General features: G+C 70.5%; 387 protein-coding genes, 6 tRNA genes, 3 rRNA genes, 1 other RNA gene, 4 pseudogenes and 2 riboswitches (2 of these 403 running past the window's edge). Of the genes and pseudogenes, 241 read left to right on the forward strand and 160 right to left on the reverse strand.

Translation table 11 applies throughout. The features are described from left to right. A protein-coding gene (pglX, locus tag OG844_RS30120) for a BREX-2 system adenine-specific DNA-methyltransferase PglX (protein ID WP_406394509.1) crosses the window boundary here: on the forward strand, positions 1 to 621 show its 3' end. Its footprint begins 3,117 nt before the window's first position; 621 of the gene's 3,738 nt are visible here — the last part of the coding sequence; its start codon lies off the left edge, out of view; its stop codon occupies positions 619 to 621. Between the two features lie 102 nt (positions 622 to 723). Here pglX and OG844_RS30125 read toward each other — a convergent pair whose 3' ends face one another. Next, positions 724 to 1,695 (reverse strand): DUF5996 family protein, encoded by a 972-nt coding sequence (locus tag OG844_RS30125; protein ID WP_406394510.1) that lies wholly within the window; start codon positions 1,693 to 1,695, stop codon positions 724 to 726. A 21-nt stretch (positions 1,696 to 1,716) separates the two neighbouring features. After that, a complete protein-coding gene (locus OG844_RS30130; RefSeq protein WP_406394511.1) occupies positions 1,717 to 2,451 on the reverse strand; it encodes a flavodoxin family protein in 735 nt (244 codons plus the stop codon). Between the two features lie 546 nt (positions 2,452 to 2,997). Here OG844_RS30130 and OG844_RS30135 point away from each other — a divergent pair. Both OG844_RS30135 and OG844_RS30140 read left to right on the forward strand, forming a co-directional pair. Continuing rightward, positions 2,998 to 3,633, forward strand: coding sequence for a dirigent protein (locus tag OG844_RS30135; RefSeq protein WP_406394512.1), 636 nt, complete (start codon positions 2,998 to 3,000; stop codon positions 3,631 to 3,633). A gap of 158 nt (positions 3,634 to 3,791) precedes the next feature. Then, entirely contained in the window at positions 3,792 to 4,301 is a 510-nt protein-coding gene (locus OG844_RS30140) for a hypothetical protein (protein ID WP_406394514.1), read from the forward strand. Positions 4,302 to 4,428: 127 nt separating this feature from the next. Here OG844_RS30140 and OG844_RS30145 read toward each other — a convergent pair whose 3' ends face one another. From OG844_RS30145 to OG844_RS30155, 3 genes are all read right to left on the reverse strand, one after another. After that, positions 4,429 to 4,635 carry a DUF397 domain-containing protein gene (locus tag OG844_RS30145; RefSeq protein WP_406394515.1) on the reverse strand — a complete coding sequence of 69 codons (207 nt, stop codon included), beginning with the start codon at positions 4,633 to 4,635 and terminating at the stop codon, positions 4,429 to 4,431. Next, positions 4,632 to 5,471, reverse strand: a complete 840-nt coding sequence (locus OG844_RS30150; RefSeq protein ID WP_406394517.1) for a Scr1 family TA system antitoxin-like transcriptional regulator — start codon at positions 5,469 to 5,471, stop codon at positions 4,632 to 4,634. The genes OG844_RS30145 and OG844_RS30150 overlap by 4 nt, the downstream gene beginning before the upstream one ends. A gap of 118 nt (positions 5,472 to 5,589) precedes the next feature. Continuing rightward, the gene (locus OG844_RS30155; RefSeq protein WP_406394518.1) at positions 5,590 to 6,189 is read right to left on the reverse strand and encodes a hypothetical protein; all 600 of its coding nucleotides are present in this window, start codon (positions 6,187 to 6,189) and stop codon (positions 5,590 to 5,592) included. 137 nt (positions 6,190 to 6,326) lie between these two features. On the opposite strand from OG844_RS30155, the gene OG844_RS30160 reads away from it, so the two are divergent. The 6 genes from OG844_RS30160 to OG844_RS30185 all read left to right on the forward strand — a co-directional run bounded on the left by OG844_RS30160 (position 6,327) and on the right by OG844_RS30185 (position 18,301). After that, complete coding sequence (locus tag OG844_RS30160) at positions 6,327 to 6,935, forward strand: YdeI family protein (RefSeq protein ID WP_406396311.1); 609 nt, start codon at positions 6,327 to 6,329, stop codon at positions 6,933 to 6,935. Between the two features lie 527 nt (positions 6,936 to 7,462). Continuing rightward, the gene (locus tag OG844_RS30165) at positions 7,463 to 8,062 is read left to right on the forward strand and encodes an ATP-binding protein (RefSeq protein ID WP_406394520.1); all 600 of its coding nucleotides are present in this window, start codon (positions 7,463 to 7,465) and stop codon (positions 8,060 to 8,062) included. Between the two features lie 147 nt (positions 8,063 to 8,209). Then, positions 8,210 to 12,097 carry a hypothetical protein gene (locus tag OG844_RS30170; RefSeq protein WP_406394521.1) on the forward strand — a complete coding sequence of 1,296 codons (3,888 nt, stop codon included), beginning with the start codon at positions 8,210 to 8,212 and terminating at the stop codon, positions 12,095 to 12,097. Then, entirely contained in the window at positions 12,097 to 14,835 is a 2,739-nt protein-coding gene (gene pglZ / locus OG844_RS30175) for a BREX-2 system phosphatase PglZ (protein ID WP_406394522.1), read from the forward strand. Before OG844_RS30170 ends, pglZ begins: the two co-directional genes overlap by 1 nt. Beyond that, on the forward strand, positions 14,832 to 16,163 hold the full coding sequence (gene brxD / locus OG844_RS30180) for a BREX system ATP-binding protein BrxD (RefSeq protein WP_406394523.1): 1,332 nt from the start codon (positions 14,832 to 14,834) through the stop codon (positions 16,161 to 16,163). The genes pglZ and brxD overlap by 4 nt, the downstream gene beginning before the upstream one ends. Beyond that, positions 16,160 to 18,301 (forward strand): DEAD/DEAH box helicase, encoded by a 2,142-nt coding sequence (locus OG844_RS30185; protein WP_406394524.1) that lies wholly within the window; start codon positions 16,160 to 16,162, stop codon positions 18,299 to 18,301. The genes brxD and OG844_RS30185 overlap by 4 nt, the downstream gene beginning before the upstream one ends. A 124-nt stretch (positions 18,302 to 18,425) precedes the next feature. Here OG844_RS30185 and OG844_RS30190 read toward each other — a convergent pair whose 3' ends face one another. After that, positions 18,426 to 18,926 carry a GNAT family N-acetyltransferase gene (locus OG844_RS30190; protein WP_406394525.1) on the reverse strand — a complete coding sequence of 167 codons (501 nt, stop codon included), beginning with the start codon at positions 18,924 to 18,926 and terminating at the stop codon, positions 18,426 to 18,428. A 49-nt stretch (positions 18,927 to 18,975) separates the two neighbouring features. On the opposite strand from OG844_RS30190, the gene OG844_RS30195 reads away from it, so the two are divergent. Then, on the forward strand, positions 18,976 to 19,791 hold the full coding sequence (locus OG844_RS30195) for an exodeoxyribonuclease III (RefSeq protein ID WP_406394526.1): 816 nt from the start codon (positions 18,976 to 18,978) through the stop codon (positions 19,789 to 19,791). 4 nt (positions 19,792 to 19,795) lie between these two features. Here OG844_RS30195 and OG844_RS30200 read toward each other — a convergent pair whose 3' ends face one another. Then, entirely contained in the window at positions 19,796 to 20,437 is a 642-nt protein-coding gene (locus OG844_RS30200) for a MerR family transcriptional regulator (protein ID WP_406396312.1), read from the reverse strand. A 169-nt stretch (positions 20,438 to 20,606) separates the two neighbouring features. On the opposite strand from OG844_RS30200, the gene OG844_RS30205 reads away from it, so the two are divergent. The 4 genes from OG844_RS30205 (at position 20,607) to OG844_RS30220 (ending at position 24,254) form a co-directional block, all read left to right on the forward strand. Beyond that, positions 20,607 to 22,127, forward strand: coding sequence for a flavin-containing monooxygenase (locus OG844_RS30205; RefSeq protein ID WP_406394528.1), 1,521 nt, complete (start codon positions 20,607 to 20,609; stop codon positions 22,125 to 22,127). Continuing rightward, on the forward strand, positions 22,124 to 23,065 hold the full coding sequence (locus OG844_RS30210; RefSeq protein WP_406394529.1) for an alpha/beta fold hydrolase: 942 nt from the start codon (positions 22,124 to 22,126) through the stop codon (positions 23,063 to 23,065). Before OG844_RS30205 ends, OG844_RS30210 begins: the two co-directional genes overlap by 4 nt. After that, a complete protein-coding gene (locus OG844_RS30215) occupies positions 23,062 to 23,946 on the forward strand; it encodes an SDR family oxidoreductase (RefSeq protein ID WP_406394531.1) in 885 nt (294 codons plus the stop codon). The genes OG844_RS30210 and OG844_RS30215 overlap by 4 nt, the downstream gene beginning before the upstream one ends. Before the next feature lie 86 nt (positions 23,947 to 24,032). Beyond that, positions 24,033 to 24,254 (forward strand): hypothetical protein, encoded by a 222-nt coding sequence (locus OG844_RS30220; protein ID WP_406394532.1) that lies wholly within the window; start codon positions 24,033 to 24,035, stop codon positions 24,252 to 24,254. Between the two features lie 712 nt (positions 24,255 to 24,966). On the opposite strand, the gene OG844_RS30225 is transcribed toward OG844_RS30220, so the two are convergent. Beyond that, positions 24,967 to 28,314: a S41 family peptidase gene (locus tag OG844_RS30225; RefSeq protein WP_406394533.1), complete on the reverse strand. Its 3,348-nt coding sequence runs from the start codon at positions 28,312 to 28,314 to the stop codon at positions 24,967 to 24,969. Between the two features lie 190 nt (positions 28,315 to 28,504). Between OG844_RS30225 and OG844_RS30230 the strand changes: the two genes are divergently transcribed. Next, positions 28,505 to 29,077 carry a TetR/AcrR family transcriptional regulator gene (locus OG844_RS30230; protein ID WP_406394535.1) on the forward strand — a complete coding sequence of 191 codons (573 nt, stop codon included), beginning with the start codon at positions 28,505 to 28,507 and terminating at the stop codon, positions 29,075 to 29,077. Positions 29,078 to 29,206: 129 nt separating this feature from the next. Further along, complete coding sequence (locus tag OG844_RS30235; protein WP_406394537.1) at positions 29,207 to 31,417, forward strand: MMPL family transporter; 2,211 nt, start codon at positions 29,207 to 29,209, stop codon at positions 31,415 to 31,417. 150 nt (positions 31,418 to 31,567) lie between these two features. Here OG844_RS30235 and OG844_RS30240 read toward each other — a convergent pair whose 3' ends face one another. Then, positions 31,568 to 31,975, reverse strand: a complete 408-nt coding sequence (locus OG844_RS30240; protein ID WP_406394538.1) for an SsgA family sporulation/cell division regulator — start codon at positions 31,973 to 31,975, stop codon at positions 31,568 to 31,570. Between the two features lie 181 nt (positions 31,976 to 32,156). On the opposite strand from OG844_RS30240, the gene OG844_RS30245 reads away from it, so the two are divergent. The 7 genes from OG844_RS30245 (at position 32,157) to OG844_RS30275 (ending at position 38,021) form a co-directional block, all read left to right on the forward strand. Next, the gene (locus OG844_RS30245) at positions 32,157 to 33,248 is read left to right on the forward strand and encodes an energy-coupling factor ABC transporter permease (RefSeq protein WP_406394540.1); all 1,092 of its coding nucleotides are present in this window, start codon (positions 32,157 to 32,159) and stop codon (positions 33,246 to 33,248) included. 1 nt (position 33,249) lies between these two features. Further along, on the forward strand, positions 33,250 to 34,011 hold the full coding sequence (gene cbiQ / locus OG844_RS30250; protein ID WP_384609215.1) for a cobalt ECF transporter T component CbiQ: 762 nt from the start codon (positions 33,250 to 33,252) through the stop codon (positions 34,009 to 34,011). Further along, complete coding sequence (locus tag OG844_RS30255; RefSeq protein ID WP_406394542.1) at positions 34,008 to 34,775, forward strand: energy-coupling factor ABC transporter ATP-binding protein; 768 nt, start codon at positions 34,008 to 34,010, stop codon at positions 34,773 to 34,775. Before cbiQ ends, OG844_RS30255 begins: the two co-directional genes overlap by 4 nt. Positions 34,776 to 34,852: 77 nt before the next feature. After that, entirely contained in the window at positions 34,853 to 36,016 is a 1,164-nt protein-coding gene (locus tag OG844_RS30260) for a serine hydrolase domain-containing protein (protein ID WP_406396313.1), read from the forward strand. Beyond that, positions 36,013 to 36,882, forward strand: a complete 870-nt coding sequence (locus tag OG844_RS30265) for an SDR family NAD(P)-dependent oxidoreductase (protein WP_406394544.1) — start codon at positions 36,013 to 36,015, stop codon at positions 36,880 to 36,882. Before OG844_RS30260 ends, OG844_RS30265 begins: the two co-directional genes overlap by 4 nt. After that, positions 36,879 to 37,373 carry a GNAT family N-acetyltransferase gene (locus OG844_RS30270; RefSeq protein WP_406394545.1) on the forward strand — a complete coding sequence of 165 codons (495 nt, stop codon included), beginning with the start codon at positions 36,879 to 36,881 and terminating at the stop codon, positions 37,371 to 37,373. Before OG844_RS30265 ends, OG844_RS30270 begins: the two co-directional genes overlap by 4 nt. A 51-nt stretch (positions 37,374 to 37,424) precedes the next feature. Then, entirely contained in the window at positions 37,425 to 38,021 is a 597-nt protein-coding gene (locus OG844_RS30275; RefSeq protein WP_406396315.1) for a hypothetical protein, read from the forward strand. Between the two features lie 36 nt (positions 38,022 to 38,057). Here OG844_RS30275 and OG844_RS30280 read toward each other — a convergent pair whose 3' ends face one another. The 3 genes from OG844_RS30280 to OG844_RS30290 all read right to left on the reverse strand — a co-directional run bounded on the left by OG844_RS30280 (position 38,058) and on the right by OG844_RS30290 (position 41,143). Beyond that, positions 38,058 to 38,909 carry an EamA family transporter gene (locus OG844_RS30280; RefSeq protein ID WP_406394547.1) on the reverse strand — a complete coding sequence of 284 codons (852 nt, stop codon included), beginning with the start codon at positions 38,907 to 38,909 and terminating at the stop codon, positions 38,058 to 38,060. After that, positions 38,906 to 39,415: a YbaK/EbsC family protein gene (locus OG844_RS30285; RefSeq protein ID WP_406394548.1), complete on the reverse strand. Its 510-nt coding sequence runs from the start codon at positions 39,413 to 39,415 to the stop codon at positions 38,906 to 38,908. Before OG844_RS30285 ends, OG844_RS30280 begins: the two co-directional genes overlap by 4 nt. 93 nt (positions 39,416 to 39,508) lie before the next feature. Continuing rightward, complete coding sequence (locus OG844_RS30290) at positions 39,509 to 41,143, reverse strand: penicillin-binding transpeptidase domain-containing protein (protein WP_406394550.1); 1,635 nt, start codon at positions 41,141 to 41,143, stop codon at positions 39,509 to 39,511. A 449-nt stretch (positions 41,144 to 41,592) separates the two neighbouring features. On the opposite strand from OG844_RS30290, the gene OG844_RS30295 reads away from it, so the two are divergent. Next, positions 41,593 to 41,817: a DUF6243 family protein gene (locus OG844_RS30295; protein ID WP_406394552.1), complete on the forward strand. Its 225-nt coding sequence runs from the start codon at positions 41,593 to 41,595 to the stop codon at positions 41,815 to 41,817. A gap of 125 nt (positions 41,818 to 41,942) precedes the next feature. Here the strand turns inward: OG844_RS30295 and OG844_RS30300 are convergent, their stop codons facing one another. After that, entirely contained in the window at positions 41,943 to 43,709 is a 1,767-nt protein-coding gene (locus OG844_RS30300) for a dolichyl-phosphate-mannose--protein mannosyltransferase (RefSeq protein ID WP_406394553.1), read from the reverse strand. Between the two features lie 53 nt (positions 43,710 to 43,762). Between OG844_RS30300 and rsmI the strand changes: the two genes are divergently transcribed. The 6 genes from rsmI (at position 43,763) to OG844_RS30330 (ending at position 48,567) form a co-directional block, all read left to right on the forward strand. After that, complete coding sequence (gene rsmI / locus OG844_RS30305) at positions 43,763 to 44,659, forward strand: 16S rRNA (cytidine(1402)-2'-O)-methyltransferase (RefSeq protein ID WP_406394555.1); 897 nt, start codon at positions 43,763 to 43,765, stop codon at positions 44,657 to 44,659. 172 nt (positions 44,660 to 44,831) lie between these two features. Continuing rightward, positions 44,832 to 45,209, forward strand: a complete 378-nt coding sequence (locus tag OG844_RS30310) for a hypothetical protein (RefSeq protein WP_406394556.1) — start codon at positions 44,832 to 44,834, stop codon at positions 45,207 to 45,209. Positions 45,210 to 45,241: 32 nt separating this feature from the next. Beyond that, complete coding sequence (locus tag OG844_RS30315) at positions 45,242 to 46,108, forward strand: TatD family hydrolase (protein ID WP_406394557.1); 867 nt, start codon at positions 45,242 to 45,244, stop codon at positions 46,106 to 46,108. 117 nt (positions 46,109 to 46,225) lie between these two features. Further along, positions 46,226 to 46,783 carry a ubiquitin-like domain-containing protein gene (locus tag OG844_RS30320; RefSeq protein WP_406394558.1) on the forward strand — a complete coding sequence of 186 codons (558 nt, stop codon included), beginning with the start codon at positions 46,226 to 46,228 and terminating at the stop codon, positions 46,781 to 46,783. A gap of 9 nt (positions 46,784 to 46,792) precedes the next feature. Next, a complete protein-coding gene (gene rsmA, locus OG844_RS30325; protein WP_406394559.1) occupies positions 46,793 to 47,665 on the forward strand; it encodes a 16S rRNA (adenine(1518)-N(6)/adenine(1519)-N(6))-dimethyltransferase RsmA in 873 nt (290 codons plus the stop codon). Further along, complete coding sequence (locus OG844_RS30330; protein ID WP_406394560.1) at positions 47,662 to 48,567, forward strand: 4-(cytidine 5'-diphospho)-2-C-methyl-D-erythritol kinase; 906 nt, start codon at positions 47,662 to 47,664, stop codon at positions 48,565 to 48,567. The genes rsmA and OG844_RS30330 overlap by 4 nt, the downstream gene beginning before the upstream one ends. A gap of 42 nt (positions 48,568 to 48,609) precedes the next feature. On the opposite strand, the gene OG844_RS30335 is transcribed toward OG844_RS30330, so the two are convergent. Then, complete coding sequence (locus OG844_RS30335; protein WP_406394562.1) at positions 48,610 to 49,266, reverse strand: lipoprotein; 657 nt, start codon at positions 49,264 to 49,266, stop codon at positions 48,610 to 48,612. A gap of 158 nt (positions 49,267 to 49,424) precedes the next feature. On the opposite strand from OG844_RS30335, the gene OG844_RS30340 reads away from it, so the two are divergent. From OG844_RS30340 to OG844_RS30360, 5 genes are all read left to right on the forward strand, one after another. Beyond that, positions 49,425 to 51,239 (forward strand): ABC-F family ATP-binding cassette domain-containing protein, encoded by a 1,815-nt coding sequence (locus OG844_RS30340; protein ID WP_384609178.1) that lies wholly within the window; start codon positions 49,425 to 49,427, stop codon positions 51,237 to 51,239. A gap of 131 nt (positions 51,240 to 51,370) precedes the next feature. Then, the gene (locus OG844_RS30345; protein WP_406394563.1) at positions 51,371 to 53,125 is read left to right on the forward strand and encodes a PQQ-binding-like beta-propeller repeat protein; all 1,755 of its coding nucleotides are present in this window, start codon (positions 51,371 to 51,373) and stop codon (positions 53,123 to 53,125) included. A 357-nt stretch (positions 53,126 to 53,482) separates the two neighbouring features. Continuing rightward, positions 53,483 to 55,342, forward strand: a complete 1,860-nt coding sequence (locus OG844_RS30350; protein ID WP_406394565.1) for a PQQ-binding-like beta-propeller repeat protein — start codon at positions 53,483 to 53,485, stop codon at positions 55,340 to 55,342. An 85-nt stretch (positions 55,343 to 55,427) separates the two neighbouring features. Then, complete coding sequence (locus OG844_RS30355; RefSeq protein WP_406394566.1) at positions 55,428 to 57,323, forward strand: PQQ-binding-like beta-propeller repeat protein; 1,896 nt, start codon at positions 55,428 to 55,430, stop codon at positions 57,321 to 57,323. 219 nt (positions 57,324 to 57,542) lie between these two features. After that, positions 57,543 to 58,238: a LuxR C-terminal-related transcriptional regulator gene (locus OG844_RS30360; protein ID WP_406394568.1), complete on the forward strand. Its 696-nt coding sequence runs from the start codon at positions 57,543 to 57,545 to the stop codon at positions 58,236 to 58,238. A 36-nt stretch (positions 58,239 to 58,274) separates the two neighbouring features. Here the strand turns inward: OG844_RS30360 and OG844_RS30365 are convergent, their stop codons facing one another. Next, positions 58,275 to 58,562 (reverse strand): hypothetical protein, encoded by a 288-nt coding sequence (locus tag OG844_RS30365; RefSeq protein ID WP_406394569.1) that lies wholly within the window; start codon positions 58,560 to 58,562, stop codon positions 58,275 to 58,277. A 15-nt stretch (positions 58,563 to 58,577) separates the two neighbouring features. After that, on the reverse strand, positions 58,578 to 60,248 hold the full coding sequence (locus tag OG844_RS30370) for a sodium:solute symporter family protein (RefSeq protein ID WP_406394570.1): 1,671 nt from the start codon (positions 60,246 to 60,248) through the stop codon (positions 58,578 to 58,580). A 236-nt stretch (positions 60,249 to 60,484) separates the two neighbouring features. On the opposite strand from OG844_RS30370, the gene galT reads away from it, so the two are divergent. From galT to galK, 3 genes are read left to right on the forward strand one after another with little or no spacing between them, the layout of a single operon-like run. Continuing rightward, positions 60,485 to 61,528, forward strand: a complete 1,044-nt coding sequence (galT, locus tag OG844_RS30375) for a galactose-1-phosphate uridylyltransferase (protein WP_406394571.1) — start codon at positions 60,485 to 60,487, stop codon at positions 61,526 to 61,528. Further along, positions 61,525 to 62,505: a UDP-glucose 4-epimerase GalE gene (gene galE, locus OG844_RS30380; RefSeq protein WP_406394573.1), complete on the forward strand. Its 981-nt coding sequence runs from the start codon at positions 61,525 to 61,527 to the stop codon at positions 62,503 to 62,505. The genes galT and galE overlap by 4 nt, the downstream gene beginning before the upstream one ends. After that, complete coding sequence (gene galK, locus OG844_RS30385) at positions 62,502 to 63,686, forward strand: galactokinase (protein ID WP_406394574.1); 1,185 nt, start codon at positions 62,502 to 62,504, stop codon at positions 63,684 to 63,686. Before galE ends, galK begins: the two co-directional genes overlap by 4 nt. On the opposite strand, the pseudogene OG844_RS30390 reads toward galK, so the two are convergent. Continuing rightward, positions 63,676 to 64,113: pseudogene (locus OG844_RS30390) on the reverse strand (GNAT family N-acetyltransferase); the annotation flags it as partial. The gene galK and the pseudogene OG844_RS30390 overlap by 11 nt on opposite strands. A 280-nt stretch (positions 64,114 to 64,393) precedes the next feature. Between OG844_RS30390 and OG844_RS30395 the strand changes: the two are divergent. Continuing rightward, positions 64,394 to 65,167 carry a LuxR C-terminal-related transcriptional regulator gene (locus OG844_RS30395; RefSeq protein ID WP_406394576.1) on the forward strand — a complete coding sequence of 258 codons (774 nt, stop codon included), beginning with the start codon at positions 64,394 to 64,396 and terminating at the stop codon, positions 65,165 to 65,167. Here OG844_RS30395 and OG844_RS30400 read toward each other — a convergent pair. Continuing rightward, a complete protein-coding gene (locus OG844_RS30400) occupies positions 65,126 to 65,623 on the reverse strand; it encodes a MarR family transcriptional regulator (protein WP_351168848.1) in 498 nt (165 codons plus the stop codon). The genes OG844_RS30395 and OG844_RS30400 overlap by 42 nt on opposite strands. Before the next feature lie 88 nt (positions 65,624 to 65,711). On the opposite strand from OG844_RS30400, the gene OG844_RS30405 reads away from it, so the two are divergent. Next, complete coding sequence (locus OG844_RS30405) at positions 65,712 to 66,509, forward strand: trans-aconitate 2-methyltransferase (protein ID WP_406394578.1); 798 nt, start codon at positions 65,712 to 65,714, stop codon at positions 66,507 to 66,509. Between the two features lie 16 nt (positions 66,510 to 66,525). On the opposite strand, the gene OG844_RS30410 is transcribed toward OG844_RS30405, so the two are convergent. The 3 genes from OG844_RS30410 to OG844_RS30420 all read right to left on the reverse strand — a co-directional run bounded on the left by OG844_RS30410 (position 66,526) and on the right by OG844_RS30420 (position 68,898). Further along, positions 66,526 to 67,128, reverse strand: coding sequence for a Uma2 family endonuclease (locus OG844_RS30410; RefSeq protein WP_406394580.1), 603 nt, complete (start codon positions 67,126 to 67,128; stop codon positions 66,526 to 66,528). Between the two features lie 100 nt (positions 67,129 to 67,228). Next, positions 67,229 to 67,915: a TetR/AcrR family transcriptional regulator gene (locus OG844_RS30415; RefSeq protein ID WP_329210201.1), complete on the reverse strand. Its 687-nt coding sequence runs from the start codon at positions 67,913 to 67,915 to the stop codon at positions 67,229 to 67,231. Beyond that, positions 67,912 to 68,898 (reverse strand): acyl-CoA desaturase, encoded by a 987-nt coding sequence (locus OG844_RS30420; RefSeq protein ID WP_406394582.1) that lies wholly within the window; start codon positions 68,896 to 68,898, stop codon positions 67,912 to 67,914. Before OG844_RS30420 ends, OG844_RS30415 begins: the two co-directional genes overlap by 4 nt. A 350-nt stretch (positions 68,899 to 69,248) precedes the next feature. Here OG844_RS30420 and ppc point away from each other — a divergent pair, with 350 nt between their 5' ends. Continuing rightward, positions 69,249 to 71,978 carry a phosphoenolpyruvate carboxylase gene (gene ppc / locus OG844_RS30425; protein WP_406394583.1) on the forward strand — a complete coding sequence of 910 codons (2,730 nt, stop codon included), beginning with the start codon at positions 69,249 to 69,251 and terminating at the stop codon, positions 71,976 to 71,978. Positions 71,979 to 72,005: 27 nt separating this feature from the next. Here the strand turns inward: ppc and OG844_RS30430 are convergent, their stop codons facing one another. From OG844_RS30430 to OG844_RS30455, 6 genes are all read right to left on the reverse strand, one after another. Beyond that, positions 72,006 to 72,476: a hypothetical protein gene (locus tag OG844_RS30430; protein WP_406394585.1), complete on the reverse strand. Its 471-nt coding sequence runs from the start codon at positions 72,474 to 72,476 to the stop codon at positions 72,006 to 72,008. A gap of 75 nt (positions 72,477 to 72,551) precedes the next feature. Next, entirely contained in the window at positions 72,552 to 73,145 is a 594-nt protein-coding gene (gene pth / locus OG844_RS30435) for an aminoacyl-tRNA hydrolase (protein WP_384609147.1), read from the reverse strand. Positions 73,146 to 73,251: 106 nt separating this feature from the next. Next, on the reverse strand, positions 73,252 to 73,839 hold the full coding sequence (locus tag OG844_RS30440; RefSeq protein ID WP_406394587.1) for a 50S ribosomal protein L25/general stress protein Ctc: 588 nt from the start codon (positions 73,837 to 73,839) through the stop codon (positions 73,252 to 73,254). 201 nt (positions 73,840 to 74,040) lie between these two features. Beyond that, complete coding sequence (locus OG844_RS30445; RefSeq protein WP_329210211.1) at positions 74,041 to 75,021, reverse strand: ribose-phosphate diphosphokinase; 981 nt, start codon at positions 75,019 to 75,021, stop codon at positions 74,041 to 74,043. Between the two features lie 118 nt (positions 75,022 to 75,139). Continuing rightward, on the reverse strand, positions 75,140 to 76,588 hold the full coding sequence (glmU, locus tag OG844_RS30450) for a bifunctional UDP-N-acetylglucosamine diphosphorylase/glucosamine-1-phosphate N-acetyltransferase GlmU (RefSeq protein WP_406394589.1): 1,449 nt from the start codon (positions 76,586 to 76,588) through the stop codon (positions 75,140 to 75,142). Between the two features lie 222 nt (positions 76,589 to 76,810). Beyond that, the gene (locus OG844_RS30455; RefSeq protein ID WP_406394591.1) at positions 76,811 to 77,659 is read right to left on the reverse strand and encodes a hypothetical protein; all 849 of its coding nucleotides are present in this window, start codon (positions 77,657 to 77,659) and stop codon (positions 76,811 to 76,813) included. A 156-nt stretch (positions 77,660 to 77,815) separates the two neighbouring features. Between OG844_RS30455 and OG844_RS30460 the strand changes: the two genes are divergently transcribed. Next, on the forward strand, positions 77,816 to 79,141 hold the full coding sequence (locus tag OG844_RS30460; RefSeq protein ID WP_406394592.1) for a sensor histidine kinase: 1,326 nt from the start codon (positions 77,816 to 77,818) through the stop codon (positions 79,139 to 79,141). A 30-nt stretch (positions 79,142 to 79,171) separates the two neighbouring features. Here OG844_RS30460 and OG844_RS30465 read toward each other — a convergent pair whose 3' ends face one another. Continuing rightward, on the reverse strand, positions 79,172 to 79,690 hold the full coding sequence (locus OG844_RS30465; protein WP_406394594.1) for an SUKH-3 domain-containing protein: 519 nt from the start codon (positions 79,688 to 79,690) through the stop codon (positions 79,172 to 79,174). A 10-nt stretch (positions 79,691 to 79,700) separates the two neighbouring features. Next, on the reverse strand, positions 79,701 to 80,225 hold the full coding sequence (locus tag OG844_RS30470) for a YwqJ-related putative deaminase (RefSeq protein ID WP_406394595.1): 525 nt from the start codon (positions 80,223 to 80,225) through the stop codon (positions 79,701 to 79,703). A 261-nt stretch (positions 80,226 to 80,486) separates the two neighbouring features. Here OG844_RS30470 and OG844_RS30475 point away from each other — a divergent pair, with 261 nt between their 5' ends. From OG844_RS30475 to OG844_RS30485, 3 genes are all read left to right on the forward strand, one after another. Further along, a complete protein-coding gene (locus tag OG844_RS30475) occupies positions 80,487 to 81,464 on the forward strand; it encodes an SMI1/KNR4 family protein (protein WP_406394596.1) in 978 nt (325 codons plus the stop codon). Then, positions 81,461 to 84,019 carry an SUKH-4 family immunity protein gene (locus tag OG844_RS30480; protein ID WP_406394598.1) on the forward strand — a complete coding sequence of 853 codons (2,559 nt, stop codon included), beginning with the start codon at positions 81,461 to 81,463 and terminating at the stop codon, positions 84,017 to 84,019. The genes OG844_RS30475 and OG844_RS30480 overlap by 4 nt, the downstream gene beginning before the upstream one ends. A 199-nt stretch (positions 84,020 to 84,218) precedes the next feature. Continuing rightward, positions 84,219 to 85,112, forward strand: a complete 894-nt coding sequence (locus tag OG844_RS30485) for a cellulose-binding protein (protein ID WP_406394599.1) — start codon at positions 84,219 to 84,221, stop codon at positions 85,110 to 85,112. Here the strand turns inward: OG844_RS30485 and OG844_RS30490 are convergent. The 3 genes from OG844_RS30490 to OG844_RS30500 all read right to left on the reverse strand — a co-directional run bounded on the left by OG844_RS30490 (position 85,081) and on the right by OG844_RS30500 (position 89,099). Further along, the gene (locus tag OG844_RS30490; RefSeq protein ID WP_406394600.1) at positions 85,081 to 86,730 is read right to left on the reverse strand and encodes a cation acetate symporter; all 1,650 of its coding nucleotides are present in this window, start codon (positions 86,728 to 86,730) and stop codon (positions 85,081 to 85,083) included. The two genes, OG844_RS30485 and OG844_RS30490, sit on opposite strands and share 32 nt — an antisense overlap. A 13-nt stretch (positions 86,731 to 86,743) precedes the next feature. Next, positions 86,744 to 87,214 carry a DUF485 domain-containing protein gene (locus tag OG844_RS30495; RefSeq protein WP_406394602.1) on the reverse strand — a complete coding sequence of 157 codons (471 nt, stop codon included), beginning with the start codon at positions 87,212 to 87,214 and terminating at the stop codon, positions 86,744 to 86,746. 232 nt (positions 87,215 to 87,446) lie between these two features. Further along, the gene (locus OG844_RS30500) at positions 87,447 to 89,099 is read right to left on the reverse strand and encodes an MFS transporter (protein WP_406394604.1); all 1,653 of its coding nucleotides are present in this window, start codon (positions 89,097 to 89,099) and stop codon (positions 87,447 to 87,449) included. 359 nt (positions 89,100 to 89,458) lie between these two features. On the opposite strand from OG844_RS30500, the gene OG844_RS30505 reads away from it, so the two are divergent. The 3 genes from OG844_RS30505 to mfd all read left to right on the forward strand — a co-directional run bounded on the left by OG844_RS30505 (position 89,459) and on the right by mfd (position 96,558). Continuing rightward, the gene (locus OG844_RS30505; RefSeq protein WP_329210230.1) at positions 89,459 to 90,247 is read left to right on the forward strand and encodes an ABC transporter ATP-binding protein; all 789 of its coding nucleotides are present in this window, start codon (positions 89,459 to 89,461) and stop codon (positions 90,245 to 90,247) included. Then, positions 90,244 to 92,823 (forward strand): ABC transporter permease, encoded by a 2,580-nt coding sequence (locus OG844_RS30510; protein WP_406394606.1) that lies wholly within the window; start codon positions 90,244 to 90,246, stop codon positions 92,821 to 92,823. Before OG844_RS30505 ends, OG844_RS30510 begins: the two co-directional genes overlap by 4 nt. Positions 92,824 to 93,027: 204 nt before the next feature. Beyond that, positions 93,028 to 96,558, forward strand: coding sequence for a transcription-repair coupling factor (gene mfd, locus OG844_RS30515; RefSeq protein ID WP_406394608.1), 3,531 nt, complete (start codon positions 93,028 to 93,030; stop codon positions 96,556 to 96,558). Here mfd and OG844_RS30520 read toward each other — a convergent pair. Continuing rightward, on the reverse strand, positions 96,536 to 97,159 hold the full coding sequence (locus OG844_RS30520) for a TetR/AcrR family transcriptional regulator (protein WP_406394610.1): 624 nt from the start codon (positions 97,157 to 97,159) through the stop codon (positions 96,536 to 96,538). The genes mfd and OG844_RS30520 overlap by 23 nt on opposite strands. A 104-nt stretch (positions 97,160 to 97,263) precedes the next feature. Here OG844_RS30520 and OG844_RS30525 point away from each other — a divergent pair, with 104 nt between their 5' ends. The 4 genes from OG844_RS30525 (at position 97,264) to OG844_RS30540 (ending at position 100,130) form a co-directional block, all read left to right on the forward strand. Then, positions 97,264 to 98,130, forward strand: a complete 867-nt coding sequence (locus OG844_RS30525; RefSeq protein WP_406394612.1) for an SCO6745 family protein — start codon at positions 97,264 to 97,266, stop codon at positions 98,128 to 98,130. Positions 98,131 to 98,242: 112 nt separating this feature from the next. Further along, complete coding sequence (locus OG844_RS30530; protein ID WP_406394614.1) at positions 98,243 to 98,923, forward strand: HNH endonuclease family protein; 681 nt, start codon at positions 98,243 to 98,245, stop codon at positions 98,921 to 98,923. Positions 98,924 to 98,967: 44 nt separating this feature from the next. Further along, complete coding sequence (locus OG844_RS30535) at positions 98,968 to 99,294, forward strand: hypothetical protein (protein ID WP_406394616.1); 327 nt, start codon at positions 98,968 to 98,970, stop codon at positions 99,292 to 99,294. A gap of 89 nt (positions 99,295 to 99,383) precedes the next feature. Further along, the gene (locus OG844_RS30540; RefSeq protein ID WP_406394618.1) at positions 99,384 to 100,130 is read left to right on the forward strand and encodes an N-acetyltransferase; all 747 of its coding nucleotides are present in this window, start codon (positions 99,384 to 99,386) and stop codon (positions 100,128 to 100,130) included. A 52-nt stretch (positions 100,131 to 100,182) separates the two neighbouring features. Here OG844_RS30540 and OG844_RS30545 read toward each other — a convergent pair whose 3' ends face one another. Then, positions 100,183 to 100,890, reverse strand: a complete 708-nt coding sequence (locus OG844_RS30545; RefSeq protein WP_406394620.1) for a hypothetical protein — start codon at positions 100,888 to 100,890, stop codon at positions 100,183 to 100,185. Positions 100,891 to 101,028: 138 nt separating this feature from the next. After that, positions 101,029 to 101,892 (reverse strand): DUF4352 domain-containing protein, encoded by an 864-nt coding sequence (locus OG844_RS30550; RefSeq protein ID WP_406396317.1) that lies wholly within the window; start codon positions 101,890 to 101,892, stop codon positions 101,029 to 101,031. Between the two features lie 201 nt (positions 101,893 to 102,093). Between OG844_RS30550 and OG844_RS30555 the strand changes: the two genes are divergently transcribed. The 14 genes from OG844_RS30555 to OG844_RS30620 all read left to right on the forward strand — a co-directional run bounded on the left by OG844_RS30555 (position 102,094) and on the right by OG844_RS30620 (position 119,171). Next, a complete protein-coding gene (locus OG844_RS30555) occupies positions 102,094 to 104,253 on the forward strand; it encodes an N-6 DNA methylase (protein ID WP_406394621.1) in 2,160 nt (719 codons plus the stop codon). Between the two features lie 99 nt (positions 104,254 to 104,352). Continuing rightward, positions 104,353 to 104,979 (forward strand): hypothetical protein, encoded by a 627-nt coding sequence (locus OG844_RS30560; protein ID WP_406394622.1) that lies wholly within the window; start codon positions 104,353 to 104,355, stop codon positions 104,977 to 104,979. Further along, complete coding sequence (locus OG844_RS30565) at positions 104,976 to 106,547, forward strand: protein kinase domain-containing protein (protein WP_406394624.1); 1,572 nt, start codon at positions 104,976 to 104,978, stop codon at positions 106,545 to 106,547. Before OG844_RS30560 ends, OG844_RS30565 begins: the two co-directional genes overlap by 4 nt. 162 nt (positions 106,548 to 106,709) lie before the next feature. Beyond that, entirely contained in the window at positions 106,710 to 107,366 is a 657-nt protein-coding gene (locus OG844_RS30570) for a SurA N-terminal domain-containing protein (RefSeq protein ID WP_406394626.1), read from the forward strand. 59 nt (positions 107,367 to 107,425) lie between these two features. After that, the gene (locus OG844_RS30575; protein ID WP_406394628.1) at positions 107,426 to 108,412 is read left to right on the forward strand and encodes a nucleoside triphosphate pyrophosphohydrolase; all 987 of its coding nucleotides are present in this window, start codon (positions 107,426 to 107,428) and stop codon (positions 108,410 to 108,412) included. After that, positions 108,409 to 109,716 (forward strand): cytochrome P450, encoded by a 1,308-nt coding sequence (locus tag OG844_RS30580; RefSeq protein ID WP_406394629.1) that lies wholly within the window; start codon positions 108,409 to 108,411, stop codon positions 109,714 to 109,716. Before OG844_RS30575 ends, OG844_RS30580 begins: the two co-directional genes overlap by 4 nt. A gap of 105 nt (positions 109,717 to 109,821) precedes the next feature. Next, entirely contained in the window at positions 109,822 to 110,772 is a 951-nt protein-coding gene (locus OG844_RS30585; RefSeq protein WP_406394631.1) for a transglycosylase family protein, read from the forward strand. A gap of 289 nt (positions 110,773 to 111,061) precedes the next feature. Beyond that, a riboswitch (cyclic di-AMP (ydaO/yuaA leader) is annotated at positions 111,062 to 111,232 on the forward strand. Further along, positions 111,233 to 111,922 carry a transglycosylase family protein gene (locus OG844_RS30590; protein ID WP_406394632.1) on the forward strand — a complete coding sequence of 230 codons (690 nt, stop codon included), beginning with the start codon at positions 111,233 to 111,235 and terminating at the stop codon, positions 111,920 to 111,922. 340 nt (positions 111,923 to 112,262) lie between these two features. Then, entirely contained in the window at positions 112,263 to 113,549 is a 1,287-nt protein-coding gene (gene eno / locus OG844_RS30595) for a phosphopyruvate hydratase (protein WP_351182490.1), read from the forward strand. A gap of 109 nt (positions 113,550 to 113,658) precedes the next feature. Continuing rightward, positions 113,659 to 114,129: a septum formation initiator family protein gene (locus OG844_RS30600; protein ID WP_406394634.1), complete on the forward strand. Its 471-nt coding sequence runs from the start codon at positions 113,659 to 113,661 to the stop codon at positions 114,127 to 114,129. A 46-nt stretch (positions 114,130 to 114,175) separates the two neighbouring features. Then, positions 114,176 to 114,706 (forward strand): DUF501 domain-containing protein, encoded by a 531-nt coding sequence (locus OG844_RS30605; protein ID WP_406396319.1) that lies wholly within the window; start codon positions 114,176 to 114,178, stop codon positions 114,704 to 114,706. 137 nt (positions 114,707 to 114,843) lie between these two features. After that, complete coding sequence (locus tag OG844_RS30610; RefSeq protein WP_406394635.1) at positions 114,844 to 115,785, forward strand: exopolyphosphatase; 942 nt, start codon at positions 114,844 to 114,846, stop codon at positions 115,783 to 115,785. A gap of 448 nt (positions 115,786 to 116,233) precedes the next feature. Then, complete coding sequence (locus OG844_RS30615; RefSeq protein ID WP_329210266.1) at positions 116,234 to 117,619, forward strand: NAD(P)/FAD-dependent oxidoreductase; 1,386 nt, start codon at positions 116,234 to 116,236, stop codon at positions 117,617 to 117,619. 253 nt (positions 117,620 to 117,872) lie between these two features. Then, positions 117,873 to 119,171 carry a class I SAM-dependent methyltransferase gene (locus tag OG844_RS30620; protein WP_406394636.1) on the forward strand — a complete coding sequence of 433 codons (1,299 nt, stop codon included), beginning with the start codon at positions 117,873 to 117,875 and terminating at the stop codon, positions 119,169 to 119,171. Positions 119,172 to 119,239: 68 nt separating this feature from the next. Here the strand turns inward: OG844_RS30620 and OG844_RS30625 are convergent, their stop codons facing one another. The 3 genes from OG844_RS30625 to OG844_RS30635 all read right to left on the reverse strand — a co-directional run bounded on the left by OG844_RS30625 (position 119,240) and on the right by OG844_RS30635 (position 123,840). After that, positions 119,240 to 121,774: an ABC transporter permease gene (locus OG844_RS30625; RefSeq protein ID WP_406394637.1), complete on the reverse strand. Its 2,535-nt coding sequence runs from the start codon at positions 121,772 to 121,774 to the stop codon at positions 119,240 to 119,242. Positions 121,775 to 121,833: 59 nt separating this feature from the next. Continuing rightward, positions 121,834 to 122,655: an ABC transporter ATP-binding protein gene (locus OG844_RS30630; RefSeq protein ID WP_406394639.1), complete on the reverse strand. Its 822-nt coding sequence runs from the start codon at positions 122,653 to 122,655 to the stop codon at positions 121,834 to 121,836. Positions 122,656 to 122,820: 165 nt separating this feature from the next. Then, entirely contained in the window at positions 122,821 to 123,840 is a 1,020-nt protein-coding gene (locus OG844_RS30635; protein WP_351177856.1) for a LacI family DNA-binding transcriptional regulator, read from the reverse strand. Between the two features lie 221 nt (positions 123,841 to 124,061). On the opposite strand from OG844_RS30635, the gene OG844_RS30640 reads away from it, so the two are divergent. The 8 genes from OG844_RS30640 to OG844_RS30675 all read left to right on the forward strand — a co-directional run bounded on the left by OG844_RS30640 (position 124,062) and on the right by OG844_RS30675 (position 133,399). Continuing rightward, a complete protein-coding gene (locus OG844_RS30640) occupies positions 124,062 to 125,795 on the forward strand; it encodes an ABC transporter substrate-binding protein (protein ID WP_406394641.1) in 1,734 nt (577 codons plus the stop codon). Between the two features lie 91 nt (positions 125,796 to 125,886). Next, positions 125,887 to 126,882, forward strand: coding sequence for an ABC transporter permease (locus OG844_RS30645; protein WP_329210276.1), 996 nt, complete (start codon positions 125,887 to 125,889; stop codon positions 126,880 to 126,882). Further along, a complete protein-coding gene (locus OG844_RS30650) occupies positions 126,879 to 127,787 on the forward strand; it encodes an ABC transporter permease (RefSeq protein WP_406394643.1) in 909 nt (302 codons plus the stop codon). Before OG844_RS30645 ends, OG844_RS30650 begins: the two co-directional genes overlap by 4 nt. A gap of 4 nt (positions 127,788 to 127,791) precedes the next feature. Beyond that, positions 127,792 to 128,736, forward strand: a complete 945-nt coding sequence (locus tag OG844_RS30655; protein WP_406394645.1) for an ABC transporter ATP-binding protein — start codon at positions 127,792 to 127,794, stop codon at positions 128,734 to 128,736. Continuing rightward, on the forward strand, positions 128,736 to 129,629 hold the full coding sequence (locus OG844_RS30660) for an ATP-binding cassette domain-containing protein (RefSeq protein ID WP_406394647.1): 894 nt from the start codon (positions 128,736 to 128,738) through the stop codon (positions 129,627 to 129,629). The genes OG844_RS30655 and OG844_RS30660 overlap by 1 nt, the downstream gene beginning before the upstream one ends. Next, positions 129,626 to 132,031 (forward strand): glycosyl hydrolase 2 galactose-binding domain-containing protein, encoded by a 2,406-nt coding sequence (locus OG844_RS30665; RefSeq protein WP_406394648.1) that lies wholly within the window; start codon positions 129,626 to 129,628, stop codon positions 132,029 to 132,031. The genes OG844_RS30660 and OG844_RS30665 overlap by 4 nt, the downstream gene beginning before the upstream one ends. A gap of 248 nt (positions 132,032 to 132,279) precedes the next feature. Then, positions 132,280 to 132,366 (forward strand) — tRNA-Leu (locus OG844_RS30670). 145 nt (positions 132,367 to 132,511) lie between these two features. Continuing rightward, on the forward strand, positions 132,512 to 133,399 hold the full coding sequence (locus OG844_RS30675) for a Bax inhibitor-1/YccA family protein (RefSeq protein ID WP_406394650.1): 888 nt from the start codon (positions 132,512 to 132,514) through the stop codon (positions 133,397 to 133,399). Between the two features lie 99 nt (positions 133,400 to 133,498). Here the strand turns inward: OG844_RS30675 and OG844_RS30680 are convergent, their stop codons facing one another. Further along, entirely contained in the window at positions 133,499 to 133,729 is a 231-nt protein-coding gene (locus OG844_RS30680) for a DUF4287 domain-containing protein (protein ID WP_329210289.1), read from the reverse strand. A 100-nt stretch (positions 133,730 to 133,829) separates the two neighbouring features. Between OG844_RS30680 and OG844_RS30685 the strand changes: the two genes are divergently transcribed. Then, the gene (locus OG844_RS30685; RefSeq protein WP_406394652.1) at positions 133,830 to 134,147 is read left to right on the forward strand and encodes a hypothetical protein; all 318 of its coding nucleotides are present in this window, start codon (positions 133,830 to 133,832) and stop codon (positions 134,145 to 134,147) included. Between the two features lie 37 nt (positions 134,148 to 134,184). Here the strand turns inward: OG844_RS30685 and OG844_RS30690 are convergent, their stop codons facing one another. From OG844_RS30690 to OG844_RS30700, 3 genes are all read right to left on the reverse strand, one after another. After that, a complete protein-coding gene (locus OG844_RS30690; protein WP_406394654.1) occupies positions 134,185 to 135,045 on the reverse strand; it encodes a hypothetical protein in 861 nt (286 codons plus the stop codon). Positions 135,046 to 135,309: 264 nt separating this feature from the next. After that, entirely contained in the window at positions 135,310 to 136,530 is a 1,221-nt protein-coding gene (locus OG844_RS30695) for an acetyl-CoA C-acetyltransferase (RefSeq protein WP_406394656.1), read from the reverse strand. 215 nt (positions 136,531 to 136,745) lie between these two features. Then, a complete protein-coding gene (locus OG844_RS30700) occupies positions 136,746 to 137,795 on the reverse strand; it encodes an SGNH/GDSL hydrolase family protein (protein ID WP_406396320.1) in 1,050 nt (349 codons plus the stop codon). Between the two features lie 155 nt (positions 137,796 to 137,950). On the opposite strand from OG844_RS30700, the gene OG844_RS30705 reads away from it, so the two are divergent. Then, positions 137,951 to 139,354 (forward strand): cystathionine beta-synthase, encoded by a 1,404-nt coding sequence (locus tag OG844_RS30705; RefSeq protein ID WP_406394658.1) that lies wholly within the window; start codon positions 137,951 to 137,953, stop codon positions 139,352 to 139,354. Positions 139,355 to 139,765: 411 nt separating this feature from the next. On the opposite strand, the gene OG844_RS30710 is transcribed toward OG844_RS30705, so the two are convergent. Further along, on the reverse strand, positions 139,766 to 140,191 hold the full coding sequence (locus tag OG844_RS30710; RefSeq protein ID WP_406394660.1) for a hypothetical protein: 426 nt from the start codon (positions 140,189 to 140,191) through the stop codon (positions 139,766 to 139,768). A 153-nt stretch (positions 140,192 to 140,344) separates the two neighbouring features. Between OG844_RS30710 and OG844_RS30715 the strand changes: the two genes are divergently transcribed. The 3 genes from OG844_RS30715 to OG844_RS30725 all read left to right on the forward strand — a co-directional run bounded on the left by OG844_RS30715 (position 140,345) and on the right by OG844_RS30725 (position 142,926). Beyond that, the gene (locus tag OG844_RS30715; RefSeq protein WP_406394662.1) at positions 140,345 to 141,151 is read left to right on the forward strand and encodes a maleylpyruvate isomerase family mycothiol-dependent enzyme; all 807 of its coding nucleotides are present in this window, start codon (positions 140,345 to 140,347) and stop codon (positions 141,149 to 141,151) included. Positions 141,152 to 141,396: 245 nt separating this feature from the next. Beyond that, positions 141,397 to 142,245, forward strand: a complete 849-nt coding sequence (locus OG844_RS30720) for a MurR/RpiR family transcriptional regulator (protein WP_406394664.1) — start codon at positions 141,397 to 141,399, stop codon at positions 142,243 to 142,245. Between the two features lie 141 nt (positions 142,246 to 142,386). After that, positions 142,387 to 142,926 (forward strand): hypothetical protein, encoded by a 540-nt coding sequence (locus OG844_RS30725; RefSeq protein ID WP_406396322.1) that lies wholly within the window; start codon positions 142,387 to 142,389, stop codon positions 142,924 to 142,926. 10 nt (positions 142,927 to 142,936) lie between these two features. On the opposite strand, the gene OG844_RS30730 is transcribed toward OG844_RS30725, so the two are convergent. From OG844_RS30730 to OG844_RS30745, 4 genes are read right to left on the reverse strand one after another with little or no spacing between them, the layout of a single operon-like run. Next, the gene (locus tag OG844_RS30730; RefSeq protein ID WP_329210304.1) at positions 142,937 to 143,311 is read right to left on the reverse strand and encodes a hypothetical protein; all 375 of its coding nucleotides are present in this window, start codon (positions 143,309 to 143,311) and stop codon (positions 142,937 to 142,939) included. Positions 143,312 to 143,361: 50 nt separating this feature from the next. Continuing rightward, positions 143,362 to 143,826, reverse strand: coding sequence for a roadblock/LC7 domain-containing protein (locus tag OG844_RS30735; RefSeq protein WP_406394666.1), 465 nt, complete (start codon positions 143,824 to 143,826; stop codon positions 143,362 to 143,364). Between the two features lie 38 nt (positions 143,827 to 143,864). Further along, positions 143,865 to 144,671, reverse strand: a complete 807-nt coding sequence (locus tag OG844_RS30740) for a transcriptional regulator (RefSeq protein ID WP_383803490.1) — start codon at positions 144,669 to 144,671, stop codon at positions 143,865 to 143,867. After that, positions 144,668 to 145,069: a hypothetical protein gene (locus tag OG844_RS30745; protein WP_406394668.1), complete on the reverse strand. Its 402-nt coding sequence runs from the start codon at positions 145,067 to 145,069 to the stop codon at positions 144,668 to 144,670. The genes OG844_RS30740 and OG844_RS30745 overlap by 4 nt, the downstream gene beginning before the upstream one ends. A gap of 299 nt (positions 145,070 to 145,368) precedes the next feature. Here OG844_RS30745 and hutU point away from each other — a divergent pair, with 299 nt between their 5' ends. From hutU to OG844_RS30795, 10 genes are all read left to right on the forward strand, one after another. Next, complete coding sequence (gene hutU, locus OG844_RS30750) at positions 145,369 to 147,051, forward strand: urocanate hydratase (protein WP_406394670.1); 1,683 nt, start codon at positions 145,369 to 145,371, stop codon at positions 147,049 to 147,051. Positions 147,052 to 147,164: 113 nt separating this feature from the next. Beyond that, complete coding sequence (locus tag OG844_RS30755) at positions 147,165 to 148,379, forward strand: allantoate amidohydrolase (RefSeq protein ID WP_406396324.1); 1,215 nt, start codon at positions 147,165 to 147,167, stop codon at positions 148,377 to 148,379. Continuing rightward, positions 148,370 to 149,737: a formimidoylglutamate deiminase gene (locus tag OG844_RS30760; protein ID WP_406394672.1), complete on the forward strand. Its 1,368-nt coding sequence runs from the start codon at positions 148,370 to 148,372 to the stop codon at positions 149,735 to 149,737. Before OG844_RS30755 ends, OG844_RS30760 begins: the two co-directional genes overlap by 10 nt. A 29-nt stretch (positions 149,738 to 149,766) precedes the next feature. Beyond that, positions 149,767 to 150,939, forward strand: coding sequence for an imidazolonepropionase (gene hutI, locus OG844_RS30765; RefSeq protein ID WP_406394674.1), 1,173 nt, complete (start codon positions 149,767 to 149,769; stop codon positions 150,937 to 150,939). A 127-nt stretch (positions 150,940 to 151,066) separates the two neighbouring features. Beyond that, positions 151,067 to 152,212 carry a GNAT family N-acetyltransferase gene (locus tag OG844_RS30770; RefSeq protein WP_406394675.1) on the forward strand — a complete coding sequence of 382 codons (1,146 nt, stop codon included), beginning with the start codon at positions 151,067 to 151,069 and terminating at the stop codon, positions 152,210 to 152,212. Positions 152,213 to 152,378: 166 nt separating this feature from the next. Continuing rightward, a complete protein-coding gene (locus OG844_RS30775; RefSeq protein ID WP_406396325.1) occupies positions 152,379 to 153,656 on the forward strand; it encodes a glycosyltransferase in 1,278 nt (425 codons plus the stop codon). Next, positions 153,653 to 154,474: a polysaccharide deacetylase family protein gene (locus OG844_RS30780; protein ID WP_406394676.1), complete on the forward strand. Its 822-nt coding sequence runs from the start codon at positions 153,653 to 153,655 to the stop codon at positions 154,472 to 154,474. Before OG844_RS30775 ends, OG844_RS30780 begins: the two co-directional genes overlap by 4 nt. Before the next feature lie 157 nt (positions 154,475 to 154,631). Next, a complete protein-coding gene (locus OG844_RS30785; protein WP_406394677.1) occupies positions 154,632 to 156,518 on the forward strand; it encodes a hypothetical protein in 1,887 nt (628 codons plus the stop codon). An 18-nt stretch (positions 156,519 to 156,536) separates the two neighbouring features. Further along, a complete protein-coding gene (locus tag OG844_RS30790; protein ID WP_406394678.1) occupies positions 156,537 to 156,959 on the forward strand; it encodes a hypothetical protein in 423 nt (140 codons plus the stop codon). Then, the gene (locus OG844_RS30795) at positions 156,956 to 158,107 is read left to right on the forward strand and encodes a glycoside hydrolase family 26 protein (RefSeq protein WP_406394679.1); all 1,152 of its coding nucleotides are present in this window, start codon (positions 156,956 to 156,958) and stop codon (positions 158,105 to 158,107) included. The genes OG844_RS30790 and OG844_RS30795 overlap by 4 nt, the downstream gene beginning before the upstream one ends. Here OG844_RS30795 and OG844_RS30800 read toward each other — a convergent pair. The 3 genes from OG844_RS30800 to OG844_RS30810 form a co-directional block, all read right to left on the reverse strand. Continuing rightward, complete coding sequence (locus OG844_RS30800; RefSeq protein ID WP_406394680.1) at positions 158,082 to 160,241, reverse strand: lipopolysaccharide biosynthesis protein; 2,160 nt, start codon at positions 160,239 to 160,241, stop codon at positions 158,082 to 158,084. The two genes, OG844_RS30795 and OG844_RS30800, sit on opposite strands and share 26 nt — an antisense overlap. Next, positions 160,234 to 161,382: a DegT/DnrJ/EryC1/StrS family aminotransferase gene (locus OG844_RS30805; protein ID WP_406396327.1), complete on the reverse strand. Its 1,149-nt coding sequence runs from the start codon at positions 161,380 to 161,382 to the stop codon at positions 160,234 to 160,236. Before OG844_RS30805 ends, OG844_RS30800 begins: the two co-directional genes overlap by 8 nt. A 182-nt stretch (positions 161,383 to 161,564) precedes the next feature. After that, the gene (locus OG844_RS30810; protein WP_406394681.1) at positions 161,565 to 162,524 is read right to left on the reverse strand and encodes an RNA polymerase sigma factor SigF; all 960 of its coding nucleotides are present in this window, start codon (positions 162,522 to 162,524) and stop codon (positions 161,565 to 161,567) included. A gap of 289 nt (positions 162,525 to 162,813) precedes the next feature. Between OG844_RS30810 and OG844_RS30815 the strand changes: the two genes are divergently transcribed. Next, positions 162,814 to 163,182: an STAS domain-containing protein gene (locus OG844_RS30815; protein WP_406394682.1), complete on the forward strand. Its 369-nt coding sequence runs from the start codon at positions 162,814 to 162,816 to the stop codon at positions 163,180 to 163,182. A gap of 196 nt (positions 163,183 to 163,378) precedes the next feature. After that, positions 163,379 to 163,870 carry an ATP-binding protein gene (locus OG844_RS30820; protein WP_406394684.1) on the forward strand — a complete coding sequence of 164 codons (492 nt, stop codon included), beginning with the start codon at positions 163,379 to 163,381 and terminating at the stop codon, positions 163,868 to 163,870. 219 nt (positions 163,871 to 164,089) lie between these two features. Here the strand turns inward: OG844_RS30820 and OG844_RS30825 are convergent, their stop codons facing one another. Next, positions 164,090 to 165,580, reverse strand: a complete 1,491-nt coding sequence (locus tag OG844_RS30825) for an oligopeptide:H+ symporter (RefSeq protein ID WP_406394685.1) — start codon at positions 165,578 to 165,580, stop codon at positions 164,090 to 164,092. A 486-nt stretch (positions 165,581 to 166,066) separates the two neighbouring features. Between OG844_RS30825 and OG844_RS30830 the strand changes: the two genes are divergently transcribed. Both OG844_RS30830 and OG844_RS30835 read left to right on the forward strand, forming a co-directional pair. Continuing rightward, entirely contained in the window at positions 166,067 to 166,744 is a 678-nt protein-coding gene (locus tag OG844_RS30830; protein ID WP_406394687.1) for a response regulator transcription factor, read from the forward strand. Positions 166,745 to 166,759: 15 nt separating this feature from the next. Continuing rightward, positions 166,760 to 168,025: an ATP-binding protein gene (locus OG844_RS30835; protein ID WP_406394689.1), complete on the forward strand. Its 1,266-nt coding sequence runs from the start codon at positions 166,760 to 166,762 to the stop codon at positions 168,023 to 168,025. 5 nt (positions 168,026 to 168,030) lie between these two features. Here the strand turns inward: OG844_RS30835 and OG844_RS30840 are convergent, their stop codons facing one another. After that, complete coding sequence (locus tag OG844_RS30840; protein ID WP_406394691.1) at positions 168,031 to 168,549, reverse strand: GtrA family protein; 519 nt, start codon at positions 168,547 to 168,549, stop codon at positions 168,031 to 168,033. A gap of 165 nt (positions 168,550 to 168,714) precedes the next feature. On the opposite strand from OG844_RS30840, the gene OG844_RS30845 reads away from it, so the two are divergent. The 3 genes from OG844_RS30845 to OG844_RS30855 are packed head-to-tail and all read left to right on the forward strand — an operon-like array spanning position 168,715 to position 171,588. Then, positions 168,715 to 169,854, forward strand: coding sequence for a 5-(carboxyamino)imidazole ribonucleotide synthase (locus OG844_RS30845; RefSeq protein WP_406394692.1), 1,140 nt, complete (start codon positions 168,715 to 168,717; stop codon positions 169,852 to 169,854). Continuing rightward, a complete protein-coding gene (purE, locus tag OG844_RS30850; RefSeq protein ID WP_406394694.1) occupies positions 169,851 to 170,387 on the forward strand; it encodes a 5-(carboxyamino)imidazole ribonucleotide mutase in 537 nt (178 codons plus the stop codon). The genes OG844_RS30845 and purE overlap by 4 nt, the downstream gene beginning before the upstream one ends. Before the next feature lie 7 nt (positions 170,388 to 170,394). Further along, complete coding sequence (locus OG844_RS30855) at positions 170,395 to 171,588, forward strand: dipeptidase (protein ID WP_406394696.1); 1,194 nt, start codon at positions 170,395 to 170,397, stop codon at positions 171,586 to 171,588. Positions 171,589 to 171,861: 273 nt separating this feature from the next. Here OG844_RS30855 and OG844_RS30860 read toward each other — a convergent pair whose 3' ends face one another. Continuing rightward, complete coding sequence (locus OG844_RS30860) at positions 171,862 to 173,205, reverse strand: UDP-glucose dehydrogenase family protein (protein ID WP_406394697.1); 1,344 nt, start codon at positions 173,203 to 173,205, stop codon at positions 171,862 to 171,864. 175 nt (positions 173,206 to 173,380) lie between these two features. Between OG844_RS30860 and OG844_RS30865 the strand changes: the two genes are divergently transcribed. Continuing rightward, entirely contained in the window at positions 173,381 to 174,538 is a 1,158-nt protein-coding gene (locus tag OG844_RS30865) for an acyl-CoA dehydrogenase (protein ID WP_406396329.1), read from the forward strand. Positions 174,539 to 174,615: 77 nt separating this feature from the next. Here the strand turns inward: OG844_RS30865 and OG844_RS30870 are convergent, their stop codons facing one another. Further along, a complete protein-coding gene (locus OG844_RS30870; RefSeq protein WP_406394698.1) occupies positions 174,616 to 175,899 on the reverse strand; it encodes an LCP family protein in 1,284 nt (427 codons plus the stop codon). A gap of 119 nt (positions 175,900 to 176,018) precedes the next feature. On the opposite strand from OG844_RS30870, the gene OG844_RS30875 reads away from it, so the two are divergent. Further along, a complete protein-coding gene (locus tag OG844_RS30875; protein ID WP_406394700.1) occupies positions 176,019 to 176,567 on the forward strand; it encodes an acyl-CoA thioesterase in 549 nt (182 codons plus the stop codon). Between the two features lie 90 nt (positions 176,568 to 176,657). Here the strand turns inward: OG844_RS30875 and OG844_RS30880 are convergent, their stop codons facing one another. After that, positions 176,658 to 178,022, reverse strand: a complete 1,365-nt coding sequence (locus OG844_RS30880) for an LCP family protein (protein ID WP_406396331.1) — start codon at positions 178,020 to 178,022, stop codon at positions 176,658 to 176,660. A gap of 328 nt (positions 178,023 to 178,350) precedes the next feature. On the opposite strand from OG844_RS30880, the gene OG844_RS30885 reads away from it, so the two are divergent. Beyond that, positions 178,351 to 179,373 (forward strand): glycosyltransferase family 2 protein, encoded by a 1,023-nt coding sequence (locus OG844_RS30885; RefSeq protein WP_406394702.1) that lies wholly within the window; start codon positions 178,351 to 178,353, stop codon positions 179,371 to 179,373. A 62-nt stretch (positions 179,374 to 179,435) separates the two neighbouring features. On the opposite strand, the gene OG844_RS30890 is transcribed toward OG844_RS30885, so the two are convergent. The 4 genes from OG844_RS30890 to OG844_RS30905 form a co-directional block, all read right to left on the reverse strand. Beyond that, complete coding sequence (locus tag OG844_RS30890; protein ID WP_406394704.1) at positions 179,436 to 181,118, reverse strand: LCP family protein; 1,683 nt, start codon at positions 181,116 to 181,118, stop codon at positions 179,436 to 179,438. Between the two features lie 49 nt (positions 181,119 to 181,167). Then, on the reverse strand, positions 181,168 to 182,877 hold the full coding sequence (locus OG844_RS30895) for an LCP family protein (protein WP_406394705.1): 1,710 nt from the start codon (positions 182,875 to 182,877) through the stop codon (positions 181,168 to 181,170). A gap of 223 nt (positions 182,878 to 183,100) precedes the next feature. After that, positions 183,101 to 184,477, reverse strand: coding sequence for an LCP family protein (locus OG844_RS30900; protein WP_406394707.1), 1,377 nt, complete (start codon positions 184,475 to 184,477; stop codon positions 183,101 to 183,103). Positions 184,478 to 184,653: 176 nt separating this feature from the next. Further along, positions 184,654 to 185,406, reverse strand: a complete 753-nt coding sequence (locus OG844_RS30905; protein WP_406394708.1) for a TIGR03089 family protein — start codon at positions 185,404 to 185,406, stop codon at positions 184,654 to 184,656. Positions 185,407 to 185,545: 139 nt separating this feature from the next. Between OG844_RS30905 and OG844_RS30910 the strand changes: the two genes are divergently transcribed. From OG844_RS30910 to OG844_RS30920, 3 genes are all read left to right on the forward strand, one after another. Then, positions 185,546 to 186,952 carry an N-acetylmuramoyl-L-alanine amidase gene (locus OG844_RS30910; RefSeq protein WP_406394709.1) on the forward strand — a complete coding sequence of 469 codons (1,407 nt, stop codon included), beginning with the start codon at positions 185,546 to 185,548 and terminating at the stop codon, positions 186,950 to 186,952. A 78-nt stretch (positions 186,953 to 187,030) separates the two neighbouring features. After that, on the forward strand, positions 187,031 to 188,122 hold the full coding sequence (locus OG844_RS30915) for a sugar phosphate nucleotidyltransferase (RefSeq protein ID WP_406394710.1): 1,092 nt from the start codon (positions 187,031 to 187,033) through the stop codon (positions 188,120 to 188,122). A 55-nt stretch (positions 188,123 to 188,177) separates the two neighbouring features. Further along, positions 188,178 to 189,173 (forward strand): DNA-3-methyladenine glycosylase family protein, encoded by a 996-nt coding sequence (locus tag OG844_RS30920; RefSeq protein WP_406394711.1) that lies wholly within the window; start codon positions 188,178 to 188,180, stop codon positions 189,171 to 189,173. 34 nt (positions 189,174 to 189,207) lie between these two features. Here the strand turns inward: OG844_RS30920 and OG844_RS30925 are convergent, their stop codons facing one another. The 3 genes from OG844_RS30925 to OG844_RS30935 are packed head-to-tail and all read right to left on the reverse strand — an operon-like array spanning position 189,208 to position 192,080. Beyond that, on the reverse strand, positions 189,208 to 190,473 hold the full coding sequence (locus tag OG844_RS30925; RefSeq protein ID WP_406396333.1) for a coenzyme F420-0:L-glutamate ligase: 1,266 nt from the start codon (positions 190,471 to 190,473) through the stop codon (positions 189,208 to 189,210). 50 nt (positions 190,474 to 190,523) lie between these two features. Next, the gene (gene cofD / locus OG844_RS30930) at positions 190,524 to 191,480 is read right to left on the reverse strand and encodes a 2-phospho-L-lactate transferase (protein WP_406394712.1); all 957 of its coding nucleotides are present in this window, start codon (positions 191,478 to 191,480) and stop codon (positions 190,524 to 190,526) included. Positions 191,481 to 191,537: 57 nt separating this feature from the next. Beyond that, entirely contained in the window at positions 191,538 to 192,080 is a 543-nt protein-coding gene (locus OG844_RS30935) for a cysteine dioxygenase (RefSeq protein WP_406394713.1), read from the reverse strand. 658 nt (positions 192,081 to 192,738) lie between these two features. Here OG844_RS30935 and OG844_RS30940 point away from each other — a divergent pair. The 3 genes from OG844_RS30940 to OG844_RS30950 all read left to right on the forward strand — a co-directional run bounded on the left by OG844_RS30940 (position 192,739) and on the right by OG844_RS30950 (position 198,660). Next, positions 192,739 to 193,002, forward strand: a complete 264-nt coding sequence (locus tag OG844_RS30940) for a WhiB family transcriptional regulator (RefSeq protein ID WP_031093859.1) — start codon at positions 192,739 to 192,741, stop codon at positions 193,000 to 193,002. A 256-nt stretch (positions 193,003 to 193,258) separates the two neighbouring features. Next, the gene (locus OG844_RS30945; RefSeq protein WP_406394714.1) at positions 193,259 to 197,101 is read left to right on the forward strand and encodes a glycosyltransferase family 2 protein; all 3,843 of its coding nucleotides are present in this window, start codon (positions 193,259 to 193,261) and stop codon (positions 197,099 to 197,101) included. After that, positions 197,098 to 198,660 (forward strand): DUF5719 family protein, encoded by a 1,563-nt coding sequence (locus OG844_RS30950; RefSeq protein ID WP_406394716.1) that lies wholly within the window; start codon positions 197,098 to 197,100, stop codon positions 198,658 to 198,660. The genes OG844_RS30945 and OG844_RS30950 overlap by 4 nt, the downstream gene beginning before the upstream one ends. Positions 198,661 to 198,684: 24 nt before the next feature. On the opposite strand, the gene OG844_RS30955 is transcribed toward OG844_RS30950, so the two are convergent. Then, positions 198,685 to 199,113, reverse strand: a complete 429-nt coding sequence (locus OG844_RS30955; RefSeq protein ID WP_351178402.1) for a metallopeptidase family protein — start codon at positions 199,111 to 199,113, stop codon at positions 198,685 to 198,687. Between the two features lie 320 nt (positions 199,114 to 199,433). Between OG844_RS30955 and OG844_RS30960 the strand changes: the two genes are divergently transcribed. From OG844_RS30960 to OG844_RS31000, 9 genes and pseudogenes are all read left to right on the forward strand, one after another. After that, positions 199,434 to 199,811, forward strand: a complete 378-nt coding sequence (locus tag OG844_RS30960; protein WP_406394718.1) for a DUF3499 domain-containing protein — start codon at positions 199,434 to 199,436, stop codon at positions 199,809 to 199,811. Between the two features lie 118 nt (positions 199,812 to 199,929). Beyond that, a pseudogene (locus OG844_RS30965) lies at positions 199,930 to 200,446 on the forward strand (L-lactate permease); the annotation flags it as partial. 62 nt (positions 200,447 to 200,508) lie between these two features. After that, positions 200,509 to 201,876, forward strand: coding sequence for a phosphomannomutase/phosphoglucomutase (locus tag OG844_RS30970; protein WP_406394719.1), 1,368 nt, complete (start codon positions 200,509 to 200,511; stop codon positions 201,874 to 201,876). Positions 201,877 to 202,185: 309 nt separating this feature from the next. Continuing rightward, the gene (locus OG844_RS30975; RefSeq protein WP_351178384.1) at positions 202,186 to 202,368 is read left to right on the forward strand and encodes a Trm112 family protein; all 183 of its coding nucleotides are present in this window, start codon (positions 202,186 to 202,188) and stop codon (positions 202,366 to 202,368) included. Positions 202,369 to 202,408: 40 nt separating this feature from the next. Next, on the forward strand, positions 202,409 to 203,545 hold the full coding sequence (locus OG844_RS30980) for an SIS domain-containing protein (protein ID WP_406394721.1): 1,137 nt from the start codon (positions 202,409 to 202,411) through the stop codon (positions 203,543 to 203,545). Positions 203,546 to 203,614: 69 nt separating this feature from the next. Continuing rightward, positions 203,615 to 204,781 carry a mannose-6-phosphate isomerase, class I gene (gene manA / locus OG844_RS30985; RefSeq protein WP_406394723.1) on the forward strand — a complete coding sequence of 389 codons (1,167 nt, stop codon included), beginning with the start codon at positions 203,615 to 203,617 and terminating at the stop codon, positions 204,779 to 204,781. A gap of 87 nt (positions 204,782 to 204,868) precedes the next feature. Then, complete coding sequence (locus OG844_RS30990) at positions 204,869 to 205,894, forward strand: cation diffusion facilitator family transporter (protein WP_406394725.1); 1,026 nt, start codon at positions 204,869 to 204,871, stop codon at positions 205,892 to 205,894. Positions 205,895 to 206,165: 271 nt separating this feature from the next. Further along, the gene (gene ahcY / locus OG844_RS30995) at positions 206,166 to 207,623 is read left to right on the forward strand and encodes an adenosylhomocysteinase (RefSeq protein WP_406394727.1); all 1,458 of its coding nucleotides are present in this window, start codon (positions 206,166 to 206,168) and stop codon (positions 207,621 to 207,623) included. 123 nt (positions 207,624 to 207,746) lie between these two features. Beyond that, on the forward strand, positions 207,747 to 208,364 hold the full coding sequence (locus tag OG844_RS31000; RefSeq protein ID WP_351178369.1) for a hypothetical protein: 618 nt from the start codon (positions 207,747 to 207,749) through the stop codon (positions 208,362 to 208,364). Here OG844_RS31000 and OG844_RS31005 read toward each other — a convergent pair. After that, positions 208,361 to 209,344, reverse strand: a complete 984-nt coding sequence (locus OG844_RS31005) for an RDD family protein (protein WP_406394728.1) — start codon at positions 209,342 to 209,344, stop codon at positions 208,361 to 208,363. The two genes, OG844_RS31000 and OG844_RS31005, sit on opposite strands and share 4 nt — an antisense overlap. A 119-nt stretch (positions 209,345 to 209,463) precedes the next feature. Between OG844_RS31005 and OG844_RS31010 the strand changes: the two genes are divergently transcribed. The 4 genes from OG844_RS31010 to rrf all read left to right on the forward strand — a co-directional run bounded on the left by OG844_RS31010 (position 209,464) and on the right by rrf (position 216,331). Then, positions 209,464 to 210,471 carry a stage II sporulation protein M gene (locus tag OG844_RS31010; RefSeq protein WP_406394729.1) on the forward strand — a complete coding sequence of 336 codons (1,008 nt, stop codon included), beginning with the start codon at positions 209,464 to 209,466 and terminating at the stop codon, positions 210,469 to 210,471. A gap of 717 nt (positions 210,472 to 211,188) precedes the next feature. Then, positions 211,189 to 212,714, forward strand: a 16S ribosomal RNA gene (locus OG844_RS31015). A gap of 296 nt (positions 212,715 to 213,010) precedes the next feature. Beyond that, a 23S ribosomal RNA gene (locus OG844_RS31020) occupies positions 213,011 to 216,135 on the forward strand. Between the two features lie 79 nt (positions 216,136 to 216,214). Next, positions 216,215 to 216,331 (forward strand): 5S ribosomal RNA (gene rrf, locus OG844_RS31025). Together the 16S, 23S and 5S rRNA genes form the textbook arrangement of a ribosomal RNA operon. Before the next feature lie 102 nt (positions 216,332 to 216,433). On the opposite strand, the gene OG844_RS31030 is transcribed toward rrf, so the two are convergent. Genes OG844_RS31030 through OG844_RS31050 form a run of 5 tightly spaced genes read right to left on the reverse strand, consistent with a single transcriptional unit; the run spans position 216,434 to position 221,923 of the window. Continuing rightward, positions 216,434 to 217,747: a DUF58 domain-containing protein gene (locus tag OG844_RS31030; RefSeq protein WP_406394731.1), complete on the reverse strand. Its 1,314-nt coding sequence runs from the start codon at positions 217,745 to 217,747 to the stop codon at positions 216,434 to 216,436. Between the two features lie 10 nt (positions 217,748 to 217,757). Next, positions 217,758 to 218,777, reverse strand: coding sequence for an AAA family ATPase (locus tag OG844_RS31035; RefSeq protein WP_406394732.1), 1,020 nt, complete (start codon positions 218,775 to 218,777; stop codon positions 217,758 to 217,760). Next, the gene (locus tag OG844_RS31040; RefSeq protein ID WP_406394734.1) at positions 218,774 to 220,015 is read right to left on the reverse strand and encodes a DUF4350 domain-containing protein; all 1,242 of its coding nucleotides are present in this window, start codon (positions 220,013 to 220,015) and stop codon (positions 218,774 to 218,776) included. The genes OG844_RS31035 and OG844_RS31040 overlap by 4 nt, the downstream gene beginning before the upstream one ends. Further along, a complete protein-coding gene (locus OG844_RS31045) occupies positions 220,012 to 220,704 on the reverse strand; it encodes a DUF4129 domain-containing protein (protein WP_406394735.1) in 693 nt (230 codons plus the stop codon). Before OG844_RS31045 ends, OG844_RS31040 begins: the two co-directional genes overlap by 4 nt. Before the next feature lie 4 nt (positions 220,705 to 220,708). Then, positions 220,709 to 221,923: a glycerophosphoryl diester phosphodiesterase membrane domain-containing protein gene (locus tag OG844_RS31050; protein ID WP_406394736.1), complete on the reverse strand. Its 1,215-nt coding sequence runs from the start codon at positions 221,921 to 221,923 to the stop codon at positions 220,709 to 220,711. Between the two features lie 140 nt (positions 221,924 to 222,063). On the opposite strand from OG844_RS31050, the gene mtnA reads away from it, so the two are divergent. From mtnA to OG844_RS31085, 7 genes are all read left to right on the forward strand, one after another. Continuing rightward, on the forward strand, positions 222,064 to 223,209 hold the full coding sequence (mtnA, locus tag OG844_RS31055; protein ID WP_406394738.1) for an S-methyl-5-thioribose-1-phosphate isomerase: 1,146 nt from the start codon (positions 222,064 to 222,066) through the stop codon (positions 223,207 to 223,209). 4 nt (positions 223,210 to 223,213) lie between these two features. Continuing rightward, the gene (gene mtrA, locus OG844_RS31060) at positions 223,214 to 223,903 is read left to right on the forward strand and encodes a two-component system response regulator MtrA (protein ID WP_187281934.1); all 690 of its coding nucleotides are present in this window, start codon (positions 223,214 to 223,216) and stop codon (positions 223,901 to 223,903) included. 1 nt (position 223,904) lies between these two features. Then, complete coding sequence (mtrB, locus tag OG844_RS31065) at positions 223,905 to 225,938, forward strand: MtrAB system histidine kinase MtrB (protein WP_406394740.1); 2,034 nt, start codon at positions 223,905 to 223,907, stop codon at positions 225,936 to 225,938. Positions 225,939 to 225,966: 28 nt separating this feature from the next. Further along, positions 225,967 to 227,793 carry an LpqB family beta-propeller domain-containing protein gene (locus OG844_RS31070; RefSeq protein ID WP_406394741.1) on the forward strand — a complete coding sequence of 609 codons (1,827 nt, stop codon included), beginning with the start codon at positions 225,967 to 225,969 and terminating at the stop codon, positions 227,791 to 227,793. A 102-nt stretch (positions 227,794 to 227,895) separates the two neighbouring features. Then, positions 227,896 to 228,615, forward strand: a complete 720-nt coding sequence (locus OG844_RS31075) for a ComF family protein (RefSeq protein WP_406394743.1) — start codon at positions 227,896 to 227,898, stop codon at positions 228,613 to 228,615. Between the two features lie 330 nt (positions 228,616 to 228,945). Next, entirely contained in the window at positions 228,946 to 229,635 is a 690-nt protein-coding gene (gene hpf / locus OG844_RS31080) for a ribosome hibernation-promoting factor, HPF/YfiA family (protein ID WP_406394745.1), read from the forward strand. 187 nt (positions 229,636 to 229,822) lie between these two features. Continuing rightward, entirely contained in the window at positions 229,823 to 230,575 is a 753-nt protein-coding gene (locus OG844_RS31085; protein ID WP_406394747.1) for a response regulator, read from the forward strand. 30 nt (positions 230,576 to 230,605) lie between these two features. Here the strand turns inward: OG844_RS31085 and OG844_RS31090 are convergent, their stop codons facing one another. Both OG844_RS31090 and OG844_RS31095 read right to left on the reverse strand, forming a co-directional pair. Continuing rightward, a complete protein-coding gene (locus tag OG844_RS31090; RefSeq protein ID WP_406394748.1) occupies positions 230,606 to 231,781 on the reverse strand; it encodes a winged helix-turn-helix domain-containing protein in 1,176 nt (391 codons plus the stop codon). A 76-nt stretch (positions 231,782 to 231,857) separates the two neighbouring features. Beyond that, on the reverse strand, positions 231,858 to 232,433 hold the full coding sequence (locus tag OG844_RS31095; protein ID WP_406394749.1) for a GNAT family N-acetyltransferase: 576 nt from the start codon (positions 232,431 to 232,433) through the stop codon (positions 231,858 to 231,860). Between the two features lie 240 nt (positions 232,434 to 232,673). Between OG844_RS31095 and secA the strand changes: the two genes are divergently transcribed. Next, positions 232,674 to 235,499 (forward strand): preprotein translocase subunit SecA, encoded by a 2,826-nt coding sequence (gene secA / locus OG844_RS31100; protein ID WP_406394750.1) that lies wholly within the window; start codon positions 232,674 to 232,676, stop codon positions 235,497 to 235,499. Between the two features lie 253 nt (positions 235,500 to 235,752). On the opposite strand, the gene OG844_RS31105 is transcribed toward secA, so the two are convergent. After that, positions 235,753 to 236,016: an Rv3235 family protein gene (locus tag OG844_RS31105; protein WP_406394751.1), complete on the reverse strand. Its 264-nt coding sequence runs from the start codon at positions 236,014 to 236,016 to the stop codon at positions 235,753 to 235,755. Between the two features lie 447 nt (positions 236,017 to 236,463). Here OG844_RS31105 and OG844_RS31110 point away from each other — a divergent pair, with 447 nt between their 5' ends. From OG844_RS31110 to OG844_RS31120, 3 genes are all read left to right on the forward strand, one after another. Beyond that, positions 236,464 to 236,970, forward strand: coding sequence for a DUF6912 family protein (locus tag OG844_RS31110; RefSeq protein ID WP_406394753.1), 507 nt, complete (start codon positions 236,464 to 236,466; stop codon positions 236,968 to 236,970). Between the two features lie 30 nt (positions 236,971 to 237,000). Further along, a complete protein-coding gene (locus tag OG844_RS31115; RefSeq protein WP_406394754.1) occupies positions 237,001 to 237,681 on the forward strand; it encodes an HAD family hydrolase in 681 nt (226 codons plus the stop codon). A gap of 413 nt (positions 237,682 to 238,094) precedes the next feature. Further along, entirely contained in the window at positions 238,095 to 243,107 is a 5,013-nt protein-coding gene (locus OG844_RS31120; protein WP_406394756.1) for an NAD-glutamate dehydrogenase, read from the forward strand. A 63-nt stretch (positions 243,108 to 243,170) separates the two neighbouring features. Here OG844_RS31120 and OG844_RS31125 read toward each other — a convergent pair whose 3' ends face one another. Both OG844_RS31125 and OG844_RS31130 read right to left on the reverse strand, forming a co-directional pair. Further along, positions 243,171 to 243,950, reverse strand: coding sequence for an ABC transporter ATP-binding protein (locus tag OG844_RS31125; RefSeq protein WP_406396334.1), 780 nt, complete (start codon positions 243,948 to 243,950; stop codon positions 243,171 to 243,173). A 10-nt stretch (positions 243,951 to 243,960) separates the two neighbouring features. Then, complete coding sequence (locus OG844_RS31130; protein ID WP_406394757.1) at positions 243,961 to 244,902, reverse strand: ABC transporter permease; 942 nt, start codon at positions 244,900 to 244,902, stop codon at positions 243,961 to 243,963. Positions 244,903 to 245,041: 139 nt separating this feature from the next. On the opposite strand from OG844_RS31130, the gene OG844_RS31135 reads away from it, so the two are divergent. Further along, positions 245,042 to 245,647 carry a TetR/AcrR family transcriptional regulator gene (locus OG844_RS31135; RefSeq protein ID WP_351176335.1) on the forward strand — a complete coding sequence of 202 codons (606 nt, stop codon included), beginning with the start codon at positions 245,042 to 245,044 and terminating at the stop codon, positions 245,645 to 245,647. Between the two features lie 33 nt (positions 245,648 to 245,680). Here OG844_RS31135 and OG844_RS31140 read toward each other — a convergent pair whose 3' ends face one another. Continuing rightward, entirely contained in the window at positions 245,681 to 249,076 is a 3,396-nt protein-coding gene (locus OG844_RS31140; protein ID WP_406394758.1) for a CDP-glycerol glycerophosphotransferase family protein, read from the reverse strand. 101 nt (positions 249,077 to 249,177) lie between these two features. On the opposite strand from OG844_RS31140, the gene OG844_RS31145 reads away from it, so the two are divergent. The 6 genes from OG844_RS31145 to OG844_RS31170 all read left to right on the forward strand — a co-directional run bounded on the left by OG844_RS31145 (position 249,178) and on the right by OG844_RS31170 (position 260,565). Continuing rightward, on the forward strand, positions 249,178 to 251,244 hold the full coding sequence (locus tag OG844_RS31145) for a CDP-glycerol glycerophosphotransferase family protein (protein ID WP_406394759.1): 2,067 nt from the start codon (positions 249,178 to 249,180) through the stop codon (positions 251,242 to 251,244). A gap of 100 nt (positions 251,245 to 251,344) precedes the next feature. Next, complete coding sequence (locus tag OG844_RS31150; RefSeq protein WP_406394761.1) at positions 251,345 to 252,079, forward strand: methyltransferase domain-containing protein; 735 nt, start codon at positions 251,345 to 251,347, stop codon at positions 252,077 to 252,079. A gap of 11 nt (positions 252,080 to 252,090) precedes the next feature. Further along, positions 252,091 to 253,002 (forward strand): TylF/MycF/NovP-related O-methyltransferase, encoded by a 912-nt coding sequence (locus OG844_RS31155; protein ID WP_406394763.1) that lies wholly within the window; start codon positions 252,091 to 252,093, stop codon positions 253,000 to 253,002. A 119-nt stretch (positions 253,003 to 253,121) separates the two neighbouring features. Next, positions 253,122 to 256,577, forward strand: a complete 3,456-nt coding sequence (locus OG844_RS31160; RefSeq protein WP_406394764.1) for a CDP-glycerol glycerophosphotransferase family protein — start codon at positions 253,122 to 253,124, stop codon at positions 256,575 to 256,577. Continuing rightward, positions 256,574 to 259,420: a CDP-glycerol glycerophosphotransferase family protein gene (locus OG844_RS31165; protein ID WP_406394766.1), complete on the forward strand. Its 2,847-nt coding sequence runs from the start codon at positions 256,574 to 256,576 to the stop codon at positions 259,418 to 259,420. Before OG844_RS31160 ends, OG844_RS31165 begins: the two co-directional genes overlap by 4 nt. After that, the gene (locus tag OG844_RS31170) at positions 259,417 to 260,565 is read left to right on the forward strand and encodes a glycosyltransferase (RefSeq protein ID WP_406394768.1); all 1,149 of its coding nucleotides are present in this window, start codon (positions 259,417 to 259,419) and stop codon (positions 260,563 to 260,565) included. The genes OG844_RS31165 and OG844_RS31170 overlap by 4 nt, the downstream gene beginning before the upstream one ends. Before the next feature lie 94 nt (positions 260,566 to 260,659). Here OG844_RS31170 and OG844_RS31175 read toward each other — a convergent pair whose 3' ends face one another. The 5 genes from OG844_RS31175 to OG844_RS31195 all read right to left on the reverse strand — a co-directional run bounded on the left by OG844_RS31175 (position 260,660) and on the right by OG844_RS31195 (position 270,388). After that, positions 260,660 to 262,900: a CDP-glycerol glycerophosphotransferase family protein gene (locus OG844_RS31175; protein WP_406394769.1), complete on the reverse strand. Its 2,241-nt coding sequence runs from the start codon at positions 262,898 to 262,900 to the stop codon at positions 260,660 to 260,662. 181 nt (positions 262,901 to 263,081) lie between these two features. Beyond that, positions 263,082 to 263,999: a carbohydrate ABC transporter permease gene (locus OG844_RS31180; protein ID WP_406394771.1), complete on the reverse strand. Its 918-nt coding sequence runs from the start codon at positions 263,997 to 263,999 to the stop codon at positions 263,082 to 263,084. Beyond that, positions 263,996 to 265,372, reverse strand: coding sequence for a carbohydrate ABC transporter permease (locus tag OG844_RS31185; RefSeq protein ID WP_406394772.1), 1,377 nt, complete (start codon positions 265,370 to 265,372; stop codon positions 263,996 to 263,998). The genes OG844_RS31180 and OG844_RS31185 overlap by 4 nt, the downstream gene beginning before the upstream one ends. A 4-nt stretch (positions 265,373 to 265,376) precedes the next feature. Then, positions 265,377 to 266,735 carry an extracellular solute-binding protein gene (locus OG844_RS31190; protein ID WP_329210443.1) on the reverse strand — a complete coding sequence of 453 codons (1,359 nt, stop codon included), beginning with the start codon at positions 266,733 to 266,735 and terminating at the stop codon, positions 265,377 to 265,379. 293 nt (positions 266,736 to 267,028) lie between these two features. Beyond that, entirely contained in the window at positions 267,029 to 270,388 is a 3,360-nt protein-coding gene (locus tag OG844_RS31195; RefSeq protein WP_406394774.1) for an FHA domain-containing protein, read from the reverse strand. 419 nt (positions 270,389 to 270,807) lie between these two features. Here OG844_RS31195 and OG844_RS31200 point away from each other — a divergent pair, with 419 nt between their 5' ends. The 3 genes from OG844_RS31200 (at position 270,808) to prfB (ending at position 275,019) form a co-directional block, all read left to right on the forward strand. Next, the gene (locus OG844_RS31200; protein ID WP_406394775.1) at positions 270,808 to 272,457 is read left to right on the forward strand and encodes a serine/threonine-protein kinase; all 1,650 of its coding nucleotides are present in this window, start codon (positions 270,808 to 270,810) and stop codon (positions 272,455 to 272,457) included. Between the two features lie 146 nt (positions 272,458 to 272,603). Then, positions 272,604 to 273,842: a serine/threonine-protein kinase gene (locus OG844_RS31205; protein ID WP_406394776.1), complete on the forward strand. Its 1,239-nt coding sequence runs from the start codon at positions 272,604 to 272,606 to the stop codon at positions 273,840 to 273,842. A 70-nt stretch (positions 273,843 to 273,912) separates the two neighbouring features. Then, positions 273,913 to 275,019: a peptide chain release factor 2 gene (gene prfB / locus OG844_RS31210; protein ID WP_383178756.1), complete on the forward strand. Its 1,107-nt coding sequence runs from the start codon at positions 273,913 to 273,915 to the stop codon at positions 275,017 to 275,019. Positions 275,020 to 275,160: 141 nt separating this feature from the next. Here prfB and OG844_RS31215 read toward each other — a convergent pair whose 3' ends face one another. Together OG844_RS31215 and OG844_RS31220 are read right to left on the reverse strand one after the other, a co-directional pair. Further along, the gene (locus tag OG844_RS31215) at positions 275,161 to 276,195 is read right to left on the reverse strand and encodes a hypothetical protein (RefSeq protein WP_406394777.1); all 1,035 of its coding nucleotides are present in this window, start codon (positions 276,193 to 276,195) and stop codon (positions 275,161 to 275,163) included. Between the two features lie 410 nt (positions 276,196 to 276,605). Further along, positions 276,606 to 276,797, reverse strand: a complete 192-nt coding sequence (locus OG844_RS31220; RefSeq protein WP_406394778.1) for a hypothetical protein — start codon at positions 276,795 to 276,797, stop codon at positions 276,606 to 276,608. Between the two features lie 258 nt (positions 276,798 to 277,055). Between OG844_RS31220 and ftsE the strand changes: the two genes are divergently transcribed. The 5 genes from ftsE (at position 277,056) to ssrA (ending at position 280,963) form a co-directional block, all read left to right on the forward strand. Continuing rightward, positions 277,056 to 277,745 (forward strand): cell division ATP-binding protein FtsE, encoded by a 690-nt coding sequence (ftsE, locus tag OG844_RS31225; protein WP_014046319.1) that lies wholly within the window; start codon positions 277,056 to 277,058, stop codon positions 277,743 to 277,745. Between the two features lie 35 nt (positions 277,746 to 277,780). After that, a complete protein-coding gene (gene ftsX, locus OG844_RS31230) occupies positions 277,781 to 278,701 on the forward strand; it encodes a permease-like cell division protein FtsX (RefSeq protein ID WP_351176902.1) in 921 nt (306 codons plus the stop codon). Positions 278,702 to 278,769: 68 nt separating this feature from the next. Next, entirely contained in the window at positions 278,770 to 279,957 is a 1,188-nt protein-coding gene (locus OG844_RS31235) for a S41 family peptidase (protein ID WP_406394779.1), read from the forward strand. Positions 279,958 to 279,975: 18 nt separating this feature from the next. Beyond that, positions 279,976 to 280,464 (forward strand): SsrA-binding protein SmpB, encoded by a 489-nt coding sequence (gene smpB, locus OG844_RS31240; protein WP_351176908.1) that lies wholly within the window; start codon positions 279,976 to 279,978, stop codon positions 280,462 to 280,464. A 110-nt stretch (positions 280,465 to 280,574) separates the two neighbouring features. Beyond that, positions 280,575 to 280,963, forward strand: a transfer-messenger RNA (tmRNA) gene (gene ssrA / locus OG844_RS31245). A 65-nt stretch (positions 280,964 to 281,028) separates the two neighbouring features. Here ssrA and OG844_RS31250 read toward each other — a convergent pair. Beyond that, on the reverse strand, positions 281,029 to 282,210 hold the full coding sequence (locus OG844_RS31250) for an MFS transporter (RefSeq protein WP_406394780.1): 1,182 nt from the start codon (positions 282,208 to 282,210) through the stop codon (positions 281,029 to 281,031). Positions 282,211 to 282,294: 84 nt separating this feature from the next. Between OG844_RS31250 and OG844_RS31255 the strand changes: the two genes are divergently transcribed. From OG844_RS31255 to OG844_RS31285, 7 genes are all read left to right on the forward strand, one after another. Continuing rightward, positions 282,295 to 283,275 carry a LysR family transcriptional regulator gene (locus OG844_RS31255; protein ID WP_406394782.1) on the forward strand — a complete coding sequence of 327 codons (981 nt, stop codon included), beginning with the start codon at positions 282,295 to 282,297 and terminating at the stop codon, positions 283,273 to 283,275. Positions 283,276 to 283,428: 153 nt separating this feature from the next. Continuing rightward, positions 283,429 to 284,097 (forward strand): hypothetical protein, encoded by a 669-nt coding sequence (locus OG844_RS31260; RefSeq protein ID WP_406394784.1) that lies wholly within the window; start codon positions 283,429 to 283,431, stop codon positions 284,095 to 284,097. A gap of 4 nt (positions 284,098 to 284,101) precedes the next feature. Then, positions 284,102 to 286,300: a glycosyltransferase gene (locus tag OG844_RS31265; protein ID WP_406394785.1), complete on the forward strand. Its 2,199-nt coding sequence runs from the start codon at positions 284,102 to 284,104 to the stop codon at positions 286,298 to 286,300. After that, complete coding sequence (locus OG844_RS31270; RefSeq protein ID WP_406394787.1) at positions 286,297 to 287,754, forward strand: acyltransferase family protein; 1,458 nt, start codon at positions 286,297 to 286,299, stop codon at positions 287,752 to 287,754. The genes OG844_RS31265 and OG844_RS31270 overlap by 4 nt, the downstream gene beginning before the upstream one ends. A gap of 153 nt (positions 287,755 to 287,907) precedes the next feature. Continuing rightward, entirely contained in the window at positions 287,908 to 289,239 is a 1,332-nt protein-coding gene (locus tag OG844_RS31275; RefSeq protein ID WP_406394789.1) for a nitrate/nitrite transporter, read from the forward strand. Positions 289,240 to 289,369: 130 nt separating this feature from the next. Continuing rightward, positions 289,370 to 290,512: a uroporphyrinogen-III synthase gene (locus tag OG844_RS31280; RefSeq protein ID WP_406394790.1), complete on the forward strand. Its 1,143-nt coding sequence runs from the start codon at positions 289,370 to 289,372 to the stop codon at positions 290,510 to 290,512. A 20-nt stretch (positions 290,513 to 290,532) separates the two neighbouring features. Continuing rightward, a complete protein-coding gene (locus OG844_RS31285; RefSeq protein ID WP_406394791.1) occupies positions 290,533 to 291,096 on the forward strand; it encodes a GNAT family N-acetyltransferase in 564 nt (187 codons plus the stop codon). On the opposite strand, the gene OG844_RS31290 is transcribed toward OG844_RS31285, so the two are convergent. Further along, on the reverse strand, positions 291,029 to 291,634 hold the full coding sequence (locus OG844_RS31290; RefSeq protein WP_406394793.1) for a GNAT family N-acetyltransferase: 606 nt from the start codon (positions 291,632 to 291,634) through the stop codon (positions 291,029 to 291,031). The genes OG844_RS31285 and OG844_RS31290 overlap by 68 nt on opposite strands. Before the next feature lie 109 nt (positions 291,635 to 291,743). Between OG844_RS31290 and OG844_RS31295 the strand changes: the two genes are divergently transcribed. The 6 genes from OG844_RS31295 (at position 291,744) to OG844_RS31320 (ending at position 298,911) form a co-directional block, all read left to right on the forward strand. After that, positions 291,744 to 292,334 carry a CGNR zinc finger domain-containing protein gene (locus OG844_RS31295; protein ID WP_406394795.1) on the forward strand — a complete coding sequence of 197 codons (591 nt, stop codon included), beginning with the start codon at positions 291,744 to 291,746 and terminating at the stop codon, positions 292,332 to 292,334. 103 nt (positions 292,335 to 292,437) lie between these two features. Beyond that, positions 292,438 to 293,025, forward strand: a complete 588-nt coding sequence (locus OG844_RS31300) for a sigma-70 family RNA polymerase sigma factor (RefSeq protein ID WP_329210482.1) — start codon at positions 292,438 to 292,440, stop codon at positions 293,023 to 293,025. Then, a complete protein-coding gene (locus OG844_RS31305) occupies positions 293,022 to 293,897 on the forward strand; it encodes an anti-sigma factor family protein (RefSeq protein ID WP_406394796.1) in 876 nt (291 codons plus the stop codon). The genes OG844_RS31300 and OG844_RS31305 overlap by 4 nt, the downstream gene beginning before the upstream one ends. Positions 293,898 to 293,981: 84 nt before the next feature. Next, positions 293,982 to 296,357: a HelD family protein gene (locus tag OG844_RS31310; protein ID WP_406394798.1), complete on the forward strand. Its 2,376-nt coding sequence runs from the start codon at positions 293,982 to 293,984 to the stop codon at positions 296,355 to 296,357. Between the two features lie 437 nt (positions 296,358 to 296,794). Beyond that, on the forward strand, positions 296,795 to 298,228 hold the full coding sequence (locus tag OG844_RS31315) for an NAD-dependent malic enzyme (protein ID WP_406394800.1): 1,434 nt from the start codon (positions 296,795 to 296,797) through the stop codon (positions 298,226 to 298,228). Positions 298,229 to 298,629: 401 nt separating this feature from the next. Further along, positions 298,630 to 298,911, forward strand: a complete 282-nt coding sequence (locus OG844_RS31320) for an HU family DNA-binding protein (RefSeq protein WP_003968811.1) — start codon at positions 298,630 to 298,632, stop codon at positions 298,909 to 298,911. 338 nt (positions 298,912 to 299,249) lie between these two features. Here OG844_RS31320 and murA read toward each other — a convergent pair whose 3' ends face one another. Next, positions 299,250 to 300,590, reverse strand: coding sequence for a UDP-N-acetylglucosamine 1-carboxyvinyltransferase (murA, locus tag OG844_RS31325; RefSeq protein WP_406394801.1), 1,341 nt, complete (start codon positions 300,588 to 300,590; stop codon positions 299,250 to 299,252). Positions 300,591 to 300,887: 297 nt separating this feature from the next. Here murA and OG844_RS31330 point away from each other — a divergent pair, with 297 nt between their 5' ends. The 9 genes from OG844_RS31330 to OG844_RS31370 all read left to right on the forward strand — a co-directional run bounded on the left by OG844_RS31330 (position 300,888) and on the right by OG844_RS31370 (position 311,895). Continuing rightward, positions 300,888 to 301,448: a YqgE/AlgH family protein gene (locus tag OG844_RS31330; RefSeq protein ID WP_406394803.1), complete on the forward strand. Its 561-nt coding sequence runs from the start codon at positions 300,888 to 300,890 to the stop codon at positions 301,446 to 301,448. Positions 301,449 to 301,478: 30 nt separating this feature from the next. Beyond that, positions 301,479 to 301,778 (forward strand): DUF3039 domain-containing protein, encoded by a 300-nt coding sequence (locus OG844_RS31335; RefSeq protein ID WP_329210492.1) that lies wholly within the window; start codon positions 301,479 to 301,481, stop codon positions 301,776 to 301,778. Positions 301,779 to 302,042: 264 nt separating this feature from the next. After that, positions 302,043 to 303,347, forward strand: a complete 1,305-nt coding sequence (locus tag OG844_RS31340) for an extracellular solute-binding protein (RefSeq protein ID WP_406394804.1) — start codon at positions 302,043 to 302,045, stop codon at positions 303,345 to 303,347. Positions 303,348 to 303,349: 2 nt separating this feature from the next. Next, positions 303,350 to 304,321, forward strand: a complete 972-nt coding sequence (locus OG844_RS31345) for a carbohydrate ABC transporter permease (protein WP_406394806.1) — start codon at positions 303,350 to 303,352, stop codon at positions 304,319 to 304,321. An 8-nt stretch (positions 304,322 to 304,329) separates the two neighbouring features. Then, positions 304,330 to 305,172, forward strand: coding sequence for a carbohydrate ABC transporter permease (locus OG844_RS31350; protein ID WP_406394808.1), 843 nt, complete (start codon positions 304,330 to 304,332; stop codon positions 305,170 to 305,172). A gap of 1 nt (position 305,173) precedes the next feature. Beyond that, entirely contained in the window at positions 305,174 to 306,805 is a 1,632-nt protein-coding gene (locus OG844_RS31355) for a beta-N-acetylhexosaminidase (protein ID WP_406394810.1), read from the forward strand. Positions 306,806 to 307,053: 248 nt separating this feature from the next. Next, positions 307,054 to 307,950, forward strand: a complete 897-nt coding sequence (locus OG844_RS31360) for an FAD binding domain-containing protein (protein ID WP_406394812.1) — start codon at positions 307,054 to 307,056, stop codon at positions 307,948 to 307,950. After that, positions 307,947 to 309,467, forward strand: coding sequence for a 2Fe-2S iron-sulfur cluster-binding protein (locus tag OG844_RS31365; RefSeq protein WP_406394813.1), 1,521 nt, complete (start codon positions 307,947 to 307,949; stop codon positions 309,465 to 309,467). The genes OG844_RS31360 and OG844_RS31365 overlap by 4 nt, the downstream gene beginning before the upstream one ends. A 91-nt stretch (positions 309,468 to 309,558) precedes the next feature. Next, positions 309,559 to 311,895 carry a xanthine dehydrogenase family protein molybdopterin-binding subunit gene (locus OG844_RS31370; protein ID WP_406394815.1) on the forward strand — a complete coding sequence of 779 codons (2,337 nt, stop codon included), beginning with the start codon at positions 309,559 to 309,561 and terminating at the stop codon, positions 311,893 to 311,895. Between the two features lie 48 nt (positions 311,896 to 311,943). On the opposite strand, the gene OG844_RS31375 is transcribed toward OG844_RS31370, so the two are convergent. Next, positions 311,944 to 312,345, reverse strand: coding sequence for a hypothetical protein (locus tag OG844_RS31375; protein WP_406394817.1), 402 nt, complete (start codon positions 312,343 to 312,345; stop codon positions 311,944 to 311,946). A 522-nt stretch (positions 312,346 to 312,867) separates the two neighbouring features. Continuing rightward, positions 312,868 to 312,942: transfer RNA gene (locus tag OG844_RS31380), tRNA-Cys, on the reverse strand. 189 nt (positions 312,943 to 313,131) lie between these two features. Here OG844_RS31380 and OG844_RS31385 point away from each other — a divergent pair. The 6 genes from OG844_RS31385 to OG844_RS31410 all read left to right on the forward strand — a co-directional run bounded on the left by OG844_RS31385 (position 313,132) and on the right by OG844_RS31410 (position 319,171). Further along, positions 313,132 to 314,598: an MFS transporter gene (locus OG844_RS31385; RefSeq protein WP_406394818.1), complete on the forward strand. Its 1,467-nt coding sequence runs from the start codon at positions 313,132 to 313,134 to the stop codon at positions 314,596 to 314,598. 32 nt (positions 314,599 to 314,630) lie between these two features. Continuing rightward, positions 314,631 to 314,828 carry an Arc family DNA-binding protein gene (locus OG844_RS31390; protein ID WP_385484911.1) on the forward strand — a complete coding sequence of 66 codons (198 nt, stop codon included), beginning with the start codon at positions 314,631 to 314,633 and terminating at the stop codon, positions 314,826 to 314,828. After that, positions 314,828 to 315,196 (forward strand): type II toxin-antitoxin system death-on-curing family toxin, encoded by a 369-nt coding sequence (locus OG844_RS31395; RefSeq protein WP_406394819.1) that lies wholly within the window; start codon positions 314,828 to 314,830, stop codon positions 315,194 to 315,196. The genes OG844_RS31390 and OG844_RS31395 overlap by 1 nt, the downstream gene beginning before the upstream one ends. 166 nt (positions 315,197 to 315,362) lie before the next feature. Beyond that, positions 315,363 to 317,144: a DEAD/DEAH box helicase gene (locus OG844_RS31400; protein WP_329210512.1), complete on the forward strand. Its 1,782-nt coding sequence runs from the start codon at positions 315,363 to 315,365 to the stop codon at positions 317,142 to 317,144. A 478-nt stretch (positions 317,145 to 317,622) separates the two neighbouring features. Next, positions 317,623 to 318,267: an IclR family transcriptional regulator gene (locus OG844_RS31405; RefSeq protein WP_056798545.1), complete on the forward strand. Its 645-nt coding sequence runs from the start codon at positions 317,623 to 317,625 to the stop codon at positions 318,265 to 318,267. Between the two features lie 115 nt (positions 318,268 to 318,382). After that, a complete protein-coding gene (locus OG844_RS31410; RefSeq protein WP_406394821.1) occupies positions 318,383 to 319,171 on the forward strand; it encodes a S16 family serine protease in 789 nt (262 codons plus the stop codon). On the opposite strand, the gene OG844_RS31415 is transcribed toward OG844_RS31410, so the two are convergent. The 8 genes from OG844_RS31415 to OG844_RS31450 all read right to left on the reverse strand — a co-directional run bounded on the left by OG844_RS31415 (position 319,101) and on the right by OG844_RS31450 (position 325,530). Then, positions 319,101 to 320,420, reverse strand: a complete 1,320-nt coding sequence (locus tag OG844_RS31415; RefSeq protein WP_406394823.1) for an MFS transporter — start codon at positions 320,418 to 320,420, stop codon at positions 319,101 to 319,103. The two genes, OG844_RS31410 and OG844_RS31415, sit on opposite strands and share 71 nt — an antisense overlap. A 1-nt stretch (position 320,421) precedes the next feature. Beyond that, a complete protein-coding gene (locus tag OG844_RS31420) occupies positions 320,422 to 320,604 on the reverse strand; it encodes a hypothetical protein (protein ID WP_406394825.1) in 183 nt (60 codons plus the stop codon). Between the two features lie 13 nt (positions 320,605 to 320,617). Then, a complete protein-coding gene (locus OG844_RS31425) occupies positions 320,618 to 321,235 on the reverse strand; it encodes an ArsR/SmtB family transcription factor (protein ID WP_406394827.1) in 618 nt (205 codons plus the stop codon). 78 nt (positions 321,236 to 321,313) lie between these two features. Beyond that, a complete protein-coding gene (locus OG844_RS31430; RefSeq protein WP_406394828.1) occupies positions 321,314 to 322,285 on the reverse strand; it encodes a glycine betaine ABC transporter substrate-binding protein in 972 nt (323 codons plus the stop codon). Then, complete coding sequence (locus OG844_RS31435) at positions 322,282 to 323,136, reverse strand: ABC transporter permease (protein WP_406394830.1); 855 nt, start codon at positions 323,134 to 323,136, stop codon at positions 322,282 to 322,284. The genes OG844_RS31430 and OG844_RS31435 overlap by 4 nt, the downstream gene beginning before the upstream one ends. After that, positions 323,133 to 324,401, reverse strand: coding sequence for an ABC transporter ATP-binding protein (locus tag OG844_RS31440; protein WP_406394831.1), 1,269 nt, complete (start codon positions 324,399 to 324,401; stop codon positions 323,133 to 323,135). The genes OG844_RS31435 and OG844_RS31440 overlap by 4 nt, the downstream gene beginning before the upstream one ends. Beyond that, positions 324,394 to 325,041 carry an ABC transporter permease gene (locus OG844_RS31445; RefSeq protein WP_406394833.1) on the reverse strand — a complete coding sequence of 216 codons (648 nt, stop codon included), beginning with the start codon at positions 325,039 to 325,041 and terminating at the stop codon, positions 324,394 to 324,396. Before OG844_RS31445 ends, OG844_RS31440 begins: the two co-directional genes overlap by 8 nt. Positions 325,042 to 325,056: 15 nt before the next feature. Then, positions 325,057 to 325,530, reverse strand: a complete 474-nt coding sequence (locus OG844_RS31450; protein WP_329210529.1) for an Lrp/AsnC family transcriptional regulator — start codon at positions 325,528 to 325,530, stop codon at positions 325,057 to 325,059. A 122-nt stretch (positions 325,531 to 325,652) separates the two neighbouring features. Here OG844_RS31450 and hppD point away from each other — a divergent pair, with 122 nt between their 5' ends. Together hppD and OG844_RS31460 are read left to right on the forward strand one after the other, a co-directional pair. Beyond that, positions 325,653 to 326,798, forward strand: a complete 1,146-nt coding sequence (hppD, locus tag OG844_RS31455) for a 4-hydroxyphenylpyruvate dioxygenase (RefSeq protein WP_406394834.1) — start codon at positions 325,653 to 325,655, stop codon at positions 326,796 to 326,798. 228 nt (positions 326,799 to 327,026) lie between these two features. Beyond that, on the forward strand, positions 327,027 to 328,241 hold the full coding sequence (locus tag OG844_RS31460; RefSeq protein ID WP_406394835.1) for a hypothetical protein: 1,215 nt from the start codon (positions 327,027 to 327,029) through the stop codon (positions 328,239 to 328,241). A gap of 96 nt (positions 328,242 to 328,337) precedes the next feature. Here OG844_RS31460 and OG844_RS31465 read toward each other — a convergent pair whose 3' ends face one another. After that, positions 328,338 to 330,035: a tetratricopeptide repeat protein gene (locus tag OG844_RS31465; protein WP_406394836.1), complete on the reverse strand. Its 1,698-nt coding sequence runs from the start codon at positions 330,033 to 330,035 to the stop codon at positions 328,338 to 328,340. Positions 330,036 to 330,132: 97 nt separating this feature from the next. Between OG844_RS31465 and OG844_RS31470 the strand changes: the two genes are divergently transcribed. After that, a complete protein-coding gene (locus OG844_RS31470) occupies positions 330,133 to 331,500 on the forward strand; it encodes an FAD-binding oxidoreductase (protein WP_406394838.1) in 1,368 nt (455 codons plus the stop codon). A 57-nt stretch (positions 331,501 to 331,557) separates the two neighbouring features. On the opposite strand, the gene OG844_RS31475 is transcribed toward OG844_RS31470, so the two are convergent. Next, entirely contained in the window at positions 331,558 to 332,034 is a 477-nt protein-coding gene (locus OG844_RS31475) for an SsgA family sporulation/cell division regulator (protein ID WP_406394839.1), read from the reverse strand. 271 nt (positions 332,035 to 332,305) lie between these two features. Here OG844_RS31475 and OG844_RS31480 point away from each other — a divergent pair, with 271 nt between their 5' ends. Next, a complete protein-coding gene (locus OG844_RS31480; RefSeq protein ID WP_406394841.1) occupies positions 332,306 to 333,817 on the forward strand; it encodes an RDD family protein in 1,512 nt (503 codons plus the stop codon). 111 nt (positions 333,818 to 333,928) lie between these two features. Then, positions 333,929 to 334,594, forward strand: a complete 666-nt coding sequence (locus OG844_RS31485) for an RDD family protein (RefSeq protein ID WP_406394843.1) — start codon at positions 333,929 to 333,931, stop codon at positions 334,592 to 334,594. 12 nt (positions 334,595 to 334,606) lie between these two features. Here the strand turns inward: OG844_RS31485 and OG844_RS31490 are convergent, their stop codons facing one another. Continuing rightward, positions 334,607 to 334,897 (reverse strand): hypothetical protein, encoded by a 291-nt coding sequence (locus tag OG844_RS31490; protein WP_406394844.1) that lies wholly within the window; start codon positions 334,895 to 334,897, stop codon positions 334,607 to 334,609. 382 nt (positions 334,898 to 335,279) lie between these two features. On the opposite strand from OG844_RS31490, the gene OG844_RS31495 reads away from it, so the two are divergent. Then, entirely contained in the window at positions 335,280 to 337,679 is a 2,400-nt protein-coding gene (locus tag OG844_RS31495; protein ID WP_406394845.1) for an immune inhibitor A domain-containing protein, read from the forward strand. Between the two features lie 122 nt (positions 337,680 to 337,801). Then, positions 337,802 to 338,146, forward strand: a complete 345-nt coding sequence (locus tag OG844_RS31500) for a hypothetical protein (protein WP_406394846.1) — start codon at positions 337,802 to 337,804, stop codon at positions 338,144 to 338,146. A 15-nt stretch (positions 338,147 to 338,161) separates the two neighbouring features. Here the strand turns inward: OG844_RS31500 and OG844_RS31505 are convergent, their stop codons facing one another. Both OG844_RS31505 and OG844_RS31510 read right to left on the reverse strand, forming a co-directional pair. Further along, a complete protein-coding gene (locus OG844_RS31505; protein WP_406394847.1) occupies positions 338,162 to 338,746 on the reverse strand; it encodes an isochorismatase family protein in 585 nt (194 codons plus the stop codon). Positions 338,747 to 338,925: 179 nt separating this feature from the next. Beyond that, positions 338,926 to 340,254 carry a nicotinate phosphoribosyltransferase gene (locus tag OG844_RS31510; RefSeq protein ID WP_406394849.1) on the reverse strand — a complete coding sequence of 443 codons (1,329 nt, stop codon included), beginning with the start codon at positions 340,252 to 340,254 and terminating at the stop codon, positions 338,926 to 338,928. Between the two features lie 108 nt (positions 340,255 to 340,362). Here OG844_RS31510 and clpS point away from each other — a divergent pair, with 108 nt between their 5' ends. From clpS to OG844_RS31545, 7 genes are all read left to right on the forward strand, one after another. Continuing rightward, positions 340,363 to 340,671 carry an ATP-dependent Clp protease adapter ClpS gene (clpS, locus tag OG844_RS31515; protein WP_031100168.1) on the forward strand — a complete coding sequence of 103 codons (309 nt, stop codon included), beginning with the start codon at positions 340,363 to 340,365 and terminating at the stop codon, positions 340,669 to 340,671. A gap of 43 nt (positions 340,672 to 340,714) precedes the next feature. Next, on the forward strand, positions 340,715 to 341,302 hold the full coding sequence (locus OG844_RS31520; RefSeq protein WP_406394850.1) for a DUF2017 domain-containing protein: 588 nt from the start codon (positions 340,715 to 340,717) through the stop codon (positions 341,300 to 341,302). Between the two features lie 399 nt (positions 341,303 to 341,701). After that, positions 341,702 to 343,135: an amino acid permease gene (locus OG844_RS31525; protein ID WP_406394852.1), complete on the forward strand. Its 1,434-nt coding sequence runs from the start codon at positions 341,702 to 341,704 to the stop codon at positions 343,133 to 343,135. 111 nt (positions 343,136 to 343,246) lie between these two features. Beyond that, positions 343,247 to 343,681, forward strand: coding sequence for a Mov34/MPN/PAD-1 family protein (locus OG844_RS31530; protein ID WP_406394853.1), 435 nt, complete (start codon positions 343,247 to 343,249; stop codon positions 343,679 to 343,681). 121 nt (positions 343,682 to 343,802) lie between these two features. Continuing rightward, positions 343,803 to 343,916: a putative leader peptide gene (locus tag OG844_RS31535; protein ID WP_351175194.1), complete on the forward strand. Its 114-nt coding sequence runs from the start codon at positions 343,803 to 343,805 to the stop codon at positions 343,914 to 343,916. Positions 343,917 to 344,031: 115 nt separating this feature from the next. Beyond that, positions 344,032 to 344,310 carry a MoaD/ThiS family protein gene (locus tag OG844_RS31540; RefSeq protein ID WP_356427355.1) on the forward strand — a complete coding sequence of 93 codons (279 nt, stop codon included), beginning with the start codon at positions 344,032 to 344,034 and terminating at the stop codon, positions 344,308 to 344,310. After that, a complete protein-coding gene (locus OG844_RS31545; protein ID WP_385624366.1) occupies positions 344,310 to 345,260 on the forward strand; it encodes a PLP-dependent cysteine synthase family protein in 951 nt (316 codons plus the stop codon). Before OG844_RS31540 ends, OG844_RS31545 begins: the two co-directional genes overlap by 1 nt. A 97-nt stretch (positions 345,261 to 345,357) precedes the next feature. Here the strand turns inward: OG844_RS31545 and OG844_RS31550 are convergent, their stop codons facing one another. Continuing rightward, a complete protein-coding gene (locus OG844_RS31550) occupies positions 345,358 to 345,831 on the reverse strand; it encodes a type II toxin-antitoxin system PemK/MazF family toxin (RefSeq protein ID WP_406394854.1) in 474 nt (157 codons plus the stop codon). A gap of 172 nt (positions 345,832 to 346,003) precedes the next feature. On the opposite strand from OG844_RS31550, the gene OG844_RS31555 reads away from it, so the two are divergent. After that, complete coding sequence (locus OG844_RS31555; RefSeq protein WP_406394856.1) at positions 346,004 to 346,756, forward strand: MBL fold metallo-hydrolase; 753 nt, start codon at positions 346,004 to 346,006, stop codon at positions 346,754 to 346,756. Between the two features lie 78 nt (positions 346,757 to 346,834). On the opposite strand, the gene OG844_RS31560 is transcribed toward OG844_RS31555, so the two are convergent. Next, positions 346,835 to 348,100, reverse strand: a complete 1,266-nt coding sequence (locus OG844_RS31560) for a PTS transporter subunit EIIC (RefSeq protein WP_329210565.1) — start codon at positions 348,098 to 348,100, stop codon at positions 346,835 to 346,837. 253 nt (positions 348,101 to 348,353) lie between these two features. Then, positions 348,354 to 349,673, reverse strand: coding sequence for a PTS transporter subunit EIIC (locus OG844_RS31565; protein WP_406394858.1), 1,320 nt, complete (start codon positions 349,671 to 349,673; stop codon positions 348,354 to 348,356). Positions 349,674 to 349,893: 220 nt separating this feature from the next. On the opposite strand from OG844_RS31565, the gene OG844_RS31570 reads away from it, so the two are divergent. From OG844_RS31570 to rdgB, 4 genes are all read left to right on the forward strand, one after another. Further along, positions 349,894 to 350,127: a glucose PTS transporter subunit EIIB gene (locus OG844_RS31570; protein ID WP_014156020.1), complete on the forward strand. Its 234-nt coding sequence runs from the start codon at positions 349,894 to 349,896 to the stop codon at positions 350,125 to 350,127. A 150-nt stretch (positions 350,128 to 350,277) separates the two neighbouring features. Then, positions 350,278 to 351,015, forward strand: coding sequence for a ribonuclease PH (gene rph / locus OG844_RS31575; RefSeq protein WP_329210571.1), 738 nt, complete (start codon positions 350,278 to 350,280; stop codon positions 351,013 to 351,015). A gap of 102 nt (positions 351,016 to 351,117) precedes the next feature. Beyond that, entirely contained in the window at positions 351,118 to 351,507 is a 390-nt protein-coding gene (locus tag OG844_RS31580) for a hypothetical protein (RefSeq protein WP_406394860.1), read from the forward strand. 21 nt (positions 351,508 to 351,528) lie between these two features. Continuing rightward, positions 351,529 to 352,131 (forward strand): RdgB/HAM1 family non-canonical purine NTP pyrophosphatase, encoded by a 603-nt coding sequence (gene rdgB / locus OG844_RS31585; RefSeq protein ID WP_406394862.1) that lies wholly within the window; start codon positions 351,529 to 351,531, stop codon positions 352,129 to 352,131. Between the two features lie 52 nt (positions 352,132 to 352,183). Here rdgB and OG844_RS31590 read toward each other — a convergent pair. The 5 genes from OG844_RS31590 to bcp form a co-directional block, all read right to left on the reverse strand. Further along, positions 352,184 to 352,258: transfer RNA gene (locus OG844_RS31590), tRNA-Leu, on the reverse strand. Beyond that, positions 352,236 to 353,111, reverse strand: a complete 876-nt coding sequence (locus tag OG844_RS31595; RefSeq protein WP_406394863.1) for an HNH endonuclease — start codon at positions 353,109 to 353,111, stop codon at positions 352,236 to 352,238. Before OG844_RS31595 ends, OG844_RS31590 begins: the two co-directional genes overlap by 23 nt. Continuing rightward, the gene (locus OG844_RS31600; protein WP_406394864.1) at positions 353,108 to 353,734 is read right to left on the reverse strand and encodes an HNH endonuclease; all 627 of its coding nucleotides are present in this window, start codon (positions 353,732 to 353,734) and stop codon (positions 353,108 to 353,110) included. Before OG844_RS31600 ends, OG844_RS31595 begins: the two co-directional genes overlap by 4 nt. Positions 353,735 to 353,877: 143 nt before the next feature. Beyond that, the gene (proP, locus tag OG844_RS31605; protein WP_406394866.1) at positions 353,878 to 355,374 is read right to left on the reverse strand and encodes a glycine betaine/L-proline transporter ProP; all 1,497 of its coding nucleotides are present in this window, start codon (positions 355,372 to 355,374) and stop codon (positions 353,878 to 353,880) included. Positions 355,375 to 355,505: 131 nt separating this feature from the next. Continuing rightward, positions 355,506 to 355,973 carry a thioredoxin-dependent thiol peroxidase gene (gene bcp, locus OG844_RS31610; RefSeq protein WP_384607628.1) on the reverse strand — a complete coding sequence of 156 codons (468 nt, stop codon included), beginning with the start codon at positions 355,971 to 355,973 and terminating at the stop codon, positions 355,506 to 355,508. Positions 355,974 to 356,102: 129 nt separating this feature from the next. Between bcp and OG844_RS31615 the strand changes: the two genes are divergently transcribed. The 3 genes from OG844_RS31615 (at position 356,103) to OG844_RS31625 (ending at position 357,303) form a co-directional block, all read left to right on the forward strand. Continuing rightward, on the forward strand, positions 356,103 to 356,423 hold the full coding sequence (locus OG844_RS31615) for a DUF3618 domain-containing protein (RefSeq protein WP_406394867.1): 321 nt from the start codon (positions 356,103 to 356,105) through the stop codon (positions 356,421 to 356,423). Between the two features lie 62 nt (positions 356,424 to 356,485). Then, entirely contained in the window at positions 356,486 to 356,824 is a 339-nt protein-coding gene (locus OG844_RS31620; RefSeq protein ID WP_329210585.1) for a co-chaperone GroES, read from the forward strand. A 60-nt stretch (positions 356,825 to 356,884) separates the two neighbouring features. Continuing rightward, a riboswitch (guanidine-III (ykkC-III) riboswitch) is annotated at positions 356,885 to 356,946 on the forward strand. Positions 356,947 to 356,982: 36 nt separating this feature from the next. Next, positions 356,983 to 357,303: a multidrug efflux SMR transporter gene (locus OG844_RS31625; RefSeq protein WP_329210587.1), complete on the forward strand. Its 321-nt coding sequence runs from the start codon at positions 356,983 to 356,985 to the stop codon at positions 357,301 to 357,303. Between the two features lie 3 nt (positions 357,304 to 357,306). Here OG844_RS31625 and OG844_RS31630 read toward each other — a convergent pair whose 3' ends face one another. Then, on the reverse strand, positions 357,307 to 359,709 hold the full coding sequence (locus tag OG844_RS31630; RefSeq protein ID WP_406394869.1) for a transglycosylase domain-containing protein: 2,403 nt from the start codon (positions 359,707 to 359,709) through the stop codon (positions 357,307 to 357,309). Positions 359,710 to 359,863: 154 nt separating this feature from the next. On the opposite strand from OG844_RS31630, the gene OG844_RS31635 reads away from it, so the two are divergent. Genes OG844_RS31635 through OG844_RS31650 form a run of 4 tightly spaced genes read left to right on the forward strand, consistent with a single transcriptional unit; the run spans position 359,864 to position 363,283 of the window. Then, positions 359,864 to 360,664 carry an ABC transporter permease gene (locus OG844_RS31635; protein ID WP_406394871.1) on the forward strand — a complete coding sequence of 267 codons (801 nt, stop codon included), beginning with the start codon at positions 359,864 to 359,866 and terminating at the stop codon, positions 360,662 to 360,664. A gap of 55 nt (positions 360,665 to 360,719) precedes the next feature. Beyond that, positions 360,720 to 361,571, forward strand: a complete 852-nt coding sequence (locus OG844_RS31640; RefSeq protein ID WP_406396336.1) for an ABC transporter permease — start codon at positions 360,720 to 360,722, stop codon at positions 361,569 to 361,571. A gap of 13 nt (positions 361,572 to 361,584) precedes the next feature. Next, the gene (locus OG844_RS31645) at positions 361,585 to 362,559 is read left to right on the forward strand and encodes an ATP-binding cassette domain-containing protein (RefSeq protein ID WP_406394872.1); all 975 of its coding nucleotides are present in this window, start codon (positions 361,585 to 361,587) and stop codon (positions 362,557 to 362,559) included. Between the two features lie 55 nt (positions 362,560 to 362,614). Then, positions 362,615 to 363,283, forward strand: coding sequence for a DUF1707 domain-containing protein (locus OG844_RS31650; RefSeq protein WP_406394874.1), 669 nt, complete (start codon positions 362,615 to 362,617; stop codon positions 363,281 to 363,283). 46 nt (positions 363,284 to 363,329) lie between these two features. On the opposite strand, the gene OG844_RS31655 is transcribed toward OG844_RS31650, so the two are convergent. Continuing rightward, the gene (locus OG844_RS31655; RefSeq protein ID WP_406394875.1) at positions 363,330 to 364,583 is read right to left on the reverse strand and encodes an SGNH/GDSL hydrolase family protein; all 1,254 of its coding nucleotides are present in this window, start codon (positions 364,581 to 364,583) and stop codon (positions 363,330 to 363,332) included. A gap of 141 nt (positions 364,584 to 364,724) precedes the next feature. Between OG844_RS31655 and OG844_RS31660 the strand changes: the two genes are divergently transcribed. After that, positions 364,725 to 366,191 carry a DUF445 domain-containing protein gene (locus OG844_RS31660; protein ID WP_406394877.1) on the forward strand — a complete coding sequence of 489 codons (1,467 nt, stop codon included), beginning with the start codon at positions 364,725 to 364,727 and terminating at the stop codon, positions 366,189 to 366,191. A 186-nt stretch (positions 366,192 to 366,377) separates the two neighbouring features. Here OG844_RS31660 and OG844_RS31665 read toward each other — a convergent pair whose 3' ends face one another. Continuing rightward, on the reverse strand, positions 366,378 to 366,680 hold the full coding sequence (locus OG844_RS31665) for a hypothetical protein (RefSeq protein WP_406394878.1): 303 nt from the start codon (positions 366,678 to 366,680) through the stop codon (positions 366,378 to 366,380). 89 nt (positions 366,681 to 366,769) lie between these two features. Between OG844_RS31665 and OG844_RS31670 the strand changes: the two genes are divergently transcribed. After that, complete coding sequence (locus OG844_RS31670; protein ID WP_406394880.1) at positions 366,770 to 367,681, forward strand: hypothetical protein; 912 nt, start codon at positions 366,770 to 366,772, stop codon at positions 367,679 to 367,681. A gap of 18 nt (positions 367,682 to 367,699) precedes the next feature. Here OG844_RS31670 and OG844_RS31675 read toward each other — a convergent pair whose 3' ends face one another. The 4 genes from OG844_RS31675 to OG844_RS31690 all read right to left on the reverse strand — a co-directional run bounded on the left by OG844_RS31675 (position 367,700) and on the right by OG844_RS31690 (position 372,228). Beyond that, a complete protein-coding gene (locus tag OG844_RS31675; protein WP_406394882.1) occupies positions 367,700 to 368,479 on the reverse strand; it encodes a DeoR/GlpR family DNA-binding transcription regulator in 780 nt (259 codons plus the stop codon). Between the two features lie 27 nt (positions 368,480 to 368,506). Continuing rightward, complete coding sequence (locus tag OG844_RS31680) at positions 368,507 to 369,361, reverse strand: ketose-bisphosphate aldolase (RefSeq protein ID WP_406394884.1); 855 nt, start codon at positions 369,359 to 369,361, stop codon at positions 368,507 to 368,509. 138 nt (positions 369,362 to 369,499) lie between these two features. Next, on the reverse strand, positions 369,500 to 370,345 hold the full coding sequence (locus OG844_RS31685) for an excalibur calcium-binding domain-containing protein (RefSeq protein ID WP_406394886.1): 846 nt from the start codon (positions 370,343 to 370,345) through the stop codon (positions 369,500 to 369,502). 572 nt (positions 370,346 to 370,917) lie between these two features. After that, positions 370,918 to 372,228: a cation:proton antiporter gene (locus OG844_RS31690; protein ID WP_406394887.1), complete on the reverse strand. Its 1,311-nt coding sequence runs from the start codon at positions 372,226 to 372,228 to the stop codon at positions 370,918 to 370,920. 242 nt (positions 372,229 to 372,470) lie between these two features. On the opposite strand from OG844_RS31690, the gene OG844_RS31695 reads away from it, so the two are divergent. Continuing rightward, on the forward strand, positions 372,471 to 373,430 hold the full coding sequence (locus tag OG844_RS31695; protein ID WP_406394889.1) for a Ku protein: 960 nt from the start codon (positions 372,471 to 372,473) through the stop codon (positions 373,428 to 373,430). 15 nt (positions 373,431 to 373,445) lie between these two features. Here OG844_RS31695 and ligD read toward each other — a convergent pair whose 3' ends face one another. Then, positions 373,446 to 374,405 (reverse strand): non-homologous end-joining DNA ligase, encoded by a 960-nt coding sequence (ligD, locus tag OG844_RS31700; protein WP_406394891.1) that lies wholly within the window; start codon positions 374,403 to 374,405, stop codon positions 373,446 to 373,448. A gap of 124 nt (positions 374,406 to 374,529) precedes the next feature. On the opposite strand from ligD, the gene OG844_RS31705 reads away from it, so the two are divergent. Further along, entirely contained in the window at positions 374,530 to 375,267 is a 738-nt protein-coding gene (locus tag OG844_RS31705) for an SDR family oxidoreductase (RefSeq protein ID WP_406394893.1), read from the forward strand. Positions 375,268 to 375,316: 49 nt separating this feature from the next. Here the strand turns inward: OG844_RS31705 and OG844_RS31710 are convergent, their stop codons facing one another. The 4 genes from OG844_RS31710 to OG844_RS31725 all read right to left on the reverse strand — a co-directional run bounded on the left by OG844_RS31710 (position 375,317) and on the right by OG844_RS31725 (position 379,187). Next, the gene (locus OG844_RS31710; protein WP_406394894.1) at positions 375,317 to 376,144 is read right to left on the reverse strand and encodes an alpha/beta fold hydrolase; all 828 of its coding nucleotides are present in this window, start codon (positions 376,142 to 376,144) and stop codon (positions 375,317 to 375,319) included. Positions 376,145 to 376,362: 218 nt separating this feature from the next. Continuing rightward, positions 376,363 to 377,028 carry a class I SAM-dependent methyltransferase gene (locus tag OG844_RS31715; protein WP_406394896.1) on the reverse strand — a complete coding sequence of 222 codons (666 nt, stop codon included), beginning with the start codon at positions 377,026 to 377,028 and terminating at the stop codon, positions 376,363 to 376,365. A 21-nt stretch (positions 377,029 to 377,049) separates the two neighbouring features. Next, on the reverse strand, positions 377,050 to 378,432 hold the full coding sequence (locus OG844_RS31720; protein WP_406394897.1) for an SGNH/GDSL hydrolase family protein: 1,383 nt from the start codon (positions 378,430 to 378,432) through the stop codon (positions 377,050 to 377,052). A gap of 158 nt (positions 378,433 to 378,590) precedes the next feature. Next, the gene (locus OG844_RS31725) at positions 378,591 to 379,187 is read right to left on the reverse strand and encodes a cysteine hydrolase family protein (protein ID WP_406394899.1); all 597 of its coding nucleotides are present in this window, start codon (positions 379,185 to 379,187) and stop codon (positions 378,591 to 378,593) included. Between the two features lie 125 nt (positions 379,188 to 379,312). On the opposite strand from OG844_RS31725, the gene OG844_RS31730 reads away from it, so the two are divergent. Both OG844_RS31730 and OG844_RS31735 read left to right on the forward strand, forming a co-directional pair. Continuing rightward, positions 379,313 to 379,882: a PadR family transcriptional regulator gene (locus OG844_RS31730; RefSeq protein WP_406394901.1), complete on the forward strand. Its 570-nt coding sequence runs from the start codon at positions 379,313 to 379,315 to the stop codon at positions 379,880 to 379,882. Continuing rightward, complete coding sequence (locus tag OG844_RS31735; protein WP_406394902.1) at positions 379,869 to 380,690, forward strand: SGNH/GDSL hydrolase family protein; 822 nt, start codon at positions 379,869 to 379,871, stop codon at positions 380,688 to 380,690. The genes OG844_RS31730 and OG844_RS31735 overlap by 14 nt, the downstream gene beginning before the upstream one ends. A 141-nt stretch (positions 380,691 to 380,831) precedes the next feature. On the opposite strand, the pseudogene OG844_RS31740 reads toward OG844_RS31735, so the two are convergent. Continuing rightward, a pseudogene (locus OG844_RS31740) lies at positions 380,832 to 380,978 on the reverse strand (MerR family DNA-binding transcriptional regulator); the annotation flags it as partial. 264 nt (positions 380,979 to 381,242) lie between these two features. Here OG844_RS31740 and OG844_RS31745 point away from each other — a divergent pair. The 3 genes from OG844_RS31745 (at position 381,243) to OG844_RS31755 (ending at position 383,612) form a co-directional block, all read left to right on the forward strand. Next, positions 381,243 to 381,593: a YciI family protein gene (locus tag OG844_RS31745; protein WP_384607576.1), complete on the forward strand. Its 351-nt coding sequence runs from the start codon at positions 381,243 to 381,245 to the stop codon at positions 381,591 to 381,593. Between the two features lie 5 nt (positions 381,594 to 381,598). Next, entirely contained in the window at positions 381,599 to 382,888 is a 1,290-nt protein-coding gene (locus tag OG844_RS31750; RefSeq protein WP_406394904.1) for an RNA polymerase sigma factor, read from the forward strand. 73 nt (positions 382,889 to 382,961) lie between these two features. Continuing rightward, positions 382,962 to 383,612: a hypothetical protein gene (locus OG844_RS31755; RefSeq protein WP_406394905.1), complete on the forward strand. Its 651-nt coding sequence runs from the start codon at positions 382,962 to 382,964 to the stop codon at positions 383,610 to 383,612. 199 nt (positions 383,613 to 383,811) lie between these two features. Here the strand turns inward: OG844_RS31755 and OG844_RS31760 are convergent, their stop codons facing one another. Together OG844_RS31760 and OG844_RS31765 are read right to left on the reverse strand one after the other, a co-directional pair. Beyond that, positions 383,812 to 384,111: a hypothetical protein gene (locus tag OG844_RS31760; protein ID WP_406394906.1), complete on the reverse strand. Its 300-nt coding sequence runs from the start codon at positions 384,109 to 384,111 to the stop codon at positions 383,812 to 383,814. A 125-nt stretch (positions 384,112 to 384,236) separates the two neighbouring features. Next, on the reverse strand, positions 384,237 to 384,815 hold the full coding sequence (locus OG844_RS31765) for a TetR/AcrR family transcriptional regulator (protein ID WP_406394908.1): 579 nt from the start codon (positions 384,813 to 384,815) through the stop codon (positions 384,237 to 384,239). A gap of 91 nt (positions 384,816 to 384,906) precedes the next feature. Between OG844_RS31765 and OG844_RS31770 the strand changes: the two genes are divergently transcribed. The 4 genes from OG844_RS31770 (at position 384,907) to OG844_RS31785 (ending at position 386,768) form a co-directional block, all read left to right on the forward strand. Next, complete coding sequence (locus OG844_RS31770; RefSeq protein WP_406394910.1) at positions 384,907 to 385,353, forward strand: anthrone oxygenase family protein; 447 nt, start codon at positions 384,907 to 384,909, stop codon at positions 385,351 to 385,353. A 104-nt stretch (positions 385,354 to 385,457) separates the two neighbouring features. Next, complete coding sequence (locus OG844_RS31775) at positions 385,458 to 385,904, forward strand: SRPBCC domain-containing protein (RefSeq protein WP_406394911.1); 447 nt, start codon at positions 385,458 to 385,460, stop codon at positions 385,902 to 385,904. Further along, the gene (locus tag OG844_RS31780) at positions 385,901 to 386,278 is read left to right on the forward strand and encodes an ArsR/SmtB family transcription factor (protein ID WP_406394913.1); all 378 of its coding nucleotides are present in this window, start codon (positions 385,901 to 385,903) and stop codon (positions 386,276 to 386,278) included. The genes OG844_RS31775 and OG844_RS31780 overlap by 4 nt, the downstream gene beginning before the upstream one ends. Positions 386,279 to 386,288: 10 nt before the next feature. Next, the gene (locus OG844_RS31785) at positions 386,289 to 386,768 is read left to right on the forward strand and encodes a hypothetical protein (RefSeq protein ID WP_406394914.1); all 480 of its coding nucleotides are present in this window, start codon (positions 386,289 to 386,291) and stop codon (positions 386,766 to 386,768) included. A gap of 20 nt (positions 386,769 to 386,788) precedes the next feature. Here OG844_RS31785 and OG844_RS31790 read toward each other — a convergent pair whose 3' ends face one another. The 4 genes from OG844_RS31790 to OG844_RS31805 form a co-directional block, all read right to left on the reverse strand. Further along, positions 386,789 to 387,520: an alpha/beta fold hydrolase gene (locus OG844_RS31790; RefSeq protein ID WP_406394916.1), complete on the reverse strand. Its 732-nt coding sequence runs from the start codon at positions 387,518 to 387,520 to the stop codon at positions 386,789 to 386,791. A 35-nt stretch (positions 387,521 to 387,555) separates the two neighbouring features. Beyond that, positions 387,556 to 388,044 (reverse strand): TetR/AcrR family transcriptional regulator C-terminal domain-containing protein, encoded by a 489-nt coding sequence (locus OG844_RS31795; RefSeq protein ID WP_406394918.1) that lies wholly within the window; start codon positions 388,042 to 388,044, stop codon positions 387,556 to 387,558. 109 nt (positions 388,045 to 388,153) lie between these two features. Then, complete coding sequence (locus OG844_RS31800; RefSeq protein WP_406394920.1) at positions 388,154 to 389,524, reverse strand: DUF1996 domain-containing protein; 1,371 nt, start codon at positions 389,522 to 389,524, stop codon at positions 388,154 to 388,156. A gap of 178 nt (positions 389,525 to 389,702) precedes the next feature. Further along, entirely contained in the window at positions 389,703 to 391,418 is a 1,716-nt protein-coding gene (locus OG844_RS31805; protein ID WP_406394923.1) for a discoidin domain-containing protein, read from the reverse strand. 341 nt (positions 391,419 to 391,759) lie between these two features. Between OG844_RS31805 and OG844_RS31810 the strand changes: the two genes are divergently transcribed. Beyond that, entirely contained in the window at positions 391,760 to 392,752 is a 993-nt protein-coding gene (locus OG844_RS31810; RefSeq protein ID WP_406394925.1) for a LacI family DNA-binding transcriptional regulator, read from the forward strand. 362 nt (positions 392,753 to 393,114) lie between these two features. After that, positions 393,115 to 394,305 carry a serine/threonine-protein kinase gene (locus tag OG844_RS31815; RefSeq protein ID WP_406394927.1) on the forward strand — a complete coding sequence of 397 codons (1,191 nt, stop codon included), beginning with the start codon at positions 393,115 to 393,117 and terminating at the stop codon, positions 394,303 to 394,305. A gap of 16 nt (positions 394,306 to 394,321) precedes the next feature. Here OG844_RS31815 and OG844_RS31820 read toward each other — a convergent pair whose 3' ends face one another. From OG844_RS31820 to OG844_RS31855, 8 genes are all read right to left on the reverse strand, one after another. Next, positions 394,322 to 395,308 (reverse strand): MarR family transcriptional regulator, encoded by a 987-nt coding sequence (locus tag OG844_RS31820; RefSeq protein ID WP_406394929.1) that lies wholly within the window; start codon positions 395,306 to 395,308, stop codon positions 394,322 to 394,324. A gap of 364 nt (positions 395,309 to 395,672) precedes the next feature. Continuing rightward, positions 395,673 to 396,698, reverse strand: coding sequence for an NlpC/P60 family protein (locus OG844_RS31825; RefSeq protein ID WP_406394931.1), 1,026 nt, complete (start codon positions 396,696 to 396,698; stop codon positions 395,673 to 395,675). 314 nt (positions 396,699 to 397,012) lie between these two features. Next, positions 397,013 to 397,402: a hypothetical protein gene (locus OG844_RS31830; RefSeq protein ID WP_406394932.1), complete on the reverse strand. Its 390-nt coding sequence runs from the start codon at positions 397,400 to 397,402 to the stop codon at positions 397,013 to 397,015. Between the two features lie 87 nt (positions 397,403 to 397,489). Next, positions 397,490 to 398,440: a hypothetical protein gene (locus OG844_RS31835; protein WP_406394934.1), complete on the reverse strand. Its 951-nt coding sequence runs from the start codon at positions 398,438 to 398,440 to the stop codon at positions 397,490 to 397,492. A 161-nt stretch (positions 398,441 to 398,601) separates the two neighbouring features. Further along, on the reverse strand, positions 398,602 to 398,760 hold the full coding sequence (locus tag OG844_RS31840; protein WP_406394936.1) for a hypothetical protein: 159 nt from the start codon (positions 398,758 to 398,760) through the stop codon (positions 398,602 to 398,604). 193 nt (positions 398,761 to 398,953) lie between these two features. After that, positions 398,954 to 400,141: a sensor histidine kinase gene (locus OG844_RS31845; protein ID WP_406394937.1), complete on the reverse strand. Its 1,188-nt coding sequence runs from the start codon at positions 400,139 to 400,141 to the stop codon at positions 398,954 to 398,956. Continuing rightward, positions 400,134 to 400,829, reverse strand: coding sequence for a response regulator transcription factor (locus tag OG844_RS31850; protein WP_406394938.1), 696 nt, complete (start codon positions 400,827 to 400,829; stop codon positions 400,134 to 400,136). Before OG844_RS31850 ends, OG844_RS31845 begins: the two co-directional genes overlap by 8 nt. A gap of 68 nt (positions 400,830 to 400,897) precedes the next feature. Then, positions 400,898 to 401,602, reverse strand: coding sequence for a VanZ family protein (locus OG844_RS31855; protein WP_406394940.1), 705 nt, complete (start codon positions 401,600 to 401,602; stop codon positions 400,898 to 400,900). 179 nt (positions 401,603 to 401,781) lie between these two features. Between OG844_RS31855 and OG844_RS31860 the strand changes: the two genes are divergently transcribed. Then, positions 401,782 to 402,333: a hypothetical protein gene (locus OG844_RS31860; protein WP_406394941.1), complete on the forward strand. Its 552-nt coding sequence runs from the start codon at positions 401,782 to 401,784 to the stop codon at positions 402,331 to 402,333. 305 nt (positions 402,334 to 402,638) lie between these two features. Here OG844_RS31860 and OG844_RS31865 read toward each other — a convergent pair whose 3' ends face one another. Continuing rightward, complete coding sequence (locus OG844_RS31865) at positions 402,639 to 403,043, reverse strand: DUF6415 family natural product biosynthesis protein (protein ID WP_406394942.1); 405 nt, start codon at positions 403,041 to 403,043, stop codon at positions 402,639 to 402,641. A 125-nt stretch (positions 403,044 to 403,168) separates the two neighbouring features. On the opposite strand from OG844_RS31865, the gene OG844_RS31870 reads away from it, so the two are divergent. Beyond that, positions 403,169 to 404,518, forward strand: coding sequence for a hypothetical protein (locus OG844_RS31870; protein ID WP_406394943.1), 1,350 nt, complete (start codon positions 403,169 to 403,171; stop codon positions 404,516 to 404,518). Between the two features lie 148 nt (positions 404,519 to 404,666). Here the strand turns inward: OG844_RS31870 and OG844_RS31875 are convergent, their stop codons facing one another. The 4 genes from OG844_RS31875 to OG844_RS31890 all read right to left on the reverse strand — a co-directional run bounded on the left by OG844_RS31875 (position 404,667) and on the right by OG844_RS31890 (position 408,944). Continuing rightward, a complete protein-coding gene (locus OG844_RS31875) occupies positions 404,667 to 407,804 on the reverse strand; it encodes a DUF3427 domain-containing protein (protein ID WP_406394945.1) in 3,138 nt (1,045 codons plus the stop codon). Positions 407,805 to 407,941: 137 nt separating this feature from the next. Continuing rightward, positions 407,942 to 408,211, reverse strand: coding sequence for a hypothetical protein (locus OG844_RS31880; protein WP_406394946.1), 270 nt, complete (start codon positions 408,209 to 408,211; stop codon positions 407,942 to 407,944). Positions 408,212 to 408,304: 93 nt separating this feature from the next. Beyond that, a complete protein-coding gene (locus tag OG844_RS31885) occupies positions 408,305 to 408,505 on the reverse strand; it encodes a hypothetical protein (protein WP_406394948.1) in 201 nt (66 codons plus the stop codon). Positions 408,506 to 408,731: 226 nt separating this feature from the next. Continuing rightward, positions 408,732 to 408,944 (reverse strand): DUF4287 domain-containing protein, encoded by a 213-nt coding sequence (locus OG844_RS31890; protein WP_406394949.1) that lies wholly within the window; start codon positions 408,942 to 408,944, stop codon positions 408,732 to 408,734. A 251-nt stretch (positions 408,945 to 409,195) separates the two neighbouring features. Between OG844_RS31890 and OG844_RS31895 the strand changes: the two genes are divergently transcribed. From OG844_RS31895 to OG844_RS31910, 4 genes are all read left to right on the forward strand, one after another. Then, positions 409,196 to 411,481: a SpoIIE family protein phosphatase gene (locus OG844_RS31895; RefSeq protein WP_406394951.1), complete on the forward strand. Its 2,286-nt coding sequence runs from the start codon at positions 409,196 to 409,198 to the stop codon at positions 411,479 to 411,481. 199 nt (positions 411,482 to 411,680) lie between these two features. Beyond that, positions 411,681 to 412,178 (forward strand): hypothetical protein, encoded by a 498-nt coding sequence (locus OG844_RS31900; protein WP_406394952.1) that lies wholly within the window; start codon positions 411,681 to 411,683, stop codon positions 412,176 to 412,178. Positions 412,179 to 412,183: 5 nt separating this feature from the next. Next, entirely contained in the window at positions 412,184 to 414,955 is a 2,772-nt protein-coding gene (locus tag OG844_RS31905; protein WP_406394954.1) for a caspase family protein, read from the forward strand. Beyond that, positions 414,952 to 416,457 carry an extracellular solute-binding protein gene (locus OG844_RS31910; RefSeq protein WP_406394955.1) on the forward strand — a complete coding sequence of 502 codons (1,506 nt, stop codon included), beginning with the start codon at positions 414,952 to 414,954 and terminating at the stop codon, positions 416,455 to 416,457. Before OG844_RS31905 ends, OG844_RS31910 begins: the two co-directional genes overlap by 4 nt. 21 nt (positions 416,458 to 416,478) lie before the next feature. On the opposite strand, the gene OG844_RS31915 is transcribed toward OG844_RS31910, so the two are convergent. Then, the gene (locus OG844_RS31915) at positions 416,479 to 417,486 is read right to left on the reverse strand and encodes an SEC-C metal-binding domain-containing protein (RefSeq protein WP_406394956.1); all 1,008 of its coding nucleotides are present in this window, start codon (positions 417,484 to 417,486) and stop codon (positions 416,479 to 416,481) included. A gap of 250 nt (positions 417,487 to 417,736) precedes the next feature. Here OG844_RS31915 and OG844_RS31920 point away from each other — a divergent pair, with 250 nt between their 5' ends. Then, complete coding sequence (locus OG844_RS31920) at positions 417,737 to 418,066, forward strand: DUF6412 domain-containing protein (protein WP_406394957.1); 330 nt, start codon at positions 417,737 to 417,739, stop codon at positions 418,064 to 418,066. A gap of 88 nt (positions 418,067 to 418,154) precedes the next feature. Further along, positions 418,155 to 418,925, forward strand: a complete 771-nt coding sequence (locus OG844_RS31925) for a YidC/Oxa1 family membrane protein insertase (RefSeq protein ID WP_406394958.1) — start codon at positions 418,155 to 418,157, stop codon at positions 418,923 to 418,925. 32 nt (positions 418,926 to 418,957) lie between these two features. On the opposite strand, the gene OG844_RS31930 is transcribed toward OG844_RS31925, so the two are convergent. Beyond that, positions 418,958 to 419,302 (reverse strand): hypothetical protein, encoded by a 345-nt coding sequence (locus tag OG844_RS31930; protein WP_406394959.1) that lies wholly within the window; start codon positions 419,300 to 419,302, stop codon positions 418,958 to 418,960. Between the two features lie 324 nt (positions 419,303 to 419,626). Between OG844_RS31930 and OG844_RS31935 the strand changes: the two genes are divergently transcribed. Next, positions 419,627 to 420,487: a fumarylacetoacetate hydrolase family protein gene (locus OG844_RS31935; protein WP_406394960.1), complete on the forward strand. Its 861-nt coding sequence runs from the start codon at positions 419,627 to 419,629 to the stop codon at positions 420,485 to 420,487. A gap of 70 nt (positions 420,488 to 420,557) precedes the next feature. Here the strand turns inward: OG844_RS31935 and OG844_RS31940 are convergent, their stop codons facing one another. Together OG844_RS31940 and OG844_RS31945 are read right to left on the reverse strand one after the other, a co-directional pair. Beyond that, positions 420,558 to 421,037, reverse strand: a complete 480-nt coding sequence (locus OG844_RS31940) for a heme-degrading domain-containing protein (RefSeq protein WP_406394961.1) — start codon at positions 421,035 to 421,037, stop codon at positions 420,558 to 420,560. After that, complete coding sequence (locus OG844_RS31945) at positions 421,034 to 422,140, reverse strand: Gfo/Idh/MocA family oxidoreductase (RefSeq protein WP_406394962.1); 1,107 nt, start codon at positions 422,138 to 422,140, stop codon at positions 421,034 to 421,036. The genes OG844_RS31940 and OG844_RS31945 overlap by 4 nt, the downstream gene beginning before the upstream one ends. Positions 422,141 to 422,196: 56 nt before the next feature. Here OG844_RS31945 and OG844_RS31950 point away from each other — a divergent pair, with 56 nt between their 5' ends. The 7 genes and pseudogenes from OG844_RS31950 (at position 422,197) to OG844_RS31980 (ending at position 428,430) form a co-directional block, all read left to right on the forward strand. Further along, a complete protein-coding gene (locus OG844_RS31950) occupies positions 422,197 to 423,327 on the forward strand; it encodes an ROK family protein (RefSeq protein ID WP_406394964.1) in 1,131 nt (376 codons plus the stop codon). 166 nt (positions 423,328 to 423,493) lie between these two features. Beyond that, positions 423,494 to 424,480, forward strand: a complete 987-nt coding sequence (locus OG844_RS31955; RefSeq protein WP_406394965.1) for a hypothetical protein — start codon at positions 423,494 to 423,496, stop codon at positions 424,478 to 424,480. A 54-nt stretch (positions 424,481 to 424,534) separates the two neighbouring features. Then, positions 424,535 to 424,617: pseudogene (locus OG844_RS31960) on the forward strand (GntR family transcriptional regulator); the annotation flags it as partial. Between the two features lie 377 nt (positions 424,618 to 424,994). Beyond that, the gene (locus OG844_RS31965; protein WP_406394967.1) at positions 424,995 to 425,789 is read left to right on the forward strand and encodes an HAD-IIA family hydrolase; all 795 of its coding nucleotides are present in this window, start codon (positions 424,995 to 424,997) and stop codon (positions 425,787 to 425,789) included. Positions 425,790 to 425,875: 86 nt separating this feature from the next. Further along, complete coding sequence (locus OG844_RS31970; RefSeq protein WP_406394968.1) at positions 425,876 to 426,427, forward strand: hypothetical protein; 552 nt, start codon at positions 425,876 to 425,878, stop codon at positions 426,425 to 426,427. A 1-nt stretch (position 426,428) separates the two neighbouring features. After that, positions 426,429 to 427,106 (forward strand): class F sortase, encoded by a 678-nt coding sequence (locus tag OG844_RS31975; protein WP_406394970.1) that lies wholly within the window; start codon positions 426,429 to 426,431, stop codon positions 427,104 to 427,106. Positions 427,107 to 427,383: 277 nt separating this feature from the next. Beyond that, positions 427,384 to 428,430 carry a glycoside hydrolase family 6 protein gene (locus tag OG844_RS31980; RefSeq protein WP_406394971.1) on the forward strand — a complete coding sequence of 349 codons (1,047 nt, stop codon included), beginning with the start codon at positions 427,384 to 427,386 and terminating at the stop codon, positions 428,428 to 428,430. Positions 428,431 to 428,485: 55 nt separating this feature from the next. Here OG844_RS31980 and OG844_RS31985 read toward each other — a convergent pair whose 3' ends face one another. The 3 genes from OG844_RS31985 to OG844_RS31995 all read right to left on the reverse strand — a co-directional run bounded on the left by OG844_RS31985 (position 428,486) and on the right by OG844_RS31995 (position 432,850). Beyond that, entirely contained in the window at positions 428,486 to 430,420 is a 1,935-nt protein-coding gene (locus OG844_RS31985; RefSeq protein WP_406394972.1) for a galactose oxidase-like domain-containing protein, read from the reverse strand. Then, on the reverse strand, positions 430,417 to 432,330 hold the full coding sequence (locus OG844_RS31990) for a glycosyltransferase family 2 protein (RefSeq protein WP_406394974.1): 1,914 nt from the start codon (positions 432,328 to 432,330) through the stop codon (positions 430,417 to 430,419). Before OG844_RS31990 ends, OG844_RS31985 begins: the two co-directional genes overlap by 4 nt. Before the next feature lie 446 nt (positions 432,331 to 432,776). Continuing rightward, positions 432,777 to 432,850 (reverse strand) — tRNA-Lys (locus tag OG844_RS31995). Positions 432,851 to 433,022: 172 nt separating this feature from the next. On the opposite strand from OG844_RS31995, the gene OG844_RS32000 reads away from it, so the two are divergent. The 3 genes from OG844_RS32000 (at position 433,023) to OG844_RS32010 (ending at position 437,050) form a co-directional block, all read left to right on the forward strand. Continuing rightward, on the forward strand, positions 433,023 to 434,306 hold the full coding sequence (locus OG844_RS32000; protein WP_406394975.1) for a peptidoglycan-binding protein: 1,284 nt from the start codon (positions 433,023 to 433,025) through the stop codon (positions 434,304 to 434,306). Between the two features lie 56 nt (positions 434,307 to 434,362). After that, the gene (locus OG844_RS32005) at positions 434,363 to 436,300 is read left to right on the forward strand and encodes an SPFH domain-containing protein (protein WP_406394976.1); all 1,938 of its coding nucleotides are present in this window, start codon (positions 434,363 to 434,365) and stop codon (positions 436,298 to 436,300) included. Between the two features lie 159 nt (positions 436,301 to 436,459). After that, the gene (locus OG844_RS32010; RefSeq protein WP_406394978.1) at positions 436,460 to 437,050 is read left to right on the forward strand and encodes a lytic polysaccharide monooxygenase; all 591 of its coding nucleotides are present in this window, start codon (positions 436,460 to 436,462) and stop codon (positions 437,048 to 437,050) included. Positions 437,051 to 437,126: 76 nt separating this feature from the next. Here the strand turns inward: OG844_RS32010 and OG844_RS32015 are convergent. After that, positions 437,127 to 437,200, reverse strand: a tRNA-Lys gene (locus tag OG844_RS32015). A gap of 166 nt (positions 437,201 to 437,366) precedes the next feature. On the opposite strand from OG844_RS32015, the gene OG844_RS32020 reads away from it, so the two are divergent. From OG844_RS32020 to OG844_RS32045, 6 genes are all read left to right on the forward strand, one after another. After that, positions 437,367 to 438,377 (forward strand): LacI family DNA-binding transcriptional regulator, encoded by a 1,011-nt coding sequence (locus tag OG844_RS32020; RefSeq protein WP_406394980.1) that lies wholly within the window; start codon positions 437,367 to 437,369, stop codon positions 438,375 to 438,377. A 171-nt stretch (positions 438,378 to 438,548) separates the two neighbouring features. Beyond that, positions 438,549 to 439,922, forward strand: a complete 1,374-nt coding sequence (locus OG844_RS32025) for an extracellular solute-binding protein (protein ID WP_406394981.1) — start codon at positions 438,549 to 438,551, stop codon at positions 439,920 to 439,922. Position 439,923: 1 nt separating this feature from the next. Next, complete coding sequence (locus OG844_RS32030) at positions 439,924 to 440,943, forward strand: carbohydrate ABC transporter permease (protein WP_406394982.1); 1,020 nt, start codon at positions 439,924 to 439,926, stop codon at positions 440,941 to 440,943. Positions 440,944 to 440,956: 13 nt separating this feature from the next. Beyond that, positions 440,957 to 441,844: a carbohydrate ABC transporter permease gene (locus OG844_RS32035; protein WP_406394984.1), complete on the forward strand. Its 888-nt coding sequence runs from the start codon at positions 440,957 to 440,959 to the stop codon at positions 441,842 to 441,844. A gap of 35 nt (positions 441,845 to 441,879) precedes the next feature. Beyond that, positions 441,880 to 444,399, forward strand: coding sequence for a CBM35 domain-containing protein (locus tag OG844_RS32040; protein ID WP_406394985.1), 2,520 nt, complete (start codon positions 441,880 to 441,882; stop codon positions 444,397 to 444,399). Between the two features lie 71 nt (positions 444,400 to 444,470). Next, the gene (locus tag OG844_RS32045) at positions 444,471 to 446,087 is read left to right on the forward strand and encodes a glycoside hydrolase family 13 protein (protein ID WP_406394986.1); all 1,617 of its coding nucleotides are present in this window, start codon (positions 444,471 to 444,473) and stop codon (positions 446,085 to 446,087) included. A 127-nt stretch (positions 446,088 to 446,214) separates the two neighbouring features. Here the strand turns inward: OG844_RS32045 and OG844_RS32050 are convergent, their stop codons facing one another. The 6 genes from OG844_RS32050 to OG844_RS32075 form a co-directional block, all read right to left on the reverse strand. Further along, a complete protein-coding gene (locus OG844_RS32050; protein ID WP_406394987.1) occupies positions 446,215 to 446,976 on the reverse strand; it encodes an IclR family transcriptional regulator in 762 nt (253 codons plus the stop codon). A gap of 167 nt (positions 446,977 to 447,143) precedes the next feature. Then, positions 447,144 to 447,977, reverse strand: coding sequence for an ectoine/hydroxyectoine ABC transporter ATP-binding protein EhuA (ehuA, locus tag OG844_RS32055; RefSeq protein ID WP_406394988.1), 834 nt, complete (start codon positions 447,975 to 447,977; stop codon positions 447,144 to 447,146). Then, positions 447,967 to 448,608 carry an ectoine/hydroxyectoine ABC transporter permease subunit EhuD gene (gene ehuD, locus OG844_RS32060; RefSeq protein WP_406394989.1) on the reverse strand — a complete coding sequence of 214 codons (642 nt, stop codon included), beginning with the start codon at positions 448,606 to 448,608 and terminating at the stop codon, positions 447,967 to 447,969. Before ehuD ends, ehuA begins: the two co-directional genes overlap by 11 nt. Next, on the reverse strand, positions 448,605 to 449,339 hold the full coding sequence (gene ehuC / locus OG844_RS32065; RefSeq protein ID WP_406394990.1) for an ectoine/hydroxyectoine ABC transporter permease subunit EhuC: 735 nt from the start codon (positions 449,337 to 449,339) through the stop codon (positions 448,605 to 448,607). Before ehuC ends, ehuD begins: the two co-directional genes overlap by 4 nt. An 18-nt stretch (positions 449,340 to 449,357) precedes the next feature. After that, complete coding sequence (gene ehuB, locus OG844_RS32070) at positions 449,358 to 450,260, reverse strand: ectoine/hydroxyectoine ABC transporter substrate-binding protein EhuB (RefSeq protein WP_406394991.1); 903 nt, start codon at positions 450,258 to 450,260, stop codon at positions 449,358 to 449,360. A 197-nt stretch (positions 450,261 to 450,457) separates the two neighbouring features. Next, on the reverse strand, positions 450,458 to 451,417 hold the full coding sequence (locus OG844_RS32075; protein WP_406394992.1) for a D-2-hydroxyacid dehydrogenase: 960 nt from the start codon (positions 451,415 to 451,417) through the stop codon (positions 450,458 to 450,460). A 185-nt stretch (positions 451,418 to 451,602) separates the two neighbouring features. Here OG844_RS32075 and OG844_RS32080 point away from each other — a divergent pair, with 185 nt between their 5' ends. Next, a complete protein-coding gene (locus tag OG844_RS32080) occupies positions 451,603 to 452,367 on the forward strand; it encodes a decarboxylase (protein ID WP_406394993.1) in 765 nt (254 codons plus the stop codon). An 89-nt stretch (positions 452,368 to 452,456) separates the two neighbouring features. After that, positions 452,457 to 453,557, forward strand: a complete 1,101-nt coding sequence (locus tag OG844_RS32085) for an LLM class flavin-dependent oxidoreductase (RefSeq protein ID WP_406394995.1) — start codon at positions 452,457 to 452,459, stop codon at positions 453,555 to 453,557. 32 nt (positions 453,558 to 453,589) lie between these two features. Here the strand turns inward: OG844_RS32085 and OG844_RS32090 are convergent, their stop codons facing one another. Continuing rightward, positions 453,590 to 455,437, reverse strand: coding sequence for a putative bifunctional diguanylate cyclase/phosphodiesterase (locus OG844_RS32090; RefSeq protein ID WP_406394997.1), 1,848 nt, complete (start codon positions 455,435 to 455,437; stop codon positions 453,590 to 453,592). 370 nt (positions 455,438 to 455,807) lie between these two features. Here OG844_RS32090 and OG844_RS32095 point away from each other — a divergent pair, with 370 nt between their 5' ends. Next, positions 455,808 to 457,079: a M6 family metalloprotease domain-containing protein gene (locus tag OG844_RS32095; RefSeq protein ID WP_406394999.1), complete on the forward strand. Its 1,272-nt coding sequence runs from the start codon at positions 455,808 to 455,810 to the stop codon at positions 457,077 to 457,079. Positions 457,080 to 457,201: 122 nt separating this feature from the next. Here OG844_RS32095 and OG844_RS32100 read toward each other — a convergent pair. From OG844_RS32100 to OG844_RS32120, 5 genes are all read right to left on the reverse strand, one after another. Then, positions 457,202 to 457,275, reverse strand: a tRNA-Lys gene (locus OG844_RS32100). Continuing rightward, on the reverse strand, positions 457,266 to 457,967 hold the full coding sequence (locus tag OG844_RS32105; RefSeq protein WP_406395001.1) for a hypothetical protein: 702 nt from the start codon (positions 457,965 to 457,967) through the stop codon (positions 457,266 to 457,268). Before OG844_RS32105 ends, OG844_RS32100 begins: the two co-directional genes overlap by 10 nt. 137 nt (positions 457,968 to 458,104) lie before the next feature. Continuing rightward, positions 458,105 to 458,446: a hypothetical protein gene (locus OG844_RS32110; protein ID WP_406395003.1), complete on the reverse strand. Its 342-nt coding sequence runs from the start codon at positions 458,444 to 458,446 to the stop codon at positions 458,105 to 458,107. 107 nt (positions 458,447 to 458,553) lie between these two features. Then, positions 458,554 to 459,888, reverse strand: a complete 1,335-nt coding sequence (locus OG844_RS32115) for an AAA domain-containing protein (RefSeq protein ID WP_406395005.1) — start codon at positions 459,886 to 459,888, stop codon at positions 458,554 to 458,556. Next, positions 459,885 to 461,373: the 3' portion of a hypothetical protein gene (locus OG844_RS32120; RefSeq protein ID WP_406395007.1), read on the reverse strand. 167 nt of this gene lie beyond the right edge of the window; only the last 1,489 of its 1,656 coding nucleotides appear in the window; its start codon lies off the right edge, out of view — the gene reads right to left on this strand; it ends in the stop codon at positions 459,885 to 459,887. The genes OG844_RS32115 and OG844_RS32120 overlap by 4 nt, the downstream gene beginning before the upstream one ends.

Below are 461,373 nucleotides of genomic sequence, written 5' to 3' on the forward strand. Positions count from 1 at the left end.
GGCAAGCGGGATGCCTCGCTGGCGACCGTGCTCGCAGCGATCATCGAGCCCGAGCACGTCCCCTACCTCAGTGTTCTGCGTTACAAGGAGACCGGTCTCCGCAAGCGCGAGCAGTGGGAGCAGGTCTGGGAGCAGCAGCGCGAGGAGGACCGTACCGGGCAGCGGCTCGACATCAAGGTTCCGCCGAAGTACACGGGCGCCGACTTCCTCAAGCAGTCCTACTGGTCGAACCGCGGCAAGCTCGATGTGCCCAAGGAACGGTTCATCTCCTACCCGGGCGCGTCCACGGACAACGACTCGTCGCTCCTCCTCGGCTGGGCCGGCTGGAACCACCGCGAGCAGGCCGAGGTCCTGGCCAACCTCGTCCACGACCGTGCGGAGCGGGACGGCTGGCCGAAGGACGACGCCCGCTTCGTCCCGCTCCTGGCCGGGCTCCAGGAGGCCATGCCCTGGGTGCACCAGTGGTACGACGAGTTCGACGAGGAGTGGGACGGCAACCCGGCCGAGGAGTTCCAGAGCGCCCTCAACCTCGGCCGCACCGAACGCCACCTCTCGGAGTCCGACCTGCGCGCCTGGCGCCCCGAGAAGAAGCGGGGCGGCCGCAAGAAGGCCGCCGAGTAGGCGCGTACGGGCACATGCGGGTGGGGCCGGAGCTCGGCCCCGCCCTGGACTCCGCGAACTCGGCCCAGGCAGGCGGCCTGACAGGCACGGTTCAGGACGGGATCAGCTCACTGTGTCTGTCTGTCTCCACCGGCGTGGGTCGTCTTCCAACTGCGCCCGTTCCCAGCCGCCGTGTTCGGCGGCGGCCTCGTAGGTGGTCTGCAGGAACTCCGTCAGTGCGCGGTCGGGGTCGGGGGCGGTGCGCACGGTCTCGTACGGGAGCAGGAACTGGCCGTTCTCCGAGCTGTAGTAGGCGCCCTCCGGCCCCACGGGATGGTCCGCGAAGCCCGCGGGCTCAGGGTAGGCGTAGGAGTAGAACGCGCCTTCCTCTCCGCCGCCCGGCCAGAAGCCGCAGCTGGACAGTTCGCGGGAGTAGCCCTCGACCATCACCCAGTCGCCGCAGTTCGGGGCGCCGCCTGGATGCGGGGGAGCGGAGCGTCCGGAGAAGCGGGTGCAGGCGAGGTCCATCGCGCCCCAGAAGAAGTGCACCGGGCTGGCCTTGCCCGTGAAGTGCGCCCGGAACTGGCCCATGACGCGGTTCGCCTGGAGCAGCTGCCGCCAGAACAGGTGCGCCGCCTCTGCGTCGTAGGAGGCGTGCTGCTCGTCTTCCGCGAACGGGATCGAGGGGTCCACTTCGTTCGGACGCCTCTGGAAGTCCGCGCCGATGCCGAGCGCGTCGAGCGCCTCCATGGTTTCGGCGTAGAAGGCGGCCACCGACTTGGGTGCCAGGGCCACACTGCGGTCGCCGCCGTCGCTGCTGCGGATCCGCAGCTGATGGTCGACGAAGTCGAACTCCGCGTCGAACACGCCGCTGCCGTAAGGGATCGACCCGGTGGTCAGCCCTCTGGGGGTGACGTGCAGAGTGACCTGCCACCAGTGGTTGAGCAGGGGCGCGTGAGCCAGCCGGAGCTTGCCCACGATCTGCGTCCACATGTGGAGCGTGTCCCGCGTCGCGGTCCAGTCGGCGACCCGCAACGACGGCCATGCGGCAGGCCCCGACGCCGCCGGGCGGGTGGGGGAGTGGTGAGTACTCACGGCGTCTTCCTCCAGAGGGGGCTATCGGTGCTCGGGGTTGCTGAAGCCGGGACGGCAGCCCGCGTCCCACTCGCTGCGCCGGTTGCCGTACGCCGGGATGCCGCCGGCCGTACGCAGCATCGCCGCCAGGTGCAGCATGTTGTAGGTCATGAAGGCGGTGTTGCGGTTGGTGAAGTCGTTGTCGGGTCCGCTGGAACCGGGGTCGAGATAGGACGGGCCGGGCCCGGCCTCGCCGATCCACCCGGCGTCGGCCTGCGGCGGGATCGTGTAGCCGAGGTGCTGGAGGCTGTACAGCACGTTCATGGCGCAGTGTTTGACACCGTCCTCGTTGCCGGTGATCAAGCACCCGCCGACCCGTCCGTAGTACGCGTACTGCCCCTCGTCGTTGAGCAGGCTGGAACAGCCGTACAGCCGCTCGATCACCCGCTTCATCACCGAGCTGTTGTCGCCGAGCCAGATCGGCCCGCACAGCACCAGGATGTCCGCGCCGAGCACCCGCTCGTACAACTGAGGCCAGTCGTCACGTTCCCAGCCGTGTTCGGTCATGTCCGGCCACACTCCGGTGGCGATGTCGTGGTCGACGGCCCGTACGGTCTCGACGTCCACTCCGTGTTGCCGCATGATGCCGACACTGCGGTCGATCAGCCCGCCCGTGTTGCTGATCTCCGGCGACCGTTTGAGCGTGGTGTTGAGGAACAGCGCCCGCAGCCCGTCGAACGATGGCGTCGCGCCGTTCTTCTCCACGGCCTGATCCATTGGTGTTCCTTCCGGTGTCGAGCGCGGCCTCCACGAGTGGGACCGCTGGTGGGCGCCTCCGCAGGGGCGGACATGTGGAGGGTGCTGGTTGCCTCCTGCTTCCTCCACGGAGGCCCGACGTCAATCCTGTGGCCGTCCGTGCACGGCCGCCACAGCAGCCGCACAGCGGGTGGGAGGCGTGCAACTTCGCGCCCTGGACGGCGAGAACGCCAGGGCAAACCCCGAGAAGCCGTTCTCGCGCCGCCCCTGCCCGGCCCGCTCTGCCCCGCCGGGCATCAACCGGCAGTCGCGCCGAGACAACGAGGCTTCCCCTCAAGGAGTGCACCCCAATGGCCCCCACCCTCGCTCTCTGCTGAGCGCGTCGGCATCACTGCCATTAGCGTTCCGCATGACGGAGGCCCGTATGAATGGGTACGGGCGCATTCGTCACCCCGGAGTCCGCTCCCGCTCACGGTCCCCCGACCTGCTCGGGTGCCTTGCCTTCTGTGACGCGACCCAAGGCTGGGCGGCCCTGGCTCTGTTCATCCCCCACACACGGAGGCGACCATGGGCTTCGCTGGCCGGCCCTTCATATTCCTTGCCGTTGCGGTTCTCGGCGGCTCTGCCGGGCTCGCCACCCTTGGATTCGCGTCGGCAGACGTGGTCCCGCGGAAGGCGGCGGACGTGGTCCCGCAGAAGGCTGCCGCGACTGCGGCAGCCCACCCTGCCGACGGCCCGACGGCGAAAAGCCGCACCATCCGCGTGGAGGCCCGGCTGCAGGTCGGCGAAGAGCTGGATCTGGGGGCAGCGGGCCGCAGCGTCGGCGACCAGTTCGTCTTCAGCGGGAACCTGGCGTCGACCGGGGGAGCGGAAGAACGCCCCGTCGGCCGCTTCGGCGGCTTCTGCGTCATCACCGACCTCGAACGCAACGCGGGACAGTGCTCGTCAACCGCGGTGCTGCCGGGCGGGCAGATCACCGTCCAGGGCGAGCAAGCCGGAATCCCGGCACCGGAAACGGTCGTCAACGCGATCACCGGAGGCACCGGAGAGTTCCGTACGGCGCGTGGCCAGGTGACCCAGCGGGTGTTGACGCCGGCGACCTGGCAACTCACCTTCGAAGTCCTCGACGTGCAGCCTCATCGGGCCAGGGACGGTCACGTGCCGTCCGAGGCGCCGATGCCTCCGTCCTTCCCCGGCAAGTAGCTGCGTCAGGCGGTCTCAATGCCGCCCGGGATGCGCAGGGGTGAGAGCAGCGCTTCCCGCCCGCGTCAGATACCGGGCAGACCCCGTCACAGGCCCGTCCCGGACATCGATGCGCCTCCGCGACCCGACCCGCACCGATCACCGCACATGGAGACGTCGTGATCAAGAACTTCCGCACATTCATGAGCTGGGGCGTCGCCCTGGCCACCGCCACGGCCGTCACCGTCACGGTCGGCGCAACCGCCGGAGGCCCGCCGAACCCGCGGCCGACCGACCCCCAGGCCCGCCCGACGGCCGGTCAGGAGAAGGAGCCGCAGGCTGCGCCTCGGGCGACAGAGCGCCGACGGATCGCCACATCGGTCCTGGGCAGGGACCTCAAGTTCACACTCACCGCTCTGAGGTCGCAGACCGATCCGCTCGCGGCATCCGTGCGCCTCCAGGTCTTCACCTTCAACAACGGTGCGTGGAGAGAATCGGACCGCGCTCCGGTCGGCGAGGCGGACGCCTGGTTCTGGTTCCCGCTGACCGGCCGCCACGCGGTGTGCGAGTTCTCCACCGCCGGCACGGAGCCCGCACCGGTTGCCGTCAGTTTGCTGATCACGCCGTCGATCGGCTGCTCACCGGCCGAGAACTTCCAGATCGAGAACGGGCAGATCATCCCCGGCTGACAGTCGCTGGTGACTGCGGTGCCTGCCGCCGCTCGTCGTCGGCAGATTGGTTCGTCCCCTGCTCCGTCGGGCGAGGGTGGGGCCGGAATCCGGCTCCACCCGCACCCGATACACGGTCCTCGGTACGTCAGCCGCGCGCGGCCATCCGCACGAACGTCGTCCACTGGACGGCTCCGACGCGCAGGGTCGGGCCTCCGGACTGCTTCGAGTCGCGAATGTGGACGGCCGTGTCTGCGGCCGCCACCTCCACGCAATCCCCGCCGTTGCCCGCGCTGTAGCTGCTCTTGAACCAAGCCAGCTCGCCTGCGCGCGACGCGGGTTCTTGTGTGCTCATTGCTCTCCCAACAGCCTCTCGATGAAGGCCAGCGACTCCCTCGGGGTGAGTGCTTGGGCCCGGAGCACGCCGTAGGTCGATTCGAAGGCGCCGACCTTCTTCGGTTCCGAGTGCAGTGCGCTTTCGTCCTGCACCTCCATGTAGGCCATCCTGCGCTGATCTCCGATGTGGAGCAACGTGAACGCCCCTGCCAGCCCGGCGTGTTCCTCACGGCTGGTCGGCATGACCTGAATCTCGATGTTCCGCTCGTGCCCGTACAGGAGGAGCTGCTCCAACTGGCCACGTAATACGGCTTGTCCGCCGAGGGGTCTGCGGAGGACGGTTTCCTCGATGACGAAGCTCAGGAGCGGTGCAGGCCGTCGGGAGAAGAGCTTCTGACGTTCCATGCGCGCTGACACACGCTGCTCCACGATGTCGGCGTCCAGAAGCGGGCGCCACATCTCGAAGACTGCTCGCGCGTATTCCTCCGTCTGCAACAGTCCCTTGACGACGTGGCTGTCGTACGCGTGCAGCTGCGTAGCCTCCGCTTCCAGCCGCGCGTACTGCCGGAAGAACGACGGATACCGAGCCCGCTCCACCTCGCCCTTCATCGCGACGAGCATCCCCCGCCCGCCCAGAACCCGGTCCACCGCGTCCACCATCTCGGGCTTGGGGATGCGCCGGCCCTGTTCCACGGAGGCGATGTGCGCCTCGCCGTATCCGACGCTCGCCCCGAGTTCCGCCTGCGTGAGCCCCGCACCCTCGCGCAGCAGCTTCACCTGGCGGCCGAAGCAGCGCAGGAACCCGCCTCCCGGATCTGCGGCATCCTCGACGGCACCGGCCACCGCAACGTCCATGCTCCCTCGCTCCCTCGGTCGGCAAGCAGTGGCAGCAGGCTAGGACGGTCCGACCCGGAAGGAAGCGCTTCCGCATGAATGTCCGTCATGTGAGTGACGTCGACACGTAGTTCAGGGGTTACGAGGACGCCTTGCCCACCAGACTGTCCGGCCATCCCGTGATGCGCCCCTGGTCGCGAAGGCGGTACAGGTCGCCCGCCAGGGCCGACTTCGCGCCGGGCGTGCCCGCGGTCCAGCCGAAGAAGCGGACGGCGTCCGCCACGACCTCGCCGTAGGGGCGGCCGGGCTCGTCGTGGATCAGGCCGGCGAGGGCCGTCCGGCGTTCCGCCGGTGCCACGCGTTCCACGGTGCGCTTCGTCAGGCCCGGGAACGGGCGGCGGGCGTAGCGGCAGGGGCGGTCCGGCACGTCGAAGAACTCGCCGTCGACCGCGACCCGGCCGTCCTCGGCCAGCTGCTCCACCGCCGCCCGGATCAGTTTCTTCTTCGGTGTCGTGAACGACTTCAGGTGCAGCACCTCCCGCGTGTGCAGGAAGAACACCTCTTCGTGGATCGGCCCCTCGGCGGCGATCAGCTGATGGACGAACTCCACCAGGGCGGGGGCCGGTGCCTTGCCGGTCAACGGTATGGACGCACGGTCGAGGTCGAGGAAGTCCGCCGGCTGATAGGGAACGTCCCAGTCCTTGTCGACCTCGGGAAGTCCGGTCGCGTCCTTGGCCATGGGTAAGTGCCTCTCTCCGTAAGGGCGTACACCGTCCACACGGCGCACGATCTTCCCGCATGTTCGCAGAGTGCCCGGCGGGGGCCTCGCACGGACGTCCTGCGTCCCGGGACCGTGCGACCGTGCCGAATCGCGTCATGACCACCGGCCAGGTGTGGTTCGCTGCCGGGGTGACTCAGGACCTGGAGATCGTCGCGTTCGCATCGGCCGAGGCGTTCGAGGCATGGATCGGCGAGAACCACGCCGTTTCGCCCGGCATCTGGCTCAAGCTGCGCAGGAAAGGCCCCGGCGTCGTCGCGTTGGACTACGCCCAGGCGCTCGACGTGGCCCTTTGCTACGGCTGGATCGACGGCCAGAAGGCCAAGGTCGATGACCAGTGGTGGCTCCAGCGGTTCACCCCGCGCAGGCCGCGCAGCAAGTGGTCCAAGATCAACCGGGACAAGGTGGCCGCCCTGACCGAGCAGGGCAGGATGCGTGCGCCTGGACAGGCCGAGGTCGACCGTGCGAAGGCCGACGGCCGCTGGGAGGCGGCCTACGACGGCGCGAAGACCGCCACGGTGCCGGACGACCTCACGGCGGCCCTGGACGCGGAACCGGCCGCGGCGGCGTTCTTCGAGACGCTGGACCGGCAGAACCGCTACGCGATCCTGTACCGGATCCAGGACGCCAAGAAGGCCGAGACCCGGGTGCGCCGGATCGAGAAGTACGTGGCGATGCTGGCGAAGGGCGACAAGCCGTACCCGTAGGCGCGGAGAAGGCCCGACCCGTGGTGCCCTGTACTCCCGGTATGCCCACGGGACCTTTGCACGACCGCGCCGTAAAACAGCATCGTCAACGGTGAAATCACCCAGGAGGTCTTCCCCTGCCGGTGCATGGAGGGCGATGATCACATCGAGGGCCCGGACTCGGCTGGCTACGAGGAGGAGCCTGCGGACTCCCCCTCGTTCGCTGGAGCCGAGGAAATCTTTCTCTCCAGTGGCATGGATGAGGACTACGACTTCCGCTGACGACCCCGGGACCGGCGGTGGTCGGCCCGTGACGTGAAAAGGGCCGCACGGGTTGGGCGAGTCCGAGCGTGCTCGGCCGTGGAGGGCCGACCACGGACTACTGGGGCGGGCCACCGCCCTTGGGCCGCGCATGACCGACCAGAGAAGCAAGCCCGTACGTGGTGCCACGTACAGCCCCGTCAGCCGCCTCCTCGACCCCGACAGGACCAGGCCGTACGGCCGTTACCCCTGGTGGGAGCGGTTCGGGTCGCGGGAACCTTCCGCGTATGACGATCCCCGGCCTCACCGCGCCGCACCCCGGCGACACCTTCGAACTCCGCTTCTCCGCCACCGCGCGCGGAGCCCGTCTCGCGCGGCGGCTGGCCTCCCACCGGGTCCACGAGTGGGGTCATCGCTACGGCTCCGAGGTGAATGACACGGTGAGCCTGGTCGTCGGCGAGATGGCCGCCAACGCGGTCACGCACGGACTGGTGCCCGGCCGGGACGTGCTGCTCCGGCTGATCCGGGAATCAGGAGGGCGGCTGCGGGTGGAGGTCAGCGACACCCGGGGCGAACGGCTGCCGGACCTGCCCACCGGCCTGCCCGCCGACGCGGAGACGGGGCGCGGGCTGGTCCTCGTCGCCGCGCTCGCCGAGGAGTGGGGCGTCACCCCACGCGAGGGCGCACCGGGCAAGACCGTGTGGGCTGCCCTGGCGTCCGCCCCCGTAGTCGTGACAGAACCCGGAGGGATCGGTGAGCGGCACGGGGTGGCAGCCACCCAGCCCGGTCCCTGGGTGCACAAACTGACGGCGGGCGGGCTGAACCACACCTCGGGGGACGTCCTCGTACAGCGTCCGGCCGCCGCTCGACGGCGTGCACAGTCCTGATCCTCTTCAGCCCGTCCTCGTCCCCGGACGTGAGCTGGCAGGATGGAGGGGCTTGTGCGGCGGTACGGACGCGGGTGACCGGTCGGCTCCGCCGAGTACCCGGCTGGGGTGGTCGGGGCCGGATGTACGGGGAGCCAGGAGCGGCTGATGGCCAGGGGCAGCAACATCGCGCTGAGGGACGTCCTCGACATCAAGGAGGACGTCCACGCCGGCGACTTCAAGGTAGAGCTGTCGCAGGGCTTCACCGGCTCCTCGGCCGGCTCGGTCGAGGAGTACGTCGTCACCCCGCAGCTGCGGGAACAGTTCGAGACGGCGCTGAAGCTGATCCGCAGCGCCGTGAAGAAGAACAGCTCGCACGCCGCCTACCTGCACGGGTCGTTCGGCGCGGGTAAGAGCCACTTTCTCACCGTGCTGCACGCCGTGCTCAACGGCGAGCCCGCCACCCGGAAGAAGCCCCGGCTGCGCGAAGTGGTCGCCGAGCACGACGAATGGCTGCGCGGCAAGAAGTTCCTCATGGTGCCCTACCACCTGGTCGGCGCCGCCAACCTGGAGTCGGCGCTGCTCGGCGGCTACGCCAAGACCGTGCGCGACCGGCACCCCGACGCACCCACGCCCCTGGTCTTCAAGGCGGACTCCCTGCTGTCCGACGCCCGGAACCTGCGGGCCTCCCTCGGGGACGAGGCGTTCGTACGGCTGCTGCCCACAGCCGGGGCGGCGCCCGAGCCCGTGGTGGACGAGGACGGGCTGGCCGTGATCGGCGCCGTCGCCGACACCCCGTGGACCGGCGCCGAGCTCGACGCCGCCTTCGCCGCACCCGACGGGGACGACCGGCGTAAGCGTCTGGTGTCCGCCCTGGTCAGCGGCCCCATGAAGGCGTACGCGGACAGTATCCGCGGAGACGCGGCGGCCTATCTGTCCCTGGACGACGGGCTCAGCGCCATCAGCGTCCACGCCCGGTCGCTCGGTTACGACGGTGTGGTGCTCTTCCTGGACGAGCTGATCCTGTGGCTGCAGGCCCGGATGCAACAGCGGACCTTCGTCAACGACGAGATCCAGAAGCTGGTCAAGCTGATCGAGTCCAGCAACCCCGACCGGCCGGTGCCGATCATCTCCTTCATCTCCCGCCAGCGTGACCTCTCCCAGCTCGTCGGCTCCGACATCCTCGGCTCCGACGTGCAGAACATGGAGCACGCGCTCGAGTACCTGCAGGAGCGGTTCACCGTCGTCGACCTGGAGGACCGCAACCTCCCGGAGATCATCAAGGAGCGGGTGCTCAAGCCCAGGCCCGGACAGCAGGGTGTGCTGGACGCCGCCTTCGCGGGTGTCGACCGGTTCAGCCCGCTGGTCAAGGACGTCCTGCTGGACGACGGCGGCGCCACCCAGGCCGGATGGGACGACTTCCGTACCGTCTACCCGCTCTCGCCCGCCCTGCTGAACGTGCTCGTCGCCCTGTCCGGCGCGCTCCAGCGCGAGCGCACCGGTCTCAAGCTCGTCCAGCAGCTCCTGGAGAAGAACGCCGGCGCCGAGCTCGGGCAGCTGATCCCGCTCGGCGACCTGTGGGACGTCCTGATCGACGGCACCGGGGCCGCCTTCACCGACAAGCTGAAGCACGAGTCCGAGGCCGCCCAGCGCTTCCACGCCAAGGCCCGCGCGCACCTTCTGGAGAAGTACGGCCGGGAGGACCACCCGGACTTCCTCGCCGACGACCGCTTCGTCAAGACCCTGCTGCTCGCTGCGCTCGCCCCCGACGTGCCCGCGCTGCGCCGGCTCACCGGGGCCCGGCTCGCCGCCCTCAACCACGGCTCCGTACGGTCGCGGACCGTGCCCGTCGGGCAGAAGGTCATCGACCGGATGCGGGCCCTGCAGGGCGAATACCCCACCGAGCTGCGCGCCGAGGGCGAGACCGACCCCGTCTTCTCCCTGCACCTGTCCGACCTGGACATCGAGCCCCTGCTCGACGCCGCCGCCGGGGAGGACAAGGCGGGCGTGCGACGCGTCTGGCTGCGGGACAGGCTGTGGGAGGAGCTCGGCGTGAAGGAAGGCCAGCTCGTCCCCGAGAAGGAGATCATCTGGCGGGGCACCCGGCGCACCGCGGAGTTCGTGTTCGGCAACGTACGCGACCCGCGCGACCTGTCGGACGAGCAGTTCACGCCGGCCACCCCGGGCAACATCCGCTTCGTCATCGACTACCCCTTCGACGAAACCGGCAAGTTCCCCACCGACGACTACCAGCGCGTGACCGAGCTCAGCAAGAACGGCCACACCGCGGCCACCCTCGTCTGGCTGACCGACTTCTTCTCCGAGCAGCGCAAGGCCCAGCTCGGCCGGCTGATGCGGATCAACTTCCTGCTGGAACGCGACCGGCTCGCCGACCACACGCGCAACTACCCGCCGGACGACCGGGCCAAGGCCCGCCGCCAGCTGGAGGTCGGCCGCGAGACCCTCACCCGCACGCTCATCGCCTCGCTCGGCGAGGTGTACGGCATCACGGAGGTCAAGGACGGCACCAGGGCGGCGGAGGTGGTCGACGGCCGCCATGTGCTGTCCCTGCAGCCGGAGTTCCCACGCGTCCAGCCGGAGGGCGGCAAGCCCTTCGCCGACAACGCCCTGTTCCTCGCCGACCACCTGTTCGGCGCCCTGTACCCGAAACACCCCGACTTCGGGCCCGACAGCGGCGGTCGGCGCAAGGCCGTCACCGCGGGCGAACTGCGGACCACCCTGGAGTGGATCACCCGGGCCATGGACGAGGGCGGCCGGGTGGAGGTCGACAGCCACCACCTCAAGACCGTCAAGCGCGTCGTGGAGCCCCTCGAGCTCGGCACCGTCCACGACGGCCCGCTCGTGCTGCGCGCCGACTGGCGTACCCGTATCAACCAGGCCGCCGCCCAGCATCAGGAGCGCGGAGACCTCGCCGCCGAGGACATCCGCGGCTGGATCACCAAGGACCTCGGCTACGCCGGTCTCGACAAGCAGACCACCAACCTCCTGATCGCCGCGTACGCCCTGCTCGACGACCGTGCCTGGGTCTACCACTCCGGGCCCGAGACCGCGGCCCCCGAGCCCGCGGCGATCGGTCCCGGCTGGGCGCTGCGCTCACAGCCGCTGCCCAGCGAGGAGGAGTACGCGCGCGCCCGGGACCGCGCCGGGCGCCTCTTCGGCGCCCGCGCCAAGCCCGCCCTGTTCGCCCGGAACATCAACAAACTCGCCGAGGACGTCCGGGCCAAGGTCGAGGAGTACGAGAAGAGCGTGGTGGGCGTACGCGCCTCACTGGACCGGCACGCGGCCCTGCTGGGGCTCGACGGTCCCGACGGCGGGACTCCGGCGCCCCGCACGGCGATGCTGCGCGAGGCCGCCGGACTGCTGGCCCGCATCGGACGCCACGGCAGTGACGCGACCGCACTCGTACGGGAACTGGCCGGTGCCTCCTACGAGAGCCCGGACCGGGACCTGGCCACCACCATGAGCACCGCCGCCGACGTCCTCGGGATCCTGGACGACGACGCCGTATGGCGGGTACTGAAGAACGTCAGGCTGCTCGGCGACCGTGACGACAGCCTGGGCGACCGGGCCCGCCGACTGCTGGCACAGGTCGCCGAGACCGCCCGCGCCTCCGAGTTCGAGCGTCCGCTGGTGCCCGTGCTCGGCGGGGTCCGGGAGACCGGGATGGCGATCGTGGAAGCGGCCCTCAACGTGGACGCGGTGGCTCCTCAGCCGCCGGTTCATCCGCCGGCGCCCGCCCCCGGGCCGGAACAGATCCCCCTGTCGCGGCACGGGAACCCCCCGGTGCCCTCCGAGCCCGCACCCCGGCCCGCGCAGGAACCGCAGGCAGGGTGGGGGCCGGCGGACGGCAGCCCGCAGTCCGCCCGGCGGGTCATCGCCTCCGGAACCTCACCGCTGGAGTCGCTGCTGAGCGACGAACTGGCCGCCGTACGCGCGGAGATCGAGCACTTCCGCGCCGCGCACCCGCACACCCCGGTGGAAATCATCTGGCGTGCGGTGCGGGACGACGAGCACCGCACGGAAGGGGCCGGCTGATGGCGGCCCGCCCCGCCGCGGGCCGGCGCGCCATCGAAGTACTCCTGGAGACCGAGCTGTTGCACGCCGACGGGGCGCGGCTGGTGCTGGTCGACGCGACCTACGACGGAGGCGACCAGGACACCGCGTTCACCGTCCGTGTCGACGGCAGGAACCGCAGCGTCCGCATCACCGAGCAGCACTCCCCGCTGGGCATCGCCGACGCCTGGCAGCGTCACCGGGCCCAGGAGGACCCGGACGGCGACAGCGTCCTCGTCGTCACCGGCGGGGTGCCCGCCGACCAGCTCGGCTGGGACCTGCGCGCCCACGCCGTGCGCAGGCGCCCCCTCGCCGTCGACCCCGCCGACATCGTCAAGCAGCTCTTCGGCGCCACCGACCTCGACGCACGCATGCTCAAGGAGACCTGGCTCCTGGACGCGCTGCTGGCGGCCGAACCCGTCGACGGCTGGCCACGCGGCGGGGCCGTCCTCACCCGCGACCGGGCCGTGCGGGCCCTGCTCGCCGCCCGGCTCGGACTCGGTGACACCACCGCCGACACCCTCGACCTCGACGCCGACACCCTGTTCGCCTGGACACGGACCCCGGCGGGCCCCGCCCTCTTCGCCGCACTGCCCGCCGCCGAGCGGACCGGCCTCAGCGAGTGGCTGGCACGGGCTGTCGGCCCCGCCGCACCCACCCTGCTCGCCCTGGCCGCGGACAACCGGGGCGCCGACGCGCTGCCCCTGGGCGCACTCGCGTCCGCCGCACTCTCCGCACAGTCGGCGGAGGCCGCCGGATTCGCGCTGGGCACCCTCTTCGGTTCCGCCCTCGCCTCCTTCGACGCGCTACGGCCCTTCGCCGACGCCGCCACCGGTGTCGTCACCCGCTGGGTCGCCCAGGCAGAAGGCAGCGGCCAGCAGCGCACCGAGACACGCGCACGTGTCCTCGCCGTACTCGAGCGCGCCGACCAGCTCGCCGCCGACGCCCGGCTCAGCCCGCTGATCGGCGCCGACCGGATGCTCCCCTCCGGCTACCGCAGCCGGCTCCGCACGCTCACGGCCACCCTCGACGGCCCCGTCGCGCCCGCCGAAGCCGCCCTGCGCGAACTGGCCGAACACCAGCTGTCCGCGCTGAACGCCGAATCCACCGAGACGGCCCGCACCGCCGTACGCCTGGTGCGGTGGCTCAGCGCCCCGATGCCGACGGCCGATTCGGTCGCCCAGGCCGTACAGGGGCACATGTCCTCCTCCGGCTGGGCCGACATGGCCATCGGAGTCCTCTCCGAGGGCGACACCTCGCGGGACACCGCAGTCGGCGAGGCCTACCACCGGCTCATAGGAGCGGTCCGCGCGCGTCGGACGCGGCTCGACGAGGACTTCGCCCGCAAGCTCGCGCTCTGGACGGAAACCGCCTCCCCGCAGGCACCGGGCGGTGCCCTGCTCATCGAGGACGTCCTCGCCGAAGCCGCCGCGCCGCTCGCACGCGAGGGGGGCAGGCCGCTGATCCTGGTCCTCGACGGCATGAGCGCCGACATCGCCGTCCAGCTCGCCGGTGAACTGGACCGGCGGGTGTGGACCGAGGTGGTGCCCAAACCCAGGCCCGGCAAGGAGCCCGCCCGCCGGGCCGCCGTGTCCATGCTGCCCTCCCTCACCACGATCAGCAGGGCGTCACTGCTCTGCGGGCAGTCGGCCCAGGGCGGGCAGAGCGTGGAACGCGCCGGATTCGCCGCCTTCTGGCGCAAGCGCCACCGGGGCGCGCACCTCTTCCACAAGGGCGGCTACGAAGGACCACCCGGACACCGTCTGGCCCCCGAACTGCTGGAGACCCTCCCCTCCGACGACATCGTCGCCGTCGTCGTCAACACCATCGACGACGCTCTCGCCGACGGCCGCGAGGGGGCACGCGGCCGGTGGAGCATCGGTGACATCGCCAAGCTGTCCGACCTGATGAACGCGGCCCTCGACCACGGCCGCCCCGTCGTCCTCGTCTCCGACCACGGCCACGTCCTGGACCGCACCCCGCGCGGCCACCAGCAGACCGAGGCCGAAGGAGTGGGCGGCGCCCGCTGGCACACCGGCACACCCGGGCAAGGAGAGGTCGCGCTGGCCGGATCCCGCGTGCTGGCGGGGAGCGGACGGATCACCGCCGCCTGGCGGGAGGACCTGCGCTACACCGGCCGGCAGGCCGGCTACCACGGTGGTGCCTCCCTCGCCGAGGTCACCGTTCCCGTGCTCACCCTCGTGCCGTCCGCCGACCTGATCCCGCCGGGCTGGACGCTGCTGCCCGCGGAACGCACCGCGCCCGACTGGTGGCAGGGCAGGGGTGGGGCCGGTGCGGCCGCGCCCGTTCCCACCGACGGCCCCGCGGCCAAGCCGCGCAGGAAGAAGCCGGAGCAGGACCAGCAGAGCGAAGGCATCTTCATGCTGCCCGGCCGGGGCACCCCGGGCGAACAGGCCGTGCAGTCCGCCCCGTACAAGGCGCAGCGGGAGTTCGTACGCCACGCCCCGAGCGAGAAGGCGGTCGCCGCAGCCCTGGACGCCCTGCTCGCGGCCGGCGGGAAGCTCTCCCCCGGCGCGGTGGCCGCCGCAGCCCAAGCCGCCACGGGGAAGTCGCAGCGCAACCCGGAGCGCTTCGCGACCGTCCTGGAACGGCTCCTCAACATCGACGGCTATCCCGTGCTCCAGCTCGTGGAATCCGGGCGTACCGTCCAGCTCGACAAGGCCCTGCTCGCGCAGCAGTTCCCGGGAGACACGCCATGAGCACCGCGGCCTCCGAGATCAGCACCGCACGGCGGCGGGACGTGGTCGACGCGCTGCGGCGGGGAACGGTCCCGCAGTCGGGCCTCGGCCTCTTCGCCGTCGGCCTGGACCGCTTCGAAGCCGCGCTGGAGGACGACCTGTCCACGGTCGCCCGGGGCGGGGCCGCGTTCCACGCCGTGCGCGGTGAGTACGGCTCCGGCAAGACCTTCTTCGCCCGGTGGCTCGCCGAACGCGCCAAACGCCACGGCCTCGCCGTCAGCGAAGTCCAGATCTCCGAGACCGAAACGCCGCTGCACCGGCTGGAAACCGTCTACCGCAGGCTCGTCGAACGCCTCACCACCGCCACCCATCAGCCCTCGGCCCTCCGCGCGGTGGTCGACTCCTGGTTCTACGCCCTGGAGGAAGAGGTCCTCGACAGCGGCGACATCGCCGACGACGACGAAGAGGCCCTGGCGGCAGCGGTCGACGAGCTCCTGGAACGGCGTCTCGCCGACGTCGCCCGCACCACACCGGCCTTCTCCGCCGCCCTGCGCGGCTACCGCCAGGCCGTGGCAGCGGGCGACGGGGCCACCGCCGAGGCACTCATCGCCTGGCTCGGCGGGCAGAAGTCCGTGGCCGCCTCCGCGAAACGCGCCGCGGGCATCCGCGGCGACCTCGACCACTTCGCCGCCCTCGGGTTCCTCCAGGGACTCCTCACCGTCCTGCGGGACTGTGGGCACCCCGGTCTCCTCCTCGTCCTGGACGAGGTGGAGACCCTGCAACGCGTGCGCGGCGACGTACGCGAGAAGTCCCTCAACGCACTGCGCCAGCTCCTCGACGAGATCGACGCCGGACGGTTCCCCGGCCTGTTCCTCCTGATCACCGGCACGCCCGCCTTCTACGAGGGCCAGCAGGGTGTGCAGCGCCTCCCTCCCCTCGCCCAGCGCCTCGCCACCGACTTCACCACCGACCCCCGCTTCGACTCCCCCCGCGCCGTCCAACTGCGCCTGTCCGGATTCGATCTGGCCTCGCTGGGCGAGCTGGGAAGCAAGGTGCGGGACGTCTACGCCGGGGCAGCCCGCCACCCGGACCGCCTCGCCCGACGCGTGGACGACGCCTACCTCGGCGAACTGGCCCGCGCGGTCACCGGGTCACTCGGCGGCAAAGTGGGCATCGCCCCGCGCCTGTACCTGCGCAAGCTCGTCGCCGACGTCATGGACAGGGTCGACGAGTTCGAGGACTTCGACCCGCGCCTGCACTACGCCCTCACCCTGAACAGCTCCGAGCTCAGCGAGGCCGAACGCAGTGCGGCCAACGGTGCCGGAGACATCGAACTGGACCTGCCATGACGGCACCGGCCGACGCGTTCGACCTCCTGGACCCCGTTCTCGGCCACCACATCGTCAACTCCCTCGGCTGGCGCTCCCTGCGCGCACTGCAGGAGGAGGCCATCGAGCCACTCGTCACCGGCGAGGACGCCGTGCTCCTGGCACCTACCGCCGGGGGTAAGACCGAAGCCGCTGCCTTCCCCCTGCTGACCCGGATGAACCGGCGGGGCTGGAAGGGCACCAGCGTGCTCTACGTCTGCCCGCTCAAGGCCCTGCTCAACAACCTCCACCCCCGCCTGGAGACCTACGCCGGCTGGCTGGGGCGCACGACCGAGCTCTGGCACGGTGACATCACCACGACCAAGCGGCGCCGTATCCTCGCGCAGCGCCCGGACATCCTCCTCACCACTCCGGAGTCGCTGGAGTCCATGCTGGTCAGCGCGCACGTCGATCACCGCGCCTTCTTCTCGGGGCTGCACGCCGTCGTGGTCGACGAGGTGCACGCGTTCGCGGGTGACGACCGGGGCTGGCACCTGCTGGCCGTACTGGAGCGCCTCAGCCGCGTCGTCGGTCACCCTCTCCAGCGGGTCGGCCTGTCCGCCACGGTAGGCAACCCCGACGAACTGCTCGCCTGGCTCCAGGGCTCCGGACACGGAAGCCGCCCCGCCCGCGTCATCGCGCCCCACCTTCGTGAACAGGGCGGAGCGGCGCCCGCCGCGCCGCCCCCCGGCGACATCGAGCTCGACTACGTGGGATCCGTCGCGAACGCCGCCACCGTCATCGCGGCCCTGCACCGGGGCGAGAAGCGGTTGGTGTTCTGCGAGAGCCGCCGCACCGTCGAGGAGCTGGGCGAACAGCTGCGGCTGAGGGGCGTCACGACGTTCCTCTCCCACGCCTCCCTCTCCGTGGACGAGCGACGGCGGGCCGAAACCGCGTTCGCCGAAGCCCGCGACTGCGTGATCGTCTCCACCAGCACCCTGGAACTGGGCATCGACGTGGGAGACCTGGACCGCGTCATACAGCTCGACGCGCCGTCGACCGTCGCCTCCTTCCTCCAGCGGCTGGGGCGCACCGGCCGGCGCTCCGGCACCGCACGCAACTGCCTCTTCCTCGCGCTCGACGCGGAAGGCCTGCTCTCCGCGGCCGCGCTCCTCCTGCAGTGGTCCCGCGGCTGGGTGGAAACCGTCGTCGCACCTCCCGAGCCGCGCCATCTGGTCGCCCAGCAACTCCTGGCACTGTGCCTGCAGGAGCACCGGGTGGGCGAGAACCTGTGGCAGGAGTGGTGGGGCGGCATCGGGCCCTTCGGACAGGGAGCGGGCCCCGTCGTGCGCCACCTCGTGGAGCAGGGGTATCTGGACCAGGACGGCGGACTGCTGTTCGTCGGTCCGGAGGCCGAACGCCGGTACGGCCACCGGCACTTCATGAACCTGACGGCGGTGTTCACCGCGCCACCGGAATTCACCGTCCTCAACGGCCGCACCGAGATCGGCCGTACCGACCCCGATCTGCTGACGGAGGAGATCGAGGGCCCCCGCAAGCTGCTGCTCGCGGGCCGCAACTGGCTGGTGACGTACATCGACTGGAGCCGTAAGCGCTGCTTCGTGGAACCGGCGGACGAGGGAGGGCGCGCCCGCTGGAACGGCTTCGGCGCCCACCGCGTCCGCTCGTTCACTCTCGCGCGGGCCGCTCGGGACGTCCTCCTCGGCGAGGACCCGCCGGTGCGCCTGACCAAGAGGGCCACGGCCCAGCTCACGGAGGCGCGGGACACGTACCTGCACAGCGTCCACCCGGGCGGGACGGTGATCACACGGCACACCGACGGCGATGTCCGCTGGTGGACCTGGGCGGGCCACCGTGCCAACGCCACGCTGGCAGCCTCCATGGCCTCGGCGGTCGCCCCGCACCGGCGTGTCAACGATCAGTGGATCAATCTCCGCGACGGCCTCACCCGGGAGGGGTGGCGTGTCGCCCTCGCCGACACCGGGACGGGCTTGTGCCTGCCCGAGATCGACGGGAAAGCGGTCCGCGGGCTCAAGTTCGGTGAGACCCTCCCTCCCCGACTGGCCGAAGCGACCCTAGCCGCCCGTACCGCGGACGAGGAGGGAGCCGGCAAGGTCCTTGCCGAGCCCGTGCGCTTCGTCACGCTGACCGGCGTGTAGTCATCCGCCCGCGTGTCCCGTGAAGGCGCACACAGGGACTCCGGCTGACGATCGAGCACCGCTCCTGGCCCGCTTCACCGATGCCGCGACGGCCGATTCCCCCCGTGCGACGGCGGTGTGACGGTCATCGGGTTCCCTGAGCAGGCTGCCGCAGCGGTTTGGCCATGCAGATGCTGCTCTCGTACGTCCGGTAGTGGCCGAACTTCGAGCAGGTCGTGTAGCCGCTGGAGGTGTACAGGGCGATCGCCTCCTGTTGCTTGTCGCCGGTCTCCAGGACCATGCGGGTGCGGCCGGCGGCCCGCGCGTCGGCTTCCAGGGCGGCGAGGATCCGCCGGGCCAGGCCGTTGCCGCGGCCTTCGGATATCACGAACATCCGCTTGATCTCGGCGTCGCCGTCGGAGTAGCCCTCGGCGTTCCGCTCCTGCGAGCGCCAGCCGCCGGTGGCGAGAGGCCGGCCGAGCTCGTCGTAGGCGAGCAGGTACAGTCCGCGCGGTGGATCGAACATGGTGGCGTCGAGGGGTGTGATGTCGCCCCCATCTCCGTAGCGCTCGGCGTATTCGAGCTGCACCAGGTCGTTGAGTGTGACGGCGTCGGGGTGGTCGAAAGGCCGAGACTGGATATTCATGCGAGTCATGGTACAGGTATGCACCAGCGGCTATCGGTACTGTGCCGGGATGCTCACCGTAACCAGTGTGAATGTGAATGGGCTCCGAGCTGCCGCGAAGAAGGGCTTCGTCGAGTGGCTGGCGCAGACGGAGGCCGACGTGATCTGCCTCCAGGAGGTCCGGGCCGAACCGCAGCAGCTGCCCGAAGAGGTACGTGACCCCGAGGGCTGGCACACCGTGCACGCCCCGGCCGCGGCCAAGGGGCGCGCCGGTGTGTCCATCTATACGCGGCACGCCCCGGAGCGCGTCCAGACCGGGTTCGGCGGCTTCGGGGACCCGGGGAGCGAGGAGTTCGACGGCAGCGGCCGGTACGTCGAGGTGGACCTGCCGGGTGTGACGGTCGCGAGCCTCTATCTGCCGTCGGGTGACGTCGGTACGGAGAAGCAGGAAGAGAAGGAGCGCTTCATGGCCGCCTTCCTGCCCTACCTGAAGGGCCTCAAGGTGCGGGCGGCCGCCGAGGGGCGCGAGGTGGTCGTGTGCGGCGACTGGAACATCGCCCACCGTGAGGCCGACCTCAAGAACTGGAAGTCGAACCAGAAGAACTCGGGCTTCCTCCCCGAGGAGCGGGAGTGGCTGACCCGGGTGTTCGACGAGGCCGCGTACGTGGACGTGGTCCGCGCGATGCACCCGGACGAGGAGGGGCCCTACTCCTGGTGGTCCTACCGTGGGCGGGCGTTCGACAACGACGCGGGCTGGCGCATCGACTACCAGGTCGCGACCGGCGGCCTCGCGGCCCGCGCGGTGAAGGCCTGGGTGGAGCGGGCGGCCACGCACGGCGAGCGGTGGAGCGACCATGCGCCGGTGACGGTCACCTACGAGCGGTAGCCGTTCACTTCTCCGGAGTGCCGGGGCCGTCCTCGCTGCGCAGTCGCCGGTCCAGAGCCATGGACAGTTCGGCGTCCACGACCGCGTGGGCGAGGCTGCGCATCCGGTCCGGTTCGGTGCCCTCGGCATGGGTGTTCATGACCCGGACGAAGAGATCCGCGAGCGCGTCGGCGTGCTCGCGGACCTGGCGGCCCGAGGAGAGCACCGCGGAGAGCGGCACTCCCTCCCGTACGAGCTCCGACGAGGCCTCCAGCAGGCGGCGGCTGATGTGCACGATCTCGTCGCCGTCCGTGGCGAGGTAGCCGAGGTCCAGGGCCGCGGCGAGATTCTCCGCCGTGGCCTCGTCGCTGAAGTAGTCGGCGAGTTGCTCGGGAGAGAGCCGGACCGGGGTCTCCTCGGTCGGCTCGCCCAGGCCCAGCACCTCGGCGACATCGCGGCCGCTGTCGAAGGTGGTGGCGAGGTCGGCGATGCCGTTGAGGGTGTGGCCGCGTTCCAGCAGGCCCGTGATGGTGCGCAGGCGGGCCAGGTGATGGTCGTCGTACCAGGCGATGCGGCCCTCGCGGCGAGGCGGCTGGATCAGCCCGCGCTCACGGTAGAAACGCACGGTGCGCACGGTGATACCGGCCTCCCTGGCCAGCTCGTCCATGCGGTATTCGCGGTGCTCGCGTCCTTCAGCCACACCCGCACCCTATGTTGTACCGCCGGTAACTTTCCTTGGTGCGACCCCTACCCATCGGTACGGTCCTGCTCTACCCTCCCAACAATGCCAGTGATTGCTGGCAGAGTCGTGGGACGTACCGCGGGGAGGCGGCAGCATGGCCCAGCACGAACATGTACGAGTGGCGGTGATCGGATCCGGATTCGGGGGCCTCGGGGCCGCTGTCCGGCTGCGCCGCGAAGGCATCACCGACTTCCTGGTCCTGGAACGGGCCGGCTCCGTCGGGGGCACCTGGCGCGACAACAGCTATCCGGGCTGCGCCTGCGACGTACCGTCCCACCTCTACTCCTTCTCGTTCGCGCCCAACCCCGACTGGCCGCGCACCTTCTCCGGGCAGGAGCACATACGCGCCTACCTGGAGCACGTGGCCGACACGTTCGGGCTGCGCCCGCACCTCAGGTTCGACCACGAGGTCACGGTCATGCGCTGGGACGGCGAGGAGCTGCACTGGGTGATCGAGGCGGCCAACGGTGTCACCGTCACCGCCGATGTCGTCGTCTCCGCGACCGGTCCGCTCTCCGACCCGAAGCTGCCGGACATCCCGGGGCTCGCCGAGTTCCCCGGCAAGGTCTTCCACTCGGCCCGGTGGGACCACGACTACGACCTCACCGGCAAGCGCGTCGCGGTGATCGGCACCGGGGCGTCCGCCATCCAGATCGTGCCGGAGATCCAGCCGAAGGCGAGCAGGCTCACGCTGTTCCAGCGGACCCCGCCCTGGGTCATGCCGCGCATGGACCGTGCCATCAGCGGGGCCGAGAAGTGGCTGCACCGCACGCTCCCGTTCACCGGCACCGCGCGCCGCGGACTGCTGTGGGGCATCCGGGAGCTGCAGGTCGGCGCGTTCACCAAACATCCCGACCAGTTGGGCCTGGTGGAACGGATAGCCAAGGCCAACATGGCGCGTGCGGTCAAGGACCCGGAACTGCGGGCCAAGCTGACCCCCTCGTACCGCATCGGCTGCAAGCGGATCCTGCTCTCCAACGCCTACTACCCGGCACTCGCCCAGCCGAATGTGGACGTCGTCGCCTCCGGCCTGGCCGAGGTGCGGGGCTCCACCGTCGTCGCCGCCGACGGCACGGAGACCGAGGCCGACGTGATCATCCTCGGTACCGGCTTCCACGTGACGGACATGCCGATCGCCGACCGGGTCGTCGGTGCCGACGGCATCACGCTCGCCGAGTCCTGGAAGGACGGCATGCAGGCGCTGCGCGGCGCCTCCGCGGCGGGCTTCCCCAACTGGATGACGGTCATCGGCCCCAACACCGGGCTCGGGAACTCATCCATGATCCTCATGATCGAGTCCCAGCTGAACTACATGGCCGACTACCTGCGCCAGCTGGACGTCCTGGGCGGCCGCGCCGCACTCGGCGCACGGACCTCCGCCGTGGGGGCGTGGAACCGGCGGGTCCAGGACCGGATGAAGCGGACCGTGTGGAACACCGGCGGCTGTACCAGCTGGTACCTGGACTCCACCGGGCGCAACACCACGGTCTGGCCGGGGACGACGGCCGAATTCCGGCGGGCCACGCGCTCGATCGACCTCGGGGAGTACGAGGTCATCCGGCCGCCCGGCGTCAGCACCGCGGAGAAGTCCGTCCCCGAGGAGGTCGCCCGATGAGCCGGCTGCTGCACCGATCGGACGTCCCGCCCGTGCCCGTGCGCGAACTGACCGCCGTGTCCGCCGACGGCGCGCGCATCCACGTCGAACTGCACGGGCCCGACGGCGCCCCCGCCGTGGTCCTGGCGCACGGCTGGACCTGCAACACGCGCTTCTGGGACGCGCAGGTGCGTGACCTGGCGGTGGACCACCGGGTCGTCGTCTACGACCAGCGGGGCCACGGCCGTACGCCGGAGGCGGGCGCGGACGGATACGGCACGCAGAAGCTGGCCGACGACCTGGAGGCGGTGCTGAGGGCCACGCTCGCGCCGGGGCAGAAGGCGGTGCTCGCCGGGCACTCGATGGGCGGGATGACGCTGATGGCCGCGGCCGGGCGGGCCGCCGTGCGCGAGCACGGGGCGGCCGTCCTGCTGTGCAGCACGGGCAGTTCGCGGCTGACGGCCGAGTCGCTGGTGCTGCCGATGCGGGCCGGCGCCCTCCGTACGCGGCTGACCGGGAAGGTCCTCGGGGCGCGGGCGCCGCTCGGGCCGGTCAACGCGCTCTCGAAGGCGATCCTCAAGTACGCGACGATGGGCCGCGGTTCGTCCCCCGAGCGGGTCGACGCCTGTGCCAGGATCGTGCATGCGTGTCCCCGCAAGGCCCGTGTCGCCTGGGGGCATGTGCTCGCGGAGCTCGATCTCGAGTCGGGCGTACGGGAGTTGCGGCTGCCGACCGCGGTGATCGCGGGTGCGGAGGACCGGCTGACGCCGCCGGTGCACGCGCGGGCCATCGAGGCGGCCCTGCCCCTGAGCCTAGGGCTCACGGAGCTGACGGGTACGGGCCACATGACGCCGGTCGAGGCGCCCGAGGTGGTCACCGCGAAACTCCGGGAACTGGTGGCCGGGTACGTCACCGCGGACAGTGCGGCGCAAGCCGTGCACGAGGAGGAGGTCGCATGAGCGGCAGGCGGAGTCTCGAAGGGCAGGTCGTGGTCGTCACCGGGGCGGCCCGCGGTGTGGGCGAGCTGCTGGCCCGCAAGCTCTCGGCTCGCGGCGCCACGCTGGCACTGGTCGGGCTGGAGCCGGACGAGCTGAAGAAGGTCTCGGAGCGCCTGCACGGGGAGAGCGACCACTGGTACGCGGATGTCACCGACCACGAGGCCATGGCCCAGGTCGCCCTTGAGGTCAAGGAACGGTTCGGCAAGGTCGACGTCGTCGTCGCCAATGCCGGGGTCGCCTCGGGCGGTCCGTTCGTGGACTCCGATCCCGTCGCCTGGCGGCGGGTCATCGAGGTGAACCTGATCGGCGGCGCGGTGACGGGGCGGGCGTTCCTGCCGGTGCTCATGGAGAGCCGCGGGTACTTCCTCCAGATCGCCTCGCTGGCCGCGATCACTCCGGCGCCGATGATGAGTGCGTACTGCGCGTCCAAGTCGGGCGTGGAGGCGTTCGCGCACAGCCTGCGTGCGGAGGTCGGCCACCGGGGGGTGAAGGTAGGGGTCGGCTATCTGTCCTGGACCGACACGGACATGGTGCGCGGCGCCGACGAGGACGACGTCATGCGGGAGTTGAGGCAGCGGCTGCCGTGGCCGACGAACCGTACCTATCCGCTGGGTCCGGCCGTGGACCGGATCGTTGCCGGAGTCGAGCGGCGGTCCGCGCATGTGTACGCCCAGTGGTGGCTGCGCGGTATGCAGTCGGTGCGCGGGTACCTGCCCATGCTGATCGGGGCGGTCGGGCAGCGGGAGATGAAGCGGTTCGGGCCGCGGCTCGAGGGCGTCAGCAAGGGGCTCGTGGGGGCCGGCGGCGAGGCTGACAGGGCGGCGCAGGCCGAGCACCAATGATCGAAATGCGATGAATGTCTGGTTGTGTAAGTCTGAGCGAGGCCCCACCGGGGCCAACCCCACGCACCCACATAGGAGTGAACAGCATGGGCATCGCAGACCAGTTCAAGGACAAGGCGCAGGAGCTTGCCGACCAGGCCAAGCAGCAGCAGAAGAAGGCCGGCGGCCGGCGGGACGAGCGGCGCGACCGCCCGTCCGACGCCGACGAGCAGCGTGCGGACCGTTCCGCTCGTCCCGCCGGTCAGTCCGGCGTGCGGGAGCGGGCGCAGGGCGCTTCGGACCAGGCGCGCGAGCGTTTCGACCGTTGACGTGAGCTCGGCGGCGCGGGGCGCCTGACGCGTCTGCGTTGCTGCGTTGCTGCGTTGCTGTGGGGCGCATCCGGAGTACCGGGTGCGCCCTTCTTGCGTGCGCGGGCTTGTCCCCTACCCGCCCCTTCCCGAAACCGTGGGCTCCGCCCCCGGGCCCCGGTCCTCAATCGCCGGACGGGCTCGAATGATGCCCTCAAACGCCGGGCGGGCTGGGGGTGGTTGCTGGAGTGGGCTCCAAAGAATGCCCTCAATTGCCGGGCAGGCTAAGGGTTGTCGGGGTGGGCTTGAAGGGTGTCCGTGAGGGTGCGGCGGGCGTGGGTTGCCGGGTGGGTCTGAAAGGCGTCCGTGAGGGTGTGGCGGGCGGTGGTTGCCGGGTGGGTCTGAAAGGTGTCCGTGAGCGTGCGACGGGTTGGGGGTTGCCGGAGCTGGGTCGGAGAGGGTGCCCGCGAACGCCGGGCGGGCGGCGGTTGCCGGGTGGGTCCGAAAGGTGTCCGCGAGCGTGCGACGGGTTGGGGGTTGCCGGAGCTGGGTCGGAGAGGGTGCCCGCGAACGCCGGGCGGGCCGGGGTGGCTGGGGTGGAGTTGAGGGGTGCCCTCAACCCCTGGGGTGGAGTTGAGGGGTGCCCTCGACCCCAGGGCGGGCCGGGGTGACCGGCGCTCGGTCGAAGGGTGTGCTCGAGCGCCCGGCGGTCGAAGGTGTCCGGTCCGCCGGGTCAGCGTGGTGGCAGTGGGGGGCGGCGCAGGATCGGGGCTGTTGCGTAGGTGGGGGGTGTGGCCGCCGGGTGGACCGCCAGGAGGTCCAGGGCCACCCTCACCGCGTCGTCCAGGACCGCGTGGCGGCCCTCGGCCCAGTCCAGGGGGGTGCGCAGGGCCTCCAGGTCCGGGCCGACGCCGTGGTTCTCGACGGACCAGCCGTACGTGTCGAACCAGGCCGCGTTCATCGGCACCGTGATCACCGTGCCGTCGCCGAGCCGGTGGCGCCCGGTCATGCCGACCACCCCGCCCCAGGTGCGCTGGCCCACCACCGGCCCCAGCTTCAGCAGCTTGAACGCGGCCGTGATCATGTCGCCGTCGGAGGAGGTCGCCTCGTCCGCCAGTGCCACCACGGGACCCCGCGGGGCGTTGGAGGCGTAGCTGACCGCCTGCGCGTTGCGGGTCAGGTCCCAGCCGAGGATCGTTCGGGTGAGCTTCTCGACGACCAGTTCGCTGATGTGGCCGCCCGCGTTGCCGCGTACGTCGACGATCAGGGCCGGGCGGGAGACCTCCAGGCGCAGGTCGCGGTTGAACTGCGCCCAGCCCGAGCCGCCCATGTCCGGGATGTGCAGGTAACCGCACTTGCCGCCGCTCAGCTCCCGTACGACCTCGCGGCGCTTGGCCACCCAGTCCTGGTAGCGCAGCGGCCGTTCGTCGACCAGCGGGACGATCGCGATGCGCCGGGACCGGCCGCCGCACTCGCCCCCGGCCGGCCGGAACGTCAGCTCCACCGTGGTGCCGCCCGCCGCCGTCAGCAGCGGGTACGGGCCGGCCACCGGGTCGACGGCCCGGCCGTCGACATGGGTGAGGACCGCTCCCTCGCGGATGCCCGTACCGGCAAGCGGTGAACGGGCCTTGGAGTCCGAGGACTCACCGGGCAGGATCCGCTGGACCGTCCAGTCGCCGTCGCGGCACACGAGGTTCGCGCCCAGCAGTCCGATCGCCCGCTGGTAGTGCGGTGGGCCCTCGTTGCGGCGGGCGGGCGAGACGTACGCGTGGGAGGTGCCCAGTTCGCCCAGGACCTCCCGCAGCAGGTCCGCGAACTCGTCGGGCGTGGCGACCCGTTCGACGAGCGGCCGGTACTGGTCGAGCACCCCGTCCCAGTCGATGCCGCACATGTCCGGTTCCCAGAAGTAGGCCCGGATGATGCGCCCGGCTTCCCCGTAGGCCTGACGCCATTCCGCCGCCGGGTCGACGTCGTGCAGGATCCGGCGCAGGTCGAGGAAGACCGTCGAGTCGCTGTCGCCGGGCTCGTTGGACGGTACGGCGCGCAGTTCGCCGTCGTCCATCACGACCAGCCGGCTCGCGTCCCCGCTGACCGCGAACCAGTCCAGGTGGTCGACGAGTTCGGTCTTGCGCGCCTTGGCGATGTTGAAGTGCTCCAGCGTGGGCCGGCCCGACATGTCCGACGGATTCGCGAACGTCTCGCCCAGGGCGCCGGAGATCGGCCAGCGCAACCAGACCAGACCGCCGCCGCTGACCGGCTGCAGCCCCGAGTACTTCGACGCGGAGACCGGGAACGGCGTCACCCGGCTCTCCAGCCCTTCGAACTCCACGGTGACCGTCGTCCCCTCGACCGTGCCGTCGGGGATGTCGACCGGGTCGAGCCCGCCCGCCGCCGGCCGCCCGTCCGGCAGCAGGGCGAAGGGGGACGGGGTCGCCGAGGAGAGCGGGACCAGATAGGGGCGGCAGCCCAGCGGGAAGGAGAGGTCGCCGGTATGGACGTCGTACACCGGGTCGAATCCGCGCCAGGAGAGGAACGCGAGATAGCGTCCGTCACCCGTGAAGACGGGGTTCTCGTCCTCGAAGCGGCCGTTGGTGACATCCACTATCACCGGGGCGTCGGGACCGGAGATCCTCGCCAGCTTGATCTGCCGCAGGGACCTGCCCACGCCGGGGTGGGACCAGGCCAGCCACGCTCCGTCCGGCGAGAACGCCAGATCGCGGACCGGACCGTTGACGGAGCGGATGAGCTCGGTGACCACGTCCTCCGCGGGGATGTGCGGGACCGGCGGGGCGTCCTCGGCCCCCTCCTGGCCCTCCGCTGCCGTCTCCGCCTCCACGGCTGTGTCCAGCAGGAGCAGACGGCCGTCGTTCGACGCGATGGCCAGCCGCTCGCCCTCCGGGTCCGAGGTGATCTCCTGGACCCGGCCCAGCTGCCCGGAGGCCAGCCGGACCGGCTCGCGGTCGCCACTGGCCCGGGGGAGGTAGGCGATCTCGATCGCGTCGTCGCCGTCCGCGTCCGTCACGTACGCGACCTTGCCGCTGCTGCCGAGCATCTCCGGCAGCCGGACCCGCACCCCCGGGGTGTCGATGATCGTGCGGGCGGGCCCGTCGCGGTGCGTGAGCCAGTAGAGGCTGCCGCGTACGGACACGGCGCTCGCCCGGCCCGTCTCGTCCACGGAGAGCGAGTCGACGTTGCTTGCGGCCGGTACCTGGTACGTGCGCCTCCCCGCCCGGGGCCCGCCGAGGCGTACCTCCAGCTTCCGCGGTACGGCGTCCGGCGACTCCAGGTCGTCGACGAGCCACAGATCGCCCGCGCACTGGTAGACGACCCGGTTCCCATCGCTGGAGGCGTGGCGGGCGTAGAACGCGTCGTGGTCCGTATGGCGGCGCAGATCGCTGCCGTCCATCAGACAGGAGTACAGGTTGCCGACCCCTTCGTGGTCGGACAGGAACGCGATCCGGCGCCCGACGAACATCGGTGAGTCCAGATGGCCCCCGATGTCCGGCAGCAGCCGTTCGCCGTGCAGCCAGAGCCGCCCGGTGGCCCCGCCCCGGTACCGCTTCCACGCGGCGGGCTCGTGCGGCGGCTTGCCGGTGAGCAGGAGGGTGCGCCGCTCGCCGTCGATGTCGGCGACCGCGATGTCGGAGACCGGCCCCCAGGGGAGCTTGCCGCCGGGGCTGCCGTCGGTCGGAACGCTGTAGGCCCACGAGAAGTACGAGAACGGCTGGTTGTGCGAGGACACGGCGAGGATCTGGGACGAGTCGCGGGGATCGGGGCTCCAGCCGCAGACCCGGGCGTCGGTCGAGCCCCAGTACGTGAGCCTGCGGGCGGGCCCGCCGTCCACGGGGGCCAGATGGATCTCCGGGTCGAGCGTGCGCCAGGTCGTGTAGGCGATGCGGCTCCCGTCGGGCGAGAAGCGCGGATGACTGACCCTGGTCCGGTCGACAGTCAGCCGCCACGCCCGGCCGGGCCGCTGCCCCGCCGGGACGAGGGGGGAGACCCAGAGGTCGTCCTCGGCCGCGAAGCAGAGCAAGTCCTCGTGGAGGTGCGGGAAACGGAGATACGCGACGTCGTCACTCACCCCCCAATGCTTTCCGTGCGAAGGGGCTCCGGCAACTTGTGGTCCAGGACACAAGCGAAACTGTCTCGTTTCGCCAGGTGGGGGAGTACCTTCGAGGTGTACGAAACAGTTTCGTTCGTTTGGTTGATCATTCCGATGACCGGCCGCCGACGTACGATCCAGCAGGCGCAACGGACAAGGAGGTCGGGACATGGCACGCAGTCGGCTCACGCCGGAACGCGAGAGCGAGCTGTACACCTCCGTGCTCGACCTGCTCGGCGAGGTCGGATACGAGGCGTTGACCATGGACGCCGTTGCCGCTCGCACCCGTTCCAGCAAAGCCACCCTCTACCGCCAGTGGGGGAGCAAGGCCGAGCTGGTCGTCAAGGCACTCCGGAACGACAAGCCGGTGCACCTTGCCGAGATCGACACCGGCTCGCTGCGCGGCGACTTCAACGCCGTCCTGCTTCGCACCGACGACTGCCAGATGGAGAAGAACTCCGCGCTGATGCGGGGCCTGACCCATGCCATTCATGACAATCCCGATCTGTTCCAGGCCCTGCGCGAGCTGCTGATCGAGCCGGAGATGACCGGTCTCGGGGTGCTGCTCAAGCGGGCCGTGGACCGCGGTGAGGTGCGTCCGGACAATCCGGCGCTCCCGTACGTACCGCACATGATGATCGGCGCTTTCGCCGCCCGCGAGATGGTCGACGACCGCTCGGTCGACCAGGCGTTCCTCATCGACTATGTCGAAGCCGTGGTGTTCCCCGCCCTCGGCGTCTGACGTCCCCTTTCTTTTTCTCTTCTTTGCCGAGGACCCCTCCCCGAAGCTCCACCTGACACGCCGCTCTCGTCGTCGGGCCGGTTCCTCACGCCCTTTTCCACTCAACGACCTGACCGGGAGTACCCCTCCGTGGCCACATTCCTCTACAAGCTCGGCAGGCTTGCCTTCCGGCGCCGCCGCTACGTCGCCCTCGTCTGGGTGGCACTGCTGGCGCTCGCCGGATTCGGTGCCGCCTCCGCGTCCGCCGCCACCTCCAGTTCCTTCTCCATCCCCGGTACGGAGGCCCAGAAGGCCTTCGACCTGCTGGAACAGCGCTTCCCCGGGGGCAGCGCCGACGGCGCGACCGCCCGGGTCGTCTTCAAGGCACCCGGCGACCAGAAGGTGACCGACGCCGCCAACAAGGCCGAGGTCAAGGAGATCGTCGCCGAGCTGAAGTCCGGCTCGGACCAGATCGCCTCCGTCGCCGACCCGTTCGCGGCGAACGCCGTCAGCAAGGACGGCTCGACCGCGTACATCTCCGTCTCCTACGACGTCAGCTCCATGGAGCTCACCGACGGGACGCGCGAGGCGCTCGAGGAAGCGGGCGAGGCCGCGCAGAGCAGCGGAATGACCGTGGAGATCGGCGGTGACGCGCTCCAGGTGATGCCGGAGACCGGGGCCACCGAGATCATCGGTGTCGCCATCGCCGCGGTGGTCCTCGTGATCACCTTCGGTTCGCTGATCGCGGCGGGGCTCCCGCTGCTCACCGCGCTCATCGGCGTCGGCATCGGCGTATCGATGATCACGGCCCTGGCGAACGTGTTCGACCTGGGCTCCACCACGTCCACACTCGCGATGATGATCGGTCTCGCGGTCGGCATCGACTACGCGCTCTTCATCGTCTCCCGCTACCGCGCCGAACTGGCCGAGGGCCGGGAGCGCGAGGAAGCCGCAGGCCGGGCCGTCGGCACCGCCGGATCCGCGGTCGTCTTCGCAGGCCTGACCGTCGTCATCGCCCTGGTCGGCCTCGCTGTCGTCAACATCCCGATGCTGTCGAAGATGGGCTTCGCCGCCGCGGGCACGGTCGCGATCGCCGTCCTCATCGCGCTCACCCTCGTCCCGGCGCTGCTGGGCTTCGCGGGCAAGCGGGTCATGGGGCGCAAGGCGCGCAAGGCCGCCGAGGCGGAGAACAAGCCCGAGGCCAAGCCGAACATGGGCACCCGCTGGGCGCGGTTCGTGCTGCGCAAGCCGGTGTGGGTCCTGCTCACCGGGGTCATCGGCCTCGGAGTCATCGCCGTCCCCGCGGCATCGCTGGAGATGGGCCTGCCGGACGACGGCTCCCAGCCGAAGAGCACCACGCAGCGCCAGGCCTACGACCTGCTGTCCGACGGGTTCGGTCCTGGGTTCAACGGTCCTCTGCTGGTCGTCGTCGACACGAAGGGCAGCTCGGACGGCAAGTCCGCGGTCGACCAGGTCTCCCAGGAGATCGAGGGCATCGGCCGTGTCGCGGCCGTCACCCCGGCCACCTTCAACAAGGCCGGCGACGCCGCGACCATCACCGTCATCCCGAAGGACCGTCCGAGCTCCACCGAGACGGAACAGGTCGTCCACGCGATCCGTGACGCGGGTGCGGACATCAAGAGCGACACCGGCGCCGAGGTGCTGGTCACCGGTGCGACGGCGATGAACATCGACTTCTCGCAGAAGATGAACGACGCGCTGCTGCCCTATCTGGCGCTCGTCGTCGGCCTGGCCTTCCTGCTCCTGATGGTGGTCTTCCGCTCGCTGCTGGTGCCGCTGAAGGCGGCCCTCGGCTTCCTGCTCTCGGTCGTGGCGGCCCTGGGTGCGGTCGTCGCGGTCTTCCAGTGGGGCTGGCTCGGCTCGCTCTTCGGGGTCGAGCAGACCGGGCCGATCATGAGCATGATGCCGATCTTCATGGTCGGCGTGGTCTTCGGCCTCGCGATGGACTACGAGGTCTTCCTGGTCACCCGGATGCGTGAGGCGTACGTCCACGGGGAGACGCCCGGCCAGGCGATCGTCACCGGTTTCCGGCACGGCGCCCGGGTGGTCACGGCCGCCGCGGTGATCATGATGGCGGTCTTCGCGGGCTTCATCGGCTCCCACGAGTCGATGATCAAGATGATCGGCTTCTCGCTGGCCATCGCCGTCTTCTTCGACGCCTTCGTGGTCCGCATGGCCATCGTGCCGGCGGTGCTCGCCCTGCTCGGCCGGCGCGCCTGGTGGCTGCCGCGCTGGCTGGACCGCGCACTGCCGAACGTGGACGTGGAGGGCGAGGGCCTGCGCAAGGACCTGGCCGACGGTCCGGCGGACGGCGAGGAGCGCGAACTGTCCCGCGTCTGATCCGCGGCCCGAGCCGCACGTACCCGGGGTCCGCGTCTGAGCGGAGCGCGGCCCCGGTGCACCGGTTACCTGTGGGGACGGGGGACCGGGGCGACAGAAAGCCCCCGTGCACGCGGCACGGGGGCTTTCGTCATGCGGCGCCCTCCGGCGTCATGCGCGGGTGACGGAGGCGGCAGGTGCGGGGGCCGGGGCGGGAGCGGCGGGGGGAGGAGCGGGGGCGGGGGCCCTGCGCTCGATGGCCTCGTGCGTACGGTGCAGGAAGCGGATCAGCGGCGCGACGTCGAACTGGAACACGGCGACGCCGTCCGGGGAGTGCAGTTCCAGGACCAGCTGGGCGCGGCCGCACGGCCACACCCGTATGTCGCCGCGTGTGACGGGGCCGCGGAGTCCGCTCTCCAGGAGGTCGCGGCCGAACGCCCAGTCGACGCCGCCGGGAAGCCGGACGTGGACGGTCTGCGGGGCGTCGGCGTCGCAGGTGAGCTCGACGGGGACCAGCCGTGGGTCGGGCCCGTCGGTGATGAGCCGGGCTCTGGCATGTTCTTGGATCACGAGGGACATGGGCCGGCTCCTCCTGTGTATGCATCTCTCCCCTCCAATGTGCCATATGTCCCCTATTGGGCACGTCGGGAAGAGCGAGTAGTTGTGTTGCGTACGCTCTTGCGAACTATTTGCAACAGGGCACTATCATTGAGCGGTTCCCGACCCCGCCCGCGAAGACGCCCGAAAGCGGAGCCACTCCATGCATGTACCCGACGGATTCATCAACGCACCCGTCTCCGCCGTCGCCGGCGTCGTCGCCGCAGGCGCGGTCGCCGTCAGCCTCCGGGGTGCCCGACGAGAACTGGGCGGGGCCTCCCTCTCGGGCGGAACCGGGGCCGGGGGAGAGCGCACGGCCCCGCTGGCCGGTCTGGTCGCCGCCTTCATCTTCGCCGTGCAGATGCTGAACTTCCCGGTGGCCGCCGGCACCAGCGGCCACCTCCTGGGCGGGGCGCTGGCCGCGATCCTCGTCGGGCCGTACACCGGGGTGCTCTGCATAGCTGTCGTCCTGCTGATGCAGGGAATCCTCTTCGCCGACGGCGGTCTCACCGCACTCGGCGTGAACATCACGGTGATGGGCGTCGTCACCACGGTCGTCGCCTACGGCCTCTTCCGCGGGCTGACACGTGTGCTGCCCCGCGGGCGCCGCTCGACGACCGTCGCGTCCTTCGTGGCCGCCCTGGTCTCCGTACCCGCCGCTGCCGCCGCCTTCACCCTGATCTACGCGATCGGCGGGACCACCGACGTCCCCCTCGGCAAGGTTCTGACCGCGATGGTCGGCGTCCACGTCCTGATCGGCATCGGTGAGGCCGCGATCACCGCGCTGACCGTCGGCGCCGTCATCGCCGTGCGCCCGGACCTCGTGTACGGCGCCCGCGGACTCGCGGCCCCGCTCAAGCTCCGCGTCGGCGGCGAGCTCGTCGACGCCCCGGCCGCCGCTCCCGCTCCCGTCGCCGTCGCGGCCCGCTCCACACGCAAGGTCTGGGCCACCGGCCTGGCCGCCGCCCTCGTCCTCGCGGGCTTCGTCTCCTTCTACGCCTCCGCGAACCCGGACGGCCTGGAGAAGGTCGCCGCCGACAAGGGCATCGACGAGAAGGTCCAGGAGCACGGCGCGGCCAGCTCCCCCCTGGCCGACTACGGCGTCAAGGACATCAGCGACGCCCGGATCTCCGGCGGTCTCGCCGGAGTGATCGGTGTCGGTTCCACCGTCGCCGTCGGCACCGGAGTCTTCTGGGCGGTACGCCGACGCCGTACCACCGAAGCGCCGGCCACCCCCGCCACCGGAGCCGTCTGAGATGGGCGCCGGCCACGCGCACAAGCTCTACCGGCACGGGCACTCACCGGTCCACGGCCTCCCTCCGCACTGCAAGCTCGCCGCCGTCCTGTGCTTCGTCGTGGTCGTCGTCTCCACCCCACGCGAGGCCGTGTGGGCCTTCGCCCTGTACGCGGTCCTGCTCGGCGTCGTCGCCGGCCTGGCCCGGATCTCCGCCGGGTTCCTGCTGAAGCGGCTGGCCATCGAGGTGCCGTTCGTGGCGTTCGCGCTGCTGATGCCGTTCGTGGTGCCCGGCGAGCAGACCGAGCTCCTCGGCGTCTCCGTCAGCGTCCCCGGCCTCTGGGGCGCCTGGAACGTCCTCGCCAAGGGCACCCTCGGTGTGGCCGCCTCGGTGATCCTGGCCTCGACCACCGAGCTGCGCTCCCTGCTGCTCGGGCTCCAGCGCCTCAGGCTGCCGCCGATGCTCGTCCAGATCGCCTCCTTCATGATCCGGTACGGCGATGTGATCACCGACGAGCTGCGGCGGATGTCGATCGCCCGCCGCTCCCGCGGATTCGAGGCGAGCGGCATACGGCACTGGGGTGTCCTGGCGAAGACGGCCGGAGCCCTGTTCATCCGGTCCTACGAGCGCGGCGAACGGGTCCACCTCGCGATGGTCAGCCGCGGCTACACCGGCACCATGCCCGTCATCGACGAGGTGACCGCCTCCCGCACCCAGTGGGCGTACGCCTCGGCACTCCCCCTGACCGCCCTCGCCGTGTGTCTGCTGGGATGGACCGTATGAGCCCGAACACCGCCGCCCCGTCCCTCGAGGTCACCGGCCTCGCCTACGCCTACCCCGACGGTCACCAGGCCCTCTTCGGCGTCGACCTGACCGTGGCCCGCGGCGAACGGGTCGCCCTCCTCGGCCCGAACGGCGCCGGCAAGACCACCCTCGTCCTGCACCTCAACGGCATCCTCGACGCGGGCGCCGGAAGCGTCCGGGTCGCCGGGCTGCCCGTGGGCAGGCGCCACCTCGCCGAGATCCGCCGCCGGGTCGGCATCGTCTTCCAGGACCCCGACGACCAGCTCTTCATGCCGACCGTCCGCGAGGACGTCGCCTTCGGGCCCGCCGCCGCCGGACTGCGCGGTCCCGAGCTGGAGGAGCGGGTCTCGGCCGCGCTCAAGCAGGTCGGCATGGAGGAGTTCGCGACACGTCCCCCGCACCACCTCTCCTTCGGCCAGCGCCGCCGGGTCGCCGTCGCCACCGTCCTCGCGATGCAGCCCGAGATCCTCGTCCTGGACGAGCCCTCCTCCAACCTCGACCCGGCCTCCCGCCGCGAACTCGCGGACATCCTGCGCTCCCTGGACGTCACGGTGCTGATGGTCACCCACGACCTGCCGTACGCCCTCGAACTCTGCCCGCGGGCCGTCATCCTCAGCGACGGAGTGATCGCCGCCGACAACCGCACCCAGGACCTCCTCTGCGACGAGGAACTGATGCGCAGCCACCGGCTGGAGCTGCCTTTCGGCTTCGACCCGCGTTCCGTGTCCGTTCCGCATACGTGAACATGGGGTGACCCGCCAGCCGTCCGACCTGCGGCGGGATGCACCATGGGGGGATGAGCGGGAGCGCGGGAGCAGGCGTGGATGTACGGGGCACGGTGACGCCCGGGTTCGAGGCGGTACGGGATGCTTTCGTCCGTAACTTCGAACAGCGCGGGGAACGGGGAGCGGCCGTGGCCGTCTACCGTCACGGGCGCAAGGTCGTGGATCTGTGGGCCGGTACGAGGGATGTCGACGGGAGCGAACCGTGGGCGGTCGACACCGTCCAGGTCGTCCGCTCGGCCGGGAAGGGCATCGCAGCGGCCGTGCCGCTGCTGCTGCACCAGCGGGGCCAGGTGGACCTGGACGCCCCGGTCGGCACGTACTGGCCCGAGTTCAAGGCGAACGGCAAGGAACGCGTCCTCGTACGCCATCTCCTCGCCCACCGCGCCGGACTCGCCGCACTCGACGGCACGCTGACGCCCGAGGAGGCCGCCGACGGGACCTCCGGTCCGCGGGCCGTCGCCGCCCAGCGGCCCCTGTGGGAGCCCGGCACCAACCACGGGTACCACGCCCAGACCTACAGCTGGCTCATCGGCGAACTGGTCCGCAGGACCACCGGACGCACCATCGGCCGCTGGATCGCCGAGGAGATCGCCCGCCCGCTCGGCCTGGACTTCTGGTTCGGACTCCCGGCGGACGAGGCGCACCGGGTCGGGCGGATCGGCCCCGTGGAGCCGCCCGTGACCGAGCACAACGGGGGCGCCCTGCGCATGCGCCCCAAGCGGTCCGTGGTCGAGGCCTACCGCGACCCGGCCTCGCTCACCCGCCGTGCCTTCGGAGCCATCGACCCCTTCCCCGACGAGAACGACCCCGCCTACCGTGCGGCCGAACTGCCCGCGTCCAACGGTGTCGCCACAGCGCGCGGACTCGCCCGCTGCTACGCCGCGATGATCGGTGAGGTGGACGGCCACCGGCTGTTCGCCCCGGCCACGCTCACCCTCGCCCGCACCGAGGAGTCCGAGGGCCCGGACCGGGTCCTGGTCGTCAACACCCGTTTCGGCCTCGGGTACATGCTGCACGGCACTGCCGCCCCGCTCCTGGCCCCCGGCTCCTTCGGGCACCCCGGCCGCGGCGGCTCGCTGGGCTTCGCCGACCCGGAATCGGGCATCGCGCTCGGCTATGTGACGAACGGCCTGCAGAAGGGAGTCACCGCCGACCCCCGTGCCCAGGCCCTGGTCAGGGCAGTACGTTCGGCTCTATGACTTCCACTCCCGCCTCTCCTTCCCCGGCCGCTCCCTCCGCCGCACGCTTCGACGGACACGCCGTACTCCTCACAGGCGCCGGACGGGGCATCGGCGCGGCCACGGCCCGCCGGCTGGCCGCCGAAGGCGCGGCCGTACTCGTCACCGACCTGGACGCCGGCCGGGCCGCGCACACCGCGAAGGAGATACGGGAACGGGGCGGCACGGCCGAGTCCCTGGCCTGTGACGTGGGCGACCGGACCGCCGTCGAGGCGGCGGTCGCCCACGCGGTCGCGGCCTTCGGGCGGCTCGACGTCCTGGTCAACAACGCCTACGCCAACCACGAGGACGCCCCCCTCTTCGAGGACGAGGCGGACGAATCCTGGGACCACACCCTCGACATCACCCTGACCGGCCCCTACCGCTGCTCCCGCGCCGCGCTGCCGCACCTGGTGGCCTCCGGGCGGGGCGCGATCGTCAACATCGGCTCGGTCAACGGGGAACAGGACTTCGGCGGCCACGCCTACAGCGCCGCCAAGGCGGGCCTGGCGAGCCTGACCCGCACCCTCGCCGGCCACGCGGGCCCGCGCGGGGTGCGCGTCAACCTCATCGCCCCCGGCACGATCCGTACGGAGGCCTGGGCGGGCCGCGACGCCGAACTGGAGCGGGCGAGCGCCCTCTACCCGCTCGGCCGGCTCGGCGCCCCGGACGACATCGCGTCCGCCGTCGCCTTCCTCGCCTCCCGTGACGCGTCCTGGATCACGGGGACGACGCTGCGGGTGGACGGCGGACTCCTGGCGGTCAACACGGGTTTCCGCAACGCGCTGTCACAGGACGGGGAAACCGCTGGCCCGGGCGGAGAACCACGGCCTACCCTCCCTCGATGATTGATCACGGATTCTCGGACCGGACCGGCCGGCGCGTCACTCTGCGCGAGGTGGACAGCGACAACTGGCGTGCGGTCGCCGATGTCGCCCCCCTGGACAGCCAGCGCGACCACGTCCCCGCGCTGGCGGCCCGGTACCTCCTGCTGTCGATGCGCGAGGACACCTGGAACTCGCTGGCCGTCCACGCCGACGACCTGGCGCTCGGGCATGTGATGTGGGCCCGGGACGACGACGGCTCCTACTGGATCGGCGGCATGCTGATCGACGGCCCCGAGCAGGGCAGGGGCATCGGGCGCGCGGTCATGCGCACGCTCACGGCCTGGCTCGCGGAGCAGGACGGCTGCGAGGTCGTCCGGCTGTCGTACGCCCCCGGCAACACCGCCGCCGCAGCGCTCTACACCTCTCTCGGTTTCCGGCCGACGGACGCCGTCGAGGACGACGAGGTGGTCGTCGAACTACCGGCACGGGACGCGGTTGTCGGACCCGTGTGACAGAGTGACCGGCCCTGGAGGAAGCGGTGCCGAGGACACGGGGTGACGTCGATGGGTGACTTCTTCGAGCGGATCGTCGATCTGGAGGCGACCGGCGAGGAGGCCGGGCCGCTCGCCGCGCGGATGGTCGACTGGATGGTCGGCCAGGGGGTGATCACCCGTGAGCTGTCCGGTGACGCGATGTACAGCCTGAACGTGGACCTGGGCCATGTCCCCGGCCCCGACTGGGCGCGGGCCGTGGCCGACGCCTCCGACCCGACGTGGATCCCCGCCCCGGTGGCGGTCATCGTCGGCCGGGACCACCACGTCGGCGGACAGGGCGCGGACACCGCGGACTCGGCCACCTGCCCCCGGTGCGGGACGAGGACCGTGGTCATCGACTACCCCGAGGAGTTCGAGCCGGACGAGGAGGTCTGGCAGCCGTTCCGGGACGGCATCAGGACCTGGAAGGAGACCGGCGAGGGCACGGCGCCCTGCTCCGCCTGCGGAGTCTCCTCGCCGGTCACCGAGTGGGACTTCGGGTCCGGATTCGACCTCGGCGCGCTCGCGTTCGACTTCTGGGGGTGGCCGCCGCTCAGCGTGCGCTTCCTCGCGGAGTTCCGGAGGGAGCTGGGCCACCGCACCGAGGAGCAGTCGGGGAAGTTCTGAGAGGCCCCCGCCCCGCTCCCTCGGTGCTACGCAGGCTCAACTCGTGTGCAGCATCAGTCCGATGCCCACGACCATCAGTCCGGCGGCCGCGATCCGAGGGGCGCCGAAGCGTTCCTTGAAGAACAGCGTCCCTATCGCGGCCCCCACGATGATCGAGGACTCCCGCAGTGCGGCGATCGGGGCGAGCGGGGCCTTCGTCTGCGCCCACAGGACGAGCGCGTACGCGGCGAACGACAAGCCCGCGCCCACCAGTCCGCGTGCCATGAACGGGGAGAGCTGGGCGGCCAGTTCACCGCGCCGGCGCCCGTACGTGTACGCCGGGATCGCCACACCCTGCACGATCATCAGCCAGGCGATGTAGCCGAGCGGCGTCCCCGAGGCGCGCACCCCGACCCCGTCGACCGTCGTGTACCCGGCGATCGCCAGACCCGTCGCGAGGGCCGCCAGGATCGCGGGCCCGTGCGGGCGCGTGCCGGAACCGCGGATCCCCCACAGGGCCAGCCCGACGAGCCCCGCGGAGGCCACCGCGACGCCTGCGGCCGCCCAGGCGTCCGGGCGCTCACCGAGGAAGAGGGCGGCCAGGACCGTCACCACGAGGGGGGCCGTGCCCCGGGCGATCGGATACATCTGGCCGAAGTCGCCCAGCGTGAAGGACCGCATCAGCAGCACCATGTACGCCACGTGCAGGCCCGCGGAGAGGAACAGGTACGGCCAGGCCCCGGCTGCCGGGAACGGTACGAAGCAGGCCAGGAGGGCCCCGATCAGCGCCCCACCGCCGGAGATCAGGGTGAAGGACAGGAGCTGGTCGCGTATCGCGTGGGCGATGGCGTTCCAGCTGGCGTGCGTGATCGCGGCGGCCAGGACGGCCGCCGCCACCAGCGGGGTCACGCGGCCCGCTCGCGCACGTCCACCAGCGTGCCGCCCGCGAACTCGATCACGCGCTTCGGGTCGAGCGGGAAGACGGTGTGCGGGGTGCCCGCCGCGGCCCACACCACCGCGTGGTCGAGCAGGCCGCGGTCGGCCAGTACCCGGGTCCTCGTCACGTGGCCGAAGGGCGGTACGCCGCCGATCGCGTACCCCGTGGTCTCCCGGACGAGGTCGGCCCCGGCCCGCTTGACCTCTGCGGCGCCCAGCTCGCTCCGCACGCGCTCGACGTCCACCCGGGACGAGCCGTCCATCAGGACGAGGACCGGGGCGCCGTCCGCCTCGAAGATCAGCGACTTGACGATCTGGCTGAGCTCGCAGCCGATCGCCGCGGCGGCCTCGACCGCGGTGCGGGTGGCGTCGGGGAAGCGGCGTACCTCGACGTCGAGACCCAGCTCACGCAGGGCCTCGGCGAACCGGGGGTGGGCGTCGGACGAGGTCGCGGTGGGGGTCATGTCGGATGTGCTCATGCCCGGCACGCTACTGAACGGCCCGGCTCCCGCACCAGGCAGTTCCGGCCCGTCCCCGCCGCGGCGGGGACGGCACCACGACTGCGGCCCAGGTCAGGAACCGGCCCGCAGGACCGCCGCCACCACCGGGCCGGCCGCGTCGCCCCCGTGACCGCCGGACTGGACGACCGCGGCGGCCGCGAGGTCGTTGCTGAAGCCGGTGAACCAGCTGTTGGACGTGCCCTGCCCGTCGACCTCGGCCGAGCCCGTCTTGGCGCCCTTGTCCCCGCCGACGGAAGCCATGGCGGCCTTGCCCGTGCCCCAGGACGCGGTGGCCCGCATCATGTCGTTCAGCTGGCGGGTGACGTTCTGCGACAGCGAGCGGGAGGCCACGGCGAGCTGACGGTCGTCCAGGTCGCGCGGCACGATGACGGGCTGGCGGAACGTTCCGGTGCGGGCGGTGGCGGTGATGGACGCCATGTTGAGCGCGTTCATCTGGACGGTGCCCTGGCCGATGTACTGCTCGGCCGCCGCACCGCCGGTCTCCTCGGGGACGCTTCCGTCGACGGACGTGATGCCGGTCTTCCAGTCGAGGCCGATCCCGAAGACGTCACGGGCCTCCTTGGCGAGTGCGGCGTCGTCCTTGGTGTCGTCGATCAGTTTGATGAATGCCGTGTTGCACGAACGGGCGAAGCTGGTGGTGAACGTGTCGGTGGGCGGGAGCGCGAAGTTGCCCAGGTTGTGGAACGTCCGGCTCTGCCAGGTCGCCTCCTTCGGACACTCGACCGGGCTGTTCGCCGAGACGAGCCCCTTCTCGATCAGCATCGCGGCCGTCACGATCTTCAGCGTGGAGCCGGGCGCCTGCTTGCCCTGCATCGCCGCGTTGAAGCCGGTCGCCGGGTTGTTGGCCACCGCGCGGATCGACCCGGTGGACGGCTTCACGGCGACCACCGACGCCCCGCTGAACTGCTTGACCGCCTTCTCCGCCGCAGCCTGGGCGCCCGCGTCGAGCGTCGTCCGCAGCCTGCCGGGCTTCCCCTTGGCGAGGGTCAGCAGCGTCGTGTCGGGGAGCTGCGCGTCCGCGGGCTCGATCCAGGTCTCGATGCCCGGAGAGCCGCCGGTGCTGTCGCCGTACTTCTCGCGCAGGCTGTCCAGGATCGGCCCGAGCGACGGGTACTTCTCCTTGTCGAGCACTTTGCCGTTGTGGTCGACGGCCTCGATCGCGGCCGTCGAGGACTCGCCGGTCTTCAGCGACGCCCCCTCGGTCAGCTGGGGGTGGACCACCGTGGGCTGCCAGTCGACGAGGGCCTTGCCCGTGGTGAGGCCGCGTACGACGGTCAGCTCGGAGGCGTACGACCAGGGCTTGGTCTTCCCCTCGTACGACACCGTGGCCTTCACCGTGTACGGGACCTTCGTGCCGACGGCCGGGCCCGGGGTGATCACCGCCTTGGTGACGTGGGCCTCTTCGCTGTAGCCGGTCAGCAGCGGCTCGGCGATGTCCTGGTTGTTGGTGAGCAGAGCGGCGGCCGTCCCGTCGCCGGACGCCCATGCCTTGAGGAAACCCTTCGCGGTCTCCTCGATCTCGGACTTGCTTGGCGGTCCCGTCCTCACTTCGGAGGACGCGGACGCGGACTCCGTTCCGTCGGCCCCGCCGCCGCCCAGCACCACGCTGTACGCGCCGTAGCCGAGTCCTCCGGCCACCAGCACGAACACCCCGCCCACAACGGCGACTTTCGCTCCACTGCGCATCTGTGCAGTCCCCCTCCCCAGGAGTCCCCCTTGAACGTGTTCAGGGGGGATGTTCTCGGCACTGTACGGGACGGGCGTGACGGCAGAGGAGGTTGTTATCGGACCGCGACGGTCTGGGTGAGAGCGCTTTCTCGTGTCGTCATGTCCAACGGTCCAGCCCCGTCCGGTCGCGCCAGGAGTTCTCCGGAAGCGATGTCCCCGTGGAGAGAGGCCTGAAACAGACGTACGTCTCTCGCGGTTCGCACGCTCACGTTCCTGGGGGCCCAGGGGCGGCGGAGAAGGTGTTGGTGTGCGGTGTCGGCGGAACCGGGTAACGTCTTTGGCATGTTCTTCCAGACGCCGATTCACGAGTGAGAGCGTGATGGGTCCCCGCTGACGTCCTGGTACGTCGCCGCCCGTCCCCCACCGATGAATCCGTAGATCACTCCACATCATTACCGGGAGAACCCGTGACCGTGAGCAAGAACATCAACAACCCCGTGGGCATGGGCGGCGGCCAGCGCAAGAGGCTGTCCCGCGCCGAACGGCAGAACAACGGCCCGCACCGCAACCTCGACCGCCAGAGTGCCGCCGACCAGAAGGCGGAGCTGGTGCGCAAGATGCGCGAGAAGGCAGCCGCGGCCGAGGACGCAGGACAGACGGGCGACGACGGCGACGACACCGTACAGAGCTGACGCACGGCCGCCGCAGGGCGGCACCGCACGCAGCAGGGCCCGGACCGCGAGACGCGGTCCGGGCCCTGCTGCCGTACCGGGGCTCCGCCAAGGGGGCCGGCGTCACGCATGGCCCGGCCGGGCCGTTACACCCAGCTGTCCAGCCACATCCGGTCACGCCAGGAGTTCTCCGGAAGCGACGTCCCCGTGTAGAGCGGCCAGAAATAGACGAAGTTCCAGACGATCAGCAGCACCAGCACGCCCGCCGCGATCGCTCCCAGTGTCCGTCTGCGCTCGCCGGTGGGATCACCGGTGCTCAGGCCCAGTTCGTGCTTGGTCCCGGTGCCGGCCGCCGGGCCCAGCAGGGCGCCGATCATCATCGTCACCGCCAGGCACAGGAACGGCACGAACACGACCGCGTAGAAGAGGAAGATCGTCCGCTCCTGGTAGAAGAACCAGGGCACCCAGCCCGCCGCCACACCGCACGCGATCGCGCCCGCGCGCCAGTCGCGGCGGAAGAACCAGCGCCACAGCACGTACAGCAGCGCCACGCACCCCGCCCACCACAGCAGCGGGGTGCCGATCGCCAGCACCTCGCGGGCGCACTTGCCGGTCTCCGACGTGAGGCAGCCCGTCTTCTCCTCGTAGAAGTACGAGACGGGGCGGCCCAGGACGATCCAGCTCCACGGGTTGGACTGGTACGTGTGGCCGGAGGTCAGGCCGACATGGAACTCGTACACCTGGTTCTCGTAGTGCCACAGGCTGCGCAGCCAGTCCGGCAGCCAGGTCCAGCTGCCGCCCTTGCCCTCGGTGGCCGCCCAGTTGCGGTAGTAGCCCTTGCCCGTGACGATCCAGCCGGTCCACGAGGCGAGGTACGTGCCGATCGCGACCGGCACCGTCGAGACGAACGCGGGCAGCAGGTCCCGCAGGACCACGGCCCGGTACGGCTGCTGCGCACCCGCGGTGCGCCGCGCTCCCACGTCCCACAGCACCGCCATCACACCGAACGCGGCGAGGATGTACAGCCCGTTCCACTTCGTGGCGAAGGCCAGGCCGAGCATCACGCCTGCGGTGATCCGCCACGGCCGCCAGCCGAGGCGGAGCGTTTCGGCGACAGGGGCGTCCGGGCGCAGCACGCCGTCCTCGTCGACCGGCAGCGCGGCGGCCAGCCTGCGGCGGGCCCAGTCACGGTCGATGAGGAAGCAGCCGAACGCCGCGAGCACGAAGAACATGAGCACGAGGTCGAGCAAAGCCGTGCGGCTCATCACGAAGTGCAGCCCGTCCACGGCCAGCAGCGTGCCCGCGAGACAGCCCAGGAACGTCGAGCGGAAGAGCCGCCGGCCGATCCGGCACAGCATCAGCACCGAGACGGTGCCGAGCAGCGCCACCATGAACCGCCAGCCGAACGGGGTGAACCCGAAGATCTGCTCGCCGAAACCGATGATCCACTTGCCGACCGGCGGATGCACGACGTAGCCGGGGTCCACGGGGATGTCCACCGAGGACGGGTCCTTGAGGATCAGCTTGTCGACGTCCTTGGGCCAGGAGCCCTCGTACCCCTGGTTGACGAGCGCCCAGGCGTCCTTGGCGTAGTACGTCTCGTCGAATATCACCGCCTTCGGGCTGCCCAGGTTCCAGAACCGCAGCACCCCGGCCACCAGCGCCACCAGGAGCGGCCCGCCCCAGGCGGACCAGCGGACCAGGTGGCCCGCCAGGGCCGGAGGCACGGCGAGCACTTCCCAGAACTGGCCTCCCGGGCGGGTGTACGGCGGAATCAGCCGCTCGCGCAGCCCCGTTCCCGGCCGCGGGGAATGGCCGAAGCGGCGCAGCCGCTGCTGCCAGGAATGCGGCTGGTCGCCGGCGTCGTTCCCGGCGTCGTGGCCCTGCTGGGCTTCGGGCGCAGTACTCGTCACCGCGCCATCGTAGGGAACGCTTCTGTGCGAGTGGTGCCGCCCGTGCTGGGAGGATGGCCGATGTGACTGGAACGACTGGAACGCTCGTGCTCGCAGGGACCCCCATCGGCGACGTGGCGGACGCCCCGCCACGCCTCGCCACCGAACTGGAGACGGCCGATGTCGTGGCCGCCGAGGACACCCGGAGGCTGCGCAGGCTCACCCAGGCGCTCGGCATCCATACGACAGGGCGTGTCGTCTCCTACTTCGAGGGCAACGAGTCGGCGCGTACGCCGGAACTCGTCGAGGCGCTGGTGAACGGCGCCCGTGTCCTGCTGGTCACCGACGCCGGAATGCCGTCCGTCTCCGACCCCGGGTACCGGCTCGTCGCCGCGGCCGTGGAGAAGGACATCAAGGTCACCGCGGTACCGGGGCCGTCCGCGGTGCTGACCGCGCTCGCGCTGTCCGGCCTGCCGGTCGACCGGTTCTGCTTCGAGGGCTTCCTGCCCCGGAAGGCGGGCGAGCGGCTGGGGAAGCTGCGCGAGGTCGCCGGGGAGCGCCGCACGATGGTCTTCTTCGAGGCACCGCACCGGCTCGACGACACCCTGGCCGCGATGGCCGAGGTGTTCGGCGCGGACCGCAGGGCCGCCGTGTGCCGTGAGCTGACCAAGACGTACGAGGAAGTGAAGCGCGGGCCGCTCGGCGAACTGGCGCAGTGGGCGGCCGAAGGCGTGCGCGGCGAGATCACCGTCGTGGTCGAGGGCGCCACCGACACCGGGAACGAGGGGCTGGACGCCGCCGAGCTGGTGCGCAGGGTGCAGGTGCGCGAGGAGGCGGGGGAGCGGCGCAAGGAGGCCATCGCGGCGGTCGCCGCCGATGTGGGCCTGCCCAAGCGCGAAGTGTTCGATGCGGTCGTCGCGGCAAAGAACGCGGCCAGGACCGGCCACGCGCAGGGCAAAGGACTAACCTGAGATGTAAAGCCCGAGCCGCGTACCCGGCCCCCAGTCCATGGATGGGCCAAGAGCGTTCCAACACTCGGCAGACCTGGTGCGTTGCCGCCGGGAAAGGCGTCCACTGGAGAGTGGAACGCACCTCCCGGAGTGCTTGTCCGGAGTGCTTGTCCGGCGGACAAGAGGAGCAGGCATGAGTGACATCGCAGCAACCACCGTGCACGAGGCGTACGCGTTCGCCTGCATGAGGTGTGGGTACGGCTGGGAACAGGCCTACGAGATAGAGCACCACGTGGACGGCTCCGGCAACACGTACGTGGTGTACAAGGCGGACGGGGAGCGCGTCCCCTCGCCGCTGTCCACTCCGACGTGCACGAACTGCGGCGGCCATGTGGTCCGCATCATGCGGGCCGGCCGGGTCTCCACCGTGCAGCAGCTGCTCCGTCAGCAGCCCGCGCACCCCGAGAAGACCGTCGAGGAAGAGCCCGTACCCGCCGCCGTACCGGCACCGGGCACGGCAACGCACCACTGGCAGCTCTCCGATCTGCTGCATCCCTTCCACCGGCGGTGAGGCCGGGCTCATGCCCTCGTAGAGTCGTGGGCATGAGCCGTACGGAAGCCCCGCCGCTGCCCGAACCCCTCCGGGTTCCGGTCGCCGATTCGCACACCCATCTGGACATGCAGGACGGAACCGTCGAGGAGGGCCTGGCCCGGGCCGCGGCGGTCAATGTGACCGCGGTCGTCCAGGTCGGCTGCGACGTGAAGGGCTCGCGCTGGGCCGCCGAGACCGCGGCGGTCCACGCCTCCGTGCACGCCTCCGTCGCCCTGCACCCCAACGAGGCGCCGCGCATCGTGCACGGGGACCCGGACGGCTCGGCGCGCCAGGGGATCCGGGAGCCGGGCGGCAGGGGCGCGCTGGACGAGGCGCTCGCCGAGATCGACGCACTGGCCGCCCTCGACCACGTACGCGGCGTCGGCGAGACCGGGCTCGACCACTTCCGAACGGGCCCCGAGGGCATGGCCGCCCAGGAGGAGTCCTTCCGGGCCCACATCGAGATCGCCAAGCGGCACGGCAAGGCCCTCGTCATCCACGACCGCGACGCGCACGCGGACGTGCTGCGCATCCTCGCCGACGCGGGCGCACCGGAGCGGACCGTCTTCCACTGCTACTCCGGTGACGCCGACATGGCCCGGATCTGCGCGGCGGCCGGGTACTTCATGTCCTTCGCGGGCAACGTCACCTTCAAGAACGCCCAGCCGCTGCGCGACGCGCTGGCCGTCGCTCCGACGGAGCTCGTCCTCGTAGAGACGGACGCCCCCTTCCTCACCCCCGCCCCGTACCGCGGACGGCCCAACGCGCCCTACCTCATTCCGGTGACGCTCCGTGCGATGGCCGAGGTCCGGGGGACGGACGAGGACGCCCTGGCCGCCGCGGTCTACGACAACACGGCGCGCGCGTTCGATTTCTGACGCGCCCCGGACGCTTCCCTCCGCCACGCTGCGCAGTCATACAACTGTGGAAAGTGAGGGAAGCTCCGCTACCATCCCCCGCGCAACGGGTCGACCGGCCGGAACTCCTGGAGAGTCGTGGGCCATTCGCAGGGCAGTCATCGCGCACCACGCGCAGGTCGTCGGACGAAGGAGGTCCCGGCTCCGGCAGCGCCGCGCTCCCTCCACGAGGAGCGGACGATCGTCGCCGGGTCGTGGCCGGGCGTCCTGCCGGTGCACGACCCGACGGTGCTCGACACACCTCTGGTGCCCCGGCAGGCGACGGCCCCGGACGTGACGACCGGGCGCAGGGCCGCCGCCCGGCGGGCAGCGGCCGCCAGGCACCGGAGCGCCCCCGACAGCCTCCAGGGGCTTCTCACGCAGGCCCTGGTCGTCGCCGTCCTGGCGGGCGGCACCTCGGCGTTCCTCGCCCAGGACAAGGCCGTCGAGCTCAGCGTCGACGGCGAGCCGCGCACCGTGCACACCTTCGCGGACGACGTCGGTGAACTCCTGGACGACCGGGGCGTCACGGTCGGCGCCCGCGACCTCGTCGCACCGGCCCCCGGCACCGGGCTCGACGACGGCGACGAGGTCGTCGTCCACCACGAGACCCGGCCGGCAGCGGGGGGCGGGCCCCGGCCCCCGCAGCGGCCGTAGGCTTAACGGGTGAGCACCACAGAGCCCGACGCCCTCCTGGGCCCCGCAGACATCCGCGAGCTGGCCGCAGCACTGGGCGTACGCCCCACGAAGCAGCGCGGCCAGAACTTCGTCATCGACGCCAACACGGTCCGCAGGATCGTCCGGACCGCCGAGGTGCGGCCCGACGACGTGGTGGTCGAGGTCGGGCCGGGCCTGGGCTCGCTGACCCTGGCCCTGCTCGAGGCGGCCGACCGGGTCGTCGCCGTCGAGATCGACGACGTGCTCGCGGGCGCCCTGCCGGCCACGGTCGCCGCCCGGCTCCCGGCGCGGGTCGACCGCTTCGCACTGGTCCACTCGGACGCGATGCTCGTGACGGAACTGCCCGGCCCCGCGCCCACCGCCCTGGTCGCGAACCTTCCGTACAACGTCGCCGTACCGGTCCTGCTCACCATGCTGGAGCGCTTCCCCACCATCGAGCGGACGCTCGTGATGGTGCAGGCCGAGGTCGCCGACAGGCTGGCCGCCGGGCCGGGCAACAAGGTCTACGGCGTGCCGTCGGTCAAGGCCAACTGGTACGCCCACGTCAAGCGCGCCGGCTCCATCGGCCGCACGGTCTTCTGGCCCGCGCCGAACGTCGACTCGGGGCTGGTCTCCCTGGTGCGGCGAACCGAGCCGATCAGTACCACGGCGAGCAGGGCCGAGGTCTTCGCCGTCGTCGACGCCGCCTTCGCCCAGCGCCGCAAGACGCTGCGCGCGGCCCTCGCCGGCTGGGCGGGCTCCGCGCCCGCCGCCGAGGCCGCCCTGGTCGCCGCGGGAGTCTCGCCGCAGGCACGCGGCGAGGCGCTGACGGTCGAGGAGTTCGCCGCGATCGCCGAGAACAGGCCGGAGCCCTCCGCATGACCCACAGCGTCACCGTCCGCGTCCCCGCCAAGGTCAACGCGCAGCTCGCGGTGGGCGCGGCGCGCCCCGACGGCTTCCACGACCTGGCCAACGTCTTCCTCGCCGTCGGCCTGTACGACGAGGTCACCGTCACCCGCGCCGAAGCCCTGCGCGTCACCTGCTCGGGCCCCGACGCCGCCCAGGTACCGCTCGACGTCACCAACCTCGCCGCCCGTGCCGCGATCGCCCTGGCCGAACGGCACGGCATCGCCCCCGATGTGCACATCCACATCGCCAAGGACATCCCCGTCGCGGGCGGCATGGCGGGCGGCAGCGCCGACGGGGCAGCCGCCCTGCTGGCCTGCGACGCCCTGTGGTCCACCGGATCGACCCGGGACGAACTGCTCGCCATCTGCGCCGAACTGGGCAGCGACGTGCCGTTCAGCCTGGTCGGTGGGGCGGCGCTCGGGGTCGGGCGCGGTGAACAGCTGACCCCCGTGGACGTGGGTGGCACCTTCCACTGGGTCTTCGCGGTGGCCGACGGCGGACTCTCCACCCCCGCGGTGTACGGCGAGTTCGACCGGCTCACCGCCGGTACGCACGTGCCCGCGCCGACGGCGTCCGCCGCGCTCCTCGACGCGCTGCGCGCCGGGGACACCGCCGCACTTGCCGGCGCCCTGAGCAACGACCTCCAGGCCGCCGCGCTCTCACTGCGCCCCTCGCTGGCCGACACCCTGGCGGCGGGCACCGCCGTGGGCGCCCTGGCCGCGCTGGTCTCGGGGTCCGGGCCGACCACGGCGTTCCTGGTGGCGGACGCGGAGTCCGCGGAGAAGGTGGCCGACGCGCTGCTGACGTCGGGCACCTGCCGCAGCGCACGGGCCGCCGTGTCCCCGGCACCGGGGGCGACGGTTCAGCGGCAGTAGGGGCGGCGGCGGCACGAGGCGCCGCGGCGGCCGCCCGCCGCGTCAGCCGAGCTTCAGGGTCTTCTTCGCCAGCTCGTACGCCGGGAGCATCTGCTTGTGCTCCTCGGAGTCCAGGCCGCCCAGGTGCACCACGACGGGGCCGTCGGGCGTGGCGACCGCGAAGGCGCGCTCGGTCTTCGGCTCGTCCAGCAGCTCGCTGTCCACCGTGTAGCTGACCTCGACGGCGGCCAGGTCACCGGCCTCGGTCCGTGTGTACGACTCCTCGGCCGAGTCGGGGTCGTCCGCAACGAAAGCCTCCAGCACCTTTTGCGGGTCACCGTCGGAGGCCTTGCCCTGCCAGACCCGGAGGTAGCCGATGTTCCCCGCCGGCTTCGCGTCGATCTCGCAGACCATCGTGACCGTGCCCTGCTCACCCAGCGCCGCCAGGTCGGAGCCGGGCTCGATCTCGACGGCCTTCGGCTTCCAGTCCGCCGCGAGGTCGAAGGTGACAGGCAGCACGCAGGGCGAGCCGACGACGCCCAGGGTGATGCCCTTGGCGACGGGCTCCGCGGCATCGGTGCCGCCGTCGCCGTCCGCCGTGTCCGTCCTCCCGCTCACCGGCTCGGTACCCGCCGTGTCGCTGCCGGACGACGAACAGCCGGCCAGAGCCACCGCCGCCAGGACCGCCGGAACCAGAACCCGTACCGCACCACGCATCATGAAGTCCCCACCCCAGAGATGATCCGAACCGCTCCGACCAGGGGATCCGTCCCATGATCGATCGCCGCACGCTATCGCACCTCCCGCGGCGACTACCCTGGGACGTCGAGCGTACGTAGAGCGGTCCCCGACGCTGGGATCCCCGAAACAGGAGTGAAATGGCCGTCAATCTGGTCAATGTCGAGCAGGTCAGCAAGGTGTACGGCACCCGTGCCCTGCTCGACGGTGTATCCCTCGGGGTGTCCGAGGGCGACCGGATCGGCGTCGTCGGCCGCAACGGCGACGGCAAGACGACGCTCATCCGGATGCTCGCCAAGCTGGAGGACGCCGACACCGGCCGGGTCACCCACAACGGCGGGCTGCGCCTCGGTGTCCTCACCCAGCACGACTCGCTCGACCCGAAGGCCACCATCCGGCACGAGGTCATCGGCGACCTCGCCGACCACGAGTGGGCGGGCAGCGCCAAGATCCGCGATGTCCTCACCGGCCTCTTCGGCGGGCTTGCCCTCCCGGGCTTCGAGCACGGCCTGGACACCGTCATCGCCCCGCTCTCCGGCGGCGAGCGGCGCCGGATCGCGCTGGCCAAGCTGCTCATCGGCGAGCCCGACCTGATCGTCCTCGACGAGCCCACCAACCACCTCGACGTCGAGGGCATCTCCTGGCTCGCCGGCCATCTGCGGGCCCGGCGCTCCGCACTCGTCTGCGTCACCCACGACCGGTGGTTCCTCGACCAGGTCTGCACCCGCATGTGGGACGTGCAGCGCGGTGCGGTCCACGAGTACGAGGGCGGCTACAGCGACTACGTCTTCGCCCGGGCGGAGCGGGAGCGGATCGCCGCCACCGAGGAGGGCAAGCGGCAGAACCTGATGCGCAAGGAGCTGGCCTGGCTGCGGCGCGGCGCCCCCGCCCGTACGTCCAAGCCGCGCTACCGCATCGAGGCGGCCAACGAGCTGATCGCCGACGTGCCGCCCCCGCGCGACACCAGCTCGCTGATGAAGTTCGCCAACGCCCGGCTCGGCAAGACCGTCTTCGACCTGGAGGACGTGACGGTCCAGGCCGGACCCAAAACCCTGCTCACCCACCTCACCTGGCAGCTCGGCCCCGGCGACCGGATCGGCCTGGTCGGGGTGAACGGCGCGGGCAAGACCTCTCTGCTGCGGGCGCTCGCCGAGGCGTCCCGTACGCAGGGCGACGCACAGCCGGCCGCCGGGAAGGTGATCGTCGGCAAGACCGTCAAACTGGCGTACCTCTCCCAGGAGGTCACGGAGCTCAACCCGAATCTGCGGGTGCTCGAAGCGGTTCAGCAGGTACGCGACCGGGTCGACCTCGGCAAGGGCCGCGAGATGACCGCGGGCCAGCTCTGCGAGCAGTTCGGCTTCACCAAGGAGAAGCAGTGGACCCCGGTCGGTGACCTGTCCGGTGGCGAGCGGCGGCGGCTGCAGATCCTGCGTCTGCTGATGGACGAGCCCAACGTCCTGTTCCTCGACGAGCCCACCAACGACCTGGACATCGAGACCCTGACGCAGCTGGAGGACCTCCTCGACAGCTGGCCCGGGTCGATGATCGTGATCTCCCACGACCGGTTCTTCATCGAGCGGACCACCGACAAGGTGATGGCCCTGCTCGGCGACCGTGCGCTGCGGATGCTGCCGCGCGGGATCGACGAGTACCTGGAGCGCAGGCAGCGGATGGAGGAGGAGGCCACCCCGTCCGCCGCCGCCTTTTCGGCGCCGAAGGGCGCGGCGGCCGAGGCCGTTTCACCGCAGGCGGCGCGTGCGGCGAAGAAGGAGCTGCAGAAGGTCGAGCGCCAGCTCGAAAAGATGTCGACGCGTGAGACCAAGCTGCACGCGCAGATCGCCGACAACGCCACCGACTTCGGGAAGGTGGCCGAACTCGACGCAGAGCTGCGTGAACTGGTCGCGGAGCGCGATGTGTTGGAGATGCGCTGGCTCGAACTGGCCGAGGAGGCCTGACCGCTGGGGCACGGCGGAACCCGCGGTGCAGGTGGGGCGGCAGGGGCGCGTGGGGCTGATGGTAGAAAGTAGGCCCGCGCGAATCGTTGTGACCTTGCGGTAGCCGTGCCGCTCGAAGGGGGACGTGCCGAATGACCCAGCCGCCCGGCCAGCAACCGCCGCAGGGGGGCTTCGGCGCACCGTACGACCCTTCGCCGGGTACGCCGCCATCTGCGTCCCCGCCGGGGTACGGCTACCCGCCCGCAGCGGGCGCACCGGGTGGTCGGCCGGGACCGTACGGGCAGCAGCCCGGGCCGTATGCCCAGCAGCCCGGCTCGTACGGGGCCGGGCCCGGCCCGTACGCCCAGCAGCCGGGGCCCTACGCCCAGCAGCCGGGGCCCTACGCCCAGCAGCCCGGACCGCACCCGCAGCCTCCCGGGCAGGGCCCCGGCGGATCCGGGTCCGGTCGCGGACCGTTCAAGGGCAGGCCCGCTCCGGTCATCGGGGCCGTGCTCGCCGTACTGCTGCTCGTCGGCGGGGGCGTCTGGTTCGCCACGAGCGGCGACGGCGGGAGCGGTAAGAAGCACGTCTCGGGCGGGGGAGACGCGAAGCCGAGCGGTTCGCCCACGACGGGCAAGGAGGACGGAAGGAGCGATGCTCCGACCGCCGCCGGCCTCAACGCCAGGCGCAAGCCCGGCGAGGCGAAGGTGCTGTGGATCCGGGAGAGCGGGATCGACCTGCCGCAGTACGGGGACGAGCAGTACGGCCCGTGGTTCGCGGGCGACACGGTCGTCAAGGCCATCTTCCGCTCGGTCTCCGGCTATTCGGTGGCCGACGGGTCCGAGAAGTGGACCCTGAAGCTGCCCACCGACCTCTGCGCGGCACCGACGCTGCCCACCGCCGACGGCAAGATCGTCGTCGGCATCGAGGGCAACGTCTCGGAGCAGGAGGCGGAGTGCTCGGTCCTGCAGATGATCGACCTGCGCACCGGCAAGGCGGGCTGGAAGAAGACCGTCGACCGCACCGACATCCAGGACGGGCTGTCGCACGTCGCGATGTCGGTCAACGGGGACACGGTGACCTTCGGACGGACCAGCAACACGGACGCGTTCCGGATCAGTGACGGCAAGAAGCTGTTCGGCAAACGGGAAGGTGTCTGCCAGCCGTTCGCCTACACGAGCGGCCCCAGGATGATCGGCGCCGTCAGCTGCCAGGCCGAGCCCGTCGACCCCGTCCGTCAGCAGGTCCAGGAGGTCGACCCGGCCACCGGAGCGGCGAAATGGACGTACGAGGTCAAGGCCGGCTGGCAGGTCGCGCACGTGTACTCGTCGAGCCCGCTCGTCATCTCGATCAAGAAGGACGAGCAGTGGGCCGTCGTCGTACTGAATGAGGACGGCACCTACCGCTCCCAACTGGTCGGCCGCACCGAGAACTACACCGCGAGGTGCAGTGAGGAGTCCGTGGAGTCGGGCAGCAACCTCGACGGTTGCGTCGGGGCCGCGGCCGACGAGGAGCGGCTCTACCTGTCGACCGAGTCGCTGAGCACCGCGAAGGCCATGACCAACAAGGTCGTCGCCTTCGACCTGGCCACCGGCCGGACCGTGTGGCAGGCGCCCGCGCCGGACAACCAGGTCATGTGGCCGCTGCGCATGGAGGGCACCGACGTACTGATCCACGTGAGGGCCTCGTACAGCAAGGGCGGCGGGATCGCCCTGATCGCGCCGACCGGGGGTGCGCCCAGGATGCTGCTGAAGCACCCGGCGTCGGGAGCCCCGACGGAGTCCTTGATCTTCGCGCCGAAGGCCGCCTGTGCGGGGGGCCGTTCCTTCCTCCTGCCGGGCCGGATCAGCTCGGACGAGGACGAGGAGGAGAAGGCGCAGACGGCCCTGATGGTCTTCGGCAAGTGAGGGTTCCGTGTGCGTGCCGGGCCGGGTCGTCACGCAGCGGTACCGCGCAAAACGCGCAGGGTCCGTGAAAGGCGCCCGCGACGGGGCAAGTTGACGCAACGTCTGTGACGCCTGCCCCGAACGGCCCGGGCAGGCGCGTAACGACGGCATCACGGGCCGGTTCTCCCTTGGGAACAGGGGGTGGACCGATCCCCTGTTCGATGTCTTGCGGGTGGTACAAAGAAGCCCCGCTCGACTGTCGTAAAGCCGCGGAAGCCATGCCCGATTCGCTCCTTTCCGAGGGGAATTCAGCCCAGCGGAATCGCGGGGGAGAACGAACCGGGCACCGGACCGCACCGCACGAAGGGGGACGTGCTGATGACCCAGCCGCCCAGCCAGCAACCGCCGCAGGGAGGCTTCGGGTCTCCGCAGGAGCCGCCGCAGGGAACTCCTCGGCCGCCCCAGGACCAGCCGTCCCCGCCCCAGACGCCGCCGCCCGCCGCCCCGCCGCAGATGCCGCCGGCTCCCCCGCAGACGCCGCCCCCGGGCGGAGCGGGCTACGGCTACCCGCAGGCACCGGCCGGCGCCCCCGGCTACGGCTACCCGCAGGCCCCCGGCCCGTACACCCAGCAGCCCGGCCCGTACGGCGCGCAGTCCGGCCCGTACGCCCAGCAGCCCGGTCCGTACGGCCAGCAGCCGGGCCCCTACGGCCAGCCGACGCAGCCCGGCGGCTACGGCTACCCGCAGCAGCAGTACCCCGGTGCGCCCGCTCCCGGCGGCTCCGGCGGCAACCCCTTCAAGGGGAAGCCCGCGATGATCATCGGCGCGGCCGTGGCCGCGCTGCTGGTCGTCGGCGGTGGCGTCTGGTTCGCCGCGAGCGGCAGCGACGACGACAAGAAGCCCGTCGCCAAGGAGAGCACCGGGCCCGCCGGGCCGACCGCCTCGCCCACCGTCGACGAGGGTGACGGCAACGGCGACGGCCGCGAGGTCGACGACGACCTGAACGCCGGGCGCAAGCCCGGTGAGGCGAAGGTCCTCTGGCTGACGACGAACGACGTCGACCTCCCGCGCAACGGCGCCGACGTATACGGACCGTGGATCGTGGGCGACACCGTCGTCAAGGGCATGTACCGCACGGTCTCCGGCTACTCGGCCGCCGACGGCAAGCAGAAGTGGACCCTTCCGCTGCCCGCCGACATGTGCGCGGCGCCCGGCACGGCCACCACCGACGGCAAGATCGTCATCGGCGTCAAGAACGGCACCACGGACAAGGCGGACTGCTCGGTCCTGCAGATGATCGACCTCAACACCGGCAAGCCCGGCTGGAAGAAGGCGATCACGAAGAACAGCACCTGGGACCTGATGTCCGACATCGGCCTGGCGATCAGCGGTGACACCGTGACCGTCGGCCGCACCAGCAACTCCAACGGCTACCGGGTCAGCGACGGCAAGGAGCTGTTCGGCAAGCAGGCGGGCAACTGCCAGCCGTTCGCGTTCGCCGGCGGGGCCAAGCTGATCGCGGCGTCCAGCTGCCGCACCGAGGACCTGGACAACCCGCAGCACCAGGTCCAGGAGATCGACCCGGCCACCGGGAAGCCCAAGTGGACGTACAAGCCCCAGCGCGGCTGGGAGGTCGACAAGGTCTACTCGGTGAGCCCGCTCGTCGTCTCGCTGACCAAGCGCGAGGAGAAGAAGTGGTCCATCCTCGCCATCAAGGAGAACGGCACGCTCCGTTCCCAGCTGGTCGGGGACAAGGAGGACAAGTTCTCGGTCGACTGCGGCCACGACTTCGCGATCTTCGGTGAGCAGCTCGAGGGCTGCACCGGTGTCGCGGCCGACGCCAACACCTTCTACATGGCGACCGAGGACGACACCAGCGGCACGAGCCGCACCAACAAGGTCGTCGCGTTCAACCTGAACACCGGCAAGCCCAAGTGGAAGGCGGCGGCTCCTGCCGAGCGCGTCATGAAGCCGCTGCGCATGGAGGGCGGCAACGTGCTGCTCTACCTGGAGGCCACGTACGACAAGGGCGGGGCGATAGCGACGCTCGCACCGGCCGGCGGCGCGCCCAAGGTGGTTCTGCAGCACCCGGACTCGACCACCCGGATCGAAAGTTCCTTCTTCACGTCGAAGATCGCTTACGCGGGCGGCCGTTCCTTCATCGTCAGCGGACGCGTCAGCGCCTCGAACGACGAGGAGGAGAAGGCCCAGAAGACGATGATGGCCTTCGGCAAGTGACGGATCACGACGGCATCCGAGGGACCCGGCCCTCCCGCCGCACCCGCAGCCCCCTCCCCACAGACTCCTCAGAGGTACGTACGCCATGACGCAGCCGCCCCCGCCCAACGATCCGCCCCAGGGCGGATTCGGCGCCCCGCAGGACCCGCCTCCCGGCGGATTCGCCGCGCCGACGCCGCCGCCCTCCGACGGCTTCTCCAAGCAGCCTCCGGCCGCACCGCCGACCCCGCCCGCGGGTGGTTACGGAAGCCCGCCGCCCCCGCCCGGCGGTGGCTACGGCACCCCCCAGACACCGCCCGGACAGCCGCCGCAGAACCCGGCGTACGGATACCCGCAGGCCCCGCCGCCGGGACAGCCCGGGTACGGCTTCCCGCAGGCCCCGCCGCCGGGACAGCCCGGGTACGGCTTCCCGCAGGGACCGCCGCCCGGACAGCCCGGCATGCCCCCGCAGCAGGGATACGGCTACCCGACCGCCCCGATGCAGCCGCAGTACCTGGCACCGCAGCCGGGCGGCAACGGCGGCAAGAAGTTCAACACCCAGATGCAGATCATCGTCGCGGCGGTCGTCGCGGTGGTGCTGATCGTCGGCGGCGGCGTCATCTACGCCTCCAGCAGCGGTGACGACGGCGGCAAGAAGGACGAGGCGTCCTCGGCCGGCACCAACGGCGGCGAGGGCAAGGGCGGCGAAGGCAGCGGACTCGGCGGCGGCAGCGAGAAGGCACCGGCCGACATCAAGTCCAAGGTCGGCTTCCAGCTTCCCCAGCCGAAGGTCACGGACACCACCACGGTCACGGGCTCCTGGCTCACCGACAAGGCGTTCGTGAAGACCGGTGTGTACGAGATCGTCGGCTACGACCCGGCCAAGGGCACCAAGCTCTGGTCCATTCCGCTGCCCGGCCAGCTCTGCGCCGCCTCCCGGCACATGAGCAAGGACTACAAGACGGCCATCGTCTTCGAGGAGGGCAAGCCGACCAAGGCGGACAAGTACCCCTCGTGCAACCAGGTCGGCGCCCTCGATCTGAACACCGGCAAGCTGATGTGGAGCAAGTCGGTCACCTCCAGCTCCAGCGGTGACGAGCCCATCAGGTTCAGCGAGGTCACGCTCAGCGGAACGACGGTCGCCGCGGGCGGCACCAGCGGCGGCGCGGCGTTCAACCTCGCCACCGGCGCGGAGCTGTGGAGGCCGAAGACCGACACCAACGGCTGCTACGACAAGGGGTACGGCGGCGGCGAGGCCCTCGCCGTGGTCCGCAAGTGCGGTACCTACGACGCCCCGCAGCTCACCATCCAGGCGCTGAACCCGACCACCGGTGCCCCCCTGTCCTCGTACAACATGCCGGCCGGTGTGGAGTACGCGAGCATCGTCTCCACCAAGCCGCTCGTCGTCGCGGCCGATGTCGGCGACACCGCCGGTGACGGCAGCGGCATCTCGGACTTCTTCTCGATCAACGCGGCCACCGGCAAGCTGATCGTCCGGATCTCGGCCGACGCGGACCAGTACGCCGGACGCTGCGGCTCCACCGAGGTCGAGACGTGCCAGTCCCTGGCCGTCGGCGGCAACAGGCTCTACGTGCCGACCGAGGAGCACGAGGGCGGCGGCGAGTACGGCGACACGAACGAGATCGTCGCCTTCGACCTGGCCACCGGCAAGCTCGTCGGCGGCAAGGCGGACGCGGGCGACCGGTACACGCTGACCCCGCTGCGCATGGACGGCACCAACGTCATCGCCTACAAGGAGCCCCCGTACGACAAGGGTGGCCAGATCGTCTCCATCGACGGTTCCACCTTCAAGCAGACCGTGCTGATGGAGAACCCGAGCGACGAGGCGGTGCGCGACGCGGAGACCGGGTTCAGCGGGTACTACGCCGAGTACATCTACGACAAGGGCCGGCTGTTCATCTCCGAGAAGATGATCAGTGAGCCCCGCCAGAGCACGCTGGACGACAAGCAGTACCTCGTCGTCAGCTTCACCACCGGCTGACCCGTCCTCGGGTGAGCAGCGGCCCTGTCGGTTGATCATTCAGCCGGCAGGGCCGATCGTTTTCGTCCGGCAAGTAGCCCTGAATGACGCAGAATTCGGCATTCTGGGGGGCTTCTGCCCTCTAAGGGGCGCGCCACGTCGAACAAGCGTGTAGCTTGCCGGGTCAGAGGGCCGGGGGGCCTGATCGAGGGCTATACAGCGGTACATGGGGGTTGCTCGATGGGCGTGCGGCTCATGGTGATCGATGATCACCGTCTGCTCGCCGAGGCGCTGGCCTCGGCGCTGAAACTGCGCGGGCACCGGGTGCTCGCGGCAGCGGCGCCGACGTCCGGGGCCGCCGAACTGGTGGTCAGCAGGGCACCGGAGGTCTGCCTGTTCGGTACGGCGACACCTGCCGAACCGGGCACCTTCGACCCGATCGTGCGGATCGGGCGGGAGCGCCCGCAGGTGGCCGTCGTGGTGCTCGGCCCGGTGCCGAGCCCGCGCGGGATCGCGGCGGCCTTCGCCGCCGGGGCCGTCGGCTACGTCCGCCACGACGAACGCATAGAAGGCGTCGAGCGCGCGATGATCAAGGCCCGTGCGGGGGAGGCCGCGGTCGTCCCGCAGCTCCTGCGGGGCGCGTTCGCCGAGCTGCTCCACCCGGCGGTCCAGCCGGACGACGAGGGGCAGCGGCTGCTGCAGATGCTCACCCCGCGCGAGGTCGAGGTGCTGGTGCGGGTCGCCGAGGGCGAGGACACCCGGCTGATCGCGGCCGGGATGGGGATCGCGCCGAGCACCGCGCGCACGCATGTGCAGCGGGTCCTGATGAAGCTGGGCGTCGGCTCCCGGCTGGAGGCCGCGGCGCTCGCGGCCCGTACCGGACTGCTGGACCGGGCGACGGCGGGAATGCCGCAGGGGCCGGACGGCCTCGCGTGAACGCATGACGGTCCGGCCCCCGCAAGGGTGTCGCGGTCAGCTCTCCGGCGTACCGGGGGCCTCGTCCGGCACCTGGGCCGGACGCAGCTTCATCCAGGCCAGGAAGAAGATCCCGAGGGCCAGCATGGCCAGGCCGGTCCAGAGGTTGATGTGGACGCCCTCGGCCTTCTTCAGGTCGGCCTCGGACGGGTTGACGCCGGCGATGGTGACGATCAATCCGTAGACCACGAAGAGACCGCCGATGATCCGCCGGATGTCGAAGAGCCGGGCCGCGGTCGCGGACTTGCGCTCCAGCTCGGAGACTTCCTTGTGCAGGTCGGACATGGTGAGTGCCTCCGATCAGAGCGAGTAGGGCAGGTAGCACAGGGCGGCGAGGACGATCGCGCCCCAGCCCAGGAGAGCGGGACTGCGGTACCAGGCGCTGTCGCCCTCCTCCGGGACCTCGTCCGCGTCGGGGGGCTCGGTGCCGTACACCAGACCGGCCAGTTCGGCCTCCGGCTTGGGCGCCGTGAAGAGCGTGACGGCGACCATGACGACCGCACCGGCGACGAATCCGACGATCGCGGAGACGAAGTTGGCGCCCTGGTCGGTCGGGATGTCGATGATGCCCTGCTTGTAGATGACGAAGTAGTTGACCATCGCGGCCGTCGTGCCCGCGACGAGGCCCCAGACACCGGACTTCATCGAGGCGCGCTTCCAGAACATTCCGATGATGAAGACCACGAACATCGGAACGTTGAAGAACGAGAACAGCGTCTGCAGGTACGTCATGATGTTGGAGAAGCCGGCGGCGATGAACGCCGTGCCGATGGAGGCCAGCACACCCACCGCGGTGATCACCCGGCCGAAGCGCAGGTAGTACGCGTCGGGCTTGTCCTTGACCACGTACCGCGCCCAGATGTCCGTCGTGAACACCGTGTTGAACGAGGACACGTTGGCGGCCATCCCGGCCATGAACGCGGCCAGCAGACCGGTCACCGCGATGCCGAGCACACCGTTGGGCAGGAGCTCCCGCATCAGCAGCGGGATGGCGTCGTTGTACGTCAGGTCCGAACCGGGCGTACCGATCTCCGGGAAGACGGCGGCGGCGACCAGGCCCGGGATCATCACGGCGAAGACGATGAAGATCTTCGGGTACGCGGCGATGAGCGGGGTGCGCTTGGCCGCCGAGAGGTTCTTGGCCGACAGGGCGCGCTGCACCTCGGCGAAGTTGGTGGTCCAGTAGCCGAAGGAGAGCACGAAGCCGAGGCCGAGGATGATCGTCAGCCAGTTGGCGCCGAGCGGGTTGGCGTCACCGATGCCCGTACCGCCCCAGGCGGAGAGGAAGTCCCCGCCGTGGCTCTTCTCCAGTGACCCGGTCAGCCCGTCCCAGCCGCCGACGCGCTTGAGGCCGAGCAGGGTGAGCGGGATCAGCGCGGCGAGGATGACGAAGAACTGCAGCACCTCGTTGTAGATCGCCGAGGAGAGACCGCCGATGGTGATGTAGAGCAGGACGAACACGCCGGCGACGACGATCGCGACCCCGCGGTCCCAGCCCAGCAGCGCCTCCACGACGATCGACAGGGCGTAGAGGTTCACGCCCGCGATCAGGATCGCCGCGAAGGCGAAGAGTATGGAACTCAGCAGGTGCGCCGACCTGTCGAAGCGCTGGAGCAGGTACTCGGGTACGGATCGGACCTTCGACCGGTAGTAGAAGGGCATCATCACCAGGCCGAGGAAGACCATGGCCGGGATGGCGCCGATCCAGTACCAGTGGACGACCGCGACACCGTACTGCGCGCCGGTCGCCGCCATGCCGAGGATCTCGGTGGCCCCGAGATTCGCCGCGACGAAGGCCAGACCGGTCACCCAGGCGGGCAGTGACCGTCCGGAGAGGAAGAAGTCGAGGCTCGTTTTCACACTGGCCCGGGCGGCGAAGCCGATGCCGAGCACCACGACGAAGTAGATCGCCAGGATTGTGTAATCGAGCCCGTTCGTGGGGAGCCGGAGCCCTTCGGCCAGATATTGCATGGGGGGTACTCGCTTCGTTGCCGAACTGAACCCGTCGGAACCTACGCCTTTGTGTTCAGAAACTGAACAGTTTGAGTGGCGTTCTTTGTTTGATCGTGATCGGGCGGGGCGGAATGTCCGGGTCTGGCGGCATCAACACCTAGCGACATCACAGAAACTGGCGGCATTGACTCGCCTGTTGGCTTGTGATTTGTTATGTGCGATTCTGTTGGAGGGCGGTTACCTTGAGGAGCCTGGTGAAGAAGACGGTTACGACCCTCGCCGACGGCCGTGAGCTGATCTACTACGACGCCGCGGACGACACCGTCCGCGACGCCGTGGACCTGCGGCCGCTGGACGCCGTCTCGACGTCGTCGGAGATCCGTCGCGACGCGCTGCTCGGCGACTCGGTGGCCATCGCCTCGCACCGGCAGGGGCGTACGTACCACCCGCCGGCCGACGAGTGCCCGCTCTGCCCTTCGCGGGACGGCCGGCTGAGCGAGATCCCCGACGACCACTACGACGTCGCCGTCTTCGAGAACCGCTTCCCCTCGCTCGCCGGTGACTCCGGCCGATGCGAGGTCGTCTGCTTCACCTCCGACCACGACGTGTCCTTCGCCGGACTCACCGAGGAACAGGCCGCCCTGGTCCTGGAGGCATGGACCGACCGCACCGCCGAGCTGGCCGAACACCCGCAGGTCACGCAGGTGTTCTGCTTCGAGAACCGGGGCGCCGAGATCGGCGTGACGCTCGGCCACCCGCACGGGCAGATCTACGGCTACCCCTTCGTCACCCCGCGCACCGAGCTGATGATGCGCTCGACGCAGACCCACCGCGCGGAGACCGGCCGCAACCTCTTCGACGACGTCGTCGCCCGCGAGCTGGCCGACGGCACCCGAGTCGTCCTGGAGGGGGAGCACTGGGTCGCCTTCGTGCCGTACGCGGCGCACTGGCCCTACGAGGTCCACCTGCACCCACGCCGCCGCGTTCCCGACCTGCGGGAGCTCGACGACGACGCCCGCACAGAGTTCCCACAGATCTATCTGGAACTCTTGAGGCGATTCGACCGGATCTTCGGCCCCGGGGAGCCGCCGACCCCGTACATCTCCGCCTGGCACCAGGCCCCGTTCGGGATCCACGGACGGGAGGATTTCGGGCTGCACCTGGAGCTTTTCACCATCCGGCGCACGTCCGGCAAGCTGAAGTTCCTCGCGGGCTCCGAGTCCGGCATGAGCGTGTTCATCAACGATGTGCCGCCGGAGGCCGCGGCCCAGCGACTGCGAGAGGTAGCGAGCGAGTGAGCAACCCCGGTAAGAAGTACCTGGTGACGGGCGGCGCGGGATACGTCGGCAGCGTCGTCGCCGCGCATCTGCTGGAGGCAGGTCACACCGTGACCGTCCTCGACGACCTGTCGACCGGCTTCCGTGAGGGGGTGCCCGAGGGCGCCGAGTTCATCGAGGGCCGCATCCAGGACGCCGCCGAATGGCTGGACTCCTCCTACGCCGGGGTGCTGCACTTCGCCGCGTACTCCCAGGTCGGCGAGTCCGTCGTCAACCCGGAGAAGTACTGGGTGAACAACGTCGGCGGCACCACCGCGCTGCTCGCCGCGATGCGCGACGCAGAGGTGCGGACCCTGGTCTTCTCCTCCACCGCGGCGACCTACGGAGAGCCCGTCTCCAGCCCCATCACGGAGTCCGACCCGACCGCGCCCACCAGCCCGTACGGCGCCTCCAAGCTCGCCGTCGACCACATGATCACCGGCGAGGCGGCCGCACACGGCCTGGCCGCCGTCTCCCTGCGCTACTTCAACGTCGCCGGGGCCTACGGCGGCATCGGCGAGCGCCACAGCCCCGAGTCGCACCTGATCCCCCTGGTCCTCCAGGTCGCGCTCGGGCAGCGCGAGTCGATCTCCGTGTACGGGGACGACTACCCGACCCCGGACGGCACCTGCGTACGGGACTACATCCACGTCGCCGACCTCGCCGACGCCCACCTGCTCGCGCTGGACGCGGCCACCGCGGGCGAGCACCTGATCTGCAACCTCGGCAACGGCAACGGCTTCTCCGTACGGGAGGTCATCGAGACCGTCCGGCAGGTCACCGGCCACCCGGTCCCCGAGACCCCGGCCCCCCGGCGCGGCGGCGACCCCGCCGTCCTCGTCGCCTCCGCCACCACCGCCAGGGAGCGGCTCGGCTGGCAGCCGTCCCGCGCCGACCTGGCCGGAATCGTCGCCGACGCCTGGACGTTCGCCCGCCGAGAGGAGCCCACCACCCCATGACCGAGCCCCTGAACGACAGCGCTCTGGCCGCCTCCTTCACCGAGCTGTACGGGAGAGCCCCGGAGGGAATCTGGGCAGCGCCCGGACGAGTGAACCTGATCGGTGAGTACACCGACTTCAACGACGGCTTCGTCATGCCGCTCGCCCTTCCGCACGCCGCCCGCGCCGCCGTGGCCCGCCGCACCGACGGTGAACTGCGCCTGCACTCCACCGACGTGCCGGGCGGGGTGGTGTCGCTGCGGGTCGACGGACTGACCCCGCACTCGGGCCACGGCTGGGCGGCCTACCCGGCCGGCGTGGTCTGGGCCCTGCGCGAGGCCGGCCACGCCGTCACCGGCGCGGACATCCAGCTCACCTCCACCGTCCCGGTCGGTGCCGGACTCTCCTCGTCCGCCGCCCTCGAAGTGGTCACCGCCCTCGCGCTGAACGATCTCTTCGGCCTGGGTCTCGGCGCCGCGGAGCTCGCGGTGCTCGGCCAGCGCGCCGAGAACGCCTTCGTCGGCGTGCCCTGCGGGGTCATGGACCAGATGGCCTCGGCCTGCTGCACCGAGGGTCACGCGCTGCACCTCGACACCCGCGACCTCACCCAGCGCCAGGTCCCCTTCGACCTGGCCGCGCACGGGCTGCAGCTCCTGGTCGTCGACACCCGGGTCAAGCACGCCCTGGGTGACGGGGCGTACGCGGAGCGGCGGGCCGGCTGCGAGGCGGGGGCGCGCGCCCTCGGCATCGGCACCCTGCGCGATCTCCCGTTCGAGGGCCTCGGTGCCGCACTGGCGGCGCTGGAGGCAGCGGGCGAGGACGAGTCGGTCGTGCGCTACGTCCGCCATGTGGTGAGCGACAACCACCGTGTGGAGCAGGTCATCGCGCTGCTCGACGCGGGGGAGGTGCGCGCGGCGGGCCCGGTGCTCAACGAGGGGCACGTCTCGCTCCGCGACGATCTGCGCGTCTCCTGCCCGGAGCTGGACCTGGTGGTCTCGGCGGCGAACGGGGCCGGGGCACTCGGGGCCAGGATGACCGGGGGCGGCTTCGGCGGTTCCGCGATCGTGCTGGTGGAGGAGGCCGCGGCGGACATGGTCACCAAGTCCGTTCTGGAGGCCTTCACTTCGGCCGGCTACGCCACCCCAGGCGTCTTCCCCGCCGTTCCCTCGGCGGGCGCCCGACGGGTCGGTCCAGCTGCTTGACCAGGATGAACTCGGTCACTCCAGGCGGGTAGTTCTCGACCTCGCCGACCACCTCGTACCCCTGCTTCCGGTAGAAGGCGGGGGCCTGGAAGTCCCAGGTCTCCAGCCGGGAGCGGGTACAGGCCCGGCCCTCGTGGGCGAGGCGCTCCGCCTCGGTGAGCAGCCGCGCCCCCAGGCCCCGGCCGCGGTGGCCGGCGTCCACCCAGAGCAGGTCCACATGGAGCCAGTGGGCCCAGGTCCGCCCGCTCAGCCCGCCGGCGAGGGTTCCCTGCCCGTCCAGGAGCCATACCTCCAAAGGGAGTTCGTGCTCGGCGGAGGTGCCGGCGAGGGATCGCAGGTGAGGTGATCCGTCCCAGTTGTCGTCGTGCAGCCGTCGGCCCAGCAGAATGCGACGTTCCTTGTCTACTTCTGTCTCAAGACGGAACATGAAGCACACCCTAAACACCTTGGACAGTCAGTTCTGTGAATTGCCTTCCGCCGTCGACCGCCCGCCGTACGCTGATGCACAGCACCGGTGGGGGCCGGTGCTGATTCAGGGGACGAGACAGTCGGATACGACGCCCGGGGCGGGTGGCGGTCGGACACGGCGGCGGCCGTGGAACGGCTGCTCACCCTCTGTGTCCCGGGCGTCGTATCCGCCGAGGTCCGTCCCCGTCGGGGAGGCCGCACAGGGGCACCCCAGGAGCTGACGCAGCATGGGGGTGGCCGTGGCTCGTATCCGAGTCCTGGTGGTCGACGACCACCGCATCTTTGCCGAGTCCCTCGCGGCGGCCCTCGCCGCCGAGCCGGACGTCGACGTGTCGGCCGCGGGCAGTGGTCCCGCCGCACTGCGATGCCTGGAGCGCGCTGCCGCCGAGGGGCGCCGCTACGACGTGATGCTGATCGACGCCGAGCTGGGCATCCTGGCCACGGGCGGCGCCCGAGCCGTGCCCGTACCGGACAGCGGACCGAACGGGACCGCTCCGGTGGACGGCATCTCGCTGGTGGCCGGGGTGCGTTCGGGTCAGCCGACGGTCCGCACGGTGGTGCTCGCCGAGAAGGACGACCCGCGCAGGGCGGCGCTCGCGCTGCAGGCCGGAGCGTCGGGCTGGGTCGCCAAGGACTGCTCGCTGCAGCGCCTGCTGACGGTCATACGGGGCGTGCTGCGGGACGAGACGCATCTGCCCGCCGCGCTGCTGACGGGCGTCCTGCGGGAGTTGACCACGGCGCGCAAGCACCGGACCGAGAGCGAGCAGCTGGTGGAGTCGCTGACGCCGCGCGAGCGCGAGGTGCTGCGGTGCATGGTGGCGGGTCTGGGCCGCAAGGCGGTCGCGGAGCGGCTCTTCCTCTCCCCGCACACGGTGCGTACGCACATGCAGAACGTGCTGGGGAAGCTGGGCGTGCACTCGACGCTGGCTGCCGTGGCCCTGGCCAGGCGGGCCGGGGTGGGTCCGGCCGCGCTAACCGGGGACGTTGTCGAACGGGGCGGTCAACTGGCGTAGCAGGTTCGCCAGTTCACCGCGCTGCCCACGGGAGAGTTCGGCCAGGATGGCCCGCTCCTGGTCGAGCAGGCCGGCGAGTGACTGGTCGGCCTTGTCGCGGCCCTCCGCGGTCAGCCGTACGAGGACGCCGCGCCGGTCGCTCGGATCGGGCAGCCGCTCGACGAGGTTCTTCTTGGTCAGCCGGTCGATGCGGTTGGTCATCGTGCCGGAGGTGACCAGGGTCTGGGTGAGGAGCTGGCCGGGGGAGAGCTGGTAGGGGGCGCCCGCGCGGCGCAGCGACGTAAGGACGTCGAACTCCCAGGGCTCCAGGTTGTGCTCCGCGAAGGCGATCCTGCGCGCCCGGTCGAGGTGGCGGGCCAGGCGGGAGACGCGGCTCAGTACCTCGAGTGGTTCCACGTCGAGGTCGGGGCGCTCGCGGCGCCATGCAGCGACCAGTCGGTCGACCTCGTCCTCCATGTCGATCAGTGTAGATGGTCCCTCGACATGAAGTCTCTTGAATTCAAGTGTCTTGACATCAAGATAATTGGGGGTCGATCCTGACCCCATGACCGCACCCACCTGGGATCCGCAGCAGTACCTGCGCCACGCGGACCACCGCACCCGCCCCTTCCACGACCTCCTGGCCCGCATCGGACCCCTGCCCCACGACGACGCCCCCCGGATCGCCGACCTGGGCTGCGGCGCCGGCAACGTCACCGCCCTGCTGGCCCGGCGCCGGCCGCAGGCTCGTATCACCGGCTACGACAGCTCCCCCGAGATGCTGGAGCGCGCCCACGCCCACGCGGGACCCCGGCTGGACTTCGCCGAGGCCGACGCCGCGACCTGGACGCCCGACGAGACGTACGACCTGATCGTCTCCAACGCCCTGCTCCAATGGGTCCCCGGCCACGCCGACCGCTTCCCCCACTGGCTGGACGCCCTCACCCCCGGCGGAACCCTCGCCTTCCAGGTCCCCGGCAACTTCGACGCACCGAGTCACGTCCTCATGCGCGAACTGGCCGGCTCCCCGCGCTGGCGCGCCCGCCTCGACGGGCTGCTCCGCCACGGCGACGCCGTGCTCGAACCGGCCGACTACCTGGAACGCCTGACCGCACCCGGACGCACCGTGGACGTCTGGGAGACCACGTACCTGCACCTCCTGGAAGGCGAGGACCCGGTCCTCGACTGGGTGAAAGGCACCGGCCTGCGCCCCGTCCTGACCGCTCTGGCCGACGAACCCGGGGCCCGGAACGCCTTCGTCGCCGAATACCGCGACCTGCTGCGCACCGCCTACCCGGCAGGCCCGCACGGCACGGTCTTCCCGTTCCGCCGGATCTTCGCCGTCGCCCGCACCGCCGGTTGAGCGGCCCGGCCGACCGTCACAGCGCGGCCAGGGCCTCCGCCGAGATGTCGATGTCGACGGAGAACGGCACACCCGTCTTCAGCCGGTCGTGATGGATTCCGGTCAGCGCGTACGCCTTCGTCACCGGGTCCAACTCGTACACCCGCACCACCGGGTGCTGGTCGGTGCCGGTCATCTCGACCAGCCAGAAGTGCTCGATCCCGGCGGTCGCGTACTTGTGCGGCTTGGTCTCGCGGTCGCGTGCCTCGGAGTCGGGGGAGACCACCTCGACCGCGAGGACGACGTCGGCAGCCTGGAAACGCGTCTGCTCAAGACCGGTGGCGGCTGCCGCGCGAACAACGGACACGTCGGGTTCGGGGCCATTGCGCCGGTCCAGCACAACGGTCATCTCACGCTCGACCTTCAGGTCAACCGGAACGCTGCTGCGCAGACCATTCATCAGCAAGTCAATGGTCTTGGAATGGAAACGTCGCTGCGGACTCACAAAGATCAAGCTCCCGTCGAGCAATTCCGTGTGCGGCGGGAGATCGGGCAGCGTGAACAGGTCGTCCACGGTGTATCCGTCCTGCGGGGGCACCGGCCAGCGGGAACTGTGCGCGGTGGTCGGCTCGGCGGTCATGGTTCCTCCCATGGACGGGATTCTGTGCCCTGCCGACCACACTACGGCCGGGAATCCGCAGGCGTCATCACAACGGGTGATCACTCGACGGCGGGGCCGATCAGCTCTTGCGGTGGCCGATCAGCCGCGGCTTCGACTCCAGGTTCTCCAGCCCGTGCCACGCCAGATTCACCAGATGGGCCGCGACCTCCGCCTTCTTCGGCTTACGGACGTCCAGCCACCACTGGCCGGTCAGCGCCACCATGCCGACCAGCGCCTGCGCGTACAGCGGGGCCAGCTTCGGGTCGAAGCCCCGGGCCTTGAACTCCAGGCCCAGGATGTCCTCGACCTGCGTGGCGATATCACTGATCAGCGACGCGAACGTGCCCGTGGACTGCGCGACCGGGGAGTCGCGGACGAGGATCCGGAAGCCGTCCGTGTACGTCTCGATGTAGTCGAGCAGCGCGAACGCCGCCTGCTCCAGCAGCTCACGCGGGTGACCCGCCGTGAGAGCGCCGGTGACCAGATCCAGCAGCTGGCGCATCTCGCGGTCCACCACGACGGCGTACAGGCCCTCCTTGCCGCCGAAGTGCTCGTAGACCACCGGTTTGGAGACCCCGGCACGCGCCGCGATCTCCTCGACGGAGGTGCCCTCGAAGCCCTTGTCGGCGAAAAGGGTGCGCCCGATGTCCAGAAGCTGTTCGCGGCGCTCCTTGCCGGTCATCCGGACCCGCCGGGTCCGGCGGGTGGGGGCAGGCCTGCTCTTCTCGCCGCTGGTGCTTCCGTCGGTCGCCACGTCGTCAATCATGCCGGGTCGGCGTCCACGGTCCTGCGCCGGGAGTCGATACGTGAAGCATCGGGCCACCGCACGTCGTACGCCCAGCCCAGCTTCTCGAACCAGCGGATCAGCCGGGCGCTCGAATCGATCTGGCCCCGCATCACCCCGTGCCGAGCGCTCGTCGGGTCCGCATGGTGCAGGTTGTGCCACGACTCACCGCACGACAGCACCGCCAGCCACCACACGTTCCCGGACCTGTCACGGGACTTGAAGGGCCGCTTGCCCACCGCGTGGCAGATCGAGTTGATCGACCAGGTCACGTGGTGCAGCAGCGCGACCCGGACCAGCGAACCCCAGAAGAACCCGGTGAACGCACCCCACCACGACATCGTCACCAGGCCGCCGACCAGCGGCGGGATCGCCAGCGAAATGATCGTGAAGGTGAGGAAGTGACGCGAGACGGCACGGATGGCGGGGTCCCTGACCAGGTCGGGGGCGTACTTGTGCTGCGGCGTCTGCTCCTCGTTGAACATCCAGCCGATGTGGGCCCACCACAGGCCCTTCATCAGAGCCGGAAGGGTCTCTCCGAACCGCCACGGCGAATGCGGGTCGCCCTCGGCGTCGGAGAAGCGGTGGTGCTTGCGGTGGTCGGCCACCCAGCGCACCACCGGACCCTCCACCGCCATCGAACCCGCGACGGCCAGGGCGATACGGAGCGGACGCTTCGCCTTGAACGAACCGTGGGTGAAGTAGCGGTGGAAGCCGATCGTGACGCCGTGGCAGCCGAGGTAGTACATCCCGATCAGCAGACCCAGGTCGAGCCAGCTGACTCCGCGGCCCCAGGCCAGCGGCACGGCGGCGACCAGGGCCGCGAAGGGCACCACGATGAACAGCAGCAGTGCGATCTGCTCGACCGAACGCTTCTTGTCGCCGCCGAGCGTGGCGGGCGGGGGCGCGGAGCCTCCGGCCGCCGGCGGCAGGCCGTCGTTGATCACGTCGGGGCTGGTGGGCATGGGGAGTCCCCCGTGAGGTGAGTAATTATGGCGGAATGGGTGGGCTACGCATCCGTAACCTACGGCAACGTAAGTATGGCAGTGAAGAGGCCCGCAACACGAGAGCGGCACCGCCCCGTCCCTCGGGACCACCGGGTGGACAGCCCGGAGGGACGGGGCCCACACCCTTCACATACCCCGGATCCAGGACGCCTCCCAGGGCAACGAGCACGCCGATCCCCCGGACACCTATCCTGGGTGGGTCGGACAGCGCGGTCCGCACTCTGCTTTCCCGGGGGTGACGTGAACACCGCGACAGCCCCGGACCCCCTGTGACAGAAGTGCTCAACCACTGCAAGGAGCCGCACACTGTGAGCAGTGCCGACCAGACCCCTGCCGCCAGCCCTGAACTCCGGGCCGACATCCGCCGCCTCGGTGACCTGCTGGGCGAGACCCTCGTACGACAGGAGGGCCAGGACCTCCTCGACCTCGTCGAACGCGTCCGCGCCCTGACCCGCACCGACGGCGAAGCGGCGGCCCAGCTCCTCGGCGACACGGACCTGGAGACCGCCGCGCAGCTCGTGCGCGCCTTCTCCACGTACTTCCACCTCGCCAACGTCACCGAGCAGGTCCACCGCGCCCACGAGATGCGCGACCGCCGGGCCGCCGAGGGCGGGCTCCTCGCCCGCACCGCCGACCGGCTCAAGGACGCGGACCCCGAACACCTGCGCGAGACCGTCAAGAACCTCAACGTACGGCCCGTCTTCACCGCGCACCCCACCGAAGCCGCACGCCGCTCCGTACTGAACAAGCTCCGCCGCATCGCCGCACTCCTGGAGACCCCGGTCATCGAGGCCGACCGGCGCCGCCAGGACATCCGGCTCGCCGAGAACATCGACCTCATCTGGCAGACCGACGAACTGCGCGTCGTCCGCCCGGAACCCGCCGACGAGGCCCGCAACGCCATCTACTACCTCGACGAGCTCCACGCCAACGCCGTGGGCGACGTCCTGGAGGACCTGGCCGCCGAGCTGGAGCGCGTCGGCGTCGAACTGCCCGCCGGCACCCGCCCCCTCACCTTCGGCACCTGGATCGGCGGCGACCGCGACGGCAACCCCAACGTGACGCCCGCCGTCACTTGGGAGGTGCTGATCCTCCAGCACGAGCACGGCATCACCGACGCCCTCGAACTCGTCGACCAGCTGCGCGGACTCCTCTCCAACTCCATCCGCTACACCGGAGCCACCGACGAGCTCCTCACCTCCCTCCAGACCGACCTGGAGCGCCTGCCCGAGATCAGCCCCCGCTACAAGCGGCTGAACGCCGAGGAGCCCTACCGGCTCAAGGCCACCTGCATCCGGCAGAAGCTCGTCAACACCCGCGAGCGCCTCGCCTCCGGCACCCCGCACCGCCCCGGCTGCGACTACCTCGGCACCGCCGAGCTGATCACCGACCTGGCCCTCATCCAGACCTCGCTGCGCGAGCACAGGGGCGGCATCGTCGCCGACGGCCGGATGGACCGCACGATCCGCACGCTCTCCGCGTTCGGTCTGCAGCTCGCCACGATGGACGTACGCGAGCACGCCGACGCCCACCACCACGCGCTCGGCCAGCTCTTCGACCGCCTCGGCGAGGAGTCCTGGCGCTACGCCGACATGCCGCGCGACTACCGGCAGAAGCTCCTCGCCAAGGAGCTCCGCTCCCGTCGCCCGCTCGCCCCGTCCCCGGCCCCGCTGGACGCCGCGGGCGAGAAGACCCTCGGCGTCTTCCACACCATCAAGGAAGCCTTCGAGCGCTTCGGCCCCGAGGTCATCGAGTCCTACATCATCTCGATGTGCCAGGGCGCCGACGACGTCTTCGCCGCCGCCGTCCTCGCCCGCGAGGCCGGCCTCCTCGACCTGCACGGCGGCTGGGCCAAGATCGGCATCGTGCCGCTCCTGGAGACCACCGACGAGCTCAAGGCCGCCGACGTCATCCTCGACGAGATGCTCGCCGACCCCTCCTACCGCCTCCTCGTCTCCCTCCGCGGCGACGTGCAGGAGGTCATGCTCGGGTACTCCGACTCCTCCAAGTTCGGCGGCATCACCACCTCCCAGTGGGAGATCCACCGCGCCCAGCGCCGGCTCCGTGACGTCGCCCACCGCTACGGCGTACGGCTGCGTCTCTTCCACGGCCGCGGCGGCACCGTCGGCCGCGGCGGCGGCCCCTCGCACGACGCGATCCTCGCGCAGCCGTGGGGCACGCTGGAGGGCGAGATCAAGGTGACCGAGCAGGGCGAGGTCATCTCCGACAAGTACCTCATCCCGGCGCTCGCCCGCGAGAACCTGGAACTGACCGTCGCGGCCACCCTCCAGGCCTCCGCGCTGCACACCGCACCCCGCCAGTCCGACGAGGCCCTGGCCCGCTGGGACGCGGCCATGGACACCGTCTCGGACGCCGCCCACGCCGCGTACCGCAAGCTGGTCGAGGACCCCGACCTGCCGACGTACTTCCTCGCCTCCACCCCGGTGGACCAGCTCGCCGACCTGCACCTGGGCTCGCGGCCCTCCCGCCGCCCCGGCTCGGGCGTCTCGCTCGACGGCCTGCGCGCCATCCCGTGGGTCTTCGGCTGGACCCAGTCCCGCCAGATCGTCCCCGGCTGGTTCGGCGTCGGCTCCGGCCTCAAGGCACTGCGCGAGGCCGGCCTCGGCACCGTGCTGGAAGAAATGCACGGACAGTGGCACTTCTTCCAGAACTTCATCTCCAACGTCGAGATGACCCTCGCCAAGACCGACCTGCGCATCGCCCAGCACTACGTCGACACCCTCGTGCCCGACGAGCTCAAGCACGTCTTCGACGACATCCGGGCCGAGCACGAGCTCACCGTCCAGGAAGTCCTCAAGGTCACCGGCGGCAAGGAACTGCTCGGCACCAGCCCGGTGCTCCAGCAGACCTTCGCCATCCGCGACGCCTACCTGGACCCGATCTCCTACCTGCAGGTATCGCTCCTCGCCCGCCAGCGCAAGGCGGCCGAGCGCGGCGAGGAAGCGGACCCGCTGCTCGCCAGGGCCCTGCTGCTCACCGTCAACGGTGTCGCCGCGGGCCTGCGCAACACCGGCTGAGTCCCGTACGAGCGGGTGCGGCCCTGTCTAGAGGGCGATGAACGTCGCCACCAGCAGGACCGCACCCGCGATCCCGGTGCCCCACGCGGTCCGGGTCAGCCGCATACCGCCGCCGATCACCAGGGCGGCCAGCACCAGTGCACCGCCCAGCGGCACCCACGCATGCAGAAAGCCCGGCGTTCCGGTGCGTACGACCTCACCGGTGCCGGGCTTCACCACGACGGGGAAACGGTCCCCCTTCTTCACCGCGACGGACCGCTCGATCGTCACGCCGGGACGCTTCCCGGACTCCGCGTCCGGTGCGAACGACCCCGTGCACACGTCCTCGCCGCAGCCGGTGACCGACATCGTGCCGTGTTCACGGCCCTTGGCCAGGACGATGTGGTGCGCGGTGTCCCACGACGTCCACGCGCCCGCGACGAGCACCAGCAGGACGAGGCAGCCCGCGGCGAACATACGGCCGTGGGCCAACAGCCGGTGGGAGGAACTCCGCTTCATGGGGGCCGATCTTTGGGCAGAGCGATGCCCTCGGTCAACCTGTGGCCGAAAATGCCCGTGGAACCAGGGGGAATGTCAGGAGTTGTACGTGGACTGCGCCCGCTCGAGCCCGTCCGCCAGCAACGACTCCACCGAGTCCGCCGCCCGGTCCACGAGATAGCCGAGCTCCTTGCGCTCCGTGGACGAGAAATCCTTCAGCACGAAGTCCGCGACCTGCATACGCCCCGGCGGCCGGCCGATCCCGAACCGCACCCGGTGATACTCCGGGCCCATCGACTTCGTCATCGACTTCAGCCCGTTGTGCCCGTTGTCACCGCCGCCCAGCTTCAGCCGCAGCATCCCGTAATCGATGTCCAGCTCGTCATGAATCGCCACGACGTGGTCCGTGGGCACCTTGTAGAAATCGCGCAGCGCCGTCACAGGACCGCCCGAGAGGTTCATGTACGACATCGGCTTCGCCAGGACCACACGACGGCTCGCAGGACCGGGCGGGCCGATCCGGCCCTCCAGGACCTGCGCCTGGGCCTTCTGCGCCCGCTTGAACTTCCCGCCGACGCGCTCGGCCAGCAGATCGGCGACCATGAACCCGACATTGTGCCGGTTCGCCGCGTACTCGGGGCCGGGGTTGCCGAGGCCCACGATCAGCCAGGGGTCGGTGGCGTCGGACATCGCGCTGGGTCTCCTCGCGTACGGACGAGTGGGATACAGGGAAACGGGGCGGCGGATCCCCCGGAAGGGAACCGCCACCCCGTCAGTCAAGCAGGTGCGGTGAGGCTCAGGCCTCGGTGGTCGCCTCGGTGGCGGACTCGGCAGCCGGCTCCTCGGCCTGCGCGGCGACGACCTGGAGCACGACGGCGTCCTCGTCACCGGCCAGCACGGAACCCTTGGGCAGCGGGATGTCCTTGGCGAGGATCGAGTCACCGGCGTCGAGGCCCGCGATGGAGACCGTGACCGACTCGGGGATGTGCGTGGCCTCGGCCTCGACGAGCAGGGTGTTCTGCACGTACTCGAGAAGGTTGCCGCCCGGGGCCAGCTCGCCCTCGACGTGCACCGCGATCTCGACCTCGACCTTCTCGCCGCGCTTCACGGTGAGGAGGTCGACGTGCTCGATGTTGCCCTTGATGGCGTTGCGCTGGACAGCCTTCGGGATGACCAGGGCGTTCTTGCCGTCGATCTCGAGACCGATCAGGACGTTCGCGGTGCGGAGCGCGAGCTGCAGCTCGTGGCCCGGCAGCGTGATGTGGACGGGGTCCGCACCGTGGCCGTAGACGACCGCGGGGACCAGGTTGGCACGACGGGTACGGCGGGCAGCGCCCTTGCCGAACTCGGTACGGGCCTCGGCGGCGAGCTTGATCTCGGCCATGATGCACTCCTCGTAAGGTGACGAAAAAGTCGGATGGTCACCCGGCCCACGACAGGCCTGCTACGAAGAGCGCGTCGATAACGGACCGGCGGCTCCCATGAGAACGCATGAGAACGGCCTCCCTCGCCGAGCAACTCCGTGAGTCTACCCGGCGGGGAGGCCGCATCCCAAAGTGGATCACCCGTAGGTGGTCCGAAGGCGTCAGTCGCCCTGCTCCTCGAAGAGGCTCGTGACCGAACCGTCCTCGAACACCTCGCGCACCGCACGCGCGATGGTCGGAGCGATCGAGAGGACCGTGATCTTGTCGATCTCCAGCTCACCCGGGGTCGGCAGGGAGTCCGTGAAGACGAACTCGCTGACCTTGGAGTTCTTCAGACGGTCCGCGGCGGGGCCCGAGAGCACACCGTGCGTCGCCGTCACTATGACGTCCTCCGCACCGTGCGCGAACAGGGCGTCCGCGGCCGCGCAGATGGTGCCACCCGTGTCGATCATGTCGTCGACCAGGACACAGACCCGGCCCTCGACGTTGCCCACGACCTCGTGGACGCTGACCTGGTTCGGGACGTCCTTGTCACGGCGCTTGTGCACGATCGCCAGCGGGGCGTCCAGACGGTCGCACCAGCGGTCGGCGACACGCACCCGGCCGGCGTCCGGGGAGACGATCGTCAGCTTCGAACGGTCGACCTTCGCACCCACGTAGTCCGCCAGGATCGGCAGCGCGAAGAGGTGGTCGACCGGGCCGTCGAAGAAGCCCTGGATCTGGTCCGTGTGCAGATCGACGGTGAGGATGCGGTCCGCACCCGCCGTCTTCATCAGGTCCGCGACCAGGCGGGCCGAGATCGGCTCGCGGCCACGGTGCTTCTTGTCCTGGCGGGCGTAGCCGTAGAACGGCACGATCACCGTGATCGAACGGGCCGACGCGCGCTTCAGCGCGTCCAGCATGATGAGCTGCTCCATGATCCACTTGTTGATCGGAGCCGTGTGGCTCTGGATCAGGAAGCAGTCGGCACCGCGGGCGGACTCCTGGAAACGTACGTAGATCTCACCGTTGGCGAAATCGAAGGCCTTCGTCGGCACGAGGCCGACACCCAACTGGTGTGCGACCTCCTCGGCCAGCTCGGGGTGGGCGCGGCCGGAGAAGAACATCAGTTTCTTCTCGCCGGTCGTCTTGATCCCGGTCACAGCACAGTCTCCTCAGACGTGTTTCTGGCACGCACGCATGTGTCCCGATGTGCAACGAGCCAGCCGAAATGGGTGAGCATCTATCACGGTACGCCGAGTCAGGCGCACCTGTTTCCGGTCAGCTTTCGCTGTCGGCCTCCTGGGTGGCGGCCTGAGCTGCCTGCGCCGCGGCACTGCCGGGACGCTTCCGGGCCACCCAGCCCTCGATATTCCGCTGCTGGCCCCGTGCGACGGCCAGCGAACCTGCCGGCACGTCCTTGGTGATGACCGAACCGGCCGCGGTGTAGACGCCGTCCCCGACCGTGACAGGCGCCACAAACATATTGTCGGACCCGGTCCGGCAGTGTGACCCGATCGTCGTGTGGTGCTTGGCCACACCGTCGTAGTTCACGAAGACGCTCGCCGCACCGATGTTGGTGTGGTCGCCGATCGTCGCGTCACCGACGTAGCTCAGGTGCGGCACCTTGGTGCCCTCGCCGATCGTGGCGTTCTTCATCTCCACGTACGTACCGGCCTTGGACTTCGCGCCCATCCTGGTGCCCGGCCGCAGATACGCGAACGGGCCGACCGTCGCCCCGGGGCCCACCTCGGCCCCCTGCGCGACCGAGTTGTCCACGCGGGCGCCCGCGTGGACGACGGTGTCCGTCAGCCGGGAGTTGGGGCCGACCTCGGCGTCCTCCGCGAGGTGCGTCGTGCCCAGCAACTGGGTTCCCGGGTGCACGATCGCGTCACGCTCGTACGTGACCGTCGCGTCGATCAGGGTCGACGCCGGCTCCACGACCGTCACGCCCGCCAGCATGGCGCGCTCCAGGAGCCGCTCGTTGAGCAGCCGCCGGGCCTCGGCCAGCTGGAGCCGGTTGTTGATGCCGAGGATCTCCCTGTGGTCACCCGTGACCGAGGCGCCCACCCGGTGACCTGCCGCGCGCAGGATCGACAGGACGTCGGTGAGGTACTCCTCGCCCTGACTGTTGTCGGTGCGGACCTTGCCGAGCGCGTCGCTGAGCAGCCGCCCGTCGAACGCGAAGACGCCGGAGTTGATCTCCCGGATCGCCCGCTGGTCCTCGGTGGCGTCCTTGTGCTCGACGATCTCGATGACCGCTCCGGTGACCGCGTCACGGACGATCCGGCCGTAGCCGGTGGAGTCCGGGACCTCGGCGGTCAGCACGGTGACGGCGTTGGAGTCGGCGGCATGCGTACCGGCGAGCGCGGAGAGCGTCTCGCCGGACAGCAGCGGGGTGTCGCCGCAGACGACGATCACGGTGCCGTCGACGGTGCCGCCGAGCTCCTCGAGCGCCATCCGCACGGCGTGCCCGGTGCCGTTCTGCTCAGCCTGGTAGGCGGTGCGCACGGGGGTGTCCCCGGCGGTGAGATGCGCGGTGACCTGCTCGCTCGCATGGCCGACGACCACGACGAGGTGCTGGGGGTCGAGCTCACGGGACGCGGCGACGACATGTCCGACGAGCGAGCGCCCGGAGATCTCGTGCAGGACCTTGGGTGTCTTCGACTTCATGCGGGTGCCCTCACCCGCTGCGAGGACGACGACGGCTGCCGGGCTGTTGGCGCTCACGGATGTGCCCTTCGGCTTCGGGTGGTGGACACCCGCAGGATACCGGGGGTGTTTCCGCACGAAACGAGCGCGGGCCCCGACCGGTGAGGTCGGGGCCCGGGAGTGTGTGCTCCCCCACCAGGATTTGAACCTGGACATACAAGACCAAAACTTGCAGTGCTGCCTGATTACACCATGGGGGAATATAGCAAGCTAAACCGGACATTGTGTCTGGTGGCCGAGTTAGCTGACACCCAACACTATGCCGTACCAGGCCCCTTCTACGCGACGATAGAGCTCGGCGCTCTTGGTGACGTAGATGGCCAGGCATCCTCGGTAGGTATCGCCTGTGTTCTTCCGCGTAGTGGTGGGGTTGTGCTTCTTGAGGGTCGTCTTCTTGAGTTCGGCCACTGGTACGCCAGCCAGGTCGGCCCAGAACTGTTCAGCCCCGGCGATGTCTGCCGACTCATGGATGTGGACTCGGAAGTGCATGCGCTTCCCTGTAACGCCAAGAAGCTTGAGCCAGCTCAAGTACACCGTGATCACGCCTGGGTCGCTATTGATGAAGAGCAGGCTTTCGCGGCGGCTGTACGCCTTGTCCTTCGCGCCTTCGGCCCAATAGAGGGCGACACCCGCGAGGAAGAGGTCGCGGTCCGATAGGTGGCCCACTGCCTCTCGCGCGAGACGCTTGGTCTCCCGCCTCTCTGCGTCCTGGGTGGTGCGCAGGGCGGCCAGTCCGGCATTCATGCGCGCGAGCCGCTCCTCCTCCGTATAGCGCGGTTCCGGCTTCGGAAGGTCCCGCACCCAGAGGGAGATCGAACTCTTCGAGCATCCGAGCTCGACCTGGATCTGGTCGTAGGTCATGCCCTGGAGCCGCAGCTCCCGAGCTTTCTCCCGCAGGTCGTCCTTGGCGTTCGGGCGCTTCGTCCACTCCGGGGCGGGCTCGCCCTGCAGGAGGCGATGAAGGATGTCGTTGTTGAAGACCTTCAGCCGGTCCCTGATCTGCCGGACGCTGAGGCCCTCCCGCCGCAGCGCCACCGCCTGCGCCCTGAGCTCCTCGAAGTTCCCGTACTTGCCGCTGGCATGTGTCATAAGGAAACGATCGTCCGGAATGCGGACGTCCGGCCCGTGAGGACGATCGGTTCACCGGATCGTGGGATCTGCGCACCGTTCGCCGCCCGGCCGATGGCTCCGTGTGCTGACGGAGTCCCCCGAAAATGGGATGCGTCCGCCCGTAGTCTGGATGCCATGACCGCAACGGGGGCAGACCTGGGAGCGGCGGGCTCGACCACCCGCAGCTACTGGTGGTGGGAACGGCGGCGCAGTGTCGCCCTGGACGTAGGACTGGCGCTGGTCTCGGCGCTGGAGTGTGCGCTGGAGGGGGTGGCGTTCGCCGGGGACACCGGGATGCCGGTGCCGATCGGGGTGCTGTTCGGGCTGCTGGCGGGGTCCGTGCTGGTGGTGCGCAGGCGCTGGCCGATCGCGGTGGTGCTGGTGTCGATCGCGACGACGCCCGCCGAGATGGGTTTCTTGATGGGGCTGGTCGGCCTGTACACGCTGGCCGCCTCCGACGTACCGCGCAGGATCACCGTCGTCCTCACGGGGATGACGCTCGTCGGCACGTTCATCGTCACGTACGTGCGGCTTCGGCAGAGCGTCAGCGATCACGCCGACTTCGGGCCGGGCGTCTGGTACGTGCCGTTGCTGTCGCTCTTCATGTCGTTGGGGATGACGGCGCCGGCGGTGTTGTTCGGTCTGTACATCGGGGCCAGGCGGCGGCTCATGGAGAGTCTGCGGGAGCGGGCAGACTCGCTGGAGCGGGAGCTGTCGCTCCTTGCGGACCGGGCCGAGGAGCGGGCCGAGTGGGCGCGTACCGAGGAGCGGACGAGGATCGCCCGTGAGATGCACGACGTCGTCGCGCACCGGGTCAGTCTGATGGTGGTGCACGCGGCGGCGCTCCAGGCGGTCGCTCCGAAGGATCCGGCGAAGGCCGTGCGCAACGCGGCGCTGGTGGGTGACATGGGGCGGCAGGCGCTGACGGAGCTCCGGGAGATGCTCGGGGTCCTGCGCACGGGGGACGCGCTGATCGCCCCGCCGGAGGGGCGGGTGCCGCTCGCGTCGGTGGGGCGGGCCGCTGCCGCGGCAGCCGCCGCGGCCGTGGAGGACGGGCCGCGGCTGCGGGAGGTGGAGGTGCTCATCGCGCAGTCCCGTGAGGCCGGTATGACGGTGGAGCTGTCGGTGGACGGTGAGCTGCGCCCGTACGCGCCCGAGGTCGAGCAGACGGCGTACCGGGTGGTGCAGGAGGCCCTGACGAACGTGCACAAGCACGCGGCGGGTGCGAAGACCTGGGTGCGGCTGGCGCATCGTGGTGCGGAGGTCGCGATGCAGGTGGAGAACGGTCCGACGGACGGTGCCACGGCGGATGCGGGTCTGCCGAGCGGTGGCAACGGTCTGGTCGGGATGCGTGAGCGGGTGCTGGGGCTGGGCGGTGTCTTCGTCTCGGGTCCGACGGACGCGGGTGGCTTCCGGGTCTCCGCGGTGCTGCCGGACACGTCCGGGCCGTCCGCGGCGTGAGGGCGGCGCCGCCGGAGCGGGCCGGGCCGTTCAGCCCGAGGTGAGCCGTTCCGGCTGCACTCCGCGGACGAGTGTCGCCAGGGCTCCGTCGATGTCGGATCCGAGGTACCAGTCCCCGGTGTGGTCGATGGAGTAGACGCGTCCCTCGTTGTCGATCGCGAGGACCGCCTGTCCGTCGCCCTCCTCGCCGAGCGGGGCGACCTCGGTGCCCAGTGCGCGTCCCAGGTCGTTGAGTGTCCGTGCCAGGTGCAGTCCGCTCAGGGGGTCGATGCGTACGGCGGCGGGTGCGATCTGCCGGCCGGGTGCGGAGGCGGTGATGCGCAGTCCGCCGAATTCGGCCCATGCCTCGACCGCGGCGGGGAAGACGGCGTGCTGGTGCCCGGCGGGTGAGGCGTGGGAGCGCAGGGCGTCGGCCCATTCCTCGGCCTGGCGGATGTCCCAGCGTCCGGGCTGCCATCCGGCCTCGCGCAGTGCGGCGTCGACGGCGACGGGGAACCGGGTGGTGGAGCCGCGGTCCTGTTGGGCGGGGACTTCGGTTCGGTCGTGCATGTGTGCGCGGTCAGCCCTTCTCGGCGGTGCTCGCTGCACCGGCTGCGGTGAGGTCGACGGGGCGTACGCCGAAGTGGGCGAGCATCTCCGTGCAGGAGCGGCAGGGCGGTGCGTAGCTGCCGTGCAGCGGGTCGCCGTCCTCGCGGATGTGGCGGGCTGTGAGGCGGGCGTGTTTGAGTACGCGGCGGGCTTCGCCGTTGGTCAGGGGTTTGCGCTGGGCGCGCTTGGAGCGGCCGCCGTCGGCGGCGGTGAGTTGCCGGGACAGCAGTATCGCTTCGGGGCAGCGTCCGGTGAAGCGCTCGCGCTGGCCGCTGGTGAGGGTGTCGAGGAAGTCCTGCACGAGTGGGTGGAGCACGGGTGGCTGGTCCCCTTTGCCGGCCGTGCAGGTCAGTGTCTCTCCGCGTACGGACAGCGCTGCGGCCACGGCCGGCAGGATGCCGTCGCGGCGGTGCTGGAGTCGGGGTGCGGTGCCGGCTCCGGTGGTGCTCCAGCTGAGTCTCGGATCTCCGGATGTGACTGTCTGTGCAGTGTGCATGTGCTGGTGTCCCTCCCGTGCCCGCAGCGGCAGCTGCAGCCGTGCACGCCCCCGCGTTGCGGGGGACAGCCTGCCAAATGTGCGGGGCGCTGGGGAAGCTGGGGCGGTGAAACGTGTTTGCGTGTCGCGGCGCGGTGGCCCGACCGTCGCACGTCCGTCACGCGACGGTGACGTTCGGTGAGTGGGTCGGAGGGGCGGGACCCCTTGTTGCGCCACCGCATAGGCTGTGCTGAACACCAGACGCAGCAGGGGGCAACCGCCATGACGACAGGTCGGCTCGGGCAGCAAGCCGCGCCACCGAACGCGGCCTATGCCGGGCAGGTCGTGCACTTCCCGGATCCGGTCCGGGCGTCCCGCCACCCCAGAGGTGTGCGCGTGGACGAGAACGGCCGTCCGGACCTTTCGCCGTACGCGCGGGCAGCCGCGGAGATCGCCGATCCCCCGCCGGGGTTCGGTATCGACGAGTTGCGGCTCACGGACTACGTGTCCGCGAACGCGGCCATGGCGGCGAGTGGTCATGAGCTGTGGGACACCATCCCGGCCGTGGCGACCCCGCACGGCTGGACGTGGCATCACGTGGCGGGTGGCCGGCGGATGGAGCTCGTTCCGGTCGAGGTGAAGGCGCTGCTGCGTCATCACGGCGGTCTGGCGACGACCCAGGTGGACCAGAACCGGCGGGGTACGCGGCCGTTGCAGGAGACCCGGCCGGCCCACTTCCGGTTGCCGAAGGGCGCGGTCGCGGTGAGCGAGCAGCAGGTCCTGGGTGTCGAGGAGGATCTCGGTTACCGGCTTCCGGGTGCGTACCGCTCGTTCCTGAAGGCGGCGGGCGGTGCGGCCCCGGTGGGTGCGGCGCTCGACGCGGAGCTCGGGCTGCTGGTCGACCAGCCGTTCTTCACGGTGCGTGAAGAGGCGGCCGTGAACGACCTGGTGTACGTCAACAAGTGCCTGCGGGACCACTTCACGAAGGACTATCTGGGCGTCGGTTTCGTCCAGGGCGGCATCGTCGCAGTGAAGGTGCGGGGCGGCGATGTGGGGTCGGTGTGGTTCTGCGCGTACGACGATGCCCGGGACCAGGACGGCTGGAGCGTGCAGGAGCGCGTGGACCGGTTGCTGCTTCCCTGCGGTGCGGACTTCGACGCCTTCCTCCAGCGTCTGGCGGGTAGTCCGCCGGAGCTGGAGACCGTGGCGAATCTGATGGTGGACGGTGGCTTCGCGCAGGCCGTCCCGGTGGAGGGGTGAGCGCGGTGGTGACCTTCGCGCAGGCGCAGGAGCGGGCGGACGAGTGGGTCAACGGTGACGTGCCCGCGTATCAGCACCGTGAGGTGCGGGTCCGTGAGTTCGAGCTGGGTTTCGTGGTGTGGGCCGAGGACCGTGCGGAGGGCCCTGTTTCGGACGGGGGCCGTCAGCGGCTGGTGATCGCCCGTGACAGCGGTGAGGCCACGCTGTGGCCCGGGCTGCCCGTGGGTGAGGTGATCCGGCGGTACGAGGAGGAGTACGGGGTGTCCGATGCGGCGGCTGTTGCTCCGGAGCCGCCGGCGCGTATCGATCTGAATCAGACGTCGTTCCTGTTGAGCCCGCCGGAGTGGCTCCAGGAGGCGGCGGACAAGCTGGGGATTCCGGACCGTCGTGCGGAGGCTGCCCCGGGGGCGCCGTCCGCGCCGGATCCGGTTCCCGGTCCGCTTCCCGTTCCCGGTCCTTCGGCCCCGTCGGCCCCGTCCGGTTCGGGTGGGGCCGGGTGGCCTGCTGCGGGCGGGCGGAGGGACTACGAGCCGACCTCGTCCGACGGGGTGCCCGCGGGTGCTACGCCGTGGGCGGGTACGGACACGAACGCGGACTCGGACGACGGTGCGGTGCCGTTGCCGGCGACGGTGTTCTCGCCGCCGCTGTCCGGTTCGGACGACGAGGGGACGCCGCCGCCGGTCGTGTCGGCGGAGGCGCCGACGGCGCTGATGTCCGGGGGCAGCCAGCTGCCCAGGACCTCGATCGTTCCCGGACTGAGCCCGCAGCCCGGTGCTCCGGGCGAGCCCGCGGCCGCCGCTCCTGCGGCTTTGAACCGGACCCCGGCTCCGGGGAGCAGCGCGGGTGACATCGCGGACGCGGCGACGAGCAAGGCCGTCCTCTCGCGCGGTGCGCGTGGGACCGGTTCGACGACTCCGCCGCCGCCCGGGGCGCCCGGTGTCCCGGGTGCGCGGCCCGGTGCGACTCCGCCGCCGTCGGGGCCGGGTGCGCCCGGTGCGCCGGCCGGTGGCTACGTACCGACGCAGCTCGTGTCGCAGTTGGGCCCGCCCGGTGCTCCGGGTGCTCCGCAGCCGCCTGCTGCTCCCGGTCCTCCCGGTCCTCCCGGTCCTCCTGGTCCTCCTGGTGCGACGCCGCCTCCGGGTGGCGGGGTGCATCACGCGGCGACGATGTTCGCCGATTCGAGCATCGGCGGGCCGAACGCTCCGCGGCCCCCGGGCCCGCCCGGTGCTCCGGGTGCTCCGCAGCCGCCTGCTGCTCCGGGGCCTCCCGGTCCTCCTGGTCCTCCTGGTGCGACGCCGCCTCCGGGTGGCGGGGTGCATCACGCCGCGACGATGTTCGCCGACTCGAGCATGGGCGGCCCGGGTGCGCCGCAGCCGCCCGGCCCGCCGCAGCCGCCCGCCCCGTTCGGTTCCACGCCGCCCCCGGGTGGCGGGGTTCATCACGCCGCGACCATGATGGCCGGTCCCGGCCAGGTGGGCCCGGGTGCTCCGCAGCCGCCCGGTCCTCCGGGTCCGCCCGGGATGCCGGGTCCGCACACCCCGCCGCCCCCGGCGTACGGATATCCGCAGCAGCCGCCCGGCCAGCCGACGGTCGGCCCGGGCTACCAGGCCGTGCTGCGCTTCCGCGCGCCCGACGGCAGCGAGCAGCAGCTCATCCGCCGTTCGGCTCCCGGTACTCCGCACCCGGAGTGGCAGATGCTGCACGAGCTGCGGGCGATGAACGTGCCGCCGCAGCAGGTCATCGAGCTGCACACGGAGCTGGAGTCGTGTGAGCTGCCCGGTGGTTACTGTGCGCGGATGATCCGGGAGACCTGGCCGCAGGTGCGGATCACGAGCGTTGCCCCGTACGGGACGGACCATGCGAGCCGGCAGCAGGGCATGCAGCATCTGCTGACGCATCAGGGTGAGTTGCACCAGGTCGCCGACGGTCCTGCGCGGCCGGCTCCGGTGCGGGCTCCGTTGCCGCAGATGCCGCCGGCCGGCGCCGTGCCGCCCGAGGCGCTCGCGGAGGAGCTGCTGCAGGCGTTCGGCCCGCAGGGTGTGCTCCGCTTCGATCAGCGTGCGGTGTCCCGTCAGGGTGTGCCCGAGGTGGTGGGGCGGACGCTCGTGTGGGCGGGGCTGCCCGCTGATTTCGGGCCGTTCTTCTGGGCGCAGCCGGGGCAGCCGGTGGTGCCGACGCTGGCGGAGCTGGCCGCGCAGCGTCAGGTGCAGCCGGCGCCGGACGCGGGTTCGTACCTGGTGATGGGGTCGGACTTCGGCCGGGCGATCTGTGTGCAGTACGGCACGGCGAACATCGTGGCCGTGCCGGTCGAGCCGGGTCCGGGTGGGCAGCCGGTGCCGCCGCAGTTCGTGAACACGGGGCTGCCGGAGTTCGTGCGGTCCATGGCGTTGCTGGGCCGGATGTGGCGGCTGCGGTTCGGGCTGAATCCGGAGCAGGCCGGCCGTTGGACGGTCGACTTCCAGGCGCAGTTGGTGGCGCTGGATCCGGCGGCGCTCGCGTCGCCGGAGAGCTGGTGGTCGGTTCTGCTGGAGCAGATGTGGGACGGACTGCTCTGACCTGATGTGTGCTGAGTGAGGCGCCCGGACACCGGCAGGGGCCGGGCGCCTTTTGTGTCCGGTTGTGTCGGGGTCTGTGATGCCGGTCGCTTCCGTCCTGAATGCAGCTGATCGATTCCGACTTCTGGCACCAATTACCGCATCCTTGACGTATTGCTTGGTGGTCGGGGAGTCGGAGAGCGGGAAAGAGGCTTCAGGGATGAGTGGTGGACCGGTGTCCGCGCACGGTTTTGTCGGTGTTCGGGGACGTGGCTACCGGCCGGAGCAGGTGGACCGCACCGTGGCCGCCCTGTCGGCGGAGCGGGACGGTGCCCGGGAGCGTCTCGCCCGGCTGACGGTTCTGGCGCAGGAGCTGACGGTCGAGTCGGCGCGGCTCGGTGAGGCGGTGGCCTCGCTCGCGCCGCAGACGTACGTGTCGCTGGGGGAGCGGGCCCAGCAGATCCTGGCGCTCGCGGAGGCCGAGGCGGAGGCGGCGCGGGGTGGAGCGCTGGAGGAGGCGCAGGCGCTGCGGGACGCGGCGGATGCGGCGGGCCGGACGCTCCGTGAGGCGGCGCGTGAGGACGCGGCGGCGGTGCGGGCGGCTGCCGAGGCCGGTGCGCGGGAGGTGCTGGCTGCGGCGCGGGGGGCGGCCGAGGGCCTTGCGGAGGAGGCGCGCAAGGAGGCCGGTGAGGTGCGTGGGGTCGCGGAGGCGGCGATGGAGGAGACGCGTCGCCGTACCGCGGGTGTGCTGGCCCATCAGGAGCAGGAGCATGCGGAGAGGGGGAAGGCCGCCGAGGACGGGATCGCCGCGGCCGAGGCCGCGGCGGTGGCGTACGAGGCGGAGCTGACCACGCGGGGCGAGGCGCTGCTCGCGGAGGCGCGTAGGGGGCTCTCGGAGACGGAGGAGGCTGTCCGGCACGGGCAGGAGGACGCCGATGCCCGGGCCGCGGAGCTGTTGTCCGCGGCCGGGGCGGCCCGGGATCGCGTGGTCAGGGAGACGGAGCGGGTTCTGCGTGAGCACGAGGAGGGCCGCGAGGAGATGCGGGCGCACATGGCGCACGTACGCAATTCGCTGTCCGCGCTCACCGGGCGTACGGCTCCCGCGGAGAACTGAGCGGGCGGCTGGCGGGTGGGGCGCCGGCCAGGATCCAGGGTTCGACGGCCTCGTACCGGCGGCGCTGTTCGTTGTCCGTGTCCCGGCCGAGTACGGTGCCCAGCCAGCCCGCGAGGAATCCGAACGGGATGGAGACGAGTCCGGTCGTGGTGAACGGGAACCAGTTGATGTCCCGTCCGGGGAACACCGAACCGGGTGATCCGGAGACGAGGTTGGTGCCGGTGATGAGTACGAGGACGCAGGCGGTGCCGCCCAGGAGCGTGCAGAGCAGTCCGGTGCGGGTGAAGCGCCGCCAGAACATGCTGTAGACGAGCGCGGGGGCGATCGCCGATGCGCCGATGCAGAACGAGAGCGTGACGAGTGCCTGGACGTTCCAGTGCCGGGCGAGTACGGCGAGGACGACGGCGAGTGCTCCGACTCCGACGGCGGCCGCCTGTGCGGTGCCCATCTCGGTCCGGCCCGTGGCGGGCTCCTTGCCCCGGTCGCGTATGCCGTGCAGGCCGTGGGCGAACAGGTCGTGGGCGAGGGAGTTGGCGCAGGCCAGGATCATTCCGGCGACGGAGGCGAGCAGGGTCAGGAAGATGGCCGTGGTCATGGTGGTGACGACGAGTGCCCCGATCGCGCCGCCGCCCGCGACGGCTCCGGCGACCTGGAGGATCGCGCTGTTGCCCTGGGCGCCGGCGGCGGTGATGCGGTCGTGTCCGACGAGTGCCGCGGCGCCGAAGCCGATGACGGCGAGCATGAGGCAGAGTCCGACGACGACGCAGACCGCCCAGGACAGGGAGCGGCGGACGGCCTGTGCGCTGCGGACGCTCGACATCCGCATGGTGATGTGGGGCAGGCAGGCGGCGCCGAGGACGACGGTCAGTTCGGAACTGATCATGTCGAGGTCGCTGCCGCCGAACTGCAGTCCGGAGTGCAGGTAGGCGGCGCCCGCGCCGCTGCCGCGTTCGGCGGCGGCCAGGAGGGCGCCGGTGTCCCAGTCGAAGCGGTTCATGACGAGTACGGAGACGAGGAGTCCCGCGCCGAGGAGCACCACGGTCTTGATGATCTGGATGAGGGCGGTGCCCTTCATTCCACCGATCGCCGCGTAGCCGATCATCACGACGCCCAGGGTGATGATGGAGCCGGTGCGGAATCCGGAGCTGTCGAAGCCGAGGATGAAGGAGAGCAGATTGCCGCTGCCGGCGAGCTGGACGACCATCAGCGGCAGCAGGGCGGCGAGGGTGACCGCGCACGAGGCGATGCGTGCGGCCCGGCCGGGGGCCCGGCGGGTGAGCATGTCGCCCATGGTGAACCGGCCCGCGTTGCGCAGGGGTTCGGCCAGCAGGAACATCAGCAGGACGAGCGAGAGCACGGTGCTGAGGGCGAGGACGAGGCCGTCGTGGCCGGTGAGGGCGATGACACCGGTGGTGCCGAGGACGGTGGCGGCGGAGAAGTAGTCGCCGGCGATGGCGAGGCCGTTGCGCAGCGGGGAGAGCGAGCGGTAGCCGGTGTAGAACTCGTCGAGGTCGTCGCGGTCCGGGCCGGTCATGACGCAGAGCAGCAGGGTGACGCTGGCGACGGCGATGAACGCCGTGAGGGACATGGTCTGGGCGGATTCGTCGAATCCGTTCATTCGTCGAATCCGTTCATCGGCCTGCTCCGGTCCGGCGGCGTTCGGTCGGTTCGTCGCCCCTGTCGTGCTGGGCGCCCCGGTTGCGCAGTCCGGCGCAGAGCGGGTCGACAGTACGCCGGGCGGTCCACTCGTACACGGCGATGGCCACGAGGGTGACGGGGAGCTGGCACAGGCCGAGGAGGAGGCCCGTCGTGAGGCCGCCGTCGCCCACGGGGTCGGTCATCAGGCCGGGTGCGTATCCGGACAGCAGGAGGAACAGCGTGAAGTAGCCGAGTGCGGTCAGTGTCGCGACGCGGCGCAGTACCCGGTAGGCCGTGCGCAGCCGGCGCAGGTCGCCGTGGTGGCCGGGCGCGGGGACGGGGACGGTGGCGGGGGCGGGCCAGCGCGGGGGTGGCTGCGGTGACGAACTCTGCCAGGGCAGGAGGTACTCGCCCGGGAACGGGGGCGGCTGCGGACGCTGTCGCGGTGGCCGGGGAGGGCGCATGCGGGGTGGCGGGAAGGCGGGTTGCGGCGGGATCGGGGGTTGCCGCCGCGGTGGGTAGGGGGGTTGGTGCGGGTGGTCGTACGACATCGGGTGCTGCTCCTTGCATGGCTCGGGTCCGGGGACGGACTGCAAGGCAGGAGCGCGGGTGCGCTGTAGGAGCGCGAACGTTACTCGCGGGTATCGCCGCTGGGGAGGGTTACGGCCGAACTACCTTCGGTAACTTTCCAGTTGTCTAGTCCTTGAACTCCGGGGAAGGGCTTTCGCGCTCGTCGATGACCGGAAAGCGCCGTGGGGCGACGACGACGAGCACCAGCAGGGCGAGTGCGGCGGCCCCCGCGGCGCCGACGAACACGTAGTCGACGGCCGTGTCGACGGCCCGGCGCAGATAATCCGTCGCGGCGGCCGGGAGTGCTGCCGGATCCTCCAGCGCGTGCGAGACCGCGTCCAGGTCGCCGGGCAGTCCGGGGGCGGGGGCGGCGGCCAGCCGGGAGGCGAGCACTCCGTTGGCGACGGCGCCGAAGAGCGCGGCGCCCAGGCTCTGGCCGACCTGGCGGCAGAACAGGACGGACGCCGTCGTCGTGCCGCGCTCGGACCAGCCGACCGTCGACTGGACCCCGACGATCAGGGGCAGTTGGAAGAGGCCGAGTGCCGCGCCGAGCAGCAGCATGATCAGGGCGGGCTGCCAGGGGGAGCCCGGGAAGGGCAGCAGCGGGAAGGCGAGCAGGATCAGCAGGGCGCCGGTCATCCCGGTGATCGCGGTGCGGCGGAAGCCGATGCGGTTGTAGACGCGGTCGGAGAACGCGGCGGCCACCGGCCAGCTCAGTGTCATGACGGAGAGGACGAACCCGGCGGCGATCGGGCCGAGTCCGAGGACCGACTGGGCGTACGTCGGCAGGAACACGGTCGGTGCGACCATCAGCAGGCCCATCGCGCCCAGGGCCAGGTTGACCGAGGCGATGGTGCGGCGCCGCCAGACCCAGCCGGGGATGACGGGTTCGGCGGCGCGCCGCTCGACGAAGTTGGTCAGCACGGCCATGGCCGCGCTCGCGCCGAGCAGTCCGAGCGAGGGGGCGGAGAGCCACGGCCAGGCGACCCCGCCCTGCACGAGCGCGGTCAGCAGGAGCGCGCCGGTGGCGAAGACCGCGAGGGCGCCCGCCCAGTCGATACGGGGGCGGGTGGCGGGGCGCGGTCGGGCCGGCTCGTGGAGGTGGCGGACCACCAGCCAGAGGGCGATCGCGCCGACCGGCAGATTGATGAGGAAGATCCAGCGCCAGTCGGCGTACGCGGCGAGCAGCCCGCCGATCGCCGGGCCCGCGACGGCCGATGTGGCCCAGACCGTGGACAGCCTCGCCTGGATCTTCGGGCGTTCCTTGAGCGGGTAGAGGTCGGCCGCGATGGTCTGCACCGTGCCCTGGAGGGCGCCGCCGCCGAGGCCCTGGACGACCCGGAAGGCGATGAGGGCGGCCATGTTCCAGGCCGCGGCGCAGAGTACGGAGCCGACCAGGAAGAGGCTGATGCCCGCGATCAGGACGGGCTTGCGGCCGAAGGTGTCGGAGAGCTTCCCGTACACCGGCAGGGTGACGGTCACGGCGAGCAGGTAGCCGGAGAAGAGCCAGGAGAACACGGCGAAGCCGCCGAGGTCGCCGACGATCTGCGGGACGGCCGTGGCGACGATGGTGCCGTCGATGGCGGCGAGCGCCATGCCGAGCATGAGCGCGGCGACCACGGGGCGCCTGCTGCGGTCGGAGGCGGTCGTGGCGGTACCTCCGTGCCCGGCTCCGGGCCCCGCCACCGGACCCGTTCCCGGTCCGGCCCCCGGTCCGGGAGGTCCGGATGCCGCCGCGGAACCGCTGTCCGTCCCGCCCGCACTGCCCGTGCCGCCCACAGGGTTTCCTTTCCCTATGCATCTAAATTCCGGGGACACTGTCTCACCGTCGGAGGCCGGGCGGCAGCATGCGGCCGAGGGATGAGATCCCCTACCCAGGTCTCCCCCTGGGGTCGCAGACCCCTAGGGGGAGCTCCGTACTTCTGGCCAGGGGTCGTTCCTCCCGGCGGAGGACGTGCCACGAGGGTGCCGTTCCTTACGGTGTTCTTACGCCGCGAGTGCGGCTGACCGCAGAGGGCGGGGTGGGGAAAACCCCACCTGAAGACTGCGCTGGGCACCAGCGCGCAGGACCCCCTCCGCACACCAGACTTCGAACGTACACAGAGACGTCCGGGCATCGACCGACATAGGAGAAAACCGTGACAACGGCTGTAACCATTCCCAGGCACGGGGGCACTGGAGGGCGTACGGCCGTCGCTGCGCGAGCGCGGCAGGTCGTCAAGGCGTACGGCGCGGGGGAGACCCGGGTCGTCGCGCTCGACCATGTCGACGTGGACATCGCACGCGGGCAGTTCACGGCGATCATGGGCCCGTCCGGATCCGGCAAGTCGACCCTGATGCACTGCCTGGCCGGTCTGGACACCGTGACCTCGGGCGAGATCCACCTCGCCGACATCGAGATCACCAAGCTCAAGGACAAGAAGCTCACCCAGCTGCGCCGGGACCGCATCGGCTTCATCTTCCAGGCGTTCAACCTGCTTCCGACGCTCAACGCGATCGAGAACATCACGCTGCCGATGGACATCGCGGGCCGCAAGCCCGACGCGGCTTGGCTGCAGCAGGTCGTCGAGACCGTCGGTCTCGCCGACCGCCTGAAGCACCGGCCGACGCAGCTCTCCGGCGGTCAGCAGCAGCGCGTGGCCGTGGCCCGTGCCCTGGCCGCCCGCCCCGACATCATCTTCGGTGACGAGCCCACCGGGAACCTGGACTCGCGGGCCGGGGCCGAGGTGCTGTCGTTCCTGCGCAGGTCGGTGGACGAACTGGGCCAGACCATCGTCATGGTCACCCACGACCCGGTGGCCGCGTCCTACGCGGACCGGGTGCTGTACCTCGCGGACGGTTCCATCGTCGACGAGATGCAGAACCCGACGGCCGATCAGGTCCTGGACCGGATGAAGGACTTCGACGCGCGCGGGCGGACCTCATGACCGTCTGGAAGACCTCGATGCGCAACTTCTTCGCGCACAAGGGACGGATGGCGCTCTCCGCCGTCGCGGTCCTGCTGTCGGTGGCGTTCGTGTGCGGCACGCTCGTTTTCACCGACACGATGAACACCACGTTCGACAAGCTGTTCGCGGCGTCGTCGGCCGATGTCACCGTCAGCCCGAAGACCGCCGAGGGCGCGGACGATCTGCCGGAGAACGGCCGGCCCGAAGCGCTGCCCGCCTCCGTCCTCGCGGAGGTCGAGAAGGCCGACGGGGTGAAGGGGGCCGAGGGCGGAGTCATGAGCATGTCCGTCACGGTCGTCGACAGCCACAACAAGAACATGGGCTCCGAGACCGGCGCCCCGACGATCGCCGGCAACTGGACGCGCAACGACCTGCGTTCCATGGAGATCACCTCCGGTCACGCGCCGCGCGGCCCGACCGAGGTCATGGTCGACGCCGACACCGCCGAGAAGCACCACCTGAAGATCGGTGACGAGCTGCGGACCGTCGCCGTCACCGGTGACATCGAGGCGAGGATCAGCGGGATCACCGCCTTCACCGTGACCAACCCGGGTGCGGCCGTCGTCTACTTCGACACGGCCACCGCCCAGCAGAAGCTCCTCGGCAGGCCCGGTGTCTTCACCCACATCTCCGTCGAGGCCGAACCCGGCGTCGACGACGAGCAGTTGAAGAAGAACGTCGCCTCCGCCGTGGGCGCGGGCACGTACAAGCTGCAGACCCAGGACGAGGCCGCCGCGGCCAACAAGGACTCCATGGGCTCCTTCCTGGACGTCATGAAGTACGCGATGCTCGGCTTCGCCGGGATCGCCTTCCTCGTGGGCATCTTCCTGATCGTCAACACCTTCTCGATGCTGGTCGCCCAGCGCACCCGCGAGATCGGTCTGATGCGGGCCATCGGTTCCAGCCGCAAGCAGGTCAACCGGTCCGTACTGGTCGAAGCGGTACTCCTCGGCATCGTCGGCTCGGTCCTCGGCGTGGGCGCAGGGGTCGGCCTGGCCGTCGGGCTGATGAAGCTCATGAGCGCCATGGGCATGGAGCTGTCCACGAGGGACCTCACCATCGCCTGGACGACTCCGGTCATCGGCCTCGCGCTCGGCGTCGTCGTGACCGTCCTCGCCGCCTACATCCCGGCACGCCGGGCCGGCAAGGTCTCCCCGATGGCGGCCCTGCGTGACGCAGGTACCCCGGCGGACGCCAAGTCCGGCTGGATCCGGGCCGGAATCGGCCTGGTCCTCACCGGTGCGGGTGCGGCGGCCCTGTGGGCGACGACGCAGGCGGACAAGGCGAGCGAGGGCTCGCTCTTCCTCGGCCTGGGCGTGGTCCTCACCCTCATCGGTTTCATCGTGATCGGCCCGCTGCTGGCCGGCGTGGTGGTGCGGGCGCTCAGCGTCGTCGTACTGCGGCTCTTCGGCCCGGTCGGCCGGCTGGCGGAGCGCAACGCGCTGCGCAACCCGCGGCGTACGGGAGCGACCGGTGCGGCACTGATGATCGGCCTGGCCCTGGTGGCCTGCCTCTCGGTCGTGGGCTCCTCCATGGTCGCCTCGGCCACCGAGGAACTGGACAAGTCGGTCGGTACGGACTTCATCGTCCAGTCGAGCACCGGCCAACTGGTCGTGCCGCAGGCGGCGGAGGCCATCGAGAAGGTGCCCGGCATCGAGCACGTCACCGACTACAGGGCCGTCAGCGCGAAGCTCACCTCCCCCGACGGTAAGACGGAGGACGAGGGCGTCGTCGCCGCCGACCCGACGTACCAGGAGGACCTGCGGCGCAAGACGGTCGCCGGTGACCTCGGCGACGCGTACGGCAAGAACGCCATGTCGGTCGGCGACGACTACGCCGTCCGGCACGGGATCGAGGTCGGGGACGAGATCACGGTCGCGTTCAAGGCCGGCGAGACGGCGAAGCTGAAGGTCGCCGCGATCACCTCGGACGAGACGAACGTGGACAAGGGCGCGATGTACACCAACATCACGACCGTCGAGCAGTACGTCCCCGCCGACCGGATGCCCGAGAACATGATCATGTTCGCCAAGGCGAAGGACGGCAAGGAGAAGGAGGCGTACACGGCCCTCAAGAGTGCGCTCGCCGAGTACCCGCAGTACAAGGTGCAGAACCAGGCCGACTTCAAGCAGGACCTGAAGGACCAGATCGGCCAGTTGCTGAACATCGTGTACGGCCTGCTCGCCCTGGCGATCATCGTCGCGGTGCTCGGCGTGGTGAACACGCTGGCCCTGTCGGTGGTCGAGCGGACCCGTGAGATCGGCCTGATGCGGGCGATCGGCCTCTCCCGTCGCCAGCTGCGCCGCATGATCCGGCTGGAGTCCGTGGTCATCGCACTGTTCGGTGCCCTGCTCGGGCTCGGCCTGGGCATGGGCTGGGGCACCTCGGCCCAGAAGCTGCTGGCCCTGGAGGGTCTCGGCGTCCTGGAGATCCCGTGGCCGACGATCCTCACGGTGTTCGTCGCCTCGGCGTTCGTCGGACTGTTCGCCGCGCTGGTCCCCGCCTTCCGGGCGGGCCGGATGAACGTCCTGAACGCGATCGCCACCGACGGGTGAGCCTGCCCGTCGTAGGATGACTGATCCGGCCCGGGGCGTTCCTCCAAACGCCCCGGGCCGGATCCGTTCCCCGTGAAGGCGGCCCGGACCCCCTGTTGCGGGAGCGGCTGTCACACCGGAGTCGTACGCTGGAAGCCCCGGCCCGTCCTACGTGTCGGGCCCTTCGCGTTGCTCACTCCTCGCCCCACCGGACGGAATGCCTTCATGAGCCTGCACGGTCTGCTGGACGTAGTCATCACCGATCCGGCGCTCTCCGAAGCGGTGAAGGCCGCCACCGACGGCCACCGGCCCCATGTCGACCTGGTCGGCCCTCCCGCCGCCCGCCCCTTCGCGGTGGCGGCGCTGGCCCGCGAGGCGGGGCGGACGGTGCTCGCCGTCACCGCGACGGGACGCGAGGCCGAGGACCTGGCAGCGGCGCTGCGCACCCTGCTGCCCCCGGACACCGTCGCGGAGTTCCCGTCCTGGGAGACCCTGCCCCACGAACGGCTCTCGCCCCGCTCGGACACCGTGGGCCGCCGCCTCGCCGTCCTGCGGCGCCTGGCCCACCCGCGGCAGGACGACCCGGAGACCGGACCGGTCGGTGTGGTGGTCGCGCCGATCCGCTCGGTGCTCCAGCCGCAGGTCAAGGGGCTCGGTGACCTGGAGCCCGTGGCGCTGGCCGGCGGGCAGACCGCCGATCTGGGCGAGGTCGTGGACGCGCTCGCCGCGGCAGCGTACTCCCGCGTCGAACTGGTCGAGAAGCGCGGCGAATTCGCCGTACGCGGCGGCATCCTCGACGTTTTCCCGCCGACCGAGGAGCATCCCCTTCGGGTGGAGTTCTGGGGCGACGACGTCGAGGAGATCCGCTACTTCAAGATCGCCGACCAGCGGTCGCTGGAGGTCGCCGAGCACGGGCTGTGGGCGCCGCCCTGCCGCGAGCTGCTGCTCACCGAGGACGTACGGAGCAGGGCCGCGCTCCTCGCGGAGGCCCATCCCGAGCTGGGGGAGCTGCTGGGCAAGATCGCCGAGGGGATCGCCGTCGAGGGCATGGAATCCCTCGCCCCGGTGCTCGTCGACGAGATGGAACTGCTCCTGGACGTCCTGCCCAAGGGCTCGATGGCGGTGGTCTGCGACCCGGAGCGGGTGCGGACCCGGGCGACCGATCTGGTCGCCACCAGCCAGGAGTTCCTCCAGGCGTCCTGGGCGGCCACCGCGGGCGGCGGCGAGGCACCGATCGATGTCGGCGCGGCCTCGCTGCGGGGCATCGCCGACGTCCGTGACCACGCCCGTGAGCTGGGCATGATGTGGTGGTCGGTCTCCCCGTTCGCGGCGGACGACGAGCTGGACGAGGACACCCTGAAGCTCGGGATGCGCGCCCCGGAGGCATACCGGGGCGACACCGCCCGTGCGCTCGCCGACACCAAGGGCTGGCTCGCCGACGGCTGGCGCACGGTGTACGTCACCGAGGGGCAGGGGCCCGCCTCGCGCACCGTCGAGGTGCTCGGCGGCGAGGGCATCGCGGCACGCCTCGACCAGGATCTGAGAGAGATCACGCCGTCGCTCGTCCACGTCTCCTGCGGGGCCATCGACCACGGCTTCATCGACGCGGGCCTGAAGCTGGCCGTGCTGACGGAGACGGACCTGACCGGGCAGCGCACGGCCACCAAGGACCTGGGCCGGATGCCGGCCAGGCGCCGCAAGTCCGTCGACCCGCTGACCCTCCAGGCGGGCGACTACATCGTCCACGAGCAGCACGGCGTGGGCCGCTACATCGAGATGGTGCAGCGCACCGTGCAGGGCGCGACCCGCGAGTACCTCCTCGTCGAGTACGCCCCCGCCAAGCGCGGCCAGCCCGGCGACCGCCTCTACATCCCCACCGACCAGCTGGAGCAGGTCACGAAGTACGTCGGTGGCGAGGCGCCCACCCTCCACCGGCTCGGCGGCGCCGACTGGACCAAGACCAAGCAGCGGGCCAAGAAGGCGGTCAAGGAGATCGCCGCCGACCTGATCAAGCTGTACTCCGCGCGGATGGCGGCCCCGGGGCACGCTTTCGGCCCGGACACCCCCTGGCAGCGCGAGCTGGAGGACGCCTTCCCGTACGCGGAGACGCCCGACCAGCTGTCCACGATCGCCGAGGTCAAGGAGGACATGGAGAAATCCGTCCCCATGGACCGGCTGGTCTGCGGCGACGTGGGCTACGGCAAGACGGAGATCGCGGTCCGCGCGGCGTTCAAGGCGGTCCAGGACGGCAAGCAGGTCGCCGTCCTCGTACCGACGACGCTGCTGGTCCAGCAGCACTTCGGGACGTTCACCGAGAGGTACGCCCAGTTCCCCGTCAACGTGCGGGCGCTGAGCCGCTTCCAGTCGGACACCGAGTCGAAGGCGACGCTGGAGGGGCTGCGCGAGGGCTCCGTGGACCTGGTCATCGGCACGCACCGGCTGTTCTCGTCCGAGACGAAGTTCAAGGACCTGGGCCTGGTCATCGTCGACGAGGAGCAGCGCTTCGGCGTCGAGCACAAGGAGCAGCTGAAGAAGCTCCGCGCCAACGTCGACGTCCTCACCATGTCCGCGACGCCCATTCCCCGTACGCTCGAAATGGCCGTCACCGGCATTCGCGAGATGTCGACGATCACGACGCCTCCGGAGGAGCGGCATCCCGTCCTCACCTTCGTCGGACCGTACGAGGAGAAGCAGATCGGCGCGGCCGTACGGCGTGAACTGCTGCGTGAGGGACAGGTCTTCTACATCCACAACCGGGTCGAGTCCATCGACCGTGCGGCGGCCAGGCTGCGCGAGATCGTGCCGGAGGCCCGGATCGCCACGGCGCACGGCCAGATGGGCGAGAGCGCGCTGGAGCAGGTCGTCGTCGACTTCTGGGAGAAGAAGTTCGACGTGCTCGTCTCCACGACGATCGTCGAGTCCGGCATCGACATCTCCAACGCGAACACGCTGATCGTGGAGCGCGGCGACAACTTCGGTCTGTCCCAGCTGCACCAGCTGCGCGGCCGGGTCGGGCGGGGCCGCGACCGGGGCTACTCCTACTTCCTGTACCCGCCGGAGAAACCCCTCACCGAGACCGCGCACGAGCGGCTGGCGACCATCGCCCAGCACACCGAGATGGGCGCGGGCATGTACGTGGCCATGAAGGACCTCGAGATCCGTGGCGCCGGGAACCTGCTGGGCGGTGAGCAGTCCGGTCATATCGCGGGCGTCGGGTTCGACCTGTACATCCGGATGGTCGGCGAGGCGGTGGCCGACTACCGGGCGGCCGTGGACGGCGGGGTCGAGGAGGAGCCGCCGCTGGAGGTCAAGATCGAGCTCCCGGTCGACGCGCACGTCCCGCACGACTACGCCCCGGGGGAGCGGCTGCGCCTCCAGGCGTACCGGGCCATCGCCTCCGCGAACACCGAGGACGACATCAGGGCGGTCCGTGAGGAGCTCACCGACCGCTACGGGAAGCTTCCCGAGCCGGTGGAGAACCTCCTGCTGGTCGCGGGCCTGCGCATGCTGGCCCGGGCCTGCGGGGTGGGCGAGATCGTGCTGCAGGGCGCGAACATCCGCTTCGCCCCGGTGGAGCTGCGCGAGTCGCAGGAGCTGCGGCTGAAGCGGCTGCACCCGAAGACGGTCATCAAGCCGGCCGCGCACCAGCTCCTGGTGCCGCGCCCGACCGCGGGCCGGATCGGCGGCAAGCCGGTGGTGGGGCGTGAACTCCTGTCGTGGACCGGGGAGTTCCTCACGACGATTCTGGGGTCGTAGCGGATGTCGTGGCCGTGGCCGAAGTCCTGTCCGGGGTCTCCGGGTTGAAGAGCAGGCCGGTGAGCGTCCGGAACACCTCCTCGGGGCTCCGGCCGTCCACCGGTCCCTCCAGATTGCCGCTGAGCAGCAGGGTGGCGAAGCCGTGGGCGAGGGACCAGGCCGCGACGCCCGCGAGCCGGTCGTCGGCGCCGCGCCCGGATTCGGGAAGGCCGCTGATCCCCGTGCGGAGCGCTTCGGTGGCGCGCGCCTTCGCGGCGATCAGTTCCGGGTCGTCGGCGTGGTGCAGCTCGGGGCGGAACATCACCTGGAAGTGCGCGGGGTGCCCGGCCGCGAACCGTACGTAGGCCACGCCCCGTTCCCGTAGGTCCGGCGCGGCGGTGAGGGCGTCGGCGAACAGCGTGTAGCCCTCGGCGGCGATGGCGGTGAGCAGGCCCGTCCGGTCCTTGAAGTGATGGGCCGGTGCGGCGTGCGAGACACCGGCCCGGCGGGCCAGATCGCGCAGGCTCAGTGCGTCGGGTCCTTCGGCGGCCACGACGTCCAGGGCAGCGGTCAGGACGGCGCGCCGCAGGTCGCCGTGGTGGTAGGTGCGCTCACTGGTCATGGTCAGCACAGTACGCCGTATCTAGTCATTGACAAGTTCTTCGACGAGGAGCAGGCTGGAATCTAGTCAGTGACAAGATGAACCGTTCTGCGGAAGGCGGAGACATGTCCGACGAGCTGGGTCGCGTACGCCAGATGTGGCACCTGCTGGAGCCCCTGCACGCCGTCCTCTACTACGCGCCGGAAGCCTTCGAGGAGGCCGCCGGGCTCGGTCACGCGGTCGACGAGCGCTGGCCGAGCTACTTCGCCTGGCGCGCGGCGCCGCTGGGGGCGGTGGGGGCGGACCGGGTGACCGCCACGTTCTACAGCTTCAGCCCCGCGATGACCGGGAAGTACGTCCCCGACGGCTGGTCCGTGGCGGGCCCCGAGGCGGTTCTCGCGGCCCGCACCAGGGCCGTCGACCGGGCGTACCGGGTCCTGTTCGGCGACCGGGTGCACGGCCCGGAGTTCGCCGAGGCGGCCGTGCTGGCGCGGCGGGCGGCGCTGGCCGCGGACGTCACGGGCCGGCCCCTGGCCGAGGCCAACGCCGCTCTGCCCTGGCCGGACGCGCCCCACCTGGCGCTCTGGCAGGCCGCGACGGTCCTGCGTGAGCACCGGGGGGACGGTCACCTCGCGGCGCTCGTCGAGGCCGGCCTCGACCCGGTCGAGTCGCTGGTCTCCTTCGCGGCCGTCGGCGCCGCCCGCCCGGAGGTGTTCACGAGCCGGGGATGGAGCGGGGCGGAGTGGGCGGCGGGTCGGCAACGGCTGGCGGGGCGCGGACTGCTGGAGGTGGACGGGACGGCGACCGAGGCCGGGCGGGCCCTGCGCGCACAGGTCGAACGGCGCACGGACGAGCTGGCGTCGAGGCCCTGGGAGGTGCTCGGAACCGAGGAGCGGGAGCGGCTCGTGGAGCTGCTGGGGCCGCCGTGGGTGGAGGTGCTCGGCTCGGGGCTGCTGCCCTCCGAGACGACGCTGGGCATCGGGAAGGTCTGAGACGACGGTGGGCATCGGGTAGGTCCGAGACCGCGCAGGGCGCCTACTCTGGACCGCTGTGACATCTCATCGCGCAGCAAGCCGCCGAATCCGCCTGCTCCCACTCGCGGCGGTGACACTCACGGGCTCGCTCGCCCTGGCCGGGTGCGACGCCGGGAGCCTGTCTCCCGACCCTCCGTCCCGGACCGCGCCCGCCGCGGGCGGATCGGCGATGCAGGCCGTCGAGGGCCTCACCGTGAAGGGGCGGGCCCCCAGGACCGGTTACGACCGCGACGAGTTCGGCTCCGCCTGGCTGGACACCGACCGGAACGGCTGCGGGACCCGGGACGACATCCTCGCGGACCAGCTGCGCGATGTCTCCCGTGCGGCCGACGGGTGCAAGGTGCTGCGCGGGGTGCTCGACCCCGACCCGTACACGGGGACGCGCGTCACGTTCGAACGAGGGCGCAGCAAGGTCGACATAGACCATCTCGTCGCCCTGTCCGACGCCTGGCAGAAGGGCGCGCAGCAGTGGAACGACGGCAAGCGGCGCGCCTTCGCGAACGATCCGCTCAATCTCGTCGCCGCGGACTCCTCGGCCAATCGCCGCAAGGGCGACGGTGACACCGCCACCTGGCTGCCTCCCAACAAGGCGTACCGCTGTACCTACGTGGCGGGGCAGGTCTCGGTCAAGAAGAAGTACGGGCTGTGGGTGACGCGGGCCGAGCGGGACGCGATGACGAAGGTGCTGGCGGCCTGCCCGGACCAGAAGCTTCCGGCGGGCGGCAATCCCACCGAGGGGACCGGGCGTTGACCGGCGACACGCTCCGGGTGCGGCCCGATGTGAATACTGGGCGCATGTGGAAATGGCGTCTGACGGCCGTGGGCGTGAACCTGTTGCTCGGCATACCCGGAATCGTTCCGGTGTGGCTCCTCTGGTACTTCGTGTCGAACGGCCCGCTCGCGGAGGTGGGCTACACCCGGCGTGAGCCGACCGAGAACGACGGCATGCTGCTGTGGCTGGTGATCATCGTGCCGGTCGTGGTGGTGTTCGGGCTCGTGTGGTGGCGCGCCAACGGCCCGGTGCGGCGGAGAGTGCGGCTCGACCCCCTCCTGTACTGGCCGGCCGGTGTCCTGCTGACACTCGTGCCCACGCTCGCGCTCATCGTCGCCGGCTCCGTGTGACGCAGCCGATCCCCTCGGCGCCCGCTCCCGAGCCCGTGCGGCCCGGGAAATGGGTTGGCGGGTGGGGGCGGCGTGCCTAGCGTGGCCGGATGGACCTGATGATCACCACCCTCGCCGCACGGCCCGAGCTGGCCCGGGCGATGGACGAGATGCCGGACACCTGGCCCGAGTTCGTGCTCGAGGACCTCGTCGGCTGGGCGAACTTCCCTCGGATCGCCGTGGAGTTCCCCGAGTACGTGCTCGTCGCCACCGACCCGGACGGTGCTGTTGTCGCGCGGGGGTACAGCGTGCCGTTCGCCCTGGAGGCGCCGGGGCGGGGCCGGCTGCCCGTCAACGGGTGGGACCAGGTGCTGCTGTGGGCGCTCTCCGACCTGCGGCACGGGCGCACCCCCGACACGGTGAGCGCGATCGAGATCACGGTCGCCGAGGGGCATCTCGGGCGGGGGATCTCGGGCCGGATGGTGGCCGCGATGCGGGAGAACGCCGGACGGCTGGGCTTCGGGGAGCTTGTGGCCCCGGTACGGCCGAGCGCGAAGCACACCGATCCCTCGGCGCCGATGGAGGAGTACGCCAGGCGGACCAGGGACGAGGACGGCCTGCCCTGCGACCCGTGGTTGCGGGTCCATGTGCGGGCGGGCGGGGTGATCGAGGCGGTGGCGACCACGTCCATGACCGTCAGCGGTTCCCTCGCGCAGTGGCGGGCCTGGACCGGGCTGCCCTTCGACGCCGAGGGGCCGGTGGTGGTGCCGGGAGCACTGGTGCCGGTGCACTGTTCGACCGAGCACGGGTACGCGGTGTACGTCGAGCCGAACGTGTGGGTGCGGCACCGGGTGTGACAGTGCGGCCGGCCCCCGGTCCGTGGACGGGGGCCGGCCGACGGCGGGCGGGTCAGTCGGTTGTCGGTCTCTTCACGGTGAGCGGGGCGCCGAACTCCGAGAACTCCACGGTGAGCGGCTTCTCGGCGCCGTCGGTGAGGCGCATCTTCAAGAGGTGGGGCGTGCCCTCCGTGGCAACGCTCGCCGTCCACTTCTCCCGGCCCGATCCGCCGGTCAGGGTCAGGCTGGGTGTGCCGGCGATCGTTGCCTGCCTGCCCTTGCGGGTGGTCGCACTCGTCGCGGCGAGCCGGGCGAGGAGATCCTTCGGATCGCAGAAGCGCAGGCTCTGGGCCGTGCGGCTGTCGTCCGGGCGGGCCTTCACCCAGCGGCCGGCGAGCCGGTCGACGTCGGCGTCCCTGACCGGGCCGTCCGCGGCGCGGAGCATCGCCTTGTCGGACTTCGTGTAGACGGCTCCGTCCGCCCGGATCAGTTCCAGGGTTCCCGCCGATCCCAGCGAGAACGTCCCCGTGCACGCGCCCCTGGCACCCGAGGCGACGAACGCCTGGACCGGGCCGTCCGCCGTCTCCGTGGTCACGGTCAGACGTACGGTCGCGGCGGCCCGGGTGGCCGCGACTGCCTTGTTGGTGACCTCCGGGCCGGTGAGACCGGAGAACGGAGCCTGCGCCCCGGGGTCGCCGGTGAACGCGTCGCACGCGGTGAGGCCGAGTGCGGCCGCGGCGCAGAGAGCGGCTGCGGAGATGCGGGCTGAGAGGCAGCGCACGGGACGAGGCTCCGGGGTGTCAGGGGCGGGTACGGGAGTGGCCGGACCGGGAGTTGCTGTGCCGGGGCGGCCGGGGCGGCCGGGGCGGGAGTGGCCGGTGGTGGCCAGGGCGGACGGCCGTGGCCTGGCAGGGGCGGGTCAGAGCTTCAGTTCCCACTGGCTGGCGTCCCAGTCGAAGCCGGGGCTGACCTCGACGCTCAGGTTCTTGGCGTCCGCGGGGGCGTCGAAGGCGAACTGCACGGTGATCTTCTTGCCCGGCAGGACCGTGCCGCTGAAGCCCTCGCCGACCTTCCCGTCGAAGATCTGCTCGGCGTTGACGCCGTCGTCACCGGCACGGGCGTCGACGCTCACGAGTGCGGAGTCGAACTTCTCCTTCGTCTTGTTCTCGATGACGACGGAGACCTTGTAGGCCCGATTGCCCTTGGTGTGCCCTGCGGCGTACGCGTCGGGTGTGTACGCGGCGGCGTTGCTGACCGTGACCTCGAGCCCGTCGTCGTACGCGGCGGTGTCACGCCCGGCGAGGGTCTCGCCGGCGGCGGGCTCGTCATCGGTCTTCGGGGCGTCGGCCGCGTCGCCCTTCGCGTCGTCCTTGGCATCACCCTTCGCGTCGTCCGCCCCGCCCGGCTTCGCCGAGGCCGAGCTGTCCGCGACGGACTTGTTGATGTCGTTCACGACGTCGTCCACGGCCTTGAAGGTGAGCACCGCGCCGACCACCGACAGGATCAGTGCGACCAGGCCGAGCACGGCGCCGAACGTGGTCACTCCCTTGTTGTTCGCCTCGCCGCGCTTGGCCCGGCCCCGCCCCGCGAGGCCCAGGATCAGGGCGATGAGGCCGAGGATGCCCGCCAGCCAGAACATGAACGGGATCAGGCCGGAGACGGCACCGATGATGCCGAGGACGAGGGCGGCGGTGCCGAGGCCGTTCCGCGCGGGACGCAGGCCGGGTTCCTGGGCGGGGCTGTACGGCTGCTGGGGCTGCGGCGGCTGCGTGAACTGGGACATGGCTGTGCCCTCCGGCGACATGCGGGGAAGTGTGAGCGGTTCTGTGCGCCGCATCGAGCGGCGACAGGTCAATAAGACCAGAGCCTGTGAACCGAGTCAACAGCAATTCGTTCAGCACGGGTTCGTGCACAGTGTGAACCGGTGGATCGGCAACAAGTCGGTATGCTCGCCCGCAGGACGGATCTATCGGGGAGACAGCCAGTGCCGGAGAGCTCGACTGAGGTGACCGCGGCCGGGATCGCACGGCTCGCAGGGGTGGGGCGCGCGGCCGTGAGCAACTGGCGCCGTCGCCACGCGGACTTCCCCAAGCCGGTCGGCGGCACCGAGACCAGCCCGTCCTTTGCCCTGCCCGAGGTCGAACAGTGGCTGCGCGAGCAGGGAAAGCTCGCCGAGGTCCCGCTCCGCGAGCGGGTCTGGCAGCAGCTGTCCGGCCATCCGGCCGGCGCCGCCACCGCCCTGGTCCACGCAGGCTGCGCCCTGTTGCTCGTCCGGGACAGGCCCACCGCATGGCTGGAGATCACCGCCGTCTCGGACGCCCGGATGGCCCGAGTCCTCCCAGGCGCTCTGGACGACGTACTGACGGTGCACTTCGGACCCGAGCGTGCCGTTCACACCCCTGACGCCACCGACCTGGCGCCCTCGGTCCCGCTCCTGCGCTCCGCCGCCGAGCTGGCGGCCGGGACGGGTGTCCGGAAGGCCTTCGAGTTCCTCTTCGGCAGGCAGCTCGACGCCAATCCACGCCAGTACACCCTCACACCGCCCGATCTGGCCGAGCTGATGGCCGAGCTGGCCGAGCAGGACCGGGCCGGCGGCCGGCGGAGCGGGACGCAGCCCGCCCGCGCCGTCCTGGACCCCGCAGCCGGAACAGGAGCCCTCCTGCGCGCGGTCAGCGGCCCCACGGCCCTGTACGCGCAGGAGGCCGACCCCGAGCTCGCGGCGCTCACCGCGCTGCGGCTCGCGCTGCACTCCGACGGCCCCGCGCGGACGGACGGGGGAGCGCTCACGGTCCGTACCGGCGACTCCCTGCGCGCCGACGCCTTCCCCCGGCTGACCGTGGACGCCGTGCTCTGCCACCCGCCGTTCAACGAGCGCAACTGGGGTCACGACGAGCTGGCCTACGATCCCCGCTGGGAGTACGGCTTCCCCGCCCGCACCGAATCCGAACTCGCCTGGGTCCAGCACGCCCTGGCCCGTCTCCGCGACGGCGGGACCGCCGTACTGCTGATGCCCCCGGCCGCAGCCTCCCGCCGTTCGGGCCGCCGGATCCGTGCCGACCTGCTGCGCCGGGGCGCCCTGCGCGCCGTCATCGCACTCCCGGCCGGCGCCGCACCCCCGTACGGGATCCCGCTCCACCTGTGGGTCCTGCGCAAGCCGGGCGCAGGGCACCGCCCCGTGCCCGAACTCCTGCTCGTCGACACCGCCGAGACCGCCGAACCGGCAACGGGCCCGGGATCGCCGGCAGCCGGTGGCCGCGACCGGATCGACTGGACGGCCGTGCGGAGCGCGGCACTCGGGGCCTGGAACGCGTTCACACAGGATCGCGGGACCGAGGGGGGCGACGGCACGGAAGGGAAGAGCAGGGCTGTCCGCGTCGACCGCCCCGGTGTCAGCCGCGCCGTCCCCGTGATCGAGCTCCTCGACGACGACGTGGACCTGGCCCCCGCCCGCCACCTGCCGCCCCCGGCCTCCGGCGGCGGCGCGGCCGAGCTGATCCGCGTACGGGAACGGCTGGACGACACCCTGAAGCTCACCGCCCGCCTCACCCCGCCGCCCGCAGCCCCCTCCGACCTGGTCCGGCGGCCCCTCACCACGGTCGGTGAACTGGCGCGCGCGGGGGCCCTGCAGCTGCGTACCGGCGGTTCGGGCAGTGGTGCCGCACCCGTCCTCACCGAGCACGACGTGCTCGCCGGCACGGCCCCCAGCGGCTCCCCCACCACCCCGGCAGCTCCCCCGGAGGACGAGGCGCTCCTTCTCGAACCGGGCGATGTCGTCGTGCCCGTACTGGGCGGCGGCTCGGTCACCCGGGTCATCGACGACGCCACCGCGGGCGCCGCCCTCGGCCGCAACCTCCAGCTGCTGCGCCCCGATCCGGCCGCGCTCGACCCCTGGTTCCTCGCCGGGTTCCTGCGCGGTACCGCCAACAACCGGCAGGCCAGCAGCTACGCGTCCACCGCCACGCGGCTCGACGCCCGTCGTCTCCAGCTGCCGCGACTGCCACTGGCCGAACAGCAGAGGTACGGCGAGCAGTTCCGCGCTCTCGCCGCCTTCGAGGACGCGCTGCGCACGGCCGGGCGGCTCGGCGGCCGGCTGGTCCAGGGCATGTACGACGGGCTCACGGACGGCACGGTCGCGCCGAAGTGATGTGAAGCACAACGGTTGTGCACAACCCGGGACCCGTTGTCCGTGTCGGTGTATACGCTCACACCACCCGTCCGACACACGCCCTTCCAGGAGCAGCACATGCATGGCTACGGCTATCCGCCGGAGCAGCAACCGAGGCGCCGCCCGTCCCCGGCGACGCTTGTCACGCTGCGCGTGCTCTTCGTGGCCCTCACCATGTTGAGCTGTGGCTTCCTCGCCTGGGCAGCCATGCTGAGGCTGGCGATCGTCACCCGCAGGAAGCTCGACTGGTATCTGCTCGCCCTCGTGTTCGCGCTGAACGTCGGACTCATCGTGTTCTTCGGGACGTTGCCCGAAGACGCCGAAGAGATGACGGACGCGGAGGCGCTCATCGGCATCGGCTGGCTGTTCGTCGTCGTCGCAGGCACGGTCACCTACTACCTGTACGCCGAAATACGCCACTTCGGACCGTACGGCGGTTCGCGCCCGGGGCCGTCCCCGCTCCCGTACGGCGGTTACGTGCCGCAGCAGACCGTGCCTTCCGCACCCGCGGCGCCCAGGCCCACCTACGGCTACCCGCCCGTTCCGACGCCCCCGGCGCAGCCGCCTGCCGCGACGCCTCCGCCCGCCCCCGCGACGCCTCCGCCCGCCGTGCCCTCGCCCGCCTCGCCGCAGCGCCTGGACCAGGTGCGCGCCGAGCTCGACGAGTTGAGCGACTACCTCCGCAAGGAGGGCGGCAGCCAGTGAACGGGCGCGTCATCGCGGGGCGGTACGAGCTGGCGACCATCCTCGGCCAGGGCGGCATGGGCCAGGTCTGGACGGCGTACGACCAGCGCCTGGACCGCCGGGTCGCGGTCAAGCTCCTGCGCCCCGACCGGGTGGCGGGCCCCTCCGGAAGCGACGCGGCCGACGAACTGCGCCGTCGGTTCGTCCGGGAGTGCCGGGTCACCGCCCAGGTCGATCACCCCGGTCTGGTCACGGTCCACGACGCGGGCGGCGACGACGACGACCTCTACCTCGTCATGCAGTACGTCGAGGGCGCCGACCTCGCCGACCACCTCGCCGAGCATGCCCCGTACCCGTGGCCCTGGGCCGTCGCGATCGCGGCCCAGCTCTGCGCCGTGCTCTCCGCGGTGCACGCGGTGCCGATCGTCCACCGCGACCTGAAGCCCCGCAACGCGATGGTCAGGCCCGACGGCACCGTGATCGTGCTCGACCTCGGTGTCGCCTCCGTCCTGGACACCGACACCACCCGCCTGACGCACACGGGCTCACCGATCGGCTCCCCGGCCTACATGGCACCCGAGCAGGCGATGGGCGGCGCGGTCGGCCCGTACACCGATCTGTACGCACTCGGGGTGCTCCTCCACGAACTGCTCAGCGGAGATGTGCCGTTCGCGGGTTCCACCGCCCTCGGTGTGCTGCACCGCCATCTCTACGAGCCGCCCCTCCCGGTCCGCCATCTCCGGCCCGAGGTTCCCGAGGCGCTGGAGGCGCTCGTACTGAGGCTCCTCTCCAAGGACCCGCAGCACCGCCCTGCCTCCGCCCAGGAGGTGTACGAGTCGCTGCGCCCGCTGCTGCCCGTCGGGGGCGCACCGGCGGGCCCGCTCGACCCGACCCGTCCCTTCCTCCGGCCCCACGCACCCTGGCCGGACCGGGCGGCCACCCCGGCGTCCGCGCCCGTGCCGGCCCCGGTGCCCCTGCCCACGCAGCAGACGGCGACGACCCACGCGCCGCCCGCCCGCCGGGATGTCGCACAGGCGGTGGACGAGGTGAAGCAGCTTATCGGCGAGGGCCGGATCACCCAGGCCGTGGACATCCTGGGCGGCATCCTCCCGGCGGCCGCGGCCGAGCACGGGGAGCACTCCCCGGTCGTCCGGATCCTGCGCAAGCAGTACGCGGCCACGCTGATGGACGACGGTCAGTACCGCCGCGCGCTGCCCGAACTGCGCCGTCTCGCCGACGACCGCGCCGCCGAGGCGGGCCCGGCCGACGCCCAGACCCTGCAGTTCCGCTACGACGCGGCACAGTGCCTGGAGCAGCTGGGCGAAGCGGCCGCGGCGCTCACCGAGTACCGTGCGGTCCTCCCGTACTACGAGAACGCCTACGGGGCGCCGCCCCCGGACCGTTCCCGGGCCTTCGACATCCGGCACCGCATCGGGCACCTGCTGCTCGCGGTCGGCGACCACGCGGCGGGGCGCCGGCAGCTGCAGGGGCTGCTCTACGACGCGGAGCGCACGTACGGCCCGCACCATCCGCTCCCCGTCGAGCTGCGCAGGCAGCTCACCCATCAGCAGGACGTGCGCGGCGGCTGAGATCCGGCCCCGGCGGCGCCCCGAGAGGCCCGCCGCCGCACCGCATCCCCAACTCCTCCCGAATCGTTGGTCGAATCAGTGGCCCGAACCCCTTCCACTGCCTAACATCGATCACCGCAAGGCCTTGTGCACTGATGCACAAACTCTCCCCGGGAGGCTCCTTTGCACCGCCGACGTCGCACCGCGCTCGCCGTATCCGTCGCCACGCTCGTCGCGGCGCCCCTCCTGACCGCCTGTGGCAGCGAGGCGCACCCAGGCGCCGCAGCCGTGGTCGGCGGGGACCGGGTCGACATGTCCACGGTCCAGGACCAGGCGTCGGAGGTGCGCACGGCGCAGGAGCGTTCGCCGCAGTCCGCGCAGCTGGTGGAGAAGTCCGGGCAGCTCACCCGGGCCAAGCTGCACGGGATCGTGTTCGGGATGGTCCTGGACCGGGCCGCGAAGGACGCGGGGGTGACCGTCAGCCGCAAGGAGATCCAGCAGATCCGCCGGCAGGCCGCCGCGCAGTACGGCGGTGACAAGGGCCTGCAGAGCGTGATGCTGGAGCAGCGCTGGGTCGCCCCGGACCAGATCGAGGGCGATCTGCGCAAGGAGGTCCAGCTGCCGAAGCTGGCCCAGGCGCTCGGCGCCGACCTGCAGACCCCCGCCGGACAGCAGGTCGTCGGCGAGGCTCTCACCAAGGCGTCGAAGGCCCTGCACGTCGACGTCAACCCTCGCTTCGGTTCCTGGGACGACAAACAGGTCCAGCTGAGCACCTACAAGGCTCCGTGGATCAACCAGGTCACCGAGTTCCAGGAGCAGGAACCCCGGTCGGGCGCCTGACCGGGCGCCGGAGCCGGGGGCCAGGGCCGGGAGGCTCCCGGCCGGGGTAGGTTCCAAGGGTGAACGCTGAAGCCCCCGGCCGTATCGTCCTGCTCACCGCCAGCCACCGGGTCGCGCCCGGTCTGCTGTCCTGGCCCGCCTGGCAGACGCTGCAGGCCGCCGACGGGGTGCTCTGCGCCGAGCGGGACCATCCGCAACTGCCGTACCTGCGCGAGGCCGGGGTCGTGGTCGAGCACGTCGCACCGTCGGCCGAGGAGCTCGTCGACGCCTGCGCGGGCGGACGGACCGTGGTGGTCCTCGTGGGCGGCGAGGGCAATCAGCCGCTCACCGACGGCCTGGCCCGGCTCGGCGGTTCGGGCCGGGTGCAGATGCCGGACCTGGAACTGCTGCCCGGCTCCTACGACCTGCCGGGCGCCCGGCTCCTCGATCTGGTCCAGGTCATGGACCGGATCCGGCGGGAATGCCCGTGGACCTCGCAGAAGACGCACAAGGGTCTCGCGAAGTACGCCATCGAGGAGGCGTACGAACTGGTCGAGGCCATCGAGGACGGCGACCGCGAGGAGCTGCGCGAGGAGCTCGGGGACGTTCTGCTCCAGGTCGTCTTCCACGCCCGGATCGCGCAGGAGGACCCGGACGAGCCCTTCGCCGTCGACGATGTCGCGGCCACGATCGTGGACAAGCTGATCCACCGTCATCCGCATGTCTTCGGCGACGAGACCGCGGAGACCCCGGAGGACGTCCACGCGCACTGGCTGCGGACCAAGGCGATCGAGAAGCAGCGGGATTCGGTCACCGACGGGGTGCCCCTCGGCCAGCCCGGTCTGGCCCTGGCCGCCAAGCTGGGCAGTCGGGCCCGTACAGCCGGGCTCGATGTCGCGCTCCCGGAGGGCGACTCGGTCGGCTACCGGCTCCTCGCCCTCGCCGTACGCGCCGAACAGGACGGCACGGACCCGGAGGCAGCCCTCAGGGCCGCCGCCCGTACCTACCGGGACGCGATCCGGGCGGTGGAGGGGCACGGGGGCGCTCCGGATAACGTCGAGGAGTGAACGACAGCCCCGCCGACATCCCCGCGCCCGGCACACCACCGGACGCCGCGCCCGAACTCTTCACGTGGGAGTTCGCCACCGACCCGTACCCCGCCTACGCCTGGCTCCGCGAGCACAGCCCCGTGCACCGCACCGCGCTGCCCAGCGGTGTCGAGGCCTGGCTGGTGACCCGGTACGCGGATGCCAAGCAGGCCCTCGCCGACACCCGGCTCTCCAAGAACCCGGCGCACCACGCCGGGTCGGCGAACGCCAAGGGGAAGACGGGCATCCCGGGGGAGCGCAAGGCGGACCTGATGACGCACCTCCTGAACATCGACCCGCCGGACCACACCCGGCTGCGCCGGCTCGTCTCCAAGGCGTTCACCCCGCGCCGGGTCGCCGAGTTCGCGCCGCGCGTGCAGGAGCTGACGGACCGCCTCATCGACGCGTTCATCGAGGAGGGGAAGGCGGACCTCATCCACGACTTCGCCTTCCCGCTCCCCATCTACGCGATCTGCGACCTGCTGGGGGTGCCCCCGGAGGACCAGGACGACTTCCGGGACTGGGCGGGCATGATGATCAGGCACGGCGGCGGTCCGCGCGGCGGGGTGGCCAGGTCGGTCAAGAAGATGCGCGGCTACCTCGCTGAACTCATCCAGCGCAAAAGGGAGAATCCCGGCGACGACCTGATCTCGGGACTCATCCGGGCAAGTGACCACGGCGAGCACCTCACCGAGAACGAAGCCGCGGCGATGGCCTTCATCCTGCTGTTCGCCGGTTTCGAGACCACGGTCAACCTCATCGGCAACGGCACCTACGCCCTGCTGCGCAACCCGGAACAGCGCGAGCTGCTCCAGCGCTCGATCGAGGCCGGGGAGACGGCGCTGCTGGCCACGGGGATCGAGGAGTTGCTGCGGTACGACGGTCCGGTGGAGCTCGCCACCTGGCGGTACGCCACCGAACCCGTGACGCTGGGCGGGCAGCGCATCGAGGCCGGGGACCCCGTTCTCGTGGTGCTGGCCGCCGCCGACCGGGACCCGGAGCGATTCCGCGATGCGGACACGCTGGATCTCGCTCGGAGTGACAATCAGCACCTCGGGTACGGGCACGGCATCCACTACTGCCTGGGGGCACCGCTGGCCCGGCTGGAGGGCCAGGCGGCGTTGGCGACGCTGCTGCGACGCCTCCCCGACCTGCGGCTCGCTGCGGAACCTACCGATTTGCGATGGCGGGGCGGGCTCATCATGCGCGGACTGCGCACTCTTCCCGTGGAGTTCGATCCCGGACACCGCGCCGAAAAAAGTGACACTCTGTCAACTCTGTGACTTTCACGTGATCTCCGCTGCATCGACTTGTGACACACGTTCGAGTGCGGCTAGGTTCACCGTTCGACTCACCAGTCACACGTCAGTCACACGGAAGGCAATCCCATGGGCTCCGCGAACGGCAGACACCGTCGCCCTCGGCAGGCACCCGCCATCGTCGTCGCCGCAGGCGTCACAGGGTCGGCCATCGCCATCCCGCTGCTCGGCGCGACCGGTGCGCACGCAGCCGACGCCTCGACCTGGGACCGGGTCGCCGAGTGCGAGAGCGGTGGCATGTGGAGCGCCGACCTCGGCAACGGCTACTACGGCGGCCTGCAGCTCTCGCAGGACACCTGGTCGGAATACGGCGGCACGGCGTTCGCGCCCCGCGCCGACCTGGCCAGCCGCTCGCAGCAGATATCCGTGGCGGAGAAGGTGCTCGACGACCAGGGGGTGACGGCGTGGGCCAGCTGCGCGGTGATCTCCGGGCTCGCGCTCGACAACACGCTCCCGGGTGTCGACCCGGGCAGTGAGCCGACCACCGAGCCGTCGGACACAGCGACCCCGTCCGACGACGCGTCGGCCACCCCCTCGTCCGATGCGTCGGGCAACGCGAGCGGGAACAGGAACACGGACAACCGCGGTGGCGAAACCGGCAAAGCCGACAAGTCGACCGGATCCGACAAGCCTGACTCCTTCCCCTCGCCCGAGACGTCCGAGACCTCTGACGGCTCGACGGGAGCGCCGGGCGGCAAGCACCGCGGCACCCCGGCCCCGGAGGCGAGCGCCGGAACGGGCTCGACGGACGGGCGCGAGTCCGGCCGGCACGCGTCGCGCGGTGACGCCGACGCGCGCGACGGCGGCGACGGCACCTACACCGTCCGCACGGGCGACAACCTCTGGGCGATCGCGGACGCGCAGGAACTGCCCGGCGGCTGGACGGCGCTCTACGAGGCCAACAAGGACGAGCTGGGCTCCGACCCGGACCTGATCCTTCCCGGACAGAACCTCGACCTGGGCGCACAGGCGGACGAGAAGACCGCCGGGGCCGGTGCGGAAGCCGCTGCCGGCAACTGATCCAATTCGGGAAAACACCCCAAATCCGGGGGCAGTTCAGAGGCCTATGTCCACTTATGTCTAAGTGAGACATGGGTCTCTTTGCGTCAACTCACGCTTCTTGCCCGCCCGGTTCGCCGGCGATGCCTCCGACCTGCGAAAACGATCCTTCACCTGGTGCGGGTAAGGGCTGATTGTCCGTGATGTCCATCTTTGAATGTGGGGGTTGCCTATGTCTACGGTCGGAACCGCTCGCACCGCGGGCACCTTCGACCGTCACGCCGAATCCTGCCGTCGGTCGAAGGGATCGACGCGTAAAGCGCCGTAGGCAGGAGCGGGGGACCCAGGTAAGTGCCGGACCCGGCCGTCGGAAGACGGGCGAGGGCCGGCTCGGGGTGAAGTCGCTTGCCAGTGCGAGCGACCGGGCAACTCACAGGCCCGAACCCGACAGCTCACCTCGTAGGCGTCGGTGAGGAGAACCATGCTGCTTTCGAGCAAGGGCAAGCACCGTCGCCCGTCCAAGGCCGTCCGTATCGCCACCCTGGCCGGCGTCACCGGTGCCGCGGTCGCCGTCCCGCTGATGGGCGCGACCGGTGCCTCCGCCGCCTCCGTCGCCACGTGGGACGCCGTCGCGCAGTGCGAGTCCGGTGGCAACTGGTCCATCAACACGGGCAACGGCTACTACGGCGGTCTGCAGTTCTCGCAGTCCAGCTGGGCAGCCGCCGGCGGTACGCAGTTCGCCGCCCGCGCCGACCTGGCCAGCAAGGCCCAGCAGATCACCGCAGCCGAGAAGCTCCTCGACCTGCAGGGCCCGGGCGCCTGGGCCTGCGCCGGCGCCGGCGGCCTGACCGACGACGGTGTGGACCCGGGTGTCGACGCCTCCGCGACGGGCGCCGACAAGGCCGCCCAGCCGGAGCGCAAGGCCGAGCAGCCCACCACGCGCAGCGAGAAGCGCACCGCCCCCGAGGCGTCGAAGACCGTCACGACCCCGACCGGCGACAAGGTCAAGAAGGGTGACGGCGAGTACAAGGTGAAGGCAGGCGACACCCTGAGCACGATCGCCGACGCGAAGAAGGTCAAGGGCGGCTGGCAGAAGCTGTTCAAGCTCAACGACGACATCGTCGAGGACGCCGACCTGATCTTCCCGGGTCAGCAGCTCCACCTGAAGTAGTCCCGGGTCTCTCCTCCCCGAAGGCTTCAGGGCCGCGGGAGGGTGTCCGGCGGCACCCGACGCGTTCCCTCCCGGCCCGGCGCACTCACCCCCGTGTGCGCCGGGCCGGGGTCGTTTCCGCGGTGTGCCGCAGGGGCGCACCGCGGACGGGATCGTTCAACTCTTGTGGTTACTGGTCAGTAGATTTCTGGACCTTTGCCCGGAATGCAGGCCCTTGGGTCCTTTTTCGTCCCAGGGGACGGGCGGTCGGCCGATGCAGGGGGCCGAGCCGGTTAGGCTCGGGGCGCAAGGCCACAGTGACCCTGCACAACCAGCGTCATATCCCAGAAGGAGATGCCTCGTGCCGTCCATCGACGTCGTCGTAGCCAGGGAAATCCTCGACTCCCGGGGCAACCCCACGGTCGAGGTCGAGGTTGGCCTCGACGACGGCAGCACGGGACGTGCTGCCGTTCCGTCCGGCGCCTCCACCGGTGCGTTCGAGGCCATTGAGCTTCGCGACGGTGACCCCAACCGCTACCACGGCAAGGGTGTCGAGAAGGCCGTCCTCGCCGTCATCGAGCAGATCGGCCCGGAGCTCGTCGGTTACGACGCCACCGAGCAGCGCCTCATCGACCAGGCGATGTTCGACCTCGACGCCACCGAGAACAAGGGCTCCCTCGGCGCCAACGCCATCCTCGGCGTCTCGCTGGCCGTGGCCCACGCCGCGTCCGAGGCGTCCGACCTGCCGCTGTTCCGCTACCTCGGCGGCCCGAACGCGCACCTGCTGCCCGTTCCGATGATGAACATCCTGAACGGCGGCTCGCACGCCGACTCCAACGTGGACATCCAGGAGTTCATGATCGCGCCGATCGGCGCCGAGTCCTTCTCCGAGGCCCTTCGCTGGGGCGCGGAGATCTACCACACGCTGAAGAAGGTCCTGAAGACCAAGGGCCTGTCCACCGGTCTCGGTGACGAGGGCGGCTTCGCCCCGAACCTCGAGTCCAACCGCGCCGCCCTGGACCTGATCCTCGAAGCCGTCAAGGAAGCCGGCTACGTTCCGGGCCGCGACATCGCGCTCGCTCTCGACGTCGCCGCGTCCGAGTTCTACAAGGACGGCGTCTACGAGTTCGAGGGCAAGTCCCGCTCGGCCGCCGAGATGACCGAGTACTACGAGGAGCTCGTCTCCGCGTACCCGCTGGTCTCCATCGAGGACCCGCTGTACGAGGACGACTGGGCCGGCTGGAAGGTCATCACCGACAAGCTCGGCGGCAAGGTGCAGATCGTCGGTGACGACCTGTTCGTCACCAACCCCGAGCGCCTGGCCCGTGGCATCGAGGAGGGCTCGGCCAACGCCCTGCTCGTCAAGGTCAACCAGATCGGTTCGCTGACCGAGACCCTGGACGCCGTCGAGCTGGCCCAGCGCAACGGCTTCAAGTGCATGATGTCCCACCGCTCCGGTGAGACCGAGGACGTCACGATCGCCGACCTCGCCGTCGCCGTGAACTGCGGCCAGATCAAGACCGGCGCCCCGGCCCGCTCGGACCGTGTCGCCAAGTACAACCAGCTGCTGCGCATCGAGGAGATCCTCGACGACGCCGCGGTGTACGCGGGCCGTTCCGCGTTCCCGCGGTTCCGCTTCGAGGGCTGAGACCCCGACAGCAGGAGCTGAACCTCCCTTCGGGGCACCAGCCTCCGTCCGTCCCCGCACTCGGTCCCGTACCGTGTGCGGGGACGGACCTGCGTAATGGGGAGGCGAGATGGCCGGGAAGGACCGCGACCGGTTCTCCACCGCGACCAGGCTGCGGCTGCTCGGGGAGCAGACCGCGGCCCGCGTGTACCGGTCGCAGAACCGCCGCCAGGCCCGCCGCTCCCGGCTCACGGGCAGGGCCGCGTTCCTGGTCCTGATCGTCTGCTCCCTGGTCGTCGCCCTCGCCTACCCGATGAGGCAGTACATCTCCCAGCGCGACGAGATCGCCGATCAGGAGAGGCTCACGCAGGAGGCGCACCGCCGGACCGAGGAGCTGCGCGACGAGAAGGCGCGGCTCAAGGACGACGCGTACATCCGGCGACTTGCGCGCCAGCACCTCCACTACGTCATGCCCGGGGAGACCGGCTATACGGTGATCGACCCGGACGCGGTCGAGGTGCGCCGCGGCGAACCGGGTGCGACGGGCAGGCCCTGGCACTCGAACCTCTGGGACGGCGTCGACAGTGCCGACCGCGGCTGACACCGTTCCCGTTCACACAGACCGATCGATGACATTCAAGGCAGGCATGGACACGCCCCCTCCGCAGACCGAATCCACCGCGCCCACCGAGGCGGACATCGCCGCGTTCGAGCAGCAGCTCGGCCGGCCGCCGCGCGGGCTGCGCGCCATCGCGCACCGCTGCCCGTGCGGCAACCCCGACGTGGTGGAGACGCAGCCCCGTCTGGAGGACGGCACGCCGTTCCCGACGACGTTCTACCTGACCTGTCCGCGTGCCGCGTCCGCGATCGGCACGCTGGAGGCCAACGGGGTCATGAAGGAGATGACCGAGCGCCTCACGACGGACCCGGAGCTGGCCGCCGCGTACCGGGCCGCGCACGAGGACTACATCGCGCGCCGCGATGCCATCGAGGTCCTGGAGGGCTTCCCCAGCGCCGGTGGCATGCCGGACCGGGTGAAGTGCCTGCACGTGCTGGTCGGTCACTCGCTGGCGGCGGGGCCCGGCGTCAACCCGCTGGGCGACGAGGCCATCGCGATGCTGCCGCAGTGGTGGGCGAAGGGTCCGTGCGTGTCGCCGTGCGGCTCCGAAGGGGCCTGACCTCCCGCACCCCGGGGCTCGGCCCCGCACCCCGCTCCTCGAGAGGCAGGAGGGGCTCGGTCGTACGGCCGACCCCTCCTGCGATGCGGGAGCGGGTCGGGGGCGGAGCCCCCGCAACCACGACCACAGGAGCTCCCATGACCCGTGTTGCCGCCATCGACTGCGGTACCAACTCCATCCGCCTGCTCGTCGCCGACGCGGACCCCGTGTCCGGCAGCTTCACCGAACTCGACCGCCGGATGCGGATCGTGCGGCTAGGTCAGGGCGTCGACCGCACCGGGCGGCTGGCCCCGGAAGCTCTGGAGCGCACCTTCGCCGCCTGCCGCGAGTACGCCGCGGCGATCAAGGAGCTCGGCGCCGAGAGGATCCGTTTCGTCGCCACCTCCGCGTCCCGCGACGCGGAGAACAGTGCCGTGTTCGTCCAGGGTGTCCTGGACATCCTGGGTGTCGAGCCCGAGGTCATCAGCGGTGACCAGGAGGCGCAGCTCTCCTTCGACGGCGCCACCAAGGAGCTGGCGGGCAGCGACCATCTGGAGAAGCCCTATCTCGTCGTGGACATCGGCGGCGGCTCCACCGAGTTCGTCGTCGGCGACGACACCGTCCGTGCGGCCCGGTCCGTGGACATCGGCTGCGTACGGATGACCGAGCGCCACCTCGTCGAGGACGGCGTGGTCGTCGACCCGCCCACGCCCGGCAGGATCGCCGCGATCCGCGCGGACATCGACGCGGCCCTCGACCTGGCCGAGGAGGCCGTGCCGCTCGCCGAGGCGGCCACACTCGTCGGCCTGGCCGGCACCGTCACCACCGTCGCCGCGATCGCGCTCGGTCTGCAGGAGTACGACTCCGGGGCCATCCACCACTCCAGGATCTCCTTCGACCAGGTCCGGGACATCACCGGACGGCTGCTCTCCTCGACGCACGAGGAGCGCGCGGCGATCCCCGCGATGCACCCGGGACGGGTCGATGTGATCACCGCGGGGGCGCTTGTCCTGCTCGCGGTGATGGAACGGACCGGAGCCCGGGAGGTCGTCGTCAGCGAGCACGACATCCTCGACGGAATCGCCTGGTCGGCAGCGTGATCACAGCGCCGTGGGCCGATCGGTGAGATCGCGCTCATGCGCACTCCGGCCTGCACCTTTGAGCCTTCCGGGGGCTCTTGGGGCCGGTCGGCGGAGGCCTTCCGCGGGGCGCCGCGACGAACTTCGTGAACTTCTTCACAAGGAATTCGGCTCCACTGGGTGAAGTTCGGCTTCCAAGGGGCCGCGCGTGCACCCCGCAGGGCCCCGGTGCGGGGCTGCGGGCAGGTTTCGGGGGTGTGGCGCGCATGTGAAGCGGGGGCGTGGTTCAGGTCGCCCGGTGGCACAAGGGCCAGCTCACAAGTGGTGAACAACGTTCGCCGTGGCCCCGTGGTTCCCCTCCGGAGCCATGACCTGGGTCACGTGGGCGGCGAAGTGTAGCAGAGGGTCGCGCATACCTTGTGAAGGGGCTCACGAGCGTGCCCCCCGAGGGGGGTGGATACTCGATGGCATGAGCACCACGGAGCGTCCCAGGATCCTCGTTGTAGGCGGTGGGTACGTAGGCCTGTACGCAGCTCGTCGCATTCTGAAGAAGATGCGGTACGGGGAGGCGACCGTCACGGTCGTCGACCCACGCTCGTACATGACGTACCAGCCCTTCCTCCCCGAAGCTGCTGCCGGCAGCATCTCGCCTCGGCATGTCGTCGTCCCGCTGCGACGCGTGCTGCCCAAGGCTGAGGTTCTCACCGGCCGTGTCACGACCATCGACCAGGACCGCAAGGTCGCCACGATCGCGCCGCTCGTCGGCGAGGCCTATGAGCTGCCCTTCGACTACCTGGTCATCGCGATGGGCGCGGTCTCCCGCACCTTCCCGATCCCCGGCCTCGCCGAGCAGGGAATCGGCATGAAGGGCATCGAGGAGTCCATCGGTCTGCGCAACCACGTCCTCGAGCAGCTGGACAAGGCAGACTCGACGACCGATGAGGACGTCCGCCGCAAGGCGCTGACGTTCGTCTTCGTGGGCGGCGGCTTCGCCGGTGCGGAGACCATCGGCGAGGTCGAGGACATGGCGCGCGACGCGGCGAAGTACTACACGAGCGTGAAGCGCGAGGACATGCGCTTCATCCTCGTCGACGCCGCCGACAAGATCCTTCCCGAGGTCGGCCCGAAGCTGGGCGCGTACGGCAAGGAGCACCTCGAGAGCCGCGGCGTGGAGATCTACCTCTCCACCTCCATGGACTCGTGCGTCGACGGTCACGTCGTGCTGAAGAACGGCCTCGAGGTCGACTCCAGCACGATCGTGTGGACGGCCGGCGTGAAGCCGAACCCGGCGCTGGCCCGCTTCGGTCTGCCGCTCGGTCCGCGTGGTCACGTCGACACCTCCGAGAAGCTCCAGGTGCAGGGCACCGACTACATCTGGGCCGCGGGCGACAACGCCCAGGTTCCGGACCTGGTCGGCCGCAAGGCCGGTAACCCGAACGCCTGGTGCCCGCCGAACGCCCAGCACGCCCTGCGCCAGTCCAAGGTCCTCGGCGACAACGTCATCTCCGGCATGCGGGGCTTCCCGCAGAAGGAGTACAGCCACGCCAACAAGGGTGCGGTCGCCGGTCTGGGCCTGCACAAGGGCGTCGCGATGATCGTCGTCGGCAAGGTGAAGATCAAGCTCAAGGGCCGTCTCGCCTGGTACATGCACCGTGGCTACCACGGCATGGCGATGCCGACCTGGAACCGCAAGATCCGGATCTTCGCCGACTGGACGCTGGCGATGTTCCTCAAGCGCGAGGTCGTCTCGCTCGGCGCCATGGAGACGCCGCGCGAGGAGTTCTACGAGGCGGCCAAGCCGCATCCCGCCCCGGTCGCAGCCAAGGCCGAGGGTGAGAAGGCCAAGGCCTCCTAGTACCTGTACGTCACCGAAGGGGTCGTCCGCCATCCGTGGTGCGGACGGCCCCTTCGGCATGTCTCCGGCGCGCCAAGTAGTGGGGTGCGCAGGCATTTTGCCGTTCCGTTGCCGTGGAGCGGGATTGCATGCCGGGCCGACCGCGTTGACGCAGATGTACCCGGCGGTGACTCCGAGGTGTCGCCGCCCGGTTCAGGCACGTGTATATGCGAATTTAGGCACGTCGGGAAACACCACCACGGAGGTGTGCGCCATGCCAGACGCCGCATCGCGGCTGACCGCTCTCGCCGAGGAGTTGCTGGGAGAACCCCTGCTGGTACGGATCCGGGCCTGGGACGGCAGTGAATCCGGGCCGCCGGGCGCGCCCGTCCTCATCCTGCGCCACCGCCGTGCCGTGCGCCGACTGCTCTGGAAGCCGGGCGAACTGGGCCTGGCCCGCGCCTGGGTGGCCGGTGAGATCGACATCGAGGGCGACCTCTACGCGGCACTCAACCATCTGGCCGGACTGCTCTGGGAGCGGGGTGCCGAAGCGAAGGACTCCGTCCATCCTGTCCGTGACCCGAAAGTCCGTGCGTTCGCCCGCGGCCTCGTCCAGCTCGCCGGGCCGTGGCCTCCGCCGCCTCCGCCCGTGGAGGAGGTCCGCCGCCGTTCCGGAGCGCTGCACACCAGGCGCCGCGACAAGGAGGCCATCAGCCACCACTACGACGTCGGCAATGACTTCTACGAACTGGTCCTCGGACCGTCCATGGTCTATTCCTGCGCCTACTGGCAGGAGGGCGGGACGCTCGAGGACGCCCAGCGCGACAAGCTCGACCTCGTCTGCCGCAAGCTCGCGCTGAAGGAGGGCGACCGCCTGCTCGACGTCGGCTGCGGATGGGGCTCCATGGCCATCCACGCGGCCCGTGAGTACGGCGCGAGGGTCACCGGGATCACCCTCTCCACCGAACAGGCCGCCTTCGCCCGCAAGCGCATCGCCGAGGAGGGCCTCACCGACCGGATCGAGATCCGGGTCCAGGACTACCGGGACGTCAGGGACGGCCCGTACGACGCCATCTCGTCGATCGGCATGGCCGAGCACGTCGGCTCCGTCCGCTACCGCGAGTACGCCGAAGACCTCTACGCCCTCCTCAGGCCCGGCGGCCGACTGCTCAACCACCAGATCGCCCGCCGCCCCGAGAAGGACGAGTCCGCTTACCACGTGGACGAGTTCATCGACGCGTACGTCTTCCCCGACGGGGAACTGGCCCCGGTGGGCCGCACGGTCGCCACCCTGGAGGAGGCCGGCTTCGAGGTCCGTGACGTCGAAGCGATCCGCGAGCACTACGCGCTGACCCTGCGTCAGTGGGTCGCCAATCTGGAGAAGCACTGGAAGCAGGCGGTACGGGTCACCTCGCCCGGACGCGCCAGGGTCTGGCGGCTGTACATGGCGGCCTCCGCGCTCTCCTTCGAGCACAACCGCATAGGCGTCAACCAGGTCCTCGCGGTACGTCCGCAGGAGGGCGGTCCCGCGGGCATGCCCCTGCGGGCCCGCGAGTGGACGGCGTCGGGCTGACGGCCCGCGGGAAAGACGAAAGGGGCCGGTGTCCGAGTCGTGGACACCGGCCCCTCCGTATGATGCCGCTACTCCGTCTTGATGGCCGTCAGCATGTTCAGCTTCGCGGCGCTGCGGGCCGGCCAGAGCGAGGCCAGGACGCCGACCAGAGCCGCGAGCACCAGGAAGATCCCGATGCGGTCCCAGGGCAGGACCAGCGCGTAGCCCGGGATGCTGCTCCGGATGGACTCGCCGATGGCCCAGCCGAGGAACGAGCCGAGGCCGATGCCGATCAGCGCGCCGAAGACGGAGATGACCACGGCCTCGAGCCGGACCATCCGCTTCACCCGGCGCCGGTCGAGACCGATCGCGCGCAGCATGCCGATCTCGTGCTGCCGTTCGAAGACGGACATGGCGAGGGTGTTGACGACGCCGAGGACGGCGATGATGAGCGCCATCGCGAGCAGGCCGTACAGGATGTTCAGCATCAGGTTGATCGTGCCGCCGAACTCGTCGCGGATGTCCTGCTGGTCCATCACCCTGATGGCGGGGTTCTCGCCGAGGGCGCCGAGCACGGCCTTCTCGTTGGCCGCGGTCGGGCCGCCGTCCATCTTCACGAAGATCTGCGGGATGTACGGCTTCACCTCGTGCGGGTTCACGACCGACGTGGAGACGAGGACGGGGGAGAGGAACTCACTGTCCTTGAAGACCGCTCCGACCGTCAGGGTGCCCCTGCTCTTGTCGTCGAAGGTGACGGGCAGGCTGTCGCCGACCTTCCAGCCCCTGTTCTTGCTGGTCTTCTCGGCGACGGCGATCTGTCCCTTGCCGAGCGAGCCGATGCCGCCGCTGACGACCTGGACGTTCAGGACCTTCTCGATGGCGCCGGGAGTCACTGCGGAGGCCGAGGCGAACTCGCCGTCGATGTCGAGGTAGGAGGACTGCTGCGGCGAGACCGCGACGGCACCCGGGGCCTTCTCCAGGGCGGTCAGCGCGGACTGGTCCAGGTCACCGCCGCTCGCCATCGAGACCATGTAGTCGGCCTTGATGTTGTCCGTGGTCATCTTGTCGAGTGCCGCGCCGACCGTGACACCGAGCACCGAGAGGCCGGTGACGAGGGTCAGGCCGATCGCCAGCGCCGAGGCGGTGGCGCCGGTGCGGCGCGGGTTGCGGACCGCGTTCTGTCCCGCCAGCTTGCCGGCGACCCCGAAGGGGCCGACGAGCAGCGGGCGGATGGCCGCGATGACGGGCCGGGACAGCAGCGGGATGAGGACGATGATGCCGATCAGCGCGAAGAACGCGCCCGCCGCGATGAGGATCCGGCCCTCGTCGCCGCCGCGGTCGGCACCCGCCACGATGCCCACGGCGCCGATCGCGGTGATGACCGCGCCGATGGAGTTCCGTACCACCAGCGACTTGGTGGTGGCCACCGCGTGGACGCTGCTCATCGCCGCCACGGGCGGGATCTTCGCTGCCCTGCGGCCGGGCAGCCAGGCGGCGAACATCGTGATCAGCACGCCGACGGCGAGTGCGGCGAGCACCGGTGTCGCCGACAGCACCAGCGGTCCCCCGGGCACCTTCATGCCGAACGCTGCCATCCCCGAGCGCAGTCCGACCGCCAGCCCGATACCGAGGGCGAAACCGATCGCCGAGGCGATCACGCCGACGATCGCGGCCTCCACGAGCACCGAGCGGGTGATCTGTCGGCGCGAGGCTCCGACGGCGCGCATCAGCGCGAGTTCCTTGGTGCGCTGGGCGACCAGCATCGAGAAGGTGTTGGAGATCAGGAATACGCCGACGAAGAGCGCGATGCCGGCGAAGCCCAGCAGGACCTGCTTGAGGGCGCCGAGGCCCTGCTCGATGTCCTTCGCCTGCTCGTCGGCGAGCGCCTGGCCGGTCTTCGCCTCGGCGCCCTCCGGCAGCAGCGGTTCGACCGCGTCGAGGATCTTCGCGTCGTCGGCGCCGGGGGCGGCCGTGACGGTGAGCTCCTGGTAGAAGCCCCGCTTCAGGTACTGCTCCTGGGCCACAGCCGTCTCGAAGAGCACGAGGCTGCCGCCCGCGTTCACCTCGCCGTCGTCGGTGGTGAAGACGCCGCTGAGGGTGAACTCCTTGACCGGCCCGTTGGTCGCGACCCGGACCCGGTCGCCGACTGTGTACTTGCCCTTGGCGGCGGTGCCCTCGTCCAGCGCGATCTGACCGGCACTCAGCGGGCCCGAGCCGTCGGTGAAGACGTAGGCGGCGTCCTTGCCGTCCTTGCCGGGGGCGAAGTTGGAGCCCTTGGGGCTGCCGAACGTGCCGCCGATGAGCTTGCCGTCGGGGTCGGCGACCCCGGCGAAGCCGTCGACACGGCCGTGCACGGCCGTGACGCCGTCCAGCCCGGCGATCCTGTCGAGGGTCTCCTGCGAGAGGCCGGGCTCCTTCTCGGCCGAGTTCGGGTCGCCGTACGAGGTGACGGCGACCGCGACGTCGTCGTAGCTCTTCGCGGACTGGCTGCGGAAGGCGTGGGAGAGGGTGTCGGCGAAGACCAGGGTGCCGGAGACGAAGGCGACGCCGAGCATGACGGCGAGCACGGTCATCAGCAGCCTGGCCTTGTGCGCGAGCACGTTGCGCAAGGCGGTACGGAGCATGGTGTTGTGTCCTGGGATGAGGTCGGGAGGAGGGGGACGGGCAGCCGGCTACCAGCGGGTCAGCTGGTGCGCCCCTTCGCGTCGAACGCCTTCATCCGGTCGAGGACCCCGTCCGCGGTGGGGTGCATCATCTGGTCGACGATCGCGCCGTCCGCGAGGAAGATCACGCGGTCCGCGTAGGAGGCGGCCACCGGGTCGTGGGTCACCATCACCACGGTCTGGCCGAGTTCGCGCACCGAGTTGCGCAGGAAGCCGAGCACCTCGGCGCCGGAGCGGGAGTCGAGGTTTCCGGTCGGCTCGTCACCGAAGATGATCGCCGGCTGCGAGGCCAGGGCGCGGGCCACCGCGACGCGCTGCTGCTGGCCCCCGGAGAGCTCGGTCGGACGGTGCTTCAGCCGGTCGGAGAGGCCCACCATGTCGATGACCTTCTGCAGCCACGCGGCATCCGGCTTCCGGCCGGCGATGTCCATCGGCAGGGTGATGTTCTCCAGCGCCGACAATGTCGGCAGCAGGTTGAACGCCTGGAAGATGAAGCCGATCTTGTCCCGGCGCAGCTGCGTCAGCTGCTTGTCCTTCAGCGATCCGAGTTCGGTGTCGCCGATGCGCACGGATCCGCTGCTGAAACTGTCCAGACCGGCCACGCAGTGCATGAGCGTGGACTTGCCGGAGCCCGACGGGCCCATGATCGCGGTGAACTCGCCCTGCGGGAAGTCCACGGTCACCCTGTCCAGGGCGACCACCTGGGTCTCACCCTGGCCGTAGACCTTCGACAGCTCCGTGGCGCGGGCGGCGACCGCGGTGGTGCGGTGAACGGTGGTGGAGGTCACAGGGGTACTCCTGGTTCGGGCGACGATGCGGCGGGGTTCGCGGGACCCCTCCATCGTCGCCGCCGAATCGCGCCCGGACGTCAGCCCCCGTACCGGTTCCTGGGGCCCTCTTGAGTCGCACCGGCGGGACCGCGGCGTACTCCTCGGGTATGACACCGACCCTGACGGCGTCCGTCCTCAGCGGGGCGGAGACCCGTCACGAGGGGACGGGGCGGCCGGTCAGCGGGGCGGCGCGGTCGACCCGCGGGGCACCAGCCGGGCCGCGGAATCCTCGAATCCGGGTGCCGATCCCTCCGCCACCATCGCCAGCAGGGTACGCGCCGCATGGGTGCCGTACGCGGGGATGTCGCGGCTCAGCGCGGTCAGCGGCGGCCGGACGACCCGGGACAGCTGGGAGTCGTCCCAGGCGACGAGCGAGAGGTCGGCGGGCACGTCGAGTCCCATCTCCTGGGCGACGGAGAGCCCGGCGACGGCCATGATGTCGTTGTCGTAGATGACGGCGGTCGGCCTCCCGGGCGAGCTGATCAGCCGCCGTGTCGCGTGGGCGCCCTCCTCGCCGGAGTAGTCGGTGTGCACCACCACCGGTTCGTCCAGGCCCAGTTCCGCGGAGATCTCGTGCTGGGCCCGGTCGCGCATCCGGGTGTGGATCAGGTCGGGCAGTCCGGCGACCCGGGCGATGCTGCGATGGCCGAGCGCGCTCAGATACGTGAGGGTGTCCCGCAGTGCCGCGGAGTCGTCCGACCACACGGGGGTGAGCCTGCCGGCCGCCGAGGGATGGCCGATCACCACGGCCGGCATGCCCAGTTCGGCGACGCCCTCGATGCGCGGGTCCGGTGAGCGCACGTCGGCGAGGAACACCCCGTCCACCCGGCCCTCGCCCCACCAGCGCCGGTACATCTCCAGTTCCTGCGCGGGGTCGGTGACGACCTGGAGGAGCAGGGCGCAGCCCCGGGTGGCCAGCTCGGTCTCGATGCCGCTGATCAGCTCCATGAAGAACGGCTCGACGCCGAGCATCCTGGCCGGCCGGGACAGGGCGAGGCCGACGGTGTCCGCCCGCGCGTGGGTCAGTGCGCGGGCCGCACTGTTGGGCCGCCAGCCGATCTCCTGGGCGATGGCCTTGATGGACGCACGGGTCGCGGGGGAGACGCCGGGGCGGTCGTTCAGTGCGTACGACACCGCGACCTTGGAGACCCCGGCCCGGCGCGCGATGTCGGCGATCGTGGGGCGGTGCTTGGACATGCGACCTCGCTTAACCGGTTCGTGTTCGGAGGTCATCCTAACGGCAGCTCCCTGACCTGTGTCTTCCCCTTCCCGGTCTAGACCCCTCGGCGATCGCCCGAAAAAAGTGCAATGGGAGCGCTCCCGCACCCTTGACACGGCCCAGGGGCCCCCATACCTTCACGGCACTTACCCGGTTCAGTAACTCCGCTCGGCAGGGACGGCGGGGAAAAGGAGGGGCTATGGGTACGCGTACCCGGGTGCGGATCACCGTCGCACTCGCCGTGTTCGGACTCGCCGCGACCGCGTGCACGGGGGGCGGTTCGTCGTCGGGCGGCTCCACCGGGCCCACCGGCAAGGGCGGCGCACTGCCGCGCAACGAGACGCTGTACACGACCGGCACCCAGTGGGGGCCGCCGGCCAACTACAACCCGCTGCGCAACTGGGACCACGCGACCGGCACCAAGGGCCTGGTCTACGAGACGCTGTTCCACTTCGACCCCAACGAGGGCGAGCTGACGCCCTGGCTCGCGGAGTCGGGCAGCTGGACCGGTGACAAGACGTACGACGTGAAGCTGCGCCAGGGCATCACCTGGGCGGACGGCAAGCCGCTCACCGCCAAGGACGTGGCGTACTCCTACGGCCTCGGCAAGATCGAGGCCTCCGCCTTCCACTCGCTGTGGAGCTGGCTCTCCGACGCGAAGGCCGTCGACGCGACGACCGTCCGCTTCACCTTCAAGGAGGCCCGCTACCAGGAGTGGGACTTCACCCTCTACGGCCAGCCGATCGTCCCCGAGCACGTCTGGAGCTCGCGCACCGATGAGGACATCCTCAACGGCGTCAACGACAAGCCGGTCGGCACGGGCGCGTACAAGCTCAAGAGCAAGTCCCAGGACCGGGTCGTGTGGGAGCGGCGCGAGGACTGGTGGGGCACCGAGGCGCTGAGCATGACGCCCGCCCCCCGCTACATCGTCGACGTCTCCAACCCGAGCAACGAAGTGGTCATCGGCCAGCTGGGCCAGGGCCAGCTGGACCTCAGCAACAACTTCCTGCCCGGAGCGTCCTCGCTGATCAAGAGCAAGAAGGTCGTGTCGTACTACGACGAGGCGCCGTACATGCTCTCGGCCAACACCGCCTGGCTGGTGCCCAACACCACCAAGAAGCCGATGGACGACGCCGCCTTCCGCAGGGCACTCGCCGCGTCCGTCGACACCGGGAAGATCGTCAAGGGGGTGTACGGAGACCTGGTCAAGCCCGCCAGCCCGACCGGTCTCCTGCCGCAGTGGGAGCAGTTCGAGGACAAGGCCCTCATCGCCGAGAAGGGCTTCACGCACGACGTCGCCGCGGCGAAGAAGGAACTCGCCGACGCCGGCTACAAGGACAAGAACGGTGACGGCCTCGTCGAGAACAAGGACGGCTCCGCTCTCAGCCTGAAGCTGGCCGTGCCCTCCGGCTGGACCGACTGGATGGAGGCGGCCAAGGTCATCGCCGCCGGCGCCAAGGAGGCGGGCATCAAGGTCAGCACGGAGTTCCCCGACCAGAACGCGCTCAACGAGCAGCGCGGCAAGGGCGACTTCGACCTCGTCATCAACAACGAGCGTCAGCTGTCCAGCACCCCGTGGACGTACTACGACTACATCTTCCAGATGCCCGTCCAGAAGCAGCAGAACACGGTGAACTTCGGGCGGTACGAGAACCCGGAGGCCTGGAAACTGGTGCAGGAGCTGGGCGGGGTCAAGACCGATGACGTCGCTGGCATGAAGACCGCCATCTCCGAGATCCAGGACATCCAGCTCACCGAGATGCCCATCATCCCGCTCTGGTACAACGGCCTCTGGTCGCAGTCCACCAGCGGAACCTGGAAGAACTGGCCGTCGGACGCCGCCGGAGCCCCCAAGACCGCACCGGCCCTCTGGCGCAACTGGCTCGAGCTGGGCGGCTTCGAGACGCTCACCCAGCTGAAGCCCGCCAAGTGACACGGCAGTTCTGACTCGACGACCGCCCCGCCGTGCGCACGCCCACCTGACCGGTGAGCGCACGGCGGGGCTCTCCACCAGGGGAGCACCCTTGCGCCGCTACTTCGCACGCAAACTTCTCGTCTACGCACTGACGTTCGTCGTCGCCGTCACCGTCAACTGGATGATCCCGCGCTTCATGCCCGGTGACCCGGTGGCGGCCATGGTGGCCCGCGCCCGGGTCTCGCAGCCCGAGGCCGCAGAGGCGATGCGCACCTACTACAACAACCTGTTCGGCTTCGACGAGCCGCTGTGGCAGCAGTACCTGCACTTCTGGGGAGCCCTCCTCCAGGGCGACTTCGGCATCTCCATCTGGGTCTTCCCCACGCCCGTCGGCGACGTCCTGCTCGACGCGCTCCCGTACACCCTCGCGCTGATGATCCCGTCGGTGCTGCTCAGCTGGTTCGTCGGCAACTGGATCGGCGCGCTCTCCGCCCGCCGCAAGGTCCTCGACAACACCGTGCTGCCGGCCGGCTATCTGCTGACCGCGATGCCGTACATGTGGATCGCCGTCATCCTCGCCTGGGCGCTCGGCGCGAAGGCCGGCTGGTTCCCGCTGTCGGGCGGCTACAGCCTCGACATCCAGCCCGGCTGGAACGCCGACTTCGTACTGGACGCGCTGCACCACTGGGTGCTGCCGTTCCTCTCGCTCTTCCTGGTCGCGCTCGGCGGCTGGGCCATCGGCATGCGCAACATGATCATCTACGAGCTGGAGTCCGACTACTCCTCCTATCTGGCGGCCCTCGGCGCACCGCAGCGCCTCATCCGCCGCTACGCCTTCCGCAACGCCGTGCTGCCCCAGGTCACCGGCCTCGCCCTCCAGTTGGGCGTCCTGGTCGCCGGAGCGCTCGTCACCGAGATCGTCTTCGCCTACCCGGGGCTCGGCTCACTGATCCTCGCTTCCATCCAGAACCAGGACTTCTTCCTGCTCCAGGGGGCGTTCCTGTTCATCGTCATCGGCGTACTCATCGCCAACTTCCTCATCGACATCGTGTACGTCGTCGTCGATCCCCGCACCCGTACGGGCATGGCAGGAGGCACCTCATGAGCACACTGCCCGAGCCGGTACCCGAGACCGCCGTGACGGCGGAGCCGCCCGCAGCCGAGCCCGGCAGCGAGTGGCTGCACTACGCGGTGCGCAACCCGAAGCTGATCATCGGCGCCGTCGTCGTCGCGATCCTGCTCGCCGCAGGCGTCATCGGCCCGATGCTGCTCGACAACGGCAACCCCAACGAGTACGTCGGCCCCCAGGCCTCCGCACCCGACGGCACGTACTGGATGGGCACCACCACCTTCGGCCAGGACGTGTACGCGCAGTTCGTGCACGGGCTCCGCGCCACGTTCCTGGTCGGTGTCGTCGGTGGTGCGATAGCCGCCGTCATCGCCATGCTCGTCGGCTTCCTCGCCGGCTACCGGGGCGGCCTCGTCGACGAGGTCCTGAACATGCTCACCAACGTCGTCCTGGTGATACCGGCCCTCGCGGTCCTGCTGATCATCAACGCCTACATGGGGGTGCGCAGCGTCGCCGTGCAGGGCCTGTTCATCGGCCTCACCTCGTGGCCCTGGGCGGCCCGGGCGATCCGGGCGCAGACGTTCTCGCTGCGCACCCGGGAGTTCGTGGACCTCGCCCGGCTCAGCGGGAGCGGCACCTGGCGGATCGTCTTCCGCGAGATCGCGCCCAACATGAGCTCGTACCTCTTCATGATGTTCATCCTGCTCTTCGGCGGGTCCATCCTCATCGCCTCCTCGCTGGACTTCATCGGGCTCGGTCCGACCGAGGGCGTCTCGCTCGGCCTGATGCTGCAGAGCGCCCAGCAGTGGAGCGCGCTCCAACTCGGCATGTGGTGGTGGTTCATTCCGCCGGGCGCCGGGATCACCGCGATCGTCGGCGCCCTCTACGTCGCCAACGTCGGCCTCGACGAGGTCTTCAACCCGAAGCTGAGGGAGTCGTGAACGCATGACCCTGACCGTCAACGACCTGCGGGTCCACTACCGCACGCTGCGTGGCGAGGTCCGGGCCCTGGACGGTGTCAGCTTCGACCTGGCGGACGGCGAGATCCTGGGCCTGGCGGGCGAGTCCGGCTGCGGCAAGACCACCCTCGGCAAGTCCCTGATCCGGCTCGACGGCCGGATGCGGCACGTGGGCGGCACCGTCACCCTGGACGGCGACGAACTGCCGCTGTCCGACGACCGCGCGATGAACGCCTACCGCTTCCACAAGATCTCGCTCGTCCCGCAGTACTCGATGAGCGCGCTGAACCCGACCCGCCGCATCGGCCGCATGATCCGCGAGCTCCTCGCCTCGCGCGGCGTCGGCGTCGACACCGGCGAACTGCACCGCCGGCTGGCCCTCGTGGGCCTGGAGCCCGATGTCCTGGACCGCTACCCGATCGAGCTCTCCGGCGGCATGAAGCAGCGCGCCGTCATGGTGATCTCCACGCTCCTGGACCCCTCGGTCCTGATAGCCGACGAGGTCACCTCGGCGCTGGACGTCTCCAACCAGCAGGCCGTCGTCGGCGCCCTCACCGGGCTCCGCGACAAGGGGCTGGTCACCAGCATGATCTTCGTGACCCACGACCTCGGACTGACCTCGCACATCGCCGACTCGATCATGGTGATGTACGCGGGCAAGCTCGCCGAGAAGGCGCCCACGAAGGCCCTGACGGCCGAGCCCCGCCACCCGTACACCAAGATGCTGATCGGCTCGCTGCCCCAGGTGGGCGCCCGGTACAAGGACAAGCCGCTCAGCGGCATCGAGGGATCGCCGCCCTCCCTGCTGAACCCGCCGGCCGGCTGCCGCTTCCGCGACCGCTGCCCCCTCGCCGACAGCCGGTGCGAGCAGGAGCCGCCCGTCGTCGAGATAGCCCCCCGCCACACCGTCGCATGCTGGAAGGCGGCCTGATGCTGACCCTCGACCGTGTCACCAAGACCTTCCGGGCCGGTGCCTTCGGCGGCGGTTCCGTCACCGCCGTCGACCGGGTGTCCTTCGAAGCGGCACCCGGTGAGCTCGTCTCCCTCATCGGCGAGAGCGGCAGCGGCAAGTCCACCATCGGCCGGATGGTCCTGGGCCTCACCGGGGTCAGCGGCGGCAGCCTCACCCTCGACGGCGAACAGGTCAAGCCCGGCAAGGACTTCTACCGCCGGGTCCAGGGCGTGTTCCAGGACCCCTTCAGCTGCTACAACCCGGTCTTCAAGGCCGACCGCGTCTTCGCGCTCGTGCGCCGCGCCTACCACCCCGGCCTCTCGGACAAGGAGTGGGCCGACCGCGTCGAGAGCGCGGTACGCGACGTACGACTGGACCCGGGACAGGTCCTCGGCCGCTACCCGCACCAGCTCAGCGGCGGCCAGTTGCAGCGTCTGCTCATCGCGCGAGCCCTCCTGCTGGACCTGCGCTTCCTGGTCGCCGACGAGATCACCAGCATGCTCGACGCCTCCACCCGCATCGACGTGCTCAATCTCCTGGCCGGCCTCAAGGAACGCGGCCTCGGCGTCCTCTACATCACCCACGACCTCTCGCTCGGCACCTACCTCGCCGAGAAGACCGTGGTGCTCCGCAACGGCCGTGTCGTCGAACGCGGCGACACGCAGAAGGTCTTCGGCAACCCGCTGCACCCCTACACCCGCACCCTCCTGGCCGCCGTGCCCCGTCTCAACCAGCCCTGGACGGCCGCCGTCCCCGTGGAGACCTGCGCCTACCACGAGGGCCCGGCGTCCGGTGACGACCTGTACGAGACCGAACCGGGCCACTTCGTCGCCTGCGCCGGGCTCCCCGACTGCGGAAGGACCCTCACGTGACCCTGCGCCACCTGCCCCTGCACGAAGGCTGGACGCTTCATGCCGACGGCCCCGTGCCCGTGGGGCTCCCCACAGGAGGCGTTCCGGCGGCCGTCCCCGGCTGCGTCCACACCGACCTGCTGGCCGCCGGACTGATCGACGACCCCTATCTGGACGACAACGAGACCCGGCTGGGCTGGATCGGCCGCACCGACTGGACGTACCGCACCACCTTCGACTGGTCCGCCGACGAGCACACGTACACCGATCTGTGCTTCGACGGCCTCGACACCGTCGCCACCGTCCTCGTCAACGGCACCGAGGCCGGCAGCACCGCCAACCAGCACCGCAGCTACCGCTTCCCCGTCCGGCCGCTGCTGCGCGAGGGCGCCAACACCATCGACGTACGCTTCACCGCCCCGTACACGTACGCCGAGGCGCTGCGCGACAAGCTCGGCGACCGGCCGGGCGCGTACACGGAGCCGTACGCCTTCATCCGCAAGATGGCCTGCAACTTCGGCTGGGACTGGGGGCCGACCCTGGTCACCTCCGGCATCTGGCGCCCGGTCGCGCTGGAGTCCTGGACGGGCCCGCGCATCGCCGGCGTGAAGGTGCTCGCCGACCTGGACGGCGACGGTGTGCCGCGCCTCGCGCTCACCCTCGACGTCGACCGGGCCGGGGACGGACCGCTGGACGCCTCGGTGGAGGTGGCAGGCGAACGGGCCGTGCTCACCGTCGCCGCGGGAGAGGACCGCGCGGCCGTCACCCTGCCCGTCCCCGGGGCGGGTCGCTGGTGGCCGCACAGCCACGGCGAGCAGCCGCTGTACGACGTCACCGTCCGCCTCGGCGACCACGCCTGGACCGGCAGGACCGGCTTCCGGGGGGTGACCCTGGAGCGCGAGGCGTTCCGCCTCTCCGTCAACGACGAGCCCGTCTTCGTGCGCGGGGTGAACTGGATCCCCGACGACTGCTTCCCGGCCCGCGTCACCCGGCAGCGGATCTCCGACCGCTTCGACCAGGCGGTCGCCGCGGGCGTCAACCTCGTCCGGGTCTGGGGCGGCGGTCTCTACGAGAGCGACGACTTCTACGAGCTGGCCGACGAGAAGGGGCTGCTGGTCTGGCAGGACTTCCCGTTCGCCTGCGCCGCGTACCCCGAGGAGCAGCCGCTGTACGACGAGGTGGCCGCCGAGGTCCGCGAGAACCTCGTACGGCTCGCCCCGCACCCCTCCCTGGTCCTGTGGTGCGGCAACAACGAGAACCTGGAGGGCCACGCCGACTGGGGCTGGCAGGACGAGCTCCGGGGCCGGACCTGGGGTCACGGCTACTACCACGAGCTGCTGCCCGCCCTGTGCGCGGAGACCGACCCCACCCGCCCGTACTGGCCGGGGTCGCCCTACTCGGGCTCCCCGGAGCTCCCCCCGAACGACCCCGCCCTGGGCACGGTCCACCTCTGGGAGGTCTGGAACCGCGTCGACTACCGCCACTACGCCGACACGGCCCACCGCTTCGTCGCCGAGTTCGGCTTCCAGGGCCCGCCCGCGTACGCCACCCTGCGCCGGGCCGTCAGCGGCCCGCTCGCCCCGGACGCCCCGCTGGTCGCCCACCACCAGAAGGCCCAGGACGGCGACGCGAAGCTGCTGCGCGGCCTGGGCGACCACCTCCCGAAGCCGTCAGGCTTCGACGACTGGCACTGGCTCACGCAGCTGAACCAGGCCCGCGCCGTCGCCTTCGGCATCACGCACTTCCGCTCGCACACCCCGTACTGCGCGGGCTCGATCGTGTGGCAGCTCAACGACTGCTGGCCGGTCGTGTCCTGGGCCGCCGTGGACGGCGACGGCCGCCGCAAGCCGCTCTGGTACGCGCTGCGCAAGGTGTACGCGGACCGTCTGCTGGCCGTACGGGACGGCGCCCTGCACCTGGTCAACGACTCGGCCCGCGTCTGGGAGGGAAACCTGCGGCTGACCCGGCACGGACTGGACGGTGCCGTCCTGGCCGAGGAGGAGATCGCGGTGAGCACGGCCGCGCGCGGCGTCACCCGCGTACCCCTCCCGCCGTCCGTCGCCCTGCCGGGGGACAGCACCCGCGAGGTGCTGGTGGCGCGGCTGGGCGAGGTGAGGACGGTCGAGTTCTACGAGGAGGACACCCGGCTCGAGCTGCCGCCTGCGCGGTACGACGTGTCGGTCACACAGGGTGACGCATCGGGCATCGGGTACCGGGTCACGGTGACGGCGCGGACACTCCTGCGCGACCTCGCCCTCTTCCCCGACCGGCTGGATCCGGCGGCCGAGGTGGACGACATGCTCGTCACTCTGCTGCCCGGCGAACGTGCGGTGTTCCATGTCACCGGTGCGGTTCTGAAGGACCCGGAGGCACTGGGATCCGGGCCGGTTCTGAGGTGCGTCAACGACGCCGTCGCACCCTGAGGTGGCGATGCCCTGGCGATCGGTGGCGCGGCCGTGGCTGATCAGCCGTTGGGGTGCGGCGAGTTTCCGTCATTCCGGTTTGCGGGGCTTCGGTCGCGCTACCCGGTCCGGGCATGTGCTGATGCTGTGCGCGCCGTCTGACGGACCCTCAAACGGTCAATAAAATAAGACAACATCGAGCCGGTGATCCGCTGTTCGAGGGATGCCCCCGGATAGGGTCTTGTGCCAACGCGGAGCCGCGCGCCCACGCCCGGGTGGTGGAATGCAGACACGGCGAGCTTAAACCTCGCTGCCTCCTCGGGGGCGTGCCGGTTCGAGTCCGGCTCCGGGCACCACCCCACAGTCGGTGGGGCCCGATCGGGCGCACAGTACTTCAGTGGTCAACTTCTCTCAAAGATCCTCCTCTGGCACTAGGGTCATTGTTTTGCCTACCCATTACTCTTGTGGCAAGGCCACGCAGGGTGGCCATGGAGGAGTGAAATGAGGAGCAGCAACCCGGTCTTCTCGCGACGGGGCTTCAGCCGCGACAACGGCTCCGCGGGCTTCGGCGCGGCGCCGCAGGCCGGGGCCCCCGCGGCGGGTGCCAACCCGTACGCGCAGGGCGCCGCCGCCAACCCGTACGCCACGAACCCCTACGCCCAGCCGGACACCCAGTACGGCGCCCCGCAGGCGCCCGCGCGCTCCGGCGCCATGACGATCGACGACGTCGTCACGCGCACGGCGATGACGCTGGGCACCGTGGTGCTCACCGCCGCGCTCTCCTGGGCCCTTCTGCCGGTCGACGAGGCCAACCTGGGCAAGTCCTACGGCATCGCCATCGGCGCCGCCCTGGTGGCGTTCGTCCTGGCGATGGTCCAGTCCTTCAAGCGCAAGCCGTCCCCGGCGCTGATCCTCGCGTACGCGGCCTTCGAGGGTGTCTTCCTCGGAGTGATCTCCAGCGCTGTCAGCACCTACATCAGCCCCGGCACGGTGATGCAGGCGGTGATGGGCACCATGTGTGTCTTCGCCGGTGTCCTCATCGCGTACAAGATGCGCTGGATCCGCGTCACCCGCCGCTTCTACGGCTTCGTGATGGCCGCGGCAGTGGGCTTCGTGCTCCTGATGATGGTCAACCTGCTGTTCTCCGTGTTCGGCGGCGGTGACGGCCTCGGCTTCCGCAGCGGCGGCCTCGGCATCCTCTTCGGAGTCATCGGCATCATCCTCGGTGCGTGCTTCCTGGCGCTGGACTTCAAGCAGGTCGAGGACGGCGTCAACTTCGGAGCCCCGCGCGAGGAGTCCTGGCTGGCGGCCTTCGGCCTCACCCTGACCCTGGTGTGGATCTACCTGGAGATGCTGCGCCTGCTCTCCATCCTCAACGGGGACGACTGACCCGCAGGATCCCTGGGGATCCCTCAGGGATCGAAGGGACGGAACGGCCCGCAGGCACTGCCTGCGGGCCGTTCCGTCTGTTGTCGGGGTGCTGCGGGGTCACAGGAGCCTTCTGGCTGCCCGCCTCAGGTCGTACTCGTGGATGATCGCTTTGGCGTGGCCGTAGGTGAGGTCGTGTTCGCTCCGCAGCCAGCTGACCTTCTCCTCGAAACGGAAGAGAGAGGGGCCGTCGTCGACGGTGCGAAGCCAGTCGGCGATGTCACGACCGGTGCATTGAGGGATCCGTGAGAGCAGGTTGCGATGGGTTTCTTCGGAGAAGACTTGAGACATCGGCGCCTCCGACGCAGTGCGCGTTGCTGGTCCTTCCCGACACCGTGCCCGACCGTCGGCCCGTTGGCAACCATCCTGCGGGGGCGCGTAGGGTCACGGCGTGCTCGATACGACGCCTCTGATCACCGCCGTGGACCGATTCGCCGACCGTTTGCGCAGCGCCCCGCAGAGCCTGCTGCAGCGCGGTGCCGCCGCCGGGGCCCTGGCCACGGCCAGGGAGCTGACCGCACGGGCCCAGCGCGCCGAGGTGCCGGACCGGGAGCCGCGCATCATGCCGGACGCCGGGATATTCGCGGTCGGTGACCAGCTCGCCGTCGCGGGCCGCGATCTGGCCGTGGCACTGGAAACGGCCTCGTCCGCAGAACTGGACGAGGCCGTGCGATTCGTCGATGCAGCGGCGGCGCGGGCGTTTTCCTGAGCCCGCGCGGGGCCGGAGCGGGCGTGCGTACCGCGTACTAGAACGAGGCGATGACGCGGTCGGCGAGGATGTAGACGTTCTCCTTGCCGCACGAGAACGTCAGCGCGTAGGCGCCGGAGACACCGGAACCACCCAGCAGCACCGGCTGCTCGCCGGCGCGCAGCGAATCGGAGAGCCGCTCGGCGGTCTCGCGGTGCCCGGGGGTCATGCAGAGCGTGGTGCCGTCGGCGAAGACGTAGACATCGAGCGTGCCGAGCGGGCCGGGGCGGACGTCGGTGAGCTCGGTACCGGTGTCGGCGAGCCGCTCCAGGCGGTTCACGGTACGCTCATGGTCAGTGACAACCGGTGTCTGCACCGGGACGAAGTCCGGGTGTGAGGGGTGGCGACGACGTGCCGCTGCCAGCTCGGGAGAGTCCTCGGCGAACTCCGCGAATTCGGAGACCTCGGGCAGATCGGTCAGCTCGATCAGCTCCTCCATGGCCTCGGTGGCTTCGAGGTCCATCGCCTCGAGGCCGGCGAAATCGGCCTGGCGGGGCATGAAGAACGGGGCGTCCTCGCCGAGGCCGGCGAGCCCGCCCAGCAGGGACGGTGCGTCGGCGGCGTCGCGCGCCTCCTGGGCGGCCCAGAAGGCACGGGCTTCGGCCAGCTCACGCTCCCGCTCCTCGGCGAGTGCGTCGGCGACCGCGGTGCGTATCTCCTCGGCGGAGGCGGAGACGGCGGCACTCCGGTTCTGCTGTTCGGGCACGGACGCGCTGAGACTCCTTCCCTCCGCCAGCTCCGTCCGCAGTGCCGCGACCTGCTTGCGCAGCCCGTGAGCGGCGTGCAGAGCAGCGGCGCCGACAGCCGTGGCAGCGGCGGTGGTCAGCAACAGGGCAAATGACATGGCGCTCACTGACATACTCCCGGTTTCAATCGACACCCCCGACTTCCTACATCAGCTTGTCCTGTACTCGTGCCTGCTGTCAGTGCATTACGTCACGAATTGGACAGGTCTTTGGGCCTGATGTTTAGCCCTGTGGCTGGTGTGACCTGCGAAAACGACTCTCCCCCGGGACGCAGATCACATCCTGGGGGAGATTCGGTCACGTTCGGGGCTCGGCCGGGTTCGGAACGGGCCCTCCGAGGGAGGGCGAAGCGCTCTCCGGGGCCCTGGGGCCCGCGTCTAGCTGAGGCGCTCGATGACCATGGCCATGCCCTGGCCGCCGCCCACGCACATGGTCTCAAGGCCGAACTGCTTGTCGTGGAACTGCAGGCTGTTGATCAGCGTGCCGGTGATCCGGGCACCGGTCATGCCGAAGGGGTGGCCGACGGCGATCGCGCCACCGTTGACGTTGACCTTGTCCAGCGGCAGGCCGAGGTCCCGGTAGGACGGGATGACCTGGGCGGCGAACGCCTCGTTGATCTCGGCCAGGTCGATGTCGTCGATGGTCAGGCCGGCGCGCTTCAGCGCCTGCTTGCTGGCCTCGACCGGTCCGTAGCCCATGATCTCGGGCGACAGGCCGGAGACGCCGGTCGAGACGATCCGGCCCAGCGGGGTCAGGCCCAGCTCGCGCGCCTTGGTGTCGGACATGATCACGAGCGCGGCGGCGCCGTCGTTGAGCGGGCAGCAGTTGGCCGCGGTGACGAGTCCGTCGGGGCGGAACACGGGCTTCAGGCCCTGCACGCCCTCCAGGGAGACACCCGCGCGCGGGCCGTCGTCCTGCGAGACAACCGTGCCGTCCGGCGTCGTCACCGGGGTGATCTCGCGCTCCCAGAAGCCGTTCTTGATGGCCGCCTCGGCGAGGTTCTGCGACCGGACGCCGAACTCGTCCATGTCCTGGCGGGTGACGCCCTTGGTGCGGGCCAGGTTCTCCGCGGTCTGCCCCATGGAGATGTACGCGTCCGGGACGATGCCGTCCTCGCGCGGGTCGGTCCAGCTCGCACCGGTCTCCTCGGCGCGGGCGGCGGTACGGGCCTCGGCCTCGGCGAAGAAGGGGTTGTGCGTGTCCGGGATGCTGTCGGAGTTGCCCTTGACGAAGCGGGACACCATCTCGACACCGGCGGAGATGAAGACGTCGCCCTCACCGGCCTTGATGGCGTGCAGCGCCATGCGACTGGTCTGCAGTGAGGACGAGCAGTAGCGGGTGACCGTACAGCCGGGGAGGTGGTCCATCCCCATCTGCACGGCGATGATGCGGCCCAGGTTGTTGCCCTGCTCGCCGCCGGGGAGGCCGCAGCCGAGCATCAGGTCGTCGATGTCCCTGGGATCCAGCTCGGGGACCTTGGCCAGCGCGGTCTGGATGATGGTGGCGGTCAGGTCGTCCGCGCGCAGGTCCTTGAGGGAACCCTTGAAGGCCCGGCCGATGGGCGAGCGGGCGGCGGAAACGATCACGGCTTCGGGCATCACGCGGCTCCATGAGGGCTGGAAGACTGGGCTGACTTGGAAGTTACCCGGACGTATGGCTGAGGTCACCCAACAGGCTGTGTGATGCGGACCTCTTTTCTAAGCAACCGCTCAGTCGCCCGGGTTGTTCCTGTGCGGGACCGCCGGTCCGCGCCACCGCCGGTCCCGCCACCGCCGGTCCGCGCCACCGCCGGGCCGCCCTCACCCCCGGGCCGTCAGGGCCGCTCCCGCGCCGGCCGCCACGTGGCCCCCGACCCGGACGGCGGCAGCCCGCCGTCCGCGGCGTCCGTGCCGGGCCGCTTCGCCGGCTCCGTGTGCGCGGGCAGCCGCCGCCGCCGGCGGTGCTTGAGCAGGGCCCACGGCGCCCGGGCCCCCGTGACCTCCGTACCGGCCTCCCGTGCCGCCTGGGAGGCCGCCTCGGCCACCGGCAGCATGTCCTCGCGCCGCGAGCCGTCGAGGTGGTCGGACTCCGGCCACAGCCCCAGCACGGCGCACAGCGTCGGCAGCATCGCCATCGCCGCCGTCGCGTACCCCTCCGCCGAGGGGTGGTAGTTGTCGGGGCCGAACAGCTCCCGCGGATTCGCCTCGAACTCGGGACCCAGCAGATCGCCCAGCGAGACCGTCCGCCCGCCCTGCTCCACCGCACCGATCGTCTGGGCCGCCGCCAACTGGCGGCTCACCCGCCGAGCCAGCCACCGCAGCGGCTGGTAGACCGGCTCGATCGTGCCCAGGTCCGGGCACGTGCCCACGACCACCTCGGCACCGGCCGTGCGCAGCCGCCGTACGGCCGTACTCAGACAGCGCACCGACTGCGTCGCCGGCATCCGATGGGTCACATCGTTCGCCCCGATCATGATCACGCAGACGTCCGGTACCCCCGACGGATCGGCCAGGACCAGCGAAACCTGCCGGTCCAGATCATCCGATCGGGCCCCGGGCAGAGCCACGTTCCGCAGATCCACCGGGCGCTCGGCCACCGCAGCCAGCCCGGACGCGAGCAGCGCCCCCGGTGTCTGACCGGCCCTGCGCACCCCCTGCCCGGCCGCCGTCGAGTCACCCAGCATCACGAACCGCAGCGGATCGGTGGGGCCCGCGAAGGCCACCCCGTACCGTCCGTTCGCACTCGGTGGGACCGGCGCCGTACCGCCGCCCACCTGCCTTTTCGCCAGCTGTACCTCCGCCAGCACCAGGCCCACCGTCGCCGCACCGATCAGCCCGACGCTACCGCCGCCGTAGGCCGCGCCCGCTGCGATCCGCCGTGCCACCCTCGCCCTCGACACAGTCCGGTCCACCTCCTCGTTGGTGTGCAGCTGTACACAGCACTACCTGCCCCGTACGGGGCGTAGCCCAATCGCTTCGTCCGATGTCCTCCCCGTACGCATAGTCTTGCCTGACCATCTCGGAGACCCCGGAGTACACGGTGCAATTCCACGATTCGATGATCAGTCTTGTCGGCAACACCCCGCTGGTGAGGCTGCGCAATGTGTCGGCAGGCATTCAGGCGACGGTCCTGGCCAAAGTCGAGTACTTCAATCCCGGCGGGTCGGTGAAGGACCGCATCGCGCTGCGCATGATCGAGGCCGCCGAGCAGAGCGGTGAACTCAAGCCCGGCGGCACGATCGTCGAGCCGACCAGTGGCAACACGGGCGTCGGCCTGGCCATCGTCGCCCAGCAGAAGGGCTACAAGTGCGTCTTCGTATGCCCGGACAAGGTGTCCACGGACAAGATCAACGTCATGCGGGCGTACGGCGCGGAGGTCGTCGTCTGCCCGACGGCCGTTGACCCGGAGCACCCGGACTCGTACTACAACGTCTCCGACCGCCTGGTCCGTGAGACGCCCGGTGCCTGGAAGCCCGACCAGTACTCCAACCCGAACAACCCGCGCTCGCACTACGAGACCACGGGGCCAGAGCTCTGGGAGCAGACCGACGGGAGGATCACCCACTTCGTCGCGGGCGTCGGCACCGGGGGCACGATCTCCGGCACCGGCCGCTATCTCAAGGAGATCAGCGAGAACCGCGTGCAGGTCATCGGCGCGGACCCGGAGGGCTCGGTCTACTCCGGAGGATCGGGACGCCCGTACCTGGTCGAGGGTGTCGGGGAGGACTTCTGGCCGAGCGCCTACGACCGTACGGTCACGGACGAGATCGTCGCGGTCTCCGACAAGGACTCCTTCCAGATGACCCGGCGCCTCGCCAAGGAGGAGGGCCTGCTGGTCGGCGGCTCCTGCGGCATGGCGGTCGTCGCGGCCCTGAAGGTCGCCGCGCGGCTCGGTCCCGACGACGTGGTGGTCGTGCTGCTGCCGGACAGCGGCCGCGGCTACATGAGCAAGATCTTCAACGACGAGTGGATGGCCGACTACGGCTTCCTGGAGGACACCGGCACCTCCGCCCAGGTCGGTGCCGTCCTCGACTTCAAGGAGGGTCCGCTCCCCTCGCTCGTCCACATGCACCCGGACGAGACGGTCGGCGAGGCCATCGACGTACTCCGCGAGTACGGCGTCTCGCAGATGCCGATCGTGAAGCCCGGCGCGGGCCACCCGGACGTGATGGCCGCCGAGATCATCGGTTCCGTGGTCGAGCGCCAGCTCCTGGACGCCCTGTTCACGCAGCGCGCCTCGCTCTCCGACCCGCTGGACAGGCACATGTCGGCGCCGCTGCCACAGGTGGGCTCCGGTGAACCGGTCGAGGACCTGATGGCCGCGCTCAGCGGTGCGGACGGCTCCGACGCGGCGATCGTGCTGGTCGAGGGCAAGCCGAAGGGCGTGGTGAGCAGGCAGGACCTGCTGGCGTTCCTCGCGAAGGACGCGACCCCGAAGGCGTAGGCCGGATTTCCGGGCTTCGCGAAACCGGTACGAGCGCGTCATGTGCGCGCAGCACCGGCTTAACACGGCTCCGGCACAGTAGTGGGTGTCGGCAGGGGAAACCCCGCCGGCACCAGATACGGCGACACGGACTACGGAGCGGCTCCCGGACCTCCACCGTCGCCAGGACGCGATACCCGGCCCTGACCCGGGAGCGCGTCCCTCGCGGGGACCGCCGTCGTCCCGCCCTCCGGGAAACCGGGGGTGCGGCGGTCCCCGCGACATATCTATGCGCGGAGATCGCTGCGATCCGTGGCACGCGGATGCGCGCAGACCGGCGGCACTCGCCCCGTAGCCCGCAGGCCGGCGGCACTCGCCCCCGTAGCCCGCAGGCCGGCGGCACTCGCCCCCGTCGCCCGCAGCCCGCAGCCGTCAGGCCTCCCAGTCGGACGAGGTCCTCTCGCGCTGCCTGTCCCGGAACCACGGCCACCCACGGGCGGCGTGGACCGCGTTCACGCCGACGATCCCGAGCCAAGCCACGACCAGCCCGTCGATCCCGGCATTCGCGACCCCGATCGCCGACAGCGGGATGGCCAGAACCAACGAGACGACCCCGAAGCCGAAGCGCTCCCCGAAGGTCCCGCTCGTCCGGACAGGCCGCGTACCGCCCCGGGCGACGACCATCTGCTGCTCGGCGAAATGCCGCCGAACCCGCCGGTCGAGGGTGCCGTCGAGCCGTTGTTCGACCTTCTCCAGGAACGAGTCGATGAGTGCGGACTCGTATTCGGGTCCCAGCTCGCTGCGGGCCTGCAGGGTCGCGTCGAGCTCTTGCTTGAGCTCGGAGTCACGGGCTTCCATGCGTCCTACGGTACGAATCGCGGGCGCCCGGGTCAGTGGGGTTAGCCCCCCTGTTTCCGCCTGTCTCCCTGCCGGGCGGGACCGCTCATCCCATGCCGGGCGGGGCCGGGCTCATCGGCGTAGCGTTGACCGGGCGAAGAGGGGAGCCGGTTCATGACCACCGCGACGCCTTCCGCCCGTACCATCCCCCGCACCTCCGAGGAGCGGGCCCGTGAGGTCAACGAGGCAGAGCTCCGCGCCACCCTGTCCACCTTCCGGGAGCTGTCCGACGAGGACTGGGAGCGTCCGACGACCTGCGCGGGCTGGACGGTCCGCGACATGCTCGCCCACATCGTCGGCCAGTACGAGGAGCTGCCCCGGCCCTGGGTCTCCGTACGGCGGGTACGGCAGGCGGGGCGGAGGCATCCGCACCTGGGCCGGCTCGACGGTCACAACGAGAGTCAGATCGAGGACAGGCGGGCCGTGCCGGGCAGGGAGCTCATCGGAGCTCTCGCCCACTACGCCCCCCAGGGCCTGCGCGCACTGCGCCGCGTGCCCGTGCCCGTCCGCCGGAAGATGCGGCTCAGCCTGCTCTACCCGGAGGCCAAGGCCCTTCCCGACGACTCGATGGATTACCTGAACCGCGTCCTCATCGCCCGCGACACCTGGATGCACCGGGTGGAACTCAGCGACGCGACGGGAGCCGAACTGCTCCTGGACGGGCATGACCGCGAGATCGTGGACCAGGTGGTGCTCGACCTCGCGCTCGCCTGGACCGGCCCCGCGGTGGAGATCGACCTCCACGGCCCCGCGGGCGGCAACTGCCTCCTCCTGGGCCTCGGTGCCCCCGCGGCGAGGCTCCGCGCGGACGCGATCACCTTCGCCCGCCATGTGTCGGGCCGCCCTCCGCGCGGGCCGCTGGAGCTGGACGGCGACGACGACGCGAAGGCGGCGCTCATGGCGGCGCGTGTCGTGTTCTGACCCCCGTGCGTGGCAACTCGGCTGTGTAGGCTGCGCGCTGGACTCCAACGAGCCCCTGGCCCTCGCGCTGCTCGGCGGACGGCCTGCCGGACGAGGTGGCCATGTGCGGCCGAGTCGCGCGCACGCCCTGAGGTGTCGCTCGACGCCGTCCCGGATGGCAGTCCTGTATATGGACATACAGTCTGCTTGCTGGCTGAATGGATTCGTCGGCGCCGTGCGGTGCGACGGATCCTGGAGGGACCAGCATGAGCGGGAGCAGCCCGGCTGCGCGGTTGCAGCGGCTCTTCGAAGGGCAGCGGCTTACGCCCACCCAGCGGCGCATCGCCCACTCCATGGTGCGGCGGGCCGCCGATGCTCCCTTCCTGTCCAGTGTGGAGCTGGCCGAGCTCGCCGGGGTCAGCCAGCCGTCGGTCACGCGGTTCGCGGTGGCGCTCGGCTACGACGGGTACCCGGCTCTCCGCAGGCATCTGAGAGACGTCGCACCGGACGGAGCGGCAGCCGGGGGCGCGGTGGAGGACACCCTCAACGAGTACCAGCAGGCCGTCCGGGCGGAGATCGAGAACCTGCAGCACCTGGCCGAACTCCTCGCCGATCAGGGCCCGGTGGAACGGGCGGGCCGGCTGCTGGCCGCATCGCGGCCGCTGCCCGTGCTGGGATTGCGGGCGGCCTCGTCGCAGGCTCGGGGGTTCGGGTACTTCGCCGCCAAGGTGCACCCGGACGTCCGCGTGCTCGACGAGGGCGGCAGCATGCTGCACGACCGGATCGACGCCGCCCGGCGGGCGGGAGCCACCGCGCTGATGTGTTTCGCGCTGCCCCGGCATCCGAGAGAGGTCGTGGACGCGCTCGCGTATGCGCAGGCGCAGGGACTGACCGTCGTGACCGTGGCCGAGTCGGCCTTCGCTCCGGTGGCCAGGCACAGCGATGTGCTGATTCCGGCCGCCGTCGGGACCGGGCTCGCCTTCGACACCGCCTGTGCGCCGATGCTGCTGGGGCGGGTGCTGCTGGAGGCTATGTGCGACGGGCTGCCGGAGGCGCAGGCCCGGTTGGAGGAGTTCGACGCGCGGGCGGCGGCGCGGGGGCTGTTCGTCGAGTAGGGATCTTCGGGCGGTCCTCGTTTTTTGATGATTCTCAGGTATCGCTCATCTGTGCCTATTAATCTCCGCGCCCAGGAAGGTCCGCAGGGAGTCGTGGAGAGGGGTACGGACGTGGGGCGCGGAGCGCAGTCGTTGGCGAGGGTGGCCGTGATCGTGCGGGCCGGGGCGGCACCTCTGTGGTGGCCGGGCCTGCTGGCGGCGGCAGCCGGGGCATTCGTACCGGGACTGACCGGGCGGCGGGTCGGGCTGCCGGCCGGAGCGGCGCTCTTCCTCGTGGCCGTGGCGGTGGTGGCTCTGCTGCGTACGGGACGGTACGCGCAGCTCGCCGAAGGGGCCGCACGGGCCGGGCGGAACGACTTTCTGCAGGACCGGTCCGTGACCGTACGGAACTGGCGGCGGGCGCACCGGTGGTGGCTGCTGGGCGCGTTCGTGGCGGCCGTGGCGAGCAGTTTCCTCGTGCCGGGGGCCGGTGGGCTCGTGCTCGCCGGGTCCGGGGCCGGGCTCTGGGCCAAGGCCGTGCGGATCGGGCGGCGGGAGCGGCGGGACGACGCCCTGTACTGGGTGCGCACCGACTGGGTGGTGCGCGGCGGGCCCGCGGGCAGGCAGGTGAAGGCGTACCGGACGACCGGGCCCGCGGCGGGCGACGCCGCGCCCGGAGGGGCGCGGCGTCGCAGCCGCTGAGGTGGGTGAGTCAGACCTCCAGTTCGGCTTCGATCTTCTTCAGCTGGTGGCGGGCCATCGCAAGGTTGGCGCGGCCCGAGTCCAGTACCAGGTAGAGGAACAGGCCGTTGTTGCCACGGGTCTTGAGCAGGCGGATCAGGTGGTACTGGCCGCTGAGGGTGATCAGGATGTCCTCGATCTCTTCCTTGATCCCCAGGTGCTCCATCGTGCGGAGCTTGGCGCGTACGACGTCGGTGTTGCCCGCTGCCGCGACATCCAGGTTGAAGTCCTTGCCACCGCCGAGGGTGCCGAGTGCCATGCCGCTGGTGTAGTCGACGAGTGCGACACCGAGGGTGCCCTCGATCGACGTCATCGCGTCCTTCAGTGACGCTTCGGTGTTGGCCATGAGTGCTCGTTCCTTTCCTGGCCGGCCCGGGCGGGCCGGATTCGTGTGTGTCAGCTGGGGTCTTGTGTGGGGCGGCGGGGGAGCGTGCGGGCCTGCGGGGCGCGTGCCGGGGGCGCGGGGCGGTCGGCGCGCTCCAGCGCGGCATCGACCACCTCACCGATACGGGCGCCCGCGCGGCGCCCCTCCAGGTGCAGCCGACCGACGTTGATGCGGTCCTCGGCCAGCAGGGTGAGGACGGCGGAGGCCCCTGCCGCGTACGTGGCGATGTAGCCGGTCTCGCCGCGGACCAGGAGTTCGCGGAAGCCGCCGCGGCCGGTGGCGTCGGCCATCCGGATGGACACACCGAGTGCGGCCGCGGTCAGCGCGGCGACACCCTCGGCCTCGATACCGGGGGTGTCCTGGGCCAGCACCAGGCCGTCGGTACTGGCCGCCAGCGCGCCGGACAGGAGAGGGACCCGGGCCCGTAACCGCTGGAGCTCGTCGAGGACATCCTGCACTTCGGCCTCGGGCACCATCAGTTGTCTCCTCCCGGCACGCTGTCTGAGCGCGCGAATCACAGGGCCTCCAATGCGTCTCTGAGCCGGCGCAACAGGGCGACGTCGGGGTCGGCCGTGACCTCGGGCAGCGTGATCCGGCCGGCCGCGGCAGCGGACGGGGCCGAGGTCCGGCGCGCCGTGCCGACCAGTCCGGCCGCCGCGAGCCGGCGCAGGTCGACCAGGATGTGGAAGGCCGAGCGGCCCAGCTCCTGGGCGATGTCCGTGGCCGTACGCGCACCGTCCACCAGGTCCAGGACACGGCGCTGGCGTGGCGGGACCGGGGCGTCGACGGGGTGCGCCGCGGGGGTGAGCGGGGCGCTGTCGGTGAGCGCGTCCGGCCAGATCCGGTCCAGCAGTTCCCGGCGCCGGAGCGTCTCGCGCTGCACGGCGTCCACGGGGACGGGGTGGACGGGGCCGATCCAGTGGGAGACCCCGTAGCGGAAGCGGGCAGGCGTGCGGGTCGGGGCCAGGGCGAAGAAGGCCGCGTCGTACAGCGCACCCAGGTGGCACAGCTCCAGCGCGCCGCCGGGCACCCGGCCGCTGTCCACGAGGTAGCGGCCGACCCGCTGTCCGGCGCCCGCCTGGGCGACCGCGTCCCACCAGCCCTCGGTGCGCAGCGCGCCGCCGGTGATGAGCAGGACGTCGATCCCGGGTGTGGCGGGGCTTTCGGCGTGGACTATCTGGCCGTCGGCGAGGTACAGGGTGCCGCGGTCGCGCATCAATGCGCCGGTTGCGCGCTCGGCCGCGAGCCGCTGGAGCATGGGGGAGGGGACCGAAGGGGCGGTCTGTTCGGCGGTGTCCGGCCGGGTGGCGGTCGGTCTCATGCCAGGACCAGCCGCTCCGCGATCTCGCCGAGTCGTATGCGGGCGAGGGCGAGGTTGCCTTCCGCGCGGTCCAGCCAGAGGTGCAGGAAGACGCTGCTGTCGAAGTCCGTCTCGACGAAACGGAGGATGTGGTAGCCGGGCGGGGTGGTGACGATGACGTCCTCGACGGCCGGTCCGGGCGGGGTGGATAAGTCCTGTGGTCGTGACTGCGCGAAGACCGGCTGCTCCGCGGCCATCCTCGCCACCTCGGCCGTCTCGGCGGCTGTCGCCTCGTGGTCACCTCCGGGCGATTCGCCGATGGTGCCGAGGGCGAGACCGCTCGTCCAGTCGACCACTGCGGCGCCCCGGGCACCGGGCAGCCTCATGACTTCGAGCAGGCACTCGTCGATTCCGGGCAACGCGGACTCCCCTCCCGACGTGGCGTACGGCTGTGATGGAGAGGCTACGCAACGTGCTTGCGGCAGGTGGGAGTTCTGGCATTTTCCACAGGTACATGCGGTCGGCCGTGTAAAGGGGCTCCGGGCGGGGCGCGCAGGCTTTCCTCCCCGGCCGGTGATGGCACGCGGGGATTCCGCTCCGGCAGGCGGTCGGACCGGAGGGGGCGGGCGCTCCCTGTTGACTAGGAGTATTCAGACACGCAGGATGTGAATAGAACAGTCACAGGCAGGACGGTCGCAGTCGCGAGGAGGCATTCCCCATGTCAGGACCCCGCCCCGTACGGGCACCGCGCGGTACGGAACTGAGTGCCCTGGGATGGCAGCAGGAAGCCGCCCTGCGCATGCTGCAGAACAACCTCGACCCCGAGGTGGCCGAGCACCCGGACAAGCTCGTCGTCTACGGCGGTACGGGCAAGGCGGCCCGCGACTGGCGGTCCTACGACGCCATGGTCCGCACACTGCGGACGCTCAAGCAGGACGAGACGATGCTCGTCCAGTCCGGGCGGCCCGTCGGCGTCATGCAGACCCACGAGTGGGCGCCGCGCGTGCTGATCGCCAACTCCAACCTGGTGGGCGACTGGGCCAACTGGGAGGAGTTCCGCCGACTGGAGGCCCTCGGGCTCACCATGTACGGGCAGATGACCGCGGGGTCCTGGATCTACATCGGTACGCAGGGCATCCTCCAGGGCACGTACGAGACGTTCGCCGCCGTCGCCGAGAAGCTGCGTTCCGTGGGCAAGGGCGTCAACGGCACGCTCGCGGGGACCATCACGCTGACGGCCGGGCTCGGCGGCATGGGCGGGGCCCAGCCGCTCGCCGTGACCATGAACGACGGCGTCGCCATCTGCATCGACTGCGACCCGCGCGCCATCGAGCGCCGGATCGAGCACCGCTTCCTGGACGTGAGGGCAGACAGCCTGGAGCACGCGCTCCGGCTGGCCGTCGAGGCGCGGGACGCACGGCGACCGCTCTCCATCGGGCTCCTCGGCAACGCCGCGGAGCTCCTGCCCCGCATGCTCGCCGAGGGCGCGCCGATCGACATCGTCACCGATCAGACCAGCGCCCACGACCCGCTCGCCTATCTGCCGGTCGGCGTCGACTTCGACGACATGGCCTCGTACGCCGCCGAGAAGCCCGCCGACTTCACCCGCCGCGCCCGTGAGTCGATGGCCGCGCACGTCGAGGCCATGGTCGGCTTCATGGACGCCGGCGCCGAGGTCTTCGACTACGGCAACTCGATCCGTGGCGAGGCGCAACTGGCAGGCTACGAGCGGGCGTTCGACTTCCCGGGCTTCGTTCCCGCGTACATCAGGCCGCTCTTCTGCGAGGGCAGGGGGCCGTTCCGGTGGGCGGCGCTGTCGGGGGAGGCCTCCGACATCCACAAGACGGACAAGGCGATGCTCGAACTCTTCCCGGAGAACGAATCGCTGCAGCGCTGGATCAAGATGGCCGGCGAGCGCGTCCACTTCCAGGGGCTCCCGGCCCGGATCTGCTGGCTCGGATACGGCGAGCGCGACAAGGCCGGTGAGCGGTTCAACGACATGGTGGCGAGCGGGGAGCTGGCCGCACCGCTGGCCATCGGGCGCGACCACCTGGACTGCGGATCGGTCGCCTCTCCGTACCGCGAGACCGAGGCGATGCTCGACGGCTCCGACGCGATCGCGGACTGGCCGCTGCTGAACGCCATGGTCAACGTGGCGTCGGGGGCCTCCTGGGTGTCCCTGCACCACGGTGGCGGCGTGGGCATGGGCCGCTCCATCCACGCGGGACAGGTCACGGTCGCCGACGGCACGAAGCTGGCGGGCGAGAAGATCCGCCGGGTGCTCACCAACGACCCGGGCATGGGGGTCATCCGGCATGTCGATGCCGGTTACGACATCGCGGAGTCCGTCGCTTCGGACAAGGGCGTGCGGGTTCCCATGGCGGAGGGCGAGCAGCCGTGACGCAGGGCGGCTCCCGGACCGTGGGGGCGGACGGTTCACTGCCGGGTGCGGGTGCTTCCGGCGCCGGTTCCGCCCCGCCGGCCGAGCGGACGACTCAGCCGTCCTTCCAGTCGATGTGGCGCGACCTCGCGCCCATCGGCCGCCATGCGGGCAGCGGCGGGTACCGGCGCTACGCCTGGACCGGGGCCGATGTGGAGTGCCGGGCGTGGTTCCGGGGACAGGCCGAGTCGCGCGGACTCGCCTACGAGGTCGACCGCAACGGCAACCAGTGGGCCTGGTACGGCGATCCGCTCGCCGGGGATGCCGTCGTCACGGGGTCGCATCTCGACTCCGTGCCGGACGGGGGCGCCTTCGACGGGCCCCTCGGTGTGGTCTCCTCCTTCGCCGCCTTCGATGAACTCCGCCGCAGGGGAGCGGAGTTCGTCAAGCCCTTCGCCATCAGCAACTTCGGCGACGAGGAAGGGGCACGCTTCGGGCTCGCCTGCGCCGGGTCCCGGCTCGCCGCCGGGCAGCTGACCGTCGACAAGGCGCACCAGCTCCGCGACGGGGACGGTGTCACGCTGCCGCAGGCCATGGAGGCCGCCGGATACGACCCCGGCACCATCGGGCCCGACCCGGAACGGCTCGCCCGTATCGGTGCGTTCGTCGAGCTCCACGTGGAACAGGGGCGGGCGCTCGACCTGAGCGGGGACCCGGTCGGTGTCGCCTCCGTCATCTGGCCGCACGGGCGGTGGCGGTTCGACTTCCGGGGCGAGGCCAACCACGCAGGCACCACCCGGCTCGTCGACCGGCGCGACCCGATGCTCACGTACGCGGAGACCGTGCTGGCGGCCCGGCGCGAGGCCGAGCTCGCAGGAGGGCTCGCGACCTTCGGCAAGATCGCTGTCGAGCCGAACGGGGTCAACGCGATCCCCTCCCTCGTCCGCGGCTGGCTCGACTCACGGGCCGCCGACCAGGCCACCCTCGACGCCGTCGTCGGCGGCATCGAGCGGGCCGCCCGGGAGTACGCCGGGCGGGCCGGGATCGACCTCGACGTCGTACGCGAGTCGTTCACGCCCGTCGTGGAGTTCCAGCACGCCCTGCGCGACGAGATCTGCCGGGTGCTGGGGAAGCACGGCCCGGACGACACGGGACGCACCGTCCCCGTCCTCGGCACGGGAGCGGGCCATGATGCGGGTATTTTGTCCGCTTCGGTGCCCACCGCCATGCTGTTCGTACGCAACCCCACCGGGATCTCGCACTCGCCGGCCGAACACGCCGCCGAGGACGACTGCGTGGCCGGGGTGATCGCACTCGCCGACGTACTGGAAGGCCTCGCGTGCAGCTGACTACGCAACCCACAGGCACACCGGTCACCGCCACCTACTGGCTGTCCCATGCCTGGCTCGGCACCCACGTCGAGCCGGGCGTCGCCCTGGACGTGGCCGCAGGGCGCATCGCCGGTGTCCGTACGGGCATCGACACACCGCCGCCCGGCGCCACCGCACTGCGCGGCCTGACCCTCCCGGGGCTGGCCAACACCCACTCGCACGCCTTCCACCGGGCCCTGCGCTCCACCGTCCAGGTCGGTTCCGGCACCTTCTGGACCTGGCGCGAACTGATGTACCGGGTGGCCTCCCGGCTCACCCCCGACACCTACTACGACCTGGCCCGTGCCACGTACGCCGAGATGGCCCTGGCCGGCATCACCGCCGTCGGTGAGTTCCACTACCTGCACCACGCCCCCGGCGGCACGCCCTACGACAATCCGAACGCGATGGGTGAGGCCCTCGTCGCGGCGGCGGCCGAGGCGGGCATCCGCATCACCCTGCTGGACACCGCCTACCTCGCCGCCGGATTCGGCGAGAAGCCCAACCAGCACCAGCTCCGCTTCAGCGACACCACCGCCGACGCCTGGGCCGAGCGCGCCTCCCTCCTCAAGGGCGACGACCGGACGCTGATCGGCGCCGCCATCCACTCCGTGCGCGCCGTCCCGGCAGGGCAGCTGGCCACCGTCGCGAAATGGGCCGAGGAGCGGGAAGCGCCCCTCCACGTCCATCTCTCCGAGCAGACTGCCGAGAACGACGCCTGTCTCGCCGCCCACGGCCGCACTCCCACCCGGCTCCTCGCCGACCACGGGGTCCTCGGCCCGCGCACCACCGGCATCCACAACACGCACCTCACCGCCGAGGACATCACCCTGCTGGGCAGCTCCACGACCGGCACCTGCATGTGCCCCACCACCGAACGCGACCTCGCCGACGGCATCGGGCCCGCCGCCGCCCTCCAACGTGCGGGCTCCCCGCTCTCGCTGGGCAGCGACAGCCACGCGGTGATCGACCTCTTCGAGGAAGCCAGGGCGATGGAGCTCAACGAGCGCCTGCGCACCCATGTACGCGGCCACTGGACCGCCACGGCCCTGCTCAGAGCCGCTTCCGCCGACGGGCACGCGGCACTCGGCCGCCCCGACGCGGGCACGCTGGAACCGGGTGCGCCGGCCGACTTCGCCACCGTCGCACTGGACTCCGTCAGGACAGCGGGACCGGCGCCCCGGCTGGCAGCCGAAGCAGCCGTATTCGCCGCCTCCGCCGCCGATGTCCGGCACACGGTCGTGGCAGGTCGGCACCTCGTACGGGACGGTCACCACACACGGGTGCAGGACGTCCCCGCAGCACTCGCCTCCGCCGTCGCCGCCCTGCACGGCTGATCCCCGAACACGAGGAGAGCACCCCCCAGATGACGACGACCGCCGTCACCAACATCGCCAGCCTGGTCACCAACGACCCCTCACTCGGAAACGGGACCCCCCTGGGCCTGATCCGGGACGCGGCCGTCGTCATCGAGGGCGACCGCATCGTCTGGACCGGTGAAGCCGGCAGAGCACCCGCCACCGACAACGCCGTCGACGCGGGTGGCCGGGCCATGATCCCCGGCTTCGTGGACTCCCACTCCCACCTGGTGTTCGCGGGCGACCGCACCCACGAGTTCAACGCCCGCATGTCCGGCCTCCCCTACTCCGCCGGCGGCATCCGCACGACCGTCTCCGCCACCCGCGCCGCCTCCGACGACGAGCTCTCGGCCAACGTCGCGCGCTATCTCGCGGAGGCGCTGCGCCAGGGCACCACCACCTTCGAGACCAAGTCCGGCTACGGCCTCACCGTCGAGGACGAGGCCCGCGCCCTGCGCGTCGCCTCCCGCCACACGGACGAAGTCACCTTCCTCGGCGCGCATATCGTGGGGCCCGAGTACGCGGACGACCCCGCCGGATACGTGGACCTGGTCACCGGGCCGATGCTGGACGCCTGCGCCCCGTACGCCCGCTGGATCGACGTCTTCTGCGAGAAGGGTGCCTTCGACGGGGACCAGGCGCGCGCCGTCCTCACCGCGGGCAAGGCCAGGGGCCTGCACCCCCGCGTCCACGCCAACCAGCTCGGCCACGGCCCCGGTGTCCAGCTCGCCGTCGAGCTCGACGCGGCGTCGGCCGACCACTGCACTCATCTCACCGACGCCGACCTCGACGCGCTCGGTCAGGGCGACACCGTGGCCACGCTGCTCCCCGGCGCCGAGTTCTCCACCCGTGCGACCTGGCCCGACGCCCGTCGCCTCCTCGGCGCCGGCGCCACCGTCGCGCTCTCCACCGACTGCAATCCGGGCTCGTCGTTCACCTCCTCCATGCCGTTCTGCATCGCCCTCGCCGTACGGGACATGGGCATGACCCCCGACGAGGCGCTCTGGTCCGCCACCGCGGGCGGCGCGGCCGCGCTGCGCCGCGACGACATCGGCCGGATCACGCCCGGTGCCCGCGCCGACCTCGTGCTCCTGGACGCCCCGAGCCACGTCCACCTCGCCTACCGGCCGGGAGTTCCGCTGGTCAGCAGGGTGTGGCGGCGCGGGGAACAGGTCGCGTAACGGCCGAAAAGCGGAAGGAGCCGATTTTCACCGGTCGGTCACAAGATGTCGCGGGTGCCTACCGCGGAGTGACCGTGCCCGGTACCGTTCTGGGCAGCGTGGCTCAGGGGGTAGACCGGGGGGTCTGGTGAGCAGTCGGCGCATACGTGTGGTCAGGCCCGGGGATCTGGGCGTGGGGGACATCGAGACCTGGCGGGAGCTGCGGGCGAAGTCCGGCGCTCCTGCCCATCCGTTCATGGAACCGGAATTCACCCTTGCCGTCGGCCGCGTCCGGCCGCGCGCACGGGTGGCCGTGATCAGCGACGAGGAGCAGGTGACGGCCGGCTACTTCCCTTTCGAGAAGGGGCGGTTCGGCGGCCACGGCAGGGCGGTCGGCTTCGGGGTCTCCGACCTCCAGGGCGCGGTGCTGCGCCCAGGTCTCCCGCTGGACGCCAGGGCGCTGCTGCGGGCCTGTGGGATCTCCGCATGGGAGTTCGACAACCTCGAGGCGGGTCAGGAACTCTTCGAGGAGGACGCCGCCCGCTCGTACCCCTCGTACGTCATCGATGTCGGTGACGGCTACGAGAGCTACGAGACGGAACTGCGCGCCCGGTCGCCGAAGTTCCTCAGGACCACCCTGGCGAAGGAGCGCAAGCTCGGCCGGCAGGCCGGTGAGGTGCGGTTCGTCCTCGACGAGCGGGATCCGGCGGTGCTGCGGACCCTGATGGAGTGGAAGTCCGCCCAGTACCGCAGGACCGGGCGCCGCGACCGCTTCGCGAAGAGGTGGATCCGCGACCTGGTGGAGTTCCTGTTCCACACCCGGGCTCCTGGGTGCTCGGGTCTGCTCTCGGTTCTGTACGCGGCAGACAATCCCGTGGCCGCCCACTTCGGGCTGCGTTCGCGGACCGTGCTCTCGTGCTGGTTCCCGGCGTACGACCCCGAGTTCGCGAAGTTCTCTCCCGGGCTGATCCTCCACCTGCGGATGGCGCGGGCAGCCGCGGACGACGGCATCGGGATGCTCGACATGGGCCGCGGGGCGGCCGAGTACAAGGACGCCCTGAAGACCGGGGAGCTGACGGTCCACGAGGGTGCCTCGGTCAGGCCGGGTGCGGGCGCCGCCCTCCAGTGGCTCGGCCGTGAACCCTCCCGCAGGGCGCACAGCTTCGTACGCGAGAGGCCCCGGCTGGCGGGCGTGGCCCAGCGCGGACTCGAAGGGGCGGGCCGGCTGCGCAATACGAAGCGGCCGAAGCGGCCGAAGCAGCCGAAGGTGCCGAAGCCGCCTCGACAGCCGTAACGGCCGTTGAGGCGTCACAGCAACCGGCGCGGCGGCTGCAGCACGCGCAGTTCACAACGGGCGGCCATTGGCGTCACGACGACGTGGGGGAGGGGACCGGATGCCGTACAGGACACAACGAGCTGGAGCAGCACCGCAATTGCCTGACATCGGCCACCTCGCCGGTATGGCCGTGGCCGAGCTGGAGCTCGGAGCACCGGACGGTACGGGCGCCAGGATCGCCCCCGCCCCTGGCGGCCCGCCCTTCAAGGACGGCCCGCACGAGGGCGAGGACCAGCGGGTCTTCGCGCTCGTGAGGCTGCGCGGGCGCCCCGTCGGCACGGTCGTCGGCCGGATCCGGGCGGGCGACGACCCGGCTTCCGTACTCGCCGGACAGGCGGTCGACGAGATCGACCTGCCGGAGCCGCTCCCCGCGTCCCGGCCGGCCGACGCTCCCCGGGCCACCGTCGTCGTCGCGACCCGGGAGCGCCCGGAGCAGCTCGCCCGCGCGCTCGACTCGCTGCTGGCCCAGGACCACCCGGACTTCGAGATCGTCGTCGTCGACAACGCACCCGCCACGACCGCCACCCGCGATCTCGTCGCGGCCCGGTACGCGCACCGAGGGGTCCGCCACGTCCTGGAACCCGTGCCCGGTCTGGCCGCCGCCCACAACCGGGGGATCGCCGCCGCCGAGGCGGACGTCCTCGCGTTCACCGACGACGACGTGATCGCCGATCCGCACTGGCTCACCGCCCTCACCCTGCCGTTCACCGCGGACCCGCGGCTCGGCTGTGTGACCGGCCTGATCCTGCCCGCGCTGCTGAACACCCCTGCGCAGACCCTGCTGGAGAGCCACGGCGGCTTCGCCAAGGGATTCGCCGGGCGCCGCTACGACCCCGCGCACCCGCCGGCCGACGAACCGCTCTTCCCGTTCACGGCCGGACGGTTCGGGTCGGGCGCCAACATGGCCTTCCGCGCCGGACCGTTGCGGGCCGTCGGCGGCTTCGACCCCGCCACCGGCACCGGAACGCCCGCCAGGGGCGGCGACGACCTCTACGCCTTCGTACGGATCCTCGCCGGGGGCCACCCCCTGCTCTACACACCCGACGCGATCGTCTGGCACCACCACCGGGAGCGCTGGGAGGACCTGTGCGGACAGGCCTACGGGTACGGGGCCGGGCTCACCGCCTGCCTCACGGCGCTCCTGGTCCGGCAGCCCTCGCTGCTGCCGGCCCTGCTCGCCCGGCTGCCGCGCGGTCTCGCCCACGCCCGCACCATGACGGCGTCGCGCGCCACGGACATGGCAGGTCGGCGGGTCGTTCCCGGCGAACACGGCACGTACACCTACCCGTGGCCCCGGCATCTGTCCCGGCTGGAGCGGCGGGGCCTGCTGTACGGCCCGGTCGGATACGTACGCGCCCGGCTGTCCGTCCGCGGCGAACCACGTCCCTGGGAGGGGAGATGAGCGCTCACAGATCCGGCGGCTCCGGGGCGTCCCGGATACCCGTGCTGCTCTACCACGCGGTGATGGACGACCCCCCGCAGTGGATCGCCGAGTTCACGGTCGGGCCGCGCGCGTTCGCGGCCCAGCTGGACGCGATCGCCGCCAGCGGGCGCACCGCCGTCCCGATCAGCGCACTCGTCGACCATCTCGCGGGGCGTGGCCCGCTGCCGGACCGCCCGGTCGTCCTCACCTTCGACGACGGTTTCGCGGATCTGCCCGGACCCACCGCCGAGGCGCTCGCCGGGCGTTCGATGCCCGCCACCGCGTACCTCACCACCGGTGCGCTGGCGGCCGGCGGCCGCAGTCTGCTGCCGCCCGGTCCGATGATGAGCCTGGAACAGGCGCCGCTGCTCGAGCAGTACGGCATGGAGGTGGGCGGGCACACGGTCACCCACTGCCAGCTGGACACGCTGACCGGTGCGGCTCTCACGTGCGAGCTCACCGACTCCAAGAAGGCGTTGGAGGACGTGCTGGGCCACGAGGTGACCCATCTCGCCTATCCGCACGGGTACAACAGCGCGGCGGTGCGCCGCGCCGCCCGTGCCGCCGGGTACGAGAGTGCGGTGGCCGTCCGGCACGCGCTGAGCTCGGCGTGGGACGAGCCGTACCGGATCGCTCGGCTGATCCTCCGGCGGGGGCACACGGTGCGGGACATCGAGGAGTGGATGGCGGGCGGTGGCGCTCCGGTGGCGCCGTTCCCCGACTCGCTGCCGACCGTCGGCTGGCGGTGGTACCGGCGGGCCCGGGCGGCGGTACGGGGACCGGTGTTCGCGGGGTGAGGCGAACGGGGCGGGGCGAGTGGTGTGACGGGGTGCCGGATCGAGCGAGAGCCGTACAAAGGCGAAGCACATTCCTATACTTCGCTTAAGGGGACAGCGGCGTGACGGCCGCGACCACATCCGTGGGGGGAGTCGCACTGTGCAGCAGCCTGTTCCTGTGCCGGTCGCAGGGGACACCGCGGGGAGCAGCGGCTCCACGCAGCCCCCGGCCGGGCCGTCCGGCACCCCGCCCCGTGTACCGGCCCGCAGCAGAGTCCCGGGCGCGCTGAGACCTCAGCCGCTGCTCACCTGGCTGCCGTTGCTCCTGGCAGCCGCACTGTGGATCCAGGCCCTGCCGCACATCGGATTCCGCTCGATGGGCGAGTACGGCCTGCTGGACCGGCTGCCGGTCACCTACTACCTCTCCCTGCTCGCCCTGACCGCGGGCTTCCTGGTCAGCCTGCGCCGCGCGGGTACGGCGCCCTGGTGGCCTGCCCTCTACTGCGCCGGTCTGCTGATGGCCCTCAAGGGCGTCCCCGCCGTGCTGTACGACTCCGAGCGCTACCCCTGGGCGTCCAAGCACGACGCCGTCATCGACCATCTGCTGGCCAACGGGGAACTGCGCCCGAACGAGGGCCTGTCCGGCAACATGTCGGCCTACGACCAGTGGCCGGGATTCTTCACCCTGAACGGCGGGCTCGTCCGCGCCTTCGGGGTCGACAGCGCCGCCACGTACCTCAACTGGGCACCCATCGTCTTCGGTCTGCTGATGATGCCGGTCCTGATCCTGATCTACCGCACCTTCAGCGAGGACTGGCGGCTGATCTGGACGGCCGTCTGGATCTTCCAGCTCGCCAACTGGGTGGGCCAGGACTACCTCGCCCCCCAGGGTCTCGCCTTCCTGCTCCACCTCGCTGTGTTCGCCGTCGTCGTACGGCACTTCGTGCGTCCCGGCTCGGCGGGAAGGCTGCGCTCCCGCGCCTGTCTCGACCCGGCCGCAGCCGTCGTCCCGCCGCCCACCGGCACCCGGCAGCGCGCGATCTGCGTGGTGGCCCTGGTGCCCGTGATCGCCGCCGTCAACGCGGTGCACCAGCTGACCCCGGTGATGCTCTGCGTCACCTTGCTCGCCCTCAACCTCACCCGCCGTTACCGCAACCCCGGGCTGCTCGTCGTGGCCGGTCTGCTCATGCTGGCCTGGGACCTCACGATGGGCCGCCCCCTGTTCACCGAGACGCTGGGCACCCTGCGCGACTCGCTGGGCGAGCTGACCCAGAACTCCCGTGCCGGGTACGTGGGTCAGCTCACCGGGGCCGGGCCGGAACTGGCCGGGCGGGCCAACATCCTGATGGTGCTGGCCGTGGCCGCCCTGGCGGGGACGGCCCTGCTGTTGCGCCGCCGCCTGGTGCACAGCGCGCTGCCGCTGCTGCTGGCCTCCCTCGCCCCCGTCCCGCTCTTCGTCGTCAATGACTACGGCGGCGAAATGCTCTTCCGGGTCTACCTGTTCGCGCTGCCCGGCGCCGCGTTCTTCGCAGCCGCGGCGCTCGTGCCCGCGGCCGGGGGCAGCGGGGTGCACCGGGTGCGGCCGGCCGTACGGAGGATCTGCGCGGTCGCGCTGCCCCTGTCGCTGGTCGCGCTGCTGGTGGGCTTCATGCCGTCGTACTACGGCAAGGAGCGGATGAACTACACACCGCCCGACGAGACGGCGCTCGTCACCCGCGCCATCGACCGGGCCCCCGACGGGGCCCTGGTCCTGGCCACCACCGGCTCCTTCCCGCAGGCACTGCACCGCTACGACCAGTTGGAGCACTGGTTCTTCGCCGAGCAGGAGCTGCCCGAGAACGTCGCGATGCTCAAGGACCCCGCCCGGTACCTCTCGACCCGGATGCCGCCCGGCGCCAGCGCCTTCGTCATCCTCACGCACACCCAGGACGTCTACACCGCCGGTGAGGGGCTGCTGCCGCCCGGCGGCTTCGCCCGGCTGACCGGGGACCTCACCGCGTCGCCGCTCTTCCGTGTGGTCGAGCGCACCGAGCACGGCGTCGTCCTGCAGTACACCGGGCCCTAGACGAGGAAGGCCGCCACCGTGTCCGAGAACCGGCAACCGACAGCACCGAGGCCACAGACCCTGATCAGAGCCGCTGTGGCGCTCTCCGGATGGGTGGCGCTCGCCGCGAGCGCACTGCCGGGAGGCTCGCCCCTGCGCTGGATACCGGTGTTCCTCTTCGTCTGCGTCGGCCCGGGATTCGCCCTGCTGTACCCGCAGCCCGGGAGGCTCCGTCCGGCGGCCCGCCTCGAAGCGCTGGCGCTGGCCGCGCCCTTCGGCCTCTCGCTCGCCGTCCTCACGGCCACGTCGCTGTTCCTGGCCGAGGCGTTCTCGGCGACCGCGTTCCTGGTGTCACTCGCCGCGTTCACCACGGTCGCGGCCGCGTGCCCCGGTCTTCCGCTGCCCGCCGCCACCCGCGGCGCCGCGGAGAGGGGCCGGGCCGAACCCGTGAGGCGCCGATGACCGGGCGCCCGGTGCCGGGGCCGGTCTCCCCGTCGCGGCTGCGCAGGCCCCGTACGTACCTGGCGCTCGCCCTGGTCTCCGTGGCGGCGCTGCTGACCGGCCTCGTCGCCTGGTTCGGTACGCCTTCGTCCGGTGACGACGACCCTTCCGTACCGTCCGCGAACGACCTGCCCGCCGATGCCGCCACCGGTGAGGTGACCGGTGGAACGTGCGCCCCGTCCGCCACTCTCGTACCGCCGTGCGGAGCCTGGTGGGGCGCCTACGTTCCGTACGCGGAGAACGGGTCGCTCAAGGACGCGGTGTACGCGTTCGAGAAGAAGATCGGCCGGAAGCTCGACCTCCTGTACACGTACCACGACATGTCGAACACCGAGCTCGACGGACAGCTCCTCACCCCCGACGAGCAGATCCTCGGCCGGGACCGGATGCTGATGCTGGCCTGGGAGTCCACGGTGTGGCGCGAGCCCCACCACGCGAACTACACCGAGGACCAGCTCGGCTGGGCGAAGGTCGCCTCGGGGGCGTACGACCGCGAGATCATCGACCCCCAGGCGCGTCGCATCAAGGCGTACGGGAAGCGGGTGTTCTTCTCCTTCGACCAGGAGGTCGACGCCCGGGTCGGCGACGCGGGAACCCCGGCGGAGTACGTCGCCGCCTACCGGCACCTCCACGACCGGTTCGAGGAGCTGGGTGTGGACAACGTGGTGTGGGTGTGGACGGTCTCCGGCTTCCTGCAGTCGGGCAAGCTCTTCGAACAGCTCTATCCGGGGGACGACTACGTCGACTGGATCGGCATGGACCAGTACAACTACTTCACCTGCCACGGCACCACGGACTGGAAGGACTTCGACCGCAGCCAGCGGCCGACGTACGACTGGCTCCGCACGCACATCAGCGCGGAGAAGCCGGTCATGCTCGCCGAGTTCGCCACCGTCCCGGATCCGGCCGACGCGGACCGCCGACGTGAGTGGTACGAGGAGATTCCCGAGGTCGTACGGACGATGAAGGGGGCCAGGGCCCTGGTGCACTGGAACCGTGCGGTGCCGGGCGAGGGCTGCGACCTCACCGTCAACGACGGCCCGGGGCTGCAGGGTTATCGCACGGCCGGCCAGGACGACTACTTCAAGCAGCCGGTCCCCGGCCGCTGATCCTGCCGCGGACGGTGCGGGCCACCGCCGTTGCCGCGAACAGCCCGCAGAACACGGGCAGTCCGGCAGCGGCGAAGGCGTCCTGGGCCGCCCAGCCGGCCACCGCGAGCGCCCAGACCAGGGCGGCAACGGCCCGCCGGGGCACCCCCGCGGACCGCAGCAGTACGGCCGCGAGCCCCAGGCAGAGCACCTGCAACGCGAGCGGCAGCCCCAGGAGCACGGCGGCCGGGGAGTCCAGTCCGGCGACCTCGGCCAGGAAGCGGGCGAGCGTCCCGTGCGGCTCCTGCGAGGCGGCGGGGGGCCGGACACCGAGGAGCGGCGGGGCCAGGTGCAGGGTCGCCACGGTCATCAGCAGCGCCGACCCGATCAGCGCGGGCCGCAGACGCTGGAGCGCGACGGCTCCGCAGTAGACGACGATCATGAGAACCCCCGCGGTCACGGTGACCGGAGGCAGCGCATGGATCAGCTCGGTGCCGGTCAGCCGGTGGTGGCCGGTCTGCGCGACCCGCGTCAGAGGCACCCAGAACAGCCCGGCGGCGAGCCCCAGCAGCAGCCACAGCGCGCCGGTCAGCCAGGACTCGCCGTCCGTCCGGTCCGTGGCCGACGGTGAGCCGTCGCGCACGAGCACGGGGATACCGAAGGCGGGCGTCACCGTGTCGTGGGCACCGCGCAGGTACACCGTGTCCGCGGTCCAGTCCGCCCCGTACTCCTCGGCCCGCCGCTCCCAGGTGCGCCGATGCGCCGTGCGGGCCCAACTCGTCCCGAAATCCTCGTCCTTCGCCGCCCTCGGACGCCTCCCGAGCCCGAGGACGGGCCGTCCCGTCAGCGCGGCGCGCAGTCCCAGGGCGGAGGCGGCCGCCACCGCCGTCATGCTCAGGAGCATCGCCCAGCCCGCCCCCGCGATCCCCAGCGGACCCAGCAGCAGGGCCGCACTGCCCAGCACCGCCGCGCACATCGCGCCCTGGAGGACTGCCAGCGCACCGGTGCGGCCCTGCACCCGCAGCACGCCGATGTGCAGCTCGACCAGGACCCGTGGCAGTGCGGCGGCGGCCAGCAGCCGCAGGACGAGCGTGCCGTGGTCGGCGTAGTCGTGGCCGAACGGGGCGAGGATCTGCGGGGCGAACACGACCAGCACGAGGACGACGGGAACCAGCAGCAGCGCCATCCGGCGCAGCGCCCCGCGTACGCCCTCGGCCAGGTGGCCGGGGCTGTGGGAGGCGTGGGCGGTGAGCGAGGAGGCCATGTTGATGGCCATGAACTCCATGGTGCCGCCGACGGTGTACGCGATGTAGAAGAAGCCGTTGTGCGCGGCGTCGAAGCGGACCGCGACCATCACGGGCAGCAGATTGATCATGGCGAGGCTGAAGAGGGCACCGACCGAGTCCCCGGCCAGGAATCTGCCGATCTCGCCGAGCCCGGGCGGCTCGCGGTCCCGGTCGGCTCCCTCCTGGTGCGGGATCAGTCTGCGGAAGATCAGCCAGCCGAGCGGCAGTACGGACAGGGCGATGGCCGCGGCCCAGGAGACGAACACGCCGAGTACGGGCAGGGCGGTGGCGAAGGCGGCGAGCATCAGCAGCTTGCCGATGGAGAACACGGCATTGCCGACGGGCACCCAGAACGCCTTGCGCAGCCCGGTCAGCACCCCGTCCTGGAGCGTGAGGATCGCCCAGGCGACACACGACCCGGTGAACACGAGCCCGGCCGAGAGCGTGCCCAGCGGGGCGTACGAGTCCCCCCACAGGTCCAGGGTGAGCAGGAAGACCACGCAGGCCAGGGTGACGACGACGGAGCTGGCCAGATAGGTGCGGGCGACCAGGGACGCGGTGGCGCGTCCGGCCCGGGGCACGTACCGCACCACGGCCCCGATCATCGTCGTCGCGGTGACCGACGCGAGGAGCCGCATCGCGGCGATGGCGGCGGATCCCTGGCCGACGGCCTCCTCGGTGTAGTAGCGGGCGGCGACCAGCCAGAAGGCGAGGCCGAGGGCGGCGGAGACTCCGGTGGAGAGCATCAGGGCGTAGGCGTTGCGGAACATCGAGTCGCCGCTCGCGCCGCCCTTTTCCGCCGGGACGGGCGCGTCCGCCGCATCGGCGCCTCCGGCCGGCGGCGGGCCGACTCTGGTGGTGTCAGCCACCGGGCAGCTCTCTCGCGGGCGCGATGCCTGCCGCGGTGAGGACATCGATGACGCGGCCGGCCTGCAGGGGGTCGACGGGCAGGGCGTGCCGGGCGAACCAGGCGGCGTTGGCGGGGTGGACGGAGGGGTCGGTGAACGGGTCCCCGGCGTAGGTGTCGAGCGGCGGGTCGTAGAGGTAGCCGACGGTGATCCGGTGCCGGGCGAGGGCGGCGACGGCCGCGTCCCGGTCGGCCACCAGCAGCGGCACCCGGAACAGCGGCTGTACGGGGGTGCCCGCAGGGTGCGGCGCCGCCCAGCGGGTGGCGAGGAGGCGTTCCGTGCCGGCCAGGTGTGCCGTGAGCTTCTCGTCGAGCCCGGAGAGGAGGCGTTCGATGCGCCGCAGCCGTAATCGGCCCGGGGCGACCCGGTAGTCGTGCATGTCGACCCGGACCCAGGAGTGGAAGCCGGTCAGGGAGGGAGCGGTGCCGAGGGCCTGCTCGAGTTCTGCGGGTCGCAGCGGCATCCGGATCTCCTCGCGCTCCTGGAGCCCGAGGAGCCGCAGAGCCCACCAGGCAGCGGGAGCGAGCCGCAGCCCGCGTACCGCCGCCTCCGCGTACGGCCGTACCGCGTAGGCGAGTTCGGTGGTGAGCGCGGCAGGGTCGAGGAGTGCGTCGCGGGCCTGCTCCAGCGGGGCGCGCAGCCCCGGGTCGGCGACGGCGAGGAAGCCTCCTGCCTTGGCGCCGACGTGCTTGGAGAGGCTGAAGGCGGCCGCGTCACCGAAGGTGCCGACCGGCTTTCCGTCCGTCGCGCTGCCGATGGCGTGCGCGGCGTCCTCGATGAGCGGGATGCCGAGCCGGTCGCAGCGCGCGCGGAGCGCCGGAGCGGGGTCGGGGTGTCCGTACAGGTTGGTGGTGAGGACCGCCGAGAGTCCGTTCCACACGGAGTCGGGCACGGCGTCCACGTCGATGGAACCGTCCGTGGCGGACAGCGGAGCCTGGACGGGGCGCAGGCCCGCGGCGAGGACGACGAAGAGGATGACGTCGTCGTTGACGGGAGACATCAGGACCCTGCCGCCGGGCTCGCACCAGTGGCGGAGGGCCACGTAGATGCCCAGCCTGCACGACGGTACGTAGAGGCATTCACGGCCGATCCGGGCGCGCATCGCCGATTCGGCCGCGGCGTGGGCCGCCGGACCGCTCTCCCCATCAGCCATGTGTTCCCCCCAGAACCCAAGTGTCCAATGTGGCCCAGTCCGTGGCACTTCGTCAACAATGCGGAAGGACCTGCCCGTTGCCGGGACAGGTCCTTCCGCAATGATCTCTTCGGGGTCCGTGGACCACCGGATCATTCCTCCAGTGTCAGGCCCTTCCTGAGCTTGACCAGAGTCCGTGAGAGCAGCCGGGACACGTGCATCTGCGAGATGCCGAGCTCCTCGCCGATCTCCGACTGCGTCATGTTGGCGACGAACCGCAGCGAGAGGATCGTGCGGTCGCGCGTCGGGAGCGAAGCGATGAGCGGCTTCAGGGACTCGACGTACTCGATGCCTTCGAGTCCGTGGTCCTCGTAGCCGATGCGGTCCGCGAGCGCGCCCTCGTTGTCGTCGTCCTCGGGCTTGGCGTCCAGCGAGCTCGCGGTGTACGCGTTGCTCGCGGCCATGCCCTCGACGACCTCGTCGCCGGTGATGCCGAGGCGTTCGGCCAGCTCCGCCACGGTGGGTGCGCGGTCCAGCTTCTGGGACAGCTCGTCGCCCGCCTTGGCGAGGTCGAGGCGGAGTTCCTGCAGGCGGCGCGGGACGCGCACGGACCAGCTGGTGTCACGGAAGAAGCGCTTGATCTCACCGACGATGGTGGGCATCGCGAAGGTCGGGAACTCGACGCCGCGGCTGAGTTCGAAGCGGTCGATCGCCTTGATCAGGCCGATGGTGCCGACCTGGACGATGTCCTCCATGGGTTCGCTGCGCGAGCGGAACCGGGAAGCCGCGAACCTGACCAGTGCGAGGTTGAGCTCGACGAGGGTGTTGCGGACGTACGCGTACTCGTGGGTTCCCTCTTCGAGGGATTCGAGCCGTGCGAAGAGTGTCTTCGACAGGGCTCTGGCGTCCAGGGCGCCGACTTCGGCGAAGGGCGGGATCTCGGGGAGTTCCTCGTGGCCCTCGCTCAGAAGGTCGTTGTCGTCGTGGGGGGAGGTGCTGCTGGTGCGCGGGCCGGGTACGGCGGTCGCGGCGGGGGAGTCGGAATCGGTCGGTCCCTGAGGACATGTCGACGTGGCGTTGTGGGTACGCGATACGTCGAGCCGGGGTGACATGGTTCTCCTCCATCGTTCTCGGCATATGGCTGCCGATGCCCATACGTGTTCCTGCGGTGAAGCGGCGCCTCCGAAGCCGATCGGTTTCCGGTTTTGCTGTCCCTCCTACCCTTACCCGGTTCCAACCACGAGTTACAAGCGCCAAATGCGCTTATATGTCCGGTTTGTTGAGGTCTTCGACTACCGTGTGGCGAGGGAAACGCGTAATGTTTTACGCACGTCGGCGGCAGCCGCGCAGACAACCGCGTTCCTGTGACGCGGACAGTGACGGACGGCGAAGAGGAACGGCATGGACCGCGGGACGGTCGGCAGTGCGAACCGGGGTCGGCTTGAGGTCGACGTCCGGACGGACGGCCGCAGCGAGGTTGTGACGCCGGTGGGTGAGCTCGATCACCACACCGCAGATCTGCTGCGTGAACCTCTGGAGAGTGCGGTCGAACAGGGGCGTGCGCGCCTGGTGGTCGACTGCTCGGGGCTCGAGTTCTGCGACTCCACAGGGCTCAACGTGCTGCTCGGTGCCCGCCTGAAGGCCGAAGCGGCCGGGGGCGGGGTCCACCTGGCCGGCATGCTGCCCGTGGTCGCACGCGTCTTCGAGATCACCGGGGCCGAGGCGGTCTTCACCGTCCACGCCTCACTCGAAGAGGCTCTGGGCGCCTGACCGGGCCTTTTATGCGCCTTTGCAGTTCCGTGGGCCCCGGGTATCGCTCTCATCACGCTGTTGGCACAGCCGAAGTGGGTGTTGTCACGATTCGGCAGGGCAGGAGACACCCCGGTGGGGTCACGGCCCGGCACACTCTGTATCTGATCAGTATCTGTTCGATGGCAACTCGGTGAATCGGTGAGGTGAAGCGCTGATGAGCACCACCCGGCAGCATCCGCCGGGCGGCCTCGGTCGCGAGCCGGACGGCGAGGGCGCTGCCTCCGCCGTACCTGCGGACCGGCAGTGGCGAACCCTTTCGCTGAAGCAGGCCAGTGGCATTGTGCCGATGGCCCGGGACTTCGCCCGGCAGGCCCTGCACGACTGGGGCTGGCTCCCGGCGTCCGGCGCCGATCGCCGTGCCGCCGCCGAGGACGTCCTGCTCGTCGTCTCCGAGCTCGTCACGAACGCCTGTCTGCACGCCGACGGTCCTGAGGAGCTCCGTATCGCCTGCTCCCCCAAAGTGCTGCGGGTGGAGGTCGTCGACCGGGGCGCGGGACAGCCGTCGCCGCGCACCCCGCACCGCGCGGGCCGGCCCGGCGGACACGGCATGTTCATCGTCCAGCGGCTCTGTCTGGACTGGGGCGTCATGCGTACGCCGGACGAACCGGGCAAGACCGTGTGGGCGGAGCTGGCGGCGCCCGCGTAGCCCCCTTCCCCGCCCCGTTGCAGAGGAGCGCGCCCGCCGGGCGCGCTCCTTGTCGTTTCCCGGCGGTTGCCGACGATGTTTCCCGGCGGGTACCGACGCCGTTTCCCGGCCGGGCGCGACGCCGATTACCTGCGGGCACGTCCCTGCTTCCGGGCGGGTACGACGGAGGGCCGCCGCACCGGATCGGTGCGACGGCCCTCGGCCATGGGGGAGTCCGTGTCAGCGGACGTCGCCCATGAGCGTCTTGACCTTGCCGCGGTACATGAAGATCGCGACACCCGCGGCCACCGCGAGGGCGGCCTGGAGAGCCACCACCCCGGTGCCGTTGAGTTCGACACCCGCGATGGACAGCAGACCGGTGGTGCAGTCGCCGGCGGTGACCGCCAGGAACCAGACACCCATCATCTGGCTGGCGTACTTGGCCGGAGCCATCTTCGTGGTGACCGAGAGGCCGACCGGGGAGAGCGTCAGCTCGGCGACGGTCTGCACGAAGTAGATCGCGACCAGCCACATCGCCGCGGCCTTGTGACCGTCACCCGCGATGGTCAGGGGCAGCAGGAACAGGAAGAACGAAGCACCGACCAGTACCAGACCGGAGCTGAACTTCACGATCGTGCTGGGCTCCTTGCCCCGCCGGTTCAGCGCCATCCAGAAGGCGGCGAAGACCGGGGCCAGCGCCATGATCAGGACCGGGTTGACCGACTGGTACCAGGAGACCGGGAAGTCCCAGCCGAGGACCGAGTTCTCGGCCGAGGAGTCGGCGAAGATCGCCAGGGTCGAACCGCCCTGGTCGTAGATCATCCAGAAGATGGCGGCGGCCACGAAGAACCAGATGTAGCCGGACATCTTCTTCTGCTCGGTGTCGCTGAGCTCCTTGTCGCGCTTGATGCGCGTCAGGACCAGCACCGGAATGACGAGACCCGCGATCGTGATCGGGACCAGCAGCCAGTTCAGCGTGTAGACGCCGGTGACGACCGTGCCGATGTAGAAGACGGCCGCGACGCCCATCCAGATCATGGCCTTGCGCAGGGTCGAGGCACGCTCGACCGCGCTCAGCGGCTTCGGGACGATCAGGCTGCGCTCGTTCAGGTGGCGCGTGCCGAGCAGGAACTGGGCGACACCCAGACCCATGCCGAGCGCCGCGATGGCGAAGCCCAGGTGCCAGTTGACGCTCTCGCCGATGGTGCCGATGACGAGCGGTGCGGCGAAGGCACCCAGGTTGATGCCCATGTAGAAGATGGTGAAGCCACCGTCGCGGCGCGGGTCGTCCGGGCCGTCGTAGAGGTGGCCGACCATCGTCGAGATGTTGGACTTCAGCAGGCCGGAGCCGATCGCCACCAGGCCGAGACCGGCGAAGAACGTGCCCTCGGAGGGCAGCGCCAGGGTCAGGTGGCCGAGCATGATCGTGCCGCCGGCGATCGCGACGGTCTTGCGCGGGCCCCAGACCCGGTCGCCGAACCAGCCGCCGGGCATGGCGAGCAGGTACACCAACGACAGGTAGACCGAGTAGATCGCGGTGGCCGTACCCGGGTCCATGTCGAGCCCGTTGGGAGCGATCAGGTAGAGCGGGAGGAGGGCGCGCATGCCGTAATAGCTGAAGCGCTCCCACATCTCGGTCATGAAGAGAGTGGCCAGGCCGCGGGGGTGGCCGAAGAAGGTCTTCTCCGAACCAGAAGTACTGGCCGAGTCCTTCGTCAGGCTGGACGCCATGGTCGATCCTTGCTGGTCGGGACGCGTGCCTCGCGAGAGTGACGCGCCCGGTGGGGGGTAGCCGGCACCGGTACGGCCGCGCCCCACCCCCGACGCCTCAAGGGGATTCGATCCGGCCGCCGGCTCCACGGGGAGACGGGGCGGAGTCGGGGGACCGACCGCACCGGGATCCACACCCGGTGCGCGTATTCGCACTCCGGGCCCGGCTCACAGGTCATTCACTGATCAGGGCCGGTATGAACCGGCCCGCACATAAAAGTGACCCTTGGCGCGAAACGCTGCCCAAAGGTCCTTCTGTAGTGCAACAGGCGTCGAGCCACCATACGACACGACACACGGGGATATGAAAGGACTTGAGACATGGATCACAGGTTGCGGTGGAACCAGAGTCGCACATTCAAAGGAGGATGACCGATTCGTGACCCTGTCCCGCAGGTCTCCACCAGCACCTCACCTCGGACGCCTTGTGCGGACTACCATCACTGCATGACCCGTGTACTGCTCGCCGAGGACGACGCATCCATCTCGGAGCCTCTGGCCCGTGCCCTGCGTCGAGAGGGTTACGAGGTCGAGGTCCGCGAGGACGGCCCGACCGCACTCGACGCCGGACTCCAGGGCGGTGTCGACCTGGTCGTGCTCGACCTGGGACTCCCCGGGATGGACGGCCTGGAGGTCGCGCGGCGGCTGCGCGCCGACGGCCACGCCGTGCCGATCCTCGTGCTGACCGCGCGGGCCGACGAGGTGGACACCGTGGTCGGCCTGGACGCCGGGGCCGACGACTACGTCACCAAGCCGTTCCGTCTCGCCGAGCTCCTCGCCCGGGTCCGCGCCCTGCTGCGCCGCGGCGCCACCGAGGCCGCCCCGCAGCCCGCCACCCACGGGGTCAGGATCGACGTCGAGTCGCACCGGGCCTGGATGGGCGAGGAGGAACTCCAGCTCACGGCCAAGGAGTTCGACCTGCTCCGCGTCCTCGTCCGGGACGCCGGCCGGGTCGTCACCCGCGACCAGCTGATGCGCGAGGTCTGGGACACCACCTGGTGGTCCTCCACGAAGACCCTCGACATGCACATCTCCTGGCTCCGCAAGAAGCTCGGTGACGACGCCGCCAATCCCCGTTACATCGCGACCGTCCGGGGCGTCGGCTTCCGCTTCGAGAAGAGCTGACGTACAGAAACACTCATGCGCCGTCGACTGATCAACTCCACGCTCGCCGTGGTGCTCGTGGTGATTGCCGTCTTCGGCGTCTCCCTCGTCATCGTCGAGACCCGCACCATCAGCAACAGCGCCCAGGAGAGCGTCGACTCCGAGGCGCTCCGGCTGATCAGCGTCGTCGAGAGCCGGCTGCTCGGCGAGGAGCGCATCACCCCGGCCGTACTGTCCGAACAGGTCGACCCCAGCCGTTACGCACGGGTCGAGATCCCGGGGCGGCCCCCCATCGAGGTCGGCGAGCGCCCCGAAGGCAGCGTCATCCGCAGTACGGAGACGGGCGAGCAGGGCGAGAAGGTCACCGTCGAGGAGTCCCGCTCCGCCGTCACCCGTGAGGTCGGCCGGACCCTGCTCATCATCGGCGCGGTGGCGCTCCTCGCGATCATCTCGGCCGTACTCCTCGCCGTACGCCAGGCCAACCGGCTGACCTCGCCGCTCACCGACCTCGCCGAGACCGCCGAACGCCTCGGTTCCGGCGACCCGCGTCCCCGGCACAAGCGGTACGGGGTGACGGAGCTGGACCGGGTCGCCGACGTCCTGGACGCCTCCGCCGAGCGGATCGCCCGGATGCTGACCGCGGAACGACGCCTCGCCGCGGACGCCTCGCACCAGCTGCGCACCCCGCTGACCGCGCTCTCGATGCGGATCGAGGAGATCTCCGTCACCGACGACCCGGACACGGTGAAGGAGGAGGCGAGCATCGCGCTCACCCAGGTCGAGCGGCTCACGGACGTGGTGGAACGGCTGCTGACCAACGCCCGTGACGCGCGCACGGGCTCCGCGGTCTCCTTCGATCTCGACGAGGTCGTCAAGCAGCAGCTCGAGGAGTGGCGCCCGGCCTACCGCAGCGCGGGCCGCGCCGTCGTCTGCTCGGGCAAGCACGGACTGAAGGCGGTCGGCACTCCCGGTGCGGTCGCCCAGGTGCTCGCCGCACTCATCGAGAACTCACTGATGCACGGCGGCGGCACGGTGGCGCTGCGCACCCGTGTCACCGGAAACCAGGTCGTCGTCGAGGTGACGGACGAGGGCCCGGGCGTCCCCGCCGACCTCGGGGCGCGGATCTTCGAGCGGACCATCAGCGGCCGCAATTCCACCGGGATCGGCCTCGCCGTCGCCCGTGACCTCGCGGAGGCCGACGGCGGCCGGCTCGAACTGCTCCAGCAGCAGCCCCCGGTCTTCGCCCTCTTCCTCAGCCGGATCGCACCGGACCGCAAGGAACGGGAACGCCCGGTGCGTTGAGCGCCTCAGGGGTGTACGGGATCGGGCGCTACTTCGCCGGCGGCTCGTCGCTGCTCCAGAAATCGTTCCGCGTTCGGCACGGCCTCCTCGACGGGCAGCGCCTTGAACACCCAGGTGCGGTACGACCAGAAGCGGAACAGGGTGGCGACGCCGATGCCGACGATCTTGAAGACGTTGCTCTGCACCGGACCGTTCCACCCGAAGCCGTACGTCGCGGCGTACAGCACGCCGTTCTCGATCACCGCACCCGCGGCGCTGAACAGCAGGAAGAGCATCAGCTCCCGGGTCCGGCCGGATTTGTCGCGGTCCCGGTACGTCCAGTAACGGAAACCGACGTAGTTGAAGAGGATGGCGACGAACGTTGCCAGGACACTGGCCCGGACCACCTGGAGGTCCGTGGTGTGCCGGACCAGGTTGAAGACCGCGATGTTGACCACCAGGCCCAGAGCGCCGACCGCGCCGAACTTGGCCACCTCCCGGGCAAGCAGATCAAGCCGGGCCCGCAGTGCGCCCCGTTCGCTCATGATGATCGCTCAGCCCCATCCGTTCGGTTTCGCCAACCCGGCCATGCTAACCAGCCCTCCCGTGTGATGCCTGCGTGCCGCCGGTGAGGTGTGGCGAGGCTGTGACGGGGGCCTGTGACCGGAGAGGGTGGAGGGAAGCCCCGGCGCGCCGGATACCCTGGACGCGTGACGTTCCCGGTAGTCGGCATGGTCGGCGGCGGTCAGCTCGCCCGTATGACCCACGAGGCGGGCATCCCCCTCGGCCTCAAGTTCAAGCTCCTCAGTGACACCCCTCAGGATTCGGCAGCCCAGGTGGTGAGCGAAGTCGTCGTCGGCGACTATCGCGACCTGGAGACGCTGCGCGCCTTCGCGCGCGGCTGCGACGTGATCACCTTCGATCACGAGCATGTGCCGACCGAGCATCTGCGGGCCCTGGAGGCGGACGGCATTCCCGTCCGCCCCGGCCCCGATGCGCTGGTGCACGCCCAGGACAAGGGGGTGATGCGCGCGAAGCTCACGGAGATCGGTGCGCCCTGCCCCCGCCACCGTCTCGTGAGCGACCCGGCGGACGCCGCGGCGTTCGCCGAGGAGGCCGGGGGCTTCCCCGTCATCCTCAAGACGGTCCGCGGCGGCTACGACGGCAAGGGCGTGTGGGTGGTCCGCTCCGAGGCGGACGCCGCCGAGCCGTTCCGCGCCGGTGTCCCCGTCCTGGCCGAGGAGAAGGTCGACTTCGTACGGGAGCTGGCGGCCAACATCGTCCGCTCGCCGCACGGCCAGGCCGTCGCCTACCCGGTCGTCGAGTCCATCCAGGTCGACGGCGTCTGCGACACCGTCATCGCCCCGGCCCCCGAGCTGGACGAGCGGCTGGCCGGTGAGGCCCAGCAGCTCGCGCTGCGGATCGCCTCGGAGCTCGGTGTGGTCGGCCACCTTGCGGTCGAGCTGTTCGAGACCCGCGACGGCCGCATCCTCGTGAACGAACTGGCGATGCGCCCGCACAACTCCGGGCACTGGACCCAGGACGGCGCGATCACCTCCCAGTTCGCCAACCACGTGCGGGCCGTCCTCGACCTCCCGCTCGGCGACCCGCGCCCGCGCGCCACCTGGACGGTCATGTGCAACGTCCTGGGCGGCGACTACCCGGACATGTACCAGGCGTACCTGCACTGCATGGCCCGCGACCCGCAGCTCAAGATCCACATGTACGGCAAGGACGTGAAGCCCGGCCGCAAGGTCGGTCACGTCAACACCTACGGCGACGACCTGGCGGACGTGCGGGAGCGCGCCCGGCACGCGGCCGACTACCTGCGAGGAACAATCACCGAATGACTTCCCCCGGTACCGCCCCTGTCATCGGCATCGTCATGGGCTCGGACTCCGACTGGCCCGTCATGGAAGCGGCCGCGAAGGTACTCGACGAGTTCGAGATCCCCTACGAGGTCGACGTCGTCTCCGCCCACCGCATGCCGCGGGAGATGGTCGCGTACGGCGAGCAGGCGGCGGACCGCGGCCTGAAGGCGATCATCGCGGGCGCCGGGGGAGCGGCCCACCTGCCCGGCATGCTCGCCTCCGTGACCCCGCTGCCCGTCATCGGGGTTCCCGTCCCGCTGAAGTACCTGGACGGCATGGACAGCCTGCTCTCCATCGTGCAGATGCCGGCCGGAGTCCCCGTCGCCACCGTCTCGGTCGGCGGCGCACGCAACGCGGGGCTGCTCGCGGCCCGGATCCTCGCCGCCCACGACAGCGAGCTGCTGGCGCGGATGAAGGACTTCCAGCAGGACCTGAACGACCAGGCGACGGAGAAGGGCAAGCGCCTCCGGGCCAAGGTCGAGGGCTCGGACTCCTTCGGCTTCGGGAAGTAGGCGCCCCATGGACAACCTGGACCGCGCCCGGCTGCTCCTCGCCGAGAACCCCGTCGTCGACGGCCACAACGACCTCCCCTGGGCCCTGCGCGAGCAGGTCGGCTACGACCTGGACGCCCGCGACATCGCCACCGACCAGACCGGTGCCCTGCACACCGACATCCCGCGCCTGCGGGCCGGCGGCGTCGGCGCCCAGTTCTGGTCCGTCTACGTCTCCACCCGCCTGACCGGTGACGACGCGGTCAGCGCCACGCTGGAGCAGATCGACGTGGTCGCCGAGCTGCTGGAACGCCACCCGGCGGACCTGCGGCGCGCCCTGACCGCCGACGACATGGAGAAGGCCCGCGCCGAGGGGCGCATCGCGTCCCTGATGGGCGCCGAGGGCGGCCACTCCATCAACAACTCCCTGGGCACCCTGCGCGCCCTGCACACCCTCGGCGTCCGCTACATGACGCTGACGCACAACGACAACACCGACTGGGCGGACTCGGCGACCGACTCCGCTCAGGTCGGCGGCCTGTCGGAGTTCGGCCGCGAGGTCGTACGGGAAATGAACCGCATCGGCATGCTCGTCGACCTCTCGCACGTGGCGGCGACCACGATGCGCGACACGCTCGCCACCTCCGTCGCGCCGGTGATCTTCTCGCACTCCTCCGCCCGGGCCGTCTGTGACCACCCGCGCAACATCCCCGACGACGTGCTGCGGATGCTCGCGGCCAACGGCGGAGTGGCCATGGCGACCTTCGTGCCGAAGTTCGTCCTGCCCGCAGCCGTAGCCTGGACGCTCGCCGCCGACCGCAACATGCGCGAGCACGGCCTGCACCACCTGGACACGACCGCGGCGGCGATGCGGATCCACGCGGACTTCGAGGCGGTCCACCCGCGCCCGGTGGCCACCGTGTCGACGATCGCCGACCACCTGGACCACATGCGTGAGATCGCCGGGATCGACCACGTCGGCATCGGCGGCGACTACGACGGCACGGCGTTCCTGCCCGCGGGCCTGGAGGACGTCTCCGGCTACCCGAACCTGATCGCCGAGCTGCTCACCCGGGGCTGGTCGGACACCGACCTCGCCAAGCTGACCTGGCAGAACGCCGTACGGGTCCTGCGGGACGCGGAAGCGGTCTCCCGTGACCTCGGCGCACGGCGCGGTCCCTCCCACGCCACGATCGACGAGCTGGACGGCCCTGCGGTGTAGCCGCACCGAATGCCGGGCGGGCCGCATCGGGCCCGTCGGGGGCTAGGGTCTTTCGTTTGCATCATGTCGGGCTCGCGGGGTCCGGCACGCGCTCCCCCAAGGCCTCAAGGGCCAGGGGGGACCCCCTCCGGCGTTGTCGTCAGTCGCCGACTTCCCCGAACTCTCGGCTTCGCTCGAGCAGGGGAGACCCCATCGCGTGGGCTCCCTCCTCCGCCTTGCGGCGGCACGCACCGGACCCCGCTCCCTGATCCGGCCTGATCCGAACGAAAGACCCTAGGCCTTCGGCCGGCCCATGGCGCGGTAGGTCCACCCCGCCTCACGCCACACCGCCGGGTCCAGCGCATTGCGGCCGTCCAGGATGATCCGGCGCCCCGCGACCTCGCCCAGTGCCACCGGGTCCAGCTCGCGGAACTCGCGCCACTCCGTCAGGTGCAGCACCACATCCGCGCCGCGCACCGCGTCCAGTGCGGTGTCCGCGTAGGCGAGGGTGGGGAAGAGCCGCCGGGCGTTGTCCATGCCCTTCGGGTCGAAGACCGTGACCTGGCCGCCCTGCAGATGGATCTGCCCGGCCACGTTCAGGGCCGGCGAGTCCCGTACGTCGTCCGAGTCCGGCTTGAACGTCGCGCCGAGCACCGCGACGCGCTGCCCGAGGAACGAACCCCCGCCCACCGCCTCGAGGGCGAGCTCCACCATGTGCCCGCGACGGCGCATGTTGATGGAGTCGACCTCGCGCAGGAACGTCAGCGCCTGGTCCGCGCCCAGCTCACCGGCGCGCGCCATGAACGCCCGGATGTCCTTCGGCAGACAGCCCCCGCCGAACCCGATCCCGGCCCGCAGGAACTTCTTCCCGATCCGCTCGTCGTGGCCGATCGCCTCGGCCAGCTTCACCACATCGCCGTCGGCGGCCTCGCAGACCTCCGCCATCGCGTTGATGAAGGAGATCTTGGTCGCCAGGAACGAGTTCGCCGAGGTCTTCACCAGTTCGGCGGTGGGGAAGTCCGTCACCACGAAAGGCGAACCCTCTCCGACCGGCCCCGCGTACACCTCGCGCAGCAGCTTCTCGGCCCGCTCGCTCTCCACCCCGACGACGATCCGGTCCGGGTGCAGGGTGTCGTTCACGGCGAAGCCCTCGCGCAGGAACTCCGGGTTCCAGGCCAGCTCCGCATCCGTGCCCACCGGCGACAGCTCGGCCAGCCGTGCGGCCAGCCGGGCGGCGGAACCCACCGGGACGGTGGACTTCCCGACCACCAGCGCGGGCCGCGTCAGCTGCGGGGCCAGGGACTCGAAGGCGCTGTCCACGTAACTCATGTCGCACGCGTACTCGCCGTGCTTCTGCGGAGTGTTCACGCAGACGAAGTGCACGTCGCCGAAGGCGCCGACCTCCTCCCAGGAGGTGGTGAACCGGAGCCGGCCGCTGGAGCCCTCGATGCCCGCGACGTGCTTCTGCAGGATCTCCTCGAGCCCCGGCTCGTACATCGGCACCCTGCCCGCCGAGAGCATCTCGATCTTCTCCGGCACGACATCGAGTCCGAGGACTTCGAAGCCCAGCTCAGCCATGGCCGCGGCATGGGTGGCGCCGAGATAGCCGGTGCCGATCACGGTGATCCTGAGGGCCATGGGGTGCTCCTGAACGATGCGGACAGACGTGCGGAGCCGAGCATAACCGGGCCTGCCGGAACCTCGTTTTGCGGCTGTCGGCAAGCTCACGTGCCCCGCCCGTATGCCGGGCCGAGCCCTGGCCACTAAAATTGGGTTACTTAACAGTAGTTAGCATCCTTGGGGAGTGAACGTCTTGGCGGGTTCCACCGACTTCGACCTCTACCGTCCGGCCGAGGAGCACGACATGCTCCGCGAGACGATCCGTTCGCTCGCCGAGGCGAAGATCGCTCCGTTCGCCGCCGAGGTGGACGAGGAGGCCCGCTTCCCCCAGGAGGCCCTGGACGCCCTGGTCGCCTCCGACCTCCACGCGGTCCACGTCCCGGAGGAGTACGGCGGCGCGGGCGCCGACGCGCTCGCCACGGTCATCGTGATCGAGGAGGTGGCCCGCGCCTGCGCGTCCTCCTCCCTCATCCCGGCCGTGAACAAGCTCGGCTCGCTCCCGGTGATCCTCTCCGGCTCCGAGGACCTCAAGAAGAAGTACCTGGGCCCGCTCGCCAAGGGCGACGCGATGTTCTCGTACGCCCTGTCCGAGCCGGACGCCGGCTCCGACGCGGCGGGCATGAAGACCAAGGCCGTCCGCGACGGCGACTTCTGGGTCCTCAACGGTGTGAAGCGCTGGATCACCAACGCGGGCGTCTCCGACTACTACACGGTCATGGCCGTCACCGACCCGACCAAGCGCTCCAAGGGCATCTCGGCGTTCGTCGTCGAGAAGTCGGACGAGGGTGTCTCCTTCGGCGCCCCGGAGAAGAAGCTCGGCATCAAGGGCTCCCCGACGCGTGAGGTCTACCTCGACAACGTCCGTATCCCCGCCGACCGCATGATCGGCGAGGAGGGCACCGGCTTCGCCACGGCGATGAAGACCCTGGACCACACCCGCATCACGATCGCGGCCCAGGCGCTCGGCATCGCGCAGGGCGCCCTCGACTACGCCAAGGGCTACGTCCAGGAGCGCAAGCAGTTCGGCAAGCCGATCGGCGACTTCCAGGGCATCCAGTTCATGCTCGCCGACATGGCGATGAAGCTGGAGGCGGCCCGCCAGCTCACCTACGCGGCGGCGGCCAAGTCCGAGCGCCTCGACGGCGACCTCACCTTCTTCGGTGCCGCGGCCAAGTGCTTCGCCTCGGACGTCGCCATGGAGGTCACCACGGACGCCGTCCAGCTGCTCGGCGGCTACGGCTACACGCGGGACTACCCGGTGGAGCGGATGATGCGTGACGCGAAGATCACGCAGATCTACGAAGGCACGAACCAGGTCCAGCGCATCGTCATGGCCCGCAACCTGCCGTAACCGCTTGCTCTCGGTACGCACCGCACGCGAAAAGGTCCGGACGGAGAACCGTCCGGACCTTTCGCGTGCGCCTGCGGTCAGTTGCCCCTGACCGTGACCTTCTCGTCGTTCTTCAGCTGCTCGACGAGCTGCTTGACCTTGGCCTTGTCCCAGACCAGGTTGCCGCCGGTGCTGCCCGAGATCGGGATGTTCATCGACGTGCCCTCGCCGCCGGTGACGCCCTTCATCGCGAAGAACATCTGGCCCAGCGACCAGAGCGACATGTCCTTGTCGACGATCAGCGTGTCCAGGCCGGCGCCCATCGTCGGGTACAGCTTGAACGGGTTGAGGATCGTGGAAGGCGTCGCCGTCTGGGAGGCCAGCGCCGCGAGGAACTTCTGCTGGTTCTTCGTACGGTCCAGGTCGCTGCCCGCGAACGCGTACCGGGTGCGGACGAAGGCGAGTGACTGTTCGCCGTTCAGCGTCTGCTTGCCCGCCTGGAAGTCGGCGCCGGACTTCTTGTCCTTGAAGGCCTTGGGGATGTCCAGCTCCACGCCGCCGATCGCGTCCACGATCTTGGCGAAGCCGCCGAAGCCGATCTCGACGTAGTGGTCGATGCGCAGCCCGGTGTTGAACTCGACCGTGCGGACCAGCAGCTCCGGGCCGTCCTCCGCGTACGCGGCGTTCAGCTTCACCGTGCGGCCCGTGCCCTTGAAGGTCTTACCGGACTCCGAGCCGACGAAGGTCGGGATCTCGACGTTCGAGTCACGGGGCAGGGAGATCAGCGTCGGGCCGTTGGAGCCGTCGTGCAGGATCATCATCGAGTCGGTGCGCTTGCCCTCGGCGGAGCCGGTGTGCAGCTTCTTCTTGTCCTCGGCCGTCATGCCCTCGCGGCTGTCGGAGCCGACGATCAGGTAGTTCGTGCCGTCGCCCTCGGAGGGGCGGTCGATGACCTTGGAGAGGTCGACCTCGCGCTTGAGCTTGCCGTCGGCCCAGAAGTACGTGCCGATGGAGACGACGAGCAGCGCGACCACGAGGGTCAGTGTGCCGACCTTGATGCGCCGGCCCCAGTTGGGCATGGGGCGGCCCTGTACGTAGCCGCGGTCACCGCCGCCGCTGCCGTACCCGCCGCCGCCCTGTCCGCCGCCGTCGCCGCCGCCGCCGTAGACCTGGCCCGTGTTGTAGCCGCTGTCGTAACCGTCGCCGGCGTATCCCTGTCCCTGCGGGGGGATCCGGGGCGGGGCCTGCGGTGCGCCCTGCGGCGGAGCGGGACGCCGCCGGACGTGCGGCATGGCGCGGGCGCTCTCGGGCTGCGGGTTCGCGCTGCCCTGCCCATAGCGCTCGCCGGGTCCGCCGTTCCGTCCTTCGGGCCAATCGTTCATGCGGAACAGTGTGCCGTCCCGGCCCGCACGTATTACAGGGTGTACCGGAAATCGGACCACGGCTGTTGCGAAGCTGATGCAATGCAACCGGGGGCAAGCCCCCGCATAAGGTGGAGGGCATGACAGATCAGGACCAGCCACCGGAGGGCGAGATTCCGGCCAAGCCGACCGCGGCCTCCCGGACCACCCTCAGCCACATCATGACCGGCAGCGACACCAATCTCCTGGGTACGGTGCACGGCGGTGTGATCATGAAACTGGTCGACGACGCCGCGGGTGCGGTCGCCGGCCGGCACTCCGGTGGCCCGGCCGTGACGGCTTCGATGGACGAGATGGTCTTCCTGGAGCCGGTCCGCGTCGGTGACCTCGTTCACGTCCGTGCGCAGGTGAACTGGACCGGCCGCTCCTCGATGGAGGTCGGAGTCCGCGTCCTGGCCGAGCGGTGGAACGAGTCGACCCCGGCCCAGCAGGTCGGGAGCGCCTATCTGGTGTTCGCGGCGGTCGACGAGGACGGCAAGCCGCGCCGCGTACCCGAGGTGGTCCCGGAGACGGAGCGCGACAAGCGGCGCTACCAGGAGGCCCAGATCCGGCGTACGCACCGCCTCGCCCGGCGCCGCGCGATCAAGGAGCTGCGGGAGCGGCGCGCCGCCGAGGGCATCGACGACTGAGGCCCGTACACGAAGGAGGGGCGCCGGTCGTGCCCGTACACGAAGGAGGGGCGCCGGTCGCGGACCGGCACCCCGCGCCCCGGGGGAACGTCACGGGCAGACCACCTGGTCGCCCGTCACCGTGCCGAACTCGCCCCGCTGCGGGGCCTCGGCCTTGACCCGCTGGACCTTCGTGAAGTCGGATCCCGCCTTCACCTTCATCGTCCCGCCCTGCCCCTTCACGGCCTTCAGCTCGCACCCGGGCAGTGCCGCCGCCAGGGCTTTCGCCGACCGGTCCCACCGGGGGTCGTAGCTGACCACGGTCCGCTTGAGGTTGCGCGGGCCGCCGTTCAGCGGGGAGCGGGTGGTGTTGAAACCGGTGCCGCGCAGCGCCGCGTCGACCTTCTGGCCGAGCCCGTCCTTCGGTGTCCCGTTGTAGACCTGCACCCGGATCTGTTCGGGGGCCACGCCGACGATCGTCGCCTTGGGCTGCTTCGGCAGGTGGGGGGCGAGCGGCTTGTCCTCGCGCAGTGCCCGGAACAGCTTCTTCGACTTCTTCGTGTCCCACTTCACCGTGGAGCCGATGCCCTTGACGGGGTAACCACCGTCCTTGATCGGTACGGAGGCGAACTCCGACGAGGCCGGGGTGAGGCCACGCATCGCCCTGCCGAGCTCCAGCATCTGCTCCGTGCCGAATCCCTTGTCGGCGCGGACGGATCCGAGCATCGACGAGACGACCTGCTGGAACTTCACGGGGTTCGTCAGCACACCGCTGCTGGTGGTCTGCTTGACCAGCGCGGCCATGAACTTCTGCTGGCGCTGCATCCGGCTCAGGTCGGCGGCCCCGTCGATGTGCCGGGAACGTACGTACTGCAGGGCCTTGCCGCCGTCCAGCCTGTGGGTGCCCGCGGCCAGGTTCAGGCCCGTGTAGGAGTCCTTGAGCGGCTTGGCGGTGCAGATCTGTACCCCGCCCAGGGTGTCGACCGTCTCCATGAAGCTGGTGAAGTCGACCTCCATGTAGTGGTCGATCTTGATGCCGGTCATGCCCTCGACGGTGCGCACGGTCAGCTGCGGGCCGCCTTCCGCGTAGGCGGCGTTGAGCTTCACCGGGTGGGCGGAGTGCTCCTTGCCGGTGGTCCGGTCGGTGTGGGCCGGGATCTCGGCGTAGCTGTCGCGGGGCAGACTGACGACGCTCGCCCGCCGCTTGTCGGCCGAGAGGTGGACGAGCATGAGGGTGTCGGTGCAGTGACAGGGCGCCCCGCCCAGCCGGTACTTGTTCCTCACCGCCTTGGTGATCTTCTCCCGGCCGTCGGTGCCGACGAGCAGGAAGTTCATGCCGTGGCTGCCCTGGGGCCGGTTCTTCATGTCCTTGAACGGGTCGACCCGGTCGATCCCCGTCTCCAGGCTGCTCACCACGGCGTGGCCGATCCCGCCGGCGCAGAGCACCAGCACGGACAGCCCGGTGGCCACCCGCATGCCCCAGCGGGGCGGCCCCTTCCGGTTGCCGGTCCGGGGCCGGTGCCTGGTGCCCGCTCCGGGCTTCCGAGCGGTTCTGCGCTGGGTGGGAGCGGCGCGGGGGTGCGGTGGACGGGGCGATCGGTGCGGCGTGGGCACGGGGGACACCTCCGCGGTGCGAGTGGGACTTTCGCACGGTAGGCCCATACGATCTGCAGACCGGGAGGAGACCCGGCGGCGCGCGCCGGTGTCCCCCATTCGCGGTAACGTGGCGGCCGAATCACGCCGCATCCCGGGGTGCGAGAGCCCCCGGAACCCCCGGCCCCCCCCGAGGACCCCTGAGGACCACATGTCTGCCGCGCAGTACCCCGCCGTCTCCGTGATCATGCCGGTGCTCAATGAGGAACGCCATCTCAGGAACTCGGTCCGGCACATCCTGGAGCAGGAGTACGCCGGTGAGATGGAGGTGGTGATCGCCCTCGGTCCCTCGACCGACCGTACGGACGAGATCGCCGCTGAGCTGGTACGGGAGGACTCCAGGGTCCACACCGTGCCGAACCCGACGGGCCGCACCCCCGCCGCGCTGAACGCCGCGATCAAGGCCTCACGTCACCCGATCGTGGTGCGGGTCGACGGCCACGGCATGCTCTCCCCGGACTACATTGCGACCGCGGTCCGCCTCCTGGAGGAGACCGGCGCGCAGAACGTCGGCGGCATCATGCACGCCGAGGGCGAGAACGCCTGGGAGGACGCCGTCGCCGCCGCGATGACGTCGAAGATCGGCGTCGGCAACGCGGCCTTCCACACCGGCGGCCAGGCGGGCCCCGCCGAGACCGTGTACCTGGGGGTCTTCCGCCGCGAGGCCCTGGAGCGGGCCGACGGCTACAACGTGGAGTTCATCCGCGCCCAGGACTGGGAGCTGAACTTCCGCATCCGCGAGGCCGGCGGTCAGATCTGGTTCTCGCCGGAGCTGAAGGTGCAGTACCGCCCCCGGCCCAGCATCCGCGCCCTCTCCAAGCAGTACAAGGAGTACGGCCGCTGGCGCCACGTCGTGGCCCGCTACCACGCCGGCTCGATCAACCTGCGCTACCTGGCCCCGCCGACCGCCGTCTGCGCGATCGCGGCCGGCATCGTCGTCGGTGCCGCGGTCACCCCGTGGGCGTTCGCCGTGCCGGCCGGGTACGTCGCGGCGATCGTCGCCGGCTCGCTGCCCGCCGGAAAGGGCCTGCCGCTCAAGGCGCGGGCGCAGATCCCGGTGGCGCTGGCCACCATGCACATGTCGTGGGGATACGGCTTCCTGACCAGCCCGCGGTCGCTCGCGAAGAGGGTCATCGCGAGCCGCCGCCCGGCGGTGCGGGAACAGACGGTCTGACAGCCGTACGCAAGGAAGGGGCCCCGCCGTCTCCCGGCGGGGCCCCTTCCTGTGTGCGGACGTCAGAAGGTGTAGTTCGGGTTGACGTGCATGCACGCCTCCTCGTTCGAACCGTTGAGCGCGTTCGCCGACTCCGGCGTCTTCTCGTCGACGGCCTTGGCCGGGTAGGCCCCGTCCTCGCGCCAGTCGGCACCCACGGCCAGCACGATGCCCGAGACATCGGCCGACTTCTGTACCTGGGACACCGGGATGCCGAGAGCCTTGGCGACCGCCTGGGCGTCGCCCTCCATGTCCGCGCTGGGGTAGAGGACGCCGGTCCGGCCGGCCGCCGCGACGTTCTGCGAGTCGATCGAGGCCTTGGCGAAGCCCGCGTCCGTGAGTAGGTTCTTGACCGTGGTCGCACGGCCCTGTGCCGGACCGAGACCGTCCGTGCTGGTCGCGTTGCGCACGCTGACCGGGATCTCCGCGACGGGCGCGGCGACGTCCTTGGTGACAGGTGTCTTGCGCTTGGACGCCTTGCCGTCCAGCGGGATGTCCTCACGGACCATCCGGAACACCTGCTCGGCCTCGCCGGCCTTGGGGAACACCCGGCCGGCGAGATTGCCCGTCCCGTAGACGTTCGGCATGGTCGTCATGGTGATGCGGTCGGTCGGGGCCTTCTTCAGCTCCTCCGCCAGGTCGTACAGCTTCTTGACCGTGTCCAGGCCCTTGTCGACCGTCAGCGCGGTGGTGGCCGCCTCGGCGAGCCCCATCAGCTTTCCGGGGTCGGTGAGCTTGGTGCCCTTGCGCAGCTCGCGCACCATCGAGTTCAGGTACTGGTGCTGGGCCTTGGCACGGCCGAGGTCCGTGTTGTCCTCGAAGCCGTAGCGGGTGCGCAGCCACTGCAGGGCCTGCTTGCCCTTGACGGCGGTGGTGCCCTCCTCCAGCTTCAGCCCGGAGCCCTTGCCGTCCCTGCCGTGCGAGTGGACGTTGGCGTCGACACAGACCGGGACGCCGCCGATCGCGTCGGCCATCGAGACCACGCCCGCGAAGTCGATCATCATGAAGTGGTCGATGGTGATGCCGGTGAGCTCGTACCAGGTGGCCACCGTGCACCCGGGCCCGCCGCGGCCGAGGCTCTCGTTCGTCTGGACGGGCTTCGTGCTGGCCGGGTACACCTTGTCGGTTTTCGGGTCGGTGCACTTGGGCATCTTCAGCATGGTGTCGCGCGGCATGCTCACGACCGAGATGTTGCTGCGGTCCGCGGAGAGGTGCAGCAGCATCTGCACGTCGGCGAGCGGTGTGCCCCCGAAGGTCTCCTTGGCGCCGCCGAGCTTCTGGTTGGCCTCGGAGTCGCGGGCGTCGGACCCGATGATCAGGATGTTCAGCGGGGTCTGCCCGGCGGCGTTGGCCTTGTGGTCGGCCATGTCCTTGTCGCCGAGGGTCAGGTCCTCTTTTTTGATGTTGCCGTTGAGGTGCTTGTAGTAGACGTATCCGGCTCCGCCGGTGCCGAGTATCAGCAGGGCGAGAACGGACGCGACCCAGCGCAGAACGCGCCGTTTTCCGCGTTTGCCGGACCGTCTGGAACGGCGGTTCGGCCCGCCTTGGCGGTGCCCGCCCTCCGGCGGGGCGGACCGTTCCCGCCCGCCGCGACCGTCCCTTGCTCCGCCGTCCTCCATGTCGCCGCTACCGAGGACACCGTCGACCGGGCCCTCGTGACGGACGCGCGACCGCGTCCCCTCTCCAGGCGTGCTGCTCCGTCCCACCAGGACCCCCCTGCTGCTCAGACTTTCGCTGTGGCGCGACGACCCGTCGTCACTTCGCGCACTCTGCCTTGTCGGCGCTTGCCTTCTGAATGTCCTCCGGTGCCTCGGCCGGGCCGGTGACGGGCACCCCCGTGCCCTTGAAGTCGGCTCCCAGGGTCAGCACCATCGCCTGAAGTCCTTCGACGTCGGCTGCTCCCTGCTTGAGCGCCGTGGCGGGCAGCCCCATGATCGCCGCCAGGGCGCGGGCCTGGTCCGCCTGGTCGGGCGCGTACGCCAGCGTCGTCGTGTCGATCTTCGCCGGGGCGTTCGCCTTGTTCGTGGCCTCGGGCACGCCCTGCTCGGCCTGCAGCCAGGTGGCCGTCGCGTCCGCCGCACCGGCGATGCTGCCGCCGTTGAGGACGTCGACGCGTATGTCGGCCGGATCGGCCTTGGCGCCCTTGAGTACCGCTTCCTGCTCGCTCCTGGCCGCCGTCTCCTTCTGCTTCACCTCGGTCAGGGAGGTGTCGGAGCGCATCATCGCGAAGAGCTGCTCCGACTTCCGCGGTTCCACGACCACGGTGATGGGCGTCGGCTCGGCCGGGTTGTCGATCACCGGCAGCGTGACGAAGGTGATGTTCCTGGTGTCGATCCTGCCGAGTTCCTGCGCGAGCGACGTCAGCTTCTTGATCGACCCGATGCCGGAGTCGACGGTGAGCGCCTTGGTCGCCGCGTCCGCGAGGCCGAAGAGCTTGCCGGGGCTCGTCAGCGTGTCGTCGGACTTCATCTGCCGGATCATCGAGCCGATGAACTGCTGCTGCACCTTGATCCGGTCGAGGTCGCTCTGATTGCCGAAACTGTGCCGGGTGCGGACGAAGGCCAGTGCCTGTTCGCCCTCGACGGTGGACTCACCGGCAGGCAGGTCCAGGTGCGAGTCGGGGTCCTTGACCGCCTTGGCCAGGCAGACCTTGACCCCGCCGACGGCCGTGGACAGCTCCTTGACCGCATTGAAATCGACCATCATGAAGTGGTCGACGGAGAGGCCGGTGATCTTCTTGACCGTACGCATCGTGCAGCCCGGATCGCGCCCTTCCTGGCCGAGGCTGACGTTGAACCGGACGTTACGCGAGCCGGGTATGACCTTCTCCGAACCGTCCGGCTGCTGGGTGGTGCACTCCGGGATGTCCGTCATCAGGTCCCGGGGGATACTCATCGCCGTGGCGTTGGTGCGGTCCGCGGAGACGTGGAAGAGGATGTTGGTGTCGGCGTGGCCGGTGCTGCCCTTGTCGCCGTAGCCCTCGTTGCCGCTGCCGGTGCGCTTGTCGGTGCCGATGATCAGTATGTTGAGCGGCCCGTCGGCGGCGACGCTCTTGCTGCCCGCGTCACCGACGTCGACGGTGTCGAGGTTGCCGTTGAACTTCTGGTAGAGGGCGTACGCCCCCGCCGATCCGGCGACGATCACGAAGGCCATCACGCCGCCGGTCCACAGCAGGGCCTTCCTCCGCCGTGCCTTCGGGGGCGTGCGCTTACGGCGCCCGGCCGGCACCGGCGGCTGCTCCTGGGTGTGCCCGCTCCGTGCGGAGCGGCGGATCCGCTGTCGGGGCAACTCGCGGAGAGGCTCGTTCCTGTTGTCGGAGCCATAGGGGTCCGACGTACGGGATGTGCCGGACGACTCTGTTCCGGAGTGGTTCAGTCGCAATTCGTAATTGCCGGTCTGCAGGTTGAGCACCCATTGGTCGGCGGCGTCGATTTCGTCCGCCCGCCCACGGCTATGCGCGTCCACGGTTTCCTGAATCCTCCGTCGGTGCCACGCGAGGCGCCTCCCCCGACAGGGCGCTCGGTCTGTCGCTCCAGCAGTGCGCGGCCTTGGGGCCGACGGCACCGGATCGCGTCACACTATCCGGCCGATTCGGCCATGGGCGGCGTGCGTGACATATTCCACCCCTCGTATAACCGGGCATTCTTCCTATTCCACTCCGATTGCCGCCCATTGCTTGGCCATTGCTTTACTGGTCGCACGGGTCGTCCGCGGCATTCGACCCCGAATAGGTGGGGGCGGGGGTCGGACTCCCGTCCGTACCGCCGGGCTTCTCGTCGGTGGGGTCCTTCTCGGAACTGTGAGTCGGCTGTGAATTCCCCGCATTGTTCTCGTCGGCGGGGACCACGGCGACGGGCTCGTCCTTGCGCAACTGCTCGAACAGCCGGTCGGCGTCCGGCTGGACGAGCTCGTCCCGGTTCCGGTCCGCGCGGTAGGGCTGCCGGGGCACGGTCAGGAACTGCACCTTCTCCGTGGGTACGTTCCGCATCCCGCGCACCAGGTCGTACAGGTCCCTGAGCGAGTCCAGCCCCGGGTCGGTGGTGAGCGACTTCGTCGCCGCGTCCAGCACCGGGTACAGCCTCGTCGGGTTGAGCAGGACGCCGTTGCTCTGCATCTTGTTCACGAGGGCCCCGAGGAACTTCTGCTGGCGGTCCATCCGCTCGGTGTCGCTGCCGTCGCCGATCGACTTGCGGGCCCGTACGTACCCCAGCGCCTGCTCGCCGTCGAGCTCCTGGCGTCCCGCGGGGAGCTCGAGATGGGCGTCGTCGTCCTTGACCGGCTCCTTGAGGCAGACCTCGACACCGTCCACGGCGTCGACCATGTCCTTGAAGCCGCTGAAGTCGATGACCATGTGGTGGTCGACGCGAATGCCCGTCATGTTCTCGACGGTGCGGATCGTGCAGGCGGTGCCGCCGAGTTCGAAGGCCCAGTTGAACTGGGCGAACTGCTTCCTGGTGGCCTTGCCGCCCGCGGGGTGACAGCTCGGGATGTCGACCATCAGGTCACGCGGGATGGACACCGCGGTGGCGCTCTTACGGTCGGCCGCGAGGTGCAGGAGGATCGTGGTGTCCGAGCGCTGACTGCCGCCGTCGTCCCGGCCGTATTTGCGGTTGTCGCCCGACCGGGTGTCCGAGCCGATGAGCAGGATGTTCTGCGCGTCCATCGCGATCGCGGTGGGGCGCTCCTTCTCGTACGCCTTGAGTTCGGCGGCGGCGCTCGTGTCCGTCGTGATGTTGCCGTCGAGCTTCTTGTACAGCCACCAGCCGACCCCGGCGGCGACCAGCACGAGGAACGAGGCGGCGAGAGCGGTCCAGCGGAGCCAGTGCCGCCGGTGCCCGGGGACTCCGCCCTTGGGCCGGTCCGCCCAGGTCCGGATCCCGTCGTCACCGCCGTCGCCCCTGTCGCTCCCGGTGTGACCGTCAGGGGCGGGTGAGTCGTCCTGCGGGGTTGCCCCGGAATCGTCCTGCGACCCTTCCTTCGCCCCGTCCTCGGCCGAGGAGTCCGGGCGGTCCGGGCGGTCCGGGTCGGCAGGGGGTCCGGAGCTGTCGGTCACGTCAGTGTCCATCCTTCACGTTCGGCGGCGCGATGAGCCGCCGGTCGCAGGAGTAGACGGCTGAACCTCACGCTTGGTTGTGCATCCAGACGGAGTGGTCTGTACCGCCCGATCATGTACCGCAGCCGGTGCTCAGTCCCGGGGGCTCGGCCCGCCGTGGGCCGGACGGGTGGCCCACGGAGCGCTTGTCATACCGCGGTGGCGCTGACCCGCTCGCTCTCGACGCGCTTGGCCAGTCCGTCCGCGTCCAGCAGGCCGAGGTGGCGGCACAGGACCACGGAGCCCCCGGTTGCCAGCGGGGCGAAGAGACCGGCGGAGAGTCCTCCCCAGGTGTCGTACGAACGTCCCGTCAGCAGGCGCGACCCCGGCGTGAGGCCCAGTTCCGCCGCGTCCTCGCGGGCCCGTGCGACGAGCCGGTCCGCCGTCAGTTCGACGCCGTCCACGGCCAGGGCGGGCGCGGCGGGGTCGACGGGTGCGTACGGGGAGAAGCGGTCGCCCTGGCCAGGCACCTCCACCGCGTAGTCCGCGAAGCCCTCGGGCGGCTGCGGGAAACGGCCGCCGAGGGGACGCAGCGCCAGCGCGACCCGCTCGCCGCGGCAGGCGCGCGCACGGTCCAGCGTGTCCGGTCCGCTGACGACGAGATCGGCGGCGGCGGGGTCGCCCTGGACATCGGCGACGACGCCCACCGACGAGCACGCGAGCAGCCAGACCGCGGACTGCCAGTGGGCGGGGAGCAGCAGTGCCAGCCGGTCACCCGGTTCGGCGGCCAGGTCTCCCTGCAGCAGATTGGCGGTCTTGGCCACCCAATTGGCGAAGGTGGCCACCGACAGTTCGACGCGCTCTCCGGTTGCGTCGTCGTAGAAGGTGACCAGGGGGCGGGCCGGGTCCGCGGCGAGCGCGGATCGCAGCAGGTCGGCGGGGGTGCGATCACTGGCGTTCATCCGCGCAAGGGTACGCGGCCGGTACGGACGGGGCGGGGTGCGACGGGTGCCGCATACACCGGATCGGCAGACGGCCCGTCAAGTGGGAGCGGCGGCCCTCCAGTAGCCGGAGATGCCGGTTCTGCCCAGGATTTCCTTTATGCATGCACTTCTTGCAACCTCCATCGGCGTCACCTGCGCGGCGGCACTCACCCTGCCGCTCGCCGCGCCCGCCGCATCCGTTTCTGCCCCGGTCGCCCAGGCGGCCGGGGCGACCGCTGCCGAACCGTCGGGCTCGACGCAGTCCCTGCCCCTGCGACCGCTCACCGGCGAGACCTCACGGGCCACCGGTGAATCCACCGACTCCAGGTCACTGTCCCCCGACTCGGCCCAGGGGCTGGGTCAGCGCAACGCCCACCGCTTCTCCCTCGTCGGCGTGGTCTGGGACGACGCCGACGCCGAACTCCACGGAACCGTCCAGGTCCGCACCCGCTCGACCGCCACCGCGCGCTGGACCGGCTGGCAGGGACTCGAGACACACAACGCCGACCACGGAGCCGATACCGGGAGCGCCGAGCGCGAGTCCGCCACGGTCCGCGGTTCCACGGCCCCGCTCTGGGTCGGTGACTCGGACGGCGTCCAGGTACGCGTACGTGCCGAGGCCGCGCAGAACAGGGCCGGCGGGTCGGCACCGCTCCCCGAAGGGCTACGGGTGGAACTCGTCGACCCGGGCGACGACCCCCAGCAGCCACCCGCCGCGGGCACCCCGGGCACCGGCACCGCCACGCCCGTAACGTCCCCCCAGCCCGGTGCGCTGCCGGCCACCGGCGCCCTCACCGTGGCGGCGGCCGAGAGTTCCGCCGTGAACGCCGACCTCGCCCCGCTCGGCGCCACCGAGATCGCCGCCCTCAGCAAGGCCGAGTCCGAGGAACAGGCCGTCGTGGCAGCGGGCGCCAAGCCGTTCGTGGGACCACGCCCCCGCATCGTCACGCGCAAGGGCTGGGGCGCCGACGAGAGCCTTCGGGAGCGCAGCTTCGCGTACACCACGACCGTCAAGGCCGCCTTCATCCACCACAGCGCCACCGGCAACAACTACACCTGTGCCCAGGCGCCCTCGGTCCTGCGCAGTATCTACCGCTACCACGTCAAGAGCAGTGGCTGGCGCGACTTCGGCTACAACTTCGCCGTCGACAAGTGCGGAAACATCTACGAAGGACGCGCAGGAGGCGTGACGAAGGCCGTCCTCGGGGCACACACCCTCGGTTTCAACTCCAACAGCATGGGCATCGCGGTACTCGGAACGTACAGCTCGAAGAATCCGCCCGCCGCCTCGGTGACCGCGATCGCCAAGCTCACCGCCTGGAAGCTCGGTCTGTTCGGCCGCAACCCCAAGGCGAAGGTCACGCTCGTCTCGGGCGGCAGCGGCAAGTACAAGAAGGGTGCGAAGGCCAGGCTCAACGTCATCTCCGGTCACCGCGACGGTTTCGCAACCGATTGCCCCGGGGGCCGTCTCTACAAGAAGCTCGGCACGGCCCGGACCAGTTCGGCCAACCTGCAGGGCCGCTGACCGGGAGAGCTCCGAACGGTCTGCATACACTGGCCAGCCGATACGAGGCCGGCCCCAGCAGGAAGCAGAGACGGTGCTGTGACAGAGGCAAGAGAAGCGATCCTCCTGGTAGGAGGCAAGGGCACCCGGCTGCGTCCGCTCACGGTGCACACCCCGAAGCCGATGGTTCCGGCGGCGGGGGTCCCGTTCCTCACGCACCAGCTGGCGCGTGCACGGGCGGCCGGGGTGGAGCACATCGTGCTCGCGACGTCCTACCTGGCGGAGGTGTTCGAACCGTACTTCGGTGACGGTTCGTCGCTCGGCCTCTCCATCGAGTACGTCACCGAGCACGAGCCGCTCGGTACGGGCGGAGCCATCCGCAACGTGGCGTCGCGGCTGGCCTCCGGCCCGGACGAGCCCGTCCTCATCTTCAACGGGGACATCCTCACCGGTCTCGACATCCGGGCCCTGGTCACGTCGCACGCCACGTCGGGAGCGGACGTCTCCCTGCACCTCACGAGGGTGGAGGACCCGCGCGCCTTCGGTCTCGTACCGACGGACGCCACGGGCAGGGTGACGGCCTTCCTCGAGAAGCCGCAGACGCCCGAGGAGATAGTCACCGACCAGATCAACGCGGGCGCGTACATCTTCCGCAGGTCGGTCATCGACACCATCCCGGCCGGCCGGCCGGTCTCGGTGGAACGTGAGACCTTCCCCGGACTCCTCGCCTCCGGTGCCCATCTCCAGGGCATGGTCGACTCCACCTACTGGCTGGACCTCGGCACCCCGCAGGCGTTCGTACGCGGCTCGGCCGACCTGGTCCTGGGCCGCGCCCCGTCCCCGGCGGTGCCGGGCCGCTGCGGGGACCGCCTGGTGCTGCCCACCGCATCCGTGGCCGCCGACGCCAAACTCACCGGCGGTACGGTCATCGGCGAGGGCGCGCTGATCGGCGCGGGCGCGAGGATCTCGGGCTCCACCGTCCTTGCGGACGCGGTCGTCGAACCGGGGGCCGTGATCACCGACTCGCTGGTCGGGGCAGGCGCCAGGATCGGCAGCCGTACGGTGCTCGTCGGCGCGGTGGTCGGGGACGGCGCACAGGTCGGAGCCGACAACGAACTGCGCGACGGGGTCCGCGTCTGGTGCGGTGCCGTCCTTCCGAACGCCTCGGTCCGTTTCTCCTCCGACGAGTAGGTTCCGTTCCGTCGGCCGTACCCTCGAAGGCAACCGACGACCGAGGACCTCATCCGTGGCAGGACGCTTCGTACCCCGCACCACCGCCGTGCCCCACCAGATGCCTGCGGCGACGGGCACGTCCGCCCCGCCCTTGGACCGGACCTGGACCCCGCCGGGTCCGCTCGATCTGCGGCTGGTCCTGAGCCCCCTGCGGCGGGGCCCCGTGGACCCCACGTACCGGGCCCTGTCCGACGGTTCGTTCTGGCGGGCCGCTCGCACACCCGCCGGTCCCGGCACCCTCCGGGTCGCCGCCCGGGACGGCCGGATCGAGGCGGCGGCCTGGGGCCCAGGCGCGCAGTGGCTCCTGGACCGGCTGCCGGCGCTGCTCGGCGAGGGGGACGACCCGGACGCCTTCCGCCCGCGCCACCGGCTGGTCGCCGCGACCCACCACAGCCGGCCCGGTCTGCGCCTGCTGCGCACCGGTCTGGTGATGGAGTCCCTGATTCCGTCGATCCTCGAACAGAAGGTCACCACCGACGAGGCCTACCGCGCCTGGCGCCTGCTGGTCCGCCGCTACGGCACCCCGGCGCCCGGCCCCCAGGACGGGCTGTTCGGCGCCCACGGCCTGTACGTCATGCCGGACGCCAGGACCTGGTCCCTGATCCCGTCCTGGGAATGGCACCGTGCGGGCGTCGACGCCAAGCGCTCCTCGACGATCCTGAGGGCCGTCCGGGCGGCCCGCAGGATGGAGGAAGCCGCCGCCATGGAGCTCCCCGAGGCCATGGCCCGTCTGGAGCTGATCCCGGGCATCGGTCCCTGGACCGCGGCGGAGACCCTGCAGCGCTCGAACGGCGCTGCCGACGCGGTCACGGTCGGCGACCTCCACCTCCCGGGCATCGTCGGCCATGCCCTGGCGGGCAACAGGAACGCCGACGACGAGGAGATGCTGGCCCTCCTGGCTCCGTACGCGGGCCAGCGGCACCGGGCGACGCGCCTGATCATGCTGTCGGGCCGCACCCCGGCCCGGCGGGCCCCGCGCATGACACCGGGCGACATCGCCCGCCTGTGAGAGCCCGTGACGGGCGGGGAGACCCCTGTCCGCCTCACCTCACCGCGACGAACTCCTCGACGTCGCGCGGGCCCCGCTCACGTGGGGCACCCGCCGCGTGGCCCACGGCCACCGCGCCCAGCGGATCCCACGAGTCCGGAAGGTCCAGCACCTCGCGCACCACGTCCCGGCAGAACATCGTCGAGGACACCCACGCCGAGCCGAGCCGCTCACCGGCCAGCGCCACCAGGAAGTTCTGGACGCCGGCGCCGGCCGCGACCACGAACATCTCGCGCTCCGCGGCGTCCCTGCGCTCGTCCCCGTAGGTGTGTGAGCCGTCCATCACCAGGCACGGCACCGCCAGATACGGCGCGTTGCGCAGGACGTCGCCCCGCCGCACCCGCTTGGCGATCGACGCCTCGCTCCGGCCGTCCCGGCGCAGGTCCGCGATCCACGCGTCGCGCATCGCGTCGAGCAGCCGGGTCCGTGAGTCCGCCGACTCCAGCAGGACGAACCGCCACGGCGTCGTGTGATGCGGGGCCGGGGCCGTCACCGCCGCCGCGACCGCACGCCGTACGGCTCCCGGGTCCACCGGCTCGTCCGTGAACTCCCGCACCGTGCGACGCAGATGCAGCGCCTCACGTACCGCTTCGGACGTTCCCAGCCGGAACATGTCGTCGGCAGCGACCCGCACCATGGCCCGGGCACCGCCCCCGGCGTCCGCCGTGGCCGTCACATGGGCCAGCCCGCGCACCACCGCGACCGGCAGCCCCGACGCCTTGCCCTTCACCAGGTCACCGGCCGAGGCCAGCTCGTCGGCCGTGGCGACCACGGTCGCGCTCAACGGATTGCCGTACGCGTCCGTGCCGCCCCGGAGATCGTCCAGCACCCTGACCCCGGCCGCCCCGATCGCGACGTCCGTCAGGCCGTTGCGCCAGGGCCGCCCGAAGGTGTCCGTGACGACGACTCCGACCTCGACCCCGAGCGTGTCGCGCAGCCCGTCCCGGATCGCCCGTGCGGAAGCGTCCGGGTCCTCGGGGAGCAGCAGTACGGTGCCGGTGGGGGTGTTGGACGCGTCGACGCCGGCCGCGGCCATGACGAGGCCCTGCCGGTTCTCCACGATCCGCAGCGTTCCGCGCCGGGCGACCACGCGGACGGTCTCGGCGTCGATCGCCGCCTCGCGGTCGGCCGCCTCGACGATCCGGCCCTCCGCCTTGGAGACGATCTTCGATGTGACGAGCAGGACGTCGCCGTCCACGAGCCCCGGGTCCGTGGTGGCGATCAGCTTGGCGATGTCGTCGCCCGCCCGCACCTCGGGCATCCCCGGCAGCGCCCACACCCGGTACGAGGGGGCCCCGGCAGGTCCGCGGTTCACGCCCGTACCTCCTCGGCGAGTGTCAGCGCCTGCCGCGCCATCTCGGCGGTCGCGTCCACGTCCGTCATCATCAACGGCACGGCGCGGCAGCGGATCCCGGCCCCCTCGACCTCGGCCACGGACCCGGCGTCCACGGTGTCGACGAGCCAGCCGTCGAGCAGCCCCGAGCCGTAGTGCTGTGCGACGGCCGAGGCCGTCGCTTCGACGCCCACCGCGGCCAGCACCTTGTCGGCCATGCCGCGCACGGGTGCGTCACCGACGATGGGGGAGAGGCCGACGACCGGCACCCCGGCCTCGGCGATCGCTTCGCGGATCCCGGGCACGGCCAGGATGGTGCCCACCGAGACGACGGGATTGGACGGCGGGAAGACGATGACGTCGGCCTCGGCGATCGCTTCGAGCACTCCCGGCGCGGGCTTGGCCTGCTCGGCGCCGACCGGCACGATCGCCTGCGCCGTCACGGAGGCGCGCAGCTTCACCCAGTACTCCTGGAAGTGGATGGCCCTGCTCTCGCCGTCGACGTCGACGGCCACGTGCGTCTCGACGCGGTCGTCGGACATCGGGATCAGCCGGACCCCCGGCTTCCAGCGCGCACAGAGCGCCTCGGTGACCGCGCTCAGCGGATAGCCCGCGCCGAGCATCTGTGTACGGACGATGTGGGTCGCGAAGTCGCGGTCGCCCAGCCCGAACCACTCGGGTCCCACGCCGTACGCCGCGAGTTCTTCCTTGACCTGGAAACTCTCGTCCGCACGCCCCCAGCCCTGCTCCTCGTTGATGCCACCGCCGAGGGTGTACATCACGGTGTCCAGGTCGGGGCAGACCTTCAGCCCGAACAGATGGATGTCGTCGCCGGTGTTGCCGATCACCGTGATGTCCGCGTCAGGGGCGGCCTGTTTGAGGCCACGCAGGAAACGAGCACCACCGATACCGCCGGCCAGAACCACAATGCGCATGAGGACCAGTCTGTCAGGCGGGACCCGGTCCCCGTGGGGGTGGTCGGGACGTTGCCGTCAGGCGGGTACGGCGTCCAGGGCGGCCGGGGCGCACCGCGCGGTGTGCATCGGCATGTCGGTCAGGCCCGGGTAGTAGATGTGCAGGCTGACGGCCGGCTCGAGCGAGTCGTTGACGACCTCGTGGACGTACCCGGGCGCGAAGACGCGCTGTGCGCCGGCGCCGAGCGTCCGCATCCCGCGCTCCGTGCGCTCGGTCAGTTCGCCTTCCAGGACGGTGAGCACACCCGAGGACAGGCCGTGGTCGTGGAGCCCGCTGCCCTGGCCGGGAACCCAGCTCAGCAGCCACACCTCGTAGCCGGGCGGGGTCTCCCCCGCCGTGTCGGAGCCGGTGGCCGGGGGAACGCTCTGCAGCCGGTGGTACCAGCGGGTGGTGGTGTCGTACCGGACGAGGTGCGCCCAGCGGGACCGGTCCGCGGCGAGGGAGCGGGCCAGGCCGACGAACTCGGCCACGGTGGAGGGGTGGGTGCGGGCCGGCTGGAGGAGGTGCTGGACCTCGAGGATGTCGCCGGCGATCGAGAGGTCGCTGTCGCTGCTGTTCATGGGTGCGGTGGTTCCTCGGCATGGGGTGCATGTGCGGGGGGTGTCGCGGGGACCCGAAAGCGGGGAAAGAGAGCTGGATCAGAGCTGGAGCTCAGGGCTTCAACAGCTGTGACAGCTGGAACAGCTGGAACAGCAACAGCGGGCCTGGACAGCCGTACGGAACCCACGGACGTGGGTCGAGTACATGGCTGTGGTCGCTGGCATGCAGTCAAGGAGACCGGCTTGCTCGTCCTTCTGTCAACCCAATGCCCGAATTGGCGGCAATGTTTCACCCCATCCGGTTGCAGTGGGTGGAGAAAGGTTTTGGCAGTTGCGGGAGAGGCAAGGTGGCGCATCAACCGCATGAGTAAACGCGGTTGAGCATCCGTGACCCGACTGTGATCTTGATCCCTTCGGTGATCGAATCGCAACATCGGAGCAACCTCGGTCGTCTCACTCGGTGAGAAGAGGCGCGGAGTCGGGTCGATGGCATATGTCAGGTTTTTGGTGATTTAAACACTTTCCGCATAGGCTTGGTTCCGCAGAGTGAATACCAGGGCCAATAGCAGATCTTCGCTTGACTGGCCCGGAGCTACACACTTGTAATTTCACTCGTGTCGTTCGGCCGCATCGGTAACGGCTGCATCACGGGGACGCAAGAGACAGACGAGGGGCGCACATGACCGAGCTGTTCCAGCAACTGCTGGTCGAGGACGCGGACGAGGAACTCGGCTGGCAGGAGCGCGCACTGTGCGCCCAGACAGACCCCGAGTCCTTCTTTCCCGAGAAGGGTGGATCCACCCGCGAGGCGAAGAAGGTCTGTCTCGCCTGCGAAGTCCGTTCCGAATGCCTCGAGTACGCCCTCAACAACGACGAACGGTTCGGTATCTGGGGCGGCCTCTCCGAGCGGGAGCGGCGACGCCTCAAGAAGGCTGCCATCTGAGCTGCACCACCACAGACCACGCATGCCGGTGGCCCGTGGTTCCCACCCTGCGCACAGGGTGGGAACCACGGGCCACCGGCATGTCCGGACGCCTCCGATTCCCGCCGTCGAACCGCTCGGCACGGGGCGCACACCCGTACCGTTAGTGTGGGGCCCCGTCCGAGAGACGCGCCAACGCCCCGCCGGGGCGCGCGTGTACACCGATGCAGCCCCCGGGGGGATCCCCCTCCGGACCCGGCCGGAGGCCCGTACCTCGATGTCCGTGCACAGCACCTCGGCGGCGCCGAACGCGGTCGCCGCCGCCCCAGAGTTCCCCCGGCACGTCGTCACCGCCGTGCTCGTCTCCCACGACGGCGCACGCTGGCTGCCCGATGTGCTCGCCGGACTGCTCGGGCAGGAGCGCCCCGTACAGAACGTCGTCGCCGCCGACACCGGAAGCGCCGACGACTCCGCGCGGCTGGTCACCGAGGCACTGGGCGGCGAACGCGTCCTGCACCTCGCGCGCCGTACGAACTTCGGCACGGCCGTCGACGAGGCCAGCCGCACGGCCGGCGTCCTCACCCCCGACGACCTTCCGTACCTCAAGCGCCCCAGCGGCTGGGACCCGGTCAGCCGGACCTGGCGCGACGACGCGTACGACATGCCGGAGCTCCCGCACGGCGAACCCCTCCAGTGGCTCTGGCTGCTGCACGACGACAGCGCACCCGAGCCGGACGCCCTCGCCGAGATGCTGCGCGTCGTCGACAACGACAGGCACGCCGCGATCGTCGGACCCAAGCTGCGCGGCTGGTACGACCGCAAGCAGCTGCTCGAGGTCGGCGTCTCCATCGCGAACAGCGGACGCCGCTGGACCGGACTCGACCGGCGCGAGCAGGACCAGGGTCAGCACGACCAGGTCCGTACCGTGCTCTCCGTCTCCTCCGCGGGCATGCTCATCCGCCGTGACGTCTGGGAGGAGCTCGGCGGCTTCGACCGCAGACTTCCGCTCATGCGTGACGACCTCGACCTGTGCTGGCGGGCCCACATGGCCGGCCACCGGGTACTCGTCGCGCCCGACGCGATCCTTCGGCACGCCGAGGCCTCCGCCAGGGAACGCCGCCCCATCGACTGCGCCGGACGCTCCGTCTCGAGCCCGCACCGCGTCGACAAGGCGGGCGCGGTCTACGCGATGCTCGTCAACGCCCGCGGCAAGCAGCTGCCCTGGGCCCTGCTCCGTCTCGTTCTCGGCACCCTGCTCCGCACCCTCGCCTACCTCGTCGGAAAGGTCCCCGGGCAGGCGCTCGACGAGGTCGCCGGACTCTTCGGCACCCTGCTGCGCCCCGGGCGGATCTTCTCGGCACGCCGCGCACGCGGCAGGGGGGCCGTGGACCCCGCCGAACTGCGTGCGCTCTTCCCGCCGCCCGGCGCCACCGTCCGCGCGACCGTCGAACAGGTCGCGGGCAACTTCGGCAACCGCACCGACGCCGACTCCGGCGGCTCACGGCACGGAGCCGTCGAGTCCGGGCCCGGCGGTGACGACGCCGACTTCCTGGAGATCGAGCAGTTCGCGCGGCTCAAGAGGATCGGCCGCAAGCCCGGCCCCGTGCTCTTCGCGCTGCTCCTTCTCGTCTCGCTCATCGCCTGCCGCAGCCTCCTGGCCGGCGGCGCACTCGTGGGCGGCGCCCTGCTGCCCGCACCCGCGGACTTCTCCGACCTGTGGGGGCGCTACGCGGACGGCTGGCACCCGGTCGGTACGGGCGGCACCCAGACCGCACCGCCCTACCTCGCCGTGATCGCCGCACTGTCGGCACTGTTCCTCGGCTCCACCGGCTTCGCACTGACCCTGCTGCTGGTCTGCTCGGTACCGCTCGCCGGACTCACCGCCTACTTCGCCTCCCGGCCGCTGATCGAGTCCCGGCTGCTGCGGGCCTGGGCGAGCATCGCGTACGCCTTCCTGCCCGCCGCCACCGGAGCACTGGCCACCGGCCGCCTCGGCACCGCCGTACTGGCCGTCCTGCTCCCGCTGATCGCCCGCGCGGCCGTTGCCGCGTACGGGCTGCGCGGCGACGACGGAACGGCGCGCGGCAGCTGGCGTGCCACCTGGGCGTACACGCTGCTGATCACCTTCGCGATGGCCTTCACCCCGATCGTCTGGCCGCTCGCCGTGACCCTCGGCATCGGGGTGCTCGTCCTGCGCCGGGGCGACATCACCGCGTACGGGCTGCGCTTCCTGGCCACCGTCGGCACTCCGCTGCTGGTCCTCGCGCCCTGGTCGCTGTCACTGCTCTCCAGCCCGTCCGGCTTCCTCAGGGAGGCCGGCCTCGACATCGGTACGGGAACGGCGTCCGCGCTCGACCTGCTCGGCATCAGCCCCGGTGGCCCCAAGGCCACGGGCGGCATTCTGCTGCTCGGCATCGTGCTGGCCGCGCTGGCGGCCCTGCTGCGCGGGGAGAGGCAGTTCGCGATCCGTGCCGCCTGGGTCGCCGCGCTCGTCGGGCTGCTCTTCGCCGGACTCTCCAACGGGTCCACCTGGGCGGGCCCGGCCACCCTCGTCTACGGGACCGCGCTGATCGCCGCCGCGCTGCTCGGTGCCGACGGCGCCCGCGTGCGCGTGACCGCGCTCAGCTTCGGCTGGCGTCAGCCGGTCGCCGCCCTGATCGCCCTGGCGGCAGGGATCGCGCCCGTGCTGGCCGCGGCCGGCTGGATGATCGGCGGCGCGGCCGGACCGCTGGAGCGCCGGGACCCGGTGCAGGTGCCCGAGTTCGTCGCGGAGGAGAGCACGAACAACAGCGACCAGCCGCGCACCCTGGTCCTCGGCGGTACGTCACCGGCCGCCGTGTCCTACAGCCTGGTCCGGGGCTCGGGCGCCCGCCTCGGCGACGCCGAGCTCACCGAAGCGGGCGGCAGCAACGCCCACCTCGACAAGGTCGTCGCCAACCTGGTCGCGGGCTCCGGTGCCGACCAGGGCGGTCAGCTGAGCGGCTTCGCGATTCGCTACGTCCTCGTGCGGGACGGGGCGCCGCGGCAGATGAGCCGCGTGCTCGACTCCACTCCGGGCCTGAAGAGGCTCAGCCAGCTGGACGGCAGCGCCCTGTGGCGCGTCGACCGCCCGGTCGCCCGCGTCATGATCGTCCCGTCGTCCGGGGCGAGCGGCGAGGAAGCCGCGCAGGTGCAGGTCGGCTCGCTCTCCGTCGAAGCCCACTCCAGGATTCCTGAGGGCGGCTCAGGGCGGGTGCTGCGGATCGCCGACGCGGCGGACCCGGGCTGGCAGGCCACGCTGGACGGCCGTGCGCTGACCCCCAAGACCGTGGACGGCTGGGCGCAGGGCTTCGAGCTCCCGTCCGAGGGCGGCAGGCTGGACCTCACGTACGACAGCCCCGTCACGCACACCGCCTGGATCTGGGCCCAGGTGGCGCTCGCCGTCGTCCTGCTGGTCCTGGCACTGCCGGGCCGCCGCCGGGAGATCGACGACGACCTGCCCGAGGAGGCCGTGACCGCCGGGGCCGAGGCACTCACCGGAGACGGACGCCGGGCGCGCAGGCTCCGGGCGGCGGCCGAGGCGGAGGCCGCGGCGGCGGGGGAGGACGGCGCGGAGACCCCGTACGAGGTTCCGTACGGCCAGGACGCCGCAGCCGCTCCGGTCGTCCAGGAGCCGGCCGGAGCGCCCGGGGAGTACATCCCGGCGCAGCAGAGCGCCGATCCGTATGCGGCGGTCCCGGAGGAGCAGGACGCGACCGGCACGTACGCGGCGGTCCCGCAGCAGAACTACGGGGAGTGGGACGCGCAGCAGTACCAGGGCGCGGACTACAGCCAGTACCAGGGTGATCGGTACCAGCCCCAGCAGTACCAGGGTGAGCAGTACCAGGGCGGTCAGGACGCCAACGGCTACGGAACCGGCCAGTACGGCGAGCAGTACCCGGCGGCCGACCCGTACGGGACCGGCCGGTACCAGCCGGACCCGTACCGGCAGGGCGCCTACGACCCGTACGGATATGCCCAGCAGCAGCCCCAGGCACCGGGCACGGGCGAAGACGCCCCGTACGACGCACATGACGAGAACACCGCTCCGGGCGAAGGCCCCTGGCCGTCCGGCAACGCATCGCGAGGCGAGTCCGAGTGAAGTCCACCCCCCTGTCCCTCATCGCGGGCACCGTCGCCCTCGCCGCCGTCACCGGCTTCGCCGCGTTCACCGCGCCGGGCGACGCGGGCACGCCGGAGGCCGGGGCGGCCGCCAGGCTCCCCGTCGAACGCTCCAGTCTGCTCTGCCCCGCGCCCGGCGGCTCCGACCTGTCGGACACGACGTACACGTCCTTCACCCCGGCGGGCGAGAGCGACGGCGAGGCCGGCACCGCCGAGCTGAAGCCGTCCGTGGCGCTCCCGGTGGAGGAGGACGTGCCGTCCGACGCTGAGAAGGACGAGGAGAGCGAGAAGGACAAGGACGAGGACAGCGAGAAGGACGCGGCCAAGGAGAAGGCCGCGGCCGACAAGCCCGTCATCACGCTCAAGGCGTCCGGCAAGCCGGCCACCGCCGAGACGTCCGATTCCGACGCTCCCGCACTGATCGGCACCGCCACCGGCAAGCTGGCACCCGGCTGGGCCGCGCAGCAGACCACCACGAACCTCGCCGGGGGGGCCCGCGGTCTTCTCGGCGTCAGTTGCTCCGGGCCGGACACGGACTTCTGGTTCCCCGGCGCGAGCACCGCGGCGACGCGGCAGGACTACGTCCATCTGACCAACCCCGACGACACCGCTGCCGTCGCCGACATCGAGCTGTACGGCCCCGAGGGCACCCTCAAGGCCGATGTGGGCGAGGGCATCACGGTTCCGGCGAGGTCGAGCGTCCCGATGCTGATCTCGACCCTGACCACCGAGGCCGTCGACGACGTGACGGTCCACGTCACCACCCGGGAGGGCCGTGTCGGCGCCGTCGTCAAGGCCGCGGACGACGCGGCGGGCAGTGACTGGCTGGCGGCGTCCGAGGACCCGGCGGCCACTCTCGTGATGCCCGGCATCCCGGCCGACGCCACCTCGGTACGGCTGGTGGCCTTCGCGCCCGGCGATGACGACGCCGATGTGAAGGTGCAGCTGATGGGGAAGAGCGCGACGTTCGCGCCGGCCGGGAAGGACACCCTGCACATCAAGTCGCAGATGACCGCGGGCGTCGACCTCAAGAACGTCACGCGGGGGGAGCCCGGATCGCTCCTGCTGTCGCCCGCGCAGGGCTCCACGACCCCGATCGTGGCCGCGCTGCGCGTGGTGCGGGGCACCGGTGACGAGCAGGAGATCGCCTACATTCCGGCGACGGGCCCGGTGGGCGAGCGGGCGAGCGTGGCCGACAACCGGGCGAAGGGTTCGGTGCTCTCCCTGACCGCGCCCGGCGAGACCGCCAAGGTCAAGGTGACGGCGTCCGCGGGCAGCGGAGGCGGCGAACCGACCGTCAAGACGTACACGGTCAAGGGCGGTACGACCCTCGAGGTGACCCCGGAGGTCCCGTCCGGGCTCAAGGGCGGCTACGCACTGACGGTCGAGACGGAATCGGGCGGCCCGGTCCACGCCGCCCGCACTCTCACGATCCCGCAGGACGGCGTCCAGATGTTCACCGTCCAGACGCTGCCGGACGACGGCGGCACGGTCGAGGTGCCCGCGGCGGAGCAGGACCTCTCGGTCCTCGACGACTGAGGTGGCCCGCGCCGCGGGCGGGCGTCACTCCTGCCCGTAGCGCGGGTCCACCGATTCGGGTGAGAGTCCGAGCAGCTCCGCGACCTGTTCCACCACGACCTCGTGCACCAGCATGGCCCGCTCGTCACGGTTCTTGGCGCGGATCTCGACAGGGCGCCGGTAGACGACGATCTGCGCGGGCTGTCCCTTCACGGCGGGCACAGAACGCCCCAGCGGCACGGTGTCCTCCAGATCCCCGGGCACATCGAGAACGAGGAAGTCGACATCGGCCAGCTGCGGCCAGCGCCGCTCCAGCCGTTCCACCGAGTCCTGGACCAGATCGCGGAAACTCTCCCCCCTGCTGACCGACAGCGGCACCTGGGGCGGGGCGACCGGCCCGCGCATGCCGCGGCCATGACGGTCGCGGCGGCGGGGCCGCGGCTCGGACGGGTGGGGCGGTACGGGACTGTCCATCACCGACGCAGCGTAACTCTCCGCAGGATCCACGGATCACGGCTGCTCCGCAGGTGGGCCCAATGTCCACACGCGAGCATTCCGGCCAGGGTTGAGTCCGGATCAGGCCCTTGCTGCGACCGTTGCCCCTCCGTCGGGTGACCGCTTGTGTCTCCTGCGGCGACCGGAAGGGAACCGAGGGCGCCGGTACGCCCCGGCCGCCGCGCAGGTCAGGGCGGCGGTGCGGAGACCGTCGGGGGAGACCTCGTGGGGCGACACGGTGGTGTGACCTCAGGGAGAGTCGTCGCAGCCCGCTCAAGAGTGCGGTACCGTCCAACATCGTGAGCCCTGTACGTCGCTGTTCGCGAACCGCGTGCGGCCGTCCCGCCGTCGCGACACTGACGTACGTCTATGCCGACTCGACCGCGGTCCTCGGCCCGCTCGCCACCTATGCCGAGCCCCACTGCTACGACCTCTGCGCCGAGCACGGTGAGCGGCTGACCGCGCCGCGCGGTTGGGAGGTCGTGAGGCTCGCCGACCCCTCGGCCCCCACGCGCCCCAGCGGTGACGATCTCGAAGCGCTCGCCAACGCGGTACGGGAAGCGGCGAGGCCGCACGAGCGGGGTGGCGACGGCGGTGGCCGCGGGCCGCGTGCGGCGGACCCGGTGGAGGTCGCGCGCCGGGGTCATCTGCGGGTCCTGAGGTCCCCGGACAGCTGACGGTCCCACCGTTCCGCCCCCCCAGTTGGTTCCTCTTTCAAGTTTTTCTCGCCCGGGCATTTTCTTCGTGCACGGGGCATTGACCCACACTTGTCACGGACACGATCATTCCCCCACCCTGATCACCGCCGTCGTGCTCGGAGTACGGCCGCGCGAGGCGGTACGGGAGTGGGCCGCCACCGTGCACGAACTGCGCTACGCGATCCTCACCGTGACCTCGGTGCTCGCCCTCGCCTACGTCATGAACCTCTCCGGACAGGCCGCCACCATCGGCCAGTTCGTCGCCGCGGCAGGCGCGGACTCGCCTTCCTCTCCCGGTCCTCGGTTGGTTCGGCGTCGCGGTCTCCGGCTCCGACCTCTCCGCGAACGCCCTCTTCGGCGCCCTCCAGGGGTCCGCCGCACGTGAATCAGGGCTCTCGTCCGAACTGCTCGCCGCCGCCGACAGCTCCGGCGGAGTGCTCGGCAAGATGATCCCCCCGCAGTCTCTGACGATCGCCCGTGCGGCCCTGGGCCTCGCCGGCAGGGAGGGCGATCTGCTGCGCAAGGTCCTGCCCTGGAGCCTCGGCCTGCTGCTGGTGATGTGCCTCGTCGTGATGGCGCGGAGCACGGTGGTGCTGGGCTGGATGCTCCCCTGACGGACGGCGGGGGAGCGCCGGGTAGTTTGGGCGGTCCGTAAAGACCCCTAGGAGGACCGGCCGTGGTTGCTGATCTGTCGCAGCTCGTGAAGGCGTACGACGTGCGCGGAGTGGTGCCCGACCAGTGGGACGAAGCGCTGGCCGAACTGTTCGGCGCAGCCTTCGTCCAGGTCACCGACGCGGACGCGATCGTGATCGGCCACGACATGCGGCCGTCCTCGCCCGGCCTGGCCGCCGCCTTCGCCCGCGGAGCGACGGCGCGCGGCGCCGACGTGACCCTGATCGGCCTCTGCTCGACGGACCAGCTGTACTACGCCTCCGGGGCCCTGGACCTGCCCGGAGCGATGTTCACGGCCTCGCACAACCCGGCCCAATACAACGGCATCAAGATGTGCCGCGCCGGTGCCGCGCCCGTGGGCCAGGACACCGGCCTGACCGAGATCCGCACCCTGGTCGAGCAGTGGTCGGAACACGGCGCCCCGGCCACGACCGCCACGGCGGCCGGCACGGTCACCGAACGCGACAGCCTCACCGACTACGCCGCGCATCTGCTGGGCCTGGTCGACCTCTCCGGGATCCGCCCGCTCAAGGTCGTCGTGGACGCGGGCAACGGCATGGGCGGCCACACCGTCCCCACCGTCTTCGCGGGCCTCCCGCTCGACCTCGTACCCATGTACTTCGAGCTGGACGGAACCTTCCCCAACCACGAGGCCAACCCGCTCGACCCGAAGAACATCGTCGACCTCCAGGCCCGCGTCCTTGCCGAGGGCGCCGACCTCGGCCTCGCCTTCGACGGCGACGCGGACCGCTGCTTCGTCGTCGACGAGCGCGGCGAGGGTGTCTCCCCGTCCGCGATCACGGCCCTGGTCGCGGCCCGCGAGCTCGCCCGCAACGGCGGTACGGGCACCGTCATCCACAACCTGATCACCTCCTGGTCGGTCCCCGAGGTCGTCCGTGAGAACGGCGGCACGCCCGTCCGCACCAGGGTGGGCCACTCCTTCATCAAGGCGGAGATGGCCGAGCACGGCGCGATCTTCGGCGGCGAGCACTCCGCGCACTACTACTTCCGCGACTTCTGGAACGCCGACACGGGCATGCTCGCCGCCCTCCACGTCCTGGCCGCGCTCGGCGGCCAGGACGGCCCGCTCTCCGGTCTCGTCGACCAGTACGACCGCTACGCGGGCTCCGGCGAGATCAACTCCACCGTCACCGACCAGGCGGGCCGCCTGGCCGCGATCAAGGCGGTCTACGGGGACCGCGACGACGTCACCCTCGACGAGCTCGACGGGCTCACGGCCACGACCGCCGACTGGTGGTTCAACCTCCGCGCCTCCAACACCGAACCGCTGCTGCGCCTGAACGTCGAGGCACGCGACGAGAAGACGATGACGGCGGTACGCGACGAGGTGCTGGCGCTGGTCCGCGCCTAGGGCCTTCCGCTCGGGTCCTGCCTCGCGAGGCAGGCATGGTCCGGACGGGAGGCGCCTCCTCCGGGGCCCGCGAGCCCGGCAGGACCCGCTCCGCGCCGGCTCCTGATCCGGCTGGTCATGGGCGATCCGGCCCGGTCCGGCCGGACCGGCGGCCCCGGGGGCTTCCCGCACTCGCGGCCGGATGCACCGCCGGGCAGGCCCCGCCGGGCCGCGCCCCTGTCGGCCCGGCGGTAGGCTGACGACGCTCCAGCTCCGTGGACCGACCAGGTCCGCGCCTGACCGTTACGCATGCTCGAAGGGACCCACCCCATGCCGCTCGAAGCCGGCCTTCTGGAGATCCTCGCCTGCCCGGCCTGTCACTCCCCGCTCGACGACAGGTCGGCAGCCGACAGCCCCGAGCTGGTGTGCACCGGCGTGGACTGCGCCCTCGCCTACCCGGTACGGGACGGCATCCCGGTCCTCCTGGTCGACGAAGCCCGCCGCCCCGCGTAGTCCGCACGCTGATCAGCACGGTGATCGGAGGCCCACCGCCATGCTCGACGAGTCGTTGCTCGACGCCCCGGAAGCCCTGGCCCGAGCCGACCGGCGCGGTCTGCTCCGTGGAGCCGCCGAGGCCGGTGCCCGCGTCCGTACCGCCGCCCGGCACGCCGCCGAGGCGGGTATCGGCGCACTGGCCCCCGAAGGCCGGCCGCGCGCCGTCCTCGTAGCGGGCCCCGGCACCGCCGCATCGGGGGTCGCCGACCTGATCGGCGCCCTCGCGGGCGCCGCCGCACCCGTCACCCAGATCCGTCCCACCGGCGTCGCACCCGCCGCAGGAGCCCTGCGCTGGGCGCTGCCCGGCTGGGCCGGTTCCCTGGACCTGCTGCTCATCGCGACGGCCGACGGCTCGGAACCGGGCCTCGCCCTGCTCGCCGAGCAGGCCTACCGCCGCGGCTGCACGGTCGTCGCCGTAGCCCCCGTCCGGTCACCGCTGCGCGAGGCCGTCAACGGCGTCCACGGACTCGTCGTACCGATGGCCACCGCCCCGCACGGCGAGTACGACGCCGAGACCTCGGCAGCGGGCCCCGGCACCCTCTGGGCCCTGCTCACCCCGCTGCTCGCCCTGCTCGACCGGGTGGGCCTGCTCGACGCGCCCGCCGACGCGCTGCAGAAGGTCGCCGACCGCCTCGACCGCACCGCCCAGCGCTGCGGACCGGCCATCGCCACGTACAGCAACCCGGCCAAGACCCTCGCCGCGGAACTCGCCGACAGCCTGCCGCTCCTGTGGACGGAGGGCGACGCCGCAGGCCCCGTCGGACGACGGTTCGCCGCCGTACTGGCCGAACTCGCCGGACGCCCGGCCCTCGTGGCCGAACTGCCCGAGGCGCTGCCCTCCCACGGTGGGCTGCTCGCCGGGGCATTCGCCGCCGGAGCCCACCCCGACGACTTCTTCAGGGACCGGGTGGACGAGCCGGAAGCGATGAGAGCCCGGGTCGTCCTGCTCCGCGACCGACCCACCGGCGGCCTCACCGCAGGACCGGCCGCCCGCGAACTGGCCCTCAGCCACGAGACGGCCATCAGTGAGCTCGAACCCGAGGAGGGCAGCGAGCTCGAAGCCCTCGCGGAGCTCCTCGCCGTCACCGACTTCGCGGCCGTCTACCTCTCCCTGGCGTCGGACAACCGGGCCTGAAACACCGCTTGTTCGCCCCTTCCTCATCCCGCACCTCCGCCCCGCGCACCACACGAGGACGAAACTTCCATGGACCGGCTCTCCAACACCGTGCGCCCCTACGCGTGGGGCTCCACCACGGCCATCCCCGAGCTGCTCGGCACCGCCCCCACCGGCGAACCGCAGGCCGAGATGTGGATGGGAGCGCACCCCGGAGCGCCCTCCCGCCTCATCCGGCCCTCAGGCACGGAGCAGCCCCTCACCGACGTCATCGCAGCCGACCCCGAGCGTGAGCTGGGCCCGGCGGCCGTCGCGGCGTTCGGCCCCCGCCTGCCCTTCCTGCTGAAACTGCTCGCGGCAGGAGCGCCGCTCTCCCTCCAGGTCCACCCCGACCTCTCACAGGCACAACAGGGGTACGCGTACGAGGAGAGCCGGGGCGTCCCGATCGACGCCCCCCACCGTACGTACAAGGACGCCAACCACAAGCCCGAGCTGATCTGCGCGCTCACGCCGTTCGACGGGCTGTGCGGCTTCCGCAGGCCCGCCGACGCGGCCGAGGCGATAGCGGCCCTCGGCGTCGACTCCCTCAAGCCGTACGTGGACCTGCTCCACGCCCGCCCCGAGGAAGCGGCCCTGCGCGAGGTACTCACGGCGATCCTGACAGCCGACCCGGACGAGATGGCGCACACGGTCAACGAGGCGGCCGAGGCCGCCGACCGGCTCGGCGGCGCCCACGCCCCGTACGCCCAGATCGCCCATCACTACCCCGGCGACCCGGGTGTCATCGCGGCCATGCTGCTGAACTACGTTCAACTGCAGCCCGGCGAGGCCCTGTTCCTCGGCGCGGGCGTGCCGCACGCCTACCTCGGCGGACTCGGCGTCGAGATCATGGCCAACTCGGACAACGTGCTGCGCTGCGGACTGACCCCGAAGCACGTCGATGTCCCCGAACTGCTGCGCATCGTCCGCTTCGAGGCCACCGACCCGGGCATCCTGCGCCCCGAGGCCTCACCCACCGGCGAGGAGCTGTACGAGACGCCGGTCGACGAGTTCCGGCTGTCGCGCTACGCCCTGTCGTCCGGTGGAGCACCGATCGCCCTGACAGCGGCCACCCCGCAGATCCTGCTCTGCACGGCAGGCGCTCCCCGGATCGGTGAACTGGACCTCGCACCGGGCGAATCCGTCTTCGTCCCGGCGGACGACCCGGTCGAAGTGTCCGGTACGGGAACACTCTTCCGCGCCACCGTGGTGGTCTGACGTACCGTCCTCATCAGCGGCTGCAACAATGTCCGGCCGTACCGCGGCGCCCGTGCCGCAGCACCGAGGAAGGGACACCACGCACCCATGAGCGCGTCAGGCGGAACCAAGGCGATCGTGGCGGCACTCGCCGCCAACCTCGCGATCGCAGTGGCCAAATTCGTGGCGTTCCTCTTCAGTGGCTCGTCGTCGATGCTCGCGGAGAGCGTCCACTCGCTCGCGGACTCGGGCAACCAGGGCCTCCTGCTGCTCGGCGGCAAGAAGGCCCAGCGCGAAGCCACCCCGCAGCACCCCTTCGGATACGGGCGCGAGCGCTACATCTACGCGTTCCTCGTCTCCATCGTGCTGTTCTCGGTCGGTGGCATGTTCGCGATCTACGAGGGCTACGAGAAGATCAAGCACCCGCACGAGATCGAGGCCTGGTACTGGCCGGTCGGCGTGCTGGTCTTCGCGATCATCGCCGAGAGCTTCTCCTTCCGTACGGCGATCGTGGAGTCCAACCTGACCCGCGGCAAGCTCTCCTGGACGCAGTTCGTCCGCCGCGCCAAGGCCCCCGAGCTGCCCGTCGTCCTCCTCGAGGACCTCGGTGCGCTCGTCGGCCTGATCCTGGCCCTCGTCGGCGTCAGCCTGGCCCTGGGCACCGGCAACGGTGTGTGGGACGGCATCGGCACGCTCTGCATCGGCATCCTGCTGATCGTCATCGCGATCGTCCTCGCCGCAGAGACGAAGTCGCTGCTGCTCGGTGAGGCGGCCGGAGTCGAGGACGTCGAGAAGATCAAGAGCGCGGTGGTCGACGGAGACACCGTCACCCGCATCATCCACATGCGCACGCTCCACCTCGGTCCGGAGGAACTGCTGGTCGCCGCCAAGATCGCGGTCCGGCACGACGAGTCCGCCACAGAGGTCGCGGCCGCCATCAACGCGGCGGAGTCACGGATCCGTGCGGCCGTCCCGATCGCCCGCGTCATCTACCTCGAGCCTGACATCTACAACGAGGAAGCCGCCGAGGCCGGCACCAACCCGGGCAAGACACCCGGCGGCCCGGTGCAGGTCGACCCGGCCGGACCCGATGGTCCGACTGCCCCGGACTCTCCGGCCGATTCCGGCCGCTGACCCGTCGAGGACCGGCCCGGATCGCTCCGAACGGCCCCGTGGGGGACCCCCGATGCCCGGGCGGGCTGGGGCCCACTGGGCTGTTCGGTGTAGATTCGTCGGAGTACCAGACGTCGCTGCTGATGGCGGTCGATCGGTTCGCACGTGCGGGCCGGCCGAGGGAGAGAGGGCCTCCGACGGACTGCACTGCGGATCACCCGGGCATTCGTGTGCCCGCACCGCCGCAGAGCCAGCCAGCCCACCCTCGACCCATCACGAGGAGCAGCCCGTTATGACGACGGCCGCCAATCGCCAGGACTTCAAGGTCGCCGACCTTTCTCTTGCCGCCTTCGGGCGCAAGGAGATCACCCTCGCCGAGCACGAGATGCCCGGCCTGATGTCGATCCGCAAGGAATACGCCGCCACGCAGCCGCTGGCCGGTGCCCGCATCACCGGTTCGCTGCACATGACGGTGCAGACCGCGGTGCTCATCGAGACCCTCGTCGCCCTGGGCGCCGGCGTCCGCTGGGCCTCCTGCAACATCTTCTCCACCCAGGACCACGCGGCCGCCGCCATCGCGGTCGGCCCGGACGGAACCCCGGACGCCCCTGCGGGCGTGCCCGTCTTCGCCTGGAAGGGCGAGACGCTGGAGGAGTACTGGTGGTGCACGGAGCAGGCTCTGACCTGGCCCAACACCCCCACCGGTGGCCCGAACATGATCCTCGACGACGGTGGTGACGCCACCCTCCTCGTCCACAAGGGCGTCGAGTTCGAGAAGGCGGGTGCTGCCCCGGACCCGTCGACCGCGGACAGCGAGGAGTACGCGTACATCCTCACCCTGCTGAACCGCACCCTCGGCGAGTCCCCGCAGAAGTGGACCCAGCTGGCGTCCGAGATCCGCGGTGTCACCGAGGAGACCACGACCGGTGTGCACCGGCTGTACGAGATGCACCGCGACGGCACCCTCCTCTTCCCGGCGATCAACGTCAACGACGCCGTCACCAAGTCGAAGTTCGACAACAAGTACGGCTGCCGCCACTCGCTGATCGACGGCATCAACCGGGCCACGGACGTCCTGATCGGCGGCAAGACCGCCGTCGTCTGCGGCTACGGCGACGTGGGCAAGGGCTGCGCGGAGTCCCTGCGCGGCCAGGGCGCCCGAGTGATCATCACCGAGATCGACCCGATCTGCGCCCTGCAGGCGGCGATGGACGGATACCAGGTCGCCACCCTCGACGACGTCGTGGAGACCGCGGACATCTTCATCACCACGACGGGCAACAAGGACATCATCATGGCCGGCGACATGGCCAGGATGAAGCACCAGGCCATCGTCGGGAACATCGGCCACTTCGACAACGAGATCGACATGGCCGGCCTGGCGAAGATCGACGGCATCGTCAAGGACGAGGTCAAGCCGCAGGTCCACACCTGGACGTTCTCCGACGGCAGGGTCCTGATCGTGCTGTCCGAGGGTCGCCTGCTGAACCTCGGCAACGCCACCGGTCACCCCTCGTTCGTCATGTCCAACTCGTTCGCGGACCAGACCCTGGCCCAGATCGAGCTGTTCACCAAGCCCGAGGCGTACCCGACCGATGTCTACGTGCTGCCCAAGCACCTGGACGAGAAGGTCGCCCGACTGCACCTCGACGCACTGGGCGTGAGGCTCACGACCCTGCGCCAGGAGCAGGCCGACTACATCGGCGTCCCGGTCGAAGGACCGTACAAGTCCGACCTCTACCGCTACTGAGCGGCCCGCCGGCCACCGGCCGGCGGACTCTCAGCAGCAGGTACGAGCGCAGGCCCCCGCACCCCCGTGCCGGGGGCCTGCCCCGTACCGCCCCCGCACAGCCCGAGGAACCAGAAGGACCCCATGCCCCGCGGCCGGTATTCGCTCCACGACCTCCACGACCACACCCCCCTCGGCGAAGAGCACTTCCACTGCGCCCCCGGCCCCTCCGGCTGGCGCTACGTCTCCCAGACAACGGCCCCGTCGGGCGACCACCTGGGCTCCGTCGACCTGGCCCTGGACGAGCTCGGCCGCCCCATCCGCCTCCAACTGCACGCCGCGAGCTGGCAGATCCGCGGCGCCGCCCTCGAAGGCGTCACCTGGGTACGGACCGACCCGAGCGGCACCCACGCCACCGAGGGCAATGTCCGCGCCCACGCCTTCTCCGGCACGTCCCCCGCGTTCCTCGTCGCCACGGCACGACTCCTGCGCCTCACCCCCGATTCCCCCGAGACCCGTGTCCGCCTGGTCACCTTCACGGACCCGGTCCTCGCGCCCCGTACCGTCGACCAGTCCTGGGCCCTGGTGAAGAGTGAAGCGCACGCCACTGACAACGGGTCACTGATCGTGGACGAGTACCAGGTCAGCGCGCTCGACACGGGTGACCGGCACACCGTCCACATCGCCGGGGACGTGGTCCTCGCGGCTCCCGGTATCGAGCTCGAGCACCTGGAAAGCCCGCCCTCCCCGCGGAGCCACTAGGCAGGCGGGGCGAAACCGGTCGTCTCGGCAGGCGGGGTGAGACCGTTCGGCAGGGGCCCGCCGGGCGCCTCTGCCGGAGACGCACCGGACGGGGCCGGTGCTGCGGCGGACCACGCACCATCGACGGGGCGGACCGCTCCTCCGGGTCGGGGCCATTCGGGCCGGATTCCTCCGGAACCCACCGCGCCCGTCGGCACCGGTGCCGGTCCCGCTCCCTGAGCCCCTCTTCGGGCAGCCGCCATGACCCGCCGGACATCCCGCGCCTGCCGCTCTTTCACGACCGCCGCCAAATACGCCGCCGCGGGAACTCCCAGCGGAACCGGGACCCCTGTACGGCCGGCCAGATCGTCCGACAGGCGCTGCGCGATCGACCCGCCCACACCCGGGTCGAGCTGGTGCATCCGCGTGAGGTACTGCCGGATCGCCAGCCAGAGGCCGTCCGGCACGGCGGACAGATCCAGCTGCGCGAACCGCCCCACCAGCCACGGCGGTGGCGGCGGCACGGCAACCGCCCGCCCGGTGGGCACCCGCTCACGTACGACGAGGGTCCCCGCGAACACGTCCCCCAGCCGCCGTCCCCGCGCCGACACCAACGACGCGATGCATCCCACGACACCGAACGTGCCCAGGATCTCGACCACGCCCATCGAACCCCGCACGAGCGCGTGCCGGAACCGGATCGGCCCGCCGTCGTCACGCACCACGCGCAGGCCGCAGGCCAGCTTCCCGAGCGAACGGCCGTGGCTGAGCGTCTCCACGGCGATCGGCCCTCCCACCAGCACCAGGAGGAAGGTGGCGACGGCGATGGCCGCGGTCGCGGCCTCGTCGAGCGCCACGGTCGCGACAGCGAGACCGATGGATATCAGAACAAAGACCGTCAGAACCACCGCGAGATCGATGGCGATCGCCAACGCCCGGCTCGGCAGCCTCGCCGGCTGCAACCCCAGAACGACCGCGTCCCCGGTCACGAGCTCACTCATCGCCGCCCACCCTTCGCCGCCCTTCCCTGCCCCTCGGAACCTCAGTCTGCCAAGCTGACCCGCAGCGCGCCGCAGCAGTACGGACCCGTACGCAACCATGCCTGGAGCAGCAGCCGACCATGGATCTCGACGTCTTCGTGACCACCCACCGCATCGAGTGGGACCGCCTGGACCACCTCCTGCACCGAGGGCGCGGTCTGACCGGTGCCGAGGCGGACGAACTCGTCGCCCTCTACCAGCGCACGGCGACACACCTTTCCCTCATCCAGTCCAGCGCCCCGGATCCTCTTCTCACCGCGCGACTCACCCAGCTCGTGGCCCGCGCCCGGTCCACGGTGACGGGGACCCGCCGTGGCTCGTGGCGCGACGCCGCACGATTCCTGACCGCCGGTTTTCCCGCAGCGGTCTACCGGTCGCGGCACTGGTGGATCCCCACGGCGGTGCTCTCCGTACTTCTGGCCGCCGTCATGGGCTGGTGGATCGGCACCCACCCCGAGGTCCAGTCGGCGATCGCCGCCCCCGAGGACCTGCGCAGCCTGACCCGCCCCGGCGGGGAGTACGAGACGTACTACTCCAGCCACCCGGCAGCCTCGTTCGCGGCCCAGGTCTGGACGAACAACGCCCAGGCCGCAGCCATGTGCCTGGTACTGGGAGCGTTCCTCTGCATACCGGTGATCTGGATCCTCTTCGTCAACGTGCTCAACCTTGCCGTCGGCATCGGCCTGATGTCCTCGGCCGGCCGCCTCGACACGTTCCTGGGCCTCGTCCTGCCGCACGGCTTGCTGGAGCTCACCGCTGTCTTCGTGGCAGCCGGTACGGGCCTCCGCCTCGGCTGGACCGTGATCGACCCAGGACCTCTCAGCAGGCGCTCCGCCTTGGCCCAGCAGGGCCGGGCAGCCATCGGCATGGCCATCGGCCTCGCCCTGGTCCTGTTCGTGTCCGGAGTCATCGAGGGCTTCGTGACCCCCTCCGGGCTTCCCACCTGGGCTCGGATCACCATCGGGATCGCCGCCGAGCTGGCCTTTCTCGCCTACGTCTACATCCTCGGGGGCCGAGCTGCGAGGGCCGGCGACACGGGTGATCTTGAAGCCGTCGAACGAAGCGCCGAGTTGCCCTCTGCGGCCTGATGGCCGATGTGCGTGCACCCCTGCTGACCTGCTAGTGTCCTCCTCGCCCGCAAAAACTGTTGACACAGTCGGCGTGGGGAGGTAGATTTTAACGGTTGCACGGACTAGACAAGGTCGGGTGCGACGGCTAAAGTTCAAACTCGCTCTTGCTGGGGACGAGATCCCCGGAGAGTCGATTGATTCTTCTTCTCTTTCGAGCATTGACCCGATTAGCTTCGGCTCAATTGCTTCTGATAAAGTCGAGTCAGCCGAAAGGCAAAGGCCAGTCCACAGGCCACCGGAATCACATTCGGACCGGAAACGGAACGGAAAAGAGTCTGGTAAAGTTGGAATCGCTGGAAAGGGAAAGCGCGAAAGCGAAGAACTGGAAAGCGCAGTAACAATTCTCCTGCTTCGCAGGGGGCCCGCTTCGGCCGGGAATCGGACACGAAAGAGTCTGATAGAGTCGGAAACGCAAGAACGAAGGGAAGCGCCCGGAGGGCCCCGGTGAAACGGGACCGAAGGAAGCGTCCGTTCCTTGAGAACTCAACAGCGTGCCAAAAGTCAACGCCAAATTTGTTGATACCCCGGCCCACTTCGGTGGGTTGGTGGTTCCTTTGAAGTCCTACTGGCCCATGTGGCGGGTAGGCAACATCAGCGAGGACGCTGTGGATGACCAGCCCTATTCCGGTTGGTTGTCCCGCTCTTTTATGGTGCTCTCCCGATTACGGGAAAACATTCATGGAGAGTTTGATCCTGGCTCAGGACGAACGCTGGCGGCGTGCTTAACACATGCAAGTCGAACGATGAAGCCCTTCGGGGTGGATTAGTGGCGAACGGGTGAGTAACACGTGGGCAATCTGCCCTTCACTCTGGGACAAGCCCTGGAAACGGGGTCTAATACCGGATAACACTCTGTCCTGCATGGGACGGGGTTAAAAGCTCCGGCGGTGAAGGATGAGCCCGCGGCCTATCAGCTTGTTGGTGGGGTAATGGCCTACCAAGGCGACGACGGGTAGCCGGCCTGAGAGGGCGACCGGCCACACTGGGACTGAGACACGGCCCAGACTCCTACGGGAGGCAGCAGTGGGGAATATTGCACAATGGGCGAAAGCCTGATGCAGCGACGCCGCGTGAGGGATGACGGCCTTCGGGTTGTAAACCTCTTTCAGCAGGGAAGAAGCGCAAGTGACGGTACCTGCAGAAGAAGCACCGGCTAACTACGTGCCAGCAGCCGCGGTAATACGTAGGGTGCGAGCGTTGTCCGGAATTATTGGGCGTAAAGAGCTCGTAGGCGGCTTGTCACGTCGGATGTGAAAGCTCGGGGCTTAACCCCGAGTCTGCATTCGATACGGGCTAGCTAGAGTGTGGTAGGGGAGATCGGAATTCCTGGTGTAGCGGTGAAATGCGCAGATATCAGGAGGAACACCGGTGGCGAAGGCGGATCTCTGGGCCATTACTGACGCTGAGGAGCGAAAGCGTGGGGAGCGAACAGGATTAGATACCCTGGTAGTCCACGCCGTAAACGTTGGGAACTAGGTGTTGGCGACATTCCACGTCGTCGGTGCCGCAGCTAACGCATTAAGTTCCCCGCCTGGGGAGTACGGCCGCAAGGCTAAAACTCAAAGGAATTGACGGGGGCCCGCACAAGCAGCGGAGCATGTGGCTTAATTCGACGCAACGCGAAGAACCTTACCAAGGCTTGACATATACCGGAAAGCATCAGAGATGGTGCCCCCCTTGTGGTCGGTATACAGGTGGTGCATGGCTGTCGTCAGCTCGTGTCGTGAGATGTTGGGTTAAGTCCCGCAACGAGCGCAACCCTTGTTCTGTGTTGCCAGCATGCCCTTCGGGGTGATGGGGACTCACAGGAGACTGCCGGGGTCAACTCGGAGGAAGGTGGGGACGACGTCAAGTCATCATGCCCCTTATGTCTTGGGCTGCACACGTGCTACAATGGCCGGTACAATGAGCTGCGATGCCGCGAGGCGGAGCGAATCTCAAAAAGCCGGTCTCAGTTCGGATTGGGGTCTGCAACTCGACCCCATGAAGTCGGAGTTGCTAGTAATCGCAGATCAGCATTGCTGCGGTGAATACGTTCCCGGGCCTTGTACACACCGCCCGTCACGTCACGAAAGTCGGTAACACCCGAAGCCGGTGGCCCAACCCCTTGTGGGAGGGAGCTGTCGAAGGTGGGACTGGCGATTGGGACGAAGTCGTAACAAGGTAGCCGTACCGGAAGGTGCGGCTGGATCACCTCCTTTCTAAGGAGCATCTAGGTTCTCTTCGGGGAATCCAGAGACCATTTCGTCGGCAAATGTTCGACGGTGGTTGCTCATGGGTGGAACGTTGACTATTCGGCACGACAGGTTGTTTTTGCGAGTACTGCTTCGGCGTGGAAAGTGAGAGGGATCGGTCGGGTCGGGCACGCTGTTGGGTATCTGAAGGTATGGCCGTAAGGCTGCCTTCGGTTGCCGGCCCCAGTGCACTCGTTCTTCGGAACGGGGTGATGGGTGGCTGGTCGTTGTTTGAGAACTGCACAGTGGACGCGAGCATCTGTGGCCAAGTTTTTAAGGGCGCACGGTGGATGCCTTGGCACCAGGAACCGATGAAGGACGTGGGAGGCCACGATAGTCCCCGGGGAGCTGTCAACCAAGCTTTGATCCGGGGGTTTCCGAATGGGGAAACCCGGCAGTCGTCATGGGCTGTCACCCACTGCTGAACACATAGGCAGTGTGGAGGGAACGCGGGGAAGTGAAACATCTCAGTACCCGCAGGAAGAGAAAACAACCGTGATTCCGGGAGTAGTGGCGAGCGAAACTGGATGAGGCCAAACCGTATGCGTGTGATACCCGGCAGGGGTTGCGCATGCGGGGTTGTGGGATCTCTTTTTCATGGTCTGCCGACTGTGAGACGAGTCAGAAACCGTTGGTGTAGGCGAAGGACATGCGAAAGGTCCGGCGTAGAGGGTAAGACCCCCGTAGCTGAAACATCAACGGCTCGTTTAAGAGACACCCAAGTAGCACGGGGCCCGAGAAATCCCGTGTGAATCTGGCGGGACCACCCGCTAAGCCTAAATATTCCCTGGTGACCGATAGCGGATAGTACCGTGAGGGAATGGTGAAAAGTACCGCGGGAGCGGAGTGAAATAGTACCTGAAACCGTGTGCCTACAAGCCGTGGGAGCGTCGCTGTATGTGCTTGCACATGCAGTCGTGACTGCGTGCCTTTTGAAGAATGAGCCTGCGAGTTTGCGGTGTGTTGCGAGGTTAACCCGTGTGGGGAAGCCGTAGCGAAAGCGAGTCCGAATAGGGCGATTTAGTAGCGCGCTCAAGACCCGAAGCGGAGTGATCTAGCCATGGGCAGGTTGAAGCGGAGGTAAGACTTCGTGGAGGACCGAACCCACCAGGGTTGAAAACCTGGGGGATGACCTGTGGTTAGGGGTGAAAGGCCAATCAAACTCCGTGATAGCTGGTTCTCCCCGAAATGCATTTAGGTGCAGCGTCGTGTGTTTCTTGCCGGAGGTAGAGCACTGGATAGGCGATGGGCCCTACCGGGTTACTGACCTTAGCCAAACTCCGAATGCCGGTAAGTGAGAGCACGGCAGTGAGACTGTGGGGGATAAGCTCCATGGTCGAGAGGGAAACAGCCCAGAGCATCGACTAAGGCCCCTAAGCGTACGCTAAGTGGGAAAGGATGTGGAGTCGCAGAGACAACCAGGAGGTTGGCTTAGAAGCAGCCACCCTTGAAAGAGTGCGTAATAGCTCACTGGTCAAGTGATTCCGCGCCGACAATGTAGCGGGGCTCAAGCGTACCGCCGAAGTCGTGTCATTCCAGCACATACCCCCAACGGGGGCTGGGATGGGTAGGGGAGCGTCGTGTGCCGGGTGAAGCAGCCGCGGAAGCGAGTTGTGGACGGTTCACGAGTGAGAATGCAGGCATGAGTAGCGATACACACGTGAGAAACGTGTGCGCCGATTGACTAAGGGTTCCTGGGTCAAGCTGATCTGCCCAGGGTAAGTCGGGACCTAAGGCGAGGCCGACAGGCGTAGTCGATGGACAACCGGTTGATATTCCGGTACCCGCTTTGAAACGCCCAATACTGAATCAGGCGATGCTAAGTCCGTGAAGCCGGCCCGATCTCTTCGGAGTTGAGGGTAGTGGTGGAGCCGATGAACCAGACTTGTATTAGGTAAGCGATGGGGTGACGCAGGAAGGTAGTCCAGCCCGGGCGGTGGTAGTCCCGGGGTAAGGGTGTAGGCCGTGTGGCAGGTAAATCCGTCACACATTAAGGCTGAGACCTGATGCCGAGCCGATTGTGGTGAAGTGGATGATCCTATGCTGTCGAGAAAAGCCTCTAGCGAGTTTCATGGCGGCCCGTACCCTAAACCGACTCAGGTAGTCAGGTAGAGAATACCGAGGCGTTCGGGTGAACTATGGTTAAGGAACTCGGCAAAATGCCCCCGTAACTTCGGGAGAAGGGGGGCCATCACTGGTGAGGGAACTTGCTTCCTGAGCTGGGGGTGGCCGCAGAGACCAGCGAGAAGCGACTGTTTACTAAAAACACAGGTCCGTGCGAAGCCGTAAGGCGATGTATACGGACTGACGCCTGCCCGGTGCTGGAACGTTAAGGGGACCGGTTAGTGCACTTTCGGGTGTGCGAAGCTGAGAACTTAAGCGCCAGTAAACGGCGGTGGTAACTATAACCATCCTAAGGTAGCGAAATTCCTTGTCGGGTAAGTTCCGACCTGCACGAATGGCGTAACGACTTCTCGACTGTCTCAACCATAGGCCCGGTGAAATTGCACTACGAGTAAAGATGCTCGTTTCGCGCAGCAGGACGGAAAGACCCCGGGACCTTTACTATAGTTTGATATTGGTGTTCGGTTCGGCTTGTGTAGGATAGGTGGGAGACTTTGAAGCGGCCACGCCAGTGGTTGTGGAGTCGTCGTTGAAATACCACTCTGGTCGTGCTGGATGTCTAACCTAGGTCCGTGATCCGGATCAGGGACAGTGTCTGATGGGTAGTTTAACTGGGGCGGTTGCCTCCTAAAGAGTAACGGAGGCGCCCAAAGGTTCCCTCAGCCTGGTTGGCAATCAGGTGTTGAGTGTAAGTGCACAAGGGAGCTTGACTGTGAGACCGACGGGTCGAGCAGGGACGAAAGTCGGGACTAGTGATCCGGCAGTGGCTTGTGGAAGCGCTGTCGCTCAACGGATAAAAGGTACCCCGGGGATAACAGGCTGATCTTCCCCAAGAGTCCATATCGACGGGATGGTTTGGCACCTCGATGTCGGCTCGTCGCATCCTGGGGCTGGAGTCGGTCCCAAGGGTTGGGCTGTTCGCCCATTAAAGCGGTACGCGAGCTGGGTTTAGAACGTCGTGAGACAGTTCGGTCCCTATCCGCTGTGCGCGTAGGAATATTGAGAAGGGCTGTCCCTAGTACGAGAGGACCGGGACGGACGAACCTCTGGTGTGCCAGTTGTCCTGCCAAGGGCATGGCTGGTTGGCTACGTTCGGAAAGGATAACCGCTGAAAGCATCTAAGCGGGAAGCCTGCTTCGAGATGAGTATTCCCACCACCTTGAGTGGTTAAGGCTCCCAGTAGACGACTGGGTTGATAGGCCAGATGTGGAAGCCCGGTAACGGGTGGAGCTGACTGGTACTAATAGGCCGAGGGCTTGTCCTCAGTTGCTCGCGTCCACTGTGTTAGTTCTGAAATAACGAACGGCCGTGTTTTCATCCGGTGTTGGTTAATTTCATAGTGTTTCGGTGGTCATTGCGTTAGGGAAACGCCCGGTTACATTCCGAACCCGGAAGCTAAGCCTTTCAGCGCCGATGGTACTGCAGGGGGGACCCTGTGGGAGAGTAGGACGCCGCCGAACAATTATTCCGGGAAAGCCCCGTGCCCTTGTGGCACGGGGCTTTTCTGCGTTCAGAGCCCGTTCGCGACCCTTTACGGGCCGCAGTACCGCACGGGCACTGCGCTAAAGCCGGCCGCCGGCCTTGAGCGCGAGGTAGGCGTCAGCCAGCGCCGGTGCGAGCGCATCCGGAGTGGCATCGACGACCACGACGCCATGACGGCGAAGCTGATCCGCCGTCCTGCGGCGCTGAGCCTGAGTACGGGTGCCGGCTGCGGCGTCGTACACCGCGTCCACTGTGCCCCTGGCGCGAGTCATCGCTTCGATACGGGGATCCGCGACGGCGGCTACCAGGACCGTGTGCCGCTGGGTGAGCTGAGGGAGCACCGGGAGCAGGCCTTCCTCGATGGGCGCGGAGTCCAGGCTCGTCAGCAGGACGATCAGGGAGCGCCGAGGGGCACTCGCGAGCGCGGCTGTGCTCATGCCACGGGCGTCCGTCTCCACGAGCTCGGGTTCCAGCGGAACCATGGCGTTGACGATCGCCGACAGGACGTCGCCGCCGGCTGCCCTGCCCACGACCTGGGCGCGGATCCGCCGGTCGTAGGCGAGGAGGTTCACTCGGTCGCCCGCACGTGTGGCCAGGGCAGTGAGGAGCAGCGTCGCGTCCATGGCCGCATCGAGACGGGGTACATCGCCCACGCGTCCGGCTGATGTGCGACCGGTGTCGAGGACGATCAGGATGTGGCGGTCGCGCTCGGGGCGCCAGGTGCGCACGGCGACAGCGGACTGGCGTGCGGTGGCCCGCCAGTCGATGGACCGGGTGTCGTCTCCCGGCACGTATGCGCGCAGGCTGTCGAACTCGGTGCCCTGACCCCGGGTGAGCACGCTGGTGCGGCCGTCGAGTTCGCGGAGCCTGGCGAGCCGCGAAGGCAGGTGCCGTCGGCTGGTGAAGGGAGGCAGGACCCGGACCGTCCACGGGACGTGGTGATTCCCTTGTCGTGCTGCCAGTCCCAGCGGCCCGAAGGAGCGGATCGTGACGCGCTCTGCCCGGCGGTCGCCACGACGGGATGGGCGGAGGAACGTGGTCAGACGACGCCGCTCACCGGCGGGAACGGTGAACGCGTGCCGGGATGAAGACTGTTCGGCTTCGGTACTCCAGGCGCTCGGAGGCCAGGCGTCGCGGAGGTGCGCGCGAAGTCGGCGACGCGAGGGATTGGTTACGGTGAGTTGTACTTCTGCCTTGTCACCGAGTCGAACGGATGTATCACCGGATCGGGTGAACTGGAGCGTACGCACTGGCGCGGCCAGGGCGTAGTCGCACAGAATTGCCAAGGAGAGAGGGGCGTTGACCGCGAGCATGCCTGTCCAACTTGGGGCAAGGATGCCTACGGGGAGTGACCCCAAGGCGGCCAGCAATGCGGTTCGTCCGGTGAGGGCCATGGTCACCGCCTCATCGGGGGACGGGGACGTGGGCGAGGACAGCGGTGATGACGGAGTCGGCGGTGACTCCTTCCATTTCCGCTTCCGGCCGCAGCTGGATGCGGTGACGGAGTGTGGGGAGGGCCAGGGCTTTCACATCGTCAGGGATGACGTAGTCCCGGCCGGTGAGCCAGGCCCAGGCGCGCGCTGTGGAGAGCAGCGCGGTGGCTCCTCGGGGGGAGGCCCCGAGGGTGAGCGAGGGGGATTCACGAGTGGCACGGCAGATATCCACGACGTAGGCGGCGATCTCGGGGGAGACCGTGGTCTTGGCGACGGCGGAGCGGGCGGCTTCCAGATCTGCGGGGCCGGCGACGGGTCGTATGCCTGCTGCCTTGAGGTCGCGCGGATTGAACCCGTCGGCATGACGCGTCAGGACGCTGATCTCGTCGTCACGTGACGGCAGGGGCACGGTCAGCTTCAGGAGGAACCGGTCCAACTGGGCTTCGGGCAAAGGGTAGGTGCCCTCGTATTCGACGGGGTTCTGGGTGGCCGCGACGAGGAAGGGGTCGGGCAGCGCACGAGGGGTGCCGTCGACGGTGACCTGGCGTTCCTCCATGGCCTCCAGAAGGGAGGACTGTGTCTTGGGAGGGGTGCGGTTGATCTCGTCGGCGAGCAGGAGATTGGTGAACACGGGGCCGGGCTGGAAGGAGAATTCGGCGGTGCGGGCGTCGTAGACGAGTGAGCCCGTGACATCACTCGGCATGAGGTCGGGCGTGAACTGTACGCGTTTGGTGTCCAGTTCGAGAGAGGCGGCGAGGGCGCGCACCAGGAGGGTCTTGGCGACTCCGGGGACGCCTTCGAGCAGGACATGGCCTCGGCAGAGCAGCGCGACCACGAGTCCGGTGACGGCGGGGTCCTGGCCGACCACGGCCTTGGCGATCTCGGAACGCAGAGCTTCCAGGGATGCGCGGGCGCTGTCGGAAATCACGGGGGCCACAAGGGTCCCTGCGGGTGCCGCAGGCTCGTCGGGCTCCGGGGTCGGGGCGCTCATGAAGTGCGTACCTCTCTTTCGAGGGCGTCGAGTTGGGCGGTCAGAAGAACAAGTGCGGTGTCGTCGGCCGGGGCCGGCCCGAAGAGCAGGGTGCGGAGATCGCTGTCCGTGGTGGTGAGACGCGCGGAGACGGCAGGCAGGAGGACCTCGGGGGAGTCGGTGTCGCGGGAGGACACCCCGAGGAGTGGAGCGATGCGGTTGCGGGTGGCGGAGCGCAGGGCGTCGGCGGCCCGGTCGCGGGCGTTCGCCTTGCGGTAGAGGCGGGCCCTGCCCTCGGTGGACTCGGAGGCCCTGATGGCCACGGGCAGCCGTTCGGTGACCAGGGGGCCCAGTCGCCGAGCACGCCAGACGGCCGCGAGGACGGCGGCGACGGCCAGTTGGAGCGTTCCCCAGAGCCAGCCGGAGGGGATGAGGTCGATGAACCCGCTCTCGCCGGCCGACTCGGTCTCGCCGTCCTCGCTTCCGCCGTCAGCGCCGTCGCCCGTATGGCCTTCGGAGGCGGAGGGATCAGTGAGCGAGGGGAGGTACCAGACGAGATGCGGTCGGGAGCCGAGGAGTTGGAGAGCGAGGGAGGCGTTGCCCTCCTGGTCGAGACGGTCGTTGTGGAGGATGTCGGGGGAGCCGAGCAGGACGGTGTCGCCGGTCCCCCTGTCAGGGAGGAGCAGAAGGGTGGGGAGCCCGTCGTCCGGGTAGCAGGCGGTGGCTCCGTCGGCGTCCGTCGTGTAGCGGATGCCTCCCGTGTCGGCTGTTCCGGACGTGCGTGCGGCCGGGAGTTCGCAGTCCGGCGGGCGTGGGGTCACCCGGCTTGCGGCAACCGCCCGTACTCCGGGGGCGAGCCGGGCAACGGACGGTGGGCCGGGGGCGACGAGGACGGTGCGGCCCGCGGCGTCACCGGTCGCCGTCCGGAGCCGGTGCTGCTGGTACGTGGTCAGCACGTTGGGGCCGGCGACGAGGAGGGTGGTGTCGGGTCCTGCTGCGCCGGTGGCCTCGTCGAGCGTGGTGACGACGCTGACGGAGACACCACGGTCCTTGAGGAGTTCGGCGACCGCCCGGCTGCCGTACGGGTCCGCGGAGCGGGGATCGAGGCGGCCGTGCTGGTCGCCGGAGCGGAGTGCGGCGAAGGTGATCCCCGCGACGACGAGAATGAGGAGGGCGAGGAGCAGGCCTCGGACCCGGAGCCAGATCTGGTGCGGTGTGCGGGAGGCGGAGGTGGTGGCGATGGTGGTGGTCTCGGTCATCCGGCTGCCCCTGGTGTCGCGGGAGCGGTCAGCAGGGGTTTGGTGTCCTCGAGGTCCTGGTCGAGGGCGCACACGTTCAGGTACGCGGCCCGGTCCGCCGTACGGCCCCCGTATGTGACGTCGTCGAAGACCCGGGCGGCGGTACGGAGCCGGGTGGCGTGGGCGGGCAGGAGCCTGCCCGCGTCGGCGGCTGCCTCGTCGGCGGTGCGGCCCGGTCGCGGGTCGAGTACGGCCCGGTCCTCCAGGGAGCGGACGACTGCTCGCATGCGTTCCTGGACGGCTTCGGTCCAGCGGTGGGCCTCCGCGTGCGCCTCGGCTGAGGTGCGGTGCTCTGCCGCGCTGCGGGCGCTGCTGCCGAACAGGGCGTCCGACGGACGGACGGTGCGCCGGGGTGTGCCGAGCCGCCACCAGAGGGCCGCTCCCAGGGCGATGACCACGAGGGCGATGACGACGAGCCCGAGCGGGCCGCCCGGCGCGGATCCGGTGGCGCCGTCGAAGAGGTCGCCGACCCACTCCCAGAAGCGGTCGAGTGCGCGCTGGAGAAGGTTCGGATCGTGTTCGTGGTACATCGGGTCGGACAGTTCGTCCTGTGCCGCTTCGCGGGCGGGGACGCGTGGGATGTCCACGGGTATGTCCTCGCCCGCCCGGATGAGCCTCTGTGCTGCTGTGGTGCCCCCCGCCCCCGTCACCGCATCAGCTCCTGGGAGTGTCGTAGCCGGGAACGCCCGCGGCCCGGGCGAGGTCGAGGTCGAGCGCTTCGCGGCGGATGCGCTGGTCGACGTAGAGGAGGGCGATCACTCCTGCGGTGAACGGGTAGGTGAGCGTCGAGATGATCACTTCACCGATGCCCGTGATGATGAGGAAGGGCCAGCCGAAATCGGTGGAGCTGCTGTTGAGGAACTCGCTCAGGCCGTCGCTGTCCACGGTCACGGCGATGATGCCGAACGGGATCACGATGATGAGGGCGACGACCATGACCAGCAGGTACGTGAGAGCGAGAATGCCGAACGTCCGCCACCAGGTGCCCCTGACCAGCTTCGCCGAACGGCGCAGCGAGGTCAGGACGGACTGCCGCTCCAGCATCAGCGCCGGTGGGGCGAGCGAGAAGCGGACCATCAGCCACACGACGACGACGCAGGCGGCGACGAAGCCGACGAAGGCGAGGGCGATCCCGGCGCCGCCACCCAGCAGCATGCCGGGAAGCAGTCCCACCGTCATCACGGCGGCGCTCATCAGACTCATCAGCAGCGTCAGCCCGAGGAGCGGAAGGAGCCGGGGCCGGGCCTCGGCCCAGGCGTCGGAGAGCGTCGCCTTGCGGCCGAGCACGGAGCGGCTGATCACCACGGTGAGCACCGAGGTGATGAAGAGCGTGGCGATCATCGAGATGAGCGTGGCCGGTGCGCTGGTGAGCAGGCTCGACTGCGCCGAGTCGGCGGCCTGGCGGATGGCCTCGGCCCCGACGGCGTTCGAGTCGACCGACTTCGGTTCCGGCAGGACGTAGCGCTGCAGGAGGATGACGGCGATCTCGGAGATCACGGAGACGGTGAGGCTGATGCCCAGCACGGTGCGCCAGTTGGCACGCATGGTGGACACGGCGCCGTCGAGGATCTCTCCGACGCCCAGGGGGCGGAGAGGGATGACGCCGGGCTTCGCCGCCATGGGCTGACCGCCCCATCCGGGGCCAGGAGCCTGCGGGGGCGTGCCGCCCCAGCCCGGGGCGGGCGGGGGTGTGCCCGGACCGCTGCCGGGAGCGCTCGGTGGGGACCACTGCCCCGGAGGCGGCTGTGCAGGGGACCACTGTCCGCCGGGGCCGCTTCCGTCGACGGGCGAAGAAGGCCGGGGGATGCCCGCCTCCTGGCCGTCGGAGGGTGCAGATCCGGGCGTAGCCCAGCCCGGAGAGTCGTTCATTGTCGCTCCTTCACGGTCCTGACCGCTCATCGGGGCGGCAGGTTGGCAGCCATCGTGCCACGCGTTGCTCCGGTGCGGGCCGGGCGCTGTATCTCCTTCTCGCCTTCGTGTGCGGGCGGCTCAGCGGGCAGACTGGGCAGATGGCTGATCAGGACGCGCAATCGCCGGCGGGCATCGAGCCTCCGGCCCTCTCCGTACTCCGTTGGGACGAGCCACCGGAAGGTCCCGCGGTGGTCCTCCTCGACCAGACCCGGCTGCCGTCGGAGGAGGTCGAGCTGGTGTGCGCCGATGTGCCCGAGCTGGTCCGGGCGATCCGGACGCTGGCGGTGCGCGGTGCGCCCCTGCTGGGCATTGCCGGTGGCTATGGCGTGGCACTGGCCGCTGCCCGGGGTGACGACGTGGTGCGGGCCGCGGAGCTGCTGGAGGCGGCGCGGCCCACCGCGGTCAATCTCGGGTACGGGGCGCGGCGTGTGGCCCGGGTGCACGGGACGGCTGTCGGGAACGGTGCCGGTCCCCAGGAGGCCGCCGGGGCCGCCCTGGCGGAGGCGCGGGCCCTGCACCGGCAGGACGCGGCCGCCAGCAGGCGTATGGCGCAGTACGGCCTGGAGCTGCTGGCGGAGCTCCTGCCCGACGGTGGTCATCGGCTGCTGACCCACTGCAACACGGGGGCGCTCGTGTCGGGGGGCGAGGGCACGGCCTTCGCGGTGGCTCTGGGGGCACACCGGGCGGGTAGCCTGCGGCGGCTGTGGGTGGACGAGACCCGTCCGCTGCTCCAGGGAGCCAGGCTGACGGCGTTCGAAGCGGCACGCAACGGCATGCCGTACAGCTTGCTCACCGACAACGCGGCGGGTTCGCTGTTTGCCGCGGGGGAGGTGGATGCCGTACTCATCGGGGCGGACCGCATTGCCGCGGACGGCTCGGTGGCCAACAAGGTGGGGAGTTATCCGTTGGCGGTGCTTGCCAAGTACCACCATGTGCCGTTCATCGTCGTGGCGCCGACCACGACGGTCGATCTGGACACCGCAGACGGCACATCCATAGTTGTCGAGCAGCGTTCTGCGGTAGAAGTGACGGAGCTCACATCGCGACGCAATGTCTCGGCCGAGGGTGAGGGGGGCGGGCAGTCGGTGGCACCCCCGGGAACCAAGGCGTACAACCCCGCATTCGACATCACGCCGCCCGAACTGGTCACGGCGATCGTCACGGAGGAGGGCATTATTTCCCCGGTAACGGGGGTCGGACTGGCAGAGCTGTGTGCCAGGTCATCGCAGGTAACGATTAGCTAATGGGATGATGTCGTTTATGAAGGGACGCGTCCTTGTCGTCGACGACGACACCGCACTGGCCGAGATGCTCGGCATTGTGCTGCGGGGAGAAGGTTTCGAACCGTCGTTCGTAGCGGACGGCGACAAGGCACTGGCTGCATTTCGTGAGGCCAAGCCGGACCTGGTGCTGCTGGACCTCATGCTGCCCGGACGGGACGGCATCGAGGTCTGTCGGCTGATCAGGGCCGAGTCGGGTGTGCCGATCGTCATGCTCACTGCCAAGAGCGACACGGTCGATGTGGTGGTGGGCCTGGAATCCGGGGCCGACGACTACATCGTCAAGCCGTTCAAACCGAAGGAGTTGGTGGCCCGGATCAGGGCACGTTTGCGGAGGTCCGAAGAGCCCGCGCCGGAGCAGCTGGCGATCGGGGACCTGGTCATCGACGTGGCCGGTCACTCGGTGAAGCGGGAGGGGCAGTCGATCGCCCTCACCCCGCTGGAGTTCGACCTGCTGGTCGCGCTCGCCCGCAAGCCGTGGCAGGTCTTCACCCGCGAGGTACTGCTCGAGCAGGTGTGGGGCTACCGCCACGCCGCCGACACCCGTCTGGTGAATGTGCATGTCCAGCGGCTGCGCTCCAAGGTCGAGAAGGACCCGGAGCGTCCGGAGATCGTTGTGACCGTCCGCGGTGTCGGTTACAAGGCCGGACCGAGCTGACATGACCCTGGGCAGTGCTGCTCCGAAACCCGGGGGGCCGGGAGTCCGTACGGAGCGGGCTGCCGGTCCGGCACGGAGGTCATCCCGGTACAGCCGGTTCAGGCAGGGCGGCCGGTTGTTCCAGGACCGGACGCCCGGTGGTCCCGTGCTGCGTCTCCTGATGCGGTGGATCCGGCGTCCGCTGCTGCCCGCCGTGCGGCTGTGGCGGCGCAACCTGCAGTTGCGGGTCGTCGCCGGCACCCTGCTGATGTCGATCGCCGTGGTGCTGCTGCTGGGCTTCGTCGTGATCGGGCAGGTCCGCAACGGCCTGCTCGACGCGAAGGGCAAGGCGGCGCAGACACAGGCGGCCGGCGGGTTCGCGGCCGCCCAGGCGAACGCGAACGCGCCGCTCGTCCCGGGTGGTCAGGGCGACGAGGGCGCCGACGGCATGACAGCCAACACCTCATGGCGTACCGAGCTGGTCGATCAGCTCGCCAGCGGTGGCACGAACGCCTTCAACGTGGTGGCGCTCAGTGCCGATTCCCCTGCGCAGAGCGCGACCAGCCGGGCACCGCGCGGCTCGGGCAGCGTGGAGGCGTCCAGCGTGCCGCAGAGTCTGCGCGAGGCCGTGGGCAAGGGGCCCGGGGCGTTCCAGACGTATTCCCTGATCCGCTACTCGTACGGCAAGGATCCGCAGCCCGGACTCGTCGTGGGCAAGCGGCTCTACGACATCGACCACAATCCGTACGAGCTGTACTACCTCTTCCCGCTCACGCAGGAGGAGAAGTCGCTGACGCTGGTCACGACGACTCTGGCCACCGCGGGTCTGTTCGTGGTCGTGCTGCTGGGGGGCATCGCCTGGTTCGTCGTACGCCAGGTCGTCACCCCTGTGCGCATGGCCGCGGGGATCGCCGAGCGGCTCTCCGCCGGCCGGCTCCAGGAACGGATGAAGGTCACCGGCGAGGACGACATCGCCCGGCTCGGTGAGGCCTTCAACAAGATGGCGCAGAACCTGCAGCTGAAGATCCAGCAGCTGGAGGAGCTCTCCAGGATGCAGCGGCGTTTCGTCTCGGACGTGAGTCATGAGCTGCGGACCCCGTTGACCACCGTGCGGATGGCGGCCGACGTCATTCACGACGCGCGTGTCGACTTCGATCCGGTGACCGCGCGTTCCGCGGAGCTGCTGGGTGACCAGCTCGACCGTTTCGAGTCGCTCCTGTCCGACCTGCTGGAGATCAGCAGGTTCGACGCGGGTGCCGCGGCTCTGGAAGCCGAACCGATAGATCTGCGTGCGGTCGTACGGCGCGTGATCGGCGGCGCCGAGCCGCTGGCCGAGCGCAAGGGCAGCCGCATCAGGGTCATCGGCGACGAGCAGCCGGTGGTGGCCGAGGCGGATGCGCGCCGTGTCGAACGGGTTCTGCGCAACCTTGTCGTCAACGCCGTCGAGCACGGCGAGGGCCGGGACGTCGTGGTGCGCATGGGGGTTGCCCAGGGTGCCGTGGCCGTGGCCGTCCGGGACTACGGGGTGGGGCTCAAGCCGGGCGAGGCGACCCGGGTCTTCAATCGCTTCTGGCGGGCCGATCCGGCCCGTGCCCGGACGACCGGAGGGACCGGACTGGGCCTTTCGATCGCCGTCGAGGACGCACGGCTGCACGGCGGCTGGCTGCAGGCATGGGGCGAGCCCGGTGGCGGTTCGCAGTTCCGCCTCACCCTGCCCCGCACCGCGGACGAGCCGCTGCGCGGGTCGCCGATACCGCTGGAGCCGGAGGACTCGCGTCGCAACCGGGAGAACCGCGAACGGGCCGATGCGGCCCCGCCGGCGGCCGACCACCGGTTGATGTCCGTACCGAACCAGACCGGGTCCACTGCGCGGTCGCGGCTGCCCGTGACGGCGCGCGCCCCGGTGGCGCCGCGTCCGGCTCCCGTTTCGGTGCATCCGGCGGCCCTGCCGGGCAGTGGTGCACGCGTGGTGTCGCGTCCGGCCGGCGAGCGGCCGGGCGGGGGCGGCCAGGAGACTAAGGATCCGGACCAGGAGGACACGACTCGTGGAAACTGACCGCCGCCGGGGTGGGCATGGACGTGCGGTGCGGGTTTCCGCGCTGCTGGGCTGCGGCATCGTGGTCCTGTCCGCGTGCGGAGCGATGCCGGTCACCGGTGACGTCAAGGCGGTCGATGCCTCGCAGCCGGGTGATTCCCAGGTGCAGGTGTACGCCGTGCCGCCGAGGGAGGGCGCAGCGCCCCTCGAGGTCGTCGACGGCTTCCTGGAGTCGATGACGAGCGACGACCCCGATTTCAGGACGACCCGCAAGTACCTGACCGAGGAGGCGGCCCGCACCTGGAAGCCCAGCTACGGCACCACGGTGCTCGCCAAGGCACCCAACCGGAACGGTCCCTCGCTCCACGACAAGGAGCGCAGGAGCGCGGAGACCACCTACACCCTCACGGGCACGCAGGTGGCAGCCGTTGACGCGCAGAGTTCCTACCGGCCGCTCGCGCCGACGGACTACTCCCAGATGCTGCACCTGGTGCGCCAGAAGGGGGCGGACGGCAAGCAGGAGTGGCGCATCGACATCGTGCCGGACGGTCTGGTGCTCGGGCAGTCCGACTTCAAGCGGCTCTACCGGTCCGTGAACAAGTACTACTTCGCCGCCGGGCGGGCGGACGGCGACTCCGCACTGGTCGCCGACCCCGTCTACGTGAGGAACCGGACGGATCCGGTCACGCGGATGGACACGGCGACCCAGACCGTCCGGACGCTGCTCGAGGGGCCGTCCAACTGGTTGAGGCCGGTCGTCGATTCCCGCTTCCCCACCGGTACGGCACTGAAGCGCGGGGTCACTTCGCTCGCGCCCGACGACCAGAACGTCCTGAAGGTGCCGCTCAACAAGAAGGCCGACAAGGTCGGCCAGGGTGCCTGCCGGATGATGGCGGCCCAGGTGCTCTTCACCTTGAGGGACCTGACGTCCGCGCGGGTCGGTCAGGTCGAGCTCCAGGGCGGGCGGGGCCCGCTGTGCTCCCTCGGGGCGGACGAGGCCGACGAGTTCGCTTCGGACGACTCCTCCGGTCCCCCCGACAGCCAGTACTTCGTGGACGACAAGGGGCATGTGCAGCACCTCCCCGGGGCCAACAAGGGCAGCGGTGACCCGGAGCCGGTGATCGGTCCGTTCGGTGCCGGGACGGTGGCGATGAGCGCCGTCGGCGTGGCCCGGGACGAACAGCAGGCTGCCGCTGTCTCGGCCGATCAGCAGGATCTCTACGTGTCGTCCCTCGTCGCGGATAGCGAACCGGCCGAGCCCGTCGTGAGCAGCCGGGCCAAGAAGGCCGAGGACCGGCTGTCCGCGCCGAGCTGGGACGGCCGGGGCGATCTGTGGGTTGCCGACCGTGATCCGGCCGGCCCCAGACTGCTGCGGCTGACGGACGGAGAGGGCGCACCGCAGGAGGTCGAGGTGCCCGGCCTGGACGGCGGGAGGATCGAAGCGCTGCGGATGTCGGCCGACGGGGTTCGGATCGCCCTCAGGGTGTTCAAGGACGGGCATACGACGCTGCAGATCGGGCGGGTCGAGCGGACCGGGTCCGGGGAGGCCGAGCAGGTCTCGGTGCAGGACCTGCGCCAGGCGGCGCCCCAGCTGGCCGATGTGACTGCCGTTTCCTGGTCGGGCCGCAGCCGCCTCGTGGTGGTCGGCAGGGAGGAGGGCGGTGTCCAGCAGGTCCGCTATGTGCAGGCTGACGGTTCGACGTCGGCCTCCGGTGTCCTGCCCGGTGTGAACCAGGTGACGGCGATCGCGGCCGCCGACGACGAGCAGTTGCCGCTGATGGCGGACACCGAGGTCGACGGAATAGTGAAGCTGTCGCCCGGCGACAACTGGCAGACGGTCCTCAAGGACGGGTCCTCGCTGGTCTACCCGGGCTGACCACGTGGGCCGGGCGGATTCCCGGCCGCGCCCTGTCCGAGTTGTCCACAGGCGTTGTCCACAGGGCTGGCCGGGTGTTCGCGGCCCGGGCACAGTGGGGCCGTGCGGGGATGGTGGCGGGAGATCGCCGGGCTGGTCCTTCCGGCGGCCTGCGGTGGCTGCGGCAGGCCGCGCACGGAGCTGTGCGAGCAGTGTGCCGCGGCGTTGGCCGCAGGCCCGCGGCGTGTGAGGCCCGATCCCGAGCCTGCGGGACTCCCGGTGGTGCATGCCGCGGCGCCGTACGAGAACGCGGTACGCGCGATGCTGCTGGCCCACAAGGAGCGAGGGGCACTCGGGCTCGCAAGGGCGCTCGGCGGGGCCCTGGCAGGCGCTGTGAGGGCCGGGGCGGGGCAGTCGGGTGAAGTGGGACCCCTGCTGCTGGTGCCCGTACCGTCGGCGCGGCGGGCGACGGCTGTGCGCGGTCACGATCCCGGGCGGCGGATCGCACTGGCCGCCGCGGCGGAGCTGCGGCGCGGGGGGACTGCGGCACGGGTGGCCGCGGTGCTGCGGCAGCGGCGTGCGGTGGCGGACCAGGCGGGCCTCGGGGCCCGGGCGCGGCAGGTGAATCTGGCAGGTGCGCTGGAGGTCGTGGCCGGTGGGCGGCGGCTGCTCCAGGGTGGTCGGGTGGTGCTCGTGGACGACCTGCTCACGACGGGGGCGTCCCTCACGGAGGCGGCACGCGCTGTCCGTGCGGCGGGAGGCGACGGACATGGTGCTGCGCCCGTCCTGCGGGCTGCGGTTGTCTCAGCTTCTCCGTCTGCTTTCGAATTAAACCGGAACTGACAGAAGAATTGCATCGTTGCAGGTAGTGAGTGGGTAAAGGGCCCTGATCGGAGGTACGCGCGAGTAGCGGGTGCCGACACGGTGGTGGGCAGGCTATGTTCGGTTGTGAGGAACGGTGAATGCCGTACCTCGATGAATGCACCACCAGGTTTCGGGCAGACAACTCACCGGTAGGCCAGAAGCACGGAAGTTCGGTGGGGTGGAGACCCCGCCGACGGGGGAGGAGGAGGTGGAAGTCACCGAGTCCGAGGCTCCGGCGATCACCGGGGCCTGGTGCAAAAGGGAGATGCTCCGCCGTTGAAGCGGAGCGATCCGGGAACGGAGTTCTGCGTGGACATCGTCGTCAAGGGCCGCAAGACCGAGGTGCCCGAGCGGTTCCGCAAGCACGTGGCCGAGAAGCTGAAGCTGGACAAGATCCAGAAGTTCGACGGCAAGGTGATCAGTCTCGACGTCGAGGTGTCCAAGGAGCCGAATCCCCGTCAGGCCGACCGTGCGGCACGGGTGGAGATCACGCTCCGCTCGCGCGGGCCGGTCATCCGGGCGGAAGCTGCGGCCGGCGACCCGTACGCTGCGCTGGACCTGGCCACCGACAAGCTGGACGCGCGACTGCGCAAGGAGCACGACAAGCGCTACAGCCGGCGAGGCAACGGCCGCTTGTCCGCATCCGAGGTGGGTGAGGTCGTGCCGGGCGCCGCATCGTTCAACGGGGACGGCGAGCTGATCCCCGAGGAGACGCCGTCGGCCGTGCCCACCACCAGGATCGGTTCGCTCGAGGTTCAGGGCGAGGGACCGCTCGTGGTGCGCGAGAAGACGCACGTCGCAGCACCGATGACGCTCGACCAGGCGCTCTACGAGATGGAGCTGGTCGGGCACGACTTCTACCTGTTCGTCGACGCCGAGACCAAGGAGCCCAGTGTCGTCTACCGACGGCACGCCTACGACTACGGTGTCATTCATCTGAGGACCGACCCGCTCGCCTCTGACGAAGCGGGCGGCGCGGGCGGTGCGCTCGGCGGCTGACGCCATCCCTTTCGTGGTGCCCCCGGAAGCGCTTGCGCGCCCCCGGGGGCACCCGCGTGCGACGACAGGATCACCGCACCGGCGCCCGGGCATGAAATCATGGCCTCCCAAAGCCAATCGGTGTTCTGCGAAGTGCCGTTGGCGGGCAGCCTGTGACCTCAGGCCGTGGCCTTCAGGGGGAGGAACGATGGCGGACACCTTCGGGCCCGTGCGTGATACGAACGCCGGCGACGACGCAGCCGGTGCGGATGCCGGTGCGGACGACGGCAGTTCCCGCAAGGAACCCATCCGGGTTCTTGTGGTCGATGACCATGCGCTGTTCCGCAGAGGTCTGGAGATCGTCCTCGCTCAGGAGGAGGACATCCAGGTCGTGGGCGAGGCGGGTGACGGCGCGGAGGCGGTCGACAAGGCCGCGGACCTGCTGCCCGACATCGTGCTGATGGACGTACGGATGCCCAAGCGCGGCGGCATCGAGGCATGCACCTCCATCAAGGAGGTGGCACCCAGTGCAAAGATCATCATGCTGACGATCAGCGATGAGGAAGCCGACCTCTACGAGGCGATCAAGGCGGGTGCCACCGGCTATCTCCTCAAGGAGATCTCCACCGACGAGGTGGCCACGGCCATTCGCGCGGTGGCGGACGGGCAGTCCCAGATCAGCCCGTCGATGGCTTCCAAACTGCTCACCGAGTTCAAGTCGATGATTCAGCGCACCGACGAGCGCCGGCTGGTCCCGGCGCCGCGGCTCACGGAGCGGGAGCTCGAAGTTCTCAAGCTCGTGGCGACGGGGATGAACAACCGCGATATCGCCAAGGAATTGTTCATTTCCGAGAACACCGTGAAGAACCACGTCCGCAATATTCTGGAAAAGCTCCAGCTGCACTCCCGGATGGAAGCAGTGGTCTATGCCATGCGGGAGAAGATCCTCGAGATCAGATAGCGCTCGGCGCCCGGCCGCCGCCCGTGGACCTCACGCAAGAATGCGGGCGATTTCCGCCATGAGCGGCTCCCGCAGTTCCGGGGCGTCGACCCGCTCCAGCCGGACATCCGTGCAGCCGACCCAGGAAGCGGCTTCGACGAGCGCCTCGGCCATGGGCGGCACGGTCTTCCTGCTCTCCAGCGACACCTGGCGGGCGACCAGTGTGGTGCCCTCGCGTGCCGGGTCGACCCTGCCCCGCAGGCTGCCGCCTGCCAGCAGGGGCATCGCGAAGTAGCCGTGGATCCGCTTGGGCCTGGGCACGTAGGCCTCCAGACGATGGGCGAAGCCGAAGATCCGCTCGGTGCGTGCCCGCTCCCAGATCAGTGAGTCGAACGGCGACAGAAGCGTCGTACGGTGCCGTCCGCGGGGCTCGGAGGCCAGTGCCTCCGGGGCTGCCCAAGCCGGCTTGGCCCAGCCCCGCACCGACACCGGGACCAGCCCCGAGTTCGCCACCACGGCGTCGAACTGCTCGGCCTTGAGCCGGTGGTAGTCGGCGATGTCCGCCCGGGTTCCGACCCCCAGGGAACGGCCCGCCAGGGCCACCAGCCGGCGCAGGCACTCGGTGTCGTCCAGGTCGTCGTGGAGCAGGGCCTCCGGAATCGCGCGCTCGGCCAGGTCGTAGACGCGCTTCCAGCTGCGCCGCTGGGTGCACACCACCTCGCCGTACATCAGGGCCCGTTCGACGGCGACCTTCGAAGCCGACCAGTCCCACCACTCCCCGCCGTTCTTCGCGCCGCCGAGCTCGGTCGCCGTCAGCGGGCCCTCGGCACGCAGCTGCTTGATCACCGTGTCGTACGCCCCGTCGGGCAGGTCGTGGTTCCAGTGGGGGCGTGCGCGGTAGGCGCGGCGGCGGAACGCGAAGTGCGGCCATTCCTCGACCGGCAGGATGCATGCGGCGTGCGACCAGTACTCGAACGAGCGGCCACCCGACCAGTACGCGTCGTCGACCGTGCGCCGGCCGACGGCGCCGAGACGCGCGTAGGGCACGAGCTCGTGCGAGCGGGCCAGGACCGAGATCGTGTCGAGCTGGACGGCCCCGAGGTGACGCAGAACCCCGGGCACTCCGCCCCTGCGGTCGGGAGCCCCCAGGAAGCCTTGGGCACGCAGGGCGATCCGGCGCGCCTGGTCGGCGGAGAGTTCGAGGACGGGAGGCGGCGCAGACGTCATGCATCGAACCCTAGAGGGCCGCACTGACATCCCGCCCGGGTCTTCGGGACTGCTCCCACCGCGGAGCTGGAGCGGTTCAGGAACGGGCCGGCAGGTACGGCTGGGTGCCGGGCAGTCCCACATCTGCCGGGATCAGTGACCCGGTCCATGTGTCGCGCCGTATCCCCTTGTTGACCAGCGCGGACCGCTGTTCGCCCTCCATGCGGAAGCCCGCACGCCGGGCGACCGCCCGGGACGGTTCGTTGCCGACCTCGGCCCGCCATTCGAGGCGGTCCGCTGCGAGGACGGTGAAGGCCCAGTGGGCTCCGCCGAGGACCGCTTCCGTCGTGAAGCCGAGGCCGCGGTGCTCCCGGGCCGTCCAGTAGCCCACCTCGTACGTTCCCGGGTGGCTCAGCCGGCTGAGGCCGAGGGCGCCGACGAGCTGTCCGTCGTCCCGCAGCACCACGGCGAAGTTGTACGCCGAGTCCTCCTGCCAGCCGGCCGGGGAGAGTTTTCCGGTGAAGAGCTCCGCGTCGGCGCGGGTGTACGGGGAGGGAACGACCGTCCACCGCTGGATGTCCGGATCCTGGCAGGCGGTGTACGCCCCGTCCGCGTCCTGGGGCCCGAAGGGCCGCAGGGCCAGGCGTTCCGTGGTGAGGGTGATCGGTTCCATGCGGGGATTGTGGTGTTCCGGCGCCCGGGAAGCGAGCACTTTTGGGGCTTCCCGGCACCTTCCGTACCTCTGGGCCGTTGTCCTGGAAGGGTGCAGCGGGGGCAACGCTGTGGCAGCCCTCCCGGCGCGGCGGGGTCCTCGCTTACGATGGCCGTTGCGGTGGGGCCGACCTGCCGTGCCCGCGCCAGAGTCCATTACACGACCCAGTGCCAGGCCCGACCGGCAAGGAGACCAGCCTCAGTGTCCGTCTTCAACAAGCTCATGCGTGCAGGCGAAGGCAAGATCCTGCGCAAACTGCACCGCATCGCGGACCAGGTCAGCTCCATCGAAGAGGACTTCGTCAACCTCTCCGACGCCGAGCTGCGGGCGCTCACCGACGAGTACAAGGAACGGTACGCGGACGGCGAGAGCCTGGACGACCTGCTTCCCGAAGCATTCGCGACCGTCCGTGAGGCCGCCAAGCGCGTCCTCGGACAGCGCCACTACGACGTTCAGATGATGGGCGGAGCCGCCCTGCACCTCGGCTACGTGGCCGAGATGAAGACCGGTGAGGGCAAGACCCTCGTCGGCACCCTGCCCGCTTATCTCAACGCGCTCTCCGGCAAGGGAGTGCACCTGATCACGGTCAACGACTACCTGGCCGAGCGTGACTCCGAGATGATGGGCCGGGTCCACAAGTTCCTCGGTCTCGATGTCGGCTGCATCATCGCCAACATGACCCCGGCGCAGCGCCGTGAGCAGTACGCCTGCGACATCACGTACGGCACGAACAACGAGTTCGGCTTCGACTACCTCCGCGACAACATGGCGTGGTCCCAGGACGAGCTCGTCCAGCGCGGCCACAACTTCGCGATCGTCGACGAGGTCGACTCGATCCTCGTCGACGAGGCCCGTACGCCGCTGATCATCTCCGGCCCGGCCGACCAGGCCACCAAGTGGTACGGGGACTTCGCCAAGCTGGTCACGCGTCTCACCAGGGGTGAGGCGGGCAACCCGCTGAAGGGCATCGAGGAGACCGGCGACTACGAGGTCGACGAGAAGAAGCGGACCGTGGCCATCCATGAGCCCGGTGTCTCGAAGGTCGAGGACTGGCTCGGGATCGACAACCTCTACGAGTCGGTGAACACGCCGCTCGTCGGGTACCTCAACAACGCCATCAAGGCCAAGGAACTCTTCAAGAAGGACAAGGACTACGTCGTCATCGACGGCGAAGTCATGATCGTCGACGAGCACACCGGACGTATCCTCGCCGGCCGCCGTTACAACGAGGGCATGCACCAGGCCATCGAGGCGAAGGAAGGGGTGGACATCAAGGACGAGAACCAGACCCTCGCCACGATCACCCTCCAGAACTTCTTCCGCCTGTACGGCAAGCTCTCGGGCATGACCGGTACGGCGATGACCGAGGCCGCCGAGTTCCACCAGATCTACAAGCTGGGCGTCGTGCCGATCCCGACGAACCGCCCGATGGTCCGTGCCGACCAGTCGGACCTGATCTACCGCACCGAGGTCGCGAAGTTCGCGGCGGTCGTCGACGACATCGCCGAGAAGCACGAGAAGGGGCAGCCGATCCTGGTCGGCACCACCTCGGTCGAGAAGTCCGAGTACCTCTCGCAGCAGCTCTCCAAGCGGGGTGTCCAGCACGAGGTGCTGAACGCCAAGCAGCACGACAGGGAAGCGCCGATCATCGCCCAGGCGGGCCGTAAGGGTGCCGTCACCGTCGCCACGAACATGGCCGGACGAGGCACCGACATCAAGCTCGGCGGCAACCCCGACGACCTCGCGGAGGCGGAGCTGCGCCAGCGTGGCCTCGACCCCGTCGAGCACGTCGAGGAGTGGGCCGCGGCGCTGCCCGCCGCGCTGGAGAAGGCCGAGCAGGCCGTCAAGGCCGAGCACGACGAGGTCAAGGAGCTCGGCGGGCTCTACGTCCTGGGCACCGAGCGGCACGAGTCGCGGCGCATCGACAACCAGCTGCGCGGTCGTTCCGGCCGTCAGGGCGACCCGGGCGAGTCCCGGTTCTACCTCTCGCTGGGCGATGACCTGATGCGGCTGTTCAAGGCGCAGATGGTCGAGCGCGTCATGTCGATGGCGAACGTTCCCGACGACGTGCCGATCGAGAACAAGATGGTGACCCGCGCGATCGCCTCCGCGCAGTCGCAGGTCGAGCAGCAGAACTTCGAGACGCGTAAGAACGTCCTGAAGTACGACGAGGTGCTCAACCGGCAGCGCGAGGTCATCTACGGCGAGCGTCGTCGTGTCCTGGAGGGCGAGGACCTGCAGGACCAGATCCGTCACTTCATGGACGACACGATCGACGACTACATCCGGCAGGAGACCGCCGAGGGCTTCGCCGAGGAGTGGGACCTGGACCGGCTGTGGGGTGCTTTCAAGCAGCTCTACCCGGTGAAGGTCTCGGTAGCCGAGCTCGAGGACGCCGCGGGTGACCTGGCCGGGGTCACCGCCGACTTCATCGCCGAGTCGGTCAAGGACGACATCCACGAGCAGTACGAGGAGCGCGAGAAGTCGCTCGGCTCGGACATCATGCGCGAGCTGGAGCGGCGCGTGGTCCTGTCCGTCCTGGACCGCAAGTGGCGTGAGCACCTCTACGAGATGGACTATCTCCAGGAGGGCATCGGCCTGCGGGCCATGGCGCAGAAGGACCCGCTGGTCGAGTACCAGCGCGAGGGCTTCGACATGTTCAACGCCATGATGGAGGGCATCAAGGAGGAGTCCGTCGGCTACCTGTTCAACCTGGAGGTCCAGGTCGAGCAGCAGGTCGAGGAGGTTCCGGTGCAGGATGCGGCGGAGCGGACCTCGCTCTCGAAGCAGGACGCTCCTGTGGCGGCCACCGCGCGTCCGGAGATCCGGGCCAAGGGCCTGGACGCCCCGCAGCGTCCGGACCGGCTGCACTTCTCCGCTCCCACGGTGGACGGGGAGGGCGGCATCGTCGAGGGCGACTTCTCCAACGGAGACAGTGACCGGTCCGAGGGCGACGGCCTGACGCGTGCGGAGCGCCGCAAGGCGCAGAAGAGCGGTGGCGGCGGCGGGCGTCGCCGCAAGAAGTAGCGCTCATCGTTCCAAGGGCCTGGGCCGGACACCACGTGGTGTCCGGCCCAGGCCCGTTTCTCTTGCGGGGCCGGTGAGGGGTGCGGGGTCCGTGGCGGGCCGTCAAGGCCCCGTGGAGCCCCGCGCGGACACGTGGCGGCCCCGGTGGGCCCGCGGTGGCTGCCCGGCCTCGCAGGGCGTCGGGGGCGGGTCGTGGCGTCCCGCGGCGGCCCGTTGCGGCGTCAGTCGCCGGGCCGGCGTGTTCCGGTGCGGGTCATCCGACGGCGGAGAGGCGTTCGCCTCCGAGGTCCACCGCGGCGCAGCGCCAGCGGAGGTCGGGGCCCTGTTCCAGGCGGAAGGCCATGGCGCGCACCTGTTCTCCCGTCGCGATGCTGGCGAAGGCCTCGACGACGCCGGTGGCCGGCTGGGTGCCGTGGCAGGTGCGTACGACGGGGCGCCTGCTCCCCGCGCCGAGAGGGGCGCCCGGAGCGAGCTCGGCCAGCTGGTCGTAGGCCTCGCCGATCGTGTGGCCGAGCATCCAGTGCACCGGGCGCTGGCCGCTGAGGACGGCGAGGAGGCGCTCGGCGAACCACTGGTGCGGGCGCAGTGGCTGCCGTGGCCGGTGGGGTGCCCGCTGCGGCGGTACGGTGCCCGGACCGGTCGCGTCGTCCGGCCGGCCTGGTCTTGTCCGTGTTCATGGTCATAGCCCCCGTGCTGTCCGGAGCCCGGTCGCCTACCGAGTGATACCGGGCGGTAACTTCTGTTGGGGACCTTCTACGGGGACGGCCCCCCGGCCCGCAACCCGCATCCTGCGCGGGACGGGCCGCACGAGAGATCACCTATCCGGGTGGCGGACCCCGCGCCGCAAGGGGACCGGCGGGGGTGACGGCCGTTGCGGGGTGGACAGGAGGGGGCGGCTCGCGAACCCCGATGGGGGACCTCCCACGTATCCTGAGGACGTCGTCGACAACGAAAGCGGTCAGCCATGCGTGTGTACGTCCCTCTGACCCTCTCCGGTCTCACAGCGGCACACGGGGCGGGCGAGGTCGGTCCCGGGCCGCTGACCGCCTATGCGGTGACTCCCGGGCTGCGCGAGTGGTACGTCTCGGACGACATCGAGGAGCTGGAGTACGCGGCGCTCAACCGGGCCGCCTCCGCGTCCCTGCGGATGATCGCCGGGAAGCCGGACGAGCCCCGGCGTCGGGTGGTCGTCGCGCTCGACGTGGCGGACGGGGCGGCCGTCGCCGACCCGGATCACATCCTGGACGCGGCATCGCTCGGAGAGGTGCGCATCGCGGCCCCTGTGGTCCTGTCGAAGGCCGCCGCCGTGCATGTGGACGCGGATGACGCCGAGAAGGACGTCGCGGCGGCAGCGGCCGCCCTGGGGGCGGCGGACCTCGGTGACGACGACGCGCAGTTCACGGTGGACGGTGCGGAGGACCACGAACTGCTGTGGTTCGGGATCCAGGAGATCCCCGGCCTGATCGGCTGAATGTCGTACCCGGCGAGTATTTTTCCTTCCATGGCGACTCCGGGTAAGCAACGCACTCATCTGGTCTGGGACTGGAACGGCACACTGCTCGACGACATCCACGCGGTCATCGGGGCGACGAATGCGGCCTTCGCGGAGGTCGACCTGGCGCCGATCACCCTGGAGCAGTACCGCGAGATGTACTGCGTGCCGATTCCCAAGTTCTACGAGCGTCTGCTGGGCCGGCTGCCCACCGAGGCCGAGTGGGACCGCATGGACGGCATCTTCCACCGTCACTACGCCGAGCAGCGCGTCGCCTGCGCGCTGACCCAGGGCGTCGAGGAGCTGCTGGCGCAGTGGCGGCGGGCGGGCCACAGCCAGTCGCTGCTCAGCATGTACGGCCACGAGCAGCTGGTGCCGGTGGTGCGGGGGTACGGCATCGAGAGCCACTTCGTGCGCGTCGACGGCCGCACCGGGCCGTCCGGCGGAAGCAAGGCGCAGCACATGGAGCGGCACTTCGTGGCCCTTGAGGAGATCTCCCGGATATCGCCCGAGCGCGCGGTGGTCATCGGGGACGCGGTGGACGATGCCGTGGCCGCGGCCCACGTCGGGGCGCGTGCGGTGCTCTACACCGGTGGTTCGCACAGCCGTAGCAGCCTGGAGGCGGCGGGGGTGCCGGTGGTGGACACCCTGGCCGAGGCGGTCGCCCTGGCCGAACTGATGGCGGTCTGACAGGGACCGCCGGATCCCGCAGGGTCTGCGGGATCCGGCGGGCGGGGCATGCCGCGTCGGCCGATACGTACCGGAACGCCCCCGCGCGATGTCCAGAGTGTCAAAGTTCGGGTTCGTATTTTGTACATATGCGGCTCATGACGGTTGTGGGTGCCGGGGGGATAGCCTGGTGCCGTGATCAGCGCGATACGCCTCGGGGGCAGCGAAGCCCCCGGCCTGCGCCCGGAGTGCTACAGCACCCGGGCGATCCGCGATCTCCGAACCCCGGGCCGACTGCCGGAAATGGCCAATATGGTCCCGGGTATCTCCCATGGCGGCATAGCGTCGACCGAGACCGGAAACCCCGTGTCGTGGCGGTACGTCGTCTTTTCTCACCTACGTCACGCAACGGCGCGCGACAGGAGCCAGAGGACATGCAGACCAAGCTGGACGAAGCCAAGGCCGAGCTGCTCGCACGGGCGGCCCGGGTAGCTGACAACAGTCCGGGCGGTGGTGTCGGCGGCCCGGCGGGTGCCCCCCGGGTGCGCCTCGCCGAGGTCGGCAGCGGGGCCGATCAGAGTGAGCGGTCGGGCCAGGACATGCTGCTCGCCTACCTCCAGCGCTACTACCTGCACACCGCTCCGGAGGACGTCACCGGCCGCGACCCGGTCGATCTCTTCGGGGCTGCCTCTTCCCACTACCGCCTCGCGGAGAACCGCCCCCAGGGCACCGCGAACGTCCGGGTGCACACCCCGACGGTCGAGGAGAACGGCTGGATGTCCAGCCACTCCGTCGTCGAGGTCGTCACCGACGACATGCCGTTCCTGGTCGACTCGGTCACCAACGAGCTGTCCCGGCAGGGCCGGGGCATCCACCTCGTGATCCATCCGCAGGTCGTCGTCCGCCGCGACCTCACGGGCAGGCTCATCGAGGTCCTCGCCGACGACAGGCACCGGGCCACCGGTGTGAAGAGGGGCAAGGGCCGCAAGGACGCCAAGGCCGAACTGCCGCACGACGCGCTCGTCGAGTCGTGGATCCACGTCGAGATCGACCGGGAGACCGACCGCGCCGACCTGAAGCAGATCACCGCCGATCTGCTCCGTGTCCTGTCCGATGTGCGGGAGACCGTCGAGGACTGGGAGAAGATGCGCGACGCCGCTCTGCGGATCGCCGACGAGCTCCCTGCCGAGCCCCTCGACGAACTCGGTGACGAAGAGGTCGAGGAGGCCCGCGAGCTGCTTCGCTGGCTCGCCGCCGACCACTTCACCTTCCTCGGCTACCGCGAGTACGAGCTCAGGGAGAGCGACGCGCTGACCGTCGTCGCCGGCACCGGACTCGGCATCCTGCGCTCCGACCCGCCGCACAGCGAGGACGAGGCGCACCCGGTGAGCCCCTCCTTCGACCGGCTGCCCGCCGACGCCCGTGCCAAGGCCCGTGAGCACAAGCTGCTGGTCCTGACGAAGGCCAACAGCCGTGCGACCGTCCACCGCCCCAGCTATCTCGACTACGTCGGGGTGAAGAAGTTCGACACCGACGGCAACGTCATCGGTGAGCGGCGCTTCCTCGGACTGTTCTCGTCCGCCGCGTACACCGAGTCCGTACGCCGGGTGCCGGTCGTGCGCCGCAAGGTCGCCGAGGTGCTCGAGGGCGCGGGCTTCACGCCCCACAGCCACGACGGCCGCGACCTGCTGCAGATCCTGGAGACGTACCCGCGCGACGAGCTCTTCCAGACCCCCGTCGACCAGCTGCGCTCCATCGTGACCTCCGTGCTCTACCTCCAGGAACGCCGCAGGCTGCGGCTGTACCTGCGCCAGGACGAGTACGGGCGCTACTACTCCGCGCTCGTCTATCTGCCGCGCGACCGCTACACCACCGGTGTGCGGCTCCGGCTGATCGACATCCTCAAGGAGGAACTGGGCGGCACCAGCGTCGACTTCACCGCCTGGAACACGGAGTCGATCCTCTCCCGGCTGCACTTCGTCGTCCGGGTCCCGCCGGGTACCGAGCTGCAGCACCTCACCGACGCGGACGCGGACCGCATCGAGGCCCGTCTCGTCGAGGCCGCCCGCTCCTGGGCCGACGGCTTCCAGGAAGCGCTGAACGCCGAGTGCGGCGAGGAACGCGCCGCCGAGCTGATGCGCCGCTACGGGCACTCCTTCCCCGAGGGCTACAAGGCCGACCACTCCCCGCGCGCCGCCGTGGCCGACCTGGTCCACCTCGAAGCGCTCAAGAGCGAGAGGAAGGACTTCGCGCTCAGCCTGTACGAGCCGGTCGGTGTCGGTCCCGGCGAGCGCCGCTTCAAGATCTACCGCACCGGCGAGCAGGTCTCCCTCTCCGCCGTGCTCCCCGCGCTCCAGCGGCTCGGCGTCGAGGTCGTCGACGAACGTCCGTACGAGCTGCGCTGTGCGGACCGTACGCACGCCTGGGTCTACGACTTCGGCCTGCGCATGCCCAAGGCCGCCGGCAACGGCGGCTACCTCGCCGACGACGCACGGGAGCGTTTCCAGGAGGCCTTCGCCGCCGTCTGGACCGGCAGGGCGGAGAACGACGGCTTCAACTCCCTCGTGCTGGGCGCCGGGCTCGACTGGCGTCAGGCGATGGTGCTGCGTGCCTACGCGAAGTACCTGCGACAGGCGGGTTCGACCTTCAGCCAGGACTACATGGAGGACACCCTCCACAACAACGTCCACACCACCCGGCTGCTGATCTCCCTCTTCGAGGCCCGGATGTCGCCGAGCCGCCAGAAGGCCGGCACGGAGCTGATCGACGGGCTGCTGGAGGAGCTGGACGGGGCCCTGGACCAGGTCGCCTCGCTCGACGAGGACCGGATCCTGCGCTCCTTCCTCACCGTCATCAAGGCCACGCTGCGGACGAACTTCTTCCAGCTGGCCGACGACCACGAGCCGCACGACTACATCTCGATGAAGTTCGACCCGCAGGCCATCCCGGACCTTCCCGCGCCCCGCCCGGCGTTCGAGATCTGGGTGTACTCGCCTCGTGTCGAGGGTGTCCACCTGCGCTTCGGCAAGGTCGCCCGCGGTGGTCTGCGCTGGTCGGACCGGCGGGAGGACTTCCGTACGGAGATCCTCGGCCTGGTCAAGGCGCAGATGGTCAAGAACACCGTGATCGTGCCGGTCGGCGCCAAGGGCGGCTTCGTCGCCAAGCAGCTCCCGGACCCGGCCGTCGACCGTGACGCCTGGATGGCGGAGGGCATCGCCTCCTACAAGACGTTCATCTCGGCGCTGCTCGACATCACCGACAACATGGTGATGGGCGAGGTCGTGGCGCCCGCCGACGTCGTGCGCCACGACGAGGACGACACCTACCTCGTCGTCGCCGCCGACAAGGGGACCGCGAAGTTCTCCGACATCGCCAACGACGTCGCCGTCGCGTACGGCTTCTGGCTCGGTGACGCCTTCGCCTCCGGCGGCTCCGCAGGCTACGACCACAAGGGCATGGGCATCACGGCCCGCGGTGCCTGGGAGTCCGTCGAGCGGCACTTCCGCGAGCTGGGCCACGACACCCAGACCGAGGACTTCACCGTCGTCGGCGTCGGCGACATGTCCGGTGACGTGTTCGGCAACGGCATGCTGCTCTCCGAGCACATCCGGCTGGTCGCCGCCTTCGACCACCGGCACATCATCATCGACCCGAATCCGGACGCCGCCACCTCGTACGCCGAGCGGCGCCGGCTCTTCGACCTGCCACGCAGCTCCTGGGCCGACTACAACAAGGACCTGCTCTCCGCGGGCGGCGGGATCCACGCGCGTACCGCCAAGTCGATCCCGATCAACGCGCACATCCGTGAGGCCCTCGGCATCGAGTCGAAGGTCGCCAAGATGACGCCCGCCGAGCTGATGCAGAACATCCTCAAGGCGTCGGTCGACCTCGTGTGGAACGGCGGCATCGGTACGTACATCAAGTCGACCGCCGAGTCGAACGCCGATGTCGGCGACAAGGCCAACGACGCGATCCGGGTCAACGGCGAGGACCTGCGCGCCCGGGTCGTCGGCGAGGGCGGCAACCTCGGGGCCACTCAGCTCGGCCGCATCGAGTTCGCCCGGGCCGGCGGCCGGATCAACACCGACGCGATCGACAACAGCGCCGGTGTGGACACCTCCGACCACGAGGTGAACATCAAGATCCTGCTCAACGGCCTGGTCCGGGACGGCGACATGACCGTCAAGCAGCGCAACAAGCTGCTCGCCGAAATGACCGACGAGGTCGGCCGACTGGTCCTGCGCAACAACTACGCGCAGAACATCGCCCTCTCCAACGCCTGTGCCCAGGCACCGTCACTGCTGCACGCCCAGCAGCGCTTCATGCGCAGGCTCGGCCGCGACGGGCACCTGGACAGGGCGCTCGAGTTCCTGCCGAACGACCGGCAGATCCGCGAACTGCTCAACCACGGCAAGGGCCTGAGTCAGCCCGAGCTCGCCGTGCTGATCGCGTACACCAAGATCACGGCAGCCGACGAGCTGATCTCGACCAGCCTGCCGGACGACGCGCACCTGCAGAAGCTGGTGCACGCCTACTTCCCCGAGCAGCTGAGCGAACGCTTCCCTGAGGCCGTCGACGGGCACGCGCTGCGCCGCGAGATCATCACGACGGTGCTGGTCAACGACACCGTGAACACCGCGGGTTCGACGTTCCTGCACCGGCTGCGGGAGGAGACCGGGGCGTCGCTGGAGGAGATCGTGCGGGCGCAGTTCGCCGCTCGTGAGATCTTCGGCCTCTCCCAGGTGTGGGACGCCGTCGAGGCGCTCGACAACCAAGTGGCCGCCGATGTGCAGACCCGGATCCGTCTGCACTCCCGTCGGCTCGTCGAGCGCGGTGCGCGCTGGCTGCTCGGCAACCGGCCGCAGCCGGTCGAGATCGCGCATACCGTCGAGTTCTTCCGCGACGGAGTCGGGCAGGTCTGGAACGAGCTGCCCAAGCTGCTCAGGGGCGCCGACCTCGAGTGGTACCGGTCGATCCTCGAAGAGCTCACCTCGGTGGGGGTCCCCGAGGAGCTGGCGGTGCGGGTGGCCGGGTTCTCCTCGGCCTTCCCGGCGCTGGACATCGTGGCGATCTCGGACCGTACGGGCAAGGACGCGCTGTCGGTGGCCGAGGTCTACTACGACCTCGCCGACCGGCTGGGCATCACTCAGCTGATGGACCGGATCATCGAACTGCCGCGCGCCGACCGGTGGCAGTCCATGGCCCGCGCCTCCATCCGCGAGGACCTGTACGCGGCGCACGCCGCGCTGACGTCGGACGTGCTGTCCGTCGGCAACGGGACGTCGACGCCCGAGCAGCGGTTCAACGCCTGGGAGGAGAAGAACGCGGCGATCCTGACGCGGTCGCGCTCCACCCTGGAGGAGATCCAGGGCTCGGACGCCTTCGACCTGGCGAACCTGTCCGTGGCCATGCGGACGATGAGGACGCTGCTGCGCACGCACGCGTGAGCGGGGGCGGCCGGCGGCCGCCACGACCGCCGGAGGGGCCCATCGGCCCGTCCGGCGGTCGCGTCACTTCTTGGACTTCGCGGGGGCGGTGAACTTCTCGTACTCCGCCACGACGTCCTTGGCCGGGCCGTCCATCCGCAGCGTGCCCGCCTCCAGCCAGAGCGCCCGGTCGCAGGTGTCGGTGATCGAACGGTTGCTGTGGCTGACGAGGAAGACCGTGCCGGCCTCCTTGCGGAGCTCCAGGATCCGGTCCTTGCTGCGCCGCTGGAACTTCGCGTCGCCCGTGGACAGGGCCTCGTCGATCAGGAGGACGTCGTGGCTCTTGGCTGCTGCGATCGAGAAGCGCAGCCGGGCGCCCATGCCGGAGGAGTACGTCCGCATCGGCAGCGTGATGAAGTCGCCCTTCTCGTTGATGCCGGAGAAGTCGACGATGTCCTGGTAGCGCTCGCGGATCTGCTCGCGCGTCATGCCCATGGCCAGCCCGCCGAGCACGACGTTGCGCTCCCCGGTCAGGTCGCTCATCAGGGCGGCGTTCACGCCGAGGAGGGACGGCTGGCCCTGGGTGTGGACCCGGCCCCTCGTCGGGGGCAGCAGACCGGCGATGGCCTTGAGGAGCGTCGACTTGCCGGATCCGTTGGAACCGATCAGGCCGATGGCCTCACCCTTGTACGCGGCGAAGCTGACGCCCTTCACGGCGTGCACCTGGCGGGCGCCGCGGGGCTGCCCACGCGACACGATCCGGTTCAGGGCGGAGGTGGCGCTGCCCTTTCCGGTGCGGGCGCCGTTGACCGTGTAGGTGATGTGGACGTCGTCGACGACGACGGTGGGAACACGCGTGTCCATGTCGGGGGTGTCAGCCACGTCCGTACCGCTCCTCGGCCTTCCAGAAGTACACGAAACCGCCGATCCCGCAGACGAGCGCCCAGCCCGTCGCGACGGCCCACACATGCGGGGGCAGCTGGGCCCCGGTGAAGCTGTCGATGAGCGCGTACCGCATCAGGTCGATGTAGACGGCGGCGGGATTGCACTCGAGGGCCAGCAGGACGAACTGCGGGACCCGGTCGCCCGTCAGCAGGGTGTCGAGGCTCCACATCACGCCCGACGCGTACATCCACGTCCGCAGGACGAAGGGCATCAGCTGGGCGATGTCGGGGGTCTTCGCCGCCAGCCGTGCCATGACCATGGAGATCCCCGTGTTGAACAGGGCCTGCAGGGCGAGCGCCGGGACGGCCAGCAGCCAGGACGGCCGCGGGTACTGGCCGAACACGAGAAGGATCATGAAGAGCGCGCCGAGCGAGAACAGCAGCTGCTGGAGCTGCTGGATGGCCAGGGCGATCGGCAGGGAGGCGCGGGGGAAGTGCAGGGCGCGCACGAGTCCGGTGTTGCCGCTGATGGCCCGGGTGCCCGCCGTGATCGAGCTGGACGTGAAGGTCCAGATGAAGACGCCGGTGACGAGGAAGGGCACGTAGTCGGGGACTCCGTGCTTCGTGTTCATCAGGACGCCGAAGATGAAGTAGTAGACCGTCGCGTTCAGCAGCGGAGTCATGATCTGCCAGATCTGGCCGAGCTTCGCCTGGCTGTACTGCGCGGTCAGCTTGGCGGTGGCGAACGCGGTGATGAAGTGCCTGCGCCCCCAGAGCTGCCGGACGTACTCCACGAGGGAGGGCCGGGCCCCGCTGACGGTCAGCCCGTGCCGGGCGGCGAGCGCGGCCAGCTCACCGGGTTCGTGGACGGGGAGGAGGGCGGGAGGAGCGGAGTCCACCGGGGCCGGCGGTGCTGCTGTCTGGCTCACCACGATCGCTTTCGACGGAGGCAGGAGGAACAGGGCGAGCGGCTCGTCGGATGGGACGGCACCGTATCGTCGCAACGCTGACACTAGGACGTTTGTACGCCGCAACGCAACCGTTTCGTCGTTACGGACTATCATGCGATCCATGACCACCGAACGGGGAACCAGGCGCCGCACGCCGGCAGGCGCCGCCGTGCTGCGCGAGGACGTGACCGACGCCATCCGCGGCGCCGTCTTCGAGGAGCTCGCCGCGGTGGGTTTCGCGCGGATGTCCATCGAGGGCATCGCCCGCCGTGCGGGCGTCGGCAAGACCGCCGTGTACCGCCGCTGGAAGTCCAAGCTCCACCTCGTCCTGGACCTGGTCGCGGCGGTCGCCGCCCAGGGGATGCCCGCACCGGCGACCGGTTCGCTGTACGGGGACGTGCGCGCCGTGCTCGAACTCGCCGCGTATGCCCTGCGCCACCCCGTCGCCTCGCAGGTGATCCCGGACCTGCTGGTCGAGGCGGCACGCAGCCCGGAGATCTCGGACGCCATCAAGGCCGCCCTGCTGGATCAGCAGCAGGGGGTGGCCGCCGTCGTCGTACGCGCGGCCGTGGCCCGGGGCGAACTGCCCGAGGGCAGCGATCCGGACCGTGCGCTGGACCTGATCGTCGGGCCGCTCTACTGGCGCCTCGTCGTGGTCCGCGGTGATCTGCCCAAGGGGTATCTCGACGACCTCGCGGCATCGGCGGTCCGGGCGCTCAAGGCCTGAGCGTGCCGGCCGCGCCGGGAGGGCCGGCAGTGCTCAGGCGCCGTCGCCGAGCAGCCGGTCCGCGACCCGGCCCGCCGCCCCGCCGTCGTCGAGGTCGCAGTGTTCCCGCCGGAAGCTCTCCCGCGCGTCCGCGTGCAGGGCGGCCGTCGCCGGGGCGGCCCGCAGGGCCCGTGCCACCTCGTCCGTGGTGACGAGCAGGGGGCCCGGCGCACGGGCCTCGAAGTCCAGGCAGAAGCCGCGCACCGTGTCCCGGTAGTGCTCCAGGTCGTAGGTGTGGAAGAGCACCGGGCGCCCGGTGAGCGCGAAGTCGAACACCAGGCCCGTGTAGTCGGTGACCAGGACATCGGCGATCAGCAGCAGCTCCGCGGCGCGGGGGTGCGCGGAGACGTCGCGCAGCGCCGGGCCGGCCGGCAGGCTGCCCGTCACCCGCGGATGCCTGCTGACCAGGACCGTGGTGCGGCCGTCGAGCTCGCGCACCAGCGCCGGCAGGTCCAGTGCGGGCTCCCAGCGGTACAGCCGGGGCGAACCGGCCGGCAGGCTGCCCGGGGCGTGGGCGAGATGGTCGCGGTACGTCGGGGCGTACAGCACGACGCGGTGGCCCTCCGGGATGCCGAGCCGCCGGCGTACCCGTTCGGCGGTCTTGTCCCGACCTGCCGCGAACAGCAGGTCATTGGCGGGTGAACCCGCCTCCAGGACCTCCCCGCCGTAGGCCAGGGCGCGCCGCAGGTGCGGGGTGGCGAAGCGGCTGGGGGAGACCAGGACCGACCACTGGGCGGAGCGGTGCGGCAGCGAGGCGAGGTCCTGGTGGTCGGCGTACAGGGTGTCGGCCAGGTCCAGGCCGAACCGGCCCAGCGGGGTGCCGTGCCAGGTCTGCACGACCGTCTGCTCCGGACGGCGCTCGAACCAGGCGGGCAGCGGACCGTCGGTGACGATCCGGCGGGCCCGCGCCAGCGCCTCGTACCAGGCGGTGCCGTGCTCCACGACGGGCACGGCGGTGGGAGGTACCCGGTCCGTGCCCGCGGCGGACCCGTCGGTGACCCAGAGGTGCTCGACATCGGTGCTCCGGCGTACGAGCTCGGCGTGCACGGCGCGTGGGGAGTCACCGCCGGCGTACAGGACGGCGTCCCGGAGCGGCAGCCTGCGCTGCGCCGGATAGTGCGCCGTACGCAGTCGGCCCTGGCGGTACGCGCCCCGCTCGGACTCGCCGAGCGCCGGTTCCGCGTACACGCTCAGCCGGTCGCCGTGACGGCGGTCGAGTCGGAAGCCGGGGGCGGACCCGGCCGTCGACCCGGCGGCGCGGACCGGTAGCCGGGCGGCGAGCGCTGCCCCCAGGCGTACGGGTCGGCCGTCCAGGTGCACTTCCCAGTCGCCCTCACGGGGCGGGCGGGGGAGCAGCGCGGCGAGCCGGTCTCCCCGCCGTTCGGCGGCGACGGCCACCGTCTCGCCCAGGGTGCTGTGCCGCAGGACGAGGGCCCCCGGGGTGCGGGAGAACCCCTCGACGATCAGCCCGTCGCCGGGCGCGGGCTCCGCGTGGTCCACGATCGGGCGGCCGGTCACATCGACCACCAGGTGGCCCGCCGCGTCCGCGAGGGCCGGTGGCGGCAGGTCCGGGGCAGCGGCGAGCGGGACGCGGACGCCGCCGGTCACGAGGGCGGCGCGCCACCGGGTGCCCGGCTCCTGGGTCACCTCACGGGGGGTGCGGTGCACACCGTCCGGCTCGGCGGCCAGCCGTGCGAGGGGGATCCGTACGGTGAACAGGCCGTCGTCCCCGTACCCCACGGGGACGCTGTGCTCGGCCGCTCCGTCCCGGGTCAGTACCAGGGCGGTCGGGCGTGCGGTCCCGTGCAGCCGCCCGGTCAGCTCCAGGGTGTCGCGCCCGCCGTCGTGCGCGAGGGCCAGGGCGGGTAGCCGGCTGATGGTCAGTTCGAGCCTGCCGTCCCGGTAGCCGAGCACCGCCCGCCGCCCGCCCCCCAGGTCGTGGACGAGCGGTTGTGCGGCGGCGGCGTCCACCGCGCGCAGGGCCGCCCGCCGCACGACGCCGTGTCCGGCCACCACCACACCCACCAGCCTCCTGCCCGGCCCCAGCCGCTCCGGGTCCAGGACCATGTCGAAGCCCGCGTAGTCGTAGCAGTGCAGTTCCTGACCGGAGTCGGCGGTCGCCCCGGGCATCCGGACCGTGCGTACGGGCACGGCCCGCAGCCGTCTGCTTCCGGCCGTACGGAGCACTCCCGCCTTCAGCGAGTGCCGGGCCGACTCCGCCGGGAGGTTGCGGATGTACGCGTACCCGCGGAGTGTCAGCTTCCCGTCCTCGCCCCAGGAGGCCCCCACCAGCCGTGCCACCGCGGGGAGATCGCCCCGGCCCAGCCGTGCCCCGGCGCCCTTGCCGCCGGCGACCTCCGGGTGCACCGCCCGGCGCCGCCCCGGCAGGCCCTGCACCGCGAACGTCCCCGTTCCGTTGGTCCGTTCGAACGCGAGGACGGCCAGCAGTTCGTCCAGCCTGCGCTCGCGCACCAGCTGCCACCTGATGCGGGCCTCGGCCGGCAGCCCGGCCGGCACGGCGCTGCCCGCACGGTCGAGGAAGGCGCCCGCGCCGGCCATGAACGCCGTGCGGTAGGCGGGGCCGCCCATCGTGAGCCCCTCCAGGAAGTACACGAAGTCGTCGCGCAGACAGGACGCGTCGTAGCGCCTCTGCTGCACGGGGTCGCGGCGTGCCAGGAACGCGCTGACCTGCTCACAGGCCTCGATCCGGTCCTGTACGCCCTTCACGTCCGTACGCCGCCGGGTGATCGACCCCTCGCGCACCCGCCAGTAGTAGACGTGTTCGCGCAGCACATCCACCGATCCGGCGAGGTAGTGCGCCGGGATCATCACGGGGGTGTCCTCGTAGAGCTTGCCCACGGGGAAGGTGAAGGCGTGCCGGTCCCAGAAGGAACGCCGGAACACCTTGTTCCAGGCGACCCGGTCGGACAGCAGCCGGGCGTCGCGGGTGATGTGGGTACGGGGGCGGTCGGAGGTCAGCCACCGGTACTGCCAGGCCTGCTGCCTCCCCTGCTCGTCCAGCCGCCACACGTTGCCCGTCGCCAGGTCCGAGCCGGTCGACTCCAGGGACGCCACCATCCGTTCGTACGCGTCGTGCACGACGATGTCGTCGCTGTCGGCGAACGCCAGGTAGGGGACGCCGGGGGTGGTGCGGGCGACCCCGGTGTTGCGGGCGGCGCTCAGTCCCGCGTTGGGCTGGTGGACGCAGCGGAAGCGTGCGTCCCGGCGGGTGAAGTCCTCCGCGATCCGGCGGCTGCCGTCCGTCGAGCCGTCGTCGACGAGCACCACTTCGAGCGCGTCGAGGGACTGGCCGGCCAGGGAGGCGAGGCACTCCTCCAGGTACTCCTCGACGTTGTGCACGGGGACGACGACGCTGAGGAGTGGCTTCATGTACGGCTCAACCCGGGTGAGCGCCCCGGGTCACCGGCGCTAACCCGAACGGGTGAAGGTTCGTCCCTGGAGGTGTGGGGTCCGCACTACGCTCGGCTGCCATGCTCCTCAGTGTTGTCGTGCCCGTCCACCGCGTTCAGGGGTACCTGAGGGCGGCCCTGGAGTCCGTGATCGACCAGTCGGTACGGGACTGGGAGCTGATCGCGGTCGACACCGGCTCGCCGGACGGCGGCCTGGCCATCGCACAGGAGTTCGCCGAGCGCGACTCCCGGGTGCGCGTGCTGCACCGGGGCGCTCCCGGGGAGCCGGACTCTTCCGGGGAGCCGGACTCTCCCGGGGGTCCGGGCGCTCCGGGGGGCCCGGGCGTTCCCGGGGGTCTGGGCGCCGCCCGCAACGCCGGGGCCGCCGAGGCCCGCGGGACCTACCTGCTCTTCCTCGACGGGGACGCCCTGCTGCTTCCGGGCGCGCTGGCGGAGATCGCCGAACGGGTGGCGGCGGACCGGCCGGACGTGCTGAGCCTCGGCCACGACCGCGTCGACTGGTGGGGCGAGGTCCGGCCGGGAGACGCCCTTCCCGCGGCCCGCAAGCAGCTCTTCCGCCGCGCGTTCTGGACCGCCCACGGGCTGCGCTTCACCGAGGGGCCGTACGACGACGTCGTGCCCGTCCACCGTGCGGCCCTCCTCGCCTCCGACGCGGGCACCCTCGCCGCACTCGACCGGGTCTGCGTGCGCCACCACCTGCGCCGCACCGGCACGTTCGCCACGACGCCCGGCCGCGCGCACTTCGCCGTCATCGACGTGTACGGGCGGCTGGTCGCCGAGACCGGCGGCGACCCGCGGATCCAGGCCGCCCGCACCGCGCACCTGAGGGCGGTGCTCGACGACCCCGGCCGGATCGCCCCCGCCGACCGTGCGGACTTCTTCCGGGCCGCGGGGCTCCCCGGCCGGTACGCCGCACACCGCGCCCGGGGAGCCGTCCTTGCCCGGCGCACGCGGGCGCGAGCCGCCCTGCGCGCGGGCAGGAAGTCGCTGCGCGCCCGCGTGATGCGGGCCGCCTACCGACTGGACCTCAGGCGGCCGCTGGACCCCGGCCTCGCCGTGTACGGGGCCTACTGGAACCGGGGAGTCGCCTGCAATCCGGCCGCGATCTACGCCAAGGCCCGTGAACTCGTCCCGCACGTCCGCGGGGTCTGGGTCGTCTCCTCCCGCCACCGCGACCGGATGCCGCCCGGGGTGCCGTACGTGATCGAGGGCTCCCGCGCCTACTGGCGGACCATGGCCACCGCCACGTACCTCGTCAACAACTCCAGTTTCCCCGGGGGCTTCACCAAACGCCCCGGCCAGATCTACCTGCAGACCCACCACGGGACCCCGCTGAAGACCATGGGCCTGGACCAGCGCCCGTATCCCGCCCTCACCGGTGGCGTCAGCTTCGAGCGGATCGTGGCCCACACCGACCAGTGGGACTTCAGCCTGTCGTCCAACCCGCACACCACCGAGGTCTGGGACCGGGTCTACCCCTCCTCGTACGTGCACCTGCCGCTCGGCTATCCGCGCAACGACATCCTCTTCACGGCCACCCGGGAGCGGACCGAGGAGATCCGGGCAGGTCTCGGCATCGCCCCAGGCCGGACCGTCCTGCTGTACGCGCCGACCCACCGCGACTACCGGAAGGGCTTCGTCCCACGCCTCGACCTGGAGCGCCTCGCCCGCGCTCTGGGGCCGGAGTACGTGGTGCTGGTGCGGGCCCACTACTTCTACGGGCGCGCGGCCGGACCGGGCGCGGGGGAGCGGGTCGTCGACGTCACCGGACACCCGCGGGTCGAGGAGCTCTACCTGGCCGCCGACGGGCTGATCACCGACTACTCGTCCCTGATGTTCGACTACGCCTGCCTGGACCGCCCGATCATCACCTACGCGCCGGACTGGGCCGCCTACCGTGCCGCACGCGGCACCTACGTCGATCTGTTCTCCGGCCGCCCCGGCGACGCCCCCGGGGCCGTCGCCACCACGGAGGACGAGCTGCGCGAGCTCCTCCTCAGCGGGGCGTGGCGGTCGCCGGACGCGGCCGTGCTGCGCGCCGCGTTCCGCCGCCGGTTCTGCCCGTACGACGACGGGCACGCGGCGGAACGCGTGGTGCGGCGGATTTTCCCCGCCGTACTCGAATGAACCCCGCATCACCCGTACGAGGCGATCCCGCCGTACCCCTGCGAACCCTTGCGTCGTTGTGTCCAACAGCGCGCGCACACCGCAACGTTGGGAGAAGGTCATGCACAGGTCCGCCTACGAGCAGATGGAACTCTGCATCCAGGAGTATCTGCCCAAGTCCCGCAGGCACCGTGTGGTCGACCTCGGTTCGCGGATCTCCGGCAAGCAGACCCGTACGCACCGGGGGCTGCTGGCGGGCCACGACATCGACTACTTCGGTGTCGACGTGCTCGACGGGCCCAACGTCGACGCCGTGATGGGGCGGCCCTACCGGATCCCTGCCAAGTCACGCAGTGCCGATGTCGTCCTGTCCGGCCAGGCGTTCGAGCACATCCCGTTCTTCTGGGTGTCGATGCTGGAGATCGCCCGGGTGCTGAAGCCCGGCGGCTACGCCTTCATCACCGCCCCCTCGCGCGGGCACGCCCACGACGCGCAGGACTGCTGGCGCTACTACCCCGACGGGTTCCGTGCGATGGCCGCCCACTCCCGACTCGAACTCTGCGAGGCGTACACGGACTTCCCGCCCACGAAGGGCATCTGGCACGACTACGGGTCCATCGACGCGAAGGCCGCCTACTGGGGCGACTCCGTCGGCGTCTTCCGCAGGCCGCAGCGTCATCCCCGGCCGGTGGCCCGGCTGAGGAGCCGGCTGGCGATGTTCGCCGTGCGGGAGACGGCGGTGTGGTGGGCCAACCGGGTCGGCGGAGTGGACCGGGTGCCGCTGCCGCGCCCGCTGGACGGGCGTGAGCGGTGCGGGCGCCCGGAGACCCGGCCCGTCACATCAACGACAGGTTGACGAAAGATGACATGAGCCGCAAAACGCGCGTACCCTCCGGCGGCATGGCTTGGCGCAACGCCGTCAACGGCGTCCTTCAGCAACTCACCGGGTACCAGCTCAGGCGCGCGGCCGTGCCCGCTCCCCGCTCCGCCCCGGCGCCGACGACGGGCACGGCGGACCGGCAGCCGGGGGCGACGGTCCCGACGGACCGGCCCGCGGCAGAACTGCCCGCGGCGGCGAAGAGGCCGGCAGCCAAGGCCGCGCCCCGGTTCCCGGCGGACTACGACGACGAGGCGAAGGACATCATCCGTGCGGTGAAGCCGTACACGATGACCTCGCCGGAGCGGCTCAACGCCTTCGTCCTCGCCACCCGGCACATCGTCAAGCACGACATCCCCGGCGACATCGTCGAGTGCGGTGTCTGGCGCGGCGGTTCCATGCAGGCCTGCGCCAAGACGCTGCTGTCGCTCGGTGAGACCGGCCGCGACCTGTACCTCTTCGACACGTACGAGGGCATGACCCCGCCCACCGCGGAGGACCTGCGGCGCGACGGCCGGCCGGCCCAGGAGCTCCTGGACGCCCAGGGCAGGGACCGGCCGATCTGGGCGGTGGCCTCGCTGGAGGACGTACAGGCGGGGTTCGAGGGCGTCCCGTATCCGAAGGACCGGATCCACTACGTGCAGGGCAAGGTGGAGGACACCGTTCCGGAGCAGGCGCCCGGGCAGATCTCGATCCTCCGGCTGGACACCGACTGGTACGCCTCGACCAAGCACGAGCTGGAGCACCTCTACTCGCGTCTGGTGAGTGGCGGGGTGCTCCTGATCGACGACTACGGTTACTGGCAGGGTTCGCGCCAGGCCGTCGACGAGTTCTTGGAGGAGACCGGCGCACAGCTGCTGCTGCTGCGCATGGACGAGGGCCGGATCGCCGTCAAGCCCTGAGCGTTCCGCCGGTACACGCGAGCCCCGTGCCTCCCCGGCACGGGGCTCGTTCGTTAAGCAGAAGACCTGTTGCAGAAGACCAGTTGAGGTTGTCCGCCCGGAAGGATCGTGCGCAGCGCATGGCACCCCGTCTCACCGTCGTCGTCCCGTTCCACAACGTCGAGGAGTACCTCGGAGCCTGCCTGGACTCGCTGGCCGAACAGATCATGACCGACATCGAGGTGGTCATGGTCGACGACGGTTCGACCGACAACGGTGCCGACGTGGCACTGGAGTTCTCCAGGAGGGACTCGCGCTTCCGGCTGATCAGGCAGGAGAACGCCGGGCTCGGCGCCGCGCGCAACGCCGGGGCGGGACAGGCGCATCCGGACGCGGATTTCCTGGCGTTCGTCGACAGCGACGACATCGTCCCGCCCGGCGCCTATGAGCGGATGCTCGGTGAACTCGAGAGTTCCGGCTCGGACTTCGCCACCGGGAACGTGCTCAGGCTGCGTGCGAACGGCGCGCTCGAACAGTCCCCGATGTTCCGCAGGCCGATGGAGAGGGCACGCAGGGCCACGCACGTCACCCGGGACTGGATCCTGCTCGGTGACCGCATCGCCTGCAACAAGGTCTTCCGCAGGTCGTTCTGGGACCGGCACTCCTTCGCCTTCCCGGCCGGAGTCCTGTACGAGGACATCGCGGTGGTCCTCCCCGCGTACTTCCTGGCCCGCTCCGTGGACGTCGTCCAGGAGCCCGTCTACCACTGGCGGGACCGCGACGGTTCGATCACCACCCGGCGCGCGGTGGCCACGGGCATCCGCGACCGGGTCACCGCGGTCTCCACCGTGAGCCGGTTCCTCGCCGACCGCGGCATGACGGAAGCCCGGCGCCGCTACCACGAGCACGTGCTCTCCGGCGATCTGTGGCTGTTCATCGAGGCGCTCCCGGACGGCGACGCCACCTTCAGGGAGGCCTTCCTCACGCACGCGAACGCTTTCGCCGACACCGTCGAACAGGCCGTCCTCGACGCGCTGCCCCTGCATCTGCGGGTCAAGTGGCAGCTGATCCGGGAGCGCAGGATGACGGAGCTGCTCGCTCTCCTCGACCATGAGTCACGCGACCGGGACACCTTCCACGTCCGTGGCCTGCTGCGCCCGAGGGCCCAGTACCCGGGCGTCGACGGGACTCTCCCGCGCCGCGTCACCGCGCTCAGCGGCGCGGACCTCCCCGTGCACGCGCATCTCACCGAGGCCGTGTGGCGGGACGGGAAGCTGCACCTCAAGGGGTACGCGTACGTCCGAAACGCCCCGGGGAAGTCGGCCGGGGCCGGCTGGCTCAGGTCGGGCCGACGGCTGATTCCCCTCCGGATGCGTACGACGGCGACGGACGAGGCGGCGGCGGGATCGGGGCGGTCGCTGCACCACTACGAACGGTCCGGATTCGAGACCGTCGTCGACCCTCGCCGGCTCGCCGCCCGAGGGACGGGCCGGGGCACCCGGACGGTCTGGAAGCTGGAGTCCGTCGTCGTCGGCGGGGGACGGCCGCGCCGGGGGCCGATGCGGCTGCTCGGCAATCCGGCGGCACCGGCCGTGCGGTACGTCGACGAGCGCACCCGGATCGTCCCCGTGCTCTCCGGGAACAAGCTGGAACTGCGGGCCGAGCGGATCGGCGCCGTCCTCGCCGGCCACCGGGCGACGGCCGACGGCGACGGTGTCCGGATCGCGGTACGGCTTCTTGGGGGCGGGGCGCCGACCGCCCTGCGGATCCAGGAGTGGCGTACGAAGGAGACCTGGGAGTTCCCCCTGGTGCTCAGCGAGGAGGGGGCGGGCCCGGACACCGTCTTCGCCGAGGTGCCGCTCGATGCCTTCCGGGGCTCCGACGGCGACTGGGGTGTCCAGCTGGTCGGAGGGGGAGGCCGGCTGACGGTGGCCGCCCGCCCGGAGACCGAAGCCGGCCGGTATCCACTGGCCGGGGGCCGCGAACTGTATGCCGCGGCCAACCCCTCGGGCGACCTGGTCCTCACCGACCGGACCGTGCAGGCCGTCGCCGTACGCCTGTCGTGGACGGACGGCGGCGGTCTCGTCGTCGAGGGGAATCTCCCGGTGGCCGCGGGCCGGCGGGCGGAGCTGTGCCTGCGCCACAGCGGTCACCAGGAGGAGGCCCCCTTCGCCGTGGAGCGCGTGGACGCCGGATTCCGTGCGGTGCTCTCTCCCGCGGCCGTCGAGGGGACCTGGGGCACCCTCCCGCTCGCCGAGGGCCGTTGGTACCCCTTCCTGCGCGAGCAGGGCGAGAGGGACCCGGAGAACTACCTGCCGCTGCGTGTGGCGCCCCAGCTCCACGCCGGTCTGCCGATGCACCGGGAGTCCGGGGGGCGCGGCTTCACTCTGGAGCGCCTCTCGCACGACCGGCTCGCACTGCGGTCCGGGAGCGCCCTGGACGTGCGGGACCGGGGCGCCTACGGGCAGCGCCGGTTGCGCGAGCGCTACGCAGCCGCGCGCGGCGGGGACCTGCGTCCGGCCGTGCTGTACTCCAGCTTCGACGGGCGCCAGTACTCGGACTCGCCGCGTGCCGTGCACGAGGAACTGGCGCGGCGCGCCACCGGTGCCGAGCACCTCTGGGTGGTGCGCGACCAGCAGGCCGCCGTGCCCCCCGGGGTCCGCGCCGTGACCCTGTACAGCGCCGAGTGGTACGAGGCACTGGCCCGCAGCCGATGGATCGTCACCAACACACAGCTGCCCGAGTGGTTCGAACGGGCCGAGGGGCAGTTCGTCGTGCAGACCTGGCACGGCACCCCCCTCAAGCGCATCGGCCGGGACCTGGCAGGCAGCTCCTGCGCGGACACCGCGTACATGGCGTCCCTGCCGCGGCGTGCCGCCCAGTGGAGCGTGCTCGTGTCCCCGAACAGCTTCTCCACTCCGGTCCTGCGCCGCGCCTTCGGCCACACCGGTGAGGTACTGGAGTGCGGCTACCCGCGCAACGACCTGCTGTACGCCCCCGACCGGGAGAAGGTCGCGGCCTCCGTACGGGAGGCGCTCGGTGTACCCGAGGGCAGGCGCGTCGTCCTGTACGCCCCCACGTGGCGCGAGGACGGGCCCAGACGGAGCGGCCGGTACGGCCTCGATCTCCAACTGGACCTGGAACAGGCGCGGAGGGCGCTCGGTGACGACCACGTGCTGCTGGTGCGCCGCCACTACATGGTCGGCGGGAGCGTCCCGGAGAGCGACTTCGTCCGCGATGTGTCGCGCTATCCGGACGTCGCCGAACTGATGCTGATCAGCGATGTCCTGGTCACGGACTACTCGTCCCTGATGTTCGACTTCGCGCAGACCGGCCGGCCGATGCTCTTCCACACCTACGACCTGGAGCACTACCGCGACACCCTGCGCGGCTTCTGCTTCGACTTCGAGGCCAGGGCGCCCGGCCCGCTGATCCCCACCTCGGCCGGTGTCGTCGATGCCCTGCGCGACCCGGAGTGCGCGAGCGCCGGCCACCGTGACGCGTACGCCCGATTCCGTGAGTCGTTCTGCGATCTCGACGACGGTACGGCGGCGGCGCAGGTCGTGGATCTGATGCTGAAGGGGGCGCAGGCGTGAACGCCCCCGACTTCAGCTGTGTGGTCACCGCTGCCGCGGACTCCACGGACGCCGCGGCCCTGCGTGCGTCCGTGGAGTCCGTGCTCGACCAGAGCCTTCGTTCCGTCGAGGCTCTCGTCGTCCTGCCCGAGGGCGGTGACGCCGCCGTCCGCGCGGCGGCCGAATCCCTCACCGGGCTCTCCCCGGACCGGGTCCGTCTCCTCGTCGCCGGGTCGCCTGCCCGCTCCACCGCCGCTCTGCGCAACACCGGCCTGGACGCGGCCCGGGGCACCTACGTCCTCGTGCTCGGCGGCGGCGAACGCCTCCGGCGGCACGCCTGCCGCACCCTCTGGGAGGCGGGCACACGCACCCGCGCCGACCTGGTCGCCGGGTGCTGGAGCCGACTCACCGGGGACGGGGTGAAGGAACAGGAACCGGCCTGGCAGCACACGCTGTTCGCCCGCTCGCGTACCCTCGCCCGATTCACCGACGCCCCCGAACTCTCCGTGCACGACGCGCTCGTGACGGGCTTCTGCCTGCGGCGCGAGGCCCGCGAGCGGCACGGGCTGCGCTACGACGAGGACCTCACCCACAGCGAAACCATGTTCGGCCCCCTGGCGGCGGCGGTGGTCGGCCGGATCGCGCTGGTGCGCCGCCGGATCGTCTCCGGGCAGGCATTACCCGACCGCGGTCCGGGCCTCGCAGGACTCGTCGAGGCCCACCGGCGCGTGTGCCACGTCCTGGTGGCCCAGGGGCTCACCGGCCTGTGCGAGCAGCGTGAACGGGCCTTCCTGACCGACCATCTCGTGCCGCTGGTGCGGTCGTTCCCGGAGCTGCCCGCCGCCGAGCGCGACCGGATCGCCCGGAGGGCGGCCCGGGTGCTGCCGGAGTGCGTGTCCGAACCCGCACTGCTCACCCTGGCGCCCGTCGAACGCGTGGGTGTCCGGCTGCTGGAGCGCGGTGACGCGGACGGGGTGCTCGCGGCGGCGTACGCGCTGCGCAGGCGGGGCACGGTGGCCGCACCGCTCACCACCGGGGACGACGGGCGGGTGTACTGGCAGGGCGAGGAGCAGGATCCCGCACTGGACGTCACCGAACTCGGCCACCAGCACCGTACGTTCGGTGAGCTGAAGCTCATGAACAGGCTCACCCGGTACGAGGCCGGGGGCGGCCGGGTCCTCCTCGAGGGCCGCCTCGTCCTGCCCGCGCACACGGGCCCGGGGGACTCTCCGAGCGCCCGGCTCGAGTTCCGGGTACGGGACGGCTCCCGCACGTTCGGCCTGCCGGTCGACGAACTCCGGCGCGACGCCACCGGAATCAGCTGGCGGACCCGCGCCGACCTCACCCGGATCCTGCGCCCCCTCGGGGCCCGCGACACCGTGTGGGACGCCAGGATGGTGCTGGAGGACGGCCCGGTGCGTTCGGTCAGCGACCTCTTCGCCGCCCACGACCTCGTGGGCCCGGCGGACCGCTCTCCCGCCCTGCCCCGCCTCGGCCGGGCAGCCGGGGACACCTGGCAGCCCTACGTCACGCTCAAGGACCACCTGGCGCTCCGGCTCGAAGCCCGCCGACGCCCCGCCCGCACGGTCCGGCGACTGGTCCACTACGCGACCCACTTCCGCCCCGCACGCAGGGCGAGGCTCCTGACGCGGGCCCTGGGCAGGCGCCGCGACCGGCTGCACGCCCGGGGTCTGAAGGTCTCCGTCTACCACTCCTGGTTCCTTCGGCTGCCCGTACGCAAGGGGTCCGTGGTCTTCGAGAGCCACATGGGCACGTGTTACGGCGACAGCCCCCGGGCCATTCACGAGGAGGTCCGCGGCAGAGGGCTTCCGCTGCGCTGCGTCTGGTCGTACGAGAGCTCCACGGACGGCTTCCCGGCCGGCGCACGGCTCGTGCGCCGCTGGTCGTGGCGGTATCTGTGGGCACTGGCCCGGGCCGAGTACTGGGTCGACAACCAGGGCTTCCCGCAGTCCCTGAGCAAGCCCTCCCGCACCACCTACCTGCAGACCTGGCACGGATCGGCGTACAAGCGCATGGGCTTCGACGAGACCCGGGTGCGCCTGCAGAACGCCCCGCAGCGTGAGCGGCTCCAGGAGGCGGTGCACCGCTTCGACCACTTCCTCGTCCGCTCCGAGCACGATGTGCGCACCCTCGCCCGCGCCTACCGGCTCCCGGAGAGGGCGCTGCTGCGCACCGGCTATCCGCGCAACGACGTCCTGGTGGCCGCACGTGTCAGGGACGAGGCGGAGGGACGGCTGCCGCGGCCGGCGCTCGCCGGGGAACTCGGCCTGCCCGACCACCGGAAGGTGGTGCTCTACGCGCCGACGTTCCGGGGCGGTCCGGGGAAGCGCAAACGCCGACGGCTGCTGCTGGACGCCGCGCGCTTCGCGGAACGCTTCGGGGACGAGTACACGCTGCTGGTCCGTGCGCACTACCTGGAGTCGGCGAGTCTGCCCCCGTGCCCGCCGGGGACGGTCGTGGACGTCTCCGGCCACCACGACGTCAGCGAGCTGCTGGCGCTCGCCGACGTGCTGGTCACCGACTACTCGTCGATCATGTTCGACTACGCGCTCCTGGACCGGCCGGTCGTTCTCTTCGCGCCGGATCTCGACGCGTACGCAGCCGAGCGGGGCAGCTACTTCGACCTGCGTGCCAAGGCGCCGGGTCCGGTGGTGGAGACCGAGGACGAGCTGTTCGGTGTGCTGGCCCGACTGAAGGCGGCGGACACCGGATTCGAGGCGGAACGCAGGGCCTTCGCCGAGGAGTTCGGCGCCTACGACCGGGGAGACGCGGCACGTGCCGTCGTGGACACCGTGTTCGCCCGCCATATGTCCGATGCGCGTACCGGGGAGGTCGGCCGATGAGCCGCAGCCGTGATGTCTTCATCGTCTCGAACAGCACGGACGAACTCGGGGGTGTCACCGCGTGGATGCACCGGACGGCCCGGCTGTTCCAGGAGCAGGGCCACCGGGTCCACACCATCGGCATCCACGCGGCCGAACTGAGGATGGCCCTGCCCGAACCGCCGGGCTACCCCGTCACACCGCTGTACCCGTCCCATCCGCCTACCCCCTGGACCCCCCGGGGTGTGCGGGACCGCTTCCGGTTCACGGCCCGGCGCGACGAGGCGGCCCGCGCGGCCCGCAAACGGCAGGCGGTGGACCGGCTCTCGGAGATCTTCCGTGGCGCCCGGCCCGGCGGAGTGGTGATCGTCAGCCAGGTCTGGGCGATGGAATGGGTCGGTGAGGCGGACACCGCCGGACTGCGGGTTATCGGGATGAGCCATGAGTCCTACGACTACTCCCGTGCGAGCCACCGCTACCGCTGGATCAAGAACCACTACACAGGGCTCGACCACTGGCTCGTCCTCACCGAGGAGGACGCCGACATCTGGGCGGGCGACGGGATGAACAACGTCGGCTTCATGCCCAACGCTCTGGCCGCCCTGCCCGAAGTGCCCTCCCCGCGGCGCGAGAAGGCGGTGGCGAGCATCGGCAGGCTCACCGACCAGAAGGGCATCGACATGCTCCTGGACACCTGGGCGCTGGTGGCCCCGCGGCGCCCCGACTGGCGTCTGGACGTGTACGGGGCGGGTGAGGACGAGGCGGAGCTGCGGGCACAGTGCGCGGACCTGGGCCTGGACGGCTCGGTCGGGTGGAAGGGCCGTACGGACGACGTTCCCGGCGCACTCGCGGCCTCCTCCGTCTTCGTGCAGTCCTCGCGCGGGGAGGGATTCCCGCTGGCGCTGATGGAGGCCATGGCGAGCGGTGTCCCGTGTGCGGCGTTCGACTGCGCACCGGGAGTGCGGGAGATCGTGCGCGACGGTGAGGACGGGCTGCTCGCGCCCGCCGGGGACATCGGTGAGCTCGCCGACCGGCTCCTGCGGCTCACTGGCAATCCACGCATGCGGGACGCGATGGGGGACCGGGCACGGGCCAACGTCCAGCGGTTCTCCGAGGCGGAGATCGTGCGTCGCTGGGAAGAGCTGTTCGCGCTCCTGGAGCGCTGAGCGCTCCAGGAACGCCCGGCGTTCCACGGCGAGGTGTGCGTTCCACGGTGAGGTGTGCGAGGCGGACGGGAGGGGCGCATCCGCCCCGCACACCTCACCCGTTGGTGTACTCCCGCACGGTCACCTGCCTGGGCACCCCCGTGGGGCCCCGGCCGCCGGTCGGTACGGGCAGCGGGAGCCCCGAGGTGTCGCCCAGGAAGACCCGGCGCACCACCCGCTCCGCCGCGTGCCCGTCGTCGTACGGGCAGAACCGGGCCCGGAACGCCGCCCGCCGCTGCGCCGAGCGCGGGCCGCGCCAGTGGTCCGTGGCGAAGATCTCGTGCAGCTCCTCCTGGCTGCGCGCCACTGCCCCCGGCGGGAAACTCTCCAGGTCGAAGTAGGTGCCGCGCGCCGCCTCGTAGGCCTGGCTGTCCTCGAGGTGCAGGACGACCGGCCGGTCCAGGTTGACGTAGTCGAACATCAGCGACGAGTAGTCCGTGATCAGTGCGTCCGAGGCGAGACAGAGTTCCTCGACGGAGGGGTGGGCGCTGACGTCGATGATCTGTGGGTGCGGGGTGCGTCCGGCGATGGTGCGGGCCGCGGATTCGGTGTCCAGGTAGTGGGAGCGGGCCAGGATCACGAAGTGCGGGCCCAGGACGCGGACGAGCTGGTCCAGGTCCAGGGTGTGCTGCTGGTCGCGCCGGTAGTCGCGGTGCGTCGGGGCGTACAGGACGGCGGTGCTGCCCGCCGGGACGGCCAGGCTCTCGCGCAGCTGCGCGATCCGGGCGGGGCCGGTGCGGCGGAGGACGTCGTTGCGCGGATTGCCGTACTCCAGCGTGGTGTAGCCGGAGGGGTAGGTCCGCTCCCACACGAGGGTGGAGTGCTGGTTGGCGGAGAGCGAGAAGTCCCACTTGTCGATGTTGCGCAGCAGTGTCTCGAAGTCCATGGAGCCGGCCGCGGCGGGACGGTGCACGAGGTCGATGCCCATCGTCTTCAGGGGCGTTCCGTGGTGGGTCTGCAGCAGTACCTGGCCGCGGCGCTTCACCAGCCGCCGGTCGAAGTTGACGTTGTTCACGAGGTACTTGGAGCGGGCCAGGGCCGTCCAGTAGGCAAAGGTCCCCGGGTGCAGCACCCGGGTGGCCGCCGGCACGGTGTGCGCGTCCTCGGGGCGGCAGATCCAGGAGGTCCGCAGCCCGGGGACCAGCGCGCGGGCCGTCTCCTCGACGGCTGCGGGGCTGCAGGTGTAGCCGCGGTTCCAGTAGGCGGCGAACACCGCGTCCGAGGGCCGGACCGGGAGCCGCAGCTGGACGCGGTAGTGCAGCTGGAGGACGGCCCCGCGCACCACCCGGCGCAGCGCCGCCGTACCGCGGCGCAGCCGGCCGCGCAGCTGCTGTGCGGCCCACAGGGCGCGGTACGTGCGGTGGGCGCCCAGCCGGAACAGCCCGTGCCGCAGCCGGGCGCGGCGCGGTACGGGGGCGCCGGGGGTGCGGTAGCGGCGGCAGTGGGCGCGGGCGAGGCGGAAGAACTGGCCCCGCGTGCCGTGCGGGAGCCGGCCGCGGGAGGTGAACAGCGTCGAGAAGTGGTCGAGCATCCGGCGGAACATCACCGGCCGCCAGACGGCGAGTTCGGGCCGGGCGTCGATGAAGGCGAAGACCCGGTCGTACTGGTCGAAGACGTCGAAGTGCCTGCGGGTGGTGGTGGAGAGGATGTTGCCCCGGCGCCGCTGGCGGTATCCGACGCAGACCGCGTCCAGGACGGCGATCGATCCGGCGGCCATCAGCACCGGATAGGTCCAGGGGGTGTCCTCGTAGTAGCCGGGCGGGAAGGTGAAGCCCTCGGCTTCGATGAACTCGCGGCGGTAGGCCTTGTTCCAGACGACCATCAGGACCTTGAGCAGCTCGGGGCGTTCCGCGAGCCGGAAGGAGGCGGGTCCGGTCTCGGCGAGGTGCTGGGCGAAGGTGTTGCGGACGTTCTCGCCCGACCAGTACGTGCGGGCGTAGTCGTAGACCAGGACATCGGGGCCGCCGGTCGCGGTGAGCCGGTCGGCGATGGTCTGCAGGGCCTCGGGGGCGAAGGTGTCGTCGCCGTCGAGGAAGAGCAGGTAGTCACCGGTCGCCCTGGCCACCCCGGCGTTGCGGGCCGGTCCGAGACCGGAGTTGTGCGGGAGATGGACGGCGCTGACCCGGGGGTCGCGGGAGGCGTATTCGTCGGCGATCGGGCCGCAGGCGTCCGGTGAACAGTCGTCGACCACGATGATTTCGTAGTCCTTGAAGGACTGGTTCAGCACGGAGTCGAGACACGCGTGCAGATACGCCTGGACCCGGTACGCGGGCACGATGACACTGAACCGGGGCACAACACATCCAGGGGTCGCTCGCGGGCGGGCAGGTGGCCCGCAAACGGCCGATGGAGTGACTTGGTTACGCGGGATGTGGCATTCGGGGGAAGTACGAGGTAGGGCGGCCCGGTCAGGAGTGACCGGGCCGTCGCGAGATTGACGAACGTATGTGCGTCGACGGTGTGGTGCCGGGGTGCCGCTACTTGACGGCGCCCGCCATCACGCCGGAGACGAACTGCCGCTGGAAGGCGAAGAACACCGCCAGCGGGATCACCATCGACACGAAGGCGCCGGGCGCCAGGACGTCGATGTTGTTGCCGAACTGGCGGACCTGCTGCTGCAGGGCCACGGTGATCGGCGGGGACTCCGAGTCCGCGAAGATCAGGGCGACGAGCATGTCGTTCCACACCCAGAGGAACTGGAAGATCCCCAGCGAGGCGATAGCCGGGCCGCCCAGGGGCATCACGACCCGGGTGAACAGCCGGATCTCGCCCGCACCGTCGAGCCGTGCGGCCTCCAGCAGTTCGCGAGGGATCTCCGCGAAGAAGTTCCGCAGGAGGAAGATGGCGAACGGCAGGCCGAACGCCGTGTGGAACATGATCACGCCGAAGGTCGTCTCGAAGATCCCGATGGTGCCGAAGAGCTCGGAGACCGGGATCAGTGCGACCTGTACGGGGACCACCAGCAGTCCGACGACCACCAGGAACCACCAGTCGCGTCCGGGGAACTCCATCCAGGCGAAGGCGTATCCGGCGAGCGAGCCGATCACCACGACCAGGAACGTCGTGGGGACGGTGATCAGCACCGTACTGAGGAGCGAATCGGTGATGACCGAGTTGTCCAGCAGGCGCTGGTAGTTGTCGAAGGTGAGCTCCGACGGGGCGGTGAAGATCTTCCACCAGCCGGTGGCCGCGATGTCCTCGGCCCCGCGCAGCGAGGACAGCAGCAGTCCGATGGTCGGCATCAGCCAGAACAGGCCCACCAGGACGAGGAAGACCCGCATGACACCGCCGCCCGCGCGGGCCGCCGCCCGCGAGGCGAGGGACGGCTTGGCCTTCACCGGCTCGGCCGTGGCAGCGGGGACCCCTGTGGCCCTTACCGGCTCGGTCGTGGTCATCGGCGCCCCTCCTTGCGTATCCGGCGGACATTGAAGAGCATCACCGGAATCACCAGCAGCAGCAGGAGCACGGCGATGGCGCTGCCGACCCCGAGGTCCGCGTCCGTGCCGAACGAGGACCGGTACAGCTGGAGCGCCAGGACGTTCGCGTCGTCCTGGGTGGAGCCGGGCGCGATGATGAAGACCAGGTCGAAGATCTTCAGGACGTTGATCATCAGGGTGACCAGCACCACCGCGAGGACGGGCGCGAGCATCGGGACGGTGATCCGGCGGAACACCTGCCACTCGTTGGCGCCGTCCACCCGGGCCGCCTCGAGGAGTTCGCGCGGCAGGCCCGCCAGGCCCGCCGCGATCAGCACCATCGCGAAGCCTGCCCACATCCAGACGTAGCTGCCGATGATCCCCGGTGTCACGAGGGAGGGGCCGAGCCAGTCGACCCCGTTGTACGGCTCCCGGAAGTTCGTCGCGGGCAGCCGGAGCTCCGCGCCGTCGGCGGAGGCGGGCAGGGTGAACACCCCGTCCGAGCCCGCCGTCGCCGAGGCGACGACCCTGCCGTCCTTGACCGCCTCGACCGTGATGCCCTTCAGGCCGAGTTCCTTCGGGTCCACGACGTTCGGTCTGCCGCCGCCCCCCTTGGTGAAGTCCAGCCACGCGGTACCGGTGATCTTCCCGTCCACCGCGGTGGCGGCCTTCGCCGGCTCGGCGTCGCCCGGCATCTTCGCGGGCGCCACGCCGACCAGCGGCAGCTGTACCGGGGAGCCGGCCCGTACCGGTTCCTTCGTGACGAAGGAACCGCCGCTGCCCGCCTTCAGCGGATGGACGGGCAGCGGATGTGCCTTCGGGAAGCCCGACGACTCGGCGAAGGTGTCGTGCACACCCACCGCCACGGCGTTGGCGACCCCGCGCTCCGGCGCCTGGTCGTACACCAGGCGGAAGATGATGCCCGCGGCCAGCATCGAGATCGCCATCGGCATGAAGACGATCAGCTTGAACGCCGTGCCCCACCGGATGCGCTCGGTCAGCACCGCGAAGATCAGCCCGAGCACGGTGGAGACCGTCGGCGCGAGGACGATCCAGATCAGGTTGTTCTTGACCGCGGTACGGATGGTGTCGTCGGTGAACAGCGACGTGTAGTTGTCGATGCCCGCGAAGCCCGTGCCCGACTGGTCGAGGAAGGACCGGTAGACGGAGTACACGATCGGATAGACGACGAGTGCGCCGAGCAGCACCAGGGCAGGCAGCAGGAACGCCGCCGCGAACACCCTGCGTGTGCCGGTCACGCTCCTGCGCGTGCGTACGGGCTTGGGCTCGCCGTCAGGACGCTTGTCGGCGGGGGGCACCGCTCCGGCGCCCCCCGCGGTCGCTGTGGTCATCCCGTCAGCTCTTGTACGCCTCGGCCGCGTCGGACTCCAGTTTCGCCTGAGTCCCCGCGATGTCCTTCGGGTTCTTCAGGAAGTCCTGGAGCGTCTTCCACTCACCCTTCCCGGGGGTCCCGCCGAACGACTGGGGCGCCTGGTCGGACATGTCGAACCGGACGTCGTCGCCGGCCGCGATCAGCGCCTCGGCCATCTTGCGCTGCACGTCGTTCGGGTACGCGGCCACGTCCAGGCCCTTGTTGGGCGAGATGAACCCGCCCGCCTCGGCCCAGATCTTCGCCGCGTCCGTCGAGGCCAGCCAGGTCAGCAGCGCCTGGGCGCCCTTGCTGTCCTTGAGCGCCACGGCGGCGTCGCCGCCCGTCACCACGGGGGAGTCCGCGCCGACCGCCGGGAACGGGAACACCTTGGCGTCCGTACCGATCTTCGCCTTGGTCTGCGCGATGTTGATGGAGACGAAGTCGCCCTCGAACACCATCGCGCCCTTGGGCTGGTCCCCGCCGGTGAAGGTCTGGGTGACGGACGCCGGGAACTCGGTCTGCAGCGCGCCGTCGGCGCCGCCCGCGATCAGGCTCGGCTTGCCGAAGAGCTCGGCGAGCGTGGTCAGCGCGTCCTTGACGGACGGGTCCGTCCACTTGATCTCGTGCTTGGCCAACTGGTCGTACTTCTCCGGGCCGGCCTGCGAGAGGTAGATGTTCTCGAACCAGTCGGTGAGCGTCCAGCCGTCCGCGCCGCCGACGGAGACGGGAGTGACACCGGAGGCGGAGACCGTCTCGGCGGTGGCCAGGAAGTCCTTCCAGGTCTTCGGCTCACTCGCGCCCGCGTTCTCGAACGCCGCGGCGTTGTACCAGATGAGGGACTTGTTGGCGGCCTTGAAGTAGACGCCGTACTGGGTGCCGTCCACCGTGCCGAGGTCCTGCCAGACCTTCGCGTAGTTCTTGCTCAGCTGGGCCTTCGCCTCGGCCCCCACCGGCTTCGCCCACTTCTTCGCGACCGCCTGCTGTATGGCGCCGACCTGCGGGATCATCGCCACGTCCGGGGGCTGGCCGCCCGCGATCTTCGTACCGAGGAAGTTGACGATCGGGTCCTGCGCGGGCACGAAGGTCACCGTCGCGCCCGTGCGCTTCTCGAACTCGTCCAGCACCTTGGTGAAGTTGGCCTGCTCCGGCCCCGTCCAGACCGCGGCGACCGAGACCTTCTCGCCGTCCAGTTTCGGCAGTTCGACGCTCGACGGACTTTCCTTGCCCGAGCCCTCGCCCGCCTTGTCCTTGGCGCCGCCGTCGTCACCGCATCCGGTGAGGGCCAGTGCCCCGATCGCGGTGAACACCAGTGCGGCCCTACGCATTCGAAGGGTTGTGCGCATTCCGTCCCCGTTTCTCCTGCGCGTATGTGTGCGGACCGGCACCAACGGTGGGACTTGCGGGTGTCGCTCACGTCACACATCGTGCGGTTCACATCGTTCGTGCGCACAGTCCTACGCCGGGTGTACGGGCGCCGCAATACCACCCTCCGCCTCAACCGGTTGATCGTGATGGGCTCGTGACGTGAGGCCAACACACCTGAGGGGGCTCGGAGTTCAGAACGGCGACGCGGAGAACTGGGTTCAGGACTGGGACGCGGGGAACTGGGTTCAGGACGGCGACGCGGGAACGGGGTTCAGGACGGCGATGCGGGGAACGGGATCAGCGGGGGCAGCCGCTCGGCGTTCACCGAACGGGCTGCCCGCTCGAGGGCGCTGGCCAGCAGAGCCAGGTCCGTCGGCCCGTTTCCCAGCTCACGGACCGGGCGCCGGGTCGGCGGATCGCCCATCCGCTCCCACTCCAGCGGGACGACGGTGGGCCGCAGCGTCGCCGTCCGCGGGATGCGGCCGGTGACCCGGCCGCCCTGGAACGGGGTGACCCTCCCGTCCGGATGCCCCAGCCGGCCTCGGCCCGGTGAGGCTTCGTCCGGTGACGGCGGCACGACGGGCGGGTCGAGCACGATGCGCAGCCTGGCCCCGCGGGCCAGCTCCGTGTCCTCGGTGCGGTCGGGGCGGGCGGAGGCGGCCACCAGATGGACACCGAGCCGTCCGCCGTCCCTGGCGACGGCCTCCAGCGCCCGTACGACGGATCCGGCGGCCGGGCGGCCGGGGCTGCCGAGCGCGGGGGCGACCAGGGCGTCGAAGTCATCGGCCAGGACGACGAGCCGGGGCAGCGGAGAGGGGCCGGGATCCGTGGACCGGGCGGTGGTCCGCAGCCGCAGGGTGCCGCTGGCGGGTGATTCGATATCGCCGCGCTGTTCGACGATGTCGGCGGGGCGGCGGCCGACGAGCGCCTGCGACTCCTCGTACCGCGCGTGCCACGCGGTGAAGTCCAGCGGGCCGAGCAGCTCGGCCCGGCGCTTCAGCTCGCCGCCGAGCGCCTGGGCGAACTCCCGCATCCGTACGGGGTCGGAGGCGACCAGGTGCGTGAACACGTGCGGCAGCTCCGTGCAGGGGCGCAGACCTTCGCCGCGCTCCCCGTGCTCACCGCCCGCCCCGTCGATCAGCAGGATGCCGAGCCGGTCGGGCCGCGCGGCGGACGCCAGCGATGCGGCGACGGCCCGCAGCAGTTCCGTACGGCCGCTGCCGGCCGGTCCCTCGACCAGCAGGTGCGGGCCCTCGTCGGCCAGGTCGATGGACAGGGGGCCGCGGGGTCCGGCGCCGAGCACGATCACGGGCCGCCCGGCATAGCCGGAGGACACGGCCGCGGCGGGCGCCTGCGCCTCGCGACGCTGCTCGGGCACACCGGCCGCCGGGGAGTACGCGGAACGCCCCGACCCGGCGCTGGTGGGGCCGCTGCCCCGGAACGGCGTGTGCCCGGAGTCGGAGGCCGCACGCTGCTGCCCCACCCGGGGGCCGGTGCTCAGGGTGCGGCCGGAACCCGTCGTGTCCAGGTCCGCGCCCGCGGGGGCGGCCGTGCGCACCGTGGCACCCGGCTGCTGCTCCGCCGTGGACGCCCATCGGGCCATCAGCGAGGCCGGGGTGGCCCTGGCGAGGCCCAGCTCGTCCAGCAGCCGGGCGGACGGGGGCAGCGCGGCCGCCGCCACGGGCCTGCCCGGCAGCGTGGCCGAACCCTCGTCGCGCAGCGGGGCCAGGGCGCGCCCGAACCGCTCCGCCCAGGCCGCCGACACCGCGTCCACCGAGGCGACGGTGCCGTGGCCGGCGGCCCGCCCGCCCGCTGTACGCAGCAGCCGCAACGCCGTCGCCACGTCGCCGCTCAGCATGGCGACCGCCCCGCACTCGCGGAAGGCGATCGAGGCCCGGCACGCGGAGTCGTAGGTCGCGGCCACCGGAGAGGTGGGGGAGGCCGCCGGGGTCTCGGCCAGGCAGATCAGATGGATCCCGGCCGCCGCCCCCGCACCGGCCAGTCCGGCCGTGCTCTCGCGCAGCGCCGCCGAACCCGGGTCGCCGTCCACGATGACCACCGTGTACGGCCCCGCGTGGTGGCGGGCGGCCTCGGCCACCGCGGCGCGGTCCGCGCTCGCCCAGCCGGGGCCGAGGGGCCCCTCGTACAGGCGGCGCACCAGCTCGGCCGTACGCGCTTCGGCCTGCTCCCTGTCGTAGGCGAGGAGCAGCCTGCAGTCCTGGCCGTGCATGGGGCGCAGATGCGGCAGCCAGCCGAGCCAGGACCACTCCCGCCGCCGCTCGTCGGTGCCGCGGGTCCGGTCCGTGCTGATCAGCACGATCTCCAGGTCGAAGGGGGAGTGCAGTGCGGCGAGCTGCGCCACCGTCGAGCGGACGAGTCCGGACAGCCGTGCCCTGGGGCCCGCGAGCCCGAGCGAACCGGCCTCCCGCAGCCCCACGGTGACCGGCACGGCAGGCAGGTCGGCCCGCTCCGTCGTCCCCAGCCGGACGACCAGGGCCTCCGGGTGGGCCGCGTCGCGCTCCCACAGGCGCGGGCCGGGGCCGAGCGCCGTGAGGAGCACGGTCGCGGGGTCGGGCCAGGTGCCTACGGGGGCCGAGGGAACGCGTGAGCCCACGGAGGGGCCGAGAAGGTCCTGCTCGGCGCCGGGGGCCGGAGGCGGCCCACCGGCCGCCCCGTTGCCCGGGTCGCCCTTGCCGCCGGTCAGTCGCCGCGCCCAGGCCCCTATGCCGCCGCGCCGCGGAGCGTCGCCCTCGGTGAGGGCGACGCCGCGGCCGTGGGCGGGCTGCGGCCGGGCGACGGCCGGTCCGCTGCGGTGTTCGCCGTTTCCCGCGGGGGTATCGCCGTACGTGTCGTCCGCGCCGTGGCCGGCGTGGTCCGCGGGGGCGGGGCTGTAGGCCTGGCCGTGCCCTCCGCGGCCGCCGTGCTCCTCCCGCTCCCCGTCTCCGTGGATGCCCGCACCGGCTCCCGCCGTGCCCCGGGGGTCGGCCCGGGCGACCCTCAGGTGGCCCTCGCCGTCGGGTGCCGTCGCCAGCGCCGGCGTAGGGGTGCCCGCGGTGAGCCGGAGCGTCGACTCGCCGAGGCGCAGCAGTGCGCCCGGGGGCAGCGGGACCGGGCGCTCGCCGATCTCCGTGCCGTCCAGGGCGGTGCCGTTGGTGGAGCGGAGGTCGGCGACCGATACGCGGCCGTCCTCGGAGACCGTCACCGCGCAGTGCAGCCGGGACACGTCCGGGTCGTCGAGCGGCACGTCGGCGTCGGCGGAGCGGCCGATCCGGATCTGCCCGCCGTGCAGCAGATGGACCCCGCCCGCGTCGGGCCCCGCGATCACGTGCAGCTGCGCGGGGACGGCGTCGTCCGCCGTCTCGTCCTCACCGGGCACCTGGAGGGAGAGCACCGCGCCGTCGACCAGGGGCGGCTCACCCAGGGCGCAGCGCTGCGGGTCGAGCCGCTCCCGCCCGGCGTACAGCACGACGGCGCCGCCGCCCAGTGAGCCCTCGGGCCCCGACACGGCAGCGGCCAGGCCGGAGGCGACAGCGGCGAGAGCCGTTCCCGCGGGGGCGGTGACGAGCACGTCGCAGGCGCGCGTGGGAGTCTGGCCGCTGCGCGGCGCGAGGACGGTCAGCCGGATCTGCATCGCCGTCAGCGGTCCCTTCTGCGCGGGGTGCCCGGCAGGGGGTGGTGCCCTGTGATTCCCCCCACCCGGCACGGACGCGTCGTCCGGTACAGGTCGTCACGGAGCGTGAGGATCTCAGCCTCACAGTTCCGCGCTTGAGGCATCCTCGCACCTGCCACTGACAACACGCCCGGGGGTGACCGCTTAGTGATCTTGAATGGTCGGCTGTGGGTGCAAAAGTGCCTGCTTGGTCCTGCCCGGGGAGTGCTGCACACTCGTTCGGCAACCAACTGTCGCGCCTGTGCGTCTTCCCCGGACACAGCAACGGCACGACCTGAGGACGACCGGCCGGTGCCCGGTACGGCGGCACTAGAGTGGGCCGGAACATCCGGGCGGACCCGGGGGACCGCAAGCACAACGATCAGCAGGGAGCGCATGACGTGCGGCCGGTAGGCAGCAAGTACCTGCTCGAGGAGCCGCTCGGACGCGGCGCCACGGGCACCGTCTGGCGAGCCCGCCAGCGGGAGACCGCGGGTGCCGAGGCGGCTGTCGCCGGGCAGCCCGGCGAGACCGTTGCGATCAAGGTCCTCAAGGAGGAGCTCGCCAACGACGCGGATGTCGTGATGCGGTTCCTTCGTGAGCGCTCCGTGCTGCTGCGGCTCACCCACCCGAACATCGTGCGGACCCGGGACCTCGTCGTCGAGGGCGATCTGCTCGCCCTCGTGATGGATCTGATCGACGGCCCGGACCTGCACCGTTACCTGCGGGAGAACGGCCCGCTCACCCCGGTCGCCGCTGCCCTGCTCACCGCCCAGATCGCGGACGCGCTCGCCGCCAGCCACGCCGACGGCGTCGTCCACCGCGACCTGAAACCCGCCAACGTGCTGCTCGACGAGCGGGACGGTGCGATGCACCCGATGCTCACCGACTTCGGCATCGCGCGCCTCGCGGACTCCCCGGGTCTGACCCGGACCCATGAGTTCGTCGGCACGCCCGCCTACGTGGCGCCCGAGTCGGCCGAGGGCCGTCCGCAGACCTCCGCCGTGGACATCTACGGCGCGGGCATCCTGCTGTACGAACTGGTCACCGGACGCCCGCCGTTCGCCGGGGGCACCGCCCTCGAGGTGCTGCACCGGCACCTCAGCGAGGAGCCCAGGCGGCCCGGCAGCGTTCCCGAGCCGCTGTGGACGGTCATAGAGCGCTGCCTGCGCAAGAACCCCGACCAGCGGCCCAGCGCCGTGAGCCTGGCGCGCGCCCTGCGTACCGTCGGCGCAGGTGTCGGCGTGCACGCGAACTCGGCGCAGATCGCCGCGGCCGAGGGCGTCGGCGCCCTGCTCGCGCCCGATCCGGCGCCCGCAGCAGTACCGGAGACCCCGGGGGCGGCCGACGCGACGCAGGTGCTGCCGAACAACGCCGGGTCCTACGACCCGGCTGCCCCGACCAGCGTGATGCAGCAGACCCCGGGAGGCGGCCACGCCGACCCGACCGCGGTCATGCCTCCCGTACCCCCGCGTCCCGCCGGCGCTCCGTCCCCCGACGAGCCGCATCCCTGGCAGTCCCAGCTCAGGGCCGCCCGCGACCGTAACGAGCAGACGCAGGTCCAGTACCTCGACCCGAGCCAGGACCCGCTGCGCCGCCGCCCGCAGCGCCAGCAGCAGGCCCCGCAGCCTCAGCAGCGCCGGCAGCCCCAGCAGGATCAGCGCCCGCAGCCCCGGCGCGCCCAGCAGTACCCCCAGCAGCAGCCTCAGCGCTACCAGCCGCAGCAGCACCAGCCGCAACACCAGCCCCAGCGCCAGCAGTACGCGCCCCCGCAGCAGCCGGCGCCCCAGCCGCCGGCCCCGCGCCAGCCCAGGCAGCGCAGCTCCAACCCGATGCGGATCCCCGGACTCGGCTGCCTCAAGGGGTGCCTGTTCACCCTGGTGCTGCTGGTCGTCGCCGGCTGGCTGATCTGGGAACTGACGCCCCTGCAGGACTGGGTGGCCCAGGGCAAGGGGTACTGGGAGGCGATCGGGGACGGGATCTCCAAGGTCTCCGGCTGGTTCGAGGATCTGGGCGGCAGCAGCGGAGATGTGCCGCCCAGCGGCCAGTAACGTCACCCACTCTGTGCCTTTGTCGACTTCTGCGGGCCATTTCGCCCGCAGAAGTGAAGGTTGGCGCCATCCAGGGCACGCAACACCCCGGTAGCCGCGTAACTTTGTCGACCGGGGGGTCAACGCCAGCCGCTGAGGGAGCAGTCTTGGCACGGAATATCGGCAGCCGGTACACCGCCCACCAGATTCTGGGGCGCGGCAGCGCCGGCACGGTGTGGCTCGGCGAGGGGCCCGAGGGTCCCGTCGCCATCAAGCTGCTGCGTGAGGACCTCGCGTCCGACCAGGAACTCGTGGGCCGGTTCGTGCAGGAGCGCACAGCCCTGCTCGGGCTCGATCATCCGCACGTGGTCGCCGTGCGCGACCTCGTCGTGGACGGCAACGACCTGGCGCTGGTCATGGACCTCGTACGGGGCACCGATCTGCGCACCCGTCTCGACCGGGAGCGCCGCCTCGCGCCCGAGGCCGCTGCGGCGATCATCGCGGACGTGGCCGACGGGCTCGCGGCCGCGCACCGCGCCGGAGTGGTCCACCGCGACGTCAAGCCGGAGAACATCCTGCTCGACATGGAGGGCCCTCTGGGCCCCGGGGGCTCGCACCCGGCACTGCTCACCGACTTCGGTGTCGCCAAGCTGATCGACACCCCGCGCCGCACCAAGGCCACCAAGATCATCGGTACGCCGGACTATCTGGCGCCCGAGATCGTCGAGGGCCTCCCGCCGCGCGCCGCCGTGGACATCTACGCCCTCGCGACGGTGCTGTACGAGCTCCTGGCGGGCTTCACGCCCTTCGGTGGCGGCCACCCGGGCGCGGTGCTGCGCCGCCACGTCACCGAGACGGTCGTCCCCCTCCCGGGCATCCCCGAGGAGCTCTGGCAACTGCTGGTCCAGTGCCTGGCCAAGGCACCCGCGTCCCGGCTGCGCGCCTCCGAGCTCGCGGTCCGTCTGCGCGAGCTGCTCCCGCTGCTGTCCGGGATACCTCCGCTGGACGTGGACGAGCCCGACGCCGAGGCCGAGCCTCAGATGTACGACGAGCAGCAGTACACACCCGCCCAGGACGAGCCGCGCCGCCGCGGCGCGGTCCCGCTGGTTCCGGGCTCCTCCCCGGACTCCAACCGGGACACCCATACGAGCATGCGCGTCCCCGCCCCCGACGAGCTGGCCGGCGGCCCCCTGGGCACGGCACGCGCCCCGCGCTCCCCGGGGCGTCCGAGGCCCGGATCGGCACGCAACAAGTCCGCAGCCGTCCGCAAGCGCCGCATCACCCTCGGTGCCGCCGTGGTCGCCCTGTGCGTGGCCATAGGGGTGGGCGGCTGGCTCGCCACGAGCGGTGACGACGCGGGCGCGACCCCCCAGGACACCGAGAATTCGGCGCCGGCGGCGCCCTGAGAACCACCCCCGGGACGGCCCGGTCCCGGGGGAGGAACAGGTTCACTCGTCCAGCCGTTAGGCTGGACCCGTGGCAGTCGTCGATATTTCCGAAGAGCTGAAGTCCCTCTCCTCGACCATGGGGTCGATCGAGGCCGTCCTGGACCTGGATGCGCTGAGGGCCGATATCGCCGCGCTCGAGGAGCAGGCGGCGGCGCCGTCCCTCTGGGACGACCCGGAGGCGGCGCAGAAGATCACCAGCAAGCTTTCGCACCTCCAGGCCGAGGTCCGCAAGGCCGAGGCCCTGCGCGGCCGCATCGACGACCTCTCCATCCTCTTCGAGCTCGCCGAGGACGAGGGCGACGCCGACGCGTTGGCCGAGGCCGAGTCCGAGCTGGAGTCGGTCCGCAAGGCGCTGGACGAGATGGAGGTCCGCACGCTCCTCTCCGGCGAGTACGACGCGCGCGAGGCCCTCGTCACCATCCGCGCCGAGGCCGGTGGCGTCGACGCCGCCGACTTCGCCGAGAAGCTCCAGCGCATGTACCTCCGCTGGGCGGAGCGTCACAACTACAAGACCGAGGTCTACGAGACGGCCTACGCCGAAGAGGCCGGCATCAAGTCGACCACCTTCGCGGTGGAGGTGCCGTACGCCTACGGCACGCTCTCCGTCGAGCAGGGCACCCACCGCCTCGTCCGGATCTCCCCGTTCGACAACCAGGGTCGCCGTCAGACGTCCTTCGCGGGCGTCGAGGTGCTGCCCGTGGTCGAGCAGACGGACCACGTCGAGATCGACGAGTCCGAGCTCCGCGTCGACGTGTACCGCTCCTCGGGCCCCGGCGGCCAGGGCGTCAACACCACGGACTCCGCGGTGCGCCTGACCCACCTGCCCACCGGCATCGTCGTCTCCTGCCAGAACGAGCGTTCGCAGATCCAGAACAAGGCGTCCGCCATGAACGTCCTCCAGGCGAAGCTCCTCGAGCGCCGCCGCCAGGAGGAGCAGGCGAAGATGAACGCGCTCAAGGGCGACGGCGGCAACTCCTGGGGCAACCAGATGCGTTCGTACGTCCTGCACCCGTACCAGATGGTCAAGGACCTGCGTACGGACTTCGAGATGGGCAACCCGGAAGCGGTGTTCAACGGCGAGATCGACGGCTTCGTCGAGGCCGGTATCCGTTGGCGCAAGCAGAGCGAGAAGTAGCCGTACCGGTACGGCTGTCGGGCCCGGGGCAGGGAAACCTGCCCCGGGCCCGTTCTTGTTCTCCCGCCGCGTGAAGGCGAGTTGAGGGGACCGTGTGGTGAATGCGTCACAGTCGCGGTCCCGAATAGCCGTCAAGAACCCTCATAGCGGCGCGTATCCCCCCGGAACGGCCTTGACGTAGTCCTTAACTCTGGCCAGGCTGCTGGAGCAGCATGCGTATGTCTGGGACAGGTGTGATCGGGGGCGGGCGGGATGACCACGGTACGGCGTGGCCCTGCAGAGTGTGACCCCGCAGGGCCGCGGACCGCATACGGCTGCTCCATCGACAAGATCAGCTACTGGGGGTAGCAACAGATGACCAAGAAGACGCGACTCCTCGTCGCGCGGATAGCCGCCGGCGCGGTTATTGCCGCGGGAGCCTCGCTCACCGCTGCGGGTGCGGCTCAGGCCTCGGGCCTCGGCCTCGGTATCGGTGTGGACGCCGACGAGACCGGAATCTCCACTCAGGTGACCCTCGACGACCCCATCGGTGGAGTCGACGGCGGTGCTGACGGCGGTGCCGATGGCGGTACTGACGGCGGTGCTGACGGTGGCGTTGACGGCGGTGCTGACGGTGGTGCCGATGGTGGTGCTGACGGCGGTGCCGATGGTGGCGTCGACGGCGGTGCCGATGGTGGTGCTGACGGCGGTGCCGATGGTGGCGTCGACGGCGGTGCCGATGGTGGTGCTGACGGCGGTGCCGATGGTGGCGTCGACGGCGGTGCTGACGGTGGCGTCGACGGCGGTGCCGATGGCGGTGCTGACGGCGGTGCCGATGGTGGTGCTGACGGTGGCGTCGACGGCGGTGCCGATGGTGGTGCTGACGGCGGTGCTGACGGTGGCGTTGACGGCGGTGCCGATGGTGGTGCTGACGGCGGTGCCGATGGTGGCGCCGACGGCGGGACCACCGGTTCCGCGAGCGGTGACACCGACGGAGCCGGCACGGACACCGACAGTGTCGGCAACCAGCCGGTCGAGCAGGGCAAGGGCAAGGACGAGCTCGCCGAGACCGGTGCGGCCGAGACCACGTTCCTGCTGCTCGGCGCCGCGACGATGATCGCCGGTGGTATCGGCTTCCGCATCCTTCCGCGCCTGGTGAACGGCCGTACGGTCGCCTAGCAACCGCTGGCGGTACACGTACGTACAGAGGGACCCGGTCCGTTTCCCGCGGACCGGGTCCCTCTGCGCGTGGGCGGCGGGGTCGGCAGGTCGTGGTGCCGGCTGCTGGGGGGGCATCCTCGGGCGCGGCAGGAGTCGCCGTACGCGCCCCTGGAGGCCTGTAGGCGCTGCGGACACGCACGTGGGGCCCGTCAACGCAGCTCCGGCTCCGTGGCGCGACTGCGGAGCGTCGAGGGGGCCATCGGCCCGAGGGCGTGCGTGGCGACCGGGAGGGGCTGCGCAGAGAGTTCCCGCCGCGGCCCGCCTGCCCGGCAGCACTGGGCGGGCGGAACGGAACGGAGCGCACGGTCAGGCCTCAAGAGACCACTCCGCGTCGATCCTCCTACGCTCAGTGATCAGCTGTTGCTTGCTTGCGCATGGCCAGCTCTTTACACGGCCTGGTGCGCCAGCAGTGCCAGGGCGGCCACCAGGATCACCATCAGGGCGATCAGCATCGCCGGATTCAGCCCCGCGAACGGGCCCTCCTCCTGCATGCGCTCCCGGCTCGCCCGGCAGACTCGGCAGCGGCCCTCGCTGACGGGAGCCGCGCAGTTCGCGCACACCAGTCGGTCATAGGTCATGCGCTTTCCTCCTCCCGCGCGGCGGAGCCGCATACGCTTTCTCTCCGCACAACGCTCCGGGAAACGCAACCGTTCCCCCTACCACTGTGCCAGCTCGCGGCGGTTTCGGCGCGGCCCGCCGGACAAGGCCCGGCACGCCCCGATTCGCACCCGGTCGCGTTCTGTTACATATCGCCCATTGCTGGACGCCGACTGCACGCGTCAGCCCGGTTCGCGTATGGTCACGCACACCTACTCCCGGCCGACCGTGGTGCATCCGTGATCCGATTCGACAACGTCTCCAAGACCTACCCGAAGCAGAGCCGTCCAGCTCTCCGGGATGTCTCTCTCGATATCGAGAAGGGTGAGTTCGTCTTCCTGGTGGGCTCCTCCGGCTCCGGCAAGTCCACCTTCATGCGGCTCATCCTCCGTGAGGAGCGCGCCAGCCAGGGCATGGTCCATGTGCTCGGCAAGGACCTCGCGCGGCTGTCCAACTGGAAGGTGCCGCAGATGCGCCGCCAGCTGGGCACGGTCTTCCAGGACTTCCGGCTCCTCCCCAACAAGACCGTCGCCGAGAACGTGGCCTTCGCGCAGGAGGTCATCGGCAAGCCGCGCGGCGAGATCCGCAAGGCCGTGCCGCAGGTGCTCGACCTCGTCGGTCTCGGGGGCAAGGAGGACCGGATGCCCGGTGAGCTCTCCGGTGGTGAGCAGCAACGCGTCGCGATCGCCCGTGCGTTCGTCAACCGCCCCATGCTGCTGATCGCGGACGAGCCGACCGGAAACCTCGACCCGCAGACCTCCGTGGGCATCATGAAGCTGCTGGACCGGATCAACCGGACCGGCACCACCGTGATCATGGCGACCCACGACCAGAACATCGTCGACCAGATGCGCAAGCGCGTCATCGAGCTCGAGCAGGGCCGTCTCGTACGTGACCAGGCGCGCGGCGTCTACGGCTACCAGCACTGAGCACCTGCACGAGCATCGAGTACTGAAAGGACGCCATGCGCGCCCAGTTCGTCCTGTCGGAGATCGGCGTCGGTCTTCGTCGCAACCTCACGATGACCTTCGCGGTCGTGGTCTCCGTCGCCCTCTCGCTCGCCCTGTTCGGCGGTGCGCTGCTGATGCGCGAGCAGGTCAGCTCGATGAAGACCTACTGGTACGACAAGGTCAACGTCTCGATCTTCCTCTGCAACAAGAGTGACGCGAAGGACGTGCCCAAGTGCGCCAAGGGTGCTGTCACCGCGCAGCAGAAGAAGGAGATCAAGGCCGACCTCGAGAAGATGGAGGCCGTCGAGAAGCCGGTCCTCTTCGAGACGGTCGACGAGGCGTACAAGCACTACCAGGAACAGTTCGGCGATTCGCCGATGGCCGGCAACATCACGCCGGACCAGATGCAGGAGTCGTTCCGGGTCAAGCTGAAGGACCCGCAGAAGTACAAGGTGGTCGCGACGGCCTTCGCGGGCCGTGACGGGGTGCAGTCCGTCCAGGACCAGCGCGGCATCCTGGACAACCTCTTCGAGATGATGAACGGCATGAACATGGCGGCGCTGTTCGTGATGGCGCTGATGCTGGTCATTGCGCTGATGCTCATCGTGAACACCGTGCGTGTCTCGGCGTTCAGCCGGAGACGGGAGACGGGCATCATGCGCCTCGTCGGCGCCTCCGGCTTCTACATCCAGATGCCGTTCATCATGGAGGCGGCGTTCGCCGGTCTCATCGGCGGTCTGCTCGCCTGCGTGATGCTGCTCGCCGGCCGGTACTTCCTGATCGACGGCGGTCTCGCGCTCCAGGAGAAGCTGAACCTGATCGACTTCATCGGCTGGGAAGCGGTGCTCAGCAAGCTCCCGCTGGTCCTCGCGATCGGCCTGCTGATGCCCGCAGTTGCGGCTCTCTTCGCATTGCGCAAGTACCTCAAGGTGTGACGAGCGCCCCGTGCGGCATGCGGCCAACGAGCCGTGTGCCGCCGGGGCGTTGTCCTAGACTCGGCGCCATGCCGGGCCTCACGCACCGATTGAACCCCCGCGGTCTCTACCGCGGGGCGGCCCTGACATTGGTCTTCGCGAGCGTGCTCGCCACCGCCGCGGCCACAGGGTCCCTGCCGCGGCAGGAGGACACCGCGGCGGAGATAAAGACCCGTTCCGTCTCCTCCACCGTCGGTTCCGTCGACCGTGAGGAGATCGCGGAAGCGGCGGCCGAGGCCGAGGCCGACGGGAAGTCCGGGACGGACGCGGCGGCGGAGGTCGTCAGCCGCAGCGGGGACCGCTGGGGAGCGGTGTACGACGAGCGCGAGTACAAGGACTTCGAGCAGGCACTGGACGGCTCGTACACCGGAGTGGGCATCTCCGCGCAGCGCTCGGCCCGCGGGGATGTCGTCGTGACGGGCGTCCAGCCCGGCGGACCCGCGGACCGGGCCGGTGTCCGCAAGGGCGACCTGCTGCGTACGGTCGACGGCCGCCGGGTCGAGAAGCGCCCCGTCGCCGATGTCGTCGCCCTGCTGCGCGGCGACCGTTCGGGAGCGGTCGAGGGCACCTCCGTGGTCCTCGGGCTCCGGCGAGGTGCGCACTCCTGGACCGAGACCCTGTACCGGGCCCGGCTCGCCACGCAGGCCGTCACCGTGCGGCGGCTGGGCGGGGAGGCTTCCTCCGCCGTGCTGATCAAGGTCGCCGCCTTCACCAAGGGCGCGGGTACCGCTGTCCGCGACGCCGTGCGCACGGCTCCGGGGGAAGCGGGGATCCTCCTGGACCTCCGGGCCAACTCGGGCGGGCTGGTCACCGAGGCCGTCACGGCTTCCTCGGCCTTCCTGGACGGCGGGCTCGTCGCCACCTACGACGTGCACGGCGAGCAGCGCGCCCTCTACGCCGACCCCGGCGGCGACACCGACCGGCCCGTGGTCGTCCTCGTGGACGGCGGCACGATGAGCGCGGCCGAGTTGCTGACCGGTGCCCTGCAGGATCGGGGCAGGGCCGTGACCGTCGGATCGCGCACCTTCGGCAAGGGCTCCGTGCAGATGCCCAGCAAGCTGCCGGGCGGCTCGGTCGCCGAGCTGACCGTCGGGCAGTACCGCACTCCGGCGGGTCGCAGCGTCGAAGGACACGGCATCACACCGGACGTCGGGGCGGGTTCCAGGGCCCAGCAGCGGGCCGAGGCAGTATTGATTGGCCTCGGGGGTGGGTCGTAGTGCGAAAATGACCGCACTATGGCCAAGGAAAAAGACACCGGGCGCAAGATGATCGCGCAGAACAAGAAGGCACGGCACGACTACCTCATCATCGACACCTACGAGTGCGGCCTCGTACTCATGGGCACCGAGGTCAAGTCGCTGCGGATGGGCCGGGCCTCGCTGGTGGACGGCTTCGTCCAGATCGACGGCAATGAGGCGTGGCTGCACAACGTCCATGTCCCGGAGTACGTGCAGGGGACCTGGACCAACCATGCGGCCAAGCGGAAGCGCAAGCTGCTGCTGCACCGGGCCGAGATCGACAAGCTCGCGTCGAAGACGCAGGAGACGGGCCACACCATCGTGCCCCTCGCGCTGTACTTCAAGGACGGCCGGGTCAAGGTCGAGATCGCGCTCGCGAAGGGCAAGAAGGAGTACGACAAGCGCCAGACGCTGAGGGAGAAGCAGGACACGCGGGAGACGAACCGCGCGATCTCCGCAGTCCGCCGGCGCCAGCGGAGCGCGTAGTACGGGCTCCCGGCCCGGAGCCGTCGTAATAGGGTGGCCCCGGCCTGCGTCGGTCACGTACGATGGGCCGTGCACCTCGCAGAAGGTGTGCGCATTTGAAAAAACAACATGGGGATGATCGGTTTCGACAGCGGATGTCGAAGCAGGGGAAGCGAGTCGAGGAAGCGGCAATGATCTCGTTAACCATATGTCGCAACCAATAATCGCCAATTCCAAGAGCGATTCCCAGTCCTTCGCCCTCGCTGCCTAATAAGCAGTGAGTGAGGGACCCTTAATGGGTGTCAGCCCGGGGGTGTTCCCGACCCGGATCCTGGCATAATCTAGGGGACTAAACCACTGAGTCCGGTCACGGGGCTCGGTGGGAAATCAAACAGTGACTGGGCCCGTCGGAGACTTGTTCGCGAGATCTCCGGGGCCGAGAAAAGCGTAGCGAACTGCACTCGGAGAAGCCCTGGTTCCGCACCGTTGGACGCGGGTTCGATTCCCGCCATCTCCACAATTCCCATGTGAACGAGGACCCCGTTGCCCCAGGCAGCGGGGTCCTCGTTTTTTCTCTGTGCGGCCTCAGGCCCTGCGTATCCCGGCCGCGGCCACCACCAGCGCCAGGGCCGCCGCACACATCGGTACGGCATAGCCGGTGGCCGTTCCGGAGTGCTCGACCAGCCGGCCGCCTACCGCCGAACCCACGGCGACTCCGCCGAGCAGCGCGGTGACCGAGAGCGTCATGCCCTCGTTGAGCTGCGCCTGCGGGGTGAGCCGCTGCACCAGCGTCATCACGCTGACCATGGTGGGCGCCGTGGCCGCACCTGCCACCAGCAGGGAGCCCGCGAGGACGAACAGGGAGCCGGTCGTGGCCGCGGCGATCAGGGGGAGCGACATGAGCACGGTCATCCCCGTGAGGCAGAGCAGCAGCCGGCGCCGGATGTCCGCGGCTGGGCGCAGCGACCCGTACAGCAGCCCTGCCACGCAGGAGCCTCCCGCCTGGAGAGCGAGGATCGCCCCCCCGGCGTGGGCGATCGAGACGATCTCCAGGGCGCCGAACACCGCACCCGTCGCGAGGAACGTGGTGAGCAGGGCGGGCATGCCGGGCGTCCGCAGGGGAGAGGTCGCGTCGGTACGGGGTGCCACCGGGGGTTCGGTCGCCCGTTGCGCGGCGAAGATCAGGACGCCGGTCATCAGGAGGATCGCGCCGACGAGGGTGCCCGCTTCGGGGAACAGCGCCCCGCACAGGGTGGCGGCCAGGACCGGGCCGAGCATGAAGCACAGCTCGTCGGCGGCCTGTTCGAAGGAGTTCGCGGTGTGCAGCGCCGCCGGGTCGCCCCGGTGCAGATGCGCCCAGCGTGCCCGGGACATGCCTCCGGTGTTCGGGGTGGTGGCCGTGGCGACGTACGCGGCGAAGAGTGTCCAGACAGGGGCGTCGTAGTGCACGCAGAGCAGCAGGGCGAGTGAGCCGAGCGTCGCGATCGCGGTGGCCGGCACCGCGATCCTGGCCTGGCCGTACCGGTCGACGAGCCGCGCCGTCCAGGGGGCCACCAGGGCCGTCGCGGCGAGTCCGGTGGCGGTGACGGCGCCTGCGAGGGCGTACGAATCGTGTGCACCGGCGATCATGATGACGGCGCTGACGCTGAACATCCCCATGGGCAGCCGGGCGAGGAGGTTGCCCGCGGTGAACGCGCGGGCGCCGGGGCCGACGAGCAGACGGAGGTACGGGTTGCCTGCGGGGGAGGCAGCGGTTTTCTGGAGCACGGGCCAACCCTCACCGCGCGTGGCCCGTGCCGTCCAACACCTTCTCCGCGCAGATTCACGCATCGTTGTTGTAAATTCCGACGTGTGTCCGCCTCCTCGCCCTCCGATACCGATCCCCGGCTTCTACGCGCCTTCGTCGCTGTGGCCGAGGAGCTGCACTTCACCCGTGCCGCCGCCCGGCTCTACGTCGCGCAGCAGGCGCTGAGCCGGGACATCCGCCGACTGGAGCGCGAGCTCGGCACGGAGCTCTTCGAGCGGACCACCCGCCAGGTGTCGCTCACCCCGGACGGGGAACGCCTCCTCCCGTACGCCCGTCGGGTGCTCGACGCCCACGCCGAGCTTGCCGCCGCCTTCGACGACCCGGCAGCCCGCCCGCTGCTCGTCGACCTCAACATCGACGGGATGACCGCGGCGCGGGTCCTGACCAGGGCGCGGGAGCTCGCGCCGGAGTGCGAACTGATGGCCCGCTTCGAGAGCGGTCTGACCTGGGCGGCGGGCGAAGTGCTCGCGGGGCGGCTCGATGCCTCCTTCGGCCGGGCGGCAGGGCTCGAGCCCACCGTCCTCTCCCGGCTCTCGGTACAGCCGGTGCGGTACGAGCCGATGGCCGTCCTGCTGCCGCACGATCATCACCTCGCCGGGCACCGCGTCGTCGCATTGGACGAACTGTCCGGGGAGACCGTCTACGCGGGGGCGGGCAATACGCGCACCCGGGAGTGGACCGAGCTCGCCGCCCGGCTCTTCGGCGAGTGGGGCATCGTGCTGGCCCCACCGGCTCCGCTGGCCGTCGGAGTGGCTGAATTTCAACGGGTGATGGCCAAGTCCAGGCATCCCGTCCTGACCGTCGTCGACTTCCCGCCGCTGCCGGGGGCGGTGGTCCGCCCGTTGGTCCGTCCCGTTCCACTGTCTCCGCTGCTGCTGGTATGGCGCACCGGGGCCAGGCACCCCGGTCTGGACGCGCTACGGGCTGCCGCGGCCGAACTGGCTGCGACAGAGGGATGGATGGTCAGGCCACCCGATTCGTGGCTGCCCGAAGCCGATGTGTCACTCATGCGTCACCGTTCATGAACAACACCTCACACGGGAGCCTGACGGTCACCGGCGTGCGCTACATTCAATGTTTCCGGGTGCACCGCGTGGGGGCGTACGGACAGGGTGGGGGCCCGGTCCGACGGCAGAAATCCAGTCATTCGCACGCACCCGACTCATTGAGTGGGGGAAGTGCGAACACCTGTGGAAAATTGGCGCGAAGGTACCCGTACCGGGCACACGCACGAGGCGAACGACGTCACCGTCCAGCTGGACGGGCTCGGTCGGCAGCTAGCCGAACTGCCTGTTGAACCGACTCCGCCGGACAACATCGACGGTCCGGTCTTCGTCGACGAGAGCGGCCGCCGCAGCAAGACGTACCGGCGCCTGGGCTGGGTACTCGCCGCGATCTGCGCCGTCTACGCGGTGACGCTGGTCGTCGCCGTGCTCGGCGGCAACTCCAGCGCTCCCTGGCTCCCTCTCTCCGGACAGGAGGAGAAGAAGTCGGGCGAGGCGGAGGTCCGGCCCGCCCCGAGCGACGGCACGGGATCGGTGGCCGGCACACCCGGGCCCACGCCCAGCTCCACCGCTTCCGGTCCTGGCCCCAGTACGGGTGCGACCGCGTCGGGCGGCGCGTCCGCCGGACCGGCATCGTCCGGCGCGGGTGCCTCGGCCTCCGCGAGCAACGCCCCGTCCAAGGGCAACGACGTCGCCACGCAGCCCGCTCCCGGGGCGTCGGCCTCCGAGACACAGCCCGCCAGCCCCCCGCCGTCGACCGACCCCGGGCCGGCCGAGTCGAGCCCGCCCCCGCCCGAAGAGTCCTCGGCCCCACCGGTGGTCCAACAAGAAGGCGCACAGTAAAAAAATGACAACCCCCGCCCCGCGGGGCAGGCACAACCGGAAGAAGAAGCGGACCGTCCGGCGCAGGCTTCCCATGCGCTACCTGCTTCCCTCGCTCCTCCTTGTCGCCCTGCTCGCCATGCTGATGCTGCGCGGATACGTGCACAGCGAGATCCTCGCCGACCACCGCATCCAGGACCCGGCCCCCACCACCCAGGTGCCGGACAGTGTTCTCGAAGGCGGTCCGGTCATCGACGCCCGGGCCAGGGGCGGGGCCGCGAAGACCCTGCGCATACCCGACCACAAGATCGTCCTGACCTTCGACGACGGCCCCGACCCGGTCTGGACCCCGCGCGTCCTGGACGAGCTCAAGAAGCACCACGCCCACGGCGTGTTCTTCGTCACCGGCACCATGGCCTCGCGCTACCCCGACCTCGTGGAACGCATGGTCGACGAGGGGCACGAGATCGGGCTGCACACGTTCAACCACCCCGACCTGTCCTTCCAGTCCACCAGCCGCATAGACCGGGAGCTCTCCCAGAACCAGCTGGTGCTGGCGGGCGCCGCCGGGATCCGCACGTCGCTGTTCCGGCCGCCGTACTCCTCGTTCTCCGACGCCATGGACAACAAGTCCTGGCCGGTCACGCAGTACATCGGCAGCCGCGGCTACCTCACCGTCGTGAACGACACCGACAGTGAGGACTGGAAGCGCCCCGGCGTGGACGCGATCATCGAGCGAGCCACGCCCAAGCACGGCAAGGGCGCCATCATTCTGATGCACGACTCCGGCGGCAACCGTGCCCAGACCGTGGCCGCCATCGGGAAGTTCCTGCCGCAGATGCAGGAGCGGGGCTACGCCTTCACCAACCTCACCGCCGCTCTCGGCGCACCCAGCGCGCACACCCCGGTCACCGGGTTCGCGCTCTGGAAGGGCAAGGCGTTCGTCACCGCCGTGGACATCTCCGAGCAGGTCACCAGCGTGCTGGTGGTCGGCCTCGCGGTGATCGGCGCGCTGGTCCTCGCCCGCTTCGGTCTCATGCTGCTGCTCTCCTTCCTGCACGCCAGGCGGGTGCGCCGCAAGGACTTCAGCTGGGGCGAACCCTTCACCCGCCCGGTGACGGTCCTCGTCCCCGCGTACAACGAGCGCGAGTGCATCGCCGCGACCGTGCGCTCGCTGGTGGCGAGCGACTACCCGATCGAGGTCATCGTCATCGACGACGGCTCGACGGACGGTACGGCCGACCTCGTCGACGAGATGTGGATCCCGAACGTCCGCGTCGTCCGCCAGCGCAACGCGGGAAAGCCGGCGGCACTGAACAACGGCATCGCGAACGCCCGCTACGACATCGTCGTGATGATGGACGGCGACACGGTGTTCGAACCCTCCACCGTGCGCGAGCTCGTACAGCCCTTCGCCGACCCCGGGGTCGGCGCGGTCGCGGGCAACGCCAAGGTCGGCAACCGTGACTCGCTGATCGGCGCCTGGCAGCACATCGAGTACGTGATGGGCTTCAACCTCGACCGCCGCATGTACGACATGCTGCGCTGCATGCCCACCATCCCCGGTGCGGTCGGCGCGTTCCGCCGGGACGCGCTGGACCGGATCGGCGGCATGAGCGAGGACACCCTCGCCGAGGACACCGACGTCACCATGGCCCTGCACCGCGACGGCTGGGACGTCGTCTACGCGGAGAACGCGCGGGCCTGGACCGAGGCCCCGGAGTCGGTGCAGCAGCTGTGGTCGCAGCGCTACCGGTGGTCGTACGGCACGATGCAGGCCATCTGGAAGCACCGCCGCGCCGTCATCGAACGGGGCCCTTCGGGCCGCTTCGGACGGGTCGGACTGCCGTTCGTCTCCCTGTTCATGGTCGTCGCCCCGCTGCTGGCGCCCCTCATCGACGTCTTCCTGCTGTACGGACTGGTCTTCGGTCCGACGGGGAAGACGGTCGCCGCCTGGTTCGGTGTCCTGCTGGTGCAGGCGGTCTGCGCCGCGTACGCGTTCCGGCTCGACCGGGAGCGCATGGTCCACCTGATCTCCCTGCCGCTCCAACAGATCCTCTACCGACAGCTCATGTACGTGGTGCTGCTCCAGTCCTGGATCACCGCTCTCACCGGCGGCCGGCTGCGCTGGCAGAAGCTGCGCCGTACGGGAGCGGTGGAAGCGCCCGGTGCGACGCAGAGCCGCCGCAACGACGCGGGCAGGGACCGGAGGCCGGTCGCATGACCTACCCGAACCAACCCCGGCAGGACGGCCCGTACCCGCCGGACGGCGAGAACGGCCGGAACGACGCGACCGGGCAGTACGGCGCGGACGGCGAGTACGGCGAGATCGGCCGGCACGGCGAGACCGGCCGGCACGGTGAGTACGTCCAGTACCCGCCGGCCGGCAGGCCCTTCGCCGCGGAGCCCGCCGTCCCCGCACAGACCGTCCCCGGAGCCCGCCCGGCGCACGCCGGAGCGTTCCCGGACCCGACGCGGACGGCCCGCCATGCCGCCCCGCCCACCGCTCCGCACCCCGTGCCCGGTCCGGTGGCCGGCACGGGCGCCGCCCCGGCCGCCAAGCCGGGACGGGACCGCTACCTCGACGTCCTGAGGGCCGTGGCCCTCGTCCGCGTCGTCTTCTTCCACCTCTTCGGCTGGGCCTGGCTGACGGTCCTCTTCCCGTCCATGGGCGTGATGTTCGCCCTGGCCGGCTCGCTGATGGCCCGCTCTCTGGCCCGCCCCGCGGGAAGCGTGATCCGCAGCCGGCTGCGCAGGCTGCTGCCGCCGATGTGGGCGTTCTCGCTCGTCGTCGTGCCGGTGATGTTCGCGCTGAGCTGGAAGCCCGTCCGCGAGGAGGGGCTGTGGTGGTTCATCAAGATCGCCTACTACATCTTCCCGGTGGGCACCCCGCCGTACCCGGAGGAGAGCGGCTCGACCGGTGGCTGGCTGGAGCTGACCTGGGCCGACCAGGCGGCGGGCCCGCTCTGGTACCTCCGCGCCTACCTCTGGTTCGTGCTCGCCTCGCCCCTGCTGCTCAAGGCGTTCCGCAGGCTGCCGTGGGTGACGATGCTCGCCCCGATCGGCCTCACGGCCGTGATCGGCACCGGCCTGGTGACGGTCCCCGGCACGTTCGGCGAGGGTCTCACCGACTTCGCCGTGTTCGGCTCCTGCTGGATCCTGGGCTTCGCCCACAACGACGGGCTGCTGAAGGAGATCCCGCGCTACCTGGCGGTGTCGTCCGCCGCGATCGTCATGGGCTTCGGCCTGTGGTGGGCGTCCGGCCACCTCACCGAGGAGGGCTGGAACCTGGACGAGATCCCGCTGGCCCAGGCCACCTGGTCCCTCGGCTTCTGCGCGATCCTGCTCGTGTACGCGCCGTCCTGGCAGAAGCTCCCCGGAAAGCTCGCCGGGTGGGACAGCCTGGTCACGCTGGCCAACAACAGGGCCGTGACGATCTACCTGTGGCACAACCTGCTGCTGATGGCCGCCGTGCAACTCGTCGACGAACTCTGGTCCGTCCCGTGGTTCGGCGACACCTTCGGCACGTACATAGAGCAGTCGTACCAGGTGCTGGTCCTCATCGTGATCTGGCCGCTGATAGGGCTGGCGATCCTGGCGTTCGGCTGGGTCGAGGACGTCGCCGCGAAGCGCCGGCCCCGCCTGTGGCCCAACGGGGCGGACAAGCGCCGGGCCTGAAGCCGGTGACAGGGGTGCGGTGGGCCCGGCTCACCGCACCCCCGACGGCCGAGTGAGAGCAAGGTTGCGCACCGGTCACCTCGCGGCACCGCACCGAAACGCGGGTTCCATAGCGTCGGCAGGACAACACCCCGACCCCTGTGGAGGCGCGTGATGGCCGGTCGTTGGATCGAACAGTGGGAGCCGGAGGACGAGACCTTCTGGCGCGAGTCCGGCGAGCGTGTGGCACGGCGGAACCTGTGGTTCTCCGTGCTCTCGGAGCACATCGGATTCTCGATCTGGTCCCTGTGGTCCGTCATGGTCCTGTTCATGGGACCGGAGTACGGGATCGACCCGGCCGGGAAGTTCTTCCTGATCTCCACGGCCACCCTGGTCGGTGCCATCGTCCGGGTGCCGTACACCTTCGCGGTCGCGCTGTTCGGCGGGCGCAACTGGACCGTGTTCAGCGCGCTGACGCTCCTGGTGCCGACCGTCGCCGCGTTCATGGTGATGGAACCCGGGACCTCGTACACCACCTTCCTCGTCGTCGCCGGGCTCACCGGTATCGGCGGCGGCAACTTCGCCTCCTCGATGACGAACATCAACGCCTTCTTCCCGCTCCGCAAGAAGGGCTGGGCCCTCGGGCTCAACGCGGGCGGCGGAAACATCGGCGTCCCCGTCGTCCAGCTCATCGGCCTGCTGGTGATCGGTACGGCAGGCGCCGCGCACCCGCGGATCGTGCTCGGGATCTACGTACCGCTGATCATCGTCTCCGCACTCTGCGCCGCCTTCCGGATGGACAACCTCCGGCCCGTCCAGAACGACACCGGGGCCGCTCTCCAGGCCGTACGTGAGCCGCACACCTGGATCATGGCGGTGCTCTACATCGGCACCTTCGGCTCGTTCATCGGCTACAGCTTCGCCTTCGGCCTCGTCCTGCAGACGCAGTTCGGCCGCACCCCGCTGCAGGCCGCCTCGCTCACCTTCATCGGACCGCTGCTCGGCTCCCTGATCAGGCCCGCGGGCGGCTGGCTCGCCGACCGTTACGGCGGCGCCCGGATCACCCTGTGGAACTTCGCGGCGATGGCCGCGGCGACCGGTGTCGTCGTCTACGCCTCGGGGATCGAGTCGCTCTCCGTCTTCCTCATCGGATTCATCGCCCTGTTCGTGCTGACGGGACTCGGCAACGGTTCGACGTTCAAGATGATCCCGGGCATCTTCCACGCCAAGGGGATCAGCAAGGGCCTGCGCGGCGAGGAGGCCGCGGCGTACGGACGGCGGCTGTCCGGTGCGGCCATGGGGCTCATCGGGGCGGTCGGCGCACTGGGCGGCCTCGCGATCAACCTCGCCTTCCGCCAGTCCTTCGCGACCTCGGGCGCCGGGACGGCCGCCTTCTGGTCCTTCCTGCTCTTCTACGCCGTCTGCTTCACCCTCACGTGGGCGGTATACCTTCGCCGGACCGCGCCCGTGCCCTCGAAGCCCCAGCTCAGCTATGCCGAGGTGTGAGGATGACCACAGGGCGTCGGGCGACGTAACGGGCGGGAAATACAGGTGAACCGAGACTGTCACGCAGGGTTGGCAGTCTCGGTCCTCCGCACCATCGAGCAGCAGCGGGACGAGAGCCGGGTATCACGCCATGCACGACGACGCACAACACGGGCCCCTCGCGGGCTTCACGGTCGGGGTGACCGCCGCCCGTCGCGCCGAGGAGCTCGGGACGCTCCTCCAGCGGAGGGGCGCGGCGGTCCTGCACGCCCCCGCCCTGCGGATCGTGCCGCTCGCCGACGACAGCGAGCTCCTGGCCGCCACCAAGGAACTGATCGACGACGCACCCGATGTCGTGATCGCCACCACGGCGATCGGCTTCCGGGGCTGGGTGGAGGCAGCCGACGGCTGGGGCATCGGCGACCAGCTCCTGGACCTGCTGCGCGGCGTCGAACTGCTGGCCCGCGGCCCCAAGGTCAAGGGCTCCATCCGGGCCGCCGGGCTCACCGAGGCCTGGTCGCCCGGGTCCGAGTCGATGGCCGAGGTGCTGGACCGGCTGCTCGGCGAGGGCGTCGACGGACGCCGGGTCGCCCTCCAGCTGCACGGCGAACCGCTGCCCGGCTTCGTCGAGGCGCTCCGGGCGGCGGGCGCCGAGGTCGTCGGCGTACCCGTCTACCGGTGGATGTCCCCGGAGGACATCGCCCCGCTCGACCGGATGCTCGACGTCACGGTCGCCCGCGGTCTGGACGCCCTCACCTTCACCAGCGCCCCCGCCGCCGCCTCGTACCTGAACCGGGCCGAGGCACGCGGAATGCTCCCCGAGGTCCTGTCCGCCCTGCAGCACGACGTCGTCACGGCCTGCGTGGGACCGGTCACCGCGCTGCCCCTGCAGGCCCGGGGCATCGACACCGTCCAGCCGGAACGCTTCCGGCTCGGCCCGCTCGTCCAGGTGCTCTGCACCCAGCTGCCCGCCCGTGCCCGCACGCTTCCGGTCGCCGGGCACACGCTGGAGATCCGCGGGCAGGCCGCGCTGGTCGACGGCGCCCTGCGCCCGGTGCCGCCCGCGGGCATGGCCCTCCTGCACACACTGGCCCGCAAGCCGGGCTGGGTGGTGTCGCGCGCCGATCTGCTGCGGGCGCTGCCCGGCAGCGGCACGGACGAGCACGCGGTGGAGACGGCGATGGCCCGGCTCCGTACGGCGCTGGGCGTGGCCAGGCTGATCCAGACGGTCGTCAAGCGCGGCTACCGGCTGGCGCTGGACCCGTCCGCCGACACCAAGTACGCGGATTCCTGACGGGTCGCTACCGTGCGGGGATGATCAACGACACCCATCCCCTGGTCGCGGGCGTCCGGCTGAGGCCCGTGACGCCCGGCGACGCCGAGTCCTTGGCCGAGACCCTGACCCGCAGCCGTGCCTACATGCGCCGCTGGGAGCCCGTACGGCCCGAGGCCTTCTACACCCCGCGGGGCCAGGTCCAGCGCCTGGCAGGGCTGCTGGCGGACCGGGCCGACGGGCGTGCCATGCCCTGGGTACTGGCCGACGAGGAGGACCGGGTGGTGGGCGCGATGACGCTGGCGTCGATCGAGCGCGGTCCGTTCCGCAACGCCAGGCTCGGCTACTGGGTCGACGTCGACCGGGCGGGCCAGGGGCTGGCGACCGCCGCCGTCCGCCGGGTCTGCGAGGTGGCGCGTGACGGGCTCGGGCTGCACCGTATCGAGGCCGGGACGGTCGTGGACAACACGGCCTCGCAACGGGTGCTGGCGAAGGCCGGGTTCGAGCTCATCGGTACGGCGCCGCGCTATCTCCACATCAACGGTGCGTGGCAGGACCACCGGCTGTTCCAGCGGATCCTGCACGACGGACCGCCGCAGCGCTGAACGGTGCGTGCCGGACGTGCCGGTGACCGTCGAGCGGGTACTGCGGCGGCAGGGCGGAGATGACCTCGGCGAGCGCGTAGCCGGCCTTCTCCGCGACCCGGCAGGACGCCTCGTTGTCCACCTGGTGGAGCAGCTCCAGCCGCCGCAGGCCCTCTGCGGCGAACGTGGCGAACGCCCAGTCGGTGAGCGCCTGGAGGGCCTGTGAGGCCACGCCGCGGCCGCGTGCCGCCGCCGTGGTCCAGTAGCCCGCCTCGGCGCTCTCAGCGCCCGGTACGGGGCGTTTCAGGGCGAGGTTGCCCACGAGTCGGCCTCCCCTCCCCGTATCGGTCACGGCGAAGCTGAGGCGGCTGCCGGACGCCCAGCCGTCCCGCTGGACCGCCAGCCACCGCTCCGCGTCCGCGACGCCGGACACCTGGGTGTGCAGCCAGTGCCGCATCGCCGGGTCGTCGTACGCCGCGAGAAGCGCCGGGATGTCGTCCGGGCGCCAGGGGCGCATCAGCAGCGGCCCGGCCGTCAGGGTGACCGTCTCCTCGTTCATGGGGACACGGTACGGCGGTGGCCCGGGCGGCAGGAGGGGTTCCGGGCGGGGCCGGGGACGGGCACTCTGGAGGTGACTCCCACGGTGACCCCAGGGCGGTGACAGGCGCATGGCGGCGGGCACGAGCTCGTACGGCCGGCGTTTCGACGCGGGCCGAATCTGTCTGGATCTGGTGGCGACGGGGGTGGGGAACCCCGGAGCGTGCGAGCGGTTGGACCGTCCCGCCCGGCTCGCCGACTGGCTGGTGGCGTCCGGGCTGGTCCCGAAGGGGACGCCGCTGACCGCCGTGGACGACAACTGGGTGGCGCGCTTCCGGGAGTTACGGGCGGGCATCGACCTGCTGGTGACGGCCGAGCTGGCCGGCCGTGGCGACGACGGCGCCCTGGACCGGATCAACGCGCTCGCGGCCGTGCCGACCCCCGGCCTGCGGGCCGTACGGGGCAAGGGCGGCGTCCTCGTACGGGCGCTGAGCGCCGGCGCCGCGTGCGACGGGCTGCTGGCGGCGGTGGCCCGGGACGCCGTGGACCTGCTGACGGATCCGGTGGCCAGGGAGGGGCTGCGCCGCTGCGAGGGCGACGCCTGCCGACGGCTCTACCTGGACACGTCGCGGGGGCGGCGGCGCCGCTGGTGCTCCAGCGAGGTCTGCGGCAACCGGGAGCGGGTGGCCCGGCACCGCCGCCGGGTCAGGACCGTTCCGTAGGACGCACGTCGCGAAAGAAAGTTGTGAGTCCGTTGAATGAACCGGCACCCGCGTGCGTATCGATGGTCACAGAGCTCGACAGGGTCTCGACCAGGAGGATCGTGTGCGCAAGGATGCGGCCGTGGCCGATGACCGTCCGCACAGGGCTCGACATCGCAGTGAACCGCCCCGATCTCCCTCCGACGTCCCCGACGAGGAGCTGATGCGGGCGCTCTACCGCGAACACGCCGGTCCTCTGCTCGCTTACGTGCTCCGCCTTGTCGCGGGTGACCGCCAGCGGGCCGAGGACGTTGTGCAGGAAACGCTCATCCGTGCCTGGAAGAACGCCGGTTCGCTCAACCGGGCCACCGGCTCAGTCCGCCCCTGGCTGGTGACGGTCGCCCGGCGCATCGTCATCGACGGCCACCGCAGCCGGCAGGCCCGGCCGCGCGAGGTCGATCCGTCGCCGCTGGAGGTCATTCCCGCGGAGGACGAGATTGACAAGGCGTTGTGGCTGATGACGCTCTCGGACGCGCTCGACGATTTGACCCCGGCTCACCGGGAAGCATTGGTCGAGACCTACTTCAAGGGCCGTACGGTCAACGAGGCCGCCGAGGTGCTCGGCATCCCCAGCGGGACTGTGCGATCCCGGGTTTTCTACGCACTTCGTTCGATGAAGCTCGCACTCGAAGAGAGGGGGATCACGGCATGAGCGACCACGAGTGGCAGCCGTTCGGGCCCCGGTCGACGGGTCCCCGTGGGCCCTCGGGGCCGTCAGGCCCTCCACGCCCGTCCGCGGGCCCCTTCGAGTTCCCCGTGGAAGGCCCGGAGCACGACGCCGCCGGTGCCTATGTCCTGGGCATCCTGGACGACGCCGAGGCGAGCGCCTTCGAGGCGCATCTGGCCGGCTGTGCGCTGTGCGCCGCCCACCTCGACGAATTCGCCGGGATGGAACCCATGCTGGCGATGCTCGCGGAGGCTCCCGCGGCCCTCCCCGGCGCCCGCCCCGTCCCGCACGTCCCCGACAGGCCGGCGCCGCGACTGCTGGACAGCCTGGTCGACGAGGTCGCGCAGAAACGGGCTCAGCGGCGGCGGCGCAGCAGGTATCTGATCGCGGCGGCCGCGGTTCTCGTGATCGGCGGCCCCGTGGTCGCGGTCACGGCCACGGGCGACGACAGCGCCGGGAAGTCGGTCCAGGCGGCCGATCCCCATCCGACGAGCCCGGCCGAGGACGCCTTCTTCCACCACATGACGGAGAAGCTCCGGGCGACGGATCCCACCACCCGGGTCGACGCCACGGTCGGAATGGAGCCCAAGGCCTGGGGGACGCACACGGTCCTGCAGCTGAAGAACGTCAAAGGCCCGCAGAAATGCAGCCTGATCGCCGTGTCCAAGACCGGCGAGGAGGAGATCGTCACCTCCTGGTCCGTTCCGAAGTGGGGGTACGGAATCGAGAATTCCACCCACGCGAGTGCGAAGTACCCGCTGTACGTGCACGGCGGCGCGGCGATGGCGCGCGACGACATCGACCACTTCGAGGTGCGGACCTTCGACGGCGAGCGGCTGGTGGAGATCGACGCGTAAACGCAATACGGGCGGCAGGTGCGCCGGGGGCCCCTCTTCGCGTACGGTTGACGGCTGCCCAATGCACGTCAGAAGGGGGCCTCGGTGGCCGCGCAGGATGCCGCTGTCGATTCGTTGCGGGACCGGGAAATCGGTGTCGAACAAGTACATCTGGACCGGGTCTACCACCGTCTCGAAGAGAAGATCGACGAGGCGGAATTTCTCATGCACGACGCCGGCAAGCGGGGGCAGGTCGGTACGCCGGGCGCACTCGCGGAGCGGGACGCCCAGGTCTTCCGTGCCGGGGTCCACCTCAACCGGCTGAACAGTGAGTTCGAGGACTTCCTCTTCGGGCGGATCGACCTCCTCCACGGCAAGGACGGCGAACGCGGCCCGGACGGCGCCTTCACCTCCGTCGAGCCCGCCGACGACGCCGTACGGGAGGACAGCACCGCCGATGTCGCCGAGACGCTGCACATCGGCCGCATAGGAGTACTCGACTCCGACTACGCACCCCTGGTGATCGACTGGCGTGCCCCGGCCGCCGCGCCGTTCTACCGGTCGACGCCCAAGGACCCGGGCAGGGTCGTACGCCGACGGGTCATCCGCTCCAAGGGCCGCAAGGTCCTCGGGGTCGAGGACGACCTGATGCGTCCGGAGCTGACCGCGTACCTGGGCGGAGACAAGCTGCCCGTCATCGGCGACGGTGCCCTGATGGCCGCGCTGGGCCAGGCCCGAAGCCACACCATGCGGGACATCGTCTCGTCGATCCAGGCCGAGCAGGACATGGTGATCCGCGCCCCCGCCGCCTCCGTCACGGAGGTCTCCGGAGGGCCCGGGACCGGCAAGACCGCGGTCGCCCTGCACCGGGCCGCGTATCTGCTCTACCAGGACCGGCGCCGGTACGCGGGCGGCATCCTCGTCGTCTCGCCGACGCCGCTCCTGGTCGCGTACACCGAAGGGGTGCTGCCCTCGCTCGGAGAGGAGGGCCAGGTCGCGATCCGTGCCGTCGGCTCGCTGTCCGACGAGGCGGCGGGCATCGAGGGCGCCACCACGTACGACGAGCCGGCCGTGGCCCGGATCAAGGGCTCCTCCCGGATGCTGCACGTGCTGCGCAAGGTGGCCCGCGGGGCGCTGGAGCAGCCCGCGCCCCGGCCCGCCTCCCAGGAGGGGCAGCTGGCGTTCGGAGAGGCGGAGGCCCCGGACGCGGCCGTCACCCCCACCCAGCTGAGGGTGGTGGCCTTCGGCGCTCGCGTCGAGCTGAACGGGGACGAGCTCCGGCGCATCCGGCACAACGTGCTCGGCGGCACCGCTCCCGTCAACCTGCTGCGCCCGCGCGCCCGCAAACTGCTCCTGGACGCCCTGTGGAACAAGTCGTCGGGCCGGGGCCGCTACACCGACCCCGAGCTCGCCGCGGAGCTCCGTTCGTCGTTCGACGAGGACGTCTCCACGGAGACACCGTTCCTCATGTTCCTGAACGCCTGGTGGCCGGAACTCACCCCTCGCGGGGTGCTGGCCGCGATGGCCGACGAGCGGCGGCTCGGCCGTTGGGCGCGCAGGATCCTCAACCAGGGCGAGGTGCGCCGTCTCGCCCGTTCGCTGAAGCGGCTGGACGAGGACGGCAAGGGCCCGCTCTCCGTCCATGACGTGGCGCTCCTGGACGAGCTGCAGACGCTGCTGGGAACCCCGCACCGTCCGAAGCGGAAGCGCGAGCTCGACCCGCTGGACCAGCTCACGGGTCTGGAGGAGCTGATGCCGCAGCGCGAGGAGACCCAGCGCGAGCGGGCCGAGCGGCTGGCGGCGGAGCGCACGGAGTACGCGCACGTCATCGTCGACGAGGCGCAGGACCTGACGCCCATGCAGTGGCGCATGGTCGGCCGCCGCGGCCGGCACGCCACGTGGACGATCGTCGGCGACGCGGCGCAGTCCTCCTGGTCCGATCCGGACGAGGCGTCGGCGGCCCGGGACGAGGCGCTCGGCAACCGGCCCCGGCGCCGGTTCACCCTCACGGTCAACTACCGCAACCCGGCGGAGATCGCCGAGCTCGCGGCGAAGGTGCTGGCGCTCGCCATGCCGGGAATGGAGTCCCCGACCGCGGTCCGCTCGACGGGGGTGAAACCGCGCTTCGAGACCGTGCGGGACGGGGATCTCGCCGGGACGGTCCGCGAGGAGGCGCGCAGGCTCCTCGGCGAGGTGGACGGCACCGTGGGCGTGGTCGTGGCGATGGACCGGCGCGCGGAGGCCCGTGCCTGGCTGGCGGAGCTCGGCGAGCGGGTGGTGGCGCTGGGCAGCCTGGAGGCGAAGGGCCTGGAGTACGACGCCACGGTCGTCGTCTCGCCCGCGGAGATCGCGGACGAGTCCCCGGCCGGTCTGCGGGTGCTGTATGTGGCCCTCACCCGGGCGACGCAGCAGCTGACCGTGGTCTCGGGGGAGCGTGATCTGCCGGACGAGGACGGTGTTCCCGACCTGCTGAGGGACTGAGGCGAAGGGCTGCCGGGAAGCCGGCTGCTGAGGGCGGCGGTACTTTTCCGAGTCAACCCGTCGCGCAGGAATCACTTCTCCAGGGTGTTTGTTAGCCTGGTGTTGGCACCGGCTCGATCCAAGCCCCCGGGCCCAACCTTCGTCGCTACGAGCGACCACTTGCCGCGAGGCGAGCATGGCGGGTCGGTGCCACCTGAGTGAAGAGACAGACCCGCGTCACCCGAGGGTGGCGCGGGTCTGTTGTCGTTTCCGGGGGTGCGCGTCACCGGCAGGGGTTCCCTCGAACGAGTAGATTCTCGTATGGTGGAAAAAAATTTCCGAAAGGTGGCAGTCATTACCGGCTACCGGCCGGTAGGTGAAACGATCGGAACGCGCGTACGGGGTGGATCCCATGTGCGTGCGGCAGCAATGAAGCTCAGAAAGCGAAGGACTCGGCCATGGCAACGGCGCCCAGCGTCTCGTACTCGATGACGGTCAGGCTGGAGGTGCCCGCGAGCGGCACGGCGGTCTCCCAGCTCACCACGGCCGTGGAGTCCTCCGGCGGTTCGGTCACCGGCCTCGATGTGACCGCTTCCGGCCACGAGAAGCTGCGGATCGACGTCACCATCGCGGCATCCTCGACCTCGCACGCGGACGAGATCGTCGAAGGTCTGCGCGACATCGAGGGCGTCGTCCTCGGCAAGGTGTCCGACCGTACGTTCCTGATGCACCTCGGTGGCAAGATCGAGATGGCGTCCAAGCACCCCATCCGCAACCGTGACGACCTCTCGATGATCTACACCCCGGGTGTGGCCCGGGTCTGCATGGCGATCGCCGAGAACCCCGAGGACGCCCGCCGCCTGACCATCAAGCGCAACTCCGTCGCCGTGGTCACGGACGGCTCCGCGGTGCTGGGCCTCGGCAACATCGGCCCGATGGCGGCGCTCCCCGTGATGGAGGGCAAGGCGGCGCTGTTCAAGCGTTTCGCCGGCATCGACGCCTGGCCGATCTGCCTGGACACCCAGGACACCGACGCCATCGTCGAGATCGTCAAGGCGATCGCCCCGGGCTTCGCGGGCATCAACCTCGAGGACATCTCCGCCCCCCGCTGCTTCGAGATCGAGGCACGGCTGCGCGAGGCGCTGGACATCCCCGTCTTCCACGACGACCAGCACGGCACGGCGATCGTCGTCCTCGCCGCGCTGACCAACGCGCTGCGTGTGGTCGGCAAGGCGATCGGTGACGTACGGGTCGTCATGTCGGGCGCGGGCGCCGCCGGTACGGCCATCCTGAAACTGCTCATCGCCGCGGGCGTCAAGCACGCGGTCGTCGCCGACATCCACGGAGTGGTGCACGCGGACCGCGAGGACCTCGTCTCCGCCGACCCCGACTCGCCACTGCGCTGGATCGCCGACAACACCAACCCCGAGGGCGTCACCGGCACCCTCAAGCAGGCCGTCGTCGGCGCCGACGTCTTCATCGGCGTCTCCGCCCCCAACGTCCTGAACGGCGACGACGTAGCCGCGATGGCCGACGGTGCGATCGTGTTCGCCCTCGCCAACCCGGACCCCGAGGTGGACCCGGCAATCGCCCGCGAGACGGCGGCAGTTGTGGCCACCGGCCGCTCCGACTTCCCGAACCAGATCAACAACGTCCTGGTATTCCCCGGAGTCTTCCGCGGCCTGCTGGACGCTCAGTCCCGCACCGTCAACACGGAGATGATGCTCGCCGCCGCGCGTGCCCTCGCGGGTGTCGTCGCCGAGGACGAGGTGAACGCGAACTACATCATCCCGTCGGTCTTCAACGACAAGGTCGCGGGCGCGGTCGCGGGCGCGGTCCGCAACGCCGCGAAGGCGGCCGGCGCCGCCACGGCGACGCCGGATCCCGTCTAGGGCCTCTCGTTCGGAGGCCCTGACACACGCCGTCCGCGGGGGTCGGCCACGGCCCCTGTGGACGGTGCCGTACCTCACGTCCGCGCGCCCTGTACGGCGCGTCGCGGGTCGCGACGTCCCAAACGCCCCTTTAGGGTGGGCGGGCAGCGAGCCCCACAGGCCCGGCATCCGCTGCGGACCGCTTCAAGAAGTCGACGGAACGTCACCACAGGCAATCAGTGGTGCTTTTCGTGTGGCGTCGAGGGGTTCCGGATTGGCGTTACCGCCGCAGGTGGGGGCAGGATGCGTATTCGGGCGCGAGGGTCTGACATCAGACCCGGGTCCGGGGACTGTCAGAGGGCCCTGGCAGCATCGGCTTCGATCTCACGCCTCACAGGCAAGAAGAACACGGGAGTAACAACATGAACCGCAGTGAGCTGGTGGCCGCCCTGGCCGACCGTGCCGAGGTGACCCGCAAGGACGCCGACGCCGTTCTGGCCGCCCTTGCCGAGACCGTCGGCGAGATCGTCGCCAAGGGCGACGAGAAGGTCACCATCCCCGGCTTCCTGACCTTCGAGCGCACCCACCGTGCCGCTCGCACCGCTCGTAACCCGCAGACCGGCGACCCGATCAACATCCCGGCCGGCTACAGCGTGAAGGTCTCCGCGGGCTCGAAGCTCAAGGAAGCCGCCAAGGGCAAGTAAGCCCCGTAGGCATCAAGAAGGGCGGCCGTCCTGACCGGGACGGCCGCCCTTCGGCATGCCCGGAGCGGAGCGTGGCACCTGCGGCGCCCGCACAGGGCCCGTACGGCCGCTGTGAGCCCCAGGTGTGCGGAGTTGGGCGGTTGAGGCCCGTACGGGCCTGTACGGGCGCCCTGGGGCGTCTGTGAGGCGGTGCGTCAGGGGTCCGGCAGTGCGGGGCTGCGAACAGAACGCCGCCCCGGACCCTTGTGCGGGGCCGGGGCGGCGGACTGTGGTGTGCGGGGTGCGCAGTGTTGTGTGCGGCAGCACTGTGCGTGCGCCGGAGCGCGTCCGGCGCGGTGTCAGACGAGTGAACCGCCCGGCAGCTCGACCTTCGCGCCGAGCTTCTCGAGCTTGTCCATGAAGTTCTCGTAGCCGCGGTTGATCAGTTCGATGCCGTGCACCCGTGACGTCCCCTGGGCCGCCAGGGCGGCGATCAGGTACGAGAAGCCGCCGCGCAGGTCCGGGATCACCAGATCCGCGCCCTGGAGCTTCGTGGGCCCGGACACGACCGCCGAGTGCAGGAAGTTCCGCTGTCCGAACCGGCAGTCGGAGCCCCCGAGGCACTCGCGGTAGAGCTGGATGTGCGCGCCCATCTGGTTGAGCGCCGAGGTGAAGCCGAGCCGGGACTCGTACACCGTCTCGTGGACGATCGACAGGCCGGCGGCCTGCGTCAGTGCGACCACGAGCGGCTGCTGCCAGTCGGTCTGGAAACCGGGGTGGACGTCCGTCTCCAGCGCGATGGCGTTGAGAGCGCCGCCGGGGTGCCAGAAGCGGATGCCCTCGTCGTCGATCTCGAAGGCGCCGCCGACCCGGCGGAAGGTGTTGAGGAACGTCATCATCGAACGCTGCTGGGCGCCGCGCACGTAGATGTTGCCCTCGGTCGCCAGCGCCGCCGACGCCCAGGAGGCCGCCTCCAGACGGTCCGGGATCGCCCGGTGGGTGTATCCGTCGAGCTTGTCGACACCGGTGATCCGGATGGTCCGGTCGGTGTCCATGGAGATGATCGCGCCCATCTTCTGCAGTACGCAGATGAGGTCCTCGATCTCCGGCTCGACGGCCGCGTTGGACAGCTCGGTGACGCCCTCGGCGAGGACGGCCGTCAGCAGGACCTGCTCGGTGGAGCCCACCGACGGGTACGGCAGCCGGATCTTCGTGCCGCGCAGCCGCTGCGGGGCCTCCAGGTACTGGCCGTCCGCCCGCTTCTCGATGGTCGCGCCGAACTGGCGCAGCACCTCGAAGTGGAAGTCGATCGGCCGGCCGCCGATGTCGCAGCCGCCGAGCCCCGGGATGAACGCATGGCCCAGACGGTGCAGCAGTGGGCCGCAGAAGAGGATCGGGATGCGCGACGAGCCCGCGTGGGCGTCGATGTCGGCGACGTTCGCGCTCTCGACGTGCGAGGGATCGAGGATGAGTTCGCCCGGCTCGTCACCGGGGCGGACGGTCACACCGTGCAGCTGCAGCAGTCCCCGGACCACCCGCACATCGCGGATGTCGGGCACGTTGCGGAGCCGGCTGGGCCCGCTGCCGAGCAGCGCGGCGACCATTGCCTTCGGCACCAGGTTCTTGGCGCCTCGGACGCGGATCTCGCCCTCCAGCGGGGTGCCGCCGTGGACAAGCAGGACATCGTCTGTGCCGGTCATGTATCTCGCGTTCCGGAGTGGTCGGGCAGGGGGCCATCGAAAAGGGTAATGGCCCCCCACCCCCCTTCCGTAAGTCACAGGGGGGTGTACGAACGTCATGAATCCGCCACAACACGTTCTGCCCCACAAGCCTTGCGGAGGGTTACCGTCTGCGGAGCGGTCCGATCCGGTCGGATTCGTGCGCTCCCCGTGCGCCTGTGCCGTGGCTGTGCGCCCTGAGCTGCGGATCACGCCCCGCGGCGGCCGGGCGGGCCCGTTGGTCCCCGCGGAGGGCGAAGATGCGGGATCATTTCTGCCATGACCGAGGTGTCCTCGCTCACAGGGCGGCTGCTCGTGGCCGCACCCGCCCTGGCGGACCCGAATTTCGACCGCGCGGTGGTGCTTCTCCTCGACCACGACGAGGAGGGCTCGCTCGGCGTGGTCCTGAACCGGCCGACCCCGGTCGGCGTCGGTGACATCCTCGAGTCCTGGGCCGGTCTGACCGGTGAGCCGGACGTGGTGTTCCAGGGCGGTCCGGTCTCGCTCGACTCGGCGCTGGGTGTGGCGGTGATCCCCGGGGACGAGGGCCCGCTGGGCTGGCGGCGGGTGCACGGGGCGATCGGCCTGGTGGACCTGGAGGCGCCGCCGGAGCTGCTGGCCGCGGCGCTCGGTTCGCTGCGGATCTTCGCGGGGTACGCGGGCTGGGGCCCCGGTCAGCTCGAGGCGGAGCTGACGGACGGCGCCTGGTACGTGGTCGAGTCGGAGCCGGGCGATGTGTCGTCGCCGCGTCCGGAGAGCCTCTGGCGGGCCGTTCTGCGGCGCCAGCGCAGTGAGCTCGCCATGATCGCCACGTACGCCGACGACCCTTCGCTGAACTGATGCCCCGGGCTTTCAGTACGCTTGGCAGTTATGAGCACTCTTGAGCCCGAGCGCGGGGCAGGTACGGGGACCCTCGTAGAGCCGACGCCACAGGTGTCGAACGGCGACGGCGACCACGAGCGCTACGCCCATTACGTCCAGAAGGACAAGATCATGGCGAGCGCCCTGGAAGGCACTCCCGTGGTGGCACTGTGCGGCAAGGTCTGGGTACCGGGGCGCGACCCCAAGAAGTATCCGGTCTGTCCCATGTGCAAGGAGATCTACGAGTCCATGGGCGCCGGCGGCGACAAGGACAAGGGCAAGGGCGGCAAGGACAGCAGCAAGAAGTAGTCCGCGGCCTTTTTCACCCTCCGGGACCTGACCCCCGGGGCGCGCAGAGATGCGCGCCCCGGGGGTCTTTCGTCTGCCCGGGGGTCTTTCGCGTGCCCGGGAGGGGCAGGCGCGTGCGGTGTGCGTTGCACGGGATGCGCCGGGTGGTCACAGAGTGGTTGAGACCACTTGTCGGCGTCCGGGTGCGCCCTTACTCTCCTGCAAGTTGTGCAGAACGAAACGCGCGTTGCACAGGATGCAACGACTGACCGGTAAGGGTTCCGGATGAAGCTTTCTGCCCGAATTGCCGCCCCGGCCGCGGCGCTTGTGCTGGCGGGCCTCACCGCCACCGCCTGCGCGCCCCAGACCTCCGACACCGGCGCCGACGGGGACAAGAAGAGCGGCACGCTTCGCGTCTGGCTCTTCCAGGAGGTCGGCAACAAGCCCAAGGAGAAGGTCGTCGACGCGGCCGTCGCCGCATTCGAGAAGTCCCACGAGGGGGCGAAGGTCGAAGTCGAGTACATACCCGTCGACACCCGGGCCCAGCGCATCAAGGCCGCCTTCAACGACCCGAAGAGCGCCCCCGACCTCATCGAGTACGGCAACACGGACACGGCCGGCTACGTGAAGGACGGCGGGCTGGCCGATGTGAGCAAGGAGTTCGAGGCCTGGGACGACGCCGAGGACACCGATCCGACCGCCAAGCAGTCCGTGACGGTCGACGGCCAGGTGTACGGGGCGCCGCTCTTCGTCGGCGTACGGGCGCTGTACTACCGCACCGACATCTTCGAGGACCTCGGCATCGAGCCCCCCAAGTCCCAGGCCGAGCTGATCTCCACGGCCAGGAAGGTCCACAAGGAGAAGCCGGACCTGTACGGCCTCGCGGTCGGCGGCGCCTACACCTACGGCGCGATGCCCTTCATCTGGGCGCACGGCGGCGAACTGGCCGACGAGACCGGGGTGACCTACGCGTCGGCCATCAACAGCGAGAAGGCGCGCAAGGGCATCGAGGCCTACACCTCGCTCTTCGGGGACGACAACTGCCCCGCAGCCAAGTGCGCCTCCATGGGCGGCAACGCGACCGTCACCGCCTTCGCGTCCGGCAAGGCGGCCATGGCGATCGGCGGCGACTTCAGCCACGCGGCCGTCGAGGCGGGCAGCGTGAAGGGCAAGTACGCCGTCGTGCCGCTGCCCGGCGTGGCGGAGGGCTCGATCGCCCCGGCGTTCGCCGGCGGCAACAACATCGGTGTGCTGAAAAGCAGTTCGCACCGCACCCTCGCCGTCGACCTGATGAAGTCGCTGACCGGCAAGAAGACCCAGGCCAAGATGTTCGACGCGATGGGCTGGCTGCCGACGTACACGGACGTCCGGGCCTCGGTCGCGGAGAAGGAGCCCTTCGTCGCGCCGTTCGTCACCACGCTCGGCTCCGGCGCCAAGTTCGTCCCCGCCTCCTCGGCCTGGGGCCAGATCGACGCCTCGCTGGTCCTGCCGACGATGTTCCAGGAGATCGTCAGCGGCCGTAAGGACGTGGCAGCCGCCTCCGACGACGCGGCGAAGAAGATGGACGCGGCGTTCGCCGACGCGGGCTGACGATGACCGCGAACACGACGGCGTACAGAGCTCCCGAGAAGGCCGGGGCGGGCGGCACACCGGCCCGCCCGCCCCGGCGCCGCCCGGCATCTCCCGCGCGGCGCTCCGGCTGGACCCCCTGGCTGTACCTGCTGCCCGCGCTGGTCCTGCTCGGCGGACTCCTCGTCTACCCGATCTACCAACTGGGCCTGATCTCCTTCCTGGAGTACACCCAGGCCCAGGTCAGCGGCGGCGAGCCGACCACCTTCCAGGGCTTCGGCAACTACGCGACGCTCTTCGGCGACAGCCAGTTCTGGCAGGTGCTCCTCGCGACCGTGCTCTTCGCCACGGCCTGCGTGCTCGCCACCCTGTTCGTCGGCTGCGCCCTGGCCGTCCTGCTGACCCGGATCCGGGCCCTGCCCCGGCTCGCGCTCATGATGGCCGCACTGGGTGCCTGGGCAACCCCGGCGATCACGGGCTCGACGGTCTGGGTCTTCCTCTTCGACCCGGATTTCGGACCGGTCAACAAGGTGCTGGGCCTCGGCGACTTCTCCTGGACGTACGGGCGCTACAGCGCCTTCGCCCTGGTGCTCCTCGAAGTGCTCTGGTGCTCGTTCCCGTTCGTGATGGTGACCGTGTACGCGGGCATCCGGGCGATCCCCACGGAGGTGCTGGAGGCGGCCTCGCTGGACGGCGCCTCGCAGTGGCGGATCTGGCGGTCGGTCATGGCGCCGATGCTGCGGCCGATCCTGATCGTCGTCACCATCCAGTCGATCATCTGGGACTTCAAGGTCTTCACCCAGATCTACGTCATGACCAACGGCGGTGGCATAGCCGGACAGAACCTGGTGCTCAACGTGTACGCGTACCAGAAGGCGTTCGCGTCCTCGCAGTACAGCCTCGGATCGGCGATCGGCGTCGTGATGCTGGTGATCCTGCTGGCCGTCACGCTGGTCTATCTGCGCCTGGTGCGACGCCAGGGGGAGGAACTGTGAGCACGCCGATGACCACCCGTCCGCGCATCCGGCGCCCCGGCAGGCTGGCTGCGGAGGCGGCCGCCCTCGTCATCGCCGTCGTGGTCGCCTTCCCCCTGTACTGGATGGTGCTCTCCGCGTTCAAGCCGGCGGGCGAGGTCCAGTCGACCGAAGCGCGGCCCTGGACGCTGTCCCCGTCCCTCGACTCGTTCCGCCGGGTCTTCGAACAGCAGGATTTCGGCCGGTACTTCCTCAACAGCCTGCTCGTCGCCGGCACGGTCGTCGTCGCGTCCGCGCTGATCGCCTTCCTCGCCGCGACGGCGGTGACGAGATTCCGCTTCACGTTCCGGACGACCCTGCTGATCATGTTCCTGGTCGCGCAGATGGTGCCCGTCGAGGCGCTGACCATTCCGCTGTTCTTCCTCATGCGGGACTTCGGACAGCTGAACACGCTGGGCTCGCTGATCCTCCCGCATCTGGCCTTCTCGCTCCCGTTCGCGATCTGGATGCTGCGCGGTTTCGTCAAGGCCGTTCCCGACGCGCTGGAGGAGGCCGCCTACATCGACGGGGCGAGCCGCACGCGCTTCCTGTGGCAGATCCTCTTCCCGCTGGTCTTCCCCGGACTCGTGGCGACGAGTGTCTTCTCGTTCATCTCGACCTGGAACGACTTCCTGTTCGCGAAATCGTTCCTCATCAGCGACACCTCCCAGTCGACGCTCCCCATGGCGCTGCTGGTCTTCTTCAAACCCGATGAGAACGACTGGGGAGGGATCATGGCCGCCTCGACGGTGATGACCGTTCCCGTGCTGGTCTTCTTCGTACTCGTACAGCGCCGTCTGGTCTCGGGACTGGGCGGAGCGGTTAAGGACTGACGTGCACAACCTGATTCCGGCGCCCGTACACGTCGGCGACCCGGGCAGCTGCGGATTCCTCCTGGACCCGTCCACCACCATCACCGCGCAGGAAGGCACCGGGACCGCGGAGCGCTGGCTCCGGGCCACCCTCGGCGCCGCGTTCGGCCTGCCGCTCGCCCCCGGGGCGGGCGACGGCGGGAACACCGTCGAGCTGCGCGTCGATCCCTCCCTGGAGCCGGAGGGATACCGGCTGGGTGTGTCGCCCACCTGGGGCGTACGCGTCACCGGAGGGAGTGCCGCCGGAGTGTTCTGGGGTGCGCAGACCCTGCGTCAGCTCCTGGGTCCCGAGGCCTTCCGCCGGGCGCCCGTCAGCCCCGGTCCGCAGCGGGGCGTCCCGTACACGGAGATCGAGGACAGCCCCCGCTTCTCCTGGCGGGGCCTGATGCTCGACGTGGCACGGCACTTCATGCCGAAGGACGACGTCCTGCGCTATCTGGACCTCATGGCCGCGCACAAGCTCAACGTGTTCCACTTCCACCTCACCGACGACCAGGGCTGGCGCATCGAGATCAAGCGTCATCCCGGTCTCACGGAGACCGCTTCCTGGCGCGCTCGCACCAAATACGGGCACCGGGCCTCCGAGTTGTGGGACGAGACCCCGCACGGCGGTTTCTACACCCAGGACGACATCCGTGAAATCGTCGCCTACGCCGCCGAGCGGCATATCCGGGTCGTCCCCGAGATCGACATCCCGGGGCACTCGCAGGCAGCCATCAGCGCGTATCCGGAACTGGGCAACACCGACGTCGTCGGCACATCCGCGCTGTCCGTGTGGGACACCTGGGGCATCAACCCGAACGTACTCGCCCCCACCGACAACACCCTGCGCTTCTTCGAAGGAGTCTTCGAGGAGGTGCTCGACCTCTTTCCCGCCGCCACGTCACCGTTCATCCATATCGGTGGCGACGAATGCCTCAAGGACCAGTGGAAGGAGTCACCGGCCGCCCGGGCCCGGATGGCCGAACTCGGCCTGAGGGACGAGGACGAGCTCCAGTCCTGGTTCATCCGGCACTTCGACACCTGGCTCACCGCCCGGGGGCGTCGCCTCATCGGCTGGGACGAGATCCTGGAGGGCGGACTCGCCGAGGGCGCGGCGGTGTCCTCGTGGCGGGGTTACGCGGGCGGCATCGCCGCCGCCGAGGCCGGACACGACGTCGTCATGTGCCCCGAGCAGCAGGTGTACCTGGACCACCGTCAGGACGGCGGCCCCGACGAACCGATGCCCATCGGATTCGTCCGCACCCTGCAGGACGTCTACCGCTTCGAACCCGTACCCCCGGGGCTCTCCGAGGAGGCGGCCGGCCACATCATCGGCACCCAGGCCAACGTCTGGACCGAGGTCATGCAGAACCGGGCCCGCGTCGACTACCAGGTCTTCCCGCGGCTCGCCGCCTTCGCCGAGGTCGCCTGGTCCCGGCTCCCGGCCCCCGGCGAGCGGGACTTCGCCGACTTCGAACGCCGCATGGGCACGCACTACGCGCGGCTCGACGCCCTGGGTGTCGACTACCGCCCGCCGGGCGGCCCGCTGCCGTGGCAACGGCGCCCCGGAGTCCTGGGTCGCCCGATCGAGGGAGAGCCCCCGAACGTGTGAGCCCCGTCCGGGCCGCGCCGGCACGAAACGAACAAATCGTACGAACTCGCTGAAGAGTGTCAATTCGTGCGCAGAGCAAAAGTTGCGCGAAAGGTTATTTTTCCTCTGATCAGGGACAGATGCACCCTTCGTGGACCCTCGCGTCGGTCCGCCCGGAAGATGTGCCAGAGTTGCCACGTCCCGGCCGTGAGCACGTACCGTACGGCGGACAGGCGGGACTGCCGGGACACCGGGAAGGGGCAGCTGGGTTGACCACGCACGCACCGCAGGCGATGCAGTCGGTGACGCTGCCGGCCTCGCTCGACGAGGCCGTGGCGGCTCTCGGCGCCATGCCTGCAGCCGTTCCTGTGGCCGGTGGCACGGACCTGATGTCGGCCGTCAACAAGGGGCTCCTGCGCCCCTCGGGACTGGTCGGCCTGAGCCGGATCAGCGAGCTGCGCGGCTGGCACTACCAGGACGGCCACGCCCTCCTCGGGGCCGGTCTCACCCACGCACGCATGGGGCGGCCCGACTTCGCCGCCCTCATTCCCGCGCTGGCCGCCTCCGCCCGTGCCGCGGGCCCGCCCCAGATCCGCAACGCCGGCACGCTCGGCGGCAACATCGCCACCGCGGCCCCCACCGGCGACGCCCTGCCGGTGCTGGCGGCCCTGGAGGCCGAACTGGTCATCGCGGGACCGGACGGCTCGCGTCGTGAGATCCCCGTGTCGCACCTGCTGGCCGGCCGCGCGATGCTCGGGCCCGCCGAGCTGATCGGCTTCGTCCGCGTACCGCTGCTGCACGCCCCCCAGATCTTCCTCAAGGCGACCGGCCGCACCGGCCCCGGCCGTGCCACCGCCTCCGTCGCGATCGTCCTCGACCCGGCCCGCCGCGGTGTGCGCTGCGCCGTCGGCGCGATCGCCCCGATGCCGCTGCGGCCGCTGGAGGCCGAACGCTGGATCGCCTCCCTGATCGACTGGGACGGCGAGCGGGGTCTGGCCGCCGACGCGCTGGCCGCCTTCGGCGAGTACGTTGCCGCGGCCTGCATCCCGGACCAGACACCACCGGACGACGGGGGAGAGGCACCGCCGCTGCCCCCGGCCGTACTCCACCTGCGGCGCACGGTCGCCGCGCTCGCCCGACGCGCGCTGGGGAGGGCACTGTCGTGAGCAATGAAGAGAACCCCGAGCAGCAGCACGGGCAGCCCGCCCCGTACGGCGGCTGGCAGCCGACCCCGCAGAGCGGTGAGTACGACGCGGAGGCGACCGCCTTCGTCCAGCTGCCCCCGGAGGACCTCGCCAACCTCGGGAACGACCCGCTGGCCGCGCCCGGCCAGGGCTACGTACCGCCGATGATCCTTCCGCTGACCCCGGCGGCCGGGCTGGACCCCGCCGCGACGGGCAGCTGGGTCGTGCGGACGCAGAGCCAACAGGAGCGGGCCGGTCGCGAGGCGGGCACGGAGCCGGCACCGGACGCGGTCCACTGGCCGGACCCCAACCAGCAGGAGCCGTACCCGCAGCAGTACCCGGAGACCTCGCAGTACGGGCAGACGTCGTCGACGACCGCCCAGTGGAACTTCACCGAGGCCGTCCCGCCGGACGCCGCCGCTTCGGACTCCGCCCCTGCCTCCGTTCCCGCCGAGCCTGCCGGGCACACCGGCCAGTGGACGATCCCGGTCGCCAACGGTGACCTCCCGGAGGAGTCCGGCGAGTTCGCGGCCTCGGCGCTCGCGTCCCAGTGGTACGCGGACGCGCGCCCCGCCACGCTGCCCGGCGGTGCGCCCGCACCGTGGGCCACCCAGCCGCACGAGCCGCAGCCGCACGAGCCGTCGCCCGCCGACCCGGCCACGCCGTCGCCGGAGCCCGAGGCCGCCGCGCACGAGCCGGCAGCCGAGCTGGAGCACGAGGCCGCGCCGCAGGCTCCCCGGGAGGACACCCTCGCCGGTGAGCCCGGCGCTCCGGGCAACGAGTACGACGACCCCCGGGGCGCACCCGATGAGCCCGAGGAGGCCCCGGAGGGGGCCGAGGTGTCCGACGACGCCACCGCGCACGCCCCGGCGTTCGACGAGCCCGCAACGGCCCTCTCGGACGCCCCCAGCGAGCACCCTGCCGCCTCGTACGTCCTGCATGTGAACGGTGTGGACCGCCCCGTCACCGACGCCTGGATCGGCGAGTCCCTCCTGTACGTGCTCCGGGAGCGTCTCGGCCTCGCCGGCGCCAAGGACGGCTGCTCGCAGGGCGAGTGCGGCGCCTGCAACGTCCAGGTGGACGGCCGGCTCGTGGCCTCCTGCCTGGTCCCCGCAGCCACCACCGCGGGCAGCGAGGTCCGCACGGTCGAGGGCCTTGCGGTGGACGGGGAACCGTCCGACGTCCAGCGGGCCCTGGCCGAGTGCGGGGCCGTCCAGTGCGGCTTCTGCATCCCGGGGATGGCCATGACCGTCCACGACCTCCTGGAGGGCAACCACGCCCCCAGCGAGCTGGAGACGCGGCAGGCCCTGTGCGGCAACCTCTGCCGCTGCTCCGGCTACCGGGGCGTGCTCGACGCCGTACGCGAGGTCGTCGCCGGCCGGGAGGCGACCGCGGAAGCGGCCCACGCCGCCGACGCCGATGAGCCGCGGATCCCGCAGCAGGCGGCCCCCGGCGCGGGCGGCGTCCGGACACACCCCCACGAGGGAGACAGCCGGTGAGCACCGCGCCTCCCTCAGCACCGGTCACCCACACCACCCACACCTCCACCATCAGCTGCTGCCGCAGCGGGGCGAACGACAAGGAGGCGGCGTGAGCAACGACGCAGCCACCGCGACCAGCACCACCCGCACGAACCCCCCGCCGACCGAGGGAACCGGCCCGGACGAGGAAGTGCCCGCGCTCGGTCTGGGCGCCTCGCTCCCGCCGGCCGACGCCCGCGCCAAGACCGAAGGCACGTTCCCGTACGCGGCGGACCTCTGGGCGGAGGGGCTGCTGTGGGCGGCCGTGCTGCGTTCCCCGCACCCCCATGCGCGCATCCTGTCGATCGACACCTCGGCCGCCGCCGAGATGCCGGGTGTACGGGCCGTCGTCACCCATGAGGACATCCCCGGCGACGGGGCGTACGGCCGCAGTGTCGTCGACCGACCCGTCTTCGCCTCCGACCTGGTACGCCACCACGGGGAGTCGATCGCCGCGGTCGCCGCCGACCATCCCGACACCGCCCGCCTGGCCGCCGCGGCGATCGCCGTCGAGTACGAGGTGCTCGAACCGGTCACCGACCCGGAGAAGGCCTTCGCGGCCGAACCCCTCCACCCCGACGGCAACCTCATCCGCCACATTCCGCTGCGCTACGGCGACCCCGACACCGTGGGCGAGGTCATCGTCGAGGGCCTGTACCGCATCGGCCGCCAGGACCCGGCCCCGATCGGGGCCGAGGCCGGACTCGCCGTGCCCCGCCCGGACGGCGGCGTGGAGCTGTACACGGCGTCCACCGACCCGCACACCGACCGCGACCTCGCCGCCGCCTGTTTCGGCCTGGAGCCCGACCGGGTCAAGGTCGTCGTCACCGGCGTCCCCGGGGCGACCGGCGACCGGGAGGACCCCGGCTTCCAGATCCCGCTCGGGCTGCTCGCCCTGCGCACCGGCTGCCCGGTCAAACTGGCCGCTACGCGCGAGGAGTCCTTCCTCGGCCACGCCCACCGCCACCCGACCCTGCTGCGCTACCGCCACCACGCGGACACGGAGGGCCGACTGGTCAAGGTCGAGGCCCAGATCCTCCTGGACGCGGGCGCGTACGCCGACTCCTCGTCCGAATCGCTGGCCGCCGCGGTGGCCTTCGCCTGCGGCCCGTACGTCGTTCCGCACGCCTTCATCGAGGGCTGGGCGGTCCGTACGAACAACCCTCCCTCCGGCCATGTGCGCGGCGAGGGTGCGATGCAGGTCTGCGCGGCCTACGAGGGCCAGATGGACAAGCTGGCGGCGAAACTGGGCATCGACCCGGCCGAACTCCGCCTCCGTAACGCCCTGTCCACCGGCGACATCCTCCCCACCAGCCAGACCGTGACGTGCCCTGCCCCGGTGGCGGAACTGCTTCGTGAGGTCCGGGACTTCCCGCTCCCCGCCCTCCCGAAGGACGCCCCCGAGGACGACTGGCTGCTCCCGGGCGGCCCCGAGGGCGCGGGCGAGCCCGGAGCCGTACGCCGCGGCGTCGGCTACGCGCTCGGTATGGTCCACATGCTCGGCGCCGAGGGCACGGACGAGGTCTCCACGGCCACCGTCCGGGTCCACGACGGCGTCGCCACGGTCATCTGCGCGGCCGTCGAAACCGGCCAGGGCTTCACCACGCTGGCCCGCCAGATCGTCCAGGAGACCCTGGGCATCGAAGAGGTCCACGTGGCGGCGGTGGACACCGACCAGCCCCCGGCGGGCCCGGCGACCCACGGCCGTCACACCTGGGTCTCCGGCGGTGCGGTCGAGCGCGCGGCCAAGATGGTCCGCACCCAGCTCCTCCAGCCCTTGGCCCACAAGTTCGGCATGTCCACGGAGCTCCTCCAGATCGCCGACGGCAAGATCACCTCGTACGACGGTGTGCTCTCCACGACGGTCATGGAGGCCATGGACGGCAAGGAACTCTGGGCCACGGCCCAGTGCCGCCCGCACCCCACCGAACCCCTGGACGGTTCGGGCCAGGGAGACGCGTTCGTCGGCCTGGCCTTCTGCGCGGTCCGCGCGGTCGTCGACGTCGACATCGAACTCGGCTCGATCCGTGTCGTCGAGATGGCGGTGGCCCAGGACGTCGGCCGGGTCCTGAACCCGTCCCAGCTGGCGACCCGTATCGAGGCCGGAGTCACCCAGGGCATCGGCGCGGCCCTCACGGAGAACCTCCGCACGGCCCGCGGCCTGATCCGACACCCGGACCTCACGGGGTACGCGCTTCCGACGTCCCTGGACGCCCCGGACATCCGCATCGTCAAGCTGATCGAGGAACGCGACGTGGTCGCCCCCTTCGGCGCCAAGGCGGCCTCGGCGGTTCCGGTGGTGACGTCCCCCGCAGCGGTGGCCGCGGCCGTCCGCGCGGCCACGGGCCGCCCGGTCAACCGCCTCCCGATCCGCCCGCAGGCGGCGGTGGCCTCTCCCAAGTCCTGATCCGGCGGCGCCTGTCGTCTCAGCAGGCGCCGTCGTCGACGGTGGCGGTCAGGTCGTACTCGGGGATGGAGTGCTGCTGCTGCTGCTGCCGCCGTCCGCTCCGGGGACGAAGATTCCGCCCTGTGCGGACTTCTCCTCCGTGACGTGCATGCAGAAGGCGGTGCCGGCGCCGCCCGCGGATATCTCGTAGTCGTGCCCGCCCCCGGCCCGTTCCACGGAGATGCGGTACGAGGGCCCCTGGCCCTCACCCGCCCCCGTGACGTCCGCCTCGATCTGTGAGGCGTAGTCGTCCGAGGGGTCGCTCGGGATGTGCGGCTCGGCCTCCAGGGAAGCGAGCGCGCTCTCAGCGGCCTCCCGCACCTCGCCCGCGCTCCAGGATCGCTTGTCGACACCCTCCTGGACCGAACAGCCACCGAAGACGAACACCCCGGCGACCCCGAACGCGGCCACCCGCCCGAACGCGAGCGCCCCGTCCGACGGCTGCCGGGCCGCCCGCGGCCGGGCCCGCCAGTAGTTGCTCGCGGCATGCGCGGTGCCCGGAGCAGCTGAGTCGCAGTCGGCCGATCTGCCGCTCCAGTGCGACGTGTCGGGGGCGAGCCTCGGAGCGGAACTCCGGTGGGAGTTGCTGAGGGCGTTCGCTCAGTCGGTGACGGAAGAGATGGGGTGCGCGACGCCTCCCGTCATTCCCTCCGTGCTGCCGGCGGCCACGTAGCGTGGGATGTCTGACACCGGAGAGGTCGACCTCCGGCGTCTCGCTTCCTTCGGGCGGTCAGTCATCGTGGGCGCTCAGGGATGCCTGTGACCGTCGCCCCACTCCTTCTCCCTGGCCCTGGCGAAGGAACTGGGCTGCGAGGACGACGGAGGGCTGGAGGCCCGGCCGTCGCTGGACCCCGTGCGACCCGGTGACCCCGGACAACAGGAACGGCCGCCCCCGCACCATGGGGGCGGCCGTTCCCTTTCGGGTTCTTCCGCTGGAGGCCGTGACCGGAATCGAACCGGTGTAACTCGAGTTGCAGTCGAGCCCCTAAACCACTCGGGCACACGGCCATGTGCCTCTTCTTCGTTCCGGTGTCGACGTTAGGCGCGGGACGCACGGGCGCTCAAGAGTGTCGGCCCCGCTGCAACACGACTGCCATACCGCGTTCATGTTCCGCGGGCGGTCCTACGACCAAGGGATGAGTGGTACCCCGCCCACCGACAGGGTTCAGTTGGCTGTTTGCCCCTTACTCTGGCTCCATGAGCGCCCTGGAACCGCGTGACGCCGACGTCACGATCCCCTTCGAAGACAGCGTCGACGCCGCTCCGGCGGAGGGCGTGCTGGGCCGGACCCACCGGGCGCTCAGCATCGGCATCGTCTCAGTCGTGCTGCTGATCGCCTTCGAGGCGACCGCCGTCGGCACCGCGATGCCGGTCGCCGCCCGTGAGCTGCACGGCATTCCGCTGTACGCGTTCGCGTTCTCGGCGTACTTCACGACCAGCCTCTTCGCCATGGTGCTCTCCGGGCAGTGGGCCGACCGGCGTGGCCCGCTCGCGCCGCTCGCCACCGGGATCGGCGCCTTCGGGGCCGGGCTGCTGCTCTCCGGGACGGCCGGGAGCATGTGGATGTTCATCCTGGGGCGGGCCGTCCAGGGCGTCGGCGGCGGGCTCGTGATCGTGGCACTGTACGTCGTCATCGGGCGCGCCTACCCGGAGCGGATCCGCCCGGCGATCATGGCCGCGTTCTCGGCGGCCTGGATCGTCCCGTCCGTCGTCGGGCCGCTCGCCTCGGGGTCGGTGACCGAGCACCTGGGCTGGCGCTGGGTCTTCGTCGGGATCCCGGTGCTCATCGTGCTGCCGCTGGGCCTGGCGCTGCCCGCGATTCGGCGGATGGCGGCCGGGCCCACGGACGCCGCGGCGGGGGCGGAGCCGTTCGACGGGCGGCGTATCCGGCTCGCGCTGGGGATCTCACTGGGTGCGGCGCTGCTCCAGTTCGCCGGGCAGGAGCTGCGCTGGCTCTCGCTGGTCCCGGCCGTGGCCGGTGCCGCGCTGCTCGCGCCCGCCGTGCGCGGCCTGCTGCCCCGGGGGACGCTGCGGGCCGCGCGGGGGCTGCCCGCCGTGATCCTGCTGCGCGGGGTGTCGGCCGGGTCGTTCATCGCCGCCGAGTCCTTCGTACCCCTGATGCTGGTGACCCAGCGCGGGATGTCCCCGACGATGGCCGGGCTGTCGCTCGCGGCCGGGGGGCTGACCTGGGCGCTCGGCTCGTACGTACTGGCCCGGCCCCGCCTGGAGGCGCGCAGGGAGTCCCTCATGGTGGTGGGCATGATCCTCGTCGCCCTGGCGATCGCGGCGGCGCCGACCGTGCTGATCGAGTCCGTGCCGGTCTGGATCGTGGCCGTGGCGTGGGCCGTCGGGTGCTTCGGCATGGGCATGGTGATCGCATCGACGAGCGTGCTGCTGCTGAAGCTGTCGGCCCCGCAGGAGGCGGGCGGCAACTCCGCCGCCCTGCAGATCTCGGACGGGCTGTCCAACGTGCTGCTGCTCGCCGGCGGCGGGGCGGCGTTCGCCGCGCTCGGCGGGGGCGCGGTGGGGGCGGCCGCGCACGGGGCGGTGGGGAGCGGGACCGCCGGGTCGCACCCGGGGGCGTTCGCGGCGGTGTTCCTGCCGATGGCGGGGGTTGCGCTCGTGGGGGCGTGGGTGGCCACGCGGGTGCGGACGGACGCGTAGCACCGCGTGGTACTGCGCCGTACCATTCATCCATGGCTGGTCTGAATCTGCGGTTCACCGAGGAAGAGCTGGACGCCCTGCGCGCGCGTGCGGAGGCGGAGGGGCGAAGCATGCAGTCCTTCGCCCACGACGCCGTGATCACTGCCATGAACGAACACTCACGCCTCTTCAACGAGGCGGCGGACCATGTGCTGAAGGCGAGTGAGGAGCTCAACCGGAGGCTCGCCTGATGCAGTACCTGACACTGCCCGAGCTGCTCAACCTCGCGGAGCGCCTCGGCACGGCAGACGTGCGTGACTACGGGTTGCTCGATTCGGCACTGGCGCGCCCGCAGGCGAGCGTTTTCGGCCAGGACGCCTATCCGGACGTGTGGCAGAAAGCTGCGGCGCTCATGGAGTCCCTGGCCCGCAATCGTGGTCTCGTGGACGGCAACAAGCGCATCGCCTGGTACGCGACCTGGGTGTTTCTGCACATGAACGGGCATCCGCTCGACGCCGGTTTCGACGTGGACGACGCCGAGCGGTTCGTGCTGGACGTGTGTCAGGGGGCGCTGGACATGCCCAAGATCGCGGAACAGCTGCCCGGGTTCGCCAGGTAGCCGTCTCCTGTGAAGCGGGTCTCAGCCGTGCCGAACCACGGCTGATTCGTACGGGGTTCCGCGCCGGCCCCCGGTAGGGTGGCCCGGTTGTCGTATCGCGTGCGGGCCCGGTCCGGCCCCGTACGGGCAACGCCCCCACGTACCCGAGTGCCCCGAACCGGAGACCGTGACTACTACCGCCTCCCACCACCTCTCACCCGCCTTTCCCGGCCGCGCCCCCTGGGGCACGGCCGGCAAGCTGCGCGCCTGGCAGCAGGGCGCCATGGAGAGGTACATCCAGGACCAGCCGCGCGACTTCCTCGCCGTCGCGACCCCCGGCGCCGGGAAGACCACCTTCGCGCTGACCCTCGCGTCATGGCTGCTGCACCACCACGTCGTGCAGCAGATCACCGTCGTCGCACCCACCGAGCACCTGAAGAAGCAGTGGGCGGAGGCAGCGGCGCGCATAGGCATCAAGCTCGACCCCGACTACAGCGCCGGGCCCGTGAGCAAGGAGTACCACGGGGTCGCGGTCACGTACGCGGGAGTCGGCGTGCGTCCGATGCTGCACCGCAACCGGTGCGAGCAGCGCAAGACGCTGGTGATCCTCGACGAGATCCACCACGCCGGTGACTCGAAGTCCTGGGGCGAGGCGTGCCAGGAGGCGTTCGACCCGGCGACCCGGCGGCTCGCGCTCACCGGTACGCCGTTCCGGTCGGACACCAACCCGATCCCCTTCGTGGCGTACGAGGAGGGCAACGACGGCATCCGGCGGTCCTCGGCCGACTACACGTACGGCTACGGCAACGCGCTCGCCGACGGCGTCGTCCGGCCCGTGATCTTCCTCAGCTACAGCGGCAACATGCGGTGGCGCACCAAGGCCGGTGACGAGATCGCCGCCCGGCTCGGCGAGCCGATGACCAAGGACGCCATCGGGCAGGCCTGGCGCACCGCGCTGGCGCCCACCGGCGACTGGATCCCCAATGTGCTCAGCGCCGCCGACAAGCGGCTGACCGAGGTGCGCAAGGGCATTCCGGACGCGGGCGGCCTCGTCATCGCGACGGACCAGGAGTCGGCGCGCGAGTACGCCAAGATCCTCAAGCGGATCAGCGGCGAGAAGGTGACCGTCGTCCTCTCCGACGAGAAGGCGGCCTCGAAGCGGATCGACCAGTTCACCGAGGACGGCTCGCGCTGGATGGTCGCGGTGCGGATGGTGTCGGAGGGCGTCGACGTGCCGCGCCTCGCGGTCGGCGTGTACGCCACCACCATCTCGACGCCGCTCTTCTTCGCGCAGGCCGTCGGCCGTTTCGTACGGTCGCGGCGGCGCGGCGAGACCGCCTCCGTCTTCGTGCCGACGATTCCGATGCTGCTCGACTTCGCGAACGAGATGGAGGTCGAGCGCGACCACGTACTCGACAAGCCGAAGAAGGGCAGCGACGAGGAGAACCCGTTCGCCGAGGAGGACCAGCTCCTCGCGGACGCGGAGAGGCTCGAGGACGAGGAGACCGAGGAGCAGCTGCCCTTCGAGGCGCTGGAGTCCGACGCGGTCTTCGACCGGGTGCTGTACGACGGTGCCGAGTTCGGCATGCAGGCGCACCCGGGCAGTGAGGAGGAGCAGGACTACCTGGGTATCCCGGGGCTGCTCGAACCCGACCAGGTGCAGCTGCTCCTCCAGAAGCGGCAGACCCGGCAGATCGCGCACAGCCGGCAGAAGCCGGCCGCGGAGGCAGACCTCCTGGAGAAGGCGGCCGAGAACCGGCCGGTGGTCACGCACAAGAAGCTGCTGGAGTTGCGCAAGCAGCTCAACACGATGGTGTCGGCGTACACGCATCAGAGCGGCAAGCCGCACGGTGTGATCCACACCGAGCTGCGGCGGGTGTGCGGCGGCCCGCCGAGCGCGGAGGCGACGGCCGGGCAGATCCAGGACCGGATCAAGAAGGTGCAGGAGTGGGCCACCCGGATGCGGTGAGCGGCCGCCGGTGAGGTGAGCCGGACGGCAGGAGCGACGGCGCGGGCCGGTGCGGGGGAGTGCGCCCCGCACCGGCCCGCGCCGTTCCCGTGCGCCGGCGCACGGGGGATGACGTGCGTGCGCCGGAAATTTTGAAACTTTTATTCACGATGGGTTAACAACCGTTCACATGTGGTGTAGGGGTCATCGTGCCGACGTCAGTCGACTTGAACGCGCGTAGATGTTCGCGTTCCGGACGGTTCCGCGCTGACCGGCGGTTATGTCATCGCGTTTTTGGGGGCGCCCGGATTCTGGACGAGGGCTTCCGCTGAGCGGACCCGGTCGCTAATGTCCCCGAAACATGAAACGCCCCGTGGCAGTGTGGCCGCGGAGCGCAGCCGGTGCCATGGCCAGTCGGCGGCCTCTCCGTGCGTCGCCGCTGGGACCGGCGTCTCACTTCCGGGAGAACCGCCCCGCTCACCAAGAGGGAGAGGGCGTCGTGACCGCGGAGACTTCTCAGACGCTCGACCGGGGACTGCGTGTCCTCAAGCTGCTCGCCGATACCGACCACGGCCTGACCGTCACCGAGTTGTCCAACAAACTCGGCGTCAATCGCACCGTGGTCTACCGACTGCTCGCCACTCTGGAACAGCACGCGCTCGTCCGCCGTGATCTGGGTGGCCGGGCCCGAGTCGGCCTGGGCGTGCTGCGCCTGGGCCGCCAGGTGCATCCCCTCGTCAGGGAGGCGGCGCTGCCCGCGCTGCGTTCCCTGGCCGAGGACATAGGGGCGACCGCCCACCTCACACTCGTCGACGGGGCCGATGCGCTCGCGGTCGCGGTCGTCGAACCGACCTGGACCGACTACCACGTCGCCTACCGGGCCGGCTTTCGTCACGCACTGGACAGGGGCGCCGCGGGACGGGCGATTCTCACCGCCCGGCAGAAGGCGGTCGCCGACCATCCCGGCTACACCCTCACCCACGGCGAGCTCGAAGCCGGCGCCTGCGGCGCCGCTGCGCCGCTGGTCGGGGTGTCCGGGGTGGAGGGCAGCGTGGGTGTGGTGATGCTCGCCGACGCCGTACCGGAGCGGGTGGGCCCGCGCGTGCTCGACGCGGCCCGGGAGGTCGCGGACGCGCTGCGCTGAGAGCCGGCGGGGGCCGAGCCGCCTCCGCCCCGGGACTGCGCCGGGGACGGGGAGACCCGGACCCCGGCGCAGTCCTGCGGAACGGGGGGCGTGCGGCGGCGGATAGATTGGGCGGGTGCTCACTCGTCTCTCGCGCCCCCGCCTCCTCGCCCTCTGCGCGCTGCCGGTCCTCGCCCTGCTCGGTACGGCTGCCTTCGCGCCGCTGCCGTTCACCCTGGCGCAGCCCGGGACGACCGCGGACGTCCTCGGGGACGACCGGGGGAAGCCGGTCATCACGATCAAGGGCGCGCCGACCCGCCCCACGGACGGCGAGCTGCGGATGACGACCATCGTCGCCACCGGGCCGACGGCCGACGTCGGGATCGGCGACGTGATCGACAGCTGGTTCAGGACGGACCGCGCGGTCATGCCCCGCGACTCCGTCTACCCGACCGGTGGCTCCGAGAAGGAGATCGAGCAGCACAATCTCCAGGACATGGAGGAGTCCCAGGACGTCGCCGTCGACGCGGCCCTGACGTACCTCGGCAAGGCCCCCGGTTCGGTCGACATCACCCTGCACCTCGCGGACGTCGGCGGCCCCAGCGCGGGCCTGTTCTTCTCGCTCGGCATCATCGACAAGCTCGCGGGTGACGGCTCCGGCGGTGACCTGACCGGTGGCCGCACGGTCGCCGGTACGGGGACGATCGAGGCCAACGGCAGGGTCGGTGCCGTCGGCGGGGTCTCCCTGAAGACGCAGGCCGCCCGGCGCGACGGTGCGACCGTCTTCCTCGTTCCCAGGGCCGAGTGCAAGGAAGCGAAGGCGGAACAGCCGAAGGGCCTGAGGCTGATCCCCGTCACGACACTGAAGAACGCGGTGTCCTCGCTGAAGGCTCTGGAGCAGGGGAACAAGGTACCGAGCTGCTGACCGGCTCCCCGGGCCCCTCCATGGTGCGCCAGGCCGGGAACACCAGAGGGCTCAGCGTCGCCAGGAAGTAGACCCCGCCCATCGCGAGCAGCGCGCCCGTCGCTCCCATGCCTTCGACGAGCAGGCCCGCCGCGAGACCGCCCACCGGCATGGCTAGCTCACAGCCCGCGGTGAGGGCACCGGACACCCGGCTGCGCAGTTCCCGGGGGACGCGTTCGTACGTCATCGTCGTCAGGATCGGGTTGAGCACGCCGCCCGCGACACCGCTCAGCGCCATGGTGACCGCCAGCGGCAGTGTCGTCCCGGTCAGCGCGGCGACCAGGAACCTCGGCGCCCCGCACAGCACCACGCACACCGTGAACACGGCCCGCCGCGAGAAACGGTGCCCCACCGTCCCGTACAGCAGCGCGCCCGTGAGCCCGCCCGCGCCGAACAGTGCGGTGAGCAGCCCGAGATCGGTGGCCCCGCCCAGCTCACCCTCCGCGTGCACGGGCAGGAGGACGGCGTTCCATCCCTGGTCCGTGCCGTTCATGAACATCACCATGACGACCACGGCGAGCAGCAGCCGGTTGCCGAGCAGGTAGGCGTAGCCCTCGCGGAGTTCGGCGCGGTACGTACGCAGCGAGACGGGGGCCGCGGCCTTGTGAGGCTCGGCCGCGCCGATCCCTCGTACGCCGGCTGCGACCAGCAGTGCGGACAGCGCGAACGTCGCCGCGTCCAGCAGGAGCACGGTCTCGGCGCCGACGACCGCGATCAGTACGCCCGCGAGCGCCGCGCCGACCATGCGGGCGCCGCGCGACACCGCGTCGAAGAGGCTGGCGGCGCGGGCGAGCGTGGTGCCGGCGTGCTCGGCGAGATCGGGTACGAGGACGTAGCGCGCCGTGTTGCCGGGCGTGTGGGCCAGCCCGTTCAGCGCCATCAGCGCGCACAGCATCCAGAATTCGAGTGCGCCCGCGTAGTGCAGCAGCGGGATCGTGGCGATGGCCGCGCCGCAGACCGTGTCGGAGGCGACGGCGACCCGGCGCCGGCCGATCCGGTCGATGACGGGCCCGCCGATCAGCGCGGCGACGACGATCGGCAGGGTCGCGCAGAAGGCGACGACACCGGCCCGGCCGGCGCTGCCGGTGGTTTCCAGGACGAACCACGGGACTCCGATGAGGGTCAGCGAAGTGCCCGCCGTGGATATGGAGTTGGCCGCCAGGACGGCGGCGAGCGGGATGCGGTCCCGCGCCTGCTGCCCCCCGTCCACGTCAGGCCGTTCGTGCGGCGCGCGCCGGGGGCGGCGTGCACTGGGCCAGACGCAGGCCCAGCTCGACCATCGTCCAGCCCATGCGATGGCGCAGTGCGGGGCGTACGGGGGAGAACTCTGCGGCGCCGCGGCGGAGTTCGGTGGCGCGGTAGGTGTGCACCATGTGGTGGATGTCGCTGTGCATGACGGTGATCCCCTCAGTCGGTGGGACGCGGGAACATGTGCAGGTGGGTGCGGACGACGGCCGACCCCTCGGTGTCGTCGGGGACCCGGCCCCGGTAGCTGTTCACGAGCTCGAGCATCTTCTCCGCGAGCTCCATCGAGAGTTCGGGGGTGAGGCGCAGCTTGAAGTCGCTGATCTCGAACGACCGACGCCACTCCTCGGGCCACTCGTGCATCGTGCCGAGCCAGGTGTTCAGCTCCTGGGCGTGCGTGGTCGCCACCTCGTGCAGCACGACTCCGATGGCGCCGCGCACCTCGGGGTCCGGGTGCTGCATGAAGTTCTCGCTGCGCCCGAAGATCGTGCCCGTGTGGACGGCCTTCCACCACCGCTCGCGCCCCTTGCCGCGCTCGGGATCGTCCTCGACGAAGCCGTACGAGGCGAGCTGGCGCAGGTGGTAGCTGGTGGCGCCGCTCGATTCGCCGAGCCGGTCGGCGAGACCGGAGGCGGTGGCGGGTCCGAACTCCCTCAGGGTGTTCAACAGCCGGATGCGCAGGGGGTGGGCGAGGCCGCGCAGGGTGCGGGCGTCGACGTGGTGGATCTTCGGGTCGTCGGCGTACGGGACCGGCCGGTCTTCGGGCTCGTTCGGTGGCATGACACGACCATAGAGTTGCAAAGACTGCTTTGCAACGCATTTTTTGCAACGACTTCTTTGGAAGTCCTGGCGCCCTGCTCAGCCCTCCCGGATGAACCCCTCTTCCACCAGCCAGTCCTTCGCCACCTCGTGCGGATCCTGCCCGTCCACGTCGACCTTGGAGTTGAGCTCCTGCGCGAGCTGCGTCGTCAGCATCTCGGTGACCGGGGCCAGCAGCCCGGCGATCTCCGGGTACTTCTTCAGGGTCGCCGTGTGGATGGCGGGGGCCGCGTTGTAGTTGGGGAAGAACTGCTTGTCGTCCTCCATGACGTCCAGATTCATCGCCTTGATGCGGCCGTCCGTGGTGTACACCTCGCCGAGCAGGCAGGAGTCGGACTCGGACACCTGGGTGTAGATGATCCCGGCGTCCATCTTCTTGATGTTCGCGGCCGGCAGGTTCATCCCGTACAGCTTCTGCATGCCCGGCAGCCCGTCGTCGCGGGAGGCGAACTCGTTCTCGACGCAGACCGTGACGGCCTCGGGGTCCTCCTTCGCGAGTGCGGCCACGTCCGACAGGGTCTTCAGGTGGTACTTGGCGTTGTTCTTCTTGCTGATGGCCAGGGCGTACGTGTTGTCGAGCGTGGACGGGGGGAGCCAGGTCACCCCGTTGCCCTCGTCCTCGTCACGGACGACCTCCCACTGCTTCTGCGGGTCGACGACCGGCTTGGCATGGCCCAGATAGGTGATCCAGGCCGTGCCCGTGTAGTCGTACAGGGCGTCGGCCTCGCCCTTGACGACCGCCTCGCGCGCGCTGATCGACCCCGGCAGGTTCGTCCGGTCAAGCACCTCGGCGCCGGCCGCCTTGAAGATCAGGCCCATGATCTGCCCGAGGATGATGTTCTCGCTGAAGTTCTTCGAGGTCACGGTCAGCGACGCGCCCCTGAGCGGCTGCCCCTGCCCGACCGACCCCGGTTCCACCTCGTCCACCAGCGGCGAACCGCTCTTCAGCCCGCACCCCGTGAGCAGCAGGGCGAGCGCGGCAGCCGACGCCAGGCCCGTACGCACCCTCACGCTTCCTCCAGTCCGCGCGGTGTGAGCGCCAGTTCGACCAGCGAAGCCAGCCAGTCCACCAGCAGTGCCAGCACCACCGTCAGCACGGAACCGAGGATCAGCACGGGCATGCGCTGCGTCTGGATCCCCGAGGTGATCAGGTCGCCGAGTCCGCCGCCGCCCCCGAAGGTGGCCAGGGTCGCCGTGCCCACGTTGAGCACCAGGGCCGTCCGTACGCCTGCCAGGATCAGCGGGACCGCGAGCGGCAGCTCGACCCGGGTCAGCGTCCCCATGGGCGACATCCCGATGCCCCGGGACGCCTCCACGAGCGTCGGTTCGATCCCCTTCAGACCGGCCACCGTGTTGGAGAGCACCGGCAGTACCGCGTAGATCACCATCCCTACGATCGCCGTGGAAGGACCGATGCCCAGCCAGATCACCAGCAGCGCCAACAGCCCGATCGCGGGGGTCGCCTGGCCGATGTTGGCGAGGACCGTGACCCCGGGGGCGGCCTTGTTCAGTCCGCGCCGGGTCAGCGCGATGCCGAGGGGGATGGCGATGATCAGCACCCAGAAGGTGGAGATCGCGGTCAGTCTGACGTGCTGCCACCAGCGCACTTCGACGATGTCACCGGCCAGCGAGTTCTCCGCGATCGAGTCGAGTTCGACGTTGGAGATCCACAGGTACGTCGCCACGAGGACGACCGCGCAGACGGCCGGAACCACCACGAGCTTCTGCCAGGTGATCCGGCGTGCCGGACGGGGCGGCGCGGGGGAGGGCTCCGCCTCCTCGTCACGGAAGGCGTTGCCGCGCACATCCTGCTCCCCGGGCGGCGGTGTCCCCTCGGGAGGTGCCTGACGACTGGGGGTCATGGCCCGCTGCCACCCCCCTCAAGCTCCTGTTCGGTCTGATGGACCCGCAGGTGCTCCAGATCGTGCTGGTGCTCCATCGCGGTGAGCCGGTCCGCCTCCAGGAGCTCCTGCACGGAGTTCATCAGCGTCTGCATGTCGACGACGCCGATGAACTCCCCGCGCCGCCCCGTCACCGCGACCCGCCCGCTGCTGTCGGTCAGCACGGCCTCCAGCGCGTCGTGGAGCGTCGCGTCCCGGGTCACGGTGTCGTGCACCAGCTGCCCGGCCCGGGCCAGCGAGCCCTTGGCCCGCATCAGGTCGCCGCGCCGCAGCCACTTGTACGGGCGGTTCCTGCGGTCCAGCATCAGCAGTTCGTTGTGCCTGCCGTCGCGCAGCTTGTCGAAGATCGACTGGAGGGGGTCCTCGACGGTCACCGTCGGGAAGTCGGCGATCCCCACATCCCGTACACGGGTGAGGTTGAGCCGCTTCAACGCCGCGCCCGCTCCCACGAACCCGGACACGAAGTCGTCCGTCGGATTGGTGAGGATGGCCTCCGGGGTGTCGAACTGGGCGATGTGCGAACGCTCCCGCAGCACCGCGATCCGGTCGCCCAGCTTGATCGCCTCGTCGAAGTCGTGCGTGACGAAGACGATCGTCTTGTGCAGCTCGTGCTGGAGCCGGATCAGCTCGTCCTGGAGGTGGTCGCGGGTGATGGGGTCGACCGCGCCGAACGGCTCGTCCATCAGCAGCACCGGCGGGTCCGCCGCAAGCGCACGTGCCACACCGACCCGCTGCTGCTGGCCGCCGGAGAGCTGGCGCGGATACCGCCCGTGGAACTCCCGCGGATCGAGACCGACCAGGTCGAGCATCTCCTCGACGCGGTCCTTCACCCCGGACTTCGACCAGCCGGTCATCTTCGGCACGAGGGCGATGTTCTCCGCGACCGTCATGTGCGGGAAGAGTCCGGAGGACTGGATCGCGTAGCCGACCTTGCGCCGCAGCTTCACCCCGTCCATGTCGGTGACGTCCTCGTCGTTGATCCTGATCCGCCCGGACGTCGGCTCGATCAGCCGGTTGATCATCTTCAGCGTGGTGGACTTCCCGCAGCCGGAGGGCCCCACGAGGATCACGGTCTCGCCGGCCTTGATGTCCATGGAGACGTTGTCGACGGCCGGAGCGGGGCTGCCGGGATAGGACTTGGTGAGGTTCTCCAGCCGGATGGTGGCACCCGAGGTGGTGGTGCCGGACGCGGGAGTCTCCGTCGGTCCGGTGACGGTTTCAGACACGGATCCCCCTCGGGATGGTGAGCCGTCCGAGCAGGACGTACGCGGCGTCGAAGAGCAGGGCGAGGACGACGATGCCGAGCGTGCCCGAGAGGACCTGGTTGATCGCGTTGGCACTGCCCAGCGACGCGAGGCCGCGGAAGATCTCGTTGCCGAGACCCGGGCCCGAGGCGTACGCGGCGATGGCGGCGATGCCCATCAGCATCTGGGTGGAGACCCGGATCCCGGTGAGGATGGGCGGCCAGGCGAGCGGCAGTTCCACCCGGCACAGCTGCGCCGTACGTGACATCCCGATGCCCTTCGCCGCGTCGACGAGGGCAGGGTCCACTCCGCGCAGCCCGACGATGGAGTTACGGACGACGGGCAGCAGCCCGTACAGGGTCAGGATGATCACGGTCGGCGGGACCCCGAGGCCGACCAGCGGGATCAGCAGGCCGATCGCCGCGAGCGACGGGATGGTGAGGATCATGGCCGTGGACGTGACGGCCAACGACCCGCCCCAGCTGCTCCGGTAGCTGACCACACCGATCAGGACGCCGAGCAACGTGGCGATGACCATGCACTGGAAGACGGCGCTGACGTGCTGGAACGCGTCGGTGAGCAGCTGCTGGTGCCGGGTGCTCACGTACTCCCAGAAGTTCACATGACGCTCCTCGGATCAGTCGGTGTCCTGTGCGGCCTGCTCGACGAGCGGGAGAATGCGCAGGGGGACCGGGTTCTCCATGACGATGGCCGTGGAAGCCCGGACAATGCCATCCAAACCGACAACCCGGTCGATCACCCGCTGGAGATCGGCGTTGGAACGGGCGACGAGCCGGCAGAGCATGTCCCCGTGCCCGGTGGTGGTGTGCAGTTCGAGCACCTCGGGCACGCCGCTCAAATGGGCCCGTACATCGGCACCTTGGCCCTGCCTGATCTCGAGCGTGGCGAACGCCGTGACGGGGTAGCCGAGCGCCGCCGGATCTACGTCGGGGCCGAAGCTGCGGATGACGCCGTTCGACTGAAGACGGTCCAGCCGGGCCTGCACGGTCCCGCGTGCCACCCCCAGCCGCCGTGAGGCCTCCAGTACACCGATACGGGGCTCACGGGCCAGCAGCACGATGAGCCGGCCGTCCAGATGATCGATCGCCATGATCCGCCTCCTGATGGGCACCCTGTACGGATAGCCCGCCCATCATCGCCATCCGCTGTACAGATTGACCAGCGATTACGCGAACTGTTGCGCACCTTGCGAAGCGGCGGGAACCTTCGGACATGACTGAGACTCTGCACACCACCCCCGACACCGCCCGGCAGGCCGATCCCTTCCCGGTCAAGGGAATGGACGCGGTGGTCTTCGCCGTGGGCAACGCCAAGCAGGCGGCGCACTACTACTCGACCGCCTTCGGCATGAAGCTCGTCGCCTACTCCGGACCGGAGAACGGCAGTCGCGAGACCGCGAGTTACGTCCTGACCAACGGTGCCGCCCGCTTCGTCCTCACCTCCGTCATCCAGGCGTCCACCGAGTGGGGCACCTTCCTCGCCGACCATGTGAACGCCCACGGCGACGGCGTGGTCGACCTCGCGATCGAGGTCCCCGACGCCCGCGCCGCGTACGCGTACGCGGTCGAGCACGGCGCGCAGGGCATCACCGAGCCCTACGAGCTGAAGGACGAGCACGGCACGGTCGTCCTGGCCGCCATCGCCACGTACGGGAAGACCCGCCACACGCTGGTCGACCGCTCCGGCTACGACGGCCCGTACCTGCCCGGCTTCACCGCGGCGGCCCCGATCGTCGAACCGGCCGCCAAGCGCACCTTCCAGGCCATCGACCACTGCGTCGGCAACGTCGAGCTCGGCCGGATGAACGAGTGGGTGGCGTTCTACAACGACGTCATGGGCTTCACCAACATGAAGGAGTTCGTGGGCGACGACATCGCCACCGAGTACTCCGCCCTGATGTCGAAGGTCGTCGCCGACGGCACGCTGAAGGTCAAGTTCCCGATCAACGAGCCGGCGATCGCGAAGAAGAAGTCGCAGATCGACGAGTACCTGGAGTTCTACGGCGGCGCGGGCGTCCAGCACATCGCGCTCGCCACGAACGACATCGTCGCCTCCGTGAAGGCGATGCGGGCGGCCGGCGTGCAGTTCCTGGACACCCCGGACTCGTACTACGACACCCTCGGCGAGTGGGCGGGCGAGACCCGGGTCCCCGTGGAGACGCTGCGCGAGCTGAAGATCCTGGTCGACCGTGACGAGGACGGCTACCTGCTGCAGATCTTCACCAAGCCGGTCCAGGACCGTCCGACGGTCTTCTTCGAGATGATCGAGCGCCATGGCTCGATGGGCTTCGGCAAGGGGAACTTCAAGGCGCTGTTCGAGGCGATCGAGCGCGAGCAGGAGAAGCGCGGGAACCTCTGATCCACCGGGCGACGGCGGGGCCTTCGGACCATCGGAGGGCCCCGCCCGCTGCGTGGGACTGCGTGCGGCCCACGGGACACGCACGGGCCGGCGGGTCCTTGACCGTGCCGATCGGGTGAGGTAGAGGCGCGGCGGGAGTTGTCCCGGCCGCGCGTGGGACGGATGAGGGAGCCGCGACACCGCGGTCTGCGGCCGAGCGCGCCGCAGCTTCCGACGGGAGCCCTCTCGATGAACCGCCTCACCGCGTCCGTCTCCACCGCTGCAGTGGCGGTCGGCGCATCCCTCGCCCTGCTCGCCCCCTCCGCCGTGGGCGCGGCGGCAGCGAACGTCGTACAGCAGGTCAGGGCCGTCGACCTGGGACCGTGGAAGCCCTGGATTTGGCTCCAGGACGACCAGGCCGACGTGAACAGGCCGCCCGGCATCCAGGAGGTCTCGCCCTTCGCCGACACGGTCCGGTTCAACGGCAGCCTTCACCTCTCCGTCGCGGGCGGGCAGCAGGCCCAGGCGGCACACCACTACACGGCCCAGGTCCCGCTGAGCACCGTCGCGGCAGCCGAACTGTCCTACGACTCCTACGTGAGGACCGTGGAGGAGGGCGCCACCGGCACCGCCGCGAACCTCCAGCTCCCGATGGTCTGCCGGGGCGCCTTCACCACCCTCAGCTTCCAGCCGCAGCTCGCCACCGACAGCCGGGGCCGCGCCGGCGTGGTGCCGGACACCTGGCAGCACTTCGAGTCCACCGGCGCCTCGCTCTGGCGCACCTCGCGGGCGCTGCCGACGGACCCCGCACTGCCCGCCGGATCCGACTCGCCCCTGAGCACCTACGCCGCCGAGTGCGACGCCCCCGGTGACGGGGTCGTCGGCCTCACCGCGAGCGTAGGCAGGCTCGGTGACGCCGAAGCCTCGCTCGACACCTACGTGGACAACCTGACCGCGAACGGAACCACGTACGACTTCGCCGTCGAAGGGCTCGCCCAGGGCCTCATCGTGCTGGACCGGGGCAGCCAGGACCGGCCCTGCCACCACGCGCGCTATCCCTGCCCGCGCACGCTGGGCGGCACGGCGAGCGGCTTCGTCTCCTTCACCGACCCGGCGGACGGCCCCGGGTACCGGGCAGTCGGCACCCGCCTGACCTTCTCGAACGGCCGGGCACTCGCGCCCGGAGACCTCACCGTGACGGCGAACGGCCGGCCTCTCACTCTCACCGCAGGTCCGGGCGGGACGCTCACCGGGGTGGTGTCGCCCACGCCGGGCCTCGACCTGAACCCGAACGGCACCTACCGCACCGCGCTGATCGTCACCCACCGCGACCACCCGCCGCGTGACGGCGGTGACGGCGGGACGGGCGGGCGCGACGGGCTGAAGGTCAGGGCCGAACTCCTGGCCACGGGCTACGAGCCCCTCCGGCCGACCGGTGTGCGCACCAGCACCGCGGTGCGATGACACCCTCACGCCACTGATCACGACGACGGGGCGCGGAGCCGGTGAGAACCGGCTCCGCGCCCCGTTCGTGACCCCGGGCGGGTCGTGCGGACCCTCCTAGCGGCGCGGGGAGGGCGCTGCCGTCCCGGGGGAGGCGGAGGGTGCGGGCTTCGCCGGCGCGTGTCGCCGTGCGGGAGCCGGTTCGGGCTTCGAGGCTTCGGGTTCCGACGCTTCACCCCTCGACGCGTCGCCCTTCGCGGCTTCGGACTCGGGGGATTCGGGCTTCGCCGGTTCGGACGCGGGGGATTCGGGCTTCGCCGGTTCCGGCTCCGGGACCGGTTCGGGGTCCGGCTGCATGTCCGCCGGGCCGCCCGGAGCCGGTTCACCCAGGGAGTCCAGGGCGGCCTGCGCCAGGGGAGCGGCCATCGGGGAGAACACCGGGTTGGTACGGACGGACTCCTCCAGATGGATGCGGGCCGGGCCGTTCTGGAAGAGGGCACTCTCGATCACGCCCAGGTGGTACGTGTACGAGGCGTTCCGGACCCCCGTCTCCACGGCCTTCTCCGCGTACTGCAGTGCCTCCTCCGACCGGCCCGCGCGGTGCAGCGCCCAGCCGAGCGCGTCGGCCGCCGCCGAGCTGCGGTGCAGGGCCGACCACTCGGCGCGCATCAGCTCCACCGCCGCCGCCGGGTCGCCGTGGTCGGCCTCGAAGCGGGCCTCGGTCAGGGACTCGTTCACTCCGGCCTTCTTCGCCTGTGCGAGCAGCTTGCGGAGCTCCGAGTACTGGGTGCGGGCGTCGCCGTCCAGGCTCAGGGACTCGTACAGCTCGCCCAGTTCGAGCACGTACTCGGGGCGGGGCAGTTTCGCCGTCACCGTCTGGTAGTCGGCCAGCGCCTCGTCCGTGCGGTCCAGGGCCACCAGGGCGCGGGCCCGGCCCGCGCGGGAGGCCAGGTGGCTGCCGTCGGTGCGCAGGGCCGCCTCGTACTGGGCGACGGCCTCCGCGGGCTCGCCGCGCTCCCAGGCCAGCTCGCCCAGGCGGTGCAGGGCCTCCGCCTTCTCCGCGGGGGCGGTGGCACGGGCCGCCGCCTCCTGGGCGGTGGCCAGGGCGTCCTCGCGCCAGCCCTGGCCGCGGTACATCTCGGCGGTCCTGGCGAGTGCGGGAACGCCCTTGCGCAGCGACCCGAACTTCTCCGTTGCCCTGCCCGCGGCCGCGTACTCGCCGAGACCGCTGTACGCGTCGATCAGGACCGGGTAGGCCGTCCAGTTCTTCGGCTGCCGGGCGCGTACCGTCTCCCCCCACTTCTTCGCGGCGAGGTAGTCGTGCCGTGCGTTGGCGAGCGCTCCCAGCCCCACCCAGGCCTGCGCGTTGCCGCGTTCACCGGGCTGTGCGGCCAGCGAGCGCTGCAGGGCCTGCTCGGCCCGCGTGTAGTACGCCGCGTCCGCGGAGCGCCGGCCCCATTCCACGTACGCCGTACCGAGCACCGCCCAGGACGGCGCGTCGGAGGGATGCGTGTCCACCCACTCCTGTCGGTCCCCGATCAGGGCCGTGAGGTCGGAGAGGGACGCCGGGGAGCCGGCCGCCGCCGCAGCCTCCGCCCGCGCTACGGGCCCGGGCAGGGGCGGCCCCGCTTCCTGGTCGCCGTCCGGTACGGCGACCACCGCGCCGGCCACGAGCACGGCGCCCGCCACCGCACCGAACGCCGCCCTGCGCAGTGTCGTGCGCATCGGCGTGGGAGGCGGTGGCACGGCCGTCGCGCCCTCCGGCGGCAGGGTGGAGGGGGGTGGCTCCGGATTCTGCTGCGGCATGGCATCCATGCGCCTCACTCTGCGTCAGTACGAAGATCACATCGCGCTGCGCGATCGCTGGCGCAGACGGGTTCACACCATTGGCCCCGGGTGTCACGCTTGGATCATGGACGATCTCCTCGAACAGCTGCGCGCGGGCCTGCCGGCCGATGCCCTGATCACCGACCCGGACGTCACCGCCACGTACGCCCACGACATGGCGAGCTTCTGCGACGCGGGCGCTCCGGCCGTCGTCGTGCTCCCGCGCACGGTCGAGGAGGTCCAGCACGTGATGCGGACGGCCACGGCGCTGCGCGTCCCCGTGGTGCCGCAGGGCGCCAGGACGGGCCTGTCGGGTGCGGCCAACGCCTCCGACGGCTGCATCGTGCTCTCTCTCGTCAAGATGGACCGGATCCTGGAGATCAGTCCGGTCGACCGGATCGCGGTCGTCGAACCGGGTGTGATCAACGCCGTGCTGTCCCGCGCCGTCAACGAACACGGGCTGTACTACCCGCCGGACCCCTCCAGCTGGGAGATGTGCACCATCGGCGGCAACATCGGCACCGCGTCCGGCGGACTGTGCTGCGTGAAGTACGGCGTCACCGCCGAGTACGTGCTCGGTCTGGAGGTCGTCCTCGCCGACGGGCGACTCCTGAACACCGGCCGCCGTACCGCCAAGGGTGTCGCCGGATACGACCTGACCCGTCTCTTCGTCGGCTCCGAGGGCAGTCTCGGCATCGTTGTCAAAGCCGTCCTGGCGCTGAGGCCCCAGCCCCCGCAGCAGCTCGTGCTGGCCGCCGAATTCCCCTCCGCGACGGCCGCCTGCGACGCGGTCTGCCGGATCATGGAACGCGGCCACACCCCTTCACTCCTCGAACTGATGGACCGTACGACCGTCCGTGCCGTCAATGCGATGGCCTCCATGGGACTCCCCGAATCCACCGAGGCGCTGCTGCTCTGCGCCTTCGACACCCCTGATCCGATGGCCGACCTCACCGCTGTCGGCGAACTGTGCACCGCGGCCGGCGCCACCGAGGTCGTGCCGGCCGAGGACGCCGCCGAGTCCGAACTCCTGCTGCACGCGCGTCGGCTGTCGCTCCCGGCGATGGAGACCATCAAGTCCGCCACGATGATCGACGACGTGTGCGTGCCGCGCTCCAGGCTCGGCGCGATGATCGAGGGAACGGCCGCCATCGCCGGCAGGTTCGGCCTCACCATCGGTGTCGTCGCCCACGCGGGGGACGGCAACACCCACCCCGTCGTCTGCTTCGACCACACCGACGCCGACGAGTCCCGCAGGGCCCGCGAATCCTTCGACGAGATCATGGCCCTGGGCCTGGAACTGGGCGGCACCATCACCGGCGAGCACGGTGTCGGCGTGCTCAAGAAGGAATGGCTCGCCCGCGAACTGGGCGAGGTGGGCGTCGAGTTGCAGCGCGGTATCAAGGCGGCCTTCGATCCGCTGAACCTGCTCAACCCGGGCAAGCTGTTCTGACCCGTCCCACCACTGCCTGCCGCACTCCCGGCCGCCGTACCCCTGCCCCGCCGGCACTCAGGCCTCGCCGTCCTGGGACTCGTCGGAGGGCCAGGGGTCGCTCAGCCACAGGTCGTCGGCAGGCAGCGGGGTGAGCAGCTCGGCGAGCGCGCCGTCCAGACCGAGCAGCGCACTCTCCGATCCGGGGGGCACCACCCGGAGGGTGCGCTCCACCCAGGCGGTGACGGCGGCCGACGGCACCTCCAGAAGGGCGTTGCCGTCGGGCGAGGTGAGCGCGACACAGATGACGCTGTGCTCGTCGACCTTGGTCGGCCAGATCCGTACGTCCCCGTGCCCGCACGGCCTGAACACCCCTTCCACGAGCAGCTCGCGGGCGAACGTCCAGTGCACGGGCGACTCGGTTCCGATGTGGAAGGTGATGTGCACGGCGTACGGGTCGTCGGTGAGGTAGGACAGCCGGGCGGGTACGGGGACGGAGCGCTCCGGTGAGAGGACCAGCTTCAGTTCCAGTTCCCGTTCCACGATGTTCTGCATGAGGGTGCACGACCTTCCGATGCTCGTAGGGCCGGTCCCTCGACCGGTCCGCACAAGGAGAGAGCGCCCTCCCGGCCATCCATGACGCGACTTCCCAGAAAAACTTCCGCGGGCCCGGAAAGTGGTCCAAACGGCAGGACCGGCCCGGGGGTACGCGGCGGTCTGATAGATGTGGACCCTTGTATTGAGGCCGGCCGGCGATCGGACGGTGAAACGCCACCCTCCGATCGCCGGCCGGTCTGAGGCCTCGAAGAGATACGGGACCACGGTGATGAGCGCCCCAACCCCGGCACCCGGTGACGAAAGCCCCCGCGAGGGCTACTACCCCGACCCGTCCATTCCCGGATACGTCCGGTACTGGAACGGTGCGTCTTGGGTTCCCGGTACGAGCCGGCCCGCACCCAGGCAGGGCGAGGCGACCCCTGCGCCGCCGCCTTTCCCGGCGGAGGACGCCGCCCCGACGGCGCGGCGGACCGCCCCGGTGGACGAGACCGGGCCGATGTTCTTCGACGAGGACGGGCTGGGCGCGGGCGGTGAGGCGGGTGCCACGGGCGGCCGCCCGGAACCCGCTACGGCCTGGCAGGCCGACTCGTCGCGGCAGACGGGCTTCGGTGGCGACCGCGACCGGCGTGTCTCGTGGGGCGGACCGGATCCCCGTACGTCCGAGGAGGGCGCACCGTCGTCCCCCGCGGCTCCGGCGGACCGCTCCGACCGCGCGTCCGAGGATCCGCGCCGGCCCGGGACGCCGGACCCGACGCGCGGCGCCCTTCCCGGCATGAGGGACGGCAGGCCCGGCGGCAGCGGCGAAGGTGACCGTCCGCCGACCGACGGCACGGTCACGATCCGTGCCGGGGGACGGGACGGCGGCGGCCGTCCACCGCGTCCGCGCGAGGGGGGACCGGCGCCCGCCGACGGCACGATGGCGATCCGCGCCGTGCAGCCCGGTGCCGCGTCCCCGCCGCAGGCCCCCACCCCGCCCCAGGCGCAGGCCCCTGACCAGCCCCGGACGCAGGCCCGGTCCCAGCCCCAGGCGCCGGCACAGGCGCAGACGCCCCAGCTGAACACGCCCCTGACTCCCGGTCCCGGCGGCGGGTCCGCGTCCTGGGCGCAGCAGGCGCATCAGCTCGGCCGGCCCGAGCAGACGGCCCGCCCGCAGCAGCAACAGCCGCCGCGGCAGCACCAGCCGCAGCGCCCGGTGCCCGCACAGCAGCAGAGCGCCCGGCCCGAACAGCAGCCGCCCGTCGTGCCCTGGAAGCCTCCGGTCGACGACCCCTTCCAGCAGCTCGCCCGGGCCCAGGCGTCCGCCCGGCCCGCGGGGCTCGGCAAGCGGCTGGCCGCCCGGATCCTGGACACGGTCCTGCTCGGCGCGGTCGTCGGTGCGATCGGATTCCCGCTGGTCACCCAGGCGATGGACCACATCGACGAGAAGATCGAGGCGGCCGAGCAGTCCGGCGAGACGGTCACCGTCTGGCTGCTGGACTCCACCACGGCCGGGCTGTTCGGTGCCGTACTCGGCGTGTTCCTGGTGCTCGGCTTCGTGCTGGAGGCGCTGCCCACCGCCAAGTGGGGCAGCACGCTGGGCAAGAAGCTCTGCGGGCTCGAGGTGCGGGACATCGAGTCGCACGGACCGCCCACGATCGGGGCGGCGCTGCGCCGCTGGCTCGTGTACGGGGTGCTGGGCCTTCTCGTCATCGGAGTGGTCAACGTGCTGTGGTGCCTGTTCGACCGCCCGTGGCGTCAGTGCTGGCACGACAAGGCGGCGCGTACGTTCGTCGCCGGCTGAGGGCGGGTCAGCCGTCGGGGGACGGTCCCCGCTTACGCCGTGTGCCGCCCCTCGTCCCCCGAAAGCACCTGAGCCGTTGCGGGCCTGTGCGGGGCGGGGTGCACTGCCCCCATGAGCAACGAACCGCCGCCGCCACCCGGACAGCCGCCTGAGGACGATCCCTTCTCCAAGAGGCCGCCGCACGGCTCCGAGCCGCCGTCCGGCGGTTCGCCCTACGGCAGCGGGCCGCCGCCGCCCCCGCCGCACGACCGGGATCCGTTCGGCGGCAGCGGGCAGTACGGCGGTACGGATCCGCTGGCCGGGATGCCGCCGCTCGCCGAGCCGGGCAAGCGGATCCTGGCGCGGCTGATCGACCTCCTCATCATCTCGATCCCGCTGTACCTGATCTCGCTGCCGTTCGGCGGCGCGGTCGACGTCACCTCGGACGGCGACGACGACTTCGGTGACGCCATCGGCAACACCTACAGCGGGCATCAACTGCTCTGGTCGCTGATCGGCCTGGTGGTCTACGTCGCCTACGACACGTATCTGACGCACAAGGACGGGCGGACGCTCGGCAAGCGGCTGCTGAAGATGCGCGTGGCGATGCTCAACGACGGCTCGGTGCCCGACACCGGCTCGGCGCTGATGCGGGCCGTCGTGCTGTGGGTCCCGGCACTGCTGTGCTGCCCCTGCCTGTGGTGGCTGATCAACATCGTGCTGATGTTCACGGACAAGCCGTACCGGCAGGCGCTGCAGGACAAGGCGTCCAAGACGGTCGTGGTCGCCGTCCCGTGAGATCGGGGCCGTTCAGCGGTGCAGTGAATGCTCGCTGGCGCGCTCCGTCTGCGCGGTGGCGATCTCGATGTCCTCGATCGTGCGGTGGGTACGGGCAGCGGCGGCCGCCGGTGCCGTCCGGGCCTTCGGGCGCTTGGGCAGGGGTACGGTCACGGCCACCAGCAGACCGAGCCCCAGGGCCGCGGCGCAGATGACGGCCACACCGATGCCCGAACTCGTACGGGACAGCAGCAGCATGGCGAGGGTCGCGAAGACGACGGTGACCGAACCGTAGGAGAACTGTGCGGCAGTCGGACGCGGCATGGCGGTATCCGTCCTCGGGGCATCGGCTGGGGGAGTCTCTCAACACGGTCGCACTGTCAATCGACTCTACGACGGTGGATGCCCGGGAGGAACACGTAGTAAGCGTGACCTAACCCACGGTACCGGTGCACGGGGGGCGCACTGAGTCACGCTGTCGCCGATCGGGGGGCGCGGCGCGCCGGTTGTGCCGGACGACGGTAAAGAGTCGAACGTCCGGATAGCGGAATTCGGCTCCTGCATAGTGCAGTTGGCCTGCGCAAGTCAAGATCTGTCTTTTCTCTCATACTTCCGATCGAATGTCGTCACTTGTGACGCGTTGACGCGCGCGGCTTCTCTCAACCCCCTTGCCGCGGACGCGAAACGCCGGGGAGGACTGCATCAAGTGATCACTCAGAGACGGGCGCTACGCGCCACCGCGGTAGCAGTGGCGCTGGCCGCCACCGCCGCGACGGCGTCGGCTTTCGCCACCGCCCAGGCGGATGACAAGGCATCGGGATCCGGCGCCTCCATCGTTGACCGACGGGATCCCGCACCGGTCAAGGCGAGCGAGCACGACCTGGAAGGCCCCTTCAGCAAGGAGCAGGACGCCCAGCGTCAGGCCGCGCTGGAGCAGGTGCTGGCCGGTGACAAGAAGGTCTCCACCCGCGACGGCTCCAAGGTCGTCAAGCTCGGCAGCAACAAGTACGTCGAGCTCGGCCGCGAGAAGACGGACAAGATCTTCACCATCCTCGTGGAGTTCGGCGACCAGGTCGACGACACCACGATGTTCGACCCGGACGGCGAGGGCCCCAGGCCGCCGGTCAAGAAGTACGGCGGCACGCCCGGCCCGCAGCACAACGAGATAGCCGAGCCGGACCCGGCGAAGGACAACAGCACCGCCTGGCAGGCCGATTACAACCAGGCGCACTTCCAGGACCTCTACTTCGGTGAGGGCAAGGGCAAGGACTCGCTGAAGACGTACTACGAGAAGACGTCCTCCGGGCGCTACTCGGTCGACGGCGAGGTCTCGGACTGGGTCAAGGTCCCGTACAACGAGGCCCGTTACGGTTCCAACTACTGCGGTTCCTCCAACTGCGCCAACGTGTGGGACACGGTCCGCGACGGCGTCAACGCCTGGGTGGCCGACCAGAAGGCCAAGGGTCGCACGCTGGAGCAGATCAAGGCGGACCTCGCCGGTTACGACCAGTGGGACCGCTACGACTTCGACGGTGACGGCAACTTCAACGAGGCCGACGGCTACATCGACCACTTCCAGCTGGTCCACGCCGGTGAGGACGAGTCGGCGGGCGGCGGCGCGCAGGGCACCGACGCACTCTGGGCGCACCGCTGGTACGCGTACGGCACCAACGCCGGAGCGACCGGCCCGGCCGGCAACAAGGCCGGTGGCGCCGAGATCGGCGACACGGGCCTCTGGGTCGGCGACTACACCGCGCAGCCCGAGAACGGCGGCCTGGGTGTCTTCGCCCACGAGTACGCCCACGACCTCGGCCTGCCGGACCTGTACGACACCTCCGGCGGCGGCGAGAACTCGGTCGGCTTCTGGTCCCTGATGTCGGCGGGCTCCTGGCTCGGCACCGGCACCGGCGAGATCGGCAACCTGCCGGGCGACATGACCGCCTGGGACAAGCTGCAGCTGGGCTGGCTCGACTACGCCACGGCCAAGGCCGCGACGGACTCCGTCCACAAGCTGGGCGTCTCGGAGTACAACACCAAGAACAAGCAGGCGCTCGTCGTCGAGCTGCCCGAGAAGGCCGTCACCACGACTGTCACGAAGCCCGCCGAGGGTTCGAAGCAGTGGTGGAGCGACATGGGTGACGACCTGTCGAACACCCTGACCCGCTCGGTCGACCTGACCGGCAAGACGTCCGCCTCGCTGGACCTGTCCGGCTGGTACGACATCGAGGCCGACTACGACTACCTCTACACCGAGGTGTCCGAGAACGGCGGCTCCAGCTGGACCGCGCTCGACGGCAAGGCCGACGGCCAGGCCATCCCGCGCGACGCCAGTGACAAGCCGGCCCTGACCGACGTCTCGGGCGCGTACAAGAAGCTCTCGTACTCGCTGGACGCGTACGCGGGCAAGAAGTTCGACCTCCGCTTCCGCTACCAGACGGACGGCGGCGCGGGCGGCAAGGGCTTCACGGCCGACGCCATCACGGTCAACGCCGACGGTGCCGCGCTCTTCACGGACAACGCCGAGGGCGACGACAACGGCTGGACGGCCAAGGGCTTCTCGCGGATCGGTGAGTCGTTCACCAACGACTACCCGCAGTACTACATCGCCGAGAACCGCCAGTACGTGTCGTACGACGAGACCCTCGAGGTCGGCCCGTACAACTTCGGCTTCTCCACCACCCGCCCCGACTGGGTCGAGCACTACTCGTACCAGAACGGCCTGATGGTGTGGCTCTGGGACACCTCCCAGAAGGACAACAACACCTCGCAGCACCACGGCCAGGGTCTGATCCTCCCGGTGGACTCGCACGCCAAGCCGCTGAAGTGGACGAACGGCTCGCTCCTGCGCAACAAGATCCAGCCCTTCGACGCGCCGTTCAGCTGGTACCCGAACAAGGGCTTCACGCTGCACAACGCGGACGTGGCGCTCAAGATCAAGCCTTCGCTGGGCGTCCCGGTCTTCGACGACCGCAAGGGCACCTACTGGTACGCGGAGAACCCGACGGGAAGTGTCAAGGTCACTGACACCAACACCCGGATCTCGATCATCAGCGAGCCGCTCAGCGGCTCCACACTGACCGTGAAGGTCGGACCCTCGACCAAGTAGTCAGCAACACCGCAGGTCAGAACATGATCGGCCGTCGCCCTCTAGCGGGCGGCGGCCGATCGTGTTTAGGTGCGTCCTGTTCGATCCTTATTGACGCGATGTCTCACGGGGGAGCGCAAAGCATGGCAGGCGGAGGTTTCTGCAGGTTGCCCAACGGCACGGTGGTGGTGGCGGTCGCCCTCAACCGGCCGGCGGACGGAACGGGGCCCGGAGGACCGGTACGCGTACTGGTGCACGCGGCCACCCGGGCGCGTGCCCTGACCAGGCTGCGGAACCTGGGACTGCGTGCCGTCTACCTCCGCGGAAACTCCCAGCCGCCGACCGAGGACGAGGTCACGGCGGTGCTGCACCACCCGGACGGGCTGCTCTGGCGGACCGCGCCGCAGGCCGGCCAGGAGCTCTGGCATCCGATCCGGGCCCTGCTGGGACCCACCGGACACCCGGGACCCGTCCGCCCGGCCGCCTGAGGACCCCGGGAGCGGTCAGACGACCGGCTTGCCGGACAGTTCCACGCCCGCGGTGCGGAGCTCCTCCAGGGCCCGCTCGGTGGTCCCCTCGGCGACACCGGCCGTCAGGTCCAGCAGCACGTGCGTGGTGAAGCCCTCACGGACGGCGTCCAGCGCCGTGGCGCGCACACAGTGGTCCGTGGCGATGCCGACGACGTCGACAGCGGTCACGGAGCGGTCCCGCAGCCACTGGGCGAGCCCGACGCCGTTCTCGTCGAGGCCCTCGAACCCGCTGTACGCCGCGGCGTACGCCCCCTTGTCGAAGACGGTGTCGATCGCGCCGGAGGCGACGGCGGGAGCGAAGTTCGGGTGGAAGCCCACGCCCTCCGTACCGGCGACGCAGTGCACCGGCCAGGAGTGCTCGAAATCGGGCTGCGCGGAGAAGTGGTCACCCGGGTCGATGTGGTGGTCGCGGGTGGCCACCACGTGCCGGTAACCGGGCTGGGCGGCACCGATCAGGTCGGTGATGGCGGCGGCGACATCGGCGCCGCCCGCCACCGCGAGGCTGCCGCCCTCGCAGAAGTCGTTCTGAACGTCCACGACGATCAAGGCGCGATGCATGACGGGTGTCCTTCGGTGGGGGTCCGGTGGGGATTCGGCGGGCGAAACGGGACAGCGGGGGACGCCGACGAGCCTAGAGACTCGACGGAGCGTGCGGGAGGGGTCGCACCCGGTGGGTCTGCGCCCCGTACCCCGCCCGACCGGAACGACGCCGCCACCGGGCCCCCGCCCGCCTCGCCTCACACGTACTCCGTGGGAATCACCGGCTCCCCCCGGGACAGCTGGATCGCCGACATCGGCAGCCCCTTGCGCGCCGCGACGTGCCGCTCGCGCGCGGCCTCCAGCGGCTCGCGGGCGACCACCTCGCCGCCCCTGACCAGCTCGACCAGCAGCTGCCGGTCCGCGAGCTCCTCCGGGACCGGTCCGGTGCCGATCACCTCGGCCTCGGCCACCCCGTACCCGTCCAGCCGGCGCGCCGCCCACTTGCGGCCGCCCCTCGACGACTTCGCGCCCAGCGACTTCTTCACGACGGGCAGCAGCGGATCGGCCGGATCGGCGGAGCCCGCACGGGCGACCAGCTTGTAGACCATCGAGCACGTCGGGTGCCCGCTCCCGGTGACCAGCTGCGTGCCGACCCCGTACGCGTCGACGGGTGCGGCGGCCAGCGAGGCGATCGCGTACTCGTCGAGGTCCGACGTCACCACGATCTTCGTCTGCGTGGCGCCCAGCTCGTCCAGCTGCTGCCGCACCCGGTGGGCGACCAGCAGCAGGTCCCCCGAGTCGATCCGTACGGCTCCGAGCTCCGGGCCCGCGATCTCCACCGCGGTACGGACCGCCTCGGTCACGTCGTACGTGTCGACCAGCAGGGACGTCCCGCGGCCGAGCGAGTCCACCTGCGCCCGGAAAGCGTCCCGCTCGCTGTCGTGCAGCAGTGTGAAGGCGTGCGCGCTCGTCCCGACGGTCGGGATGTTGTACCGGAAGCCGGCCGCCAGGTCCGACGTGGTGTGGAAGCCGCCGATGTACGCGGCACGGGCCGCCGCCACCGCGGACAGCTCGTGGGTGCGCCGCGCGCCCATCTCGATCAGCCGGCGGCCACCGGCCGCGGCGGACATCCGGGAAGCGGCCGCGGCGATCGCCGAGTCGTGGTTCAGGATCGAGAGGATCACGGTCTCCAGCAGCACGCACTCGGCGAAGGAGCCCTCGACCCGCAGGAGCGGCGAACCAGGGAAGTACACCTCGCCCTCCTGGTAGCCCCAGATGTCGCCGCTGAACCGGTAGTCGGCCAGCCAGTCGATCGTGGAGGCGTCGACGATGTGCTGGTCGCGCAGGAAGCCGAGCATCTCGTCGTCGAAGTGGAAGTTCTCCACGGCGTCCAGCACCCGCCCGGTGCCCGCGACGACGCCGTAGCGCCGCCCCTCGGGCAGCCGCCGGGTGAAGGCCTCGAAGACGGAGCGCCGGTCCGCGGTGCCCGCCTTCAGTGCGGCCTGCACCATCGTGAGCTCGTACTGGTCGGTGAAGAGTGCGGTCGACGGCACACCGACCCGTCGCCCAAGGTCCGCTGAGTTCATGGCAGGGATGCTACCCCCTATTCGTCAAACTGACGAGATCTAGGGTGCCGGGACGGCTGCGGGGCTCCGTTTGTGCGCCGGACCCCTCCTGGTGGCAGCATGGGGTAGGTGAGCGTTGCTGCCCCCGTAGAGATCGAACGTCCCGAATCGGCCGAGGAGACCTTCGCCGTCCCCGAGCCCGATGTCCCCTGGGTGACGCTGGTGCACAACGACCCGGTCAACCTCATGAGCTATGTGACGTATGTCTTCCAGGCCTACTTCGGCTACTCCAAGGACAAGGCGCACAAGTTGATGCTGGACGTCCATCAGAAGGGCCGCGCGGTCGTCTCCAGCGGCAGCCGCGAGGAGATGGAGCGCGACGTCCAGGCCATGCACGGCTACGGGCTCTGGGCCACGCTGACCCAGGACCGCAACTGACCTGACCGCTGTCCCTCCGCCCGACCCATCCATCGGAGAACCCATGGCCGGCCATTTCGAGGCCACCCCCGGCGGCGGCGCGGCCGTCGCTCTCGACGAGGTCGAGATCGCGATCCTGCGCTCCCTCGCCGTCCAGCTCCTGGAACTGGTCGGCCCCGGCGACGAACCCGCCGACGGCGAGGACCCGCTCGCCTCCCTCTTCGCCGAGGGCCCGAGCGAACCGCCCACCGACCCGGCCCTCGCCAGGCTCTTCCCCGAGGCGTACGGGGACGAGGACAAGGAACTGCGCGAGGCGTCCGCGGAGTTCCGCCGCTTCACCGAGAACGACCTGCGCACCCGCAAGCGCGAGGACGCCCTCCTCGTCGTACGGACGCTCGACGCGCTCACGCCGACCGGGGACGGCGGCGCGGTACTCACCCTCACCGCCGACGAGTGCCGCAGCTGGCTGGGCTCCCTCAACGACCTCAGGCTGACGATCGGCACCCGTCTCGAGGTGTCCGACGAGGACGAGGGGCAGGACGGCTCGCTCTACCGGCTTCCCGACAGCGATCCGCGCAAGCCGATGGTGATGGCCTACCTCTGGCTGGGCGCCCTCCAGGAAACGCTCGTCGACACGCTGATGCCCCACTGAGGCGTTCCGTGCCGGTGCCGTGTGCGGAGCTGTGTTCCGGGTGGTCGTGTCCGGGCGGTCCTCTTCACGCGGCCGCCTTCCGGCGGCCGTGTTCCGGCCGTGCTCCGTTCGCTCAACGGATGCTCAAATCCGAATAACGATCCCGTCACCTGAATAGCCTTCTTTGCAGCGGCTGGAAACCCTTGTCCGCTTTTTCCTGTGGCGTGCGCCACATAATGTCCGATGGTTCGCCCGGGCGCCCGTGATAAATCTTCACGACCGCCCGGGGACGCCACCCCTGTCCCCGGGGGCGCTACAAGCCGGCCGAACGCCGGCGGCACTCCATCCATATCCGGGGGGATCAGGACCTGATCCGACGCCTACGAGGGCGCGGATCAGCGTGGAGAAAGGCGCAACACCATGACATCGGCGCAGGTCGACGACAAGGGACAGCCCGGCCGCCAGGCCGTGGACACGGGTACGACGGGTGAGGGCTACCAGCGTGGCCTGGGGGCCCGGCAGATCCAGATGATCGCCATCGGCGGCGCCATCGGCACGGGGCTCTTCCTCGGCGCCGGCAAGGCCATCGACCGGGCAGGGCCCAGTCTGATCCTGGCGTACGCCATCGCGGGTCTGGTCATCTTCTTCATCATGCGGGCCCTGGGCGAACTCCTCATGTACCGCCCGGTATCCGGCTCCTTCTCGGAGTACGCACGTGAATTCCTCGGCCCGTTCTTCGGATTCGTGACCGGCTGGACGTACTGGCTGTTCTGGGTGGTCACCGGAATCACCGAAGTCACCGCAGCGGCCACCTATATGACGTACTGGTGGGATATCCCGCAATGGCTGTCCGCGCTGGTGTTCACCATCATCCTGTACGGCGCGAACCTGATCTCGGTGAAGCTCTTCGGTGAGCTCGAGTTCTGGTTCTCGATGGTCAAGGTCACCGCGATCGTCGGCATGATCCTCATCTGTGCCGGAGTCCTCACGATCGGCTTCTCCGACGCCGGGGACACCGCGACCGTGGCCAACCTGTGGAACGACGGCGGCTTCTTCCCCGAAGGCATCGGCGGCACGCTGATGACCCTCCAGATCGTGATGTTCGCCTTCCTCGCGGTCGAGCTGGTCGGTGTCACCGCCGGCGAGTCCAAGGACCCCGAGACCGTTCTCCCCAAGGCCATCAACACCGTGCCGTGGCGCATCGCCGTCTTCTACGTCGGCGCGCTGATCATGATCCTGTCCGTGGTGCCGTGGAGCACGTTCGAGCCGGGCGTCTCCCCGTTCGTCGCCGCGTTCGAGCAGATGGGCCTCGGCGTCGGCGCCGCGATCGTCAACTTCGTGGTCCTCACCGCCGCGCTCTCCTCCTGCAACTCCGGCATGTACTCCACCGGACGCATGCTGCGGGACCTCGCGCTCAACGGGCAGGGGCCGAAGTCCTTCACCAAGCTGACGAAGAACGGCCTCCCGCTCGTCGGTACCACCTTCTCGGCCGGGCTGATGCTCGTCGGCGTGTGGATCAACTACCAGTGGCCGGGCGAGGCGTTCAACTACGTCGTCTCCTTCGCGACCATCTCCGGCATGTGGGCCTGGATCATGATCCTCGTCTGCCAGCTCCGCTACCGCGCCAAGGCCGACCGCGGTGAACTGCCGCAGTCCACCTTCAAGGCTCCCGGCGCCCCGTTCAGCAGCTGGTTCGCACTCGCCTTCATCGGCCTGGTGATCGTGATGATGGCCGTCGACAAGGACGCCCGGATCTCGCTGTACTGCGCACCGCTGTGGGGCCTCGTCCTGGGCGTCTCGTACCTGGTGCTCAAGTCCCGCAACCCCGAGAACACATCCTTCGCCAAGCGCTGACCTGCGCGAAGGCGCCCTCAGGACGTCGGCTGCCCCAACGGCCCGTCCAGCATCCGGGCCCCTGCGTACCGCTCCTCGGTACGCAGGGGCCCGTCTGCTTATCCTGGCGCCATGCTGACCCTTACCCAGGCGCTCTACGACCAGATCGTCGCGCACTCCCGCGCCGACCACCCCGACGAGGCGTGCGGCGTGGTCGCGGGACCGGCCGGAACGGGCCGCGCGGAACGCTTCATCCCCATGCTCAACGCCGCACGCTCGCCCACGTTCTACGAATTCGACTCGACGGACCTGCTGAAGCTCTACCGCGAGATGGACGACCGGGACGAGGAGCCGGTGATCATCTACCACTCGCACACGGCGACCGAGGCCTACCCCTCCCGTACCGACGTCACGTACGCCAACGAACCGGGCGCCCACTACGTCCTGGTCTCCACCGCGGACACCGACGAGTCGGGCCCTTTCCAGTTCCGCTCGTACCGCATCGTGGAAGGCGAGATCGCGGAGGAGGACGTCGAGGTCGTCGAGGCGTACGCCCCCGCCTCCTGAGCTCCCCCTGGGGCGGTGCCAGGAGCACCGCCCCAGCCTGTTGTCCACATGACGGACGCTCACCATCCATGATGTGGGATCACACTCCGGATTCCCGGTGGGGAATCGATACGATGACCGCATGGTTCCCCATGACGTGAGCGACAAGACGCCGGGCATGCTGCTCGTCGCGCGGCTGCACGTCGACCTGTGCAGGCTGTGCAGCGCGATCTGTCCCGCTGCGGCCTGCCCGTGAGCCGCCCGACGGCCTGAGCCGCGGCTCCGAGCGCCACCACAGACGCACCACCCCCAGCGCGGGGGCACAAACGCGCGCCCCACGCCACTCCCCGCTTTCGACAGGAGCCCACGCCATGGCCATCGAGGTCCGCATCCCGACCATCCTCCGCACCTACACCGACGGCGCCAAGGCGGTCGAAGGCAGCGGGGAGACCCTCGCCGACCTCTTCGCCGACCTGGAGAGCCGCCACAACGGCATCCGTGAGCGCATCGTCGACGGCGGCCAGCTCCGCCGCTTCGTGAACGTCTACCTCAACGACGAGGACGTCCGCTTCCTCGACGGCATCTCCACCAAGCTCACCGACGGCGACAACGTCACCATCCTCCCGGCCGTCGCCGGCGGCATGCGCTGATGAGGTACGACTCCCCGCTGGCGGCCGTGGGCAACACGCCCCTGGTCCGCCTGCCGCGGCTGTCCCCGTCCGAGGACGTCCGCATCTGGGCCAAGCTGGAGGACCGGAACCCGACCGGCTCGATCAAGGACCGCCCCGCGCTCCACATGGTCGAGCAGGCGGAGAAGGACGGCCGCCTGACGCCCGGCTGCACCATCCTGGAGCCGACCAGCGGCAACACCGGCATCTCGCTCGCCATGGCGGCCAAGCTCAAGGGCTACCGCATCGTCTGCGTCATGCCGGAGAACACCTCGCAGGAGCGGCGCGACCTCCTCGCCATGTGGGGCGCCGAGATCATCTCCTCCCCGGCGGCGGGCGGCTCCAACACGGCCGTCCGCGTCGCCAAGGAGCTCGCGGCCGAACACCCCGACTGGGTGATGCTCTACCAGTACGGCAACCCGGACAACGCGGGCGCCCACTACGCCACCACCGGCCCGGAGATCCTCACCGACCTCCCGTCCATCACGCACTTCGTGGCAGGCCTCGGCACCACCGGCACGCTCATGGGAGTCGGCCGCTACCTGCGGGAACACAAGCCGGACGTCAAGATCGTCGCCGCCGAGCCGCGCTACGACGACCTCGTGTACGGCCTGCGCAACCTCGACGAGGGCTTCGTCCCCGAGCTCTACGACGCGTCCGTCCTCACCACCCGCTTCTCCGTCGGCTCCGCCGACGCCGTCACCCGCACCCGCGAACTCCTCCAGCAGGAGGGCATCTTCGCGGGCGTCTCCACCGGCGCCGCCCTCCACGCGGCGATCGGCGTCGGCAACAAGGCCGTCAAGGCGGGGGAGCAGGCCGACATCGCGTTCGTCGTCGCGGACGGCGGCTGGAAGTACCTGTCGACAGGCGTCTACACGGCCCCCACGACGGAGGCCGCCATCGAAACCCTGCACGGCCAGCTCTGGGCGTAACCGCCCGGCCGGTATCGCCTGAGCGCCGGAAACGGGCTGGAATCCCCAGCCGGTTTCCGGCGCTCAGGCATTCCGGGGGCGGACCCCGCACCCGGCCTCACCCCAGCCCGCGCACCCGCCCCCACACCCCCGGGTCCACCTCGCCCGCCTTCCGGCGGAACCCCGACACGGCCACATCCCGCAGCTCGTCCGTCTCCAGGAAGCTCCGCCGCCCCCGCGCATCGCCCACCGCCCCCGGAGGCAACGCGATCACCCCCGGCCGCTCCTCGTGATGCTTACTGGTGATCTTGGCGACGACCGCCGTGCCACCCCGTACCGAGAGCACCAGACACGGCCGGTCCTTCGACCCGGGCCCGTCCTCGTACGGCACCTCCGCCCACCAGATCTCCCCGGGCCGCGGCACCGCACCCGGCCGGGGCCGCCGCTCCCGCTCCGGCGCCCGCCCCGGCGGCCGGGTCCGCCCACCCGGACGACGCGGTCCGCGGCCACCCCGCCCCCGCGCATCGGTGACCGTCGCGACGAGAGCGAGCAGGACAACGGCGGCCAGCGCCACCCACCACCACGTGTTCATATCCCGACCGTACCGGCGCCCGGAGACACGCGGGCTTCCATCGAACCGGTGACAGCACAGGTGAGTTCCCCCACAACGGCAGGCTGCGGAGGAGCGACCAGCGGTTTCGCGCCTTACGCTCGACGGACCGCACGAACCCTCCCCGTTCCCACGTCTCGGAGGTTCACGCTCCATGAAGCTCACCGTCGTCGGCTGCTCCGGCTCGTTCCCGTCCGCGGGTTCGGCATGCTCGAGCTACCTCGTAGAGGCCGACGGCTTCCGGCTGCTCCTCGACATGGGCAACGGCGCCCTCGGCGAGCTGCAGCGCCATGTCGGTCTCTACGACCTCGACGCCATCTTCCTCAGCCATCTCCATGCCGATCACTGCATCGACATGTGCGCGTACTTCGTCGTCCGCTACTACCCGAACGACGGGGGACGGCCCGCCTCCATCCCCGTGTACGGCCCCGAGGGAACCGAGCAGCGCCTGACCACCGCGCACGCCGACACTCCGTCCGACCACGCGATGGGCGAAGTCTTCGACTTCCACACGCTCAAGTCCGGATCGTTCGAGATCGGCCCCTTCTCCGTCCGCACGGAGAGGCTCTGCCACCCCGTCGACACCTTCGGCATCCGCGTCGAGCACGACGGCCGCGCGCTCGCGTACTCCGGGGACACGGGCACCTGCGACGCCTTGGCCGAACTCGCCGAGGGCGCGGACCTGTTCCTCTGCGAAGCATCGTTCGTCCACGGCAAGGAAGACATCCCCGACCTCCACCTCAACGGGCGCGAAGCCGGCGAGTACGCGGCAGGCGCCGGGGTGGGACGGCTCGTCCTCACCCACATCCCGCCGTGGACGGACGCGGAACGCAACCTCGCCGATGCCCGCGAGGTGTACGACGGCCCGGTCGAGCTGGCCGTTCCGGGGGCGGTGTACGAGGTCTGAGCCCCCCGGCCCCACGCACGATGAAGCCCCCACCTCCCGGCGCGGGAGGTGGGGGCTTCATCGTGCGCCTGCCAGGGCTTACGCCTTGGTGAGGTCCTCGACCTCTTCCTCGGGCTCACGGCCCGGGGTGGTGAGGTTGAACTTCGTGATGGCGAAGCGGAAGACCGCGTAGTAGATCACCGCGAAGACCAGACCGATGGGGATGATCATCCACGGCTTCGTCGCCAGGTTCCAGTTCAGGAAGTAGTCGATCGCACCGGCGGAGAAGCTGAAGCCGTGGTGCACGCCCAGGCCCCACGTGACGGCCATCGACACGGCGGTCAGCACCGCGTGGATGACGTACAGCAGCGGCGCGATGAACATGAACGCGAACTCGATCGGCTCCGTGATGCCGGTGACGAACGAGGTCAGCGCCAGGGACATCATCATGCCGCCCACGGCCTTGCGGCGTTCGGGCCGGGCCGTGTGTGTGATCGCCAGGGCGGCGGCGGGCAGCGCGAACATCATGATCGGGAAGAAGCCGGACATGAACTGACCGGCCGTGGGGTCACCGTGGAAGAAGCGCGGCAGGTCGCCGTGCCAGACGCCACCGGCGGAGTCCTTGAAGGAACCGATCTCCTGCCAGGCCACCGTGTTCACGAACTGGTGCATACCGACCGGCAGCAGTCCACGGTTGACGACACCGAAGATGCCGGCGCCGACGGCGCCCAGGCCCGTCATCCACTCACCGAAGTTGGTGATGAGGTCACCGATCGGCTCCCAGAGCAGACCGAAGAGAACACCCATGACGGTGCCCACGAAGGCCATGATGATCGGGACGAGACGGCGGCCGTTGAAGAAGCCGAGCCAGTCCACCAGCTTGGTGCGGTGGTAGCGCTGCCAGATGACGGCGGCCAGGAGGCCCATGATGATGCCGCCGAAGACCTTGGGGTCGTTGTACGTCGCAGCGACGTCGACACCCTTGTTGGCCGTGGTGTTCACGACGGCGTCGGAGGTCGGGAACGCGGTCAGCACGTTCTTGTAGACCAGGAAGCCGACAAGGGCGGCGAGTGCGGTGGAACCGTCGGCCTTCTTGGCGAAGCCGATGGCTATACCGACGCAGAACAGCAGCGGCAGGTTGGCGAAGACCGCGTCACCGGCGGTCGCGAAGACCGTGGCGACCTTGCCCCAGCCGAGGCCCTCCGCCCCGAAGACATCGGGCTGGCCGAGGCGGAGCAGGATGCCCGCCGCAGGCAGGACGGCGATCGGCAGCTGGAGGCTGCGCCCGATCTTCTGCAGGCCCTGGAACACGCCGGCACCCCGCTTCTTCGCGGGAGCCGCCGGGGCAGCGGTGTCCGTACTCATGAACTTCCTCCGGTAAGGCAGGCGTCGCCGGGGACGGGTTACCGGGGAGGCGACGACTTGAGGAACGCGGCGGAGAGAACAGCCGCGTGGTCTGGACCACTCAGTGGTGTAGACCAGTTTTAGCACGGTGAGGGTTAGATAAGGAACCTTCAATTTGTGCAGTAGTTCGGCCACCACCCTGGGTGACGTGAAAAGGCCCCCGGACCACCAGGTCCGAGGGCCGAATCGAGCCGGGTCCGAAACCCGGCGGAGACTACTTGGTGAGATCCTTCTCGATCTCTTCCTCCAGCTCGTCGGGCTCCCGCCCAGGTGTCTGGAGGTTGAACTTCGTGATCGCGAACCGGAAGATCGCGTAGTAGACGACCGCGAAGGCCAGCCCGATCGGAATGATCAGCCATGGTTTGGTCGCCAGGCTCCAGTTGATGACGTAGTCGATCAGACCCGCCGAGAAGCTGAAGCCGTCCTTCGTCCCCAGCGCCCAGGTCAGCGACATCGAGACGCCGGTGAGGAACGCGTGGATCACGTACAGCAGGGGTGCGACGAAGAGGAACGAGTACTCGATCGGTTCCGTGATGCCGGTGACGAACGACGTCAGGCCGACCGAGACCATCAGTCCGCCGACCGCCTTGCGTCGGTGCGGCTTCGCGCAGTGCGTGATCGCCAGCGCCGCCGCCGGAAGCGCGAACATCATGATCGGGAAGAAGCCCGTGGTGAACTGGCCGGCCGTCGGGTCACCCGCCAGGAACCGGTTGATGTCACCGTGCACGACCGTGCCGTCGGGCTTGGTGTAGTCGCCGAACTGGAACCAGACGAACGTGTTCAGGAACTGGTGCAGACCGAAGACGAGCAGGGCGCGGTTGGCGACACCGAAGATGCCGGAGCCCAGCCAGTCCAGGTCCACCAGCCACTCGGAGAAGCTGGTCAGGCCGTCACCGACCGGCTGCCACAGCCAGGCGCACAGGCTCGCGAAGAGCAGGCCGACGAACGCCATGATGATCGGGACGAGCCGGCGGCCGTTGAAGAAGCCCAGCCAGTCGACCAGCTTGACCCGGTGGTACCGCTGCCAGAACCAGGCCGACAACAGCCCCAGCACGATGCCGCCGAACACCCCGGGGTTCTGGTAGGCGGCCGCGGTCACGGTGGTGTCGTCGGCGACACAGACACCGCCCCACGTGCCTGCCCCGGCGAAGTCCGAACCCTCCGCGCAGTCGACCGGGAACGCGTGCAGGACCGCGTAGTAGACGAGGAACCCCGTGACGGCCGCGAGCGCGGTCGAACCGTCCGCCTTCTTCGCCATACCGATCGCGACACCGACGCAGAAGAGCAGCGGCAGGCCGAGCCCGGAGTCGAGCAGGGCACCGCCCGCCGCCGCGAAGACCTTGGCGATGTTCGTCCAGCCGAGGCCGTCGTCGCCGAAGACGTCCGGCTGGCCGAGCCTGTTGAGAATGCCCGCCGCGGGAAGTACGGCGATCGGCAGCTGGAGGCTGCGACCCATCTTCTGCAGCCCTTGGAAGGCGCTGTTCCACCACTTCTTCTGCGGCACTGCCGCGCCTGCTGCGCTGCTGGAGCTCATCGGCATCCTCCTGGAACACGCCAGGTTTGGCGGTCGTTGCAGACTGGTGTAGACCAGTTGCGATACGGTGCGGAGCCCGCCCGAAAGGCAGGGCGCCGGTGATCGTCATCATTGGGGACAGTGCGGTTACCCGCCCGTGAAGTTGGGCCAACCGTGCGTTACCGTGACGAAACGGACCCACGGTGGGCCGCCCCCACACGCACAGACCAGGGAGAAGGACATGGCCAGCAAGGCTGAGAAGATCGTCGCCGGCCTCGGCGGTATCGAGAACATCGACGAGATCGAAGGCTGCATCACCCGCCTTCGCACCGAAGTCCACGACCCCAGCAAGGTCGACGAAGCCGCACTGAAGGCCGCCGGCGCCCACGGCGTCGTCAAGATGGGCACCGCGATCCAGGTCGTCATCGGCACCGACGCCGACCCCATCGCCGCCGACATCGAAGACATGATGTGACCGGCTGACCCCCCGGCCGGCCCCGGCCGGCCCACCCAGGTCCGCGCCGCACCCCGCAGGCCCCGCCACCCCGGCCCTCAACGGCCCCGGAGCGGGGCCTGCGGTGCACCCGGACGGAGCCACCCCCCGCCGGCCGATAGGCTCGGCGCCATGTCTCGCATCGACGGCCGCACCCCCGAACAGCTCCGCCCCGTCACCATCGAACGCGGATGGAGCAAGCACGCCGAAGGCTCCGTACTCATCTCCTTCGGCGACACCAAAGTCTTCTGCACCGCCTCCGTCACCGAAGGCGTCCCGCGCTGGCGCAAGGGCAGCGGCGAAGGCTGGGTCACCGCCGAGTACTCCATGCTGCCCCGCTCCACCAACACCCGCGGCGACCGCGAATCCGTACGCGGCAAGATCGGCGGCCGCACCCACGAGATCAGCCGACTCATCGGCCGCTCCCTGCGCGCGGTCATCGACTACAAGGCCCTCGGCGAGAACACGATCGTCCTGGACTGCGACGTCCTCCAGGCCGACGGCGGCACCCGCACCGCCGCCATCACCGGCGCCTACGTCGCCCTCGCCGACGCCGTCACCTGGGCCCAGGGCAAGAAGATCATCAAGCACGGCCGCAAGCCGCTCACCGGCACCGTCGCGGCGATCAGCGTCGGCATCGTCGACGGCACCCCCCTCCTCGACCTCTGCTACGAGGAGGACGTCCGCGCCGAGACCGACATGAACGTCGTCTGCACCGGCGACGGCCGCTTCGTCGAGGTCCAGGGCACCGCCGAGGCCGAGCCCTTCGACCGCGCCGAACTCAACGCCCTCCTCGACCTCGCCACGGGCGGCTGCGCCGACCTGACGAAGATCCAGGAAGCGGCACTCGCGCGTACCCTCGGCGAGTAAAGAAGCAACCACATACGCACCACAGAGCGTCGTCACGGATACGGGCGCACGGGTCGAACCGTGCGTCCGTCCACGTATCAACCCCCGGGGAGGGACCGCTCCATGGCCTCGCGCCGCCACCACCGCACCGCACTCGCCGTCACGGCCACCCTGCTCACCCTCACCGCAGCCGTCGGCTGCGGAGCCGTCGACAAGGCCCTGGACTGCGTCCGCACCGCCGACGCCATCGCCACCAGCGTCGACAACCTCCAGCAGGCCATCTCCAACGCCTCCAACGACCCGACGCAGGCCTCCGAGGCCCTGGACGAGATCGACAAGGAGCTCAAGAACCTCGGCGACACCACGGACAACGCCGACCTCAGCAAGGCGGTCGACGACCTCCAGGCAGGCGTCACCAATGTCCGCGGCTCCATCGAGAAGGGCGACGCCACCCCCGACATCACCCCGGTCACCGACGCCGCCGGCGAGATCGGCAAGGTCTGCTCCCCGTGACCGTGCGGCGATAATCGACGCATGACGCGCCTGATCCTCGCCACCCGCAACGCCGGGAAAATCACCGAACTCCACGCGATCCTCGCCGACGCGGGTCTCACCCACGACCTCGTCGGCGCGGACGCGTACCCCGAGATCCCCGACGTCAAGGAAACCGGCGTCACCTTCGCCGAGAACGCCCTCCTCAAGGCCCACGCCCTGGCCCGCGCCACCGGCCACCCGGCCGTCGCCGACGACTCCGGCCTCTGCGTCGACGTACTCGGCGGCGCCCCCGGCATCTTCTCGGCCCGCTGGTCAGGGACCCACGGCGACGACCGCGCCAACCTGGACCTGCTCCTGGCCCAGCTCGGCGACATCGACGCCCCCCACCGCACCGCCTACTTCGCCTGCGCGGCGGCCCTGGCGCTCCCCGACGGCACGGAACGCGTGGTCGAGGGCCGCCTGACGGGCACCCTGCGCCACGCCCCCTCGGGCGCGAACGGCTTCGGCTACGACCCGATCCTCCAGCCCGACGGCGAGACCCGGACCTGCGCGGAGCTCTCACCCGCGGAGAAGAACGCGATCAGCCACCGGGGCAAGGCGTTCCGGGCGCTGGTGCCGGTGGTGCGGGAGTTGATGGGCTGAAAGAAATGAGGCCTCCACCTTCGATGTGAAGGTGGAGGCCTCATTTAGCCTGTGGGCCCGGTGGGATTTGAACCCACGACACACCGGTTCTAAGCCGGCGCCCTCTAGCCTGCTGGGGTACGGGCCCGCGTTTCAATACTGTACTGGGTACTCCTTCGCCGCTTTGAGAAGGTTGCGGTCTGGCTGTGGCATGACGGACACAAGTAGCGCAGGTTCTCCCGGCAATTGTCCAGATGGTCACCGTTGATGTGATCGATCTCCAGTACCAGACGCTTGCCCTGCCAGGTGTCCCCGATGCCACACGCGGAACACACGCGCGGGCGTCCGATCTCATCGAGTGCACGGCGCAGGAGTGTGGTTCGGGTCCGTGCGGCGCCGGACTCCCGGCGCTGAAGGATCTCGGGTGCAGCCTTGCGGTGAGGAGAGCTGGAGCCCCTGGTATGTCCCTGCCCAGTGAAGTGGGCGGTTGAGAGGCCGTATTCGGCGAGACTTCGTTTCAGGCGGGCGCGAGCCGCGCCGTTGTTCGTATGGCCGAGAAGTTTCAATACTCCGGCCATGCTTTTGGACTTCTCGATAGCAGAGGCAAGTTCGCGTCGGGAGGTCAGGGGTGGCCCGTACCTGCGGCCGTTGGTGAAGTGTGAGGTGTCGATCCCAAGGCGGTCGAGCCTCTTCCTGATGTGGCCGTAGGGCCCGTCATCGGGCGGTACGTTCAAGTACTCCAGCATTTCCCGGATGCTGTGCGCGTGGGTGGCGGCTTCCTCGAGGATTTCCCGCGTGTATGACCGCCTCTGTCGTTCCGGGAGAGCCTCGTCGACGAAGTGTGTGGTGTCGATGCCGTAGAGCTTCAGTCGACCGCGCACGTAGCGGAGAGGTCTACTGCCCAACGGTGCACCCAATCGCCTGAGCAGGTCGACGAGGCTGGTCGAGGTGGCCGCGGTCCGGGCCAGCAAGTCGCGCGGGTACTTGTTCTGGTCGCTCATGCGCGCCTCCGTCGATTGCGCCCGCGGTAGGTATCCGTAGCGGCATGGCAGTTCGGGCAGAGCAGGCGCAAATTGTCGGGTCGGTTGTCCCACCATTCGCCGTTCATGTGGTCAACCTCGAGCCGCAGCGGCCTGCCGTTCCACTCTGTGCCGATGCCGCACAGGGCGCAGAACTCTGCGATGCCCGTCCGGAGAAGCTCCCGGTGCAGCCGGTCGCCCGGAACTCTGCCGTCCGACGGAGAGCCGAGGGTCAGCGGATTGCCCAAGGCACCCTTGGGGCGGCGGCGGGGTGCGCGCGCAAAGTGCGATGTGTCGATCCGGAGGGCGGCGATACGGCGACCGATGTGGGCTTGATTACCCCCTACCGGGTTGATGTCCAGTCGGCGAACGACTTCCGCCACGCTCTGGGAGCAGGCGACCAGTTTGCGCAACTTCTCTTCTGTGTGGCGCACCCTGGTATCGGCGAAGTGCGAGATGTCGATTCCCGATTCGGACATCTTGGCGCGCAAGTAGCGCCTGCTCCCTGGAGTCGGTGTTCCCCCGCACCACCGAACGGCGTCGTTGCAGTTGTTCGTCTCGCGCGCCGCTTCTTCAAGTAGCTCGCGGGTGTACCGAACGGTCATGTCCCCTCCGCATCCGGCCGCGCGTTCGCGGCCTCGTACGGAGCAACGAACCGTTAATCGGATGGTCACGTCCGTAATGCGATGAGATGCGGAAGGGCCCGTACCACTTCGTGCGGTACGGGCCCTTCCGTGAGGAGCGTGCGTCAGAACTTCGGGTCCGGGCTCTGCGCGTGGACCAGTTCCGCCGCCTCCTCCGCCGTCTCCACGGAAGGCGGGGAGCCGGCCAGCGGCTGGTTGGCGGTTTCCTTCATGCAGGCCACCGCGATCACGCCCACCAGCGCCGCCGCCATCGCGTAGTAAGCGGGCATCAGGTTCGAGCCGGTCCAGCTGATCAGGGCCGTGATCACCAGCGGGGTCGTGCCGCCGAAGAGCGAGGCCGAGATGTTGTAGCCGACCGACAGGGAGCCGTAGCGCACGTTGGTCGGGAACAGGGCCGGGAGTGCGGCGGACATCGTGCCCAGCATGCAGACCAGGGAGAGGCCCATCATCAGCATGCCGATGGTGATCGCCGGGATGCTGCCCTGGCGGATCAGGAGGAAGGACGGCAGGGACAGGAAGAGGAAGCCGAGCATGCCGGCCATCAGGAGCGGTTTGCGGCCGAAGCGGTCGGAGAGCTTGCCGAACCGGCTGATGACCAGCATCAGGAAGATCATGACGGCGAGCAGGATGAGCAGGCCGTGGGTCTCGCTGTAGCCGAGTTCGTCGGAGAGGTACGTCGGCATGTACGACAGCAGCATGTAGTCGGTGATGTTGTACGCGCCGACCAGGGCGATGCAGAGGATCAGCGTCGGCCAGTACTGGCGGAAGATCTTGGCGAGGTCGCCCTTGGCGGTGGACTCGACGTGGTCGGCGGCGTCCGTGGCGTGGGCGGTGCCGCCCTCCAGCTTCTGGAACGCGGGGGTCTCGTCCAGGCGCAGTCGCAGGTAGAGGCCGACGAGGCCGAGGGGTCCGGCGACGAGGAACGGGATGCGCCAGCCCCAGGACTCCATCTGTGCGGTGTCCAGGAGGGCGTACAGGGCGGTGACCAGACCGGCGGCGCCGACGTATCCGGCGAGCGTGCCGAATTCGAGGAAGCTGCCGAAGAAGCCGCGGCGCTTGTCGGGGGCGTACTCGGCGATGAAGGTGGAGGCGCCGCCGTACTCGCCGCCGGTGGAGAAGCCCTGGAGCATCCGGAAGAGGATCAGCAGGGCGGGGGCCCAGAGTCCGATCGTGTCGTGGGAGGGGATGACACCGATCGCGAAGGTGCCGATCGCCATGAGGATCATGGTGAGGGCGAGGACCTTCTTCCGGCCGATCTTGTCGCCCATGGGTCCGAAGAACATTCCGCCGAGCGGCCTGACGAGGAAGGCAACGGCGAAGGTCGCGAAGGAGGAGAGAAGCTGGGTCGTGTCGTTCCCGGAAGGGAAGAAGACGTGCCCGATGGTGACGGCGAGGTAGGAGTAGATACCGAAGTCGAACCACTCCATGGCGTTACCGAGAGAAGCCGCCTTCACCGCGCGCTTGACCGCCTGGTCGTCGGTGACGGTGATGTCGGTCCGACGGAGCCGGGGGTTCTTGCGCTTCCTGATCGCACGGAAGAGCGCGGGATGGCGTTTGACCGCGTCAGGGTCGGCCGCCTGGTGGGGGTCGGGGGCCGCCATGGCCGGTTCCTTTCCTTGAAGGGTGTTCCAGGAAGGGCTTCTGCGCGGTCATGGCGGTTGCAAACCGAATCCATGGCCGATTGCGACGTCGCTCACATGTTTTCGGCCAGGTGGAGGGGGGCGGAACCCGGTCAGATCCCGAGATCCTTGATGATCTTCGCTACGTGGCCGGTCGCCTTGACGTTGTAGAGGGCGCGCTCCACCTTGCCCTCCTCGTCGACGACGATCGTCGACCTGATGACGCCCGTCACCACTTTGCCGTAGAGCTTCTTCTCGCCGTAGGCGCCGTACGCCTCCAGGGTCTCCTTGGAGGGGTCTCCGACGAGGGTGACCTTGAGGTTCTCCTTCTCGCGGAACTTGGCGAGCTTCTCCGGCTTGTCGGGCGACACGCCGATGACGTCGTATCCGGCCCCGGTGAGGAGTTCCAGGTTGTCGGTGAAGTCGCAGGCCTGCTTGGTGCAGCCGGGGGTAAGCGCGGCGGGGTAGAAGTAGACGATGACCTTGCGGCCCTTGTGGTCCGCGAGCGAGACCTCGTTGCCGTCGGCGTCCGGAAGGGTGAAGGCGGGGGCGGTGTCGCCGGTCTGGAGTCGCTCGCTCATGTTTCTCCTCGAGTGGCACGCGGGGTGTGTGGGACCGAGCGTAATAGGGGGTGCCGCCGGGTGTAGGAGCGGTGGAGCTGACAGACTGTCGATGAAGGTGTACCGGACGACGACCACGGAGGCGGCGCAGTGTCGGATATGAGGACCCCTGCGCAGATCGAGGCGGACATCATCAGCAGGCGTGAGCAGCTTGCGGTGGTGCTGGACGAGATCGGGGTGCGCGTGCACCCGAAGACGATCATCGGTGACGCGAAGGCCAAGGTGGCGTCGACGGTGGACCGGACCGCCGGGCGGGCGTTCGTCGCGGTGAACCGGTCGGTGTCGGATGTGAGGGCGCAGTTCGTGTCGGAGGAGGGTTCGCCGCGGTTGGAGCGGGTCATTCCGGCGGCGCTGCTGGTGGTCGGCGCGGTGGCGTTGCTGACGGTCTCGGTGCGCGGCCGGAAGCGCTGAGGGCGGATTCCGGGTGGCCCCGGAGGCGTGCGGAGCGGTTCGGGGCAGGTAGGTTTCGGGGCGTGAGCAACGACACCGACGACAAGCTGCCCATCCGGATGCTGCACGACCGTGTGCTGGTCCGGTCCGATTCGCCCGAGGGTGAGCGGCGTTCTGGCGGCGGCATCCTGATTCCGGCGACTGCGGCTGTGGGCCGGCGTCTGGCGTGGGCCGCGGTGGTCGCGGTCGGCCAGAACGTGCGGACGGTGGAGCCGGGGGACCGGGTGCTGTACGACCCCGAGGACCGTGCCGAGGTCGAGGTGCGGGGTGTGGCGTACGTGCTGATGCGGGAGCGGGACCTGCATGCGGTGGCGGCGGACCGGTTCGAGGGTTCCGAGGATTCGACCGGCTTGTATCTGTAGTCCGGCAGGTGGGGTGTGGAGGCCTGGTGACCGTTGTCACCAGGCCTTTTGGCTGTATTTTGTTAGGCTGGGCCGACCCCGACGAGACGCGCCGTACCGGGTTTCCGTAAAGACGACGCACCCGTGTTGTTCGCGTGTCCGGTGTCGGAGGTGCCGTCGTGGCGTGGGTTCTGTTGATTGTTGCCGGTCTGCTGGAAGTGGGCTGGTCCATCGGGATGAAGTACACCGAGGGGTTCACACGGCTGTGGCCGAGTGTGTTCACGGGCCTCGGGATCGTGGCCAGCATGGTGCTGTTGTCGCATGCGGCGAAGACGCTGCCGATCGGTACGGCGTACGGCGTGTGGGTCGGGATCGGTGCGGCGGGTGCGGCGGTGCTGGGCATGGTGGTGCTGCACGAGCCGGTGACCGCCGCCCGCATCTTCTTCGTCTGTCTGCTGCTGGTGGCCGTGGTGGGTCTGAAGGCGACCTCCGGCCACTGAGTGTCAGCGGCGGGGCAGGCCGGGGCCGCGGGCTCCTTCGATGAAGCCGTCGTCCTCCGGGTTGCCGGGGTCGTGGTGGTCGCCGTCGGGGGTGTCGGGTGTTCTGGCGGCTGAGGTGCGTGAGGGGGCGTCGGCAGGGGTGGCGGTCCTGGGGGCTTGCGGGGCCCGGGAGTTCTCCGTGCTGACGCCGGAGGGGGTGTCGGACTCGGGGGAGCCGGTTTCGCTCCGGTTCTCGCCGGGTTCGTCCGATTCCTCGTTGCCCTCCTCGTTCCTCTCCTCGTTTCCTTCCTCGTCCGGGTCGGCTTCCTCCGGACCTTCCTCGGCTTCGAGCTCGAACTGCTGCACCTCGTCGTCCTCGAGTGCGGCGGCGGTGTAGGCGGCCCAGGTCTGCGCGGGTGCGCCGCCGCCGTTGATGCGGGCGAGGCCGAGTGCTCCGTACAGGGGTTTCTGCACGCCGGTGTCGGGGTCCTGGCCCATCACGGCGATGACGGTCGCGAGGTCGGGGGTGTAGCCGGCGAACCAGGCGGCCTTGTCCTCCTCGGCGGTGCCCGTCTTGCCTGCGGCGGGGCGGTTCGCCGCTTGGGCGGCGGTGCCGGTGCCGCCGTCGACGACGCTCCGCAGGACGGAGGTGGTGGTGTCGGCGGCTTCGCGGCTGACGGCCTGCCGGGTGTTCCTGGTTGGGAGTGCGATGTCGGCGCCGTTCTTGCTGATCTTGGCGACGAGGGTGTGTTCGCGCTGCTTGCCGTGGTCGGCGAGGGTGGCGTAGGCCTCGGTCATGTCGAGGACGCTGGCGGTGGCGGGGCCCAGGGCGATGGAGGGGGAGGCGGTGAGGTCGGGGGTGTTCTGGGGGATGCCGAGGGAGACCGCGGTGTCCTTGACGGCGTCGGGGCCGACGTCCTGGGCCATCTGGGCGTAGACGGCGTTGACGGATTTGTCGGTGGCCTCGCGGACGGTGAGGGAGCCGTAGTCGACGTCGTCCTCGTTGGCGGGGGAGTATCCGGTGGAGCCGCGGGCGCTCTGGACGGTGCGTTTGTTGGTGCCGTCGTAGCGGGTGTTGGGTGTGATGCCCCGGCCGTCCTGGGTGGTGGATCCGTTGGCCATGGCGGCGGTGAGGACGAACGGCTTGAAGGTCGAGCCGACCTGGTAGTCGCGGCGGGTCGCGTTGTTGACGTACTGCTTGGTGTAGTCGATGCCGCCGTACATGGCGAGGACGTGGCCGGTGGCGGGGTCGATGGAGGCTCCGCCGACGCGGACGTTGCGGTCGGCCTTGCGGCCGTCGCTGGTCTTGGCCAGGACGTTGTCCTCGACGGCTTCGACGAGGGCGTCCTGCTTCTTCTTCTCGAGTGTGGTGGTGATGCGGTAGCCGCCGGTGGCGAGGGTGTTCTCGTCGAGGATCCTGTTGGCGTCGAGGTAGTCCTCGACGGCCTGGACGAGATAGCCGCGCTGTCCGGAGAGTGCGGTGGCGGGCTTGGCCTTGCCGGGGACGGGGAAGGTCATGGCGGCGCGGTCGGAGGGGCTCAGCCAGCCCTCCTTGACCATGCCGTCGAGTACGTAGTCCCAGCGGGCGAGGGCCGCGGTCCGGTTCTCGGGGTGGGCGACGACGTCGTAGGCGCTGGGGGCGTTGAGCAGGGAGGCGAGGTAGGCGCCCTCGCCGGTGTCGAGGTCCTCGGCGTCCTTGCCGTAGTAGGCGTGGGAGGCGGCCTGGATGCCGTAGGAGTTGCGGCCGAAGTAGCTGGTGTTGAGGTAGCCCTCGAGGATCTCGTCCTTGCTCTGTTCCCGGCCGAGCTTGATCGAGATGAAGAATTCCTTGGCTTTGCGTACGACGGTCTGTTCCTGGCCGAGGTAGTAGTTCTTGACGTACTGCTGGGTGATGGTGGAGCCGCCCTGGCGGCCCTTGCCGGTGAGGGTGTTCCAGCCGGCGCGGGTCATGGCTTTGACGTCGATGGCGGGTTCGGAGTAGAAGTCCCGGTCCTCGGCGGCGAGTACGGCGTGCTGGACGGTGCGGGGGATCTTGTCGAGCCGTACGTTCTCCCGGTTGATCTCGCCGTCGCGGGCGATGACGGTGCCGTCCTCGTAGAGGTAGACGTTCGACTGCGCGGTCGCGGTGGCGTTCGCGGCGGGGATGCCGACGAGTTTGTACCCGGCGATGAATCCGCCGGTGAGCAGGAGCGCGATGAGGAGGGTGCTGCCGAGCACCATGCGCCAGGTGGGTACGGCGCGGCGCCAGCCGGTGCGCTTGGGCCGCTTGACGCGTTTTGTGCGCCCCTTGCCGCCTTGCGCGCCGTCCGTGGGCGGCGGTTTCCGGTTGGTCTTCGCGGTGGTGGGGTCGCGGGGCGGCCAGCCGGCGGGACCCTTCCGACCTGGCTCTCCGTGGTCTCCGCCGGGCTGCGGTGGCTCGTGGCTCATGGCTGTGGAGGCTCCTCGGCTGCGGGCAGTTATCCCATAGTGCACTTTTCGGAGTGATAACCACCGGATCATCCCCGGATAAAGGGTCGCGGCGGCCACCGGTCGTGAACTAGGGTCGTGAGCTTTGGCCCGATGAGCGGGGGGAGGGGGCGCGGTGCGGCTCTATGCGGTGGTGGCGGCCGGTGGGTTCCGGCGGCATGCGACGTACCGGGTGGCGACGGCGGCGGGGGTGTTCACCAACACCGTCTTCGGTTTCATCATGGCCTACACCTACATCGCCCTGTGGGACGAGCGTCCGCAGCTCGGTGGTTACGACCAGTCAGAGGCCCTGACGTACGTGTGGCTGGGGCAGGCGCTGCTGATGACCTGCGCCATGATGGGCGGCGGCTTCGAGAGCGACCTGACGGAGCGGATCCGTACGGGTGACATCGCCGTGGACCTGTACCGGCCCGCCGATCTCCAGCTGTGGTGGCTGGCGGGGGACCTGGGCCGGGCGGCGTTCCACCTGCTGGGGCGCGGGATCGTGCCGATGGTGCTGGGGGCCCTGGCCTTCGACCTGGCGCTGCCGGGGTCGGCGTGGATGTGGCCCGCCTTCCTGGTGTCGGTGCTGCTGGGGGTCGTGGTGAGTTTCGCGCTGCGCTTCCTGGTCGCGCTGTCGGCGTTCTGGCTGATGGACGGGGCGGGCGCCCTGCAGATGGCCATGCTGGCGGGGCTCTTCTTCTCCGGGATGCTGCTGCCGCTGAACCTGTTCCCGGGTGTGCTGGGCGAGGTGGCGCGGGCGTTGCCGTGGTCTTCGCTGCTGCAGGTCCCGGCGGATGTGTTCCTGGGCAAGCGCACGGGGTGGGGTCTGGCGCAGGCGTACGCCTTCCAGGCCGGATGGGCGGTGGCGTTGCTGCTGGCGGGGCGTCTGCTGCAGTCCGTGGCGACGAGGAGGGTGGTGGTGCAGGGTGGCTGAGGCCGGGACGGAGAGACTGGCCGCCAGGGATCCTGAGCGGCCGGAGAAGGGGGCGGTGGGGGAGCCCGAGCGGCCGGGGATCGCGTTCGCCGACCGGTCGCGGCTGGTCGAGGGGATCCGGGCGTACGGGCTGATCGCGGCGATGTGGCTGCGTTCGACGCTGGCGTACCGGGCGTCGTTCGTGATGACGACCATCGGCAACTTCGTGATGACCGGGGCGGACTTCGTCACGGTCATGCTGATGTTCTCGCACGTCGATGCGCTGGGCGGCTACACGCTGCCGGAGGTCGCGCTGCTGTACGGGGCGTCGGCGACCGCCTTCGGGCTGTGCGATCTGCTGGTGGGGTCGGTGGACCGGCTGGGGCAGCGGGTGCGGGACGGGACGCTCGACACACTGCTGGTGCGGCCGGTGCCGGTGCTGGCGCAGGTGGCCGCGGACCGGTTCGCGCTTCGCCGGCTGGGCCGGATCACGCAGGCGCTGCTGGTGCTGGGCTACGCCCTGGTGACGCTGGACATCGCGTGGAGCCCGCTGAAGGTCCTGATGCTGCCGCTGATGGTGTTGAGCGGGGCGGCGATCTTCGCGGCGGTGTTCGTCGTGGGTGCGGCGTTCCAGTTCTTCGCGCAGGACGCCTCGGAGGTGCAGAACGCGTTCACCTACGGGGGGACGACTCTGCTCCAGTACCCGCCGTCGATCTTCGCGCGGGACCTGGTGCGCGGGGTGACGTTCGTGGTGCCGCTGGCGTTCGTGAGCTGGCTGCCCGCGCTGTATGTGCTGGGCAGGGACTATCCGTTGGGGCTGCCGGAGTGGGTGGCGTTCCTCCCGCCGCTGGTGGCGGGGCTGTGCTGGGTGCTCGCGGGGCTGGCGTGGCGGACGGGGCTGCGGGCCTACCGCAGTACGGGAAGCTGAGGGAGGAGTGGGAATGGACATGGACTTCATCGAGCTCGACGGGGTCGAGAAGGTCTTCGACGTACACCGCAAGACGGGTTTCCTGCGCCGGGAGCGGCACGAGGTGCGTGCGGTGGACGGCATCAGCTTCCGGGTGCCGCGTGGCGAGATGGTCGGGTACATCGGCCCGAACGGGGCGGGCAAGTCGACGACGATCAAGATGCTGACGGGGATCCTCACCCCGAGCGGCGGCCGACTGCGGGTCGCGGGCATCGATCCGTCGCGGGAGCGTACGAAGCTGGCGCACCGGATCGGAGTGGTGTTCGGGCAGCGCACGACGCTGTGGTGGGATCTGCCGCTGCGTGACTCGTACCGGCTGATGCACCGGATGTACCGGATCCCGGACCGCCGTTTCCGGGAGAACCTGGACCGTTGTGTGGAACTCCTCGATCTGGGTGAGCTGTTGGAGACTCCGGTGCGGCAGTTGTCGCTGGGGCAGCGGATGCGGGGCGATATCGCGGCGGCGCTGCTGCACGATCCGGAGGTGCTGTACCTGGACGAGCCGACGATCGGGCTCGATGTGATCTCCAAGGCCAAGGTGCGTGAGTTCCTGCGGGACTTGAACGCGGAGCGGTCCACGACGGTGTTGCTGACCACGCACGATCTGACCGATATCGAGCAGCTGTGCAAGCGGGTGATGGTGATCGACCACGGCCGTCTGGTGTACGACGGTGCGCTGTCCGGGCTGCATGAGGTGGGGGAGAGCGAGCGCACGCTGGTGGTCGATCTGGAGCGGGTGCTGCCGCCGATCGAGCTGGCGTCGGAGCCCTCGGTGCGGGTGGTGAAGGTGGAGGGCCCCAGGCAGTGGCTGGCGTTCCCGGCGTCCGCGTCGGCGGCTCCACTGGTGGCGCGTATCGCGGCGGACTATCCGCTCGTGGACCTGTCGGTGCGGGAGCCGGACATCGAGGCCGTGATCGCGAAGATGTACGTGTCGGATTCGCGTCTCTAGGCCGGTCTTCGGGTTGCTCTATAGGCTGCGCGGTATGACAAGTGAACGTCCGGACATGCGTGCTTCCGATGCGGAACGTGAACGGGTCGCCGAGACCCTGCGGGAGGCCGTGGCCGAGGGCCGGCTGGAGATGGACGAGTTCGAGCAGCGGCTCGATGCGACGTACAAGGCGCGTACGCACGGGGAGTTGGAGCCGCTCGTACGTGATCTCCCGGTACCGGGTAAGGCTGTTGCGCCCGTGGGTGCGGGCTCGCCCGCCCGCGCCCCCGGGACGTCCGTCGACTGGTCGAGGCGTATCGGGGGCCCCGCGACGTCCTCGGGAGGGTTCGCCTTCTGGGGCGGTTTCAGCCGCAAGGGCCGTTGGACGGTGGGGCGGATGTTCACCGCGTTCGCGATGTGGGGCGGGGGCGAGATCGATCTGCGCGAGGCGGACTTCGAGGAGCGCGACACCGTGATCCGGTGCTTCGCGATCATGGGCGGGCTGCAGGTGAAGGTCCCGCCGAACGTGCACCTCCACGTCAACGGCATCGGCGTCATGGGCGGTTTCGACGAGCAGACGAAGGACGCCGACTTCGGCGATCCGGCTCCGGACGCGCCGCGGGTGCGGGTGACAGGGTTCGCCCTGATGGGCGGGGTCGGTGTGGACCGCAAGTGGAGCAAGGCGCAGCGGCAGCGCCTCAAGGAGGCGGAGCGGCTGCGCCTGGAGAAGCCGGACGGTTCGTGAGGGCGGGCGTCTGGAGAGGTCGGACGGTTCCTGGGGGCGGGCGCGGTCAGAAGGCTCCGGCCTTCGGCGTTCCGGTCACGGTCGCGAGGTCGACGAGGCGGCCCAGCGTCCGGTAGCCGGCGTCGTTGAAGTGGAGCCGGTCGCCGCAGTCGTACGCGGGCAGGAGCCGGTTGGGTGCGTACGGGTCGCGTACGGCCCGGTCGAAGTCGATGACGTCGTCGAAGATCCGGCCTGCCCGGATCTGTTCGTTGACAGCCAGGCGTACGTCGTTGCGTTCGGGTGTCCAGGTGCCGAAGCCCTGGAAGGGTGTCAGCGTCGCCCCGACGACCCGCAGTCCGCGGGCGTGGGCGCGTTCTGTGAGGGAGCGCAGTCCGGCCACGATGCGCTGGGGGTCCTCCTCCTGGGGGGCCTGCTGCACGTCGTTGATGCCCAGCGCGATGATCACGGTCCTGGCTCCGGTGACGGAGAGCACGTCACGCTCGAAGCGGTGGGTTCCGCCGACGCCGCCGCGGCCGTTCCTCTCGGGGGCGCTGTCGCGCAGCAGGCGGTTGCCCGCGATGCCCTGGTTGGCGACCCCGTAGCGGTGCCCCAGCCGGTCGGAGAGCACGTCCGGCCAGCGGTTGTTGGCGTCGGTGGTGGAGCCGCTGCCCGCGGTGAGCGAGTCGCCGATCACGACGACCGTGCCCGGTGAGATCTCGTTGCGCACGTCCACCGCGGTGAGGTAGCGCCACCGGTCGGTCCGCCAGGTGCCGCGGTCGTCGGCCAGGTACGACGTCTGCAGGGCGTGGGCGTGAGAGGTGACGGGGCCGCTCCGGTACGGGGTGCGCAGGGTGACGACGAGATCGGCGTCGGGTGCGACGGGCACGACCACGGGGTCGCTGACGATCTGACGGCCTGCGGCGACGGTGACGACGGGCAGGCCGCGGAAGGTCACCGGGCGGGTGTTGACGGTGGCTTCGTCGATGACGAGCGGGGCCGTGCCGAAGAGGTTGGAGAGGGTGATGCGGGCGGCGTCGCCGCCGACGCTGGTGTGCACGGTGTTGCGGATGGTGCGTCCGGGGAGGCCTTGTTCCGTGTCCGGTTCGCCGCTGACGGGTGCTCCGGTCCAGGTGGCGACCCAGGTGCCGGTGGAGTTGGCCGGCGCGGCGGGATTGCGTGCGGCCACGTGCGCCTCGGGTCCGGGCAGCGGCGCCCGGCGCTCCCCGGCGATCAGTGTCGTACCGAACGCGAGTGCGGCGGCGAGCGCGGCGGTGCCTGCTACGAGGGCGATGAGCAGGGCATACCCCTGGCGCCTGGGCATGTGCGGTGATTCTCCTTGTGATGATCGGGCTGGTCTCATGATGCGACAGGCCGCGGGGAACTCGACGTGCGGCCCGGGAGTAGGTGAGGTAGGGACAATGCGTACGGCACTGGGTGACGCGTACGCGGACGGGTGGAGCGGATGGAACACGACGCGGGACAGGGAACGGGGTCCGGCCCGGACTCCGGGGCGGGACCGGGGCCGCACGGTCCCGCGTCCGGGCGGCCGGGGCTGATGCCCGGGGCCGGGGCCGCGGCAGGTGGCGCCGGGACCGACGCCGGATCGGCCGGATCCACGGCCGGGGCGGGCGGCCCGGGTGCCCGGCGGACCGCGGCGCCGCTGGCCGGTTTCGCGTACACCGCTGCCGACGAGGAGAAACAGCGCGGAGTGCGCCGTATGAAGACCACCGCCACGGGTCTGCTCCTGGTCGTCGCGCTCGTCTACGTCCTCGCCACCTGGGCGAAGAACGAGGGTGTGGGTGGCTGGCCGGGCTACGTCGCAGCGGCTGCCGAAGCGGGCATGGTGGGTGCGCTGGCGGACTGGTTCGCGGTCACGGCGCTCTTCCGCCGCCCGCTCGGACTTCCCATCCCCCACACGGCCATCATCCCCACCAAGAAGGACCAGCTCGGGGCATCACTCGGTTCCTTCGTGGGCGAGAATTTTCTCTCCGGAGACGTGGTTCGTGACCGAATTCACGCTCTGGGCGTCGGCGCGCGGCTCGGGGCGTGGCTGGCGGAGCCGGATCACGCGGACCGGGTGACCGCGGAGCTCGCGACCGCGTTGCGCGGTGCGCTGACGGTGCTCAGGGACTCCGATGTGCAGGCGGTCGTCGGAGAGGCGATCACCCGGCGGGCGAATGCGGCGGAGGTCGGCCCCGGCATCGGCAAGATGCTGGAGAAGGTCGTCGCCGACGGCGGGCACCGCAGGGTCGTCGACCTCGTCTGCGTGCGGGCCCACGACTGGCTGGTCGAGCACGGCGAGTCCGTGATGGACGCGGTGCAGGGCGGGGCTCCGGGCTGGACGCCGCGCTTCGTCGACAAGCGGGTGGGGGAGCGGGTCTACAAGGAACTGCTGCGTTTCGTCACGGAGATGCGGGACATGCCGGGGCACCCGGCGCGCGGCTCGATCGACTCGTTCCTGACGGACTTCGCCGCCGACCTCCAGACGGACTCGGACACCCGGGCGCGGGTGGAGCGGCTCAAGGCGGAGATCCTGGGGCGCGGCGAGGTGCAGGACGTCATCGCGTCGGCCTGGTCCTCGGTACGCACGATGATCATCGCGGCGGCGGAGGACGAGCGGAGCGAGCTGCGGCTGCGTGCCAGGGCCTCGCTGATGTCGCTGGGCGCCCGGCTGGCGACGGACGAGCGGCTGCAGGCCAAGCTGGAGGGCTGGCTGGAGGACGCGGCGGTGTACGTCGTCACGACGTACCGCACGGAGATCACGTCGCTGATCAGCGACACCGTCGCCGGCTGGGACGCGCACCAGACCTCGAAGAAGATCGAGGCGCACATCGGCCGCGACCTGCAGTTCATCCGGATCAACGGCACAGTGGTGGGCGCGCTGGCCGGTCTGGTGATCTATTCGGTCTCACGGGCACTGGGAGGCTGACGGCGCTCGACGGCACCGGGCGGCGCCAGGGCGCCGGCGCAGGCCGTGGCAGGCGCTGCGTCGTGGAGGGAAAGCTCCGGGGGCGCCCCCGTCCTGTCGTACGGGAGCACCCCCGGGTCACGCGGGGGAGTTGCCGTTCAGTACGTGCCCCGCGCCGCCGGTGTTCATCGCCCGGCGCACGTCTTCTCAGGCGCTGCGCCGTGTGACCGCCCACGAGGCCGCGGCGACCCCGCCCGCGACGGCGAACACGGCGGGCCATGCGCCGACCTTCTTGGCGAGCGGGTGCGATCCGGCGAACGCGGCGACGTAGGCGACGCTCAGCCCGACGGCCGCCCGGGTTCCGGCCTGCCGGTTCCACTCGTACGCGGCGAGGGAGCCGGCGGCGGCGAGCGCGACACCGCCGAGCGGCCGCTTCCCGGTCCACCGGGCGACCCCGTACCCCCCGAGGAGTCCGCTCGCCGCCACTGCCGCCGCCGGGACCTTCGCCATCGCAGCCACCTTCGCTTCCTTCGCTTCCTTCGTACAGGTCGAGGCTCCGAGGCTAACGCGCCGCCCCGCTCGACGGGCTCGGCCGCCACATGGTGCTGACGCTCTCACGCAGCCGCAGCCGCAGGGCGCACCGGAGCGACCCCCTGCTGCGCGTCGTCTTCTCCCTCGGCAACTACGACGAGCGCTCCCTGCCGCGCACCCGCTTCCACGAGCAGGTCACCGGACGCCTGACGGCCGGCCTCCCGGGCCGCGAACGCGCCCTGCGCGCCGAGCTGGTCGCCGGCCACCTGATCGGCCTGGGCGCCACGCTCAGCCTCCACCGCGAGGGCGCCGGTTCCCGGGCCACCCCGGAACACCTCGCGGACCTGTACGCCCCGGCGTCCAGAGCCTGGTCACGGGCTGACCAGCCGTCAGCAGACCGGTCCCAGGCAGTAAGGTCTGTGCCCAACGACGAGGGGGGCCTCATGTTCATCCGCAGCGCTCTGCGTGCAGTCATACCGGCCGTGATCCTGGGAGCGGGCCTGGTCGGGTGCTCGGAGGCGACCACCACGAACGGGCCGGGCAGCGACGTCCCGCAGGTGGCGCCGGAGGTGGACGCGGCGGCGGCCGACGCGGCGGTCGAGCGGGCGGAGGCGGAGGCATCCGCCTCGGCGAGCCCGGAGGCGCTCACAGAAGCGGACCTGAACAGGCCCGTGTTGGTCCGCGACGCCTTCGCGAGCCTGCAGGCGACCCTGTACGACTCCTGCACCCCGGGGGACGGCAACTGCGCCTATTTCCTGGGCAGGGTGAACGAGGAGCTGAACGGCCTGGACGCGGCCATGAAGGCGGACGCGAAGGGTCCGGGCCACTTCAAGGAGCCCCTGGCCTGGATGGGCACCCTGCGCACGGAGCTGAAGAGCGACACCTCCACGGCCAACCTGGAGAAGCACCGCACCCAGCTGATCGGCACCCGCGACCGCATCAACACCTGGATGCAGGGCCACCCGGACGACTACCGCTGACCCGCCACGGCCGGGACGTCACACGCGCAGCACGTCGATCCCCAGGCCGGTGAACTCCTCGACGGTCTCCTCGGGCGCGTCCCTGTCCGTCACCAGGATCGACACGGCGCTCGTCTCGCACACCTGGGCGAACGCCCGGCGGCCCAGCTTGGAGGAGTCGGCCACCACGATCACCGTGCCCGCGCACTCGGCGAGAGCCCGGTTGGCGCCGGCCTCCGACTCGTCGTGGGTGGCCGCTCCGAAGAGCGGGTGGACGGCGTCCACGCCGAGGATCGTGTAGTCGAGTGCGAGCGTGCGCAGGACGGAGTCGACCAGCGGGCCGACGAGTTCGTACGAGTTCGGGCGGGCCACTCCGCCGGTGACGACGATCTTCACCTGGGGGCGGACCGCCAGTTCGTTGGCGATGTTGATCGCGTTGGTGACCACGGTCAGCGCGATCCCGCCGCCCGCGGGCTCCGGCCGCACGGCCAGTTCCCTGGCCACCTCCGAGGTGGTCGTGCCCCCGTTGATCCCCACCGTGGAGCCCGACGGGATCAGTTCGGCCGCGGCCTTCGCGATGCGCTGCTTCTCGTCCGCCCTGCGGGCCGCCTTGTAGCGCAGCGGCAGGTCGTAGGCGACGGTGCTGACCACGGCGCCGCCCCGGGTGCGGGTCAGCAGGTTCTGCCGGGCGAGTTCGTCCAGGTCGCGCCGTACGGTCGCGGCGGAGCAGTCCAGTCGCGCGGCGGCGTCGAGGACGTCGAGATGACCCTGTTCGCTGAGGATCTCCAGCAGCCGGGTCCATCGGGTGTGTGCCGCCACCTGTTCCTCCTTGTTCGCCGCCGAACCCTATCGCGCCTGGCCGGGACCGGTCCGGGCCAGTACGTGCAGCAGGCGCGTCACCTCGGTCGTGACCGCTTCGCGGGCCGGGCCGAGGTACTTGCGGGGGTCGGCCGCCTCGGCGTGGGTGTCCAGATAGGTGCGGACGGCCTGGGTGAACAGCTTGTTCAGATGGGTGGAGATGTTCACCTTCGTCATGCCCGCGGCGACGGCCCTGGCCAGGCCCGTGTCCCCGACTCCGGACGAGCCGTGCAGGACCAGCGGGACGCCCACCGCGTCGCGCAGCCGGGAGATGAGCCCGAAGTCGAGCGCGGCGTCGCGGGTGAGCATCGCGTGCGAGCTGCCGACGGCGACCGCGAGGGCGTCGACGTCGGTGGCGCCGACGTACGCCCGTGCCTCGTCCGGGTCGGTACGGACCCCGGGGGCGTGCGCCCCGTCCTTGCCGCCGATCTCGCCGAGCTCGGCCTCCACCCATACGTCGTGGATATGGCAGTACTCCGCGACGGCACGGGTCGCGGCGACGTTCTCGTCGTACGGGAGCGTGGACGCGTCGAACATGACGGAGGTGAAGCCGAGTCGGACGGCTTCGCGTACGAGGCCGGCCGACTCGGCGTGGTCGAGGTGGACGGCCACGGGAACGCTCGCGGCCCGTGCGAGGGCGAGCGAGGCGAGCCCGATCGGTTCGAGGGAGCCGTGGTAGCGGGCCGTGTTCTCGCTGATCTGCAGGATCACCGGCAGCCCGGCCGCTTCCGCCCCGCCGACGATGGCCTGCGCGTGCTCGATCTGCACGACGTTGAACGCCCCGACGCCCGTCGTGTTCGTCCTGGCGCGGTGTGCGAGGTCACCGGTGGATATGAGCGGCATGGGGCTTCCTTCGTGGGTACGACGGCGAGCGATGCTTGAAGTTGCTCGATTATTGCGCACTTAGAGCAACTTCAAGCTTCCCGGGTCCCATGTGATCAAATCTGCCCGCGTGGAGCCCTCCGCTCGCTCCCGTTCGCTCTACTCGCAGGCGACGCCGTCGCCGTCCCGGTCGAGGTGGGAGCCGTAGCCGGGGTCCCCGCGGTGGATGGGTGCGGCCCCTGCGGCGCGCACGGCGGAGCAGTTGGCGTAGTAGGTGTCGCCACCGCCGGAGGAGCCGCCGTCCGCCGAACCGCCGTCCGCCGAACCGCCGCTGGAGGATCCTGTGCCGGCCCCGTACGGCTCGCAGCCGACCCCGTCGTTGTCGCGGTCCAGATGGGCCGCGTAGCCCGGGTCCCCGCGGCGGACGGGCGCGGCCCCGGCCGCCCGTACCGCGTCGCAGTTGCTGTAGTACACCGAGGGCTCGCTGGAAACCTTCACCTTCGGCTTCGGCTTCGGCGTGGGCGTGGGCGTGGGAGTCGGGGTCGGGGTGGGCTCGGCCACGGTGATCCGTACGACGGCACTGGCGCTGGGTGCCGCCTTCCCGTCGACCAGAATGTGATAGGTGAACTTGTCCTCGCCGCCGTAGTCGGCCGCGGACGTGTATACGAGCGAGGTCCCCATGACGGTGACCGTCCCGTGCGGGGTCGGGCTCTCGACGGAGAAGGTGAACTCGGCCGTGTCGTAGGTGCCGAGGAGCGGGGCGTCCCTGCCGTCCTCCAGGGTCACGGCATCGTTGGCGAGCGCCTCGATCACGATCTCCGTGCCGGCGTCCGCGCTCGCCTCGTCGTCCACGAGCGCGAGCGCCCGCTCGGCGGAAGCGGTCCGGGACGAGTCGGCCACGGTCTTCGCGTCACTGCCGCTTCCTCCGCACCCCGCCAGGGTCATCACAAGGACGGCGATCCCCGCGGAGATCCGGACCGGACCGCTCTTCACTCTCGAAGTCATGTGCCCCCCAAGGCATGTGCGCAGCATTTCCGTGCAGGTGGAGCGGCGATGCTCGCAGCGGTGGGGAGCCGGGAGGCGGGCTTCGGCGAAAGGAAGCGGAATTGTGATGAAACAATGGAGGAGATGTGGAGGGTCGGCCGCGCGGCGCCTCACCGCCCGTGCGTACCGGCGCCCGGCGCCCTGTTCCGCCGGTAGTCGATGGCCCGGACGGCCGAGGAGTCCGTACGGTGACCTGGCTGCCGGGGGAGCACGGGCCGGAGGACTTCTATCTGCGGCTCGGTTTCCGCAGGACCGGCGAGATGAGCGGCGACCAGGTGGTCGGCGAGCTGGACCTGCCCCGGGTGTGACGTACCCGCGCTGATCCACATGCGGTCCCGGGGCCGTGGCGGGAGGATCGGGAGTACGGGCGGTGGCCCGGTTGCGCCCAGGCCCTCTCGGGCCGGTTCTCCCTTCCGGGCGCTCCGGTCCGCCTCCCGGCCCATGTCCTTGATGCGTGGCTCCTGCGGGCCGTGCCTGTCCGGGATCCCGGATGCCCGGCCTCCCTCACCACAGGCTCCGGCCCTGTGCTCGGTTCAGCGCAGGCGTCGTGAGCCGGAGTGCTGTGCAGTGGGGGCCTCGGGTGTGCCCCTGGCCTCACAGAGGTCGGGGTCGGCGGCCTTGGCGGTGTCGTACCAGTCGCCGTAGAGGTTGGCGAAGTACGGCGCCGACATGCCGTGCAGCAGGATGCTGAGGCCGATGGTGACCGCGATGACCTGTCCCAGGAGTTCGATTCCGGGCACACGGTCCTCGACCAGGAGAAGTCCGAAGACCACGGAAGCCAGGCCGCGGGGGCCGAACCAGCCCATGTAGGCGAGTGTGGGCACCCGCATACCGGTACCGATCAGCGCGAGGGCCACCGGAAGCATTCTGACGACCGTCAGGCTGAGGACCGCGTACGTGATGATGCGCCAGTTCAGGTGCTCCAGCGCCGGGCCGAGCAGGACCGCTCCGAAGGCCAGGAAGCTCATGGTCCCCAGCAGCCCGCCCACGTACTCGGCCAGGTCGGACGGCCGCTTTTCGGCCCGGTCGTCCGCCGCCGGCCTGCCCGTGCGCAGTGCCGTACCGAAGGCGAACCCTCCCATCCACGTGGCGATGAACCCGCTTCCGTCGATGCCGGCCGCCACGCTGTACGCGCAGAAGGCCACTGCCAGGACGGCCACCTGCTGCCATTCGCCCGTCGCCCAGTCCCGGGCCTGTGCGAGGGCCAGCAGTCTCCCTCCGGCCCAGCCGAGGGCCAGACCCACCAGGGTGCTGATGGCGACGGACCGCCAGAACACTCCGCCCGCGCCTTCCTCGGAGGCGAGCGTGCCCGGGAGCGCGGCAAGGAACAGGAGGAAGAACGGCAGTGCCAGGCCGTCGTTCAGGCCGCTCTCGACGTTGAGTCCTTGGCGCACGAGGGCCGGAACACGGGGACTGGAGCCGGCGGTCTTGCCGAGTGCCGCGTCGGTGGGGGCGAGGACGGCGCCCAGCAACGCGAACTCCCACAGGGTCAGGCCGGGAAACAGGGGCCACGCCAGCAGCCACCCCGCCGCGATGCACAGGGGCAGGCCGATGGCCAGGAGACGCAGGGGCAGGAAGCGGCCCGCGCGAAGGGCCTGTCGGCGTACCGTCATCGCGTCGGTGAACAGCAGGAGGGCCAGGGCGGCCTCGGCCAGCAGCATCACGGGGCCCGCGTCGTGCCCCAGGTCGAGAACGTCGAGCCCGATCGGGCCGATGAGCACACCGAAGCCGGTGAACACCATGGGAGCCGATACCGGTGTCGAGCTCAGGCGGCGCGAGAACAGTGCGTAGCCGGCGGTAACGGCCGCGATCGCGGCTCCGGTCCAGGCGCTGCCACCGCTCATGACGTCCCGCTCTTCCTGTCGCAAAGCACGGAGCCGAGAGCCAGTGTGGCGCGGGACAGGATCCGTAACACGGCACCGACACGCGTGCGGCACCGGATCGGCCGCCACTGCCCGCAGCCGTCATCGTGGCCGGGGTCACGCAAAGGGGGGCCATGGACGGGCGGCCACGCTCCGGGCGTTCTACGGTGAGGGGGATGTGAGATCTGCACAGCCCAGCCACCAGGGGGGTCTGGAGGTACTGGATGCCGCGGCCCCTGTGGACCGGAGCGATCAGCTTCGGGCTCGTCACCATCCCGATCAAGGTGGTGTCCGCCACCGAGAACCACTCGATCTCCTTCCACCAGTACCACCTCGAGGACATGGGCCGTATCCGCACCCGCAAGGTGTGCGAGCTCGACGGCGAGGTCCTCTCCCAGGACGAGATCGGCAAGGGGTACGAGATCGCCAAGGACCGGACCGTTCCCGTCACGGACGAGGAGCTCGACCGGATGCCGTTGCCGACGGCGAAGGCGATCGAGATCGTGGCGTTCGTCGACGCGGACCGGGTCGATCCGGTACGGATCAGCGACAGCTACTACCTCGCTACCGACGGCCAGGTCGCGGCGAAGCCGTACACCCTGCTGCGCAAGGCGCTGGAGCGCAGCGACAAGGTCGCCGTCGCCAAGTTCGCCTGGCACAACCGCGAGCGCCTCGGTCTGCTGCGGGTGCGGGACAACGCCATCGTGCTGCACTCCATGCGGTGGCCGGACGAGATCCGCAGCCCCGAGTCCCTGGCTCCCGGCGACGTCGAGCTGGACGAGGACGAGATCGAGCGGGCCGTCCAGCTCACCGACACGATGGCCCTCGATGACATCTCCGGCTTCCGGGACCGCTACCGCGACGCTCTGGAGGAGCTGATCGCGGCCAAGTCCGAGGGCAAGGAGCTGCCGGAGCCGCGCGGGGGCGAGGAGGAGGAGTCGGGGAAGGTCATGGACCTGATGGCCGCGCTGAACGCCTCGGTGAAGGCGGCGAAGGAGACGCGCGGCGAGGCCACCGGGCCGGAGGGCGAGCACGCGACCGTGCACGAGATGAAGTCCGGCACCAGGAAGCGGGCCGCGAAGAAGACCACGGCCAAGAAGGCGGCGGCCAGGAAGACGGCGGCCAAGAAGACGGCCGGGAAACCTGCGCGGAAGACGGCTGCCAGGAAGCGCACGGCGTCCTGAGCCCGGCGCGTTCCCTCACCCGAGGTCGTCCGGGGCGAGGTCGGGCCGCAGCCGGTGCCAGGAGGGCTGGCGCAGCCGCCCCGCCCTGGTCCGGGTCGCGTACCGCACCTCGCCGACCAGCCGCGGCAGCACCCACCGCGCACCCGCGGTCGGAGGCACCTCGTCGAACGGGCAGGTGTCGATCTCGGCGACCCGGAGCAGCTCGCCGAGAGTGGTCCGCTCCGCGTCGCTCCACCCCGTCCCGACGTTGCCCGCGTAGCGCAGCCCGCCCTCGTGCCGTTCGCCGACGAGCAGCGCTCCGGGCAGCCCGTCCAGTCGGCCGCGACCGGGCACCCAGCCGCCCACGACGACGTCCACGGTGTGCACGTGGCGGATCTTGATCCAGGTGCGGGAGCGGACTCCTGGCTCGTACGTGGAGGAGAGCCGCTTGGCGATCAGGCCCTCCAGCCCGGCCTCCCGGGTCATCCCGAGGGCCTCCTCGCCGTGCCCGACGACGACCGAGGGCGTCGACCAGTGCGCCCCGACGAGCCCCAGCTCCTCCAGGGCCGCACGGCGTTGCGTGTAGGGCAGTGGGAGGAGGCTGGTGCCGCGGAGGAGCAGGGCGTCGAACAGGACGAGGTGGGCGGGGACCCGCTCCGCCATGCGGGCGGCCCTGGCGGGTGATCCGGAGAGCCCCATGCGGGACTGCAGCCGCTCGAAGTCGCTGCGCCCCTGGCTGTCCGGTGCGACGATCTCGCCGTCCAGTACGGCCGGTACGCCGTCGAGCGCGGGGCCGAGCGCCGCGAGTTCCGGATAGGCGGCCGTGATGTCGGCGCCGGAGCGGGCCAGCAGTTCCACGGTGCCGTCTCCCGGCAGATACACGACGGCCCGCTGGCCGTCCTGCTTCACCTCGAACGCCCACTGGTCGTCGGTGGCCGCGGGCGGCAGGGTGCCGGGCGTGGCGAGCATCGGGGCGATCCGGGGCAGAGTGGCCATGAATCCACCATCTCAGCCCGCGGCGGTACTTTCCCGGCCGCTTTCCCGGACGTCTGAGTAGAGTGAGCAAGTCGCGGCAAATCCGGCAAATCGGATCCAGGGTTCACTCTCCGGGAGACAAGACATGAAGGTCGCAGTGATCGGCGGAACGGGACTCATCGGTTCGCAGGTGGTGACGATCCTGAAGGAGGCCGGACACGACGCGGTTCCTCACTCGCTGTCCACCGGCGTCGACCTCCTCACCGGGCAGGGGCTGCCCGAGGCGCTCGAAGGGGCCGATGCCGTCGTCAACCTGACGAACTCGCCCACCTTCGACGACCTCTCCCTCGACTTCTTCCGGATCACGATGGACAACCTCCTCGCGGCAGCCGAGCGGGCGGGGGTCGGCCACGCGGTCGTGCTGTCCATCGTCGGCGCGGACCAGGTGCCCGGCCTCGACTACTACCGGGCCAAGGTCCTCCAGGAGGACGTGCTCAAGGCCGGGCCCGTCCCGTACTCGATCGTCCGGGCCACGCAGTTCTTCGAGTTCATGGACGCGGTCCTGTCCTGGACCGACGACGGGCAGACCGTCCGCCTGCCGTCCACCCCGCTGCAGCCCATGGCCGCGGCCGACGTCGCCCGGGCGGTGGCCGACGTCACCGTCGACAGCCCTCTCGGCGGCACCCGCGACGTCGCCGGCCCCGACGTCTTTCCGCTGGACGAGCTCGGCAGGATCACGCTGGCCGCCCGCGGTGACGGGCGCACCGTCGTCACGGACGACAGCGCCGGAATGTTCGCGGCGGTTCCTGGCGACGCCATCATCGCCAAGAGCGATGTGCTCATCGCGCCCACTCACTACCGGGACTGGCTCGCCTCGGCCTGACCGGCGGCAGGACTGCCCCGCCGCCGGGCCGGAAGGTGTGCGCGGCCCCTCAGGCGCGGGCGAAGGCCAGCAGGTCCGCGTCGAAGACGTCCTTGAACGGGGCGACCATCGACAGGCCGTGCGGCGCCCCCTCGTACACCCTGAGCGTGGCGTCCTTGACGATCTTGGAGGACTTCTCCGCCGAGGCCACGATGGGGACGATCTGGTCGTCGCCGCCGTGGGCGATGAGGGTGGGGATGTCGAACGCCTTCAGGTCCTCGGTGAGGTCCGTCTCGGAGAACGCCTTGACGCAGTCGTACGCGCCCTTGATCCCGACCTGCAGCGACCACTGCCAGAACGCGTCGCGGGTGCCCCGGGAGACTTCCGACCCGGGGCGGTTGGCGCCGTAGAACGTCTCGCTGAGCTCCTGGTAGAACTGGGAGCGGTCGGTCGCGACACCCTTGCGGATGCCGTCGAACACCTCGCGCGGCAGCCCTTCCGGATTCGCCTCGGTCTTCAGCATCAACGGCGCGATCGCACCGAGCAGGACGGCCTTGGCGACCCGGCCCGTGCCGTGGCGGCCGAGGTAGCGCGCCACTTCGCCGCCGCCCGTGGAGTGGCCGACGAGGATGATGTCCCGCAGATCGAGCTCCTCGATCAGCGTCGCCAGGTCGTCGGCGTACGTGTCGAGGTCGTTGCCGTTCCACGGCTGTCCGGAACGCCCGTGACCGCGCCGGTCGTGGGCGATCGCGCGGAAGCCGTTCTCCGCCATCAACCGGACCTGCGGATCCCACGCGTCGGCGTTCAGGGGCCAGCCGTGACTGAACACGACAGGCTGTCCCGTTCCCCAGTCCTTGTAGAAGATCGGCGTCCGGTCCTGCGTGGTGATGAACGGCATGACGGGTCCTCTCGAACGAGTCGGTACGGACTGTGTGCACCCATCGGATCCGGTGCACCCACCGGATCGGCTGCGCCGCAAGTCGGCCGTGCCGCACGCCTGGCGGGCCGCGCTCGGCCCGGTACGGGTCCGGTGGCGCTGATGTCGACAATTTACCGCCGCTGCGAGGATGTCGCGATCGGCGCCGCGGCGCACGGCGGCGCCGGGCGCCGCGCGGCTCAGGGGCTTACGGGCGGTTCGGGCTTCCGGGCCACGATGCAGACGTCGGGTCGTTTCGCCCGCCCGCTGGGCGCCTGTTCCAGGCGCGCCGCGACGACGAGACCCGCCCCGCGCAGCAGCTCCGCGAGGCGGTCCAGCGGCAGGAAGTAGGAGCGATAGGACACCGGGTGGCCGTAGGCCTCGGCGGGGGTCAGGTGTTCGTCCTCGCCGATGTACCCACCGAGGAGCACATGTCCGCCGGGCGCCAGGGTGCGGTGGAACTCGGCGAACACGCGCGGCAGTTGGTCCGGTGGGGTGTGGTGGGTGGAGTACCAGGCCAGGATGCCGCCCAGTTCGTCGTCCGCGAGGTCCAGCGCGGTCATCGAACCTTCCGCGAACCGCAGACCGGGGTTGCCCTCCCGGGCGATCCCGACCATCGAGGGGGACAGGTCGATGCCGAACGCGTCCAGGCCCAGCGACGCCAGGTGCGCCGTCACCAGGCCGGGGCCGCAGCCGAGGTCCGCGACCCGGCTGTTTCCCCCGGCGAGCACCAGTTCGGCGAAGGCGGCCAGCACCGCACGGTTCAGCGGGTCGAGTTCGGCGGGCCGCGGGACCCGTACGGCGTAGGTCGTGGCGACGGTGTCGTACGAGTCCCGGACGGCGGCAAGGTGGGAGGGGTCGATCATGGCACCGACCCTAGCCAGCGGTCAGTTGTAGCCGAAGCCCCGGGGAAGCGGAGCCTGTTGGAACAGCCGGGTGGGGACCGCGTCGGCCAGGGCCTGGTAGCCCGCGGGGTTGAGGTGGAGGTGGTCGCCGGTGTCGAACGAGGCCCGGAGCCGGGTGGGGGCGAGCGGGTCGCGTACGGCCCGGTCGAAGTCGAGCACGCTGTCGAAGCGGCCGCTCGTACGGATCCAGGTGTTGACGGTCTGCCGTGCCTCCTCGCGGTGGCCGTCGGGGTCGTCGTACCCGGTGTTGGCGCCGATGGGGGTGAGCGTCGCCCCGTACACGCGGATGCCCTGGGTGTGGGCCCGGGTGATGATCTGCTCGTACGCGGCGATGACGTCGGCCGCGACCTGCTTCTGGGCGGCCGGTGATGCCTCGGCCGTGCCGATGTCGTTGACGCCCTCGAAGACGAGCAGCCAGTCGACGCCGCTCTGTGCCAGGACGTCGCGGTCCAGGCGGGCCAGGCCGTTGGGGCCCAGGCCGTCGTTGAGCAGCCTGTTGCCGCCGGCCGCCTGGTTGACGATCGCGGCCTTCGCGGTGGCCGGACCGGCCTTGAGGCGCTTCTGCAGGAGGTCGGGCCAGCGGTCGTTCATGTTGGTGGTGGAGCCCCGGCCGTCGGTCAGCGAGTCACCGAGCACGACGGCGGCCGAGGTGGTGTTCCTGGACCAGACCTCGACGCCGCTGAGGAAGTACCAGTGGTCGGTGGGCGTCGCCCCGGTGAGGTCCGTGTCGCCGACGTGGTTCCCGGCCTGCAGGTAGGAGGTCGTACGGGAGCCGGGGTGCGAGGTGATCGCGGTGGAGGCCTGGCCGTTGGCCAGATAGGCCGTCGCGGTGAGGTTGGACCCCGGCTCGAGCCGGAAGTCCAGCGGGTCGGAGACCGCCTGCGCACCGGCCGGCACCGAGACCGAGGAGTGCCCCTGGAAGGTCACCTCGTGCGTGGTTCCCGGCTGGACCGCACTGGTTCCGGCCTTGCCGTCGCGCGGCAGGGCCACGGTCACCTTGGTGATCGGCAGCACCGTGCCGCCGAACGCGTTGGAGAAGCGCAGCCGGATGTGCTCGCCGCCGGCCGAGACGTGGACGGTCTGCCGCAGGGTGGCGTCCGTCAGCACGGAGCCCTCCCGGGTGAACGGCGCCGGAGGCATGTTGCCCGGCTCCGTCAGCTGCGGCATGGACGTCCAGGTGCTCACCCAGCGGGCGTTCCGTTCCGTCGGCCCCGGGGAGCTGCCCGGCCCGTGGCCGCCTTCCCCGGCTCCGATCGCGGGGGTGGCGACCGTGGCGGCGAGCGCAGCGGTGGCGAGCAGGCTGAGGATCGATGATCTTCGGTTCACGGTGGTGCTCCCTCTGCGCGGGTGGGGGAAGCAGGGCATGAAGAAGGAGGGGCAAGCGGGGAGTTCGGTCCATGTACATGGACCGTGTCCTCACGTGCGCCCAGCGATTCAGGCGGCAGGCTAGCTCTCCGACAGATTTCGGTCAACGCTTCGAAAGTTTTCGTTCAATGCTGCCGTGCGTCGAGGAACGCGTACCGTCAGGCGGCCGTAGGGGAGTTGGGCCGGGATGGCGCGGTGAAGCCGACGTCCGAGGCCTGCGTCGTGACGTCGGTGCCCCCGCTGATGGCCCACGCGGCAACCCGCGAGACCACGGCGGCCGGGATCACCCCGCTGATTCCGGGGGCGGCCGGGATGTCATGTGTGGCGTGGGCGTCGTGCGGAAGCACGACCCGGTAGCCGAGCGCCAGGGCGGTACGGGCCGTCGCCTGGACGCACATCTCGGACATCAGTCCGCAGACGGCGAGCGATCGCACTCCCGCACCGGCCAGTACGTCCCCCAGTGCCGTCTCCTTGAACCCGTCGTCGTGGGTCTTGCGGATCACGGTCTCCGTGGGGCCGGCCTCGACGGGGAGGTGGAGCTCCCAGCCGGGCGTGTGGGGCTCGTCGCCCGCTCCGGGCTGCCCGTCGTTCTGCAGGTGGACGACGAGTGCCCCGGCCCGCCGTGCCCGTGCGATCAGGTCCGTCGTCCGGTCCAGGAGCCCGACGGCGTCCGGCAGGGCTCCGTCACCGGCGACGGCAGCGTCCTGGACGTCGACAACAAGCAAGGCTTCTACGGGAGTCACGTGGTTGCTCATCCCGTCATCCTCGTAGCCGGCGCCGTACTCCTCCACGCGATTTCCCTCCCATGCTCAAGGGTATGACTAGACAATTTCTTGAGTATGATGGAGGGCGGACCAGAAACGGGATAAGGAGCGCTTCGATGGCCTTGCGGCATGCCGTGCTGGCAGCACTGCTGGACGGTGAGTACAGCGGATATCAGTTGGCGAAGGCGTTCGACATCGGAGTCGCGAACTTCTGGCACGCCCTGCCCCAGCAGCTGTACATGGAGCTGGCCAGGCTGGAGAAGGACGGGCTGGTCGCAGGACGGCAGGTGATCCAGGAGACCCGGCCCAACAAACGCCTCTTCCACGTCACCGACGCCGGCCGCGCCGAGCTGGAACGGTTCGCCGCGGACGTGTCGAAGCCGTCGTTCATCCGCGACGACCTGCTCGTCAAGGTCCAGGCCGCCGACCGCATCGGCACCGAACCGGTGATCGAACAGCTGGAGGAGCGGGCGTCCGCGGCCGAGGCCAAGATCGAGCTCCTGGGCAATCTGCTGCGGCAGTTCCGCGGCGACATGGGCGAGGAGGAGTACCTGCGCACGGGCGAGCGAGTCGGTCCGTACCTGACGTGCCTGCGCGGCCTCGCCTTCGAGGAGGGGCACCGGGACTGGTGCCTGCGGATCGCGAACGTACTGAGAGAGAGGCGGACGACCCGTGCCGAGCGGTGAGTACCTGCGATACGTCGCACTGGGCGACAGTCAGACCGAAGGGGTCGGCGACGGCGACGACGCCACCGGCCTGCGGGGCTGGGCCGACCTCTTCGCCGCGCGGGTCGCGGCCGCCAACCCCGGTCTCCAGTACGCCAATCTGGCTGTACGGGGACGTGTCGCCGGCCAGGTCCGCGCGGAACAGCTGGGCCCCGCGCTGGCCCTGCGCCCCGACCTCGCCACCGTGCTCGCCGGGGTCAACGACCTGCTCAGGCCCGGTTTCGACGCCGAGGAGGTGGCGGGCCACCTGGAGGAGATGTTCGCCGCGCTCACGGCGGCCGGGGCCCATGTGGTGACGATGACCTTTCCCGACGTGGGGAAGATCGCGCCGATCGCCCGGCCGGTCAGGTCCCGCGTCTTCGACATGAACGCCCGCATCCGCGCGGCGGCGGCCCGGCACGGCGTCACGGTCGCCGACATCGCACCGCAGGCCGTCGCCACCGACCCGCGGATGTGGAGCGAGGACCGGCTGCACGCGAGCCCGCTCGGCCACGAGCGGATCGCCGCAGCCGTCGCCCGGGCCGTCGGTCTGCCGGGAAGCGACGACAACTGGACGCTCCCGCTGCCGCCGCAGACCGTTCCCTCGGGCCTGCAGGCCGCACGGGCCGAACTGCGCTGGGCGGCCGGGTTCCTCGGCCCCTGGCTCGGACGGCGTCTGCGCGGCAGGTCCTCCGGCGACGGCCGCACCGCGAAGCGCCCCGAGCTCCTGCCCCTGAGCGCCGCACCGCCCGCCGCCCCGGCGGACACGGGCCTCCTGGAGCCCTCGTAGCCCGGTCCGCCCGTCGCCCTCACGGGCGCAGGGCGTGACCCGCGGCGGAACTCCGGATCCCCGTGGAGCGGAACCCGGTCCGAGCCGGTGGGGCCGTGCTGCGGCCGTGGGACACGTCGAACCTCGACGACGCAGTCGCCGAACGTGCGTGCGCCCAAGTGCCGCGTAGTAGCGGTGGCCGTTGGTCCCGATCCAGGCAGGCGGCAGCAGTCCGACTTCGTCGTAGTGCCGCAGCGTGCGGGCCGTCACCCCGGACATCCGGGCGACCTCCGCAATCGGCCAGGCCATCGCCCGCCTCCCTCACAAGTGCTTCACCTGGGCCGGTCTCTCCGGCCCTGTTCACGACGGTAGAAGTTGCCGCTGCGGCAACCGCAAGCCCGGTTACCAGGGTCTCTGCTCGTCGCCCCCCCCCGGCGCTCCACTCGACGGGCGGACAAAGAATCTTGGAAGGGCGTGTCGATACGCCGGGGTCCCGTACGTCGTCATGGTGTACACGGAGAACGTGTACCGGATGCAAGACAGAGCATGACAAAGCGCGACAGGAGCCGGACCATGAAGTACATGTTGCTGATCCACAGCGGTGCGACCGACGAGAGCGGTGGCGCTGCCGAATGCACGGTCGAGGACTGGATGGCCTACGACAAGGAGGTCAAGGACGCCGGGATCCTCGTCTCCGGTGAGTCGCTCGCCGACCTGGTCACCGCCACGACGGTCCGTGTCGGGCCCACCGGGGAGCGGACCGTCACGGACGGGCCCTTCGCCGAGACCCGTGAGGTCCTGGGCGGCTTCCTCGTCATCGACGTACCGGATCTCGATGTCGCCCTCGACTGGGCCGCACGGTGCCCGGGCGCGCGCGGCAGCGGGTCGGTCGTCGTGCGGCCGGTCGCCGACTTCGGGGCCTGACCGTCATGGACGAGGGAGCCACCGGACCCCGGGCGCCGGAGGACGGGCCGCCTGCGGTGTCCTCCGTCGCGTCGGTCTTCCGCGAGGAGCACGGACGGCTGCTGGCTTCCCTCGTCCGTCGCTTCGGCGACCTGGACCTGGCCGAGGAGGTCACCTCCGACGCCATCGAGGCGGCCCTGGTGCACTGGCCGGTCGACGGCGTACCGGCCAGGCCCGGTGCCTGGCTGCTGACGACGGCCCGGCGCAAGGCCGTCGACCGGCTGCGCCGCGACCAGGCGTACGCCGCCCGGCTGGCCGTCCTGCAGGTGGAGGCGGACCGGGCCGGCCATGCCCCGCCCGCCGACGTGGACGGCGGTCTCCCCGACGAGCGGCTGCAGCTCTTCTTCACGTGCGCCCACCCGGCGCTCGGCGCCGAGGACCGGAGCGCGCTGACCCTGCGCTGTCTGGCGGGCCTGACGACCCCCGAGGTCGCGCGGGCCTTCCTCGTACCGCCGACGACGATGGCGCAGCGGATCGTGCGGGCCAAGAAGAAGATCCGCGAGGCCCGCATCCCGTTCCGTGTGCCCGGCGCGGACGAGCTGCCGGAGCGCCTGCCGGGGGTGCTCCAGGTCCTCTATTCGATCTTCACGGAGGGGTACGCGGCATGCTCGGGCCCGCAGTTGCAGCGGGTCGCCCTGGCGGAGGAGGCCATCAGGCTGGCCCGGATCCTGCACAGGCTGCTGCCCGCCGAGCGGGAGACGGCCGGGCTGCTCGCGCTGATGCTGCTGATCCATGCCCGGCGCGAGGCCAGGACGGGACCCGACGGGGAGATCGTGCTGCTGGACGAACAGGACCGGGGCCGCTGGGACGCCGCGATGATCGAGGAGGGCACCCGCCTGGTGGTCACCGCACTGGAGGGCGGCCCGCCCGGCCCGTACGGGGTGCAGGCCGCCATCGCGGCACTGCACGACGAGGCCGATTCCGTCGCGGCCACCGACTGGCCGCAGATCGTGGCGCTCTACGACGTGCTGCAGGCACTCGCCCCGTCGCCGGTCGTCGCTGTGAACCGGGCCGCGGCGGTGGCGATGCGCGACGGGCCCGAGGCCGGGCTGGCCCTCCTGGACGAACTGGCCGACGAGCCGAGGCTGCGCTCCTACCACCCCTACGCGACCGCGCGTGCCGATCTGCTGCACCGCCTCGGCCGCCGCGCGGAGGCCACGGATGCGTACCGGGAGGCACTCGGTCTGGCAGGCACGGAGCCCGAACGCGCGCATGCGCGGAGGCGGTTGGACGAGATCGAGCGCGACAGCCGCTGAACACCGTGGTGGGTGCCGCGGGTTCGTCGTATCCCCGTCGCCGGGGTGGTTCGGGCCTGGCAGGGTGTCCGTCATGAGCTCAGAGCCCTCGCGCCCGGAACCGGTCCGCCATCACGACCACGGTCAGTGGCTCGTCAGGTTCACCGGCCGGGTGCTCGTGGTCTGCCCGGGGTGCGGTGGCCGCGCGCTCGTCGAGCCGCTGCCCGGCCTGGAGGCCCCGAAGTACTTCGACGCGCTCCTCTTCCGGCCCCGCCGCCTCACCTGCGCCGGCTGCGGGGCGGTCGCCGAATGGACGGCCGAGGAGCGGGGCGCCGGGCTGGTCGGCGCGGTGCCCGGCGGCACCGAGGACCCATTCTTCCGGCGGCCGCTCTGGCTTCAGACCCGCTGCGCGGGACGGATCCTGTGGGCCTACGACGAGGAGCACGTGGATGCCCTCGCCGCCTATGTGGGCGCCCGGCTGCGCGAGCGTCACGCCTCCCCGACGATGGGGATGTTCGCCCGACTGCCTGCCTGGATGAAGTCCGCGGCGCGCCGTGACGGTGTGCTGGCGGGCCTGGAGACCCTCCGGGCCCTCGCCCGCCTCCCGGCCCCCGCCGACCGTTCGGACGCGGCCCACGAACGCGGCGACCGGCCGCGTCACAGCGGCAGCATGCTCTTTCGCGGAGGCCCCTACCAGGGCTTGTCCGATGGGTCGGGTGACCCGTCCACCCGAGAATCGTTCTGACTCGTGGGGGGCGAGGTGATCTGTCGGATCAGTAGTGGGCCCGGTTGGAGCCGCATCTGCCGATGAACGGAGGGCGAGGTGGGCGCTGGAAGGGCCACCGCAGGGTGATCAACGGAATTCTCTTCCGGCAACGAACCCGTGTGGGTTCCGGTTTCCGTGGTCGTCCGGTGGCGATGTGGCCTGGCATTTCAGAGCCCTGTCAGGGAACGTCCTGGCCGATCGCCCGGATCACATCGGCAAGCCACACCAAGTGGTAACCCACGGCCCGGTCCTGGTGAGCAAGCAGATCCTCAACGTGCTGCCAAGACTCCGAAAGCTGTCCGATCGTGAGGGCCTGGGGTTCGGTGCCCATGCTGTAGAGCTCGTCGGCTGAAACAGACCAGAAGAGGTCTTCCTTGAGCGTCACGGTGGGCCCGGCTGACGCCTCGATGTGCCGAAGCGCCGCGTCGAGAGCACGACGAAGTTGATCGATGGGGATCTGCACAAGTTCGGTGGCCATGGGCGCCATCTTCACTCAGTCACGCCGGCCTCGACCCATCGGACAGGACCTGGAGGCCCGTGCTGGGGGAGCGATGGCACAGGCAGCCGGGCCCGAAGGCCCCTGCTGCTCGGCCCTACGACGCGTCAGACCACCGCGAGCCGGTCCACCACCAGCTCGGCTCTCCGCTCGGCCTCTTCCGGGGGCAGCCGTCCCGCCCGGGTCAGGGTCGCCAGGCCGTGCAGGGACGCCCAGAACACCTCGGTGAACAGTCCCGGGTGGACGCCCTCCCCGGCGACCTCGGCGAGAGTCTCCAGCAGGGCGGCGAAGGCGTCCTTCAGAGGCTCCGGGGTCTCCTCGTCCGCGAACGCCAGGCCGCCGTCGAGCTGGAACATGGCGTCGTAGACCGCCGGATTGCGCGCGGCGAAGTCGAGGTAGGCACCGGCGAGTGCGCTGACCCGGGCGCGCGGGCCGTTCGCGGCGGAGGTCGCGGCCCGAACCGCCGCGGCCAGGTCGCAAGCGCCTTCGAGGGCGACGGCGCCGATGATCTCGCGCTTGCCGCGGAAGTGGCTGTAGAGGACGGGCTGGCTGTACTCGATGCGCTCGGCGAGCCGACGAGTGGTGACCGCGTCCCAGCCCAGCTGCTCGGCGAGTTCGCGGGCCGTCGCCACGATGAGGCGCTCGCGTACCGCCCGTTCGCGCTCCTTGCGTTCCTGTACCGACATGACTCGATCCTAGCACCGCTAGACAATCAAGCGGCATTAGCGCTAGCGTTGCCTCATCAGCTAGCAACGCTAGATTGCAGGAGAGGTCATCATGATCAACGCACTCCAGGTCTTCACCGTCGTGAGCGTCGGCGTGATGGTGGGGGTGGAGTTCTCTGTCGCCTTCGTCATCAACCGGATCCTCGACGCGCTCCCCGACGACAGTGACCAACTCGGCCGCGCGCACGGGGGCCGGATGCTCGGCGCCGTGATGCCGGTCTGGTATATAAGCTCGCTGGTCCTCGTCGCGGTCTGGGCCGTCGCCGAATGGGACCGCCACGGCACCGGCCTCGTGGTCACCGCCGGCGGGCTGCTGATCCTCAGCGTGATCATGTCGGTCCTGCTGCTCGTCCCGATCAACAACCAGGGCAAGACGTGGACCCCTGAGAACCGGCCCGCGGACTGGAAGCAGCAGATGAACCGCTGGGACCGCTTCCACTACGTCCGCGTCGCCGTCATCATCGCCGCCTTTGCCCTGCTGGTCGCCGCCCTCGTCTGAACCTCGCGGGGCGACACGAGGTGCAACCTTCAGGTTGCGTTCAAATCGCTGCTGTGCAACTCTGGGGTTGCACGTAATGAAGCGGCGATGAACGGAGTCAGCTCATGAGCGAGGACCGGATCGAACGCGAAACCCTGATCGAGGCCTCCCTGGAACGGGTCTGGTCGCTGGTGGCCCAGCCCGGGTTCTGGGTGGCCGACAAGGCGAGCCTGCCCGGCACGGTGGCCGAGGAAGGGGCGGTGCTGATCGCGAAGCACCCCGAGCACGGCGACTTCCCGGTACGGGTGGAGAAGGTCGAGCCGCCGACGTACCTGGCGTACCGCTGGACCAGCGCTTTCCCCGGGGAGGAGCTGCGCGAGAACAACAGCACCCTCGTGGAGTTCACCTTGGCCCAGGAGGGCGACCGGACGCGGCTGCGCGTCGTCGAGAGCGGGTTCGCGGCGCTGGCGGGTTCCCAGGAGCTGCGCAGCCAGAACCTCAAGGACCACAGCGGAGGCTGGCCTCTGGAGCTCGACGCGCTCAAGGCCCGCGCGGAACAGCCCTCCACGTGACGGAAGAACATCCCGGCGCGGCCGAGGTCGTCGACAGCGTCCTCGGCGCACTGGCCGATCCGACGCGACGCCGGCTGCTCGATCTGCTCGCCGCACAGGGCGAGGCCACCGCGACGACGCTCGCCGAAGGGCTCCCCGTCTCACGCCAGGCGGTGGTCAAGCACCTCGCCGTTCTCGATGCCGCCGGTCTGGTGACCGGCGGCCGGGTCGGACGCGAGGTCCGCTACACGGTGCGGCCCGCGGCGCTGGACGCGACGGCACGGTGGATGGCCACGCTCGCCACCGACTGGGACCGGCGGCTGGCCGACATCAAACGCGTCGCGGAGGCAGCCGAGGCGGCCGAGCGGGATTCGCCCTCGACGCAACCCGACTGAGGAGGTACCCATGGATACGACAGCGCTGCGCAGCGCCTACGGCAGGTTGCTCGACGCCGCGGCCGTCCCCGACCTCGGCGACGCCGACGACGGAGGGTGGAACGCCGACCAGGTCCTGGCCCATCTCCTCAGTGTCGACGCCGCAACCGCGGCGGTCGCTCTCGGAGTTGTGGCCGGTGCTCGGCCCGCCTTCGACAACCGGATCTCCCTCGACACCTGGAATCTTGAGCGGATCATCGCCGAGCACTCGGGCAGGGCGGACCTGATCGATCACGTCCGCAGCCAGGCCGCCGTCCTCTGCGACATCGCCGATCGGCTCAACGAGCAAGCCGCCTCGGTCCTGGTGCCGACGCTCCTCCTGTCCAACGACGAGTTGGTGCTGGACCGGCCGATCCCGCTGTCGAGCCTCATCGACGGCCTCGCCGAGAGTCACGTGCCAGGGCACACCCAACAGCTCCTCGACCTTCGCACTGCGCCCGGGAAGCCCTGACGGACCGGGCTCCGGCGAGTTCAGCCGGGAGCGGGCAGCTGCTGGGCGAAGCGGCGGACCGCATCGGTGAAGGCCACTGGATCATCGAAGTTCGCGAGATGTCCTGCCCGCGGGATCAATTCGACGCGGGCGTACGGATGGGCGCGGGCGAAGTCCGACTCGCCGGACCGGAAGACGGTGTCCTTCTCACCGTTCAGGATGAGCACGGGAGCCGCCACATGACGCATCGCACCTGCGTCGAAGCGGCCCAGCACCTCGCCCCAGGCGGCCGGCAGGGTGTGGAAGGCGTAACCGGACAGGATGGTCGCGTCCACCACCTCGGGTGGGTAGAGCCGGCGCAGCAACCGGTCGTTCCACCGGGTCAGGCGGTCCGCCGGTATGCGAGGGACGAGCCCGGCGGCCCACCGGTACGGCCTTGCCCACGGGCCACGGGTCGAGGCACTGGCCCCGGCGAGGACCAGCCCTCGCAGCTGCTCGGGGCAGCGCCGCGCGAACTCCAGCGAGGCGTATCCGCCGAGCGAGTGGCCGACGACGAGAGCCGGTCCGCAGCCGAGCGAGTCCACCGCGGAAGCGATGATCTCCGTCGCCGCGTTCAGGCTCCAGGGCTGGGCGGAGCGGGCGCCGTGCCCGGGCAGGTCGACGGCAACCACCCGGAAGTCCTCCTGGAGTGCGGCGAGCTGTGGACTCCACTGTCCCGCGCTGAACCGCGTCCCGTGTACGAAGATGATGGGCGGTGCACCCGCTGCCGTCATGAGTCCCCCAGATCAGCGCTCTCCTCCGGCCGACCCTACCGGCGGGCCGTCCAGGACCGGGACATGGGGATTCCGGCCAGGGGGATGCTCGGTCGCGGTGCGACACGTCCTCCTCGACGTGGCTGATGCCGGATCAGGCAATGCCTGCCTGCCCTGGTGTCGACGGCGGCGGCCGCGATCGCGGCGGTCCGGGCGGCCGGGACCTTACGGGTGCCCAGGCGGGAGCAGGCTTCCAGCGGTCCCGTGAGCGTGGCGAGGAACTGTTCGGCAGCCATCGCCGGGTCGCAGGGGCGCAGCCGGCCGGTCAGTGAGAGCGGCGCCGGCCGGTCGGCCGACGCCTCGGCGAGGCCGAGCGCGGCACGGCTGGGCACGCTTTCGAGCAGGTCGGGGGAGTCGGCGGCCGCGGCGAAGGCGAGCCGTCGCAGCGCCCGGTCGGTCAGGAGCTGCGCCCGGTCGGTCAGGAGCTGCGCCCGGTCGGTCAGGAGCTGCGCCCGCTCGGCCATCGGATCATCGACACGATCCAAGCGGAGTCGGTGGCGTCGAAGGCCGGTCACGGCGATGGGCCGGCTGCCGGCTGCGAGGTGCAGCCGACAGCCGGCAGCGCCATGACCACGGCGCATTCCGACCACAGGGTCAGAACGTACCGGCCGAGTTGCACTTGGCCTTCTGGTTGATGCAGTCCTTCACGCGGTGTCCGAGAGCGGCGTTGTCCCAGGCATTGAAGAAATCGCCGTGGATGGACGATGCCATGCCCGAGGCCAGCCGGAAGCCCGCGGTGCTGCCGCTGGTCGGGTAGCTGACGACGAAGGAGAGGTTGGGGATGGCGACGGGGTAGGCGCCGCTGCACTTGCCGTCGTAGGTGGTCGCCACATGCGACTTGTGGTCGGGACTGTCGAGGTTCTTGCCGTCCCAGCAGTCGGGGAAGACGAGTTGGTGGGTGAGATGGGCCTTCGGGGCGCAGCGCGGCCAGTTGCCGTCGGCGCTGCGGCCGATCTCACCGCCCTCGCCGGCGCACCAGTATTGGCCCGGAGAGCCCGCCGGGGTGGGCGTCTGGGTCTTGGCGTTGCCCGCGATCATGCGGAACCCCTGCGGGAAGGGCACGGTCGCCGAGGGGTCGACGAGCCGGGAACCGTAGTACACGATCATGCCCTCGGCTTCGACGGCGTTGTCGCCTTCGTACAGGGTCGGGATCCAGTACGCCGAGAAGTCGTTGGCAGGGGTGCAACTGGTGGGCTTGTTGGCCAGCAGCGACTCATTCGTGGTGAACGCGTCGGTGCTCTTGTTGCCGAAGAAGCTGTGCATGTGGGACGCACCGGGCAGGCCCGGCAGGACGATGGGGTCGTCCGGCTTGGAGTGACTGTAGGAGCAGGTGGCGTTGAACTCCGGGACCCGGACGATACCGGCGGGCACCGCGGCGGGCGTCATCGCACGGAACTGCGCCAACTGGGCGTTCCACTTGGCCTGGTCGATGGGGACCCATCCGGCCGCCGGGCTGTCGCCCGCGCCGGCGAAGGAGAACCAGTTGATGTTGACGAAGTCACCGGCCGCCGTGCTGCGCAGCACGGCGAACACCGTCTGTGCACCGGTGGGATGGGTGGTGACATCGGTGGCCTGGGTCGCCCAGGTCTGCCAACCGCCGGTCGGGGAGACCGGTATGACAGCGAGCAGTGGTCCGGTCAGGCTGCCGGTCCGGAATTCGACCGTGCCCGAGCCGACGGCGGAGGCGATGCGGGCCGACACCGTCAGCCGGCCGGCCGCGCCGAGGTCGACGTTGTCGAAGCGCATCCAGTCGCCGTCGGCGAGGAACGCGGCGTTCTGCCCGCCTCCGATGTCCGCGGTCCCCTCCAACACGACACCCGACTGGGCTGCGTGGGACTCGGCCTGGACGGTGACCGTCGCGGCCTGTGCCCGCTGGGCCGAGACGGTCAGGCTCAGGGCAGCGGCCAGTACGACCACCAGAGCGTTCACCAACAGTGTGTACAGAGGGACGGGGTATCTGCGCATGTCACTTCCTTACGGGTATCAGGGGTGAAGGGCCGGCTTCTTGCCGGAGCACAGCGAGGGGAGAGCAGGGGGCGGACAGTGGCGTGTGCCGCCTGGCGTGATCCCGGCTCCCTGGCCGCCCCGGAAGGGCGGGTGGAGCGGCCCGGGAGCCGGGCGAACGCCGGGCGGCCGGAGGGGGCTACTGATAGACCCGCACGTAGTCGACGAGCATCTTGGCGGGGAAGGGGGTGCCGGCGTCTGTCGGGCCTGGCCAGTCGCCTCCGACCGCCAGGTTGAGGATCATGTAGTGGGGGTGGTCGAAGATCCACGGTCCCCGTGTCCGCTCCACCTGATCCTTCTCCAGGGAGAAGACGGTCCGGCCGTCCAGGCTGTAGGTGATGCCTCTGCTGTTCCAGTCGGCAGCCCAGGTGTGGAAGTCGTCGGAGAAGTCGGCGTTGCCGGGCAGGGTGTACGGCGCGCCGATTCCGCCTCCGCCGTTGTAGGCGGGCGCGTGGACGGTCGAGTAAGCGGTCTTCACGTCCTTGCCGAGGACCTCCATGATGTCGACCTCGCCGTTGTACGGCCACGGCCGGCCCGTCAGGAAGTCGGCGCCCATCATCCAGAACGCGGGCCACAGACCGTTGCCCTTGGGCACCTTGATGCGGGCTTCGACGCGTCCGTAGGTGAACTGGAACGTCGCGCCGGTGTTCATCCGCGCCGAGGTGTACTGACAGGTGGTGCTGCCGCTCAGCGGGTCGGGCGGGCACGACGATCCGGCGGTGGCCTCCTTGCGTGCTTCCATCACCAGGTGCCCCGCCCCGTCCAGTGCGGCGTTGCGGTGGTCGGTGTAGTACTCCAGCTCGTTGTTCGGCCCGGTGCCCGGATCGGCCCTCCACTTCGAGGAGTCGGGCCTGCCGCCTGCGGCGCCGTCGAAATCGTCGCTCCACACCAGCCGTGGCGGGTTCGCGGGGTCGCTCGGCAGGGGCGGAGCCTGTATCGGAGCGCCGCCGGTGCCGTACACCTGGAACTCCCACAGCGAGTAGCCGTAAGGGGTGGCACGCTGCGTCCCGTACATGCGCACATAGCGGCCGGTGCCGGCGACGGACAGCGTCTGTTTGAAGCCCGTGCCGGACGTCGTCGAATAGATCGGTGTCCAGTCCGCTCCATTCGACGAGACCTGGATCTGGAAGGACTTGGCGTAGGCGGGATCCCACTGCAGGACGACCTTGTCGATCTGCGCCGTCGCCCCGAGATCGACGGAGATCCAGCCTGGATCGGTCCATCCCGTGGTGGAGCTCGTGGACCAGCGGGAGGCCGGATCCCGGTCGAAAGCCCTGGCCGGCGTGCACTCCCAGCAGTTCTGGTCACTCTGGGAGGACGAAGCCGCGCCCGGCCTGCCGTAGGAGAGCAGTTGGCCGGCGTCACCGCCGGCACCAGCAGTGCCGTACACCTTGAACTCCCACAGCGAGTAGCCGTAACCGGTGGCACGCTGCGTCCCGTACATGCGCACATAGCGGCCGGTGCCGGAAACGGCCAGGTTCTGGGTGCCGCCCGTGCCCGTGGCCGTCTGGTGGACGACGGTCCACCTCTCCGCGTCGCTCGATACCTCGATCCTGAACGCCGTGCCGTACGCGGCTTCCCAGTTGAGGACGACCCGGCTGATGCCGGCACTTGCCCCGAGGTCGATCTGAATCCACTGCGGGTCGGCGAAGGCGCTGGACCAGCGCGTCCCGGGGTCGCCGTCGACGGCGCTCCGAGCCACGAAGACTCCCTCGGTACTCGAGGCGGTGGCGGGCTTCGCCTGAGAGAGCAGGACCTCCGCCGCCTGAGCGGAAGGGGCGGGGAGAGTGAGGAAAGCGAGCAGTGAGGCCGCGAGGGCCAGAAATAAGCCGAAGCGACGCAGCAGCGCTGGCATGGGCGACTCCTCAAGTGGGGGACTCAAGTGGGGGATGTCAGGGAGCGCTCCCTGAGAGGGAGAATGGAGGGGCTGGTGAAGGCTGTCAAGGCCTCTTTCACCTCGAAAAAACAATGACGTAACACCAGTGACACGCGGAGGGAGCGGTCTCTCGCGCCCTACGTGGCAGTCCGGCGGTCACGGGGGGTTGCGTGGAGGGAGACGCACTCCCGGGCATGCTCATGCCGCCCCGGCCTGCGGATACGCTGCTCACATCGCCATGAAGCAGAGCCGGAGGTCGCCCCGATGAGAAATCTCGCCCCGCGCACGAACCCGGGCGGCGGCACAGGGGACGGACAGGTATGAAACGCCCCACTCTCGAAGTGGTCGCCGCCCGAGCGGGCGTGTCCAAATCGAGCGTCTCCCGTGTCATCAACGGCGAGACGACGGTCGCCCCGCAGATCCGAGACGTCGTCATGCGCGCCGTAGCCGAATTGGGCTACGTGCCCAACGGCGCCGCACGTAATCTCGTCACCCGCCGCACGGACACGCTCGCCGTCGTGGTCTCCGACCCGCCTCAAGGAGTCGTCTCCGACGACCCCCTCTTCTCCGCCGTGGTCCGCGCCGTCAGCAGAGAGCTCGAGACGTCGGGTAAACGGCTCGTGCTCATGCTCGCGGAATCGGACCGGAGCCGGACCAGAGTGGTGCAGTACATCGCCGGCGGGCATGTGGACGGCGTGCTCCTGGTCGCCCTGCACGGTACGGATCCGTTGCCGGCCGCACTGGCCCGGCAGGGCCTGCCTGTCGTGTCCTTCAACCGCACCTCCGCGCAGGAGGTCCCGTACGTGGCGCTGGACAACGCCGGCGGAGCGGCGCTGGCCGTGCGTCATCTCCTGGAGCGCGGGCGTCGCCGGATCGCCACCATCACCGGGCCGCTCGAACTGTACGAGGCGCGTGAGCGCCTCGATGGCTACCGTCGGACGCTGCGTGACACCGGCCGTCGCTCCATCGTGGCACTGGGCGACTTCACCAGAGCCTCCGGCGCCGAAGCCATGCGGCAGCTCCTGGAGGACGATCCGGACCTCGATGCGGTGTTCGCAGCCAACGACCTGATGGCGATCGGAGCCCTGCGCACCCTCCATCAAGCGGGCCGACGCGTCCCCGAAGACGTGGCGGTCATCGGCTTCGACGACATAGAAGCCGCCTCCTACACCAGTCCCGCGCTCACCTCGGTGCGCAGCCCGATGGCCGACCAGGCGACCGCCGCCGTCCACCTGCTCCTCGGCCTGATCGACGGCGGCCCCACAGGGCCGGTGATCATGCCGAACGAACTCGTGGTGCGCGAATCGACCTGATCTCCCTGCAGCACGGTTCACCCCGCGCCGTTCCGCGTTGCTGTGGAGGTTGGTCCTCGGCCCGAACCTGCGGCGTTCCGAGGCAGTTGGCCGTACGGGTCCCACCGGTGCAGGAACCCGGCGGCACAGGTCAGGACGACGGCAGGAGCAGCCGGCACGTGGACGAACACGTCGACCGACGTGGATAGGGGCCGGTGCGCATCAGGGGAATCCTCCCGGCCTCGGCGATGCTCCCGGTAGCCGTCGTGTGTGCCTGCGCGATTGAGATCATCCTGGTCAGGACGGCGACGCGGATCCGGCGGACCTGAGGGTGCCTGGGCGCCATACTGGGCCGCCGGAGCACAGAGGGAGACACACAGCGCATGGGGTACGGGGCGAACGATGCGGACCTGCCGCAGTACATCGGCGGGTATTCCGTGGAGCGGCAGTTGGGGGCCGGCGGGATGGGCACCGTGTATCTGGCGCGTTCGCGCGGCGGGCGTGCGGTGGCCGTGAAGGTGGCCCGCTCGGAACTCGCGGCCGACCCGCACTTCCGGGAGCGCTTCCGCGCCGAGGTCGCGGCCGCGCGCAGCGTGGGCGGCTTCCACACGGCCCAGGTGGTGGACGCCGACCCGGCGGCTGCGGCGCCCTGGCTTGCCACGGCGTACGTTCCCGGGCCCACGCTCGCCGCGCTGCTCGAGGCGGAGGGGCCGATGGGCGAGGTGCGGCTTCGGCAGCTGGGTGCCGCGCTCGCCGAGGCGCTGGTGGCGATCCACAGCTGCGGCCTGGTGCACCGCGATCTGAAGCCCGGGAACATCATCATGGCGGCGGACGGCCCGCGGGTCCTGGACTTCGGTATCGCGCGGGCGCTGGAGTCGACCCGCCTGACGGCCACCGGTATGGCCTTCGGGACGCCGGGGTTCCTGGCGCCCGAACAGGCGGAGGGGCTGGAAGTCGGCGGCGCCGCCGATGTGTTCGCTCTGGGTGCCGTGCTCGTCGCGGCGGCGGGCGGCAGCGCGTTCGGGGCGGGTACGCCGATGGGCCTGATGTACCGGTCCGTGCACGCGCCGCCGGATCTGACTGCGGTGCCGGAGGGCATGCGGCCGGTCCTGGCGTCGTGTCTGGCGAAGGATCCGACACAACGGCCCTCCCCAGGCAGGTTGTTGGACCTGCTGGCCCCGGCAGTCGCGGGCGGTTCCCCGACGGTGGTGGTACCCGCACCACCCTCCTATGCCCCGTTCGGCGCCGTCCCGCTGCACCAGGCCCCGACCGAACTCGCCTCCGTGGGCGCTGCGTCGGATGACTCCGACCTGGTCTTCGTCGCGGTTGCCCCGGAGAGTTCCCTTCTGATCGACGCCATGGGCGTCGCGTTCGACTCGGCGGCCGGGGAACTGCAGTTCACCTGGAGCGAGATCAGCACGGTCGAGTACGCGGCCGAGGGATCCAAGCACCTCAAGGTCACGGTCCGCCTCCACAGCGGCGCCACCCACGTGTGCCTGATCGCCGCTCGCAGGCGGGCGCGCCTCCAGGAGTGGCTGGAGGACCTGCCGCTGATCCTGGAGTGCTTCCTCTGAGGCCCGTTTCCGGCGGTTACGAGGGCATGCGGTGCTTGCCGCGCAGTACGTCGACGTAACTGCGGACATCGCGCTCGGTGGGCAGGCCCGCCGGGGACTCCTGCTCCGCCGGGGCGGGTGCGCGGCAGGGGCGGCAGAGACCGTCGGGCAGCGACTCGGCGGGTCCCGGGCGGCCGCATTCGGTGCACTCGACCAGCAGGCGGCGCGCCGGGGTGTCCGGTGCGGGTGCGGCGTCGGGCAGCCGGGCCGGGATCTTGTCGAGGAGCCGGCGGCGTACGAATCCGACGGGGGAGCCGACCTGGGCAGGAAGCCCGGAGACGAGTGCCTGGGTGAGGTAGTCGGCGCTCACGCCGCGTACGAGCCAGGCTGCGGCCAGGTCTTCCAGGGCGGCGCAGTCGGAGGCGGAGAGCGCGAGCCGGGGTTCGGTGCGGCCCAGCCGGGCCAGGGCGAGGTACGCGGGGGAGGGGCCGTCGACCGGCGCCGGGTCCGGAGTCCGTTGCTGCGGTACGGCGACGGTGACGGCGACCGCGGGCTCGGCCGCTTCGACCGGTTCCGTGGTGAGCGGGGGAGTGGTCGCAGTCGTCCCGGCTGCCCGGACGCTCTCGGCGTCGAGGTGGGCGGCCCACCATTCGTTGTCGCGGGCGGTGCGCGACCAGAAGGTGAGGGTGACCCAGCGGCTCTGTCCGAGGGCCTCGACCCGGCACCGTACGTGGCGCAGATGCCCGGCAACCCCGAGGGCGCGCAGGGCGGTGCCGATGGCCATCTGCCCGTACAGGGGAAGGTCCTTGGCCAGCGATTTGATGTCCATGGCCGCACCGTCGGGCAGGAGGTCGACGTATCCGGCGATGTACCGCTCGCGCTCCGGCAGCATCGCGAAATCGGCGGCCCCGGGCGGGCGTTGGCCGGGTGCGGAGCGCTTGCCGTAGCCGCGGTGGGCTTTCCGGTACGGGCGGGAGGGGCGTGCGGGTGCGTGCAGGGCGGAGTTAGGCTGCTCGGTAGCCACGAGATCGCTCTTTTCGATCTTGGGGTGAGACCCCGGCCTGGTGCTGCTAACACCGCGTCGGGGTCGTTCAGTTGTGGGAACCGTAAGCAGGCGCGACACTCCGCCGCAAGTCGGTCACGATTAGTCATACTTGCTGGCCGTGACGGGTCGGGGAGGGTGGGGAGGTTCTTCCCTACCCTTCTTTTACCTACCGGGTGAAGGACACGGCTCGAATCCCGGACCTCGGATCCCGACCCCCGGATCCCGAAGCTCGAGCGCCGGGCCGGGGCCCCTCTCCGTACCCTCGAACGAGCGAACGGACCCTTCCGAAGCTCGGGTCCCGGGACCCGGGACCCGGGACCCGAGATTCGGGCCGGTACGGGGATCAGATGCGCACTGCGGCCTGGTAGCTGCCGATGGTGCTCATCGATTCGTAGCGGACGTAGGCGCCCGGGTACGGGGCGTGCAGCACGGTATTGTTGCCCGCGTAGAGGCCCACGTGCGAGGTGTTGCTGAAGAACACCAGGTCGCCCGGCTTCAGCTGGCTGCGCGCGATGCGGGTGCCCCTGTTGATCTGGGTGAACGTGGTGCGGGTGATCTCGACACCGGCCTGGGCGTAGGCCCACTGGGTCAGACCCGAGCAGTCGAACGAGTTGGGGCCCGTGGCCGTGCGGACGTACGGCATGCCCACACGCGTGTCGGCGGCCTGGAGGGCGGCGGCGCCGAGGGCGGACGCGGGGACCTCGTTGCCGAGTTCGACCCGGTCACCGGCGGCGCGACTGGCGCGCTGCTCGCCCTCGGCCATCGTGGCGCGCTCGGCGGCGGTCAGGGTGTTCAGCAGGCGCTGGGCCTCGCCGAGCTTGCTCTGGAACTTCTGCTTGTTCTTGCCGAGCGCCTCGCGCACGTCGGCGAGGGTGCCGAGCTTCTCCTGGGCCTCCTTGCGCTGCTGCGCGAGGGTCCGCTGCTTGGCCTTGATCTTCTGGAGCGACTCGGCCTGCTTGGCCGTCAACTGGTCCAGCGCGGAGGCCTGGTCGAGGAAGCTGTCCGGGTCCGAGGCGAGGAAGAGCTGCACCGAGGGGTCGATTCCACCGGACCGGTACTGCGCGGTGGCGATCGCACCGAGTTCGCGCCGGAGGGTGTTGAGGTCGGCCTGCTCGCGGGCGACCTTGTCCTGGATCGCGTCGACCTGCTTCTTGAGCTTGTCCTGCTGCTCCTTGGCCCCGTTGTACTTCTCGGTGGCGGCCTCGGCCTCGTGGTAGAGCTTGTCGACCTTCGCCTTGACCTCGTTCTTGGTCGGCTTGGGGTCGGCGTGGGCCGCCTGGGAGGTCAGTGCGACGGCAGCGGCGGCGGTCGCGGTGAGCACGGTCACGCGGGTGCGGCTCGGCGTTTTGGGACGACGGTGGGACGCCACGAAGGCGACTCCTTCCTCCTCGAGCCGCCTGCCGGGCTGTGGGGACGGTGAATCCCGGCTCCGTGCACGTCACGGACTCGACGGTGTCTTCGCTGCCACCCCGGATGGGTGATCAATCGTGCGAAGATCCGCAGCCGACCCTAGTGAACATCTTGTGCCCAGTTCAATCAGAACCGAAGGAATATCGACACACCAGGCACATCCTTTACCCACATCACACGGTGTGTAACGCGGGATTGACGGTCCGTTCTGAAGCGCGTGAGGTACCCGTTGCCACGCTGATCGGTGGTCGACAGTGGCTCAGGCGCGCAGTGTCAGTTCTGGTTCACGGGCCGGACCGTTGCCGGATCGCAGTGGTCCGGGCAGGCCAGAAAGTAGACCTCGTTGCCGAGGAACAGCAGGTAGGTGCCCACATCGACGCCGTCCGGCTGCACCGGTTGGCCCGGGAGGACGGCGAACTCCATGCTCTCGGGCATCTGGCAGACGTGGACCGGATCAGCGCCGCACGCACACCTGAAGTGCGCGGGACCCTGCGCCCAGGACGGCGTACCGCCCACCTTGAACCCCTGGGCCCCGCACCCGTACGGGTCGGCCGTGTCCACGAAGGCCCGCAGGTTCAACGGCACGGCGCACACGGACGGTTCGGCATCCGCGGCCGGCAGCACCGCGTTCCGCTGGAGCAGCACACGCCAGAACGGCCCCACCTCCCACAGGGGCCACGATCCGCGAGGAGGGGCACCCTTGATCGGGTGCCCCTCCTCGCGGTCCTCCGCTGCTGGTGATCGGGTGGTTCAGTTCTGCCGGGCGGAGCGGCGGCGCAGGACGATGAACCCGGCTCCGGCCGCACCGAGGGTGCTCGCGCCGCCTGCGATCAGGACGGTGGTTTCGCCGGTGTCCTCCTGCGCGATTTCGGCACCTGCTGCGACGCCGCCACGGGGCACGACCGCGGTCTGGGCGGAGACGGCGGGGGCGGGCTTCCCGGCGGAGGCCGTGGCGTGCGGCGTGGGCTTGGTGGCAGGGGTGGGCTGGGCGGCGGGCTCGGTGTCGCAGCCCTCGGGGGTCTTGGGGAAGGAGACTCCCTCCCAGGGGATCTGGCCGCCGGTGACGCGCATCTGGAAGTTGGGGGTCTTGGGGTCGTCGCTGTCCTTGATGCGGGCGCCGCCGGCGAGGCCGGTCCGGTTGGTGCGGGTGAGCGTGGCCAGGGTCTGGGAGGTCTTGGCGTCGATGACCTTGGCGACCGGCCCGGAGGGGCTGTTGGACAGGTTCAGGCTGACGCCTTCGAAGGGGGTGCCCATGTGCCAGGTGACGGTGCACCCCTTGCGGCTCTCCGTGCCGCCGGCATCGAAGCCGTGGCCGGTGGCGGGGTTGTTCCAGGAGTGGACCTGGCCGCTCTGGTCCAGGGTGACCCACATGCCGTGGACCTGCTGGCCGTCCTGGGTCTTCTTGCTGGGCCCGCCCACACGGAGGGAGGCGATGGGCATGCCGCTGTCGGTGTGGAGGTCCAGGTAGTACCAGCCCTCGCCCTTCTTCCACAGATCGCCCTTGAGACCGTCGGCCAGCACGGGGTGGCCGACCAGTTCCCCGTCCGTCGCCGGCGCCGTGGTCCCCGCGGAGGTGCCGGCCTTCGGGGCGTCGGCGGCGAATGCGGCCGCACCCGGAGCGAGGAGGGCACCCGTCAGAGCGGCGGTGGCAACCGCGGCACGCAGGATGGAACGGCGGCGGGAGTGGGCGTAGGTCGACATGAACGACTCCATGACAAGGGGGCCCAGCGGGCCCAGAGCGAAAGAGGAGAGGCTGCATGCCGCCTCCTCTGCCAGATGCATCTGTTGAGGCTGGGCGGGGCTGCAAGACGAAACATACGGACAGGGTGTGCGGGAGCCGTACGCTCCATGTCACCGCACCGTCACAGCACTTCCTTCCCCCGGAAGGGGCATCCGGGGCGGGCGTCGGAGCCGTCGCTGCCGGGGCTGAAGACGAGGTCTCCGGGCCTGGGTCCGTCGACGCTGACGTGGGTGCGGAGCAGGAGCAGGCTGAAGGCATGACTGCGCCCGTCGCCGTGCACCAGCCAGCGCCGATGGTGGCCGCCGAGTGTTCGTTAGGACCAGCGGCCGGACCCAGATCCTCGGCATCGCCTACAGCGACCGAGACCTGGTCGAGTTCCTCCGGAGGGCCGGAACCGACGAAGTCCACCCGTCGCTCGACGACCCTGACACAGTGCGTCGGCACGGCGGCCGACCCCACGAGTGGCTTACCGCCTAATAGGGGCTGATCCGATGGCTGTCCTGAGGCAAGGGGCCTTGCGTACCGGGAAGCCGGACCGTGACGAGGAGACCGCCCGCGGGGCGGGGGACGAGTTCGAGGGTCCCGTCGTGCGCGCGGACGATGCTCTGCACGATGGCCAGACCGACGCCGACGCCGGCGTGCTCGTCGGTGCGTACGCGTTCCGTTCCGCGCTGGAAGGGTTCGGTGAGGGTCGGTACCAGTTCCGGCGGGATCCGACGGCCCGTGTTCTCGACCCGCAGCACGCTCATGTCGCCGTGCGTCTCGGTGTGGACCGTCTCGGTGTGGACCGTCACGGTGTGGACCGTCACGGTGCCGCCGGAGGGGATGTTGTCGGACGGGACGTTGTGGATGACGGCGTTCTGGACGAGGTTCGTCACCATCCGCAGAAGCAGCTCCGCGGAGCCGCTGGTCGGGGCCGCCCCGCCGGTGACGTCGAGCGTGATCCGGCGCCGTTCGGCGAGGGGGAGCAGTGTCTCGGCGGCTTCCTCGGCGATGAGGGAGAGGTCGACGCTCTCGCGGGTGAAGTTCCCGCGGTCGCCGCGGCCGAGCAGCAGGAGGGCCTCGGTGAGGTCGATCGCGCGCGTATTGACAGCGTGCAGGCGTTCGATGAGTTCGCCCCGGTCCCGCGTGGGGTCCTTACGGGCGACATCGAGGAGCGTCCGCGAGATCGCCAGCGGGGTGCGCAGTTCGTGGGAGGCGTTCGCGGCGAACCTCTGCTGCTCGGCGACGTGCGACTCGAGTTGTTCGAGCATCGAGTCGAACACGTCGGAGAGTTCACGGAACTCGTCCTGGCGGCCCTCCAGGCGGATCCGGTGGGACAGCGACCCGTTTCCGGCCATCCGTGCCGCATCCGTGATCCGGGTGAGAGGCGCGAGCATCCGGCCGGCGAGGATCCAGCCCCCCAGGAGGCCGAGCACCAGCAGGAACGCCAGGACCGCGGCCGCCCTCGGAGCGAAGACGCGCAGGAGGTTGGAGCGGACGGGAAAGACACCCCCGGTGGTGGTGCCGGTGGAACCAGGCACGATGAGCGCCTGCTCAGGGACGTAACGCAGGAGGAACACCCACACCGCGGCGAGCAGCAGGGCTCCGGCGATCATGAGGAACGCGGCGTAGCTGAGGGTGAGCTTGAGGCGCACACTCGGACCGGGCGCCCTATCCACGGTCTCCTCCCGCGTGGCCCGCCGCCGGCTGGATGTCGATGCGGTAGCCGACGCCGGGCACCGTGGCGATGACCCATGGTTCACCGAGCCGTTTGCGCAGTGCGGAGACGGTGATGCGCACGGCGTTGGTGAGGGGGTCGGCGTTCTCGTCCCAGGCCCGTTCCAACAGCTCCTCGGCGCTGACGACCCCGCCCTCGGCGGCGACAAGGACTTCCAGCACGGCGAACTGTTTGCGGGTGAGCGCGACGTAACGGCCGTCGCGGAAGACCTCCCGGCGGAACGGATCGAGCCGCAGGCCCGCGATCTCACGGACCGGTGGCCGGGCGTACGCGCGCCTGCGGTCGAGCGCCCGCAGCCGCATCACCAGCTCCCGCAGCTCGAACGGTTTGGTCAGGTAGTCGTCGGCACCGAGCGCGAACCCGGAGGCCTTGTCGTCGATCCGGTCGGCAGCGGTGAGCATGAGGATCGGGATGCCGCTGCCGGACGCGACGATGCGCCGGGCGACCTCGTCGCCGGAGGGGCCGGGGATGTCGCGGTCGAGGACCGCGAGGTCGTAGGAGTTGACCCTGAGCAGTTCCAGGGCGGTATCGCCGTCGCCGGCGATGTCGGCGGCGATCGCCTCCAGCCGCAGGCCGTCACGGACGGCTTCGGCCAGGTAGGGCTCGTCCTCCACGATCAGTACGCGCATGTCCGAAGCCTAAGCAGCAGACCGTACCGCCGACGCATGCGAAGTCGCGCGCCCACCGGCCACACGACTCAGCCCGCCGGTACCGGCTCGGGGCGCGGCCGGTCCGACGGCGCCTGCGCCCTGGTACGCCACCAGCGGCGCGACGCCAGCGCGGCCAGTACGGCACCGGCGGCATTGACCAGTACGTCGTCCACGGAGGACACCCGGTCCAGGTCCAGGACGTACTGCGCGGTCTCGACCAGGGCCGAGCAGCCCGCCCCGAGGGCCAGGACCCGCGGCAGGGAAGCCAGTGCCGCGAACCGCATCGGGGCGAAGAACCCCAGCGACGCGAAGACCAGCAGGTTGCCGACGATCCCCAGCGGCCCCATCGTGACCAGGTCCCGCAGCGGAACCAGGCTCACCCGGGCGGGGACGATACCGGCCCCGCCGCCCGGCATCATGGTCAGCCAGAGGAACGGCACCGTCCCGTGGACCATGCCCACCTCGGCCACCGACTTCCGCCACGCCGACGGGACGCCGACGGGACGCCGAAGGCGCGCCAGAACCCACACCACCAGCACGGACAACGGCAGCGCGACCAGCGTCATGAGCACCACACCGTTGAACGTGTCCCAGCAGCCGTGCCACCGCCCGGCCATGCACCTCGGAGCGGTCATCAGCAGCGGCCTGCGAATGACGAACAGGGCGCTCGCCACGCCGAGGAACGCCAGGACGAGGAACACGATCCTGCGCGTGCGGCGGGGCGGTACTGACAGAGGTGCGTTGTGGACCATGGCAGCCATTGAAGGCGCAGGCCTGTTGTCACGGCGTATGCGATTTTCGATATGCCCGCGATACACGGACCCTCCGGCACCGAGGAAGTGGCGGCAGCCGAAGCGCAGACCACCCCACCCGCGCCCACCCGACGCCCACCGGCGTACCGGTGACGGGGCAACCCATAAGATCCCCGCCTATGGACATCGCGGGTGGGGACCCTTCACAGCAGGACACGGACCGCGGCACGGTCGCGGAGTTCGTCTACCGGCCCACGGCCGCGGACTTCGAGGAAGCGCTCCGCGCACGCGCCCGCCGGACACCGGCGGGCCGGGCCCAAGCACTGCTGGCCCCGCTGGTGGCGGCTGCGACCGTGGTCGTCTTCGCCGCGATCCGCGATGCCTCGCTGCCCGTGTGGATCATCTCGATGGTGCTCTCCGTGGGAATCGCGTACTGGGGCACCGTACGAGGGCTCCGCACCATGGCACGCCGGATGTTCAGCATCGTGGAGCCGTACGGGGAGTGCCGCATGGTGGCCGACGACCGCGGTGCGGTCAGCACCGGCGAGCGCGTGTCCTTCACCGCCGAATGGACGGTGTTCAGGCAGTACCTCGAGACCCCCGACCTCTTCGTTCTGGTGGGCGGCGACCGAGCGGCAGGAATCGCGGTGACGCCCAAGCGGGGGGCGCAGGACCCCACGGACGTGGACCGGCTCAGGGCGATCCTGGACCGGAACCTGAAGCGGCTCTAGAAGCCGCGCATTGCCGGATCGCCGCCGCGGTGACGCACGTTGTGGGCGACGAGGCCGCCCTAGCGGGCGTAATCCTTCCGGTGGACGGAGAACGACTGGGCAACGTGCGCAGGAGGACTGCGCGGGAATTGGTCGGTGCGTATCACCACGGCCTGGCCCCGTGCCGATCGCGTCCGTAGACCGGGTACGGGGTCGACAGACCGGTGTCGTCCGTTTCCGGAGCATGAATTCGACGGGCAGCGGCGCCGATTCGCAGGAAGTGTCGCAACGCTGCGCCGGGCTCCCGGACGGGCAGTGGGGCCTTCTTACGATTCTGGTGAGTCATTGGGCTCCTCCGCAGGATGGCTCTCTCGATAGAGAGCGACGAAGCGTTTGGTCAGGCGGGCGAGGTCACGTACGTATTCGAAGGCCGTGAACTGAGGTGTCTCGGCATCGGGGCGGGCGTTCAACTCCAACAGGCGGTGTGCAGTCTGGAGCATCTGCTGTCCCTCTGGTGCCCTGGCAAACCCGGGGTCCTCGGTGAGGAACAGGTTCAGCGCACCGCGCAACCGGCCAGCCATACGGTCGATGTCCTCCCGAGCGGGCATGCACAGCGTGATGGCCAGTGCCTCGTCCACGGAGTCGCTGATCCCCTCCAGGTCGAGCGGTGAGGCATCGGACCCGACGACGGGGTCACGACCGGGCCCATGGCTCTCTGTCACGGCGGTCATCACGTGCTCCTCTCTTGGCCGCTTTTGATTGCGGTGTGTGAAGAGCTAACTGCGGGACGTGTGTGTCCGGGTACCGTGAGTAGGAGGCCTGACCGTGAAAGCCGTGAATTCTCCGGGAGCTGGCAATGGCCAAGGAACCCCAGAGCGACCGCAATACGGGACTCGAAAGCCTGCTTGAGCAGGCGCAATGGTCACGTACGCAGCTCGCTAACGCTGTGAATCGTATGGGTGCTCAACTCGGCATGACTCTCAAATACGACCACTCGGCTGTGTCCCATTGGCTGAGCGGGACACAGCCGAGGGAACAGGTCAGACGGATCATCCTGGAAGTTCTCGAGCGCAGGATCGGCCGTCCGTTGACGCATGCCGAGGCCGGCCTGCTGCAGCCGAGGAACAGCGAGACCCCTAACGAAGGGGACACCGTCGAGTCGCTCCTGGACCTGGGAAGAACCGACATGGACCCCTCGCGACGCGGTGTCCTCGCCGCAGGAGTGTATTCGGCAGCCCTTGCTGTACCCCTCTTTGTCGGTGAGGCGCACGCGGAGGAGCGGGAACGCGCCACAAAACCCACCGGCCGCATCGGAACGGCCGAAGTGGCGACCGTGCGGACCATGACTGATCGCATTGCGGACATCCTCGACGAGCTCGGTGGTGGGCACGCACGGCCCATGGCTGCGGCCTTCCTCGTCAACACCGTCGCGCCGTATCTCCGCGCCCAAGCCACTGAGCCAGTCAAGCGGGACATGCTGTCCGCAGCGTCGGACCTGACGTACCTGACCGGTTGGATGGCGATGTACGAGCGGCAACACGGCCTGGGACAGCGCTATTACGTCAAGGCGCTGCAGTTGGCAACGGAAGCCGGTGACCATGTGACGTACTGCCGGACGCTCCGAGGCATGAGCCTGCAGGCGACGAGCCTGCGTCATGGTCGGACGGCTTTGAGGCTGGCGGACTCCGCGGCTGAAGCTGCGCCGAAGGCGGGCCCGAGGTTGGTTGCGTTCCTTCGCGGCCAACAAGCACACGCGGCAGCGATGGTGGGTGACCGGAAGCAGGCGTTCGCACGGCTTGGGGAGGCGGAGGCTGCCCTCTCCAAGGCGGACTCCCGACGGGAGTCCATCGGGGGGTATGACCAGACGGCGTACCAGTTCCACGTCGGCCACGTCCTCTACGAGACAAAGGATCTCCCAGGATCCATTGCGGCCCTGAAGACCTCGATCCGTTCCCAGCCGAAGCAAGAGCGCCAAGGCCGCCTCCACGCCCATGCAGTGCTGGCGCAACGACAGCATGAGTTGGGATACATCGAAGAGGCGTGCTCTACCTGGAGCACCTTCCTCGACGACTACGTGGGGTTGGCGACCGCCCGAGGTGACGATCACTTCGACACCATGCGGAAGCGACTCGCTCCGTACCAGAAGGTCCGAGCGGTGCGAGACCTCGGTGAGCGCGCCCGGCAGGTAGCTGCGTTGAAAGGGTAATTGGGAGAGCGGGGCGACTGCTTTGAGCCACTCATAGCGAACAAAATGCCTGGAACAGCATCGCTCTCAATGGGTGAATCGTGCAGAAGAGATGTAGCGGCAGTTGATCACGGTGAAGCGTTCGAGACGTTCCGAAACAGGTGCCTTGTCAGCCTGCGGCGATGGCTGAGTAGGTCAAGACATCGGCCGGAATCTGATGGCGGAGCTTCCAGACGATACCCATCGGCTTGGTGCCCTTATGGCTGACGTACTGAGCTGGGCCCAGCAGCATCCATGGCTGCGGCCCGCCGATGTCAGTCCTCTTGTAGCGTCGGACGAACAGCAGCACCGTGGTGCCCTTCTCGGAGTGCGTCTGGTAGCGGATGCCTGTGGCGGACGTCTCTGAGGTCGCGTTCTGGGATTCCCAATGGAACAAGGAGTCGTTGAGCGCGTAGTCCTTGTATCGAGTCTCCGGGGAGAAGTCCCGCTCGTCCTTCTCCAGTGTGATGAAGAGCGCGTCGGTCTCGATAGCTGCGCACCACCGCACGCCTTCCTGGAAGTGTCCAGGCATGAAGCCTCCGACGGTCGACAGTCCGAGTGCCGGAAGGATCTCGGAGCGACTGTACGAGGCGTGGACCGACAGAGGCAGGCTGGCATGGGGGCCAAGGAGAGGAACGGGGACGTGGTCCGCCTTGTCAAGGACATGGGTGAGCACGTGGCGGAGTTCCTGTCGGAAGTCTCGCTGGTCGCGGAGGGTGTCGAAACCGTCCTGGTAGCCGGCAAATCCTCCGCCCAGTGGCCACAGGGAGAAGAAGAACATGCGGGCGTAAGCCTGGTCTTGTTCGGACAGCTGGTCGTAGGCGGGGGAGCCATCGGCCAGAAGATTGCTGTACGCGGCTACGCGAAGGGGGTCGTCGACGTGAAGGAACGCCGAGACGCGTTTGAGGAGCGCATCCTCACCGTCAGGGCCGGTTACATTGAGGAGCTTGGCGCGCCGGAGCAGTCCCGTCCAGGAGTTCCCGTTGCCGCGGTAGAGCTCCTTGAGCTCCCGGCCGCTCTCCTTGAGGTAGTCAGCGAGATGAGCTTCGCCGTATGAAGCTACCTCGCGGGCTAGCTGTGTGACGTTGACGCCGATTTGGTTGCGGATGTTGTCGATGATCAAATCCTTGGCCTTGCTCTCAAGGATGATCTGGCAGCCAGAAGGCAACTGGGGAAAACCTTGCTCGATGCTCGTCAGCAGGCGATTCCGCGTCTGATTGGTGAGAGCGCGAAACTGCTCTTCGAAGCGGAACTCCTTGCGGTGCTGTCCGATGAAGTCGAGAACCGTGAGCACGGCCTTGCTCTCGGTCCGGCGGAGTCCGCGCCCCAACTGCTGGAGGAAGACGGTGGCGCTGGACGTGGGACGCAGGAGGAACAGGGTGTCGACATCGGGGATGTCCAGACCCTCGTTGAATAGATCTACCGAGAAGATCACCTGCAGTGTGCCTGCTCGGAGCTCTTCGAGGGCGCCCCTTCGCTCGTGGCGGGGTGTCTCGCCGGAGAGGGCCAGGGCACTGAGGCCGGCACGACGGAAGAAGTCAGCCATGAAGTGGGCATGAGCGACTGAGACGCAGAAGCCCAGAGCGCGCATGGATCCGGGGTCTGTGACCTTGTCCTTCACTGCCTGAACCACGAGCCTGGCCCGCGCGTCGTTGCCGGTGAACAGGTTACTGAGAGCCGCTGAGTCGTATGCTCCGCGCTTCCACGCGACGGCACTCATGTCAGTGTTGTCCGTGATGCCGAAGTAATGGAACGGACTGAGGAGTTCGTTTTCCAGAGCCTCCCAGAGCCTCATTTCCGCAGCGATACGGCCGTCGAAGAACTCGTCCTGGACGTTCAGGCCGTCCATGCGCTCAGGAGTGGCTGTGAGGCCGAGGAGTTCCTGTGGTGCGAAGTGATCGAGGATCCTTCGATACGTAGGCGATGTGCCGTGATGAAATTCGTCGATCACGATCACATCGAAGTGATGGGGAGTAAAACGTTCCAGCGAACGTGTGTTGAGCGACTGGACGCTAGCAAATACATGCTTCCAATCGTCGGGGATCTCCCCGGAGAAGAAGAGTTCGCCGAAGTTGGCGTCGACGAGGACGTTCTGGTAGACGCGAAGGGACTGTTCGAGGATCTCCTTGCGGTGAGCGACGAAGAGTAGGCGCGGATCGCGGCCGAGGGTCTGACGGATGCGCTTGAAGTCCAGCGCGGCCAACACCGTCTTGCCGGTACCCGTTGCGGCGACGAGCAGGTTGCGGTGTCGGTCGTGCACGGTGCGCTCTACTTCGAGGCGTTCGAGCATGTCCCGCTGATGCGGATACGGGCGGACCTCCAGGCCGGAGAGGGTGATGTTCTTGTGGGCAAGCTGGTTTGAGCCGCCCGCGTGTGACAACGCCTCGTCGAGCCGTTGGGCATCACTGTCGGGGTCGTACAGCTCGAAGGCTTCCTCGCTCCAGTACGCGTCGAAGGTGGCCTCGAACTTGCGCAGGACGGACGGTGTCGCAACCGACGACAGCCGTACGTTCCATTCCAGCCCATCGAGGAGCGCGGCCTTGGACAGGTTCGAACTGCCCACGTACGCCGTGTCGAAGCCGCTACCTCGTCTGAAGAGCCATGCCTTGGCGTGCAGCCGGGTGGAGCGGAGTTCATAGTTGACCTTCACCTCCGCGCCGAAGTCACGGACGAGTCGGTCCAAGGCGCGACGTTCGGTGGCACCGATGTACGTCGTTGTCAGCACGCGGATGGGTACGCCACGAGCGTGAGCGGAGGCGAGCGCCTGCTCGAGAACGCGGAGCCCATGCCACTTCACGAACGCGCAAAGGAGATCAACACGATCGGCGGTGGCCAGCTCGGCTCGGAGCTCGAAGCCGAGACTCGGATCCTCAGGTGAGTTGGTGATCAGAGCCGTATCGGAGAGCGGAGTCGCGGGGCGTATGGCGTACACGCCGGGAGCTTCCTGCTCGGCGACGGCGAGGAGCTGCCGTGGGCCTTCAGTGACGAGATCGACCCACTGAGTCGCGCCCTCGATGGTGTTGAGGGACTCCAAGATGTGGTTGGCGGCGAGTACCTGCTCCGCAGGCGACAGCCCTTGAAGCACCTTCCGCACAGTGTCGCCGACGTGGCGCGAAAGCACATGAGGCGCAGATTCCGAGCCGACGGGCGCATCGATGGAGTGCCGGCCCGTCGCACCGAACTGCTTGATTCGCTCTGCGAGTCGACGCGTGATGAGCGTCTCGTACAGCCCGACAACTGGCGCCGCATCTGAAAAGTTGCTGGGCATTGCCGAGTCCTCTCATCTCGTCACGCACTACGCGTGCAGTTGTATCAAGAGGTGCTGACATGATTCGCCGTTGCCCGCGCAGCCGAGCGCCCCCGCTCTGGCCGGAAGCGCTCCGTACGGGGGCTGCGGTGGGGGTGTCAGGCGCGTACTGCGGTGATCAGTACGCCGTTCCCGGCCTGGATCCTGAGTGTGGTGCCGTCCCAGGTGACGGGCAGCGGGGACGGTGTGGTGTCCACCGGGGAGCCGGCGTCGACCGGGGCGGATTCTGCGGAGTGGCCCCATTGCAGGGTGAGCGAGGCGTTGTCGCCGACCGTGCCGGGCATGCCGGTGGCTGCCCAGACGTTCTCCGTACTCACGTTGTCGATGCGGACCACGAGCTCGCTTCCGGTGAGCTCGAAGGAGCCCATCAGGTCGTCCCCGTCGAGGATCCAGTTGCGGCCCGTGATCTCGATCCGTCTGTACTCGTCGTTGACCTGCCCCTGCGGGGTGAAGGCGAGGTTTCATGCGCCGGCTACGAAGGCCTGGACGGCGGCCCCGGTGACCGTCGGCCTGGCGGGATTGCCGGCCGCTCCCGGCGCCTCGTCGCCGTCCTTCTTCCCACCGCAGGCTGCCAGTGCGACGGAGAGCAGGCCGAGGCCGCCGTACCTGAGCATGTCCCGCCTTCGGACGGACTTCCCCAGCTGTCCGAGTCCGTTCAGCACCGGCCCTGCCTTCCCCTCGTACGGCCGACCGGGCCTGCCATCCGACCCACCTGTCCGCTCTGTCGTTGTTCGGGAGCCAGAGTGTGGCGCAGGTGTCGCCCGGATGTCGGTGAATTGCGCGTATGTGGAGTTACTCGTCCTTCGGGGTGAGGAAAGTGGTAGTGGGGCGCTTGGCGTCCCATCTGCCCGGACTGCCGAGCAGTCGTCCCGGCAGGCCGGGCGTCCCCTACTCGGCCTTGTCCTCGGCGAGCGTGTGCGCGACCAGGGCGTTGGCGTGGCCGTGGCCCAGGCCGTGCTCCGTTTTGAGCCAGGAGACGAGCTCCATGTGCTTGGCCAGGGGTGAGGTGCGGATGAGGTCCTTCCACTCCGCGATCGGGCGGCCGTGCTTCTTCTCGATCGACGGGAAGTAGCTCGCGGGACCCTTTACCGGTTCGGTCATGTCGTTGCGTCCTCTTCGTTTTCGTATGCCGTCGGGTGAGGTTGCGTTCTGTTGCGTCTATGACTGCGGCCGCGCCCGAAAGTGATCGGTGGCCCGGGTCAACCTTTCCGATTCCGATGGGTGGGCCCGTACCGCGTCCGGCCCAGGCTCCGGTCGCGGGCGTCGGGCAGGGGGCAGATCCTGGGGGCGTCGGTGTCGGTGTACGGAGGCCCGCTCCCGGGTCCCGTGAAGGGGGCGAAGGAGCTGGGTTGATGGCTGACACGCCCCTGATGGTCGTGGACAGCGCCGGAGTGGTCACCGGGTGGAGCAGCCGCGCCGAGCAGCGTTTCGGCCTCACGGCCGCCACCGCGGTGGGACAGCACGTCATGGCGGTTCTCGGCGGCGGGGTGCTGCGGGAGGCGGGCGCCGGACGGGGACCCTCCCTGCGGCTGCAGCCGCTGCCGGGGCCGCAGGGCGGCTGGGGCATCTGGCCCGACACGGGTGGCGGGGGGCCCGGCAAGGACGAAGTGGGACCGGCCGTACTGGAAGCACTCTTCACGCAGTCGAAGGTGCGCGTCCTCGCGCTCGACCCGCAGCTCCACGTCATGCGCGTCAGTGGTCCGTCCGAGGACGAGGCCGTCGTCGCGCGGCTTCGCGGGCGGTCGTTCGCCGAGGTGTGCGGCTTCGTGGACGCGGAGGGTGTGGAGGCCTTCGTACGTGAGGCGCTGCACGGCGACGGCGACGGCGCGGAGCGTTCGTTCCGGGCCCGGCCGGCCGACGGATCGGCGGGCCTGCGCATCCTGTCCCTGTCGGCGTTCCGGCTGCAGGACCGTCAGGGGGAGGCACTGGGGGTCGGGGTGGCCGTGGTCGACGCCACCGATCGGGAGCGGTCGAAGGCCCGGGAGGCGGCGCTGTCCTCGGTCCGTCACCGCGTGGGGCGGACGCTCGATGTCGAGGCCACCTGCCACGAACTCGTCGACGCACTCGTACCCGACTACGCGGACATCGCCGTGGTCGAGGTCGTCGACGGGGTGCTGCGCGGCGAAGACCCCTTTCCGTTCCCGCTGGCCCCCGGGATTCCGCTGCGCCGTGCCGCCGCCAGCGGCAACAGCACCGATCCGGCCCACCCGGTGGGAGACGTGCGGGCCGTCGCGCCGGGTACGCCCTACGCGCGGGTGCTGTCCGATCTCCAGCCGCGCCTGGTCCCCCTGAAGGACGCCCCGTGGGCCGACGCCGACCTCGCGCGTGCCCGCTCGATCCGTTCGGTCGGCGCCCACACCCTCCTGGTGGCACCGCTGACCTTGCGCGGAGCGATCCTGGGCATGGTGAGCCTCTACCGGTGCAACGACTCCGAACCGTTCCGCGACGAAGACCTCCCGGTCGTCTCGACACTTGCCTCGCGGAGCGCCCTCAGCATCGACAACGCCCGCCGCTACGTGCACGAGCACACCATCGCCAGCACCCTCCAGCGCAGGCTCCTTCCCCGGCACCCGGCAACACGGACCGGTGTCGAGACGGCCCATCTGCTGATGCCCGGTGGAGGAAGCGGCTGCTGGTTCGACACGATCGCCCTGTCCGGTGCCCGCACGGGAATGGTCATCGGGGAGGTGGCCGAGGGCGGCATCCACGCGGCCACCACCATGGGCCAGCTGCGCACCGTCGTCAACGCGCTCGCCGCACTCGATCTGGAGCCGGACGAGCTGCTCGCGCGCCTGTACGACACCTCGCGCCGACTGGCGCAGGAGCGCGCGGAGCTGCCGCTCGTCGACCCGCTGCACAGGAGCCCGCTCGCGGCGACCTGTGTGTACGCCACGTACGACCCGTTCAGCCGTACGTGCACGGTCGCGTCGGCCGGGCATCCGGCCCCGCTCGTGATCGGCCCGGACGGCTCCGCGTCGGTGGTCGGGCTGCCCGAGGGACCGTCGCTCGGTTCCCCCGAGCAGGCACCGTTCGCGACCTCCTCGTTCACGCTGAGCGAGGGCAGCATGCTGGCGTTCTACAGCCGGGCGATGCAGAGCCATGCCGAGTCCTCGACCGGCGCCCTGCGCCGCGTGCTCGCTCACCCCGAGCGCCTCCTGCAGGAGCTGTGCGACGCGGCCGCGTACGCGCTGCCCGACACGCTCGACCTCCAGGGAGCCACCCTGCTCCTGGCGCGGACCCAGGGCATGCCCGCGGACCGTTTCGCCGCGTGGGAGCTTCCGCACGACAAGTCGGCCCCCGCGGCGGCCCGCCGTCTGACGACGCGGAAGCTCGCCGACTGGAACCTCGACGAGGACGCGCGCTACGCGGCCGAGCTCATCGTCAGCGAACTCGTGACCAACGCGGTGCGCTACGGCAGTCCGCCGCTGGAACTGCGTCTCATCCTCGACCGTGGACTGACGTGCGAGATCCGCGACACGAGCCCCGTGGCTCCGCACCTGCGCCATGCCCGGACGGTCGACGAGGGCGGGCGGGGCCTCTTCATCATCTCCCAGCTCGCCAGCCACTGGGGTGCCCGGTACGCGCCCGAGGGCAAGACCGTCTGGGCCGAGCAGGCACTGCCGCCCGAGTCCGCCTGAGCCTGTCCGAGCCCGCCCGGCGCGGCGCCGGACGCGGTTGTCCCGGGTGGGGGGTTCCGCTGCCGCACGGCTCGTGAGTGGAGTGGGTACAAAGGGGTGCCCTGTGTCAACCCGCGTGAAATACTCGTGTGTTCAGTGAATCGCTTCAGGATCGCTGCATCGCGGGGCGGCGGCAACGGTGCCGATGGGGGCAGAGCGCATGACAGACGGGGCGCAAGCAGGCGGGCAGGAGCCCGGACGGAGCGGGGAAACGGTCGAGTTACGGATCAGCGTCAGCGGTACCCACACCCGCAGGGACGACCTCGAAGCGCTCCACACCTGGCTGAAGAGCGCGCCCGCGCTCGAAGAGGCGCGGGAGCGGCACGAGCTCGGCGTGGGGCGGAAGGACTCGCTCACCCAGACCGAGGGCATGAGCGGGGAGCTGATCCAGGACATCATCCTTGTCGTCTCCGTCGAGGTGGCCCGCTCCGTCTCGGAGAACGCGTGGCGGTCCGTGGAGACCTGGCTGCGCAACCGGCGCAGGTTCGCCGACCCCGAGGAGACGCCGCGCGTCACCCTCGACGGGCCGGACTCGGGGCCCGGCTCGGGCCTCGGCCGTGACACCGCCCGTGACACCGATCGTGACGGCCCGCCGGAAGCGGGGCCCGAGTCCGGCGGGCGGAACGGAGCGCGCGGCGACGAGCCCGGAGAGGTCTAGCCGCCGTGCCGCCGTACAACGCGCGCGGCGAGGAGAACAGAGCCGAGCGGCACCGCGCCGTGCTCGTCGGGGTGGAGACCTACACCGGTAACCGGAACGACCTGCCGGCTGTGCGGCACAGCCTTCGCCTCATGGCCGAGGCACTGACCGCCGAAGGCACCGGGGTGCTGGATCCGGCGGATCTCGTCATCGTTCCGGAAGCCGGGGAGCCGGACGGGTCCGGGGCCGTCCATCCGCTCCAGGTGCGTGCGGCGCTCGGCGCTGCCCGCGACGAGGTGACCGGCCTGCTGATCGTCTACTTCGCGGGGCACGGCATCGTGCGCCCCGACGGCAGCGACCTCAACCTGATGTTCACCGACTCGCGCGTCACCCGGGACCGGCACCACCCCTTCGTGGACACCCTGTCCTGGCGGGACGACGTCATGCCCGAGTTGCGCAACGCCCGCGCCGAGTGGGTGGTCGTCATCCTCGACTGCTGCTTCGCGGGCAACGCGCTCTCCTCGTTCACCCCTGCCGTCGGCCAGAACTTCGCCCTGCTCACCGCGGCGGAGCCGGGCGTGGAGATCCCGCCCGGCGACCCCGCCACCGGTACGGAGTTCACCGCGGCTCTGCACCGCCTGCTGACCGGGTCCACCGCCGGGCCCGAGCCGGCGACGTTCACCCGCGTCGTCACGGGGATACGCGAGGCGATGGCACCGCTCAAAGCCGTCGACGGGCACCCGTGGATTCCGGAGGAGCGGCGGCACGGCGACGATGTGGTGCTCGCCCTCACGGGAGACGCACCGCCGCCGCCTTCCCCGCCGCCCCCGCCACGGCCTTCGCCCCCGGTCGCTCCGCCGGAGCCCCGGCGGCGGCGACTGCCCTCAGCCGCTGTCGTGGGCCGCCGGCTCCTGGTGCGGGCCCGCCGCACGACCCGCACAACCACCCTCGTTCTCACGGGCGTTGCCGTACTCGCCGGAGGGGGCGCCTGGCTCCTCACGGGCCTTCCACCGGGCGGATCCACCTCCTGTGCGCCGCCCCTGGAGCTGCGCGTCCTCGCCGACCCCGACATCCGTTCCACCGTCCAGCGGGCCGCCGACGCCTACCCGAAGCGGCAGCGGGAAGGGGGCGCCGACTGCCGGGCCACCAACATCACCGTGTACGACGCCAAGGCCACGGACGCCGTGGCGGCCTTCCGGTCCTCCTCGCTCTGGCAGGAGCCGCCCGCCGCCTGCCCCGCGTCGGGCGACTGCCTGCGGCCCCAACGGGACCTCGGCGCCCAGCCGGACATCTGGATTCCGGCCGCCGGGAGTGCGTGGCAGCGGGCGACGGACACGGGGGAGAGCGGCGCCGCCGGAGGCACCGCTGCAGCCTCCGCCTCGGCGAGGGCAGCCGGTTCCGACGAGGGCGCCGGGAACAGCGTCGTGACGCTGGAGCCGCTCGGCCCCCTCGCGTTCACCCCGATGGTCCTCGCCGTGCCGTACACCATGCCGCTGGCGAAGGCCGTACAGACCGGTACCCCGCTCGGCTCGATCATCTCCGCGCTGCGGGGGGCGCAGAAGGAGCCGGTCGCCGTACTGCGGCCCGACCCGGAGGGCACGGAGGGGGCCCTGCTGTCGACCGGGGCCCTGTACGCGTCCGAGGGCTCCGGGCCCGCGTCGGTGCTCGAGCAGGGCATGGCCCAGGCGCTGCGGCCGATGCCCTCCACCGCCAGGGAGCTGATGTGCGCCCTGGCCGACGGGTCCCGCAACGCCCTGGAGGACAGGGCCGCCGTCCTCGTACCGGAGCAGACCATGGCGCAGTTCAACCTGCGCCCCACGGACCCCGGCCACCCGTCCTGCGCGACGGACACCCTGGACGGCCGCACCGCCCAGTACCCGTCCGACGTACCGGTCCTGGACCTGCCGTTCATCCGGGTCACCTGGGACGACGCGGGCCGGGACGCCGACGCGCGCAGGACTGCGGTGACGGACTTCCACACGTGGCTGGCCGAGGACCCCGACGCGCAGAAGCTGTTCACCGACGAGGGTTTCCGCGGTCTGGGCAAGGACGGCAGCCCCGCCCCGCCCGCCGATGCCTCGCCGCTCACGGCGGACGCCAACGAGGAAGCCGTACGGGAGCAGCTCCCGCCGGCCGGCACGAGCACGGTCACGGCCGCCTCGCTGAGCGACACCCTGCGCCGCTACAGGGAGGCCCTCGGGCCGGGACGGGTCCTTTACCTCCTGGACAACTCGACCTCGATGGCGGACAAGCGGGTCTGGGACGGAACAGGACGGGCCAAGGAACTGGTGACGCGTTCGATGGGGTCGCTGGGTGCCAAGGACACGTACGGCGTGTGGTCACTGGCCGTGCGGGAGGGGAAGCGGGCCACGGACGTGGTGCCGTTCGGGCCGAACGCCCGGGACGCCGGGCAGCGCGACAGCGCGCGGCGGGCCGTCGCCGCGGCCGGGACCGCCGATCGCCACGCCCGGATCGCGGACGGGCTGCGCGACGCCCTCGCCACCCTGCGCGGAGGGTCCACCGACGACGAACAGCCGCGGCTCCTCGTCCTGGTCACCGACGACGAGGACTCCGCCGCCATCGGGAAGAAGGAGCGGGACCGGCTGCTCGCGGACGCCCGGCAGGGGCCTCCCGTGAGGATCGTGGCGGTCTCGCTGCAGAGCGGCGGCTGCTCGGCCGGCAGGTTCGGCGAGCGGCTCACCGAGGCGACCGGCGGGCGCTGCCTGGACCCGGCCGACGACATTCCGACCGAGTTGGCGGCGGAAGTCGCCAAGACCGGAACAGGAGACGCCAGGTGACGAACCGTCAGTATCGGCGGCCCGCCGCCCGCGCCGTCGCCGCGGTCGCCTGTCTGCTCTCCCTCGCGTGCGCCGCCTGTACGGGAGGCTCCGACGACACACCCCCGCCCGACGGGAAGGGCGAGGCGCGAGGGCCCATCGTCGTCGCCAGCGGGCTCGACGTCACCGGATCCGGGGGCGTACGGCAGCAGCTCATAGAGGAGTGGAACCGCAGGCCCGAGAACAAGTCCCAGCAGGCCAAACTCGTCGAACTGCCCGGCGGCGCCGACCAGCAGCGCAGTCAACTCCTCGGCGCGCTCCAGTCCGGCAGTGCCCGCTACGACGTGGTGAACCTCGACATCACCTGGATCCCCGAATTCGCCGAGGCCGGACTCATCAGCCCGATGCCCGGCACCGGCACCGGCACAGGCACCGGCACAGGCAGCGGCAGTGGTGACGACGACGGTGCCGACGCCGTCGATCTCGACTTCATCAAGCGGGTCCACGCGACGACGGTCTGGAAGAGCCGCTCCTACGCCCGGCCGTTCAACACGGACGTCGGCCTCCTCTACTACCGCCCCGACCTGCTGACGGCCGCCGGAATCCAGACCGGCCGGCAGCCCACCGCCGCCTGGAGATGGGACGATCTCTACGCCTCCGTGGGAACCCTCGCGCTCAGCCCGGACCGCACGGACGACCGCGCCGGCTGGACCACCCAGCTGAAGCAGTACGAGGGGCTGACCGCCAACGCCATCGAGGCCTTCGCCAGTGCGGGCGTCGAACTCGCCGACAGCGAAGGCCGCTACACGTCGAGCCCCGAGAAGCTGAAGAAGGGGCTCGACGAACTGCTCGACCGCGCCCGACTCGGCCGGATCCAGCCCGCCGCCCTCTCCTCGGACGAGACGGCGGCACTCACCGACTTCGCCGCAGGACGCGCCGTGTTCATGCGCCACTGGCCCTACGTGTACGGGGCGCTGAAGGCACTGCTGCCACCCGAGGCGTACTCGGTGAACCGGCTGCCGGGCTTCGCCGTGCTCGGCGGGCAGAACCTCGCCGTCACCGCGGACTCGCCCCGCGCCGAGAACGCCCGCGAACTCGTCACGTTCCTGACCTCGAGGGAGAGCGAGCGCTGTCTGCTCGACGCGGGCTTCGCCGCGACCCGGGCCTCCGCGTACTCCAACGACTCCCGATGGCCCTGCTGGCCCCGGGTGGCCGCCGCGCTGCGGACCGCCGGGGACTCGCCGGAGGCGGCGGGTACCGCGGCCACGCCGACCGGGACGCCGGCTCCGTCGGGAGAGGGTGCCCGGAAGGACCAGGGGGCGTCGGCGCGCGACGCGTACAGACGGACCCTGAGCGCGGCACTGAACGAGGCGGTGCAGCGCCCGCGCACCCCGTACTACGGGGCGTTCACCCACGTACTGCAGTCCCATGTGCACGCACTGCTGGCCGCCAGGTCGCCGGACAGCGACGCGGCGGCCACCGAGCTGGACGCCGACCTGCGGGACGCCTTCGCGGGCAAGTGAACGGGCGGGGGCGCGAGCACGTCACGCCGCGCCGTGGCACTCCCGGTACGTGCGCGCCGAGCCGCACCAGCACGCCGCACTGCGTGCCGGGGGCCACGGGACCGCACGGCCTCGGGCCGCGAGGGTGGTGGCGTACTGGGGGAGCAGGTCCGGGTCGGACGGGGAGGCGGCCTCCGACGCGGCGAACGCCTCGTACGAGGGGACCGTGCCCGTGACGATGCCGAGATTCGGGGTACCCGTGGCGTGCAGGTCCCGCAGGGCGGCTTCCAGGCGTCCCAGGTGGTCGGCGTGGCTGAGGTACTCCTGGGTCAGCTCCGGGTAGGCGGTGAGCAGCTCACGCAGCTCGTCCTCGGGCCAGTGCAGCACCGCTACGGGGAACGGGCGGGAGAGCGCCGTGCGGTAGGTGCCCAGCTCGGCGCGGATGCGGTTGATCTCCGCCCGCAGCTCGCCCGGATCCGAGGAGCCCAGGGCCCACAGACGCTTCGGGTCGTGGAGTTCGTCGAGCGGCACGGCCGCCGTGTGGAGCGTGTCGGCCAGCTCGTCCCACGCGTCGTGACCGACCCCCATCAGCCTGCGCACCCGGTGGCGTCCGGTCAGCAGCGACTGGGTGGCGTACGGCACCTCCTCGCCCGGAGACAGCAGGAGCTTCAGCGCGGCCGAGAAGAAGTCGTGGGCCGACTCCAGCTCGTCGTGGGCCTCGAGCGTCTCCGCGATGATCTCCCACGGCGCCGCGTCGAGCGGTCCGGCGGCGCGGATGCCGTCGATGATCGCGCGGGCCTCCGCCTCGTGGCCGTACTCCCAGAGGTTGGCCGCTTTGAGCGCTTTGACCAGATGCGGGTTGTCGACGGCGGTTTCGGAGGACGCGAGCAGCTCGTCGTACAGAGTGGCGGCGCGGGCGCGGTCGCCGGCGAGCTCCAGGTGGGCCGCGGCCTGGAGGAACAGCGGCTCGTGGTCCTCGGGGTACTGCGCCGCGGTGCGGAGCAGGCGCTCGGCTTCGGTGGTGTGGTCGGCAGGCGTGTCGGGGCGCATGAACCACACCGTACTGCGGTACAGGGGCCGGGGGAGAGAGCAACGGATGGAGCCGTGGTGGAGGCCACAGCGCAGGCGGCGCCCGGCGAATCCGGACGGCCCGTGCCCCGCTCCCGCCCGGCAGGATCCCTCAGCCGCTCGAGGCGGGTCGTGAGGCCGATCGTGTATAACGGCTGGGGGACATGAAGGACCAGCAGGACAGACCGGGCCAGGCGCGCACGCGCCGCACGACAAGGAGGAGGAGGGACCGATGAACGACATGAACCGTCTGCGTCGTACGGTCGCCCGACTGCTCCGGCCCGCCGCGTTCCTCGTCCTGTTCCTCACCGAGGTCCTGCTCGCCGACGGCGGCAGCTTCTCCGCCGCGGTCGCGCTCGCCGCCACCGCCGCAGCCGGATCGGCGCTCCTCGTCTGCTCCGTCATCAGCGCACGCTGCGCGGTCCCCGTGCCCCGCACCCGGGTGCGCACCGCGATGCGCGACAGGGAGAAGCGCACCGCGTTCCTTCCGCAGCGGGATCCCGACGCCAGGGGGCGCACCAGGCCCCGAGCGCCCGGGTCCGTCCTCCTGACGGCCGCGTAGGGAGCAGTTCCTCCTCGTACTCCCCGCGCGGGTCGTCCTGCCGAGTTCCACTCTTCCCGGCACGACGAGACCCCCGGAGGGCTCACCCATGTCCGCTTTCATGTCCGCCTTCGCGAGCCTGGTCGGCGCGCTCGCCGATCTGCTCCAGCCGCTCTTCCAGACCGCGTCCACCGCCGCCGCGATCGTCCTGTTCACCGCCCTCGTACGGCTGGCCGTGCACCCCCTGTCGCGCGCCGCGGCGCGCGGGCAGAAGGCCCGCACCAAGCTCCAGCCGCAGATCACCGAGCTGCGCAAGAAGCACGCGAAGAACCCCGAGCGCATGCAGAAGGCGCTCATGGAGCTGCACGCGAAGGAGAAGGTCTCGCCGTTCTCCGGCTGCCTGCCCAGCCTGCTCCAGATGCCGGCCTTCTTCCTGCTGTACCACCTCTTCTCCAGCCGGAGCATCGGCGGAGACCCGAACTCGCTGCTCGGCCACGAGCTCTTCGGCGCACCTCTCGGCGAACGCTGGCACGACGCGCTCGCCGACGGCGGCCCCTTCGGTACGCAGGGGCTGGTCTACCTCGCACTCTTCGTGATCGTCGCCGCCGTCGCCACGTTCAACTACGGCCGCACGAAGCGCCAGATGGCGGCGAACCCGGTGACCCCCGCGACCGGCCCCGACGGGCAGCCGGTGCCGGGCATGGGCGCGATGACGAAGGTGATGCCGCTGATGTCGTTCCTGACGCTGTTCTCCGTGGCCTTCGTGCCGCTGGCCGCGGCCCTGTACATCGTCACCAGCACCACCTGGACCGCGATCGAGCGGGCGTACCTCTACCGGGACACCCCGGCCACGGTGGCCGCGCCGGCCCCCGCGCTCTGAGGTGAGCAGACCGCGGGGGCCGGCGGGCTCGATCAGGCGAAGACCACGGAACGGACCTTCAGACGGTCCGAGGCGCCGCCGCCGGGACGCAGCGTGTAGTACACGTCGCCCTCGCAGTCGGCCGTGAGGAAGACGGTGGCCGTCGCGTCCGTGAGGTTCTTCGGGGCGTACGCGGGCGGCAGCGCGTCGGAGTCGGCGCCGGGGAGGTTGATGCACTCGCCGCTCGGCGGGTCGTTCAGGAAGCCGACCGCCTCGTAGCCCTCGTCGGTCTCGTACGTGTACCTGAACTGACCGGTGGCGGCGGAGGCTGCGGTCGGCAGGGTGACGACGAGGGTGAGGGCGCCGAGGGCGGCGGCGACGGTGTGGCGAAGGCGCATGGAAGCAGTCCTCTGGAAGAAGGAGTGGGATCGGTCCCACGCTGCCCCCGTACTGGTGGGGCGATGCTCACCGCCACTCCAACGGCCGCCGGAGAACCGTTCCTCTTCACCCGTTGGAGGGCGTGCGGGCCCCTCGGATCCCTCGCTCCACCCGGTGAAGGCCCAGTCGGCGCGCCCCGGAATCCATGGAGGACTCCTGCGGACGTGGTCCCAGTAAGTGAACAGGGTCTTGCGGGGTGATCGGATGTCTTGGAGGATCAGCCAAGCTCTTCGTTGGCCGCAACCCACCGGCGGGCTCGATCTCGACCAAGGGGAGATGGACCGTTGAAACTGCTTCGAGTAGGTACGGCGGGAGCGGAACGCCCCGCGCTGCTTGACCGTGACGGCACCCTGCGCGACCTTTCCGGGCTCGTCACCGACATCGACGGTGAGCTGCTCGGCGACGCGTCGGCGCTGGACCGGGTGCGGGAGGCGGCGGCGACCCCCGACGTGCTGCCGCCGCTCGATGCGGACGGGCTGCGGATCGGGCCCCCGGTCGGCCGGATCGGCAAGATCGTGTGCATCGGGCTGAACTACCACGACCACGCCGCCGAGACGGGTGCGGCGATCCCGGAGGAGCCGATCCTGTTCTTCAAGGCTCCGGACACCGTCGTCGGGCCCGAGGACACGGTGCTCGTGCCGCGCGGCAGCCGCAAGATGGACTGGGAGGTCGAGCTCGCGGTGGTCATCGGCCGCACCGCCCGCTACCTGGACTCCGCCGAGGAGGCACTCGGCCATGTCGCCGGGTACGCGACGGCGCACGACGTGTCGGAGCGCGAGTTCCAGATCGAGCGCGGCGGCACCTGGGACAAGGGCAAGAACTGCGAGACGTTCAACCCGCTGGGGCCGTGGCTCGTGACGGCGGACGAGGTGCCCGACCCGCAGGCGCTGCCGCTGAGGCTGTGGGTCAACGGGGAGCTGAAGCAGGACGGCACGACGGCGGCCCAGATCTTCCCGGTGGGAGAGGTCGTGCGCTACCTCAGCCACTTCATGACGCTGTACCCGGGGGACGTGATCAACACGGGTACGCCCGCGGGGGTGGCGATGGGCCGGCCGGAGCCGAAGCCGTATCTGCGGGCCGGGGATGTCGTGGAGCTCGAGGTCGAGGGGCTGGGGCGGCAGCGGCAGGCGCTCAAGGACGCGTAGGCCCCGGGCGGGGTGTCGCAGGGCCCGTCCGGCTGACGGTTTTCCGCGATCGCCGGACGGGCTTCCTGTGTCAGGCCGTGCGCCGGGTGGCGAACTGTTCCAGGGCCTCGATCACCAGGGCGTGGTCCTCGGCCTGGGGCAGGCCCGAGACCGTGACCGAGCCGATCACGCCCGCGCCCTCGACAGAGATCGGGAACGATCCGCCGTGCGCCGCGTACGTGTCCGGGTCCAGGCGCGAGGACTCCTCGAAGGTGGTGCCCTTCGCCCGGAAGCGGGTGCCCACCAGGTAGGAGCTCTCCCCGTACCGCTCCACGACCTTGCGCTTGCGGTCGATCCAGGCGTCGTTGTCCGCGCTCGAACCCGGCAGCGCGGCATGGAACAACTGCTGCGCGCCGCGCCGGATGTCGATCGCGACCGGGGCGTGCCGGTCGCGGGCCAGCGCGACGAGGAGACCGCCCAGCGCGTACGCGTCGTCGTAGCTGAAGTGCGGCAGCGTCAGACGCCGCTCCTGCGCGATGAGCTCGGAAATGGTCGGAGCGCTGGGGCTCATGCGTGCTGCTCCTCGTCGTGGTGGGGAAGAAGGGTGACCGAGACGCCCTCGCGGGCCGAGCGGCGCGCCGCCTCCAGGACGTCCAGCGCCGCGGCGGCCTGCAGGGCGGTCACCGGGTTCTCACCGGTGCCGCGCAGGGCCGCCGCGACGGCCGCGTAGTACGCGGGGTAGTCGCCCGGGAGCGTACGGACCGGCTTGCCGCCGCCGGTCAGCGGCGACTCACCGGCGCCGAGCCGGCCCCACAGCTCCTCCGGCTCCTCGCCCCAGGGCTCGCCGGCCGACGGGCGGACACCGTCGCGCAGGGCGGCCTCCTGCGGGTCCAGGCCGTGCTTCACATAGCCGGCCTTCGAGCCGAGCACCCGGAAGCGCGGGCCCAGCTGGGCCGTCGTGGCACTGACGTACAGGTGCGAACGGACGCCGTTCGTGTGCGTGATCGCGATGAACGTGTCGTCGTCGGCCACCGCACCGGCCCGGCGCACGTCGGACTCCGCGTACACCTGCACGGCGGGCCCGAACAGGGTGAGCGCCTGGTCGACGACGTGGCTGCCCAGGTCGAACAGCAGCCCGCCGATCTCCTCCGGGTCGCCCGACTCGCGCCAGCCGCCCTTCAGCTCCGGACGCCACCGCTCGAAACGGGACTCGAAGCGCAGCACGTCGCCGAGCTCGCCGTCCTCGATCAGCTGCGCCAGCGTGCGGAAGTCGTTGTCCCAGCGACGGTTCTGGAAGACCGAGAGCAGCAGCCCCCGGCCGTCCGCCAGCGCCGCCAGCTCGCGGGCCTCGGCGGCGGTACCGGCGAGGGGCTTGTCCACGACCACGGACAGGCCGGCCTCGAGCGCGGCCGTCGCGATCGGGACATGAGTCCTGTTCGGGGAGGCGATCACGACGAGGTCCAGCTCGTCCGCGCGCGAGAGGAGCTCGTCGGGCGAGGCGGCGAACCGCACACCGGGGAACTCGGCGCGGGCCTGCGCCCGCCGCTCCTCGTTCGAAGTGACGACCGTGTCGAGTGCGAGGCCCTCGGTCGCGGCGATCAGCGGGGCGTGGAAGACGGAGCCCGCCAGGCCGTAGCCGACGAGTCCGACGCGGAGAGGAGCGTTGGCAGTCATGCAAACCACTTAAGCAACGCTGTTGCCAAAGTGCAAGCCATAGGGACAATGGTCGGGTGAACAGGAGCAACACCAGGGGCGGCGGCGGTGCGAACCTGCCGACCCTGCGTCACCACAACGCCTCGCTCGTGCTCGACCTGCTGCGCGTGGCCGGTGAGCGCGGGATCAGCAGGCTGGAGCTCGCCGAGCGCACCGGACTCACCCCGCAGGCCGTCAGCAAGATCACCGGCAGGCTGCGCACGGAGGGGCTGGCGGCCGAGGCCGGTCATCTCGCCTCCACGGGCGGCAAGCCCCGTACGGTGCTGCGACTGGTTCCGGACGCGGGGTACGCCGTCGGGCTCCACCTGGACCGTGACGAACTGACAGCCGTCCTGGTCGATCTGTCCGGCACCCCGGTCGGCACCCGGACCACCCCTCTCGACCTCGGCGCTCCGGCCGCCGAGGTCGTCGCGACCGCGGCCCGTGCGGTGGAGACGGTACGGGCAGGGGCGCCCTGGACCCAGGACCGGCCGGTCTTCGGCGTGGGGGTCGCGATGCCGGGTCCCCTGGACCACCGGGCCGGCGTACTGCACCGCGTCACCGGGTTCCCGCAGTGGGACGGCTACCCCCTGCGGGACGCGCTCGCCGAGCGGACCGGGCTGCCCGTCGTCCTCGACAAGGACACCAACGCCGCCGCCCTCGGCCTCGCCCTGCGCGAACGCGGCGCGGCCGGCTTCGCGTATCTGCACCTGGGCACCGGGCTCGGCGCCGGGATCGTCCTCGGCGGGACGGTGCACCGCGGAGCCCGTACCGGTGCGGGGGAGTTCGGCCACCAGACCCTCCAGCTCGACGGCCCCCCGTGCGGCTGCGGCGGGAGGGGCTGCATCGAGGCGCTCTGCCTGGCCGCCGTGGCCCGCGGTGACATCGCCGAGGCGGCCCGGGTCCTCGGGGCGGGCGCCGCCAACCTCGTCGGGCTGCTCGACATCGACCGGGTGGTCCTCGGCGGCCGCACCGTCGCCGCCGACGAGGACGCGTACGTACGAGGGGTGCGTGCCGTGATCGAGGAGCGCGCCCGCCGGGACGGCACCGGCGCCCCGGTACCGGTCACCGTCGCGGGCGGCGGCGACCGCCCGGTCGCCGAAGGGGCGGCCCAGCTGGTCCTGGCGCCCGTGTTCGGCCGGGTGGGCGAGGGCGGGGACCAGGGCTGAGCAGCACCGAACGGCCCCGATCAGGGCTGTTCGGGCGGACTCCGCCGCCCGAACGGGCGGATTTACCCGCCGGGAGGTGGCATCCCCCGTAGGTGCGTGGCAGCGTCGTCCGCGGCAGCCGGCACCCCCGAGCCGGTCGTTCGCGAGCAGCGAAGGGTGTCCGTCCATGCCCCCCAAACCAGCCGCACGACTGCGCGACGGCCGTGTCTTCTCCACTCTAGGGACGTTCGGGCTGGCGGCCGGATTCGCCGTACCCGCCGTCCTCCTCGGCAGCACGCAGGCGGGCGCCGCACCGGAGGCCCTCGCCTCCGCCGTCGGCCTCCGGCAGCCCGTCTGCGGCCGGCCCGACGCCGAGGACTTCCCCATCGAGACCCGGATCCACGGCGGTCCGGACACGTACGCGTCCGGCGGTGGCTACGGCATCTGGTACCTCGACCTGACCAACAGCACGTCCGAGACCTGCCGCGCCATCCATCCCGTACTGGTGCTCACCGACCGGGACCGTACGCTCACCCCGTCCCAGATCCAGCTCGAGTTCTCGGAGCGCTCCGATCCGGACACCCAGCACCGCGTGACCTGGGAGACCACCGAACGGCACGAGCAGATCGGCGTGTTCGGCAGCGGCGAGGACGACGACTTCCCCGGCTTCACCGTGGCGGCGGGGCGCACGGTCACCGTCCAGGTCCGGATGGCCTTCACCTCGGACACCGTGCCCGGCCCGGTCACGGCCAACGCGGCCGTCGTCCAGCGGCTGTCGGGAGCGGAGAAGAGCGGCGGTGACGGGGACTGGGTCGGCGAGTCGGACGACTACAGCTTCACGGTCATCGAGGGGAACATCGACGGCGGCACCGACGTGGAGTCCGGCACCGGGACGGGTACCGACCAGGACGCCGGCACCGGGGCAGGCGATGAGGAAACCGGTACCGACAGGGAAACCGGCACCGCCACGGGCGATGAGGAAACCGGTACCGACAGGGAAACCGGCACCGGGACGGACACCCCCCGCCGCGACGCCGCCGGAAATCCGCTCCCCGAACTGGCCCGCACCGGACAGGACAGGGCCGCCGGGGCCGGGCTCACGGCCGCCGCGCTCCTCCTCGTCGGGGTCGCGGCGCTGGCCGGTGCCCGGAGGATCCGCAGGGTGCGGGACTGACCTGCCCGCAGGTACCGCCATGTCGAGTTCATGTGCGTCTGCCGGCATCGGGCCGTGGACTTTCCGAACAACGGGCACCCGGCGCACCGATCCGATCCGGCATTCCGGAGCACGGGCGCATCCCCAAGTACTACGCCGGTCACCGGCGGTATCACGGCGGTGCTGCGCTGCACCACCCTCGCCAGGAGGCCCCGCAGAAGGGAGAGGTCCTCGTCTCGTACAACGGGGGCGCACCCGTCTCCGCGAGACGTACACCGCCGACGCCGTCGCCAAGGACGAGACGATCACCCTCCAGGTCCCGTCCGGCGCCACGGACGTCAAGGTCCGGTTCCGCTCCACGGCGGGCAACAACCGGTACCGGGTCGTCGACGGGGTCAAGATCAGTTCCTCCTGACCCGAGAGTTCCGCCCGGTCGGACCGGCACCCTAAAATCAAGGACGTCGGCGCTGCACAACGCGGTGCCGCCGGCGTCCGGCACCCCGAGTGCACAGTGCGTACGGCAGGAGCCCGTCCCATGGCAGAGCGCAAGCCGATCGAATCCTGGCTGACCGACATGGACGGGGTCCTGATCCACGAAGGCACGCCGATCCCCGGAGCCGACGCCTTCATCAAGCGGCTGCGGGAGTCCGGACTGCCGTTCCTGGTCCTGACCAACAACTCCATCTACACGGCCCGCGACCTGCACGCCCGCCTCAAGCGCATGGGCCTGGACGTGCCGGTGGCGAACATCTGGACCTCGGCCCTGGCCACCGCCCAGTTCCTGGACGACCAGCGGCCGCAGGGCACCGCGTACGTCATCGGCGAGGCGGGGCTCACCACCGCGCTGCACGACATCGGCTACGTCCTCACCGACCACGAGCCCGACTACGTGGTGCTCGGCGAGACGCGTACGTACAGCTTCGAGGCGCTCACCAAGGCGATCCGGCTGATCAACGGCGGGGCCCGCTTCATCTGCACCAACCCGGACGAGACCGGCCCGTCCGCGGAGGGCCCGCTGCCCGCCACCGGCTCCGTCGCCGCGCTGATCACCAAGGCCACCGGCAAGGCCCCGTACTTCGCGGGCAAGCCCAATCCGCTCATGATGCGGACCGGACTCAACGCGATCGGCGCCCACTCCGAGACCTCCGCCATGATCGGCGACCGGATGGACACCGACGTGCTCGCCGGTCTCGAGGCCGGAATGCAGACGTTCCTGGTGCTCACCGGGCTCACCACGCACGCCGACATGGACCGCTACCCGTTCCGGCCGTCCACGGTCGTCGACTCGATCGCGGACCTGGTCGACCTCGTCGACCTGCCCGCGGAGTAACCGTCCCGGGCCGGAGGCCACCCGACCGGCCCACAGCGGATGCGGGGAGCAGTGGCGCGGGTGAACCTGCCATCAGGAGGTTTACGATGCGCTCACTGCCCCTCACGTTCTGTGCCACTCTGGCGGCCGCGGCCATAGCCCTGCCCGCGTCCGCCGCACCGGCCGATTCCGAGACCGAGAACCACAAGGGATCGGTCTCCGTCAATCCGTCCACCGTCTCCCCCGGCGGGGAGGTCGAACTCTGGGTCGACGCCTGCGGCAAGAGCAGGTCCGCCACGGGGAACTCCGAAGCCTTCGTCTCCGAAGCGCGCTTCGCACCGGCCGACGGCAAAGGCCTCTTCGCCGAGGCCCGGATCCGCTCCGACGCCGCACCCGACGACTACGAGGTCTGGGTGACCTGCAAGGACGGCCACGGCAAGGCGACCGGCACCTTCACCGTCGTCCACCACAGCCGCCCCTCGCCCGTCGCCCCCGTCCGGGCCGGCGGCGGAGGCACCGCGACCCTCGCCGAGAAGGCCGGCACCGAGCAGAGCGGTCCCGGGACCCGGCACGCGGTGATCGGGCTCGCCCTCGGCGCCGCAGCGGCCGTGACCGTCGCGTTCCGCAGTGCGCGACGCCGACGTTCGGCGCTGGACTGACATGCCGGCCTCCGACCGCCCCGCAGGATCCGGGCGGTTGCTGACCGGTGTCGCGTGGGCCGTCCTCCTGCTGGGACTGTGGCTGTGGGGCCGTGAGGCCACCGACGGCAGCTCCGCGCCGACGACCGGTGACGTCGCCGCGGTGGGGCGTCCCCTGGGCGTACCGCTGCCACCGGCGCACGACCCCCTCGACGGGGCCACGCCGCAGCGGGTCGAGATCCCCTCGATAGGGATCGAGGCACCCGTCGTCGGACGCGGCCTCGACACCTCGGGGGCCATCGACCCGCCCCCGTACGAGATGCCGCAGACCGTCGGCTGGTACGACAGCGGCACCGAGCCCGGCACCGAGGGCGCCGCGCTCTTCGTCGGACACGTCGACACCGAGACGAAGCCGGCCGTCTTCTACGGGCTCAGCGCGGCCCGGCCCGGCGAGAAGATCCGGGTGAGCCGGTCCGACGGGACGGTCGCCGAGTTCACCATCGACGACGTACAGGTCGTCACCCGGGAACGCTTCGACGCCGAGAAGGCCTACGGGCCCCGCGAAGACGGGCGGGCGGAGCTCCGGCTGATCACCTGCGGCGGCACGTACGACCGGAAGTCCCACGCGTACACGGCCAACGTGGTCGTCTCGGCGTATCTGACGGGCGAGAAGCGCGGCGCGGCCAGGAGCAGCGCCTGAGGCGGGACCCGGCACGCACACCGGGCCCGGCCGGCGGCCCGCTCCCCCTCGGAGTCGCCGGCCGGGCCGGTCCTCGACCGCGGTGCCCGGACTGCGGGAGAAGCCCGGCACAGCACGGGAGGTCGGTGGTCCGCACTGCAGGACACTGTAGGGCGGGGGACCGGCGCGGCCCAGTGGGTTTTTGGAGCGACGTCCGGGGCCGGAGGAGGCGTCCACCGCCCGGAGCGCTGTGCCAGGATGGATCCGACCGGTAGTGCATCGCTGCGAGGGGGAATGGATGTACGGCAGTTACACCGGCCGGTCCGACGAGCGCACGCGCGCGAGGACGACCGGTCTGAGGGCCGGTACGGCAGCCGCGATCGGGGTGGTCCTGCTGCTCGCCGGATGCTCCTCGTCCGATGACGGGGACAGGGACGCGCCGACCGCCGTCGACCAGCAGCCCAAGGGGACCGACCCGTACTGGGTCAACCCCGACGGGAACGCGGCGAAGCAGGTGGCCTCCTACGCGGAGGACGGCGACAAGAAGAACGCCGACCTGATCCGGAAGATCGCCGAGCAGCCGGTGGGCGAGTGGATCGGTCCGGAGAACCCGCAGGAGGTGGCGAAGGGCTTCACCGAGGCGGCCGAGAAGGCCGACCGGGACGCCCTGCTGGTCCTGTACAACATCCCGCACCGGGACTGCGGACAGTTCTCGAAGGGCGGGGCGGCGGACGGCGACACGTACCGGGCCTGGGTGGAGAGCGTCGCCAAGGGCATCGGGGACCGCCGGGCGACGGTCGTCCTCGAACCGGACGCGCTGCTGCACCTGGTCGACGGGTGCACCCCGCAGGAGTTCCACGAGGAGCGGTACGACCTGCTGAAGGGCGCGGTCGTGCGGCTGAAGCAGCAGCCTGGCACCACGGTCTACGTGGACGCGGGCAACGCGGGGTGGCAGACGCCCGACGCGCTGTTCCAACCCCTGCAGCGGGCGGGCGTCGCGGAAGCCGACGGCTTCGCCGTCAACGTGTCCAACTTCCAGACGACGGCGGCCAGCACGGAGTTCGGCAAGCAGCTGTCCGCGAAGGTGGGCAACAAGCCCTTCGTGATCGACACGAGCCGCAACGGCAACGGCCCGTACGACGGCGGCGACCCCGCCGAGAACTGGTGCAACCCGCCGGGACGGGCGCTGGGCGAGCCCCCGACGACCGAGACGGGCGACGAACTGATCGACGCGTACCTGTGGGTCAAACGGCCGGGCGAGTCGGACGGCGACTGCAAGGGCGGGCCCAAGGCGGGCGACTGGTGGGCCGACTACGCGCTGGGCCTGGCCCGCAACACGAAGTAGCCGAGGGCCCCGTGCGGCCTGCGCGGCCGCACGGGGAGCCTTCGGGCGAGGGGCCTCAGGGGACCTCGACCCAGGTGCCCTCGGACGGCGTGCCCTGGTCGTCCGTGACGAAGAGCATGTACCAGCCCGACGGGACCAGTGCCCGGTTCTTCGGGACCGTCACCGTGACGCTGTCCGCCGACTTCTTCAGGTCCAGCGCGATCGACCGCTGGTCCGTGTCCGTGACGTGGGTGACCGCACTCGGCCGCATCAGCTTCGCCGAGGCGATGGAGGACGCGTGCTGCGTCGTGAACAGCCCCGTGCCGCCCCGCTTGATCCGCTTCGGGCCGGCCGTCAGTTCCGGGCGGGCATCGCGGTACAGGTACGGCGGCGTGTAGATCTCGATGCGCTGCTCGAACGTGCCGGGCCGCGTGTTCGACTCGTCCGAGTAGAGCGAGTCCGAACCGAAGATCATCACCCGCCCGTCGGGCAGCAGGACCGTGCCGGAGTGGTAGTTGCGGCCCACCGCCGGGTCCGCGACACGCTTGTACGTGTCCGACTTCGCGTCGTACAGCCGGGCCTGCAGGCTGTCCGAACCGCCGCGCCCGCGATAATCGTTGGAGCCGCCCGTGACCAGCAGGGAGTCGTCGGGGAGGAGGGAGGCGCTCGGGTAGCGGGTGCCCTCGGACAGTGACGCGCCGTCCTTGAACCTGGGGTCGTCCTCCCGGAGGTCGACCAGCCGCGACTTCTCGCTGGACTTCTCCGACTCGCCGACGCCGCCGCCGCCGATCACCATGAACTTCTCGTCCTGGGCGGGAGGGAGCCGTACGGTCGCCGACGTCTCCATCTTGTCCGGGTCGCTGAGGCCGGGGATCTTCTCGAACTTGTTGGACTCCAGGTCCCAGATGCCGGGGGCGCGGCCGACGTTCGCGGGGCCGTAGCCGGCGTTGGAGCCGGAGTAGAAGAGCTTGCCGCTGTTCAGCAGGAAGACCGCCGGGTAGGTGGGGAACTTCCGGACGATGCCGGTGTACTCCCACTCCTTGGTCTTCGGGTCGTAGACCTCGTCCTTGCCGGGGACTATCTGCCCGATCTCGTCCAGGCCGGAGAGCGCGAGGACCTTGCCGTTCTTGAGCGTGGTCAGCGTGGGGTACCAGCGGGCCTCGTTCATCGGGTCGACGGTGATGTACTTCTCCGCCACCGGATCGAACTCGTAGGCCTCCTTGATGCCCTGGAAGTCCTTCTTGTCCAGGGCCAGCTTCTGCGCGATCCCGTATACGTTCCGGGTGTCGGAGCCCGACAGGCCCGCGATCCGGTAGTTGTCCTCGGTGCCCGTCTCGTACTTCGCACCGGACTTCTGCGCCTCGACGTAGATCCGGCCCAGCCCCGGGTCGTTGCGCAGGAAGGCACCGGTCTGCTTGTCGAAGACCTTGGTGGCCTTCTCCACGAGCACCGGGTCCTTGGTGACGAACGTCCGGCCGTTCTCCTTGCCCGTGAAGCGGGTGCCCGCGGGCAGCGTGATCGGCTTGTCGGGGTCCTCGTTGTGGACGATCATCAGGCCGCCGGCCTTGGTGACGTCACCCTCGAGCTTCTCGTACTGCTTCGTGCCGCCGGCTATGAGGAGCTTGCCGTCGGGCAGTTGCGTGTGGCCCGCGCAGAACATGTCCTTGGGCGTCGGGATGTTCTTGTACGTGTTCGCCTTCGGGTCCCACAGCACGGAGCGGAAGCTCTTCGCGTCGAAGTTCTTCTGGTTGTTCCCCGAGCCCGCGACGAGCAGCACCTTGCCGGTGTGCAGAAGCGCCGCGTGGATCGTGTTGATCCGGTACTCGGAGGGGATGTCCAGGAAGTCCCAGTGGCCGTTCTCCGCCTTGTACTCCGGCTTGTTGATCGTGTACTCGTGGTAGCGCTCGGTGCCGACGCGGTACAGCCACGGACCGTTCGCGCCCGCGAGCGCCAGAACCACCGCCGTACTGATCGCCAGACGGCGGGTACGGCGGCTCGGACGGTACTTCATTGTTTACGTCCCCCAAGGGCGATCTGCATGGTCTGGTCGTTCCCGGCCCAGGTGGGCTGCTCCTGCGGAGCGTGCTCCGGCCGGGGGGTGTCAGGGCCGCCCCGGCGCTTCTTCTTCTTCTTCGCGGCACGGACGGAGTGCCGCCAGCCGAAGATCGGTGCCGCGGTGATCAGCAGGGCCAGGCAGGCCCAGGTCAGCATGGCCGGGTGGTTGTGCCCGTTGAAGAAGGACGCGGCGATCGACCCGCCGAAGACCAGGATGAAGAACAGGTGGATACGGAAGGTGCCGAAGAGGGTGTCGGGGCTGGACGAGTCGCCCTTGGGCGTCACCACGAACGAGCTCTTGCGGCGCAGTACGGCGTCCATCAGCGAGCGTGCGTAGATCGGCGCGGAGAGTGCGGACATCACCATGCCGGCCAGGCCGCCGGAGCCCTCGGGCTCGTGCGGCGAGACGTTGTGGCGGCGGTTCCAGATGTAGAGGCCGATCTGGAGCGCCGAGGCGTTGCCGTACAGCATCATCCAGATCACCGGGTCGATCTGCACACCGGAGGCGCCCATGCCCAGGAACAGGGCGCAGCTCAGTGCCGCGAGGATCCAGTTCATCGCGGACATCGGATAGAAGATGATCATCATCGTGTAGTTGAAGAGCTTGCCCGCGGGGAGCGAGAACCAGCCCTTCCAGTACTGCTTGAGGATCGTCTCGTACGTTCCCCGGGACCAGCGCAGCTGCTGGGTGAAGAAGTCCGTCCACGCGGTCGGGCCCTCGCCGACGGCCAGGACGTCCGGGGTGTAGACGGAGCGCCACTTCTTTCCGGTGAGCGGGTTGCGGTGGCGGTGGATCTCGAAGCCGGTGGCCATGTCCTCGGTGATCGAGTCGTACAGACCGCCGATCTGCTTGAGGGCCGAGATCCGTACGGCGTTGCTCGTGCCGACGAACATGGGTGAGCCGTAGCGGTTGCCGGCGCGCTGGATCAGCGCGTGGAAGAGGAACTGCTGGGACTCCGCGGCCTTCGTGACGAACGTGTCGTAGTTGCCGTAGACCTGCGGACCGATGACGAAGCCGATGTCCGGGTCGCGGAAGTAGCCGAGCATCCGCTCCAGGTAGTTGGGCAGCGGGATGTGGTCGGTGTCCACGGACGCGAAGAAGTCGTAGGCGTCGCCGTGTGCGTCGAGCCAGGCGTTGTAGTTGCCGTGCTTGGTCTTGGCGCGGTGCGGGCCCTTGGCCTGGTTCCAGTGCGCGACGCCCTTGCGGGAGAAGTGGTGCACCCCGAGCCGGGCGCAGACCTCCTTCACCGCGGGGTCGTCGCCCTCGTCCAGCAGCCAGACGTGCATCAGCCCGCGGTGCCTGATCTTCACCGCTGCCTCGAGCGTCTTCGTCACCATCTCCAGGGGCTCCTTGCCCGGGACGAAGGAGGTGAGGAAGGCGACCCGGGTGCCGGTCTCCGGGACGACGGGGACCGGGTCACGGGCCACCAGCGTCGCGTGCGCGTTCGACAGGACGTTCATCGTGCGGAAGAGCTCGATCAGGCCGATCGAGACGAGCATGACGACGTCGAGGATGAGCAGCGTGTCGTTCTTGAGGTTCGGGTCGCGCTCGGTCCAGTGCTCGGGCTGCATCAGCCAGGCGAACATGCCGAGCGAGAGGAGCGGTGCCGCGCCGAGCAGCAGGGCCGCGCGGATCCGGTGCGGCTCCTGCGAGAGGAGCGAGCGGTACTGGACCGTGTACGGCCGGGTCGGGTCGGGCTGGGTCAGGGGCCCGGCGAGCCGGCTGTAGTGCTCGTAGTCGTAGCGCGGCAGCGCCTTCTTCGTGCGCCGCCGTGATCCCCCGGTGCGCAGCTGCGGCGGTATCCGCAGCTGTGTCGTCCGGGAAGGGTCGTTGTCGTGCCGGTCGCCTGGCGGCGTCGACGTCATGGTCATCCCCCCGCACGCAAGCCGTCTGCGTGGTTGATCGGTCATTTCGTCAGCGGCCGGGTCCCCTCGTTCACCACGTCCGCACTCTGTGAAGGGTCACCGTCCACACAGACATGGAATGGAACCCTTCCGGTTGCATGATGCCTCCTCGGCATCAGCGCCTGAGCGGGGCCCCCACCCCGCGGGCAAAGCAACCGGAATGCTTGCTTCCGTCGTCTCAACTGCATGGGTCCGAAGCCTCTTTGGAGACGACGGCACCAGGACAGGTTGTCCGACCTGTGGCGTGATCGCAAGGGTGAAACAGGCTGTTTACCGGGCATACGCACGATTTGGGTGGCGTGTGTGAAGGGGCGTGCGGAAGTGGTTGGCAGCGCCACGGAACCGCCCTGCCCCCGGGTATACGAACAAGGCCCCCTCACGCTCGGTGAGGGGGCCTTGCTGTTGCGTGCGCCGTCAGGGACTCGAACCCCGGACCCGCTGATTAAGAGTCAGCTGCTCTAACCAACTGAGCTAACGGCGCCTGCTGACCTGGAGAACTCTACCCGATCCGCCGGAGTGCTCCTGACCGATTCCCGGCCGGTACGGCCTGTCGGATGGTCGTTTTTTCCCTTTGGTCCGTCAACATGAGAAATGTCTGTCGTGCAGTTGAGACACGGAAGATCTGACGGTTGCGGAGGGGAAGAGGGAGTGGCATGACTGTGCCGGTCTTCGAGGAGTACGAACCCGCCATCGACTGCGGCTGCGCCGGGTGCGCCCAGCAGCGGCGCGCCGCCGCCGCGCTGCCGGTGAGGTACGGCGGCCACCCGGCCGCCCACGGTGCGCGACGCGCGCTGGTGCTGGTCACCGCGGCCGGAATGGTCCTGACCTGCGGGGCGGCCGAGGCGGCGTCCCTGGCCCACCGGGGTACGGGGGCCGGCGGGGCCGCGGACCCCCAGCCCGTCACCCCGCAGGGCTCGGTCGGGCCCCTGAACGGCACCGGCTCACCAGGGCCTCCGTCCGGGCCCGACTCCGTGCCACGCGCGACGACCCGGACCGCCATCATGGACCGCGCCAAGAAGTGGGTGTCCTCAAAGGTCCCCTACCACATGGAGAAGTACTGGTCCGACGGCTACCGGCAGGACTGCTCCGGCTATGTGTCCATGGCCTGGAACCTCGGCGGCAACGAGTGGACCGGCAGCCTCGCCTCGTTCGGGACGAAGATCTCCCGGGCCGATCTGCAGCCCGGCGACATGCTGCTCTTCCACAACCTGGCCGACCCCGCGGTGGGCTCGCACGTCACGATCTTCGGCGGCTGGAGCGACAGCACGCACAGTCACTACCTCGCCTACGAGCAGACCCGCCCGCACACCCGCAAGGCGACGACGCCCATGGCGTACTGGAGCAACTCCTCCAAGTACGTGGCGTACCGCCATAACGGCCTCACAAGTGGAACGAGCGGCAGCGGGTCGGGTACCGCGTTCCCCGGGGTGAAGAAGTTCGGTGCCGGGGCCGGCAACGCGTATGTGACCCAGCTCGGGAAGATGCTCATCGCCCAGGGTGGCAAGCGCTTCTACGAGCAGGGCGCCGGGCCGCGCTGGAGCGGCGCGGACAGGCGCGCCACGCAGACGTTCCAGAAGGCGCAGGGATGGAAGGGCAAGGAGGCGGACGGCATCCCCGGCCCGGACACCTGGAAGCTGCTGGTCAAGGGCAACGGGCGCAGGATTCCCGCCGCAGGATCGGGCGGCAGCCCCAGCACGACCCCGGCGTATCCCGGGCGCGGCGTATTCAGGCCGGGACAGTCCAACAGCCATGTCCTCAGGCTCGGCACCCAGCTGGTGGCGAAGGGATACGGCGCGCAGTACGTGACGGGCCCCGGCCGGAAGTGGACGGAGGCGGACCGCCGCAACGTGGAGGCGTTCCAGCGGGCCCAGGGCTGGCGCGGGGGCGTGGCCGACGGATATCCGGGGCCGGAGACCTGGCGGCGGCTCTTCGCGTGACGGCGGAGACACGGCAGCGGCGGTGTGGGAACGGAACGGACATGACGGAGGCTGGAATGCGATCCACGGAGAACGAGTGGGCCGGGGGGCCGGCGGCAGCCGGGTGCGACGAGCCGGGCGCGGTACCGGTGCCCGGTGTTGCGCCGGGTGTTGCCGTGCCCGGGGCGGTGCGGGGCCCCGGGCCGGACGAGTCGCCGACGGGGTGCCCGGCGCAGGCCGAGGCGCCCGCGACCGGTGCGCGGGACGTGCCGGGGGATGCGGGCGGGTGGGGCGCGGTGACTGCCGAGCCGTTGCCGACGGGGGTGGGTGCGGGTGTGGGTGTGGTGCCCGGACCCGGCGCGGGCGGGGCGTGGGGGGCCGGCCCAGCCGTCGTCCCCGTCACTGATCAGGCGCTTGCCGTCGAGCCGGACCCGGCTCCGGTTCCGGATCTCGCCCCGGTGGTCGTCGTGGAGGACTCGGGGGCCGTGGTGTCGCAGGATCCGGGGGCGACGGCTGTCGTGGCGGGCCCCGGAGAGGGCGGCCCGACGGACCAAGACCCGGATCTCGGCCTGGATCCCAGGACCGAGACGGAGGCCGAGACCGAGACGGAGACCGAGACCGAGACCGAGACCAAGACCAAGACGGAGACCGAGGTCCGGCACGAACTCCCGCCCGAGACGGTTCCGGGTGCGGTGTTCGGGGTGTCCACCCCGATGAGCCGGAGTGCCGGGGTGAACGGGGCGGTCCTCGCCGACGGCGCGCCGGGGGAGTGGGACCGGATGGGCGACGGCGGTGCAAGGCCCGGGTGGTGGGACTCGGCCCACGCCCCGGAAGGAGCCGAGGACAGCGGGGACCCGGATGTGTGGTGGGGGGCAGGCCGACGGCAGTCCGTCATCGCCAACGAGACGACCGCACCCATCCCCGTACACCTCCTCTTCCGTGACGACGACAGCCACGACGGCCACGACAGCAAGGCCACCGGCATCGGCACCGGCCTCGGTGTCGGTGTCGGTGCCGGCGCCCGTGTCGCGGTGCGACGCCCCGGTGTCCGGCGGCCGCCCGTGCCGCGTTCGCCCCAGGAGCAGGCGCCCACCCGGCCCGCACCCCTCGCCGATCCGAAGCTCGCCGAGCGGCCCGGGCCCGTGCTCCCCGGGTGGACCGCGCTGCTCACGGCGGCGGCGGGAACCGGCGCCGGACTCGCCCTGCTCTGGTGGACCGGCGCACTGCCCACCGCCGTGGCCGGCCGTCTCGGGATCGGCGCCCGCCCGTACGACGGCATCGGTACCGGGAGCTGGGCGCTGCTCGCGCTGCTGGCGACCGTGGTGCTCTTCGCGCTCTGCGGTCTCGGACGCGGCCGGGTCGGGTACGCCTCGGTGCTCACCCTGTTCGGCGAGTACCGGGGGACCGCCCGGCGCACCGGTCTGATCTGGGTCTCCCCGATCCTGCTGCGCCGCCGCGTCGACGTACGGCTGCGGCACTGGCGCAGTGAGCCGCTGCCCGCCGTGGACGCGAGCGGGACCGCCCTGCGCGTCGTCGTCCTCGTCGTCTGGCGGATCAAGGACACCGTGCGGGCCGCGTTCGGTGTCGCGGACCACGAGCAGTACCTGCGGGACCAGGTGGAGGCGGCGCTCGCGCGCGTACTCTCGCAGCTGCCCGCCGACGCCTTCCACGAGGAGACCCGCACCCTGCGCGACGCCGAGACCGTCGGCGACGCGCTGACCCGGATGCTGAAGGCGGACTGCGTGCCGGTGGGCATCGAGGTGTACTCCGCGCAGCCGACCGGGATCGAGTACGCCCCGGAGGTCGCGGCGGCGATGCAGCGGTGCCGGGTGGCGGCCATCGACGCCAAGCACCGGGACGGCGTGCTGACCTCCGTGGTCGACGCGGTGGACGACACCGTCCGGCGGCTGACCTCGCGCGGCATCGTCGAGCTCGATGCCTACGAACACAAGGCCCTGGTCAGGGATCTGACGGTGGCCTTCTACACCGGTCGCAGCTGCGGGGAAGGGGCCTGACGGGCTCCGGGGGCCGGGCGGCGGTGGCCGAAACCGTTCCCACATTGGTCTGGACATGTTCATGCCTCGTCAATAATCTGGGACTTGGTCTAGACCGCACAACTTGCGCGCAGCAAGAGCCCCCGGAACATCCCCCACGTTCTCTAGGAGCGACACAGCATGCGGAAAAGGGCAAGCGCGGCCGTCATCGGCCTTGCGATAGCGGGCGTCTCCATGTTCGCGACCGGCAGTGCCAGTAGCCACGGCTACACGGATTCCCCCATCAGCCGGCAGAAGCTCTGTGCCAACGGCACCGTCACCAACTGCGGAAACATCCAGTGGGAGCCGCAGAGCGTCGAGGGCCCGAAGGGCTTCCCGGCGGCAGGACCGGCGGACGGCAAGATCTGTTCCGGCGGGAACGGTCAGTTCGCCCAGCTCGACGACCCCCGTGGCGGCGCCTGGCCCGCCACCAAGGTCACCGGCGGGCAGGGCTACAGCTTCCGCTGGCAGTTCACCGCACGTCACTCCACGTCCGACTTCCGGTACTACATCACCAAGAACGGCTGGAACTCCAGCCAGCCGCTCACCAGGGCCGCGCTGGAGTCGCAGCCCTTCATGACGGTGCCCTACGGGAACCAGCAGCCCCCGGCCACGCTGACCCACCAGGGCACCATCCCCACCCAGAAGACCGGGAAGCACATCATCCTGGCCGTCTGGAACGTCGCGGACACCACCAACGCGTTCTACGCGTGCTCCGATGTCCAGTTCTGAGGCGTAGCCGGGTAACCGGCAGCACAAAGCGCAGTGGGCGGTCTCCGTTTACGGAAACCGCCCACTGTGTTGTCTGTGCGCCGTCAGGGACTCGAACCCCGGACCCGCTGATTAAGAGTCAGCTGCTCTAACCAACTGAGCTAACGGCGCCTGGTGACTCGAAAATAATACCTGGTCCTCAGGGGTGCTGGTGACACGTGCCCGCGTCACCCCTCGTGGCCCCGTCTCCCACGGCCCGGAGCCGCTCCCGCAGACGAAGTCAGTTTCTTTCGTAAGTGATCTTTATTTTTGCGTAGTTCTTTGTAGGGTGAGTCCCGTGACGAAACGACGACTCTCTCAGGTGGCCGAGTACGCGGGTGTCAGCGAGGCGACGGTCAGCCGTGTCCTCAACGGCAGTCCCGATGTGGCGAGCACGACCCGCGAGGCGGTGCTGAGCGCGCTGGACGTGTGCGGCATCGAGCGCCCGCTCCGCTACCGCGCCGAACGGGCCGCACTGATCGGCCTGGTCGTACCGGATCTGCAGAATCCGATCTTCTCCGCGTTCGCCGAGGCCCTGTGCGGGCTCCTCAACAAGCGAGGGCTCATACCCGTGCTCTGCACCCGGACCGCCGACGGCGTCTCCGAGGCCCACTACATCGAGATGCTGCTCCAGCAGAACATCGGCGGCATCGTGTTCATCGGCGCCAGCTATGCCGACGCCGGCCCGGAACACGGCCGTGTACTGCGGGAACGCAAGGTTCCGATGGTGCTGCTCAACGCTGCGGACGAGAACCTCGGCGTCGCCCAGGTCAGGGTGGACGACGCTCTCGCCGCGGACCAGGCGCTGACCCATCTCGCGGCCCTGGGACACGAACGGATCGGCATGATCCTCGGCCCGGTGGGGCACGTCCCCTCGGCCAGGAAGCTCGCCGGTTTCGCCGCCTTCTGTGCACGCCGGGGTGTCGCCCCGGACGAGTGGCGGCGACGGGTCGCCCATGCGCTGTTCACCATGGAGGGCGGTGCCACCGCGCTGCCCCGGCTGCTGGCCGAAGGGGTCACCGGCATCGTTTGCGCCAGCGACGCACTCGCACTCGGAGCGGTGCGGGGAGCCCGCCGCCAGGGGGTGTCCGTGCCGCGGGACCTCTCCGTGGTGGGCTTCGACGATTCCCCGTTCATGGTGGCCACGGACCCGCCGCTGACCACCGCGCGGCAGCCGATCCTGGCGATGGCCTCGGCGGTGGTCGCCTCGCTCACGACGCAGATCGACGGCCATGCGGGCGCAAACGACCTGATGATGTTCGACACCGAGCTCATCGTCCGGGGCTCCACGGCCGCCCGGCCCCGCTGAGCCGGCGGGGGCTCGCGGGGGAGTCCCTGTCGTGTTTCTCGCGCAAGCCACCGACATTAATTTCTTGCGTAAATGCATTGACTTCTTGCGTAACCGGCTTCTACCTTCAGCGCAGCTCAGTGCTCGGGGTCCGACAGCCCCGCAGTGGACCTCGAGGAAGGCACGATTCGCATGGATGGCATGCCCGGCATCAGCAGACGTCAGGTTCTCGGTTCGGCGACCGCCGTCGCTCTGGCCCTCGCGCTCACGGCCTGCGGCGGCTCCGCTCCCTCGTCCTCCGGTGTGGACAAGAACGGTGTGGTCACGGTCGTCGTGAACGGCATGCCGGCCAAGACGCAGCCGGTCGACCGCAAGAACTTCGCGGAGGACGTCAAGGCGTTCGAGAAGAGCCACCCGAAGATCAAGATCGACGCCCGCGAGGGCCAGATGGACCCCAAGACCTTCGCGGCCAAGCTCGCGGGCGGCCAGCTCGAGGACGTGTACTACGTCTACTTCACCGACCCCGCCGGACTGATCGAACGCCGTCAGGCGGCCGACATCAGCACGTACGTCGGGGACGTGCCGTACTTCAAGGACATCGACCCGGCGCTGATGAAGGTCTTCAAGGACGCCGACGGCAAGACCTACGGCCTTCCCACCGGCAACTACTCGCTGGGCCTGCTCTACAACCGCGCCCTGTTCACGAAGGCCGGACTCGACCCCGACAAGCCCCCGGCCACCTGGGAGGAGGTGCGCACGGCCGCCAAGAAGATCAGTGCCCTCGGTGACGGCACGGTCGGGTACGCCGACTACAGCAAGAACAACCAGGGCGGCTGGCACCTCACCTCGTGGATCTACTCCATGGGCGGCGATGTCGCGAGCAGGCAGGACGGCAGGTGGAAGGCGGCGTTCAACAGCGATGCGGGACGCAGGGCACTCCAGGCGCTGCACGACATGCGCTGGACCGACAGGAGCATGGGCACCCGCCAGCTCCTGGAGATAGCCGACGTCCAGAAGATGATGGGCGCCGGGAAGCTCGGGATGTACATGGCAGGCCCCGACAACATCCCCACCATCGTCAAGCAGTTCGAGCGGGAGTACGAGGAGTACGGCCTGGCGGCACTGCCGGGCAACGCGACCCTCGGTGGCGGCGACGGCTTCATGTTCAACCCGAAGGCATCCCCGGAGAAGATCAGGGCCGGACTCCAGTGGGTCCAGTGGAAGTACCTGAGGAGCCCCGAGCGCGAGGCGGTGGACAGCAAGCGGGCCAAGGCCGACGGCGTCCCCATCGGGCTGCCGCAGCCGAGGCTGTTCGCCGGTGAGACGCAGGCGAAGGTCGACGAGATCCGCGCGGAGTACGCCAACACCCCGGTGGGGAACTACCGGCCGTTCGTCGAACGCAACGCGCAGGTGGAGACCAAGGTCGAGCCGCCCAACGCCCAGCAGCTCTACACGGTCCTCGACGGGGTCATGCAGTCCGTGCTGACCAAGGAGGACGCGGACATCGACGCCCTCCTGGCGGAGGCGGCGAAGAAGGCCGACGTCATCCTCGCCCCGGTGAAGTGACGTGCCCGCCCAGCAGCTCTCCTCCGCCGCGGCGAAGAGCGCCGACGAGGACGCGCCGCCGTCCGCACCCCGGCCCCCGGCCGGCGTGCGGACGGGGGCCGGGGGTCGGACGGGGGCCGGGGCGGGGACGGGGGCCGGGGCGGGAAACTCCCGCCTCGGCCGGGCGGTGCGCGAGAACCTGGTCGCGTACCTCTTCCTGGCCGCCGGAGTCCTCTGCTTCGCGCTCTTCTCCTGGTACCCGATCGTGCGCGGCGTCCTGCTCGGCTTCCAGCAGGTCACCTTCGCCGAACCCGCCCGGTGGGTGGGCCTGGACAACTTCCGGCGCCTGTTCGACGACCCGCTGTTCCTGACCGCCTGGCAGAACACCGGCTACTTCACCCTGCTCGCCCTCGTGTTCGGCTTCGCCGCCCCGTTCGCCACCGCCGTCGTCCTGAACGAACTGCGGCACGGACGCCCGTACCTGCGCATGACCGTCTATCTGCCGGTCATGCTGCCGCCGATCGTCACCATGCTGCTCTGGCGCTGGTTCTACGACCCGGGCCCAGGCCTGTTCAACAGCGCGCTGGAGGTCTTCCACCTGCCGGCCCAGCAGTGGCTGGAGTCGGAGAACCTTGCGATGGTCTCCCTGGTCCTCGTCTCCACCTGGGCCAACATGGGCACCACCACCCTGATCTACCTGGCGGCGCTCGGCGGCATCCCCGGCGAGCTGTACGAGGCGGCCGAGCTCGACGGCGCGTCGATCCGGCAGCGTCTGTGGCACGTCACGATCCCGCAGATGCGCTTCATCCTGATGATCACGCTGCTGCTCCAGATCATCGGCACCATGCAGGTCTTCGTCGAACCCTTCGTCCTCACCGGCGGCGGACCCGACGACGCCACCGTCACCGTGCTCCTGCTCCTCTACCGCTACGCCTTCGTCTACAACGACTTCGGCCTGGCCAGCGCCATGAGCACCCTGCTCTTCGTGGTCCTCGGCCTCTTCTCCGTCGTCTATCTGCGCCTGACCCGGAGCAAGGGCTGAGAGGACTGCTGCCATGGCTGCCGAAACCCCCGTACGCACACTGATCGCACCCGCCGAGATGACCCGGCGCACCGGCAGGCTCCTCTACCGGTTCGTGCTCGTCGCCACCCTGACCGGCTTCACCATCGCCTTCGTCCTCCCGCTCTACTGGATGACGACGGGAGCGGTGAAGTCGTCCTCCGAGCTCGCCGACCCCAACCCCACGCTGTTCCCCGAGAGCTGGCATCCGGAGAGTTACACCGAAGCCTGGACCAACGTCGGGCTCGGCCAGTTCTTCCTCAACACCCTGGTGCTGGCCCTCGGCGCCTGGCTGACCCAGATCCTGGTGGACGTGTCCACCGCGTACGCGCTGTCCAAGCTCCGACCGCTGCTCGGCAACGTCGTCCTCGGCATGATGCTGGCGACGCTCATGCTGCCGGTGTCCGCGCTGCTCGTACCGACGTACCTGACCGTGGTCGACGTGCCGCTCTTCCACGTCAACCTGATCAACACGCCGTTCGCGATATGGCTCCCCGCCGCCGCCAACGCCTTCAACATCTTCATCCTCAAACGGTTCTTCGACCAGATACCCGCCGAACTCCTCGACTCCGCACGGATCGACGGGGCCGGCACGCTCAGGGTCCTGGTCTCGGTGGTCCTCCCGCTGTCCCGGCCGGTGCTCGCCGTCGTGTCGATCTTCGCGGTCGTCGGCGTGTGGAAGGACTTCCTCTGGCCGATGCTCGTCCTCCCCGACGAGGCGAAGCAGCCGATCACCGTGGCACTCAACCGGCTGTCGGAGTTCATGCCGGCCAACCAGCTGCTGGCCGGAATGGTCATGGCGAGCATTCCCCTGCTCGTCCTCTTCCTGATCTTCCAGCGCCACATCATCGCGGGCCTCACCGCGGGCAGCCTCAAGGGCTGACCCGACCCATCCCCCCACAGGAAGGACACCCAGCCGTGTCTCCTGCACCAAGAAAGCGCTCCCACGCCGTACGGTTCATCCTCCCCCTGCTCCTGTCGATGCTCGGCGCCACGCTGTACGGGGCGGCGACGGCGCAGGCGGCCCCCACGACGCTCGAAGCGGAGTCGGCCCGGCTGTCCGGCGGGGCCGCCGTGTCCACCGAACACGGCGGCTACACCGGATCGGGCTTCGTCGGCGGCTTCACCGACACCAACAAGGGCTCCGCCTCGGTGTCCTTCGACGTCACGGCGGCAGCGGCCGGCGGCGGCACCCTCACCCTCCGGTACGCCAACGGCACCACCGCCACGATGACGCTGAGCCTGTACGTCAACGGAGCCAAGGTCCGCCAGGTCGCCCTCCCGGCCACGGCGAACTGGGGAACCTGGGCCACGCGCGAGGAGCCGGTGACCTACGCGAAGGGCGCCAACACCGTCGCCTGGACGTTCACCACCGCCGACAGCGGCAACGTCAACATCGACAACGCCACCGCGGACACTCCGGCCACCCCCACGGACCCCGGCCCCACCACCCTGACCCACCAGGCCGAGGACGCGTTCGTCTCCGGCGGCCCGGCGCGGGCCACCGCGGCCACCGGCTACGAGGGCAGCGCCTACCTCTCCGGCTTCACCACCGCCGGAGCCCGCGCCGTCTTCGCGGTCGACGCCCCGAGCGCCGCCACCTACCCGCTGACCCTGCGCTACCGCACCCCCGACACCACGGCCTCCACCGTCACCCTGCTCGCCAACGGCACCACCGTCCGCCGGTTGACCCTGCCCGGCACCGGCGGCGCCTGGCAGAACGCCGCCACCGACGTCCCCCTGCGCGCCGCGCTCAACCACCTCACCCTGCGCACCGCATCCGGTGACAACGGCACCCTCCAGCTCGACGGCATAGGAGTCACCGGCTCCACGCCCAACAGCACCCGGGGCGCGACCCTCCCGTACACCACGTACGAGGCGGAGAACGGCAGCACCAACGCCACCACCATCGGCCCCGACCGCACCTACCTCACCGTCCCGTCCGAGGCGTCCGGCCGCAGGGCCGTCGTCCTGGACGCCACCGGCGAATACGTGCAGTTCACCCTGACCGAGCCCGCCAACGCACTGACCCTGCGCTACTCCGTCCCGGACAACACCGCGGGCACCGGTATCGACACCACGCTCAGCGTCTACGCCAACGGCACCCAGCTCAGGGACCTGCCCCTCAGCTCCAAGTACAGCTGGGTGTACGGCGGCTACCCCTACAACAACAACCCGTCCCAGGGCTCGGGCCACCACTTCTTCGACGAGACCCGCACCCTCCTGACCGGCGCGCTCCCTGCCGGCACCGTGCTGAAGTTCCAGAAGGACGCGGGCGACACCGCCGCCTCCTACACCCTGGACCTCGTCGAGGCCGAGACCGCGACGGCCGCCCTCGCCATGCCGTCCACCGGCTTCGTCTCCGCGACCACGCTCGGTGTCACCCCGGGCGACTCCACCGACGACACCAACGCCCTCAACTCGGCACTCACCAAAGCCACCTCGCAGGGCAAGGGGCTGTGGCTGCCCGCCGGCACGTACAACATCTCCGGGCACATCAACCTCGCCGGAGCAGACCTGCGCGGCGCCGGCCAGTGGCACACCGTCCTGCGCGGCAGCAACGGCAAGGGCGGGCTCTTCGGACGCGGCGGCACCAGCAACGTCCAGGACCTGATGATCGCCGGTGACGTCTCCTACCGCGACGACGCCACCTTCGACGCCGCGATCGAGGGCGACTTCGGCAAGGGGTCCACACTGACGAACATCTGGATGCAGCACACCAAGGTCGGCCTCTGGATCGACGCCCCCACCGACGGCCTGTACGCCTCCGGACTCCGCATCCGCGACACCTTCGCGGACGGCGTCAACCTCCACAAGGGCACCAAGGCGAGCGAGGTCTCCCAGAGCAGCGTCCGCAACACCGGGGACGACGGGCTCGCGATGTTCTCCGAGGCCCAGGCCGTCACCGACAGCGCGTTCCGGTTCAACACCGTGCAGCTCCCCATGCTCGCCAACACCGTCGGCATCTACGGCGGACACGGCAACCGGGTCGAGGACAACGTCCTCGCCGACACGGTCACCGGCTCCTCCGGCATCGCGATCAGCAGCCGCTTCGCCCCGGTGCCCTTCAGCGGAACGACCTCCGTCCAGCGCAACACCCTGACCCGGACGGGCGGTTACGAACCCAACTGGCAGAGCAAGCTCGGCGCCCTGTGGATCTACGCCGACTCCTCCGACATCACCGCACCCGTCCTCGTCAAGGACAACGAGATCCTCGACAGCACCTACAGCGGCCTCCTCGTCTCCTGGCAGAAGAACGTGGCCGCACTCACCGTCGACGGTCTGAGGATCGACAAGGCCGGTTCCTACGGCATCGAGATCAACTCCGCGGGCGCCGGGACCTTCTCCCGCGTGACCGTGAGCGGCGCGTCCGCGGGCGGCCTGTCCGGTGCAGGCGGCTTCACGATCACCCGGGGTGCCGGCAACGCCGGCTGGTAGCCCGACGACCGGTGCGGGCCCGCCCTGACGCGGGCCCGCACCGCCTTTCACGAACCGAGCAAGGAGTCTCAGTGACCACCCACTGGTGGCGGCACGCCGCGATCTACCAGATCTACGTACGCAGCTTCGCCGACGGCGACGGCGACGGCACCGGCGACCTCGCCGGAGTCCGCAGCCGCCTGCCGTACCTGCGCGAACTCGGCGTCGACGCCCTGTGGTTCACCCCCTGGTACACCTCGCCCATGGCCGACGGCGGCTACGACGTGGCGGACTACCGCGACATCGACCCGCTCTTCGGCACCCTCGCCGAGGCCGAACAGCTCGTCGTCGCGGCCCATGACCACGGGCTGCGCGTCCTGGTCGACCTGGTGCCCAACCACTGCTCCGACCAGCACGTCTGGTTCCGCGACGCGCTCGCGGCGGGCCCGGGATCGCCGGAGCGGGAACGCTTCTGGTTCGTCCCCGGCCGCGGGGAGAGCGGCGAACTGCCGCCCAATGACTGGACCTCCTACTTCGGCGGCAGCGCCTGGACGCGGGTGACGGAGGCGGACGGCAGCGCCGGGTCCTGGTACCTGCACATGTTCGCGCCCGAGCAGCCGGACCTGAACTGGGAACACCCGGAGATTCGGGCCGAGTTCGAGGACATCCTGCGGTTCTGGCTGGACCGGGGCGTCGACGGGTTCCGTATCGACGTGGCCCACGGCCTGGAGAAGAAGCCGGGCCTGCCGGACGTCGGCCCCGACCCGGACGTCACGGACCTGCCCTACCAGGACTGCGACGCGGTCCACGACATCTACCGTTCCTGGCGCAAGATCCTCGACGAGTACGACGGCGAGCGCACGTTCGTCGGCGAGGTCTGGCTGCCGACGCCCGAGCAGTCGGCGCGCTACCTGCGCCCGGACGAGCTCCACTCGGCGTTCAACTTCGACTTCCTGTGCTGTGCGTGGGACGCGGACGCGCTGCGCCGTGTCGTCGAGGAGACCCTCGCCGGTCACGCACCCGTGGCGGCGCCGCCCACCTGGGTGCTCTCCAACCACGACACGATCCGGCACGTCACGCGGTACGGGCGGGCGGACACCTCGTTCGACATGGGGGACAAGCGGCTGCTCGACCCGAGCGATCCGGTCCTGGGCCGCCGCCGGGCGCGGGCGGCGGCACTGCTGACGCTGGCGCTGCCCGGCGGGGTGTACGTGTACCAGGGCGACGAGCTGGGCCTGCCGGAGGTGCAGGACCTGCCGGACGCGCTGATCCAGGACCCCACGTTCGTCCGCTCGGACGGGGCCGACCGGGGGCGCGACGGGTGCCGGATCCCGCTGCCGTGGGGACCGGGCCCCTCGCTGGGCTTCTCACCGGACGGGTCCGCGGCCCCCTGGCTGCCGCAGCCGGAGTCCTGGTCCGCCCTCAGCGTGGCGGCCCAGCACACGGACCCGGAGTCCTTCCTCGCCCTCTACCGTGCCGCGCTGGCGTTGCGCCGCGAACGCCTGGTGCCTCTGCCGGAGTCACTGACGTGGGTGGAGGCGGGCGCGGGGACGGTGTGCTTCGACCGGGGGCCCGGCGGATTCCGCTGCCTGCTGAACGTCTCGGCGGAGCCGGTCGCGCTGCCCCCGGGCGCGGAGGTCCTGCTCGCCAGCGGCCCGCTCGCGGACGGCACCCTGCCCCCGGACACGACGGTGTGGCTGGTCCTCTAGCGCGGGGTTCCGTCCTCAAGGCCGGACGGGCGCGCTTCAAGCCCGTCCGGGCACACTTCAAGCCCGTCCGGCGATTGAGGACAAGAACGATCCCGGGGCGCCCCTGGACCCCGCACCGGACCGGAGATCAGAGCGCCAGCGACAGGAGCACGGGCGCCGCCCGCCGGTTCAGCGTGGCCGCCGCGGACCGCAGCCGGTGCGCGTCCTCGATCGGCAGCGACAGCGCCAGGCACCCCGCCGACGAGCCCGCCGTCAGGGGGACCGCCGCGCACACCGTGCCCACCGCGTACTCCTGCAGATCGAGCATCGGTACCGTCGCCGGCTGGCTGTCCAGCTTGGAGAAGAGCACCTTCTCGCTCGTGATGGTCCGCGAGGTGAGCCGGGCGATCCGGTGCCGCGACAGATGGTCGCGCCGGCCGTTCTGGTCGAGCTGCGTCAGCAGGCACTTGCCGATCGCGCTGGCGTGTGCCGCCGACCGGAAGTCCACCCACTCGTTGACGGCGGGCGTACGGGGTCCGTCGGCCATCTGCGTGACCCGGATCTCCCCGTCGACGTACCGGCTGATGTAGACCGCCGCACCCACCGAGTCCCGCAGCTGCACGAGCGTCTGCTGGAGCTTGGCCTCCAGGGCCTGCCTGCGGGTGGCCACGCCGGAACCGAGCTCGATGAGTGAGGCGCCGATGATGTACGCACCGTCGGCGACCTGCTCGACGTACCCCTCGCGGCGCAGCATCAGGAGCAGGGAGGAGAGGTGGCCGACGGGCAGCCCCGTCTCGCGGGAGATCTGTGCGTCGGTCACACCGCCGCCGTGTGTGGACACGGATTCGAGCACACGCAGGGCGTACTGCACCGAGTGGAACGGCGCCTTCGGCTCGGGCTTCAACGCCACGGTTTCCCCCTACCAGGTTGTGACCGCAAGCTTTTGCCCCACGATAGCCGCCAAGAGGCGCATTCGGATGGGCTGTTGACGAGTTGATGGGTGCGCCCCGGCCCTGTCAGCTGGGGCGCACTCCTCCGGCATATGTCAGAGTCATTGTCGGGGCATCAACAGCAAGGTCACAGGACCGCGTTAAGGAACTCGCGCGTACGTTCGTGCTCCGGATCGGAGAAGATTTTCTCCGGCGTTCCGGACTCCACCACACGGCCCGCGTCGAACATCAGGACCTTCTCCGAGACGTCCCGGGCGAAGTTCATCTCATGGGTCACGCAGAGCATCGTGATGTCGGTGTCCCTCGCGATGTCACCGAGGAGCTCCAGCACGCCCGCCACCAGCTCCGGGTCGAGCGCGGACGTCACCTCGTCGAGCAGCAGGATCTCCGGCTGCATGGCCAGCGCCCGTGCGATGGCGACCCGCTGCTGCTGGCCGCCGGAGAGCTGGGAGGGGTGCGCGTCGGTCTTGCCGGAGAGGCCGACCAGGTCGAGCAGCTCACGGGCCCTGGCCTCCGCCGCGTCCCGGTCCACGCCCAGCACGTTGACGGGCGCCTCGGTGATGTTCTGGAGCACCTTCATGTTCGGGAAGAGATTGAACTGCTGGAACACCATCCCGATCTTCTTCCGGGACTCGCGCAGCTGCTTCTCGCCCGCCGGCTTCAACGAGCCGTTCGGCGTCCGTGTGTGCGACAGGGGTGAGCCGTCCACCCAGATCACGCCGTCGCTGACCTTCTCCAGCGTCATCAGCAGCCGCAGGATGGTGGTCTTGCCGGAGCCGCTCGGCCCGATCAGCGTGACGTGCTCGCCGCGCCGCACGGTGAAGTCCAGCTCGTCGAGGACCACGTGGTCGCCGTACCGCTTGACGACCTTGTCGAAGCGGACCAGCGGTTCGACGCCGGTCGTCCTGGAGTCCGGAGCGGCGTCCGCGGGTTCCTTCAGGGGGGCAGAGTCAGTGGCCAAGGCGCTTCTCCAGCTTTCTCATCAGCAGCGAGGTGGGGTAGCTCGCGACCAGGAAGACCAGTCCCGCGAGCGTGAACGCCTCGGTGTACGCGAAGTGGTCGGCCCCGTACTTACGGGCCTCGAAGACCATTTCCTGCACCGTGATCACGGCGAGGAAGGGGGTCTCCTTGAACATCGAGATCGCGTAGTTGCCGAGGGCGGGCAGTACGTTGCGCACCGCCTGCGGCAGGATCACGGCCTGCCAGGTCCGCCGGGGAGTCATGGAGAGTGCCCGGCAGGCCTCCCACTGCCCCCTGGGCACACCGTCGATCCCTGCCCGGTACACCTCCGAGGTGTACGTGGCGTAGTGGACGCCCAGTACCACGATGCCTATGGTCAGCGGCTCCACCGACGTGAAGAGGGCTGCGGCGCCGACCAGTTGGACCAGCAGCGGGGTGGAGCGGATGAACTCCATCAGCGCCTTCACGGGCACGGTCACGAGGCGGGACGGGGCCCGCCCGGCGATCGCGATCAGCAGACCGAGCACCGCTGCCACGAGTGTGCCGAGCACGGTCGCGAGGAGGGTGACCCTGAACCCTTCGAGCAGCAGGGGCAGGGCGTCCCCGACGGCATCCCGGTCGAACGCGGTCACCGGGTACCTCCGACGGTCGTGGCGGATTCCGCGCTGCGCGTCCTGAGCAGGCTTCCCGCGCCGGTGTGCAGACCGAGCCGCCGCTTGGCGCTCCGCTCCAGCAGGTTCATCAGCAGGGTCAGTGCGTAGGCGAGGACGAAGTAGACGGCCAGCAGCGTGAGGTACGCGGTGAGGGTCTCACCGGTGCGGTCGCGGATCTGCTGGATCACGGTCATCAGGTCGGCCGCGGAGATCAGCCACAGCAGCGGGGTGCACTTCAGCAGCTGGATCAGCAGGTTGGTGAAGGAGGGGATCATCTGCACCCAGGCCTGCGGCAGGATCACCTTCCGCATCCGGTGCGTGGGGCTCATGTTCAGTGCCACGGCGGCCTCGTACTGGGCGCGGGGAACGGAGTTGATCGCGCCGCGCACGATCTCGGAGCCGTACGCGCCGTAGTTCAGCCCGAAGGCGACGATCCCGCAGAGCAGAGGCGTCAGTTCGTACCCGGTGAGCTGCGGCATCGCGTAGTAGAGCCAGAACAGCTGGATGTAGAGCGAGGTGCCGCGGAAGAACTCCACGACGATCCGGGAGACACCGCGCACCGGGAGCAGCTTGCTGCCCGCAGCCAGGCCGAGGACGAACGACAGGAGCAGGGCCAGCAGGGAGCCCAGGACCGTGGCCTCGAGCGTCACCCACAGGCCCGCTCTGATCTGGGGCAGCTCATCGAGGAATGTGGAGAAGAAGTCACTCATACGGTGTGGTCCGCCCCGTCAGCCCTTGCACAGATCGGCGGTCTTCAGGGTGGCCGGCGGGATCTCCGTGGCCCCGAAGCCGTACTCCTGCAGCAGGCTCACATAACGTGACCTGTCCGAGACGATCTTCTTGAGCTCACGGTTGAAGGAGTCCCGCAGGTCCTCGTTGCCCTGGCGGAAGACCGCGCCGCCCGGGGAGAACTGCTGCTTCCCGTCCAGTTCCGGCACGAAGGCCTCGGTGACCTCGGTGTCCGGGTTGGTCTTCGCGAGCCAGCGCAGGGAGATGCCGGTGAGCAGGAACGCGTCGATCCGGCCGCCCTTGACGGCGTCGGCGCCGTCCTGCGGCTTCTGCAGTGTCTTGATCTTCCCCTCGGGGATGCCCGCGCCCTCGGCGTACGAGCCCTCGACCGCACCGGACATCACGCCGACGGTGACTCCGGCGGCCTTCGCGGACGCCAGGTCGGTGAGCTTCTTCGGGTTGCCCTTCCTCACCATCAGAGCGGTGGGGGAGATGAACTCCGGTTCGGAGAAGATGGCGTTGGCGCAGCGCTCGGGAGTGATGGCCATGCCCGCGCTGACCACGTCGTACTTCCCGGCCTGCAGGCCGGGGATCAGGCCGTCCCACTCCGAGAGGGTGGGCTTCAGCTCGTCGACGCCGAGTGCCTTGAATATCTCCCGGTGCAAGGTCGGGGCCTCGCCCTTGAGTTCCTTGCCCTTCAGGTAGCCGTACGGGGCCTCATTGGCGTACGCGACCCGGACGAAACCCTGCTTGCGGAGCTTGTCGAGCGCGCCCTCGCCCTCCACGGAGCCGGCATCGGTCTTGCTGCACGCGGAGAGGAGACCGGGAACGACGAGCAGTCCGCCCACGGCTGCCGATCGGTTGAGGAAACCCCGGCGGGACAGGTTCGGGAAGTCAGCCATGGTTCGCAATCTCCTGGAGGGGTCGCACAGTCCGGACAGGGTGAGCGCCTGCCCGATCCCGTACGTCTATGCAGGAAGCGCTGCCATGCAACCGAAAAGTGGCCGGAGGGTGACCTTCCCGTGTCTCGTCGCGGGCGGAGCGCGACGGTGGGAATGCGGGGCGTACTCCCCGGGGGAGGTCTGCCCCGTGACTGCCGTCATGCGGGCATGTCCTCGGAAGGGACGTAACCGCGTTGTATGTCCACGATGTTCGGCAACGGCTCCCCGGCCGCCCACCGTTCGTACATCGAGACGAACTGTTCGGCCAGCCGGTCCCGCCAGCCGGCCGTGTCCCCGCTCATGTGCGGGGAGACGATCAGCTCCGGTACGTCCCACAGCGGGCTCTCCCGGTCCAGCGGTTCCTCCTGGAACACGTCGAGCGCCGCACCCGCGATCCAGCGCCTGCGCAGCGCCTCGGCCAGGTCCTCCTCGACGACCAGCGGCCCGCGTCCCACGTTGATGAACCGGGCGGAGGGCTGGAGGAGTCCGAAGAACCGCGCGTCGAACATGCCGTGCGTCGACGCTGTCAGCGGAGCCGCGCAGATCACCCAGTCGGCACCGGCCGCGAGCCGGTCGAGGTCCTCGACGCCGTGGATCGTGCGCCGTGCCGTACGCCCCACGAGCGCCACCTGGACACCGAGCCCGTGCAGCAGCCGCATGATCTCCCGGCCGACCGGGCCGGCGCCTACGACGACCGCACGGCTGCCGGCGAGCCGGCGGGTCTCACGGTGGCGCCACTGCCGCGCACGCTGGAGCTCCAGCGTGCGCGGGAGGTCCTTCGCGAACGCGAGCACGAGACCCGCCACGTACTCCGCGATCGGAAGCTCGAAGACGCCCCGCGCGTTCGTGACGACGGTGGGGGACGCGGCCAGCTCGGGGCAGAGGAGCCGGTCGACGCCGGCGCTCGCCGTGTGCACCCAGCGGGGCCGCGGCCCCGCGCCCGGCCAGGCCTCGCGCACGGCGTCGGAGGTGAAGTCCCAGACGAGCAGCACATCCGCGTCCGGCAGCTGCCGGACGAGGCTGCGCCCGTCGGCGTACCGGATGCGCGCCCGACCGGTGAGCCGGCCCAGGCGCGGCGCCGGGGCGGCGTCAAGGACGAGGATCAGAGGCTGGGGCATCAGGATCAACCACGCTCGCACCCGGCCGCCCCGCCGTCAACAGGACAACGAAAGCCGCAGGTCAGCCCTGTTGCGGGCGCCGTTGTGCGGTCATTGGAGGAATACTTGTCCCAGGCGGGGGCAGCGGTTTCAGGGCGCGCCCGAGAGGCGGCAGCAGGACATCCGGACGCACCGGAAGGATGGACATGACGACCGTAGGACTTCTCTACCCGGGCTACGCCGCGGAGGACGACTTCCCGCGGACCGAGATCATGCTCGACAGCGACATCAGAGTGCCGCTGTTCCACACGGACATCGACGAGGACTCCCGCAGTACCGACTCCCTGCGCGGGGCGGGCACGCCCGAGCGCCTGGCCGCCGGAGTCGAGGAACTGCGGCTGGCGGGAGCCGAATCGCTGATCTGGGCCTGCACCGGCGGCAGCTTCGCCTACGGGTGGGACGGGGCCCACGAACAGGTGGCGACCCTCGCCAGGACGGCGGGACTGCCCGCGTCCAGCACGTCCCTCGCCTTCACCCACGCCGTGGGGGAGCTGGGGGCCACCAGGGTCGCGGTCGCGGCGACGTACCCCGAGGACGTGGCCGCGCTCTTCGCGGACTTCCTCGGGTCCGCCGGCATCGAAGTGGCGGCGACCCGGGGCAACGGCATCATCAGCGCCGCCGAGGCCGCCACCGTGGGCCTGGAGCGGGTGAAGGAACTGGCCGTGGCCGGGGACCATCCCGACGCCGAGGTGGTGCTGCTCCCGGACAACGCGCTGCACACCACGGCCCACATCCCCGAGCTGGAGGAACTCGTCGGAAAGCCGGTCCTCACGGCGAACCAGGTCGCGGTCTGGGAGGGTCTCCGGCTGGCCGACCGCCGGGTCTGGGCGCCGACGCTCGGCACGCTCTTCGCCACCCGTGAGCCCCCGCTCGGGGCCGCCGAGCACCGGGGCATCGAGGTGCGGGAGTGAGTCGCGGGGGAGCGGCGGGGGAATAAGCGGAGCCATCCTCCTGTTCGTACCTCCCGATACGCACAGAAGTACCGGGAGAGGTCGAACACGTGGATGAGAACCAAGGCGACGAGATTCGCGGCACCGCAGGCGGAACGGCCTCCGTGCCCCTCTCCGTGCTCGACCTGGTGACCGTGGGCCAGGGCCGGACAGCGACCCAGGCCCTGCGCACCGGCGTCGACATCGCCAGGCTCGCCGAGAGCCGCGGCTTCCACCGCTACTGGGTGGCGGAGCACCACTCCATGCCGGGTGTGGCCTCGTCGTCCCCGGCCGTCATCCTCGCGCACCTGGCCGCCCACACCGAGCGCATCAGGCTCGGCTCCGGCGGCGTGATGCTGCCCAACCACGCACCCCTGGTCATCGCCGAGCAGTTCGGCACCCTGGAGGCGATGGCCCCCGGCCGCGTCGACCTCGGCCTCGGCCGTGCCCCCGGCACCGACGGCGCCACGGCAGCGGCGCTGCGCCGCACCGAGCGTCTCAACGAGGGGGCCGAAGACTTCCCGCAGCAGCTCGCCGAGCTGACCCGGTTCCTGGACGACGACTTCCCGGACGGGCACCCCTACGCCCGTATCCACGCGGTCCCCGGACCGGTGCAGGCCACCTCGGACGGCGGCGTCCAGTCCGCGGCCCGTCCCCCGATCTGGCTGCTGGGCTCCTCCGGCTTCAGCGCCCGGCTGGCCGGCGTCCTCGGCCTGCCCTTCGCGTTCGCCCACCACTTCTCGGCCCAGAACACCGTGCCGGCCCTCGACCTGTACCGGGAGTCGTTCAAGCCGTCCGCGGTGCTCGACGCCCCGTACGCCCTGATCGGCGTCGCCGCCCTGGCCGCCGACGAGGAGCGCGAGGCCCGCCGCCAGGTCCTGACCGGGGCCCTGTCGATGCTGCGCCTGCGCTCCGGCCGTCCCGGCCTCGTCCCGACGCCCGAAGAGGCGGAGGCGTACGCCTTCAGCCCGATGGAGCGCGAGTTCGTCGACAGCTGGCTCGTCAACATCGTCCACGGCACCGCGGACGAGGTCCGCGCGGGCCTCGACGACCTGGCCAAGCGCACCGGCGCCGACGAACTGATGATCACTGCCAACGCCCACAGCGGCGAGGCCCGGCTGCGGTCCTACGAGCTGATCGCGGACGCGTACGGCCTGCCCGTCCTCGGCTGACGAGGTCCGGCGCGGCCGCCCGGCCGCCCGGCTCAGACCTCCAGCGCCCGGGTGCCGATCAGTTCGGCGATGCGCTCCGGGGCGACCGCACGTGAGTAGAGCCAGCCCTGTCCGGTGTCGCAGCCGATCCGGCGCAGCCGCTCCGCCTGGCCCGACGTCTCCACGCACTCCGCGGTGACCGTCAGGCCCAGGCGGTGCGCCAGCTGCACCATGGCCTCGACGATGGTCTCGTCGGCGGGGCTGGGGTGCGCCCCGTCCTCGTACCGGAAACCGCGTACGAAGGATCCGTCCAGCTTCAGCACGGATACGGGCAGCCGGCTCAGATAGGCGAGGTTGGAGTAGCCGGTGCCGAAGTCGTCGATCGCGATGCGGACGCCCATGTCGCTGAGCGCCTGGAGGACCCGCAGCGGCCTGCCCGAGGACCCCATCACGGCGGACTCGGTCAGCTCCAGTTGCAGCAGCCCCGGTGCGAGACCGGTCTCGGCGAGGACCTCCGCCACATCGGCGACCAGGTCGGAGTCCCGCAACTGGCGTACGGCGACGTTGACGCTGATGAACAGCGGTGGCTCGGCGGGGTGGTCAAGCTGCCAGCGGCGGGCCTGGCGGCACGCCGTGCGCAGCACCCAGCGGCCGAGCTGGACGATCGTCCCGTCCTCCTCGGCGATCGAGACGAACCTGTTCGGCGCCAGCATCCCGAACTGCGGGTGATTCCACCGGACCAGGGCCTCCACGCCCCGTACGACCTCGTCGGCCATGCAGACGAGAGGCTGGTACTCCAGGGTGAACTCGCCGCGCTCGACGGCGGGCCGCAGTGTGGAGGACAGCGCCTGACGGGTCATCCGGTGGGCGTTGCGCTCGGGGTCGAAGAGTGTCCAGCGTGCCTTGCCGTCCGCCTTGGCCCAGTAGAGCGTGGTGTCGGCGGCCTGCATCAGACCGGTGGGTGAGGTGCCTGCCGAGGCTCGTTCCACCACCCCGATCGAGGCGGAGACGGAGAGCCGCTGCCCGGCCAGGTCGAAGGGCTGCTGGAGAGCGTTGAGGACCGCACGCGCGAGCTCGGTGAGCTGATGGGTACCCGCGGAGTCCTCGACCAGGATCGCGAACTCGTCACCGCCCAGGCGCGCCACCAGATGGCTGCCGTTGCGGTCGAAGCCGTCGGCTTCCGCGCAGTCGGTGAGCCGGGTGGCGACGGCGGCCAGCAGCCGGTCGCCGGTCCGGTGCCCCAGGGTGTCGTTGACCGCTCTGAAGCCGTCGAGGTCCAGGTAGCAGAGCCCGATCCGGCCGTGGCGCGGCAGCGAGTCGTCCTGGAACGGCGGGCCTTCCAGGGCGGTGGAGAGCCGTTCGAAGAACAGCGTCCGGTTGGGCAGCCGGGTCACCGGATCGTGCATGTGGAGGTGGCGCAGCCGGTTCTGCAGTTCGCGCCGGTCGCTGATGTCGGCGACGGACAGCAGCACACCGCCGCTGCCCGCACCGGGCGGCGCACCGGCCATCGGTACGACGGTGACCTCGGCCCACAGGGACCGGCCGTCGGGGTGCTTGAGCCGGCGGGTGCAGCGCAGGCGCGAGCGGCTGCCGCCCAGGACCTCGCCGTATGCCTGCAAGGTGCGGCGGTCCGACGCGAGGTCGACGAGATCGGCCGCCGACTGCTGGACCAGGAGGCCGGGCTCGGTGCCGAGCAGCCCGCCCAGCGCGTCGTTCGCCCGGACGACCTGGCCCCGCCGGTCGACGACGGCCATGGGGAGGGCGGCCACCTGGAACGCGGCACGGTAGTCACTCAGGTCGGAGTGATCCACCGCGGTGTTGTCACACTCCGTGACCAAGGGTTGCCCGGTGTCGGGTGCCGTGCCCGCCGGGGGCATCGGCCCTTCGGAGGTTCCGCTCACCGCTCGCTCCCGCTGTGCAGATTGTCGTGAACAGATATCGGTCGGAGGGTCGGACAGGGGTCATCGGGTGGAGCGCCGGTGCCAGAGGCGGAAACCACGCAGGAAAGCGAGCTGAAGCATAGATGGTGGCGCGTCGGGCGTTCCAGCGCGTCCGCGGTTTCGGGCTTGCCGTACGCGTATGGCCCACGCGACACGCGGTAACCCTCTTTGCCCGCTACTGATTGTTTCTGTGCGGATCTGTTCTGGCGTGCAGCTGAGGTGATTGATTGTGACTGTCTGTGAGTGAGGTGAGCTGCTGTCGCCTTCCCGCTTACCCGTGTGGGGCAGCACAACAGGGCGTACGGCACCGAATCGGCACAGGGTGAGGGGGATGTCCCGCATTCGCCACCCGGAGGTAGATGTGCCGCGTCAGCACAGACCCGGGGGAGTGGAGAGGCCGAGTCTGCGCAGTGCGGCGGCCGCACTCACCTCTCTCCTGGCGCTCGCCGCCACCGGGCTCGTCGCCGGACCCGCCGTGGCGGCCTCGCGCGACGCGAGCCCGTGCGCCCTGCCCAGGACCGGGGCGCACCACTCGCTCGGCCTGGACACCTGGAACGACGCCTACCCGCGCCCCGACCGCAGCCTCGACGCGGTCATGGTCTTCCTCTCGTTCCCGGACTCCGAGCCCGCCGTCACCCCCGCCGTGCTCGCCGCCGACTACTTCCCCTCGACCACCCGCTTCTTCAAGCGGGCCTCGTACGGGAAGTTCACCCTCCGCGCCCACCCCCAGCAGCAGTGGACCCGGATGCCGCACCCCTCCACCTGGTACGGCATACAGCGCGACTGGGGATCCGAGCAGCGCACCGCCTACCTGCGCGACGCGATCGAGGCCGTCGACGACCAGGTCGACTTCTCCGCGTACGACATCGTCTACCTCGTCGCCGACCCGGACGCGTCCGGCGTCGACTCCGACGCCACGAAGGTGGTCAACTTCGACCGGCCGCTGCGTGCCGACGGCGCGGACATCAGGCGTGTGGTCACCGTCTTCGAGGAGCACCCGCCGGACCGCAACGTCCTCGCCCACGAGACCGGACACGTCTTCGACCTGGCGGACCTCTACCACCGGCCCGAGGACGGCAAGGGCGACTGGGACACCTACGTCGGCGACTGGGACGTGATGGGCAGCCAGTTCGGACTCTCCCCGGATCTGTTCGGCTGGCACAAGTGGAAGCTCGGCTGGCTCGACCGCGGCCAGGTCGTCTGCGTGCAGGGCAGCGCAGACCTCACCCTCGAACCCATGGCCGAGGTGCCCGTGCCCGGCGGATCCATCGGGACCCGGCTCGCCGTCATCAGGACCGGCCCGGACAGCGCGCTGGCCGTGGAGGCACGCAGCGCCATCGGGAACGACCGGGGGACCTGCACCGAAGGTGTGCTGATCTACCGCATCCACAACCACACGCCCTCCGGCGGCGGCCCCATCGAGGTGCTGGACACCCACCCGGACTCCGACGCCTGCTGGGAGCGCTCGGTCTACCCGCCGCTCGCGGACGCCCCGCTCCGCGAGGGCGAGCGCTACAGCGTGCCCGGCGAGCGCACCCGGATCGAGGTAGCCGACCGGACGCGATCCGGCGCGTGGACGGTACGGATCACCACCGGCACCTGAGAAACCCGGAGCGGGGCGCCCGGGCCGGGAGCCCCGGGCCGGGAGCCCCGGGTCGGGAGCCCCGGGTCGGGGCCACGCACAAAGAAGCCCCCTCGTTTGCACGAGGGGGCTTCTTCTGTCTGTGCGCCGTCAGGGACTCGAACCCCGGACCCGCTGATTAAGAGTCAGCTGCTCTAACCAACTGAGCTAACGGCGCCTGCTGACGTCGTAGACATTAGCACCCGGATCGGCCGGAGGAAAAATCGAATTCCCCGTGGTCGACGGGGCCGCCGACCTGCCCACCCGTACGCACGCCCAGAGCAGAACGTCCGGGCCCGGAAGCCACGGGTTGCGCGTGTCGGGGGCGACCAGCCAGCGGGGGCCGCCACCGGAACCGCCGACCAGGGGCGGGACCGTGACCGCGTCACCGGTGCCGTGACAGAGCAGCGGGGGCATGGCCCCGTGGTGCCTCGGTGAGCTCCCGGACGTGCTTCCGGTGCCCCACTCCTCCCAGGCCAGCAGTGACGGCAGCCGCTGGGCGGTGCCGGGAGCGGCGAACAGCAGCATCCGCCCGCGGTGCGTGGCGACCGGGCCGGAGCCCGGGCCCTCGGCCCAGAGCTGCTCCAGCATGCGCCGGCCGAACAGCGCGGGCACGTTCACCACGTCGAAGGCGGAGCCGCACGGCAGGACGCCGGGAGAGCCGGGGCGGGCCTCCCACTGGGAGAGCGTGCTGCGAGGGTAGGCGGTGGCACCGGCGAGCCAGGCGGCTCCCGATGCGGTGACCTGGGCCGCCCTGTCATCGGCTGCCCGGTCGCCGGTCCGGTCCCGCAGCAGGGCGAAGATGTCGACGCCGTGGCGCGGGGTGGCACCGGTGTGAAGGGTCGTTTCGTCTTTCAGCCATGCGCTCATGACGTCAGGTCTACCGGCAGTGACGGTACTGTTCCCGAGAGTTACCGAAAGCCGGACAGGGTGGGCTTTGAAGGGGTATCTTGCCCGACGGCATATGCCGCGGGCCGTACCCGGAGTCACGGAAGGCCCTTGGAGCGTCAGGGCTTGGGGTCGTTCAGCAGGGACCGGCCGAACTCGATCATCTTCTTGGCATAGTCCTCGGTCCACTCCGCACGGGCGGCTATGTCCGCCGCGGTGAGCCGGTCGAACCTGCGCGGATCGGCGAGCTGGGCGGCGGCCACGGCCTGGAACTCCACGGCCCGGTCGGTTGCCGCCCGGAACGCGAGGGTCAGCTCGGTCGCACGGGCCAGCAGCTCCTTCGGATCGTCCATCGACTCGAGGTCGAAGAAGTGCTCCGGGTCCGCCGCCGCCTCCGACGGCTCGAAGAGCAGCGGTGCAGGACGCAGCCTCTGCCGCTCGTTCCGCTCGGGTTGTGCCATGTGATGTTCCTTCCTCGTACGGCCGGACGGCCACCTTCCATTGTCCAGCCCGGCGCAAGAGCGCTTCCCACGATCGGGGCCCGCGATGCGTGCGAAGCCCCACGAACTCACGGCCGCCACGGAACGCGATGGTTCGACCAGAGCTCCCACGTGGACTGCATCGCCTCCCACCCGTCGGGGAACTTCACCGTCACACCCAGCTGGACCGGCTCCGTCGACGGGTGCTCGTCCAGCAGATCCGCCACCCCCGCACGGCACACCACGATGCAGGCGTGACGGTGCCGGGAGGCCAGCACGCACAGGCGGCCCGTCTCCAGATGGAACGCCGTGGCGTCCGGCCGGCCCGACAGCGGGTGCAGGACCACCGTCACATCGAACTCGCGCCCCTGGAGCCGGTTCGCCGTGTCCACCGCCACGCCCGTCACACCCAGCTCGGCGAGCGCCGCCCGCACCGCCGCCGCCTGGTCGCGGTGCGCCGTGCCGACCGCGACCCGGTCCGCCGTCACCGGGACCGGATCAGTCGCACGCTCACTCGTCGCGGCGCCGCCCCGGTCCAGCAGTCGGCGGACCACCTGGGCCACCGCCCGTACCGCCTCCGGATCGGTGCGCGGGGTGTGGCGGGCCGGCAGCTCCAGCAGCCCCCAGCCCGACTCCGCCGCCACGTCCAGCACCCGGTCAGGACCCGAACCGTCCGAGGGGACACCGAACGACAGCCGGCGGTCACCGTGATCCGTACCGCTGCGGAACGGCGTGTACGGGTAGAACGCGTCCGACACCAACGGCGCCGCCGAGGCGGGCAGCCGCCACGACACCGGCAGCCGGTGTTGCGGCAGCTCCGGATTGTGCGCGAGCAGGGTGGACACCGCGCTCGCCGACGGGTCGTACGTCAGCCCCGCCCACTGATCCGCACCGACGATCGAGAACGGGTCCAGCTGACCCGGATCCCCGACGAACAGAGCCCGCTCGAACAGCCCGGCCACGGCCAGCAGCGCGTCCGACCGCATCTGGTACGCCTCGTCGACGATCGCGTGCCCCCACGGCTCGACGTTCTTCACGTGCGCCCACTTGGCGGCCGTGGAGATGACGATGTCGAGACCGGCCAGATCCGCCGCCTTCGCCGACTTCCGCACCTGAGCGAAACCGTCAAGGACCTTGTCGTACGGATCGGAGTCGCTGCTGTGCAGACGGCCGACCGGCAGATCCGGGGCCTTCTCCGCCAGCCGGACCACCAGGTCGTCCACCTGGGCGTTCGTCTGCGCGATCACCATCAGCGGGCGGCCCGCCGCGGCCAGCTCGAGCGCCGCCCGCACCACCAGCGTCGACTTCCCGGCACCCGGCGGCGAGTCCACCACGATGCCGCGTGCCGTACCCCGCAGGGTGTCGCCGAGGATCGCGTCGGTCGCCCGCGCCGCTGCGGCACCCGGATCGAAAACGACAGTCACAGAAGGTCCTCCGCGGTCACGGGGTCGGGCTTCTCGGCATGCCCGTCACCGGTGCCCGGCGGGCCGCCGTGGGTCCACGGGGTGTCCTCCGGGTCCGGCAGTTTCGGGCCGCTTCGCTGATCGTGCTCGAAGAGCGTCCAGGCGAACCGGTCACCCGGCTCCGGCACGGAACCGGGGGCGGGCTCCTTGCCGCGCCCCATGCGGTCCGTGATCCGCAGGACGAGGAAGACCGCGCCGGGGTCCTGCCCGTGGGCCGGCTCCCGGTCGGTGGACTCCGCGTCGGCGGACCCGTCGGAGCCGTACCCCACGAACTCCGCCGTCTGCGGCTTGCCGTCCAGCGAGCGGTACACCTTCGTCCGCTCACCGAGATGCGGGCGCTCGTCCGTACGGACCGTGACCAGCGGACGCGGCGAGGGGCGCTTCGACTCGCTGTACGTCATCTCCACGTCCGTCACCTCGCCGACGAACGCCTCGCCCGCAAGCCGCCGTCCCGCCAGCACCAGCGGATCGTCCAGCGCCTCCTGCGCCTCCAGCTGCGCCTGCGCCGTCTCCCGTGAGGCCAGCTTCTGCGCCGCCGTCACCGCGTCGTCCCGCCGCGGCTGCGGCGGCTCGCCCGCCCGCACCCGGTCCCGGTGCGCGGTGAACGACCAGCGGTCCCGGGTCCACCGGTCCTCGGCCCTGGCCCCCTCCGGCAGCTCCCGCAGCAGGTCGAGCCCTCGCCACACGGCGTCCCACGTGGGCAGCATCACCCCCGCGAGCAGCGATCTGATCTCCCGCTCGGCACCGCTCAGCTCACCCAGCCGGGCATCGGCGGCGAGGCCGTCCTCCGCGGCGGCCAGTGCCGTGCGCGCCCGGTCGTACTTCTCGATCGCGGGCGCGAGCAGCCTGTTGTCGAACGCCGGGTCCGTGGCCGGGCCCGCCGGCGGGACGACCAGCTGGCCCGCCCGGTCCCGCAGCGACTCCGCGCGGAGCGCGGCCGACGCCCCCGACCCGCCCTCCGGCGGGTCGATCCAGGCCAGCAGCGCACCCAGGTGCTGGTCCTCCAGGCTGCTCTGCCCCGTCGCCCAGTGCCGGTTCAGCAGATCCGTCGTGGCGAGCAGCAGCGAGGAGCCCGGCACCCTGGCCCGCTCCCCGTAGTGCGTGAGCCAGCGGCCGAGCAGCGGGACACGGGCGGGCGCCGGATACGGGGTGTCCGGATCGTCCTCGGCGGTGCGCCGGAACCGCATCGACCGCCCGAGCAGCCGGACGAAGTCGATGCCGGCCCGGCTCGGCACGATCAGCTGGGCCGCGTCCGTGCACAGCTCGACCTCGACCTTGACCCTCTTGCCGGTCTCCGGATCGGTCTCGTTGCGCTCGGCCGGTTCGATGACGTCCGCGTACGACTCGATGTGCGGAAGAACCGCCTCCGCCAGCTCGGCGAGGAACGCGAACCGCAGGTCGCGGTCGCGCGGCTGGGCCACGGCCAGCAGCCGGGGCGCCTCACGG

This window comes from Streptomyces sp. NBC_00887, assembly GCF_045207585.1.

Bases quoted from the DNA above. Each gene is read 5' to 3' on its own strand.
- OG844_RS30130 (WP_406394511.1), bottom strand. From the start codon at position 2,451: ATGGATCAGGCCGTGGAGAAGAACGGCGCGACGCCATCGTTCGACGGG.
- OG844_RS30135 (WP_406394512.1), top strand. From the start codon at position 2,998: ATGGGCTTCGCTGGCCGGCCCTTCATATTCCTTGCCGTTGCGGTTCTC.
- OG844_RS30145 (WP_406394515.1), bottom strand. From the start codon at position 4,635: ATGAGCACACAAGAACCCGCGTCGCGCGCAGGCGAGCTGGCTTGGTTC.
- OG844_RS30150 (WP_406394517.1), bottom strand. From the start codon at position 5,471: ATGGACGTTGCGGTGGCCGGTGCCGTCGAGGATGCCGCAGATCCGGGA.
- OG844_RS30155 (WP_406394518.1), bottom strand. From the start codon at position 6,189: ATGGCCAAGGACGCGACCGGACTTCCCGAGGTCGACAAGGACTGGGAC.
- OG844_RS30160 (WP_406396311.1), top strand. From the start codon at position 6,327: ATGACCACCGGCCAGGTGTGGTTCGCTGCCGGGGTGACTCAGGACCTG.
- OG844_RS30165 (WP_406394520.1), top strand. From the start codon at position 7,463: ATGACGATCCCCGGCCTCACCGCGCCGCACCCCGGCGACACCTTCGAA.
- OG844_RS30170 (WP_406394521.1), top strand. From the start codon at position 8,210: ATGGCCAGGGGCAGCAACATCGCGCTGAGGGACGTCCTCGACATCAAG.
- pglZ (WP_406394522.1), top strand. From the start codon at position 12,097: ATGGCGGCCCGCCCCGCCGCGGGCCGGCGCGCCATCGAAGTACTCCTG.
- brxD (WP_406394523.1), top strand. From the start codon at position 14,832: ATGAGCACCGCGGCCTCCGAGATCAGCACCGCACGGCGGCGGGACGTG.
- OG844_RS30185 (WP_406394524.1), top strand. From the start codon at position 16,160: ATGACGGCACCGGCCGACGCGTTCGACCTCCTGGACCCCGTTCTCGGC.
- OG844_RS30190 (WP_406394525.1), bottom strand. From the start codon at position 18,926: ATGAATATCCAGTCTCGGCCTTTCGACCACCCCGACGCCGTCACACTC.
- OG844_RS30195 (WP_406394526.1), top strand. From the start codon at position 18,976: ATGCTCACCGTAACCAGTGTGAATGTGAATGGGCTCCGAGCTGCCGCG.
- OG844_RS30200 (WP_406396312.1), bottom strand. From the start codon at position 20,437: ATGGACGAGCTGGCCAGGGAGGCCGGTATCACCGTGCGCACCGTGCGT.
- OG844_RS30205 (WP_406394528.1), top strand. From the start codon at position 20,607: ATGGCCCAGCACGAACATGTACGAGTGGCGGTGATCGGATCCGGATTC.
- OG844_RS30210 (WP_406394529.1), top strand. From the start codon at position 22,124: ATGAGCCGGCTGCTGCACCGATCGGACGTCCCGCCCGTGCCCGTGCGC.
- OG844_RS30215 (WP_406394531.1), top strand. From the start codon at position 23,062: ATGAGCGGCAGGCGGAGTCTCGAAGGGCAGGTCGTGGTCGTCACCGGG.
- OG844_RS30220 (WP_406394532.1), top strand. From the start codon at position 24,033: ATGGGCATCGCAGACCAGTTCAAGGACAAGGCGCAGGAGCTTGCCGAC.
- OG844_RS30230 (WP_406394535.1), top strand. From the start codon at position 28,505: ATGGCACGCAGTCGGCTCACGCCGGAACGCGAGAGCGAGCTGTACACC.
- OG844_RS30240 (WP_406394538.1), bottom strand. From the start codon at position 31,975: ATGTCCCTCGTGATCCAAGAACATGCCAGAGCCCGGCTCATCACCGAC.
- OG844_RS30245 (WP_406394540.1), top strand. From the start codon at position 32,157: ATGCATGTACCCGACGGATTCATCAACGCACCCGTCTCCGCCGTCGCC.
- cbiQ (WP_384609215.1), top strand. From the start codon at position 33,250: ATGGGCGCCGGCCACGCGCACAAGCTCTACCGGCACGGGCACTCACCG.
- OG844_RS30255 (WP_406394542.1), top strand. From the start codon at position 34,008: ATGAGCCCGAACACCGCCGCCCCGTCCCTCGAGGTCACCGGCCTCGCC.
- OG844_RS30265 (WP_406394544.1), top strand. From the start codon at position 36,013: ATGACTTCCACTCCCGCCTCTCCTTCCCCGGCCGCTCCCTCCGCCGCA.
- OG844_RS30270 (WP_406394545.1), top strand. From the start codon at position 36,879: ATGATTGATCACGGATTCTCGGACCGGACCGGCCGGCGCGTCACTCTG.
- OG844_RS30275 (WP_406396315.1), top strand. From the start codon at position 37,425: ATGGGTGACTTCTTCGAGCGGATCGTCGATCTGGAGGCGACCGGCGAG.
- OG844_RS30285 (WP_406394548.1), bottom strand. From the start codon at position 39,415: ATGAGCACATCCGACATGACCCCCACCGCGACCTCGTCCGACGCCCAC.
- OG844_RS30290 (WP_406394550.1), bottom strand. From the start codon at position 41,143: ATGCGCAGTGGAGCGAAAGTCGCCGTTGTGGGCGGGGTGTTCGTGCTG.
- rsmI (WP_406394555.1), top strand. From the start codon at position 43,763: ATGGCCGATGTGACTGGAACGACTGGAACGCTCGTGCTCGCAGGGACC.
- OG844_RS30310 (WP_406394556.1), top strand. From the start codon at position 44,832: ATGAGTGACATCGCAGCAACCACCGTGCACGAGGCGTACGCGTTCGCC.
- OG844_RS30315 (WP_406394557.1), top strand. From the start codon at position 45,242: ATGAGCCGTACGGAAGCCCCGCCGCTGCCCGAACCCCTCCGGGTTCCG.
- OG844_RS30330 (WP_406394560.1), top strand. From the start codon at position 47,662: ATGACCCACAGCGTCACCGTCCGCGTCCCCGCCAAGGTCAACGCGCAG.
- OG844_RS30335 (WP_406394562.1), bottom strand. From the start codon at position 49,266: ATGATGCGTGGTGCGGTACGGGTTCTGGTTCCGGCGGTCCTGGCGGCG.
- OG844_RS30340 (WP_384609178.1), top strand. From the start codon at position 49,425: ATGGCCGTCAATCTGGTCAATGTCGAGCAGGTCAGCAAGGTGTACGGC.
- OG844_RS30345 (WP_406394563.1), top strand. From the start codon at position 51,371: ATGACCCAGCCGCCCGGCCAGCAACCGCCGCAGGGGGGCTTCGGCGCA.
- OG844_RS30350 (WP_406394565.1), top strand. From the start codon at position 53,483: ATGACCCAGCCGCCCAGCCAGCAACCGCCGCAGGGAGGCTTCGGGTCT.
- OG844_RS30355 (WP_406394566.1), top strand. From the start codon at position 55,428: ATGACGCAGCCGCCCCCGCCCAACGATCCGCCCCAGGGCGGATTCGGC.
- OG844_RS30360 (WP_406394568.1), top strand. From the start codon at position 57,543: ATGGGCGTGCGGCTCATGGTGATCGATGATCACCGTCTGCTCGCCGAG.
- OG844_RS30365 (WP_406394569.1), bottom strand. From the start codon at position 58,562: ATGTCCGACCTGCACAAGGAAGTCTCCGAGCTGGAGCGCAAGTCCGCG.
- OG844_RS30370 (WP_406394570.1), bottom strand. From the start codon at position 60,248: ATGCAATATCTGGCCGAAGGGCTCCGGCTCCCCACGAACGGGCTCGAT.
- galK (WP_406394574.1), top strand. From the start codon at position 62,502: ATGACCGAGCCCCTGAACGACAGCGCTCTGGCCGCCTCCTTCACCGAG.
- OG844_RS30400 (WP_351168848.1), bottom strand. From the start codon at position 65,623: ATGGAGGACGAGGTCGACCGACTGGTCGCTGCATGGCGCCGCGAGCGC.
- OG844_RS30405 (WP_406394578.1), top strand. From the start codon at position 65,712: ATGACCGCACCCACCTGGGATCCGCAGCAGTACCTGCGCCACGCGGAC.
- OG844_RS30410 (WP_406394580.1), bottom strand. From the start codon at position 67,128: ATGACCGCCGAGCCGACCACCGCGCACAGTTCCCGCTGGCCGGTGCCC.
- OG844_RS30415 (WP_329210201.1), bottom strand. From the start codon at position 67,915: ATGATTGACGACGTGGCGACCGACGGAAGCACCAGCGGCGAGAAGAGC.
- OG844_RS30420 (WP_406394582.1), bottom strand. From the start codon at position 68,898: ATGCCCACCAGCCCCGACGTGATCAACGACGGCCTGCCGCCGGCGGCC.
- OG844_RS30430 (WP_406394585.1), bottom strand. From the start codon at position 72,476: ATGAAGCGGAGTTCCTCCCACCGGCTGTTGGCCCACGGCCGTATGTTC.
- pth (WP_384609147.1), bottom strand. From the start codon at position 73,145: ATGTCCGACGCCACCGACCCCTGGCTGATCGTGGGCCTCGGCAACCCC.
- OG844_RS30440 (WP_406394587.1), bottom strand. From the start codon at position 73,839: ATGGCCGAGATCAAGCTCGCCGCCGAGGCCCGTACCGAGTTCGGCAAG.
- OG844_RS30455 (WP_406394591.1), bottom strand. From the start codon at position 77,659: ATGACACATGCCAGCGGCAAGTACGGGAACTTCGAGGAGCTCAGGGCG.
- OG844_RS30460 (WP_406394592.1), top strand. From the start codon at position 77,816: ATGACCGCAACGGGGGCAGACCTGGGAGCGGCGGGCTCGACCACCCGC.
- OG844_RS30465 (WP_406394594.1), bottom strand. From the start codon at position 79,690: ATGCACGACCGAACCGAAGTCCCCGCCCAACAGGACCGCGGCTCCACC.
- OG844_RS30470 (WP_406394595.1), bottom strand. From the start codon at position 80,225: ATGCACACTGCACAGACAGTCACATCCGGAGATCCGAGACTCAGCTGG.
- OG844_RS30475 (WP_406394596.1), top strand. From the start codon at position 80,487: ATGACGACAGGTCGGCTCGGGCAGCAAGCCGCGCCACCGAACGCGGCC.
- OG844_RS30485 (WP_406394599.1), top strand. From the start codon at position 84,219: ATGAGTGGTGGACCGGTGTCCGCGCACGGTTTTGTCGGTGTTCGGGGA.
- OG844_RS30490 (WP_406394600.1), bottom strand. From the start codon at position 86,730: ATGAACGGATTCGACGAATCCGCCCAGACCATGTCCCTCACGGCGTTC.
- OG844_RS30495 (WP_406394602.1), bottom strand. From the start codon at position 87,214: ATGCGCCCTCCCCGGCCACCGCGACAGCGTCCGCAGCCGCCCCCGTTC.
- OG844_RS30510 (WP_406394606.1), top strand. From the start codon at position 90,244: ATGACCGTCTGGAAGACCTCGATGCGCAACTTCTTCGCGCACAAGGGA.
- mfd (WP_406394608.1), top strand. From the start codon at position 93,028: ATGAGCCTGCACGGTCTGCTGGACGTAGTCATCACCGATCCGGCGCTC.
- OG844_RS30520 (WP_406394610.1), bottom strand. From the start codon at position 97,159: ATGACCAGTGAGCGCACCTACCACCACGGCGACCTGCGGCGCGCCGTC.
- OG844_RS30525 (WP_406394612.1), top strand. From the start codon at position 97,264: ATGTCCGACGAGCTGGGTCGCGTACGCCAGATGTGGCACCTGCTGGAG.
- OG844_RS30535 (WP_406394616.1), top strand. From the start codon at position 98,968: ATGTGGAAATGGCGTCTGACGGCCGTGGGCGTGAACCTGTTGCTCGGC.
- OG844_RS30540 (WP_406394618.1), top strand. From the start codon at position 99,384: ATGGACCTGATGATCACCACCCTCGCCGCACGGCCCGAGCTGGCCCGG.
- OG844_RS30550 (WP_406396317.1), bottom strand. From the start codon at position 101,892: ATGTCCCAGTTCACGCAGCCGCCGCAGCCCCAGCAGCCGTACAGCCCC.
- OG844_RS30560 (WP_406394622.1), top strand. From the start codon at position 104,353: ATGCATGGCTACGGCTATCCGCCGGAGCAGCAACCGAGGCGCCGCCCG.
- OG844_RS30585 (WP_406394631.1), top strand. From the start codon at position 109,822: ATGGGCTCCGCGAACGGCAGACACCGTCGCCCTCGGCAGGCACCCGCC.
- OG844_RS30590 (WP_406394632.1), top strand. From the start codon at position 111,233: ATGCTGCTTTCGAGCAAGGGCAAGCACCGTCGCCCGTCCAAGGCCGTC.
- OG844_RS30600 (WP_406394634.1), top strand. From the start codon at position 113,659: ATGGCCGGGAAGGACCGCGACCGGTTCTCCACCGCGACCAGGCTGCGG.
- OG844_RS30605 (WP_406396319.1), top strand. From the start codon at position 114,176: ATGGACACGCCCCCTCCGCAGACCGAATCCACCGCGCCCACCGAGGCG.
- OG844_RS30610 (WP_406394635.1), top strand. From the start codon at position 114,844: ATGACCCGTGTTGCCGCCATCGACTGCGGTACCAACTCCATCCGCCTG.
- OG844_RS30615 (WP_329210266.1), top strand. From the start codon at position 116,234: ATGAGCACCACGGAGCGTCCCAGGATCCTCGTTGTAGGCGGTGGGTAC.
- OG844_RS30620 (WP_406394636.1), top strand. From the start codon at position 117,873: ATGCCAGACGCCGCATCGCGGCTGACCGCTCTCGCCGAGGAGTTGCTG.
- OG844_RS30625 (WP_406394637.1), bottom strand. From the start codon at position 121,774: ATGCTCCGTACCGCCTTGCGCAACGTGCTCGCGCACAAGGCCAGGCTG.
- OG844_RS30630 (WP_406394639.1), bottom strand. From the start codon at position 122,655: ATGGAGGGGTCCCGCGAACCCCGCCGCATCGTCGCCCGAACCAGGAGT.
- OG844_RS30635 (WP_351177856.1), bottom strand. From the start codon at position 123,840: ATGTCCAAGCACCGCCCCACGATCGCCGACATCGCGCGCCGGGCCGGG.
- OG844_RS30640 (WP_406394641.1), top strand. From the start codon at position 124,062: ATGGGTACGCGTACCCGGGTGCGGATCACCGTCGCACTCGCCGTGTTC.
- OG844_RS30650 (WP_406394643.1), top strand. From the start codon at position 126,879: ATGAGCACACTGCCCGAGCCGGTACCCGAGACCGCCGTGACGGCGGAG.
- OG844_RS30655 (WP_406394645.1), top strand. From the start codon at position 127,792: ATGACCCTGACCGTCAACGACCTGCGGGTCCACTACCGCACGCTGCGT.
- OG844_RS30660 (WP_406394647.1), top strand. From the start codon at position 128,736: ATGCTGACCCTCGACCGTGTCACCAAGACCTTCCGGGCCGGTGCCTTC.
- OG844_RS30675 (WP_406394650.1), top strand. From the start codon at position 132,512: ATGAGGAGCAGCAACCCGGTCTTCTCGCGACGGGGCTTCAGCCGCGAC.
- OG844_RS30680 (WP_329210289.1), bottom strand. From the start codon at position 133,729: ATGTCTCAAGTCTTCTCCGAAGAAACCCATCGCAACCTGCTCTCACGG.
- OG844_RS30690 (WP_406394654.1), bottom strand. From the start codon at position 135,045: ATGTCAGTGAGCGCCATGTCATTTGCCCTGTTGCTGACCACCGCCGCT.
- OG844_RS30695 (WP_406394656.1), bottom strand. From the start codon at position 136,530: ATGCCCGAAGCCGTGATCGTTTCCGCCGCCCGCTCGCCCATCGGCCGG.
- OG844_RS30710 (WP_406394660.1), bottom strand. From the start codon at position 140,191: ATGGAAGCCCGTGACTCCGAGCTCAAGCAAGAGCTCGACGCGACCCTG.
- OG844_RS30715 (WP_406394662.1), top strand. From the start codon at position 140,345: ATGACCACCGCGACGCCTTCCGCCCGTACCATCCCCCGCACCTCCGAG.
- OG844_RS30720 (WP_406394664.1), top strand. From the start codon at position 141,397: ATGAGCGGGAGCAGCCCGGCTGCGCGGTTGCAGCGGCTCTTCGAAGGG.
- OG844_RS30730 (WP_329210304.1), bottom strand. From the start codon at position 143,311: ATGGCCAACACCGAAGCGTCACTGAAGGACGCGATGACGTCGATCGAG.
- OG844_RS30735 (WP_406394666.1), bottom strand. From the start codon at position 143,826: ATGGTGCCCGAGGCCGAAGTGCAGGATGTCCTCGACGAGCTCCAGCGG.
- OG844_RS30740 (WP_383803490.1), bottom strand. From the start codon at position 144,671: ATGAGACCGACCGCCACCCGGCCGGACACCGCCGAACAGACCGCCCCT.
- hutU (WP_406394670.1), top strand. From the start codon at position 145,369: ATGTCAGGACCCCGCCCCGTACGGGCACCGCGCGGTACGGAACTGAGT.
- OG844_RS30755 (WP_406396324.1), top strand. From the start codon at position 147,165: ATGTGGCGCGACCTCGCGCCCATCGGCCGCCATGCGGGCAGCGGCGGG.
- hutI (WP_406394674.1), top strand. From the start codon at position 149,767: ATGACGACGACCGCCGTCACCAACATCGCCAGCCTGGTCACCAACGAC.
- OG844_RS30775 (WP_406396325.1), top strand. From the start codon at position 152,379: ATGGCCGTGGCCGAGCTGGAGCTCGGAGCACCGGACGGTACGGGCGCC.
- OG844_RS30780 (WP_406394676.1), top strand. From the start codon at position 153,653: ATGAGCGCTCACAGATCCGGCGGCTCCGGGGCGTCCCGGATACCCGTG.
- OG844_RS30795 (WP_406394679.1), top strand. From the start codon at position 156,956: ATGACCGGGCGCCCGGTGCCGGGGCCGGTCTCCCCGTCGCGGCTGCGC.
- OG844_RS30805 (WP_406396327.1), bottom strand. From the start codon at position 161,382: ATGCGCGCCCGGATCGGCCGTGAATGCCTCTACGTACCGTCGTGCAGG.
- OG844_RS30810 (WP_406394681.1), bottom strand. From the start codon at position 162,524: ATGTCACCCCGGCTCGACGTATCGCGTACCCACAACGCCACGTCGACA.
- OG844_RS30815 (WP_406394682.1), top strand. From the start codon at position 162,814: ATGGACCGCGGGACGGTCGGCAGTGCGAACCGGGGTCGGCTTGAGGTC.
- OG844_RS30820 (WP_406394684.1), top strand. From the start codon at position 163,379: ATGAGCACCACCCGGCAGCATCCGCCGGGCGGCCTCGGTCGCGAGCCG.
- OG844_RS30825 (WP_406394685.1), bottom strand. From the start codon at position 165,580: ATGGCGTCCAGCCTGACGAAGGACTCGGCCAGTACTTCTGGTTCGGAG.
- OG844_RS30830 (WP_406394687.1), top strand. From the start codon at position 166,067: ATGACCCGTGTACTGCTCGCCGAGGACGACGCATCCATCTCGGAGCCT.
- OG844_RS30835 (WP_406394689.1), top strand. From the start codon at position 166,760: ATGCGCCGTCGACTGATCAACTCCACGCTCGCCGTGGTGCTCGTGGTG.
- OG844_RS30840 (WP_406394691.1), bottom strand. From the start codon at position 168,549: ATGAGCGAACGGGGCGCACTGCGGGCCCGGCTTGATCTGCTTGCCCGG.
- purE (WP_406394694.1), top strand. From the start codon at position 169,851: ATGACTTCCCCCGGTACCGCCCCTGTCATCGGCATCGTCATGGGCTCG.
- OG844_RS30855 (WP_406394696.1), top strand. From the start codon at position 170,395: ATGGACAACCTGGACCGCGCCCGGCTGCTCCTCGCCGAGAACCCCGTC.
- OG844_RS30860 (WP_406394697.1), bottom strand. From the start codon at position 173,205: ATGGCCCTCAGGATCACCGTGATCGGCACCGGCTATCTCGGCGCCACC.
- OG844_RS30870 (WP_406394698.1), bottom strand. From the start codon at position 175,899: ATGAACGATTGGCCCGAAGGACGGAACGGCGGACCCGGCGAGCGCTAT.
- OG844_RS30875 (WP_406394700.1), top strand. From the start codon at position 176,019: ATGACAGATCAGGACCAGCCACCGGAGGGCGAGATTCCGGCCAAGCCG.
- OG844_RS30880 (WP_406396331.1), bottom strand. From the start codon at position 178,022: ATGCGGGTGGCCACCGGGCTGTCCGTGCTGGTGCTCTGCGCCGGCGGG.
- OG844_RS30885 (WP_406394702.1), top strand. From the start codon at position 178,351: ATGTCTGCCGCGCAGTACCCCGCCGTCTCCGTGATCATGCCGGTGCTC.
- OG844_RS30900 (WP_406394707.1), bottom strand. From the start codon at position 184,477: ATGGACACTGACGTGACCGACAGCTCCGGACCCCCTGCCGACCCGGAC.
- OG844_RS30905 (WP_406394708.1), bottom strand. From the start codon at position 185,406: ATGAACGCCAGTGATCGCACCCCCGCCGACCTGCTGCGATCCGCGCTC.
- OG844_RS30910 (WP_406394709.1), top strand. From the start codon at position 185,546: ATGCATGCACTTCTTGCAACCTCCATCGGCGTCACCTGCGCGGCGGCA.
- OG844_RS30925 (WP_406396333.1), bottom strand. From the start codon at position 190,473: ATGCCCGAGGTGCGGGCGGGCGACGACATCGCCAAGCTGATCGCCACC.
- cofD (WP_406394712.1), bottom strand. From the start codon at position 191,480: ATGCGCATTGTGGTTCTGGCCGGCGGTATCGGTGGTGCTCGTTTCCTG.
- OG844_RS30935 (WP_406394713.1), bottom strand. From the start codon at position 192,080: ATGAACAGCAGCGACAGCGACCTCTCGATCGCCGGCGACATCCTCGAG.
- OG844_RS30940 (WP_031093859.1), top strand. From the start codon at position 192,739: ATGACCGAGCTGTTCCAGCAACTGCTGGTCGAGGACGCGGACGAGGAA.
- OG844_RS30945 (WP_406394714.1), top strand. From the start codon at position 193,259: ATGTCCGTGCACAGCACCTCGGCGGCGCCGAACGCGGTCGCCGCCGCC.
- OG844_RS30955 (WP_351178402.1), bottom strand. From the start codon at position 199,113: ATGGACAGTCCCGTACCGCCCCACCCGTCCGAGCCGCGGCCCCGCCGC.
- OG844_RS30975 (WP_351178384.1), top strand. From the start codon at position 202,186: ATGCCGCTCGAAGCCGGCCTTCTGGAGATCCTCGCCTGCCCGGCCTGT.
- OG844_RS30980 (WP_406394721.1), top strand. From the start codon at position 202,409: ATGCTCGACGAGTCGTTGCTCGACGCCCCGGAAGCCCTGGCCCGAGCC.
- manA (WP_406394723.1), top strand. From the start codon at position 203,615: ATGGACCGGCTCTCCAACACCGTGCGCCCCTACGCGTGGGGCTCCACC.
- OG844_RS30990 (WP_406394725.1), top strand. From the start codon at position 204,869: ATGAGCGCGTCAGGCGGAACCAAGGCGATCGTGGCGGCACTCGCCGCC.
- ahcY (WP_406394727.1), top strand. From the start codon at position 206,166: ATGACGACGGCCGCCAATCGCCAGGACTTCAAGGTCGCCGACCTTTCT.
- OG844_RS31000 (WP_351178369.1), top strand. From the start codon at position 207,747: ATGCCCCGCGGCCGGTATTCGCTCCACGACCTCCACGACCACACCCCC.
- OG844_RS31005 (WP_406394728.1), bottom strand. From the start codon at position 209,344: ATGAGTGAGCTCGTGACCGGGGACGCGGTCGTTCTGGGGTTGCAGCCG.
- OG844_RS31010 (WP_406394729.1), top strand. From the start codon at position 209,464: ATGGATCTCGACGTCTTCGTGACCACCCACCGCATCGAGTGGGACCGC.
- OG844_RS31030 (WP_406394731.1), bottom strand. From the start codon at position 217,747: ATGGCCCTCACCGGACGAACCGCATTGCTGGCCGCCTTGGGGTCACTC.
- OG844_RS31035 (WP_406394732.1), bottom strand. From the start codon at position 218,777: ATGAGCGCCCCGACCCCGGAGCCCGACGAGCCTGCGGCACCCGCAGGG.
- OG844_RS31040 (WP_406394734.1), bottom strand. From the start codon at position 220,015: ATGACCGAGACCACCACCATCGCCACCACCTCCGCCTCCCGCACACCG.
- OG844_RS31050 (WP_406394736.1), bottom strand. From the start codon at position 221,923: ATGAACGACTCTCCGGGCTGGGCTACGCCCGGATCTGCACCCTCCGAC.
- mtnA (WP_406394738.1), top strand. From the start codon at position 222,064: ATGGCTGATCAGGACGCGCAATCGCCGGCGGGCATCGAGCCTCCGGCC.
- mtrA (WP_187281934.1), top strand. From the start codon at position 223,214: ATGATGTCGTTTATGAAGGGACGCGTCCTTGTCGTCGACGACGACACC.
- mtrB (WP_406394740.1), top strand. From the start codon at position 223,905: ATGACCCTGGGCAGTGCTGCTCCGAAACCCGGGGGGCCGGGAGTCCGT.
- OG844_RS31085 (WP_406394747.1), top strand. From the start codon at position 229,823: ATGGCGGACACCTTCGGGCCCGTGCGTGATACGAACGCCGGCGACGAC.
- OG844_RS31090 (WP_406394748.1), bottom strand. From the start codon at position 231,781: ATGACGTCTGCGCCGCCTCCCGTCCTCGAACTCTCCGCCGACCAGGCG.
- OG844_RS31095 (WP_406394749.1), bottom strand. From the start codon at position 232,433: ATGGAACCGATCACCCTCACCACGGAACGCCTGGCCCTGCGGCCCTTC.
- OG844_RS31105 (WP_406394751.1), bottom strand. From the start codon at position 236,016: ATGCTCGGCCACACGATCGGCGAGGCCTACGACCAGCTGGCCGAGCTC.
- OG844_RS31110 (WP_406394753.1), top strand. From the start codon at position 236,464: ATGCGTGTGTACGTCCCTCTGACCCTCTCCGGTCTCACAGCGGCACAC.
- OG844_RS31115 (WP_406394754.1), top strand. From the start codon at position 237,001: ATGGCGACTCCGGGTAAGCAACGCACTCATCTGGTCTGGGACTGGAAC.
- OG844_RS31120 (WP_406394756.1), top strand. From the start codon at position 238,095: ATGCAGACCAAGCTGGACGAAGCCAAGGCCGAGCTGCTCGCACGGGCG.
- OG844_RS31125 (WP_406396334.1), bottom strand. From the start codon at position 243,950: ATGGACACGCGTGTTCCCACCGTCGTCGTCGACGACGTCCACATCACC.
- OG844_RS31135 (WP_351176335.1), top strand. From the start codon at position 245,042: ATGACCACCGAACGGGGAACCAGGCGCCGCACGCCGGCAGGCGCCGCC.
- OG844_RS31140 (WP_406394758.1), bottom strand. From the start codon at position 249,076: ATGAAGCCACTCCTCAGCGTCGTCGTCCCCGTGCACAACGTCGAGGAG.
- OG844_RS31145 (WP_406394759.1), top strand. From the start codon at position 249,178: ATGCTCCTCAGTGTTGTCGTGCCCGTCCACCGCGTTCAGGGGTACCTG.
- OG844_RS31150 (WP_406394761.1), top strand. From the start codon at position 251,345: ATGCACAGGTCCGCCTACGAGCAGATGGAACTCTGCATCCAGGAGTAT.
- OG844_RS31155 (WP_406394763.1), top strand. From the start codon at position 252,091: ATGAGCCGCAAAACGCGCGTACCCTCCGGCGGCATGGCTTGGCGCAAC.
- OG844_RS31160 (WP_406394764.1), top strand. From the start codon at position 253,122: ATGGCACCCCGTCTCACCGTCGTCGTCCCGTTCCACAACGTCGAGGAG.
- OG844_RS31170 (WP_406394768.1), top strand. From the start codon at position 259,417: ATGAGCCGCAGCCGTGATGTCTTCATCGTCTCGAACAGCACGGACGAA.
- OG844_RS31180 (WP_406394771.1), bottom strand. From the start codon at position 263,999: ATGACCACGACCGAGCCGGTAAGGGCCACAGGGGTCCCCGCTGCCACG.
- OG844_RS31185 (WP_406394772.1), bottom strand. From the start codon at position 265,372: ATGACCACAGCGACCGCGGGGGGCGCCGGAGCGGTGCCCCCCGCCGAC.
- OG844_RS31190 (WP_329210443.1), bottom strand. From the start codon at position 266,735: ATGCGCACAACCCTTCGAATGCGTAGGGCCGCACTGGTGTTCACCGCG.
- OG844_RS31195 (WP_406394774.1), bottom strand. From the start codon at position 270,388: ATGCAGATCCGGCTGACCGTCCTCGCGCCGCGCAGCGGCCAGACTCCC.
- OG844_RS31220 (WP_406394778.1), bottom strand. From the start codon at position 276,797: ATGACCTATGACCGACTGGTGTGCGCGAACTGCGCGGCTCCCGTCAGC.
- ftsX (WP_351176902.1), top strand. From the start codon at position 277,781: ATGCGCGCCCAGTTCGTCCTGTCGGAGATCGGCGTCGGTCTTCGTCGC.
- OG844_RS31235 (WP_406394779.1), top strand. From the start codon at position 278,770: ATGCCGGGCCTCACGCACCGATTGAACCCCCGCGGTCTCTACCGCGGG.
- smpB (WP_351176908.1), top strand. From the start codon at position 279,976: ATGGCCAAGGAAAAAGACACCGGGCGCAAGATGATCGCGCAGAACAAG.
- OG844_RS31265 (WP_406394785.1), top strand. From the start codon at position 284,102: ATGACAACCCCCGCCCCGCGGGGCAGGCACAACCGGAAGAAGAAGCGG.
- OG844_RS31270 (WP_406394787.1), top strand. From the start codon at position 286,297: ATGACCTACCCGAACCAACCCCGGCAGGACGGCCCGTACCCGCCGGAC.
- OG844_RS31275 (WP_406394789.1), top strand. From the start codon at position 287,908: ATGGCCGGTCGTTGGATCGAACAGTGGGAGCCGGAGGACGAGACCTTC.
- OG844_RS31280 (WP_406394790.1), top strand. From the start codon at position 289,370: ATGCACGACGACGCACAACACGGGCCCCTCGCGGGCTTCACGGTCGGG.
- OG844_RS31285 (WP_406394791.1), top strand. From the start codon at position 290,533: ATGATCAACGACACCCATCCCCTGGTCGCGGGCGTCCGGCTGAGGCCC.
- OG844_RS31290 (WP_406394793.1), bottom strand. From the start codon at position 291,634: ATGAACGAGGAGACGGTCACCCTGACGGCCGGGCCGCTGCTGATGCGC.
- OG844_RS31295 (WP_406394795.1), top strand. From the start codon at position 291,744: ATGGCGGCGGGCACGAGCTCGTACGGCCGGCGTTTCGACGCGGGCCGA.
- OG844_RS31305 (WP_406394796.1), top strand. From the start codon at position 293,022: ATGAGCGACCACGAGTGGCAGCCGTTCGGGCCCCGGTCGACGGGTCCC.
- OG844_RS31315 (WP_406394800.1), top strand. From the start codon at position 296,795: ATGGCAACGGCGCCCAGCGTCTCGTACTCGATGACGGTCAGGCTGGAG.
- OG844_RS31320 (WP_003968811.1), top strand. From the start codon at position 298,630: ATGAACCGCAGTGAGCTGGTGGCCGCCCTGGCCGACCGTGCCGAGGTG.
- murA (WP_406394801.1), bottom strand. From the start codon at position 300,590: ATGACCGGCACAGACGATGTCCTGCTTGTCCACGGCGGCACCCCGCTG.
- OG844_RS31330 (WP_406394803.1), top strand. From the start codon at position 300,888: ATGACCGAGGTGTCCTCGCTCACAGGGCGGCTGCTCGTGGCCGCACCC.
- OG844_RS31335 (WP_329210492.1), top strand. From the start codon at position 301,479: ATGAGCACTCTTGAGCCCGAGCGCGGGGCAGGTACGGGGACCCTCGTA.
- OG844_RS31340 (WP_406394804.1), top strand. From the start codon at position 302,043: ATGAAGCTTTCTGCCCGAATTGCCGCCCCGGCCGCGGCGCTTGTGCTG.
- OG844_RS31345 (WP_406394806.1), top strand. From the start codon at position 303,350: ATGACCGCGAACACGACGGCGTACAGAGCTCCCGAGAAGGCCGGGGCG.
- OG844_RS31350 (WP_406394808.1), top strand. From the start codon at position 304,330: ATGACCACCCGTCCGCGCATCCGGCGCCCCGGCAGGCTGGCTGCGGAG.
- OG844_RS31385 (WP_406394818.1), top strand. From the start codon at position 313,132: ATGAGCGCCCTGGAACCGCGTGACGCCGACGTCACGATCCCCTTCGAA.
- OG844_RS31390 (WP_385484911.1), top strand. From the start codon at position 314,631: ATGGCTGGTCTGAATCTGCGGTTCACCGAGGAAGAGCTGGACGCCCTG.
- OG844_RS31395 (WP_406394819.1), top strand. From the start codon at position 314,828: ATGCAGTACCTGACACTGCCCGAGCTGCTCAACCTCGCGGAGCGCCTC.
- OG844_RS31420 (WP_406394825.1), bottom strand. From the start codon at position 320,604: ATGCACAGCGACATCCACCACATGGTGCACACCTACCGCGCCACCGAA.
- OG844_RS31425 (WP_406394827.1), bottom strand. From the start codon at position 321,235: ATGCCACCGAACGAGCCCGAAGACCGGCCGGTCCCGTACGCCGACGAC.
- OG844_RS31435 (WP_406394830.1), bottom strand. From the start codon at position 323,136: ATGACCCCCAGTCGTCAGGCACCTCCCGAGGGGACACCGCCGCCCGGG.
- OG844_RS31450 (WP_329210529.1), bottom strand. From the start codon at position 325,530: ATGGCGATCGATCATCTGGACGGCCGGCTCATCGTGCTGCTGGCCCGT.
- hppD (WP_406394834.1), top strand. From the start codon at position 325,653: ATGACTGAGACTCTGCACACCACCCCCGACACCGCCCGGCAGGCCGAT.
- OG844_RS31460 (WP_406394835.1), top strand. From the start codon at position 327,027: ATGAACCGCCTCACCGCGTCCGTCTCCACCGCTGCAGTGGCGGTCGGC.
- OG844_RS31465 (WP_406394836.1), bottom strand. From the start codon at position 330,035: ATGGATGCCATGCCGCAGCAGAATCCGGAGCCACCCCCCTCCACCCTG.
- OG844_RS31470 (WP_406394838.1), top strand. From the start codon at position 330,133: ATGGACGATCTCCTCGAACAGCTGCGCGCGGGCCTGCCGGCCGATGCC.
- OG844_RS31475 (WP_406394839.1), bottom strand. From the start codon at position 332,034: ATGCAGAACATCGTGGAACGGGAACTGGAACTGAAGCTGGTCCTCTCA.
- OG844_RS31480 (WP_406394841.1), top strand. From the start codon at position 332,306: ATGAGCGCCCCAACCCCGGCACCCGGTGACGAAAGCCCCCGCGAGGGC.
- OG844_RS31485 (WP_406394843.1), top strand. From the start codon at position 333,929: ATGAGCAACGAACCGCCGCCGCCACCCGGACAGCCGCCTGAGGACGAT.
- OG844_RS31490 (WP_406394844.1), bottom strand. From the start codon at position 334,897: ATGCCGCGTCCGACTGCCGCACAGTTCTCCTACGGTTCGGTCACCGTC.
- OG844_RS31500 (WP_406394846.1), top strand. From the start codon at position 337,802: ATGGCAGGCGGAGGTTTCTGCAGGTTGCCCAACGGCACGGTGGTGGTG.
- OG844_RS31505 (WP_406394847.1), bottom strand. From the start codon at position 338,746: ATGCATCGCGCCTTGATCGTCGTGGACGTTCAGAACGACTTCTGCGAG.
- OG844_RS31510 (WP_406394849.1), bottom strand. From the start codon at position 340,254: ATGAACTCAGCGGACCTTGGGCGACGGGTCGGTGTGCCGTCGACCGCA.
- OG844_RS31520 (WP_406394850.1), top strand. From the start codon at position 340,715: ATGGCCGGCCATTTCGAGGCCACCCCCGGCGGCGGCGCGGCCGTCGCT.
- OG844_RS31525 (WP_406394852.1), top strand. From the start codon at position 341,702: ATGACATCGGCGCAGGTCGACGACAAGGGACAGCCCGGCCGCCAGGCC.
- OG844_RS31530 (WP_406394853.1), top strand. From the start codon at position 343,247: ATGCTGACCCTTACCCAGGCGCTCTACGACCAGATCGTCGCGCACTCC.
- OG844_RS31535 (WP_351175194.1), top strand. From the start codon at position 343,803: ATGGTTCCCCATGACGTGAGCGACAAGACGCCGGGCATGCTGCTCGTC.
- OG844_RS31540 (WP_356427355.1), top strand. From the start codon at position 344,032: ATGGCCATCGAGGTCCGCATCCCGACCATCCTCCGCACCTACACCGAC.
- OG844_RS31545 (WP_385624366.1), top strand. From the start codon at position 344,310: ATGAGGTACGACTCCCCGCTGGCGGCCGTGGGCAACACGCCCCTGGTC.
- OG844_RS31550 (WP_406394854.1), bottom strand. From the start codon at position 345,831: ATGAACACGTGGTGGTGGGTGGCGCTGGCCGCCGTTGTCCTGCTCGCT.
- OG844_RS31555 (WP_406394856.1), top strand. From the start codon at position 346,004: ATGAAGCTCACCGTCGTCGGCTGCTCCGGCTCGTTCCCGTCCGCGGGT.
- OG844_RS31560 (WP_329210565.1), bottom strand. From the start codon at position 348,100: ATGAGTACGGACACCGCTGCCCCGGCGGCTCCCGCGAAGAAGCGGGGT.
- OG844_RS31565 (WP_406394858.1), bottom strand. From the start codon at position 349,673: ATGAGCTCCAGCAGCGCAGCAGGCGCGGCAGTGCCGCAGAAGAAGTGG.
- OG844_RS31570 (WP_014156020.1), top strand. From the start codon at position 349,894: ATGGCCAGCAAGGCTGAGAAGATCGTCGCCGGCCTCGGCGGTATCGAG.
- rph (WP_329210571.1), top strand. From the start codon at position 350,278: ATGTCTCGCATCGACGGCCGCACCCCCGAACAGCTCCGCCCCGTCACC.
- OG844_RS31580 (WP_406394860.1), top strand. From the start codon at position 351,118: ATGGCCTCGCGCCGCCACCACCGCACCGCACTCGCCGTCACGGCCACC.
- rdgB (WP_406394862.1), top strand. From the start codon at position 351,529: ATGACGCGCCTGATCCTCGCCACCCGCAACGCCGGGAAAATCACCGAA.
- OG844_RS31595 (WP_406394863.1), bottom strand. From the start codon at position 353,111: ATGAGCGACCAGAACAAGTACCCGCGCGACTTGCTGGCCCGGACCGCG.
- OG844_RS31600 (WP_406394864.1), bottom strand. From the start codon at position 353,734: ATGACCGTTCGGTACACCCGCGAGCTACTTGAAGAAGCGGCGCGCGAG.
- proP (WP_406394866.1), bottom strand. From the start codon at position 355,374: ATGGCGGCCCCCGACCCCCACCAGGCGGCCGACCCTGACGCGGTCAAA.
- bcp (WP_384607628.1), bottom strand. From the start codon at position 355,973: ATGAGCGAGCGACTCCAGACCGGCGACACCGCCCCCGCCTTCACCCTT.
- OG844_RS31630 (WP_406394869.1), bottom strand. From the start codon at position 359,709: ATGAGCCACGAGCCACCGCAGCCCGGCGGAGACCACGGAGAGCCAGGT.
- OG844_RS31645 (WP_406394872.1), top strand. From the start codon at position 361,585: ATGGACATGGACTTCATCGAGCTCGACGGGGTCGAGAAGGTCTTCGAC.
- OG844_RS31650 (WP_406394874.1), top strand. From the start codon at position 362,615: ATGCGTGCTTCCGATGCGGAACGTGAACGGGTCGCCGAGACCCTGCGG.
- OG844_RS31655 (WP_406394875.1), bottom strand. From the start codon at position 364,583: ATGCCCAGGCGCCAGGGGTATGCCCTGCTCATCGCCCTCGTAGCAGGC.
- OG844_RS31660 (WP_406394877.1), top strand. From the start codon at position 364,725: ATGGAACACGACGCGGGACAGGGAACGGGGTCCGGCCCGGACTCCGGG.
- OG844_RS31665 (WP_406394878.1), bottom strand. From the start codon at position 366,680: ATGGCGAAGGTCCCGGCGGCGGCAGTGGCGGCGAGCGGACTCCTCGGG.
- OG844_RS31670 (WP_406394880.1), top strand. From the start codon at position 366,770: ATGGTGCTGACGCTCTCACGCAGCCGCAGCCGCAGGGCGCACCGGAGC.
- OG844_RS31680 (WP_406394884.1), bottom strand. From the start codon at position 369,361: ATGCCGCTCATATCCACCGGTGACCTCGCACACCGCGCCAGGACGAAC.
- OG844_RS31685 (WP_406394886.1), bottom strand. From the start codon at position 370,345: ATGACTTCGAGAGTGAAGAGCGGTCCGGTCCGGATCTCCGCGGGGATC.
- OG844_RS31690 (WP_406394887.1), bottom strand. From the start codon at position 372,228: ATGAGCGGTGGCAGCGCCTGGACCGGAGCCGCGATCGCGGCCGTTACC.
- OG844_RS31695 (WP_406394889.1), top strand. From the start codon at position 372,471: ATGCCGCGGCCCCTGTGGACCGGAGCGATCAGCTTCGGGCTCGTCACC.
- ligD (WP_406394891.1), bottom strand. From the start codon at position 374,405: ATGGCCACTCTGCCCCGGATCGCCCCGATGCTCGCCACGCCCGGCACC.
- OG844_RS31705 (WP_406394893.1), top strand. From the start codon at position 374,530: ATGAAGGTCGCAGTGATCGGCGGAACGGGACTCATCGGTTCGCAGGTG.
- OG844_RS31710 (WP_406394894.1), bottom strand. From the start codon at position 376,144: ATGCCGTTCATCACCACGCAGGACCGGACGCCGATCTTCTACAAGGAC.
- OG844_RS31715 (WP_406394896.1), bottom strand. From the start codon at position 377,028: ATGATCGACCCCTCCCACCTTGCCGCCGTCCGGGACTCGTACGACACC.
- OG844_RS31720 (WP_406394897.1), bottom strand. From the start codon at position 378,432: ATGCCCTGCTTCCCCCACCCGCGCAGAGGGAGCACCACCGTGAACCGA.
- OG844_RS31725 (WP_406394899.1), bottom strand. From the start codon at position 379,187: ATGAGCAACCACGTGACTCCCGTAGAAGCCTTGCTTGTTGTCGACGTC.
- OG844_RS31730 (WP_406394901.1), top strand. From the start codon at position 379,313: ATGGCCTTGCGGCATGCCGTGCTGGCAGCACTGCTGGACGGTGAGTAC.
- OG844_RS31745 (WP_384607576.1), top strand. From the start codon at position 381,243: ATGAAGTACATGTTGCTGATCCACAGCGGTGCGACCGACGAGAGCGGT.
- OG844_RS31750 (WP_406394904.1), top strand. From the start codon at position 381,599: ATGGACGAGGGAGCCACCGGACCCCGGGCGCCGGAGGACGGGCCGCCT.
- OG844_RS31755 (WP_406394905.1), top strand. From the start codon at position 382,962: ATGAGCTCAGAGCCCTCGCGCCCGGAACCGGTCCGCCATCACGACCAC.
- OG844_RS31760 (WP_406394906.1), bottom strand. From the start codon at position 384,111: ATGGCCACCGAACTTGTGCAGATCCCCATCGATCAACTTCGTCGTGCT.
- OG844_RS31765 (WP_406394908.1), bottom strand. From the start codon at position 384,815: ATGTCGGTACAGGAACGCAAGGAGCGCGAACGGGCGGTACGCGAGCGC.
- OG844_RS31770 (WP_406394910.1), top strand. From the start codon at position 384,907: ATGATCAACGCACTCCAGGTCTTCACCGTCGTGAGCGTCGGCGTGATG.
- OG844_RS31775 (WP_406394911.1), top strand. From the start codon at position 385,458: ATGAGCGAGGACCGGATCGAACGCGAAACCCTGATCGAGGCCTCCCTG.
- OG844_RS31785 (WP_406394914.1), top strand. From the start codon at position 386,289: ATGGATACGACAGCGCTGCGCAGCGCCTACGGCAGGTTGCTCGACGCC.
- OG844_RS31790 (WP_406394916.1), bottom strand. From the start codon at position 387,520: ATGACGGCAGCGGGTGCACCGCCCATCATCTTCGTACACGGGACGCGG.
- OG844_RS31800 (WP_406394920.1), bottom strand. From the start codon at position 389,524: ATGCGCAGATACCCCGTCCCTCTGTACACACTGTTGGTGAACGCTCTG.
- OG844_RS31805 (WP_406394923.1), bottom strand. From the start codon at position 391,418: ATGCCAGCGCTGCTGCGTCGCTTCGGCTTATTTCTGGCCCTCGCGGCC.
- OG844_RS31810 (WP_406394925.1), top strand. From the start codon at position 391,760: ATGAAACGCCCCACTCTCGAAGTGGTCGCCGCCCGAGCGGGCGTGTCC.
- OG844_RS31815 (WP_406394927.1), top strand. From the start codon at position 393,115: ATGGGGTACGGGGCGAACGATGCGGACCTGCCGCAGTACATCGGCGGG.
- OG844_RS31835 (WP_406394934.1), bottom strand. From the start codon at position 398,440: ATGTCGACCTACGCCCACTCCCGCCGCCGTTCCATCCTGCGTGCCGCG.
- OG844_RS31850 (WP_406394938.1), bottom strand. From the start codon at position 400,829: ATGCGCGTACTGATCGTGGAGGACGAGCCCTACCTGGCCGAAGCCGTC.
- OG844_RS31855 (WP_406394940.1), bottom strand. From the start codon at position 401,602: ATGGTCCACAACGCACCTCTGTCAGTACCGCCCCGCCGCACGCGCAGG.
- OG844_RS31860 (WP_406394941.1), top strand. From the start codon at position 401,782: ATGGACATCGCGGGTGGGGACCCTTCACAGCAGGACACGGACCGCGGC.
- OG844_RS31865 (WP_406394942.1), bottom strand. From the start codon at position 403,043: ATGACCGCCGTGACAGAGAGCCATGGGCCCGGTCGTGACCCCGTCGTC.
- OG844_RS31870 (WP_406394943.1), top strand. From the start codon at position 403,169: ATGGCCAAGGAACCCCAGAGCGACCGCAATACGGGACTCGAAAGCCTG.
- OG844_RS31875 (WP_406394945.1), bottom strand. From the start codon at position 407,804: ATGCCCAGCAACTTTTCAGATGCGGCGCCAGTTGTCGGGCTGTACGAG.
- OG844_RS31880 (WP_406394946.1), bottom strand. From the start codon at position 408,211: ATGGGCTCCTTCGAGCTCACCGGAAGCGAGCTCGTGGTCCGCATCGAC.
- OG844_RS31890 (WP_406394949.1), bottom strand. From the start codon at position 408,944: ATGACCGAACCGGTAAAGGGTCCCGCGAGCTACTTCCCGTCGATCGAG.
- OG844_RS31895 (WP_406394951.1), top strand. From the start codon at position 409,196: ATGGCTGACACGCCCCTGATGGTCGTGGACAGCGCCGGAGTGGTCACC.
- OG844_RS31900 (WP_406394952.1), top strand. From the start codon at position 411,681: ATGACAGACGGGGCGCAAGCAGGCGGGCAGGAGCCCGGACGGAGCGGG.
- OG844_RS31915 (WP_406394956.1), bottom strand. From the start codon at position 417,486: ATGCGCCCCGACACGCCTGCCGACCACACCACCGAAGCCGAGCGCCTG.
- OG844_RS31920 (WP_406394957.1), top strand. From the start codon at position 417,737: ATGAACGACATGAACCGTCTGCGTCGTACGGTCGCCCGACTGCTCCGG.
- OG844_RS31925 (WP_406394958.1), top strand. From the start codon at position 418,155: ATGTCCGCTTTCATGTCCGCCTTCGCGAGCCTGGTCGGCGCGCTCGCC.
- OG844_RS31930 (WP_406394959.1), bottom strand. From the start codon at position 419,302: ATGCGCCTTCGCCACACCGTCGCCGCCGCCCTCGGCGCCCTCACCCTC.
- OG844_RS31940 (WP_406394961.1), bottom strand. From the start codon at position 421,037: ATGAGCCCCAGCGCTCCGACCATTTCCGAGCTCATCGCGCAGGAGCGG.
- OG844_RS31945 (WP_406394962.1), bottom strand. From the start codon at position 422,140: ATGACTGCCAACGCTCCTCTCCGCGTCGGACTCGTCGGCTACGGCCTG.
- OG844_RS31955 (WP_406394965.1), top strand. From the start codon at position 423,494: ATGCCCCCCAAACCAGCCGCACGACTGCGCGACGGCCGTGTCTTCTCC.
- OG844_RS31965 (WP_406394967.1), top strand. From the start codon at position 424,995: ATGGCAGAGCGCAAGCCGATCGAATCCTGGCTGACCGACATGGACGGG.
- OG844_RS31970 (WP_406394968.1), top strand. From the start codon at position 425,876: ATGCGCTCACTGCCCCTCACGTTCTGTGCCACTCTGGCGGCCGCGGCC.
- OG844_RS31975 (WP_406394970.1), top strand. From the start codon at position 426,429: ATGCCGGCCTCCGACCGCCCCGCAGGATCCGGGCGGTTGCTGACCGGT.
- OG844_RS31980 (WP_406394971.1), top strand. From the start codon at position 427,384: ATGTACGGCAGTTACACCGGCCGGTCCGACGAGCGCACGCGCGCGAGG.
- OG844_RS31985 (WP_406394972.1), bottom strand. From the start codon at position 430,420: ATGAAGTACCGTCCGAGCCGCCGTACCCGCCGTCTGGCGATCAGTACG.
- OG844_RS31990 (WP_406394974.1), bottom strand. From the start codon at position 432,330: ATGACGTCGACGCCGCCAGGCGACCGGCACGACAACGACCCTTCCCGG.
- OG844_RS32000 (WP_406394975.1), top strand. From the start codon at position 433,023: ATGACTGTGCCGGTCTTCGAGGAGTACGAACCCGCCATCGACTGCGGC.
- OG844_RS32005 (WP_406394976.1), top strand. From the start codon at position 434,363: ATGCGATCCACGGAGAACGAGTGGGCCGGGGGGCCGGCGGCAGCCGGG.
- OG844_RS32010 (WP_406394978.1), top strand. From the start codon at position 436,460: ATGCGGAAAAGGGCAAGCGCGGCCGTCATCGGCCTTGCGATAGCGGGC.
- OG844_RS32025 (WP_406394981.1), top strand. From the start codon at position 438,549: ATGGATGGCATGCCCGGCATCAGCAGACGTCAGGTTCTCGGTTCGGCG.
- OG844_RS32035 (WP_406394984.1), top strand. From the start codon at position 440,957: ATGGCTGCCGAAACCCCCGTACGCACACTGATCGCACCCGCCGAGATG.
- ehuC (WP_406394990.1), bottom strand. From the start codon at position 449,339: ATGAGTGACTTCTTCTCCACATTCCTCGATGAGCTGCCCCAGATCAGA.
- ehuB (WP_406394991.1), bottom strand. From the start codon at position 450,260: ATGGCTGACTTCCCGAACCTGTCCCGCCGGGGTTTCCTCAACCGATCG.
- OG844_RS32075 (WP_406394992.1), bottom strand. From the start codon at position 451,417: ATGCCCCAGCCTCTGATCCTCGTCCTTGACGCCGCCCCGGCGCCGCGC.
- OG844_RS32080 (WP_406394993.1), top strand. From the start codon at position 451,603: ATGACGACCGTAGGACTTCTCTACCCGGGCTACGCCGCGGAGGACGAC.
- OG844_RS32095 (WP_406394999.1), top strand. From the start codon at position 455,808: ATGTCCCGCATTCGCCACCCGGAGGTAGATGTGCCGCGTCAGCACAGA.
- OG844_RS32105 (WP_406395001.1), bottom strand. From the start codon at position 457,967: ATGAGCGCATGGCTGAAAGACGAAACGACCCTTCACACCGGTGCCACC.
- OG844_RS32110 (WP_406395003.1), bottom strand. From the start codon at position 458,446: ATGGCACAACCCGAGCGGAACGAGCGGCAGAGGCTGCGTCCTGCACCG.